Source organism: Pigmentiphaga litoralis (assembly GCF_014651835.1).
Taxonomy (GTDB): Bacteria; Pseudomonadota; Gammaproteobacteria; order Burkholderiales; family Burkholderiaceae_B; genus Pigmentiphaga; species Pigmentiphaga litoralis.
The window spans coordinates 1878199-2330962 of sequence record NZ_BMXQ01000001.1 but is presented as its reverse complement, the minus strand read 5'-3'; the positions used below and the strand labels follow the sequence as shown (position 1 = coordinate 2330962).

Annotated in this window: 427 protein-coding genes, 5 tRNA genes and 3 pseudogenes (2 of these 435 running past the window's edge); 242 read left to right on the top strand and 193 right to left on the bottom strand. The window is 65.0% G+C overall.

Going from position 1 to position 452764, the window contains the following annotated elements:
• Positions 1 to 356: the 3' portion of a hypothetical protein gene (locus tag IE116_RS10540; protein ID WP_189612221.1), read on the top strand. The gene continues 403 nt to the left of window position 1, outside the view; only the last 356 of its 759 coding nucleotides appear in the window; its start codon lies off the left edge, out of view; its stop codon occupies positions 354 to 356.
• A gap of 345 nt (positions 357 to 701) precedes the next feature.
• On the opposite strand, the gene IE116_RS10535 is transcribed toward IE116_RS10540, so the two are convergent.
• The gene (locus IE116_RS10535; protein WP_189612219.1) at positions 702 to 1679 is read right to left on the bottom strand and encodes a Bug family tripartite tricarboxylate transporter substrate binding protein; all 978 of its coding nucleotides are present in this window, start codon (positions 1677 to 1679) and stop codon (positions 702 to 704) included.
• 224 nt (positions 1680 to 1903) lie between these two features.
• Here IE116_RS10535 and IE116_RS10530 point away from each other — a divergent pair, with 224 nt between their 5' ends.
• The 4 genes from IE116_RS10530 (at position 1904) to IE116_RS10515 (ending at position 5664) form a co-directional block, all read left to right on the top strand.
• The gene (locus IE116_RS10530; RefSeq protein ID WP_189612217.1) at positions 1904 to 2872 is read left to right on the top strand and encodes a LysR family transcriptional regulator; all 969 of its coding nucleotides are present in this window, start codon (positions 1904 to 1906) and stop codon (positions 2870 to 2872) included.
• A 132-nt stretch (positions 2873 to 3004) separates the two neighbouring features.
• Positions 3005 to 3985, top strand: a complete 981-nt coding sequence (locus IE116_RS10525) for a Bug family tripartite tricarboxylate transporter substrate binding protein (RefSeq protein WP_189612216.1) — start codon at positions 3005 to 3007, stop codon at positions 3983 to 3985.
• Between the two features lie 61 nt (positions 3986 to 4046).
• Complete coding sequence (locus tag IE116_RS10520; protein ID WP_189614563.1) at positions 4047 to 5135, top strand: amidohydrolase family protein; 1089 nt, start codon at positions 4047 to 4049, stop codon at positions 5133 to 5135.
• A 208-nt stretch (positions 5136 to 5343) separates the two neighbouring features.
• The gene (locus IE116_RS10515; RefSeq protein ID WP_189612214.1) at positions 5344 to 5664 is read left to right on the top strand and encodes a TehB-like domain-containing protein; all 321 of its coding nucleotides are present in this window, start codon (positions 5344 to 5346) and stop codon (positions 5662 to 5664) included.
• Positions 5665 to 5735: 71 nt separating this feature from the next.
• Here the strand turns inward: IE116_RS10515 and IE116_RS10510 are convergent, their stop codons facing one another.
• The 6 genes from IE116_RS10510 to IE116_RS10485 form a co-directional block, all read right to left on the bottom strand.
• Positions 5736 to 5888 (bottom strand): hypothetical protein, encoded by a 153-nt coding sequence (locus IE116_RS10510; protein WP_189612213.1) that lies wholly within the window; start codon positions 5886 to 5888, stop codon positions 5736 to 5738.
• A gap of 67 nt (positions 5889 to 5955) precedes the next feature.
• Positions 5956 to 6031: transfer RNA gene (locus IE116_RS10505), tRNA-Lys, on the bottom strand.
• Between the two features lie 95 nt (positions 6032 to 6126).
• Positions 6127 to 7116 (bottom strand): Bug family tripartite tricarboxylate transporter substrate binding protein, encoded by a 990-nt coding sequence (locus IE116_RS10500; RefSeq protein ID WP_189612211.1) that lies wholly within the window; start codon positions 7114 to 7116, stop codon positions 6127 to 6129.
• Positions 7117 to 7390: 274 nt separating this feature from the next.
• On the bottom strand, positions 7391 to 8917 hold the full coding sequence (locus IE116_RS10495; RefSeq protein WP_189612209.1) for a DUF3482 domain-containing protein: 1527 nt from the start codon (positions 8915 to 8917) through the stop codon (positions 7391 to 7393).
• A complete protein-coding gene (locus IE116_RS10490; RefSeq protein WP_189612208.1) occupies positions 8914 to 10347 on the bottom strand; it encodes a DUF2868 domain-containing protein in 1434 nt (477 codons plus the stop codon). The genes IE116_RS10495 and IE116_RS10490 overlap by 4 nt, the downstream gene beginning before the upstream one ends.
• Before the next feature lie 104 nt (positions 10348 to 10451).
• Entirely contained in the window at positions 10452 to 11210 is a 759-nt protein-coding gene (locus IE116_RS10485; protein WP_189614562.1) for a GntR family transcriptional regulator, read from the bottom strand.
• A 206-nt stretch (positions 11211 to 11416) separates the two neighbouring features.
• Here IE116_RS10485 and IE116_RS10480 point away from each other — a divergent pair, with 206 nt between their 5' ends.
• The 6 genes from IE116_RS10480 (at position 11417) to IE116_RS10455 (ending at position 17307) form a co-directional block, all read left to right on the top strand.
• Entirely contained in the window at positions 11417 to 11698 is a 282-nt protein-coding gene (locus IE116_RS10480; protein WP_179585486.1) for a UxaA family hydrolase, read from the top strand.
• A gap of 70 nt (positions 11699 to 11768) precedes the next feature.
• Positions 11769 to 12944 carry a UxaA family hydrolase gene (locus IE116_RS10475; protein WP_179585488.1) on the top strand — a complete coding sequence of 392 codons (1176 nt, stop codon included), beginning with the start codon at positions 11769 to 11771 and terminating at the stop codon, positions 12942 to 12944.
• 198 nt (positions 12945 to 13142) lie between these two features.
• Entirely contained in the window at positions 13143 to 14156 is a 1014-nt protein-coding gene (locus IE116_RS10470) for a Bug family tripartite tricarboxylate transporter substrate binding protein (RefSeq protein ID WP_189612206.1), read from the top strand.
• Positions 14157 to 14246: 90 nt separating this feature from the next.
• On the top strand, positions 14247 to 15191 hold the full coding sequence (locus tag IE116_RS10465; RefSeq protein WP_189612203.1) for a hydroxyacid dehydrogenase: 945 nt from the start codon (positions 14247 to 14249) through the stop codon (positions 15189 to 15191).
• 2 nt (positions 15192 to 15193) lie between these two features.
• Positions 15194 to 16213, top strand: a complete 1020-nt coding sequence (locus tag IE116_RS10460) for an Ldh family oxidoreductase (RefSeq protein ID WP_189612201.1) — start codon at positions 15194 to 15196, stop codon at positions 16211 to 16213.
• Positions 16214 to 16311: 98 nt separating this feature from the next.
• Positions 16312 to 17307 (top strand): Bug family tripartite tricarboxylate transporter substrate binding protein, encoded by a 996-nt coding sequence (locus tag IE116_RS10455; RefSeq protein ID WP_373302987.1) that lies wholly within the window; start codon positions 16312 to 16314, stop codon positions 17305 to 17307.
• Positions 17308 to 17323: 16 nt separating this feature from the next.
• Here IE116_RS10455 and IE116_RS10450 read toward each other — a convergent pair whose 3' ends face one another.
• Complete coding sequence (locus tag IE116_RS10450) at positions 17324 to 17890, bottom strand: TetR/AcrR family transcriptional regulator (protein ID WP_189612197.1); 567 nt, start codon at positions 17888 to 17890, stop codon at positions 17324 to 17326.
• A gap of 131 nt (positions 17891 to 18021) precedes the next feature.
• Between IE116_RS10450 and IE116_RS10445 the strand changes: the two genes are divergently transcribed.
• Together IE116_RS10445 and IE116_RS10440 are read left to right on the top strand one after the other, a co-directional pair.
• Positions 18022 to 19290, top strand: coding sequence for an MFS transporter (locus IE116_RS10445; RefSeq protein WP_189612195.1), 1269 nt, complete (start codon positions 18022 to 18024; stop codon positions 19288 to 19290).
• Between the two features lie 143 nt (positions 19291 to 19433).
• Complete coding sequence (locus IE116_RS10440; protein ID WP_189612193.1) at positions 19434 to 20360, top strand: SGNH/GDSL hydrolase family protein; 927 nt, start codon at positions 19434 to 19436, stop codon at positions 20358 to 20360.
• A gap of 45 nt (positions 20361 to 20405) precedes the next feature.
• Here IE116_RS10440 and IE116_RS10435 read toward each other — a convergent pair whose 3' ends face one another.
• The 4 genes from IE116_RS10435 to IE116_RS10420 all read right to left on the bottom strand — a co-directional run bounded on the left by IE116_RS10435 (position 20406) and on the right by IE116_RS10420 (position 24648).
• Positions 20406 to 21548, bottom strand: coding sequence for an alpha/beta hydrolase family protein (locus tag IE116_RS10435; protein WP_189612191.1), 1143 nt, complete (start codon positions 21546 to 21548; stop codon positions 20406 to 20408).
• 11 nt (positions 21549 to 21559) lie between these two features.
• Positions 21560 to 22744 carry an alpha/beta hydrolase family protein gene (locus IE116_RS10430; RefSeq protein ID WP_189612189.1) on the bottom strand — a complete coding sequence of 395 codons (1185 nt, stop codon included), beginning with the start codon at positions 22742 to 22744 and terminating at the stop codon, positions 21560 to 21562.
• A gap of 10 nt (positions 22745 to 22754) precedes the next feature.
• Entirely contained in the window at positions 22755 to 23729 is a 975-nt protein-coding gene (locus IE116_RS10425) for a Bug family tripartite tricarboxylate transporter substrate binding protein (RefSeq protein ID WP_189612187.1), read from the bottom strand.
• A gap of 301 nt (positions 23730 to 24030) precedes the next feature.
• Positions 24031 to 24648 (bottom strand): cupin domain-containing protein, encoded by a 618-nt coding sequence (locus tag IE116_RS10420; RefSeq protein WP_189612185.1) that lies wholly within the window; start codon positions 24646 to 24648, stop codon positions 24031 to 24033.
• 233 nt (positions 24649 to 24881) lie between these two features.
• Here IE116_RS10420 and IE116_RS10415 point away from each other — a divergent pair, with 233 nt between their 5' ends.
• The 4 genes from IE116_RS10415 (at position 24882) to IE116_RS10400 (ending at position 29723) form a co-directional block, all read left to right on the top strand.
• Complete coding sequence (locus IE116_RS10415; protein WP_189612183.1) at positions 24882 to 26441, top strand: alpha/beta hydrolase domain-containing protein; 1560 nt, start codon at positions 24882 to 24884, stop codon at positions 26439 to 26441.
• Positions 26442 to 26550: 109 nt separating this feature from the next.
• A complete protein-coding gene (locus tag IE116_RS10410) occupies positions 26551 to 28110 on the top strand; it encodes a rhodanese-like domain-containing protein (protein ID WP_189612181.1) in 1560 nt (519 codons plus the stop codon).
• Between the two features lie 23 nt (positions 28111 to 28133).
• A complete protein-coding gene (locus IE116_RS10405; RefSeq protein ID WP_189612180.1) occupies positions 28134 to 29144 on the top strand; it encodes a Bug family tripartite tricarboxylate transporter substrate binding protein in 1011 nt (336 codons plus the stop codon).
• Positions 29145 to 29276: 132 nt separating this feature from the next.
• Positions 29277 to 29723, top strand: a complete 447-nt coding sequence (locus tag IE116_RS10400) for an SRPBCC family protein (protein ID WP_189612178.1) — start codon at positions 29277 to 29279, stop codon at positions 29721 to 29723.
• Positions 29724 to 29727: 4 nt separating this feature from the next.
• Here the strand turns inward: IE116_RS10400 and IE116_RS10395 are convergent, their stop codons facing one another.
• Positions 29728 to 30531 (bottom strand): IclR family transcriptional regulator, encoded by an 804-nt coding sequence (locus tag IE116_RS10395; RefSeq protein ID WP_189612176.1) that lies wholly within the window; start codon positions 30529 to 30531, stop codon positions 29728 to 29730.
• A 127-nt stretch (positions 30532 to 30658) separates the two neighbouring features.
• On the opposite strand from IE116_RS10395, the gene IE116_RS10390 reads away from it, so the two are divergent.
• The 10 genes from IE116_RS10390 (at position 30659) to IE116_RS10345 (ending at position 40555) form a co-directional block, all read left to right on the top strand.
• The gene (locus tag IE116_RS10390) at positions 30659 to 31720 is read left to right on the top strand and encodes a Rieske 2Fe-2S domain-containing protein (RefSeq protein WP_189612173.1); all 1062 of its coding nucleotides are present in this window, start codon (positions 30659 to 30661) and stop codon (positions 31718 to 31720) included.
• Positions 31717 to 32283, top strand: a complete 567-nt coding sequence (locus tag IE116_RS10385) for an ureidoglycolate lyase (RefSeq protein ID WP_229828092.1) — start codon at positions 31717 to 31719, stop codon at positions 32281 to 32283. Before IE116_RS10390 ends, IE116_RS10385 begins: the two co-directional genes overlap by 4 nt.
• Before the next feature lie 195 nt (positions 32284 to 32478).
• Positions 32479 to 33936 carry a UbiD family decarboxylase gene (locus tag IE116_RS10380; RefSeq protein ID WP_189612171.1) on the top strand — a complete coding sequence of 486 codons (1458 nt, stop codon included), beginning with the start codon at positions 32479 to 32481 and terminating at the stop codon, positions 33934 to 33936.
• Between the two features lie 29 nt (positions 33937 to 33965).
• Positions 33966 to 34952 carry a tripartite tricarboxylate transporter substrate binding protein gene (locus IE116_RS10375; protein WP_229828091.1) on the top strand — a complete coding sequence of 329 codons (987 nt, stop codon included), beginning with the start codon at positions 33966 to 33968 and terminating at the stop codon, positions 34950 to 34952.
• Positions 34953 to 35109: 157 nt separating this feature from the next.
• Entirely contained in the window at positions 35110 to 35940 is an 831-nt protein-coding gene (locus IE116_RS10370; RefSeq protein ID WP_189612169.1) for an alpha/beta fold hydrolase, read from the top strand.
• A 12-nt stretch (positions 35941 to 35952) separates the two neighbouring features.
• Positions 35953 to 36831 (top strand): FAD binding domain-containing protein, encoded by an 879-nt coding sequence (locus IE116_RS10365; protein WP_189612167.1) that lies wholly within the window; start codon positions 35953 to 35955, stop codon positions 36829 to 36831.
• Positions 36828 to 39128: a xanthine dehydrogenase family protein molybdopterin-binding subunit gene (locus tag IE116_RS10360; protein ID WP_189612166.1), complete on the top strand. Its 2301-nt coding sequence runs from the start codon at positions 36828 to 36830 to the stop codon at positions 39126 to 39128. The genes IE116_RS10365 and IE116_RS10360 overlap by 4 nt, the downstream gene beginning before the upstream one ends.
• Before the next feature lies 1 nt (position 39129).
• The gene (locus tag IE116_RS10355; protein ID WP_189612165.1) at positions 39130 to 39627 is read left to right on the top strand and encodes a (2Fe-2S)-binding protein; all 498 of its coding nucleotides are present in this window, start codon (positions 39130 to 39132) and stop codon (positions 39625 to 39627) included.
• Positions 39627 to 40178, top strand: a complete 552-nt coding sequence (locus IE116_RS10350) for an SRPBCC family protein (RefSeq protein WP_189612164.1) — start codon at positions 39627 to 39629, stop codon at positions 40176 to 40178. Before IE116_RS10355 ends, IE116_RS10350 begins: the two co-directional genes overlap by 1 nt.
• A complete protein-coding gene (locus tag IE116_RS10345) occupies positions 40175 to 40555 on the top strand; it encodes a RidA family protein (protein ID WP_229828090.1) in 381 nt (126 codons plus the stop codon). Before IE116_RS10350 ends, IE116_RS10345 begins: the two co-directional genes overlap by 4 nt.
• A 6-nt stretch (positions 40556 to 40561) precedes the next feature.
• Here the strand turns inward: IE116_RS10345 and IE116_RS10340 are convergent, their stop codons facing one another.
• Together IE116_RS10340 and gcvA are read right to left on the bottom strand one after the other, a co-directional pair.
• The gene (locus IE116_RS10340; RefSeq protein ID WP_189612163.1) at positions 40562 to 42163 is read right to left on the bottom strand and encodes a class I adenylate-forming enzyme family protein; all 1602 of its coding nucleotides are present in this window, start codon (positions 42161 to 42163) and stop codon (positions 40562 to 40564) included.
• A 33-nt stretch (positions 42164 to 42196) separates the two neighbouring features.
• The gene (gcvA, locus tag IE116_RS10335; RefSeq protein ID WP_189612162.1) at positions 42197 to 43099 is read right to left on the bottom strand and encodes a transcriptional regulator GcvA; all 903 of its coding nucleotides are present in this window, start codon (positions 43097 to 43099) and stop codon (positions 42197 to 42199) included.
• Between the two features lie 56 nt (positions 43100 to 43155).
• Here gcvA and IE116_RS10330 point away from each other — a divergent pair, with 56 nt between their 5' ends.
• The 7 genes from IE116_RS10330 (at position 43156) to IE116_RS10300 (ending at position 49542) form a co-directional block, all read left to right on the top strand.
• Positions 43156 to 43599, top strand: coding sequence for a PaaI family thioesterase (locus IE116_RS10330; RefSeq protein WP_189614558.1), 444 nt, complete (start codon positions 43156 to 43158; stop codon positions 43597 to 43599).
• 189 nt (positions 43600 to 43788) lie between these two features.
• Entirely contained in the window at positions 43789 to 44799 is a 1011-nt protein-coding gene (locus IE116_RS10325) for a Bug family tripartite tricarboxylate transporter substrate binding protein (RefSeq protein ID WP_189612161.1), read from the top strand.
• Between the two features lie 141 nt (positions 44800 to 44940).
• Positions 44941 to 45714, top strand: a complete 774-nt coding sequence (locus IE116_RS10320) for an ABC transporter ATP-binding protein (RefSeq protein WP_189612160.1) — start codon at positions 44941 to 44943, stop codon at positions 45712 to 45714.
• Complete coding sequence (locus IE116_RS10315) at positions 45711 to 46424, top strand: ABC transporter ATP-binding protein (protein WP_189612159.1); 714 nt, start codon at positions 45711 to 45713, stop codon at positions 46422 to 46424. Before IE116_RS10320 ends, IE116_RS10315 begins: the two co-directional genes overlap by 4 nt.
• Before the next feature lie 30 nt (positions 46425 to 46454).
• The gene (locus IE116_RS10310) at positions 46455 to 47672 is read left to right on the top strand and encodes an ABC transporter substrate-binding protein (RefSeq protein ID WP_189612158.1); all 1218 of its coding nucleotides are present in this window, start codon (positions 46455 to 46457) and stop codon (positions 47670 to 47672) included.
• On the top strand, positions 47669 to 48556 hold the full coding sequence (locus IE116_RS10305; RefSeq protein ID WP_189612156.1) for a branched-chain amino acid ABC transporter permease: 888 nt from the start codon (positions 47669 to 47671) through the stop codon (positions 48554 to 48556). The genes IE116_RS10310 and IE116_RS10305 overlap by 4 nt, the downstream gene beginning before the upstream one ends.
• Positions 48553 to 49542 (top strand): branched-chain amino acid ABC transporter permease, encoded by a 990-nt coding sequence (locus IE116_RS10300; RefSeq protein ID WP_189612154.1) that lies wholly within the window; start codon positions 48553 to 48555, stop codon positions 49540 to 49542. Before IE116_RS10305 ends, IE116_RS10300 begins: the two co-directional genes overlap by 4 nt.
• A gap of 42 nt (positions 49543 to 49584) precedes the next feature.
• Here the strand turns inward: IE116_RS10300 and IE116_RS10295 are convergent, their stop codons facing one another.
• The 10 genes from IE116_RS10295 to IE116_RS10250 form a co-directional block, all read right to left on the bottom strand.
• Positions 49585 to 50907: a M28 family peptidase gene (locus IE116_RS10295; RefSeq protein ID WP_189612152.1), complete on the bottom strand. Its 1323-nt coding sequence runs from the start codon at positions 50905 to 50907 to the stop codon at positions 49585 to 49587.
• 126 nt (positions 50908 to 51033) lie between these two features.
• Positions 51034 to 52014 carry a Bug family tripartite tricarboxylate transporter substrate binding protein gene (locus tag IE116_RS10290; RefSeq protein WP_189612150.1) on the bottom strand — a complete coding sequence of 327 codons (981 nt, stop codon included), beginning with the start codon at positions 52012 to 52014 and terminating at the stop codon, positions 51034 to 51036.
• Positions 52015 to 52094: 80 nt separating this feature from the next.
• Positions 52095 to 53015 carry a LysR substrate-binding domain-containing protein gene (locus IE116_RS10285; RefSeq protein ID WP_189612148.1) on the bottom strand — a complete coding sequence of 307 codons (921 nt, stop codon included), beginning with the start codon at positions 53013 to 53015 and terminating at the stop codon, positions 52095 to 52097.
• Positions 53012 to 54490, bottom strand: coding sequence for a sensor histidine kinase (locus IE116_RS10280; protein ID WP_229828088.1), 1479 nt, complete (start codon positions 54488 to 54490; stop codon positions 53012 to 53014). Before IE116_RS10280 ends, IE116_RS10285 begins: the two co-directional genes overlap by 4 nt.
• A complete protein-coding gene (locus IE116_RS10275) occupies positions 54487 to 55218 on the bottom strand; it encodes a response regulator transcription factor (protein ID WP_189612146.1) in 732 nt (243 codons plus the stop codon). The genes IE116_RS10280 and IE116_RS10275 overlap by 4 nt, the downstream gene beginning before the upstream one ends.
• Positions 55219 to 55388: 170 nt before the next feature.
• Complete coding sequence (locus IE116_RS10270) at positions 55389 to 55946, bottom strand: GNAT family N-acetyltransferase (RefSeq protein WP_189612143.1); 558 nt, start codon at positions 55944 to 55946, stop codon at positions 55389 to 55391.
• 84 nt (positions 55947 to 56030) lie between these two features.
• On the bottom strand, positions 56031 to 57017 hold the full coding sequence (locus tag IE116_RS10265) for an isopenicillin N synthase family dioxygenase (RefSeq protein ID WP_189612142.1): 987 nt from the start codon (positions 57015 to 57017) through the stop codon (positions 56031 to 56033).
• A gap of 74 nt (positions 57018 to 57091) precedes the next feature.
• Positions 57092 to 59590 carry a branched-chain amino acid ABC transporter ATP-binding protein/permease gene (locus tag IE116_RS10260; RefSeq protein ID WP_189612140.1) on the bottom strand — a complete coding sequence of 833 codons (2499 nt, stop codon included), beginning with the start codon at positions 59588 to 59590 and terminating at the stop codon, positions 57092 to 57094.
• Complete coding sequence (locus IE116_RS10255; RefSeq protein ID WP_179585565.1) at positions 59587 to 60462, bottom strand: branched-chain amino acid ABC transporter permease; 876 nt, start codon at positions 60460 to 60462, stop codon at positions 59587 to 59589. The genes IE116_RS10260 and IE116_RS10255 overlap by 4 nt, the downstream gene beginning before the upstream one ends.
• Positions 60463 to 60479: 17 nt before the next feature.
• Positions 60480 to 61664, bottom strand: a complete 1185-nt coding sequence (locus tag IE116_RS10250; RefSeq protein ID WP_189612131.1) for an ABC transporter substrate-binding protein — start codon at positions 61662 to 61664, stop codon at positions 60480 to 60482.
• A 207-nt stretch (positions 61665 to 61871) separates the two neighbouring features.
• Here IE116_RS10250 and IE116_RS10245 point away from each other — a divergent pair, with 207 nt between their 5' ends.
• From IE116_RS10245 to IE116_RS10230, 4 genes are read left to right on the top strand one after another with little or no spacing between them, the layout of a single operon-like run.
• Positions 61872 to 62312, top strand: a complete 441-nt coding sequence (locus IE116_RS10245; protein WP_189612129.1) for a nuclear transport factor 2 family protein — start codon at positions 61872 to 61874, stop codon at positions 62310 to 62312.
• Positions 62309 to 63286: a polysaccharide deacetylase family protein gene (locus tag IE116_RS10240; protein WP_229828087.1), complete on the top strand. Its 978-nt coding sequence runs from the start codon at positions 62309 to 62311 to the stop codon at positions 63284 to 63286. The genes IE116_RS10245 and IE116_RS10240 overlap by 4 nt, the downstream gene beginning before the upstream one ends.
• Positions 63283 to 64650, top strand: coding sequence for an amidase (locus tag IE116_RS10235; RefSeq protein ID WP_189612127.1), 1368 nt, complete (start codon positions 63283 to 63285; stop codon positions 64648 to 64650). The genes IE116_RS10240 and IE116_RS10235 overlap by 4 nt, the downstream gene beginning before the upstream one ends.
• A 4-nt stretch (positions 64651 to 64654) precedes the next feature.
• Positions 64655 to 65440, top strand: a complete 786-nt coding sequence (locus tag IE116_RS10230) for a GntR family transcriptional regulator (RefSeq protein ID WP_189612126.1) — start codon at positions 64655 to 64657, stop codon at positions 65438 to 65440.
• On the opposite strand, the gene IE116_RS10225 is transcribed toward IE116_RS10230, so the two are convergent.
• Positions 65441 to 66073: a glutathione S-transferase N-terminal domain-containing protein gene (locus IE116_RS10225; protein ID WP_189612124.1), complete on the bottom strand. Its 633-nt coding sequence runs from the start codon at positions 66071 to 66073 to the stop codon at positions 65441 to 65443.
• Positions 66074 to 66232: 159 nt separating this feature from the next.
• Between IE116_RS10225 and IE116_RS10220 the strand changes: the two genes are divergently transcribed.
• Entirely contained in the window at positions 66233 to 66934 is a 702-nt protein-coding gene (locus tag IE116_RS10220; RefSeq protein ID WP_189612122.1) for an ROK family protein, read from the top strand.
• Here IE116_RS10220 and IE116_RS10215 read toward each other — a convergent pair.
• The gene (locus IE116_RS10215) at positions 66873 to 67826 is read right to left on the bottom strand and encodes a LysR substrate-binding domain-containing protein (RefSeq protein ID WP_189612120.1); all 954 of its coding nucleotides are present in this window, start codon (positions 67824 to 67826) and stop codon (positions 66873 to 66875) included. The genes IE116_RS10220 and IE116_RS10215 overlap by 62 nt on opposite strands.
• Positions 67827 to 67953: 127 nt before the next feature.
• Between IE116_RS10215 and IE116_RS10210 the strand changes: the two genes are divergently transcribed.
• A complete protein-coding gene (locus IE116_RS10210; protein WP_189612118.1) occupies positions 67954 to 68928 on the top strand; it encodes a Bug family tripartite tricarboxylate transporter substrate binding protein in 975 nt (324 codons plus the stop codon).
• Between the two features lie 10 nt (positions 68929 to 68938).
• Positions 68939 to 70240, top strand: coding sequence for a sulfatase-like hydrolase/transferase (locus tag IE116_RS10205; protein WP_189612116.1), 1302 nt, complete (start codon positions 68939 to 68941; stop codon positions 70238 to 70240).
• Positions 70241 to 70272: 32 nt separating this feature from the next.
• On the opposite strand, the gene IE116_RS10200 is transcribed toward IE116_RS10205, so the two are convergent.
• The 3 genes from IE116_RS10200 to IE116_RS10190 are packed head-to-tail and all read right to left on the bottom strand — an operon-like array spanning position 70273 to position 72788.
• Positions 70273 to 70983 (bottom strand): glutathione S-transferase, encoded by a 711-nt coding sequence (locus tag IE116_RS10200; RefSeq protein WP_189612115.1) that lies wholly within the window; start codon positions 70981 to 70983, stop codon positions 70273 to 70275.
• A 35-nt stretch (positions 70984 to 71018) separates the two neighbouring features.
• Positions 71019 to 72311 (bottom strand): DUF445 domain-containing protein, encoded by a 1293-nt coding sequence (locus IE116_RS10195; protein WP_229828430.1) that lies wholly within the window; start codon positions 72309 to 72311, stop codon positions 71019 to 71021.
• A 9-nt stretch (positions 72312 to 72320) separates the two neighbouring features.
• Positions 72321 to 72788 (bottom strand): CreA family protein, encoded by a 468-nt coding sequence (locus IE116_RS10190; RefSeq protein ID WP_189612111.1) that lies wholly within the window; start codon positions 72786 to 72788, stop codon positions 72321 to 72323.
• Positions 72789 to 72985: 197 nt separating this feature from the next.
• On the opposite strand from IE116_RS10190, the gene IE116_RS10185 reads away from it, so the two are divergent.
• The 10 genes from IE116_RS10185 (at position 72986) to IE116_RS10140 (ending at position 84724) form a co-directional block, all read left to right on the top strand.
• Entirely contained in the window at positions 72986 to 74659 is a 1674-nt protein-coding gene (locus IE116_RS10185) for an MFS transporter (RefSeq protein WP_189612109.1), read from the top strand.
• Positions 74660 to 74689: 30 nt separating this feature from the next.
• Positions 74690 to 75787, top strand: coding sequence for an HlyD family secretion protein (locus tag IE116_RS10180; RefSeq protein WP_189612107.1), 1098 nt, complete (start codon positions 74690 to 74692; stop codon positions 75785 to 75787).
• Complete coding sequence (locus IE116_RS10175; RefSeq protein WP_229828086.1) at positions 75787 to 77232, top strand: efflux transporter outer membrane subunit; 1446 nt, start codon at positions 75787 to 75789, stop codon at positions 77230 to 77232. The genes IE116_RS10180 and IE116_RS10175 overlap by 1 nt, the downstream gene beginning before the upstream one ends.
• Before the next feature lie 131 nt (positions 77233 to 77363).
• On the top strand, positions 77364 to 77660 hold the full coding sequence (locus IE116_RS10170; RefSeq protein ID WP_189612105.1) for an ArsR/SmtB family transcription factor: 297 nt from the start codon (positions 77364 to 77366) through the stop codon (positions 77658 to 77660).
• Positions 77661 to 77685: 25 nt separating this feature from the next.
• On the top strand, positions 77686 to 78741 hold the full coding sequence (locus IE116_RS10165) for an alkene reductase (RefSeq protein WP_189612104.1): 1056 nt from the start codon (positions 77686 to 77688) through the stop codon (positions 78739 to 78741).
• Positions 78742 to 78845: 104 nt separating this feature from the next.
• A complete protein-coding gene (guaD, locus tag IE116_RS10160) occupies positions 78846 to 80252 on the top strand; it encodes a guanine deaminase (RefSeq protein ID WP_189612101.1) in 1407 nt (468 codons plus the stop codon).
• Positions 80253 to 80540: 288 nt separating this feature from the next.
• Positions 80541 to 81959 carry a circularly permuted type 2 ATP-grasp protein gene (locus IE116_RS10155; protein WP_179585631.1) on the top strand — a complete coding sequence of 473 codons (1419 nt, stop codon included), beginning with the start codon at positions 80541 to 80543 and terminating at the stop codon, positions 81957 to 81959.
• A 1-nt stretch (position 81960) separates the two neighbouring features.
• Entirely contained in the window at positions 81961 to 82914 is a 954-nt protein-coding gene (locus tag IE116_RS10150) for an alpha-E domain-containing protein (protein ID WP_189612099.1), read from the top strand.
• Positions 82915 to 82923: 9 nt separating this feature from the next.
• Entirely contained in the window at positions 82924 to 83739 is an 816-nt protein-coding gene (locus tag IE116_RS10145) for a transglutaminase family protein (protein WP_189612098.1), read from the top strand.
• Positions 83740 to 83851: 112 nt separating this feature from the next.
• A complete protein-coding gene (locus IE116_RS10140) occupies positions 83852 to 84724 on the top strand; it encodes a proteasome-type protease (protein WP_229828085.1) in 873 nt (290 codons plus the stop codon).
• Between the two features lie 19 nt (positions 84725 to 84743).
• On the opposite strand, the gene IE116_RS10135 is transcribed toward IE116_RS10140, so the two are convergent.
• From IE116_RS10135 to IE116_RS10125, 3 genes are all read right to left on the bottom strand, one after another.
• On the bottom strand, positions 84744 to 86516 hold the full coding sequence (locus IE116_RS10135; protein WP_189612096.1) for a putative bifunctional diguanylate cyclase/phosphodiesterase: 1773 nt from the start codon (positions 86514 to 86516) through the stop codon (positions 84744 to 84746).
• A gap of 189 nt (positions 86517 to 86705) precedes the next feature.
• Entirely contained in the window at positions 86706 to 87131 is a 426-nt protein-coding gene (locus IE116_RS10130; protein WP_189612094.1) for an OsmC family protein, read from the bottom strand.
• A gap of 141 nt (positions 87132 to 87272) precedes the next feature.
• Complete coding sequence (locus IE116_RS10125) at positions 87273 to 88175, bottom strand: LysR family transcriptional regulator (RefSeq protein WP_189612092.1); 903 nt, start codon at positions 88173 to 88175, stop codon at positions 87273 to 87275.
• 160 nt (positions 88176 to 88335) lie between these two features.
• Between IE116_RS10125 and atzD the strand changes: the two genes are divergently transcribed.
• From atzD to IE116_RS10110, 3 genes are all read left to right on the top strand, one after another.
• Complete coding sequence (atzD, locus tag IE116_RS10120) at positions 88336 to 89436, top strand: cyanuric acid amidohydrolase (RefSeq protein WP_189612090.1); 1101 nt, start codon at positions 88336 to 88338, stop codon at positions 89434 to 89436.
• Positions 89437 to 89547: 111 nt separating this feature from the next.
• A complete protein-coding gene (locus IE116_RS10115; RefSeq protein ID WP_189612088.1) occupies positions 89548 to 90606 on the top strand; it encodes a porin in 1059 nt (352 codons plus the stop codon).
• Between the two features lie 142 nt (positions 90607 to 90748).
• Positions 90749 to 91630 (top strand): SMP-30/gluconolactonase/LRE family protein, encoded by an 882-nt coding sequence (locus tag IE116_RS10110; RefSeq protein ID WP_189612086.1) that lies wholly within the window; start codon positions 90749 to 90751, stop codon positions 91628 to 91630.
• Between the two features lie 16 nt (positions 91631 to 91646).
• On the opposite strand, the gene IE116_RS10105 is transcribed toward IE116_RS10110, so the two are convergent.
• The gene (locus IE116_RS10105; RefSeq protein WP_189612084.1) at positions 91647 to 92621 is read right to left on the bottom strand and encodes a Bug family tripartite tricarboxylate transporter substrate binding protein; all 975 of its coding nucleotides are present in this window, start codon (positions 92619 to 92621) and stop codon (positions 91647 to 91649) included.
• Positions 92622 to 92696: 75 nt separating this feature from the next.
• On the bottom strand, positions 92697 to 93641 hold the full coding sequence (locus IE116_RS10100) for a LysR family transcriptional regulator (protein ID WP_189612081.1): 945 nt from the start codon (positions 93639 to 93641) through the stop codon (positions 92697 to 92699).
• A gap of 131 nt (positions 93642 to 93772) precedes the next feature.
• Between IE116_RS10100 and IE116_RS10095 the strand changes: the two genes are divergently transcribed.
• Together IE116_RS10095 and IE116_RS10090 are read left to right on the top strand one after the other, a co-directional pair.
• Positions 93773 to 94756 carry an amidohydrolase family protein gene (locus tag IE116_RS10095; RefSeq protein WP_189612079.1) on the top strand — a complete coding sequence of 328 codons (984 nt, stop codon included), beginning with the start codon at positions 93773 to 93775 and terminating at the stop codon, positions 94754 to 94756.
• 93 nt (positions 94757 to 94849) lie between these two features.
• Positions 94850 to 95857, top strand: a complete 1008-nt coding sequence (locus IE116_RS10090; RefSeq protein ID WP_189612076.1) for a tripartite tricarboxylate transporter substrate binding protein — start codon at positions 94850 to 94852, stop codon at positions 95855 to 95857.
• An 18-nt stretch (positions 95858 to 95875) separates the two neighbouring features.
• Here IE116_RS10090 and IE116_RS10085 read toward each other — a convergent pair whose 3' ends face one another.
• The 3 genes from IE116_RS10085 to IE116_RS10075 are packed head-to-tail and all read right to left on the bottom strand — an operon-like array spanning position 95876 to position 99642.
• Positions 95876 to 97639 (bottom strand): CocE/NonD family hydrolase, encoded by a 1764-nt coding sequence (locus IE116_RS10085; protein WP_229828084.1) that lies wholly within the window; start codon positions 97637 to 97639, stop codon positions 95876 to 95878.
• A 26-nt stretch (positions 97640 to 97665) separates the two neighbouring features.
• Positions 97666 to 98652: a Bug family tripartite tricarboxylate transporter substrate binding protein gene (locus tag IE116_RS10080; protein WP_189612074.1), complete on the bottom strand. Its 987-nt coding sequence runs from the start codon at positions 98650 to 98652 to the stop codon at positions 97666 to 97668.
• 30 nt (positions 98653 to 98682) lie between these two features.
• Positions 98683 to 99642, bottom strand: coding sequence for an ornithine cyclodeaminase family protein (locus tag IE116_RS10075; protein WP_189612072.1), 960 nt, complete (start codon positions 99640 to 99642; stop codon positions 98683 to 98685).
• 205 nt (positions 99643 to 99847) lie between these two features.
• Here IE116_RS10075 and IE116_RS10070 point away from each other — a divergent pair, with 205 nt between their 5' ends.
• Positions 99848 to 100810, top strand: coding sequence for a LysR family transcriptional regulator (locus IE116_RS10070; RefSeq protein WP_189612070.1), 963 nt, complete (start codon positions 99848 to 99850; stop codon positions 100808 to 100810).
• Here the strand turns inward: IE116_RS10070 and IE116_RS10065 are convergent.
• Positions 100807 to 101313, bottom strand: coding sequence for a RidA family protein (locus tag IE116_RS10065; protein ID WP_189612068.1), 507 nt, complete (start codon positions 101311 to 101313; stop codon positions 100807 to 100809). The genes IE116_RS10070 and IE116_RS10065 overlap by 4 nt on opposite strands.
• Positions 101314 to 101501: 188 nt before the next feature.
• Here IE116_RS10065 and IE116_RS10060 point away from each other — a divergent pair, with 188 nt between their 5' ends.
• Positions 101502 to 101819 (top strand): YciI family protein, encoded by a 318-nt coding sequence (locus IE116_RS10060; protein ID WP_189612066.1) that lies wholly within the window; start codon positions 101502 to 101504, stop codon positions 101817 to 101819.
• Here the strand turns inward: IE116_RS10060 and IE116_RS10055 are convergent, their stop codons facing one another.
• Complete coding sequence (locus IE116_RS10055; protein WP_189612064.1) at positions 101820 to 102812, bottom strand: LysR substrate-binding domain-containing protein; 993 nt, start codon at positions 102810 to 102812, stop codon at positions 101820 to 101822.
• 199 nt (positions 102813 to 103011) lie between these two features.
• Between IE116_RS10055 and IE116_RS10050 the strand changes: the two genes are divergently transcribed.
• The 3 genes and pseudogenes from IE116_RS10050 to IE116_RS10040 all read left to right on the top strand — a co-directional run.
• On the top strand, positions 103012 to 104085 hold the full coding sequence (locus IE116_RS10050) for a mandelate racemase/muconate lactonizing enzyme family protein (RefSeq protein ID WP_189612062.1): 1074 nt from the start codon (positions 103012 to 103014) through the stop codon (positions 104083 to 104085).
• Positions 104086 to 104142: 57 nt separating this feature from the next.
• A complete protein-coding gene (locus tag IE116_RS10045) occupies positions 104143 to 105135 on the top strand; it encodes a Bug family tripartite tricarboxylate transporter substrate binding protein (RefSeq protein ID WP_189612060.1) in 993 nt (330 codons plus the stop codon).
• 48 nt (positions 105136 to 105183) lie between these two features.
• Positions 105184 to 105429: pseudogene (locus IE116_RS10040) on the top strand (amidohydrolase family protein); the annotation flags it as partial.
• Between the two features lie 135 nt (positions 105430 to 105564).
• Here the strand turns inward: IE116_RS10040 and IE116_RS10035 are convergent.
• The 5 genes from IE116_RS10035 to pal all read right to left on the bottom strand — a co-directional run bounded on the left by IE116_RS10035 (position 105565) and on the right by pal (position 108776).
• The gene (locus tag IE116_RS10035) at positions 105565 to 106302 is read right to left on the bottom strand and encodes an ABC transporter substrate-binding protein (protein ID WP_189612038.1); all 738 of its coding nucleotides are present in this window, start codon (positions 106300 to 106302) and stop codon (positions 105565 to 105567) included.
• Positions 106303 to 106673: 371 nt separating this feature from the next.
• A complete protein-coding gene (locus tag IE116_RS10030) occupies positions 106674 to 107057 on the bottom strand; it encodes a hypothetical protein (protein ID WP_189612036.1) in 384 nt (127 codons plus the stop codon).
• 214 nt (positions 107058 to 107271) lie between these two features.
• A tRNA-Lys gene (locus tag IE116_RS10025) sits at positions 107272 to 107347 on the bottom strand.
• A gap of 94 nt (positions 107348 to 107441) precedes the next feature.
• A complete protein-coding gene (gene ybgF, locus IE116_RS10020) occupies positions 107442 to 108224 on the bottom strand; it encodes a tol-pal system protein YbgF (RefSeq protein ID WP_229828083.1) in 783 nt (260 codons plus the stop codon).
• A 12-nt stretch (positions 108225 to 108236) separates the two neighbouring features.
• Positions 108237 to 108776 (bottom strand): peptidoglycan-associated lipoprotein Pal, encoded by a 540-nt coding sequence (pal, locus tag IE116_RS10015; protein WP_189612033.1) that lies wholly within the window; start codon positions 108774 to 108776, stop codon positions 108237 to 108239.
• Here pal and IE116_RS10010 point away from each other — a divergent pair.
• Positions 108775 to 108951 (top strand): hypothetical protein, encoded by a 177-nt coding sequence (locus tag IE116_RS10010; RefSeq protein WP_189612031.1) that lies wholly within the window; start codon positions 108775 to 108777, stop codon positions 108949 to 108951. The two genes, pal and IE116_RS10010, sit on opposite strands and share 2 nt — an antisense overlap.
• On the opposite strand, the gene tolB is transcribed toward IE116_RS10010, so the two are convergent.
• From tolB to IE116_RS09935, 15 genes are all read right to left on the bottom strand, one after another.
• Positions 108941 to 110197 carry a Tol-Pal system beta propeller repeat protein TolB gene (tolB, locus tag IE116_RS10005; protein WP_189614552.1) on the bottom strand — a complete coding sequence of 419 codons (1257 nt, stop codon included), beginning with the start codon at positions 110195 to 110197 and terminating at the stop codon, positions 108941 to 108943. The two genes, IE116_RS10010 and tolB, sit on opposite strands and share 11 nt — an antisense overlap.
• A 104-nt stretch (positions 110198 to 110301) precedes the next feature.
• The gene (tolA, locus tag IE116_RS10000; protein ID WP_189612028.1) at positions 110302 to 111375 is read right to left on the bottom strand and encodes a cell envelope integrity protein TolA; all 1074 of its coding nucleotides are present in this window, start codon (positions 111373 to 111375) and stop codon (positions 110302 to 110304) included.
• Positions 111376 to 111381: 6 nt separating this feature from the next.
• Positions 111382 to 111816, bottom strand: a complete 435-nt coding sequence (locus IE116_RS09995) for an ExbD/TolR family protein (RefSeq protein WP_189612026.1) — start codon at positions 111814 to 111816, stop codon at positions 111382 to 111384.
• On the bottom strand, positions 111816 to 112493 hold the full coding sequence (tolQ, locus tag IE116_RS09990; RefSeq protein ID WP_189612024.1) for a protein TolQ: 678 nt from the start codon (positions 112491 to 112493) through the stop codon (positions 111816 to 111818). The genes IE116_RS09995 and tolQ overlap by 1 nt, the downstream gene beginning before the upstream one ends.
• Positions 112494 to 112530: 37 nt before the next feature.
• Complete coding sequence (ybgC, locus tag IE116_RS09985) at positions 112531 to 112992, bottom strand: tol-pal system-associated acyl-CoA thioesterase (RefSeq protein ID WP_308428226.1); 462 nt, start codon at positions 112990 to 112992, stop codon at positions 112531 to 112533.
• A gap of 490 nt (positions 112993 to 113482) precedes the next feature.
• On the bottom strand, positions 113483 to 114583 hold the full coding sequence (gene ruvB, locus IE116_RS09980; RefSeq protein ID WP_189612022.1) for a Holliday junction branch migration DNA helicase RuvB: 1101 nt from the start codon (positions 114581 to 114583) through the stop codon (positions 113483 to 113485).
• 52 nt (positions 114584 to 114635) lie between these two features.
• Complete coding sequence (gene ruvA, locus IE116_RS09975; RefSeq protein ID WP_189612020.1) at positions 114636 to 115208, bottom strand: Holliday junction branch migration protein RuvA; 573 nt, start codon at positions 115206 to 115208, stop codon at positions 114636 to 114638.
• Between the two features lie 2 nt (positions 115209 to 115210).
• Positions 115211 to 115774, bottom strand: a complete 564-nt coding sequence (gene ruvC, locus IE116_RS09970) for a crossover junction endodeoxyribonuclease RuvC (protein WP_189612019.1) — start codon at positions 115772 to 115774, stop codon at positions 115211 to 115213.
• A 4-nt stretch (positions 115775 to 115778) separates the two neighbouring features.
• On the bottom strand, positions 115779 to 117368 hold the full coding sequence (gene purH, locus IE116_RS09965) for a bifunctional phosphoribosylaminoimidazolecarboxamide formyltransferase/IMP cyclohydrolase (protein ID WP_189612017.1): 1590 nt from the start codon (positions 117366 to 117368) through the stop codon (positions 115779 to 115781).
• 101 nt (positions 117369 to 117469) lie between these two features.
• Entirely contained in the window at positions 117470 to 117706 is a 237-nt protein-coding gene (locus IE116_RS09960) for a helix-turn-helix domain-containing protein (RefSeq protein WP_179585725.1), read from the bottom strand.
• 22 nt (positions 117707 to 117728) lie between these two features.
• On the bottom strand, positions 117729 to 118733 hold the full coding sequence (dusB, locus tag IE116_RS09955; RefSeq protein WP_189612015.1) for a tRNA dihydrouridine synthase DusB: 1005 nt from the start codon (positions 118731 to 118733) through the stop codon (positions 117729 to 117731).
• A 201-nt stretch (positions 118734 to 118934) separates the two neighbouring features.
• Positions 118935 to 120218, bottom strand: coding sequence for an FAD-dependent monooxygenase (locus IE116_RS09950; protein WP_189612013.1), 1284 nt, complete (start codon positions 120216 to 120218; stop codon positions 118935 to 118937).
• A 5-nt stretch (positions 120219 to 120223) separates the two neighbouring features.
• Positions 120224 to 121573, bottom strand: a complete 1350-nt coding sequence (locus IE116_RS09945; protein ID WP_189612011.1) for an aminopeptidase P N-terminal domain-containing protein — start codon at positions 121571 to 121573, stop codon at positions 120224 to 120226.
• Positions 121570 to 122286, bottom strand: a complete 717-nt coding sequence (murU, locus tag IE116_RS09940) for an N-acetylmuramate alpha-1-phosphate uridylyltransferase MurU (RefSeq protein ID WP_189612009.1) — start codon at positions 122284 to 122286, stop codon at positions 121570 to 121572. The genes IE116_RS09945 and murU overlap by 4 nt, the downstream gene beginning before the upstream one ends.
• Complete coding sequence (locus tag IE116_RS09935) at positions 122286 to 123365, bottom strand: aminoglycoside phosphotransferase family protein (protein WP_189612006.1); 1080 nt, start codon at positions 123363 to 123365, stop codon at positions 122286 to 122288. The genes murU and IE116_RS09935 overlap by 1 nt, the downstream gene beginning before the upstream one ends.
• Before the next feature lie 145 nt (positions 123366 to 123510).
• Here IE116_RS09935 and IE116_RS09930 point away from each other — a divergent pair, with 145 nt between their 5' ends.
• Genes IE116_RS09930 through rsmA form a run of 4 tightly spaced genes read left to right on the top strand, consistent with a single transcriptional unit; the run spans position 123511 to position 129334 of the window.
• Positions 123511 to 125889, top strand: coding sequence for an LPS-assembly protein LptD (locus tag IE116_RS09930; RefSeq protein WP_229828082.1), 2379 nt, complete (start codon positions 123511 to 123513; stop codon positions 125887 to 125889).
• Between the two features lie 51 nt (positions 125890 to 125940).
• Entirely contained in the window at positions 125941 to 127452 is a 1512-nt protein-coding gene (locus IE116_RS09925) for a peptidylprolyl isomerase (protein ID WP_189612004.1), read from the top strand.
• Complete coding sequence (gene pdxA, locus IE116_RS09920) at positions 127449 to 128558, top strand: 4-hydroxythreonine-4-phosphate dehydrogenase PdxA (protein WP_189612002.1); 1110 nt, start codon at positions 127449 to 127451, stop codon at positions 128556 to 128558. Before IE116_RS09925 ends, pdxA begins: the two co-directional genes overlap by 4 nt.
• Complete coding sequence (gene rsmA, locus IE116_RS09915; RefSeq protein ID WP_189611999.1) at positions 128555 to 129334, top strand: 16S rRNA (adenine(1518)-N(6)/adenine(1519)-N(6))-dimethyltransferase RsmA; 780 nt, start codon at positions 128555 to 128557, stop codon at positions 129332 to 129334. The genes pdxA and rsmA overlap by 4 nt, the downstream gene beginning before the upstream one ends.
• A gap of 7 nt (positions 129335 to 129341) precedes the next feature.
• Here rsmA and IE116_RS09910 read toward each other — a convergent pair whose 3' ends face one another.
• The 12 genes from IE116_RS09910 to miaB all read right to left on the bottom strand — a co-directional run bounded on the left by IE116_RS09910 (position 129342) and on the right by miaB (position 142387).
• Positions 129342 to 130571: a spore maturation protein gene (locus IE116_RS09910; protein ID WP_189611997.1), complete on the bottom strand. Its 1230-nt coding sequence runs from the start codon at positions 130569 to 130571 to the stop codon at positions 129342 to 129344.
• A gap of 101 nt (positions 130572 to 130672) precedes the next feature.
• Positions 130673 to 131077 (bottom strand): lactoylglutathione lyase, encoded by a 405-nt coding sequence (gloA, locus tag IE116_RS09905; RefSeq protein WP_189611995.1) that lies wholly within the window; start codon positions 131075 to 131077, stop codon positions 130673 to 130675.
• A gap of 30 nt (positions 131078 to 131107) precedes the next feature.
• Positions 131108 to 132070: a M48 family metallopeptidase gene (locus tag IE116_RS09900; protein WP_189611992.1), complete on the bottom strand. Its 963-nt coding sequence runs from the start codon at positions 132068 to 132070 to the stop codon at positions 131108 to 131110.
• A gap of 14 nt (positions 132071 to 132084) precedes the next feature.
• The gene (locus IE116_RS09895; protein WP_189611991.1) at positions 132085 to 132840 is read right to left on the bottom strand and encodes a lysophospholipid acyltransferase family protein; all 756 of its coding nucleotides are present in this window, start codon (positions 132838 to 132840) and stop codon (positions 132085 to 132087) included.
• A gap of 1 nt (position 132841) precedes the next feature.
• The gene (gmhB, locus tag IE116_RS09890; protein WP_189614549.1) at positions 132842 to 133405 is read right to left on the bottom strand and encodes a D-glycero-beta-D-manno-heptose 1,7-bisphosphate 7-phosphatase; all 564 of its coding nucleotides are present in this window, start codon (positions 133403 to 133405) and stop codon (positions 132842 to 132844) included.
• 62 nt (positions 133406 to 133467) lie between these two features.
• Positions 133468 to 135609 carry a glycine--tRNA ligase subunit beta gene (gene glyS, locus IE116_RS09885; RefSeq protein WP_189611989.1) on the bottom strand — a complete coding sequence of 714 codons (2142 nt, stop codon included), beginning with the start codon at positions 135607 to 135609 and terminating at the stop codon, positions 133468 to 133470.
• Positions 135610 to 136506, bottom strand: coding sequence for a glycine--tRNA ligase subunit alpha (gene glyQ, locus IE116_RS09880; RefSeq protein ID WP_179585752.1), 897 nt, complete (start codon positions 136504 to 136506; stop codon positions 135610 to 135612). It abuts the gene before it with no gap.
• Positions 136507 to 136595: 89 nt separating this feature from the next.
• Complete coding sequence (gene lnt, locus IE116_RS09875) at positions 136596 to 138473, bottom strand: apolipoprotein N-acyltransferase (protein ID WP_229828081.1); 1878 nt, start codon at positions 138471 to 138473, stop codon at positions 136596 to 136598.
• A 10-nt stretch (positions 138474 to 138483) separates the two neighbouring features.
• Positions 138484 to 139377, bottom strand: a complete 894-nt coding sequence (locus tag IE116_RS09870; protein WP_189611987.1) for a CorC family transporter — start codon at positions 139375 to 139377, stop codon at positions 138484 to 138486.
• Between the two features lie 28 nt (positions 139378 to 139405).
• Positions 139406 to 139930 (bottom strand): rRNA maturation RNase YbeY, encoded by a 525-nt coding sequence (ybeY, locus tag IE116_RS09865; RefSeq protein WP_373302982.1) that lies wholly within the window; start codon positions 139928 to 139930, stop codon positions 139406 to 139408.
• Between the two features lie 46 nt (positions 139931 to 139976).
• The gene (locus tag IE116_RS09860) at positions 139977 to 140999 is read right to left on the bottom strand and encodes a PhoH family protein (protein WP_189611978.1); all 1023 of its coding nucleotides are present in this window, start codon (positions 140997 to 140999) and stop codon (positions 139977 to 139979) included.
• Positions 140996 to 142387, bottom strand: coding sequence for a tRNA (N6-isopentenyl adenosine(37)-C2)-methylthiotransferase MiaB (miaB, locus tag IE116_RS09855; protein WP_229828080.1), 1392 nt, complete (start codon positions 142385 to 142387; stop codon positions 140996 to 140998). Before miaB ends, IE116_RS09860 begins: the two co-directional genes overlap by 4 nt.
• Positions 142388 to 142525: 138 nt before the next feature.
• Between miaB and IE116_RS09850 the strand changes: the two genes are divergently transcribed.
• The 4 genes from IE116_RS09850 (at position 142526) to IE116_RS09835 (ending at position 145973) form a co-directional block, all read left to right on the top strand.
• The gene (locus tag IE116_RS09850) at positions 142526 to 143104 is read left to right on the top strand and encodes an ANTAR domain-containing response regulator (protein WP_189611976.1); all 579 of its coding nucleotides are present in this window, start codon (positions 142526 to 142528) and stop codon (positions 143102 to 143104) included.
• Between the two features lie 316 nt (positions 143105 to 143420).
• Positions 143421 to 144605, top strand: a complete 1185-nt coding sequence (locus tag IE116_RS09845; RefSeq protein ID WP_189611974.1) for a CmpA/NrtA family ABC transporter substrate-binding protein — start codon at positions 143421 to 143423, stop codon at positions 144603 to 144605.
• The gene (gene cobA, locus IE116_RS09840; RefSeq protein ID WP_189611972.1) at positions 144602 to 145537 is read left to right on the top strand and encodes a uroporphyrinogen-III C-methyltransferase; all 936 of its coding nucleotides are present in this window, start codon (positions 144602 to 144604) and stop codon (positions 145535 to 145537) included. Before IE116_RS09845 ends, cobA begins: the two co-directional genes overlap by 4 nt.
• Positions 145538 to 145896: 359 nt before the next feature.
• Positions 145897 to 145973, top strand: a tRNA-Met gene (locus IE116_RS09835).
• Between the two features lie 159 nt (positions 145974 to 146132).
• Here IE116_RS09835 and IE116_RS09830 read toward each other — a convergent pair.
• From IE116_RS09830 to IE116_RS09820, 3 genes are all read right to left on the bottom strand, one after another.
• On the bottom strand, positions 146133 to 146570 hold the full coding sequence (locus IE116_RS09830) for a hypothetical protein (protein ID WP_189611971.1): 438 nt from the start codon (positions 146568 to 146570) through the stop codon (positions 146133 to 146135).
• Between the two features lie 64 nt (positions 146571 to 146634).
• Positions 146635 to 146904 carry a KGG domain-containing protein gene (locus IE116_RS09825; protein ID WP_189611969.1) on the bottom strand — a complete coding sequence of 90 codons (270 nt, stop codon included), beginning with the start codon at positions 146902 to 146904 and terminating at the stop codon, positions 146635 to 146637.
• 180 nt (positions 146905 to 147084) lie between these two features.
• The gene (locus tag IE116_RS09820; RefSeq protein WP_189611967.1) at positions 147085 to 147522 is read right to left on the bottom strand and encodes a hypothetical protein; all 438 of its coding nucleotides are present in this window, start codon (positions 147520 to 147522) and stop codon (positions 147085 to 147087) included.
• A 216-nt stretch (positions 147523 to 147738) separates the two neighbouring features.
• On the opposite strand from IE116_RS09820, the gene IE116_RS09815 reads away from it, so the two are divergent.
• Positions 147739 to 148050, top strand: a complete 312-nt coding sequence (locus IE116_RS09815) for a hypothetical protein (protein WP_189614765.1) — start codon at positions 147739 to 147741, stop codon at positions 148048 to 148050.
• Between the two features lies 1 nt (position 148051).
• Here IE116_RS09815 and IE116_RS09810 read toward each other — a convergent pair whose 3' ends face one another.
• Positions 148052 to 148189, bottom strand: a complete 138-nt coding sequence (locus IE116_RS09810; protein ID WP_189611965.1) for a hypothetical protein — start codon at positions 148187 to 148189, stop codon at positions 148052 to 148054.
• Positions 148190 to 148221: 32 nt separating this feature from the next.
• Between IE116_RS09810 and IE116_RS09805 the strand changes: the two genes are divergently transcribed.
• From IE116_RS09805 to IE116_RS09780, 6 genes are all read left to right on the top strand, one after another.
• A complete protein-coding gene (locus IE116_RS09805) occupies positions 148222 to 148464 on the top strand; it encodes a hypothetical protein (protein ID WP_189611964.1) in 243 nt (80 codons plus the stop codon).
• Complete coding sequence (locus IE116_RS09800; RefSeq protein ID WP_189611962.1) at positions 148461 to 148652, top strand: hypothetical protein; 192 nt, start codon at positions 148461 to 148463, stop codon at positions 148650 to 148652. The genes IE116_RS09805 and IE116_RS09800 overlap by 4 nt, the downstream gene beginning before the upstream one ends.
• 194 nt (positions 148653 to 148846) lie before the next feature.
• Positions 148847 to 150970: an alpha/beta hydrolase domain-containing protein gene (locus IE116_RS09795; RefSeq protein WP_189611960.1), complete on the top strand. Its 2124-nt coding sequence runs from the start codon at positions 148847 to 148849 to the stop codon at positions 150968 to 150970.
• A 161-nt stretch (positions 150971 to 151131) separates the two neighbouring features.
• Positions 151132 to 153636 carry a PAS domain-containing protein gene (locus tag IE116_RS09790; protein WP_189611957.1) on the top strand — a complete coding sequence of 835 codons (2505 nt, stop codon included), beginning with the start codon at positions 151132 to 151134 and terminating at the stop codon, positions 153634 to 153636.
• A gap of 178 nt (positions 153637 to 153814) precedes the next feature.
• Positions 153815 to 154261 carry an RcnB family protein gene (locus IE116_RS09785; RefSeq protein WP_189611955.1) on the top strand — a complete coding sequence of 149 codons (447 nt, stop codon included), beginning with the start codon at positions 153815 to 153817 and terminating at the stop codon, positions 154259 to 154261.
• A 40-nt stretch (positions 154262 to 154301) separates the two neighbouring features.
• A complete protein-coding gene (locus IE116_RS09780) occupies positions 154302 to 155162 on the top strand; it encodes a spermidine synthase (protein ID WP_189611952.1) in 861 nt (286 codons plus the stop codon).
• Between the two features lie 75 nt (positions 155163 to 155237).
• Here the strand turns inward: IE116_RS09780 and cphA are convergent, their stop codons facing one another.
• Together cphA and IE116_RS09770 are read right to left on the bottom strand one after the other, a co-directional pair.
• Positions 155238 to 157832, bottom strand: a complete 2595-nt coding sequence (cphA, locus tag IE116_RS09775) for a cyanophycin synthetase (protein ID WP_189611950.1) — start codon at positions 157830 to 157832, stop codon at positions 155238 to 155240.
• Positions 157833 to 157972: 140 nt separating this feature from the next.
• Positions 157973 to 160129, bottom strand: a pseudogene (locus tag IE116_RS09770) (cyanophycin synthetase); the annotation flags it as partial.
• Between the two features lie 363 nt (positions 160130 to 160492).
• Between IE116_RS09770 and IE116_RS09765 the strand changes: the two are divergent.
• From IE116_RS09765 to IE116_RS09755, 3 genes are all read left to right on the top strand, one after another.
• Entirely contained in the window at positions 160493 to 162742 is a 2250-nt protein-coding gene (locus tag IE116_RS09765; protein WP_189611946.1) for a cyanophycin metabolism-associated ABC transporter, read from the top strand.
• Between the two features lie 56 nt (positions 162743 to 162798).
• Entirely contained in the window at positions 162799 to 163278 is a 480-nt protein-coding gene (locus tag IE116_RS09760) for a cyanophycin metabolism-associated DUF1854 family protein (protein ID WP_189614546.1), read from the top strand.
• A gap of 95 nt (positions 163279 to 163373) precedes the next feature.
• Positions 163374 to 164354 (top strand): Bug family tripartite tricarboxylate transporter substrate binding protein, encoded by a 981-nt coding sequence (locus IE116_RS09755; protein ID WP_189611945.1) that lies wholly within the window; start codon positions 163374 to 163376, stop codon positions 164352 to 164354.
• A gap of 88 nt (positions 164355 to 164442) precedes the next feature.
• Here IE116_RS09755 and IE116_RS09750 read toward each other — a convergent pair whose 3' ends face one another.
• From IE116_RS09750 to IE116_RS09735, 4 genes are all read right to left on the bottom strand, one after another.
• Positions 164443 to 165309 (bottom strand): class I SAM-dependent methyltransferase, encoded by an 867-nt coding sequence (locus tag IE116_RS09750; RefSeq protein ID WP_189611943.1) that lies wholly within the window; start codon positions 165307 to 165309, stop codon positions 164443 to 164445.
• Positions 165310 to 165404: 95 nt separating this feature from the next.
• Positions 165405 to 167075: an MFS transporter gene (locus tag IE116_RS09745; protein WP_373302981.1), complete on the bottom strand. Its 1671-nt coding sequence runs from the start codon at positions 167073 to 167075 to the stop codon at positions 165405 to 165407.
• Positions 167076 to 167223: 148 nt separating this feature from the next.
• On the bottom strand, positions 167224 to 168609 hold the full coding sequence (locus IE116_RS09740) for a sensor histidine kinase (protein WP_189614544.1): 1386 nt from the start codon (positions 168607 to 168609) through the stop codon (positions 167224 to 167226).
• 127 nt (positions 168610 to 168736) lie between these two features.
• Positions 168737 to 169426, bottom strand: coding sequence for a response regulator transcription factor (locus tag IE116_RS09735; protein WP_189611941.1), 690 nt, complete (start codon positions 169424 to 169426; stop codon positions 168737 to 168739).
• A 470-nt stretch (positions 169427 to 169896) separates the two neighbouring features.
• On the opposite strand from IE116_RS09735, the gene recA reads away from it, so the two are divergent.
• Together recA and recX are read left to right on the top strand one after the other, a co-directional pair.
• Entirely contained in the window at positions 169897 to 171000 is a 1104-nt protein-coding gene (gene recA / locus IE116_RS09730; protein WP_189611939.1) for a recombinase RecA, read from the top strand.
• Between the two features lie 271 nt (positions 171001 to 171271).
• Positions 171272 to 172531: a recombination regulator RecX gene (recX, locus tag IE116_RS25880; RefSeq protein WP_229828078.1), complete on the top strand. Its 1260-nt coding sequence runs from the start codon at positions 171272 to 171274 to the stop codon at positions 172529 to 172531.
• Between the two features lie 16 nt (positions 172532 to 172547).
• Here recX and IE116_RS09720 read toward each other — a convergent pair whose 3' ends face one another.
• Positions 172548 to 173468, bottom strand: coding sequence for a LysR family transcriptional regulator (locus IE116_RS09720; RefSeq protein WP_189611937.1), 921 nt, complete (start codon positions 173466 to 173468; stop codon positions 172548 to 172550).
• A 167-nt stretch (positions 173469 to 173635) separates the two neighbouring features.
• On the opposite strand from IE116_RS09720, the gene metE reads away from it, so the two are divergent.
• The 5 genes from metE to IE116_RS09695 all read left to right on the top strand — a co-directional run bounded on the left by metE (position 173636) and on the right by IE116_RS09695 (position 180107).
• Positions 173636 to 175957, top strand: coding sequence for a 5-methyltetrahydropteroyltriglutamate--homocysteine S-methyltransferase (gene metE / locus IE116_RS09715; RefSeq protein ID WP_189611935.1), 2322 nt, complete (start codon positions 173636 to 173638; stop codon positions 175955 to 175957).
• Positions 175958 to 176333: 376 nt separating this feature from the next.
• Complete coding sequence (gene sucC, locus IE116_RS09710) at positions 176334 to 177494, top strand: ADP-forming succinate--CoA ligase subunit beta (protein ID WP_189611933.1); 1161 nt, start codon at positions 176334 to 176336, stop codon at positions 177492 to 177494.
• A 31-nt stretch (positions 177495 to 177525) separates the two neighbouring features.
• A complete protein-coding gene (gene sucD, locus IE116_RS09705) occupies positions 177526 to 178407 on the top strand; it encodes a succinate--CoA ligase subunit alpha (RefSeq protein ID WP_179585822.1) in 882 nt (293 codons plus the stop codon).
• Positions 178408 to 178458: 51 nt separating this feature from the next.
• On the top strand, positions 178459 to 179172 hold the full coding sequence (locus tag IE116_RS09700) for a TerC family protein (RefSeq protein ID WP_189611931.1): 714 nt from the start codon (positions 178459 to 178461) through the stop codon (positions 179170 to 179172).
• Positions 179173 to 179378: 206 nt separating this feature from the next.
• The gene (locus tag IE116_RS09695) at positions 179379 to 180107 is read left to right on the top strand and encodes a TerC family protein (protein WP_189611928.1); all 729 of its coding nucleotides are present in this window, start codon (positions 179379 to 179381) and stop codon (positions 180105 to 180107) included.
• 336 nt (positions 180108 to 180443) lie between these two features.
• Here the strand turns inward: IE116_RS09695 and ppc are convergent, their stop codons facing one another.
• Positions 180444 to 183362 (bottom strand): phosphoenolpyruvate carboxylase, encoded by a 2919-nt coding sequence (gene ppc, locus IE116_RS09690; RefSeq protein WP_189611927.1) that lies wholly within the window; start codon positions 183360 to 183362, stop codon positions 180444 to 180446.
• A gap of 143 nt (positions 183363 to 183505) precedes the next feature.
• Here ppc and hemC point away from each other — a divergent pair, with 143 nt between their 5' ends.
• The 5 genes from hemC to ppa all read left to right on the top strand — a co-directional run bounded on the left by hemC (position 183506) and on the right by ppa (position 188523).
• On the top strand, positions 183506 to 184513 hold the full coding sequence (hemC, locus tag IE116_RS09685; protein ID WP_189611925.1) for a hydroxymethylbilane synthase: 1008 nt from the start codon (positions 183506 to 183508) through the stop codon (positions 184511 to 184513).
• Complete coding sequence (locus IE116_RS09680; protein ID WP_189611923.1) at positions 184503 to 185459, top strand: uroporphyrinogen-III synthase; 957 nt, start codon at positions 184503 to 184505, stop codon at positions 185457 to 185459. The genes hemC and IE116_RS09680 overlap by 11 nt, the downstream gene beginning before the upstream one ends.
• The gene (locus IE116_RS09675) at positions 185456 to 186610 is read left to right on the top strand and encodes a uroporphyrinogen-III C-methyltransferase (protein WP_189611920.1); all 1155 of its coding nucleotides are present in this window, start codon (positions 185456 to 185458) and stop codon (positions 186608 to 186610) included. Before IE116_RS09680 ends, IE116_RS09675 begins: the two co-directional genes overlap by 4 nt.
• A gap of 3 nt (positions 186611 to 186613) precedes the next feature.
• Entirely contained in the window at positions 186614 to 187906 is a 1293-nt protein-coding gene (locus IE116_RS09670) for a heme biosynthesis HemY N-terminal domain-containing protein (protein ID WP_189611918.1), read from the top strand.
• Between the two features lie 77 nt (positions 187907 to 187983).
• Positions 187984 to 188523: an inorganic diphosphatase gene (gene ppa / locus IE116_RS09665; RefSeq protein ID WP_189611916.1), complete on the top strand. Its 540-nt coding sequence runs from the start codon at positions 187984 to 187986 to the stop codon at positions 188521 to 188523.
• A gap of 65 nt (positions 188524 to 188588) precedes the next feature.
• Here ppa and IE116_RS09660 read toward each other — a convergent pair whose 3' ends face one another.
• From IE116_RS09660 to IE116_RS09650, 3 genes are all read right to left on the bottom strand, one after another.
• A complete protein-coding gene (locus IE116_RS09660) occupies positions 188589 to 189938 on the bottom strand; it encodes a serine hydrolase domain-containing protein (protein WP_189611914.1) in 1350 nt (449 codons plus the stop codon).
• 211 nt (positions 189939 to 190149) lie between these two features.
• On the bottom strand, positions 190150 to 192132 hold the full coding sequence (locus IE116_RS09655; RefSeq protein ID WP_189611911.1) for a PAS domain-containing sensor histidine kinase: 1983 nt from the start codon (positions 192130 to 192132) through the stop codon (positions 190150 to 190152).
• Complete coding sequence (locus IE116_RS09650; RefSeq protein ID WP_189611909.1) at positions 192129 to 193703, bottom strand: BCCT family transporter; 1575 nt, start codon at positions 193701 to 193703, stop codon at positions 192129 to 192131. Before IE116_RS09650 ends, IE116_RS09655 begins: the two co-directional genes overlap by 4 nt.
• A 326-nt stretch (positions 193704 to 194029) precedes the next feature.
• On the opposite strand from IE116_RS09650, the gene IE116_RS09645 reads away from it, so the two are divergent.
• The 3 genes from IE116_RS09645 (at position 194030) to IE116_RS09635 (ending at position 196742) form a co-directional block, all read left to right on the top strand.
• Complete coding sequence (locus IE116_RS09645; protein ID WP_189611907.1) at positions 194030 to 195049, top strand: 2-dehydropantoate 2-reductase; 1020 nt, start codon at positions 194030 to 194032, stop codon at positions 195047 to 195049.
• A 177-nt stretch (positions 195050 to 195226) separates the two neighbouring features.
• Positions 195227 to 196096 carry a fumarate hydratase gene (locus tag IE116_RS09640; protein WP_189611905.1) on the top strand — a complete coding sequence of 290 codons (870 nt, stop codon included), beginning with the start codon at positions 195227 to 195229 and terminating at the stop codon, positions 196094 to 196096.
• Positions 196097 to 196106: 10 nt separating this feature from the next.
• Entirely contained in the window at positions 196107 to 196742 is a 636-nt protein-coding gene (locus IE116_RS09635; protein ID WP_189611903.1) for a fumarate hydratase C-terminal domain-containing protein, read from the top strand.
• Between the two features lie 122 nt (positions 196743 to 196864).
• On the opposite strand, the gene glgX is transcribed toward IE116_RS09635, so the two are convergent.
• The 6 genes from glgX to metC form a co-directional block, all read right to left on the bottom strand.
• Positions 196865 to 199057, bottom strand: a complete 2193-nt coding sequence (glgX, locus tag IE116_RS09630; protein WP_189611901.1) for a glycogen debranching protein GlgX — start codon at positions 199055 to 199057, stop codon at positions 196865 to 196867.
• A gap of 236 nt (positions 199058 to 199293) precedes the next feature.
• The gene (locus IE116_RS09625) at positions 199294 to 200571 is read right to left on the bottom strand and encodes a D-amino acid dehydrogenase (protein WP_189611899.1); all 1278 of its coding nucleotides are present in this window, start codon (positions 200569 to 200571) and stop codon (positions 199294 to 199296) included.
• A 10-nt stretch (positions 200572 to 200581) separates the two neighbouring features.
• The gene (locus tag IE116_RS09620; RefSeq protein WP_189611896.1) at positions 200582 to 201577 is read right to left on the bottom strand and encodes a Bug family tripartite tricarboxylate transporter substrate binding protein; all 996 of its coding nucleotides are present in this window, start codon (positions 201575 to 201577) and stop codon (positions 200582 to 200584) included.
• Between the two features lie 57 nt (positions 201578 to 201634).
• Positions 201635 to 202414 carry an SDR family NAD(P)-dependent oxidoreductase gene (locus tag IE116_RS09615; RefSeq protein ID WP_189611894.1) on the bottom strand — a complete coding sequence of 260 codons (780 nt, stop codon included), beginning with the start codon at positions 202412 to 202414 and terminating at the stop codon, positions 201635 to 201637.
• Positions 202415 to 202432: 18 nt separating this feature from the next.
• Positions 202433 to 203368: a 4-hydroxy-tetrahydrodipicolinate synthase family protein gene (locus IE116_RS09610; protein ID WP_189611892.1), complete on the bottom strand. Its 936-nt coding sequence runs from the start codon at positions 203366 to 203368 to the stop codon at positions 202433 to 202435.
• 98 nt (positions 203369 to 203466) lie between these two features.
• Positions 203467 to 204654, bottom strand: a complete 1188-nt coding sequence (gene metC, locus IE116_RS09605) for a cystathionine beta-lyase (protein ID WP_189611890.1) — start codon at positions 204652 to 204654, stop codon at positions 203467 to 203469.
• Between the two features lie 157 nt (positions 204655 to 204811).
• On the opposite strand from metC, the gene IE116_RS09600 reads away from it, so the two are divergent.
• The 3 genes from IE116_RS09600 to IE116_RS09590 all read left to right on the top strand — a co-directional run bounded on the left by IE116_RS09600 (position 204812) and on the right by IE116_RS09590 (position 207718).
• Entirely contained in the window at positions 204812 to 205270 is a 459-nt protein-coding gene (locus IE116_RS09600; protein WP_179585862.1) for an Lrp/AsnC family transcriptional regulator, read from the top strand.
• A gap of 31 nt (positions 205271 to 205301) precedes the next feature.
• Positions 205302 to 207632 carry a molybdopterin guanine dinucleotide-containing S/N-oxide reductase gene (locus IE116_RS09595; protein WP_189611888.1) on the top strand — a complete coding sequence of 777 codons (2331 nt, stop codon included), beginning with the start codon at positions 205302 to 205304 and terminating at the stop codon, positions 207630 to 207632.
• An 11-nt stretch (positions 207633 to 207643) separates the two neighbouring features.
• Positions 207644 to 207718: transfer RNA gene (locus tag IE116_RS09590), tRNA-Arg, on the top strand.
• Positions 207719 to 207784: 66 nt separating this feature from the next.
• Here the strand turns inward: IE116_RS09590 and IE116_RS09585 are convergent.
• Positions 207785 to 208720 (bottom strand): LysR substrate-binding domain-containing protein, encoded by a 936-nt coding sequence (locus IE116_RS09585; protein WP_189611886.1) that lies wholly within the window; start codon positions 208718 to 208720, stop codon positions 207785 to 207787.
• Positions 208721 to 208835: 115 nt separating this feature from the next.
• Here IE116_RS09585 and IE116_RS09580 point away from each other — a divergent pair, with 115 nt between their 5' ends.
• The 4 genes from IE116_RS09580 to IE116_RS09565 all read left to right on the top strand — a co-directional run bounded on the left by IE116_RS09580 (position 208836) and on the right by IE116_RS09565 (position 213063).
• Positions 208836 to 209762, top strand: a complete 927-nt coding sequence (locus IE116_RS09580; RefSeq protein ID WP_189611885.1) for an HTD2 family dehydratase — start codon at positions 208836 to 208838, stop codon at positions 209760 to 209762.
• Positions 209759 to 211069, top strand: coding sequence for a CaiB/BaiF CoA transferase family protein (locus tag IE116_RS09575; RefSeq protein WP_189611883.1), 1311 nt, complete (start codon positions 209759 to 209761; stop codon positions 211067 to 211069). The genes IE116_RS09580 and IE116_RS09575 overlap by 4 nt, the downstream gene beginning before the upstream one ends.
• Positions 211066 to 211980 carry an HpcH/HpaI aldolase/citrate lyase family protein gene (locus IE116_RS09570; RefSeq protein ID WP_189611881.1) on the top strand — a complete coding sequence of 305 codons (915 nt, stop codon included), beginning with the start codon at positions 211066 to 211068 and terminating at the stop codon, positions 211978 to 211980. The genes IE116_RS09575 and IE116_RS09570 overlap by 4 nt, the downstream gene beginning before the upstream one ends.
• A gap of 102 nt (positions 211981 to 212082) precedes the next feature.
• Complete coding sequence (locus IE116_RS09565) at positions 212083 to 213063, top strand: Bug family tripartite tricarboxylate transporter substrate binding protein (protein WP_189611879.1); 981 nt, start codon at positions 212083 to 212085, stop codon at positions 213061 to 213063.
• 57 nt (positions 213064 to 213120) lie between these two features.
• Here IE116_RS09565 and IE116_RS09560 read toward each other — a convergent pair whose 3' ends face one another.
• Both IE116_RS09560 and IE116_RS09555 read right to left on the bottom strand, forming a co-directional pair.
• Entirely contained in the window at positions 213121 to 213579 is a 459-nt protein-coding gene (locus tag IE116_RS09560; protein WP_189611877.1) for a hypothetical protein, read from the bottom strand.
• Positions 213576 to 214061, bottom strand: coding sequence for a MarR family winged helix-turn-helix transcriptional regulator (locus IE116_RS09555; RefSeq protein WP_189611876.1), 486 nt, complete (start codon positions 214059 to 214061; stop codon positions 213576 to 213578). Before IE116_RS09555 ends, IE116_RS09560 begins: the two co-directional genes overlap by 4 nt.
• Before the next feature lie 251 nt (positions 214062 to 214312).
• Here IE116_RS09555 and IE116_RS09550 point away from each other — a divergent pair, with 251 nt between their 5' ends.
• From IE116_RS09550 to oxlT, 36 genes are all read left to right on the top strand, one after another.
• Positions 214313 to 214681 (top strand): AraC family ligand binding domain-containing protein, encoded by a 369-nt coding sequence (locus IE116_RS09550; RefSeq protein ID WP_189611874.1) that lies wholly within the window; start codon positions 214313 to 214315, stop codon positions 214679 to 214681.
• Positions 214678 to 215541, top strand: a complete 864-nt coding sequence (locus IE116_RS09545) for an HpcH/HpaI aldolase family protein (RefSeq protein WP_189611872.1) — start codon at positions 214678 to 214680, stop codon at positions 215539 to 215541. Before IE116_RS09550 ends, IE116_RS09545 begins: the two co-directional genes overlap by 4 nt.
• On the top strand, positions 215538 to 216485 hold the full coding sequence (locus tag IE116_RS09540) for a DUF6282 family protein (protein ID WP_189611870.1): 948 nt from the start codon (positions 215538 to 215540) through the stop codon (positions 216483 to 216485). Before IE116_RS09545 ends, IE116_RS09540 begins: the two co-directional genes overlap by 4 nt.
• Positions 216486 to 216487: 2 nt before the next feature.
• Positions 216488 to 217363, top strand: coding sequence for an IclR family transcriptional regulator (locus IE116_RS09535; protein ID WP_229828076.1), 876 nt, complete (start codon positions 216488 to 216490; stop codon positions 217361 to 217363).
• Between the two features lie 28 nt (positions 217364 to 217391).
• The gene (locus tag IE116_RS09530; RefSeq protein ID WP_189611868.1) at positions 217392 to 218468 is read left to right on the top strand and encodes a beta/alpha barrel domain-containing protein; all 1077 of its coding nucleotides are present in this window, start codon (positions 217392 to 217394) and stop codon (positions 218466 to 218468) included.
• A gap of 150 nt (positions 218469 to 218618) precedes the next feature.
• Positions 218619 to 219635 carry a Bug family tripartite tricarboxylate transporter substrate binding protein gene (locus IE116_RS09525; RefSeq protein ID WP_189611866.1) on the top strand — a complete coding sequence of 339 codons (1017 nt, stop codon included), beginning with the start codon at positions 218619 to 218621 and terminating at the stop codon, positions 219633 to 219635.
• A 101-nt stretch (positions 219636 to 219736) separates the two neighbouring features.
• Complete coding sequence (locus IE116_RS09520; RefSeq protein WP_189611864.1) at positions 219737 to 221254, top strand: amidohydrolase; 1518 nt, start codon at positions 219737 to 219739, stop codon at positions 221252 to 221254.
• Between the two features lie 215 nt (positions 221255 to 221469).
• Positions 221470 to 222150 (top strand): alpha/beta fold hydrolase, encoded by a 681-nt coding sequence (locus IE116_RS09515; protein ID WP_189611862.1) that lies wholly within the window; start codon positions 221470 to 221472, stop codon positions 222148 to 222150.
• Between the two features lie 443 nt (positions 222151 to 222593).
• Entirely contained in the window at positions 222594 to 222887 is a 294-nt protein-coding gene (locus IE116_RS09510) for a hypothetical protein (RefSeq protein WP_189611860.1), read from the top strand.
• 109 nt (positions 222888 to 222996) lie between these two features.
• On the top strand, positions 222997 to 223374 hold the full coding sequence (locus tag IE116_RS09505) for a phage holin family protein (RefSeq protein ID WP_189611857.1): 378 nt from the start codon (positions 222997 to 222999) through the stop codon (positions 223372 to 223374).
• Positions 223340 to 224098 (top strand): hypothetical protein, encoded by a 759-nt coding sequence (locus IE116_RS09500; RefSeq protein ID WP_189611855.1) that lies wholly within the window; start codon positions 223340 to 223342, stop codon positions 224096 to 224098. The genes IE116_RS09505 and IE116_RS09500 overlap by 35 nt, the downstream gene beginning before the upstream one ends.
• A 166-nt stretch (positions 224099 to 224264) precedes the next feature.
• Entirely contained in the window at positions 224265 to 225470 is a 1206-nt protein-coding gene (locus IE116_RS09495; RefSeq protein ID WP_189611853.1) for an MFS transporter, read from the top strand.
• Positions 225467 to 225595: a hypothetical protein gene (locus IE116_RS26065; protein WP_268249233.1), complete on the top strand. Its 129-nt coding sequence runs from the start codon at positions 225467 to 225469 to the stop codon at positions 225593 to 225595. Before IE116_RS09495 ends, IE116_RS26065 begins: the two co-directional genes overlap by 4 nt.
• Positions 225596 to 225746: 151 nt before the next feature.
• Entirely contained in the window at positions 225747 to 227702 is a 1956-nt protein-coding gene (locus IE116_RS09490) for a DNA topoisomerase IV subunit B (RefSeq protein WP_189611851.1), read from the top strand.
• A 2-nt stretch (positions 227703 to 227704) separates the two neighbouring features.
• Positions 227705 to 230026 (top strand): DNA topoisomerase IV subunit A, encoded by a 2322-nt coding sequence (parC, locus tag IE116_RS09485; protein WP_189611849.1) that lies wholly within the window; start codon positions 227705 to 227707, stop codon positions 230024 to 230026.
• 3 nt (positions 230027 to 230029) lie between these two features.
• Complete coding sequence (locus IE116_RS09480; protein WP_189611846.1) at positions 230030 to 231127, top strand: MBL fold metallo-hydrolase; 1098 nt, start codon at positions 230030 to 230032, stop codon at positions 231125 to 231127.
• A 262-nt stretch (positions 231128 to 231389) separates the two neighbouring features.
• Positions 231390 to 232586, top strand: coding sequence for a methyl-accepting chemotaxis protein (locus IE116_RS09475; protein WP_189611844.1), 1197 nt, complete (start codon positions 231390 to 231392; stop codon positions 232584 to 232586).
• A 24-nt stretch (positions 232587 to 232610) separates the two neighbouring features.
• Positions 232611 to 232979, top strand: coding sequence for a response regulator (locus IE116_RS09470; protein ID WP_189611842.1), 369 nt, complete (start codon positions 232611 to 232613; stop codon positions 232977 to 232979).
• Positions 232976 to 233287: an STAS domain-containing protein gene (locus IE116_RS09465; protein WP_189611840.1), complete on the top strand. Its 312-nt coding sequence runs from the start codon at positions 232976 to 232978 to the stop codon at positions 233285 to 233287. Before IE116_RS09470 ends, IE116_RS09465 begins: the two co-directional genes overlap by 4 nt.
• A complete protein-coding gene (locus tag IE116_RS09460; RefSeq protein ID WP_189611838.1) occupies positions 233284 to 235311 on the top strand; it encodes a chemotaxis protein CheA in 2028 nt (675 codons plus the stop codon). The genes IE116_RS09465 and IE116_RS09460 overlap by 4 nt, the downstream gene beginning before the upstream one ends.
• Positions 235308 to 235901: a chemotaxis protein CheW gene (locus IE116_RS09455; RefSeq protein WP_189611836.1), complete on the top strand. Its 594-nt coding sequence runs from the start codon at positions 235308 to 235310 to the stop codon at positions 235899 to 235901. Before IE116_RS09460 ends, IE116_RS09455 begins: the two co-directional genes overlap by 4 nt.
• A gap of 27 nt (positions 235902 to 235928) precedes the next feature.
• Positions 235929 to 237557: a methyl-accepting chemotaxis protein gene (locus IE116_RS09450; RefSeq protein WP_189611834.1), complete on the top strand. Its 1629-nt coding sequence runs from the start codon at positions 235929 to 235931 to the stop codon at positions 237555 to 237557.
• Positions 237558 to 237592: 35 nt separating this feature from the next.
• Positions 237593 to 238468 carry a CheR family methyltransferase gene (locus IE116_RS09445; protein ID WP_308428225.1) on the top strand — a complete coding sequence of 292 codons (876 nt, stop codon included), beginning with the start codon at positions 237593 to 237595 and terminating at the stop codon, positions 238466 to 238468.
• Positions 238465 to 238989, top strand: a complete 525-nt coding sequence (locus IE116_RS09440) for a chemotaxis protein CheD (RefSeq protein WP_229828075.1) — start codon at positions 238465 to 238467, stop codon at positions 238987 to 238989. Before IE116_RS09445 ends, IE116_RS09440 begins: the two co-directional genes overlap by 4 nt.
• The gene (locus IE116_RS09435) at positions 238986 to 240077 is read left to right on the top strand and encodes a protein-glutamate methylesterase/protein-glutamine glutaminase (protein WP_229828074.1); all 1092 of its coding nucleotides are present in this window, start codon (positions 238986 to 238988) and stop codon (positions 240075 to 240077) included. Before IE116_RS09440 ends, IE116_RS09435 begins: the two co-directional genes overlap by 4 nt.
• A 228-nt stretch (positions 240078 to 240305) precedes the next feature.
• The gene (locus IE116_RS09430) at positions 240306 to 240872 is read left to right on the top strand and encodes an HNH endonuclease (protein WP_229828073.1); all 567 of its coding nucleotides are present in this window, start codon (positions 240306 to 240308) and stop codon (positions 240870 to 240872) included.
• A gap of 324 nt (positions 240873 to 241196) precedes the next feature.
• Positions 241197 to 243101, top strand: coding sequence for a molecular chaperone HtpG (htpG, locus tag IE116_RS09425; RefSeq protein ID WP_189611832.1), 1905 nt, complete (start codon positions 241197 to 241199; stop codon positions 243099 to 243101).
• Positions 243098 to 243898: a class I SAM-dependent methyltransferase gene (locus IE116_RS09420; RefSeq protein WP_189611830.1), complete on the top strand. Its 801-nt coding sequence runs from the start codon at positions 243098 to 243100 to the stop codon at positions 243896 to 243898. The genes htpG and IE116_RS09420 overlap by 4 nt, the downstream gene beginning before the upstream one ends.
• A complete protein-coding gene (locus tag IE116_RS09415) occupies positions 243865 to 244416 on the top strand; it encodes a DNA-deoxyinosine glycosylase (protein WP_229828072.1) in 552 nt (183 codons plus the stop codon). Before IE116_RS09420 ends, IE116_RS09415 begins: the two co-directional genes overlap by 34 nt.
• Before the next feature lie 79 nt (positions 244417 to 244495).
• Entirely contained in the window at positions 244496 to 245188 is a 693-nt protein-coding gene (locus tag IE116_RS09410) for a GNAT family N-acetyltransferase (RefSeq protein ID WP_229828071.1), read from the top strand.
• A gap of 98 nt (positions 245189 to 245286) precedes the next feature.
• The gene (locus tag IE116_RS09405) at positions 245287 to 246456 is read left to right on the top strand and encodes a GGDEF domain-containing protein (RefSeq protein ID WP_189611827.1); all 1170 of its coding nucleotides are present in this window, start codon (positions 245287 to 245289) and stop codon (positions 246454 to 246456) included.
• Between the two features lie 173 nt (positions 246457 to 246629).
• A complete protein-coding gene (locus IE116_RS09400) occupies positions 246630 to 247775 on the top strand; it encodes a CaiB/BaiF CoA transferase family protein (RefSeq protein ID WP_189611825.1) in 1146 nt (381 codons plus the stop codon).
• A gap of 81 nt (positions 247776 to 247856) precedes the next feature.
• Positions 247857 to 248822: a Bug family tripartite tricarboxylate transporter substrate binding protein gene (locus tag IE116_RS09395; RefSeq protein ID WP_229828070.1), complete on the top strand. Its 966-nt coding sequence runs from the start codon at positions 247857 to 247859 to the stop codon at positions 248820 to 248822.
• 44 nt (positions 248823 to 248866) lie between these two features.
• Positions 248867 to 249742 (top strand): dioxygenase, encoded by an 876-nt coding sequence (locus tag IE116_RS09390; protein WP_189611823.1) that lies wholly within the window; start codon positions 248867 to 248869, stop codon positions 249740 to 249742.
• A gap of 33 nt (positions 249743 to 249775) precedes the next feature.
• Positions 249776 to 250582, top strand: a complete 807-nt coding sequence (locus IE116_RS09385; RefSeq protein WP_189611821.1) for a citryl-CoA lyase — start codon at positions 249776 to 249778, stop codon at positions 250580 to 250582.
• Between the two features lie 40 nt (positions 250583 to 250622).
• Positions 250623 to 251909, top strand: a complete 1287-nt coding sequence (oxlT, locus tag IE116_RS09380; RefSeq protein ID WP_189611818.1) for an oxalate/formate MFS antiporter — start codon at positions 250623 to 250625, stop codon at positions 251907 to 251909.
• Positions 251910 to 251965: 56 nt separating this feature from the next.
• On the opposite strand, the gene IE116_RS09375 is transcribed toward oxlT, so the two are convergent.
• Genes IE116_RS09375 through IE116_RS09350 form a run of 6 tightly spaced genes read right to left on the bottom strand, consistent with a single transcriptional unit; the run spans position 251966 to position 257382 of the window.
• Positions 251966 to 252886 carry a LysR substrate-binding domain-containing protein gene (locus IE116_RS09375; RefSeq protein ID WP_189611815.1) on the bottom strand — a complete coding sequence of 307 codons (921 nt, stop codon included), beginning with the start codon at positions 252884 to 252886 and terminating at the stop codon, positions 251966 to 251968.
• Between the two features lie 10 nt (positions 252887 to 252896).
• A complete protein-coding gene (gene folK / locus IE116_RS09370; RefSeq protein ID WP_189611813.1) occupies positions 252897 to 253445 on the bottom strand; it encodes a 2-amino-4-hydroxy-6-hydroxymethyldihydropteridine diphosphokinase in 549 nt (182 codons plus the stop codon).
• 15 nt (positions 253446 to 253460) lie between these two features.
• Entirely contained in the window at positions 253461 to 254864 is a 1404-nt protein-coding gene (gene pcnB, locus IE116_RS09365; RefSeq protein ID WP_189611811.1) for a polynucleotide adenylyltransferase PcnB, read from the bottom strand.
• A complete protein-coding gene (locus IE116_RS09360) occupies positions 254861 to 255550 on the bottom strand; it encodes an HAD family hydrolase (RefSeq protein WP_189611809.1) in 690 nt (229 codons plus the stop codon). The genes pcnB and IE116_RS09360 overlap by 4 nt, the downstream gene beginning before the upstream one ends.
• A complete protein-coding gene (hda, locus tag IE116_RS09355) occupies positions 255547 to 256275 on the bottom strand; it encodes a DnaA regulatory inactivator Hda (RefSeq protein ID WP_189611807.1) in 729 nt (242 codons plus the stop codon). The genes IE116_RS09360 and hda overlap by 4 nt, the downstream gene beginning before the upstream one ends.
• A 48-nt stretch (positions 256276 to 256323) precedes the next feature.
• The gene (locus IE116_RS09350) at positions 256324 to 257382 is read right to left on the bottom strand and encodes an AI-2E family transporter (RefSeq protein WP_189611805.1); all 1059 of its coding nucleotides are present in this window, start codon (positions 257380 to 257382) and stop codon (positions 256324 to 256326) included.
• A gap of 115 nt (positions 257383 to 257497) precedes the next feature.
• Here IE116_RS09350 and purM point away from each other — a divergent pair, with 115 nt between their 5' ends.
• Entirely contained in the window at positions 257498 to 258547 is a 1050-nt protein-coding gene (gene purM, locus IE116_RS09345; RefSeq protein ID WP_189611803.1) for a phosphoribosylformylglycinamidine cyclo-ligase, read from the top strand.
• Positions 258548 to 258661: 114 nt separating this feature from the next.
• Here the strand turns inward: purM and IE116_RS09340 are convergent, their stop codons facing one another.
• A complete protein-coding gene (locus IE116_RS09340) occupies positions 258662 to 259540 on the bottom strand; it encodes a LysR family transcriptional regulator (RefSeq protein WP_189614536.1) in 879 nt (292 codons plus the stop codon).
• Positions 259541 to 259644: 104 nt separating this feature from the next.
• Between IE116_RS09340 and IE116_RS09335 the strand changes: the two genes are divergently transcribed.
• Positions 259645 to 260769, top strand: coding sequence for a mandelate racemase/muconate lactonizing enzyme family protein (locus tag IE116_RS09335; RefSeq protein WP_189611801.1), 1125 nt, complete (start codon positions 259645 to 259647; stop codon positions 260767 to 260769).
• 6 nt (positions 260770 to 260775) lie between these two features.
• Here IE116_RS09335 and hisC read toward each other — a convergent pair whose 3' ends face one another.
• The 3 genes from hisC to mutL all read right to left on the bottom strand — a co-directional run bounded on the left by hisC (position 260776) and on the right by mutL (position 265119).
• Positions 260776 to 261831 carry a histidinol-phosphate transaminase gene (gene hisC, locus IE116_RS09330; RefSeq protein ID WP_189611799.1) on the bottom strand — a complete coding sequence of 352 codons (1056 nt, stop codon included), beginning with the start codon at positions 261829 to 261831 and terminating at the stop codon, positions 260776 to 260778.
• Between the two features lie 143 nt (positions 261832 to 261974).
• Positions 261975 to 262892, bottom strand: a complete 918-nt coding sequence (gene miaA, locus IE116_RS09325) for a tRNA (adenosine(37)-N6)-dimethylallyltransferase MiaA (RefSeq protein WP_189614535.1) — start codon at positions 262890 to 262892, stop codon at positions 261975 to 261977.
• A 55-nt stretch (positions 262893 to 262947) separates the two neighbouring features.
• The gene (gene mutL, locus IE116_RS09320) at positions 262948 to 265119 is read right to left on the bottom strand and encodes a DNA mismatch repair endonuclease MutL (RefSeq protein ID WP_189611796.1); all 2172 of its coding nucleotides are present in this window, start codon (positions 265117 to 265119) and stop codon (positions 262948 to 262950) included.
• A gap of 107 nt (positions 265120 to 265226) precedes the next feature.
• Here mutL and IE116_RS09315 point away from each other — a divergent pair, with 107 nt between their 5' ends.
• Entirely contained in the window at positions 265227 to 265883 is a 657-nt protein-coding gene (locus IE116_RS09315) for a VTT domain-containing protein (protein WP_189611795.1), read from the top strand.
• Positions 265884 to 265994: 111 nt separating this feature from the next.
• Here IE116_RS09315 and IE116_RS09310 read toward each other — a convergent pair whose 3' ends face one another.
• Together IE116_RS09310 and tsaE are read right to left on the bottom strand one after the other, a co-directional pair.
• On the bottom strand, positions 265995 to 267482 hold the full coding sequence (locus tag IE116_RS09310; protein WP_189614534.1) for an N-acetylmuramoyl-L-alanine amidase: 1488 nt from the start codon (positions 267480 to 267482) through the stop codon (positions 265995 to 265997).
• 80 nt (positions 267483 to 267562) lie between these two features.
• Positions 267563 to 268045 carry a tRNA (adenosine(37)-N6)-threonylcarbamoyltransferase complex ATPase subunit type 1 TsaE gene (tsaE, locus tag IE116_RS09305; protein WP_189611792.1) on the bottom strand — a complete coding sequence of 161 codons (483 nt, stop codon included), beginning with the start codon at positions 268043 to 268045 and terminating at the stop codon, positions 267563 to 267565.
• Positions 268046 to 268088: 43 nt separating this feature from the next.
• Between tsaE and queG the strand changes: the two genes are divergently transcribed.
• A complete protein-coding gene (queG, locus tag IE116_RS09300) occupies positions 268089 to 269243 on the top strand; it encodes a tRNA epoxyqueuosine(34) reductase QueG (RefSeq protein ID WP_189614533.1) in 1155 nt (384 codons plus the stop codon).
• Here queG and IE116_RS09295 read toward each other — a convergent pair.
• Positions 269212 to 270048, bottom strand: a complete 837-nt coding sequence (locus IE116_RS09295) for an AEC family transporter (protein WP_308428224.1) — start codon at positions 270046 to 270048, stop codon at positions 269212 to 269214. The genes queG and IE116_RS09295 overlap by 32 nt on opposite strands.
• Positions 270049 to 270277: 229 nt before the next feature.
• On the opposite strand from IE116_RS09295, the gene IE116_RS09290 reads away from it, so the two are divergent.
• The 4 genes from IE116_RS09290 to plsY all read left to right on the top strand — a co-directional run bounded on the left by IE116_RS09290 (position 270278) and on the right by plsY (position 273759).
• Positions 270278 to 271270, top strand: coding sequence for a tripartite tricarboxylate transporter substrate binding protein BugE (locus IE116_RS09290; protein WP_373302979.1), 993 nt, complete (start codon positions 270278 to 270280; stop codon positions 271268 to 271270).
• Between the two features lie 237 nt (positions 271271 to 271507).
• On the top strand, positions 271508 to 272443 hold the full coding sequence (gene xerD, locus IE116_RS09285; RefSeq protein WP_373303042.1) for a site-specific tyrosine recombinase XerD: 936 nt from the start codon (positions 271508 to 271510) through the stop codon (positions 272441 to 272443).
• Between the two features lie 45 nt (positions 272444 to 272488).
• Complete coding sequence (gene ybaK, locus IE116_RS09280; protein WP_189611786.1) at positions 272489 to 272977, top strand: Cys-tRNA(Pro) deacylase; 489 nt, start codon at positions 272489 to 272491, stop codon at positions 272975 to 272977.
• 155 nt (positions 272978 to 273132) lie between these two features.
• Complete coding sequence (plsY, locus tag IE116_RS09275; RefSeq protein ID WP_189611785.1) at positions 273133 to 273759, top strand: glycerol-3-phosphate 1-O-acyltransferase PlsY; 627 nt, start codon at positions 273133 to 273135, stop codon at positions 273757 to 273759.
• A gap of 75 nt (positions 273760 to 273834) precedes the next feature.
• On the opposite strand, the gene tsaD is transcribed toward plsY, so the two are convergent.
• Positions 273835 to 274875 carry a tRNA (adenosine(37)-N6)-threonylcarbamoyltransferase complex transferase subunit TsaD gene (tsaD, locus tag IE116_RS09270; protein ID WP_189611783.1) on the bottom strand — a complete coding sequence of 347 codons (1041 nt, stop codon included), beginning with the start codon at positions 274873 to 274875 and terminating at the stop codon, positions 273835 to 273837.
• Positions 274876 to 275055: 180 nt separating this feature from the next.
• Here tsaD and rpsU point away from each other — a divergent pair, with 180 nt between their 5' ends.
• The 4 genes from rpsU to rpoD all read left to right on the top strand — a co-directional run bounded on the left by rpsU (position 275056) and on the right by rpoD (position 281194).
• A complete protein-coding gene (rpsU, locus tag IE116_RS09265; protein WP_179585951.1) occupies positions 275056 to 275268 on the top strand; it encodes a 30S ribosomal protein S21 in 213 nt (70 codons plus the stop codon).
• A 256-nt stretch (positions 275269 to 275524) separates the two neighbouring features.
• The gene (locus IE116_RS09260; RefSeq protein WP_189611781.1) at positions 275525 to 275986 is read left to right on the top strand and encodes a GatB/YqeY domain-containing protein; all 462 of its coding nucleotides are present in this window, start codon (positions 275525 to 275527) and stop codon (positions 275984 to 275986) included.
• Between the two features lie 45 nt (positions 275987 to 276031).
• A complete protein-coding gene (dnaG, locus tag IE116_RS09255; protein ID WP_189611780.1) occupies positions 276032 to 278143 on the top strand; it encodes a DNA primase in 2112 nt (703 codons plus the stop codon).
• A 675-nt stretch (positions 278144 to 278818) separates the two neighbouring features.
• A complete protein-coding gene (gene rpoD / locus IE116_RS09250; protein ID WP_229828417.1) occupies positions 278819 to 281194 on the top strand; it encodes an RNA polymerase sigma factor RpoD in 2376 nt (791 codons plus the stop codon).
• Between the two features lie 121 nt (positions 281195 to 281315).
• Here rpoD and IE116_RS09245 read toward each other — a convergent pair whose 3' ends face one another.
• A complete protein-coding gene (locus IE116_RS09245) occupies positions 281316 to 282230 on the bottom strand; it encodes a LysR family transcriptional regulator (protein WP_189611778.1) in 915 nt (304 codons plus the stop codon).
• 247 nt (positions 282231 to 282477) lie between these two features.
• Here IE116_RS09245 and IE116_RS09240 point away from each other — a divergent pair, with 247 nt between their 5' ends.
• Positions 282478 to 283671 carry an acyl-CoA dehydrogenase gene (locus tag IE116_RS09240; protein WP_189611776.1) on the top strand — a complete coding sequence of 398 codons (1194 nt, stop codon included), beginning with the start codon at positions 282478 to 282480 and terminating at the stop codon, positions 283669 to 283671.
• Between the two features lie 57 nt (positions 283672 to 283728).
• On the opposite strand, the gene IE116_RS09235 is transcribed toward IE116_RS09240, so the two are convergent.
• Both IE116_RS09235 and IE116_RS09230 read right to left on the bottom strand, forming a co-directional pair.
• Positions 283729 to 284199 carry a GNAT family N-acetyltransferase gene (locus IE116_RS09235; RefSeq protein ID WP_189611774.1) on the bottom strand — a complete coding sequence of 157 codons (471 nt, stop codon included), beginning with the start codon at positions 284197 to 284199 and terminating at the stop codon, positions 283729 to 283731.
• Positions 284200 to 284346: 147 nt separating this feature from the next.
• Positions 284347 to 286368 carry an ABC transporter ATP-binding protein/permease gene (locus IE116_RS09230; RefSeq protein ID WP_189611772.1) on the bottom strand — a complete coding sequence of 674 codons (2022 nt, stop codon included), beginning with the start codon at positions 286366 to 286368 and terminating at the stop codon, positions 284347 to 284349.
• Positions 286369 to 286529: 161 nt separating this feature from the next.
• Here IE116_RS09230 and IE116_RS09225 point away from each other — a divergent pair, with 161 nt between their 5' ends.
• On the top strand, positions 286530 to 286913 hold the full coding sequence (locus IE116_RS09225; protein ID WP_189611769.1) for a hypothetical protein: 384 nt from the start codon (positions 286530 to 286532) through the stop codon (positions 286911 to 286913).
• A gap of 3 nt (positions 286914 to 286916) precedes the next feature.
• Here the strand turns inward: IE116_RS09225 and IE116_RS09220 are convergent, their stop codons facing one another.
• Positions 286917 to 287801: an ion transporter gene (locus IE116_RS09220; protein WP_189611767.1), complete on the bottom strand. Its 885-nt coding sequence runs from the start codon at positions 287799 to 287801 to the stop codon at positions 286917 to 286919.
• A 155-nt stretch (positions 287802 to 287956) separates the two neighbouring features.
• Between IE116_RS09220 and IE116_RS09215 the strand changes: the two genes are divergently transcribed.
• Positions 287957 to 288676 carry a GDSL-type esterase/lipase family protein gene (locus IE116_RS09215; protein ID WP_189611765.1) on the top strand — a complete coding sequence of 240 codons (720 nt, stop codon included), beginning with the start codon at positions 287957 to 287959 and terminating at the stop codon, positions 288674 to 288676.
• A gap of 9 nt (positions 288677 to 288685) precedes the next feature.
• Here IE116_RS09215 and IE116_RS09210 read toward each other — a convergent pair whose 3' ends face one another.
• Both IE116_RS09210 and IE116_RS09205 read right to left on the bottom strand, forming a co-directional pair.
• On the bottom strand, positions 288686 to 288982 hold the full coding sequence (locus IE116_RS09210; protein ID WP_189611764.1) for a hypothetical protein: 297 nt from the start codon (positions 288980 to 288982) through the stop codon (positions 288686 to 288688).
• A gap of 67 nt (positions 288983 to 289049) precedes the next feature.
• The gene (locus IE116_RS09205; RefSeq protein ID WP_189611761.1) at positions 289050 to 290030 is read right to left on the bottom strand and encodes a sensor domain-containing diguanylate cyclase; all 981 of its coding nucleotides are present in this window, start codon (positions 290028 to 290030) and stop codon (positions 289050 to 289052) included.
• 203 nt (positions 290031 to 290233) lie between these two features.
• Between IE116_RS09205 and IE116_RS09200 the strand changes: the two genes are divergently transcribed.
• Positions 290234 to 290671: a MarR family winged helix-turn-helix transcriptional regulator gene (locus tag IE116_RS09200; protein WP_189611760.1), complete on the top strand. Its 438-nt coding sequence runs from the start codon at positions 290234 to 290236 to the stop codon at positions 290669 to 290671.
• Here IE116_RS09200 and IE116_RS09195 read toward each other — a convergent pair.
• The gene (locus IE116_RS09195) at positions 290668 to 290892 is read right to left on the bottom strand and encodes a hypothetical protein (RefSeq protein ID WP_189611758.1); all 225 of its coding nucleotides are present in this window, start codon (positions 290890 to 290892) and stop codon (positions 290668 to 290670) included. The genes IE116_RS09200 and IE116_RS09195 overlap by 4 nt on opposite strands.
• Before the next feature lie 264 nt (positions 290893 to 291156).
• Here IE116_RS09195 and IE116_RS09190 point away from each other — a divergent pair, with 264 nt between their 5' ends.
• The 3 genes from IE116_RS09190 to IE116_RS09180 all read left to right on the top strand — a co-directional run bounded on the left by IE116_RS09190 (position 291157) and on the right by IE116_RS09180 (position 293333).
• Positions 291157 to 291927 (top strand): helix-turn-helix transcriptional regulator, encoded by a 771-nt coding sequence (locus IE116_RS09190; protein WP_189611756.1) that lies wholly within the window; start codon positions 291157 to 291159, stop codon positions 291925 to 291927.
• 117 nt (positions 291928 to 292044) lie between these two features.
• Positions 292045 to 292998: an alpha/beta hydrolase gene (locus IE116_RS09185; protein WP_189611754.1), complete on the top strand. Its 954-nt coding sequence runs from the start codon at positions 292045 to 292047 to the stop codon at positions 292996 to 292998.
• 80 nt (positions 292999 to 293078) lie between these two features.
• On the top strand, positions 293079 to 293333 hold the full coding sequence (locus IE116_RS09180) for a hypothetical protein (protein ID WP_189611752.1): 255 nt from the start codon (positions 293079 to 293081) through the stop codon (positions 293331 to 293333).
• A gap of 24 nt (positions 293334 to 293357) precedes the next feature.
• Here the strand turns inward: IE116_RS09180 and IE116_RS09175 are convergent, their stop codons facing one another.
• Positions 293358 to 293816 carry a hypothetical protein gene (locus IE116_RS09175; protein WP_189611750.1) on the bottom strand — a complete coding sequence of 153 codons (459 nt, stop codon included), beginning with the start codon at positions 293814 to 293816 and terminating at the stop codon, positions 293358 to 293360.
• Between the two features lie 133 nt (positions 293817 to 293949).
• Between IE116_RS09175 and IE116_RS09170 the strand changes: the two genes are divergently transcribed.
• Positions 293950 to 294228, top strand: a complete 279-nt coding sequence (locus tag IE116_RS09170) for a hypothetical protein (RefSeq protein ID WP_189611748.1) — start codon at positions 293950 to 293952, stop codon at positions 294226 to 294228.
• 28 nt (positions 294229 to 294256) lie between these two features.
• Here the strand turns inward: IE116_RS09170 and IE116_RS09165 are convergent, their stop codons facing one another.
• Entirely contained in the window at positions 294257 to 294604 is a 348-nt protein-coding gene (locus tag IE116_RS09165; protein ID WP_189611746.1) for a hypothetical protein, read from the bottom strand.
• A gap of 111 nt (positions 294605 to 294715) precedes the next feature.
• On the opposite strand from IE116_RS09165, the gene IE116_RS09160 reads away from it, so the two are divergent.
• Positions 294716 to 295105: a hypothetical protein gene (locus IE116_RS09160; RefSeq protein WP_189611744.1), complete on the top strand. Its 390-nt coding sequence runs from the start codon at positions 294716 to 294718 to the stop codon at positions 295103 to 295105.
• 207 nt (positions 295106 to 295312) lie between these two features.
• Positions 295313 to 296950: a tannase/feruloyl esterase family alpha/beta hydrolase gene (locus IE116_RS09155; protein ID WP_189611742.1), complete on the top strand. Its 1638-nt coding sequence runs from the start codon at positions 295313 to 295315 to the stop codon at positions 296948 to 296950.
• A gap of 325 nt (positions 296951 to 297275) precedes the next feature.
• Here IE116_RS09155 and IE116_RS09150 read toward each other — a convergent pair whose 3' ends face one another.
• Positions 297276 to 298199 carry a LysR family transcriptional regulator gene (locus IE116_RS09150; RefSeq protein WP_189611740.1) on the bottom strand — a complete coding sequence of 308 codons (924 nt, stop codon included), beginning with the start codon at positions 298197 to 298199 and terminating at the stop codon, positions 297276 to 297278.
• A 152-nt stretch (positions 298200 to 298351) separates the two neighbouring features.
• On the opposite strand from IE116_RS09150, the gene IE116_RS09145 reads away from it, so the two are divergent.
• The 5 genes from IE116_RS09145 (at position 298352) to IE116_RS09125 (ending at position 305709) form a co-directional block, all read left to right on the top strand.
• The gene (locus IE116_RS09145) at positions 298352 to 300412 is read left to right on the top strand and encodes a 3-hydroxyacyl-CoA dehydrogenase NAD-binding domain-containing protein (RefSeq protein ID WP_189611737.1); all 2061 of its coding nucleotides are present in this window, start codon (positions 298352 to 298354) and stop codon (positions 300410 to 300412) included.
• 8 nt (positions 300413 to 300420) lie between these two features.
• Positions 300421 to 301071 carry a Fic family protein gene (locus tag IE116_RS09140; protein ID WP_189611734.1) on the top strand — a complete coding sequence of 217 codons (651 nt, stop codon included), beginning with the start codon at positions 300421 to 300423 and terminating at the stop codon, positions 301069 to 301071.
• A 72-nt stretch (positions 301072 to 301143) separates the two neighbouring features.
• Positions 301144 to 302124, top strand: coding sequence for a quinone oxidoreductase family protein (locus tag IE116_RS09135; protein ID WP_189611732.1), 981 nt, complete (start codon positions 301144 to 301146; stop codon positions 302122 to 302124).
• Positions 302125 to 302222: 98 nt separating this feature from the next.
• A complete protein-coding gene (locus IE116_RS09130) occupies positions 302223 to 303167 on the top strand; it encodes an aromatic alcohol reductase (protein ID WP_189611730.1) in 945 nt (314 codons plus the stop codon).
• Between the two features lie 175 nt (positions 303168 to 303342).
• Complete coding sequence (locus tag IE116_RS09125; RefSeq protein WP_189611728.1) at positions 303343 to 305709, top strand: hybrid sensor histidine kinase/response regulator; 2367 nt, start codon at positions 303343 to 303345, stop codon at positions 305707 to 305709.
• 70 nt (positions 305710 to 305779) lie between these two features.
• Here IE116_RS09125 and IE116_RS09120 read toward each other — a convergent pair.
• Positions 305780 to 305858 (bottom strand) — tRNA-Ile (locus tag IE116_RS09120).
• A 43-nt stretch (positions 305859 to 305901) separates the two neighbouring features.
• Positions 305902 to 307905 (bottom strand): EAL domain-containing protein, encoded by a 2004-nt coding sequence (locus tag IE116_RS09115; RefSeq protein WP_189611726.1) that lies wholly within the window; start codon positions 307903 to 307905, stop codon positions 305902 to 305904.
• A 312-nt stretch (positions 307906 to 308217) separates the two neighbouring features.
• Between IE116_RS09115 and IE116_RS09110 the strand changes: the two genes are divergently transcribed.
• Positions 308218 to 309348 (top strand): AI-2E family transporter, encoded by a 1131-nt coding sequence (locus IE116_RS09110; protein ID WP_189611724.1) that lies wholly within the window; start codon positions 308218 to 308220, stop codon positions 309346 to 309348.
• A gap of 16 nt (positions 309349 to 309364) precedes the next feature.
• Here the strand turns inward: IE116_RS09110 and IE116_RS09105 are convergent, their stop codons facing one another.
• The 5 genes from IE116_RS09105 to IE116_RS09085 all read right to left on the bottom strand — a co-directional run bounded on the left by IE116_RS09105 (position 309365) and on the right by IE116_RS09085 (position 315623).
• On the bottom strand, positions 309365 to 309841 hold the full coding sequence (locus IE116_RS09105) for a MarR family winged helix-turn-helix transcriptional regulator (RefSeq protein WP_189611722.1): 477 nt from the start codon (positions 309839 to 309841) through the stop codon (positions 309365 to 309367).
• Positions 309842 to 309859: 18 nt separating this feature from the next.
• Positions 309860 to 310834, bottom strand: a complete 975-nt coding sequence (locus IE116_RS09100; protein ID WP_189611718.1) for a Bug family tripartite tricarboxylate transporter substrate binding protein — start codon at positions 310832 to 310834, stop codon at positions 309860 to 309862.
• A 45-nt stretch (positions 310835 to 310879) separates the two neighbouring features.
• A complete protein-coding gene (locus tag IE116_RS09095; RefSeq protein WP_189611716.1) occupies positions 310880 to 311743 on the bottom strand; it encodes an amidohydrolase family protein in 864 nt (287 codons plus the stop codon).
• 13 nt (positions 311744 to 311756) lie between these two features.
• Complete coding sequence (locus IE116_RS09090) at positions 311757 to 313757, bottom strand: acetoacetate--CoA ligase (RefSeq protein ID WP_189611714.1); 2001 nt, start codon at positions 313755 to 313757, stop codon at positions 311757 to 311759.
• A gap of 153 nt (positions 313758 to 313910) precedes the next feature.
• A complete protein-coding gene (locus IE116_RS09085; protein WP_189611711.1) occupies positions 313911 to 315623 on the bottom strand; it encodes a tannase/feruloyl esterase family alpha/beta hydrolase in 1713 nt (570 codons plus the stop codon).
• Positions 315624 to 315908: 285 nt separating this feature from the next.
• Here IE116_RS09085 and sugE point away from each other — a divergent pair, with 285 nt between their 5' ends.
• The 5 genes from sugE to IE116_RS09060 all read left to right on the top strand — a co-directional run bounded on the left by sugE (position 315909) and on the right by IE116_RS09060 (position 319106).
• Positions 315909 to 316223: a quaternary ammonium compound efflux SMR transporter SugE gene (gene sugE / locus IE116_RS09080; RefSeq protein ID WP_179586055.1), complete on the top strand. Its 315-nt coding sequence runs from the start codon at positions 315909 to 315911 to the stop codon at positions 316221 to 316223.
• A 4-nt stretch (positions 316224 to 316227) separates the two neighbouring features.
• Positions 316228 to 317073, top strand: a complete 846-nt coding sequence (murI, locus tag IE116_RS09075; RefSeq protein ID WP_189611710.1) for a glutamate racemase — start codon at positions 316228 to 316230, stop codon at positions 317071 to 317073.
• Positions 317074 to 317210: 137 nt separating this feature from the next.
• Positions 317211 to 317489: a hypothetical protein gene (locus IE116_RS09070; protein WP_189611708.1), complete on the top strand. Its 279-nt coding sequence runs from the start codon at positions 317211 to 317213 to the stop codon at positions 317487 to 317489.
• Positions 317490 to 317537: 48 nt separating this feature from the next.
• The gene (folE, locus tag IE116_RS09065; protein ID WP_189611706.1) at positions 317538 to 318083 is read left to right on the top strand and encodes a GTP cyclohydrolase I FolE; all 546 of its coding nucleotides are present in this window, start codon (positions 317538 to 317540) and stop codon (positions 318081 to 318083) included.
• Positions 318084 to 318329: 246 nt separating this feature from the next.
• Positions 318330 to 319106: an SDR family oxidoreductase gene (locus IE116_RS09060; RefSeq protein ID WP_373302977.1), complete on the top strand. Its 777-nt coding sequence runs from the start codon at positions 318330 to 318332 to the stop codon at positions 319104 to 319106.
• A gap of 129 nt (positions 319107 to 319235) precedes the next feature.
• Here IE116_RS09060 and IE116_RS09055 read toward each other — a convergent pair whose 3' ends face one another.
• Positions 319236 to 320852, bottom strand: a complete 1617-nt coding sequence (locus tag IE116_RS09055; RefSeq protein ID WP_189611703.1) for a sulfatase family protein — start codon at positions 320850 to 320852, stop codon at positions 319236 to 319238.
• Between the two features lie 5 nt (positions 320853 to 320857).
• Complete coding sequence (locus tag IE116_RS09050) at positions 320858 to 321838, bottom strand: Bug family tripartite tricarboxylate transporter substrate binding protein (protein WP_189611701.1); 981 nt, start codon at positions 321836 to 321838, stop codon at positions 320858 to 320860.
• Positions 321839 to 322077: 239 nt separating this feature from the next.
• On the opposite strand from IE116_RS09050, the gene IE116_RS09045 reads away from it, so the two are divergent.
• The 4 genes from IE116_RS09045 to IE116_RS09030 all read left to right on the top strand — a co-directional run bounded on the left by IE116_RS09045 (position 322078) and on the right by IE116_RS09030 (position 325791).
• The gene (locus IE116_RS09045) at positions 322078 to 323043 is read left to right on the top strand and encodes an AraC family transcriptional regulator (RefSeq protein ID WP_189611699.1); all 966 of its coding nucleotides are present in this window, start codon (positions 322078 to 322080) and stop codon (positions 323041 to 323043) included.
• A 176-nt stretch (positions 323044 to 323219) separates the two neighbouring features.
• Positions 323220 to 324062: an IclR family transcriptional regulator gene (locus IE116_RS09040; RefSeq protein ID WP_373302975.1), complete on the top strand. Its 843-nt coding sequence runs from the start codon at positions 323220 to 323222 to the stop codon at positions 324060 to 324062.
• Positions 324063 to 324064: 2 nt separating this feature from the next.
• Positions 324065 to 325390, top strand: coding sequence for a TIGR03862 family flavoprotein (locus IE116_RS09035; RefSeq protein WP_189611697.1), 1326 nt, complete (start codon positions 324065 to 324067; stop codon positions 325388 to 325390).
• 197 nt (positions 325391 to 325587) lie between these two features.
• Entirely contained in the window at positions 325588 to 325791 is a 204-nt protein-coding gene (locus IE116_RS09030) for a heavy-metal-associated domain-containing protein (RefSeq protein WP_189611694.1), read from the top strand.
• Here the strand turns inward: IE116_RS09030 and dinB are convergent.
• Positions 325772 to 326932, bottom strand: coding sequence for a DNA polymerase IV (gene dinB / locus IE116_RS09025; protein WP_189611692.1), 1161 nt, complete (start codon positions 326930 to 326932; stop codon positions 325772 to 325774). The two genes, IE116_RS09030 and dinB, sit on opposite strands and share 20 nt — an antisense overlap.
• Positions 326933 to 327166: 234 nt before the next feature.
• Here dinB and IE116_RS09020 point away from each other — a divergent pair, with 234 nt between their 5' ends.
• Both IE116_RS09020 and IE116_RS25875 read left to right on the top strand, forming a co-directional pair.
• Entirely contained in the window at positions 327167 to 327919 is a 753-nt protein-coding gene (locus IE116_RS09020; protein WP_189611690.1) for a glycosyltransferase family 2 protein, read from the top strand.
• A 622-nt stretch (positions 327920 to 328541) separates the two neighbouring features.
• Entirely contained in the window at positions 328542 to 330128 is a 1587-nt protein-coding gene (locus IE116_RS25875; protein ID WP_444544107.1) for a DEAD/DEAH box helicase, read from the top strand.
• Between the two features lie 105 nt (positions 330129 to 330233).
• Here IE116_RS25875 and IE116_RS09010 read toward each other — a convergent pair whose 3' ends face one another.
• Positions 330234 to 332333, bottom strand: a complete 2100-nt coding sequence (locus tag IE116_RS09010) for a bifunctional sugar phosphate isomerase/epimerase/4-hydroxyphenylpyruvate dioxygenase family protein (RefSeq protein ID WP_189611688.1) — start codon at positions 332331 to 332333, stop codon at positions 330234 to 330236.
• A gap of 118 nt (positions 332334 to 332451) precedes the next feature.
• Positions 332452 to 333426, bottom strand: coding sequence for a LysR substrate-binding domain-containing protein (locus IE116_RS09005; RefSeq protein ID WP_373302974.1), 975 nt, complete (start codon positions 333424 to 333426; stop codon positions 332452 to 332454).
• Positions 333427 to 333573: 147 nt separating this feature from the next.
• Here IE116_RS09005 and IE116_RS09000 point away from each other — a divergent pair, with 147 nt between their 5' ends.
• The 3 genes from IE116_RS09000 (at position 333574) to IE116_RS08990 (ending at position 336345) form a co-directional block, all read left to right on the top strand.
• Positions 333574 to 334626, top strand: coding sequence for a Gfo/Idh/MocA family protein (locus tag IE116_RS09000; protein WP_189611685.1), 1053 nt, complete (start codon positions 333574 to 333576; stop codon positions 334624 to 334626).
• Between the two features lie 124 nt (positions 334627 to 334750).
• A complete protein-coding gene (aroQ, locus tag IE116_RS08995) occupies positions 334751 to 335212 on the top strand; it encodes a type II 3-dehydroquinate dehydratase (protein ID WP_189611683.1) in 462 nt (153 codons plus the stop codon).
• The gene (locus tag IE116_RS08990; RefSeq protein WP_308428222.1) at positions 335209 to 336345 is read left to right on the top strand and encodes a porin; all 1137 of its coding nucleotides are present in this window, start codon (positions 335209 to 335211) and stop codon (positions 336343 to 336345) included. The genes aroQ and IE116_RS08990 overlap by 4 nt, the downstream gene beginning before the upstream one ends.
• A gap of 130 nt (positions 336346 to 336475) precedes the next feature.
• On the opposite strand, the gene IE116_RS08985 is transcribed toward IE116_RS08990, so the two are convergent.
• The 3 genes from IE116_RS08985 to araD form a co-directional block, all read right to left on the bottom strand.
• The gene (locus IE116_RS08985) at positions 336476 to 337471 is read right to left on the bottom strand and encodes a Bug family tripartite tricarboxylate transporter substrate binding protein (RefSeq protein ID WP_189611681.1); all 996 of its coding nucleotides are present in this window, start codon (positions 337469 to 337471) and stop codon (positions 336476 to 336478) included.
• Positions 337472 to 337658: 187 nt separating this feature from the next.
• Positions 337659 to 338378 carry a ribonuclease activity regulator RraA gene (locus IE116_RS08980; protein ID WP_189611679.1) on the bottom strand — a complete coding sequence of 240 codons (720 nt, stop codon included), beginning with the start codon at positions 338376 to 338378 and terminating at the stop codon, positions 337659 to 337661.
• Between the two features lie 163 nt (positions 338379 to 338541).
• A complete protein-coding gene (gene araD, locus IE116_RS08975; RefSeq protein WP_189611677.1) occupies positions 338542 to 340281 on the bottom strand; it encodes an L-arabinonate dehydratase in 1740 nt (579 codons plus the stop codon).
• Between the two features lie 147 nt (positions 340282 to 340428).
• Here araD and IE116_RS08970 point away from each other — a divergent pair, with 147 nt between their 5' ends.
• Both IE116_RS08970 and IE116_RS08965 read left to right on the top strand, forming a co-directional pair.
• Complete coding sequence (locus IE116_RS08970) at positions 340429 to 341133, top strand: GntR family transcriptional regulator (protein WP_189611675.1); 705 nt, start codon at positions 340429 to 340431, stop codon at positions 341131 to 341133.
• Positions 341134 to 341168: 35 nt separating this feature from the next.
• Positions 341169 to 341594 carry a RidA family protein gene (locus IE116_RS08965; RefSeq protein WP_189611673.1) on the top strand — a complete coding sequence of 142 codons (426 nt, stop codon included), beginning with the start codon at positions 341169 to 341171 and terminating at the stop codon, positions 341592 to 341594.
• An 11-nt stretch (positions 341595 to 341605) separates the two neighbouring features.
• Here IE116_RS08965 and IE116_RS08960 read toward each other — a convergent pair whose 3' ends face one another.
• From IE116_RS08960 to IE116_RS08950, 3 genes are all read right to left on the bottom strand, one after another.
• The gene (locus tag IE116_RS08960) at positions 341606 to 342721 is read right to left on the bottom strand and encodes an SMP-30/gluconolactonase/LRE family protein (protein WP_189611671.1); all 1116 of its coding nucleotides are present in this window, start codon (positions 342719 to 342721) and stop codon (positions 341606 to 341608) included.
• A 96-nt stretch (positions 342722 to 342817) separates the two neighbouring features.
• Positions 342818 to 343717 (bottom strand): tRNA glutamyl-Q(34) synthetase GluQRS, encoded by a 900-nt coding sequence (gene gluQRS, locus IE116_RS08955; RefSeq protein WP_189611669.1) that lies wholly within the window; start codon positions 343715 to 343717, stop codon positions 342818 to 342820.
• Complete coding sequence (locus IE116_RS08950) at positions 343714 to 344658, bottom strand: LysR family transcriptional regulator (RefSeq protein WP_189611666.1); 945 nt, start codon at positions 344656 to 344658, stop codon at positions 343714 to 343716. The genes gluQRS and IE116_RS08950 overlap by 4 nt, the downstream gene beginning before the upstream one ends.
• Positions 344659 to 344791: 133 nt before the next feature.
• On the opposite strand from IE116_RS08950, the gene IE116_RS08945 reads away from it, so the two are divergent.
• From IE116_RS08945 to IE116_RS08895, 11 genes are all read left to right on the top strand, one after another.
• Entirely contained in the window at positions 344792 to 345490 is a 699-nt protein-coding gene (locus IE116_RS08945) for a pirin family protein (protein ID WP_189611664.1), read from the top strand.
• A 320-nt stretch (positions 345491 to 345810) separates the two neighbouring features.
• Positions 345811 to 346656 (top strand): IclR family transcriptional regulator, encoded by an 846-nt coding sequence (locus tag IE116_RS08940; protein WP_189614528.1) that lies wholly within the window; start codon positions 345811 to 345813, stop codon positions 346654 to 346656.
• Complete coding sequence (locus tag IE116_RS08935) at positions 346653 to 347450, top strand: SDR family oxidoreductase (RefSeq protein ID WP_189611662.1); 798 nt, start codon at positions 346653 to 346655, stop codon at positions 347448 to 347450. Before IE116_RS08940 ends, IE116_RS08935 begins: the two co-directional genes overlap by 4 nt.
• Positions 347443 to 349134, top strand: coding sequence for a thiamine pyrophosphate-binding protein (locus IE116_RS08930; RefSeq protein WP_189611659.1), 1692 nt, complete (start codon positions 347443 to 347445; stop codon positions 349132 to 349134). The genes IE116_RS08935 and IE116_RS08930 overlap by 8 nt, the downstream gene beginning before the upstream one ends.
• A 3-nt stretch (positions 349135 to 349137) precedes the next feature.
• On the top strand, positions 349138 to 350613 hold the full coding sequence (locus IE116_RS08925) for an aldehyde dehydrogenase (RefSeq protein WP_189611657.1): 1476 nt from the start codon (positions 349138 to 349140) through the stop codon (positions 350611 to 350613).
• Between the two features lie 22 nt (positions 350614 to 350635).
• Positions 350636 to 351598 (top strand): VOC family protein, encoded by a 963-nt coding sequence (locus tag IE116_RS08920; RefSeq protein WP_189611655.1) that lies wholly within the window; start codon positions 350636 to 350638, stop codon positions 351596 to 351598.
• A gap of 20 nt (positions 351599 to 351618) precedes the next feature.
• A complete protein-coding gene (locus tag IE116_RS08915; protein ID WP_189614527.1) occupies positions 351619 to 351969 on the top strand; it encodes a hypothetical protein in 351 nt (116 codons plus the stop codon).
• Entirely contained in the window at positions 351966 to 352187 is a 222-nt protein-coding gene (locus IE116_RS08910) for a recombinase-like helix-turn-helix domain-containing protein (RefSeq protein ID WP_229828068.1), read from the top strand. Before IE116_RS08915 ends, IE116_RS08910 begins: the two co-directional genes overlap by 4 nt.
• A gap of 15 nt (positions 352188 to 352202) precedes the next feature.
• Positions 352203 to 353228 carry a Rieske 2Fe-2S domain-containing protein gene (locus IE116_RS08905; protein WP_189611654.1) on the top strand — a complete coding sequence of 342 codons (1026 nt, stop codon included), beginning with the start codon at positions 352203 to 352205 and terminating at the stop codon, positions 353226 to 353228.
• On the top strand, positions 353225 to 353644 hold the full coding sequence (locus tag IE116_RS08900) for a RidA family protein (RefSeq protein WP_189611652.1): 420 nt from the start codon (positions 353225 to 353227) through the stop codon (positions 353642 to 353644). The genes IE116_RS08905 and IE116_RS08900 overlap by 4 nt, the downstream gene beginning before the upstream one ends.
• A 19-nt stretch (positions 353645 to 353663) precedes the next feature.
• Positions 353664 to 354620: a PDR/VanB family oxidoreductase gene (locus IE116_RS08895; RefSeq protein WP_189611650.1), complete on the top strand. Its 957-nt coding sequence runs from the start codon at positions 353664 to 353666 to the stop codon at positions 354618 to 354620.
• A gap of 64 nt (positions 354621 to 354684) precedes the next feature.
• Here the strand turns inward: IE116_RS08895 and IE116_RS08890 are convergent, their stop codons facing one another.
• Complete coding sequence (locus IE116_RS08890) at positions 354685 to 355509, bottom strand: GntR family transcriptional regulator (protein WP_189611648.1); 825 nt, start codon at positions 355507 to 355509, stop codon at positions 354685 to 354687.
• 195 nt (positions 355510 to 355704) lie between these two features.
• On the opposite strand from IE116_RS08890, the gene IE116_RS08885 reads away from it, so the two are divergent.
• The 14 genes from IE116_RS08885 (at position 355705) to dnaE (ending at position 370924) form a co-directional block, all read left to right on the top strand.
• Positions 355705 to 356568: a VOC family protein gene (locus tag IE116_RS08885; protein WP_189611646.1), complete on the top strand. Its 864-nt coding sequence runs from the start codon at positions 355705 to 355707 to the stop codon at positions 356566 to 356568.
• Entirely contained in the window at positions 356565 to 357293 is a 729-nt protein-coding gene (locus IE116_RS08880) for a class II aldolase/adducin family protein (RefSeq protein WP_189611644.1), read from the top strand. The genes IE116_RS08885 and IE116_RS08880 overlap by 4 nt, the downstream gene beginning before the upstream one ends.
• A 19-nt stretch (positions 357294 to 357312) precedes the next feature.
• Complete coding sequence (locus IE116_RS08875; RefSeq protein ID WP_189611641.1) at positions 357313 to 358767, top strand: 2-hydroxymuconic semialdehyde dehydrogenase; 1455 nt, start codon at positions 357313 to 357315, stop codon at positions 358765 to 358767.
• Between the two features lie 97 nt (positions 358768 to 358864).
• Positions 358865 to 359056: a 2-hydroxymuconate tautomerase gene (thmT, locus tag IE116_RS08870; RefSeq protein WP_189611639.1), complete on the top strand. Its 192-nt coding sequence runs from the start codon at positions 358865 to 358867 to the stop codon at positions 359054 to 359056.
• Positions 359057 to 359104: 48 nt separating this feature from the next.
• On the top strand, positions 359105 to 360268 hold the full coding sequence (locus IE116_RS08865; RefSeq protein ID WP_189611638.1) for an ABC transporter substrate-binding protein: 1164 nt from the start codon (positions 359105 to 359107) through the stop codon (positions 360266 to 360268).
• A 60-nt stretch (positions 360269 to 360328) separates the two neighbouring features.
• Positions 360329 to 361249: a branched-chain amino acid ABC transporter permease gene (locus tag IE116_RS08860; protein WP_189611636.1), complete on the top strand. Its 921-nt coding sequence runs from the start codon at positions 360329 to 360331 to the stop codon at positions 361247 to 361249.
• A 21-nt stretch (positions 361250 to 361270) separates the two neighbouring features.
• Complete coding sequence (locus IE116_RS08855) at positions 361271 to 362332, top strand: branched-chain amino acid ABC transporter permease (protein WP_189611634.1); 1062 nt, start codon at positions 361271 to 361273, stop codon at positions 362330 to 362332.
• Positions 362329 to 363084 (top strand): ABC transporter ATP-binding protein, encoded by a 756-nt coding sequence (locus tag IE116_RS08850; protein WP_189611632.1) that lies wholly within the window; start codon positions 362329 to 362331, stop codon positions 363082 to 363084. The genes IE116_RS08855 and IE116_RS08850 overlap by 4 nt, the downstream gene beginning before the upstream one ends.
• A 14-nt stretch (positions 363085 to 363098) precedes the next feature.
• Complete coding sequence (locus IE116_RS08845) at positions 363099 to 363797, top strand: ABC transporter ATP-binding protein (RefSeq protein ID WP_189611629.1); 699 nt, start codon at positions 363099 to 363101, stop codon at positions 363795 to 363797.
• 90 nt (positions 363798 to 363887) lie between these two features.
• Entirely contained in the window at positions 363888 to 364667 is a 780-nt protein-coding gene (locus IE116_RS08840) for an SDR family NAD(P)-dependent oxidoreductase (protein WP_189611628.1), read from the top strand.
• Between the two features lie 210 nt (positions 364668 to 364877).
• Positions 364878 to 365174 carry a type II toxin-antitoxin system MqsR family toxin gene (locus IE116_RS08835; RefSeq protein ID WP_189611626.1) on the top strand — a complete coding sequence of 99 codons (297 nt, stop codon included), beginning with the start codon at positions 364878 to 364880 and terminating at the stop codon, positions 365172 to 365174.
• A gap of 2 nt (positions 365175 to 365176) precedes the next feature.
• Complete coding sequence (locus IE116_RS08830; RefSeq protein WP_189611624.1) at positions 365177 to 365578, top strand: type II toxin-antitoxin system MqsA family antitoxin; 402 nt, start codon at positions 365177 to 365179, stop codon at positions 365576 to 365578.
• Positions 365579 to 365873: 295 nt separating this feature from the next.
• On the top strand, positions 365874 to 367232 hold the full coding sequence (locus IE116_RS08825) for a cytosine deaminase (protein ID WP_229828067.1): 1359 nt from the start codon (positions 365874 to 365876) through the stop codon (positions 367230 to 367232).
• Positions 367233 to 367432: 200 nt separating this feature from the next.
• Positions 367433 to 370924 (top strand): DNA polymerase III subunit alpha, encoded by a 3492-nt coding sequence (gene dnaE / locus IE116_RS08820; protein WP_189611620.1) that lies wholly within the window; start codon positions 367433 to 367435, stop codon positions 370922 to 370924.
• A gap of 106 nt (positions 370925 to 371030) precedes the next feature.
• Here the strand turns inward: dnaE and IE116_RS08815 are convergent, their stop codons facing one another.
• From IE116_RS08815 to IE116_RS08805, 3 genes are all read right to left on the bottom strand, one after another.
• Positions 371031 to 371510 carry a VOC family protein gene (locus tag IE116_RS08815; protein ID WP_189611619.1) on the bottom strand — a complete coding sequence of 160 codons (480 nt, stop codon included), beginning with the start codon at positions 371508 to 371510 and terminating at the stop codon, positions 371031 to 371033.
• Between the two features lie 53 nt (positions 371511 to 371563).
• Positions 371564 to 372850 (bottom strand): O-antigen ligase family protein, encoded by a 1287-nt coding sequence (locus tag IE116_RS08810; RefSeq protein ID WP_189611617.1) that lies wholly within the window; start codon positions 372848 to 372850, stop codon positions 371564 to 371566.
• A gap of 178 nt (positions 372851 to 373028) precedes the next feature.
• Entirely contained in the window at positions 373029 to 373943 is a 915-nt protein-coding gene (locus IE116_RS08805; RefSeq protein WP_373302972.1) for a glycosyltransferase family 9 protein, read from the bottom strand.
• A gap of 156 nt (positions 373944 to 374099) precedes the next feature.
• Here IE116_RS08805 and msbA point away from each other — a divergent pair, with 156 nt between their 5' ends.
• The 3 genes from msbA (at position 374100) to IE116_RS08790 (ending at position 376847) form a co-directional block, all read left to right on the top strand.
• Positions 374100 to 375932, top strand: a complete 1833-nt coding sequence (gene msbA, locus IE116_RS08800) for a lipid A export permease/ATP-binding protein MsbA (RefSeq protein ID WP_189611614.1) — start codon at positions 374100 to 374102, stop codon at positions 375930 to 375932.
• 70 nt (positions 375933 to 376002) lie between these two features.
• Complete coding sequence (locus IE116_RS08795) at positions 376003 to 376344, top strand: UPF0175 family protein (protein ID WP_189611613.1); 342 nt, start codon at positions 376003 to 376005, stop codon at positions 376342 to 376344.
• Positions 376341 to 376847, top strand: coding sequence for a PIN domain-containing protein (locus IE116_RS08790; RefSeq protein ID WP_189611612.1), 507 nt, complete (start codon positions 376341 to 376343; stop codon positions 376845 to 376847). The genes IE116_RS08795 and IE116_RS08790 overlap by 4 nt, the downstream gene beginning before the upstream one ends.
• Positions 376848 to 376880: 33 nt before the next feature.
• Here IE116_RS08790 and IE116_RS08785 read toward each other — a convergent pair whose 3' ends face one another.
• The 11 genes from IE116_RS08785 to IE116_RS08735 all read right to left on the bottom strand — a co-directional run bounded on the left by IE116_RS08785 (position 376881) and on the right by IE116_RS08735 (position 387703).
• The gene (locus IE116_RS08785; RefSeq protein WP_179586186.1) at positions 376881 to 377591 is read right to left on the bottom strand and encodes an ABC transporter ATP-binding protein; all 711 of its coding nucleotides are present in this window, start codon (positions 377589 to 377591) and stop codon (positions 376881 to 376883) included.
• 1 nt (position 377592) lies between these two features.
• Positions 377593 to 378372 (bottom strand): ABC transporter ATP-binding protein, encoded by a 780-nt coding sequence (locus IE116_RS08780; RefSeq protein WP_189611611.1) that lies wholly within the window; start codon positions 378370 to 378372, stop codon positions 377593 to 377595.
• Positions 378369 to 379298, bottom strand: coding sequence for a branched-chain amino acid ABC transporter permease (locus tag IE116_RS08775; RefSeq protein WP_189614525.1), 930 nt, complete (start codon positions 379296 to 379298; stop codon positions 378369 to 378371). Before IE116_RS08775 ends, IE116_RS08780 begins: the two co-directional genes overlap by 4 nt.
• A 14-nt stretch (positions 379299 to 379312) precedes the next feature.
• Positions 379313 to 380233 carry a branched-chain amino acid ABC transporter permease gene (locus IE116_RS08770; RefSeq protein ID WP_189611610.1) on the bottom strand — a complete coding sequence of 307 codons (921 nt, stop codon included), beginning with the start codon at positions 380231 to 380233 and terminating at the stop codon, positions 379313 to 379315.
• A 1-nt stretch (position 380234) separates the two neighbouring features.
• Positions 380235 to 381134 (bottom strand): alpha/beta hydrolase, encoded by a 900-nt coding sequence (locus IE116_RS08765; RefSeq protein ID WP_189611609.1) that lies wholly within the window; start codon positions 381132 to 381134, stop codon positions 380235 to 380237.
• A 3-nt stretch (positions 381135 to 381137) separates the two neighbouring features.
• Positions 381138 to 382307: an ABC transporter substrate-binding protein gene (locus tag IE116_RS08760; protein WP_189611608.1), complete on the bottom strand. Its 1170-nt coding sequence runs from the start codon at positions 382305 to 382307 to the stop codon at positions 381138 to 381140.
• A gap of 61 nt (positions 382308 to 382368) precedes the next feature.
• Positions 382369 to 383553 carry an ABC transporter substrate-binding protein gene (locus IE116_RS08755; RefSeq protein ID WP_189611606.1) on the bottom strand — a complete coding sequence of 395 codons (1185 nt, stop codon included), beginning with the start codon at positions 383551 to 383553 and terminating at the stop codon, positions 382369 to 382371.
• A 24-nt stretch (positions 383554 to 383577) separates the two neighbouring features.
• Entirely contained in the window at positions 383578 to 384552 is a 975-nt protein-coding gene (locus IE116_RS08750) for an MBL fold metallo-hydrolase (RefSeq protein WP_189611604.1), read from the bottom strand.
• Positions 384549 to 385085: a 3-hydroxyanthranilate 3,4-dioxygenase gene (locus tag IE116_RS08745; RefSeq protein WP_189611603.1), complete on the bottom strand. Its 537-nt coding sequence runs from the start codon at positions 385083 to 385085 to the stop codon at positions 384549 to 384551. Before IE116_RS08745 ends, IE116_RS08750 begins: the two co-directional genes overlap by 4 nt.
• A 124-nt stretch (positions 385086 to 385209) precedes the next feature.
• Positions 385210 to 386178 (bottom strand): LysR substrate-binding domain-containing protein, encoded by a 969-nt coding sequence (locus tag IE116_RS08740; protein WP_189611601.1) that lies wholly within the window; start codon positions 386176 to 386178, stop codon positions 385210 to 385212.
• Between the two features lie 67 nt (positions 386179 to 386245).
• The gene (locus IE116_RS08735; protein ID WP_189611598.1) at positions 386246 to 387703 is read right to left on the bottom strand and encodes a 2-hydroxymuconic semialdehyde dehydrogenase; all 1458 of its coding nucleotides are present in this window, start codon (positions 387701 to 387703) and stop codon (positions 386246 to 386248) included.
• A gap of 175 nt (positions 387704 to 387878) precedes the next feature.
• Between IE116_RS08735 and IE116_RS08730 the strand changes: the two genes are divergently transcribed.
• The 3 genes from IE116_RS08730 to IE116_RS08720 all read left to right on the top strand — a co-directional run bounded on the left by IE116_RS08730 (position 387879) and on the right by IE116_RS08720 (position 390142).
• Positions 387879 to 388436 (top strand): MarR family winged helix-turn-helix transcriptional regulator, encoded by a 558-nt coding sequence (locus IE116_RS08730; protein ID WP_189611596.1) that lies wholly within the window; start codon positions 387879 to 387881, stop codon positions 388434 to 388436.
• Positions 388437 to 388547: 111 nt separating this feature from the next.
• Positions 388548 to 389366 carry a 2-keto-4-pentenoate hydratase gene (gene mhpD / locus IE116_RS08725; RefSeq protein WP_189611594.1) on the top strand — a complete coding sequence of 273 codons (819 nt, stop codon included), beginning with the start codon at positions 388548 to 388550 and terminating at the stop codon, positions 389364 to 389366.
• A complete protein-coding gene (locus IE116_RS08720; protein WP_229828066.1) occupies positions 389363 to 390142 on the top strand; it encodes a 2-keto-4-pentenoate hydratase in 780 nt (259 codons plus the stop codon). The genes mhpD and IE116_RS08720 overlap by 4 nt, the downstream gene beginning before the upstream one ends.
• Before the next feature lie 183 nt (positions 390143 to 390325).
• On the opposite strand, the gene IE116_RS08715 is transcribed toward IE116_RS08720, so the two are convergent.
• On the bottom strand, positions 390326 to 390580 hold the full coding sequence (locus IE116_RS08715; RefSeq protein ID WP_189611593.1) for a hypothetical protein: 255 nt from the start codon (positions 390578 to 390580) through the stop codon (positions 390326 to 390328).
• Between IE116_RS08715 and IE116_RS08710 the strand changes: the two genes are divergently transcribed.
• On the top strand, positions 390573 to 390911 hold the full coding sequence (locus IE116_RS08710) for a hypothetical protein (protein ID WP_189611591.1): 339 nt from the start codon (positions 390573 to 390575) through the stop codon (positions 390909 to 390911). The genes IE116_RS08715 and IE116_RS08710 overlap by 8 nt on opposite strands.
• Positions 390912 to 391089: 178 nt before the next feature.
• The gene (locus tag IE116_RS08705; RefSeq protein ID WP_189611590.1) at positions 391090 to 391383 is read left to right on the top strand and encodes a hypothetical protein; all 294 of its coding nucleotides are present in this window, start codon (positions 391090 to 391092) and stop codon (positions 391381 to 391383) included.
• Positions 391384 to 391407: 24 nt separating this feature from the next.
• On the opposite strand, the gene IE116_RS08700 is transcribed toward IE116_RS08705, so the two are convergent.
• Positions 391408 to 391932 carry a low affinity iron permease family protein gene (locus tag IE116_RS08700; protein WP_189611588.1) on the bottom strand — a complete coding sequence of 175 codons (525 nt, stop codon included), beginning with the start codon at positions 391930 to 391932 and terminating at the stop codon, positions 391408 to 391410.
• A 191-nt stretch (positions 391933 to 392123) separates the two neighbouring features.
• Between IE116_RS08700 and IE116_RS08695 the strand changes: the two genes are divergently transcribed.
• Positions 392124 to 392507, top strand: a complete 384-nt coding sequence (locus tag IE116_RS08695) for a hypothetical protein (protein WP_179586214.1) — start codon at positions 392124 to 392126, stop codon at positions 392505 to 392507.
• Positions 392508 to 392529: 22 nt separating this feature from the next.
• On the opposite strand, the gene cynS is transcribed toward IE116_RS08695, so the two are convergent.
• From cynS to IE116_RS08655, 8 genes are all read right to left on the bottom strand, one after another.
• A complete protein-coding gene (gene cynS, locus IE116_RS08690) occupies positions 392530 to 392985 on the bottom strand; it encodes a cyanase (RefSeq protein ID WP_189611587.1) in 456 nt (151 codons plus the stop codon).
• Positions 392986 to 392997: 12 nt separating this feature from the next.
• Positions 392998 to 393819, bottom strand: a complete 822-nt coding sequence (locus IE116_RS08685; protein WP_189611585.1) for an ABC transporter ATP-binding protein — start codon at positions 393817 to 393819, stop codon at positions 392998 to 393000.
• An 8-nt stretch (positions 393820 to 393827) separates the two neighbouring features.
• Positions 393828 to 394694, bottom strand: coding sequence for a nitrate ABC transporter permease (gene ntrB / locus IE116_RS08680; RefSeq protein ID WP_189611583.1), 867 nt, complete (start codon positions 394692 to 394694; stop codon positions 393828 to 393830).
• Positions 394694 to 396073 (bottom strand): CmpA/NrtA family ABC transporter substrate-binding protein, encoded by a 1380-nt coding sequence (locus IE116_RS08675; RefSeq protein WP_189611581.1) that lies wholly within the window; start codon positions 396071 to 396073, stop codon positions 394694 to 394696. The genes ntrB and IE116_RS08675 overlap by 1 nt, the downstream gene beginning before the upstream one ends.
• A gap of 100 nt (positions 396074 to 396173) precedes the next feature.
• Positions 396174 to 396809: a response regulator gene (locus tag IE116_RS08670; protein ID WP_189611579.1), complete on the bottom strand. Its 636-nt coding sequence runs from the start codon at positions 396807 to 396809 to the stop codon at positions 396174 to 396176.
• Positions 396806 to 397966, bottom strand: a complete 1161-nt coding sequence (locus tag IE116_RS08665) for a sensor histidine kinase (protein ID WP_189611577.1) — start codon at positions 397964 to 397966, stop codon at positions 396806 to 396808. The genes IE116_RS08670 and IE116_RS08665 overlap by 4 nt, the downstream gene beginning before the upstream one ends.
• Before the next feature lie 192 nt (positions 397967 to 398158).
• The gene (locus IE116_RS08660) at positions 398159 to 398398 is read right to left on the bottom strand and encodes a hypothetical protein (RefSeq protein ID WP_189611575.1); all 240 of its coding nucleotides are present in this window, start codon (positions 398396 to 398398) and stop codon (positions 398159 to 398161) included.
• A 65-nt stretch (positions 398399 to 398463) separates the two neighbouring features.
• Positions 398464 to 398643 carry a hypothetical protein gene (locus tag IE116_RS08655; RefSeq protein WP_189611573.1) on the bottom strand — a complete coding sequence of 60 codons (180 nt, stop codon included), beginning with the start codon at positions 398641 to 398643 and terminating at the stop codon, positions 398464 to 398466.
• Between the two features lie 235 nt (positions 398644 to 398878).
• Here IE116_RS08655 and IE116_RS08650 point away from each other — a divergent pair, with 235 nt between their 5' ends.
• From IE116_RS08650 to IE116_RS08630, 5 genes are all read left to right on the top strand, one after another.
• Complete coding sequence (locus IE116_RS08650) at positions 398879 to 399367, top strand: hypothetical protein (RefSeq protein WP_189611571.1); 489 nt, start codon at positions 398879 to 398881, stop codon at positions 399365 to 399367.
• 291 nt (positions 399368 to 399658) lie between these two features.
• Positions 399659 to 399910, top strand: coding sequence for a hypothetical protein (locus IE116_RS08645; RefSeq protein ID WP_179586233.1), 252 nt, complete (start codon positions 399659 to 399661; stop codon positions 399908 to 399910).
• A gap of 14 nt (positions 399911 to 399924) precedes the next feature.
• Positions 399925 to 400170 (top strand): hypothetical protein, encoded by a 246-nt coding sequence (locus IE116_RS08640; protein ID WP_189611570.1) that lies wholly within the window; start codon positions 399925 to 399927, stop codon positions 400168 to 400170.
• A gap of 146 nt (positions 400171 to 400316) precedes the next feature.
• Entirely contained in the window at positions 400317 to 400616 is a 300-nt protein-coding gene (locus IE116_RS08635) for a hypothetical protein (protein WP_189611568.1), read from the top strand.
• 117 nt (positions 400617 to 400733) lie between these two features.
• The gene (locus IE116_RS08630; RefSeq protein ID WP_189611567.1) at positions 400734 to 401279 is read left to right on the top strand and encodes a hypothetical protein; all 546 of its coding nucleotides are present in this window, start codon (positions 400734 to 400736) and stop codon (positions 401277 to 401279) included.
• Between the two features lie 59 nt (positions 401280 to 401338).
• Here IE116_RS08630 and IE116_RS08625 read toward each other — a convergent pair whose 3' ends face one another.
• Positions 401339 to 401542 carry a hypothetical protein gene (locus IE116_RS08625; protein WP_189611565.1) on the bottom strand — a complete coding sequence of 68 codons (204 nt, stop codon included), beginning with the start codon at positions 401540 to 401542 and terminating at the stop codon, positions 401339 to 401341.
• Positions 401543 to 401837: 295 nt separating this feature from the next.
• On the opposite strand from IE116_RS08625, the gene IE116_RS08620 reads away from it, so the two are divergent.
• Positions 401838 to 404447, top strand: a complete 2610-nt coding sequence (locus IE116_RS08620) for a CheR family methyltransferase (RefSeq protein WP_189611563.1) — start codon at positions 401838 to 401840, stop codon at positions 404445 to 404447.
• Positions 404448 to 404548: 101 nt separating this feature from the next.
• Here IE116_RS08620 and IE116_RS08615 read toward each other — a convergent pair whose 3' ends face one another.
• Both IE116_RS08615 and IE116_RS08610 read right to left on the bottom strand, forming a co-directional pair.
• On the bottom strand, positions 404549 to 405430 hold the full coding sequence (locus IE116_RS08615) for an MBL fold metallo-hydrolase (RefSeq protein WP_189611561.1): 882 nt from the start codon (positions 405428 to 405430) through the stop codon (positions 404549 to 404551).
• Between the two features lie 63 nt (positions 405431 to 405493).
• A complete protein-coding gene (locus IE116_RS08610; RefSeq protein WP_189611558.1) occupies positions 405494 to 405700 on the bottom strand; it encodes a hypervirulence associated TUDOR domain-containing protein in 207 nt (68 codons plus the stop codon).
• Positions 405701 to 405921: 221 nt separating this feature from the next.
• Between IE116_RS08610 and IE116_RS08605 the strand changes: the two genes are divergently transcribed.
• Entirely contained in the window at positions 405922 to 406932 is a 1011-nt protein-coding gene (locus tag IE116_RS08605) for a GGDEF domain-containing protein (RefSeq protein ID WP_189611556.1), read from the top strand.
• Between the two features lie 41 nt (positions 406933 to 406973).
• Here the strand turns inward: IE116_RS08605 and IE116_RS25870 are convergent.
• Positions 406974 to 407099, bottom strand: a pseudogene (locus IE116_RS25870) (ABC transporter ATP-binding protein); the annotation flags it as partial.
• Between the two features lie 263 nt (positions 407100 to 407362).
• Here IE116_RS25870 and IE116_RS08595 point away from each other — a divergent pair.
• From IE116_RS08595 to IE116_RS08580, 4 genes are read left to right on the top strand one after another with little or no spacing between them, the layout of a single operon-like run.
• On the top strand, positions 407363 to 409129 hold the full coding sequence (locus IE116_RS08595; protein WP_189611552.1) for an FAD-binding protein: 1767 nt from the start codon (positions 407363 to 407365) through the stop codon (positions 409127 to 409129).
• The gene (locus tag IE116_RS08590) at positions 409126 to 409500 is read left to right on the top strand and encodes a 2Fe-2S iron-sulfur cluster-binding protein (RefSeq protein WP_189611550.1); all 375 of its coding nucleotides are present in this window, start codon (positions 409126 to 409128) and stop codon (positions 409498 to 409500) included. Before IE116_RS08595 ends, IE116_RS08590 begins: the two co-directional genes overlap by 4 nt.
• A complete protein-coding gene (locus IE116_RS08585) occupies positions 409500 to 410078 on the top strand; it encodes a winged helix DNA-binding protein (RefSeq protein WP_189611548.1) in 579 nt (192 codons plus the stop codon). The genes IE116_RS08590 and IE116_RS08585 overlap by 1 nt, the downstream gene beginning before the upstream one ends.
• Positions 410075 to 413797, top strand: coding sequence for a hydantoinase B/oxoprolinase family protein (locus IE116_RS08580; protein WP_189611546.1), 3723 nt, complete (start codon positions 410075 to 410077; stop codon positions 413795 to 413797). Before IE116_RS08585 ends, IE116_RS08580 begins: the two co-directional genes overlap by 4 nt.
• A gap of 14 nt (positions 413798 to 413811) precedes the next feature.
• On the opposite strand, the gene IE116_RS08575 is transcribed toward IE116_RS08580, so the two are convergent.
• The 10 genes from IE116_RS08575 to IE116_RS08530 form a co-directional block, all read right to left on the bottom strand.
• Entirely contained in the window at positions 413812 to 415716 is a 1905-nt protein-coding gene (locus IE116_RS08575) for a putative bifunctional diguanylate cyclase/phosphodiesterase (RefSeq protein WP_189611544.1), read from the bottom strand.
• Complete coding sequence (locus IE116_RS08570) at positions 415713 to 416204, bottom strand: YfiR family protein (protein ID WP_189611542.1); 492 nt, start codon at positions 416202 to 416204, stop codon at positions 415713 to 415715. The genes IE116_RS08575 and IE116_RS08570 overlap by 4 nt, the downstream gene beginning before the upstream one ends.
• Before the next feature lie 14 nt (positions 416205 to 416218).
• The gene (locus IE116_RS08565) at positions 416219 to 418291 is read right to left on the bottom strand and encodes a TonB-dependent receptor plug domain-containing protein (protein WP_229828065.1); all 2073 of its coding nucleotides are present in this window, start codon (positions 418289 to 418291) and stop codon (positions 416219 to 416221) included.
• A 114-nt stretch (positions 418292 to 418405) separates the two neighbouring features.
• A complete protein-coding gene (locus IE116_RS08560; protein ID WP_189611540.1) occupies positions 418406 to 420319 on the bottom strand; it encodes a B12-binding domain-containing radical SAM protein in 1914 nt (637 codons plus the stop codon).
• A gap of 99 nt (positions 420320 to 420418) precedes the next feature.
• Positions 420419 to 421960: an esterase-like activity of phytase family protein gene (locus IE116_RS08555; RefSeq protein WP_189611538.1), complete on the bottom strand. Its 1542-nt coding sequence runs from the start codon at positions 421958 to 421960 to the stop codon at positions 420419 to 420421.
• A 9-nt stretch (positions 421961 to 421969) separates the two neighbouring features.
• Positions 421970 to 424162 (bottom strand): metallophosphoesterase, encoded by a 2193-nt coding sequence (locus IE116_RS08550; RefSeq protein ID WP_189611536.1) that lies wholly within the window; start codon positions 424160 to 424162, stop codon positions 421970 to 421972.
• Between the two features lie 275 nt (positions 424163 to 424437).
• A complete protein-coding gene (locus IE116_RS08545) occupies positions 424438 to 425295 on the bottom strand; it encodes a cupin domain-containing protein (protein ID WP_189611534.1) in 858 nt (285 codons plus the stop codon).
• Positions 425296 to 425383: 88 nt separating this feature from the next.
• Positions 425384 to 426142 (bottom strand): HpcH/HpaI aldolase family protein, encoded by a 759-nt coding sequence (locus IE116_RS08540; protein ID WP_189611532.1) that lies wholly within the window; start codon positions 426140 to 426142, stop codon positions 425384 to 425386.
• A 25-nt stretch (positions 426143 to 426167) separates the two neighbouring features.
• Complete coding sequence (locus tag IE116_RS08535) at positions 426168 to 426791, bottom strand: flavin reductase family protein (RefSeq protein WP_189611531.1); 624 nt, start codon at positions 426789 to 426791, stop codon at positions 426168 to 426170.
• A 10-nt stretch (positions 426792 to 426801) separates the two neighbouring features.
• Positions 426802 to 427779: a Bug family tripartite tricarboxylate transporter substrate binding protein gene (locus IE116_RS08530; protein ID WP_189611529.1), complete on the bottom strand. Its 978-nt coding sequence runs from the start codon at positions 427777 to 427779 to the stop codon at positions 426802 to 426804.
• A gap of 294 nt (positions 427780 to 428073) precedes the next feature.
• Here IE116_RS08530 and IE116_RS08525 point away from each other — a divergent pair, with 294 nt between their 5' ends.
• The 8 genes from IE116_RS08525 (at position 428074) to IE116_RS08490 (ending at position 434167) form a co-directional block, all read left to right on the top strand.
• On the top strand, positions 428074 to 428943 hold the full coding sequence (locus tag IE116_RS08525) for a DNA-binding transcriptional regulator (protein WP_189611527.1): 870 nt from the start codon (positions 428074 to 428076) through the stop codon (positions 428941 to 428943).
• Between the two features lie 113 nt (positions 428944 to 429056).
• On the top strand, positions 429057 to 429998 hold the full coding sequence (locus IE116_RS08520) for an amidohydrolase family protein (RefSeq protein WP_189611526.1): 942 nt from the start codon (positions 429057 to 429059) through the stop codon (positions 429996 to 429998).
• A gap of 64 nt (positions 429999 to 430062) precedes the next feature.
• Positions 430063 to 430215: a hypothetical protein gene (locus IE116_RS08515; protein WP_189611524.1), complete on the top strand. Its 153-nt coding sequence runs from the start codon at positions 430063 to 430065 to the stop codon at positions 430213 to 430215.
• Positions 430216 to 430300: 85 nt separating this feature from the next.
• Positions 430301 to 430807 carry a hypothetical protein gene (locus tag IE116_RS08510; RefSeq protein WP_189611522.1) on the top strand — a complete coding sequence of 169 codons (507 nt, stop codon included), beginning with the start codon at positions 430301 to 430303 and terminating at the stop codon, positions 430805 to 430807.
• A gap of 49 nt (positions 430808 to 430856) precedes the next feature.
• The gene (locus tag IE116_RS08505; protein ID WP_189611520.1) at positions 430857 to 431525 is read left to right on the top strand and encodes a response regulator transcription factor; all 669 of its coding nucleotides are present in this window, start codon (positions 430857 to 430859) and stop codon (positions 431523 to 431525) included.
• Positions 431522 to 432883 (top strand): ATP-binding protein, encoded by a 1362-nt coding sequence (locus IE116_RS08500; protein ID WP_189611518.1) that lies wholly within the window; start codon positions 431522 to 431524, stop codon positions 432881 to 432883. Before IE116_RS08505 ends, IE116_RS08500 begins: the two co-directional genes overlap by 4 nt.
• 118 nt (positions 432884 to 433001) lie before the next feature.
• A complete protein-coding gene (locus IE116_RS08495; RefSeq protein WP_189611515.1) occupies positions 433002 to 433388 on the top strand; it encodes a hypothetical protein in 387 nt (128 codons plus the stop codon).
• Between the two features lie 29 nt (positions 433389 to 433417).
• Positions 433418 to 434167 (top strand): MipA/OmpV family protein, encoded by a 750-nt coding sequence (locus IE116_RS08490; protein WP_189611514.1) that lies wholly within the window; start codon positions 433418 to 433420, stop codon positions 434165 to 434167.
• Between the two features lie 51 nt (positions 434168 to 434218).
• Here IE116_RS08490 and IE116_RS08485 read toward each other — a convergent pair whose 3' ends face one another.
• The 4 genes from IE116_RS08485 to IE116_RS08470 form a co-directional block, all read right to left on the bottom strand.
• On the bottom strand, positions 434219 to 435922 hold the full coding sequence (locus tag IE116_RS08485; protein ID WP_189611513.1) for an amidohydrolase: 1704 nt from the start codon (positions 435920 to 435922) through the stop codon (positions 434219 to 434221).
• A 139-nt stretch (positions 435923 to 436061) separates the two neighbouring features.
• A complete protein-coding gene (locus IE116_RS08480; RefSeq protein ID WP_189611512.1) occupies positions 436062 to 437348 on the bottom strand; it encodes an aromatic ring-hydroxylating dioxygenase subunit alpha in 1287 nt (428 codons plus the stop codon).
• A complete protein-coding gene (locus IE116_RS08475) occupies positions 437342 to 438040 on the bottom strand; it encodes a class II aldolase/adducin family protein (RefSeq protein WP_229828064.1) in 699 nt (232 codons plus the stop codon). Before IE116_RS08475 ends, IE116_RS08480 begins: the two co-directional genes overlap by 7 nt.
• A 12-nt stretch (positions 438041 to 438052) precedes the next feature.
• Positions 438053 to 439033, bottom strand: coding sequence for a Bug family tripartite tricarboxylate transporter substrate binding protein (locus IE116_RS08470; protein ID WP_189611511.1), 981 nt, complete (start codon positions 439031 to 439033; stop codon positions 438053 to 438055).
• Positions 439034 to 439132: 99 nt separating this feature from the next.
• Here IE116_RS08470 and IE116_RS08465 point away from each other — a divergent pair, with 99 nt between their 5' ends.
• Positions 439133 to 440470, top strand: coding sequence for a citrate synthase (locus IE116_RS08465; RefSeq protein ID WP_189611510.1), 1338 nt, complete (start codon positions 439133 to 439135; stop codon positions 440468 to 440470).
• Between the two features lie 67 nt (positions 440471 to 440537).
• Here IE116_RS08465 and IE116_RS08460 read toward each other — a convergent pair whose 3' ends face one another.
• A complete protein-coding gene (locus tag IE116_RS08460) occupies positions 440538 to 441569 on the bottom strand; it encodes a LacI family DNA-binding transcriptional regulator (RefSeq protein WP_189611509.1) in 1032 nt (343 codons plus the stop codon).
• Between the two features lie 348 nt (positions 441570 to 441917).
• Between IE116_RS08460 and IE116_RS08455 the strand changes: the two genes are divergently transcribed.
• Genes IE116_RS08455 through IE116_RS08430 form a run of 6 tightly spaced genes read left to right on the top strand, consistent with a single transcriptional unit; the run spans position 441918 to position 447135 of the window.
• Positions 441918 to 442766 (top strand): alpha/beta fold hydrolase, encoded by an 849-nt coding sequence (locus IE116_RS08455; RefSeq protein ID WP_189611508.1) that lies wholly within the window; start codon positions 441918 to 441920, stop codon positions 442764 to 442766.
• Between the two features lie 30 nt (positions 442767 to 442796).
• The gene (locus IE116_RS08450) at positions 442797 to 443801 is read left to right on the top strand and encodes a tripartite tricarboxylate transporter substrate binding protein (RefSeq protein WP_189611507.1); all 1005 of its coding nucleotides are present in this window, start codon (positions 442797 to 442799) and stop codon (positions 443799 to 443801) included.
• A gap of 43 nt (positions 443802 to 443844) precedes the next feature.
• The gene (locus IE116_RS08445) at positions 443845 to 444513 is read left to right on the top strand and encodes a cupin domain-containing protein (protein WP_189611506.1); all 669 of its coding nucleotides are present in this window, start codon (positions 443845 to 443847) and stop codon (positions 444511 to 444513) included.
• Positions 444514 to 444542: 29 nt separating this feature from the next.
• Positions 444543 to 445508 (top strand): Bug family tripartite tricarboxylate transporter substrate binding protein, encoded by a 966-nt coding sequence (locus tag IE116_RS08440; protein WP_189611505.1) that lies wholly within the window; start codon positions 444543 to 444545, stop codon positions 445506 to 445508.
• Between the two features lie 9 nt (positions 445509 to 445517).
• Complete coding sequence (locus tag IE116_RS08435) at positions 445518 to 446063, top strand: cupin domain-containing protein (protein WP_189611504.1); 546 nt, start codon at positions 445518 to 445520, stop codon at positions 446061 to 446063.
• 46 nt (positions 446064 to 446109) lie between these two features.
• On the top strand, positions 446110 to 447135 hold the full coding sequence (locus IE116_RS08430; RefSeq protein WP_189611503.1) for a ketopantoate reductase family protein: 1026 nt from the start codon (positions 446110 to 446112) through the stop codon (positions 447133 to 447135).
• A 54-nt stretch (positions 447136 to 447189) separates the two neighbouring features.
• Here IE116_RS08430 and IE116_RS08425 read toward each other — a convergent pair whose 3' ends face one another.
• From IE116_RS08425 to IE116_RS08375, 11 genes are all read right to left on the bottom strand, one after another.
• A complete protein-coding gene (locus IE116_RS08425; protein WP_189611502.1) occupies positions 447190 to 447948 on the bottom strand; it encodes a hypothetical protein in 759 nt (252 codons plus the stop codon).
• Positions 447945 to 448457 carry a hypothetical protein gene (locus IE116_RS08420; RefSeq protein ID WP_189611501.1) on the bottom strand — a complete coding sequence of 171 codons (513 nt, stop codon included), beginning with the start codon at positions 448455 to 448457 and terminating at the stop codon, positions 447945 to 447947. Before IE116_RS08420 ends, IE116_RS08425 begins: the two co-directional genes overlap by 4 nt.
• Before the next feature lie 217 nt (positions 448458 to 448674).
• Positions 448675 to 448947, bottom strand: coding sequence for a helix-turn-helix transcriptional regulator (locus IE116_RS08415; RefSeq protein WP_229828063.1), 273 nt, complete (start codon positions 448945 to 448947; stop codon positions 448675 to 448677).
• A gap of 66 nt (positions 448948 to 449013) precedes the next feature.
• Positions 449014 to 449238, bottom strand: a complete 225-nt coding sequence (locus tag IE116_RS08410) for a hypothetical protein (RefSeq protein ID WP_189611500.1) — start codon at positions 449236 to 449238, stop codon at positions 449014 to 449016.
• 25 nt (positions 449239 to 449263) lie between these two features.
• Positions 449264 to 450055, bottom strand: a complete 792-nt coding sequence (locus tag IE116_RS08405) for a hypothetical protein (RefSeq protein ID WP_189611499.1) — start codon at positions 450053 to 450055, stop codon at positions 449264 to 449266.
• Positions 450048 to 450341: an ASCH domain-containing protein gene (locus tag IE116_RS08400; protein WP_189611498.1), complete on the bottom strand. Its 294-nt coding sequence runs from the start codon at positions 450339 to 450341 to the stop codon at positions 450048 to 450050. Before IE116_RS08400 ends, IE116_RS08405 begins: the two co-directional genes overlap by 8 nt.
• Positions 450334 to 450750, bottom strand: coding sequence for a hypothetical protein (locus tag IE116_RS08395; RefSeq protein WP_189611496.1), 417 nt, complete (start codon positions 450748 to 450750; stop codon positions 450334 to 450336). The genes IE116_RS08400 and IE116_RS08395 overlap by 8 nt, the downstream gene beginning before the upstream one ends.
• The gene (locus IE116_RS08390) at positions 450747 to 451814 is read right to left on the bottom strand and encodes a DNA-methyltransferase (protein ID WP_189611495.1); all 1068 of its coding nucleotides are present in this window, start codon (positions 451812 to 451814) and stop codon (positions 450747 to 450749) included. The genes IE116_RS08395 and IE116_RS08390 overlap by 4 nt, the downstream gene beginning before the upstream one ends.
• Positions 451811 to 452221: a hypothetical protein gene (locus tag IE116_RS08385; protein ID WP_189611493.1), complete on the bottom strand. Its 411-nt coding sequence runs from the start codon at positions 452219 to 452221 to the stop codon at positions 451811 to 451813. Before IE116_RS08385 ends, IE116_RS08390 begins: the two co-directional genes overlap by 4 nt.
• The gene (locus tag IE116_RS08380) at positions 452218 to 452385 is read right to left on the bottom strand and encodes a hypothetical protein (protein WP_189611490.1); all 168 of its coding nucleotides are present in this window, start codon (positions 452383 to 452385) and stop codon (positions 452218 to 452220) included. The genes IE116_RS08385 and IE116_RS08380 overlap by 4 nt, the downstream gene beginning before the upstream one ends.
• Positions 452382 to 452764, bottom strand: the 3' portion of a protein-coding gene (locus IE116_RS08375) for a DNA cytosine methyltransferase (RefSeq protein ID WP_189611488.1). The gene runs 1762 nt beyond the window's last position; only the last 383 of its 2145 coding nucleotides appear in the window; its start codon lies beyond the right edge, outside the window; its stop codon occupies positions 452382 to 452384. Before IE116_RS08375 ends, IE116_RS08380 begins: the two co-directional genes overlap by 4 nt.

The window sequence follows — 452764 nt, the reverse complement described above, 5'->3', positions numbered from 1 at the left end:
GGGTAGAACGACCGCTCACCTCGCAAGAGATTTACCGAGGGTTCACCGGCAAGCAGACAGTGGATGGACGTGCGTTGATTAAGTACAAGGATCGCATCTTGGCCGTTCCCGCTTCGCGGGTGTCCAGCTTGCTTCCGCAAACCGCGAGCAACGCTAGCCCACAGCGCACGGCTCCACCAATGCTTGGTCAGGGAGGGCAACGAGATCGCCGCATCGAAGGCATCGTGCAAGCCAATGGCAGCCCGCCGCGTGCTTCAGCGTCTGGCGTGAGCGACATCGGCGCGAATCACCAGGCAGCTGGCATTCAGGCTCGCATTAGCGAGGCAAGGGCGGCCAGAATTCGCAAGGCGGATTGAGAGCGGGGCGAGAGGCGGATGCTGCGTTTCTGCATCGATTTCTCGCAGTTGGTTCATCGCCGTCTTGTCATTGGTGGCCGACGACCGTCGGCAGGGCGTTAATCGAGTGCAAGAAAACGGCAAGCGTTGGCGGTAGCGATCGCGTCGAAGTGCGCGCCGGGTGGAACGCCTGCGGCCAACGCACCTATTGGATCCTTCTCCATGACAGAAAAGGGGTAGTCAGTTCCGATCAGGAGGCTCTGGGGTCCATAGGCCTTGACGAGAAAGGCGAGCGCGTCGCCGTCGTAGACGAGCGTGTCGTCACTGCCTCGATTGAAGAAGGGAAGGGCCGCTGGTCGCCTGCAATTACTGCTGTCGCATGTTCCCCGCCTCGACCACTGGCCGCCAACGCTGGAGCGCGTTGGTAATGTGACCAGCGAACGCCTCGGGCGTAGTGGGCATGGCGACAGCACCTTCACTATCAAAACGCTCGCGCAGATCGGGCGCAGCTAGCGCTCGATTGATATGCTGATTGAGCAAGTTCACTACATCGACAGGCGTACCTGCGGGTGCCATGATCCCGTACCACTGGTCTGCTTCGAAACCAGGAAACCCACTCTCGGCGACGGTGGGAACATTGGGAAGGACGGGGAGCCTTTTGCTGCTCGAAACGGCGATGGGACGGACCTGACCTGAACGGACAAACGAGTTCGACACCGGGACGCCTGGGAACGCCATCTGAATCTGCCCGGCGACCAGATCTGTCATCACGGGAGCGGCACCCCGATAGGGCACGTGAACAATGAATGTCTTGCTCACCATCTTCAAATATTCGGTTGCCAAGTGCGCAGCGCTCCCGTTCCCTCCTGTGCCGTAATTGAGTTGTCCAGGTCTGGAGCGGGCATAGTCGATAAGCTCCTTGAGGGTTTGCGCGGGCACAGACGGATGGACCACAAGGACGTTCGGCACGTTGGCGACCCAAGCCACGGCGGCGAAGTCATTGACGGGGTCGTAGGGAAGTTTGGGCATGATCAACGGGTTTACCGCATGCGTGCCAATGTGTCCCATCAGAAGCGTGTATCCGTCCGCCTTCGACTTCGCGACCTTGTCGGTGCCTATCGCACCTCCAGCACCTGCAACGTTCTCGATGACCACTGGCTGACCAAGTGATTCACTGAGTTTCTGGGCGACTGCTCGACCCAGGATGTCAGAGCTGCCGCCAGGAGTGAATGGGACGACGAGCCGGATAGGGCGCATTGGCCACGAGGACACCTGCGCCTGGGCTGCATTGGATGCGCACATCAATACCGAGCAAAGCAAGAGGCTAGTCCACCCGTTTTTCATATTGTCTCCGCGGTGTCGCCTTATGCGAGCTCGATCGGAGATTCGATCGGACAGCCACGGTCGGGCGTATGATTCTGTGACCAGCGAGTCAACTGTATCATCTATATGAATTGCGCCGCATGAGGGTTTGCGCTCGTTCATGGCCACTCTGAAACGCAGCGCAAATTCAGGGCGAGTGCTCCGTCGCCACCCACTTGGCTCGATATCCCATAGGGGGGCATGACATGGATCTGAGGCAACTTGAATACTTCATCTCGGTAGCCGAGCTTGGCAGCTTCACCCAAGCGAGCGCTGTCCTGGGGGTTGGCCAGCCCGCTCTCAGCCGGCAGATAAGACGCCTGGAAGTGACGCTTCGTCAGAACCTGTTCCTCCGTAATGGTCGCGGTGTGAGCTTGACTGAAGCAGGGAAGCGATTGCTTGCCCACGGACGAACCATCCAGATGCAGGTCATCAACGCCCGGCACGACGTCGAGGATGCGCGCGGCACGCCACTTGGGCGAGTAATCATCGGCTTTCCCTATGCAGTCGGCAGGACCTCGAGCGTCGCTCTGGTGAAGGAGTTTCGGCGGCGCTTTCCTCGCGCGCACCTGTGCATCACCGAGGGGCTGACCATCCATCTGCAAGAATGGCTGTTGTCCGGCCGGCTCGATATTGCGTTGCTGCACGACCCAGTGCATTCCCCACATCTGGACCTGTTCCCCATCCGCGAAGACGACCTGCTTTTGTTGAGCCACAAGCGTCCGTCGGACCCCGCGCAGGGTGAGGACATTTCCCTCATGCAGGTTGCCGAGCGGCCGCTGATCATGCCCTGTCGGCCACACCCCCTGCGCATGATGGTCGAGACACGCCTAGCTGGCTTGCGGCTGAAACCTCATATCGCCCTTGAAATCGATGCGGTCGCGACCATCGTGAACCTTGTCGCTCAGGACGAGGGGTACGCGGTTGTCACTCGTCACGCCGTCGCTATCAGTGCCGCTCAGGAAAACCTCCGCGTTCAGCGAATTGTTGCTCCCGAGATGACCAGCATTCTGGCGATCGCGACATCGTCCGAGCGCCCGACGACCACCCTGGTGAAGCAAACAACTGGCCTGTTAGTCGAGCAGTTGTCACTACCTAAACGCGAGCATCGTACGGTGCCTGTCTTAGAAATCGAGCCTGTTGCACACCCCTTCGCCCGAAGTGCCAACCTATGATTTGTGGGAATAGCAGCTAGGCAGCAATGTCAGTTCTTGTGCGTCGGCGCAAGGTCTAAGCTCTCCGTTATCGCATGGCGTACATGTGGCTGCCGTGACGATGCAAAAAATAGAACGAGAGGAGACACTTCCATGAAGAAAAGCATAGGTCGACGATTGGGGATTCTTGCAGGCACTGCGGCCTTGGCCTTTGTGCCCATGCTATCCAATGCGGCTGCATACCCCGACAAGCCCATAACGCTGGTCGTACCGTTCCCCGCCGGCGGCGCCGTGGACACACTGGGTCGAATATTCGCGGAAAGCATCAGTGCGCAGACTGGTCAGTCCGTGATCGTGGAAAACAAGGGGGGTGCCAATGGCAACATTGGAACGGAGGCAGTCGTCAGGTCCGCTCCCGACGGCTACACCGTCTTGCTTGCTGCAAACGGGCTTGCCACTAATCCCGCCATCTATCCGAAGCGAACGTTCAACGAACTGACGGATTTACGACCGGTTGCCTATGTGGGATACGCGCCGTTGATCCTGGTGGTCGCGGCCGACTCGCCTCACAAGACACTGGATGGCCTGATCAAAGCTGCCAAGGACAAACCGGGCAGCATCTCGTTCGCCAGTTCCGGAAGCGGCAGCGCGCCGCACCTGGCTTCCGAACTGCTGCGCCTGACCAGTGGCGCCAACATGGTTCACGTTCCTTACAAAGGGGGCGCGCCAGCCAAACTCGACCTGGTCACCGGACGAGTGTCTTTCATGCTGCTCAATCCGCTGGAGGCAGTTCCGCAGGTCGAGGCCGGCAAGTTGCGCGCCTTGATGGTGGACAGTGACGCGCGCTTGCCGCAACTGCCGGATGTGCCGACTGCCAAGGAGCTAGGACATCCCGAGCTTGAAGCCAAGGTCTGGTGGGGTTTTGCTGTTCCCAAAAAAACGCCCGATGCGGCAGTCAATGCGCTCAATGCACAGATCAACACGGCGTTGAAGGACAGGGGCGTCCAGGAAAAGCTGAAGCAGATGGCCGTGACCATCGGCGGGGGTTCGCCGCAGGAGTTCGATACGTTCTTCAGGCAGCAGGTTGCCAAGTGGGCCGACGTGATCAAGAAAGCCGGCGTCAGCACGGACTGATTTCCTCTTCGGCCACGCCCGCATGACCTGGCGTGCCGAAGCTCACATTTCAAGGTACGACATGATCATCGATTGCCACGGGCATTACACCACTGCTCCCAAAGCCTTAGCTGCGTTTCGGGCATGGCAGCGCGAATCGCTGACGGTCTCGCGCGCGCTCCAGTTGGATGGCTCGGCTGCACGGCTTCCCGCTGATCCCGGCGTGGTTGTCAGCGACGACGAGATACGCGAGTCGCTCGAAAAGCATCAGTTGCGGATCCAGGCAGAACGCGGCGTCGATCTAACGCTGTTTTCGCCCAGGGCCGGGGGGATGGCCCACCACGTTGGCGATGCCCGGATAAGCGAGGCGTGGACGCGACATTGCAACGACCTCGTTCACCGCGCGGTGTCGTTGTATCCGAGCAGGTTCGCGGGTGTCTGCCAGCTGCCGCAATCGCCGGGTGTCCCGCCAGCCAATTGCATCCCGGAGCTGGTGCGCTGCGTAAAGGAACTCGGCTTCGTTGGCTGCAACATCAACCCGGATCCAACCGACGGCTATTGGACCGATCCGCCGCTGACCGACCGATACTGGTATCCGCTATACGAAAAGCTCGTCGAACTCGACGTCCCCGCCATGATCCACACCAGCTGTTCATGCAACCCCAACTTTCATTTCACGGGCGCGCATTACATCAATGGCGACACGACAGCGTTCATGCAGTTCCTCGACTCCGCGTTGTTCCAGGACTTTCCGACACTGAGGTTCGTGATCCCGCACGGGGGCGGCGCCGTGCCTTATCACTGGGGACGTTATCGCGGGTTGGCGCAGGACATGGGGCGCCCCCCGCTGGAAACGTTAATGAACAATGTTTTCTTCGATACCTGCGTCTATCACCAGCCTGGCATCGAGTTGCTGCTTCAAGTCGTACCCGAAGACAACGTGCTGTTCGCATCGGAGATCGTCGGGGCAGTAAAGGGTATAGACCCTCGCACCGGATTTCACTACGACGACACGAAAAGGTATATCGACGCTGTCGACTGGCTGCCGCCACCCGCTCGTTCAAAGGTGCTAGGAGGCAATGCGTTGCGCGTTTACCCGCGCTTGAAGGCCCATGTGGCGCGCGGGCCGAGAAGTGATGGAGTTGCTGTTGCTCAGGGGAGGCTCGGCTAAAGCCCATGACCTTCAGAAAGACATGCGATCGCGTCAAGCGCGAGTTGCCCCAGAACTGCAAGAACCTTGCAGCGACTTAGCTGAAGCAAGGCGGCATACGTTGAAAGTGATTTCAGCTGAAGCAAACCGAAATTCAGCGTTCAAACGAGAGGGCGCTCGGAATGGCCACGCCAAACAGCGCCAGCCATCAACTATCTAAAGGACGTGTATGGATGATTTGGTCCGCTACAAGACGATGCCGGTTTGGAACGCGGAAACGTTGCCAAGCGCGTTTCAACGCATGCATAACACACAGGAAGGCACTTGGGCGCAACTCAAGGTGCTTAACGGAAGTCTGGTTTTTACGTTCATGACTGCGGAGGGCCTGGAGATCGAGCCGCGTACCTTCACGCCGTCCGAACCGCCGCCCCTCATCGCACCCAGGCAATGGCATCGCATCGTTTCCTATAGTCCGGATATGGAATGCCAGCTATCGTTTTACTGCACGCCCGAAGCGTACGCTGCCAAATCATTGCGCCTGGAGCCGTGAGCTAACGATCTGGTCGGTTCAGCGAAAATCAATCTCAAGGCGCACCGAGTCGCCTAGATCACGCCCTTCGCCTAGATCACGCCCTTCGCCGACAGCACGACCTTGGCCGATGCATCCTCGGCGACGTCCACGCGGTAGGACGGCCAGATCGCGAACGGGTTCGTGCTGAACGCGAATTGCTGGCGGGGAGGCGACGTCGTGCGCGAGTTCGAAGATGAACCCACAAGCGCAAAAAAGCCGCATCAACTTGCATTGATGCGGCTTTTTTCCGGCTTCTTACACCGGCAGTTCTGGTGGGCTGTGAGTGGCTCGAACACTCGACCTACGGATTAAGAGTCCGCTGCTCTACCAACTGAGCTAACAACCCGAGAACGAAACTATAGCAAAGTTTTTAGGCGCTTGTAAAGTCGACCGGCAAAATTGCTGCGTTTCGCCCAGCGTTGCTTAAAAAGCAGGCACGTCTTATTCGATCAGGACGATGTTCTGTTCCTTGGCAATGCGTTTGCGCAGTGCCAGTTCCTTGGCGATCTGGGCGCCGAACTGCTCGGGCGTGTTGCCGTCGATCAGCGAGCCGCTTTCGAGCAGGCGGTCGCGCACGGCGGGCATCTTCAATGCCTTGACCGAGGCTTCCTGGATCCGCTTGACCACCGCAGCGGGTGTGCCGGCTGGGGCGACGATGCCGTACCAGGCGACGTTGTTCACTTCGGGCAGGCCTTCTTCGGCAAAGGTCGGGACGTCCGGCAGGGCAGGCAGGCGTTGGGGCGACGCGATGGCCAGGGCGCGCAGCTTGCCGGCGACCACGTGCGGCATGGTGGATGGCAGGTTGTCGAACTGGGCGTTGACCTGGCCGGCCAGGGTGTCGTTCAGGGCGGGACCTGATCCGCGGTATGGAACGTGGACCATGTTGGTCTTGGTGACCGACTTGAAGAGTTCCCCGTCCAGGTGCGAGATCGAGCCCGTTCCGGCAGACGCATAGCTGTATTTGCCGGGTTCTTTCTTCAGAAGGGCGATGAACTCCTTCATGTTCTTGGCCGGGACCTGCAGGTTCACGGTCAGCACGTTGGGCACGTTGACCAGGTTGGTGATGGGCGTGAAGTCCTTGATCGGGTCATAGGGCGTCTTGGCGTTGGTGGCCGGGTTGGTGGCCATGGTGCTGACGGTGGCGATGCCTAGGGTGTAGCCGTCGTTGGGCGAGCGTACCAGCGCATCGGCGCCGATCGCGCCGCCGCCACCGCCGCGGTTTTCCACGACGACGGTCTGGCCGAGTTCCTGCGACAGGCCGTTGGCCACGATACGCGCGACGATGTCGGTGGTGCCGCCCGCCGCAAAGGGAACGATCAGGCGGATGGGTTTGTTCGGATAGGCCTGAGCCACTGCGGCGCCGCTGGCACTGATGCCGAGAATGGCGGCGGCGAGAAGGGCGGTGACGCCTGGTTTGACTGTCAGCGACATGAGTTGAGAATTCCCTGGCGCCCGGGGCGCCGGTCAAGGTAATGGGGATAAATGGATGCCAACGTACGGCCGCGACGGCAAGCGTCGCGCGTAGTTGAACCTTAAAGGATTCAACCCGATGCCGCGCGGCCGACATATCAGTGCGAACCCTAGGGCGGCGGTGCTATTCGGGATGAATGCGACGGCATCAGATGACGGCACGCGTCCCACCCCGGTCCCAGCGTCGTCCTACCCTCGTCCTAGTCGCGTCCCAGCGTTGAGTTCCTCAACCGTCCTAGTCGCGTCCTACTCCCGACCCACTGACGTCCTGCTCCCTGGCCTCATCCTCGATGTGGCGCAATTTCAGCTTTTCCGCTTCTGGGTACAGTTGTTCGAGCAAATGGGCCATCGCATCGGCAAGCAATCGGGCAAGCGTTGCGACGGGGGCGTTGTCGTCCGGTGCATTGCGCGCTGCGGTCCACGCTTCCTGCAACGGGTCGGCCCGCTCGCCCACGACGCGTGCGACGTCGTCGCGCCAGAAGGGCGGAGCCTCTCCTTCGACGAAGTTGCCCCGTCCACGGCCGAAGTGCGTGATCGCCAGATAGCGTAGCAGGCCGGCTTCGGCCAGGGCCTGCAGGTAGGCATGGCTCAGTCGCACGGTGGCGCGATCCGCGCCGCTGGCCTTGTTGACGCCCCAGGCCGCACCGGCAAAGGTGGCCGCGCCCACCACGGCGCCGACCACCATGCCGCTGCCCAGGGTCAGGCCGCCACTCAGGACATCGGCCGACGCGCCTGTGGCCGCGCCCGACAGAATCGCGCCCACCAGACCGGCCTGCTTCACGCCGACCGGGGTGCGGACGTTGACATGTTCGCTCAGGCGCTCGTTCACGCGCGCCGCCACCTTGCCGTCCAGGCCATGCAGGGCCAGCAGCTTCAGGGTGGTCTGTGATTCGACGCCCGCCACGCGTTCGACGAGGGCGCGCAGGGCGTCGTCCTGCGCTGGATGGGCCACTCGTTTGCCGGGGGTGACGGCATGCAGCGCCTTCTTCCATGTCGGCGCGCTGTCGGCCATCGGTTGCTTTTCGCGCGCGGCGGCGGCCAGCAGGTCCGCCAAGGCGCGCATTGACGCATCGAAGCGGTCGGTGTTGCGCGCTTCCCAGGTCGCAACCAACCGCTGCGCGCCGTCGCGCTTGTCGGCAGGCGCCAGGTCCACCAGGCTTTCGAACAGCACGCCCTCGTGCACCCAGCATCGCGCAAAGGCGTCCATGGGCAGCACCGCGCGAACCACCGTAGACGTCCTCAGAGCCTGCGACCATTTGCGGATATCCGCTTGTTCGGCATTGGCGGGCGCAGGCGGCCCCATCTGGTTGAGAAGCACAACGACCGGCTTGCCCAGCCACTGCAGCAATTGCATTTCCGGTACGACGTAGCCGGCGTCTTGCGGGTCTTCGGATGCGTTGACCAGATAGAGCACCACGTCTGCATGGTCGCGCGCGGCCTGCAGTGCGCGCTGGCTCAGGTAGAAGGGCCGGTCGCGCATGCGGTCCCACACTTCACTCAGGAACCAGCCGACCGGATTGCCAGACTGGCTCAATCGTTTGGCCAGGCGCACCGAATCGCCAAAGCCGGGCGTGTCCCACAAGGTCAACTCGTCACCTTCGGGCGACGTGAGCAGGGTATGGGCGTCGGCGGTTTCGGTCACGTGGGCGGCGTCTCGCACCTCACCTACATCGCGCAGCAGCAGGGTCCGGGCCAAGGTGGTCTTGCCTGCATTGGTGTGTGACACCAGGCACAGCTGCAGGCGAATGGGCGCTGTATTCATGGCCGTTCTCCGGCAAGCAGATCGATCACATGAAGGTGAACCTTGTGCAGGTTCGCAAAGTCCTGCCACAGCTGGCGGCGCTGCGACAGGCGGGCGGCGGCATCGCCCGCTCCGCCCAGGCGCTGCGCATAGGCGGACGTGTCCACGGCCACGGCGACCTTGCCGGGCAAGGCCCGCAACAGGTGATCGACGAACGCGCCGTGCGTGTCGATCTCCGGCGTGGCCGACAGGTTGAACAGCACCAGGGTCGTGGTTGCGGTGTCGTGCGTAACATCGGTCCCGGTCAGCGCCGCCTCGGGCGTATCGCCATAGGCCGCAGCAGGCCGCAGCGTCATCTGCGCCGTGTCACCGAGCAGCGTGCGCGCAAAGGCTTTGAGGCCAGCATCGCGGTGCTCGTCGACCGCAAAACTGTAGGGGATGACTCGCAACACCAAGGCTTGCGAACCGAGCGCGCCCAGCAGGCGACGGAAATAGGGCTCGTCGTAGGGCACGGGAAAGTGGGCCTGCAAGCGGGCCGCGCGCCAGTGCGCATACGCTGCCATGACAATGCGCGGCACCACGATCAACAGCAGGAACAACAGGGCGTACCGATGGATCCAGGGCGCGCCATTGGCCGTGCCGCCGCTGTCCGAAAAGCGCAGCGCCGCGATATCGGTAGGCAGCCAGTTCAGCGCAGGAAACAGCGCAGTCACTGGCGAAAACACGATAGCCAGGAGACGATGCACCCCGGGCGCATCCATGAACGTGCTTTCCCAGCCGACGCGGTATTCGACCGTCAACCCCCGCAGGTACAGCGACGCAATGACGCCAGCGGCCAGCGCCGCGGCGGCCAAGTGCAACGCCCTGCGCCAGCGGGCCGCCGTCAGCGGCGCTGCGCGGACCTGCCAATCGTGTTGAAAGGCAGCGATTGCCTTGGCCACGGCAGGCGTGGGACGGCCATGCAGACGCCGCGTCGCGCCCGACAACCATGCCGGCAGCTGCCATTGCGGCAGTCGTGCCGACGCGGAAGGAAGCACCGCCATCACCAGCATGCCGACATACACCAGCACGTTCCAGCCCACGATGCCGAGCAGCGGCAAGGACAGCAGGTCCATCCGGTGCGGGTTCGCGATACGTTCGGTCAGCATGCCCGATATCAACGCGATCACGGGCAGCACGACGACCAGCAGCGTCGGCCATCGCAGCGGCTGGCGCCATGCCGCAAGTCCTGGCGTGTGTGTGGCGAGATCGGTCAGCAGCAGATCGGCGCGCCGGGCAAGGAAGGCGTCGGGCGTGACCGCGGCCGCGTCGCCCGATGCGCCCAGCTGCAGCTGGCGGCGCGCGCTCAGGCTGGCCTCGCGGTACGCGGCGTCATCAAGCACCGCATGCGCCGTATCCGTGGTTTCGATCGCGCGGATCGCCAGCACGTCTCTTGCCGCTCGTTCATCCATCCGCGTGCATTCCTGTGGGGAGTAGGGGGCGAATGACTATATCCGAATCACCGGGCCCCCGACGTAGGCGGATGCAGCAGGGTGTGTCGAGCGGTGAGCGCGTATCAGCTTGCCGGTGGCGTGCCGGGCGCCTGACCCAGGTACTCGTACTTGTCGGTGTTCACCCGCGAGACCCGCCATTCGACCGGCTCACGGTTGAAGGAGTAGGCCAGCCGGCGTACTTCGAGCAGCGGCGCGCCGACGGCCACCTCCAGCCACGCCGCGTGGATCTCGTCGGCGCTGCAGGCACGCAGGCGCTCGTCGGTCGCAATGACATTGATGTTGAAGGTGTCCTGGTAGAAGTTGTAGAGGGTGCTTGGACGTTCGCGCAGCATCTGTTCGGTCAGGCCCTTGAAGCGAGGCTCGGGGACGGTGATCGTATCGACCATGACGACATCGCCATTGAGCACCAGCCGGTTCGAAAACTCGAACACCTGATCGCCCGCGTCCAGACGCAGCGCATCGCGCACGGGGCCCGTGGCCCGCAACCGGCGGAACTTGAGCAGGGTGGTGACCGGATAGGTCTTCACGCCATCCTGGCCCACCACCCGGAAGAACTTGAAGAAGTGATGATTGCGGTTGTGGATCGCCACGTAGGTGCCGCGACCCTGCTGCCGCACCAATATGTTTTCGGAAGACAGTTCATCGATGGCCTTGCGCAGCGTGCCGATCGATACGCCGAAGCGCTCGGCCAGAAGCTTTTCGGGCGGGATGGCTTCGCCCTGCTTCCACTCGCCATGCGATAGCGCGTCGAGCACGGCCTGCTTGACCTGGGCATAAAGCGGCGCGCCCGCCTGGGCGTCGCTGGGCAGGGCCGAGATCATGGTCGACAGGTTGCTGTTCTTCATGGACGGATAAGGTGGTTGCAATGCCCCGATTGTACCGCCAGCCGATGCACGGCCATGCAGTCATTCAAATCATATAGATGATTTAGTTGACTTCGGAAAAGTCGGCCCCTAAGATGGCAACACCGACAACGCAACAAGGTGCGACGCGCTTCCCGCGATCGCACCGGCAACCGGAGGAAGACATGATTCACGCCGTATTGCACGACTCGAAAGACACGGTCGCCGTGGCCGTGGTGGAGGGCATCACCGCAGGCACCGACATGAGCGCCTGGGTAATGGACGAGGACCAACTGATCTCGGTCAAGGCGCTGCAGGACATCCCGATCGGCCACAAGGTCGCGCTCAAGGACATGGCCACCGGCGACACCATCTACAAATATGGTGTCGACATCGGCAAGGTGGTTGCGCCGATCAAGGCCGGCGAACACGCCCACGTCCACAACATCAAGACCAAGCGCTGGTAAGCGCGTCGCCACGTCAACGTCAAAGGCGCCTCGCGCCCTGCTGCGCAGTCCCACATTCAAGGATCCGACCATGGCCGTTGTTACCTCTACTTCCACTTTCCAGGGCTATCGCCGCGACAACGGTCGCGTGGGTGTCCGCAACCACGTCATCGTGCTGCCGGTCGATGACATCTCGAACGCCGCGGCCGAAGCCGTCGCCAACAACATCAAGGGCACGCTCGCCCTGCCGCATCCGTATGGCCGCCTGCAGTTCGGCGAAGATCTTGAACTCCATTTCCGCACGCTGATCGGCACGGGCTGCAATCCCAACGTGGCGGCCGTCGTCGTGATCGGCATCGAAGAAGGCTGGACCAAACGCGTGGTGGATGCCATCGCCACCACCGGCAAGCCGGTCGCGGGCTTCAGCATCGAGCTGCATGGCGACCACGACACCATCATGCGTGCGTCCAAGACGGCCAAGGAATACGTGCACTACGCGACCGCCCTGACGCGGACCGAATGCCCGATCTCGGACCTGTGGGTGTCGACCAAATGCGGCGAGTCGGATACGACATCGGGCTGTGGCGCGAACCCGACCGTGGGCAACGCCTTCGACAAGCTTTACGGCCTGGGCAACACCCTGGTGTTCGGCGAAACGTCGGAACTGACCGGCGGCGAACACATCGTGGCCGCGCGCTGCGCGAACGATGCCGTACGCGAAAAGTTCATGTTCATGTTCGATCGCTATCAAAAGATGATCGACCGCTGGAAAACGACCGACCTGTCCGAGTCGCAGCCGACCAAGGGCAACATCGCGGGCGGCCTGACCACCATCGAAGAAAAGGCGATGGGCAACATCCAGAAGATCGGCAAGACGTGCAAGATCGACGGGGTGCTCGACAAGGCCGAGATGCCGACGTCGTCCGGCCTGTGGTTCATGGACTCGTCGTCGGCCGCGGCCGAGATGGTGACCCTGTGCGCCGCGTCGGGCTATGCCGTGCACTTTTTCCCGACGGGGCAGGGCAACGTGATCGGCAATCCCATTCTGCCTGTCATCAAGATCTGCGCGAATCCGCGTACCGTACGGACCATGTCCGAGCACGTCGACGTCGATACGTCCGGCCTGCTGCAACGCGAGATCGATCTGGACCAGGCGGGCGACAAGCTGCTTGAATGCATGCTGGCCACCGCCAACGGCCGGTGGACCGCGGCCGAAGCCCTGGGCCATCGCGAGTTCGTGCTGACGCGCCTGTTCGAAAGCGCGTGATCTGACGGACGCCGGCCTGCGGGCCGGCGTTCGCTGCCGCATCCAAGCTTCGCAGCGTACCGGCGCACAGATCGCCGGACGCCGCGATGGCGGCAAGCCCGGCTACGCAGCCGGGTGGAGGAGACATGGACCATCCACGTCATGCCACATCGGCAGGCGTCGTGCTGTCCACACAAACCACCCACGGAGGACACCATCATGACTATCGAACGATCGGACGGAGGTTGGGACGCGTCACGCCGGCGCGTGCTGGGCATGCTGGGGGCAGGCGGGCTCTGTGCCGTTTCGCCCTGGACATTCGCGGCGCAGGCCGGCGGTGCGTGGCCGGAACGGCCCATCAACTATGTCGTGCCATTCCCGCCAGGCGGGCTGACCGACGTAGCCGCGCGGCAGGTGGGCAAAGCGCTGAGCGATGCCGAGAAGTGGAATGTGGTCGTCGAGAACAGACCCGGCGGCAGCGCCAACATTGGCGCCTCGCACGTCGCGCGCGCGGCGGGGGATGGCTACACCTGGCTGGCCATCACGCTAACCCATGTCGCCAACGTGACGCTGTTCGAAGGCAAGACCGGCTACGACCTGATGAAGGACCTGACCCCGATCGCGGGCCTGGCGTCGTGCGGCATGATGGTGGTTGTCAACGCCAAAAGCGACATCAAGACCCTGGACGACCTGACCCGCGTGGCCAAGACTCGCAATCTGTCGGCCGGTTCGAGCGGCAGTGGCACGCCGCCCCATCTGGCGCTGGCGCTGTACGAAAGCCTGACGGGCGTGTCCATGACGCATGCGCCCTACAAGGGCGGCGCGCCATCGCTGGTGGACCTGATGGGAGGCCACCTGGATGTCATCTTTTCCAACTATCCCGAATCCTTGCCCCACGTGAAAAGCGGCGCATTGCGCGCGCTGGCCGTGACCGCCAAGGCGCGCACGCCGGACCTGCCTGATGTGCCGACGGTGGCCGAGGCGGGCATGCCGGGCCTGATCGTGGACAATTTCACCGGTGTGCTGGCGCCCGCCAACACACCGCCGCAGATTGTGCAGCAGGCGGGCAAGGCGATCGTCGAACAGATGTCGCGCCCGGAAATGAAGCAGGCCATGGTGCAGCTGGGCTTTTCGCCGCAGCCGCGCGGACCGGCAGAATTCCGGACCTACCTGGACAGCGAAGTCGTGCGCTGGCGCAAGATCATCCAGGACGCCAAAATATCGGTCGGCTGAGGGCAGCCCGCCGACGCGGCATGCTGACGAGGCACGCTGACCCGGCACCCCCCGCACAAGACCGACGCAACGAACAAGGAGAATGACAGTATGCGGATCATCATCACGGAGTTCATGGACGAGGCCGCAGTCCATGCGCTGGCCCGCCGCTTCGATGTCAGGTACGAGCCCGATCTGGTGGACAGGCGCAACGAGTTGCTGTCTGCCCTGCAGGACGCCGAGGCAGTCATCGTGCGCAACCGCACGCAGGTCAATGCCGAGATGCTGGCGGCAGCGCCGCGCTTGAAGGTGGTGGGGCGGCTCGGGGTGGGGCTGGACAACATCGACGTGGCCGCCTGCCGCGACCGCGGCATCGAGGTGATCCCGGCCACCGGGGCCAATGCGCGCGCGGTGGCGGAATACGTCATTGCGACGTCGCTGATGCTGCTGCGCGGCGCCTACACGGCCAGCGCCGAGGTGGCCGCGGGCGCCTGGCCGCGTACGGCCTATTCCAATGGTCTGGAGGCCGAGCAGCGCACGCTGGGCATCGTGGGCTTTGGCGGAATCGGGCAACTGGTCGCCAGACTGGCGCAAGGCATTGGCATGCAGGTGGCGGCGTACGATCCCATGCTGCCTGCGGAAAGCAGCGTCTGGAAGAACACGGGCGTGCAGCGCCTGGAACTGGACGCCTTGCTGGCAACGGCCGACGTGATCACGCTGCACATTCCGCTGACGCCGGACACCCGCAACCTCTTCGACAGCGCCCGGATCGCCAGCATGAAAGCGGGCAGCATACTGATCAATACGGCACGCGGCGGCATTGTTGACGAGGCGGCCCTGGCGGGGGCGTTGAAGAGCGGCCAGTTGCGGGGCGCCGCCATCGATGTCTTCGACCAGGAACCGGTCAAGGCGGGCGGTGCGCTGGCCGATGCACCCAATCTGATCCTGACGCCGCATATTGCGGGGCTCACCCAGGAAGCGAATGAACGCGTGTCCAGCGTCGTGGCGGACCGCGTCGCGGCCGTGCTCGATGGGTCAGCCCAAGGAGGTCGTTGATCATGGCAACAATCTCGACCGATGATCTGCTGGCCCTGGCGCAACGCGCGCTGGCGGCCAGTGGCGCCGATGGGGCGATGGCGGACGCAACGGCGCGGGCGCTCGTCTATGCGGACAGCCAGGGTCTGGCCTCGCATGGCGTGGCCCGGGTGCCCGCCTACGCGGCGCACTTGCGCAATGGGCGCGCGGTTGGCACGGCGCAGCCCCGTGTGCTGCGGGAGCGGGGCGGGGCGGTCCTGATCGATGCGGGCGCGGGCCTGGCCTATCCGGCATGCGCCGAGGCTGTCGATACCGCCGTGCGCCGTGCGCGGGACCATGGCGTCGCGTTCGCGGGCGTGACCAACAGCCATCACTTCGGGGCGGGCGCCTACCACCTTGAAGCCGTGGCGCAGGCAGGCATGGTCGGTCTGGCGTTCAGCAATTCGCCCGCTGCCATGCCGGCCTGGGGCGGCAAACGCGCGCTGTTCGGCACCAATCCCATTGCGGCGGTGTTTCCCCGCCGCAATGGCGCGCGCATCCTGATCGATCTGTCCTTGTCCGAAGTGGCGCGCGGCAAACTGATGGTCGCGGCCAAGGAAGGCCGCGAGATCCCGCTGGGCTGGGCGCTCGATGCTGATGGCAAGCCCACCACCGATCCGAAAGCCGGACTGGCTGGCAGCATGCTGCCCATGGGCGGCGTCAAGGGCGCAATGCTGGCCCTGGTCGTGGAACTGCTGGCCTGCGCGCTGACCGGCGCCCACTTCGGCTTCGAGGCCGACTCCTTCCTGACCGACGAAGGCGAGCAGCCGCGTGTCGGCCATGCGTTTCTGGTCATCGACCCGGGCGCGCTGGCAGGCCAGTCGGCCTACCTGGACCGTGTCGAAGCCCTGGTCGACGCAATGCAGGAAGACGAAGGCGTGCGCCTGCCGGGCGCGCGTCGCGGATCCCTGAGCGAGAAGGCCGCGGCCGACGGCGTGACGATTCCCGACGCGTTGCTGCAACAACTGCACGATCTGGCCGGTCTCGGAAAAAGCCCGGGTTGACGTGGCAGCGGGCCGCGCGCACTGTTCCGGCGCGGCTCCGGACAACGCATCTTCTTGTCTTTCCGCTTATGCTTACGGGTGAAAACAAGGAGACAGTTGTGATTCGCAAGGTTTTTTCGTGTCTGGGTCTGGCCGTTGTCACATCGGCCACGTTGGCGTCGTTCGGCGCGACCGCCGTGCATGCCCAGGCGCAAACGTTCCCCGCCAAGCCCATTCGCATGATCGTGCCCTTCCCGCCGGGGGGCGGCACGGACATCCTGGCGCGACTGGTGGCGAACAAACTGACGGAAGTCCAGAAGTGGACCGTGGTGGCCGAAAACCGCGCCGGCGCGGGCGGCACCATCGGCATCACCGAAGCGGTCCGCGCAGCGCCAACGGGCTATGAAATGGTCATGGGCCAGAAGGACAACCTGGTGGTCGCGCCCTGGCTGTACAAGAACCTCAGCTACGACCCTACCCGTGACCTGGTGGCCGTCGCGCATGTCGGCTTCACGCCCATCATGATCGTGACCAGCGTCAATTCCCGCTTCAAGACCCTGGCGGACGTGGTCACCATTGCCAAGGCCGAACCCGGCAACGTGACCTACGGTTCGCCCGGTAATGGCACCACCATTCATCTGGCCGGCGAGATCTTCAAGGGCGCCGCGCAGATCGACATCCGCCACATCCCCTACAAGGGATCGAACGCGGCCATGCTCGACGTGCTGTCGGGCAATGTGGATCTGATGGTGTCGTCGGTGGCCTCGGCCATGGCGCAGATCAAGGCGGGCAAGCTGCGTCCGCTGGCGGTCACCTCCGCCAGGCGCAGCACGTCGCTGCCTGATGTCGCGACCGTTGCCGAACTGGGCTATCCGAGCGTTGACGTCAGCACCTGGTATGGCCTGTTCATGCCGGCGGGCACGCCCAAGTCGGTAGTGACGACCGTGAATACCGCGGTCAATCAGCTGCTGGCCACGCCCGAGATGCAGGCCGCCGTGATCGCGCAGGGCGCCGAAGTCCAGGCCATGACGCCTGACGCATTCTCGGCGCTGCTCAAGTCCGACTACCAGAAGTGGCGCGGCATCGTGCAGGCATCGGGCGCCACGGTCGAATAAGGCGCGGCGTCGGCGCCTAGGGCGCGACCCGCGCCAGACAGGCTGCGATCAGGCCGTGCACATACGCGGCCCGCAGTGTCTCCCCACGAAAAACGATGCGGTACATGATGGGCGAGATGATCTCGTCCATGACCGCATCGATGGCCGGGTGGACATCTCCCCGGCGCGCCGCGTGCTCAAGAATGATTTCCAGCTGATCCTGCGTGTACGAACAGCAGGTGTTCGGCCCGTCGCCGCCACCGGCGAGCACATCGCGCACCATGGTCCGACCCGGGCCCGACGACATCTCGTCCACAAACTGGTCGATCCACAATTGCAGGTCGGTGCGCAGGTCGCCGGTGGAAATCGGCGCGCTCTCGGGCCGCAAACGTTCCACGGCGACGTCCGCCAGCAGTTCCGGCAGGTCGCCCCAGCGGCGGTAGATGGTGGACGGCGTGACGCCGGCATGCGTGGCGATCAGCGGCACCGTCAGCGCGGCGCGGCCGTGTTCGGCCATCAATGCACGCACGGCGGCGTGGACCGATTCCTGGACCCGCGCACTGCGGCCGCCGGGGCGGAGTCGTTCTTTGGTAGCGGAAGACATGGTGGCGATCAATGACCTGCCGAGAAGCGGCAATGCGTGCAGTATCCCACTAAAGCAAATTATTTGCTTTAAATGATGCTTTGATGCACCATGCATTAACGCAAAATTTTTGCTTTTACTTGATGGTTGTCATGTCACCCCGCGCCCCCGAACCTTCGCCCTCCCACGCCACGGGCAACCCCACGGCCGGCCCTGCCGCCAGCCGGGCTCGCCTGGGCTCGACCGGCTCGGTCGTGCTGCTGGCCAGCATCCTGATCGCTTTCATGGCGGCCTCCAGCGCGCCAACGCCGCTGTACAGCATCTACCGCGAAGCCTGGGGTTTTTCGCCCATCACCCTGACCGTGGTGTTTGGCATCTATGCGTTCAGCCTGCTGTTTTCCTTGCTGACCGTGGGCGCGCTGTCGGACTACGTGGGACGCCGGCCCGTCGTGCTGGCCTCCGTGGTCTTGCAGGCTGTCGCCATGGTCCTGTTCATCCTGGCCAATGACGTGCCGATGCTGATCGCAGCGCGCGTCGTGCAGGGCCTGGCCACGGGCGCCGCCATGAGCGCGCTGGGTGCGGCCCTGCTGGACGTCAACCGCATCTGGGGCGCGCTCATCAATAGTGTCATGCCTATTGTTGGCATGGCCATTGGTGCACTGGGCTCCAGCGTGCTCGTGCAGTTTGCGCCATCGCCCATGCACCTGGTGTATGCGGTGCTGCTGGTCGTGTTGCTGATCCAGGGCGTCATTACCCTGTTCCTTCCCGAGACCGTTCGGCCGCAGCCCGGCGCATTGGCGTCATTGCGCCCGAAGGTGCGGGTGCCGGCACAGGCGCGCCGCGCGTTGATGCTGGTGGCCCCGGTTGATGTGGCGGTCTGGGCGCTGGGCGGATTCTTCCTGTCCCTGGGCCCCACGCTTGCCCGCGTCGTCACGGGCGAACAGGCGCCCGTGGTGGGCGGGCTGCTCGTCTTTACGCTGACGATCTGCGGTGCAGCATCGGTCATGGCCTTTCGTAATACCGAAGCCCGCCGCACCATGAACATTGGCGCGGCGGCATTGATTGTCGGCATCGCCACCGTCCTGGCCGGCGTTCACACCAACGCATCCGCAGCATTTTTTGCGGGTACGTCCATCGCAGGCGTCGGGTTCGGCGCAGCCTTTCTTGGCGCCGTGCGCACCGTCATGCCCATGGCCTTGCCGCACGAGCGTGCCGGCTTGATGGCTGCCTTCTATGTGCTCAGCTATTTCGCGATGAGCCTGCCTGCCATGGTGGCCGGTGCGCTGGTCGGTACGATAGGCCTGATCCCGACCACGGATATTTATGGCGCCGCAGTGATACTGCTTGCTACCGCTGCGCTGATCGGCAGCATGACCCTGCGTCCCGCCACGCCGCACGGGTCAACACTTCCCAGCCGTTGAGCCTGGCAGGCGTGCCACCGGTCTAGGTCCGATCGGGCGTGAACCGCGATCCAGCTCCGTGTAGACGCACTACATCATACGAGCGGCGCACCGTTCGGCCATCGCCGGTACTGTGTACGTCCATTGCCATATGGCGGACTCGCATGACACAGCGCCCTCGTTCCCGTTTGCTTCGCTCGGTTCTGGTTGGCGGAACGCTGTTCTGCGGACTGCTGATCGTGGCCGAAATTGCCACCCGCCAACTCGGCCTGCTCGACTTCCCTCTGTACGAAGCCAACGCTGACATCGGCTACGTGCCCAAGCCAAACCAGCAGGGCGCCTTCCTCAACAAGAACGACTGGCAGTTCAATTCCCGCAGCATGGGCGCGCCCGAGTTCGAGCCTGGACCCGGGCCCAACGTGCTGCTGGTTGGCGACAGCATCGTCGATGGCGGAAACCCGTACCGGCAGCAGGAACGGCTCGGCCCGCTCACGCAGAAGGCGCTTGCGCCCTCCGGCGTCAAGGTCTGGCCGATCGCGGCGGGCAGCTGGTCGCTGCGCAATGAACTGAAATGGCTGCAGCGCAATCCGGATGTGGTCGACCGTGTCGATGAGGTGGTCTTCCTGCTTGGCAGCAACGACTTTGGCGATGCATCGTCGTGGTCGTGCGAATTCAGCCATCCAAGGTCGCATCCGACCTCGTCGTTATGGTTCCTTTTCAACAAGTATGTCTACCGGCTCGAGCCCTGCGGCACGCCTCCCGACGCATTGAAGGTGCCGCAGGGCGATGTGCATGCGGAACTCGAGCGCTTCATGTCGGCTTTCGGCAAGAAGACGACCGTGGTGTTGTATGCGACAGCAGAAGAGAGCCGCAATCCGGCCGAGCGGGCGCGCAGCTTCGAGCCCGCGCGCCAGCTGTTGCGGTCGGTCGGTGTAAGGGACCCGGTAGTGATTGCGGATGACGCGCGCTGGTCGCCTGACTGCTACAAGGACTCCGTGCATCCCAAGCCATCGGCCATGCCGGTGCTGGCGGACATCCTGGCGCCGCATATCCTGGCGCGGGTCGGGGCGCCAAAGCAAAGCGCGTGGTGAAGGCGAGGCGCGCCTGGCAGGGCGCGTGCAGCCCTGCCCGCGCCGCTACAGGTGATCGGCCAGCCAGTCGGCCACGATGTTGGCGCCGACTTGCCGGTTGTCTTCCTGGCAATGCTCGCTGCCCCCGTCGTGCGCGCGCAAGACCTTGAGGGTCTTGTCGGTCGACCCGACCGCGGCATAAAGCCGCTCGGCAAAGTCGAGCTGCACGATATTGTCGTCTTCACCGTGGATGCAGAAGAAGGGGCATCGCATTTTCTGCGCAATGCCGTCGAGCCGGTAGTTCTCGAGTTTCTTCATGCACGCGTCGATGTCCGGCTTCCCCAGCACCCACGGCAACTGGAAACCCGGCGCAGAGAGTTTGGTCCCGCCCGATTCCATGATCTTGCGCCGACGCTGCCATGACTCGTGGTAGTCGAAATGGCCGCCCCACGCGACGCAGGCCGCAAAGCGCGGATCCATGGCAGCGGCACGCGGCGCGTAATAGCCGCCCATGGAAAACCCCATGACGGCCACCCGTTCCGGATCGACATCCGGGCGCCGGGTCAGGTGGTCGTACGCGGCCCCCGCGGGCACTTCATAGTCATACCGGCTGGGAATGCCCTGCAGCCGCAAGGCTTCGCCCTGGCCGGGTCCATCGATCGCCAGCACATGGATGCCGCGCCGCGCTATCTCGACACCACCGAACAGGACGCTCATTTCCTTGGCGTTATCCAGGCCGTCGAACATGACGACGGTGGGCGCCGGGCCATCCACATCGGCCTTCAGAAACCAGGCCGGCAGTGTCGTGTCTTCATAGGGCACGTCGAGCCGTTCGATCTGTGGATAGCGGCGCTCGATCCCTTTGCTGAAGCAACGCAGGCAACTGCGATAGGTGTCCCACTTGCGTTCGGATGGCGCAATGAAGCGCTCGCCGCAAAAGTAATAGATGGCCGCGCGCAGATAGTAGGCGCCCGATGTCAGCCGGTGCCCCCGGGCTTCCTCGGCATCGCCGAAGCCTTCGATGCGCCTGGCCATCGCGGTCCACTCGGTCCACCACAATTCGTTGTCGCCTTCATGGCCGCGCAGCTTCTGGCCGATCTGATCGATCTCGCCGATGGATGCCGCGCCCCAGGCGGCCATCTCGATGCCGAACATCATGCCCTGCGACCACATGTGATTGTCGGGAAAGTACTCGAACCAATGGCTCATGCTGGCTCCTGTCAGCCGGGGGTGAAGGCCAGCGCGGCCTGGTCGATACCAAACACGTCCGCCAACCAGTCGAGCATCAGTTCCTGGCCAAGGGTCGGGTTGTCGTGCTGGCAGTGCTCGGCGCCGGTTTCTTCCTCGGTGGTCAGGCGCAAGGTGGCTTTGACGCCATGCTTGACCGCATAGTCGTAGACCGTCCGGACCGCCTCGACGCCAAGCACATCATGACCGCCGTGGATGATCAGATAGGGGCACTTCATGTGCTCGAGCACGCCGTCCAGGGTGAATGGCTTGGCGATCTCGGTGGCTTCGGCCATATTCTTCGCACCGAAAACCCACGTCATGTGGCCGGCCAGTCCATGGCTGTCGTCCCGCACCTTCCAGCGGGCGTGAATGTCCCAGATCGCGCCGTGGGAGATGCATGCGGCCAGCCGCGGTTCCATGGATGCGGCCCGCGCAGCGTAATAGCCGCCCAGGCTGGATCCGCTGACGGCTATGCGCGACGTGTCGACATCCGAACGCCGTTCGAGCCAGTCGATGCACGCGCCGATGGGCACTTCGTAGTCGTAGCGGGTCGGCAGCTTGTGACGACGCAAGGCACCGCCCTGGCCAGGCCCATCCACCAGCAGCACCGACATGCCGCGCTGCACGGCGCCGCGGCCGGTCATGAACCACAGCTCGTCCTTGAAGGAGTCGAGCCCGCCGACCGAAATCAGAACGGGCTGACGGTCGCCGCCATTGGCCGACCGGATGAAATAGGCAGGCAGCGTCGTGCCGTTTTCGTAAGGGATCTCGACGACTTCGGCAGCCGGCGTAAAGCGAGTGAAGGCCTTGGCGGAGGCGCTCTCGCACAGGGTGTAGGTGGCCAGGCGTCGCGGGTCGTGGCCGTCCAGCCAGAATTCGGCTTCGCGGTAGTAGTTGGCCGCGCGCAGCCAGCAGTTCATTGCCGTGCGCAGGTGGCCGTTGCCCAGGGCCTCGTCACCGCGACGATCGTTGCGATCGGCAATGTGCGTCCATTCCTTGAACCAGCTTTCGCGGTCCCCGGGAATGATTTTGCTGCCCGCCTGAAAGACTTCGCTGACGGCGCCGCCGCCTTCCTGCGTCTCGCCAAGCCCGCGCCGGAACTGGTAGGAAAACCAGAAATCCTCGGGCCAGTGATGCCAGCCGAAAGGCTCGTAAACCGAATGGGGTTGCTGCATGGTGTCTCCGTCAGGGCTTCGGGGTGTCGAGCTTCAGGTCCCGGATGATCGAGCCCCACTTGTCGTAGTCGCGCCGCCATACCACGCCGAAGTACTGCGGCGAGCCGGGCGACGTATCCAGTTCCAGCGTCGCGGCTTTTTGTGCGACGTCGGGCATCTTGAGCGCGGCATTGACCGCAATGTTCAGCTTGCTGATGATTGCGTCGGGCGTGCCCGTGGGCGCGAAGAAACCGAACCAGCCAAGCGCTTCATAGTCGGGCACCGTCTCCTTGAATGTCGGGACGTCAGGCGTGATGCGCGAGCGTTCGCGCGCGGTGATCGCGATGCCGTGCAAGCGGCCCGCCTTGACGTGCGGATTCATGCTCGATGCGCCGCTGATCGTCAGCGGCACCTGCCCGCCAATCACATCGGTCACGCTCTGGTTGCTGCCTTTATATGGAATGTGCGTGAACGAGAATCCCGTTTGCCGCTTGAGCAATTCGACCGCAAGGTGGGGAAAGCCGCCTTCGCCGTTGGTGGCCAGGCTGACCTTGCCTGGGTTGGCCTTGGAGTACGCGATCAGGTCAGGCAATGTCTTGGCTGGAAAGTCGGGGTTCGACACCAGCATCAGGTAGTTGGTGTAGGCCATGGCGACCGGCACGAACGCCTCACGCACATCGAAGGGCTGCTTGTTGATGATGGGTGCGACGGCCATGCTGCCCATCTGGCCGAGTACCAGCGTATAGCCATCGGGCGCGGCTTGCGTGGCGTTTTGCAGGCCCACCATCCCCGATGCGCCAGGACGGTTTTCCACCACCACCGGTTGTCCGAGCTGATCGGTCACCTTCGGCCCGATGAGACGCGCAATGATGTCGGCCAGGTCGCCTGGCGGATACGGCACGATCACGCGGATCGGCTTGTCGGGATAGGTCTGCGCAAACGTGGGAGAGGACAGGGCGGCGGCGCAGAGCACGCCAGCCACCACGGCAGGGATCAGCTTGTTCATACGGCGATTTCTCCGGGCTGGGAAAACATGCTGCCGCGTCGTCGGAACGACCGGCATCCGTGAAGCAAAGACTGTCTCCGACCCGGGTCGAAGCGGGCCCGGCAAAGCGGGCGCCTCCCGGTTATCAAGTCGATAGACTTAGAATCAAGCGACTTGAATTTAGCGGCGGTGCGCGCGCGACGTCAATCGGCGTTTACATTTTTCCTGGCGGGGAAGGGTGAGGCGCGAAGAGTCAGGCGTAAGGGTCAAGCGTAAATGGCAGGGTGGCTTGCGTCGTGGGCGCCCTGCCTTGCGCGGCGATTCAGCGCGGCTTGCGGCGCCGGCTGCGACTGGCGATCGACGATGGGTCGCTGCTGCGCCGGCCGGGCGTGCTGACCCAGACGACTCGCGCCGGCTTCTTGCTGGCGTTGCGGTAATGGTGCGCGATCTCGGACCGAAAGGAAAACGAGTCGCCGGCATTGAGCACAAAGGTTTCGTGGCCCACCGTCAGTTCGAGCTGGCCTTCGACGACATAGCCCACCTCTTCGCCTTCGTGCGCGACGACGCCTTCGCTGCCGCCACCGGGGGCGATCACATGCAGATGGCCTTCGAGCAGATGATCGCCATCGGGAGCGACCAGGCGTTCCACATGCGAGCCTTTGGCGTCGATCGGCAACGCGGGCCGTTCACCCGCGCGCGACACGATGTGGTTGTCGTCCCGCGCGGCCAGCAGGTCGGGCACCGTCGTGCCGAAGCTGGTGGCGACCTTGTGGAGGAGCCGCAGCGACGGCGTGATCTTGCCGTTCTCGACCTTGGAGAGCATGCTCTCGGAACAGCCCACGCGATCGGCGACCTCGCGCAGCTTGAGTCCTTTCAGGATGCGGGTGCTGCGGATATTGCCCCCTAGTGCAAGGGAATCGGCTTCAGCGGCGTCGGTCAAGGGAACACGCTCCAGGCGCGTGAGATCGGGAGGTCCATTGTAGGGGAGGCGTGCGTGGCACCGCAGGTCGACAAACGTGGATTGACGCAGTCAAGAAACGAGGACTACATTCGATCAAAATATTGAACATGCTCATAATCGATCTTGATCAAAAGAGCGTGGTCTGGGACGACCCGTCAACGAACGGGTCCCGACAGGAATCGGATGCCTGGAGCATCCACGGAGGAGACATCATGGTTGCATACGATCGCACGGCATTGACCGCGAGGCCCCGTCACGCACTGGCCCGGTGGTGGACACGCGGCCTGAGCAGGACCGTTACCTGTAGCGCGCTGCTTTTCGCATCGGCATTGCCGGGCGGCGGAGCGTTTGCCCAGGCGGTCACCCTGGCGGCGCCGCCCACGTCGGTCACCGGGCCGATTGCCGAAACGGCGGCCAACGTGTTGTACCAGGGGCTGAACATCATCGAGGGTGCGGTGCCAGTCACCGCTTTCCCTTATGTGACGGAAGAGTTCTTTGTGAGCGGGACGGCAGGTGGCCAACCCTACGCCACTCGCATGCTGGTGCGCCGCCCGCGCAACGTTGCCGACTTCAGCGGCGTGGTGGTGGCCGAAGCCATGCACCCCAGCGGCCGGGCGCTCATTTTCGAGTGGTCCCGTGAATCGGTGCTGACCCGCGGGCATGTCTTTGTCGAGATCCCGACGTCGGCCGCCAATATCGCATCCATGCGTGCGTTCAACGACGCGCGCTATTCCACGCTGGCGATCCCGTTGGCAAGCCAGGCGAACGAGATCATTGCCCAGTTTGGGGCGCTCATGAAGACCAATGGCCGGCCGGGCGGCTGGCTGCCGGGCTACGGGGTACGCAAGGTCACGCTGATGGGGACGTCCGCGTCATCGGGCACCGTGCGCAACTTCATGGCGGTGCACCCGACGGTGCGTCTGAACGATGGCAAGACCGGTCCGGTCTATGACGGCTATCTGGTGACCAGCACCAATGGCAACACCAAGCTGCCCTTCCTGGATGTGCCGATCATCCAGATGCCGACCCAGACCGAGGTGCGCACGTGGGCCGAAGAAGGAATCCAATACCGGAGGTCGGACGGCGACGAGCCCAACAACCAGTTCCGGCTGTACGAAGTGGCCGGGATGGCGCACAACAACGCGCGCGAGAATCCCGGCTTTCTGGGGGATCCCTGCACCAAGCCCGTGTCCAGCTTTCCGGCAGGCGCGTTCACCGCGCTGGCGCTGAATCATCTTGTGCAGTGGGTCGACAAAGGCGTCAAGCCCCCCCACGCCCCGGCGCCCATCACGACCGATGGCAACACCTTCGGCGACGGGTCTTTCCTGGCGCTCGATGCCAACGGCAATGCCACCGGCGGCATCCGCAATGTCTATGTGGACGTGCCGACGGCGACTTATGGCGTCTTTGGCGACGGCAGGTTTGCGGCCGATGCGCCGCAAGCCGAGAAGGACAGGCTGAACCGCCTGTGCCTGCTGGTCGGCACCGAGGTCAAACTGTCCCAGGAAGCCCTTGCGCGTCTGTATCCGGGCGGGCCCGCCGAGTATCAGGCCAAGGTTGCAGCCCGTCTGGATACGCTGATCGCCGAAGGCTGGTTCCTGCCCGAGTACCGCAAGTTCGTCACGGCCGACGTGGCCGCCGCGCAGATCCCGGCGCCTGCGGGCAATGTCGCGGGCAATCCCATGTCGAGTGGCGGCGGGGCCCTGGGGGGTAGCGCACTGGCGGTGCTGGCCGGACTCGCGGCGCTTGGCCTGGCGCGGCGGCGGCTATAAGCAAAGACGAATAGCTTCGTTTGCAGTCGCGTGTAGATCCTGCACTATGCGCGACTCTAGAATCGGGACAGCCTCTCCGCTCCTATTGACCTCTCTCAGGCACGTCCCCATGATTTCTTCTATCGATGCACAGACCGTCAGGCAGTGGCTGCAGGACGGCAATGAACTGGCGTTCCTCGACGTGCGCGAGCACGGGCAGTATGGCGAAGGCCATCCCTTCTTCGTGGTGTCCGCACCCTACAGCCGGCTCGAGATCGATGTCACGCGACTGGTTCCGCGGCGGGGCGCGCGGATCGTCCTTCTCGACGATGACGATGGGGTGGCGGAGCGCGCAGCGCAGCGTCTGCAAGGCCTGGGGTACACCGATCTCCACGTGCTGACACATGGCGCGAAAGGGTGGCAGGCGGCTGGCTACGAACTGTTCCAGGGCGTCAATCTGCCCTCCAAGACCTTCGGGGAACTGGCCGAGCACGCCTACGATACGCCGCGTATCCAGGCCAGGGAACTCGATGCCATGTTCCAACGGGGCGAGCGCGTCGTGGTGCTCGATGGCCGGCCCTTCGAGGAATACCGCAAGATGAACATTCCGGGCGCCATCTGCTGCCCGAACGCCGAATTGCCTTACCGCATCCACGCGCTGGTCGATGACGACACCACGCCCATCGTGATCCATTGCGCAGGCCGCACGCGCAGCATCATTGGCGCGCAAACGCTGATCAACGCCGGCGTGCGCAACCCTGTGTATGCGCTCGAAAACGGCACCCAGGGGTGGTTCCTGAACGATCTGCAACTCGAGCACGGCAGTTCGCGCCGCTATCCGCAGGTGGATCCGGCCGACCCGCGGCTTGCCAGTCGCCGGGAAGCCGCGGCCGCCCAGGCCGCATGGCATGGCGTCGGGCAGGTCGATGCCGCGACGCTGTCCGCGTGGCTTGATGATCGCGGGCGCAGCACTTTCCTTCTCGACGTACGCACGCCGGAAGAATTCGCCGCGGGTACGCTGGCGGGCGCGCAGCATGCGCCCGGCGGGCAATTGGTGCAGGGTACCGATCAATATGTCGGGGTCCGCAACGCACGGATTGTCCTGCTCGATACCGATGGCATCCGCGCGCCCTTGATCGCGGCATGGCTGCGCCAGCTGGGACATGACGCGTACCTGTTGACCGGAGACGTCACCCTGGCCCCGCCAGCCACGGCCCCGAGCGCCGTCACGCCGCTGGCCATCGTGGAAGCCGACGAGGTGGCCGCGCTGGCCGCGTCGGGCGGCGTCCGTCTGTTCGACGTTCGCGCGAGCACCAAGTATCGGGCCGGGCATATCGATGGCGCGACCTGGACCATCCGTCCGCGCATTGATGCGCCCCTTGCCACGGACAGCCTTCCGGTCGTGATCGTCGCCGACGACGGGCGGATCGCTGCACTGGCTGCGGGTGATGCCGAGGTCGACGACGCCCGCTGGCTGGCCGGCGAACCTGCTGCCTGGGCCGAAGCCGGCTTGCGGGTCATTGACACGCCCGATCAGCCGGCCGATGCCGAGTGCATCGATTACCTGTTTTTTGTGCACGACCGCCACGACGGCAATCGCGAAGCCGCGCGCCGCTATCTGTCCTGGGAAACGGGGCTCATTGCGCGCCTCGACGACAGTGAGCGCGCCGCGTTCCGGCTGCGCCACTGATCATTCACTTCAAGAGAACCCCGATGTCCCGTCCACGTACGATCGAAGCGGTGTCCGTCCGGCGCCGTCGGGTGGCGCTGTCCCTGGCCGCCGCGGCCCTGCTGCCCGGCGCCACGCTGGCCGCCGAATCCGGACCGGCCACGTTTCCGGACAAACCCGTGCGCTTCGTCGTGCCGGTGTCTGCCGGCGGCAGCACCGACAAGATCGCGCGCGTCATCGCCGAAAAGCTGGCGGTCCATTGGGGCCAGCCGGTGCTGGTCGAGAACATCACGGGCGCGGGCGGCACGATCGGCGCGGCGCGGGTGGCACGGTCCAAGCCCGACGGCTACACCCTGTTGCTGCACAGCGATGCCGTGGTGCTGAACCTGGCCATGTATGCCAAGCCGTCCTACACGCTCGACGACTTGTCGGGCGTGATCCGCGCGATCGTCAATCCGCAGGTGCTGGTCGTCAAACCGTCGCTGGGGATCAAGACCTTCCAGGAATACGTGGCGCTGGCAAGACAGAAGCCGGGTGAGGTCAGCGTGGCCTTGCCCACCAGCGGCGGCATCGCGCACATCGCCCATGAAATGGTTCGGCAACGCCTGGGCATCCAGGTCAACTACATCCCCTACGCAGGTGGAGCGCCAGCGGCGACCGACGTCATGGGCGGCCATGTCGATGCGACCATCATCACGGCCGCGGCGGTCACGGAGTACATCAAGGCCGGACGCCTGGTTCCGCTGGCGGTGACGACGTCCTACCGGTCCCCCGCGATGCCGGAGGTCCCGACCATTGCCGAAGTGGCCGTGCCGGGCTTCGATGTCGAAAGCTGGCAGGGCATTCTTGCGCCGGCGGGCACGCCCCGGCAGATCGTTGAGAAAATCAACCGGGACGTGGCCGCGGTGCTGGCGCAGCCCGATGTGCGCAAGTCGGTCGAAAGCCAGGGCTATGGCATCTCGGGTGGCACGCCGCAGCAGTTCGACGCCGCGCTGCGCGACGACTACGCACGGTATTCCAAGGTCATCAAGTCATCGGGCATCACGCTGCAATAGTCGACCCTGTCGTCCATGTCGTCCATGTCGTCCATGTCGTCCATCTCGTCCGCGCAGGGCGACATGTCGATTGCGATGGCTGATAATCGTCGTCCAGGCAGAGGGCTGTCCTCTTTCAACAGGATGATGATCATGACAACGACAACGGTTCGCTTCCACCGGGTACTGAAGTCCACGCCCGACCGCGTGTATCGCGCCTTTCTCGATCCCGATGCCCTGGTCAAGTGGCTGCCGCCGCATGGCTTCACGGCCAGGCTGCACGAGCAGGACGCCAAGGTGGGCGGCACCTATCGGATGTCGTTCACCAACTTCGGCACGGGCGCGAGCCACAGCTTTGGCGGCGAATACCTGGAACTCGTGCCCGGTGAACGTCTGCGCTATACCGGCGTCTTCGATGATCCCAACCTGCCAGGCGTCATGCAGACCACCGTCACGCTGCGCCCGGTTTTGTGCGGCGTGGATGTGGACATCGTCCAGGAAGGCATCCCCGCCATCATCCCGGCCGAGATGTGTCACCTTGGATGGCAAGAGTCGTTGGTGATGCTGGCGCAGCTGGTGGAGCCTGAGATTCCGGGCTAGGACATCATCGGGGGAACCGGCTTCCCGGCGTGCCCAGCAATTCCCACACCCCTGCGAGTTCCTTGGCGGCGGCGATCATCTGGCCACCCAAGCCAGGCAGCCGTTCGAGCGGCATCCGCAGGCTGGGCCCGGCGATGCTGACGGCTGCCACCGCGCGAGGCGCCGGCACCATTGTCACGAGTACCGGCGCAGCGACAGCACTCAGGCCGGGTTCGATATCGTCCATGGTGACGGCGTAGCCTTCCGCGCGGCAGGCGGCCAGGTCGCGCTGCAGGCGCGCCAGGCGCACCGGCTTTCGCGATGATCCGCTTTCCGTCGACGGCTGGACACGTCGTTGCGCAAGCACCCGCGTCATGACGTCGTCGGTCTGATGCGCCAGCCAGGCCTTGCCGGCAGCGGTCAGGTGCGGGACTGCCTGGTGTCCGGCCATCGGGTCGACTCGCAGCTGTGCACGCGATCCTTGTGCATTGGCGATCCAGGCCAGCTTGCCATCTTCGACTTCGACGGCCAGCCGGATCAGTTCGCCGGTCGCGTTCGCATACCGGTCCAGCACCGGCTGCACCACCGCGTGGAACGATGACCCGGACAGCAGCCGCAAACCCAGCGACGCGAACTTCAGGCTCAGGCGATAACCCCGCGTTGCAGGATCCTGTTCGACCAGGGCGCGGGCGTGCATCAACGCCAGGATGCGGTGCGCGCCGCTTGCAGGCATGCCCAATTCCTGTGCGACATCGGTGACGGCAATCGCCGAATTGCGATCTGCGAGCAACTCGATGATGTCGAAGACGCGGTCCAGCGACTGCTTCATGGCGTGCCTGGTCAGGAAGTCCAAGGAGAAGTTCGACCTTATCACGCTGATGGGAATTCATCGCATATGGAATGGCATTCCGATTGCTTAAAGTGTGTCAGCACCCTAACCATCGCGGAGGTCGCCCATGGACTTGATGACACATCCGGTATTTCGCCGGTTCTGGTACCCCACCCATTCGCTGACGGCCTTGGCCGACGGCCCACAGGCCTTCACCCTGTTGGGTGAAGATCTGGTGGTGTGGGTCGATGAGGCCGGCAAGCCCGCCGCGACCCGCGACCGTTGTCCGCACCGGTCGGCGCGGTTGTCGGTGGACAGCGTGGTCGTCGACGGCAACATCCGTTGCGGCTATCACGGCTGGCAGTTTGCGGCCGACGGCATGTGCAAGGTCATTCCGCAGCTGCCGGGCGATGTGCCGAAGAACGCGCGCAACTGCGTCAAGAGCTACCGCTGCGAGGCGCGTTACGGCTTTGCCTGGGTGTGTCTGGACACGCCCCTGGCCGGCATTCCCGAGATCCGGCATGCCGACGATCCGGCCTATCGGCAGGTGTTCGAGTATGAGGAGTACTGGGACGCGAACATGCTGCGGGTGGGAGAAAACGCGCTGGACGTTGCGCACATCAGCTTCGTGCATCGCGGCACCTTCGGCAACGAAGCGCGCCCGGCTGCGCCCGAGCTGGAACTGGTGCCCCTTGAAGGCGGCGTCAACTTCCGCTGCCGGGTGCCGGTGGCGAACCATGAATTGCAGCAGAAGAATCTGCAGATCGCCGCGGGCGAGACGGTACGGATCGTGGATATCCGCTGGCTGTCGCCCTGTACCTTCATTTTGCACTTCACCTATCCCAACGGATTGGTCCACCAGATCTGCGGCTTTGCCACACCCATCCACAGTGGCCGCATCCGCCGCATCCAGTTCGCGCTGCGCAACGATCGCGAAGAGGACGCACCGGCCGAAGACGTCGCCCGGTTCGATCGGACAGTGGCCGTGGAAGACCGCCGGATCCTGGAAAGCTGCGGGTCGAACTATCCGCTGGAGGTGTCCGAGGAAGCGCACATGCGCCTGGATCGGCCCGGGCTGGCCATGCGCGAGTATGTGAAGGCGCTCATTCTTGAGCACGATCCGAATGCGGAGGTGCTGCGTGACGAGCTGGCACGGGCGCGCGCGGCTGCCCTGGAGAACGCGGCATGACGACCGATTCGATGGAAGGCCCGGCACCCTTGCTGCCGCCACGAGCAGAGCCGCCGCTGCGGCCACTGCAGGTCGAACCGCTGGATCCCTCGGCATTCCTGCCTTACGGCCAGGTGATGGCGGAAGGCGAAGACGGCGTGCCTTTCGGCCCCGATGATGCGCAGCTCTTGCTCGACCGCGGCATCCCGCGCTTCTACGTGATGCGACTGGATCATCGGCCCTGGGAAGCGACGCGTTTGACGCGGCATCAGCAGGTCACCCAGTGCCTGGCGTCGGTGGGCGGAACGCCGTGGTGCCTGGTGGTCGCGCCGCCGTCCAGCCCTGCGGCCGATACCCCGGCCCTGTCCGACATCCGGGCCTTCCTGATCCCGGGCAACGTCGCGGTCATGCTCAAGGTCGGCACCTGGCATGCCGGACCCTACTTCGAGGGCGCCACCGCCTCCTTCTTCAATCTTGAACTGTCGGACACCAATGTGGTGGATCATGACAACCTGTCGCTGGTCGCGACCTGCGGAGCGGGCCTGTCATTTGCGACCGGCAACGCACCGAATCATCCGGCCTGACGCCCCCTCGCCAGGCTACCCGCCGCTCGTCCTGCCCGGAATATCAGGATGAGCGAATTTCATGCAGGCCATGAAAAGCTATCGTTTGCCCAAGGTCCGGCCGCGGTCCTATGGTGTGCCCTGACAGCGTTGCCGCAATGATGCAGCGCACGTGCGGGGCAACAGGCTCCGCCCACCATAACGATGAGACCTGTCATGACCTCTGCCGCGGATGCCCATCCCCTGGACCTGCGCGCCTGGCTCGCCCATGTGCGCGAGTTTGGCGAACTGACGGAAGTGAGCGGTGCGCACTGGAACCTGGAACTGGGCGCGATCAGTGAACTGAACGTCAAGAAGGCCGTGCCCCACGCATTGCTATTCGATGACATTCCGGATTACTCGCCCGGCTTTCGGGTGCTGACCTGCAGCACCAGCAGTCCCACGCGGCTGTCGTCCTTGCTGCGGCTGGACCTGCAGCGCTCGCACGGCGGCCTGGTCGAGACCTTGCGTGGCCGGCCCCGGCAGTGGCAGGCCGCCGCCGCCCAGTTCAACCCGGTCACGGTGGACGACGGCCCGGTGTTCGAGAACACCGACACCGACGAGGCCGTCGACCTGTTCAAGTTTCCGTCGCCGCTGTGGCACGAGAAGGACGGCGGCCGGTACATCGGCACGGGCTGCATGGTGGTGACGCGCGACCTGGATTCGGAGTGGGTCAATGTCGGCACCTATCGGGTGATGGTGCACGATCGCAACCATGTCGGCCTGGACATGATCCCCGGCAAGCACGGCGCGATCCAGTACGACAAGTACATGAAGGCGGGCAAGCCGTTTCCGGTCGCGATCGTGGTGGGCTGCGATCCGCTTGGCTATCTGATCTCGGGCATCGAAGTGCCGTTCGGCATGTGCGAGTACAACTACATCGGCGCGATCCTGGGCAAACCGGTCGAGGTGGTGAATGCGCCGCTGACCGGCCTGCCGATCCCGTCGCATGCAGAGATCGTGATCGAGGGCTGGGCGCATCCGGGCGACGAACGGATCGAAGGGCCGTTTGGCGAATTCCACGGCTACTACCCGGGCAAGGCGGCGACCGCGCCGGTGGTGACGATCGAGCGCATCTACTACCGCAACCGTCCCATTCTGCTGGGCAGCCCGCCTGCCAAGCCGCCGAACGACTATTCCTATTCCAAGGCCGTGATGCGGTCGGCGCTGCTGATGGACGCCTTGCAGGCGGCCGGCGTGCCCGACGTGGCGGCGCTGTGGGCGCACGAAATCGGCGGTGCGCGCATGTTCAATGTGGTGGCGATCCGGCAGCGTTACGCCGGGCATGCGCGACAGGCCGGACACATATTGAGCCAGTGCGGCGTTGGCGCATATATGTCCCGCTATTCGGTGGTCGTTGACGAAGACATCGATCCGTCGAACCTGCAGGAGGTGATGTGGGCCGTGGCTACGCGCACCGATCCGGACATCGATATCGACATCATCAAACGCGGCATGGGATCGAAGAACGACCCCATGTCCATCGCCTACACCACGTCAGCGCCGCTGACGTCCAAGGCGATCATCGACGCCTGCCGTCCCTACGACTTCCTGGCCCAGTTTCCGGCGGTGGCCGAAGCCAGCAAGGAACTGCAGCAGCAGGTTCTGGCCAAGTGGCACCACGTGCTGGGCTGATCGCCCGGCCGCATCTCAAAGGAAGCGTTATGCGCAACACACTGCACGCCGCGTGCGCGGCTCTGCTCGCCTATGGCATGTCGGCGGCGCCCGCCGCGTGGGCCCAGTCGGGGGCTGACAGCAACTGGCCGACCCGGCCCATCACCATGGTGGTGCCGTTCCCGCCCGGCGGCGTCAACGACACCGTGGCCCGTCCGGTGGCCGAAGCCATGGGCCGCGCGCTCAAGCAGCCGGTCATCGTCGAAAACCGTGGCGGCGCGGGAGGCGGCGTGGGCATTGCCCATGCGGCCAAGTCCACGCCCGATGGCTACACGATCCTGATGGCCTTGCCGTCGATTTCCATCATTCCCGAAGCCGACAAACTGTCGGGCCGGCCGCCCATGTATCAGGTCAACCAGGTCACCCCGGTGGCGCGATTCACAGCCGACCCGACGGTGCTGGCGGTGCGTGCGGATGCGCCCTGGAAAAACCTGGCCGACTTCGTGGCCGACGCCAAGAAGCGGGAGATCAGCTATGGATCGTCGGGCACCTACGGCACGCTGCATATCTTCATGGAAGCCTTTCGCGCCCAGGCCGACCTGAAGATGCAGCACGTTCCGTATACCGGGGCAGGGCCAGCGCTGATCGGGCTGATGGGCGGCCAGGTCGATGCCATGGCGGTATCGCCGGCGTCGGTGTCGCCGCACGTGAAGTCCGGACGCGTGAAGATCCTGGCGCATTGGGGCGAAGGCCGCCTGCAATCGATGCCTGATGTGCCGAGCCTGACCGAGTCGGGTTACCCGGTGGAATTTGCGCAATGGTCAGGGCTGTTCGTGCCGACCGGTACGCCGCCGGCGGTGATCGAGAAGTTACGTGTCGCCGCCAAGGCCGCCGCCGAGGACGAGAAGGTCAACAAGGTGATCGAAGGCGCCGGCATCCCGGTCATGTACCTGGACACCGCCGAGTTCAAGAAGTACTGGGCCGCCGATGCCGAAAAGCTGACGCGTGCCGTCCTGAAGGTGGGCAAGGTCGACTGACGCCAGGCCATGCCGTGGCGGCATGAAACCCATTCATGCCGCCCATGAGAAATGATCGTTTGCCGCAGCGCGCGCAGCGCTCGCATCATGGGATCACCCTGGCGGCCACACTGCCCGCAGTGGCCCCTTATTTCGGCCCATGAACCTCGAGACCCTGATGACATCCCGACTTCAACACGACAGCGAGACCGGTACCGTCACCACGCGCGACGGCACGTCGATTGCTTTTACCCATTACCTTAATGAGCAGGCGCCGGCGCGGCTGCTGCTCGTGCATTCGCTGGCCATGGATCGCCATTTCTGGGATCCGGTGGTGGCCCTGCTCGCCGACGAGGCCAGCATCGTTGCGGTCGACGCGCGGGGCCATGGCCAATCGGACAAGCCCGGCACGCCGTTTACGGTAGAGCTGTTTGCGCAGGACATGAAAGAGGTGGTGGATGCACTGCAATGGACTGACGTGGTGATTGCGGGGGCGTCGATGGGGGGCTGTGTCGCCTTGCAGTTTGCGGCGGACAACCCCGACCTGACGCGGGGCGCCGGCCTGATCGACACCACCGCCTGGTACGGTGAAACCGCGCCGGCCGACTGGAATGCCCGCGCCGAACGGGGACTGAAAGAAGGCCTGGGGGCCTTGCTCGATTTCCAGAAGACCCGCTGGTTCAGCGACCGCTTCCGCGACGAACACCCCGAGGTCGTGCAGCGCTGCATCGATACCTTCCTGCGCAACGACGTGCAGGCCTTCGCGGCCACCTGCCGCATGCTCGGCGCCTATGACGGCCGCACGCAGCTGGGCAAGATCACCGCGCCGACTGCGGTCGTGGTGGGCGAGGAAGACTATGCCGCGACGCCGGCCATGGCCCGCGTGATGCACGAGGGCATTCCCCATTCGACCCTGACCGAGATCCCGGCTGCGCGTCACCTGACGCCGCTCGAGACCCCGGAGATCATTGCCGACCACCTGCGCCGCCTGCTTGGCGCGCGCGCCTGACAGGACGACTGTATGGCTCCCTTTGAATTCGTGGTTCCGACCACTCTGCCCGAGGCGATCGCGCTGCTCGATCCCGATGACCCGGGCGTGCGGCCGGTGGGCGGCGCGACCGCGGTCATGCTGATGATGAAAGCCGGCGTGCTGCAGCTGACCCGCATGGTCAGCCTGCGCCGTCTGGAAGCGACCCATTCGCAGGTGTCGGTCGGCGCTGACGGACATCTGCAGATCGGCGGTTTTGCGACGCTGTCCAGCCTGGAACATTCGCCGGTCGTCCAGGAAGGCTGGCCGGTGCTGACGCGCACGTTCAAGACGCTGTCGAACATTCGTGTCCGCAACGTGGCCACCCTGGGCGGCAACCTGGCACACGGTGATCCGCACATGGACATGCCACCCGTATTGAGCGCGCTCAATGCCAGCGTGGTGCTGACCGGCCCCGCCGGTGAACGCACCGTGAAAGTCGAAGACCTGTACACCGGGTATTACGAAACCGTGGTCAGGCGCGACGAACTGATCACCCGCATCATGGTGCCGCCGCAAGGCCGTCAGCATGCTGCGTATATGAAGGTGACGACGCGCGCCGCGCACGATTGGCCCGCGCTGGGCGTGGCCGTGGTGCTGGACATGGCGGGCGACTCGGTCAATGGCGCGAGCCTGATCGTGGGGGCAGCCACCGACCGGCCCACCCGGCTGACCGACGCCGAGGCCATGCTGCGCGGCGAAGCCCTGACGGATGAGCTGCTGCGCGCTGCCGGCGACAGCGCCGCCCGCCAGCTGGACATCGTGGGCGACGCACACGGATCGGCCGCCTACAAGAAACAGTTGCTGCGGGTGTATCTGGGCCGGGCGATCCGCAAGGCAATCGCCGCCTCTGACAGCAAGGAGCATGCATGAACGCCAATGACGCAATGACGCGGGAGACCCGTCAGGTCGGCCGGTCCCTCGGGCGGCTGGAAGCGCGCAGCAAGGTCACGGGCCGCGCCGAATACATCCACAACCTGGTGCTGCCGCGCATGCTGCACGCCAAGATCCTGCGCAGCCCGGTGGCGCATGCGCACCTGCGCGGCATCGATACGTCGGCCGCGCGTGCGATGCCCGGCGTGCATGCCGTGATCACGTCCGAAGACGTGCTGCGCATCATCCCGGAGCCGTACTTCGGTCCTGCCTTTCACGACCAGCCGATTCTGGCGATCGGCAAGGTGCATTACGTGGGCGAGCCGGTGGCGGTGGTGCTGGCCGATGATCCGCATGTGGCCGAAGCGGCGCTGCACCTGATCGTCGTGGATTACGACGAATTGCCCGCCGTGTTCGACGAGGTCGAGGCCTGGTCGCCCGACGTGGTCGTGCATGACCGGCTCAAGCCCGCGGGCACCTTTCCTGACCTGAAGCACCTGAAAGGCCGCACGCAGACCAACGTCGCGCTGGATTTCCGGGTGCGCAAGGGCGATGTGGCCAAGGCCTTTGCCGAAGCCGATCATGTGTTCGAGCACACCTTCCGCACGCAGCAGGTCATGCATACGCCGCTGGAACCGATGATCAGCGTGGCCGAGCCCTTTGACGATGCGATCACGCTGCATACGGCATCACAAAGTCCGTCGTTCGTGCGCATCGAGATTGCCCGCCTGCTGGGCTGGCCCGAGAACCGGGTGCGCGTGCGCACCGGCATCCTCGGCGGCGGTTTCGGAGCCAAGCTGTACATCAAGCTCGAAGCCCTGGCCGCGGCGCTGGCCTTGCTGGTGCGCCGTCCGGTGCGGGTGGCGCTGACGATGGAAGAACAGTTCTTCACGATCACCAAGCACGCCACGACCTTCCGCATGAAGACGGCGGTGACCAACGAGGGCCAGATCACGGGCCGCGAATGCGAGGTGTGGTGGAACGGCGGCGCGGTGGCCGACATCGGTCCGCGCGTGACGCAGAAGTCGGGCTTTACGGCGACCGGCCCGTACGAGATCGACAACGTCAGCATCGATTCCTATGCGGTCTACACGAATCTGCCGCCGGCCGGCGCCTTCCGGGGCTTCGGTATACCGCAGATGGTGTGGGCCTACGAAAGCCAGGCCGACATGATCGCGCGAGCGCTGAAGATGGACCCGGTCGCGTTCCGCCGCAAGAACCTGCTGCGCGAGGGCCGTGCCCACCCGACCGGCACCATCATGCACGACGCCGCGCTGACGCTGTGCCTGGACCGGATTGCCGACCGCATGAAGTGGGATGCGCCGTTCGATCGCGGCACGCCCAAGCTGCGCCGCGGACGCGGGATCGGCATCGGCTTCAAGGCCTGTGTCGCGCCGACCACATCGGTTGCGATCGTCAACCTGTCGGCCGATGGCAGTTGCATCGTGTATTCCAGCACCGTCGACATGGGGCAGGGGTCGGACACCGCCATCGCGATGATGGCCGGCGACGTGCTGGGCATTCCGGCCGAGACCATCAAGGTGATCCACCCGGATACCGACGTCACGCCCTACGACATGGCCACGCTGGGATCACGCTCCACCTTCCACATGGGCCATGCCGTGCGCCTGGCCGCCGAGGACGCGAAGGCAAACCTTGAAGCACTGGCGCTGCAGGTCGGCTTGCCCGCCACGGCAACCGCCGCGCAAGTGCTGCCCAAGAAATACGGGATGCAGGCCGGCAACATTGTGGGGGTGGGCAGCTATATCCCGACCTACAAGTCTCCGGATCACGACACCGGTCAGTCCGAAAACATCACCCCGAACTGGATGGTGGGCGCGTGCGGCGTCGAAATCGAAGTCGATACCGAAACCGGCCAGCTGAAAGTGATCCGCTTCGAAAACGTGGTGGATTGCGGCACGGCGATCAACCCGCTGGTGGTCGACACGCAGATCTCGGGCGCCGCCATCATGCAGCTGGGCAGCGCGCTGCTCGAAGACATGGAGTTCGATGAACAGGGCCAACTGCGCAATGCCTCGTTCTCGGAATACAAGATCCCGGGCATCCACGACATTCCGCATGTGATCGGCCGCGAGATCGCCGATGCCTATCAGACCAACGGGCCGTTCGGCGCCAAGGGCGTGGGTGAAAGCGCCACGTTCGGCGTCGCCTCGGCCATCGCCGAAGCGATCGAAGATGCCGTGGGCGTGCGCCTGACGTCGCTGCCGCTGCGCCCCGAAGCGGTCTACCGCGCGATGGCGGCGGCACGCAACGAACCCCTATCCGACGAGGAATGACATGAGTGCGACATCCACCGTGATTCACTTCGTGCTGAACGCCCAGCCGGTGTCAGTCGAAGTCGAGACCAATGAAACCCTGCTGGAAGTCGTGCGTGACCGGTACGCGCTCGTAGGCTGCCGCGAAAGCTGTGGCCAGGGACTGTGCGGGTGCTGCACGCTGATCGTGGACGGCCAGAGCGTGTCGGGCTGTCTGTATCCGGCGCCCTTTGCCGACGGCACGGAAGTCACGACGGTCGAGCATCTGGATGCCTCGGGCACGCTGGACCCGGTCCAGGAAGCCTTCATCCAGTGCGGCGCCTTCCAGTGCGGCTTTTGCACGTCGGGCTTCATCCTGATGAGCCGCGAACTGCTGGACCGCAACCCGGACCCGTCCGAAGACGAGATCCGCAATGCGCTGTCGGGTAACCTATGCCGCTGCGGCGCCTATCCCGAAATCATCAAGGCCGTTCAACTGGCCGCGACACTGCGGCGCGCCACCCTCGAGGAAGTGCACTGATGGAACTCAAAGGCGAACAGATCCTTGCCCTGCCGCGCGAGCAGGTGTGGGACGCACTGAACGATCCGGCAGTGCTCAAGCAGTGCGTGCCCGGTTGCGACACGTTCGAGCCCGACGGCGACAATGCCTACAAGGTCGTGATGACGGCGTCGGTCGGTCCGGTCAAGGCGCGCTTCAACGGCGCGCTGACCCTGTCGGATATCGAGCCCCCGGTGTCGTACAAGCTGGCGTTCACGGGTTCGGGCGGCGCGGCGGGATTCGGCAAGGGCAGTGCGCAGGTGGCGCTGGCCGAGGTCGAGGCGGGCACGTCGCTGACCTATTCCGTCCAGGCGCAGGTGGGCGGCAAGCTGGCCCAGGTCGGCGCGCGGCTCATCGACGGCGTGGCCAAGAAGATGGCTGACGAATTCTTCACGCGGTTTTCAAAGGTGGTTGCCGCGCCGCCCGAGTCCGGGGCGCACGCCCAGGCCGCGGACGGCACGGCACCGCAAGCCCAGGCCGACGCACCAGCCGATCCGGCGGCAAAGCCGTCGCGGTGGTGGTCGCGGTCATGACACAACGAGGAACCATGGACTTCATCAAGAGCGACAAGGTACCCGCCCCGGGCGGCCACTATTCCCAGGCCGTGCACGCCAATGGCGTGGTGTACGTGTCGGGCGTGCTGCCCGGCGACACGATCAAGGAAGACTTCGAGGCCCAGGTGCGCGAAGTGCTGACCCGCTGCACGCACGTGCTCGAAGCCGCGGGCTGCCAATTGACCGACGTGGCGCAGTGCACCGCCTACATCGTCGGCACCGCGCACTGGCCGCACTTCAACCGCATCTATGCCGAGGTGTTCGGTGACCACCGCCCGGCTCGCGCCGTGGTGCCGGTGCCCGAGCTGCACTACGGAGCCCTGGTCGAAGTGCAGATGGTCGCGCATCGCCCATAACGATCCTTAGTCCAGGTCGTCTTGCGGGGTATCACCCTGCGTCGCCGTCCACCACAAGGCCTTGAGCCGGTCGCGCAGCAGCTTGCCCCGGTCGCTGCGCGGCAGGGCATCGACCACGATGATTTCCTTGGGCGTCTTCTCATTCGGCAGCCGGGCGGCGGCATAGGCAAGCAGCGCGTCGGCATCGAACGGCGCCGTCGGTGACGGCACGACGAAGCCGACGACCTCCTGCCCGAAGATCGCATCGGGCCGGCCCATTGCGGCGGCATCGATCGCCCCTGGAAACGACAGCAGGACATCTTCGATTTCCTGCGGCAGCATCTTCACCCCGCCACGGATGATCAGGTCGTCGCTGCGGCCCACGATGCGCAGAAAGCCGGCGTCGTCTTCGACGGCCACGTCGCGTGTCCGGTAGGGGACGCCGCGGATCGGCAGCAGCTTGCCGTCCATGGTCCACTGGCCGATCGCCAACTGGATGCCGGACGCAACGATCTGGCCTTCCTCGCCTGCTGCGCAGGGCAGGCCATCCACGTCCACGATGCGGACGTCGGCATGCAAGGCGCGCTGCCCCACGGTGCCGATGGTGTGCCGGCCCGGACGATTGCCGGCCACCCATCCCGTTTCGGATGACCCATACAGGTTCATGAGGGGCACGCCGAAACGCGCCTCGAAGCGTTGCCATTGCACGGGCGACAGGGGGCCGGTGCTGCTCGTCATGATGCGCAGGCACCCCAGGTCGGGGGCGTCGGCGCTGCGGTCGTCCGCCAGCAGGATGTTGATGACCGCCGGCACGGCGGCGCATCCGGTCATGCCATGCGCGGCAATCCAGTGCGGAAAACGGCTGCGCGAAAAGCGCCTGGCCACGTGCAACGTCATGCCGGTCTGCAGGAAGGGAAGCAGGCTGAGGATCTGCGCCGAATACCAGTTGAAGGACCGGAACTCCAGCCATCGGTCGTCTGCCGACAGGTTCAGGAAGTCGATGCCCGACAGGCCGTTGAACCAGTAGGCAGCGTGGTCGTACACGATGATCTTGGGCAGGCCGGTGGTGCCCGACGTGCAGCACATCGCGGCCAGATCGTCCGGCCCTGGGGCCGGCGGCAAGGGTGTTGCGCCAGCACCCGGCGCGGCCATGATCTGCGCCAGGTCGATCGGCCCGGTGTCCGGCAACGCATCGGGCGCACCACCCGGCGGCGTCCCCCGACCCCAGGCCACCACACGATCGCGCCAGGGCGCCGGCAGCGCATCGACCCGCGTCTCGTGACTGCACAGCAGCCGCACGGGATCGATCGCCGCGAGCAGGGGCACGGTTGCCGCCGCCCCGATGAATGTCAGGTCGACCGGACAGACCACCGCGCCGATCCGCCATGCGCCCAACCACATCAGCAGCTTGTCCAGACCGTTGTCACCGACAAGCATCACCCGGTCGCCGCGCCGCACGCCCAGGTCGACCAACCGAGCAGCAATCGCATCGACCGCCCCGGCCAGGGTGTCGAAACCGATACGGGCACCCGTGTCGACATCGACGATCGCAGGCTTGGCGCCGAAGCGCTGCCTGTGCGCGTCCAGCAGGCGATCGAGCGGCGTGAAGGGCAGGGCGGGCGCGGTCATGGCAGCGGATACGCCACACGCGTTGCCAGCGTGTCAGGTCGCATGGCTGAAATACGACAGCGCCCAGTCACGAAAGGCTTGCACCTTGTCCTGCTTGCTCTTGGACGTGGGCGAGGTGACGTAGTAGCTGGAACTGGAACTGACCCGCACATCGAAGGGCTCGACCAGCTGGCCTCGCGCCAGGTCGCGATCGATCAGCGGCGTGCGGCCGATGGCGATGCCCACCCCTTCCACCGCAGCCGACAACGACGTCAATTGCAGATGGAAGACCGACTCGCCATGAAACTCGGCATGCGGCAGGCCGGCGGCTTCCAGCCACTTGGGCCAGTCGTCCTGATACATGGAATAGAAATAGGTGCGGACCTGCCGCAGCGCCTTCAGCACCTCGACAGGCGGGCGGCCCTGCAATGCGTCGAGCAGGCGCGGCGCACAGACCGGAAAGAACTGTTCGGTGTGCAGCAGGTCGGCCCGTACCGACGGCCAGCGGCCCGACCCATAACGGATGGCGACGTCGTAGGTATTGCGTTCGAACTCATCGAACGTGGCGCTGGTCGCCAGATGCACGGTGATGTCCGGATGCCGGTCCTGGAAGTCGGGCAGCGCGGGGATCAGGCAGGTCGTTGCGTAGGTGGGCAGGCAGGTCACCGTCAGGACGGTGTTGGTCTTGTTCTTGCGCGTGCGTTCGGTGGCCAGCGACAGCACCGAAATCGCATCGTTGACCGACACCAGGTATTCGCGCGCCGCCGGTGTCAATGACAGCGCATTGCGCACCCGCACAAACAGCTTGGTGCCCAGCCGGTCTTCCAGCGTCTTGATCTGATGGCTGATGGCCGTCTGCGTCAGTTCCAGTTCCTGCGCGGCCCGGGTAAAGCTCAGGTGGCGCGCGGCCGCTTCGAACGCGAGCAGGCTCTGGAGGGAGGGCAGGTACGGTCTCATGGGCGATCGGTATGCGACTCTGGACGTGGGATGCGACAGTATGCATCATCGTTGCGATGCACAACCATCCTGCGTTTATCATCCATTCCGGCCTCACCCATTCATCTTGCGAGCATGTCGTGGACAATCCTTTTCTTGAACTGCTGAACGTTGAGCACACGGTCTGGCGCGAAGGCTACTCGGAGTTCGAGATGGCGATCACGCCGGCCGTCCTGAACCGCCAGCGCGTGCTGCAAGGCGGCGTGATCTCGACCCTGCTCGACGCGGCCTGCGGCTATTCCGGGCTCTACAGTCCGGACGCCGACACGCCGATCCACGGCTTTACCCTGTCGCTCACCATGAATTTCCTGGACAAGGGGCTGGGCGAGCGCATCACCGCCAAGGGCTATCTTGAACGCAAGGGCAAGTCGGTGTTCTTTGCGCGGGGCGAAGCGTGGGTCGACTCCCGCATCCTGATTGCCACGGCGCTGGGCACCTTCAAGTACGTGCGCAGCCGCTAGCCGCTCGCGTCCTCCCCTGTCGTTGTTCCCCCTGCGATGGCCCATGAAAACGGTTCATCGGCCCCATGAGAAATGATCGTTTGCGGCGCCCGTGCGTGCGTCCGATGATGCGCCCCAAGAGACCGTGCCGACCGGCGCGGCCTGTCCGGGCGCAGACCCGGCCATCGACACAGACAAGGGAGCACGGGGATGACACGCAGCATGCTGGGGCGCTTGGGCGCGAAGCTGGGATTGGGTCTGGGGCTGGCGTTGGGATCGGCCCTGGGATGCGCCACCGCCATCGCGCAGACGCCTGCCGCGAGTTACCCGACGCGGCCGATCCGGGTGGTCGTGCCGTTTGCGCCGGGCGGCGTGGTGGACGTCACGGCGCGGCTGCTGGCGCAGAAGATGACGGAGCGGCTTGGCTGGCAGGTGGTCGTGGAAAATCGCCCGGGCGGCAATGGCTTCATTGCCGTCACGCAAGTCGCCAAGGCGCCTGCCGACGGCTACACCCTGCTCATGGCGCACACCGGCGAGTTCGCGGTGAACCCGGCCATGTTTCCGAACATTCCCTATGACCTGAAGCGCGACTTCACGGCCATCACCATGGTCAACGACACGCCCATGCTGCTGGTCGCCAACAGCTCCGCGCCCTTCAACACCTTCCCGGAAATGCTCGCCGCCGCGCGGCAGGCGCCGGGCACCATTGCCTATTCGTCGCCGGGCAACGGCAGCATCAATCATCTGGCGGGCGAGTGGATCGCGCTCGAAGGCGGCGTCAAGCTCCTGCACATTCCGTACAAGGGCGGCTCGCCGGCCGTCGCGGCGGTCGCCGCCGGCGAGGTCCCCTTGGGCGTCGTGGCCGTACCCGCCATCCTGCCGCACCTGAAGTCCGGGCGCATCAAGGTGATCGGCCTGACCACCGCCAAACGCTCGCCCATCCATCCGGAATGGATCACCGCGCAGGAAGCGGGCATCAAGAATGTGGATGCGTCGAACTGGGTCGGCCTGTTCGCACCCAAGGACGTTCCGGCCGCCATCGTGCAGACCTTGCACCGCGAAGTCGCGGCCACGCTGGCGCTGGACGACGTCAAGAAGCGCTTTGCCGAGAATGGCGCCGAGACCGGGGGCATGGCGTCGGCCGAATTCCTGGCGCGTATCGATGCCGATGCGGCACGGGTGCGCGAGGTCGTGCAAAAGGCGCAGATCAAGCCAGAGTAATACCGCGTCCCGACCCGGGCGGCCGCAGGCCGCACCCGGGTCGGGCGTTATCGCAGGGGAGGGCGCTCGGGCAAACACCTATGCTCTAACGGCATGGATTTCCTCCACAATGGATCCACCCGACCCTGTGACCTGCGCCCCATGAGTGATCTGATACTGGAAACGCAGTCCCTGACCAAAGCCTTCAAAGGCTTCGTCGCTGTCAGCGACGTGAACCTGAAGGTGCGCCGCGGCAGCATCCATGCACTGATCGGGCCCAATGGCGCCGGTAAAACCACCTGCTTCAACCTGCTCACCAAATTCCTGCCACCCACGTCCGGACGCATCCTGTTCAACGGGGATGACATCACGCGGGAACGCCCGGCCCAGGTGGCTCGGCGCGGCATCGTCCGTTCCTTCCAGATTTCGGCGGTTTTCCCGCACCTGACGGCGCTCGAAAACGTGCGCATCGGGCTGCAGCGCGCGACCGGCGAGTCCTATCGTTTCTGGCGCAGCGAACAGCGCCTGACCCGGCTGGATCCGCGCGCCCGCGAACTGCTGGCTGACGTCGACCTGTCATCGTTCGCCGATACGCTGGCGGTCAACCTGCCGTATGGCCGCAAGCGTGCGCTGGAAATCGCGACCACGCTGGCCATGGAACCGGAGTTGATGCTGCTCGATGAACCCACGCAAGGCATGGGGCACGAAGACGTCGACCGGGTCACGCAACTGATCAAGCAGGTCAGCGCCGGCCGCACCATTCTGATGGTCGAACACAACATGAAGGTCATTGCGTCGATCGCCGACACCATTACCGTGCTGTCGCGCGGCGCGGTGCTGGCCGAAGGCACCTACGATGTCGTGTCGCGCAATCCCGAAGTCATGCAGGCGTATATGGGCACGACCGACACCGAGCTCGAAGGGGCGCACGCATGACCGCCGCCCTGAAGCTGCAGGGGCTCAATGCCTGGTACGGCGAGTCGCACATCCTGCATGGCGTCGATCTGGAAGTGCAGCGCGGTGAAGTCGTCACCCTGCTGGGCCGCAACGGCGCAGGCCGCACGACCACGTTGCGCGCCGTGCTGGGCCTGACCGGTTCCCGCAAGGGCTCGGTCAAGATCCATGGCGTGGAAGCCATCGACATGCCGACGCACCGGATCGCGCATCTGGGCGTGGGCTACTGCCCCGAAGAACGGGGCATCTTTTCCTCGTTGACCTGCCAGGAAAACCTGATGCTGCCGCCGCCGCTGGCGCGGGCCGAGCAGGGCAGCGCGATGTCGATCGAAGACATCTACGCGATGTTTCCGAACCTGTACGAGCGGCGGGATTCGCCTGGCACCCGCCTGTCGGGCGGCGAGCAGCAGATGCTGGCCGTCGCGCGCATCTTGCGCACCGGCGCGAACCTGCTGCTGCTGGACGAGATCTCGGAAGGGCTCGCCCCCGTGATCGTGCAGACCCTGGCGCGCATGATCGTCGCGCTCAAGGCGCGGGGCTACACCATCGTGATGGTCGAACAGAATTTCCGTTTCGCGGCGCCGCTGGCCGATCGCTTCTATGTGATGGAGCATGGCGGCATTGTCGAGACTTTCGCGGCATCCGAGCTGGCCGCCCGGCAGGATACGCTGCATCAATTGTTGGGCGTCTGACCCGCTTTTCCACATGACTGGAGACACACCATGAAGACCCGCATCCTTGCCGCCCTGGCGGCGACCGGACTTGCCCTTGGCGCTCCTGCGCAGGCACAGGCGCCCAAGATCTCCAACGACACGATCAAGATCGGCTTCATCACGGACGGGTCCAGCGTGTACGCCGACATCGACGGGCCGGCGGGCGCCGAGGCAATCCGCATGGCGATTGCCGATGCGGGCGGCCAGATCAACGGCAAGAAGATCGAACTGCTGTACGCCGACCACCAGAACAAGCCGGACGTGGCCTCGGCCCGGGCGCGCGAATGGTTCGACCAGCAGGGCGTGGACATGCTGATCGGCGGCACCAACTCGGCGGCGGCACTGGCCATGGCCAAGATCGCGACCGAAAAGAAGAAGCCCTACATCGTGATCGGCGCCGGATCGTCGCGCCTGACCAATGAAGACTGCTCGCCCTACATCGTCCACTACGCCTACGACACCGTCGCGCTGGCGCGCGGCACCGGATCGGCCGTGGTGGCCCAGGGCGGCAAGAGCTGGTATTTCCTGACCGCCGACTACGCCTTCGGCCATTCGCTCGAAGCCGACACCAGCACGGTGGTCAAGGCCAACGGCGGCCAGGTGCTCGGCGCGATCCGCGCACCGCTGGCCTCGTCGGACTTTTCGTCCTTCCTGCTGCAGGCGCAGTCGTCCAAGGCGCAGGTGCTGGGCCTGGCGAATGCGGGCGGCGACTTCATCAACTCGGTCAAGGCCGCGAATGAATTCGGCCTGACCAAGACCATGAAGCTGGCCGGACTGCTGGTGTTCATCAACGATATCCACACCCTGGGCCTGCAGGCCACGCAGGGCCTGTACCTGACCGATGGCTGGTACTGGGACCAGAACGCCGATTCGCGCGCCTGGGCGGCCAAGTTCGAACAGAAGGTCAAGCGCAAGCCATCGTCGCTGCAGGCGGCCGACTACTCGGCGGCGTCGCTGTTCCTGAACGCGGTCAAGGCCACGGGCACCGATGACGGCGACGAAGTCATGAAGTGGTTCAAGTCGAACAAGGTCAATGACATGTTCGCCAAGGGCGGCACCATCCGCGCCGACGGCCGCATGGTCTATGACATGTACCTGTTCCAGGTGAAGACGCCGGCCGAATCGAAGGCGCCTTGGGACTACTACAAGGTGGCGCAGACGCTGCCCGGCGACAAGGTCTACACGACGCCGGCTGAATCCAAGTGCTCGCTCATGAAGAAGTCATGACAGACATTTTCGGCATTCCGATCCAGGCCCTGCTCGGGCAACTGCTGCTTGGCCTGGTGAACGGCTCGTTCTACGCCGTGCTCTCGCTCGGCCTGGCGGTCATCTTCGGCTTGCTGAACGTGATCAATTTTGCGCACGGTGCGCTGTACATGGTCGGGGCCTTTGCCGCCTGGATGGGGCTGACCTATTTCGGGATCAACTACTGGGCCATGCTGGTCCTGGCTCCGCTGGTGGTGGGCCTGCTCGGCATCGTGATCGAAAAGACGATGCTGCGCTGGCTCTACCGGCTCGACCACGTGTATGGACTGCTGTTGACCTTCGGGCTGACCTTGCTGCTTGAAGGCCTGTTCCGCAGTTTCTTCGGTGTGTCGGGGCTGTCCTATCCGGTGCCCGATCTGTTGCGGGGCGCAACCAATCTGGGCTTCATGGTGTTGCCCAACTACCGGGCCTGGGTGGTGGTGGCGTCACTGGTCGTCTGCCTGGCCACCTGGTTTGTGATCGAGCGCACCAAGCTCGGCGCCTACCTGCGCGCCGGCACCGAAAACCCGCGGCTGGTCGAAGCCTTCGGGATCAACGTGCCGCTCATGGTCACGCTTACCTACGGGTTTGGCGTGGCGCTGGCCGGCTTTGCGGGCGTGCTGGCCGCGCCGATCCTGCAGGTATCGCCGCTCATGGGCACCAACCTCATCATCACGGTGTTTGCGGTGGTGGTGATCGGCGGCATGGGCTCCATTCTGGGCGCGATCCTGACCGGGCTCGGGCTGGGCGTGGTGGAAGGGCTGACCAAGGTGTTCTATCCGGAAGCGTCGAGCACCGTCGTGTTCGTGCTGATGGTGCTGGTGTTGCTTACCCGGCCCGCGGGCCTTTTCGGGAAAACCAAATGAACCGGCGCCTTGTGGCCTGCGTCGTGCTGGTGGTCATTGCCGGCATGCTGCCGCTGTTGAACGTGTATCCGATCTTCGTCATGAAGGTCATGTGTTATGCGCTGTTTGCGTGCGCCTTCAACCTGCTGATGGGGTACACGGGCCTGCTGTCATTTGGCCATGCGGCCTTTCTGGGCAGCGCGGCCTATGCCACGGGCTATGCACTCAAGACCTGGGGGCTGCCGACGGAACTCGGCATCCTGTTCGGCGTGGCGGTCGCGGCGGCGGTGGGCTATGTGATGGGCGCACTGGCGATCCGGCGCAGCGGCATCTACTTTTCGATGATCACGCTGGCCCTGGCGCAGATGCTGTACTTCTTCTTCCTGCAGGCGCCGTTCACCGGCGGGGAAGATGGCCTGCAATCGATTCCGCGTGGCACGCTGCTCGGGATCGTTGACCTGAGCAACGATCTGTCGCTGTACTACGTCGTGCTCGGGATCTTCGTACTCGGGCTGGCCATCATCTATCGCACGGTGCATTCGCCATTCGGCCAGGTGCTCAAGGCCATCCGCGAAAACGAACCGCGGGCGATCTCGCTGGGCTATGACGTGGACCGGTTCAAGCTGCTGGCCTTCGTGCTGTCGGCGGCGCTGGCTGGGCTGGCAGGGTCGACCAAGGCCGTCATTTTCGTGTCGGCCACGCTCAGCGACGCGGTGTGGCAGGTGTCGGGCCTGGTAATCCTGATGACGCTGATCGGCGGCATGGGGACGCTGATCGGGCCGATCATCGGCGCCTTCATCATCGTGCTGCTGGAAAACAAGGTGGGTGAGTTCGGCACGTCACTGGCGCGGATGACGGGAGTGGAATGGTTTGCTGGACTGGGCGAGTCGGTCACGATCGTGACCGGCCTCATTTTCGTGGTGTGCGTGCTGGCTTTCCGGCGAGGGATCGTCGGCGAACTGGGGGCGTTCATTGCGCGGCGGCGGGGGCAGTCCGCGGCGCATTGATCGCCGCGTTCTGCCGCGTCCGGCGCTCAGGCAGTCCGGCGCTCAGGCAGTCCGGCGCTGCATGGCATCCAGTTCCGGACCTGACATCGTCAGGCCCTGCCAGGCCATCGCGCACGTCACTTTCACGGACTGCCGCAGTTCGGCTTCCCGCACCACCGACGGCACGTCTCCGGGCGACAGAATGTTGTTGACCCGCGAGTCGGGCCGGTCGAAACCCGCCAGCAGGCGCATGGCGGGAATGCCGTGCGCCGCGAAGTTGGCATGGTCTGAGTTGGGCATCAAGGGCAGATAGGTCGCCACCGGCACGCCGGACAACGCCGCGCTGTTCGCCACGAATCCTTCCAGTTCCGGAAAGTCGCTGATCAGGGCGGTCAGGCTGTCATCGCCCGCAACCGTGTCCAGGTTGATGTCGAGCTTGAGGTGGCCCAGTTCTTCGACACTCAGGCCGCCCAGGTAACGGGCGGAGCCGGCCAGCGCCCATTCCTCGGCCGAGAAAAAGCAGATCCGCAGACCGTGGGTGCGATCCGACACGCGCGGCGCCAGCGCACGCGCCGCGGCCAGCGCCACGACGACACCGGTGGCGTTGTCGAGGGCGCTCTGGCCGAGGTCATGGCCGTCCATGTGGGCGCTGATGACGATGCGGTCATCGGTGCGGCCGGGCAGGTCCAGGATGCCAACGCCGGCCAGCGCATCGGGCAGTTCTTCGCCGTCGATGACCAGGCGCACGCGGGCCCGGCCGGCGGCGCACGCAGCGGCAATGCGCTCGCCCGCCTCGAAGTCGATGTAGGCGGCCGGAATGCCCGGGCCGCCACGCGCCCGGCCCGACGAGCCCGACAGCAAGCCCTTGTCGGGCAACGGGTTGGCGATCAGAAAGCCGATCGCACCCCGTGCAACGGCCAGGTCGTACTTGCGGCGGCGGTGCATGTGGGTAGGCGAAAACGGATATTCGTGACGCACCAGCACAATCTTGCCGCGCACCGTGTCACCGGCCCGGTCGAAGTCGTCGAGGCGGCCAATGCCGAGATCGAGCACCTCGCCCACCAGGCCGCCTTCCGGGGTGCTGAGGGAGCGGAGCAGGGGCTTGCAGGCAAGTGCCGCGCCGGAGTCGCCAGCAGCTGCGCCTGCCATCACACCCGCGGCATCACCCTGCAGCAGTTGCAGGCGCGCGTCCAGGCAACGCCAGCCGTCATACGGCACGTTCACGCGGGACACGGTGCCGCCGGTTTCGCGCAGGCGTTCCAGCGCCCAATCCATCGCGGCATCTTCCTGGCCGCTGCCGGCCAGGCGTCCGCCAAAGCCGCACAGGGTCGCGAAGTCGTTCATCAGGGCCGGGTCCTGCCCGGCGCGTGCTATCCAGTCGCTCATTGTCATCCTTTGATTGTGCAGGCGGCCCCGTGCAGCGCGGAGCCCATGGACGACTGGCCCGAGAGCGGGCCAGTGTCTGCTGCGGGCCCTGCCGGGCCACCTGTGGGGTGTTGCGGCTTGGGCCGCTTATTCGAGTTTGATGTTGGCGCGCTGGACGACGTCCTTCCAGCGGGCCAGGTCGACCTTGACCAGGTTTTCCAGCGCGCGCGGGCTGGTGTCGGCCGGGGCCGAGACGCCGACGGCGCTCATGCGCGCCTTCACGCGCGTGGCCTGCATGACCTTGGTCATGGCCTGGCTCAGGGTGTCGAGCACCTGCTTGTTGACGCCGGCCGGCGCAACCAGGCCCCACCAGCTTTCGACCGTCATGTTCGGAATGCCGGCTTCTTCGAAGGTCGGCACGTCGGGCGTGTCCTTGTGGCGCTGCGGGCTGCTGACCGCGATCGGACGCAGGCGCTTGGCCTGATACAAGGCGCTGGCGCTGGCCATGGTGGTGAAGCTGGTCTGGATCTGGCCGGCGGCCAGGTCGTTGACGGCGGCGCCCGCGCCCTTGTAGGGCACGTGCACCAGCTGGCTGCCGGTGTTGATCATGAACAGCTCGGCCATCAGGTGCGTCAGGGCGCCGTTGCCGCCGGACCCGATCGAGATGGTGCCCGGGCGCGCTTTCGCGGCCTTGACCAGTTCGGGTGCGGTCTTGACCGGAAAGGACGGATTCACGAACAGGTAGGTAGGCGCAACGCCCAGCAAGGCGATCGGCGCAAAGTCCTTTTGCACGTCGTACTTGACGCGTTCGCGGTACAGCGCGGGCACGATGGTGAAAGGCACGTCGGCAATCAGCAGGGTGTAGCCGTCGGGCGCTTCGTTGGCAACGTATCCCGTACCGATCATCGAACCGGCGCCGGCGCGGTTTTCGACTACGACCGACTGGCCCAGCACGGCGCCGAGCTCATCGCTGATGGCGCGCGCAATCACGTCGGAACTGCCGCCGGCCACGTAGGGCACGACGATCTTGATCGGGCGGTCGGGGTACGCGGCGTAAGCTGGCGCGGTGAGGGTAGCGGCGGTCAGGCCGGCGGCCAGCAGTGCGGCAAGGGTATTCCTTGGGTTCATGACGGTGCGTGCCTAAAATCGATGATGTGGGCATTGTGCGGTCCGCTACGCCGGCAGGGCCAGCGAAGATTCGGCATGCGCTATTCCTGGGTGGAATGGCCGCCGGTGTCATCCAGGCGTTCGCCCAAGTGCGTGACCCAGGTGCTGAAGGCGTCCAGGTAAGGCCCGCCCTGGCTGGGGCGGGGCACCATCAGGTGGTATCCGTAGCGACCTTCAACCGACTCGCCCAGGGGTCTGATCAGGGCGCCGCTGGCCAGCGCATCTCCCACCAGGCACAGAGGGACGACAGCCGCGCCCAGGCCGTGCAGCAGTGCCGGCAGCAGCAAGGAAAAGCCCTCGTACTCGGGCGCGCTCGGACTCGGGCCCGCCCAGGCCGGCGCGGCTTCGGTTTTCCAGTCGTCCCAGCTGTAGCCGCGTTGCGCGCGCTTGAGCAGGGTCACGCCGTCCAGGTCGGTCAGGTTGCGAAGGGGCTGGCGAGCAAGCAGGGCGGGCGATGCCACCAGCGCCATCCGCTTGCCGCACAGATACTGCGTGGCCATGCCCGATGCATAGCCGGTGTGCAACTGGATCTCGGCATCGAACCGTTCGGCCTTGTCGCGGCCCAGCATCAGGCGCGGGCGCACGTTGATGCGGATTTCCGGATGCATCTCGAAGAATTCCTGCAGCTTGGGGATCAGGCAGTACTGCGCGAACGAGGGCGACACGGCAATGTTCAGGTTGACCCGGGCGTTGGGATGCGCGACCAGCGCATCGGCCTCGTCGATCAGCCGGACCGCTGCCGTGATCTTCTCGAGGTAGAGCGCGCCGGCATAGGTCACACGCAAGCCGGTGGGCGTGCGTTTGAACAAGGCGGTGCCCAGCCGTTCTTCCAGCGCCTGAATGTGCTTGCTGACCGCGCTCTGGGTCAGGTGCAGTTCTTCGGCGGTACGGCTGAAGTTCAGATGGCGCCCCGCGGCCAGGAAGACCCGCAGCGAGGACAGGGAGTTGCGCGAACCTTTCATGCAGTCGACGGGGAAAGCGAAAAATGGAAAACCGCGCCCTTGGCGGGCACGTCGATAAGGCGGATGTCGCTGTGATGCAGTTGCAGGATACGGTGCACGATCACCAGGCCCAGGCCGCCGCCGTCGCGCCGGGCCGATGCACCCAGGCTGGACGGCCGCAGGAACAGGCTGTCGCGCGCGGCGGCCGGAATGCCCGGACCGGTATCGCTGACTTCCACATCCACGCCGGTCGGGCCCTTGCGCAACACGACCTCGATGCGCCCGCCAGCCGGGCTGTGACGGATCGCATTATCCAGCAAGTTCGTCAGTACACGTTCGATCATGCCCAGGTCCGCGTGCACGGGGGGCAGGTCGTGCGCAAAGTCGGCCACCAGATGCTGCTCTCGCGCCTCGGCGGCCAGCTCGCATTTCTGCAGCACGTCCTGCACCAGTTCGGGCAAGGAAAAGGTTTCCGGCTCGGGCTGCACGGTGCCCGATTCGAGCCGCGCCAGTTCGAACAGCTCCTGCGCCAGCCGGCCCACCTTGCGGCTCTGGCCCAGGGCAATGTCCAGATAACGCCGGCGCTCGGTCGCATCCAGGGTGTCGCCCTTCACGGCCAGGGTCTCAAGATAGCCATGCAGTGACGTCAACGGCGTGCGCAGGTCGTGCGAAATATTGGCGACCATCTCGCGGCGCTGCTGGTCCTGGCGCGTCAGCTGCCGCCACTGTTCGGCCAGCCGCTGCGCCATCTGCGCAAAGGCCTGCCGCAGGATCACGATGTCGTCGCGTTCCTTGTCGACGTCGGGCACCGGGCCGGGCGGGGCCAGAGCGGCCAGCGCCGCGCCGTCGGTGTCGAAGTGGCGCACGGTGTCGGTCAGGCTGCGCAGCGGACGGGTAATCAGACGGAACGCGATCAGGCCCGCAAACAGGATCCCGAACCCGGCGACCGCCAGCGACCACAGCGTGGTCCGCAGCACGGAACTGGCCGCGACGTCGGCGGCGAGCATGTCGTGCGCCTGTCCGAGCAGCACCACATACACGTAGCCCATGTCTTCGTCGCCCACCTTCAGCGGCGCGGCGCTGAACACCTTGCGGCCGGATGGACTGCGCGGATCGTCGCCGAACAGAGGCAGGGCATGGCCCGCCAGCAGCTGCCGGATGGGCGCAAGGTCCACGTGGTCGCGCAGGAGCCGGCGCGGTGCGCCGCTTGCCACGACGTGGCCGTCGCGGTCCAGCAGGTAGACCTCGACACTCGGATTCACCGCCATCAGCTTGTTGAACAGGTCGCGCACGGCCTGCGGCTTCCAGCCGCTGCGATCCATCAGCTCGCTGTTGCTGGCGATGTGACCCGCCAGGCCGGCCGACAGGCGTTGCACGGTTTCCTGTTCATGCTGGGTGTTGGCGCGCATCTGCAGCACGGCCGACACACTGCAGCTGATCAGCAGCAGCACCGCAAAGGCGAGCGACAACCGCTGCGACAAAGACAGTCGGATCACGGCGTGTCCCCGGGGGCGGGCACTGCGCCGCCCGCGAACTTGTAGCCGCGGCCCCAGACGGTCAGGATGCGGCGCGGCGACGACGGGTCGGTCTCGACTTTCATGCGCAGCCGGTTGATGTGGGTGTTGACCGTGTGCTCATAGCCGTCATGCTGGTAGCCCCAGACATGATTGAGCAGGTCCATGCGCGAGAACACCGTGCCCGGGTGCCGCGCAAAAAAATACAGCAGGTCGAATTCGCGCGGGGTCAGTTCGATGGCCGCGCCGTCGACCGTGGCTTCGCGCGCGAGCGGGTTGATGGACACCCCGCCGATATCCAGGTTGCCGGCGTCGATCTTCATGTTGCGCGCCATGGCGTCGGTGCGCCGCAGCAGGGCTTTGACCCGCGCCACCAGTTCCAGCATCGAAAACGGCTTGGCCAGGTAATCGTCGGCGCCGATCTCCAGCCCCAGAATGCGGTGCACTTCGCTCGACCGGGCGCTGATGATGATGATCGGCGTGTAGCGCGCCATGGCGCGGGCGCGGCGACACAGCTCCAGGCCGTCGATGCCGGGCAGCATCAGGTCCAGCACCAGGGCGTCCCAGCCGCTTTCTTCAAGCAGGCGCAGGCCGGCCGTGCCGTCGGCGGCATGCTCGACCTGATAGCCCTCGTCATGCAGGTGCATGCGCAGCAGTTCGGCAATATGGGTGTCGTCTTCAACGATCAGCACCCGCTTCTGGATGTCCATGGCGCACCGGTGGGAAAAAGGGGCGCCGCCCCGGTCAACGGCGCGGCAGTCGCCATTGTCGCCAATTACGGCGGGATCAAGATCACAAATCCTTTAACTTTGCGTGAGGACTTGATGATCCCTTCGGATCGGCAATGCGCTGATGGCCACCCAGGCCGCCTTGGGACAGGTCAGTGTTGCTGCGGGTTGAACGGTTCCGGCGGCGCTTCGGCGCCCGGCCCCAGGGGCCGCTGCATGATGACGGTATCGACCCAGCGGCCCAGCTTGAAGCCGACGGCCGGCATGGTGCCGATCATCTCGAAGCCCAGGCTGCGGTGCAGGCCCACCGACGCGGTGTTGGCGCTGTCGCCGATCACGGCCACCATCTGCCGCCACCCGCCTTGCGCGCAGCGATCGATGAGCGCGCTCAATAATGCCCTGCCGATGCCTTGGCCGCCCATGCCGTCGGCCAGGTAGACCGAGTCTTCGATGGTGTTGCGATAGGCCGGCCGCGCGCGATAGGTGTTCGCGTAGCAGTAGCCCACGACATCGCCGTCCCGTTCCGCGACCAGGTAGGGCAGGCCCAGGGCGCGTACGGTGTCCAGGCGGCGGCTCAGTTCATCGATCGACGGCGGGGTCTCTTCAAAGGTCGCCAGGTTGGTCAGGACGTAGGGCCGGTAGATGGCTTCGATAGCGGCAAGATCAAGCTCGGTCGCGTCGCGGACGAGGAGGGAAGGGGCTGGGGTCATGCGGGCGCTCTGAACGGAACTGGTGGAAACCGTCAACGATATACCAAGCGGGCCGGCGATGTGCCCGGCCCGGGGGGCAGGCCGTCAGGCGTTCTGGGTCGCCACGAACAGCGTGCGCAGATGCTCGCCCGACGTGGTGGCCGGGTACTTGGGCGCGTCCCCCGTGCAGGTCGGGATGCAGCGGATCTCGGCGTCGTAGTTAGGGTTGTGGAAAAACACCACCGACAGCCGCCGGCTGGCCGCGCCCGCGTCGGCCGGCGGGTTGACGACGCGATGCAGGGTCGAGACCCAGGCGTCGTTGGTCCAGCGCGCCATCAGGTCACCGATGTTGATAATGAAGCAATCGGGCACGATGGGCACATCGACCCATTCACCCGCGGCATTGAACACCTGCAGGCCGCCGGGTTTGTCCTCGGTCGCCAGGATGGTCAGGCTGCCGTAGTCGGAATGCGCCCCTGCGCGGATCTGGCCTGGCACGGGGGTCTCGGACTGCGCAGGGTAGTTGCGCACACGCAGCCGGCTGATGTGCTTGTCGACCGACGCGTCGAAGTGGTGTTCATCCAGCCCGAGGCCCAGCGCAAAGATGCGCATCAACTGGGTCGCAAGCTGGCCCATCTCGCGGTAGTAGGTGCTGAAGGTGTCACGCAGGTCCGCTGGCGCATCGGGCCACAGATTGGGCGCGAAATGCTTGCCGGCGGCAGGGGCGCTGGCGTAGGCCGGGTCCACGGCGTCGACCGGGCCGATCATCAGGCTTTCGTTCAGGTCGCCGGCCGTCGCGTTCGCATCCCGTGAACGTCCGACCGATTCCTGTTCGATGCCGATGTAGCCGCGGGTCACGTCTTTGGCGGGCTGCGCGACCTTCTGTTTCTCGGCCATGGGCAGATCAAAGAAGGCGTTCGACACGGCGCGCATCCGGGCCAGCAGCTCGGGCGCAACGCCATGGCCCGATATGATCAGGAAGCCGATGTCGCGACAGGCGCGGTCCACCTCGGCAGCAACGGCGCGCCTGGCGCTGTCGTCGCCTTTCAAAAAGGGGTGGATGTCGATGATGGGAACGTGGAGCAAGGGCATGACGCCTCCGATCGAAAAAAGGGGGAAGTGCCGCGCGGGGCACTTCCCCGCGATCGGCACCGCAGGGCAGGGGTTCAGTGGCCGCCCAGATACGCCTTGGCCAGCTCGTCGTTCGCGGCAATCTCGGCGGCAGTACCTTGCGCCACCACCCGTCCGCCTTCGATGACGTAGGCGCGGTCGGCCAACGCCAGGGCCAGCGCCGCCATCTGGTCCACCAGCAAGATCGTCATGTTCTCTTGCCGCAGCTGGTCCAGGGCGGCAAAGAGTTCAGCGATGACCTTGGGCGCCAGGCCCAACGACGGTTCATCGAGCAGCAGGATGCGGGGCTTGGCCATCAACCCGCGCGCCACGGCCAGCATCTGCTGCTCTCCGCCTGACAGCAAGCCGGCGCGCTGATGCAGCCGCTCGCGCAGGCGCGGAAATCGCGTCAGCATGTCTTCGACGCGCGCATCGATGTTCTCGGGATGCAGGAAGGCGCCCAGCCGGATGTTGTCCAGGACCGTCAGTTCACTGAAGACCTGCCGGCCTTCGGGCACCAGCACCAGGCCCAGCCCCACCACCGCTTCGGCAGGCTTGTGTTCCAGGCTGCTGCCATCCAGATGCAGGCCGCCCGACACGGAACGATGCAGGCCCGACAGCGTGCGCATCAACGTCGATTTGCCGGCGCCGTTGGCTCCCAGCAGCGCGACCATTTCGCCGCGTTTGACCTGCAGACTGATGCCGTGCAGCACCGGTTCCGCGCCGTAGCCCGCCACCAGGTCGTCCACGCCCAGCAGGGTGGGGCCGACCAATGCATCGCGTGCCTTGGGGGCCTGATCGGATGCAACCAGCGATTCACCCAGGTAGGCCTGGCGCACGGCCGGGTCCTGCTGGATCTGGGCCGGGGTGCCGACCGCCAGCCGCTGGCCCGCATCGAGCACCACGATCTGATCCGAGATGGCCATGACCAGCGCCATGTCGTGTTCGACGACCACCACGCCCAGGCCCGCGCCGGCGATCTGGCGGAGCAGCGCGGCCAGGCGTTCCTTGTCTTCGCGCGACAGGCCGGCAGCCGGTTCATCGAGCAGCAGCACGTCGGGATCAGTGGCCAGCGCACGGGCGATTTCGACCAGTCGGCGATCCACGTGCGCCAGGTCCGCAGCGGGTGTATCGAGCGAACCGCGATAGCCGCAGTAGTCCAGCAACTGGCGGCTGCGCGCCCGCACGAAGGGGGACGCGAAGCGCCTGGCGCCCAGCAATCCGCCCAACACGCCGCGGTTCAATGCCAGGGCGACGTTGTCTTCCACGCTCAGGCTGCCGAACGGTTGCGAGGTCTGGTAGGTACGGGCGACGCCATGCCGCGCGATACGGAAGGCGGCCGTGGCCTGCAGGCTGCGCTCGCCCAGCGCAAAGCCGCCGGCTGTTGGCCGATAGAAGCCGCTGAGCATGTTCAACGCCGTCGTCTTGCCCGCGCCGTTCGGCCCGATCAGGCTGGTGACCGCGCCGGACGGCACGTCAAAGCTCAGTCCACTGACGGCCCGCACGCCGCCAAAGGTCATCCCCAGTTCCCTGGCATGCAGCACGCCGCGGGCACGCGCTGCAATTGGCGATGCGGGAGCAGGCACCGTGCCGGATGGCGCGCCGCGCGGTCCGGCCGACGGTTCGGCACGAACCTTGGCGGCCAGCTTGCGCAGCAGGCCCATCACGCCTTCAGGCGCGATCCACAACACGAGCAGCAGCAGGCCGCCAAAGAACAACAGACGATAGTCTTCCAGGCTCGACAGCACTTCGGGCAGCACGCCGACGATGGCCGCGCCAATGACCGGTCCGGCGATCGACCCGGCGCCACCGATGATCACCACCAGCACGAACAGGATCGATTGCATGAAGCTGAACGTGTCGGGCGTCACGAAGCCGGACAATGGCGCGAACAGTCCGCCCGCCAGACCCGCCAGCAGCGCCGACACCGCAAACGCCACCGTCTTGACCACCAGCGGACTCAGGCCGATGGACTCGGCCGCGATCTCGCTGTCTTTGACGGCGCGCATGGCGGCGCCCCAGGTGCCGCGCGACAGCAGCGCATAGGCGCCCAGCAAAACGAGTGTCGACACGATGGCAAGAATCGCGACGCCCTGTTCGGTGCCGACGACACCACCAAACGACGGCGCGCCGATGTTCATGATGCCGTTCTGGCCCCCCGTCAGGCTGCGCATCTCGACCGCGCTGTGCTGCACGATGAAGCTGAACGCAATGGTGATCATGGCCAGGTACGGCCCTTTCACACGCAAGGCAGGCAAGGCCAGCAGGGCGCCGAGCAGCCCGGCAATCAAGGCGCCGACTGGCCAGGCGGCCCAGAAGCTCCAGCCGGCCTGGCTCGTCAGGATTGCGACCGCATACGCGCCGATCGCATAGAAGCCGATGTGGCCGAACGAGACCTGGCCGGTCAGGCCCAGCAGCACATTGAGCCCGATGCCGACGATGGCAATGAGGGCGACGTTGGCCAGGACAAAGACGTAGTAGCTGTTGACGGTAAGCGCCAACGCAATCGCGCCCGCCGCGACCAGCAGCGCAAAGGGGATGGACAGGCGGTTCATACTTTCTTGACCTCGGCGCGGCCGAACAGGCCGGTGGGGCGGACGGCCAGCACCACGATGACCAGCGCGAACGTGATGATCTGCGTGTAGCCGGAGCCGAGCGTGACGGTGATCAGCGCTTCGACCAGGCCGAACAGCAGCCCCGCGAACATGACGCCCCAGGCACTGGTGATGCCGCCCAGGATGGCGACGGCGAACGCCTTCAGGCCGAACAGCGTGCCCATGTCGGAGTTCACGTTGAACAGCGGCGCGATCAGCACGCCGGCCACACCGGCGAACAGGGTGGACAGCGCAAACGCGATGGCGATGGCGCGGGTGATCGGAATGCCCATGAGGCGGGCGGCGTCCCGATTCTGGACCACGGCCAGCATGGCCGTGCCCCAGCGCGTGCGCCGCGCGATAAAGTGCAGGGCCGCGGCGAGCGCAAGGCCCAGCACCGGAATCAGCAACTGCAAGGGATAGACCCCGAGGTTGACACCGCCGATTTCCAGGGGTGATCCGACCAGGGGCGAAGGCAGGCTGCGCGGTTCCTTGCCAAAGGTGTGCATGACGAGGTTGTCGAGGACGATGCCCAGCGCCACCGTCGACATGAGCCAGGCATTGGAGCCGCGCGCGGTAAAGGGCCGCACGGCAATGAACTCGACCAGCAGTCCATACACCGCGCACAGCAGCAGCGCCGCCATGATGGCCATCGGCATGGGCCAGCCCAGCGTCTGGGCGAAGCAGAAGCACAGCACCGCGCCGAGCATCATCGAACTGCCCTGCGCGAAATTGACCGTGCCCGAAACGGCGTAGGTGATGTAGAAGCCGAGGGCCATCAGGCCATACATGCTTCCCAGGCCCAGCCCGCTGATAAGTGCCGATAGCAGCATGACGTCTCCGCGCCGCGTCAGTTGGCCATGCCGACTGGCAGGATACGGTTGTCGATGAACTGCGCCCACACGTAGTCTTTTTCGGTCAGTGCGTCGTGCTGCGTGGCCGAGAAGGGCTGCTTGTACGATTTGATCAGGCCGTCGTAGCTGGCGATCTTGTAGTAACCCTGGCGAATGGCGTCGCCGTCGGTGGAATTGGCCTGCGCGATCGCCAGCCCGGTCAGGTGCATGGCGTCATAGGCGTTGGCCACGCCAACCGCCGGGCTGATGTCGTTCGGGCCCTTGATGTCGGGATACTTGGCCTTCAGTGCACTGATGACCCGTTCACCGGTGGGAGACTGCTTGCCAAAGAAGCTGTAGGTCTGCACGAAGTGGACGATCTTGCCGTTGGGGCCTGCCAGCTCGGTGAAGCGGCCACCGGCCGGACCCCAGTGCGACACCACCGGTACCTTCCAGCCCATGCGGTCGAGCGACTTGACCATCTGGGCCGACGGGCCGACGTTGCCGACCAGGAACAGGGTGTCGGCGCCGGCAGCCTTCAGGCGCGTGAGCTGGGGCACCAGATCCACATCGCTGCCTTCGAATTTTTCGCTGCCGACCGGCTTCATGCCCTTGGCGGCCAGCGCGGCGATCAGGCCCTTTTCGTTCGATTCACCCCACGGGTTGTTGATCATGACCAGGCCGAACTTCGACGTCTTGAATGTCTTCTGTGCGTAGTCGACCATGCCCTTGTCCACGGTTTCGTCCACGGCCGACACGCGGAACGCGTAGTTCGGGTTCCCGCCGTTTTGCGTGATCGCGGTACCTGCGGCCCACGGTCCCATGAACGGGACCTTGCTCTGGTTCGCAAGCGGCACGATGGCCATCGACACCGGCGTATCCAGCCCGCCGAAGATGACCGCCACCTTTTCCTTGAAGATCAATTCGCGCGCAGCCACCACGCCCTTGGCGGGGTTGCCTTCGTCGTCGCGGCGCACCAGTGTCAGCTTGCGGCCGCCCAGCAATCCGCCCTTGGCGTTGATCTCGTCGATCGCGACCTGCATGCCGCGCGTGAGCGCTTCGCCGGCCAGGGCCGATTGACCCGACAGGGCGGTGACCAGGCCGATCTTGATCGGGTCGGCGGCAAACGCGCCGGAGGAGGCGCCGATGCCGACCAGGGCGACGGCAACGGAAAGCAGGGTGCGGCGCGAAAGCTGAGTCATGGTGATTCCTCGAAGAGGTGAGTGGGATGTGCGGGAAGTGCTGGCATGCCTTATGCAAGGGCTGTGCCAAGTCCGGCGCGCGGCGGTCTGCCCGCCCCGTCGAAAAGCCATTTTTTGCCAGCAAGAATTCAATTTTTTTGCCGACAATCCAATAAACTGATCCGCACCAATAAATGCACGGTTACGGTGCGGAAATAGGAGAAAAGCATGCATGGCGCACCATCATCGATACCCCACGCAGCGGGACCGGGCGCTGACCCGGCGGCCATCGTCGACGCCTACCTGACCATCCTGATGAAGCCGGACCCCGACGGCGCGCGTCAATTCGTGTCGCCGGACCTCGCGATCCGGTTCACGGGCGGCCGCGCGATGCGCGATCCCGCCGAATGCGCGGCCTTCAACGCCAGCCGCTACAAGTGGGTCAAGAAACGCTTCGAGGCGACCGAGGTCGTGGCGGGCGCAAGCGATGCGCACGCGGTGGTCTATAACCGCGGCACGCTGTATGGCGAGTGGCTGGATGGCACGCCGTTCGAGGGCAACCGGTATGTGGACCGCTATGTGATCCAGGACGGCCTGATCGTGCAGATGGACGTGTGGAACGACAGCGCCGAATGGCTGCTGGTGCGCGCGGGGCTGGCGGCGCTATGACAGCATCGAACGCTTTTCCGAACGGAGCTTCAACCCAGCGTGCGCCGGCGCATGGCCCGCTGGCCGTGCATGACCGCTTCGACTACTCGCCGATTCATCAGCGTGCTGACTACCGGTGGCCCAATGGCGCGCGGCTGGCGGTGTATCTGGGCTTCAACATCGAGCACTTTGCGTTTGGTGAAGGCATGGGCGCGCGGATCGGTCCGGCCTTGGGCGAACCCGATGTGCTCAATTATTCGTGGCGCGAATACGGCAACCGGGTGGGGGTCTGGCGGTGCCTGGAACTGTTCGACGACCTGGCGCTGCCCGCAGGCGTGATCGCCAACACCGCCATTTTCGACCACTGCCCCGACGTGATCGCCGCCTGCGTGGCGCGGGGGGACGAACTGATCGGACATGGTCACACCAATTCCGTCCACCAGGGTGCGATGGCCGAGGCCGACGAGCGAGCCTTGCTGCAGCACTGCCGCGATCGCATCGCTGCCAGCGGTGCCGGCGCGCCGGCCGGTTGGCTCTCACCCTGGATTGCAGAATCTGCCCTGACGCCGGACCTGCTGGCCGAGACCGGCTATCGCTACACCCTGAACTGGTGCCATGACGATCAGCCGACCCGCATGCGCACGCGTGGCGGGCAGCCGCTATGGGCCATACCCTATCCGCAGGAACTGAATGACATCCCGATGATCATCGCGCGCCAGATGGACGCCAAGGATTTCGCAGGCATGATCGTCGACAACTTCGACGAGATGCTGCATCAGTCGCGTCGCGAATCGCTGGTGATGGGCATTGCCTTGCATCCTTATCTGGTTGGCCAGCCCTATCGGCTGCGGCACCTGCGTCGCGCGCTCGAGCATCTTGCCCTGGCCCGCGATCGCGGCGACATCTGGTTCACGACACCGGGCGCCATCTGCGACCACGTGGATACGGTGCTGCCTTCTTCCCCTGAATCCGCAACGAACGGAGCACGCGCATGACCGACGACTTTCCTGTCCACGACACCGTGGGCGCCTGGGTGCCGCATGGCCGCTTCGTGATCGGCGGCGCGGCGCACGGCCCCTTGGCCGGCCTGCGCTTTGCGGCCAAAGACCTGTACGACGTCGCCGGCCATGTCACCGGCGCGGGCAACCCGACGTGGCTTGCCACGCACGAGGCCGCGACCGACACCAGCCCGGTCGTGCAGACGCTGCTGGACGCCGGCGCGACCCTGGTCGGCAAGACCTTGACCGACGAACTGGCCTACAGCATTGCCGGCGACAACGCGCACTACGGAACGCCCATCAACGCCCGCGCGCCCGATCGCGTGCCGGGCGGATCGTCGAGCGGGTCTGCCGCTGCCGTGGCCGCGGGCCTGGTGGATATGGCGCTAGGCACCGACACCGGCGGGTCGACGCGTGTGCCGGCCAGCTATTGCGGACTTTGGGGGCTGCGCACGTCGCAGGGCGCCTTGCCGTCGGCAGGTCTGGTGCCGATGGCGCCGCAGTTCGATACTGCAACCTGGCTCGCGGCGCGCGCCAGCATCTTCGAGCGCGTGGCCGATGTGTTGATGCCTGCCGCGCCCCTGGCCTTTCACCGGGTGCTGCGGCTGGCGGATGCGTGCGATGAGGCAGATGCGGTGTTTGCAAAACCCATCGCCCGGGTGACCGACGCCTTGGCGGCGATGCTGGCGCAAACGGGTGCGGCTGTGCATGTAGAGGACGTGCGGGTCGCGGACGGGCAGGGCAGCCATCGTGAGGCCGCTTCGGGTGTGGGAGACCCCGGGGCAGACCTGGCCGCCGGTGGCCTGGAGTCCTGGCGCATGACTTATGTGACGGCATCGGCGTTCGATGCATGGCAGGCGCAAGGCGCGTGGATCACCTCGGCCCAGCCCGTGTTTGGGGACGCGATTGCGTCGCGATGGAAGTTCGCGAGCACGGTCACGTCCACCGCCGCCGACGCCGCGTTTGCGCGCAAGGCTGCGATCGTGGACCGCATGAACGCGTTGCTGGGTGACGATGGCATCGCGGTGCTGCCGTCGGCGTCCAGCGAGGCGGTGGCGCGTGACGCCGCGCCCGATGTCGTCGATACCGTGCGCACGCGCACCTTCCGCATCACCTGCATCGCGGGATTGTCGGGCCTGCCGCAGGTGAACCTGCCCTTCATCGGCGAAGGCGGCTTGCCGGTCGGCGTGTCCTTGATGGGGCCGAAGGGCAGCGACCTGGCGCTGATCCGTATTGCGGTCCGCCTGGGACGGCAACTGGGATGCCTGGGCACCGGCGCGAGCGACGATGCGGAGCCGTCCGGGATGGTTGCGGATGTCAACCTGTCGTCAGGCGCCGGCCCGGCCGCGGTGGCAAAATAAGCGGATGTCTTCTCTTCCTTCCGCTTCCCGGCCGCGCGGCCGTCCCAAGGTGCGTCCGAAAGTCGGACCCGCCTCGCTGGCCGTCAATGACGAGTCCCTGGGAATCGACACCGCCGACACGGGCGATGCGATCGAAACCCGCATCTATCAGGCGGTGGTGGACAGTGTCATGAGCCAGCGCCTGACCCCCGGCACCAAGCTGCCCGAGGCCGCGCTGTGCGAACTGTTCGGGGTGGGCCGCACGCTGGTGCAGAAGGTCCTGCAGAAGCTGGCCCACGATCACATCGTCGAGCTGCGGCCCAATCGCGGCGCCATCGTGGCGATGCCGTCCCGCGAAGAAGTGGGCAAGCTCTTCGAAGCCCGCCGCGCGCTCGAAGCCGCCATCATGCCGCTGGTGGTCGAGCACGCGACCAAGGCCGACCTGACTGCGCTGCGCCGGCAGCTGAAAGAAGAACACCACGCCATGCACCGCTACAAGCAGACCGAATGGGCGCGGCTGGCCAGCAGCTTTCATTTGCGCCTGGCCGAACTGTCGCGCAACACGATCCTGCAGCGGTATCTGGGGGAACTGGTATCGCGGTGTTCCCTCGTGGTGGCCCTGTTCGAGCCACCGGGCAACGCGTCGTGCGAGCATGACGAACACCAGGCGGTGGTCGACTGCATTGCCGCGCGCGACGCCGAAGGCGCCGTCCGCGCCATGGAAGCGCACCTGCTGGTGCTGGAAAACCGCATCAACCTGATCGCGGAAAAGCCAGGCAAGAGCCTGGCGCACATGCTGGGGATGGAGTGATCAGCCGGGGATCTTCATCCCGCGCTGCACGGCAGGCCGGTCACCCAGCGTTTCGAGCCAGCGGTGCAGCGCTTCCTTGCTGTCCAGCCGCTCGCCCAGCACCTGCCCCAGAAAGGTCGTGGCCGCCACGGTCCAGGCATAGCACGAGATGTCGGCGATCGAATACTCGTCACCTGCCAGATAGGGGTGGCGCTGCAGCTGCCTGTCCATGACGGTCAGCAGGCGGTCGGATTCTTCGGTGAAGCGTTCAATTGCCGCCGGTGTCTTTTCTTCGGCGCGCACACCGAAGTAGCCAAGCTGGCCCAGCATGGGGCCGAGTCCGCCGATCTGCCAGTGCAACCATTCGAGCACCTTGTAGCGGCCCGGGCCCGACTCTGGCAGGAACTGGCCGCTTTTTTCCGCCAGATAGGTCAGGATCGCGCCGCTTTCGAAAATCGACAGGGGGCCGCCCTCGGCGTCGTGGTCGACGATGGCCGGGATCTTGTTATTGGGCGCGATGGCCAGGAATTCGTCAGTGAACTGTTCATTCTTGCCGATGTTGACGGGCTTGACCTCGTACTTCCAGCCCAGCTCTTCGAGCATGATGGAAGGCTTGCGGCCATTGGGGGTGGTCCAGGTGTAGAGCGTGATCACGGGCAGGACTCCTGTTAAAGATGTTGGAACCACTGTAGCGCGTCGCGCCGCCGCGGCGCACCGCCGTCGATTCCCCAGACGGGTTTTACAGCTCGTTGCGGTCGTCAACCGGTCTGCATGTCACACTGCCGGCTCAACCACAGGCAGGCAGGAGACACGATGAAGCCCGGAATTTTGGCGATCGACATTGGCGGCAGCGGCATCAAGGCCGACGTGATCGACGAGGACGGCGTCATGCAGACCGGGCGCGTGCGGATCGACACCCCCAAGCCCGCCAAGCCCGACGTGGTGGTCGATGCCATCGTCAAGCTGGTCAAGGACCTGCCACCGTACAACCGCATCTCCATCGGCTTTCCTGGCGTGGTGCGAGACGGCAAGGTGCTGACGGCCGCCAATCTGGGCAGGGACATCTGGTATGGCTTTGCGCTGGCCGACACGCTGTCGGAACGGCTGGGGGGCCATCCGGCGCGGCTGCTCAATGATGCCGACATGCAAGGCTTCGGGCTGATCGAAGGCAAGGGCGTCGAACTGGTCATCACCTTGGGAACCGGCTTTGGCAGCGCACTGTTCCGCGATGGCGAGCTGATGCCGCACATGGAACTCGGGCATCACCCGATCCACAAGGACCGCACCTACGATCAGTACGTTGGCAACGCCGAATTCAAGCGCATCGGCAAGCGCCGCTGGAATTCGCGCATCGCGCGGGTGCTGCCCATCCTGCATACCCTGCTGCATGCCGATCGCATCCACATCGGGGGCGGCAATGCGCGCGAATTGACGATCAAGTTGCCCGACAACGTCAAGGTGGGTTCGAACGATGCGGGGATTCGTGGCGGCGCGGCGCTGTGGCGCGCTGCCTGACGATGTCCATGAAGGCCTGCACCGCCGGGCCGGGCGGCGTGGCCCCCATGGTGGACAGCCCGACCGATGCGGTGGTGCCGCGCGTATCGATGGGCAGCACCACGGCCTGACCGCTTGCAACCTCATTGGCCACGATGCCTTCGGGGCTGAACCAGACGGCATGGCTTTCGCGCATCAACGCGCTGGCCACGCTCGATGACAAGGTTTCGGTGCATCGAGCCGACGGCGCAATGCCGTTGCTGGTAAAGAACGTGTCGGCAGCCGCACGGATGAACGTGCCTGGCGTTGGCAACACCATCGGGTAGTCGGCCAGGTCGGCGGGTGCGACAGCGGTGTGGGCGGCCAGGGGATGCCCCGCCCGCACCACCAGCACCATCGGTTCCGAATACAGATGCTCGAACGCGATGCCGACCATCTGACTCGGCTCGGCAATGCGGCCCAGCACAAGATCCAGTTCCCCCAATCGAAGGCGCATCAGCAATTCCGGGTTGGCCCCATTGTGGGCAGTGACCAGGATGTCGGGGTAGCGTGCCTGCAGGTCGACGATCGACAGGGGCACAAGGGCGGTCTCGGCGGTGGGCAGCACCCCGATACGCAAGTGCTCCGGGGCCTTCGCTCCCGAACCCAGCTGATCGAACCCGTCCTGCAGCATGCCCATGGCCTGCGCCGCATGGCGCAACAGGGTATGACCCGCGGCGGTCAGCTCCAGCCCTTTGCGATAGCGCAGGAACAGGATCTCGCCGGTAATGTCTTCCAGTTCCGACAGCGACTTGGAGACGGCAGAGGGCGTCAGCGCCAGGGCATCGGCTGCCTTCAGCACGCTGCGATGGCTTGCCAGGGCGATCAGGCATTGCAAGTGGCGCAGCCGCAGGCGGGGGTCGAAGAACCGCAAGAGATTTCCTATTGCTCAATTGTCTGGCGTAACCGTCAACCTGCTGCCGGGCGCCTGCCGATATGATCGACGCACAGTGAGGCAGGTACTCGACCTGCAAGTCACGCTTATCGGAGGAGAGTTTGCCATGCTTCATCACCCGTCGCGATTCCTGGCCGCCACGTCGGTCGCCCTGGCCTGCACCTTGGGCGCAAGCGCGCCGGCGCAGGCCGAGTATCCCGACAAGCCCGTCAAGTTCGTCGTCAACTTCACGGCAGGGGGTCCGCTCGACATCATGGCGCGGGTGCTTGGCGAAAAACTGTCGGCCCAGTTCAAGCAGCCTTTCGTCGTCGAAAACAAGACCGGCAGCGGCGGCAACATTGGCGCCGCGTCGGTGGCCAACGCCGCGCCTGACGGCTACACGTTGCTGGTTGGCCTGGACTCGACCTTTACCGTGAATCCGGGGCTGTACCCCAACCTGGGTTTCAAGCTGGATCAGCTCAAGCCTGTCACATTGTTCGGATCTTCGAACATGCTGATTGCGGTCAGCCCCAAGCTCCAGGTGAGCACGCTCAAGGATCTGGTGGCCAAGGGGCGCACCGATCCGGTCAGCTTCAGTTCCGCCGGCAACGGTTCGCCCGGTCACCTGAGCGGGACCATGCTGTCACAGGCGACCGGTCTGAAGATCACGCATGTGCCCTATCGCGGCAATGCGCCGGCCGTGCTGGCGCTGGTGTCGGGCGAGGTGCAGGCCGCGGCGCTGGCCGCATCGGGCCTGATCCAGCAGGTACAGGCTGGCACGGTCACGGCCCTGGCCGTGACCGGGCGCGCGCGTTCCCCCCTGTTGCCGAACGTGCCGACCACGGCCGAGCTGGGTTATGCCGACGTGCGGCAGGACGTGATCTATACCGTAATGGCGCCCAGCGGGACGCCGCAGGCCATCATCGATAAACTCGAAGGCGCGATCACCACCGCGCTTGCCGCGCCCGATGTGCAGGAGCGGCTGCGCGCCATGGACATCAGCCCCATGAACCTGCGAGGTGACGCGGCCACGCGCGAGCTGTCGGCCACGCGCGACCGGTATCTCAAGATCATCAAGTCCAGCGGCATGTCGGTGGACTGAGCGGAACAGCATGACCAACTTCATTTTCATTCTGGCCGATGACCTCGGCTATGCGGATCTTGGCTGCTACGGCGGCCGCAAACCCGTGTCCCCCAACCTTGACCGCATGGCCGCGCGCGGCGTGCGCTTCACGCAGGGTTACGCCAATTCGCCAGTGTGTTCACCGACACGTTTCGGCCTGATCACGGGGCGCTACCAATACCGCCTGCGCGGCGCGGCCGAAGAGCCCATGACGGGGCGCTTTCGCGGCAGCACCGAGATCGGCATGCCGCCCAGCCATCCGACGCTTCCGTCCCTGCTGCGCGACCAGGGCTATCACACGGCACTGATCGGCAAATGGCACCTGGGCTACCCGCCGCATTTCGGCCCGCAGAAAAGCGGCTACGACTATCACATCGGGCCGCTGTCGGGCGGGGTGAGCTACTTCAGCCATGTCGACCGGATGGGCAAGCACGACCTCGTCAAGAACGGTGAGCCCGCCCACTATGATGGTCATTACCTGACCGACCTGCTGACCGATGAAGCCGTCGATTACCTGGCGACGCGTGCCGGGGACCGCAAGCCTTTCCTGCTCAGCCTGCATTACACCGCGCCGCATTGGCCGTGGGAGCCGCGCGCGCAAGGTGGCCCGAATGCCCAGGTCGATACCGACATCCGGCATCTGGATGGCGGGTCGGTGCAGGTGTATGGCGAGATGATCAAGGCGCTGGACGAAGGCTGCGGCCGGGTGCTGCAGGCGCTGGATGACCTGGGGCTGGCCGAAGACACGGTTGTCATCTTCACCAGCGACAACGGCGGCGAGCGCTTTTCGGATACGTGGCCGCTGGTGGGCGGCAAGATGGACCTGACCGAGGGCGGGATCCGCGTGCCCTACATCGTGCAATGGGCAGGCAAGCTGCCCGAAGGTGAAGTCAGCACGCAGCACTGCATGACGATGGACTGGACGGCAACGATGCTGGAGATCGCGGGCGTGACGCCGCACCCGGACTATCCGCTGGACGGCGTGTCGATGCTGCCGGTGCTGCGGCGTCCGGACCAGGTGTTCGACCGGCCCATGTACTGGCGCATGAACCATCGGTCGCAGCAGGCCGTGCGCGATGGCGACTGGAAGTACCTGGAGGTCGACGGCAATCGCTACCTGTTCAACCTGTCTGTCGATGAGCGCGAGCGCGCGAATCTGGCGCAGCGCGACCCGGCGCGGCTTGCCGCCATGCAGGCCCAGGCTGCGGCGTGGGCCGAGACCTTCGGCCCCATCCCTGCGGATGCGCGCAGCGAACTGGTCTACACCGAAAAGGACATGCCGGCGCGCTAGTCCGGCCGCCCGGTCGCCCGGTCGCTTATGGACTAGGCCTCGTCCAGTTCCGGATAGTGGCGGAAGATGCCGTCGCCGTAGGGCAGGCGGCGGTCACTCTTGAAGTAGTCCTGCAACGCATCCAGTTCTTCGACCTTGCGGTGCAGGGCCATCACGCGCGGCGTGTTCTTGGCGACGTGCGCCATCCGTTTCGGGAACGCGAACTTCAGGCCGTCAACCAGGATGAACAGCGACAGGTCGGCATACGTCCAGTCGGTGCCGCCTGCCAGCCAGTCGCCCTGGGCTTCCAGCACGCGTTCGAAATAGCCCAGGTACTTGGGAATGCGGTTGCGGCGAAAGCTGTAGGCCTTGCGTTTGGCCTCGGGTTGCTGGTCCTCGTAATACATGGACGAGTCGATCGGATGGTGCACGTCATGGACTTCCGCAACCATGTCGGCGATCGTCAGTTGCAGTTGATTGACCCACAGCTTGCCAGCCGTGTCGGTCGGCGCCAGGCCGTGCTTTTCGCCCAGGAAGAGCAGGATGTTGGCGGTCTGCGCGATGGTGAGCTGGCCCGCGACCAGGTAGGGCGGGGCAAACGGCGGATGCGGCCGGTCGCGCGCCATGTCATCGACCAGGGCGTTCTCGTCAACCTCAGGGCCACGCGCGCGCTCCACATACGGAATGCCGGCGCCTTCCAACGCGAGCCGCACGAATTCGCCGCGGCCGGGAATGCCGTCCCAGTACCAAAGTTCATAGACCATTGCGTCCTCCTTGTCGGATGATTGCGGGGGCGGGATCAGCGCAGCCACAGCGTGACGGCATGGATGATGAGGCCCACCAGCCCGCCCACGACCGTGCCGTTGATACGGATGTATTGCAGATCCTTGCCGATGTTGAGTTCGACCTTGTCGACCACTTCTTCATCTTTCCATTCCTTGACCTTGTCCGAGATCAGCGCGCCGATGCGCGGCCGCAGCCGGTCGAGCACGCCAGGCACCCGCGCCATGAGCTGCGTATTGATCCACGTGCGCATGGCCGCGTCGGCTGACAGCGTGGCGCCGGCGTGCACCAGGACCGCCGTCACGCGGCCATGCAGACGCGACTGTTCGGCCGCCAGGTCGCGCTCGATCCACGCCTTGAAGTCCGTCCACAGGCCTTCCACATAGCTGCGCAGCGCAGGGTTGGCGGCCATATGTTCCTGGTACTGGCGGATCGTTGCCTTCAGTTCCGGGTCCTCTTCAAGCCGCGTCGCAAAGCTGGCGATCGACGCATCGAACCGGATTCGCAGTGGATGCTCCGGGTTTTCGTCCACTGCGATCAGCAATTCGCGCACCGAATCGAGCGCACGTTCCAGCAGATACCGTGCCGTCGATGCCTTGATCTTGTCGAAGTAGAGCGGCACCTTGGTGGCCAGCTGATCGACCAGGCTTTCCTTGATCTCGGGCTGGCTGATGAACTGGTTCAGGCTCTTGAGCAGCTGGTCCAGGATGGCCTGATGGCGGCCTTCGTGCGTCAGGGCCTGCAGCACCTTGCCGCTGAGCGCCGAGAGGTCCAGTTCGCGAAACAGGTTGGACAGGTTGCGGTCCAGGAACTGCCGCACTGCCCGGTCATCCAGCGCCTTCAACGCCAGCAGCAGGGCCTGGCGCACCGTGTCGGCCAGCACGCTGGCGTTGGCGGGCACGGCCAGCCACGTGGCCAACCGGCTGGCGGGGTCCAGCGATTGCACCATTGCCGCGATCCGCTCATGCGCGAAGAATTCGCCTTGCACGAACGCGCCCAGGTTGTCGGCGATGCGGGCCTTGTTGCGCGGAATGATTGCCGTATGGGGAATGAAGCGCAGGCCCAGTGGATGGCGGAACAGCGCGGTCACGGCGAACCAGTCGGCAATCGCACCGACCATGGCGGCTTCGGCAAAGGCCGCCACATAGCTCCATGCCGGATGCGCAGCATCCAGCACCGTCGCCGCCGCATAGATCGCGGTGACCACAAAGAACATGCCGGTCGCGATCCACTGCATGCGCCGCAGTTGCTGGCGCTTGAGCTCGTCGGCAGCGGAGGGGGTGAGCGGTGCGGTGTCGGCGGGCTGCACGGGCAAGGCTTACTTCACGGGGATGGGTGTCGCGCGGTCGACCGGCACGGCGGTAACGCCGTTCTGCGGCGAGCCTTCGATCACACGATCCGAATACGTGAGGTAGACCAGGGTGCTGCGCGGGGCGTCGACCATGCGCACCACCCGCAGCTTCTTGAACAATATCGACAGACGTTCATTGAAGACTTCTTCCTGCTTGGGCAATGTGCCGCGAAAGACGATAGGGCCGACCTGCCGGCATGCGATCGAGGCTTCGGCCTTGTCTTCGGCCAGGCCCAGCGCGCCCTTGACGCCGCCTGTCTTGGCGCGCGACACGTAGCAGGTTATGCCTTGCACCTTGGGATCGTCGTACGCTTCGACCACGATCTTGTGGTCCGGGCCAATGAACTTGAAGACGGTATCGACCTCGCCCACGGTTTCTGCGTGGGCAGCGCCCGACAGCGTCAGGGCAAGAAGTAGCAGCAGGTGGCGTTTCATACATTTATCCGATAAAGCGGCCGGTGCGAAAGCCCGGGCCACCCTGCATCAGAGCACAGCCATGCCCGTGGCGCGACACGAACTGCTACAAAGTTATGCAAGCGGTTATGGCTCGTGGTCGATGACGGACGGAATTATCTGGCGTAATACAGGACCGACCTTGGATTCGTCGACACCGTCCCCCGCCCATCGACCGCATGGCCTCGACCGACCCCTACGCTCCCAGAGACTGGCTGCCGCATGAACGGCCCATGCTGCCGGGCTCGCCCTCGAGTCCGCTGCATTCGACGCCCAAACGCCTGGCCTACGCGATCGTCGGGTTTATCGTTGCCATGACGGGCGGGCTGGGCAATGCGCTGGTCACGGCCAACCTGCTGAACCTGCAAGGCTCGCTTGGCGCCTATGCGTCCGAGATGGCCTGGCTGCCGGCCGCCTACGTGATGACCAATGTGTCGATGAACATCCTGCTGGTCAAGTTCCGCCAGCAGTTCGGCCTGCGCCTGTTCACCGAAGCCTTCCTGCTGCTGTACGCGCTGGTGACGTTCGCTCACCTTTTCGTGAACGACCTGGGGTCCGCCATCGCGGTGCGGGCAGCGCATGGCATGGTGGGCGCGGCGCTGACATCCCTTGGCCTGTACTACACGCTGCAGGCCTTTCCCGCCAGGCACAGGCTCAAAGGCCTGGTGCTGGGGCTGGGCTTCTCGCAACTCGCCCTGCCGCTGGCCCGCATTTTTTCATCCGAACTGCTGGAATTCGGAGAGTGGCGCGGGCTGTATCTGTTCGAGCTGGGACTGGCTTTGCTGTCGCTGGCCTGCGTGCTGGCGCTCAAGCTGCCGCCAGGCGACCGGATCAAGACCTTCGAGCCGCTGGACTTCCTGACCTTCAGTCTGTTTGCGCCGGGCGTGGCGCTGCTGTGCGCGGTGCTGTCGCTTGGCCGATTCGGGTGGTGGACCGAGACGGCATGGCTGGGGTGGGCCCTGGCCGGTGCCGTGGTGCTGATCACGGCGGGCTTTGCGGTTGAGCATCACCGCGCGCGCCCTTTGCTCAACACACGATGGTTGACGAGCGCAAGCATCGTGCGGCTGGGCGTGGCGATCACGCTGATCCGTATCGTGCTGTCGGAACAGGCGACCGGCGCCGTCGGTTTCCTGACGGCGCTTGGCATGAGCAACGACCAGATGCAGGGACTGTTCGGTGTCGTGCTGCTCGGGTCGGTGGCGGGCCTCGCAGCCAGCGCCATGACGATCCACCCCAAACGCATCGCCATGCCCATCGTCGTGTCATTGATCCTCATGACTATCGGTGCACTGATCGATGCCCACGCGACCAACCTGACACGCCCCGCGAACATGTACGTCAGCCAGTTCCTGCTGGGCTTTGGCGGTACCTTCTTTCTGGGCGCCGCCATGCTGAGTGGCATGAGCGGCGTCATTGCAGAGCCTCGTAACCTGATCAGCTTTTCGGTGCTGTTCGGCATGGCGCAGAACCTGGGCGGATTGCTGGGCGCCGCCTTGCTGGGCACCTTCCAGATCGTGCGCGAAAAGTTCCACTCGAGCATTCTGGTCGAGTCGCTGACGCTGCAGGATCCCTTGGTTGCCGCGCGGCTGCAGGGCAGTGCGGCCTCGACATCCGGGCTGCTGGCCGACCCCGCATTGCGCAATGCCGAAGCAGTGGTGGCGCTCGGGTCGGCCGCGACGCGGGAAGCCAACGTGCTCGCGTACAACGATGTGTTCCTGCTGATTGCAGGGATTGCGATCGGCACCCTGATCTGGGCGATGGTGCGCCTGCTGGTGAACCGTTATGCGCATCGGCCGCCCGCGACTGACGCCGCAGCGGGCATGGCCGCTGCCCCGATAGGCAATGCCGACTGATAGACCTACTGACCTGGCTGACTTTCCACGATGAGCACACCCGTCCCGCCATCCCCCTCGCGCCGTGTCAACGGCCGCCGGCTGTTGTCGCTGTCTTTCTTTGCGGCGATCGCCATCATCGGTGTACTGATCATTCTGTATGCATGGCGCCTGCCGCCGTTCACCAGTGGCGTGCAAAGCACCGAAAACGCCTACGTGCGCGGGCAGGTCACGTTGATCGGACCGCAACTGAGCGGCTATGTGGCGGAGGTTCACGTACAGGACTTCCAGCGCGTCAAGGCGGGCGACCTGCTGGTGCGGATCGATGACCGCATCTACCGCCAGCGGCTGGACCAGGCCATGGCGCAACTGTCGGCGCAAAAGGCCGCGCTGGCCAACGCGCAGCAACAGCGCCGCCGCGCCGACGCCGTCATTGCGCAGAACCGTGCGGCGATCGGCAACGCCGATGCGCAGGCCGCACGGTCCACCGCCGACCTCAGGCGGGTTGAAGAGCTGGTGGCCGACGGTTCCCTGTCCTTGCGGGAGCGCGACCAGACCCGCGCGGCTCATGCGCAGGCGGTGGCGGCGGCCGAGCAGGCAAGGGCGGCGCTGGAGATTTCCCGGCAGGATCGCGAATCGGTGGTCGTCAATCGCGGTTCGCTCGAAGCCGCCGTCGAGGCCGCCCAGGCCGCCGTGCAACTGGCCGAGATCGATCTGTCCAACACCCGGATCGTCGCGCCGCGCGATGGCCTGCTCGGCCAGGTGCTGGTGCGGCAGGGGGCCTATGTGAACTCGGGCGCGCAGCTGATGGCGCTGGTGCCCGAACAGGTCTGGGTCATCGCGAACCTGAAGGAAACGCAGATGGCCCGGGTCCGGCTGGGGCAGGCCGCGACCTTGCAAGTGGACGCGCTCGACCGCGCGAAACTGACCGGGCATGTGGAGCGGATCTCACCGGCCACGGGTTCCGAGTTCAGCGTGCTGGCGGCTGACAACGCCACCGGCAACTTCGTGAAGATCGCCCAGCGCATTCCCGTGCGCATTCGCATCGATCCGGACCAGCCGCTCGCTGACCGGCTGCGTCCAGGCATGTCGGTGGTCGCGAGCATCGACACGGCCAGCGTGCCGGTCGAGACAGAGGCCCCGCGGTGATGAAGATCGGCTTGCAACGCATCGGCATGCAACGCATCGCCTTGCAACGCACCGGCATGATCGGCATCGGGCCCAAGCTTGCCGCCACCCTGTTGGCTGCGATCCTGTCCGCATGCACGATGCCGCCGCAGCCGCCGCCTGCATCGACCCTTGACGTGCCCGCCGGCTGGCGCACGCGGGTCGGCCCGTCGGCACCGATCGAAGCCGCCTGGTGGACGGGTTTTGGCGACCCGGCTCTGAATGCTCTGGTAGACCGGGCATTGGCTGGCAATGGCGACTTGCGCGTGGCCCGCTCGCGCATGGAGGAATACCAGGCGCGCCTGCGGATTGCGCAGGCCGCGCGTTATCCGACGCTGGACCTGTCGGTGTCGCCCACGCGCGCCCGGTCGCTCAGTGCATTGGGTGTCGACCGCGAACTGTCGGTGTATCAGGCGGGCGTGCAGGCGGCCTATGAAGTGGATGTGTGGGGCCGCATCGGCCGGCTGACCGAGGCGGCGTTTGCCGATGCCGAAGCGCGTCAGGCGGCAGCCGATGCGGCCGCACTCTCCGTGGCCGCGTCGGCGGCGTCCGGCTACCTGACGTTGCGCGGACAGGATGCCCAGCTTGCCTTGGCGCAGGCGACGCTGGAAACACGTCAACGCTCCCTGGACTTCGCGCGCCGGCAATTCGAGACCGGCTACAGCTCGCGCCTGGAATGGCTGCAGGCGCAGTCCGAATACCGCGCCACTGCCGAGACCATTCCGCAGTTGCAGCGCGCGATCCAGCAGCAGGAAAACGCGCTGAGCATTCTGGTGGGCGCCAACCCCGGGCCGATTCCGCGCGGTCCGGCGCTGGGCGACATCCGGCTGCCGCCGCTGCCCGATGGCCTGCCGTCCGAACTGCTGCGGCGCCGTCCCGATATCTTCCAGGCCGAACGTGCAGTGATCGCGGCCGACGCCAGCCTGCGCGCCGCGCGTGACCAGTTGCTGCCGTCCCTGCGCCTGACCGCAAGCGCGGGCGTGCAGGGCTTCACGCTGGAGCAACTGCTGAACAACCCCTTCACCTTATGGTCGATCGGTGGCAGCGTGCTGGCGCCGTTGTTCGAGGGCGGCAGGCTGCGCGCGCAGACCGAGGTATCGGCAGCGGTCCGCGACCAGGCGGTCTTTGCCTACGAGTCGACCGTACGCAATGCCTTTTCGGAAACGAACAATGGCCTGGTTGCGGTGGAACGTCTGCGCGAGCAGGAAGTGCAGGTCGCCGAGCGCCGCGCGGCGGCCGCCGAAGCCCTGCGGATTGCCGTGAACCGGCAGCGCAACGGCTATGCGTCCTACCTTGAAGCACTCGATGCGCAGCGCACCCTCAACACCGCCGAAGTGAGCCTGCTGCAGATCCGCACCAACCTGCTGACGGCCGAGGTGGACCTGTACCGGGCCATGGGCGGCGGCTGGACAGAACCTGCCCGATAAGTTTTTTTACCAACGCCGGCTGGCGTTTTCTCCGTTCATATCGTAGAGTATCGATATTAGGTTAGTAATCATTCGATATTTAGTTAGCGCTTTTGCGATTAGAGGTTCGTTACACCACGATGGAAGCATCCATGGACATCGACGCCATCCACAAGGCGCTTGCCAATCCAGTCCGGAGACAGATCCTGGCTTGGCTCAAGACGCCCGAAGCGTACTTCGCCATGCAGGAGCATCCGCTGGAATTCGGCGTGTGCGCAGGCATGATCGACGAACGCACGGGACTGTCGCAGTCGACCGTCTCGGTCCACCTGGCGGCGCTGCTGCGCGCCGAACTCGTGACCTCGCGACGTGTTGGCCAATGGGTGTTTTTCAAGCGGAATGAACCTGTCATCCAGGCGTTTCTCGACCACATGAACAGCGATTTCTGATCGCCGCGTTATTACTGGAATCCGCATGCCCACCTTGTTCGACCCGATCACCGTTGGTGACCTTACCCTGCGCAACCGCATTTTCATGGCGCCGCTGACCCGCTCGCGCGCCGTCGGCGAAGGCCGTGTGCCCAATGACCTGATGAAGGAGTACTACGTCCAACGCGCCAGCGCCGGGCTGATCCTGTCCGAAGCCACCGCCGTCACGCCACAAGGCGTGGGCTATGCCGACACCCCGGGCATCTGGTCCGACGAACAGGTCGAAGGCTGGAAGCGGATCACCGACGCCGTGCACGCCAAGGGCGGCACGATCTTCCTGCAGCTCTGGCATGTGGGCCGTATCTCCGATCCCATCTTCCTGAATGGCGAATTGCCCGTCGCCCCCAGCGCCATTGCGCCGGCCGGCCACGTCAGCCTCGTCCGCCCCAAGAAGGAATATGTCACGCCGCGTGAACTGTCGATTGACGAGATCCCCGGTGTGGTGGCCGCGTTCCGCAAGGGCGCCGAAAACGCCAGGCGTGCCGGCTTCGACGGTGTCGAGATCCATGGCGCCAACGGCTACCTGCTGGACCAGTTCCTGCAGGATGGCGTGAACAAACGCACGGACGCCTATGGTGGCTCGGTCGAAAACCGCGCGCGCCTGATGCTCGAGATCACCGATGCGTGCATCGACGTGTGGGGCGCTTCGCGCGTCGGCATGCACCTCGCGCCGCGCAGCGATTCGCACGACACCAGCGACTCCAATCTGGGCGAGACCTTCGGCTATGTGGCTCGTGAACTGGGCAAACGCAAGATCGCGTTCATTTGCGCGCGCGAATCGCTCGACTCGCCGCGCCTTGGCCCGCAGCTCAAGGAAGCGTTCGGTGGCCTTTACGTGGCCAACGAAAAGTTCACGCAGGAAGATGCCCAGCGCACGCTGGATGCCGGCGAAGCCGACGCGGTGGCATTTGGCCAGCTGTTCATCGCCAACCCCGACCTGCCCAAGCGTTTCGAACTGAAGGCGGAACTCAATACGCCCAAGCCGGAAACCTTCTACGCACCGACCGCCGAAGGCTACGTGGACTACCCCGCACTGGGCTGATCCCGCGGACCGGGCTGCCGTTCTCATGAAGCGCACGCCGAACTCTTCTACACTGGCCGCACTTACGCCACGTCGCTAGCAGAGCGCTTCATGAGGACACCGCCATGACTGTCACGGCATTGCGCAGCTCGGTCATTACTTTTCATCAGGACCCGTTCCTGGTCGATCCGGCCAACAGCTACCGATATCTTGAAGACGCCCTGGTGGTGATGGCGGACGGCAAGATCGTATCGGTCGATCCGTATTCGGATGCAGGGGCGGACGCCGTGGTCGATGCCGTGGGCACGCGCGTCCCGATCACTCACTACCCCGACAGCCTGATCTGTGCCGGGTTCATCGACTGCCATGTGCACTATCCCCAGACGCAGATGATTGGCGCGTTTGGCGAGCAGCTGCTCGAATGGTTGAACAAATACACCTTCATCGCCGAACAGCAGTTTGCCGACAAGTCGCACGCCGATAGGGTGTCGCGCGTGTTCCTGCGTGAGCTGCTGCGCGCCGGAACCACGACCGCCGCGGTCTATTGCACCGTGCACCCCGAATCGGTGGATGCGCTGTTCGAAGAGTCCGAACGTTTCAATACCCGGATGATCGCGGGCAAGGTGCTGATGGACCGGCATGCGCCCGATGCGCTGCTCGACACGGCCGAGCGCGGCTACGACGAATCCAAAGCCTTGCTTGAAAAGTGGCATGGCCGCGGCCGGCAGCTGTACTGCATCACGCCGCGCTTTGCCGCATCGTCCACCGACGACCAACTGGCGGCCGCCGGCAGGCTGTGGAAAGAACATCCGGGCACCTATATGCAGACCCATCTTGCCGAAAACACCGGGGAGATCGAATGGGTGCGCGATCTGTTTCCGCAGCGCTCCAGCTATCTGGACGTGTATGACCATGCCGGCCTGACCGGCCCGCGCGCCATCTTTGGCCACGCGGTGCATATGGACGAAGTCGACTTTGCGTGCTGCCACCGCACCGGGTCGGCCCTGGCGCATTGCCCGACTTCCAACCTGTTCCTGGGCAGCGGCCTTTTCAAAATGACCCAGGCCAAGCAGACCGCCCGCCCGGTACGCGTGGGCATTGGCTCGGACATCGGCGCGGGCACCAGCTTCAGCACCTTGCACACCCTGAACGAAGCCTACAAGGTGTCGCAGATGGCGCACGGCCGGCTCACGGCAGCGCATGCTTTCTATCTTGCAACGCGGGGAGGTGCCGAAGCGCTTTATCTGCAGGACTCCCTGGGGTCGGTCGCGCCGGGTTACGACGCCGACCTGGTCGTGCTCGATCTGGCGCCGACGCCGCTGATCGCGTTCCGCATGGGCTTTACCCAGGACATCCTGGAAAAGCTGTTCGTGCTGATGACGCTGGGCGACGACCGGGCGGTCAGAGCCACCTACGTGGCGGGCGTGCCGGTGTACGACAGCGCGCGTGACGAGCCTTTCCGTTATGCGGCCGAGCCGAGCGCCCTTGCCCCGTCGCCACAGACCGAACGCTACCCCGGTATCCCCGGCTGACCTTGCGGTCAGGCCTGCGACTTAGCACGATTTCTCGATTCCGGTGAGCCCCTGGCGAGCGGCAATATTCCGTAATCATTTCGCCCTGACTTTTGCGTATGCCGCCGGTAATTGTGTAACCAAGGTGGTGCTGCCCAGCTTATGATGAGGACACGTGGTGCAGGGGGACGGGCACCCACGCCTCCCGATGGTGCGCAGCTGTGGCAAAACGTGCACGACGAACGGGTACGGCCTTTGCTTTAGTAGAAAAGTCACATTGCGCAGAGCGCGAAAGGCGAAAGGCACACGATGCGGTCTTACAACGAAATGCAGTTCGAAGAAGGTAAGGTCCGCCAGCATTACGAGCGCTTCGGCGCTTGGCTCTCCCGCCAGTCTCCCGAGACGATGGCGCGCAAGCGGGCGGAAGCCGACCTTGTTTTCCGACGTGTCGGAATCACCTTCGCGGTCGATGGGGACGCGGGCGGCACCGAAAGGTTGATCCCGTTCGACCTGATCCCCCGGATCATTCCGGGCGACGAATGGAGCCTGCTCCGCGACGGTCTCGCGCAGCGGGTCCGCGCCCTCAACATGTTCATCCACGACGTCTATCACGACCGCCGCATTGTCCGCGCAGGCGTGATTCCGGCCGAGCAGGTTTATACCAACGCTCAGTACCGTCCGGAAATGCAGGGCGTGTCGGTGCCGCGTGACATCTATGCCCATGTGGCCGGCGTCGACATCGTCAAGGCCGGCGGCGACAACGACGGCACCTTCTACGTGCTGGAAGACAATCTGCGCGTGCCCTCGGGCGTGTCCTACATGCTGGAAAACCGCAAGATGATGATGCGGTTGTTCCCCGAGCTGTTCGTGCAGAACAAGGTCGCGCCGGTGGCCCACTACCCCGACCTGCTGCTGGAAAGCCTGCGGTCGGTGGCGCCCAGCGGCGTCGACGATCCCACGGTCGTCGTGCTGACCCCGGGCATGTACAACTCGGCGTACTTCGAGCATGCGTTTCTGGCGCAGCAGATGGGCGTGGAACTGGTCCAGGGGCAGGACCTGTTCGTCGACGACAACAGCGTGTTCATGCGCACCACGCGCGGCCCGAAGCGCGTCGACGTGATCTACCGCCGCCTGGACGACGACTTCCTCGATCCGCTTGCCTTCCGCGCCGACTCCGCGCTGGGTGTGCCGGGACTGCTGTCGGTGTATCGCGCCGGCCGCGTCGCGCTGGCCAATGCCATCGGCACTGGCGTCGCCGATGACAAGTCCATCTATCCTTTCGTGCCCGACATGGTGAAGTTCTACCTGTCCGAAGAACCCATTCTCAAGAACGTGCCGACCTGGCAGTGCCGCAAGCCCGACGAACTGTCGTACGTGCTGGCCAACCTGCCGGAGCTCGTCGTCAAGGAAGTCCACGGTGCAGGCGGCTACGGCATGCTGGTCGGTCCGACCTCGTCCAAGGCCGAGATCGAAGCCTTCCGTGCCCGGCTCATCGCCCGGCCCAACGGCTACATCGCCCAGCCCACCCTTGCGCTGTCGTCCTGCCCCACCTTCGTGGAATCGGGCGTTGCCCCGCGCCACATCGACCTTCGCCCCTTCGTGCTGTCGGGAAAGAACGTGTCGATGGTCGCGGGCGGCCTGACCCGGGTGGCGCTGCGCGAAGGCTCGCTGGTGGTGAACTCGTCGCAGGGCGGGGGAACGAAAGACACGTGGATTACCGAGAAATAAGATGCTGAGTCGAACCGCCGATCATCTGTTCTGGATGGCCCGATACATGGAACGCGCAGAGAACACCGCGCGCATGCTCGACGTCACCCTCAAAGCCCTGCTGCTGCCGCAATCGGAAGAAAGCGCGCTGCGCAGCCAACGTGCGGTACTGGACATCTCCGAACTCGGCCAGGCGTTCGCCGAGCGCTATGACGCGCTCACGCCCGAGAACGTGCTGCGGTTCATGGTCACCGATGCCGACAACCCGTCGTCCATCCTGCGCTGCCTGCAGGCAGCGCGCGAAAATGCGCGGGCCGTGCGCGGCGCCATCACGACCGAATCCTGGGAAACGATCAACCACACCTGGCTGGAATTTGGCAACCGCCTGGCCGAGAACGGGTGGTTGCAGGACCCCAACGCGCTGTTCGAGTGGGTCAAGTTCCGCTCGCACCTGTCGCGCGGCGTGACCCTGGGCACCGCATTGCAGGACGGCGCCTTCTACTTCACGCAGCTGGGCACCTTCCTGGAACGGGCCGACAACACGGCGCGGATCCTTGACGTGCGCTTCGTGAGCGGTGGCCGGGAAACCGGCACCGTCAGCGCCGCCCAGCTGGACGACTTCTATTACTGGACGTCGATCCTGAGCTCGGTATCGGCGCTCGAGATCTACCGCCAGGTCTATCGCGACGTGCTCGCGCCGGAACGGGTGGTGGAACTGCTGATCCTGAATCCGTCCATGCCGCGTTCGCTGCTGGCATCGCTTGACGGCGTCGTGACCAACCTTGCGATGCTGACCACGCAGAACTCCATGGAATGCGAGCGCTACGCCGGCAAGCTGCGCGCCGAACTGCTGTTCTCGGACATTCGTGACGTGCTGGACCAAGGTCTGCACGAGTACCTCACCCAGTTCCTGGCCCGCATGTATGTGCTTGGCAACAAGATCAGCACCACGTTCTTGCTGCCGACGACGGTATAAGGGGCTCCCATGCGTCTGTCGATCCGCCACCAGACCCGCTACACCTATGACAGCCCCGTGCTGTATTCCATCCAGCAGATCCGGCTGACACCGAATTCGGCGCCGACGCAGTTCGTCGCCAACTGGGACCTGTCGGTGCCGGGCAAGCTGAACACCTCACTCGACGCCTACGGCAACACGCTGCAGACACTCGTTCTCACGCGGCCGATCACCGAGATGACCTTTACCGCCACCGGCGAAGTCGAGACGACGCCGTTGCAGGACGGCCGTCTGCTCGAAGGCCCCGGGCGGATTCCGCTCGAGCACTTCACGTGCACGACGCCGCTGACGGAAGTCGATCCTGCAATCCTGGATCTGGCCAACGGCATGGGTGACCTGAAGTCGCCGTCGTCTCTGGTCAACCTTGCCCAGACCATCCGCGGCAAGGTGGCCTACCAGACCGGGTCAACCGAAGTCACCGGCACGGCGGCCGAAGCCCTGGCGCAGGGCAAGGGCGTGTGCCAGGATCACGCGCACCTGTTCATCGCCTGCTGCCGCGCGCGCAACCTGCCGGCGCGGTATGTCAGTGGCTACCTTGAAACCAGCAACGCGCCCGAGATCGGCGAACAGGCTGCCAGCCACGCCTGGGTTGACGTCTGGCTTGAAGATTGTGGCTGGATTTCGGTCGACGTCACGCAAGGCCAGTTTGCCAGCGAGCAATATTGCCGGCTGGCCGTGGGTCGTGATTATGCGGCGGCGGCGCCGCTGCGCGGCATGCGCGTCGGGGGCGGCAACGAGACTTTGTCGGTGGACGTTTCGGTCCAGGTCGTGGTCAAGAGCTTCTAGTCTCATGGCAATGACGCCACAGGGCGTCGGCGCCGTGTTGCTACGGTTCAGCATCGGGCGCGACAGACGGTAGAATGGTCGGTCCATCGCGTTCCCTTTGTTTTCCCAGACCATGACTTACTGTGTCGCAATGAGCGTGTCCGACGGCCTCGTGTTCCTGTCGGATACCCGGACCAACGCCGGCGTCGATCACGTCAGCACCTTTCGCAAGATGGCCGTGTTCGAGCAGCCCGGCGAACGCGTGCTCGTGCTGATGACGGCGGGGAACCTCGCCCTGACGCAATCGGTGGTGCAACTGCTGACCGAGCCGACCCACCCCGGGGGCCAGACCCTGTGGACCGTGCCGACCATGTTCGAGGCGGCACGCCTGATCGGCGAAGCGGTGCGGGAGGTCTACAAGCAGCACGCCGCGGCACTGCAGGAATTCAATGTCGAATTCAACTGCAGCTTCCTGTTGGGGGGACAGATCCACGGCCAGAAGATGCGGCTGTTCCAGATCTACGCGGCCGGCAACTTCATCGAAGCGTCGACCATGAACCCGTATTTCCAGATCGGCGAAGCCAAGTACGGCAAGCCCATCATCGACCGGGTCATCGAGCCCTCGACGCCGCTCGACGAACTGGCCAAGTGCGCGCTGATCTCGATGGATTCGACGCTGCGGTCCAACGTGTCGGTCGGCCTTCCGCTGGACCTGCTGGTGTACGAGAAGGACAGCCTGCGCGTCACCAAGTACGCGCTGATCGACCACACCAACGAGTACTACCAGATGATCCATTCAACCTGGGGCGAACGCCTGCGCCAGGTGTTTGCCGAGATCCCCGATCCGAAGTGGACGTCGTCGCCCCAGTCGGTGCCTGCGGGCGAACGGTCATTCAAGGTTGAAGCGCCGCCCCGCGCCGACATGCCGATCGCCGGAGACATCGAGCTCGTGCCGACGCCCGCACAGACGCTCGCACAGGAAGCCCCACCGCTGCGCGACGCCTGAGCGGCGGCGGGGCGTTGCCTCAGGCCAGGGTCGGCGGCTGCATCAAGGTCGACGGCAGGGGCGACAGTACGTGTTCGAACGCCGCTGCATTGAGCGGCCGCGAAAACCAGTAGCCCTGCGCCTCATCGCACCCAAGCCGGGTCAGGCTGTCGGCATCGTCGGCCGTCTCGACCCCTTCCGCCGTCACATGAATCTCCAGTTCGTGGGCCATGGCAATGATGGCGCTGACAATGGCGCGGCCCTGCCGGCCCGTGGACATGGCCATCACCAGTGACCGGTCGATCTTGATCCGGTCCACCTGGAACCGGGTCAGGTAGGACAGGCTCGAGTACCCCGTCCCGAAATCATCGATCGCGATCTCCACGCCCAGGTCACGCAGGCCTTTCAGCGTATTCATGGCGGCCGACGTGTCGTCGAGCAGCACGCCCTCGGTGATCTCGACTTCCAGGTAGGCCGGGTCCAGCGACGCGGCATCCAGTGCGCGTTCCACCATCTTGAGCACGTCGGTCTTGCGGAACTGGATCGGTGAAACGTTCACGGCAATGCGCGGGCAGGTGCCGAACCGCGACACGATGCGCGCCGCCTGGCGGCAGGCCGTGCGCACGACCCACTCGCCCATGGGCAGGATCAGGCCGGTGTCTTCCGCAACCGGAATGAATTCGGCCGGTCCGATGGCGCCCTTGACCGGGTGGTTCCATCGCAGCAGCGCCTCGGCCAAGGTGATGCGCCCGTTGGCCAGATGGATCTGCGGCTGGAAGGCCAGGGTGAACTGCTCGGTTTCCACGGCTTCTTGCAGCAGCACTTCCAGTTCCAGCCGCCGGGTGGACTGCGCCTGCACGGTGTATTCGAAGCGGCGCAGCACATTGCCGCCTTCGTTGCGCGCCGCGCTCAGGGCCAGCAGGGCACGCCGCATCAAGGCCGTGGCTTCGGTGCCCGCATCCGGAAAGGCGCTGGCGCCGGCACTGACCGTCAGGCGCAGCTGGGTGCCCAGGTAGTCCACCGGCTGCGCCAGGGACCGCAGCAGGGCGGCTTCGCGTTCGGGACCCAGGGTGCGCAGGCCGGTGGTCACGATCGCGAACTGGGTGCCGCTCAATAAACCGACCGACTGGTTGGCGTCGGAGCCCGCGCGCAGCCGTTCGGCCACGTGCTTGATCGCCGTCTCGCGCGCGGCGGGGCCCAGGGTGTCGTGCAGCTTGCGCAGGTTGTCGATCTCGATCACGGTCAGCAGCACGGGTTCGCTCAGGACCTTGCGGCGCTGGATCGCCATATCAAGGTGTTCTTCGACCCAGGTCTGGTTGGGCAGGCCGGTCAGCTCGTCATGGTGCGACAGGTACCACAGCCGCGACTGCTGCTGCGCGCGGCGCGTGTTGTCCATGACGATGCCCACATACCCTTGCAGGCGGCCCGCGTGGTCGGTCAATCGCGACATCGTCAGCAACACGTTCACCCGGCTCTGGTTGCGGCGCACGTAGACCCATTCGGAGTCTGGCAGGGTATGGATGTCGCGCACCGGACCTGCGGCATAGGCAGGGTGGACCGGGGCCCCTGGCGACAACATTTCGTCGCGGCGCGTGTGCCATTCGCTGGTTTCGTGCAAGCGGTCGAAGGTGAATTCGCCGACCAGTTCGGCGGCCGTATAGCCGGTCAGGCGCTCATAGGCCAGGTTGACCAGCTGGAACCTGCCGTCCGCATCGCACAGGAACATGCCGCAAGGGGCGGCCTCGAGCGCAAGGCGGTAGACCGAATCGACGACCCAGGCGGGGGTCGACGAGGAAAGGGGGGTGGCGTTCATGCGTTGCACGCGTCGGGCTCCAGTCCGGAGTGTCGAAGTCAGGTGTCGTGCCGGATCGGCGCAAACAACAACGGGTCCACGAGGGACCCTTTGCACGCGATTATGCAGTGCTTTGCAGACGTGCGCGAGAGGCGCCGCAACAACTGATTCGGTGCGTGCGACCATCGCAGCACTGTCACTTTCCGAACATCAGTTCTCGATGGTCGAATCCATCGTGATCGTGGCGTTCAGCACCTTCGATACAGGGCAGCCGACCTTGGCGCTATCGACGGCCTTTTGCACGGCGTCCTTGTCGGAGCCCGGGGCCGTCACCGTCACGTCCAGGTGGGCGGCGGTGATCGCAAAGCCTTCGCCGACCTTGTCGAGCGTGATCGTCGACGTCGTGGCGATGTTCTGTGCGGTAATGCCGGCGTTACCCAGTTCCAGCGACAGGGCCATCGAGAAGCAGGCGGCGTGCGCGGCGCCAATCAACTCTTCGGGGTTGGTGCCGGGGCCGGTCTCGAAGCGTGACTTGAATCCGTATGGGGCATCCTTCAGGACGCCGGTCTCGGTCGAGATCTTGCCTTGACCGTCCTTGATGCCACCTTGCCAGACTGCTGAACCTTTCTTCTTCATGAGTCGCTCCTAAAATGAAGAGCTAGCGTAGCTCGCGTGCGCGACCGTGCGTGCGACAGGGCGTCCCGACTTGGAAAGCGCCTGTAACGCGCCTATCGGCCGACAACCTGACGTTATCGCCCGGCTTTGCCACGGGATCCGTCAGGGCTGGACCAGGGCCTCGCGCAGGCTTTCGGCAAACCGTGCCGCAGGCGCGGGCAACGGACGCCCCTTGAGCTGGGCCACCACCAACGTGCTGCGCTCCAGCTTGCGGTCGGTGATGGGCCGGGCGACGACGCCATCGCGTGCGGCCGTCAGGGGCGCGCCCAAAGGAATCTGGAAGGTGACTGCGGTCGTGCCGCGCACGAAGTTGCGCAGCATCTCGAAGGAATTCGATTCCATGGTCACGTTCGGCTTGAGCGAACTGCGCGCAAAGAACTGATCCAGCACGATCCGTCCGCCCAGCGACCGGTCGGGCAGCGCGGCCGGGTAGGCCAGGCAGTCCGCCATGCTCACACGCGGCAAGGCGGCCAAGGGATGATCGGCGGCCATGACCGTGCACAGCGCCTGGTCGACCGAGAACAGGGGCAGGATGTCGGCCGCGGCAGGCGCGTGATAGACGATACCCAGATCCGCCTGGAACTCCCGGAGCGCCTGGATCACGACGGCATGGTCGGCCACGGTAACGGTGAACGTAATGCCAGGATGCTGCCCGTTGAACTGCTGGATCACCTGTGGCAGCACGGTGTGGACCAGCGCCTGGCTGGCAACGACCGAGACGCTGCCGCGCTGCAGTCCTTTCAACTGCTCGATTTCGGCGCGCACCCGTTCAAAGTCCGCCCGTTGCGCGCGCACGTGGAGCAGGAAGATTTCGCCCGCCGAGGTCAGCCGCATGCCGCGGGCATGCCGCTCGAACAGTGGCGCGCCCAGCTCCGCTTCCAGGTCCTGCAGGCGGCGGTCCAGCGCGGACGGCGTCAGGAACAGCGCCTCGGCCGCCTTGCGGATCGAGCCACAGCGGGCGATTTCGTCGATGTGGCGAAAGACGCGAAGGTATTGAAGGGACATGAAGGCGACAGGTGAGGGCGTCGCACGCCTGAGAAGCGCTTGCGCCCGCCGGGAGCGTTGCTGAAATGCGAACGGGGTGCCCCGACTATAGCACTGGATATGACGCACTCCGGACGGCATGATGGGGCATCGATAATAGATTCATCCAGGAGCTTTTGCCATGCAACGCGTCGGTGTACACAAGATTCTATGCAGCGGTCCGGGCGACATTTCCGGCGCCCTCACGCTGATCGACGCAGGGGAGATCGACCCGGCAGACATCGTTGCCGTGATGGGCAAGACCGAAGGCAACGGCTGCGTGAACGACTTTACGCGCGAGTACGCCACGCGTGCCTGGTGCTACGCGCTGGCGCCGCGCCTGGACATGACGGCTGACGAGGTCGAGCACCGCATTGCATTCGTCATGTCGGGCGGCACCGAAGGCGTGCTGAGCCCGCACTTCACTGTATTCACCCGCAAGGTCACCGACGAACCCTTTGACGGCCCGCCACGGCTGGCGATCGGCATCGCCTTCACGCGCGCATTCCTGCCCGAAGAATTGGGCACGACGGTGCAGGTCACGGAAACCGCGCAGGCCGTCAAAGCGGCGATGGCCGAGGCCGGCATTGCGAGCGCTGCCGACGTACATTTCGTGCAGGTCAAATGTCCCTTGCTGACGTCGACAAAAATCGCCGATGCCCTGGCCCGTGGCCAGACGCCCGTTGCGCATGAAACCTACGAATCGATGGGCGCATCCCGCGCCGCGTCGGCACTGGGCGTGGCGGTGGCGACGGGCGAAATCGCCGAATCGGCTGTCGGCAACGACGCCATCAATGCCGACTGGTCGTTGTATTCGGGCGTGGCCTCCGCATCGGCCGGCATCGAGATCGACTACAACGTCGTGATCGTCATGGGCATGAGCCGCGCGTCCGACAGCCCGTATGTGATCGACCATGGCGTCATGGATGACGCGATCGACGCCGACAGCCTGCGTGCCTGCCTGCAGCGCCTGGATATCGACCCGGGCATGGGCCGCGCGGCATTGGCCGAACGTATCGTCAATGTCTTTGGCAAAGCCGAGGCATCGCCCGACGGGCGGGTGCGCGGCGTGCGGCACACCATGCTCAACGATTCCGACATCAACTCCACCCGTCACGCGCGTGCCGCGGTGGGCGCGGTGGTGGCCTCGGTGGTGGGGCAGAGCGCGGTGTATGTGTCGGGCGGTGCGGAACACCAGGGGCCGGCAGGTGGCGGCCCGTTCGCGGTGGTGGCGCGGGTGTAAGGAATCGGTGCTTTATACTGCCGGCGCGCGGGTAAACCCCCGCGCGTTTTTTTTTGCCCGCGCCGCCTGGACGCTGATACGTAGCAGGTGCGCGCCTTGTCGAGCCTTGCAATGATCCGTCTGTTCCGCCCGGTGCTGGCCGCCGTGGCCCTGTCCGCCGCCCCCTGCCTTGTCCATGCCCAGTCCAACGTCACCGTGTACGGACTGATCGATACCGCCGTTCGCTACAGCACGCATGAAGGCGCCGACGGTAGTGGAAAATCGCAAATGTCCGACGGCGTGCTGACCGGCAGCCGGCTGGGCTTTCGGGGCGCCGAAGAACTGGGCGGCGGCTACAAGGCCGAGTTCGTTCTGGAAACGGGGTATTCACCCGACACCGGCATCAACCAGCAGGGCGGCCGCCTGTTCGGCCGGCAATCGACCCTGGGCCTGTCGGGTGGCTTCGGCCGGGTGACGGTCGGCCGGCAGTTCACGCTACCGCAGGATGTGATCGGCAGCTACGAAGCCACCTACCTGGGCAACCTGGTGCTGCTGGGGTATCAGGGCACGAGCTATACCGGCCTGCGCCAGGACAACATGGTCAAGTACGTGGGCGCGGTCGGCAACACCACCCTCATGGCGAGCTATACCCCGGGCGAGCGCCCGGGCCGGGCCGTCAGCACGGGCGCGACCTATGCCGGCGCGGTGTCCCATACGGCAGGCCGTCTCATGCTGGCCGGCGTGTACCAGGTCCAGAAGGATGTCGAAAGCTACTTTGGCTCGGTGGTGCCCGCCACGCGCCAGACCACGTGGTCGGTGGGCGGCACCTACGCCCTGGATCGCGCCAAGCTGTACCTGGGCTACACGTGGAACCGCCTGGCGCAGTCCGACACCTTGAACCAGGCCATCTACACCGGCTTCAACGCCACCCTGGCCCCGGCCTGGAGCCTGATCGGCGCCATCACCTATGACCGGCTGTCACGCGGGGGTGCCTCGGGCCAGCGTGTCAGCACCGGCGCCATCCTGGGCTACGCGCTGTCCAAACGCAGCGATGTGTATGTGGCGGCCGACTACACCTGGCTGCAGGGTGAATGGATCGGCGTGGCGAGCACGCCCGGTTTCTTCACGCCGTTCCACGCGTCCCACCCGACCCGGATCGGTGCGATGGCGGGCGTGCGCACGCGCTTCTAGGCAGGCGCACGGGACCGGCCGCGGCGGCGGACAGCCACGGCTGCAGCCACCACTCGACCCGCGGCGCTTGCCGCGTCGGCGCCGTCTCCGATATAGTTGAGAAAATCAACGATAGGCCGAAGGCAGGCCGGGAGACGACAGCATGACCCTCGACATTCAATGCGCCGTGGCGGGCGCGGACATTCTTGGCGAGGTGCCCCTGTGGTGCGATCGCACCCACAAGGTGTGGTGGGTCGACGTGCGGCGCCCGGCCTTGCAATCCTATGATCCCGCCACGGGCGCGCACCGCGCGATACGGCTGCCCGATGGCCTGCTGACCGGCAGCATTGCGCTGCGCGAAGCCGGGGGCTTTCTGCTTGCGACGCAGCGCGGCTTCTTTGTGTACGACCCCGACACCGGCGAGCCGCCCCGCTTCATCCATCACCCCGAAGCCGACCTGCCGCACAACCGGCTCAATGATGGCAAGTGCGATCGCCGCGGCCGCTTCTGGGTCGGCAGCATGCGCGACGCGCAGCGCGAACCCGAAGGCACGCTGTACCGTTTCGATCCGGACTATCAGGCGACGCCCATGGCGACCGGCATCGTCGTGCCCAACTCGGTGGCCTGGAGCCCCGATGACAAGACCATGTATTTTGCCGACACGCACATCCAGATCATCTGGGCCTACGACTTCGACATCGACGAAGGCCGCATCACCCACCGCCGCGTGTTCAAGGACTGGACGCACCAGATCGGCCGGCCCGACGGGTCGACGGTGGATGCCGAAGGCTACCTGTGGACGGCCATGGTCGCGTCGGGCGAGCTGGTGCGGCTGGCGCCGGACGGCAGCGTGGATCGCGTGATCCGGCTGCCCGTCACCAACCCGACCTGTCCCGCCTTTGGCGGCGCCGATCTGGGCACGCTGTTCGTCACCAGCCATTCGCAGCGCCTGACGCCCGAACAACTCGCCACCGAACCGGCAGGCGCGTTATTGATGATGGATGTGGGTGTGAAGGGCATCAAGGAGCCACGCTTTCGCGGGTGAGCGGGGCGGGCGCGGATCACTCGATCGGAATCTTCCGCTCGCGTATGACGGTGGCCCACTTGTCCTGTTCGTTGGAAATGAAGGTGGCGAACTCCGGCTGGGTCATCGGCGTGTCGGTCAGACCCGACTCATCCATGAAGGCACGCACCCGCGGCGAGGCCAGCACATCCATGATGTCCTTGTGCAGCTTGTCCTTCACCGGCTGAGGCGTCGCCGCCGGCGCAAAGAAGCCGAACCACGAACTCGACACCACATCCGGCACGCCCGCATCGATGAACGTCGGCAGCCCGGGCGCCTCCTTGAGCCGGTTCGTGCTGGCGACGGCTATCGCCTTCAGCTTGCCTTCCTTGGCCAGCGCCAGCGACGCCGGGAAGTGGAACATGGCATTGACATGCCCGGCCAGCAGATCCGCCAGCGCCGGACCCGCGCCCTTGTACGGCACATGGACCATCGATATCCTCGCCTTCGATGCAAACAGCTCCGCCGTCAGATGCGGGCTCGATCCATGCCCGGTGGACGCAAATTTCAGTGCCCCCGGATTGGCCTTGGCATAGGTCAACAGCTCAGCCAGGCTGGTCACGGGCACGGACGGATGCACGTACAACACGTTGGGCGCAGTCGCGCCCATGGCGATCGGCGTAAAGGCATCGGCCGAATAGGGCAGCGACTTCATCAGCACCTGGTTGGTCACATACCCCGTGCTGGTGAACAGCAGCGTGTGGCCATCGGCCGCCGCGCGGGCGACGTACGATGTGCCGATAGTGGTGCCCCCGCCGCCCTTGTTTTCGATGAAGACGGTTGTTTTCCACTTCTCGGTCAGCCCCTGCGCCACCTGTCGCACGATGCCGTCTGTCAGCCCACCTGGCGGATAAGGCACGATCACCTGCACCGGCTTCATGGGATAGGTCTGGGCGTTGACACCCGACGGCGCGGCCAGGGCGGCCGTGACCAACAGCGCGCACGCCAGCGGGCGCGTAGCAAACACGAACATGTCATCCTCCATTGCGCGACGCATCGATGTGCCTCGTCGTCCAGGCGAGTACGGTAGCGCAACAAGTTGTGTTTATCAACGAAATTCGTGAGCGGGCGATGGCGCCTGTTCGAGGGACGGCGTCGCAAAGTGCGCCGAGACATGCCGCATCAACCGCAGCGCCATGTCGCCGGGACGGCGGCTGGGGGTGTGGGCCAGGCGCAATTCCATCTGCATCGGCTCGCCCGTCATGCGGATCACGGTCAGCAGGCCCGACGCGACCTCGCGTTCGACTGCGCGCGACAGCGTGCACAACATGCCCACGCCTGCCATGGCCATGGCCCGGACCACGGCCGACTCGGTGGCGCGGGCCACGACTGGGGCATCGGCAATGCCTGCCGACGCGAGCATCGCGTTCATTTGCGGACCGAAGCCCAGGCGGTGCGTGGCGCGCACGAATTGATGGCGCGCGACTTCGCAAGGCGGCACGGCGGCGCGGCCCGCGAGCGGATGGGTGGGCGCAGCCACGATCACGAAGGTCTCGTGACCGATCACGTTGGACGGCAAGGAAGGCAGGGCTTCTGGCGCAAGCAGGCAACCGACGTCCGCCGTGCCTTTCAGCAGGTGCTGTACGACCGCGTCGGTATCGACCGCAAGCGTCGCCAGGTCCGCCGCCGGATGATCCCGCGCAAAGCCTGCCAGACAGGGCGGCAGCAGCAGGCTGGCCACGGCGGGCTGGCAGGCCAGCACGACCTGCTGGCTTGCAGACTGGCTGCGGCGCGACAGGTCGTCCGACAGATCGCTGGCATGGCTGAGCAAGGCGCGGGCATGGGCCAGCAGCGCAAGGCCTGCCTCGGTCAGTAGCCCGGCGCGGCCACGGCGGCGCTCTACCAGTTGCGTGCGGCTGCGTGCCTCCAGCGATCGGATGTGGTCGCTGACCGATGGCTGCGTAATGCCCAGGCGATCCGCGGCCGCGACAAAGCTGCCGGATTCGGCCACGGCAACGAACACTTCCAGGCTGCGGACAGAAAGATTGAGCATGCTCGAAACTAGCACATATAGCCTGCCGCCTATACCGGGTATAGCCCCAGCACCCGTTGCTTGCGGTAGGGCGCCGCGACCATACTGCGGCCAGAGACGACCCGGCCGCGAGGCCGTTCAGGAGAGCCGCCATGAGCGACCCGCAACGCCAGCCATCCACCCCCGATCCCCATCGCATCGACGTGCATTTCCACACCATCCCGGACTTTTTCCAGGATGCCGTGATCGCTGCCGGCCGAGGCCCCACCATCAGTTCCGGATTCCCTGCCTGGACTCCCGACGCGTCGATCCAGTTGATGGACCGGCACGGCATCGCCGCCGCGATCCTGTCGGTCTCGCAGCCCGGGGTGCACTTTGGCGATGACGCGGCCGCAGCTGCGCTGGCCCGGCGGTGCAATGACTATGTGGCGGGCCTGATAAGCGACCGGCCGACCCGCTTCGGCGCGTTCGCCACGGTGTCGCTGCCGGATGTCGATGCTGCGTGCAAGGAGGTCGCTTATGCGCTGGATACCCTCGCGCTCGACGGCGTGTGCCTCCTGGCGAGCTACGGCGAACGCTTCCTGGGCGATCCGCATTTCGAACCGCTGATGGCCGAGCTCTCACGTCGGCGCGCGGTCGTCTTCATTCACCCCAATTTCCATCCATCGAGCCGGACCATCCAGTTGCCGTACCCGGCGTTCATGATGGAGTTCCTGTTCGACACCACGCGTGCCGCCGCCAACCTGGTGTTCAGTGGCACCCTGGACCGGTATCCCGATATCCGCTTCATTCTTGCCCACGCGGGCGGGGCGCTGCCCTATATATCCTGGCGCATGTCGGTATCGCCGGTGATCGACCCCCGGCTGCCGCAGTTGTCGCCCGACGACATCATGGAGCGGCTTGGGCGGTTCTGGTACGACACGGCGATCTCGGCCGGCCCGTCGACTTTTGGATCGCTGGATGCCGTGGCGCGCCCCGACCGTATCGTGTTTGGCAGCGACTGGCCTTATGCGCCGGAATCGGTCACGACCCTGACGGTTGATGCGCTGACGCAGCCTGCCCACTTCGACGCGGACCGTCAACGAGCCATTGCTCGCGACAATGCACTGCCGCTGTTCCCCAGATTCGCGCGTTGAACCGTGTGCCCGGCCTGCCGGGTCACGCGCACGACATTGATGACGACGCCCGCACAGATCGGGCGCGCCGCAGGAAAAACGGAGGAGACACCCATGCTGACCCTGAAGATCCCTGGCCTTGCCACACTGACAGGGGCCACTGCCCTGGCCACGCTCTGCACCCTGGCCGCCTGGCCCGCCGCCGTGTTTGCCGCGACGGCGGCGGACTGGCCCACCGGCATGGTGCGCATCATCGTGCCCTTTCCACCCGGTGGCACCACCGATGCCGTGGCACGCCTGCTGGCCGAAGACCTTGCCAAGTCCTCGGGCAAATCGGTGATTGTGGAAAACCGGCCCGGGGCAAATACACAAATCGGCACCGATGCCGTCGCCAAGGCCGCGCCAGACGGTTTGACATTGCTCTTCACGACGTCGCCCTACGCCATCATCGCGGCCATGTACCCGAAGCTGCCCTACGATCCGGCCAAAGATCTGGTGCCCGTGGTGCGCGTGGCTGAAAACGCCATGCTGCTGGTCGCCCATCCTGGAGCGCCCGCCAAGACCGTGCGCGATATGGTGGCCCTGGCCAAGGACAAACCGGGCGCGCTGACCATCGCGTCAGTCGGCAACACCGGCATGAGCTACATGTCGAGCGAACTTTTCGCCGCCTCTGCCGGCATCCAGGTCACCCACGTGCCCTACAAAGGCACCGGCCAGGCCATGCCCGACCTGCTGGGCGGACAGGTCAGCTACTTCTTCGACAACCCCAGCACCTCCTTGCCCTATGTCCGGTCCGGCAAGCTGATGGCCATTGCCAGTACCGGCCGCAAGCGCGAAGCCGCCTTGTCTGACGTGCCGACGCTGGCTGAGGGCGGCCTGACCGGCTTCGAAACCGTGAACTGGTACGGCATCTTTGCGCCCGCCCGCACGCCGGCCGAGGTGCTGGACCGCATCAACCGCGACGTCGTGCGCTTCGTGACGCGGCCGGACGTCAAAGAACGCCTGGCCAGGGACTCGGTCGAAGTCGTCGGCAGTTCCCGCCCGGACTTCGCCAGCTTCCTGCAGAAGGACATGGCGAAATGGGCGACGGTCGTGAAGGAACGCAATATCCGGCCGGAGTAGGGCAATGCCGTCGGCGGGTCAGGCGGCCGGGATCACCGGCAGTGTCACCGCGTTATCCGCCGCGTCATCAAAGTGCAGCGTGGTCGTCCCCCCGAACAGGTGCATTGGCCGGTCGTCTGGATCGTCGTGCACAAACGGGCCGCAGCCTTTCATGGGGTACTTCATGTTCGACAGCGTGGCCGCGGGACCGTCCCATTCGTAGTCCTTGCCGCGAATCGTGATGGCGATCCGGTAGCCGACCGGCACCACGATGCAGGTGGGCCAGATCTCGACGTCCAAAGCGACCGGCTCGCCAGGGGTCAGCGGCCAGAGCTCATCGTGGCTGTAGTAGGGGCGGTAGGGCAGGCTGAGTGCCGCATTCTGCTTGCGGTGCGACGCGCGCAGCCAGCCTTGGCCGACGGGCGTGTGCGGGTCGAGCGCGCCATGGAACACGACTTCGGTGTCTTCCCGATCGAACACGCGCAGCACTACAAACAGGTCGGCGTCCGCCGTCGACGACGACACCTTCAGCCGGAGCACCGACGGCCCCGTGATCTCCGTGTCGGTGGTCATGGGCAGCGATCGGAACGTCAGCCCGTCGCCCATGGCATCGAAATCGAGTGTGCTCAAGCTTGAGCGCGCCGCATCCTGGCTCAGGCTCAGATCGTCGGGGTTCAGATGGAAGCGGGTCCACTGCGTGCGCGCCAAGGGCCATTCGTGTTCACCGCGCACGACGAAGCGATCCACATGGCGGATCTGCAGTTGCACCTGCGCCTGGTCTTCCCAGCCCGTAGCCTCGCCCTTCAGGAAGTGGCCGAAAAAGCGCTTTTGCAAGGTCACGCCGTAGTCGGTGTAGAACTCGGCCCAGTGCGCGCCGCCATGCATTTCAAGCCATTTCCGGGTCGAGGCTGATCGCGCGAAGGCTTCAATGTTGCCGCGCAGATGCAGCCCCTGGCCGCCCCAGTTCCCGGCCGACAGGAAGGGCACCGTAATCCGGTCGAAGTCGGGCGATCGCTCGCGGTAGTACGCATCATCCAGCGGGTGTTGCAGCAGTTGCTGCCACATGTCCACCCGGTTGCTGGCCAGCTGGTCATCGGGCAAGGTCTCCGGTCCGCAGACCCATTCGCCGTTGAAGGTGCTTCTGGCGCCGCGTTCACCGCGTCCATGCTGCACGGTCTTGACCTGCATCTCGTGCCAGTTCTTGGCGAACACACACAGAATGCCGCCGTGATGCGTCGCCTCGCGATAGCGGTCGCTGTTGCCTTCCCAGGCGCAGATGGCCGCCAGATGCGGCGGTTGCTGAGCGGCCGCACGCCAGGCGTTGATCGCGTAATACGAGATCCCGTTCATGCCGACCTTGCCACTGCACCAGGGCTGGGCGGCGGCCCATTCGATGCAGTCGACGATGTCCTGGGTTTCGCGTGGCGAGTGCTGGTCGGACACGCCGGGCGACCGACCAGCGCCGCGTGAATCGATGCGGATGCAGACATACCCGTCGGGCACCCACTTTTCAGGATCGACCACTTCCCAGTTCTGGTAGGCATTCGACGATCCGCGTGCAGTGTCGGGGTGCTGTTCGACCATGATGTCCCACGCGGTCCGATAGCCTTCCTGGAAGGCGAGCCCCTTGCCATAGGGGCCGTAGCTCAGCAGGACCGGATAGGCGCCGTCGTCGTCGGGACGAAAGACATCGCAGCGCAGGACGACGCCATCGTCCATGGGAATTGGCGTGTCCCAGTCGATGCGCATGCCGTCCCGCACGTCGCTCCGCAAGGGGGTAAGGGAAGGGTGGGTCGTGGTCATGGAAATGTCCTTGGGATGGCTGCGGTTCATTGCGCCTTGATGTTCTTTTCGGCGATCACACGGGACCAGGTGGCTTTCTCGGCAGTCATGTCCTGCATCAGGCTTGCGGGGCTGCCCGCAATGATGTCCGATCCGTCCTTATCGGCCCGCGCCTTGAATTCGGGCAAGGCAAGGATGCGGGCCACTTCGGCTTGCAAGGCGTCGCGGATGGCGTCGGGCATGCCCTTGGGCCCGAAGATGCCGGTCCAGATGTAGGCTTCGAGGCCGCGCACGCCTTGTTCCGCAGCGGTCGGAACATCGGGCACCGCGGGCGACCGGCGGGCCGCCGTGACGGCCAGGCCGCGCATCCTGCCTGCCTGGACCATCGGCTGTGAAAACCCTACCGAGTCGCACATGAAGTCGACCTCGCCTGCGGCCAAGGCGGCCTGCGCGGGGGCGGCGCCCTTGTACGGCACATGAACCGTGTCGATGCCGGCGGCAATGTTGATCAGTTCGCAGGCCAGATGGCCGCCGCTGCCCAGGCCGACGCTCGAATAATTGAGCTTGCCGGGGCGCTGCTTGGCGAGCGCGACGAAGTCTTTCAGCGTCTTGGCGGGCAGCGCACTGGAAACCAGGAAGTACATCGGGTAGCGGATCACCATCGTGACCGGCGTGAAGTCGGCCACCGAATCGAACGAAGCAGGCTTGTGCAGCAACGGGCCGATCACCTGCGCACTGTTAGAGGTGAACAGCAGGGTGTATCCGTCGGGAGCGGCGTCCTTGACGATCGTGCTGCCGATCAGCCCGGTAGCGCCCGGTTTGTTGTCGACGACAACGGTCTGCTTCCAGGCCTCGCCCAGTTTCTGGCCGATCAGCCGCGCATAGGCGTCGGTCGGGCCACCCGCAGGGAACGGAACGACCAGCCGGATCGGGCGGCTGGGATAGTCCTGGGCTTCGACGCCCAGGGGCAAGGCAAGGCCAAGGCAACCCGCGAGAATGAAGGCGGGCGCGCCGGGCAGGCGGATGAAGGGCATGCGTGTCTCCTCTGGTGTCCGCGGGAATGTCTAGATTCCCACTGGTAAATCGATACCCAATTTTTGTGCGTGGGCAAGCGGCAATAACCGTGCGCCCACGATGATGTCCTGGATGGCCAGTCCCAGTGATTCGAAGCACGTGATGTCGTCGGCGTGGCGCCGCCCAGGCCGCCGGCCGGTCATCACCTCGCCCAGTTCGTGGATGTCACCCCATCCCAGGTGGCCTTTTTCGATCAGCGGCAGCAGGTCGCCGCACTCCTTTTGCGCCACGGCGCGGCTATCGACGACGACCGCGCTGCATCGTCGCAGCGTCGCCTCGTCGACCTCGCGCTTGCTGAGCATATTGGCGCCGGCTGCGTTGACGTGCGTGCCTGGCGAAAGCCAGGCGCCGTCGAATACCGGCACGTCGGACGTCGTGATGGTGGTGACGACGTCGCTGCCGCGCACCGCGTCTTCGGCGTCTTCGGCCGGCCTGACGCGGATGCCGACGCGGCGCGACATCGTTTCGCAGAACGCCGTCAATTTCAAGCGGTCGCGGGCATGCACCTTGACCTCCCGGATGGGGCGCACATGGCAGACCGCTTCGATCTGGCCCACCGCCTGCCGACCGCTGCCGAACACGCCGAGTACGGCCGCATCGGGGCGGGCAAGGTGCCGGGTCGCGACGCCGCTCGCCGCGCCGGTGCGCATCATTCCCAAGGTCTGCGCCTGCAGGATGCCGGCCAGGTGCCCGTCGGTCGTGTCATAGACGTACAGCAGGAAACGCACGACGCCCTTGCTGATCGTGTAGACCTTGTAGCCCACCGCATGTTCGCTGGGCACGAGTCCCTGCAGCAGGTGCTGCGTGGTGCCGGGCGTGCGCAGGCGTTCCCGCGGAATGTTCTGCGCGGCGCCGTCCGCCATCTCGGCCATGACCGTCTCCACGGCGTCGAGCGCCCTCGGCATGGTGAGCAAACGTGAGACATCGTCTTCGGTCAGGAATCGGGCCATGGGATCTCGTAGGAAGGGCCAGCAGCAAGGGTGGAGGGCAAGGCAGGTCTGCCCACCGCCATGCGACTGTAGAATCCTGGACCGCCATTCAGGAAATACCGTGTTTTGATGGAAGCGATAACATTCGGTGATGGCGCGTCTTCGGCATCACGGGGCGAGCGGCCCGCGGTCATCAACCCGCACTCACCATCCTGGAGTGGTCAACGTGGATCTTTTGCAGCTTCGGTACTTCATGCAGGTGGCAGACCTGCGCAGCTTCACCAAGGCGGCCGCGGCGTTGCACATTGCGCAGCCGGCCATCACCCGGCACGTGCGTCTGCTGGAAGACGAACTGGGCGTCCAGCTGCTGTATCGCCACAGCCGCGGTGCGGAGCCCACGGAAGCCGGCCGGCAACTGCGCATGGGTGCCCAGGCCATCTTCCGTCTGCTGGAGCAGACGCGTGCCGATGTGATCGCTTCCAGCGCGGTCGTTTCAGGGTCGCTGCGCATCGGCTTTCCGCCGTCGATGGGAGATCTGCTGCTGGGGGACGTGATCGGCACCTTCCGGTCGCGGCATCCGAATGTCGAACTGAGCCTGCAAGAGGGCTACAGCCATGCCATGCGCGATGCCTTGCTGGGCGATCGGCTCGACCTCGCTTTCATCACCGGGCAAGACGTGAATCCCTTGCTGGCTACCACCCACCTGTACGACGAACAGATCTGGCTGATGGAGCCGCTTCCGGCCGATGGCAAGCCGCGACGCAGGAAGCGCTACCAGCTGGCCGACGTCGCCCGCCGCGCCTTGATTCAACCCAGTCGTGCGAACACACTGCGCCAGATGCTGGACGAGCAGGCCGCGCGTCGGAAATTGACGCTGAATGTGGTGGTCGAAGCGGAGGCCCTCCACCTGATCAAGGACCTGGTGCGGCGCGGTGTCGGCAGCCATCTGTCGCCGTACTCTGCCGTGGTGCGCGGCATCGAGCGCGGCGCCTTCATCGGCGGGCCCGTCGAGGGCCTGTCCGTTTCGAGGTTTCTGGTACGGCGCGTGGATCGCCCGGTCAGCCTGGCGCTGACCCGGTTCCAGGAAATTCTGACGGCGCGCCTGGCAGTGATCCGCGATACCGCGAAGGGCGCGGTCGTTTTGCCGGGCGCGCCCGATGCCGCTCGCCTGGCACGCCGCACACCTTAGCCCCGCACCTCGAACAAGGCCTCGATTTCCACCGCCACGCCGTAAGGCATGCTGGCGACGCCGACCGCTGTGCGAGTGTGCGCACCGGCCTTGCCGAACACAGTCATCATCAAGTCCGACGCGCCATTCACAGCGTCGGCGACCTCGGTAAAGTCGGGTTCAACGGCCACGAAGCCGCGCAGGTTGATCAGTGACACGACATCGTCGAGCCCGTTCGGCAGCAGCGCGCGAGCCTGTGCCAGCACGTTGAGCGCGCTCAATCGGGCGGCGTCCTGCGCTTCTGACAACGTCCAGCGGCTGCCCACGCGGCCGACATAGCGCAGGTCGCCGTTCCAGCTGGGCAACTGGCCAGATACCCACAGCTGGTTGCCGACGCGGCGCGCCATCTGGATACGGGCGGCGCGTGGCCGTGCCGGCTCAGGCAGGTCGATGCCCAGGCGGCGCAGGCGCGCTTCGGGCAATTCATCGGCGTCGCTCGATGCAGGTACAGGATGGTTGGTCATGATGAGGCTCCGAATGGTTGAACAATGAAGCGGGCGGGACACGGACACAGCATGCGCCGGGTTCGTGACCCGGTGCTGACGGTTTGCGTGCGGGCCATAACCGGCTGGTTCTGGCCTGCGCGGCAAGTGGAATGGGCGGGGGCTGGACCCGCTTCTATCATGGGCGCCTGCACCCACCAGGAACGCCCATGCTCTACATCATCTACCAGGAAGACCTGGACGACGGCGCCGCCGAAATCCGTCAGCGGGTCAAGCCCGATCATCTTGCCTACCTGGACCGCTTCGAGCCCGTCCTGGTGCTGGGTGGGGCCCTGCTTGCCGAGGACGGCGTCAAGCGCACCGGCAGCGTGCTGATCCTGAACGTGCCGAGTCTGGCCGACGCCAAGGCGTTCTCGGCAGACGAACCCTTTCGCAAGGCGGGCCTGTTCAAACGCGTGTCGATTTCCCGGATGCGCCGCGGGCAGTGGAACCCCGACGCGGCGCCAGCGTCGGCGGAAGGCAACTAGTCACGACGCCGCCGTCGGCGCTTGCACCCGCGCCGCGCCGGGCGCCGCGTGGTACAGCTCGGCGGCCGCCTCGCGCAGACAGGCAATCATCGAAATGGCCGCGTCCGACAGCTTGAAGGTGTCATTGGTGCTGATGCCGACCGGCAGCGCCGGATAGCCGATATCGATCGGCAATTGCGTCAGGAGGCCCTGCTGGATGTCGGCCTGGACCACCTGCCAGGGCAGCGCCGCCACGGCCGGCCGCTGCGCCAGCAGGCTGCGGATCAGCGGCACGGATACCGTCTCGATGATGCGGCGGGGCCGCGGCAGCCCTTCGCGCATCAGGAACAGATTGATCGGCGTGCGCACCACACTGGTCGCGTGCGGCATGATCCACTCCTGGTCCAGCAGGTCGGCGGCCACCAGCGGGTCACGTTTTGCCAGCGGATTCTGGCTGCCGGTCACCAGCACGATGGGCTCGAAGTACAGCGGGACCTGCGTGATCCATTCCATGTCGCCCAGGTCCGTCATCCGTCCGACCACGATGTCGATCTCGCCCGCCACCAGGCCAGCCAGCAATTTTTCCTTGTTGCCGTCCACCACCGTGATGCGCGCGGTGTCGTCACGGTCGAAGAAGATGGACAGCGCGCGGGGCAGCAGTTGCGGCAGGGCGACCATATAGCTGCCAATGGTCAGCTTGCCGCCGCCGCCATGCCGCAATGCCGTCAGTTCATCCGCAGCACGGCGCAGTTCGGCATGCACTGACCGGGCATACCGGATGACGTGGCGGCCAAACACCGTGGGCGTTACCCCCTTGGAGGTGCGCTCGAACAGCGGTTCTTCAAGCAGGGCTTCCAGTTCGTGAATGGTTTTCGAGACCGCGGGTTGCGACATGTGCAGGGCCTCTGCCGCCCGGGACACCGTGCCGCAGTCGGCCACCGCTTTCAACAGCACCAATTGGCGCAGCTTGATCTGGGTGGTCAGGATACGTTCGATCGAACGATCGGCGGACATGGAGGATCCTTGCCGGGGCATGGGCGATTGATGCCTCGATCTTAACGAAGAACGACCGCCGTGGAGCGCTTTGGCCGGAGCCATAACCATTTGGTTGTCGCGCCGCACCAAAACCGAATGCAGCACGCAAATGGGCGCTGCTAGAGTCGCCCTGACCGTGTGTTTTCTTTGTGCCCGCCTTTCCTGCTGGAGACTTCGCGTGCGGATCCTTGCCTATGAAATCGAACATATCAGCCTGCCCGACGAAGATCCCAACTGGAAGTTCGCGGGCCAGGCCTATCCGACCAATGACGCCTGTATCTTGACGATCATTGCCGAAGACGGGACGCGGGGTCTCGGTTACGCGGCCGCCTTTCCGCATCTGGCAGCCACCGCGTTGGGCGTGGAGGGCGCGCTTCAACGTATCTGCGCAGGCCTCGTGGGCCGCGACGTGATGGCAATCGAAGGCAACCTGCACTTCGTCAGTGGGGCGCTGGTCGGCAACCATCCGGCCAAGGCCGCGATCGATTGCGCGCTGCACGACCTGAAGGCGCGGCTGCTCGAAGTGCCGCTGTATGAGTTGCTCGGAGGCAAGGTGGTGGACCGCATCGCGATCTGCCGCATGCTGGGCCTGAAGGCGCCGCACGAGATGGCCGAACGCGCGCAGCGGCTGGTCGACCAGGGCTACCGCCATCTGAAGCTGAAGGTCGGGGGCGAGGTGCGCGACGATATCGCCCGTTTGGCAGCGGTTCGCAAGCAGGTCGGCGATGCGGTCCGATTGGTTGCGGATCCCAACCAATCGTATCGCGCCAAGGACGCCATCGCCTTTGCGCAGCGGGCCGTCGACTACGACGTCGACATCATCGAGCAGCCCGTGCGCACGGATGATCTGGAAGGCCTGCGCCATGTCACGCAGATGTCCAGCATTGCGATCGAAGCGGATGAAAGCGCCTATTCGGCGGAGTCGACGTATCGGCTCGCGGCCACCGGCGCCATCGATGCGGTCAGCCTGAAGGTACCAAAGATGGGCGGCCTGCGCGCAGTGCAGACTGCTGCGCGCATCTGCGAGGTCGCCCATTTGGGATGCCGCATGGGCGCCAACGTCGGCAGCCAGCTGCTGGCCGCGCATGCCTTGCACCTGGCCGTGACCTTGCCAAATCTGACCTATGCATGTGAACTGGCCGAATTCCAGAAACTGCTCAACGACCCCTTTGAAGGACTTACGGTGCACGACGGCTACCTGAGCGTGCCCGACGGCCCCGGGGTAGGCGTGCACCGCCGCGCAACGCAGTGATGTCCACGCGCTCCTTTGCCTGCTCCGTCTTTTGCTTGCCCTTCACCAGGAAAGACCATGCTCCCTTGTCTTAGTCGTCTCGCCACCGGCATTGCGGCCAGCCTGGTATCCGGCGCCCTGATCGCGCTTGCATCGGCGCCCGCCACGGCGCAACCCACGAGCCGCACCATCCGCCTCGTGGTGCCGTTCGCAGCAGGCGGCCCCGCCGATGTCATCGCCCGCAAAATCGCCGAGCGCCTTGGCCCACAACTGGACACCGTGGTCGTGGTGGACAGCCGCCCCGGTGCCAATGGGGTGATCGGCGTGCAGGCGGTGTCGAAAGCCGCGGCGGACGGCAGCGTGCTGCTCTTCGCCACCTCGGGCATGCTGACGATCAGCCCGGGCCTGTACAAGGACCTGAGCTACGACCCGCTGCGCGACCTGACGCCGATCGCCCGGGTCGTTGCCAACGGCAGCGCGCTGCTGGTGAACAAGCAGGTGCCCGCCAGCAACATCAAGGACTTCGTGGCGTACGCCGCGAAATCAGCCACGCCGGTGGCGGTCGGATCGGCCGGCACCGGCAACATCACGCACCTGTATCTGGAACTGCTCAAGGAATCGACCCGCGCCAATCTCGTGCACGTGCCCTACAAGGGGGTGGCGCCGGCCCTGGCTGACGTCATGGGCGGCCAGATCGCGGGTGTCTTCGTGGACCTGCCCGCTGCGCTGCCGCTGCTCAAGGCGGGCAATGTTAAGGCGCTGGGCATGGTCGGCGACACGCGCAGCCCCGCCGCACCCGACATCCCGACCATCGCCGAACAGGGCTATCCCGGCGGCGACGGCGTCAGCTGGTTCGGCATCCTTGGCCCCGCCGGCATGCCCGCTCCGGCCGTGGAACGCGTCCACGCAGCCTTGACGCGGGTGCTCAGCGAGCCTGACGTCGTCAAGAGCCTGCAGGACATCGGGTCGGTGCCGTCCCTGAATACACCCCAGGACATGCGAAAGTTGATTTCCGAAGAACAGGTGCGGTGGGCGGGGCTCATCAAGGCGCGGAACATCACGGTGGATTGAGCGTGCACAGCATTGAGCACGCACAATTTTCCTGACATTCAAGATTTCAACGTGTACTTCGACACCTGCGTGTATCACCAGCCCGGGATCGACCTGCTGCTGGTCGTGATTCCGCCCGAGAACATTCTGTTTGCGTCGGAAACCGTGGGCGCGGTGCGCAGCATCGATCCCGAGACCGGTTTCTATTTTGACGATACGCGGCGGTACATCGATGGATCGAAGATTGGCGAGGACGCCAAGTCCAAGATCTTCGAAGGCAACGCCAGAAAGGTTTACAGCCGCCTGAAGGTCTGACGGCAGGTGTAAAGGTGCGTTGCCGTCATCACTGGCGATCAATGTAAAAAAGCCGGACACCTGTTGAAGGGTCCGGCTATTTGTTCAGTGTGCTGCTCAGTGTGCTGACAGTGCGTCAGCGTGACGGGCCTTGCCTCATGCCATTGCTTCAGGCGGCGCGACGGCGGCGTCGAACTGCTGGCTGCGCGCCAGTCCGTCGGCAACGAAGCCCGACGCCTTCATTTCCTCGACAAACGCATGCACATACGCAAATGCTTCCGCACGGCCCTTGGGCACTGCCATGGCCTGTTCGATCGCCGTGAAGCGGCCTTCGATCACGCGCCAGCCAGGATGCGCCGCGGCGTATTGGATCAGCGGCTGCTTGACCCCCGCCACCGCCTCGAGCTTGTCGGCCACGAACAGGTCAATCGCGTCGGCCGACGTGGCCGCGCGCACGATCTCGGCCTGCTTCAGCGTCCGGCTCAGGAACAGGTCGTAGGCCGCACCTTTGCCGACCGCGACACGCACGCCGGCGGCGTCCACGTCGGCGATCGTCTTGAGCGGCGAGTCGGCGGGCACCAGATAGCTGCCTTCGATGATGACATAGGGCGCCGTGAACGAGATGCCGGTCGCCCGCGCCGGGTCGCGCGCCATGAAGCCGATGTCCCACACGCCGTCCTGCGCCTGGTCGGCCACCACGCCCGCGGATTCATACGACAGGAAATCGACCTCCAGACCCAGGCGACGCGCCAGCTCGCGCGCCAGGTCCACCGTCACGCCCGCCGGCTGGCCCTGCGCGTCACGCTGCGCAAGGACGATGTTGCCGAAGTTCAGGGCGGCGCGCAGACGGCCCGTCGGGGCCAGTTCGGCGATGAGCTCGGGGGATGCAGTCATAGGGGTCTCCTTGATGGACAGGGCTATGGTAATGAGCGCCACTGTACTGCGTGTGCACACGCGGCGGCCACCCCTTCATGCAAGGCGGCATCGTGGGTAGCGGGTTACCGCGTGCAGGCTCATCAAGGAGGTATCCGAAAGGTTCACGATTAGTCACGGCTACCGTCCGTGATTCGCGTCTATGACGTATCGCGCGCGATTGAACAGACCTGTACGCTTGGTGTCTTCACTGTCGCCTTTGCCGACACCGTCATCGATCGCCCTGCGACGCCACTCGTTACCTTGCTCGCCCCGGCGCGTTGCGTGTTTCCCCACGTTGCGAACCCGATCTTGTGACCCGCACGCCCTGTCCGTAACTTGGTCATCGTGTCCTAACCGGAAGTGCCATGAAACAACACCCCGTCGAAAATTACGGCGGCGACTCGTACGTCATGCTCGTCTACCGCTGCGCGTCCGGCTATGCCGTCGATTGCTGGATCACTGAAGGCGACTCCGGCGTGTCGCAACGCAACCCGTGGTTCGGTGGAAAAGGCGTGTCCGTTTTCAGGAAGGAACCTCAGGCGGAAGAGGGCGGCCGCGCGCTGGCGAAGCGCTGGATTGATCGGCACCGGCGGTAGGACGGTTGTGGACAGCAGCGTTGCATTGAAGGCTGCCAATCCCAGCAGGATCGTCAGCCTGGCTCCGATCGCCGTCACGATAATGGTCATCTGCACATTCCGCAGCGCTGTCCGCATCTCGCGGATGGACTCGATCATGCAGTGATGATCGACTCAAGGTCATTCTATCGTCGGCCGGCTGGCCGTCGCGTCGGCTATGCCGCATTTGTCCTGGCGTCGAAAAGGAAGTGACGAGCGCTCGAAAGCCAACGATGCAACATCCTCTCCGGATGCAAAAAAGCCACCATTGCTGGTGGCTTTTTTACCTGCCTGCTTCGCCCCACTTTCATGGGGCAACGCACATCAGAAATACTGGTGGGTCGTGCGGGGATCGAACCCACGACAAACGGATTAAAAGTCCGCTGCTCTACCAGCTGAGCTAACGACCCGAAGCCATAGATTATGGCAAAGGTCGCGGCAGCTGTCAAATCGAAACCGCCGCTACTGCAGGCAGCCACCGAGGCGGCCGCTTGCAGACCCTTCTTACTTCAACAGTTCGAGCCTGTCCTTGGCGGTCTGGGCCGCGGGCACGCCGGGGTAGTCCTTGACGATGCGTTCGAGCGTGGTTCGCGCGCCGCGCCGGTCGTTCAGTTCGACCTGGCTGCCGGCGATGACGAGCAGCGCGTCGGGAGCCCGCACGTTGGTCGGGAAGTTCTTGACCAGCGCCTGCTGCTGCGCGATCGCGGCCTTGTAGTCCTTGAGCGCGTACTGGCTGCTGCCGATGTAGAACTGGGCGGCAGGGGCGTACGGGCTCTGCGGATACTGGCGCACGAACGCAGACAGCGCGGGGATCGCATCGGCATAGGCACCGCTGCGGAACATGTCGATCGCGGCGTCGTACGACCGCTTTTCACCCGGATCGACCATCGCCTGCTGGCCGTCGATCGACGCGGCTTGCGGCTCGAGCCGCTTCAACCGGGTATCGACGTCCAGGTAGATGTCTTTCTGGGCTTGCTGCGTGTCGGCAACCTGCTTCGTCAGGATTTCGATCTGCCCGCGAAGGCGGGCGATCTCTTGTTGCTGCGATTCGATCTGACCGGCGAGCTGCAACTGCGCGCGCTGGTTGTTTTCGAGGCGCGACAGGGCGTCCTGAAGCTGCTGGGCCTGCTGGTCTGATCGGTCGCGCGCTTCCTTGCGCAGGTCGATGATGGCCTGGCGCGCGTCGTCATCGGAGAACAGCGCAGCGTGGGCCGGGACACTCGACAGCGCAGCGCTCATACCGAGCACGGCTGCCAAGACCTGATTGCGGGAAGCGCGAAACATCATTGCGGCAGATCCTTAACGGTAAACGATATCGGCACGACGGTTTTCGGCGCGCGACGATTCATCGCTACCGGTAGCCTTCGGCTTTTCCTTGCCGAACGACACGGCTTCGACCTGGTCGTCACGGACGCCCAACAATACCATCATGCGGCGAACGGCTTCCGAACGGCGCTGGCCCAGGGCCAGGTTGTATTCGCTGCCACCCAGATCATCGGTATTGCCTTCGATGACGACCTTGCGGTTGCGGTTGGAGTTCAGGAAACGCGCGTGGTTTTCGACCAGTGGCTTGAACTTGTCGCTGACGGCGTAGCTGTCGAACTCGAAGTAGACCGAACGCTGGGCCAGCACGCCCTTGGGATCGTTCAGCGGATCGAGGCCACCTTGGGTGGTGTCGACGCGGGCCACGCCACGTGGGTCGGCGCCGGACTGCGAGCCTGCGGTACGGTCTTCGACCGGGACAGTCGAGCTTTCGTCGAGCTTGACGGGGCTGGAGCAAGCGGTGATGACGGCAGCCAGGCCGGCAACCATAAACATCTTTAATGCACGAGTAGACATGATCGATTCCTTGGGTTTTTTCAGAGATGAAAGCGTGGGTAGAAAACGAATTGCCGGATTAATCCTGACCGTTACTTGGCAGTGTCACATGGACTACGCGCCGCCGCTCGTTGCAAGGCGTGACAACGATGCGGCGGCGCGACATTTCGCCAAAATGGGTGGTATCAGTTGGTGAGGAAGGGCCCCCAGGTGGGTTCGCGCACGTCGCCGCTCAAAACGGAGAGGGTCTGGGTGATGCGGCCATCGGATGATACGGCGGCAAGCACGCCACGACCGCCTTGGGACGTTGCATACAGAATCATTTTTCCGTTGGGAGCAAAACTTGGTGACTCGTCCTTACCGCTGCTGGTCAGCAGCATCTCGTTGCCGGAAGCGAGGTCGAGCGAAGCGATCTGATAGCCGGCACGGCGGGTGACATACACCAAGGTTTTGCCATCGGGCGACAACTGGGGAGAGATATTGTAATTGCCTTTGAAGCTCACGCGCTCGGCGGAACCGCTGTCGATGCTCAAACGGTAGATTTGTGGCGCGCCGCCACGATCGCTGGTAAACAACAGCGACCTTCCATCGGGTGTGAACACTGGCTCAGTGTCGATGCCGGGGGACTGCGTCAGGCGGCGCAGACCCGAACCGTCGGCGCCCATCAGGTAGATCTGCGACAGGCCGTCACGGGTCAGCACGACCGCCAGCTGATTGCCATTGGGCGACCAGGCCGGAGCGCTGTTGTTGCCCTTGAAGTTGGCCACGGGAACGCGCTGGCCGGTCTGGATGCTGTGCACATAGACCACCGGCTTGCGCGATTCGAAGCTCACATAAGCCAGGCGGGAGCCATCCGGCGACCACGCGGGCGAGATGATGGGCTCGCGCGAGCGCAGGGCGGTCTGGGCGTTCTGGCCGTCAGCATCGGCGATTTGCAGTTCGAACAGGGGGCCCTGCTTGAGTACGTACGCGATACGGGTCGAGAACACGCCGCGGTCGCCCGTCAGCTTTTCGTAGATACGATCGGCGATCTGGTGCGCGGTGCGGCGGATTTCATTCGGGTTGTTGCCGGCGGCAAACGCCACGCCGTCGATCTGGGCCTGCTTGACGGTATCGACCAGGCGGTAGCGAATGTCATAGCGGCCATCGGCCCCGCGCTGCACGCTGCCGACCGACAGCGCGTCGGCGCCGCGGGTCTTCCAGGCGGCAAAGCCGATCGTGGACGAGTCCGACAGGTTGGCGCCGGTGGCGTCGATCAGCTTGAAGAGACCGGTGCGGCCCAGGTCGGCTCGGATCACGTCGGCGATGGCCTTGCCTTGCGGGTCGGACGATTCGAAGTCGGCGATGGCGATCGGATACTGATTGGCGCCGGCGCCTGAGATCTGCACCGTCAGTTGGGCATGGGCGGCATTGGCGGCCAGGCCGATGGCAGCGGTCATCATCGACAGGACGGCCGTGCGCAGACGGCGTTTCAGGGACAGGCCGAGGCCGTGGCGGCGCGCCGCGCTGGGCGGTGGCGTAAGGGCGAGGGTGTGTGCAGGGGTCATTAGTCGAACATCCGATATTGAACTTCTATGTTGGACTCGAACCGGCCGGAAGGCGGGCGCGGGAACGGATCGCAGCGCCGGATGCCGTTCTCGACGGCGCGGTCGAACGCAGGTACGCCTGAGCTGCGAATCAGGCGAGGGGCTCCGGCTTGGTCGCCGGAAGGTAGTAACTGGACTCGGAACACGGCGGTCGGGTTCCCGTTGGCAGAGCTGCCGGTCGCTGCATAGATCACGCCGGGGCGCACGCAGGAACGGATCAGGTCGGCGTAGCCGGGATTGCCGCTGGCGCCGGCGGCCTGGTTGCGATCGGCATTGCCCCCTTCGCGGCCACCTTCGCGTCCGCCTTCGAGGCCGGCTGCGCGCGCGGTGTCGCTGCGGAAAGCTTCACGCAACTTGCGGTCGCGTTCGTCGGACGCACGCTTTTCGGCAGCGGCCTTCTTGTCGGACGCCACCTTTTCCGCCGCGGCCTTTTCAGCAGCTGCCTTATCGGCGATGGCCTTCTGGGCTTTCTCGGCGGCCAGGCGGTCGGCTTCCTTCTTGTCAGCCAGTTTCTTGTCCGCTTCCTTCTTGTCCTGGTCGCGGCGCGCCTGCTCTGCCTGCTGACGATCGGCTTCCTTTCTGTCGGCGGCCTTTTTGTCGGCCAGCTTGCGATCGGCTTCCTTGCGGTCGCGTTCGCGCTGCTCGGCGGCGTCCTGGTCAGCCTGGCGTTTCTTTTCGGCTTCGCGGCGCTTTTTTTCCTGCTCGATGGCGATGTCGGGCTTTTCCGGCGTCACGCGCGTTTCGGGCGGTGGTGGCGGAGGAGGAGGCGGCTTGGGCGTGGGCGTCGGACGAGGCGGGGGCGTCGGCGCCGGGGTGGGATCGGGCGTCGGGTCGGGTTCAGGCCGGTTCGGGGGCGGCAGGGCCGTCCAGAGTTCGGCCTGCACCGGGCCGGGTGCCGTGGTGTTCCACGACAGGCCGAAGATGAAGGCGAGCGCCAGCATCAGGTGCATGAGCACCGCCAGGCCTATCGCGGGCCACTTGCCGGGCTCGGGCGGGACCGGAAGGGGACGGCGTGAATTGTCGTTCGGCACCATAGACGATCAGGAACCTTGCTTCACGAGCAGTCCGACGCGCGCCACGCCTTGTTTCTGGAGGTCGTCCATGACGGTCAGCACGGATTCGTACTGCGACTTGCGGTCGGCGGAAATCACGACCGGCTGGTTGGGATGTTCGGTCTGGCGTTCGCGGGCAATGCGCGCCAGATCGGTACGCGCCACGGTCTGCGGACGGCTGTCGCCGCGTTCGCGATCGCGGATCTGCACGGTGCCGTCGGCGTTGAGCAGCACTTCGAGCGGCTTGACCGGCATCTGCGCGGCGCGGCCGACCGTGGGCAGGTCGATGACGCCGGGGGGCGCCATCGGCGCGGTGACCATGAAGATCACCAGCAGCACCAGCATGACGTCGATATAGGGAACGACATTGATGTCGGTCATCGCGCGACGGCCGCGACGGCTTCCGGAGCGGGCGGATGGCATCAGCGCACCTGTCTTTGCAGGATGTTCAGGAACTCGTCGATGAAGCTGTCGAAGCGGATGGCGATCCGGTCGATGTCATGCGAGTAGCGGTTGTAGGCCACGACCGCCGGGATGGCGGCGAACAGGCCGATCGCGGTGGCGACCAGCGCTTCGGCAATCCCTGGCGCGACGCTGGCCAGCGTGGCCTGCTGCACGTTGGCCAGGCCACGGAAGGCGTGCATGATGCCCCACACCGTGCCGAACAGACCGACGTACGGGCTGACCGAACCGGTCGAGGCCAGAAAGTTCAGGTGCGATTCGAGCGCGTCCATTTCCCGCTGGTAGGCCGCCCGCATGGCGCGGCGCGAGCCGTCCAGCAGGGTATTGGTGTCCGCGAGCTTGTTCTGGCGGCCCTTGACGAATTCGGCCATGCCGGCTTCGAAAATGCGCGCAAGCGCGCCATGTTCGGTGCGGCGCGTGGCCACCGATTGATGAAGCATGTTCAGGTCGCCGCCCGACCAGAAGTCGGATTCGAACCGGTCGGTCTGTGCCTTGGCCTGCTTCAGCGCGATCGCCTTGCGGAAGATAAACGTCCAGGACATCAACGAGACAACCGCCAGGATGCCCATCACGAGTTGCACCGTGAAGCTGGCCTGGGTAATCAGAGACAGGATCGACATGTCCTGGGTGGCGTTCATGCAAAGTCCTTGTAGATATTCGAAAGAAGGTGACGGATCAAATCGGGGCGACCGGGGATTCTAGCCGGGCGAGCGCCGTGGCGATGCCGGCGGGCATGGCGGTCGGGCGCAGACTGTGGCGATCGACGCACCCTACCTGGACCTGACCGGACGCGAGCAGTTCACCGTCACGCAGGCAGGTCTGTGAAAAATCCATGGAAGCCTTGCCGAGCCGCGACACGCGGCTGGCGATGGTCAGGTGGTCGTCCAGCCGGGCCGGTTTTCGGTATTGCATGTCCAGGCCGCGGACGATGAAGATGCATCCGGTGCTTTCGGCCAGCGCAGTCTGACCGAAGCCCAGGGACCTCAGCCATTCGGTGCGCGCACGCTCGAAGAACTTGAGGTAGTTGGCGTAGTAGACCACTCCTCCGGCATCCGTGTCTTCGTAATAGACGCGGATCGGGAAGTGAAATTCGCCAGAATGGGATTCGTGTGGCGCAGCGGGTTGCGCGGCGGACACGGAGGGCACTGCTGCGGACACGTTATCGAAAGCCTTGGTCAGGTCGGACCGGCGTGGGGCCGGGACGCGAAATTGTAAACAACCCGGACCGCATCCGCATTGACGCAGTCATTTCATGCACGAGTAAATGTGACCGCGTGTAAAGCAGCGAACTTTGGTGCGAACACGCCGTCTGACATTCAGGAAGCGTTGATTTTGCGCCTGTACGGCTTCGGGTGCGTGGGTGGCGCCGTCCGGGTCTGTTGACGCTTCCGCCTCTTTACGAGTGCTTGCTTTCTGTCACCGCAGTGTCACGCGGCGTCGATATCATTCACTTCGCAGTGTTTAGCTCACTGCACCAGTCAACTGCGCTTGTCGCAGCGAGCACGTGACCTGGGGGATGCCCAGGCACGGCGCTCACATATCTCGACGGCCGGATCTTCATGATCCGGCCGTTTTTCTTTGGGCGGCCGGCTGTCGGCATTCCTGTCGGCGTTCCGACAAGGCGGGCTTACAACAACAGCTCGCCCGTGCCGCCACTGGACGGCGCCGCCAGTCCAAGATGCCGGTAAGTGTTAAGGGTGGCCACACGGCCGCGCGCGGTGCGCTGGATGTAGCCGTTCTGGATCAGGTAGGGCTCGATCACGTCTTCGATCGTGTCGCGCTCTTCGCCCACGGCCGCCGCCAGGCTGTCCAGCCCGACCGGCCCGCCATCGAACTTGTGCACGATGGCTTCCAGTATCTTGCGGTCCATGACGTCGAGTCCTTCGGGATCGACATCGAGCATCGCCAAGGCGGCCTTGGCGACGTCGCCGGTGATGATGCCCTTGGCCTTGACTTCGGCGAAGTCGCGCACGCGGCGCAGCAGCCGGTTGGCGATCCGCGGGGTGCCGCGTGAGCGCCGCGCGATTTCATGCGCGCCATCTTCCGAGATCTGCGCGTTGAGCAAGCCGGCGCTGCGCGTCACGATCTTGGTCAGTTCCGCCGCCGTATAGAACTCGAGCCGAGCAATGATGCCGAACCGGTCGCGCAGCGGATTGGTCAGCATGCCCGCGCGCGTGGTGGCGCCGATCAGCGTGAAGGGCTGCAGGTCGAGCTTGACGCTGCGTGCCGACGGACCTTCGCCGATCAGGATGTCGATCTGAAAGTCTTCCAGCGCCGGATACAGGATTTCTTCGACGACCGGCGACAGCCGGTGGATCTCGTCGATGAAGAGCACGTCGTTGCGTTCCAGGTTGGTCAGCAGCGCGGCCAGGTCGCCCGCGCGCTCCAGTACCGGACCCGATGTGTGGCGCAACTGCACGCCCATTTCGCGCGCCACGATATGCGCCAGCGTGGTCTTGCCCAGCCCTGGCGGGCCGAAGAGCAGCACGTGGTCCAGCGATTCGCTGCGCTGGCGGGCGGCGGTAATGAAGATTTCGAGCTGTTCGCGGATCCGCTGCTGGCCGACGTATTCGTCAAGCGCCTTGGGACGCAGGGCGCGTTCGATGGCCTCTTCATTGGGCGAGGCCGGCCGCGGCGAGATGATGCGCGCGTCGGCGACCGGGTCGCGCCTGGGGTCGTCCCGCTTCGGGTCCTCGCGAACGGAGAGTTTGTCTGACTGGATCGCCATGGAAGATTCGCCTAGTGAATGGAACGCTGGGACAGGGCGCCTGGCCGGTGGCCTAGCGCGCCAGCGCTTTCAGGGCCAGCTTGATGCCGTCCGACACACCCACGCCGGCAGGCAGCGTCTTGAGCGCGGCAACGGCCTCGCGATCAGAGTACCCCAGCGCGATCAATGCGTTCAGGATGTCGGCCTGGCTGTCGGGCACGGCCGTGGGCGTGCTGCCCAGGTCGGCGCCCAGCTTGCCGCGCAATTCGAGCAGCAGGCGTTCGGCCGTCTTTTTGCCGATGCCCGGCACGCGGGTGAGCCGGCCGGCTTCCTGCAGGGTGATGGCCTGCGACAGTTCGGTCACGGTCATGCCTGACAGCACGGCCAGCGCGATGCGCGCGCCCACGCCGCTGATCTTGATCAGTTCGCGAAACGCGCTGCGTTCATGGGCGGTGGCAAAACCGTACAGCACGTGTGCGTCTTCGCGGATGGCGAGGTGGGTCAGCAGCGTCGTCTTCGCGCCGACATCGGGCAGCGAATAGAAGGTGCTCATGGGCACGTCGATTTCGTAGCCCACGCCTTGCACGTCCAGGCAGACCAGCGGCGGAAACTTTTCAACGAGCGTTCCGGTAAGACGTCCAATCATGGTCAGGGATTTCCAATCATCCGGCCGTTGCGCATGCGGGTGCCGCGACGGCCGAAAGCGGGTTGGTCGAGCACGCCCGCGGCCCGCAGGCGGTCAGCCAGCGGCGCAGCGTGGGCGTGACAGATGGCGCAGGCAAGGGCGTCGGCCGCGTCGGACGCAGGCGCGCCGTCGAGGGCAAGCAGATGCTGCACCATCGACTGCACCTGTTCTTTCGCGGCGCGTCCGGTGCCCACCACCGATTTCTTGATCTGCAGCGCGGTGTATTCCTGCACGCCCAGGCCGCAGTCCACCAGCGCGCAAAAGGCCGCGCCGCGCGCCTGCCCGAGCAGGAGGGTGGACGTGGGATTGGTGTTCACGAAGACTTTTTCGATGGCCGAGGTCTGCGGCGCGTATTCGCGAATGATCTCGCGCAGGCTATCGAGTATGACCTTCAGGCGCGGCCCGAGTTCGTCTTCGGTGGGAACGACGATGGTGCCGCTAGCCACATACCGCAAGCGTGGACCATCGACATCGATCACACCGAAGCCGGTGCGCCGCAAGCCGGGATCCACGCCGAGGATACGCATCCGGTCAGTGGCGGAAATGACGCGTGGCGGTCAGCACCATCGCGATGCCGCGTTCGTCGGCGGCGGCAATGACTTCGGCGTCGCGCATGCTGCCACCTGGCTGGATGACGCACGTTGCACCCGCGTCGGCGACCACGTCCAGGCCGTCACGGAACGGGAAGAAGGCGTCGGACGCCACGGCCGAACCGGCCAGGCTCAGGCCGGCGTTGGCCGCCTTGATGCTGGCGATGCGCGCCGAGTCGATACGGCTCATCTGGCCGGCGCCCACGCCGAGGGTCATGCCGTTGCCCGTGAACACGATGGCGTTGGACTTGACGTACTTGGCCACCTTCCAGGCAAAGAGCAGATCGTCCATCTGCGCGGCCGTCGGCGCGATCTTGGTCACGACCTTGATCTGGTCGCGCGGCACGTTGAAGTTGTCGGGCTGCTGCACCAGCCAGCCGCCACCCACGCGCTTGACTTCAAAATCGTTGGCGCCGTCGCCCATCGGCACTTCGAGCAGGCGAACGTTCTGCTTGGCGGCAAAGATGGCGCGCGCGCCTTCGTCGTACGACGGGGCCAGCATGACTTCCACGAACTGCTTGCTGACTTCCTGTGCGGTGGCCGCGTCGACCGGGCGGTTGAAGGCGATGATGCCGCCAAAGGCCGAGCTGGGGTCGGTCTTGAAGGCTTTCTGGTAGGCGGCAAGCGGGCCGTCGGCCACGGCCACGCCGCACGGGTTCGCATGCTTGACGATCACGCAGGTGGGTGCATCGAACGTGCGCACGCATTCCCACGCCGCATCGGCATCGGCGATATTGTTGAACGACAGTTCCTTGCCCTGCAGCTGCGTGTAGTTGGCGAGCAGCCCGGCGGCCGGCGACGCGTCGATGTAGAAGGCGGCCGATTGGTGAGGGTTTTCGCCGTAGCGCATTTCCTGCGTCTTGCGGACCTGGAAGGTCAGCACGTTCGGGTAGGCGGCGCGTTCCGGCACGGCCGTCTGTTCCGGGTCGGCCGTCATGCTGGTCAGGTAGTTCGCAATCGCGCCGTCGTAGGCGGCGGTGTGCGCGTACACCTTCTTGGCCAGGTCCAGGCGCAGGCCGAACGACGTCACGCCGTCGCGCGTGTCCATTTCGTTGAGCACGCGGGCGTAGTCGCTGGGGTCGATCAGGACCGTGACGCCGCCGGCCTCGGTGCCGTGGTTCTTGGCCGCCGCGCGCAGCATGGCCGGGCCGCCAATGTCGATGTTCTCGACCGCGTCTTCGAATGCGCAGTCGGGCTTGGCGACCGTTTCAACGAAGGGGTACAGGTTCACCACCAGCAGGTCGATGCGGCCGATGCCGTGCTCGGCAATCGCCGACAGGTGGGACTCGGCATCGCGGCGGGCCAGCAGGCCGCCATGAATTTTCGGATGCAGCGTCTTGACGCGGCCGTCCATCATCTCGGGAAAGCCGGTGTAGTCGGACACTTCCTGCACGGGCAGGCCGGCCTGCGCAAGCAGCTTTGCCGTGCCACCGGTGGACAGCAGTTGCACCCCGCGTTGGTTCAACGCCTGGGCAAATTCAACGATGCCGGATTTATCGGAGACGGAAAGCAGCGCGCGTTCGATTTTCATGGTCAGCTAAACAAAGATGCCGCGCGTGGAGGCGGCAGTGAACGGAATGGCGGAGACGGGCACGAGGCCGCGGGGCCGGATCTCAGGCGTGCACCCTGAGGTCAGGCCTTGATCTGGTAGTGGTCGAGCTTCTTGCGCAGTGTATTGCGGTTGATGCCGAGGATCTCGGCCGCCCGCGACTGATTGCCCTGCGCACGGCCGAGCACGACTTCGAGCATGGGGCGCTCGACGGCCGACAGCACCATCTCCCAGACACCGCTGGTGGTCTCGCCTTCGAGGTCCTTGAAGTAGCGCTCCAGGGTCTGGCGCACGCATTCTTCAAGCGTATGTTCTTTCATTTTTTTATCCTTGATGCGCGGTTCAGGCAGCGAGCAGCCGGTCGGGGGCCTGTTCGATCGCATGATCGAACCAGTCGGCAACGGCCTGCCACTGCTCGCGCGTGTTTTCTATCAGGTTCATGCGTGCGCAGAACGCCGGGCCGCCCGCAAGCGCCCCGAGGTACCAGCCAATGTGCTTGCGCGCCGTCCGGACACCGGTGAACTCGCCGTAGAACCGGTAGTGATCGTCCAGGTGCTCGAGCAGCAGGTCACGGATCTCGGTGGGGCTGGGCGGCGCGTGGTGGCTTCCGGTGCGCAGGTAGGTATCGATTTCGCGGAACAGCCAGGGCCGTCCTTGCGCGGCCCGGCCGATCATGACGGCGTCGGCGCCGGTCACCTCCAGCACATGGCGCGCGTCTTCGGGACTGCGGATATCGCCGTTGGCGATGATCGGAATGTCGAGTTCGGCTTTGACCATCGCGATGGTCTCGTACTCGGCCGTGCCGGTGTAGAGATCTTCGCGGGTGCGGCCATGGAGCGCCAGCGCGGCAATGCCGATGTCTTGCGCACGGCGCGCGACGCGCAGCACGTTGCGGTTGGCGCGGTTCCAGCCGGTGCGGGTCTTGAGCGTCACAGGCACGCCATGGGGCGTGCAGGCCGTGACGACGGCATCAAGAATGCGCGCGACCAGGTCTTCGTCGCGCAGCAGGGCCGAGCCCGCCAGCACGTTGCAGACTTTCTTGGCCGGGCAGCCCATGTTGATGTCGATGATGCGCGCGCCCTTGCCAATGTTGAATACGGCGGCCTCGGCCATCATGGCCGGATCGCTGCCGGCGATCTGCACCGCGACCGGCTCGCTTTCGCCGTCATGGTCCAGCCGGCGCGCTGTTTTTACGCTGTGCCAGAGCTGCGGATTGCTGGCGGCCATTTCCGAGACGGCATGCCCCGCGCCCAGACGCTTGCACAACTGCCGGAAAGGCCGGTCCGTCACGCCAGCCATGGGCGCGACAAACACATTGTTGGGCAGATCGTAGGGACCGATACGCATGACGTGTGGCGCCACGTTCCCGCAGGATGGGGAAGGGCGCGCCGGAGGAAATTGGAAATGGGGGTGGATTGTACCGCTCCGGGCCGGCAGGTGGTTGTAGCGACGCCCCATGGGCGGCGGCGCGGCGCGGATCGGGCGGCGCGTCGGGCGCCCGGACCCCCGGAGGCTCTGGCAACAGGCGCCCCAGGATAGGTTCGCCGGTTACGCCCGGGCGCCTTCCATCATCTGGCGGGCAAGGGGTGTACGCACCGTGCGCGACAGGTCCAGGGTGAGCAGCGCCAGGCCGCAGGCATGCTCGATGGGCGAAAACCCCGTGGCGAAGATGCGTGGCATCAGGTCTGTCAGGCCTGCCGTCAGCCACCGGTCGGCGCGACGTGCCTGGGCATACTGCGCCAGCAGCGGACGCGGATCGCCGCCGGTCTGCCGCAGCGCCGGCGCGAGCGCCTGCGCCAGCCGAGCGGCGTCGCGCAGGCCCAGGTTCAGGCCCTGGCCGGCAACCGGGTGCAGGGTTTGCGCGGCATTGCCGATTACCGCGATGCGGCGGTCGACGATCTGTTTCCTGACATTGATGCCCAGCGGATAGGTGTGGCGCGGCCCCGCGACGGACAAGGTGCCCAGGCGCGTACCGAAGGTCGCGTTCAATTCCGCGGCAAAGGCAGGGTCGTCCATGGCTGCCAGCACGGCGGCGCGGTCGGGCTGGCAGCACCAGACCAGGGCGTAGCGGCCGGATGCGTTCGCGCCTGCGCCGGGCTGGCTCGGAAAGGGCAGCAGGGCCAGCGGGCCTTCACGGGTGAACCGTTCGAAGGCCCAGCCCGGACGGGGCCGTTCCGCCGTGACGGTGGCCAGCACGGCGTGCTGGTCGTAGTCGCGGTGGACGTCTTTGGCTTCCTGCTGGTCGAAGGTGCCGCCTTCGGCCTGGACCACCGCGGCGCTGGTCCACGCCGCATCGCCCAGGGTCAGGTGGACGGCGGTGTCGTCTTGCGAAACGATGGTGGCTGCGCCGGTGCGCACCGTCACGCCCGATGCCGCCAGCGGATCCGCCAGCGCCTGCATGATGGCGCCGTAGGACTGGACGGTGCCCAGCGCGTCGACACCAAAGTCGGCATGCGAAATATGCGTGCGGCCCAGCCGTCCGCGCTGCGACACGTGAATGTCGGCAATGTTTGCGCCGCCTTCAGGCCAGGCGCCCAGGCTTTGCAGCAAGACGCGGCTGCCGTGGTTCAGGGCCATCACCCGCGGGTCGAGGGCGGCTGGGTTGCTGGCAGGGGGACTGGGTGCGATCGAAGACTGCGGGGCGGTGCGGGATGCCAATGGCCCCGAAGCGAATGCCGACACGTCAGCCGCTGGCGTGGTCGGCGCCACGGCCCGTTCGGGCCGGCAGAGCACGATGCGCTCGGGCCGTGGCGTAAGCCGGGCCAGCAGCAGGGCGAGCGTCGTGCCGACGGGGCCGCCGCCCAGGATGGTGATGTCGGTATCCGGGACCATGGCCATTACCCCCGCATCAACGCTTCGATCTCGCCGGCGTCGACCGGCACGCCGCGCGTGATCAGTTCGCAGCCATCCGGGGTGACGACAGCATCGTCTTCGGTGCGGATGCCGATATTCCAGAACGCTTCTGGCACGTCGTCGCCAGGCCGGACGTAGATGCCGGGTTCGATGGTCAGCACCATGCCCGCTTCCAGCTTGCGCCAGGGGCGGGGGGCGTCGGCGGTGTGCGGCGCGCCGGGCTCACGGTAGTCGCCCACGTCGTGCACGTCCATGCCGAGCCAGTGGCCGGTGCGGTGCATGTAGAAGCGGCTGTATTGCTGCGATTCGATCACGCCGTCGAGCGACCCGGTCAGCAGGCCTTCGTCGATCATGCCCTGGGCCAGCACACGCACCGCGGCCTCGTGGCCTTCGTTCCAGCGCACACCGGGGCGGGTCAGGGCGGCGGCAGCGTCCTGCGCGGCGACGGTCAGGTCGTACAGCGCGCGCTGCGGACCGGTGAACCGGCCGTTGACCGGATACGTGCGGGTGATGTCCGACGCATAGCTGTCCACCTCGCACCCGGCGTCGATCAGCACCAGGTCACCATCGCTCAGGATGGCGTCCCCGGCGCGATAGTGCAGCACGCAGGCATTGGCGCCGGTGGCGACGATGGAGTTGTACGCCACGGCCTGGGCCCCATGGCGGCGGAATTCGTGCAGCAGTTCGGCTTCGACTTCGTATTCGTGCATGCCCGGACGGGTACGCTGCATGGCCCGCACGTGGGCGCCAGCGGAAATTTCTGCGGCGCGCTTCATGATCGCGATTTCAGACGCGTCCTTGAACAGGCGCATTTCGGCCAGCAGGCTGCGCAGGTCCAGCGTGCGCAGCGGAATCAGCGCGCCCGAACGGCCCAGGCCGCGCACGGCGTCCAGCCAGGTGCGCAGGCGGCGGTCGAAGGTGGCGTCGCTGGCCAGCGGGGTGCAGAGCAGCGGCTGGTTGGCGATCAGCTTGGGCAGTTCGGCGTCGAGCTGATCCACCGGGTAGGCCGCGTCAAATCCGTACACCTCTTTGGCGGCATCCGGGCCGACGCGCAACCCGTCCCAGATTTCGCGTTCCAGGTTCTTGCTGCGGCAGAAGAGGATGCTGCGGTCGGTATCGCCCGCGATCAGGACCAGCCAGGCCTGTGGCTCGTGAAAGCCGGTCAGGTAATAGAAATCGCTGTCATGCCGGTAGTCGTATTCGGCGTCGCGATTGCGGACCACTTCGGGCGACGTGGCCAGGATGGCGATCCCGCCCCCCTGCGACCGCAAGGTGTCGAGCACGCGCGCGCGGCGTGCGGTGAAGGGCGAGAAATCTTGCGCGGGAATGCTCATGAACGGATTCCGGTAATCGGGGACTCTCTTGATTGTAGGCTGGCGTCCAGCGCGGCCAGCCGCTCCGGCGTGCCGACGTCCACCCACGCGCCGGTGTGCCGGGCGCCATGGACGCGGTTGTCGTCCATCGCGGCCAGCAGCACCGGAGCCAGGCGCGCGGCGTGGCCGGGCTCGACGCCATCGAACAGGGACGGCGCGTAGATGCCGATGCCCGAGAAGGTCAGCGCCGGGTCATTGCCCCGCGGCAGTACCGAGCCATCCCGCCGCAACACGAAATCGCCGTCGGGATGATGCTCGGGGTTGTCCACCAGCAGCAGCCAGGCCTGGTCCTTCCTGGCCGTCAGGTCTGCCGCGATCGCTTCGGCCTGCCCGGGCGACCAGTCGCACCAGATGTCGCCGTTGATGACCAGGAAAGGCTCGTTCCCCAGCAACGGCAGGGCGTTCTTGATGCCCCCGGCCGTCTCGAGCGCGGTTCCCTCGGGCGAATACCGCAGGCGCACGTGCCACTGCGCGCCATTGCCCAGCGCCGCTTCGATCTGGTCGCCCAACCACGCGTGGTTGATGACGATATCGTGGATCCCGGCAGCCGCCAGCCGCTCAAGGTGCCAGACGATCAGCGGCTTGCCGCCAACCGGCAGCAGGGGCTTGGGCAGGGCGTCGGTCAGGGGCCGCATGCGCTCGCCGCGGCCCGCGGCAAGGATCATGGCGCGCATCAGAACGTATACCCCGTCGTGATCTGCGTCTGATCCAGCTTGTCGAGCAGGCGGATCAGTGGCTTGAATGCGATGTAGCGCTGCGCGACCTGGCGCACGTAGCCGTTCACGCGGGGAATGTGGGCCAGATAGGCTTGCTTGCCGTCCCGATGCGCCAGGCGTGCAAACACGCCCAGAATGCGCAGGTTCCGCTGCAGGCCCATCCATTCATACGCCTGGTGGAACTCGGCAAAGTCGGTCGACACCGGCAGGCCGGCGGCGCGCGCCATTTCCCAATAACGGATGCCCCAATCGAGTTGCTGCGGCTCGTCCCACGTGGTGCGGGCGTCGGTCAGCAAGGAGGCCAGATCGTATGTGATCGGTCCGATCACGGCGTCCTGGAAGTCGATCACGCCGGGGTTGGGGCCGAAGTCGGCGCCCGCGCCCATGGCTTCGGTGATCATCAGGTTAGGCGAATGGAAGTCGCGGTGCACCAGCACGGTCGGCTGGGCCAGGTTGGCGTCGATCAGGGTGGCAAAGACGGTCTGCAGGTCGGCTCGGGTCTTTTCGTCCAGCTCGAATTTGCAGTGTGTGCCCACATACCATTCGGGAAAGAGGCCGAGTTCGGTGTGAAAACGGTCGTAATCGTAATGATCGAGGCCGGTTGTCGCGCTTTGTTGTATCTTTACCAGCGCGCGCAGGGCGTCCAGGTAGAGACGATGCGTGTCCTGCGTCGACGGCGACGCCTGCAAATAGTTGTAGTAGGTGGTGTAGCCCAGGTCGGACAGCAGCAGGAAACCCTGCGTCAGGTCTTGCGCCAGGATATCGGGCACGTTCAGCCCGCCGTCTTTCAGCAGGCCGGCCACGTGCAGGAAGGGTCGGCAGTCTTCCTTGTCGGGCGGCGCATCCATGACAACCAGCGTGCGGTTGGCGGCGTCGACCCGGAAATAGCGGCGAAAGCTGGCGTCGCTGGACGCGGGCCGCAAGCTGTCGGCATCGATGCCGAGATCGGCGGGCAAGGTGCCCAGCCACGTGATGAGTTGCCCGATACGCGGGTCTTGGCCGGGCTGACCGGCACGGGGAGAAGTAACAGGTTCCATGCCTCCTATAATACCGAGCGATACCGTTTCCGAGGTATCTAGTTTGTAGCCGCGCGCGTCCCCCAGTCGCGTATCCTTCCGTTTCGATTTTTGTGTTCTCCCGATACCCGTGCGATTGATCCGGTGGTTCAGCCTATTTACCGCAGTGACTGCGACCCCTTTTGCCTACGGGCAGTCGCCGACGTATGGGCAGTCGGCAACTTACGGGCAGATGCCTTCGTATGGGGGAACGCCCTTCGGGCAGGAGAGCCTGTTCGGCCAGGACGATCCGCCGGTACGTGACATCCCGTTCACCCCGGAGCAGCAGCGCACGAACGCGCCCGCGCCCGAAGCGGCCCAGGGGCAGGTCAGCGGTCCGGGCCTGCGCCTGTCGCCGGCCTTGCAGCCACGGCCCCAGCGCGACCCCGACGACCTTCCCGTCTACCTGGAAGCCGACAGCCTGACGGGTGACGGCGAAAGCAATCTGCGCCTGGACGGCAATGCCCAGATCCGCCGCACCGATACCGTGCTCAAGGGCGACAGCATCGAATACCGGCAGGTCGAAGGCGAGGTCGAGGCCACCGGTGGCGTTCGGCTCACGCGCGACGGCAACGTGGTCAGCGGCCCGCGGCTCAAGCTGAATCTGAATACCGGCACCGGCGAACTCGACAACGCCCGGTTCTTTTTTGGCCTGAACGGCGGCCGCGGCACGGCAGACCATGTCGAGCTGCTGGGGCAGGGCCGCGTACGCGCCGACAACGTCACCTATACCGGTTGCGACTGCGAAGAGCCGTCGTGGGAAATGCGCGCCCGCCGCATCGATTTCGATTACGACGCCGGCGAGGCCACCAGCTACGGCAGCACCTTGTACTTCAAGAGCCTGCCCATCCTGGGCGCGCCCAAGATGTCGTTCCCGATCAGCGACGCCCGCAAGTCCGGCTTCATTTCGCCGACCTTCGGCATTACCAGCAAGAGCGGTCCGCAACTGCTGACGCCGTACTACTTCAACATTGCGCCCAACCGCGATGCGACGATTTCGCCGCGCTACATGGAGCGCCGCGGCCTGCAACTGGGCGGCGAATTCCGCTACCTGGAACCGAACTACAGCGGTGAAGCGCGCGCCACGTACCTGAACAACGACCGGGTCACGCAGACCGACCGCTATTTGTATTCGTTTGCGCACCGTCAGCGCCTGACCGATACCCTGGGCCTGAACTTCAACGTCAACGGCGCGTCCGACGACAATTACTTCCGCGACTTCTCGGTCGCAGGAACGGGCCTGGCGTCGACCGCCACGCTGGAACGGTCGGCCGCGCTGACCTGGAAGAGCGGGTACTGGGACGCCTTTGGCCGCGTGGTCAAGTTCCAGACCCTGCAGGATCCGCTGCTGCCCATCATCCCGCCCTACGATCGCGAACCGCAACTGCGCCTGAACGGCGCGCGCTACGACTGGAACGGGTTCGACGCGCGGGTGGAAGTCGACACCACGCGATTCAAGAACAGCACGCTGATTTCGGGGACGCGCAGCTATGCCTATCCGTCGGTGGCCTATCCCATCATCCGGCCGGGCGGCTTCCTGATTCCCAAGATCGGCATCAACACCACCCGGTATGACGTCGACGCCTACCAGGGCGCCGATGCCTACCGGACCAGCCGCACGACGCCGATCGTGTCGCTGGATACCGGCCTGATCTTCGAGCGCGATGGCCGCATGCTGGGCCAGGACGTGACGCAGACTCTCGAGCCGCGCCTGTATTACCTGCGCGTGCCGTATCGCGATCAGTCGCGCCTGCCCGTGTTCGACACGGCGCTGGCCGACTTCAACTTCGCGCAGATCTTCTCCGAGAACATCTACGCGGGTAACGACCGGATCGCCGAAGCCAACCAGGTGACGGCCGCGCTGACCTCGCGCTGGCTCGATCCCAAGACCGGTGTCGAACGGGCTCGCGTGACCGGCGCCCAGCGCCTGTACTTCAGCGACCAGCGCGTGACGCTGCCGGGCGATGCGGTCCGGTCCGACGGCCGGTCGGATTATCTGGCCTCGGTGTATGGCGCGCTGACCTCCAGTCTGAGCGGCGAGACCACGGTGCAATACAATCCCCAGATCAGCCGGGTGTCGCGCTCGACCGTGGGCGCGCGTTTCAGCCCCGCCCGCGCGAGCACGGTGGCCCTGTCCTACCGCTATCAGCGCGAGTCGGTCAGCGTGCTCGGCCGGGAGCAGATCGACCTGGCCTTCCAGTGGCCGCTCGCCCCGCGCTGGTTTGGCGTTGGCCGCTTCGACTATTCCTTGCTGCAGAACCGGATTGCCGAGGTGGTGGCCGGGGTCGAGTACAACTCGGCCTGCTGTTTTGCCGTCCGCGCGGTGGTCCAGCGCTATGCGGTCGCGACGCGTGATGCGACCACGGCGTTTTTCCTGCAACTCGAACTAAACGGCTTCGCACGGGTCGGTACAAGTCCCATCAACACACTGCGCCGGAGTATTCCGGGGTATCAGGTGATCAACCCGCCGCCTGAGAAAGGCACGGGTTTCGAAAGGTACGAATAAATGCATTCCATGGTTACGCCTCATCCTCTTCGCCTGGCCCGTCGCGCCGTGATGTCCTCTCTGCTGGCTGCGTTGCTGGCCAGCAGCGTGGGCGCCCACGCGCAGGGGCTGCGCCTTCCCGGTGGCATGTCGGGCGGCGGGGACAGTGGCATGTCGTCGGGCAGCGGATCGATGATCTCGCCGCAGGTGACCGAGCCCCAGAGCCCGATACCGCAGTCGCCGACGATGACGACCAACCCGCGCAACGCGCAGCCGCAGCAGCCGCTGCGCTCCGCGCCGGCGCCGACTGCCGCGCCGCGCAAGAGCGGCACGCAGGCCGGTGACTCCATCGCCGCCGTGGTGAACAGCGAGGCGATCACCCGCCGCGAACTGGAACAACGGATACAGGCCGCGACCGCCACGCTGTCGCGCCAGGGCATCCCCCAGCCCGACCCCGAGTCGCTGGAGCGCCAGGTGCTCGAACGCATGATCGTGGAACGCACGCAGATGCAGGAAGCCGCGCAGACCGGTATCCGCATCGACGACTTCCAGCTGGACCGCGCCATTGGCCGCATTGCCGAACAGAACAAGGTCTCGGTCACCGAAATGCGTGACCAGATCGAAAAGGAAGGCCTGCCTTTCGCCATGTACCGCGAAGACCTGCGCCAGGAAATCACGCTGGTGCGCCTGCGTGAACGCGCGGTCGACAGCCAGGTGCAGGTGTCCGAATCCGAGATCGACAACTTCCTGGCCGACCAGAACCAGACCGCACCGTCGCAACTGACGCTTGCCCAGATCCTGGTGCGCGTGCCGGAAGGCTCGTCGTCCGACCGGGTGGCCGAACTGCGCCGCAAGGCCGAGACGCTGCTGAACCAGGCGCGTGGCCCGTCTGACTTCGCGCGCCTGGCTGCGTCGCAGTCCGATGGCGAAGAAGCGCTGCGCGGTGGCGACCTGGGTACCCGGCCGACCGACCGCTGGCCCGGGATCTTCCTTGAAGCCGTCGCCAAGCTGCAACCGGGCCAGATCAGCGGCATCGTGCAGAGCGGCAACGGTTTCCACATCGTCAAGCTGGTGGATCGCAAGACCGGCACCGCCGCGGGCGAAGCGTCGGCCGTGCCGATCCAGCAGACGCAAGCGCGTCACATCCTGATCCGCACGTCGGAAATCATGCCGAACGACCTGGCCCGTCAGCGCCTGGGCGACATCCGCCAGCGGGTGATGGCCGGCAACGTCACGTTTGCCGACATGGCGCGCCAGTATTCCAACGACGCGTCGGCGCCCCAGGGCGGCGACCTGGGCTGGCTGTCGCCCAGCGAAACCGTTCCGGCGTTCGAGCAGGCCATGGATGCGCTCAAGCCTGGCGAAATCAGCCAGCCGGTGCAGTCGCCGTTCGGCTGGCACCTGATCCAGGTCACGGGCCGCCGCACGCAGGACGTGGGCCGCGAGCGCCAGCGCGCTTCCGCCCGCCAGGCGATCTATCAGCGCAAGGTGGACCAGCAGTACGAAGACTGGGCCCGCCAACTGCGCGACCGTGCGTATGTCGAAGTGCGCCTGGGTCCCAACACGGACGCGCCCCTCAATTGACCAGGGCCGCCGCCACGCTTGCCCTGACCACCGGTGAACCTGCCGGGGTCGGACCGGAACTCTCGGTTGCGGCCGCAGCGTGGTTTGCGGGGCTGCGCACGGGCACGGTATCGACCGAAGGCTGGTCGGATGCCGACCTGGCCGTGCTCCCCCGGCTGCGCGCGGCGCGGCTGGTGCTGATCGGCGATCCGGCGTTGCTCGCATCACGCGCGCCGCTTATCGACATTGCTTCTCTGGATGGGGTCACGGTGGCCCCGGTGCCCCTGCGCGCGCCGTCGGAACCGGGCGTGCTGGCGGTCGACAACGGCCGCTACGTGCTCGACACGCTGGATGCTGCTATTGCCATGATCGAAGGCGGCGACGCCGCGGCGATCGTGACCGCGCCGGTGCACAAGGGCGTGATCAACGATGCCGGCGTCGCCTTTTCAGGTCACACGGAATATTTTCAGGAGCACGCCGGCGTCGACAAGGTCGTCATGATGCTGGCCGGCGGCGGCCTGCGGGTCGCCCTGGCCACCACGCATCTGCCGCTGCGCGACGTGCCCGATGCCGTCACGCACGATACCCTGATGCAAGTCATGACCATCCTGGACGCCGACTTGCGGTCGCGCTGGGGCCTGGCCACGCCACGCATCGCCATCTGCGGGCTGAACCCGCATGCGGGCGAGGGCGGGCACCTGGGTCATGAAGAGATCGACGTCATCATTCCGGCCGTCGCCGCGGCGCGCGCTGCGGGCATCGACGTGACCGGACCGTTTCCGGCCGACACGCTGTTCGTGCCCAGCCATGTGGCGGGCTTCGATGCGGCGTTGGCCATGTTCCACGACCAGGGGCTGCCGGTGCTCAAGCACGCCAGCTTCGGTCAGGGCGTCAACATTACTCTTGGCCTGCCGTATGTGCGCACGTCGGTCGACCATGGCACCGCGCTGGATCTTGCCGGCACCGGTCGCGCCGATGCTGGCAGCATGCAGCACGCCATTCTTACTGCGCTACAGATGATTCCCGCCACCGACTTCGACTTGCCTTCTTTGCCCTCTTTGCCTTCTGCGGCCTTGCCTTCCGACGTTGCCGCGCCGTCCGCCACCCCCCGCGGAGCCGCGGCGTGAAGCACCAGGCGCGCAAGCGCTTTGGCCAGCACTTTTTGATCGATGCCAGCATTCCCGACGCCATCGTGCGCGCGGCGGCGCTGCGCCGCACCGATAACGTGGTCGAGATCGGCCCTGGCCTGTCTGCGCTGACCAAGCCCCTGCTGGAAAAGCTGGACCGCCTGCAGGTCATCGAAATCGATCGTGACCTGGCCGCCCGGCTGCGCAAGCAGCACCCCGAAGAACGGCTGCTGGTGACCGAGGCCGACGTGCTGACGGTGGATTTTGCGCAGTTTGGCGACCGCCTGCGTATCGTCGGCAACCTGCCCTACAACATTTCCAGCCCGTTGCTGTTCCACCTGATGCCCTTTGCGGACCAGGTGTTCGACCAGCACTTCATGCTGCAGCGGGAAGTGATCGATCGTATGGTCGCGCAGCCTGGCGATTCGGACTATGGCCGCCTGTCGGTCATGCTCCAGTCGCGCTACGACATGGAAAAGCTGTTCGACGTGCCGCCGGAAGCGTTCGACCCGCCGCCGCGCGTGGTGTCGGCGGTGGTCCGCATGATCCCGCTGCCGCAGGATCGTCCACGTCCGGTCAGTGACGACGCGCTGTCGTTGACGGTGCAGAAGTCGTTTGCCCAGCGCCGCAAGATGCTGCGGCGGGGGTTGGGCGAATGGGCCGCGCTGGTGCCTTGGGACGAGCTTGGCATTGCAGACAGTTCACGCGCCGAAGAACTCTCGGTGGCGCAGTTCATTGCGCTCTCCGACGTCCTGCACAAGGCCGGCGTGGTCTGAGCCCGCGTCACCCAAAGAACCAATAGCACACCAGCACTGACGCCACCACGCCCGCGAGGTCCGCAGTCAGCGCGCAGCTGACCGCGTGGCGGGTGCGCTGGATGCCGATGGCGCCGAAGTACACCGCCAGCACATAGAAGGTGGTTTCCGTACTGCCTTGCACCGTTGCGGCAACCAGCGCAGGAAAGCTGTCCACGCCAAAATTCTGCATGGTCTCGATCATCATGGCCCGGGCTGCACTGCCCGAAAATGGCTTGACCAGCGCCGTGGGCATGGCGTCGACAAAGCGGGTGTCCAACCCCACGGCGCTCACCAGCCACCGCAGCCCATCCAGCGCAATATCCAGCGCGCCGGACGCCCGCAAGACCCCCACCGCGCACAACATGGCCACCAGATAGGGCAACAGGCTCTTGGTGACATCGAAGCCTTCCTTGGCCCCGTCGATGAAGCTTTCGTACACCGGCACCTTCTTGATGGCGCCTGCGATCAGGAACAGCAGGATCAGGCCAAACAGAGTCACGTTGCCCAGCAGGGACGACAGCGCGCTCAGGGCCGTGACCGACAGCGTCGCCAGCAGCGCCATGAAGCCACCCAGCAGCAACACCGACGAGCCTATCCACGCCATGACCACCGGGTCCCACAGCTTGATCCGCTGCATCAGCGCCACGCTGATGAAGCCGGCCAGGGTTGACGCGCTGGTGGCCAGCAGAATCGGCAAAAAGACCAAGGTGGGGTCCGACGCGCCTTGCTGCGCGCGGTACATGAAGATGGTGACGGGGATCAGGGTCAGCGAGGACGCATTCAGCACCAGGAAAAATATCTGCGCATTGCTCGCGGTGGTGGTGCTGGGGTTCAGGGTCTGCAGCGACTTCATGGCCCGCAGGCCGATGGGCGTGGCGGCGTTGTCCAGCCCCAGCGCATTGGCGGCAAAGTTGAGCGTGATCAGGCCGATCGACGGATGGCCCCGCGGCACGTCCGGCATCAGCCGCGCGAACAAGGGGCCCAGCACCCGCGCCACCGCATCCACCAGGCCCGCCTGCTCGGCAATCCGCAAGAAGCCCAGCCACAACGTAATGGTGCCGAACAGCAGCACCATGACTTCCACCGACAGCTTGGCCATGGCGAACAGGCTGCTCACCATGGCGGGAAACACCGACGGGTCGCCGGCAATGGCCCAGCGCCCAAAGGCCGCCAGCGCCGCGGTCAGGAAGAATCCGAACCAGAGTTTGTTGAGCATGAAAGGCCCGTCGTGGCGTCACGCCGCGACGCGCGGCGGGCAGGAAAGATGAAAAAAAGGCGCCGAGGCAGGCTACCCGGCGCCTGCGGTGCACGCAGCGATCAGTCGCTGGCGCCCTTGCGCGAGCCGCGCTCGATGAACTCGATCTTGTAGCCGTCCGGATCTTCGACGAACGCGATGACGGTGGTGCCGTGCTTCATGGGGCCGGCTTCGCGAACCACCTTGCCGCCCAGTTCGCGCACCTTGTCACAGGTTCCGGCTGCGTTCTCGACTTCGAGCGCGATGTGGCCGTAGGCAGTGCCCAATTCGTACGACGACGTGTCCCAGTTGTGGGTCAGTTCCAGCACGGCGCCGTCTTTCTCGTCCTGGTAGCCGACGAAGGCCAGCGTGAATTTGCCGTCGGGATAGTCGCTCTTGCGCAGCAGGCGCATGCCCAGCACGTTGGTGTAGAAGTCGATGGAACGCTGCATGTCGCCGACGCGCAGCATGGTGTGGAGAAGTCGCATGGAAGTGTCCTTGGATGAAAACGCCGGCCGCTAGACGAATTGCGGCAGGCTGGTCGGGTCGTGGCGGCGCAGAGCTTCCCGCGCGCTTTCGAAGCCCGGAAGCAGGTGGCCGACTTCGGCCCAGAAGTCGGCGCTGTGGTTCATTTCGCGCAGGTGCGCGAGTTCATGCGCGATCACATAGTCGATCACGTTCATGGGGAAGTGGATCAGGCGCCAGTTCAGCCGGATGTTGCCTGCGCTGGTGCAGGACCCCCAGCGGGTCGCGGCCGATGACAGGCTCCATCGATTGATGGTCAGGCCGGTGCGATCCAGGAAGTCCTTCAGGCGCACGTCAAAGATCGCGCGGGCCCGCGATTGCAGCCACGCCTGGACCGAGTCGCGCACCCGCGCGGCGCCGGCATCGTGCGGCAGCGGCAGCCACAGCACGTCGCCATCTTGCGGCGCAAGCCCGTCGCCTTCCAGCAGCAGGCTGCGATGGGCGTCCAGCCGGATGGTGATGCGTTTGCCCAGGTAGGGCAGTTCGCCGCCGTCTTCCCATTTGGTCTGGTTCAGCGCCAGGCGTTCCTTGCGGTTTTGCCAGTCGTTGAGCTTGGACAGGATCCAGCGCGATTTTTCCAGTACGGCCGTGTCGATATCGGCCAGCACCACCCAACGGGGCGCCGTGACCCGCAGGCCATCGTCACCGATCACGAAGCCGATGCTGCGGCGGCGCGAGCGTTGCAGCACGAAGCGGATCACCTGGCCGTCGGCGGTCACCTCGCGCCACCGTGCGCCGGGCGGCAGTTGCACGGCCGGATCGGGCGGCGCGACCGGCGGCGTCGAGGCCACGGGGGTGGGGGAGGGCGGGTTCAGCAGCAGTTCGAGCTGCGGCTGCGGGTCTGCCCCCGCACGTTCACCTCGCGGCGCGCGTGCAGCCGCCGCCACGCACGCGGGACGGGCACGCGGGCGGGACGGGACAGGACACACGGAGTCGGAGAGACGGGGGCCGGCCATACGCAGCGACAGGATTACCGGGGCGACGGGCGCTCGGACGGGCGACCATCCTTGTAGCGCTCGGGGTTGAGGACGCGCATTTCGCCTTCGATCCAGGCTTCGACCTGGCGGTTCAATGCGTCGGCCGTCAGGCCTTCGGAATTGATGGCCGGGCCGATCGACACCGTGATCACGCCGGGGCGTTTGACGAAGGCGTTGCGCGGCCAGCATTCGCCGGCGTTGTGGGCGATCGGCACCACCCAGGCGCCGGTTCGCACGGCCACTCGGGCGCCGCCGCTCTTGTACTTGCCGGCCTTGCCCGGAGCAATGCGGGTGCCTTCGGGGAACATGATCATCCAGCGGCCAGCCGCGAGTTTTTCACGCCCTTGGGCCACGACCTGCTCGAATGAATCACTGCCTTTCTTGCGGTTGATGGAGATCATCTTCAGCAGCGCCAGGCCCCAGCCGAAGAACGGCACCCAGTGCAGTTCGCGCTTGTAGACGAAGCACAGTTCGCGTGGCATCCATGCGATCAGGAACATGGTTTCCCAGGCCGACTGGTGCTTGGACAGGATGACCACGGGCTTGTCGGGCAGGTTTTCCCAGCCCTTGATCTGCCAGCGGATGCCGACGATGAAACGTGCGCCCCAGACGGCCAGCCGCGGCCAGCCGACCGTCAGCCGGTAGCGCCACGACAGCGGCAGGGGAGACCAGAGCACACTGCCCAGGGCAAAGGGAATGACGGTGACCAGCAGGAAAACCGCGTACAACGCCGAGCGTAACCACGCCATATCAGTGTTCCTCCGCCAGGTTGGCGGTTTCCAGCGCCTCGGCCACTGCCGTCAGCGATTCCCAGACCACGGTGGTGGGGGGCAGGTTGCCCTGCGCCTGGGTCTTGAGTCCATTTCCCGTCAGCACCAGCCACGGGGTGCAGCCGGCCGTGTAGGCGGCCTGCAGATCCCGTGCCGAATCGCCCACGGCGGGCAGCCCGGCCAGGTCGATGTCGAAGCGCTGCGCGATCGAATAGAACAGGCCCGGCAACGGCTTGCGGCAATCGCATTCGTCGTCGGGAGCATGCGGGCAGATGAAGATCGCATCCACCGTGCCGCCCACCTTGGCAAGCTGCGTCTTGAGCTTGATGTGGATGGCGTTGAGCGTGGCAGCGTCGAACAACCCGCGGCCCAGGCCCGACTGGTTGCTGGCGATCACCACCCGATAGCCGGCCTGGTTCATGCGCGCGATGGCCTCGAGCGCACCCGGCAGCGGAATCCATTCGTCGGGCGACTTCACGAACTCGGCGCTGTCCTGGTTGATGACCCCGTCGCGATCGAGGATGATCAGCCGGTTGCGCGGCATGCCGCTGCTCGCGCCGGTCTTGCCCGTGGGCTTGCCGGCTGGCTTGTTGGAGACGGGCTTGATCACGCGGCCGCCAGACGGGAAAGGTCAGCCACGCGGTTCATCACCCCGTGAAGATCAGCCAGCAGCGCCAGCCGGTTGGCGCGCAGCGCCGGGTCTTCCGCCATCACCATCACGTCCGCAAAAAACGCGTCGACCGGACCGCGCGCTTCCGACAGCACCGTCAGCGCGCCCGAAAAATCGCCGGCCGCAAAACGCGATTCGGCTTCGGGCCGCAGGCGTTCCACGGTGGCGGCCAGAGCCTGTTCAGCCGGGTCCACCAGACGTGCCGGGTCGACCTTGCCGATCTTTCCTTCGCCTTCGTTCTTCTTCAGGATGTTGCCGATCCGCTTGTTCGCGGCCGCCAGGCTGGCGGCTTCGGGCAGCGCGCCGAATTCGACCACCGCGCGCACGCGGGCCGGCACTTCTTCCAGCGGCGGCGTCACGGCGATCACGGCATCCACTGCCGACCGGTCGTACGTGGCGGCCAGCAGGTTGCGGTACCGTTCGAACACGAAGGCGCGCACTTCGGTCACGATGACCGAAGCGGCCGACGTGCCGAAGGTGGCGGCCGCGCGTTCCAGCAGCAGGTCGAGCGTGAGTGGTTCGCCGCCGGCGCCCAGGCGATCGCCTGCCGCCAGCTGTTCAAAGGCGCTGATCAGGCCAAGCGCCGCGCGGCGCAGACCGAAGGGGTCCTTGTCGCCGGTGGGCACGAGGCCGATGCTCCAGATGCCGACCAGGGTCTCGGCGCGGTCGGCAATGAACAGCGCCGCGGCCACGGCCGTTTCGTCTTCCACCGCGTCATCGAAACGAATGCGGTATTGGTCGCGAATGGCAGCCACGACCGCCGGATCTTCGCCATCGGCCACGGCATAGTAGGACCCCATCAGGCCCTGCAGTTCCGGGAATTCGCCCACCATGCCGGTGACCAGATCGGTCTTGGCCAGCAGCGCCGCGCGGTCCGCCAGCCTGGGGTCGGCGCCAATGCGTTCGGCCACCCACGACGCCAGCTGACGCACGCGCTGGACGCGGTCCAGTTGCGAGCCCAGCTTGTTGTGATAAACGATGGTGCCGAGCTGATCGACCCGCGAGGCCAGCGACGTCTTTTTATCGGTTTCGAAGAAGAAGCGGGCATCGGCCAGGCGCGGACGCACCACCCGCTGATTGCCATCCACGATGTTGGCCGGATCAGTCAGCGCCATGTTGCTGACAATCAGGAAACGGTTGGTCAGCTTTCTGCCGTCGGCTTCGAATAGCGGAAAGTACTTCTGGTTCAGGCGCATCGTCAGGATCAGGCATTCCTGCGGGACGGCCAGGAATTCCGGCTCGAACTCGCCCACGTACACGGTGGGGTATTCGACCAGCGCGTTCACCTCGTCCAGCAGCGGGCCCACGTCGCTTTCGTCACCCAGCGACGCGTTCAGTCGCGCGGCATGACCCCGCAGCTGCTCTTCGATGTTGCCGCGCCGCGCGTCGAACGCAGCGATCACGCGGCCCTGTCCGGCCAGCTTGTCTTCGTAGCTGTCGGCCGACGGCAGTTCAATCGGGCCGCTGGACTGGAAGCGGTGACCGGTGGTGGTGCGGCCCGACTTCAGGCCCAGGATGGAGATGTCGACGACCTCATTGCCATACAGCGCGACCAGGCCATGGGCCGGGCGCACGAACTTGACGGTGGTTTCGCCATCGGCCAGCTGGTAGCTCATGACCTTCGGGATGGGCAGCTTGGCCAGCGCCTCTTCGACAATGCCCTGCAGCACGGCCGTCAGGGCGGCGCCCGGCGCCACGCCGCGATACACCAGGTTTTCGTTTTTGCCATCGGACTCGCGCGCCAGGGTCGACACATCCAGGTCATGCAGACCCTTGGCCGCGAGTTTTTTCATCAGTGCGGGGGACGCCTTGCCGTCGGCCGTCAGGCCCACGCTGGCGGGCATCAGCTTTTCGGCAAAGGCCGCATCGGCGCCCTGCGCCAGCACGGCCGACAGGCGCACGGCCAGGCGGCGCGGCGACGCAAACGGCGTGACGGTATTGCCCTCGGCCAGCAGGCCGCGCGCGGACAGGCCGGCCGCCACGCCGTCGGCAAAGGCATGACCCAGGCGATTCAACGCCTTGGGCGGCAGTTCTTCGGTGAACAGTTCGATCAGCAGGGGCTGGGAAGCGTGCGCCATTTATGCGGCCTCCTTGCGCGCCAGCATCGGGAAGCCCAGGCGTTCGCGGGACTCGTAATAGCTCTGCGCAACGGCGCGCGACAGATTGCGGATGCGGCCGATATAGGCGGCGCGCTCGGTGACGCTGATCGCGCCGCGCGCATCCAGCAGGTTGAATGTGTGGGCGGCTTTCAGGACCATCTCGTAGGCGGGCAACGCCAGGGGCACCTCGACAAGGTGCTTGGCCTGGGTTTCGTAATCGGTAAAGTGCTGGAACAGGATATCGGGCGACGAGTGCTCGAAGTTGTAGGTCGACTGTTCCACTTCGTTCTGGTGGTAGACGTCGCGGTAGGTCAGCTTGCCATGCGGGCTGTCGGTCCAGACGAGGTCATACAGGCTTTCGACGCCCTGCAGATACATGGCCAGGCGTTCGATCCCGTAGGTGATCTCGCCAGTGGTGGGCTTGCAATCGATGCCGCCGACCTGCTGGAAGTACGTGAACTGCGTGACTTCCATGCCGTTGAGCCAGACTTCCCAGCCCAGGCCCCAGGCGCCCAGCGTGGGGTTTTCCCAGTCGTCTTCCACGAAGCGCACGTCATGTTGCTGCGGATCGATGCCCAGCGCCTTGAGCGAGCCGATGTACAGCTCGAGGATGTCGGTGGGGGCCGGCTTGAGCACGACCTGGAACTGGTAGTAGTGCTGCAAGCGGTTGGGGTTCTCGCCATACCGGCCGTCGCTGGGCCGCCGCGATGGCTGCACATACGCCGCACGCCAGGGCTCCGGACCCAGTGCACGCAGGAAGGTCGCGGTATGGGACGTGCCCGCGCCGACTTCCATGTCGTACGGCTGCAGCAGCGCGCAGCCTTGTTGGGCCCAGTATTCCTGGAGTCGAAGAATGATCTGTTGAAATGTCAGCATGGTGTTCGCGGTAAGTTCGGCGCTTGCTTGCCGAGGGTACGTCGAGTCGTGCCCGGCGGGGCGCGGACTGCAGGACGAAAGGGGGGATTTTAACTGCGCCGCGCCGATCGCGCCGCCTTTGTCTGGGCGGGCGCCTTGCGGCGCTTGCGGTGCCACGTGAAAAACGCCAGCAGGGCAAGCAGCCCGCCCAGCACCGGGGCGTTGCCGGTGCGCGCATAGGGGGTGAGTCCGGTCGTGCCCTGCACGGTCGCATCGAGCGCGCCAACGGTCAACGGGCGCAGTTGCGATTGCACATTGCCGGTGGCGTCGATCACCGCCGTCATGCCCGTGTTGGTCGCGCGCAGCATGGGCCGTTCGGTCTCGCGCACCCGCATCCGCGACATCTGCAGATGCTGCGGCAAGGCCAGCGAATCGCCGAACCACGCCAGGTTGCTGACGTTGGCCAGGATGGTGGCGCCGGCTTCCCGATCCGCGTCGTCATCGGGCGCCTGGTTGGGGGCATCGTCATCGTCGCCGCTCCACGGACGGATGGCGGGCAGCAGTTCTTCGCCGAACACGTCTTCGTAGCAGATGTTCATGGCGATGTGCTGGCCGGCGATCGCAAACGGCCGCTGTCGCGGCGCGCCCCGGTCGAAGTCGCCCAGCGGCATCACCATGGCGTTGACGAACCACTTGAAGCCCGGCGGCACGAACTCGCCGAAGGGCACCAGGTGGTTCTTGCTGTAGCGATGCCCGGGCCGGCCCGCAACCAGGGCGTCTTCAGGCGTGTTGCCGTCCAGTTCCACCACGCCGTTGTAGAAGTATTCGCGATCGGGCCGCACGTCGCGCAGGGCCACGCCCAGCACGAAGGTGCTCTTGGCCGCGGCCGCGCTGCCCACCCATTCGCCCCACGCAGCCGGCGTCAACTGGTCCTGGAAGACGGGGACGGCGGTTTCCGGCAGCAGGGTCAGGTCGATGGGGCGGCCATTGGCGGTTGGCATTTCCGCCAGCCGGCGGTGCGCATCCATGCCTTGCCAGATGAAGGCGGGATCGAATTTGTCGTCGAGCGGGATATTGGCCTGCACCAGCCGCACCGTGATCGGGTCGCCATGCGGCGTCACCCACGAGATCTGCCCGGCGCCCGCGCCCAGCACGCAGATCAGGACGGCCAGCGCCAGCGGCAGGCCCGCGCCGCGCCGCGCATCGATGGCGTGCAGGGCGGGCGAGGGCACCGTGGCCGACGCGTCGGGGCCGGGCGTCAGCACCAGTGCAGCATCGGTGGCCTGCGGCGTCGGTCCAGCGGATGCCGAGCCCGCGCGCGGCCCGCGCGACCACAGCACCGACGCGGCAATGCCGCCTGCGGTCAGCGTGGCCAGGAACGCGACCCCGTACACGCCCGCCAGGGCCGCCCAGCCCTGCAACGGACCATCGACATGCGCATAGCCCGCATTGAGCCACGGAAAGCCCGTGAAGAGGACACCGCGCACCCATTCGGCCGCGGTCCAGGCCGTGGCCATGGACACGGCCGCGATCAGCGCCGTCCAGCGGGTAGGCAGTCGTGCAGGGGGCAGGACCAGCTTGCCGGCAGCCGCCGTAACCGATGTGCGATCACGGGCCGCGTCGGCCACGCCAGGCGCCTTGGCGACCCAGCGCGCAAACGCCGTCGCCGCTGCCGGAAAGATCGACAGGTAGGCCGACAGCAGCACGACACCCATGACGGCCAGCGGCGCGGCCATGTGGGCGTACACATGCAGGCTGGTGTAGATCCAGGAGATGCCGACGCCGAAGTGCCCCATGCCGAACACGAAGCCCAGGACGGTGGCGCGCGGCACGCTGGGGGCGCGCCAGGTCAGCGCACAGAGGCCCGCGAACGCGGCAATCTGGACGAAGGGCAGCAGCCAGGCAGGGAAGGGGACGGGCGCGAACGCCAGGCCGTGGAGCGCGCCCAGCAGCAGGGCGCCCACGAGCGGCAGGGAAGGACGGCGCACGGCGGGCGGCCTATCGCTCGTCGATCGGCGTCGACTCGGACCCGTCGTTGGGCAAGCGCGCGACACGCAGCCACAACGCGCGGCGCGCATCGGCACGGATCACGTCCAGCTTCAGGTTGTCGCGTTCGATGTGGTCGCCCCGGCGAGGAATGCGGCCAAGATTGCCGGCCATCCAGCCGCCGACGGTGTCGTACTCGTCGTCGTCCAGCGAAGACCCGAAGGTCTCGTTGAAGCGGCGGATGCTGGTGGTGGCCATCACGCGCCAGCGGTTCTTGCCGTCGGGCAGGATGGACTGTTCGACGTCGATGTCGTCGTATTCGTCTTCGATCTCGCCAACGATCTGTTCCAGCACGTCTTCAATGGTGATGAGGCCGGCGGTGCCGCCATGCTCATCCACCACGATCGCGATGTGGTTGCGGTTGCTGCGGAATTCGCGCAGCAGTACGTTCAGCTTTTTGGACTCGGGAATGAACACCGCCGGCCGCAAGAGCGTGCGCAGTTCGAGGTGGCGGTCCACCACGCAGCGCAGCAGGTCTTTGGCCAGCAGGATGCCGATCACGTTGTCGCGGCTTTCTTCGTACACCGGGAAACGCGAGTGGGCCGTTTCGATGACGCCGGGCAGCAGCGCTTCGATCGGCTCGCTGACTTCCAGCATGTCCATGCGCGAACGCGGGATCATGATGTCGCCGGCGGCCAGTTCGGACACGGCCAGCACGCCTTCGATCATCGACAGGGCTTCGGCGTCCAGGAGGTCGCGACCATAGGCCGCTTCCAGCACCGCCTTCAGATCTTCGCGGTCTTCCGGCTCGCGATGGATCAGCGCCGAGAGTCGCTCGAAGAAGGTTTTGGGAGGATGTTTGGGCGCACGCGCTGCGTACGCCGGACTAGGGGAGGAGTCTGACATCGTCCTGACAGGACAGTTTGTGAAGGTCTCAGGATACCCGATACGGGTCGGGTATTGCCAATTCGGCCAAAATGCGGGTTTCCAGACGCTCCATGCGTGTGGCTTCCCGCGCGTTCAAATGATCGTAACCCAATGCGTGTAGGACGCCATGAATCACCAGGTGCGCGGCGTGATTCAGGAAGGGCTTCTTCTGTTCCCGCGCCTCTTTCACGAGTACGGGCAGGCACAGCACGATGTCGCCGCTGGTGGTGCCCGACGGGTCATCGCCATACTCGAAGGTCAGCACATTGGTGGCGTAGTCGCGTTCGCGAAAGTCGCGGTTCAGCCGCCGGCCTTCGGCCGCGCCCACGATGCGCAGGGTCAGGTGGACGGCGGTGGGCGCTGATTTCGACGTGGCAAGGTGCTTGAGCGTCAACGCCACCCAGCGGCGCACCCGCCAACGGGGCAGGCGGTCGTCGTCGACGGCGCACTGCACGGACAGGCTGAGCGGCGTGACAAGGGACGGCAGGACGGCCGTTTCGACGGCGGCTCCTGCTGCCGCCGGCTTGGCCACCTTCTTTCCGGCTGCTGTCTTTGCAGCGGCCGGCCTGCCAGCCCCCTTACTTGCCACTGCTGCTCGCGCCATGCTTTTCATAGGCATCGACAATGCGGGCCACCAGCGGATGGCGCACGACGTCGCTGCTCGTGAACTGCGTGAACGAAATGCCCTTGACCGCCGACAGGATGTTCGCCGCGTCCACCAGCCCGCTGCGATGGCCCTTGGGCAGGTCGACCTGCGACGGGTCGCCGGTAATGACGGCGCGGCTGCCAAAGCCGATCCGCGTCAGGAACATCTTCATTTGTTCCGGCGTCGTGTTCTGCGCTTCGTCCAGGATCACAAACGCGTTGTTCAGCGTCCGGCCGCGCATGTAGGCCAGCGGCGCGATTTCGATCGCCTGCTTTTCGAACAGCTTGCCGACCTTTTCGAACCCCAGCAGGTCATAGAGCGCGTCGTACAGCGGACGCAGATAGGGATCGACCTTCTGCGACAGGTCGCCAGGCAGAAAGCCCAAGCGTTCGCCGGCTTCGACTGCCGGACGCGTCAGCACGATGCGTTTGACCGACTCGCGTTCCATGGCGTCCACCGCGCAGGCCACGGCCAGATAGGTCTTGCCCGTGCCGGCCGGACCCATGCCGAACGAGATGTCATGCGACAGGATATTGCGCAGGTAGTCGCGCTGGCGCGGCGTGCGGCCCTTCAGGTCCTGCCGGCGCGGAATGCGCAGCACGATCTCGGACTCGTTGCCGGTGCCGGGCACCAGGGCGGGCACGTCGCGCGGATCGTGCTGCGTGTCCATGGCGCCCAGTTCGACCAGCGTCAGTTGCAGGTCGTCGATGGAGATCGGTTCCTGCGCGCGCTGGTGCAGGAACAGCACCGCCGCCGCGGCATCGTCGGCGCGGTCGCCGTCGAAGGTCAGCCGCGTGCCCCGCCGCGTCAGTTCGACGCCGTAGGCTGCGGCCAGCTGGCGCAGATTTTCGTCGAGCGGACCGCACAGGTTCGCAAGGCGGACATTGTCTTCGTCCAGCGTCAGAACGACGGGCAGGTTGCGACGGGCGGAGGATACGGTACGGGAATCTGTCATGCGTGCGAGGGACTCGATACGGTCGTGACGCTGGGATATGGGCTGACGGGGTCGTGCGTCACGACCTCGCCGCGCAGGGTGTGGGACATGGCCGCGGTGATGCGGATGTCGGCCAAGGTTCCCAGCAGCCGCGCGGGCGCCGGGAAGTTGACGATACGATTGTTTTCGGTGCGGCCCATGAGTTCGTCGGCCCGCTTGCGCGACACGCCTTCGACCACCACGCGCTGGATCGAACCGACCATGGCCTCGCTGATCGCGGCGGCCTGGGTGTTGATCAGGGCCTGCAGACGCTGCAGCCGTTCGAGTTTGACCTCTTGCGCCACCTCGTCGTGCAGGTCGGCGGCGGGCGTGCCCGGGCGGCGCGAGTACACGAACGAGAACGACGCGTCGAAGTTCACGTCTTCGATCAGCTTCAGGGTCTTGCCAAAGTCTTCTTCGGTCTCGCCAGGAAAGCCGACGATGAAGTCCGACGACATGACGATGTCGGGCCGTACGGCGCGCAGGCGGCGCACGATGGACTTGAATTCCAGCGCGGTGTAGCCGCGCTTCATGGCCATCAGGATGTGGTCGCTGCCGGCCTGCACGGGCAGGTGCAGGAAGGACGTCAGCTTGGGCAGCTTGCCGTAGGCATCGATCAGCCGCTGCGACATCTCTTTGGGATGCGAGGTCGTGAAGCGGATGCGTTCGATGCCTGGAATGTCGTGCACATATTCGAGCAGCAGCGCAAAGTCGGCGATCTCGGCCGTGTCGCCCATCTGTCCGCGATACGCGTTCACGTTCTGGCCCAGCAGCGTGACTTCCTTGACACCCTGGTCGGCCAGGTCGGCAATCTCGGTCAGCACGTCTTCAAACGGGCGCGACACTTCTTCGCCGCGGGTATACGGCACCACACAGAAGCTGCAGTACTTGCTGCAGCCTTCCATGATCGACACGAAGGCGGATGGGCCGTCAATCCGCGCGGGCGGCAAGTGGTCGAACTTTTCGATTTCGGGGAAACTGATGTCGACCTGCGACTGGCCGGTCAGCCGGCGCTTTTCCATCAACTGGGGCAGGCGGTGCAGCGTTTGCGGGCCGAACACGACGTCGACATAGGGCGCGCGCGCCACGATGGCCGCGCCTTCCTGGCTGGCAACGCAGCCGCCCACGCCGATCACGAGGCCGGGCTTGTTGCGTTTGAGCTGCTTGACGCGTCCGAGGTCGGAGAAGACTTTTTCCTGCGCCTTCTCGCGCACCGAACAGGTGTTGAATAGAATCACGTCGGCGTCTTCCGGCGTGTCGGTCAACACGAGCGGGGAGTCGGCATTGAGCACATCGACCATCTTGTCCGAGTCATACTCGTTCATCTGGCAGCCGAAAGTGCGGATATACAGTTTGCGGGGTTCGGTCATGGAAGTGCCGTAACGGGAATTAGCCCGGGGGCAAGCCGGCCAGTTTATCACGCGACCCCGCATGAGCATTGGGGATGGCGGCATCATGAAGCCAGCAATGGCATACAACTTGCGTCGCCAAAAGCGACGGGGAACAACATGCTCAATGTGGTACTGATTAACGACGGATCGGGCAGGGCGGTGTCGCTGCGACAGACACTTGCCGAAGCCGGCGTCAACGTGATTGCCGAGATCGAGGCGAGCGTCGGGATGGCGGCCGTCATCGCCAAGCTCAAGCCCGACGTCGTACTGATCGATTCCGACGCGCCGTCGCGCGACACGCTGGAAGACGTCTGTGTGGCGAGCGAACACAGCGCGCGTCCGGTCGTCATGTTCACGGGCGATGGCGGGCGCAGCACCATCCGGCTGGCGCTCGAGGTGGGCGTGGCCGCCTACGTGGTCGGCGAGGTGCCCGCCACGCGCATCCAGACCTTGCTGGACGTGGCGATCGAACGATTCAGCGTCGAGCGCGAACTGCGCGAAGAACTGCAGGACGCCAAGAAGAAGCTGGCCGAACGGCAGTGGGTCGACAAGGCCAAGGGTCTGCTGATGCAACTGCGCGGCGTGTCGGAAGACGAGGCCTACAAGCTGCTGCGCGAACGCGCGATGCAAAGCCAGCGGCGCATCGGCGACGTGGCCCGGGAAATGGTCGAAGTCGCGGGCTGGCTCAAGCCCTGAGCGAGGCCCGGCCCCTGCGTCTGCAAAGTCGATTGACCACTTCTGGTGCCTGCATGCATGGCTTTGGTGCGTTCACGGCAGCGATCCGGGCCAGTGGCGGTCAAGCCTTGCCCCTGTATTTCCCGTAGCGGCTGATCCGCCGGCTCAACGGCCCGCCACTGGCACGCGCTTTGCATGATGAGACCCGAGCGTGGCTCGATGCACCAATGACGGCGCATCGTCACAGCCGCGTCGCGGACAACGGCGTCCGTCTGCGTCAGGAAGGCATCCTGGCGAAGACGGGCGCTTTTTCATTCCGGAACCGAGCGAGCAAGGCATGACATCCCCTCTTTCCCGGCGCGCCGATGGCGACGCCCCCGAACTCGATACCGTCCGGCTGGGTTTCATCCCGCTGGTGGACTGCGCGACCGTGGTGATGGCCGCCGAACTGGGGTTCGACCGGCGCTACGGCATCCGCATCGAACCCGTGCGCCAGGCCTCCTGGTCGATGGTGCGCGACGGTCTGGCCAACGGTTCGCTGGACGCATCGCACGCGCTCTACGGCATGGTGTACGGCGCGCATCTGGGCATCGGGTCGGCCGCGACGCCCATGTCGATCCTGATGGGACTGAACCACAACGGCCAGGGCATCACGATCGGCAAGAGCCTGGCGCAGCAGGGCGTACGGGACGGCTGGTCGATGGCGCGCGCGGTGCGCGACGGCGCGGGCCTGACCCTGGCGCATACCTTTGCGACCGGCACGCATGCCATGTGGCTGGCCTACTGGCTGGCGGCGCACCGCATCGATCCGGCGCGAGACGTCGACCGCGTGGTGGTGCCGCCGCCGCGCATGGTGGCCGCCGCGCAGGAAGGGCTGGTGCACGCCTTTTGTGTGGGCGAACCTTGGAACACCCTGGCCGCGCAGCAGGGCGAAGGCATCATTGCCTGCACGTCGCAGGCCATCTGGCCCGACCACCCTGAAAAAGTGCTGGCCGCGACCGATGACTGGGTCACGCGCCATCCCAACACCGCGCGCGCCCTGGTCGCTGCGCTGCTGGATACGGCGCGGTATCTGGATACGATGCGGGCGCGCGATGGTGTCGCCCGCCGCCTGGCCGCCGCCGATGCCATCGACCAGCCCAACACCCTGCTGGCCGATTGCCTGCAAGGCCTGTCCGGCGACGCGCAGGGCCGCCGCTGGCGCGATACCCACCCGCTCACGTTCTTCAATGACGGCGAGGTGACCTACCCCTACGTGTCGGACGGCATGTGGTTCCTGACGCAGTTCGTGCGTTGGGGCCTGCTGCGCGACGTGCCGGACTACGAGGCCGTCGCCCGCGCCGTGCATCGCATCGATGTCTATCAGGATGCGGCCGCGATGGCGAAGGTAGCGGTGCCGGCCAGCCCATGGCGCAGCGCGGTGCTGCTCGATGGCGTCAAGTGGGATGCCCGCCACGCCGACACCTATCTGAGCCAGTTTGCGCCGGCTGGTGCATCGATTTCTACCGAGGTGACGTCATGACATCCGCCGTGATCACAAACCTGCCTGCGTCCGTCCTGGCGCCGACTGCGTTGGTGCCCGACCGCTTGGTGTCCGATCGCCTGGCTTCCAACCCGCTGTCAGCAGCCCCGTTGTCGTCGTCGACGTTTTCTTCCGAACCCGTGCGGTCCGTGCCGTGCCGCGGCAAGGTCTGGCTGATCGGCGCCGGGCCAGGCGATCCGGATCTGTTGACGGTGCGTGCCGTCAAGACCCTGGCCACCTGCACGGTGTGGCTGGTGGACGATCTGGTCGGCCCGGGTGTGCTGGAACTGGCCGCGCCAGGGACCCGCATTGTGCGTGTCGGCAAACGCGGCGGCTGCAAGTCGACCCCGCAGCCCTTCATTTTGCGGCTGATGCTGCGCTACGCCCGCCAGGGGGAAACCGTGGCGCGCGTCAAAGGCGGCGACGCCTTCATTTTCGGGCGCGGCGGTGAAGAGTGGGCCTGGCTGGCCGAGCGCGGCGTGCAGGTTGACGCCGTTGCAGGCCTGACGGCCGGGCTGGCCATCGGCGCGCAGTTGGGACTGCCGATCACCCATCGCCAGGTGGCGCGCGGCGTCGCCCTGGTCACGGCGCATACGGTGGACGAAACCGGAGCAGGGTCCCAGCCCTATTGGCGGGCGCTGGCGCAAAGCGGCCTGACCGTTGTCTGCTACATGGGCATGAGCGATCCGACCCGCCTGGCGCGCGTGCTGATGGCCTCGGGCTTTCGGGCCGACCTGCCGGTCGCCGTGGTGCAGCGCGCCACCTGTGCGGACCAGCGTCACCTGACGACCACTGTGGCGCGGATGGCTGAGGCTATCGCGACGCACGGCATGGGCAGTCCCGCCGTGATCGTGCTGGGCGACGCGGTGTCGCATGCCATGGCGATGGCGCAGGATGTGCTGGCGGATGCGCGGTTGGTAACGACCGGGTGAGCCCGTGCCGTCACCGATACATCGCGTGACACTGCACCGCAGCAATGTTCAGGTTGATGTCAGAGGGTTGGATCTAGACTGCAGGCTCTGAGACGCGCACGGCGTCAAAGGCCATGGCGGAATCCGCAGATCCCCCGATTGGCTTGCTGTGCCGCGGCTCTGACACCGATATCGCGCTTCCCCCGCGAGCATATTGAGGCGCGATATTGTGTGCTCCCTATTGGCCCGACAGCAATGTCGGGCCATTTTTTTTGATGCAGCATGACCGCCGTTCGCGCAGGCAAGCCGATCACTTTACGACGAATCGGCAGCAAATTGCGCACGCCGGAAAAATTGGGTATAGTTCGGCCTCTGCATTTGGCGCATTAGCTCAGTCGGTTAGAGCGACGGAATCATAATCCGCAGGTCCGGGGTTCGAATCCCTGATGCGCCACCAAGAATTCAGCCTTGCAGCACGCCACTGAAGTTCGCTTCAAGCCCGCTGCAAAGACGAAGCGAAAACGCCACCCTTGCCGGTGGCGTTTTTGTTTTGGGGCGCTACATCACCGACCCTGTCGTTGGCCGGCCCATCGACCTGGGATCGCTCCCCGGCTGATCAGTCGACGATCGTGCCGTCCGCGCGATACGCTTCGAACTCGTCCGACGTCAGTCGCACCTGCACCACGTCAATGCCGCGGCGCCAGCTGAGCACGGTGTGGTCAGGTTCGGTTTCCAGCAGACAGCAGCCCTCGGGCACACTTGCGGCGTCCCCCGATCCCAGGATCGGTCGGGTCACCACGGCGGCGCGGGGATTCGTCCAGGGCCGACACGAGCGTGCCTGCCAAAATCCTGTCGCCGCGGACCAGTTGGGTTTTTCCGTGTCACGGGCCATGTGCGCGTTGAAGCGAGCGCCCGCATTTTCCAGGCGTCGGGCCATCGCCGTCCACTGTTCGTCGGGGCTGTCGCGTTCGCGGGTGGCGCGGCGTGACGTCGGGCGACCCGGTCTGGATCCGAAGATGATCGCGTCGACTGCACTGGCTTTGATATTCATCATGTTCCCCAAGCCGCCGCCGCCGATCAGCGGTGTGTGGCAGCGTGGGCGCATCGTGTCGATAACGTCAGGTCTGCAGTTCGGACTCGTCCACCGATACGTCTTCGTTCTGTTCATCCCGAGCGTCGTCCGACCCGGTATTCATGGCGGCGATGCGTTTTGCCTGACGTGCTGCGCGGCCTTTGGCGCCCGCCAGACGCGCTTCGTCCTCGGTGAACTGGTGCGCGCGGCCGTGCCGGTGCGCGGCGCGTCCACCCGCCGAGGCGAGGGCTTTCTGTTTATCGGGATCCATAGCCGCGAATCCGCGCGGCCGTCGAGTTTTGAGTTGCTCGGTCATACCTGCTCCGTCTGGGGCGACTCACAACGAGTCAGCGACGGGTCAGTAATAGCGCGTTTTTTCGTGAGCTTTTGAGAGTATTTCAAACACTTTCAAATTCCGAGAGATCTACCTATTTCTGCTACGCCAAAGGATGAATCCGCGATGGGCAGATCTTGCTCATCCTTCGCTGCAGCGCCGTTATTCGACGATCGTGGCACTGTCCAGCAGGCGGTGGTAAGCATCTTTCGAAAGCAGCGCACTTTGCTTGCTGGGACCGTAGCGCCAGGTGAGTTTTACCTGCCCGCTTGCGTCATCCTCAGCCAGGCAGCAGCCCTGCGGGATCAACCGGTCGGCGGTCTCATCCCAAACAGGGGCGGTCAGGATGGCTGCCCGCGGATTAGCCGCATCTGAAGGTTCTTCCGGAACCCACAGCCGGGACGGATCGCGCGCAAGGTCAGATCCCCGGCCGATGTGGGACACCACGGCCGCTTGTTCAGCGCAGGCCATGTCCAGCAACCTCGATACGTCCTGGTTGATGACCGATGCGCTGCGGACATTGCCGACACAGCGCGGGGCAGCGGGGGGGAAAGCGTGTTCATGGTCGGAACGGTTGCCCGACGGATCGTGCTTCAACATGGAATGCCTCCATGAATGGACGGGCTGCACATTCAGCCCGGTCATGACTCTACGTGCGACTGGCGACATGACGGTGACAGTGGTTCACGTTGTATGACAAGGCTTTAGCGCCAGTCAAGCCAGGCCCGCGCGCAAGAAGGGACCGCCTGAGCGCGCTTGCAGGCCACTACAGTGAAAGTGCTTGTATCCGGCAGACACGAAGGGGCACGTACGAAAATGCCCCTGTTCCAGGCTACGGGGCGAGGTCCTTCAAGCAGGCAGACAAACGATCTGCGCGGTGCCTGCCGCTGGACCAAAGGTGAGCATGGGCGCCGTTGGCGGCGATGCGTGCCGTTACGAATTGAGCCGAACCCTGGGGCGCATCGGAAAGTCGCGGTGCTAGGATGGCCGCTCAAGTTTGGGGAATCGGCGCAAGATTCGATTCGTACTTTCAACGAAGTGAGGGGAAGCAATATGAACGGCATCATCTATATCGTTGGGCTGGTCGTCATCGTCATCGCAGTGCTGTCGTTCTTCGGCCTGCGCTGAGTCACACGACACGGCGGCGCTTGCGCCGGCCTCCAACAAAGCCCGCGGCGATCCGCGGGCTTTGTTCATTCTGGGGACGGCTGGCGTCACGTGCATCCTCGATGCTGGCCAGCGACGTGCGGGTACAGCGCTTGCTCATGGGTACGTTCCCATACGGTAGAGAGCTGCGCCATGAACGCCACCACCCCCCCGAAGCAGGACGACGAAGACACGGCTGCAGAAGCGCTGAACCGGGCCCACGACAGCCGCACGACCGCATCCACGGAAAGCAATGACGAAGGGGGCCTGGCCGAAGGTGGCGGGCTTGGCGGCGAAGCAGGCGTTACCTCGGCAGGCAACGCCGCCGACGGCGGGCCGTCTGCCGATCCGGGTCATACCCATCCAGCCAAGTCGAATGGATCGGGCAAGCCATGAGCCGCGATCTCGACACACCGCTGGCCCATCGTTATGAACAATACGTGAGCGGGGCCTTGTCGTCCGAGCGGCACCAGCGCTTTGAATTCGACAGCGCGCCCGACAGTTTCGAGGACGCCGACATGACGCCCGGCGGTCTGGACAGCGTGCCGCTGGACCGCGCCGAACGCTGGGCGCAACCTACGTAAGCTTTACCTGACCGCGGCCACAATTGCCCGCGACGCGATGTGCTCAAAGCGGCCTGCAAGGCCGCTTTTTTCATGCGCCATTCATTCGTTTTCCAGATCGACCTATCTCGATAATTGATTTCAACAATAGTCGCGGCCCGATTAGATTAGGACCCAGATCCGGTTCCTATCCGGGCAGACACGAGGAGACAGGCATGAAACGAACGATGTGGGCAGCCACTGCGGTAACGCTGGCCGGTACCTTGGCGGCGTGTGGCGGCAGCGATGGCGACGATGCGCCATCCGCGCCCAGCGTGACCCCCCGGCTGACAATGACCGTGACGGCGACGGAAGATTTTCCGGGCACGTACGGCTCGGTTGGCGCCTACGAGCGCGTGACCGGCACCATCGCCGGCGAAGTCGATCCCAAGGACAGCCGCAACGCTGTCATTCAGGACCTGGCCCTGGCGCCGGTCAATGCCCGCGGCATGGTTGACTATTCGGCAGACTTCGTGATGCTCAAGCCCAAGGACATGAGCAAGTCCAACGGGGTGCTGCGGTACGACGCCCCCAATCGCGGCAATATCCTGACCTACCTGAATCCGACCGCCACCCCCAGCGATGCCGTCTTCCTGGAGCGCGGTTACGTCGTGCTGTATTCGGCATGGCAGGGCGACGTGCCCAAGAGCACCGCCGCGCGCCTGACCGCCACCGTGCCGGTCGCAAAGAACCCCGACGGCTCGTCCATTACGGGGACCTACCGCGCCGAGCTGGTGCCCAGCCGCGACGTGCTGTCAACGGCGCTGCCGGGCGGCGTGTTCAACGGGTCGATGATTCCGTATGCGCCCGCCAGTCTCGACAACACCTTGCCGGGCTATTCGCTGACCCGCCGCCTGAACGAGACCGACCAGCGCGTGACCATCGCGCCATCTGACTGGAAGTTCGCGACCTGCGACGCCACCACGCCGTTCCCCGGCAAGCCCGACCCCGCCAGCATCTGCGTCAGGGGCGGCCTGCAGGGCAATTACCTGTATGAACTGGTCTACGTGGCCAAGGACCCGAAGGTCATGGGCGTCGGATTGGCCGCCTTGCGCGATACGGTCAGCTTCTTCCGCAGCAAGACCGCGGACGCGGCCGGCACGCCCAACCCGCTGGCGGGCCGCATCAAGCACACGATAGGGCAGGGCACGTCGCAGTCTGGCAATGCCATGAAGACCTTCCTGCATCTTGGCTTCAACCAGTCGCTGGATGGTGGGAAGGTGTTCGACGGCATGTACGCGCACGTTGCCGCCCGCCAGACCAACATCAACACGCGCTTTGCCGTGCCGGGCGGCGGGGGCGGTCTGCGGACCGACCACACGGCCTTTGGCCAGACTGCGCCACGTGCGCTGGGCAAGGATTATGTCGACCCCATCACCGGCCAGAAGGGCGGGGTGATGACACGCTGCTCGGCTTCGTCGACCTGCCCCAAGTTCTTCCTGGGGCTGTCGGGCACCGAGTTCTGGGTGCTGCAGGGCTCGCCCGTGCTGACCGATGCGTATGGGTTCACCGATCTTGCGCAGCCTGACAATGCGCGGATCTATTACTACGCCAGCACGCAGCACGGCGGCAGTGGGGGCACGGGCAGCATCAGCTATAACGCCGCGTCCAACGTGTACCCGACCGGCACCGTGGCCCACCATACCGACACCTTCCGCGCACTGTTCCTGGATCTGGAAGACTGGGTGGTCGCTGACAAGGCGCCGCCACCCTCGCAAGTGCCGAAGGTGGCCGACGGCACGCTGACCCGTCCGGACCAGCTCAAATTCCCGGTCATGAAAGGCGTGACCTGGCCTGTGGGCGGCGTGCAGACCCCGGTGCCGACCTTCAATTACCTGGCGCGGGTGAATGGCTATTCGGTGCTGAACTACGGTCCGCAATACCGGCCGGAAGACGAGTCGGGGATCGCCACGGTGCTGCCGCCCGCCTATTCGGGCAAGGACTACGCGATCCTGGTCCCGCAGGTGGATCCGTCCACCGGCATGGCCAAGACCGGCATCCGCAGTGTTGAAGCCCTGGCGCCGCTGGGCACCAGCCTGGAGTTCAATTATGTGGCGATTCCGGGCATCGTCGATCTGTCGGGCCTGTCGGGTGCCTACCTGCCGTTCCATGTGACCGAAGCCGCGCGGATCGCGGCAGGGGATACCCGGCCATCGCTGCAGAGCCTGTATGGCAATCAGGCGGGCTATATAGCGGCCGTGACGGCGGCTGCCAACAGCCTGGTCACCCAGCGCTTCCTGCTGCAACGCGACGCCGATCGCCTGATCCAGGAGGCCACGGCCCGGCAGATTTTCCCCTGACACGCGGTGGGGCCGAGGCAGGTGCGGGCACGGTCCCGCAGCCTGCCCTGGCCCGATGCCGCCGTCTGGCATCTTCGTGACATGCATGCGACACAGCGCGACTTCGGTCGCGCTGTGTCGTTGTTGCGCTATGCTTTGGCGACCCACCGAGATGCAGAGCCATGCCCGCCGAGCCGATTTTTCATCGCGTTGCCATCACTGCGTCGTTGATTGACACCGAACGTGCAGCGTTGCGTCGTATTGCGGCCGGCGACCCGCTGCGCGACGTGCTCGAATCGGTCGTTACCACGGTAGAGTCGACGGCGCGCGTTCCGGTGCGGGCCTCTGTCCTGTTGATGGATGCCGACAAGTCGACCTTGCGCCACGGCGCCGCGCCCAGCCTGCCGGACAGCTACAACGCCATCGTCGACGGCCTGCCGATCGGGCCGTTCCAGGGGTCCTGTGGCAGTGCGGCCTATAGCGGCGAACCGGCCTATGTCTCGGACATCGCAACCGACCCGCGCTGGGCAGCCTATGCGTCCATCGCCGCCGACTACGAGATGCGGGCATGCTGGTCGACGCCGCTGATCGGCGCGGACGGCGTGCTGCTCGGCACCTTCGCCCTGTATATGAACGCACCAGGCTCCCCGACGCCCGAGGACCTGGACGTCATCGTCCTGGTCACGCAGACCGTCGCGTTGACCATCGAACGTTTCCGGTCCGAAGCGGCCTTGCGTGAAAGCGAGGACCACTATCGCCATGCGGTGGAGCTGAATCCACAGATTGCCTGGACCGCGAATGCCGAAGGGGTCGTCGATCAGGCGCGGCGCTGGGAAGATTGGACGGGGTCGGGCGGTGGCGGCTTGTCCTGGAGCGAGGCACTGCATCCGGTGGACGTGCGCCCGGCGATAGAAAGCTGGAAGCGGTCGGTCGCGACGGGCGAGCCCTATGACATCGAATACCGGTTGCGACTGCGCAGCGGCACCTATCGCTGGGTGCGATCGCGTGCGTCGGCGCGGCGTGATGCCTCGGGCCGCATCGTCAAATGGTATGGGTCCACCGAGGACGTGGATGACCGCCGCCGCGCCGAAGACCGCCTGCGTGTCAACGAGGCCAAGCTGCGGCGGCTGAACCAGATCCTGGAAGGGCAGGTGGAGGACTCCAGCCGCGCGAGCGAACGGGTCTGGATGATGTCGCACGAGGTGCTGGCGTCGGCGTCCATCGACGGCTACCTGCTGCGGGTCAATCCGGCCTTCACGTCGGTGCTGGGTTGGTCGGAAGAAGCCGTCATCGGCATGCCCTTGCGCGACTTCACGGCCAGTGAACACATGAACGACGCCGAGCCCTGGACCCAGGTTGGCGCGGGCGATGCGCCGTTGCGCCAGGACGTCGCCTTTCGCCACAAGGAAGGGGGCCATCGGTGGTTGTCGCTGACGGTGGTGTCGGAAGGAGATGCGCTGTTCATGTTCGGCCGGGATATCACCGCCGAGCGCGATGCCGCCGACGCCTTGCGTATCGCCGAAGAATCGCTGCGCCAGTCGCAGAAAATGGAAGCGGTCGGCCAGTTGACCGGCGGGATCGCGCACGACTTCAACAATCTGCTGCAGGGCATTACCGGACCGCTGGAACTGATCGACCACGCGCTGCGGCGCGGTTTGAATACCGACCTGTCCCGCTACGTGGCCCTGGCCAGAAGCTCGGCCGGTCGGGCCGCCGCCCTGACGCACCGTCTGCTTGCGTTCTCGCGGCGCCAGCCCCTGGCGCCGGTACCCCTGAACCCCAATGAACTGGTCGACAGCATGGCGGACCTGCTGCGACGGACGATGGGCGAGGGCATCGCCACCCGGACCGTGACTGATCCGGGCGTCTGGATGGCCCGTTGCGACGCCAACCAGCTGGAAAATGCCTTGCTGAACCTGGCGATCAACGCGCGTGACGCCATGCCCGACGGCGGCACGCTGACCATCACCACTTCCAACGTCGAATTGACGGCCGAGAGCGTGCGGCGCCTGCCAGGCGTGGTTGCCGGGGACTATGTCCTGATCGAGGTGGCCGATACGGGAACCGGCATGAGCCCGGACACGGTGGCGCGCGCGTTTGAACCGTTCTACACCACCAAGCCGATCGGGCAGGGCACCGGGCTGGGTCTGTCCATGGCTTACGGGTTTGCGCAGCAGTCCGGCGGCACGGCGCGTATCGACAGCCAGGTGGGCGAAGGCACGTCCATCAGCCTGTATCTGCCCCGGTATCTTGAAGATGTCGCAACCCTGGGCGATGCGGCGGCCCCCGCCCACGCCGCCGGCGCCTGCACGGGCGCCAACGTGCTGGTGGTCGAAGACGACGACACGGTGCGCGCGGTGGTGTGCGAGGTCTTGCGCAGCCTGGACTATCACGTCAGCGAAGCGGCCGATGGCCAGGCCGGGCTCGCGTTCCTGAACAGCGCGGCGCCGCTGGATGTCCTGTTGACCGATGTGGGCCTGCCGGGCCTGAACGGCCGCCAGCTGGCTGACGCCGCGCTGCAGACGCGACCCGACCTCAAGGTGCTGTTCATGACGGGCTATGCCGAAGCCGCGACGCGATCGGCGGGCTTCCTGACAGGCAACATGCAGATGATCACCAAGCCCTTCGAGCTGGACGACCTGACGTCCCGTCTGTCGGCCATGCTGGCGCGGCGATCGGCCGCCTGACGACGGCGTCGGGATGTACCGCGAAGCTGACGCGAAACTGACATTTGTTTACCACTCCGCCATCCCGGCGCCGTCGGTGTCAGGGTAAATTCAGCTTGTCGACAGACTGGCAACGCTTCCGGATCAGAACCCGGAAGCACGGATGTCAGGATGCCCGGTAACACTGAAAGGTGCCGTGATGAACAAACGAACGATTGCAATCCTGCTGACCAGCGCCGCGATGGCCCTGTCGTCGGTGATGTCGGTGGCGCAAGCCCGCGATGACCGTGACCACGGTCGCGGCCATGACCGCCACGGACGCTACGACCGGCATGACCGCCATGATCGCCATGACTGGCGTGAGCGCCGAGACGACCGCCGGCACTACAGCCACGGCTACGAGCGCGGCTATCGGGACGCCCAACGCTTCAGCCCGCAGGTGCGCTACTACAACCCGCCGCATCGCTGGAGCCGCGGCGATCGGCTGCCACGCGGCTACCACCAGCGCTATTACGTCGTGAACGACTGGCACGGCCGTCATCTGCACCGTCCGGCGCCTGGCTATCACTGGGTGCAGTCGGGGTCGGAGTTCCTGCTGGTTGCCATTGCCACCGGGGTGATCACCAGCGTGATCCTGTCCCGATGACCGCCGCGTTGTTGCGCGCGGCGCCAGGCCGGACGCCATCATGACCCGCTGGCGTTCCCGTGTCCTGGCGCTGATGTGCACGGTCATGGCGGTCACCGCCTGCGCCGAGTCCAATACCTCGGTCATCCATACCGAAAAGTCGGCCTTCGAAAACATCGTGGTGTACGAACAGGCCGGCGAGCGCTGCATGAAGTTTGGCAGCGTGCAGGCCCCGGGCCGGCAGAGTTGCTACGCGATCGACGCGCCGCAGCGGCTGATCTTCGACTACACCCGCATGATGTTCGGCGCCCTGTACCTGAAGCCGGATCCGGCGCGCATCCTGATCATCGGGCTGGGCGGCGGCAGCATGCCGACCGCGCTGCACACGGTGCTGCCGCGCACGGTCATCGATACGGTCGAGATCGATCCGGCCGTGGTGTCGGTGGCCAAGAAATACTTTCAGTTCAAACCCGACGACACCCTGCGTGTGCATGTGGCCGACGGCCGTGCCTTCGTGCAGCAGGCGCTGAAGGAAGGGCGGCGGTATGACATGGTCATGCTCGATGCCTTCGACGAGGACTACATTCCTGCGCATCTGCTGACGCAGGAATTTCTTCGTGAAGTCAAGGCTGTGCTGACGCCTGGCGGGGTGGTCGCCGCCAATACCTTTACGGCAAGCCGGGTGTACGACGACGAGTCGACCACCTACGCGGACGTGTTCGGCCCGTTCTACAACCTGCGCGCCAATAACCGGATCATTCTGGCCGGGCCCAGCCCCTTGCCGCCTGTCGATACCTTGCGCGCCAACGCGGCGTCGCTCGAATCGCGCTTGATTCCGCTGGGCGTGGATGCGAATGCCTTGCTGGCGCGGTTCTCGTCACGCAAGGATTGGGCAGCGACCGGCAAGGTGCTGACGGACTGACGAAGTTGTCGGCACCTGTCGTTCGATAGCGATCGGGCCCCGGGCGACACCACGTTGCCCGGGGCATGATGCGTATTACGCGGCGGCCTGCGCCTCTTGCACACGCTGCGCGATATGGTGCAGCGCCTCGTCCACCTGGTCGATCAGGATCAGGCACAGATCGCCCGGCTGCAAGGCGGCCAGCGCGGTGTCGATCGCGACAAATTCGCCGCGGATCTCCTGGATGTTGCGCGTACGTGTCGCGTTCGACAGCCCGTCGCGCAGCAGGCCCAGCACTTCGCCATCGGCGCGTCCGCGCTGGCACTGGTCTTCGTACAGCAGCACGTCGTCGAAGGCGTCGCCCAGGATCTCGGTCTGGCGGCGGATATCGATATCACGGCGATCGCCCGCACCGCTGATCACCACCGAGCGGCGCGCCGCAGGCAGGTTGTCGATGGCCTTGACCAATGCGCCGATCGCGTCGGGGTTGTGGCCGTAATCGGCAATCACGGTGGCGCCGCGATAGGCGTAGCGGTTGAAGCGGCCAGGGGCGGTGGCGGCATCATTGACGAAGCTGGCCAGTCCCGCGCGGACCGTGGCGGGGTCCAGCCCCAGGGCCCACGCCGCGGCGATGGCCGCCATGGCGTTTTCGACCTGGAAGTCGAGGGCGCCGTCGCAGGTCAGCGGGATGTCGGCAAGCGCATAACGCTGCACCTCGTCGCCCTGCTCGGTGACTTGTTCGGTGACGATGGCATCGCCATCGCGATACACGGTGCGCCGCTGCTTGGCGCGGTGCATGGCCAGCACCGGCTGGTGGCGGTCGTGTGCAAAAAAGATCACGCCGCCTGGGCAACTGTCGGCCATCTTCACGACGATGGGATCGTCGGCATTCAGCACCGCCATGCCCTGCGGCTTGACGTTCTCGACGATCACGCGTTTGACCACGGCCAGGTCTTCGACCGTGCTGATGTAGTTCAGGCCCAGGTGATCGCCCATGCCGATATTGGTCACGACCGCGACGTCGCAGCGGTCGAAGCCCAGGCCTTCGCGCAGCACGCCGCCCCGCGCCGTTTCGAAGACGGCAGCATCGACGTCGGGGTGCAGCAGCACATTGCGGGCGCTGCGCGGACCGCTGCAGTCGCCCGTGTCGATACGCTGCGCACCGATGTACACGCCGTCCGAATTGGTCATGCCGACGGTATCGCCACGCTGGCCGATCAGGTGCGCGATCAGGCGGACGGTGGTCGTCTTGCCGTTGGTGCCGGCGACCGCAACCAGCGGAATGCGGCCGTCGTCCCCGGCGGGGAACAGCGACGCCACGATGGCTTCGCCGACCTGCCGGCCCTTGCCATACGACGGGCTGATATGCATGCGCAGGCCAGGCGCCGCGTTGACCTCGACGATGCCGCCGCCGGTGGCTTCCAGGGGCCGCAGCACGGTGTCACACACCATGTCGACACCCGCAATGTCCAGACCCACCATCTGGGCGGCCGAGATCGCGCGGGCAGCCAGGTCAGGGTGCACCTCGTCGGTCACGTCGGTGGCGGTGCCGCCCGTGCTCAGGTTGGCGTTGTTGCGCAGCGCGACGCGCCGGCCCTGGGCCGGCACGGATTCGGCGTCCAGCCCCTGGCCTGCCAGCGTGGCCAGGGCCACCGCGTCAAAGCGGATCTTGGTCAGGCTGGTCCCATGACCTTCGCCGCGCGCCGGGTCCAGGTTGACCTGGTCAACCAGTTCGCGCACGGTATGGCGGCCATCACCGATGACCTGCGGCGGATCGCGCCGGGCGGCCGCGACCAGCGTGTCGTTGATCACCAGCAGACGGAAATCGTGACCGGGAATGTAGCGTTCCACCAGCACCGTCGAACTGATCCTGGCGGCCACTTCGTAGGCTGCCAGGATTTCGTCGCGGCCGGTAATGTTGACCGCGACGCCCTTGCCCTGGTTGCCGTCCCGCGGCTTGATCACCACGGGTGCGGCGATCTCGGCGGCGGCGCGGCAGGCATCCTCGGCGTCTTCGACGGGTCGCCCGGTCGGCACGGGCACGCCCGCGGCCTGCAGCAGGTTCTTGGTCAATTCCTTGTCTTGCGCAATCGACTCGGCAATCGCGCCGCTCATGTCGGTCTCGGCTGCCTGGATCCGGCGCTGGCGCCGTCCCCAGCCAAACTGCAGCAGGCTGCCGGACGTCAGTCGCCGATACGGAATGCCACGCGCCACGGCGGCTTGCGCGATCGCGCCGGTGCTGGGGCCAAGGCGCACGTCTTCGTCAAGTTCACGCAGGCGCGCCACCGCTGCCGCCAGATCGAAGGGCGTGTCGTCCAGCGCCGCCTGACAGAGCTGCTGCGCCAGGTCGAACGCCAGCCGTCCGACCTCTTCTTCGGTGTATTCGACCACCACCTGGAACACGCCGCGTTCCACGGTCGGGACGCTGCGCGCAAAGGTGACGGGGCAGCCCGCTTCGGATTGCAGGCCCAGCGCCGCCAGGCCCACCGCCCGCGCCATGGACACGGCGCGTTCATGGCCGGCAGGCTGAAAGGCGCCAATGCCGGGAAACCGCGCGCGCAGCCGGGATTCGAAGCCCGGTATGTCGCCGATCGCGCATTCGGTGTCGGTACACGACACGATGGCTTCGATCGCCGTGCGACGGCTCCAGAGATTGGGCCCGCGCAGCGCCCGGATACGTGAAACTTCCATGAACGAATTCCTGTAGGACATGGGCGCCGGACGCCTTGCGTCCGGCGCGGGCACTTGATGGGGCAGGGTCAGAAAACGAAGGGCGAATCTGCAGGGCGCTAGGCGGCCAGCAGCGGGGCGTTGGTCGTGGTGCTGAGCGTGAAGCTTTCGATGCCGGCACGGATCGCCGGAATCGACACGCCCAGCACCCAGGCCGCGGCTACGGCAGCCAGCACATTGGCCGTCTGCTGCGCCGCGCCGCTGGCGGACCGTTCCTGCACGATGGCCGGCACGTCGGCCAGCGGCGTCAAGGCCAGCGACTCGCTGCCGGTGGCAAGCACCACCTGGCCGCCCTCGACCACCACGGCGCGATGACCGGCAGCCCGATGGGTGGTGATGACATCCAGGTCCGCGTTCGCGCCAAAGTAGATGACTTCGCCATCGCACAGCCGACCCATTTCGGCGATCAGCGGTTCGGCCGCATTGAGCACGGCGCAGCCGCCAGGCAGCACAACGTCGACCTGAGTCCGGAACACGGAGGCCAGTTGCTCGGGCGTGTCCATCGACAGATCGGGCAGGGTCAGCGATGGGTCAAGATGGGTGACGATGCCGACCTGGCAACGGTCATAGGCCAGCCCTTCGGTCAGGATGGCACGGGCGCCGTTTTCGATCACGGCGGCATCGATGGCGCGGTTCACCAGAATGCGCCGGGCCTCGGTCCAGTTGGCCGCGTCGTGGGCTTCGACCTCGCGCCGGTCGAAGAACAGGCCCTGGCTGCATGCCAGTCCCACGCGCGCGCCCGACAGATGCAGCAGCCGGGCCACCATCCGGGCCACGGTGGTCTTGCCCCGGGCGCCGGTCACGCCAACCAGCGGAATGCGGCCGGTCTCGCCATCGGGCAGCAGGTGATCGATGATGGCGCGTCCCACCGGGCGGGGCAGGCCCTCGGCCGGTTTCAGATGCATCAGGAGGCCCGGGCCGGCGTTGACTTCCACGACGGCGCCGCCCTGTTCGGCCAGCGGGCGCGAGATGTCATCGGCCACCAGGTCGACCCCGGCGATGTCCAGGCCCACCACGCGCGCGGCCAGTTCGACATGCGCGGCAACGCTCGGGTGCACGATGTCGGTCACATCGAACGCCACATTGCCATTGCGCTGGATCAGCACATGGGTGCCGGCGGGCGGGATGGAGTCCGCGTCGAAGCCCTGCCGTGCGATTTCCAGGCGCGCCGCCGAATCCAGATGCACCAGGTTCAGCGGATGGTCTTCGGTGCGGCCCCGGCGGGGGTCGCTGTTCAACTGGCTCTGGATCAATTCTCTGACGGTGGACGTGCCGTCGCCAACGATCGAGGCCGCCATGCCGCGCGCCGCGGCGACCAGCTTGCCGCCCACCACCAGCAGCCGGTGTTCGTTGCCGCTGATGAAGCGTTCCACGATCACGCCGCTGCCTTCGTCGGCCGCAATGCCGTAGGCGGTGGCGATTTCTTCGCGGGTGCGCAGATTGGTGAACACACCGCGGCCATGGTTGCCGTCGCAGGGCTTGACCACGACCGGCACGCCGATGCTCTCGGCCGCGGTCCAGGCGTCGTCGGCGCTGTCTACCGCGCGGCCCTGAGGCACGGGCACGCCGCAGGCTTCCAGCAGCGTCTTGGTCAGGTCCTTGTCGCGCGAGATGCCTTCGGCAATGGCGCTGGTGCGGTCGGTTTCCGCCGTCCAGATACGGCGCTGCCGCGCCCCATAGCCGATCTGCACCAGGTTGTCTTCACTGAGGCGGATGGTGGGGATGTCGCGGTCATCGGCGGCGTCCACGATGCAGGCCGTGCTGGGTCCCAGGCAGTGGCGGCCGATCAGGCGTCGCAGGTCCGACACGGTGTCCTCGACGTCGAAGGGTTCGTCCTGGATCGCGGCCATGACGAGGTCACGCGCGGCATACAGCGCTGCATGCGTGACCTTCTCGTGCCAGGCGCGCACGATCACGCGGTACACGCCGCGCGTCGAGGTTTCGCGGGCCTTGCCGAATCCGCCCGGCATGCCAGCCAGGTTCTGCAGTTCCAGCGTGACGTGTTCCAGGATGTGGCCGGGCCATGTCCCTTCGCGCAGGCGTTGCAGGAAGCCACCGCGTTCGCCATAGCTGCAGCGATGTTCGATCAGCGTGGGCAGCCACGCCACCAACCGTTCGTAAAAGCCGGGAATGAGGTTGGACGGGTAGTCCTCCAGCTCGCCGATATCGACCCACGCCTCGAGCACCGGACGATAGGTCCAGATATTCGGGCCGCGCAGGGTGAGCACATCGAGAAAATCAATGTGTTTGTCTTTCATGGAGGTCGTGGTGTCTCGAAGGGCGGAGGGAGCCGTCAATGAACGGCGGACGTCGGTTGCACATCGTTGTCGTTTGCCCGTCAGTCGCAACGGCCATGAGCAGAATACGCCAGCGGTGCGCGCCCCGATATCGGCTTTTGCGTGCAGCACGGCGAAATGTATGTGTTAAGTCTCCCGTAAGCAAGCTGTAAGTATTGGCGAAGCGTCCGATACGGGATTCCCCTAGGTGTGGCGGCGCAACGCCCGGTGCATCGCTGTAAGCTTTCTCCTCCGTCCCTCTATACTCCGGACATGCTGTAACAGTCGCCGCCCGGGCCGCGCGCGACCCAGATCCCGACCTGCCCACCCCTGGCCCCACCTTCGATGACACCCGAATCCCAACCCGCCGATGCCATGGCGCAGATGCCGGCATCCGTGCCGGCCGACCTTGCCGCCTTGCTGGACGCCGACGAGCCCGTGCTCGCCCAGGTGGCGCTCGACCTGGACGACGCCTTGCGTTTCACGGCTGGCCATCTGGTCCTGACCCCGCGCCGCCTGATCGCGCGCCAGAGCGGCGGCGACTGGCAGTCCTGGCCCCTGGCCGATGGCATGCGCCTGCATCTGCACGATCATGCGGGCGTGGGCTGTCTGGCGCTCGATGCCCCGCACGCCCGCCTGGCCACCTGGCGCTACACGCTGGCGCAGCACGCCGATGCCGCCCGGCTGTCCGACGCGTTTGCACGCGAGCAGGCCGTGCGCGCCGTGGGCGGCACGCGTGCCCCGCACGCCGAGCCGGAAGATTCCTTGCGTGATTTTGGCGGCGACGTCGAACCGGCCGAAGCGGATTCCGGCTGGGCCCTGATGCGCCTGGGCCGCTTTGCCCGCCCGTATCGCAGCCAGCTGATCATCGGATTCATCCTGACCGTGCTGTCCACGGCGGCGACCCTGGTTCCGCCGTATCTGACCATGCCGCTGATGGATGAGGTGCTTATTCCTTTTCAGAACGGCGCTCCGATCGACATCACCAAGGCCACCTGGTACCTGGGCGGGCTGCTGGTGTCGGCGCTGCTGGCCTGGCTGCTGGGATGGGGACGCACGTATCTGCTGGCGTGGGTCAGCGAACGGATCGGCGCCGATCTGCGCACGACCACCTACGAACACCTGCAGCAGTTGTCGCTGGAGTACTTCGGCGGCAAGCGCACCGGCGACCTGATGGCGCGGATCGGATCCGAGACCGATCGCATCTGCGTGTTCCTGTCTCTGCATCTGCTCGATTTCGCCACCGACGTGCTCATGATCATCATGACCGCGCTGATCCTGGTGTCGATCGACCCCTGGCTGGCCACGGTCACCTTGCTGCCCCTGCCTTTCATTGCGTGGATGATCCATGCGGTGCGCGATCGCCTGAAACACGGCTTTGAAAAGGTGGACCGCATCTGGTCCGAGATCACCAATGTCCTGGCCGACACCATTCCGGGCATCCGGGTGGTCAAGGCCTTTGCGCAGGAAAAGCGCGAGGTCGCCCGCTTTCGCGAAGCCAACGACCACAACCTGGCCGTGAACGATCGCGTCAACACCGTCTGGTCGCTGTTCTCGCCCACCGTCACGCTGCTGACCGAAGTCGGCCTCCTGATCGTGTGGGGCTTTGGCATCTGGCTGATCGCCAACAAACAGATTTCGGTGGGCGTGCTCGCGGCTTTCCTGGCGTACATCAGCCGCTTCTATCTGCGTCTGGACTCCATGAGCCGCATCGTGTCGGTCACGCAAAAGGCGGCGGCTGGCGCCAAGCGCATTTTCGACATCCTTGACCGGGTGTCCAGCGTGCCGGAACCTGCCCAGCCCGTGCCGCTGGGCCGCGTGGAAGGACGCATCGACATCCGCCAGGCGGCGTTTCGTTATGGCAGCCGCAGCGTGCTGCGCGGCGTGTCGCTCACGATTGCGCCGGGCGAGATGATCGGCCTCGTGGGCCACAGCGGGTCGGGCAAGAGCACGCTGGTCAACCTGATCTGCCGCTTCTACGACGTTAGCGAAGGATCGATTCGCGTCGACGGAATCGACATCCGTTCACTGGCGATCTCGGGCTATCGGCACAACATCGGCGTGGTGCTGCAGGAACCCTTTCTGTTCTTTGGCACCATTGCCGAGAACATTGCCTATGGCAAGCCGCAGGCCACGCGTGCCGAGATCATCGCGGCGGCGCGGGCCGCGCATGCGCATGAATTCATCCTGCGGCTGCCGCATGGCTATGACTCGCTGGTGGGCGAGCGTGGCCAGTCGCTGTCGGGCGGCGAGCGCCAGCGCATATCGATTGCGCGGGCCTTGCTGATCGACCCGCGCATTCTGATCCTGGACGAGGCGACGTCGTCCGTCGATACCGCCACCGAAAAGGAAATTCAGAAGGCGCTGGACAACCTGGTGCGGGGGCGGACCACGATCGCCGTGGCGCACCGGCTCAGCACCCTGCGGCGCGCCGACCGGCTGGTGGTGCTGGACCGCGGGCAGGTGGTGGAAGAAGGCCCGCACGACGTGCTGATGGCGCGCCAGGGCGCCTATTTCAGGCTGTACCAGGCGCAGTCGCGGCCGGCCGATGGCGACGTCGTGGCCTGGAACAACAACGCGGACGAAACGACATGAGCGCGACGCCTGTGAATGACACCGTGCCGGGGTCCCTGGCCACCATTCGCGATGCCATGGCCCCGGCGGCGGTGGCGCCCGGATCCTTGCAGCGGGATGCCTTCGGTCACCTGGTCTATACCGGCGCCGATGGTGTCGTGCACGGTGGCGTCGTGCCCGTGCGCGCCTTTCCCATCGACGGACGTCTGGAGGACATTGCGCTGGTCGGCCGGGACGGGCACGAACTGGCCTGGATCCCCCGGCTGGATGCGCTGGACGATGCCAGCCGCGTGCTGATTGCCGACGAACTGTCGCAACGTGAGTTCATGCCGGCCATCACCCGTATCGTCAGCGTGTCGACCTTGGCCACGCCCAGCCGGTGGGTCATCGAGACCGATCGCGGCCCGACCGAACTGCTGCTGCGCAGCGAGCAGGACATTCGCCGCGTGGCCGGCAACACGCTGTTGATTGCCGATGGCCACGGACTGTACTTCCTGATCCGCGATCTGACACGGCTCGATCGCGGCAGCAAGCGGCTGCTGGATCGCTTCCTGTAGGTCTCACGACAAGTGCGTGCGCTGACTGCGCGCATCGGCATACCATATCGGCAGGTGGCCACGACGCCACCACGACAACGATATGGGAGACCGTCATGACGCGTTCGATCCGCCTGCTGTTATCCACGTGTGTGTTTGCCGCAACCGCCGCCACGGGTGCCACGGCCATGGCGCAGGACTGGCCCAACCGTCCAGTAAAGCTGGTCGTGCCGTTCCCTGCGGGCGGACCGACCGACATGATCGGCCGCGAAGTGGCCGAGGTGCTGCGCGCCGAATTCAAGCAACCCGTGATCGTCGAAAACCGGCCGGGCGGCAATGGCACGCTGGGCCTGGGCGTGCTGGCCAAGGCGCCGGCCGATGGCTATACCCTGGGCCTGGTCGCGATTACCGTCGCCATTGCGCCGCATCTGGGCAATGCAGGCTTCGACTCCTTCAAGGACTTCACGTACATCAGCAATGTGGCGTCCACGACGCCGGTGCTGGTGGCCGCCAAAGACGCGCCGTACTCCACGCTGTCCGAACTGGTGACCTACGCCAAGACGAATCCCGGCAAGCTTGCGTATGGGACGCCAGGGGTGGGCACCATTCCGCATCTGGCGGTGGAACTGTTCCAGACCCAGGCCGGCGTGCAGTTCAATCACATTCCCTACAAGGGCGCGCAGCAGCAGATCCAGGATCTGATCGGCGGGTCGACCCAGCTGGATTCGCAAAGCTCGCTGGTGGTCGCCGGGCCGCAGATCAAGGCCGGGCGTATCAAGCCCCTCGCCGTCCTGTCCGAACAACGGTCGCCGCAATTGCCTGACACGCCGACGGCGAAAGAGTCGGGCTACCCGGGCCTCGTGGTCGCGCCGTGGTTCGGCATCGGCGGGCCGGCCGGCCTGCCGCCCGAGGTGGTGCAGAAGGTGCACGCCGCCCTGGCCAAGGGTTTCGAGCGCAGCGACGTGCAAGAGAAGTTCACTTCCAACGGCAACGTGATCCACATCAGCCGGTCGCCGGCCGAATTCAGGCAGTACGCATCGACCGAATTCGCCCGCTGGGGCAAGGTGATCAAGGACGGCGGCATCAAGGGCGAATAGCCGCCAGCCGCAGCCGGGCAGGGGCCTTGGCGGCATCGCCGGGGTCCGGCCCTTGCACCGGCCTGACCCGCCCCGGTTCCGCAGGGGGTCAGCGCCTTGCGGCCGGCTTCACGAACTTCAAGGTCATGCGGTCCGACTCGCCGATCGCCGCATACTTCGCGCGATCGCGATCGCCTTCCGCAAATGACGGCGGCAGCGTCCACACGCCCTTCGCATAGTCTTTGGTGTCGCGCGGGTTTGCGTTGATCTCGCTGCGCCCGGCCAGCTTGAAGCCCGCGGCTTCCGCCCTTTCGATCACGTAGGCTTCGGTGACATAACCGGTCGCGATCATCTGGTCGACCGACGTGCCCGGCCGCGCGCGATGCTCTTCAACGCCCAGCACGCCGCCTGGCTTGAGCACGTCGTGGAAGGCTTTCAGGCTGTCATCCAGGTGGCCGTCCTTGAGCCAGTTGTGGATGTTCCGGAAGGTCAGCACCATGTCTGCGCCACCGGGCGGCTTGATGTCGGTAAAGCTGCGCACCGGCAGGTCACCCACGATCACCTTGCCATACAGCGCCGGGTTGGCGGCCAGCTTGGCTTCATAGCGCGTGCGCCCCTGTCGGCGGTAGTCGCTGCTGTCCGGCCCGGATGCCGCGTAGTGCGCCGCATAAAGCTTGCCATGGTCGCGAAGGAAGGGCGCCAGGATGTCGGTGTACCAGCCCGCGCCGGGCGCAATCTCGATCACCGTCTGATCGGGCCGGATACCGAAGAAACGCAGCGTTTCCTTGGGATGACGATAGGGATCGCGTGCCTGGTCAGCCGCGCTGCGGTGCGTGCCGGCAATGGCCCGGTCCAGTTGCGCATCGGTGTAGTCCGCCGCGTGCACCTGCGACGCGCCGGGCACGAACAGGCCGCCCGCAAACGCAAGCAGGGAACGGAAAGTCAGACGAGCCAGGCGCGGGAGCAACGAGGTCATGGCAGTCTCCAACGAAAAAGGGCTGGCATCGGATCGATGCCAGCCCTTCGAGAGTACCGCGGCGTGGGCGCGGTGCCCACGCCTGCGGGCGGCCGTCAGTCTTCGAGACGGTTATTTTTGGTTTCCTTCACGAACAGCGTGCCGATGATGAGCGTCATCACCGCGATGCCGATCGGGTACCACAGGCCGTAGTAGATGTTGCCCGTGGCCGCCACGATGGCGAACGATGTGGTCGGCAGGAAGCCCCCGAACCAGCCGTTGCCGATGTGGTAGGGCAGGCTCATCGACGTGTAGCGGATGCGGGTCGGGAACATCTCGACCAGCATGGCTGCAATCGGCCCATACACCATCGTCACCAGGATCACCAGGAAGGTCAGCAGCACCACCACCATGACCTTGTTGATCTGCGCCGGATCCGCCTTGGCCGGGTAGCCGTGGCTGCGGATTTCGGACGTCAGCTGGGCCTTGAGAGCGTCACCCTTGGTCTTCAGTTCAGCGGCGGGCAGGCCGTCGCCTTCGAACGATTGCACGACCGAATTGCCGATCTTGGCCGACGCCACCGTACCTGCCGGCGCAGCCTCGTTGCTGTAGTTGACGGAGTTGCTGGCCAGGAAGGCTTTGAGCTGGTCGCACGAACTGGTGAACTTGCTGGTGCCCACCGGGTTGAACTGGAAGGAGCAGGTGGCGGGATCGGCCACGACCACCACCGGTGCGTTCGCCTGGGCGGTTTCCAGCGCCGGGTTGGCGTAGTGCGTGATGGCCTTGAAGACCGGGAAGTAGGTCAGTGCGGCAATCAGGCAGCCCGCCATGATGATCGGCTTGCGGCCGATCTTGTCGGACAGCGTCCCGAAGATCACAAAGAACGGGGTACCGATCAACAGGCCCAGCGCGATCAGGATGTTGGCGGTCGTGCCGTCCACCTTCAGCGTCTGTGTCAGGAAGAACAGCGCGTAGAACTGCCCCGTGTACCAGACCACGGCCTGGCCGGCGGTCAAGCCGAACAGCGCCAGCAGCACCAGCTTCAGGTTGCCCCAGCGCGCGAACGATTCGGTCAGCGGCGCCTTCGACGTCTTGCCTTCTTCCTTCATGCGCTTGAAGGTAGGAGACTCGTTCAGTTGCAGGCGAATCCATACCGACACCGCCAGCAGCAGGATCGACAGCAGGAACGGAATGCGCCAGCCCCAGGCGGCAAAGGCGTCTTCCCCCACCACCGTCCGAACGCCCAGGATCACGATCAGCGACAGGAACAGACCCAGCGTGGCCGTGGTCTGGATCCAGCTGGTATAGGCCCCGCGCTTGCCGTGCGGCGCATGTTCGGCCACATAGGTCGCTGCGCCGCCGTATTCGCCGCCAAGCGCCAGGCCCTGGAGCAGCCGCAGGCAGATCAGGATGATCGGCGCGGCGATCCCGATGGACGCATAGGACGGCAGGATACCGACGATGAAGGTCGACACACCCATGATCAGGATCGTGACCAGGAAGGTGTACTTGCGGCCCACCAGGTCGCCCAGCCGGCCGAACACCAGCGCGCCGAACGGCCGCACCGCAAAGCCGGCCGCGAAGGCCATCAACGCAAAGATGAAGGCCGCGGTTTCGTTGACGCCCGAGAAGAACTGGCGCGCGATGATCGCCGCCAGCGAGCCGTACAGGTAGAAGTCATACCATTCGAAAACGGTGCCGAGGGAGGAAGCGAAGATGACTTTTCGCTCTTCGCTCGTCATGGGGCGTGCCGGGGCGTTGGGCGCGCTGGCGGACGTGGTGTTCATGGAAGGGTGTCTCCTCGGAATGCCTGCTGTGATAGTTGATGGATGCAGACTTGCCTGATGGTTTGTCAGGCTTGATTCAGATTAGAAACACTGGCTTACGCGGCGCTGACAGCTTCCTTACGGCGTGCTGAAAGTCTGAAGTAGTTTCTTAGTTGATTTCAGGCGCACTTGCCCCGGAACGCCCGAAGGCAGTGGCGATGCGGGTCCCGGGGCTGTCGCCCTGGCCGGGTTGGGAGTTTCCCGTAACCGTAATGGCGGCGCCGTGTTGTTGAGCGATTTCGCGCACGATCGCAAGACCGAGCCCGCTGCCATCGGTGGCGGTGCCGAGCACCCGGTAGAAGCGGTCGAACACCAGTTCGCGCTCCGCTTGCGGGATCCCCGGGCCCGAATCCTCGACCTCCAGGGTGGCCTGCGTCGCCGTGACGCGCACCCTGACCGTGACCGTGCCGCCACGTGGCGTGTAGCGCAGCGCGTTGTCGATCAGATTGTTCAGCAGCTCGGCCAGCAGCAGGGCGTTGCCGCGGATCATGACCGGGTCGTCTTCACCTTCCAGCCCCAGGTCAATGTCGCGCGCCATGGCCTCGTGCACCCAGTTCTGGGTCTGTTCCTGGGCAATCGCCTGCAGGTCGATGTCGCTGTGCAGGTTCGACGGGTTGCGCGGATCTTCGGCGCGCGCCAGGGCCAGCAACTGGTTGACCAGCCGCGTGGCCCGCTCGGCGCCGGAAATCAATTGCCGCAGGCTCGCTTCCATGTCTTCGGGACTGGCGTTTCGCAGCGCCAGTTCGGCCTGCGTACGGATGCCGGCCAGTGGGGTCTTCATCTGGTGGGCCGCGTCAGCCACGAAGCGCTTCTGCGCTTCCACATTGGACGAAAGCCGCTGCAGCAGATCGTTCATGGCCGCGACCAGCGGCGCGATTTCCTGCGGCGCTTCGCGCTCGTTGATGGGCGACAGGTCATCCGGCCGCCGCGCGCGCAGCCGCGCCTGCAGCTTGTTGAGCGGCGCAATGCCTCGCGACAGCCCGAACCACACCAGCAGCACCGCCAGCGGCAGGATCACGAACTGCGGAATGATCACGCCCTTGATGATCTCGTTGGCCAGCTGCGATCGTTTTTCGAGCGTCTCGGCCACCTGGACCAGCGCAGGCTGGCCGTCGGGCACCGTCGGCAGCGACACCCAGGTGTAGGCCACCCGCACGCTGAACCCGCGCACGGTGTCGTCGCGGTACTGCACGACACCCGGCAAGGGCCGTTCTGCACCGGGAGGCAAGGGCAGTTCGCGATCGCCGCCCAGATACTCGCCGCGTGTGCCCAGCGCCTGGTAGAACACGGTATCGGTCTCGTCGGCGCGCAGCATTTCGCGTGCGGGCACGGGCAGGGTCAGCCGGGCGCGGCCGTTGACCTCTTTCACCTGTTGGGCCAGCACCAGCACGCTGTTGGCCAGCCCCCGGTCGTAGGGGACGACCGCGATGGACTGCGCCACCACGTAGGTGATGGCCACCGACATCGGCCAGAGCAGGAACAGCGGGGCCAGCATCCAGTCCAGGATCTCGCCGAACAGGGACCGGGCCTGGGTTTCGGGAGGCGCGACGGCGGCCGGGTCCAGCCCTTCGGAATCGTCGTTCATGCGGGCGCGATGCCGGCGGGAAGCACGCCGCGGCCTGTCAAGGCGCGCTGGCGGATGCGCCGGCTTCGCGCTCCAGGCAATAGCCCAGACCGCGCACCGTGGCGATCTTGACCTCGCCGACTTCCAGCTTCTTGCGCAGGCGGTGCACGTACACCTCGATCGCGTTGGTGCTGACTTCTTCGCCCCACTCGCACAGGTGGTCCACCAGCTGCTTCTTGCTGACCATGCGGCCGCTGCGCGACAGCAGGACTTCCAGCAGGCTGACTTCGCGCGCCGACAGTTCAACGATCTGGTCGTCGATCGTCACGACACGCCCGACCTGGTCGAACGACAGCCTGCCATGCTTGAGCACGGCCGGACCGCCGCCCGCACCGCGCCGGGTCAGGGCGCGTACCCGCGCTTCCAGTTCCGACAGGGCAAAGGGCTTGGCCATGTAGTCGTCGGCGCCCAGGTCCAGCCCCTTGACGCGCTGCTCGACGCTGTCGGCCGCCGTCAGGATCAGCACCGGCATGTGCGAATTGCGCGCGCGCAGCCGCCGCAGCACTTCCGTGCCGTTCAGCTTGGGCAGCCCGATGTCGAGGATGAGCAGGTCGAAAGGTTGCGCCGCCAGGGCGGAGTCCGCCGACAGGCCGTCATGGACCGCGTCGACGGCGTAACCGCTTTGGCGGAGCGAGCGGGACAGTCCATCCGCAAGGATGCTGTCGTCTTCGGCGATGAGGATGCGCATGCCTGGATTGTAATGCGGCCCGGGGCGCGCGTGAGCACTCGCGCTGCGGGATTTCGGCGCGCCGGGTACCCGTCAAACGGTGCATTGATCGTCAGGAGATACCCGTATCGGATGTCGAAAATATCGGTGGCGCGGCCCTGCCGGGCAGGTCAGGCGGATACTGTAAATAAACACAGTTATTTTGCGTTTCGCCCCTTGCGTGAGCGGCCAGTGGCCGCACATTCCCTGAGTGGCGGTACAAAGGCTTTCTGGCCATGCCGCCATGGCAGTGTGAGGACGACGACCGGGATGCGCGCCACGACGCGGCAGCCGGCCGGCGCAGCAGGGGGAGAGGGTCGCGCGTGCAGCAAATGTTGCGCGAAATCCATGCTTTTGGACGTTTTTGTCCGAAGGACCTTGCGGTCACATACTGTTTTTTTATACAGTATCAGGCGATGCAATAATCCGCCCATTCCACAAGGGACTCAAAAATGGACGACACCAAAGTTTCCAAAGCCGCAGCAGCCGCTGCCGCCAATGCCCAGGCCGAGCGCAGCAAGGCGCTGGCCGCTGCCTTGTCGCAGATCGACAAGCAGTTCGGCAAAGGCTCGGTCATGCGCTACGGCGACAACCAGGTCGAGCACGACATCCAGATCGTCTCCACCGGTTCGCTCGGGTTGGATATCGCACTTGGCGTCGGTGGCTTGCCACGGGGGCGGGTGGTCGAGATCTACGGTCCGGAATCGTCGGGCAAGACCACGCTCACGCTGCAAGTCGTGGCTGAAATGCAGAAGCTGGGCGGCACGTGCGCATTCATCGACGCGGAACACGCGCTCGACGTGCAATACGCGTCCAAGCTGGGCGTGAACCTCACCGACCTGCTGATCTCGCAGCCCGACACGGGTGAACAGGCGCTTGAAATCACCGACGCCCTGGTGCGCTCGGGTTCGGTCGACCTGATCGTCATCGACTCGGTCGCGGCGCTGGTGCCCAAGGCCGAAATCGAAGGCGAAATGGGCGACTCGCTGCCAGGCCTGCAGGCCCGTCTCATGAGTCAGGCGCTGCGCAAGCTGACCGCCTCGATCAAGCGGACCAACTGCATGGTCATCTTCATCAACCAGATCCGGATGAAGATCGGTGTCATGTTCGGCAACCCCGAAACCACCACCGGCGGTAACGCGCTCAAGTTCTACGCCTCGGTCCGTCTCGACATCCGTCGTACCGGCTCGATCAAGAAGGGCGACGAGGTGGTCGGTAACGAAACCCGCGTCAAGGTCGTCAAGAACAAGATCGCGCCTCCGTTCAAGAGCGCCGAATTCGACATCATGTACGGTGCCGGCATCTCGCGCGAAGGTGAAATCATCGATCTGGGCGTCGCCGCCAACATCGTTGAAAAGTCGGGTTCGTGGTTCAGCTATAACGGCGAACGTATCGGCCAGGGCAAGGACAATGCCCGCGAGTTCCTGAAAGAGCGTCCCGCACTGGCGCGCGAAATCGAGAACCGCGTGCGTGAAGGCCTGGGCGTTGCGGCCCTTGCCGAGGGCGTGGCCGCTCCTGCGCCGGCTACGGCCGCGGCCGGCGGTGACGACGAGTAATCGTTTCGGCAACGGCCGCTCCAGCTTCGGCCGCCCTGGCGGGCGAGCCAAGGGCGGCCGGGCCGGCGGCGATGGGGATACGGCTGAAGACAGCCGCCCCGTCAAACGCGTGCCGCCACGGCGGCAGGCGGTTGAAACTGCCGCGGGCGCTGCTTCTGGCGCCGGGCCTGCCGCGTCAGTTGACGCTGCGGCTGCGGCTTCCCCTGACCTTGCGTCAGGCACCACGGCTGACTCTGCTCCGGTTGGGGCAAGGTCGGCCGTTGTACCGTCTGTGCTGGCCGTTCCCGTCGCCTCGGCTTCCGAAGACGAGGTAGACGGCGAATATTCCCGCACGTCCACCGAGCGGGCAAAACGAGCCGAAGCACAGCAGGATTCCTTCTCGCGGTCGTCCGACGAGCGGGCGGCGCGCAAGTCACGAGGCAGCAGCTTTGGGTCAGGCGCCAAATCCAGCTTTCGATCCGGCGGCGGATCGTCGCTGTCTTCTGCTTCCTCTTCCTCCTCCGCTTCTACCTCTGAATACACCCGTTCGTCCGACGCGCGGGCCGCGGGCAAGTCGTTGGGCAAGCCGGCCAAGGCACGTCGCGGCGGCTTTGCGCCCGCGCCTGTCGTCGATGAAGACGGCTATACGCGGTCGTCCAGCCGATACGCGCCGGTTGCCAGGCCCGTGGCTGCGCCAGCGCAAGCGGCGCAAGCCGCTGGATCAGGGCAGGCTGTACCAGCCGTACCCGCCGTGCAAGATGAGGTCGACAGCTTCAGCACCGTGCCGGTCGTGCGTGCTTCGTCCCTGCTTGAGTCCGGGGCCTCGGCCGGCGGCGCGGCTGGTGGAGGGGCTGCTGGATCGCCTGCCGGATCAGCGGGTAAATCCGCTGCTGGATCCGCCGGTGGACCGCCCGGTGCTTCAACGCCCACCGTGCCCGCCGCGCCCATGACCGGCAAGATCGGTTTCGTCGCCGACATCGAAGACACCTTCGACGCCGACGCCTTCGACCTCGAAGACGACGATGACGAACCGTTTGTTGCGCCCGGTTCCAATGTGCCGCCGCCAGGCAGTCCCCAGACTGTCCAACCCGCCAAGAAAAAGGGTCCGTCCCTGAAGGCGCGTGCGGTCGACCTGTTGTCACGGCGCGAACACAGCGAACAGGAAATGCGCCGCAAGCTGGCCCGCCACGCCGAAGACCCGGCCCAGATCGACCCGGTCATTGCCAGCTTGAAAAAAGAAGGGTGGTTATCGGCCGAGCGTTTTACCCAAAGCCTGGTCCATCGGCGCGCGCCGGGCCGCGGCATGTCACGCGTGGTGCAGGAACTGCGCCAGCACGGCGTCGATCCGGACCAGATCGCCGAGGTCAAGGAATCGCTGCAAGCGACCGAACTGGATCGCGCGCGCGACGTCTGGGAACGCCGCTACGGCACGCCGCCAGCCGACGCCAACGCCCGCGCCAAACAGACGCGCTTTCTGATGTCGCGCGGCTTTTCCTACGACGTGATCAAGCGCGTGCTGGCCGGCGCAGGCGACGCGTTCGACGACGAGTGACGTTTTAGGCCGGATCTCAACTCTTTGGCGCCTTGATTCCCAGCAAGTTCTTGAAGCTCAGTTCCTTGGCCACGGCCAGGAAGTCCTGGATATACGGCGCCTGCTCGTCTTCGATCCGCACACCGGCATACAAGGTGCGCCACACACCTGTGTCCCCCAGCCGGCAACTGTGCACCAGTCCCAGATCCAGATATTCCGTCAGCGCCCAGTTCGGGATGGCGGTGACGCCTCGGCCGCTCGCCACCAGTTGCACGATCATGGGCGTCAGTTCGGCGGTACGCGTTTCTGCGGGTTCGACGTCGGCGGGGTCCAGAAAGGCGGTGTAGATGTCGAGGCGGTCGCGGTCGACGGGGTAGGTGATCAGGGTCTGTTCGGCAACCTGGGCCGGGGTGACGAATTTGGCGTCGGCCAGCGGACTTTTGCGTGACACGGCCAGGACCAGCTCGTAGCGGAACAGGGGCACGTAGCTGATCGATTCGGACCGGATGGGGTCGGACGTGATGACCAGGTCGAGGTCACCCCGCGTCAGCGCAGGCAAGGGCGCAAACGAGAACGCGGCGGACAGGTCCAGCACGACGTCGGGCCATTGCTCGCGAAACACATCCAGCGTGGGCATCAACCATTGAAAGCACGAATGGCATTCGATGGCCATGTGCAGCCGGCCCGTCCGGCCGGCGGCCAGGCGCTTCAGTTCGCGCTCGGCGGTGCGCATGCGCGGCAGGACATCATCGGCCAGGGCCAGCATCCGCAGCCCGGCGGTGGTGAAGCGTAGCGGACGTGTCCGCCGGTTGAGCAACTGGGTGCCCAGCCGGTCTTCCAGTTCACGCAGTTGGTGGGACAGCGCCGACTGCGTCACGTGCAGGCGTTCGGACGCTTCGACCATGCTGCCGCCTTCACGGATGGCGGTCAGCGTTTCAAGGTGGCGAATATCAATCATGCGGGCATGCTAACCGAAAATCCCCGTGACTTGAATATTTCTAATACTGCCTATGTGAAAGTTGATTTTGACTCAACACCGGATGTCGGGAGAATGCCGGGCATGGTGCTCGTGCCGCGGTCCTTGCCGCACACGGGCTGCTGCCCACGTCGTCATCAGGATCTGTCATGCCCCAGCTTCACACCCTTGGTTTTCCCCGCATCGGCGTACGCCGCGAACTCAAGCACGCCCTTGAACGGTATTGGGCCGGCACAGCCGACCGTGAGGAACTGGAGGCGACCGGCCGTGAGCTGCGCGCCCGTCACTGGGCAATCCAGGCCGAGGCCGGCGCGACGCACGTGCCGGCAGGCGACTTTGCCTGGTACGACCACGTGCTGGAATGGACCTGCACCCTGGGCGCCGTGCCGCCACGCTTTGGGCAGCCGGCCGACCAGCCGGTCGAACTCGACACCTTGTTTCGCATGGCGCGTGGCCGGGCTCCCACCGGCACCCCCGCTGCGGCATGCGAAATGACCAAGTGGTTCGATACCAACTACCACTACCTGGTGCCTGAGATCTGGCCCGGCCAGACCTTCCGTATCGCGCGCGACAGCCTGTTCGACCAGGTGGCCGAAGCCCGCAACCTGGGCGTGAACGCCAAGCCTGTCATTCCCGGTCCGCTGACCTGGCTGTGGCTGGCCAAGGGCGAGGCCTACACCGGCGCCGATGACACGACCAAGCTGGATCTGCTGGCCAATCTGCTGCCCGTGTACGAAGCAGTGCTGGCGCGGCTGGCCGGGCAGGGCGTGGAATGGGTGCAGATCGACGAACCGATTCTGGTCCTGGACCTGCCGCCAGCATGGCGCGAGGCGTTTGCCTCGGTGTACGCCACGCTGACCGCAGCCGCGCCTGTCAAATTGCTGCTGGCCACGTACTTTGGTGCGCTCGACGACAACCTGGAGACGGCCCTTGCACTGCCGGTGGCCGGCCTGCATGTCGATCTGGTCCGGGCCCCCGAGCAGCTTGCCCCGGTCGTGGCCGCCCTGCGCGCCGATCAGATGCTGTCGGCCGGAATCATCGACGGCCGCAATATCTGGCGCACTGACCTGGATGCCGCGCGGGACCGTCTGGCCCCGGTGGCCCATGCATTGGGCGATCGTCTGTGGCTGGCCCCGTCATGCTCGTTGCTGCACGTGCCGGTTGATCTGGCCGCCGAACAGCAGCTGGACGACGAACTGCGCAGCTGGCTCAGCTTTGCCCACCAGAAGCTGGAAGAACTGGCCTTGCTGGGCAATGCGCTCACGCAACCAGCAACGGCATTGCCAACGCCATTCGCGGCGGACCAGACCGCCACCGCCTGGGCCACGCAACGCGCGGCCTGCCAGGCCCGACGGGCATCCCCGCGCATTCACAACCGCGCGTTGCAGGCCCGGCTGGCCGACGCCCTTGCCATCGACCGTGCCCGCGCCCCGTTTGCCGATCGCATTGCCTCGCAACAAGCCTGGCTCAAGCTGCCGGCCTTTCCGACCACCACCATCGGTTCCTTCCCGCAGACCAAGGACATTCGCGGCCTGCGGCGGGACTGGAAGGAAGGCGCGATCGGCGATGCGGTGTACGAAGCCGCCATCCGCAAGGAAATCGCGGGCAGCATCGCTTTCCAGGAACGCATCGGCCTGGATGTGCTGGTGCATGGCGAAGCCGAGCGCAACGACATGGTCGAATACTTTGGCGAACTGCTGGCGGGCTTTGCGTTCACGCAGAACGGCTGGGTGCAGAGCTATGGGTCCCGCTGCGTGAAGCCGCCGGTGATCTTTGGCGACGTGTCGCGCCCCGCGGCCATGACCGTGGGCTGGACCACCTACGCACAGTCCCTGACGGACAAGCCGGTCAAGGGCATGCTGACCGGTCCGGTCACGATCCTGCAATGGTCCTTCGTGCGGGACGACCAGCCGCGCAGGCAGACCTGCGAACAACTGGCGCTGGCGCTGCGCGACGAGGTGCTGGACCTGGAAGCCGCCGGCATCCGCGTGATCCAGATCGACGAACCCGCGTTCCGCGAAGGACTGCCGCTGCGCCGCTCGCAGTGGGCCGGCTACCTGCACTGGGCGGTGGACTGCTTCCGCCTGAGCACGGCAGGCGTCGGCGACACCACACAGATCCATACCCATATGTGCTATTCGGAATTCAACGACATCATCGAGGCGATCGCGGCCATGGATGCCGACGTGATCACCATCGAAACCTCGCGGTCGAACATGGAGCTGCTCAAGGCCTTCGAAGATTTCAGCTATCCGAACGATATCGGCCCTGGGGTGTACGACATACACTCGCCGAATGTGCCGGATGTGGACTGGATGGTTCAGCTGATGGAAAAGGCCGCAAAGCGCCTTCCGCGCGAGCGTCTATGGGTAAACCCTGACTGCGGACTCAAGACCCGCGGATGGCCGGAAACCGAGGCTGCACTGGCGAAAATGGTCGATGCAGCGCGGCTTTTGCGGTCCGTGGCCTGATAACCTGCCTGTCTTGAGCCTGCGCTATACTTCAACGGTTTTGTTGCTCCGGCACCGCAACCAGGGTTCTCCCTGTGGTCAGCGCGTACGGTCGGCAACCAACCGGGTAGTTGTAACGCATGCCTTTATTTGCTGAATCTGCAGTCTCGAACGTCCGAACGCTCCTGCTCCATTTGCGCGCAGGAGCGTTTGCGTATGCGCCCGAAGTGTGAGCGCCGTGGCCGGTATGTCGTTCCGGCCATGCCTGACCGGCGAGTCATTCCATGCTTTACCTAGTACCTGCATCGGACGTCCGCGCGTGCGCAGTCGGCACGACGTGATGTCCGTCATCCTTTCAACCGATCATTCAACGTCTCCCTGACAGCGAAGGCTCCGCATGAAAATCCACGAGTATCAGGGCAAAGAGCTTCTGAAGAAATTTGGCGTCACCGTTCCGCGCGGCATCCCCGTGTTCACGGTCGACGAAGCCGTCACCGCGGCCGAAAAACTGGGTGGCCCCGTGTGGGTCGTGAAGGCCCAGATTCACGCCGGTGGGCGTGGCAAGGGCGGTGGCGTCAAGCTCGCGCGCTCCCTTGACGAAGTGCGCAAGATCTCTGGCGAGATCATGGGCATGCAACTGGTCACGCACCAGACCGGTCCTGCAGGTCAGAAGGTCAAGCGCCTGATGATCGAAGAAGGCGCCGACATCAAGCAGGAACTGTATGTCAGCGTCGTGACCGACCGCGCTTCGCAGCGCGTCTGCGTCATGGCCTCCAGCGAAGGCGGCATGGACATCGAAGAAGTGGCGCACGCCACTCCCGAGAAGATCCTGAAAGTCTTCGTCGATCCCGCAACCGGCCTGACCGATGCCGACGCAGCCAAGCTGGCCCGCGACATCGGCGTGCCGGAAGGCTCGATCGACAAGGCTGTCGTCCAGTTCAAGGGTCTGTACACCACCTACGTGGAAACCGACGCCGACCTGGCCGAAATCAACCCGCTGATCGTGACCGGCAACGGTGACGTGATCGCCCTCGACGCCAAGTTCAACTTCGATTCGAACTCGCTGTTCCGTCATCCGGAGATCGTGGCCTACCGCGACCTGGACGAAGAAGATCCAGCTGAAGTCGAAGCCAGCAAGTTCGACCTCGCCTACATCCAGCTCGATGGCAACATCGGCTGCCTGGTGAACGGCGCCGGTCTGGCCATGGCCACGATGGACACCATCAAGCTGTTCGGCGGCGAGCCGGCCAACTTCCTCGACGTCGGCGGTGGCGCCACGGCCGAGAAGGTGACCGAAGCGTTCAAGATCATGCTCAAGAACCCGGAACTGAAGGCCATTCTGGTCAACATCTTCGGCGGCATCATGCGCTGCGACGTCATTGCCGAAGGCGTGATCGCCGCGTGCAAGGCCGTGAGCCTGAGCGTGCCGCTGGTGGTTCGCATGAAGGGCACCAACGAGGAACTCGGCAAGAAGATGCTGGCCGATTCCGGTCTGCCCATCATCAGCGCCGACACGATGGCCGAAGCGGCCACCGCTGTCGTAGCCGCCGCCAAGTAACCGCCGCGCTCTTAGGACACAAGGACTTTTCATGTCGATTCTGATCAACAAAGATACCAAGGTCATCACGCAAGGGATTACCGGCAAGACCGGTCAATTCCACACGCGTATGTGCCGCGAATACGCCAACGGACGCAACGCGTTCGTGGCAGGCGTGAACCCCAAGAAAGCCGGCGAAGACTTCGAAGGCATTCCGATTTTCGCCAACGCCACCGAAGCGAAGGCCGCCACCGGCGCCAACGTGTCGGTGATCTACGTGCCGCCGGCAGGCGCAGCCGCCGCGATCTGGGAAGCCGTCGAGGCCGACCTGGATCTGGTCATCTGCATCACCGAAGGCATTCCGGTGCGTGACATGCTGGAAGTGCGCAACCGTATGCGCGCCGAAAACAAGCGCACGCTGCTGCTCGGACCCAACTGCCCGGGCCTGATCACGCCGGACGAAATCAAGATCGGCATCATGCCGGGTCATATCCACCGCAAGGGCCGCATCGGCATCGTCAGCCGCTCCGGCACGCTGACGTACGAAGCGGTCGCGCAGGTTACCGAACTGGGTCTGGGTCAATCCAGCGCCGTCGGTATCGGTGGCGATCCGATCAACGGCCTGAAGCACATCGACATCCTCAAGATGTTCAATGACGATCCAGATACCGACGCCGTCATCATGATCGGCGAAATCGGTGGTCCGGATGAAGTCAACGCCGCGGAATGGGCGAAGGACAACATGAAGAAGCCGGTGGTTGGCTTCATCGCGGGTGTCACGGCGCCTGCCGGCAAGCGCATGGGTCACGCAGGCGCGTTGATCTCGGGCGGCGCCGACACGGCCCAGGCCAAACTGGAAATCATGGAAGCGTGCGGCATCAAGACGACCAAGAATCCGTCTGAAATGGCCAAGCTTCTCAAGTCCGTCATGTAACACACGGGTGACGGTGCGCTACGCGCGCACCGTCGGAGAGGAGATACAAGCGTGGAATTCGGATCTACAGCGTTTTTTCTGGCATTGCTCCAGATCGTTTGGGTAAACATCCTGTTGTCGGGGGACAACGCGGTGGTTATCGCTCTGGCGGCGCGTTCGCTGCCTGAGCATCAACAGAAGAAAGCCATTGTCATTGGCTCGGCGGCAGCGATCGTCATGCGGATCGTGTTGACGCTGGTGGCTGCGCAGTTGTTGCAGTTGCCTTGGTTGAAGCTTATCGGCTCCATCCTCCTGTTGTACGTGGGTATCACTTTGCTGGTGCCCGAAAACGAAGACGACGGTGGTCACGCGGTCAAGGGCACGATGCTCGCTGCAATCCGAACCATTCTTATCGCTGATCTGGTCATGAGCCTGGACAACGTGATTGCGGTGGCTGCCGCGGCAATGGGCAATACGACATTGCTCGTGCTCGGCCTGGCTGTCAGCATTCCGTTGGTGATTTTCGGCAGCACGCTGCTGCTCAAGGTGATCGAGCGTTTCCCGCTCATCGTCTGGGCAGGCGCGGCGTTGCTGGGCTTCATCGCTGGCGAACTGTTCGTCAACGACCCGGCGCTGTACCACACCTATACCGATTCGATCGAAGCCACCATCGGCGTGAGCCATCATGGTGCGGAAATCGCGTGCGGCATTATCGGTGCGGTGATTGTGCTTGCCATTGGCAAGTACATGAAATCGCGCCACGAGAAAGGCGCCGTGACGGCGTAATTCTCGGGTTTTTCTCTTTATGTAAAAGCCTGATGTGAGACCTTGCCGGCCTGATGCAGAATATCGGGCCGGCATTTCTTTTTCCCATCAACCTTGTCGCAAGCGTGCGGGCGCGAACAGCAGGGTCGGGACGAAGAGGCATCGGGTCGTCCGTCCACACCATAAATGGGGTCCGCCCCCACTTACCACCTGCTAGGGGATCGCACGTGCTTGAGTTCTTCCAGACGCTCAATTGGAGCTCCGTCTTTCAAATCATCCTCATCGACATTCTGCTCGGTGGGGACAACGCGGTCGTGATCGCGTTGGCTTGTCGCAACCTCCCCCAGAAGACCCGCATGCAGGGCATTCTCTGGGGTACCGCCGGCGCCATCATCCTGCGCGTGATCCTGATCGCGTTCGCGGTGACGATGCTGGGTATTCCGTTCCTGAAGGTCGTGGGCGGTCTGCTGCTGTTCTGGATCGGCATCAAGCTGCTGATTCCTGAAGATGATGCGCACAACGTCGAAGGCGGCTCGACCCTGGTGTCGGCCATCAAGACCATCATCATCGCCGACTTCGTGATGAGCCTGGACAACGTCATCGCCATCGCGGCCGCCGCGCAGCGTGCCGACGAAGCCCATCAGCTGGGTCTGGTGATCTTCGGTCTGCTGGTCAGCGTGCCGATCATCGTCTGGGGCAGCACGATCGTCCTGAAGCTGATCGACCGTTTCCCGGTCGTCATCATCCTGGGCGGCGCACTGCTGGGCTGGATCGCCGGCGGCATGCTGGTCACCGACGTCGCGACCGAGCGTTACCTGATCGCTCCGACGCAACTGGCCAACTACCGTACGGAACTGACCTACGCAGCCGAAGTCCTGGGTGCGCTGATCGTTGTTGTCGTGGGCCTGGCGATTGCCAAGCGCAAGAAGACGACGACCACGCCGCACGCGGTCTAAGCAAACGATGCAGTGACCCTCTCTCCGGGGAGAGGGTGCCGGATCGACGACACGCCCCGCCCTGCGGGGCGTTGTCGTTTCAACGCCTCGGCTATCATGCGCGGTGTGGCAGGCTGGTCTGCCAGATCAAGGGTTCGTCATGAAAAAGCTTCAAACGGGAATGTCTCTGATGCAGATGCTGCTGCTGATCGGCGTGATCGGCGCGGTCGTCGCCGTGGCGGCGCACTATCTGCGGTGACACCCGGCATGTCGCCCTGACCGGGCGGCGGCCATGAAAAAAGGAGCCCGCAGGCTCCTTTTTTTCTTCAACGACGCGCGGGCAGGCCCGCCACCGGATCAGCCGGTGTTGCGCAGTCCCGCCGCAATCCCGTTGATCGTCAGGTGGATGCCACGCTGGGTTCGTTCATCGGGCGCCGCCACATCCTTGGCCTTGCCGCCCTTGCCGCTCCCGGACTTGCTGCCAGCCGCTTTCTTGCTGGCCTTGCCCGCGGCCTCGCGCTGCGCGCTTCGATACCGGCGGATCAGCTCGATCTGCAAGTGATTGAGCGGATCGATGTAGGCGATCCGATCGCGCAGCGAACGCGCCAGCGCCGGATTGTCAGCCAGCAACTGCCGCTGGCCGGTGATCAGCTTGAGCGCCGCAATCGTGCGTTCCAGTTCGTCGCGCATCGCGCCAAAGATGCGGTTGCGCAGGGCCCGGTCCTCGACCAGCAGGGCGTAGCGTGACGCAATCGCCAGGTCGGTCTTGGCCAGCACCATTTCCATGTTCGACAGCAGTGTCTTGAAGAAAGGCCAGCGCTGCGACATGTCGCGCAGGTGACGCAGGCGATCGCTGCGCTTGCCTTCGGCGCCCGAGTCGGGTCCGCCGCGCAGATAGGCTTCGATGGCCGAACCCACCCCATACCAGCCCGGCAACAGCAGGCGGCATTGTCCCCACGAAAAGCCCCAGGGGATCGCGCGCAGATCTTCGATGCGGCCGGTGGACTTGCGCGCGGCCGGACGCGAGCCGATGTTCAGCTCCGAAATTTCGGATAGCGGCGTGGCGGCAAAGAAATAGTCCGCAAAGCCCGGGGTTTCGTACACCAGCGCGCGGTAGGTGCGCATGGCCGTGTCCGACAGGAACTGCATGGTCGGGCCGAATTCGGCGAACAGCTTGTCTTCGGCCTGCTTGGCTTCCGCGGGGTCGACCAGGCTGGCTTCCAGCGTCGCCGCCGTCAGCAGTTCCAGATGCCAGCGGCCGATGTCGGCGTCCTTGTACTTGCTCTGGATCACCTCGCCCTGTTCGGTCAGGCGAATCTGGCCGGCCACGGTCCCGGGCGGCTGCGCCAGGATGGCGTCGAAGCTGGAACCACCGCCCCGGCCCACGGTGCCGCCGCGGCCATGGAACAGGCGCAGGCGCACCTTGCGCTGGCTGAACACATCCACCAGCGCGCGCTCGGCTTCATACAGCGACCAGTTGGACGTCAGGAAGCCGCCGTCCTTGTTGCTGTCGGAGTAGCCCAGCATGACTTCCTGCACGCCGTATTGCGCGTGTTTGACGCGGGCGCGCACTTCCGGAAGGTCCAGGTAACGCGACATGATGCCGGGGCCGTTGACCAGGTCGGGAATGGTCTCGAACAGCGGCACCACGATCAGCCCCTCACCCACATCAGGCGGCCGCTTGCCGGTCGGGTCGGCGCCCGGGGCGATCAAGCCTGTTTCCTTTTGCAGCACCAGCACTTCGAGCAGGTCGCTGACGGTCTCGGTGTGCGACACGATGGCGTGCTGCATGGCCTGCGGACCGTAATCGGCGCGTGCCTTGGCAGCTGCGCGGAAAATGTTCAGTTCGCGCTGGGTCTCTTCGCTGTAGGTCATCCACGGTGATACCAGCGGCCGGGCCTGGGTCAGTTCGTCGCGCAGCAGTGCGACCCGTTCGTCTTCAGTCAGCGCCGCGTAGTCAGCCTTGACGCCGGCCCGCGCGAACAGTTCGGCCAGCGTGCGTTCATGCACGTCCGAACTCTGCCGCAGGTCGATGGTGGCCAGATGGAAGCCGAACACCGACACCGCCTGGCGCAGCGCTGCCAGGCGCAGGCGGGCAATCGGCGCTGCGTGGTGCTCGACCAGCGAATCGGCGATCACGGTCAGGTCGGCGGCCAATTCATCCGGGCTGCCATAGGGTTCGGCCGGAGGCGCGGCGCGGCGGGCCAGGTCGCGGCCCGTCAGCTTCTTGCCGGTCGCGCCGATGCGGGCGTAGATGCCGACCAGGGCGCGGCGATACGGCTCGTCCGCACGATGGCTCGACATGTCGCCGCTGGATTCGGCCAGTTCCAGCAAGGCTTCGGACGCGGGCGTCAGCAGCGTCGTCATCGACAGCTCGGCGCCCAGCGCATGGGTCTCGTCCAGGTAGAACTCGACGGCGGTGGCGGTCTGGCGCAGCAGGGCCAGCTGCAGCGTGTTGGCGTCCACGTTCGGATTGCCGTCCCGGTCGCCGCCGATCCAGCTGCCCATGGTCAGGAAGGGCGTCATGGGCGGCGGCAGGGGGGCAAACGGGTCGGTGGCTTCACGCCCCAACAAACGCGACAGGTGCGCGTAGATTTGCGGGATCACCGTCAGGAACGTGCTGCGGTAGTACGACAGCGCGTTCTCGATCTCGTCCGCCACCGTCAGCTTGGTATAGCGCAACATGCGTGTCTGCCACAGCGTGTCGATCCGGCCCAGCAGTTCCAGCGACTTTTCGAACGCTTCGTCAGGTGTGTGCGGCGCGTCGCGATCCTGCAGCAGACGGGCAATCTCGCGATGCACGTCCAGCGTGCTCTTGCGCTGCACTTCGGTCGGATGCGCCGTCAGCACCGGCGACATGACCGCCTGGTGCAGGGCCTGCCGGATCCTGGCGGGCGTCACGCCGCGTGATTTCAGTCCAGCCACCGCATCACGCAGCGTGCCGCGTGTGGGGGTATCGCCTTCGAGCCACTGCGCGCGCCGCTGCCGGTTCTGGTCGCGGTCTTCGGCAATGTTGGCCAGATGCAGGAAGTAGCTGAAGGCGCGCACAACGGAATTCGTGTCATCGGGCGACAGCTGCTTGAGCCGCTTTTCGAGTGCTTTCCCATCGCCTTCGTCGCCATCGCGGCGAAATTTCACGGCGTTGCGGCGGACGGTCTCGATAGTGTCGAAGACATGCTCGCCTTCGCTGGCGCGAATCACGTCGCCAAGCAGGCGGCCGAGCAGGCGGATATCGTTGCGGAAAGGAAGGTCGGGGGCGGCGCTGGCAGTCGTCATCAGGTCTTGGCTTCTGGTTATGGTTGGAAGGCGTTGACAGGAAAGCGGGTGCGGCTCGAAATAGGGAAGGGACTCCTTGGTAGTTGCGCGGACTAAGCTTACCGCGCCTCGACGGCGGCGTTTCCGAAAGCGGCGTGCCGGCGATGTCTCTTATAATCGACGACCCCCGCCTTCACGCTTCCAAGAGACCCACCTTGACCCAAGACCGTTTGATCATCGCGACGCGCGAAAGCCGCCTGGCCCTCTGGCAGGCGGAACATGTGCAGGCGAAATTGCGGGCGCTCTATCCCCGGATGTCGGTCGAGCTGCTGGGCATGACGACGCGCGGCGACCAGATCCTGGATCGCACGCTGTCCAAGGTGGGCGGCAAGGGCCTGTTCGTGAAGGAACTGGAAAACGCATTGATGGATGGCCGTGCCGACCTGGCCGTGCATTCATTGAAAGACGTGCCGGTCGACATGGCCGACGGCTTTCACCTGAGCACCATTCTGTCGCGTGAAGACCCCCGCGACGCGCTGGTGTCGAACACCTATGCCAACCTGGCCGAGATGCCGCCGGGCGCCGTTGTCGGCACCTCCAGCCTGCGACGCGAATCGCAGATCCGTGCACGCTTTCCGCATCTGAACGTGCAGCCCTTGCGCGGCAACCTGGACACGCGGCTGGCCAAGCTGGATCGCGGCAATTACGACGCGATCGTGCTGGCGGCGGCAGGTCTGAGCCGCCTTGGCCTGGGTGCGCGCATCCGCTGCCTGCTCGAACCGGAAGACAGCCTGCCGTCGGCCGGGCAGGGCGCGCTGGGCATTGAGATCCGTGCCGATCGCAGCGACCTGCAGGCGCTGTTCGCGCCGCTGTCCGACACGGCCGCCACGGCCGAAGCCATTGCCGAACGCGCCGTGTCGCGCGCGCTGGGCGGATCGTGTCAGGTGCCTCTGGCCGCCTTTGCGCAGGCGGATCTGGACGGCGGTCTGGCGCTGCGCGCGCTCGTGGCCCTGCCTGATGGGTCGCGCGTGATCCGCGTGGCCCGTCAGGGCCGCATGGACGACGCCGAAACACTGGGCCAGGCGGTGGCCGATGAACTGCTCGCGGGCGGCGCTGCCGAGATCCTGGCGGCGCTGAACGCCCCCGACGCACCGGACCCCCATGGCGAGTGACGGGCGCGAAGCTGCGGCGGCGAACCTGGCGCGCCTGGTGTCGGCAGAAGCCGCTGTCGATCGTGTAGCCCAGCGGGCCGTGCCGATCGAAGCGGAAGCGGCTTTCCAGGGGCCTGCCAGGCTGCCGGTGGTACTGACCCGCCCGGCTGGACAGAACGCCGCATTGGCCGCCCGCCTGCGCACCGCCGGTCGCGAGGTCCTTGAACTTCCGTCTTTGAGACTGACGCCATTGCCGGGTCCCGCGCCCGACCCCGCCGCGTTTGATCTGGTGGTGTTCGTCAGCGGCAACGCGGTGCGCTTCTATCTGGATACGCGTCAGGATGCTGCCTCGGGGGCATCGCTTCCCTGGCCGGTCAAGGTCGCGGCCGCCACCGTCGGCCCGTCCAGCAGCGCGGCGTTGCGCAATCACCCGGCGTTCGGCGACGCACCCTCGGTGATCCAGCCGTCGCCCGCCGCGGCCACCTTCGATTCCGAATCCTTGTGGACCGAACTGGCGGCGCTCGATCCCATGCCCCGTAGCGCCTTGATCGTGCGTGGCGGCAGCGGTCCGGAAGGCCGGGGCCGCGATTGGCTGGCCGCCCGTCTGCGCGACGCCGGCGTCACGGTCACGATCCACAGCGCTTATCGGCGTGAGCCCGCGCCGTGGCCAAACGCAGCTGCCGCGACGCTGCGCAATTGGGCCGCCGCAGGCCGCGCCGCCGTGATCCTGATCACGAGCAAGGAGGGTGCCGATGCGATGCGGACCGCGATCCAGCACGCCGGCCTGCTCGATTGGTACGCAGGCTGTCGCCTCATAGCAACGCATCCGCGCATCGCCAGCCACGTGGGGGATGTCCACAGCCGCACTGTGCCGGCAACCTGTACCCCGGCTGCTGGAGAGCCCTTGTTACAAATATCATCGCCGCGCGATGATGACATCTTTGCCGCGATAGAATCGACGCCATGACTGCATCCGAGAATGACATCCGCCCGCCGACCGCTGCCGCGCCCGACTCGCGCCCGGCGTCCGACCGAACCGCCGGCCGTGCGCCGAAGCGCCGTGGCCAGCCGTTTCCGTGGGTCACCACAGGCTTGGTCTTCGCGCTGATCGTCATCCTGGTGCTGGCCGCCGCCTTGTGGCGCCAGCAGCGTCTGGTCGAAGCCATCGGCCGCGAGTCCGCGACCCGGTATGCGGCCATCGATGCCACTGCCCGCGACGCGCAAGCGCGCGCGCGTCAGTCGCTGTCCACCAGCCAGGGCAACGCTGACAAGCTGGCCGTGCTCGAATCCAAGATCCTGGAATCCCAAAGCCAGCAGGCTGCGTTGGAACAGCTCTATCAGGAACTGTCACGCGGTGAAGATGAATGGACGCTGATCGAGGTTGAACAGGCCCTGTCGATCGCGTCGCAACAGCTTCAACTTGCGGGCAATGTGCCCAACTCGATTGCCGCCATGCAGGTGGCCGATGCGCGCCTGGCCCGTGCCGACCGCCCGCAATTCACGCCCGTGCGCCGCGCCATCGCCCAAGACCTGGAACGCCTGCGCGCGCTGCCCTCGGTCGACGTGTCCGGCCTGGTCGTGAAGATCGATCAACTGGTCACCCTGTTCGACAAGCTTCCGCTGCTGGCCAGCGTGGAGCCGGCCCGTCGCCGCGGCGCCACGCAGCCACCCGTGGAGACGACGCCCGCCGTCGCCCCGGTGGATGATGGCCGCTGGTGGAACGACTGGCTCGCTTGGTGGCCCTCGCTGCGTGATGGCTTCCTGAACGATATGCGTGACCTGATCCGCATCCAGCGCGTGGACCGGCCCGACGCCTTGCTGGTGTCGCCGGAACAGGGCGCGCTGCTGCGCGAAAACCTGAAGCTGCGGCTCCTCAATGCCCGCCAGGCGCTGTTGTCGCGCCAGGAACATGCGTGGGATGCCGACCTGGCCGCCATCTCGGCTGCCATTCCGGTCTACTTCGACGTTGAAGCGCCTGCCACCCGCAGCGCCCAGGCCCTGCTGACGCAGATCAAGGACACCGAGATCTCGATCCAGCTTCCTGGCATCAACGACAGCCTGGCCGCGGTACGCTCGGTCCTGCCTCGCAGCGCGGTGCCCGCCGCACGCCAGAGGTAAGTCATGCGCTCCTGGATCTGGACTCTGCTTTTATTGGTTGCTGCGGTCGGCCTGGCGGTAGGTGTGCGCTATCACTCGGGCAACGTCGCGCTGCTGTTGCCACCGTATCGTGTCGAACTGTCGGCCAGCCTGGCGGCCTTGCTGCTGCTGATTACGTTCATTGCCCTGCATGTGGCGCTGCGCACCGTGGCATGGACGCTGGGCCTGCCGACGCGTGTGCGTGAATGGCGCGAACGCCGTGCCCTGGCGCAGCAACAGCAATTGCTGGAACGCGGCTGGATCGGTCTGCTGGAAGGCCGCTATGCCCGTGCCGAAGCCGACATGGGCAACGTGGCCGACCAGACCGACGTCGCGTCGCGCAAGGTGCTGGCGCTGCTGTCGGCCGCGCGCGCCGCGCATGCGATGCAGGAATATGTCCGCCGCGATGCCTTGCTGGTGCGCGCGCGTGACGCCGCCGCGGCCGACCCTGCGCTCAAGCCGGCCACCATGATTGTCGAAGCCGACATGCTGCTTGACCAGCATCGCCCGGCCGATGCTCTGGCGCTGCTGTCGCAGCTGCACGAAAACGGTCCGCGGCACATGCATTCGCTGCGGCTCGAGCTGCGCGCGCATCGGGATCTCGGCCACTGGGCCGACGTGCTCAAGCTGGCGCGCACCTTGTCCAAACGCAATGCCCTCCACCCGGCGGCCAGCGCTCGCATGATCGCAACCGCGGCGGCGGGTCTGCTGACAGCCTCCGACATGGTCACGCGCCGCGCCGTCTGGAAGGACCTGAAGGCCGACGAGCGCACCTTGCCCGAAGTGGCCTTGGCGGCTGCCGCGGTGTTCGATGCCGATGGTGAAGAAGCCCGCACCCGCAAGGTGCTCGAAGACGCCATTGAAATCGACTTTGCGCCCGCGCTGCTGCAGGCCTACGCGCGCTGCGGCGGCGACGAGATCCGTCCGCGCCTTGAAACCGCCGAACGCTGGCTGCAGGCCCGCCCCAATGATCCGGACCTGCTGCAGGCGCTGGGTTCCCTGTGCCTGTGCGGCCGCCTGTGGGGCCCGGCGCAGCGTTACCTGGAGCGCAGCCTGGCGGCGCGCAGTGATCCCCGTACTCATGCGTTGCTGGCCAGCCTGTTCGACCGCACCAACCGCGCGTCGGACGCCGTACGCCATTGGCGCCTGGCCACCGAGGCAGTGGTAGGCTTGCCCGTCCTGAAGGCGGCGGCCGACACGGTGCTGTTCGATCCGGTGGCGGCGCCGCAATTCGAAAGCGAAGAACCCGTCGCGCCCGATCGCGCCGCGGGGCTCTGATCGCCCGCCATTCCTGATTCCCGATTTGCGATTTCCGTTTTTTTCTTTTCCTTTACCTCTCACTCTCGCAGGCAGTTATGAACCTCGATCGCGTCGGTCCCGGCGACAATGCACCGGATGAAGTCAATGTGATTATCGAGATCCCGATGAACGCGGATCCGATCAAGTACGAAATCGACAAGGCCACCGGCGCCTTGTTCGTCGACCGTTTCATGATGACGGCGATGCACTACCCCTGCAATTACGGCTACGTGCCCAACACCCTGTCGGACGATGGCGATCCGGTCGACGTGCTGGTCATCACGCCGCATCCGGTCACCGTGGGCGCCGTCGTGCGCTGCCGCGTCATCGGCGTACTGCAGATGGACGATGAAGCCGGCGGCGACGCCAAGCTGCTGGCCGTGCCGATCGACAAGGTCTTGCCGATCTATCGCCACTGGCAAAGGCCGGAAGACCTGCAACCCGAACACCTGATGCGCATCCAGCACTTCTTCGAGCACTACAAGGATCTGGAGAAGGGCAAGTGGGTCAAGGTCAAGGGCTGGGAAGGTCCTGAAGCGGCCAAGGCCGAAATCACCAGCGGCATCGCGGCATTCAAGAAGGCCAAGGGCGGCTGAGCGGGATCGCTGTCTGGAAAGTCAGGAAAAGGCGCTACGGCGCCTTTTCCTTTTGCTGAACGCAATCAGCGCACGGCCTTCACCACCGCATCAAAGAAGTCGATATTGTTGACCACGCCTGCGCCCGTGGGCTTGGACTGCGCGCCCCAGGTCACGATCACGACCTTTTCTTTCTGGTTGATGTAGACGTTCTGCCCGAAGATGCCGGTGGCGTAGAAGGCCTTGTCGAGGGCCGACTGGCCGGTGGTGGGCACCCACCACATGTAGCCGTAGAAGGGCAGCGGCGTGCCGCCGGTCAGGGTCTTGGGACTGCCGGCTTCGGCGACCCAGGTGGGGGGCACGACCTGCACACCCTGCGCCCGGCCATCGTTCATGATGAAGAGCCCGAAGCGGCCATAGTCGCGCAGCGTGGCGCTGATGCCGCTGCCGCCGATCTCGACGCCATCGGGCGAATCCAGCCACCAGTTGGCTTCGGCTTCCATGCCCACCTTGGACCAGATCTTTTCCGACAGATATTGCGCCAGCGGCTTCTTGACGGCGCCGCGCAGCAGTTCGCCTGCGATCTGCGTTTCGCCGGTGCTGTAGTTGTTGACGGTGCCGGGGGCGGCCGCGCGTGGCAGCTTGGCCATCAGGTCCAGCGCCGTGCCGGGCTTCTGGCCGATCTGCGCTTCGAGCAGCGCGCGCCGGTCGGACGCGGGATTGGTGTAGGTCTCGTCCCATTTGACGCCCGACGCCATCATCAACACATCGCGCACCGTCACGCCATCGTAGGCGCTGCCGGCCAGCCGGGGTACGTACTTGACGACCTGATCGTTCAGGCTCGCAATCAGTCCGTCCTGGATGGCGGCGCCGATCAGCGTGGACGTGATCGACTTGGCCACCGACATCGACATCCAGCGCGTCTTTTCGGTATTGCCGTACAGATAGGCCTCGTGCGCGATCTCGCCGTTCTTCAGCACCAGCAAGCCTGACACGCGATTCAATGCCAGATAGTCGACCAGGTCGTAGGTCCTGCCGCCCGACGTGAACTGCACCGCCGTCAGTTGTTTTGCCGCCTTGGGCAGGGCAAGCGGCGTGGCCGATGGCGTGATGGACCGGGTCGGGAACAGCCGATCGATGTTGCGGAAAGTGTTGACCGACAGATCCGGCGTCAGCGCGCCGTCATACACCTGTCGCACGGTCCCGATGGGTTCCTGCGCATGCGGATACGCGGTGGGCGTGGGCGTAGCGTTGTCGTCATCGCCGCCGCCACAGGCCGCCAGGGTGGTCAGCGCAGCCAGCGCCAGGGCGCGCGACAGTCTGCGCGTGTGGAGGCTGTCGAAGATGATCGAATAGGTCAACGGGGGGTGGGTGCGCAACACAGCCGGCTTGCCTGACGGCACGCGCGACGGCGCCTGAACGGGATGGTGGGTCATGTCTGTCTCCTCGACCTGGTGTGGCAGGCCGTTCCCCCGGACGCGCATTCCTGGCCGCCCGGGGGGACGTCCTGCATCGTCAACCCGGCGCGGAAATTATTATGTGTGCACGTACGTGCGTACCGCCCGGGTAGCCGAGGTATAGCACCAACCGCCGGCTTCCGCCCGCGAAGATTGCTCAACCATGAGCATGTTCAACGTTGCCGATTGCTCAGGTTTGAGCGCGTGAAGGCAGTTCGCGGCGGGTCTCGCGCGGCAATGTGAAGCGCACGGTGGCTCCCTGGCCGGGTTCGCCATACGCGCTGATCTTGCCACCATGCCGCTCGATGATGCGGCGGCAATGCGCCAGGCCCACCCCAGTGCCTTCGAAGTCGCGATTGGAGTGCAGGCGCGTGAACATCTGGAACAGCTTGTCGACGTTGTTCATGTCGAAGCCCGCGCCGTTGTCGCGCACGCACACGGCGGTCATGTGCTCGAATTCTTCAGACCAGATTTCGATGATGCTCATGGGCTTGTGACGCGTGAACTTGAGCGCGTTGCCGATCAGGTTGACCATCACCATGCGGATCAGTTGCGGGTCGGCATAGACGCGGGGCAGCGCTTCGATGCGCCACACCAGATTGCGCGAGTGCAGGTCGGCCGACAGTTCGGACCGGATCTCTTCGACCATGACCCCCAGCGGCCAGACGGACTGCACGATCCCGGCACGGCCCAGGCGCGACAGCTCCAGCAACGCGTCGATCGTGCGGTTCATGCGCTCGGCGGTGGCATGCAGCGCGGTCAGCATGGGTTTGACGTTGCCATCGGGCTGCTCGAGCTTGCGCAGCATGATGTCGGCGGCCGACATGACCTGCCGCGCGGGCGCGCGCAAGTCGTGGCTGACCGAGGTCGTGAAGGCTTCGAGTTCGGCCGTGCGTTCCGCCACCCGCAGTTCCAATGTCTCGTTCAATTGCCGGACCTTTTCTTCGGTCAGGCGGCGTTCGGTCACGTCGACGCAGAACAGCTCGACCAGCTGCTTGCCGTCACGCGTGACGCTGATGGCGGCCAGTTCCACATCGCGCACTTGCGAGTTCAGCGCGACCAGGCGATGGTGCCGGAATTCGGCAAATCCCGGCGCATCGGCCAGCATGGCAATGCGGTCGCGCACGGCGGCGCGGTCGGCTTCAATGATGAATTCCGAGAACGGCCGGCCAACCGCGCGGCCAGACCATTCGGCCGACAGCATCATCAGCGCGGCCGGGTTGGCGTACGAAATGAGGCCGTCCACCTGTGTCAGGATCGCGATCGGCGCATGGTCCACCACCGCGCTGTACATGGTTTCCCGTTCGGCCAGCGCGCGTTCCATGCGCAGGCTGTCGGTGCGATCCAGCATCAGCACCAGTGAATCGAAGCGGCCGTCGTCGCCCGGGGTGGTGGGCGCAACGAACACGTCGAATTCCCGCGTGGTGCCATCGGGAAGATTGAAGCTGAAGCTGTAGGTGCCGGGCTTGCCGCGGGCTGCTGTCGCAAAGTGCGGCGCCGCGAGCATCGATGCGCGGCGGGGCCACAGGTCGGTCATCGACTGGGCCAGGCACTCGGGCAGTGTCTTGCCCAGCAAGGACAGGTAGGGGTCGTTGGCGTAACGCAGGATCGCGTCGGCGTCGTACAGGGCGACCGCCACGGGCAGGCCGCCGAACATCAGGTGCAGTTCCTGCGCCTGGTCCAGCATGATGCGCCGGTCGCGTTCCTTTTCCGCATTGGCCAGCGCGGCGGCAATGCGCCGTTCGATGGTCTGCTGCACGCTCAGGTGCAGCAGCACGACGGCCAGCAATGCCGTGATCGAAAAGGTCATGCCCAGCGGGGGTTCGCGTATCGCCCACAAGGTCGGCAAGGGATTGACGACGGCACGCCATATCTCGATGAAGAAGGTGGTCAGCACCGCCACCAGGCACACCGGAACCGATTCCCGCAGCCGGAACATCAGGCCCGCCACGATCAGCACGGCCAGCCAGGGCAGGGCCACATAGGCATGCAGCCCGCCGCTGGTCAGGGTGGCGAGCATCGACAAGACGGTCACGCCATAGACCAGGGTGCGCGCAGCCAGCCGAGCGCGGCGCCGGGCGAGCAGCACGCCCGCCACGATGGCGACCGCCACGGCGCCGATGGCAAGCATGGCGGGCGCAAGCACCCAACTGCCGGGAAGGAGAGGACTCATCGGGGGGCGTCAGGCGCCTTGCCGGCGCGTGCGCGCAGGTGCTGTTTTACGATGTCCCGTACTTCCTGCGAATGCAAGGCACGGTGCAGGGCCTCTTCGGTTTCGTCGATCTCGGTCTGGTCCTGCATGATGGCTCTTAGCGTCGATGTCACCACGACGACCAGCACCACCGTGAACGGCAAGGCCATCACGATCGTCATGGCCTGGACGGCCTCGAGCCCGCCCGCCAGCAGCAGCGCAATCGCGATCAGTGCGATCAGGATGCCCCAGACCAGCTTGAGTTTTGCCGAGGGGTCGCCCTTGCCGCCGTTGCTGATCACGCCCATCACGAACACGCCCGAATCGCCCGACGTGACAAAGAACACCACGACCAGCACCGTCGCCACCCCGGATAGAAGGGCTTTCATGGGAAGGTAGTCGAACAGCATGAACAGCGCCGACGATGGTTCCTTGAGGGCAGCCTGACCGATGCCTGCGTTCTGGAAAATGTCGAAGTGCAGGGCGCTGCCACCAAAGATCGAGAACCAGATGAAGCAGGTCAGCGCCGGCACGAACATGGCGCCGATCAGGAATTCGCGGATGGTGCGGCCGCGCGAAATCCGCGCGATGAACAGGCCCACATAGGGCGCCCACGCAATCCACCACGCCCAGTAGAAGATGGTCCAGTCCGCGAACCAGCCGCCGCCCGTGAACGGCGTCAGCCGCAGGCTCATGCGGACAAATTCGCTGATATAGCCCCCGAGCGAAGTGGTCAGCGTGTCGAGGATGGCCGCCGTCGGGCCAACAACGAAGACAACGGCGGCAAGGACGACCGCAAGCAGCAAATTGAAGTTGGACAGCAGCTTGACGCCGCGATCGAGCCCGGACAGCGCCGACGTCAGGAAGGCGACCGTGGCGCACACGATGATGACGATCTGCGCCGTCGGTCCGACCGGCACCCCGAACAGCTGTGCCAGACCGCTGTTGATCTGCATGGCGCCGAAACCCAGGCTGGTTGCGATACCGAAGGCCGTGGCGACCAGCGCCAGGATGTCGACGATCACGATCCACTTGCCGCGCCACCGCTCGGGCAGGCCGCCCAGCGTGGAACTGATGGTCATGGGCGCCTGGCGGCGAAACTGGAAGAACGCGACGGCCATGCCGAAGGTGCAGTAGATCGCCCAGGGGTGCAGGCCCCAGTGGAAAAAGGTGTAGCGCATGGACGCGTTGGCGGCGGCCGCGGTGACGGGTTCCACGCCGGGCGGGGGCTGCAGGTAGTGCGAGACGGGTTCGGCGACGCCCCAAAACATGAGGCCGATGCCCATGCCGGCGGCAAAGAGCATCGAGAACCAGGATTTGCGGTCGTACACCGGCTTTTCGTCGTCGCCGCCCAGGCGGATGTTGCCGAAGCGGGAACACACCAGGAAGAAGCAGACGAGGACCAGGGCAAAGACCACCCATAGGTAGAACCAGCCGAAGCTGCGGGTACTGAACGCAAGGATGGCGTCCATCGCGCCGCTCATCGAGGTGGGGCTGGCAAGCGCCCAGATGACGAACAGGCCGACTAACGCCAGGGAACTCCATAAGGCCACAGTGACTCTCCTGCAAGGGACGGGGGGTGACCCCGGCGTGCACCGGGGATTCCGTCGGCAGACCGGGCATCGCGGGCGGGTCCAGGGTGAGGCGTCTGGCGCGAAACGATTCTTGGATCGTGGAACTCGGGGATTTTACCTGCAACTGTCGGGTTGTCTGAGGGGGGGGCCGCAGGAAGTGGTTTTATTGTCTGGCTTTGGGGTTCTTGCGGTGCGGTGGGTCTTTCTTGCTACCCAAAATGAAACGCCGCAACGTCACCGGCATCCGCCGTTTCACGCTGGCGTAAGATCGGCCGCATCTCAATCGGCGCGAGCAGGAGTCAGGTATGTCGCAACAGGGTGCAGGTCGGACAGCGGGTGCTGCAAGAATTTGTGTGGTCGGAGCCGGGGCGATTGGCGGGTTTTTTGCGGCGCGGCTGGCGGGGGCGGGGCATGAGGTCAGTGTGCTGGCTCGCGGTGCGTTGACGGGGATCTTGCAACAGCATGGGATCCGGTTGACGTCGGGGGGCGTGGAGACGGCGTATCCGGTCACGGCGTCGGATCGTGCGGCGGAGCTTGGGGTGCAGGACATGGTCATCATTACCGTCAAGGCGCCAGCGCTGGCGTCGGTGGCGGCGGCGATCGGGCCGTTGATCGGGCCCGATACGATCGTCATCCCGGCGCTCAACGGGATTCCCTGGTGGTTCTTTTTGAATGACGGCGTGGCGCTGAGCGGAACGCGCCTGAAGCGGGTGGATCCGGACGGCAGCATTGAAGCGCGCATCCCCCTGCAGCATGTGATCGGCGCTGTCGTGATCGCCTCGTGTTCCACGTCGGCGCCCGGGCAGGTGGTGCACGCGTCGGGCAACAAGGTGGTGTTTGGCGAGCCGTCGGGTCAGCCCGGCGAACGGGCGGATCGGGTGGCGGCGATCTTTGCCGGTGCGGGGTTCACGGCGACGGCCAGTCCGGATATCCGCCGGGACGTCTGGGCCAAGTTGCTGGGCAATGCCTGCTTCAACCCGGTCAGCCTGCTCACGCAATCGCCCACCGACCTGATGCTGGCCGATCCCGGACTGGAGCAATTGTTCGTCGGAATGATGAACGAGTTGCTGGCACTGAGCCGCGCGCTGGGAATCGGTCTCGAGATCGCACCCGAACAGCGCATCGGCGAGACGCGCAAGCTGGGGCATATCAAGACGTCCATGCTGCAGGACCTGGAGTCGGGCCGCAGCGTGGAACTGGACAGCATCGTGGGCGCGGCGATCGAGGCGGCCGATGTGGCCAAGGTGGACGTTCCGCTGCTGCGCACGGTGTTCAGCATGGCGGTCCAGCGCGCGCGGATGGCGGGGATTTACGACGACGCCTGATCGCCATCGACAAGGCGGCGCGATCCGCAGCACTGCCGGCCGCTGACCCTGCGTTTCATGCAGTGAAACTGCCGGCAGTCCCTATGGCGCGGCCACCGTGCTTGGCGCATTCTTGCGGCCAGCGCGTTCCTTACCCTTAGAACAGGAGACGCCGCAGTCTTCTGCGGCGGGTGGCCCATGGCGATTTCCAGTGAACTGATCCGGTCAGTCACGTCCTCTATGTACGAGTGGTCGTTGAAAAAAGTCCCGGACGATACCCAGCTCGAACTGGCGCGCGCCAGCGAGCGCGAACGTACCGAGGTGGCGAAGAACACCTTCCGCATCATGCTGCAGAGCGCCGATGCCGCCGAGCGCGAAGACCACCTTGTCTGTTCCGATGTCGGTGTCCCGACCTACTCGATCAAGGTCGGCACGCAGGTGTCGTTCTCGGGCAGCGTGCGCCAGGCCATCGTCGATGGTTTCGCCGACCTGGCCGCGCGCATCGATCCGCCGATCCTGCAGATGGTCACCAATCCGCTGACCTTGCAGCGCAGCTATGTCGGCAAGAACATGCCGATCGTGTCCTTCGACATGGTTGACGATGTCGACTATATCGAGATCATCTGCGCCCCCAAGGCGCTGGGCACCGGCCGGTGGGAATCGATCGAGACCTTCGTGTATCCGTCCCTTGCCGTCATCGAACGCTACGTGCTGGACTCGGTGCTCAAGGCCGGCTCGCAGCCCTGTCCGCCCATCGTGGTGGGCGTGGGCATCGGGGGCACCTTCGATACCGCGGCCAGAATGGCCAAGGAGTCCGTGCTACGCCCTTTTGGCCACCAGAACCCCGAACCGATTCTTGCCGACATGGAACAGCGTCTGCTCAAGGCGATCAACGCGACCGGCTTCGGCCCGATGGGTACCGGCGGCGACACCACGGCCATGGCGGTGCACATCGATTATTCGTCGGGCCACGGCTTCACGCCGGTCGCCGTCGCCTTCAATTGCTGGATCAACCGCCGCACGCGCGCGCGGATCTATAACGATGGCCGCGTGGTCAGGATCGAGTAGGAGCACCGTCATGAGCACCACCCATCGTCTGACCCTGCCCGTGAGCGCCGACGACATTGCCGCGGTCCGTGCTGGCGACCTGGTCTATCTGGATGGCGACATCGTCGTCACCATCGGCCTGCCCACCCACCAGCGCATGATCGACTGCGCGGCGCGCGGCGAGGCCTTGCCGGTCGATCTGCACGGCGGCGCCTTCCTGCATCTCAGTTCGTACAACCGCGAGGCCGACACGCCGTCCGGCCATGAAGCGCTGTACATGAACCCGACCACCAGCACCCGCTACACCGCCTTCATGCCGACCCTGATCCGCGCCTACGGACTGCGGGTGATCGGCGGCAAGGGCGGGCTGGATGCCGAAAGCGTCAAGGCCATGCAGGAAGTCGGGTGCATCTACCTCTCTTTCCTGGGCGGCGGCGCGACGCTGCTGGCTCGCGCGATCAAGGAAGTCGTCGCCGTGGACTGGGAGGAGTACATCTCGCAATTTCGTTTGGTCACCCTGCGCGTGGAAGGGCTGGGGCCGGCCACGGTCGGCATCGATGCGCATGGCAACAGCCTGTACGACAGCCTGCGGCACACCGCCACGGACCGCCTGCCTGCCATCCTGGAAGAGCTGGACCGGACACGCGCGCCGCTGCCCGGCCACTGAGCAGGTCAGGACGAAAAAATGCCCCATGGCCGCGATGCGGGCCATGGGGCATTCGTCTTTGTGTCGCCATTACCGGCCAGCCGAAGGGCGCTGGGGCCCTCCGGGTGCGCCCGGCGCTTGTCTTACAGTGCCGCAGCCGGCGACGTATCCGTCATGCGGGTTTCGATCTTCTCGAACACCTTGCCGGTCGCGCCCTTGGCTTCCAGCGCGAACACCAGCATCGAGTTGCCCGTCACCTGATATTCCTCGCCCGAGTTGAAGACCGGCAGGTCCTCGCGCACCGGCATGTTGGTGTCGAGAATGCAGGTCCACTGGTCCGGACCAGGAATGTTCGGCAGCGTGAAGTTGACCGTGTCGTGATAGGCATTGAACACCATCAACAGGGTCGCATCCGACGCCGGGCGCTTGATACCGGTCGCCTGTGCACGGCCGTCAATGACCATGCCGAAGCAGCGCATCGATGCATCCGCCCACTGCTCGCTGGTCAGCTCGGTGGCTGATGGCGACAGCCACTTCACGTCGGTCACGTCCAGGTCTTCGTTGTACTCGCCGATGAAGAAGCGGCTACGACGCAGCACCGGCAACTGGCGGCGCAGGAACAGCAGCTTGCGCGTGAACTCGTGCAGCGCGTGGCCTTCCTCGCTGATGTTTTCCCAGTCGAGCCAGCTGATCTCATTGTCCTGACAATAGGCGTTGTTGTTGCCTTGCTGGGTACGGCCGATTTCGTCACCCGCGAGCAGCATGGGCGTGCCCTGCGACAGCAGCAGCGTGGCCAGCATGTTGCGCTTCTGGCGTTCACGCAGGTTGATGATGTCCGGATCGTCGGTCGGGCCTTCGACGCCGCAGTTCCACGACTTGTTGTCCGAATGGCCATCGCGGTTGTCTTCACCGTTCGCTTCGTTGTGCTTTTCGTTGTACGACACCAGGTCGTTCAGCGTGAAGCCATCATGCGCGGTAATGAAGTTGACGCTGGCCCACGGCTTGCGGCCGCGGCGATTGAACTTGTCGCCCGACGCCGTGATGCGCGTGGCGAAGTCGGCGGCGGTGCCTTCGTCGCCCTTCCAGAAGCTGCGCACGGTATCGCGATACCGATCGTTCCATTCGGCCCAGCCGGGTGGAAAGCCGCCCACCTGGTAGCCGCCCGGGCCGCAATCCCAGGGCTCGGCAATCAGCTTCACGCTGGACAGGATAGGGTCCTGACGGCAGCTGTCGAGGAACCCGCCGCCTTCGTCGAAGCCGTGGTCTTCGCGGCCAAGAATCGTGGCCAGGTCGAACCGGTAGCCGTCGACCTTCATCTCGGTCACCCAGTAGCGCAGGCTGTCCGTCACCATCTGCAGCGTGCGCGGATGGCTCAGGTTCAGCGTGTTGCCAGTACCGGTGTCGTTGATGTAATAGCGCTTTTCATCGGGCATCAGGCGGTAGTACGACGCGTTGTCGATTCCCTTGAACGACAGGGTCGGCCCCATCTCGTTGCCTTCGGCGGTGTGGTTATAGACCACGTCAAGAATCACTTCCAGCCGCGCCTCATGCAGGCGGTCGACCATGTCCTTGAACTCTTGCACGGCCTCGCCCGAGAAGTACCGGGGGTCCGGCGCAAAAAAGCCCAGGGTGTTGTAGCCCCAGTAATTCTTCATGCCTTTTTCGAGCAGGTAGCTGTCGTTCACGAACGTGTGGATGGGCAGCAGTTCGACCGATGTGACACCCAGGGTGCGGATGTAGTCGATGATCTCTTGCTGCCTCAGGCCCGCAAACGTGCCGCGCAGTGCTTCGGGCACATTCGGATGGCGTTTGGTAAAGCCGGCCACGTGGGCTTCGTAGAACACGGTGCGGTCCCACGGCACGATCAGCCCGGTGGGGCGTTCGCCAGGCATGGTCGAGTTGACCACCACGCACTTCGGCACGAAGCGGGCGCTGTCGCGCTCATCGAAAGTCAGGTCGCCATCTTCATGGCCCATCTGATAGCCGAACACTTCGGGCGCCCAGCTCAACTCGCCGATATGCGCTTTGGCATAGGGGTCGAGCAACAGCTTGTTCGGGTTGAAGCGGTGGCCTTCCAGCGGCAGGTAGGGGCCGTAGACCCGGTAGCCGTACACCGTGCCCGGCGGCAGTTCGTGCAGGTAGCCGTGCCACACTTCGTCGGTGTATTCAGGAAGCTCGATACGCTCGAGTTCAGTCTCGCCCTTGGCGTCGAACAGGCAAAGTTCCACCCGTTCCGCGTGGGCAGAGAACAAGGCGAAGTTGGTACCTTTTCCGTCCCAGGTCGCGCCCAGGGGGTTAGGTGTACCTTCGGAAAGTCGGTAGCGGCCAGATTGCATGTTCGTCTCTTCGGTCAGCAGGGTGTTCAGTGAGGAACGAGCATGAAGCAAACGAAATGCCGTTGCAGTTTCCGCGGGCGTAAAAGGTGTAAGTCATTGATCTGCGTCAGTCAGGTTTACCGGGACGTTGCACGCTTTTACACGATCATCTCGCCGCATCACGGCGGACCGCCATGTGCACTGCAACATCTCGTCAGCACTGTGACGCCGCGTTGCAAAATGCAACGTGCGGCGGCTCAGGCGCGAAAGCGTTCGGCTGTCAGCCCGTCCAGGTCGATCTCTGGCGTACGCCCGTGCACGATGTCGGCCACGATCTTGCCGGTGCCGCAGGACTGGGTCCAGCCATTGGATCCGTGGCCACTGTTCAGGAACAGGTTGGGGTACTGCGTGCGGCCCAGGATGGGTGGGCCATCGGGCGTCATCGGGCGCAGCCCTGCCCAGAATTGCACCTTGCCGAAATCCAGCCCGCTCGGAATCAGCTCTTTCACGACGCGTTCGATCAGCGCCTTGCGATTGGCATCGAGTTCCAGCCCGTAACCGGTCAGCTCGGCCATGCCCGCAGCGCGGATCCGGTTGCCCAGCCGCGACATCATGATCTTGTTGTGTTCGTCCATGATCGCGACGCGCGGCACGGACGCGCCGGCGCCGCTCGCGTCATCAGCGTCCATCGGCACGGTGATCGAATAGCCCTTGAGCGGATACACCGGCAGGCGGATGCCCAGCGGCGACACCAGGAAGGGCGCGTGGCTGCCCAGCGCGACCACATAGCTGTCGGCCTGCATGGCGCCCCGGTCGGTCAACACGGACTCGACCTGTCCGCCCGCGGTCCGGATCAGCTGCACTTGCGTGTCGTACTGGAAGGTCACGCCACGGGCTGCCAGAAACGCCGCGAGTTCATTGACGAACTTGTAGCTGTCGCCCGACGCGTCGGCGGGCATGTGCAGCGCACCAGCCACCGCCACCGTGGAATGCACCATGGCCGGTTCGACGGCGGCAAGTTCCTGCGGGCCCAGCAGCTTCCAGGGCACGCCGAATTCATCGAGCGCCTTGGCCGACAGCCGGCCGATGTCCAGTTCGGCCTCGGTGCGAAAGATCTGCAGCGTACCGCCGTCGTGGAAGTCGAAGTCGTTAAGCGGGGCTTCGGCCGCGATGCCTTTCAGGCAGCGCAGGCTGTAATGCGCCACCCGCTGCATGCGCAGCTTGTTGACGCGGAAATGGTCGGGGGTGCATTGCTGCATCCACCGGATGATCCACTGGATCTTGCGGGGGTCGAGCCCCAATGAAAACCGGATTGGCGAATCCGGCTGCATCGACATCTTGAGCACCTTGGCCACCATGCCCGGCGCGGCCCAGGGGCCGGCAAAGCTGGGGCACAGGCCCCCCGCGTTGCCGTAGCTCGTTTCCCGGCCGGGCCCGGCCTGCCGATCGACGACCACGACGTCGTGGCCGTCACGCCAAAGAAAATAGGCGGTCGCGATGCCGACCACGCCGGCGCCCAGCACGAGAACTTTCATGGATCTGGACTCAATCCACCGTGATGTTGGCTTTTTCGATCACGACCTTGTAGCGGGCGGTCTCGGCATCGATGAACTTGGCAAAATTGGCCGAGTTCTTGTAGGCCGATTCGAAGCCGAAGGTCTCGAGCTTGGACTTCATGTCGGGCTGGGCCATGATCCGCGACGACGCGTCGTCCAGTTGCTTGACGATGGCGGGCGGCACGTTTGCCGGCGCCCACAGGCCATACCAGGAGTACAGCTCGAAATCCTTCATGCCCGATTCACGCAGGGTGGGCACGTCGGGCAGCAGGGGGCTGCGCTGCGCGCCGGTCACCGCCAGCGCCGTCAACTTGCCGGCCTTCACGAAGGGCAGCGACGACAGCATGGGGTCCATCATGGCCTGCACCTGGCCACCGACCAGGTCCTGCAGCGCCGGGGCCGCGCCCTTGTACAGCACGATCGGGATCTGGCTCAGGTCGTTTTCGTACAGGAATTGCGCGGCGCCCAGATGGCCGGCCGATCCGAAGCCGCTGGTAGCGAAGCTGTAGCGATTGGGACTGGCCTTGAACTTGGCGATCAGGTCCGATACCGAGGTCGCGCCGACCGAGGGCGGCACGCTGAAGATCAGCGCGCCTTGCGTCAGCATGCTGACGGCCGTGAAGTCCTTGACCGCATCGAACTTGATGCTTTTTTTGTACAGCAGGGGATTGATCGAATGGATCGACGCGTTTACATACAGCGTGTAGCCATCGGCCTCGGAACGCGCCACGTGCTGCGCGCCGATCATGCCCGATGCGCCGGCCCGGTTTTCGACGATGACCGACTGCTTCAACTCGTCCTTGAGCTTCTCGGCAAAGATGCGCGCGACGCTGTCGACCGCGCCGCCAGGCGCGTGGGGCACGACGATCGTGACCGGACGGGTAGGGTAGGACTGGGCCGTGGCAAAACCGGCGTGGGCGAGCGCAGCCGCGCCCGCCAGGACAACAGTGTGGCGCACGAACGTGCGGCGATTTGAGCGCGTCATTGCAAGTTTCCCCAACGAGTTGATAGTGTGATTGTTTGCGCCTCCCCTCCCTGCTTGCTAGAACGTACCGGGGTATCCTCCGCCGTCGATCAGCAGGCTCTGGCCGGTCATGTAGCCGGCATGCGCCGAACACACGAAGGCGCAGAGCGCGCCCAGTTCTTCGGCACGGCCATAGCGGCCCGCCGGATTGTTGCTGCCACGCTCTTCCCACAGCTGGTCGAAGGTCTTGCCCGTCGTGTCCAGCATGCCGTTGATGTGGCGGCGCTGCGCATCGGTCGCGAACACGCCGGGCAGCAGATTGTTGATGGTGACGTTGTGGCGCACCGTCTGCCGTGCCAGCCCGGCCACGAAGCCGACCAGGCCGGAGCGCGCGCCGTTGGACAGCCCGAGCTCGATCTGCGGCGTCTTCACGCTGCGCGACACGATGTTGACGATGCGGCCGAACTTGCGTTCGATCATGCCGTCCACCGTGCGCCGGATCATTTCGATCGGGCCCAGCATCATCGCGTCGAGCGCGGCATGCCAGTCGGCGATGGTCCACGTGCGAAAGTCCCCGGGTTCGGGGCCGTCGGCGTTGTTCACCAGGATGTCCGGCGCCGGGCAGGCCGCCAGAGCGGCATCGCGGCCCGCTTCGGTCGTGATGTCCGCGATCACCCAGCGCACGGGCGTGCCCGTTTGCGCGGTGATCTCGGACGCCGCGGCTTCCAGCGTCGCCTGCGTGCGCGCCGCGATCACGACGTGCACGCCTTCACTGGACAGTTGCTGCGCAACCGCGCGGCCCATGCCCCTGCTGCCCCCGAAAACCAGGGCGGTCTTGCCGTTGATGCCGAGATCCATGAAAGATGCCCGCCGCGATCAGATGGACTTCAGCTCGGGCGAGCTCCAGCCGTATTGCTTGTCGAGCTCCAGTTCCTTGACGATGCGCAGGCCCTTTTTCAAACCGTCGGGCGCCATGGCCTTGAGCGGCTTGCGCAGTTCGCCGGCGGGCAGGCCCACGGCCTTCATCAGCGACTTGATCGCGACCGGATTGATGGCCGAGTACGAGTAATGCAGCATCGGCAGCAGGCCAAGGTACGAATCGCGGAAGCTGGTCGACACGTCAGGCGTGTTCCATGGCTTGGAAATCGTGGCCAGTTCGGCCGGCGCAATGTTGCCGGTCATGTTGGCGGTGCCGTGTCCGCCCAGGCTCATGGTCGGCACGACCAGGCCCAGGTTGGGCGAATCGCAGCACATCACGGACACGTCCGGGCGCGCCGCCAGCACCTGGGCCACCTGGCCCACGCGCGTGGTCGATTCCTTGTGCACCACGTAGTTGGGGTGCTTGAAGATGCGCAGCAGGTTGTCCCAGTGCAGATCGCTCTTGACCCGCGGCGGGTTGTTGTAGATGCCCAGCGGCAGGTCGGTCGCGTCGGCCACTTCCATGAAGTAGTCCTCGATCGCGTCTTCCGGTGCGCAGATGTATGCAGGCGCCGCCAGGATGGCGCCGTCGGCGCCGTTGGCGTTCGCAAAGCGCAGATAGTCGATGGTGGTTTCGGTGTTGTTGCCCGTGCAGCCGTAGAAGAACTTCATCTTGCCGGTCTTCATCTTGGCGGTTTCGGTAATGATCTGGTGACGCTCGGCCTGCGACAGCATCGAGACTTCACCGGTCGAGCCCATCATCAGCACGGCCGACGTGCCCTGCGATTCCTGCCACTGCAACAGGGTGCGGAACCCCTCGAAGTCGACGCTGCCATCCTGGTTGAACGGCGTGATCAGCGCGACGAAAGAACCTTCGATCTTCATCTTGGACATTGCAATTCCTACTGTTCGTGTTTCCCGACATGATAACGCCGGGCGGGACGGTTCCAGGGCAGGCGCCTTGGCGCCGTGGTTATAAGCAAATTCAGGTATCAGGCCGCTCTGGCTTCTGCGCGGGCCAGGGCAGCAAAGCCTTTTTCCAGATCGGCGATCAGATCGTGCGGGTCTTCCAGGCCGACATGGATGCGGATCCCCTGGCCACTGAAGTTCCAGCGCCTGGTGGTGCGATCGCCTGGCGTGAAGGGCAGGGCCAGGCTTTCGAAGCCGCCCCACGACACGCCCAGGCCGAACAGCGCCAGGTTGTCGATGAAGGCTTCGACCGCGGCGGGCGACACGGGCTTGAGCACCATCGCGAACAGGCCGCAGGCCCCGGTAAAGTCGCGCTTCCACAACGCGTGGTCCGGGTGGCTGGGCAGGGCCGGGTGCATGACGGCCTCGACTTCCGGGCGCGACTCCAGCCACTTGGCCACCAGGACGCCGGCCGACCAGTGCTGATGCAGGCGCACTGACAGGGTCCGCAGGCCGCGCAGGGCCAGGTAGACGTCATCGGGGCCGGCGGTCTGGCCCAGGTCATAGGTGGTCTGCTTGATCCTGGGCCAATATTTTTCATTGGCCGTGACCGTGCCGAGCATGGCGTCGGAATGGCCGACGATGTACTTGGTGGCAGCCTGGATCGAGACATCGACGCCATGCGCAAACGGCTTGTAGAACAGGGGCGTGCCCCAGGTGTTGTCCATGACCACGGCCGCGCCGTGACGGTGGGCGACGTCGGCGATGGCCGGGATGTCCTGGATTTCGAAGGTTTCGGATCCGGGAGACTCCACATAGACGATTTTGGTGTTCGGACGCATCATCGACGCGATGTCGGCGCCGCAGCAGGGGTCATACGATTCGACCTCGACGCCATAGCGGGCCAGCACCCGCGTCGCAAAGCTGCGGGTAGGCGAATACGAACTGTCGGTGACCAGGATGTGATCGCCGGCCGACAGCAACGCGGTCAGCGCCGAGACGGCCGCCGCCAGGCCCGACGGGCAAATCAGGGTGCGATAGCCGCCTTCCAGTTCCGCGATCGCTTCTTCCAGTGCGTGGTGGGTCGGAGTGCCGAAACGGCCATAGGTGCTGACCCCGGCTTCGTCCGCGGCACGTCGCTTCTTGGTCTTTTCCCAATCGGCCAGCGTGGGGAAAAGGATGGTCGACGCACGGAATACCGGAGTGTTGACCATGCCGGCAAAACGTTCGGGATGCCGGCCGGCCGCGATCAATCGGGTTGTCTCATTCATTCGGAACCTGTGGTGTGAAGGATGCTTGGGTGGTTGCCACCTCGTCACGAAAGTGTAATTTCCGGGCACTGGAAAATTATTTCTTTATTGATCGGTAATCTTTAGAATATTAGGAAAATATTTATCAATGAAACTTTAAGATGGTTGAAAAATCTCCATGGATAAAAAAGACAGCAATATTCTTTCTATCCTGCAGGAAGATGCCACCCTGTCGGTAAACGAGATCGCCGAGCGGGTCAGCCTGTCGCCCACCGCATGCTGGAAGCGGATCCAGCGGCTCACGCAAGATGGCATCATCCGCAAGCAGGTGTGCCTGCTGGACAGCAAGAAGCTGGGGGCGGGCGTCACGGTCTTCGTCGCCATCAAGACCAACCGGCACGACATGCAATGGCTGCAGCAGTTTGCCGCCGGTGTGCGTGACATGCCCGAAGTGGTCGAGTTCTACCGCATGAGCGGCGAAACCGATTACCTGCTCAAGGTTGTCGCGCCCGATATCCAGGGCTTTGACGTCGTGTACAAGCGGCTGATCCAGATCGTCGAACTGTTCGACGTCAGTTCCAGCTTTGCCATGGAAGAATTGAAGTACACCACCGCACTGCCGCTCGATTACCTCTGATCCCCCTACCCGATTGCTGACTCACGCCCCCATGACCACTGATACCCGACGTTTTCCTTCGCTGTCGCACTGGGGCGCCTATACCGCCGTGGTGCAGGACGGCCGCCTTGTCGATTGCGAGCCGTTCCACCGCGACAGCGCGCCGTCGGCCATCCTGTCGTCCATGCCGGGCATGGTGCACTCGCCGCTGCGTGTGCGGCGCCCGGCCGTGCGCAAGGGCTGGCTGGAACAGCGCGAAGGCAGTGACCGCACCGCGCGCGGCAGCGACGCCTTCGTGGAAGTCAGCTGGGACAAGGCGCTGGCGCTGGTCGCTGGCGAACTGGGCCGCGTGCGCGGCACCTATGGCGATTCGGCGATTTTTGGCGGATCCTACGGCTGGTCGTCGGCAGGGCGGCTGCACCATGCCCGAACGCTCACGCACCGCTTCCTGAACAGCGGGGGCGGGTGCATCAACCAGGCGGGCAACTACAGTTGGGGCGCCGCGCAGTTCCTGTTGCCGCACGTGATCGGCAGCTACATGCCCGTCACAGGCCGCGTCACCGACTGGCAAAGCGTGATCGCGCACACGCGCCTGTTCATTGCATTCGGCGGACTGGCGCTGCGCAATGCGCAGATCACGTCGGGCGGCGCGGGGGACCATTCGACTGCCGCGTGGGTGGCCAAGGCGCGTGATGCGGGGGTGCAGTTCGTCGTCATCAGCCCGACCCGCGGCGATGTCCCCGACGACCTGGACGCGCGCTGGATTCCGATCCGCCCGAATACCGACACGGCGCTGATGCTGGCCATGCTGCATACCTTGATCGATGCAGGCCTGCACGACCGCGCCTTTGTGCGTTCGCATTGCGTGGGCTTCGAGCCGCTGGCCGACTACGTCATGGGCGTGACCGACGGCCAGCCCAAGGATGCCGCCTGGGCCGAGGGCATCACCGGCGTGCCGGCCGATACCGTGCGTCAGCTCGCGCTCGACGCCGCCGGCACGCGCAGCCTGCTGACCTGCACGTGGTCCTTGCAGCGCGCGCATCACGGGGAACAACCCTACTGGACCTGCATTGCGCTGGCCGCGGCCATCGGGCAGATCGGCCTGCCGGGTGGCGGCTTTGCGTTCGGGCACGGGTCGATGAACGGGGTGGGCAATCCGCGCCCCGACGCGCCGGGCCCCGAGATGGGCGCGGGCGCCAATCCACTGGGCAAGTCGATTCCGGTGTCCCGCCTGTCCGACATGCTGCTCTATCCCGGACAGCCGTACGAGTTCAATGGCCGTCACGACACCTATCCCGACATCCAGATGATCTACTGGGCGGGCGGCAACCCTTTCCATCACCACCAGGACCTGAACAAGCTGGTGCGCGGCTGGCAAAAGCCCCAGACCGTGGTCGTGCATGAAAGCTGGTGGACGCCCACCGCGCGGCGCGCCGACATCGTGCTGCCGGCCACCACTACATTGGAACGCAATGATATTGGCGGGTCATCCCGCGACCGGTTCGTGCTGGCCATGCACCAGGCCCTGCCGCCGCAAGGCCAGAGCCGCAACGACTTCGAGATCTACCGGGAACTGGCGGCCATGGCCGGGCACGAGGCCGCGTTCACCGAAGGCCGCACCGAAATGGAATGGCTGCGGCACATTTTCGATGGCATGGCCAAGGGCTGGGCGCGCGGCGGCTTCGCCATCCCGGATTTCGACACCTTCTGGGCGCAGGGCTATGCCGAATTGCCGCCGCCCGAACGGGACTTCGTGCTGTTCGACACCTTCCGCGCGGACCCGGTCGCGCATGCGCTCAAGACACCGTCGGGCAAGATCGAACTGTATTCGGAGCGGATTGCGGGTTTCGAGTACGCCGATTGCCCGCCGCACCCCACGTGGATGCCGCCGGCGGAATGGCTGGGCGCCGAAGCCGCCGAAACGTGGCCACTCCATCTTGTGACGTCCCAGCCGGCCGACAAGCTGCATTCGCAAATGGACGCGGGTGTGCTGTCGGTGGCGGCCAAGGTGGCGTCGCGGGAACGGGTGCGTCTGAACCCGTCCGATGCTGCGGCGCGGGGCATCCAGGCCGGCGAGGTGGTGCGGGTGTTCAACGATCGGGGTTCCTGCCTGGCCGGCGCGGTGATCGATGCCGACGTCATGCCGGGGGTGGTGGTCATGTCCACGGGGGCCTGGTTCGACCCGCAAAGCACCAGTCTGGAACGCCACGGCAATCCCAATGTGTTGACGATGGATGTGGGCACGTCGCAGCTGGCGCAGGCACCCAGCGCGCTGTCGGCGCTGGTCAATGTCGAGGGCTGGACCGGGGATGCGCCCCCCGTGCAGGCCTTCGTGCTTCCCGAGGGCATCGGGTCGCAGACCACGGTTGGCGATACCGTATAATCCGCGCCAGTCTCCCCGTCGCACAATGGATAGTGCAATCCCCTCCTAAGGGATAGATGCAGGTTCGATTCCTGCCGGGGAGACCAGATGGACACCGCGTGACGTCCTTGCGCGGCTTGCGCTGCCGGCATCGCTGCGGCACCTGTCTGCCGTCATCCCTCTACCGCGATTGCCCCCGACATCGCGTCGTCGACCTTGTCGCGTGTCAGCCCCGGCGCCACCGTCTCCACAAAATCGTATTGATGCCGCGGCCAGTAGGCCCCCCGGCGCGCGACCACGTACACCGTGCTGGTCGGAAACAGATGATCGATGGGCGCCGCCGCCAGGTTGCGATCCAGGTCGCTGGAATAGGCGATGACCGGAATCACGGCCAGCCCCAGGCCGATCGACGCGTAGTACTTCATCACCTCCACATCCGTGCCCCGGACCGCAATCTTCGGCGCCAGTCCGGCGTCATCAAAGGCCTGGATCAGCCGCCGGCCGATCGCGTGCTGCTCGCTGTAGGTAATCAGGGGGTAGGCCGCCATGGTCTCCAGCGTGATGGGCCCATTGAACACGGCATGGTCCGGCGGGCCGATCAATACATGCTTGAAGGTGTAGCAGGGGATGGCGACCACCGAAGGCGGCAAGGCCGGGGGCAGGGTGGAAATGCCCAGGTCGGCCTGGCCCGTCAGCACCAGGTCGGCGATTTCGCTGGGGTTGGCCTGCACGATGTTCAGCGCGATTTCCGGGTGACGCCGCGCAAAGCTGGGAATGATGTCCTGCAGCGCATAGCGCGCGTGCGTGTGGGTCGTGGCAATCACCAGCCGGCCCTGCGCGCGCTGCTGGTGGTCGCTTACGATCAGGCCGATGTCCTGGGCGGCGGCGAGCATGGCGCGGGCGCTGCGCAGCACGTCTTCGCCCACATCGGTCAGTCCTAGCAATCGGCTCTTTGACCGCACCAGCAAGGTCGCGCCCAGGCTGTCTTCGAGCTGTTTGATCTGTTTGCTGACCGCGGGCTGCGTCATGCACAGCACGCGAGCAGCGCGGGAAATGCTCATGGCTTCGTCAACGACGACACAGAAAGCCCGTATCTGCTGCAGTTTCATGATCCGGCCGGAAAGGGGTATAGCGGTTTGGAATGGACATGAGCAATTTATCAGTTTTCGGAAATGGGTGAGCCGGCTAGGATGCAGTCATACAGAAAAACCTCACGGAGACACAGTGAACGCCACCCCATCCGCCACGACGCCCGACCCGTCCGCCGGCGCTGCGCCTGCCGACGACCTGCAGGCCTGGATCGGCCGCACCGAAACCGTGACCGACACCGTGACGCCGCAGCTGGCCGAACGCCTGGCCGCCACCGTGGAATCGAGCCGGGTCGGATTGCGCCGGGGCGATCCCCTGCCGCAGGGCTGGTACAGCGTGCTGTTTCCCCGAGTGGTGCCGCGCTCGCAGATCGGTCGTGACGGTCATCCGGCACTGGGCGACTTCCTGCCGCCGGTTGCCTTGCCCAAGCGCATGTTCGCGGGCAAGCGCATGCAGTTCGTGGCTCCCCTCCTGATTGGCGACGACGTCGAACGGGTATCCGAGATCGCGTCGATCGCCAACAAGCAGGGCAGCACCGGTCCCCTTGTGTTCGTGACCCTGCGCCATACGATCCGCAACGCGGCTGGCGTGGCCGTGATCGAAGAGCAGGACGTCGTGTATCGCACGGCCGCGTCGTCGATCGGCAAGGAAGGCGCACCGGCTGCGGCAGCCAAGGCTTCGGCCCCGGCGTTTACCGCAGACAAGACGTCGCCCGTCATCACCGCCGATCCGGTCATGATCTTTCGCTACAGCGCCCTCTGCTTCAACGGACATCGCATCCATTACGACCAACCGTATGCCACCGGCGTGGAAGGGTATCCCGGCCTGGTGGTCAACGGCGGCCTGTCGACCCTGTGCGCCATTGAACATCTGCACGACGCGTGGGGCATGCCGTTCGCGACCCTCAGTACACGGAACACCTCGCCGCTGTTCGAAGGCCAGCCCTTCCACGTCGAAAGCGCGCAGGAAGGGGATGGCACCATCGGCTTTCGTGTCGTGAGCGAGGCGGGCAAGACGATCGTGATGGGTCAGGCCACGCTGGCTGACGGGAGCAAGGCATGAGTACGGAAATCAACCAAGGGGCGGGAGTGAATGCAGCTGCGGCATCCGCAAGCGGCCAGCGCGCGCCCCTTGAAGGCATGCGCATCGTCGACCTGACGCAGGTGGTGGTCGGCCCGCTGGCCACGCAGATCCTGGCGGACTTCGGCGCAGAAGTGATCAAGATCGAACACCCGACCGGTGACCTGTCGCGCTGGATCGGTGGCCGCTCGCCCACCACGCCGGGCATGTCGGGCAAGTATCTGCACCTGAACCGCAACAAGAAAAGCCTGGCGCTGGACTTGAAGAAGCCGGGCGCACTGGATTCGCTCAAGAAGCTGATTGCAACCGCGGACGCCGTGGTGCACAACATGCGCCCGCAAGCCGCGGCGCGCCTGGGCCTGGCGCCCGAAGACCTGCAGAAGCTCAAGCCCGACCTGATCTATTGCAGCGTCGTCGGCTTCGGCCAGGAAGGCCGCTACAAGGACAAGCCGGCGTACGACTCGATCATCCAGGGCGCATCGGGCCTGGCCTCGATCAACGATGGCACCGACGGCGTGCCGCGTTATGTGCCCATGGTCATCGCGGACCGCACGGTCGGCGTCATGCTGGCCAACTGCCTGCTGCTGGCCGTGGTGCAGCGGCTGCGTTATGGCGGCCCGCAAGTGGTCGAGCTGCCCATGTTCGAAAGCATGGCGGCCTTTGTATTGGCCGAGCACATGTTCCTCAAGACCTTCGATCCGCCGCTGGGTGGCGCCGGCGACAGCCGCCTGCTCAATCCCAACTCGCGCCCGATCAAGACGCTGGATGGCTACATCTGCATGACCGCCAATACCGATCCGCAGGTGCATGCCATGTTCCGCGCGATTGGCCGTCCGGAACTGAGCGTCGATCCGCGCTTTGCCGACAAGAAGGACCGCTTCGAGAACATCGGCGAGATGTTCCGCATCCGCAACGAGATCTTCGCGACGAAGACGACCGCCGAATGGCTGGCGATCCTGGAAGCCGAAGACCTGCCCGCCATGCCCATGCATACGCTGGACTCGGTGCTTGAAGATCCGCACCTGGCGGACACGGGCCTGTTCCAGAAGGTCGAGCATCCGACCGAAGGGACCCTGACCAATCTGCGCAACCCGGTGCGCTTTGCCACCTATACGCCGGCATTGCGGAACATCGCGCCGCATATCGGCGAGAACAGCCGGGATGTGCTGCACGAGGTCGGCTATAGCGATGACCAGATCGATGCACTGATTGCCGCTGGCGCTGTGGCGCAATATGCGCCCAAGGCAAAAAATGTGGCGGCAGCCGAGGCCGCAAAGGCGCAGGCATGAGCGGAACGATCGTGAAGCGCGCACTGCCCGTCTGGCGGTCCTTGCTGTACGTGCCCGCCAACGTGCCAAAGTTCGTCGACAAGGCGCACACGCGCGGCGCCGACGCCATCATCCTGGACCTGGAAGACAGTGTGCCGGTTTCCGAAAAGGCATCGGCCCGCCTGGGTTTGCAAGCTGCTGCGCGGACCGTGCGGCAGGCCGGTGCCGATGTCGTTGTGCGCATCAACCGCCCGCTGTCCCTGGCCGTGCGCGACATTGAAGCCTGCGTGCTGCCTGAAGTCGATGGCATTGCCATCACCAAGGTCGACGGCGCGTCGCACGTCCGGCTGATCGACGAACTCGTCAGTGAACTGGAGATCCGCCAGGGGCTGCCGCTGGGCCACACCCGGCTGATGGCCATGATCGAAACGCCCGATGCATTCGAGGTCATGACCGAGATCGCGCGTGCGTCCGCGCGCATGGTGGCGATCAACATCGGCGGCGAAGACTTCGCGCTGAACGGCGGCTTCGAGCCGACCGATGAAGCCCTGCTGATGCCCAAACAACGCATGATCCTGGCGGCGCGCGCAGCCGGCGTCATGCCGCTGGGCTTCATTGCATCGGTTGCGGATTTTTCGGACATGGACCGCTTTCGCGCCATGGTGCGCCGGTCACGTCAATTCGGTTTCGATGGCGCAAGTTGCGTGCATCCCGGACAAGTTGCTGTCGTCAACGATGAATACGGCCCGAATGCCGACGCCGTGGCCTACGCACGCCGGATTCTGGATGCCAACGTCCAGGCCGAAGCCGAGGGCAGGGCGTCCTTCCAGATCGACGGCAAAATGATCGACGTGCCCGTGGTGGAACGCGCGCGGCGCCTGCTTGCGCGGCATGCCAGCATCGAGGCGCGTCACCGCAGTCAAGTCAGATAACGCGGTCAACTCAGATAACGCAGTCAAGCAAGATAGGTTTTTTGTCGAAAGGCGGCGCTACGAACCGCCTCATCCCGAGTATCAGAACGACGAGGAGACGTCATGTTCAAGAAGCACCCTGTTGTAGTGTCGATGTTGGCCGCCCTGTGCATCGTGGGTTCCGCCCAGGCCGCCGACGCGTATCCGACCCGCCCGATCACCCTGATCGTGCCCTTCACCCCCGGTGGCAGCACCGACATCATCGCCCGCGTGATGAGCAAGCAGCTCGGCGCAGCGCTCAACCAGACAATCATCGTCGAAAACAAGCCAGGCGCCGGCGGCATCATCGGCACCCAGGCTGCCAAGGCCGCGGCACCCGATGGCTACACCATCATCATGGGCGCCATCGGCACCTTTGGCGCCAACGCCACCCTGTACCGCAAGCTGCCCTACGACCCGGTCAAGGACTTCGCCCCCTTGTCCCTGGTGGCCGCCGTACCCAACGTGCTCGCCGTCAACCCATCACGCCTGGACGTCAAGAACGTCGACGAACTGGTCAAGGCCGCCAAGGCCAAGCCGAACGGCTATGACTACGCATCGGGCGGCAACGGCAGCGCGGCCCACCTGGCCATGGAGTACTTCAAGCTCAAGGCCGGCATCCAGCTGCAACACGTGCCCTACAAAGGCACCGCGCCTGCGCTGAACGATCTGATCGGCGGCGTCACGTCTGTCGTGTTGACCGGCCTGCCGCCGCTGTACCCGCACATCCAGGGCGGCCGCCTGCGCGCCATTGCCGTGGCCACGCCCAAGCGCCTGCCCCTGCTGCCCGACGTTCCAACCATTGCCGAAACCAAGGGCATGGAAGGCTTCGAAGCCAGCCAGTGGTATGGACTGCTGACCGTGGCCGGTACGCCCAAGCCGATTGTGGATCGCCTGAATCGCGAGATCATCAAGGTGCTGAACAGCCCCGAGACGATCGAGATCTTCAAGAAGGAAGGCCTCGAACCCATGCACAACTCGCCTGAAGAATTTGCGAAGTACATCAAGGACCAGATCGCCCTGTGGCGGCCGGTCATTCAGAAAGCGAACATCATCATCGACTGATCGCTGCTGAAGGTGTTGTGGTCAACCAACCGCGTCCCCGGGACGCGGTTTTTTTATTCACGTGGCGGCGGGTGCCTGGCGTGACGCCAGACGTGCGCTGAGCCTCAACCCATCCCGCATGTTCAAGGCCATAAGCACGATATTGACCGCGCCTGCCACCAGTTCGATTCCCTGGACGACATAAAAGTCCGTTCCGAACTGACCGCTGTTCCCCCTGGCGGCCAGAAAGCATGCCGACGGCAGCAAGACAAGAAAACCGTTCGCGGCAATGATCTTCATGCGGCGGATCTTGACGCCTACCAGGCGGCTGCGCGCGTTGCGGGCCAACGCGAATCCGCTCGCGCCCGTCGCAGCCATGGCCGGAATGAAGAGCCACATCGCGGCAACAATGCCGTTTTTGACGGCCACGACATCGCCGTGCTCCAGGAACAGTTCCGACACCAGCGTCGATCCCCAGAACGTGACGATACAGAGCAGCGCAAACGATCCGACAATCGCATGGAGTTTCGATTTCATGGGGCACCTGGTGAGCCAGAGGAAGCAAGGAGGTGGCGCAGCATCGTATCCAGGGTGGACGTCGCCGACAGGGCGTCCGCTGCATGGATTTCCCTGGTGAGCGCGGCAACGCGCGCGTTCCACAAGGCGTCGGCGCGCGCATAGAGCCGGCTGCCGTCCGGCGTCAGCGCATACAGCGGGGAACGTTGGTGCGCCGGGTTCGGGCGCGCCGCGATCAGCCCGAGTTCAAGCAACAAGTTCAGCTGCTTCTGCGCCCCTTGGCGTGTCACCCCCATCGCATTGCCGATCTGCGGGGCGGTCAGCGGCTCGCCTGCAAGGGCCATGGCGCCCAGCATTTGCCACCGCGCGCTGGTCAACCCCAGCGGTTCGACGAGCTTGTCTCCCCACTGAAGCAATGCTCCGTGCAGCCGGAAGACCGTGAGGGTCAAGCCTGTGAGTGCCGCCACGCCTTCAGCGGTCCTGGATCTGGATGGTTTGTTCATGACAACCAGTTTCCATATTTGACAACAGGTTGTCAATAGCTGCGCGGGATGCGGTCGGGTCGGCCAACCCTGTCGGCGCGCGTTTCTGCCGTATGGCGTGGATGGGTCTTTGGCTCCGCTCAGGGAAACTACGCCCCCTGGCGGCCGTTTCCGCCCATTGACGCTCTGGTTTGTGCTCCGTATCATGTTTCTATCAAAGAAAAGACGTTCTCTTGAAAGAAACGTGATTCAGAACGCCACGGAGGCAAAACATGACGCAGGCTCATCTCTACAACTGGAATTCCCTGCCCAGGGAAACCGTCCGCAAAGGCGTGGAGCGGGTGGGATTTCGGGGTGACGACACGATCTGTGTCATGAACTGGCTCACGCCAGGCATGGACACGAATCCGCACCAGCACGACTTCGAACAGCTGGTGGTGATCGTGCAAGGGCGCGTGCGGTTTCATGTGGGTGACGAGGTCGTCGAGGGTGGGCCGGGCAGCATGATCCGCATCCCGCCGCACGTCATGCACTACGCCGAACCGGTGGGTGACGAAGTAGTGTTGAACCTCGATATCTTTTCGCCGTTGCGCGCGGACTACCAGCATCTGGTCGCGCATCAGGCCCACGAGTTCGTATGACCGCAACCTTCCGGCAGCGGCTGCGTGCTGGCGAAGTCGTCACCGCGTGCTTCATCAAGACACCCGCGTTCCAGCATGTCGAGATCGCGGGCGCAAGCGGGCTCGATGCGGTGGTGCTCGATACCGAGCACGCGTCCTTCGATCCGTCCCAGCTCGACGTGTGCCTGCTGGCTGCACGGGCAGCAGGTACGGCAGGCCTGGTGCGGCTGGCCGATCAACGTCCGGAAACCGCTTTGCACGCATTGGATTTGGGTGCGGCCGGCGTGGTGGTGCCGCACGTCAAGGACGCCGCCACCGCCCGTGCGGTGGTCACCATGTGCCGCTATCGCGGGGGTGATCGGGGGTTCAGCAATTCACCGCGTGCGGGCGGGTACGGCGCCATCGGCATGGCCGACCATGTCGCGGCGTCCGATGACGCCATCAGCGTGATCTGTCAGATCGAAGACGCATCGGCCATTGAGCATGTGGCCGCGATCGCGGCGGTCCCTGGCGTGGATTGCCTGTTCATCGGCCGCGCCGACCTGGCCTTGTCGTTCGGCGTGACGCAACTCGATCACCCGCGTGTCGACGCGGCCATTGCAACGATCATCGAGGCGGGGCAGGCCGCGGGTGTCGCCGTCGGCATCTTCCTGCCGGACGACACGACCGTCGACAGCTACGCCCGGCGCGGCGTGACCTGCTTCGTGATCGGGTCCGACCAGAGCTGGCTGCGAAGCGCGGCCACGCAGCTGGCGGATCGGCAATCGCGCGTGGTGGCCATCCCGGCAAGGCACCTGGCAGACCCGGCCGCCCCTTCCGAACTTCCCATGACTGCAATGATGGACATGGCCTCGTCCGTGACCCTCTGGAGACAACTATGAATGCCGTTCCGAAACCTGTTGCGGGATCGACCGACCGCGAACGCGACGCCACCATCGACCAGCTTGTGAAGGGCGCGATCGACCTGCACTGTCACAGCGGTCCGTCGGTCATGGCGCGCTATCTCGACCACATCGAGGCCATGAAGGAAGCGTCCGAAGCCGGGCTGCGCGCCTTGCTGCTGAAGGACCATTACTACTCGGCCACGCCGGTCACGGCGCTGCTGAACAAGCACTTCAGCGAGCTGGGCGTCTTGATGTTGTCGGGCGTGCCTCTGAACAATGCCGTCGGTGGGCTCAATGTGCACGCGGTCGAACACGGCATCAAGCTGGGTGCGCGCCTGGTGTGGATGCCGACGTTTTCGTCCAAGAACCACATTGATCACCACAAGGCCGACGCGCACTTTACCGACAAGTTTCCGCAGACCAAACGCAAGATGATCGAGCCCGAGCCCCTGACGGTGCTGGATGCGCAAGGCCGGCTCAAGCCCGAGGTCAAGGACATCCTGGACCTGATTGCCGAAGCGGACGTCGTGCTGTCCGGCGGCCATCTGCACATCAGCGAAATGTGGCCGCTGTTCGATGAAGCGCGGGCGCGCGGCGTCAAGCGCATCCTGGTCAACCATCCCACGTACGTGGTGGACGCGACGCTGGACGACATGCGGGAACTGGCGCGGCAGGGCGTGTACATGGAGCACTCCATGTGCATGTGGGTGCCGGGCTCGAAGTTCAAGTTCTATGACCCGGAATTCCTGCAGCAGGTGATCGATGCGGGCACGGTCGATCTGACGATTCTGGGATCGGATCTGGGGCAGGTCGGCAACCCGCGGATCGTCGACGGATTCCGCAGCGTGATCGGCACCTGCCTGGATCTGGGGCACGGCGAGGACGACATCCGTAAAATGACCTCGACCAATGCCGCCACCCTGATGGGACTCGAGGACTGACCGTGACACCACGCACTGACGATACGCTGCCGACCTTGCCGGCCGGCCATCCTGAAGAACCGGCGAAAGCCGGACCGGCACTGCTTGAATCGGTGGCGATCGTCTTCGCATTGCTCGATCAGTTGACGCTCGCGCGGCGGCCGATGGGCGTCACCGAACTGGCTGCGGCGATGGACGAGCCCAAGCCTCGGGTATATCGGCATCTTGCGTCGCTGCGCCAGCTGGGCATCGTCGAACAGGACCCGGCCAGCGAGAAATACCGGCTGGGCGCCAAGCTCGTCGGCTACGGGATTGCCGCCGGTGAACAATTCGACCTGCGGCTGATTGCCGATCCCTACCTGACGCGTTTGCGCGACCAGACCGGGCAGACCGCGCTGCTGTCGGCGGCCACGCACGATTCGGCGCTGGTCATTTCCGCCGTCGATTCGACCCGGCAGGTCTGCATCACCGTCAAGCCGGGCAATCGGGTACCGGCGCATTGCTCGGCGCAAGGGCGCATCGTGCTGGCATGGTGCGACGAACTGACGCAGCGCAAGTTGCTGAAGCGGCAGTTCGAAGCCTTTACCCCGGCATCGATGGTCCACCCGGTGCGCCTGGCCGAACGGCTGCAGAAGATCCGCCGCGATCTGTATGAAGACGCGTGCGGCGAAGTGCTCGAAGGTGTGAACGTACTGGCGGCCCCGATCTTTCGCGGCACCGACAAGGGCGATGAACTGGTCGGCACCATTGGAGTGATCGGCCCATCCAAGGACGTCCCGTCGCCACCCCAGGCCGGCCTGATCGCCCAGGTGCAGGAGGCCGCGGCCGAAGTCAGCGCGCGCCTGAACAGTGGCGCCTACGAACATCTGTTTGCGGCGCTGTCGCGCCATCGCGGTTGACGGCGTCAGCCCGCGGACAAGGAACACCATGACACGATCCAGCACCACAGTCGGCACGCTCCGGCTCAAGAACCCGGTGATCTGCGGGTCAGGCGAACACACCATGACGGGTGACGCCATCTACGCAGCGCTTGCGTCCGGCGCGGGCGCCGTCGTGGCCAAGTCGATCAACGAATCGGCGGCGGCCAAACGCCAGCTCGATCGCACGGACTACCAGCTGCTGGACGGCAAGTGGAACCGCTTGCCCTGGAACTTTGCACCGCCCGCCGATGCGCAGGTCTTCTGTCGCTCCGGTCTCATCCAGCAATCATTTGCCGAGTGGATGGAAACCTTGATCCGCGCCGACCGGCATGCGGCGACGCAGGATGCGTACGTGATCCCCAGCCTGATCCTGAGCGATCTGGCGCAGTGCGCCGCCTACGCAACGGCGATCCAGGAGATGGGCTTTCGTGTGCTTGAAGTCAACATTGGCGCGCCCCATGGTGACGAGGCCGCCAAAGGCGCCATCGTGCTGGAACGGGACGCGGCCCGGATCGAGACCATCGTGTCGACGCTGCGCCGCGCGACCACGCTGCCCCTGTGGATCAAGCTGACGGGACAAAGTGAAGACGTGACCGGTCTTGCCGACGCGGCACGCCGCGGTGGCGCCGATGCCGTCGTGATGATGGGCCGCTTCATGGGCTTTCTGCCTGATCTGGAAACCGAGCGTCCGGTGCTCGACACGTCGGCTGCCTTGGGCGGCGGCTGGGCCTTGCCCTTGACCGCGCGGTGGATCGCCCTGACTCGCCGCCGCCTGGGCAAGGACTTTCCGCTGGTCGCCACCAATGGCGCGCGGTCCGGCCTGGATGTGGCGCGTTTTCTTCTGGCCGGCGCCTGCGCGACCGAGATGACGTCCGCTGTCCTGGCCGGTGGCTACCAGGTGCTGACCGACAGCGTGATGGAACTGGATCGCTACCTGCAGCGGCGCGGCCGCACTGCCGAAGGCCTGCTCGGCGTTGCCGCCGATCGTCTGCAGTCCTATGGCGAGCAACCCGATCGGCCCGGTCACTGGCAAGCGTTCGTGCCTGCTGCTCCCGCCACCGAGCCTTTGGCGGCGCGAACCTGAACGTATTCGCGGCAGTATCGGCAATGCCTGCATTGCCTTGGTATCGGCTGTCGGTACCACCCTTCAAGCACAAGCTGTAAAGCATCACCCAAAAAACCATGCCTTGATCGGCAGGGGCGACCTTTGCCCACGATAACCACGGAGACACCCATGACCTTCGCTTTTTACCTGGATGCGGGCGCCCGGCGCCGCACGCTGCTCGGCCTATGTGCCGCCCTGAGCCTGACCGTTACGGCCTCGCTCCCTTTCACTGCCCACGCGGCCGACGCCTACCCGGTCAAACCGGTGCGCCTGATCGTCCCGTTTGCGCCCGGCGGCGCCGTCGATATCGTGGGTCGCCTGATGGCGCAATCCCTGACCGAAAGCCTGGGCCAGGCCTTTGTCGTCGAGAACCGTCCGGGCGCCGGCGGCCTCCTTGCCATGGAAGAAGTGGCCCGCGCCGCCCCCGACGGCTACACCCTGGCGGTGGGGGGCGCGGGTCCGCTCACCGTCAGCCCGTCGCTGTACCGCGATCGCAAATTCGATCCGATCGCGCGCTTCGACCCGGTCATCTGGTACGCCAGCACGCCCGGGCTGCTGGTAACCAATCCGTCGCTCAAGGCCGACTCGGTCAAGGCACTGGTCGCGCTCTCCGGAACGGTATCGCAGCCTCTGGCCATGGGATCCGCGGGCAGTGGCAGCATCAACCACCTGATGGGCGAGTACTTCCAGCAAGTGGCCGGCGTGCGCTGGATGCACGTTCCCTACCGCGGCAGCGCTCCTGCATTGACCGACCTCATCGCCGGCAACGTGCAGGTCATGATGGACATCGTTCCCACCGCCGCCCCGCTGGTCAAATCCGGCAAGCTGCGCGCCCTGGCGGTGACCACGCCTCAGCGGTCCGCCACCTTGCCCGATGTGCCGACCCTGGCCGAGCTTGGCTACACCGGCTTTGACGTCAGTTCATGGCTGTCGCTCAATGCCCCCAAAGGCACACCACCCGCAATCATTGCGCGTCTCAACCAGGCGTTGAACGATGGACTCAATCAGCCCGACGTGCGCAAACGCATCACCGATATTGGGGCCGAACCTGAAGGCGGCCCCCCCGACCGCGTCGCCGCCCGCCTCAAACTGGACCTGCCACGCTGGAGCCAGCTGATCGACAAGGCAAAGATCGCTGTCGAATGAGGCTGCGGCAAGCGTTGTCACCACTTCGACTTCCACGATAAGCTCAGCCATGCCTCAAGCCTTGGAGGCAACAACGAATGCATTCGTCTATCGGGGAAACTATGAACTATGCCGTGGTGCTACGCCGTGTCGCAACGATTGCGACCGCCGGCTTGCTGTTGGCTCAGCCTGCTTTTGCCGATGCACGCAAAGACGAGGCATTCAAGATCATTGATCGCAACGCCGACACCGTCGCGCAGATCGGCGATGCCGTCTACTCCTTCGCCGAACTCGGCATGCAGGAAGTCAAGAGCACCGAACTGCTCAAAGGGACGCTGGAAGCCGCCGGCTTTTCGGTCGAGATGGGAGGCGCCGGCATGCCGACCAATCTGTGGGCCAAATGGGGAAGCGGCAAGCCGGTAATCGCCATCAGCACGGAAATCGATGCCTTGCCCGAAGGGTCGCAAACCCCGGGGTCCATCGCGCGCAAACCGGTCGTGCCGGGCGCGCCGGGCCATATGGAAGGCCACAACACGCACGCCGGCGTGGCGACAGCAGCCGCCTTCGCCGTCAAGACGATCATGGAGCGTGACAAGCTTCCCGGCACGCTCATCATTTCTTTTGGACCGGCCGAAGAACAACTGATCAGCCGTCCCTTCCTGGTGCGTGCGGGCTACTTCAAGGACGTCGATGCGGCGATGATCCTGCACATTGGCGACAACCTTTCCACCGGTTACGGCCTGCAGAACTATGCAGCGATCAGCGCGAAGTTCACCTTTCATGGCAAGACCGCGCATGGCGCGAACAATCCCTGGGATGGCCGCGATGCGGTCGATGCCGTCCAACTGATGGACCTTGGGTTCGACAAGCTGCGCGAACACATGCGGCCCACCTATCGTGCGCACCGCACGATCACCATGGGTGGCATCCAGCCCAACATCATTGCCGATCTCGGACAGATCTGGTGGTACGTGCGCGATGCCAACGCACCCGCCGCCAAGGAAAACTTCGACAGGCTGGTCAACGTCGGCAAGGGCGCCGCGATGATGACAGGCACGACGATGGACCCCCCTGAATTCGTCGCATCGGCATGGCCCCAGCTCGGCAACAAGGTACTGAGCGAACAAATCCGCAAGAACATGGAGATGGTCGGGCTCCCGACCTGGTCGGCCGAAGAAGTCGCGTTCGCGAAGGAGCTCCAGAAGGCCAACAACAAGCCCGAAGTCGGATTGGCGACTGCCCTGCCGACCGTCGCGGCACGCCCGCAAGGCACGGCGTCCAACGACAACGGCGACGTCACGTGGGTCGTGCCCACGGGCATGATGAACTTCCCGTCAAGCGTGCCGGGCATCGGGTATCACGCCTGGCCAGCTGCGATTACGCCAACCAGTACCATGGCCCACAAAGGCATGGTGACCGGCGCGAAAGTGCTCGCAGCGTCGCTTCTCGACCTCATGACCTCGCCGGCGCTGCTGCAGAACGCGCGCAAGGAGTTTGTCGAGGCCACCAAGGCGTCGCCGTACTTCACGCTGTTGCCCGCCGAGGCCAAGCCCCCTGTCGACATGAACAGGGCAACCATGGACCAGTTCGGGCCTGCGCTGAGCAAGACGTATCTGAGCGTGTCGCCCCGGTTCAAGTGAGGCACGAACGGCTGGCGTGCATCAACATCGCCAGCAAGGCGGTCTTGCGCACTTGAGGTGGCGCGGGCGGGTTCGCGATCGAGTCGGAAGTGCGTCCATCGGGCGTCGCAGAAGCCAGGCAGCTTTCCAAATCGTGTCTGCAGGCGTAGTGTCAGCATGTCCGGACATCGGCGATTTCGCGTGATGGCCAATTCGCCTTGCAGGAGGCCGACGCCATGCAGATCCTCAAGAGACTCCTCATCCCGTTGGCCGCGCTGCTTGCAGGGAACGCCCTTGCGCAGATGCCGCAAGGCGAATACCTGGACGGCAAGGACTCGAAGGTCGCGGTGGTTCTGGCGCATGGCCAGGGTCTTGATGCCGATTCGCATGTCGTCAGCCCACTGCGCAAGGCCATCCACAGCGAGCTTGGGTATCACACCCTGTCTTTGCAGATGCCAACCATCGCGGGCAACCGGTCGCCGGACACCTTCCAGCAGTACGCGTCAACGTTCCCGGACGCGTACACGCGCATCCAGGCCGCCCTGGACTTCCTGAAGAACGAAAAAGGCGTGGAACGCATCTACCTGATGGGCTACAGCATGGGCGCAAGGATGACGTCCGCCTTCCTTGCGAACCATCCGGGGTCCGGGGTTGTGGGATATATCGGTGTCGGGCTCCTGGCCGGTGGCCCGGAGCCGCTCAACACCAACATCAATCTGCGAAAGATCAGGATTCCCGTCCTTGACATCTATGCTGAGAACGACCGGGATGCGCAGTTTGCCGAGAACCGCAAGGCGATGGTGTCTGATCGGTTCGTGCAGGTTCCGATTGCCGGCGCAAGGCACGACTATCGCGGCTACGACCAGCAAGTCGCTCAGGCCGTCACCACCTGGCTCACGAAGCACGAAGCGAAATAACGGTGACCGAGCGAGCCGGTCTGCATGAATGATTGCTTGTTTATTACCTGACGTATCCCTCCTTGCCCGGCTCAGCGCTCGGGCACGACACTTGCGCTTCTTCCCGTGATTTACCAAAGCAACTGGTTGACGATCCATGATCTTCCAACGCGCTGTGTCACTCGTGCTTGTACCTGCGGGTGTCGTCGTGGCCGCCTTTGCGCTGGCCCACTGGGATGCCGGTCGAACCCGCGATGCCGCGACTGACGCCGACGCAAGTCGGCCAGACGGCCGATCGACGGTGACCGTCCGGCCGCCCTTGGCAGTGGGGAAGGACGGGGATCGCCGGGACCGGTCGCACAGCCAGTTGTCCCGGAATCGGGATCGGTCGGATCCTCCGAGGCTGGAGGACTGAGCGCATCCCATTTTTACAAAACCACGAACAACCACGGGAGCTATCTACCATGCTGACCAAGAAAGATGTCGACGCGATCGACGATATCCAGGCAGGCCGTAAACAGGTTGACGAGACCCATCTGGCCGACGCCGCCGAGCCGACGCCGGAAGAGCGTCGCGCCGCGCAGGACGTGGCTGCAGCCGATGACGGCAAGATGCACCTGGGCAAGGAATTCGGAGAAGCGATCGTGGACGCCATATTGCCGGGGGCCGGCAGTCATACCGGTGATCCGACACGGCCAATGACGCCGGTGGCGCCGACGGTCGTGACGCCGATCACGAACGATACCGACAAGAAGTAAGGGCAGGGGGCCGGCCGTCAGGTTGGCGATTTCAAGTGTGTAGTCTGGCGGGTTGGCGTTCGGCCCATCCGTCGCGGGGGAAATTATGGTGTTACGTCAGATTGGCCGTGTGAAGTCGATCGCCCAGTTTGTCGGGGGGCGTGTCGGTCCCTACGGCGAGCTGCTGAAACTGGAGCTGGCTCTGTATCGCCAGTCGTTGATCACCACCATTCTCGGCTATGTCGGGTTGGTGTTGTGCGCGCTGTTTGCCGCCACGTTCATCTCGGTCGCCATTCTGGTCACCTACTGGGACAGTACGTCCCGTACGGCGGTGGCCTGGTACCTGGCCGGTGGCTGGGTGCTGCTCGGGCTGGCGTCCTATCTGGTGGGCCGCATGACCTCGCCCAAGGGTGAGCCTTTCAACGAACTGCTCGAGCAGGTCCGCCTCGACGTAGATGCAATCCGGAGTTCCGATGAGCAAAATCAAGACCGAATCACGAAAAAATGAGCTCCTGCGGGAGATGAACGTCGAACGCACCCGCTTTGTTCGTGCGGGCGTGGTGAGGACGGAACATAGCCATCGGGCGCGCGGTGTCAGCTCGGCCGAAGGCGCCTTGCTCAATGCCTTGTTCTCGGTGGCCACGGGTGGGCGTTTTCCGGCCTTCCTGCGCAAGCCGGTACAGGGGTTTGCGCTGGCCTGGCTCAAGGGGCGTTTCGACAAGATCGTGGCAGGCACCCTGCACCCGGCGCCAGCCAAGCCAAAGGCCGCCCTGTTCGACGAAGGCATGCCGCATACCGACGCGTCGGGTGCCCCGGTGCCGACGCAGGTGCAGTCGGTCAACGACTTGCGCAGGGCGAGCAATGCGCTGAATCTCGCGATCAAGGAAGGCACGACCGAGGAGATCCAGAAGTGCTCCGAGGCCTTGAAGGCGCAGATCGCCATGACCCGTATTGCGCTCGATAACGCCAATGCGGGCATGACCACAGCCCCCGATCGCGCCGTGGGCTGGATGCTGCACGCCGCGAATCGGCAGCCCTGGCTGGCGATCGGCGCAAGCCTGGTGGCGGGCTTTGGCGCGGCTACGGTGTGGTCGCAGCTGAGCCGGTGGCAGAACGCACAGCAGGCCCGCAAGGCCGAGGTGGCTTATCTGGAACTGGAACGCGCACATGCGAAAGTGCTGGAGCAGCAACGCCGCTATCGCGGCAAGCTGCGTCGGCCGATCTATTCGTAAGGCGTCGACGCTGGCTTCGTGACGCGCTTGGGTTGTCATAAGCCCTGGCGTCATGGGTCCCGAACGGCCCCGATCGTTGCACCGTGCTGGTGCTCTGGTCGGGGCCGTTGCGCTATGATCGTCGGCTGCCAGCGCCATCTGGCGCCCGAACTCCGATTACCGTCCCATGCCGCATTCATCCGCTTCCGGCCCGTCCGGTACTTCCTCCACCACGTCCCTTGTCCTGTGTGCCTCGCTCGTGCTGCTGCTGGCGATGGGCGTGCGCGCGACCTTTGGCCTCTTCATGCAGCCGATGGGGCTGGCCCATGGATGGGGGCGCGATGTGTTCTCGCTCGCATTCGCCATCCAGAACCTGATGTGGGGCGTGGCGGCGATCGGGGTCGGCATGGCGGCGGACAAATATGGTGCGGGGCGCACCATCGCATTGTCGGCAGCGCTGTACTTCCTGGGGCTGCTCGGCACGCGGTATGCCGGAAGCGAACTCGCGCTGTACGCCAACGCCGGGGTGTTGATGGGCCTGGGACAGGCCGGTACGACCTTCGCCGTGCTGCTGCCCGTCGTGGGCCGGGCGGTGCCCGCGGCGCAGCGCAGCGCTGCCTTGGGGCTTGTCAGCGCGGGCGGGTCGATGGGGCAGTTCGTGCTGGTGCCTGCGGGGCAGTGGCTGATCGACACGCTGGACTGGACGGGCGCCTTGTGGGTGATGGCCGCGCTGATGCTGCTCGCCATTCCGCTGGCCACCCGGCTGACCGGCCGGCCCGAGGCCTCCGGCTCGGGGCTGTCGCTGGGCGGCGCCATCCGGCAGGCGATCCGCCATCCGTCCTTCCACCTGCTGTTCTGGAGCTACGCGGTATGTGGCTTCCATACCGCCTTTCTGACGCTGCACTTGCCGGCGTATGCCGTCGACAGCGGCTTGAAGGCGTCCGATGGCGCCATGGCGCTGGCCCTGATCGGGCTGTTCAACATCCTGGGGTCCTACGCCGCGGGCCGTCTGGGCGGACGCTTCAGCAAGAAGACGCTGCTGGCCGGCATGTACGGCGTGCGGGCGGCGGCCATTGCCTTGCTGCTGATCTTTCCGCTGAGCCCGCTGCTGCTGGCGGTGTTCTCGTCGGTGATCGGGCTGGTGTGGCTGGGCACGGTGCCCTTGACGGTCGGGCTGGTCGGCCACATCTACGGCATGCGCTATGCGGCAACGCTGAGCGGCATCGTGTTCCTGGGCCACCAGATCGGCAGTTTCGTCGGGGTGTGGCTGGGCGGCAAACTGTATGTCGTCACCGGCAGTTATGATGTCGTCTGGTGGATGGCGCTCGGGCTGGGTGTCATGGCTGCAGCGCTGTCCCTGCCCATCCGCGAACGCCCCCTGGCGGCCGCATGAGCATGGGGCGCATCCTTGCCTGGACGCTGCTGGCCGTTGTGCTGGCCCTGGCGTTCGCCGGCTATCAGCGCGCCGGACTCGTCATGAACTGGGAAACCCTGATGGCCCTGTGCGGGGTCCGGTAGTTCTGTGACAGATCCCGGCGCCAAGACTGATTTGTCAAGCCGAATGTGCGCCAAACGGGCTGCCTAAAAACTGGGCGTCCCAGCAAGAGCCGCGTAAACAGGCGCTTCATCCTTAAAATAAACCGTATTTTCCACAGTAGCTGGGGATAACTTGGCGACTCGCTATAACGAAGCTTCAATCCGGGTGCTGAAGGGTCTCGAACCCGTCAAGCAGCGTCCGGGGATGTACACCCGAACCGAAAATCCCCTGCACATCGTGCAGGAGGTGATCGACAACTCTGCCGACGAAGCCCTGGGGGGCAACGGCAAACATATTCAGGTCACGGTCCACACCGATGGCAGCGTCACCGTCGAGGACGACGGCCGCGGCATTCCGGTCGGCATGCACCCCGACGAGGGCGCGCCGGTGGTCGAGATCGTGTTCACGCGCCTGCATGCCGGGGGCAAGTTCGACAAGGCAGCGGGGGGCGCATACGCGTTCTCGGGCGGCCTGCACGGCGTTGGCGTGTCCGTCACCAACGCGCTGTCCACCCGGCTTGAAGTGCTGGTGTGGCGCGACGGTGGCGCGCACCAGCTGGTGTTCAGCGGTGGCGACGTCATCGAACCGCTCGCCAAGATACCCGACACCCGCAAGAAGACCGGCACGCGGGTGCGCTGCTGGCCCGATCCCAAGTATTTCGACAGCGCGGCCATTCCGATGGGCGAGCTGTCACGCCTGCTGCGCAGCAAGGCGGTGCTGCTGCCCGGCGTCAAGGTCACGCTCAAGATCGAAAAGACGGGCGAGTCGCAGACCTGGCTGTACGAGCAGGGCCTGCGCGGCTACCTGACCGAAACGCTGGGCGGCGCCGAGCTGCTGATCCCCTTGTTCGAAGGCCAGCAGTACGCCAACCGCGATCATGAAACCTTTGCCGAAGGCGAGGGCGCCCAATGGGTGGTGGCCTGGTCCGAAGACGGCAACGTGGTGCGCGAGTCCTACGTGAACCTGATCCCGACATCGGCCGGCGGCACGCATGAAGCCGGCTTGCGCGAAGGCCTGTTCACGGCGGTCAAGAGCTTTGTCGAACTGCATAACCTGAGTCCCAAGGGCGTCAAGCTGCTGCCTGAAGACGTGTTCGCGCGCGCCAGTTTCGTGCTGTCCGCCAAGGTGCTGGATCCGCAATTCCAGGGGCAGATCAAGGAACGTTTGAACAGCCGCGACGCCGTGCGTCTGGTGGCGGGCTTCTGCCGTCCGTCGCTCGAGCTGTGGCTGAACTCGCATGTCGATTACGGCAAGAAGCTGGCCGAACTGGTGATCCGCCAGGCGCAGACGCGCGTCAAGTCGGCGCAGAAGGTGGAAAAGCGCAAGAGCTCGGGCGTGGCCGTTCTGCCGGGCAAATTGACCGACTGCGAAAGCAGCGACGTCAGCCGCACCGAAGTCTTCCTGGTCGAGGGCGACTCCGCGGGCGGGTCGGCCAAGATGGGCCGCGACAAGGAATTCCAGGCCATCCTGCCCTTGCGCGGCAAGGTGCTCAATGCCTGGGAAGTGGACCGCGATCGCCTGTTCGCCAACAATGAAATCCACGACATCGCGGTGGCGATCGGCGTTGATCCGCATGGCGTCAATGACGATCCCGATGTGTCGGGCCTGCGGTACGGCCGCATCTGCATCCTGTCGGATGCCGACGTGGACGGCTCGCACATCCAGGTGCTGCTGCTGACGCTGTTCTTCCGTCACTTTCCCAAGCTGGTCGAACGCGGCAATGTGTACATCGCGCGGCCGCCGCTGTTTCGCGTGGACGTGCCGGCGGCGGGCAAGCGCCCCGCGCGCAAGATCTATTGCCTGGACGCCGGCGAACTGACGGCGACCGAAGACAAGCTGCGCAAGGAAGGCGTGCGTGAAAACGCCTGGAGCATCAGCCGCTTCAAGGGCCTGGGCGAAATGAATCCCGAACAGCTGTGGGAGACCACCATGAACCCCGACACGCGGCGCCTGTTGCCGGTCAGTGTCGGTTCATCGGGCATGGCGGCCACGATCCAGATGTTCGATATGTTGATGGGCAAGACCGAAGCCGCGCAGCGCCGCTCCTGGCTGGAAGAAAAAGGCGATCTGGCCGAAGTGGATATTTAAGAATGACGGACATTCAGTTACCCCTGATCCCGACCCCGGGCGAACCCGAGGTGCCGGGCGGAGAACATATTTCCCTGGCGCTGTATGCCGAGCAGGCCTACCTGGACTACGCCGTATCGGTGGTCAAAGGACGCGCCTTGCCCGACGTCAGCGACGGCCAGAAGCCCGTGCAGCGGCGCATTCTGTACGCCATGGACGCCATGGGCCTCGGCCCCACGGCCAAGCCCGTCAAGTCCGCCCGCGTGGTGGGCGACGTGCTGGGCAAGTACCACCCGCATGGCGACCAGGCCGCGTATGACGCCATGGTCCGCATGGCGCAGGGCTTTTCGCTGCGCTATCCGCTGATCGATGGCCAGGGCAACTTCGGCTCGCGCGACGGCGACGGCGCGGCGGCCATGCGATACACCGAAGCGCGGCTGACGCCGATCGCGCGCCTGCTGCTGGACGAGCTGGACGAAGGCACGGTCGACTTCATCCCGAATTACGACGGCTCCTACCAGGAACCGAAGAACCTGCCGGCGCGCCTGCCCATGGTGCTGCTCAATGGCGCCTCGGGTATCGCGGTGGGCATGGCGACCGAAGTGCCTTCGCACAATCTGCGTGAAGTCGCGGCGGCCGCGGTGGCGTTGCTGAAAGATCCCAAGCTGTCCGACGAGGCCCTGTACACGCTGCTGCCGGGTCCTGACTTTCCGGGCGGCGGGCAGATCATCACGCCGGCTGCCGACATTGCGCAGATCTTCCGCACGGGCCGCGGCTCGCTCAAGGTCCGTGCACGCTGGACCTTCGAAGAGATGGCGCGCGGCCAGTGGCAATTGGTCGTGACCGAACTGCCGCCGTCCACGTCGGGCCAGAAGGTATTGGAAGAGATCGAAGAACTCACCAATCCCAAGATCAAGGCTGGCAAGAAAACGCTGAGTCCCGAACAGCAGCAGACCAAGGCCACGATGCTGGGTCTGCTCGACGCCGTGCGCGACGAGTCGGGCAAGGAAGCGTCGGTCCGGCTGGTGTTCGAGCCCAAGACGTCCAAGGTGGATCGCGACGACTTCGTCAACACGCTGCTGGCCAATACGTCGATGGAAAGCGGTTCGTCGGTCAACCTGGTCATGGTCGGATCCGACGGGCGCCCGCGCCAGAAGGCGATGCGCGAGATCCTGACCGAGTGGCTGGCGTTCCGCACGCACACGGTGACGCGGCGCACGCGCCATCGCCTCGAGAAGGTGAAGGACCGTATCCATGTGCTGGAAGGGCGCATGGTCGTCTACCTGAACGTGGACGAAGTGATTCGCACCATTCGCGAATCCGATGAACCGCGTCCCGCACTGATGGCGGCGTTCTCGCTGTCGGAGCGCCAGGCCGAAGACATCCTGGAGATGCGGCTGCGTCAGCTTGCGCGCCTGGAAGGCTTCAAGATCGAGCAGGAACTCAAGACGCTCAAGACCGACCAGGTCAAGCTCGAAGACCTGCTCGAAAATGCCGGCGCCATGAAGCGCCTGATCGTCAAGGAAATCGAAGCCGACGCGAAGCAGTACGGCGATGATCGACGCACGTTGATCGAGGCCGCCGAACGCGCGTCGGTCGAAGCGCGGGTGGTGGATGAACCCGTCACGGTGATCGTGTCGCAGAAGGGCTGGTTGCGGTCGCGTCAGGGGCATGGACACGATTCCAGCCTGTATACCTTCAAGGCAGGCGATGCGCTGTATGGCGCCTTCGAATGCCGCACCACCGATTCGCTGATCGCGATTTCCAGCAGTGGCCGCGTGTACTCGGTGCCGGTGCTGGGATTGCCGTCGGCACGGGGCGATGGCGTGCCGGTCACCACCATGATCGATCTGGAATCGGGGTCACGCATCCTGCACATGATCGCTTCCGCGCCGTCCAGTCGCTGGCTGCTGGCCACCCGCAACGGTATGGGCTTCATGACGCGTCTGTCCGACATGGCGACCCGCCAGCGTGGGGGCAAGCAGTTCATGACGCTCGACGAAGGCGACGAGCCGCAGCGTCCGGTGCCGGTGTTCGACGGCGCGACCCACGTCGCGCTGTTGACGGCCAAGGAACGCTTCCTGGTCTTTGGCCTGGAAGAGGTCAAGGTGTTGTCGTCAGGCGGCCGGGGCACGACCCTGATGGACCTGGATGCCAAGGATCCGCTGGCGCAGGTGGTGCCGATCGGCCCTGCCGGCCTGCGTATCGCCGGCATCTACCGCAACAAGCCGTTCGAAGAAATCATCAATGGAGCTGCCTTGGCGATCTATATCGGTAAACGTGCCCGCAAGGGCAAGGCACTGTCGGGCCGCGCAAAGCAACCCGTCTTGTCGCCGGTGCTGTAAGCCATGGCCTCTTTGCGGCGGTGGGTGGTGGGCGCGGCGATCCTTGCGATCGCCGGCTGTGCCCGTGTCAATCCGTACTACGACGCGAACCTTGCGCATCACACGCCGTCGGGCTTCAAGAACAACTACCCCCACCGCACGCCTGGCTCCACGGACCTGTGGCGCTGGCGCTTCGATCAATGGCGGGACAATCTGCCGGCCGAACCCAATGACCCCGCGTCATTGGCCACCGTGCCGGCCGATCCTTCCTGGATACGGCAGGCGTCCGACGACGTGCGCCTGACCTGGGTGGGCCATTCGACGTTGCTGGTGCAGCTCGGGCGGTTCAATCTGCTGACCGATCCGCAGTTTTCGGAGCGCGCGTCGCCGGTGTCGTTTGCCGGTCCCAGGCGCTTCCAGCTGCCCGGCGTGGCGCTGGCCGATCTGCCGCACATCGACGCGGTCGTCATCTCGCACAGCCACTACGACCACCTGGACCTGCCATCGGTACGCGCGCTGGCAATGCAGCCCGGCGGGCCGCCCGTGTTCATGGTGCCGCTGGGCATCGACCTCTGGTTCCGCGACAACGTGCCGGGCGCAAGCGACGTGCGGCCGCTGGACTGGTGGGGCAAGACGACGGTGGGCGACAAGACGCTGACGCTGCTGCCCGTGCAGCACTGGGCCGCACGAACCCTGTCCGATCGCAACCAGACGCTGTGGGGCGCGTGGTCGGTCGATAGCGCGGCGCCCAAATTTCGTTTCCTGTTCGGCGGCGACTTCGGGTATTCACGAGACTTGGCCGACATCGGCCAGCGCGAAGCGCCGTTCGATCTGGCCGCGATCCCGGTCGGCGCCTACGCGCCGCGCTGGTTCATGACGCCGCAGCACGTCAACCCGGCCGAGGCCGTGCAAGCGCACCGCGACGTGCGTGCGCGGTCCTCCGTCGCCATTCACTGGGGTACCTTCAGCCTGACCGACGAGCCACTCGACCAGCCGCCCAAGGACCTTGCCCTGGCGCGAGAGGCGGCGGGGATGCCGGCAGAGGAGTTCTTCGTGATGAAGCACGGCGAGTCGCGCGTGTGGAAGGACGGCAAGTGGATGGTGCGCGCGCCCGGGTCGTGATCGGGCCGGCGGCATCGAAGGAACCCATCCGCGGATGGGTTTTTTTTCGTCTTGAAGGCGGCCATGCGCGCGGCGCCGAGCCTTCGTCTGGACCGGCGTGGTTGGGTACGAAGCGGCGCGGGCCAGCGTTTGGATCTGCGTAAAAGTACGACCTGTCAGTACTGTCAGGTCATCAGGGGAATGCCTCAAGAAGAGGTCGGTGCCACCGTTAGGGCTTGCAATCGCCCGCCGCACAGGGCGCCACGCTTTGCTTGCCTTCGTTATGTACGCGTCCCTTTCCTCGAACCGTTCGTCCCTTCCACGCTGGCCTGTCCATCCGGCCGCATGGGTGCTCGTGCTGGCACTGGCCGCAACGCTCGTCGCGCTTGCCCTGCCGCAGGTACCGCGTGCCTGGTCCGTCATTGGTACGTTGATCGCCCTGAGTGCGGCGGGGGTATGGCTGTGGATGCCGCTTGCCGCGCCGTCCGGAATGCCGATTGATGTCGCACCGGCCCTGGTCCCGACAGACGGCGCGCCCCGCCTCGATCCCCACCTGGACGTCCATCTGGCGCGCGATGCGGCGCATGCCGCCAGCAGCCGGCTCGCGCCGGTGTGGGCAGACCTGATCGAAACCGCGCGCGCCGAAACCGAGGCGTCGATCATCGACCTGACCACGCGGTTTGGCAACATCGTGTCCGGCTTGGACCGGGCGATTGCGTCGGCTGACGCGTCGGGCCGTGCCGCCGCGGTCGACCTTGTGGAGCGTCATGGCCGGGAGCAATCGGCAAGCCTGGTTGACGAACTGCGTGTCAGTTGTACGCGAGAGCGCGCCATGCGCGACGAAGTCGAAGCGCTCTACGTGCCCATCGAGCAATTGCGCCAGGGGGCCGATGCCGTCCACGCGGTGGCCAAACGTGCCACGTTGCTGTCCTTGAACGCCGCCATCGAGGCCGCCCGGGCAGGCGACAGCGGCGCCGGGTTTGCGGTCGTCGCCGCCGAAATGCAGCGCCTGTCGATGGCATCGGGCGAACTCGGCCAGGACATGGCGCGTCGGTCTGCCGATGCCATCTTCGCGATGTCAGCGGCCGTGCAGGCCGTGCGTGAGTCGGTCGACCAGACCGAAAACACCGTGCGCAGCGCAGAAGAGCGTGTAGCGCGTGTGCTCGACGATCACGCAAGCCTGGCCCGGCGCATTGCCCAGTCCGGCGCGGCCCTGTCGGCATCGGCGACCGATGTCAATGCGTCCGTTGCCGACGCCATCGTGGCGCTGCAGTTCCAGGATCGCACCAGTCAGATCCTGACGCACGTACGGGACAGCATCCGCCGCGCGCCCGACTCCGTCTTCGCGCGCCAGGGCGAGATCGATGCCGCTCCGGAACTCGACGCCTTGGCCCGCACCTATGCCACGCAGGAAGAACGCGTCGTGCACCAGGGCGGGGTGGCAGCGCTGCCGGCATCGCAGGACATCACCTTTTTCTAGCCCTCGTCACCGAAGGATCTTTCCATGACAAAAACCATCCTGGTCGTCGACGACTCGGCTTCGGTCAGGCAAGTGGTCGGCCTGACGCTGCGCGGCGCCGGCTACACGGTGATCGAAGCCGCCGATGGCGAAGCGGCCCTTGCCCAGCTGACCGGTCAACGTGTCCACCTGATTCTGAGCGACGTGAACATGCCCCGGCTGGACGGCATCGGTTTTCTGAAGGCTGTGAAGCAGCTGCCGGCCTATCGCTTCACGCCGGTCGTGATGTTGACGACCGAAAGCCAGGAAGAACGCAAACGCGAGGGACAGATAGCGGGCGCCAAGGCGTGGATCGTCAAGCCGTTCCAGCCCGCGCAACTACTCAGTGCGATCGCCAGGCTGGTGATGCCATGAGCCGCGCCGCAGGGGATGCCGAACGCGTGGCAATCGAAGGCGAACTGACGATCTACCAGGCGTCGGAATGGGTTGCGCGGTTGCAGCACGCCTTGTATCGGGTCGACGCCCTGACGATTGATCTGGCAGGCGTCACCGAAATCGATACCGCCGGCGTGCAAGTGCTCGCATTGACACGACGCGAGGCAGCCTTGCGTGACCGCACCGTGTTCTTCGACGCGCACAGTCCGGCCGTGCTGGAAGTGTTCTGCCTGCTGGGCGTCGATGCCCAGCTCGAATGCGCCTTGAAGCCCTGGGAGCGCCCATGAACCTGGACGACGTGGTTCCTACCTTCCTGCAAGAAGGCCGCGAGCTGCTCGACGAGGCCGAGCGTGAACTGCTGTCGCTGTCACGCATGCCGGACGACCCGCTGGACCGGGTCAACGCGGTGTTCCGTGCGGCGCATACCATCAAGGGGTCGGCAGGACTGTTCGGTCTCGATACGGTGGTCGGCTTCACGCACGATGTCGAAAGCGTGCTGGATCGTGCGCGGGGCGGTCTGCTCAAGGTCGAACCGGCGCTGATCGACCTGCTGCTGGCCTGCATGGATCACATACGGGCGCTGCTGGATCAGGTCGTGTCCGGCGAACAGGCGTGCGATGCCGACCTGGCGGCACGTGGCGTTGCCTTGCAGAGCCAGCTGACGGTCCATCTCGTCCCGCAAGAGCGCGGTGCCTGGGACAATCTTTGGCAGGTGTCCTTGCGGCTGGATCCGGACGTTCTGCGGCACGGCCTCGATCCGCTGCCTTTCCTGCGGTATCTTGGCACGCTGGGCACCATCGAGCATATCGACACCGTGTTTGACGCGATGCCCGACGTCGCTGCGTTCGATGCCGAATGCGCTTACATCGGGGTCGAACTGAGCCTGCGTACCGATGCCGATCAAGAGGCCATCGAAAGCGTCTTCGAGTTCATGCGCGACAGTTGCGTGCTCCGGATCGTGCCGCCGGCGCGCGGCCAGCAGGACGCGCCGTCAGCTTCCCTGCCGGCTCCCGGCTCTGCCCGGCCGGGCGTGGCCGGCGCGGACACGCCTCGGGGTGAAGAGCGGCGCTTCCTGCGTGTCGACGCCGACAAACTGGATCGCCTCATTGATCTCGTGGGGGAACTGATCACCTTGTCGGCGTCAGCGCAATCGGCGGCGCGGCGGATCCACGACGCCGATCTGCAGGAGAGCCATTCCGCGCTGGCCAGCCTTGTCGAGTCGGTGCGCGACAGCGCCCTGGCCTTGCGTATGGTCAGGATAGGCGCCAGCTTCAACCGCTTCCAGCGCGTCGTCCACGACGTGGCGCAGGAATTGGGCAAGGACATTGAACTCGTTATCAGCGGTGAGGACACCGAACTCGACAAGTCCGTCGTGGATCACATTGCCGACCCGCTGACGCATCTGGTGCGCAACGCGATCGATCACGGTATCGAATCCGCGGCGGTTCGAGCCGCCCGCGGCAAGCCCGCACGCGGACAGCTGCGCCTGAACGCGTATCACGATGCCGGCGGCATCGTGATCGACGTTGCGGATGATGGCGGCGGTCTGGATCGCGATCGCATCCTTGCCAAGGCCATCGAGCGCGGATTGGCCGATCCCGCCCGTGCCTATTCCGATGACGACGTCCATGCCTTGATTTTCGAGCCCGGTTTTTCGACGGCGCAGGCGGTCACGAATCTGTCGGGTCGCGGCGTCGGCATGGATGTCGTCAAACGCAATATCGCCGACCTGCGAGGCGCCATTGCCTTGCGCAGCCGCCCGGGCCAGGGCGCGACCGTGTCGATTCGCCTTCCGCTCACGCTGGCGATCATCGAGGGATTCCAGGTGACGGTCGGCGCATCGGTCTTTGTGCTGCCGCTGGACACCATCGATGAGTGCATTGCTTATTCCTGCGACGGCAAGCACGACTACACCGATCTGCGTGGAGAGGTCCTGCCCTTTATCCGGCTGCGCGACGCGTTTGCACTCGGTGGCAATCCTGCTGGCCGCCAGAACATCGTCGTGGTCAGGCATGCAGGCTTGAAGGCCGGCCTGGTGGTCGATGATCTTCTGGGGGAATGCCAGGCGGTCATCAAGCCGCTTGGCGCGCTGTTCAAGGCGGTTCCCGGTATCAGCGGATCGAGTATCGGTGCCAACGGTGATGTCGTGTTGATCCTTGACGTGCCGGAACTGATCGCGCGCGCCGCGGCGCGCGGCGAGGCTGGATCCTCGGCATTGCGGCCGGTCGCGCGATTGCCATTGCGCGGAGTCGAAGACATGTCGTCCTCACTGCCTGCACCCATCCTTACTGAAAGAGTCGCGTCCGCATGATCGCTTCCAACTTGCATCCAGCGGGCAATGCACCGCACGGTCGGCCGGACCCGGCCAATGGCACGTCCGTAAACACATCGCCGGAAACGGCAGCCGGGGTCTCGTACGGGCTGCTGCCGTCCCAGTGCCTCACGTTCCAGCTGGGCGGCGAGCTCTTCGCCATCGACATTCTCTGCATCAAGGAGATCATCGAGTTTCGACGGCTGACCGTCGTTCCGATGATGCCGGATGTCGTGCGGGGCGTGATCAACCTGCGTGGCGCGGTGGTGCCCGTCATCGATCTGCATGCGCGCTTCAGCCATGCGCCCGGCGAGATCGGCAAGCGCACCTGCATCGTGATCGTCGAGGTGAGCGACAGCCATGGCGCCCGTGTGGTGGGCCTGCTGGTGGACGCCGTCAACGAAGTGATCGATGTGGATCCCGCCGACCTGGCGCCGCCGCCGGCGTTCGGTGCGCGCGTCCAGGCTGAATTCATTCGCGGCATCGCCAAGGTCGACGCCCGCTTCGTCATCGTGCTGGATGTCGGGCAGGTGTTCTCGCTCGAATCGCTGCACGATTTGCCCGGTGACGCGGCCGCGCCCGCTTCCTGAACGTTCACTATTGTTTTCGAGTCCCCCATGCTTTCTCAAATCAAGATTTCCGCCCGACTGATCGTGGCGTTCGTGCTGGTGTCGGCGTTCAGCGTGCTGGTTGGCGGCATCGCCATCGTAAACCTGGATCGCAGCAGCGACCTGGCCGGGTTGATGTACACCCGTAAGTTCGCGGGGCTGTCCGGCATCAAGGACATCGATCAACAGCTCGCCAGCATCGGTCGGCTGCGCTCGGCGGCGCTTGCAGCGGCGACCCCCGAAGAACGGGACACCGCGCTTGCCGAGATACGCAAACGCATAGCGACAACGGCCGCCTTGATCGACAATGCGCGGCCCCTGTATTACACGGAGCAGGGCAAGTCCCACTTCGCCGTCCTGGATCGCGCGTGGCCCGACTATGTGCGGGCGCTTGAGCAGAGCCTTGGCCTGATTGGACAGCAACCGCTTGCCGTGCGATCGGACGATATGAACATCGTGCTGAAATCCGTCGATCGAACCGTTGCCGCGGTGCTTCAACCCTTGAACGAACTCGTCGCGATCAAGGCGCGCAATGCGAGCGACCAGAACGACGAAACGACCCGTATCGCCGAAGACAGCCGCGCACTCGTCCTGAGCCTGAGCCTGGGCTGCATGATGCTGGGTGTCGGTTTGGGACTGTGGATCAGCCGGGGCATCGCGCGACCGCTGCGCAGCGCCGTGGATTTTGCCGGTCGACTGGCCGATGGCGATCTGACCGCTCGGGTGGAAGTGCATGGCAAGGACGAAACCGCGGCGCTGCTGCGCGCGATGCACGATATGTCGGGGCGGCTGGCAGGCGTGGTCGCCGATGTGAACAGCAACGCGCAGTCACTGGCGGGCGCATCCGAAGAACTGAGCGCGACGGCACAATCATTGTCGCAAGGCGCAAGCGAGCAGGCTGCCGGCGTCGACCAGACCAGTGCGTCGGTCGAACAGATGACCGCGTCGATTGCGCAGAACACCGAAAACGCCTCAGTGACCGACCGGATGGCCACCAAGGCGTCCGTCGATGCAAGCGAGGGCGGCGAGGCGGTCAAGGCCACGGCAGCGGCCATGAAGCAGATCGCGCAAAAGATCGGCATCATCGACGATATCGCGTACCAGACCAATCTCCTGGCGCTGAACGCTGCAATCGAGGCGGCGCGCGCGGGCGAGCATGGCAAGGGCTTCGCGGTGGTCGCGGCGGAAGTGCGCAAGCTGGCGGAACGCAGCCAGGTGGCGGCACAGGAGATCGGCGAAACCGCGCGTGTCAGCGTCGATCTGGCCGAACGCGCGGGCCGCATGCTCGACGATATCGTGCCGGCCATCCGCAAGACCTCGGATCTGGTGCAGGAGATTTCGGCAGCATCGTCCGAACAGGCGTCGGGCGTGGGGCAGATCAACGCTGCGGTGACCCAGCTGACCCAGACTACGCAGCAGAGCGCGTCCAGCGCGGAAGAGCTGGCCGCCACGTCGGAAGATCTTGCGGCGCAGGCAGAGCGCTTGCGTCAGACGATGGCGTTCTTCAAGCTCGACGAGCGTGAAGCGCCGCGTCGCGAGCCATCGCGCGCCGCCGGCAGCGCAACGCCCTTGCGACGCGCGCCGGTCGTGATGGCCGATGCGCTGGCGCCGGACGATACCCAATTCGTCCGGTTCTGATGCCCGAGACGCCTGTCGCGCCCCGGATGCCCCAGATGCCCCTGATGTCCGGGATGCCCAATACGCCCGTCATGCCCGCCATGCCCTCGGCGGCTCATGGCCCGGGGCGAGTCGCCATCTCGGACGCCGAGTTCGACGCCGTGCGTCGCTTCATTCGCGACGCGGCAGGCATCCACCTTTCCACTGCCAAGAAGGCGCTGGTGTGCAGCCGGCTCCACAAGCGACTGGCTGCCTGCCAGGTGGCGTCCTACACCGCCTATCTGCAGATCGTGTCCGACGCCGCCAATACCTTGGAACGCCAGGTGGCCATCGACCTGCTGACGACCAACGAAACCTACTTTTTCCGCGAACCAACGCACTTCGAAGCGCTGGCGGATCATGCGCGCCGCCGTGCCCTGCATCAGCAGGAGCTGCTACGTGCCTGGAGCGCCGCGAGTTCGACAGGTGAAGAAGCGTTCAGCATGGCCATGACGCTGGCCGATGTGCTGGGCTGCCAGCGGTGGGAAGTGCTGGGTACCGACATCAGCACGCGAGTCGTCGCCCAGGCATGCGCGGCGCGCTACCCCATGACCCGCGCGTCGCGAGTCACGCCCGAGCACCTGAAGCGGTATTGCCTCAAAGGTGTCGGCGCGCAGGCTGGCATGCTCCGGATCGCGCAGTCGCTGCGCGACCGTGTCCGTTTTGCGCAGGCCAACCTGATGCGGTCATTGCCGGAACTGGGGACGTTCGACGTGATTTTCCTGCGCAACGTCCTGATCTATTTCGACCTTGCAGGAAAGGCCGCCGTGTTGGGCAACGTGACGGCGCGACTTCGTCCTGGCGGCCTGTTGTGCGTCGGCCATGCCGAATCCTTGCAGGGGATCGCTCACGGTCTCGTGCCGATTGCGCCTTCCATGTACCGCCGATCATGACGACTGACTGGTTGGGCGATCGCGCGCCGGTGTCAACGATCGACCTGTTCCTGCAGCCCGGCGAATTCTTCGTGGGCAATCACGAGTTTCGGGTGCGCACGCTGCTGGGATCGTGCGTGTCCTTTACCTTGTGGCACCCCCGTCTGCGTATCGGCGCCATGTCCCACTGCCTGCTTGCGGAGGGTCGGCCGGGGTGCCCGGAACGCGATGCGCGGTATTGCAACGACGCGTTTGCCCTGATGACGGCGGGCCTGACCGAGCAGGGTGTGAACGTACGTGAATGCGACGCCAAACTGTTCGGCGGCGGCCAGATGTTTGCGCGCGCAACCGGGCGGGGCGCCGCGCCGATCGGCATCAGCAACGGACACTACGCCCGGCAGATGTTGCACACGGCCGGCGTACGCATCTGCGCGGAACATCTTTTCGGGCAGGGGCGTCGGCAGATTGTTTTCGACATTCGCGACGGCGCCGTCTGGGTGCGACATGTCCCGTCCATGACCGGCCTGGACACCCCGTCATGACGCGATTGCACGTGATGGTGATCGACGACTCGGCCGTCATGCGGCAGACGCTCGGCGCCCTGCTGGGTCAGGCGCCCGGCGTGGGAAAAGTGACAGCCGTACCCGACGCCATGCGCGCGCTCGAACGTATGGCGCAGGACTGGCCCGACGTGATCGTGCTCGACCTTGAAATGCCACGCATGGACGGGCTGAGTTTCCTGCGGCAGGTGATGCGGGATCGCCCTACGCCGATTGTCATCTGCTCGACGCTGGCCGAGCAGGGGGCCCGCGTTACGCTCGATGCACTGGCGGCAGGCGCGGTCACCGTCGTTGCCAAACCGCGCTTCGGCCTGCGGCAGTACCTGGTGGACACGGCGGACGATTTTGTCGGCAAGGTGCTGGCCGCGGCAACGGCCAAGGTAACGCCGTTGCACGGCGCGTCGGCGGCCGCGTCATCGGCACCCCTGCAGGCGCTGCGGCTTGACGCGGGCGCAGTGCCGCCGGCGCGCAGCGCGAACCCGACGTCCTACCCCACGCAGCAGGTGGTCGTCATCGGCACCTCGACCGGCGGCACCCAGGCACTGGAGGAGGTTCTGCCGGCGCTGCCGTCGTCGTGTCCGGGACTGGTCATCGTGCAGCACATGCCGGCGCCATTCACCGCCGCTTTTGCTGCGCGTCTGGCCGCCTTGTGCAAAATGGACGTGCGGGAAGCGCGGGACCATGACGCCGTGATTCCCGGTCGCGCCCTGATTGCGCCCGGTGGGCGGCACACCGTGCTGCGGCGGCAGGGCGCCGCGTATCACGTCGAGGTCAAGGACGGCCCGCTGGTCAACCGGCATCGGCCGTCGGTCGACGTCCTGTTCCGGTCGGCAAGCCGCGTGGCCGGGCCGCGAGCGCTCGGTATCCTGATGACGGGCATGGGAGACGATGGCGCCGCGGGCCTGCTTGACATGCGCCAGGCCGGCGCGCGCACCCTTGCGCAGGACGAGGCAAGTTCTGTCGTGTTCGGCATGCCCAAAGAGGCGCTGGCTCGGGGGGCAGCCGATCGGGCGGTGCCGCTGGCTGCCATCGCACGTGAGATCCTGCTGTGGGCGCGCACAGGCCGGTAGACGCCACCCCCGGCCTGCCGCGGTACGCCGCCCGGCGGCCCTGTCTTGTTTCCGTCACGAATGTGCTGTATAAAAATCCAGTGACGTCGCGCGTTTACGGCCGGCCCATGCGATCCCGTGCCTCTGGCCCACGCCCGCCTGCCGCCCAAGCGCTGCGCCATGTGTTCCGTACGTTGCTTTGCCGTGCGCCGGATCCCCGCCACGCCAAGTTCGCTCAGGAGACATCTCGTGGCTCACCTCGTCCTTGCGCTCGATATCGCCGGTACCCCGGTGCGCTGGATAGACATCGAAAAGGCCATCTGCCTTCACGTTGCAGGCCGCGTGGCCTGGGAACTTGGCGCGACCAGCGTCACGTTCCGCGGCGGCACGAACCGCCACACCGGTCTGCCGTCGGTCGCCAGTACCACCAGCATCATTGCCGTACGCGGCCGCGAATTTCGCGGCGATCGCAGCGCATCCATCAGCCTGAGCCGTGACCGCCTGTTCTCACGTGATCACAATGTGTGCGCCTATTGCGGCGGCCATTTCGTCGATACGGACCTGACCATCGAACACGTCACGCCCGAATCGCGCGGCGGCGGCAACCAGTGGGAAAACATCGTCACCGCCTGCCGGTCGTGCAATCAGCGCAAGGCCAATCGCACGCCCGAAGAAGCCAACATGCCGCTGCTGTATCTGCCGTACCGGCCCAACCGGTGGGAAGGCATGATCCTGCGCAACCGCCGCATCCTGGCCGACCAGATGGATTTCCTGCTCACGGGCGTGCCCAAGACAAGCCGGCTGGTAGGGCTGTAGGCGTTCACGCCGCGTCCCACTGCTCCAGCCAGCAGGCGCAGAATGCGGGCAGCCCCCTTTTGCACCCCTTTTTGCACCCCTTCTTGCCCCCCTTCTCGCATCGCTCGCGCACGTGGCCGCGGGCGAGCATTCCGCAAGCGCCGTATGATGACGGCCTTCGCACCTGAACCTGTCGGGTGGCGTTGCGTCATCGATTGCGTCCGTCTCGGACACCGTCCCGCCCGCGCTTGAATTCGCGGCGGGCGTCCCCATCTCCGAGCGAACCCATTTTTTCCACCCGTCGACAACGACATCACTCCCGTTTTACACAAGGGAAAAGTTGCCATGAGTCAAACCGCAAACACCACCGAAACGCTGGGCTTTCAGACCGAAGTCAAGCAACTGCTGCAGCTGATGATCCACTCGCTGTACAGCAACAAGGAAATTTTCCTCCGCGAATTGGTATCGAATGCGTCAGACGCCTGCGACAAGTTGCGCTTCGAGGCGATCGACCATCCGGAACTGCTGGAAGGTGCCGGTGAACTGGCGATCCGCATCGGCTTTGACAAGGAAGCCCGCACCATCACGATCGGCGACAACGGCATCGGCATGAGCCGCGACGAAGCCATCGCCAACCTGGGCACGATCGCCCGGTCGGGCACCCGCGAGTTCTTCCAGAACCTGACCGGCGACAAGCAGAAAGACGCACAGTTGATTGGCCAGTTCGGGGTCGGCTTCTATTCGTCGTTCATCGTGGCCGACCGCGTCTCGGTCGTGAGCCGTCGTGCCGGCGCCGCCGCCGACGAAGCCATCCGCTGGGAATCGGCAGGCGACGGTGAATTCACGATTTCGCCGGCCGAAAAGGCCCTGCGCGGCACCGAGATCACGCTGCATCTGCGTGACGATGCCGACGAATTCCTGTCGTCGTGGAAGCTGCGCGAAGTGCTGCGCCGCTATTCGGACCATATCTCGCTTCCCATCATCATGAAGAAGGAAGAGTGGGATGCCGAAAAGTCGGAAACGGTGCAGAAGGACGAAGACGAGACGGTGAACCAGGCAAGCGCGCTCTGGACCCGCAGCAAGTCGGACATCACCGACGAGCAGTACACCGAGTTCTACAAGCACGTTGCGCACGACTTTGAAGGCCCGCTGGCCTGGACGCACAACCGCGTCGAAGGCCGCAGCGAATACACGCAACTGCTGTTCGTGCCCAAGCGCGCGCCGTTCGACATGTGGGACCGCAACACAAAGCACGGCGTGAATCTGTACGTAAAGCGCGTCTTTATCATGGAAGACGCCGAGCAGTTGCTGCCGGGCTACCTGCGTTTTGTGCGCGGGATCATTGATTCGGCCGACCTGCCGCTGAACGTGTCGCGCGAAATCCTGCAGGAAAGCCGCGACGTGAAGGCGATCCGCGAAGGCAGTACCAAGCGCGTGCTGAGCCTGCTGGAAGACCTGGCTGAAAACAAGCCGGAAGACTATGCAACGTTCTGGACCGCCTTTGGCCAGGTGCTGAAGGAAGGCGTGGGCGAAGACGCCGCGAACATCGAACGGGTCGTCAAGCTGCTGCGCTTTGCATCGACCCACGGCGGCTCGGACGCGCAGACCGTGTCGCTGGCCGACTACGTGGGCCGCTTCAAGGAAGGCCAGGACAAGATTTACTACGTGACGGCCGAAACCTACGCCGCCGCGGCCAACAGCCCGCATCTGGAGATCTTCCGCAAGAAGGGCATCGAAGTGCTGCTGCTGACCGACCGGGTCGACGAATGGATGGTGTCGTTCGTGCGCGAGTTCGAAGGCAAGCAACTGGTGTCGATCGCCAAGGGCGGCCTGGACCTGGGCGCACTGGCCGATGAAGAAGACAAGAAGCGCCAGGACGATGTGTCGGAAGAGTTCAAGCCTGTGGTCGAGCGCCTGAAGACGGCGTTGGGCGAGCAGGTCAAGGACGTGCGGGTCACGTTCCGCCTGGTCGATTCGCCGGCATGCGTGGTGGTGGATGACCAGGACATGAGCCAGCACTTGCAGCGCCTGCTGAAGGCGGCCGGCCAGCCCGCGCCCGAGTCGCGTCCCATCCTCGAGATCAACCCGGAACACGCGTTGATCGCACGCATCCAGAACGCGGCCGACGGCCAGTTCGATGAGTGGGCGCATGTGCTGCTGGATCAGGCGCTGCTGGCCGAGGGCGCTTCGCTGGACGACCCGGCGGCATTCGTGCGGCGCCTGAATGGTCTGTTGCTGAGCCAGTCTTGAGCCGCGACCGCGCGCCTGCGTCCAGCCGGACTCCCGCCGCAAAACCGGGGCGCCTCGACGTCCCGAATTTTTCGGAAGAAGGCGGCGTGCGTTTCCTGCACTTCGGCACGCCCTGGGTCCAGGGCGCGATGAAGGTGCAGAAGCCGGCGGACCTGGTCCTGGAATACACCCGGCAGATGATGGCCTGGCTGTTGTTCCTTGAACCGCCGGTGGGCGCCGACTCCATCGGCACCCTGGGCCTGGGCGCGGGGTCGCTGGTGCGCTATTGCCTGAAGCACACGCCCAGTTCGGTGCACGCGGTGGAATGGAACCCGCAGGTGACGGCCGCGTGCCGCGCCTATTTCCGGCTGCCGGCCGAAGGCGACCGCTTCCAGATCACGCATGCCGATGCCGGCGCCTGGGTCGAAGACATCGCCAACCGGGGCACCTGCCCGGTGTTGATGGTCGACCTGTACGACGCCGAGGCGCGCGGCCCGGTCCGGGATTCCGTGGCGTTCTACCAGGCGTGCCGGCGGGTGATCAGCGGGCATAGCCATCAGGCGGGCGTCATGACCGTCAATCTGTTCGGCGCGCATGAAAGCTTTGCGCGCAACCTGGACAACCTGTATGAAGCCTTCGAAGGCCGCATCGTGGTCCTGCCCGAGATGGACGCAGGCAACCGCGTGATGGTGGCCTTTGCCGGGCCGCCCCTGGAGATCACCACCGACATGCTGCTGGCGCGTGCCGACGTCGTGGAAGCGCAGTACGGCTTGCCGGCGCGCAAGTGGGCCCGGTTCCTGTTGCCGGTGCTGTGCTGACGCAGGATGCCGTGCTGTCCGGCCCCGTGCCGGTGGACCTGCAGGGCGGCCTTCCTCCGCTCATTGCTCCGACGACCCGGCTGCTGCTGCTTGGCAGCTTTCCGGGCGTCATGTCGCTGGACCAGGCGCGGTACTACGCGCATCCGCGCAACCAGTTCTGGCGGCTGGTGGGCGCCTGCATCGACGAGCCCCTGCCTGACATGCCCTATGCCGACCGTCTGGCCACCTTGGCCCGGCATGACATCGGCCTGTGGGACATGATTGCGCACTGCCGCCGTGTCGGCAGCCTGGACGCCGCGGTCAAGCAGGCAAGCCTGCATCCGCTTGCCGGTTACCTGAAGATCGCAGCGCCGCGCTTGCGCAAGATCGGCTTCAACGGCGCGTTGTCTTGGAAGCTGGGGCAGTCGCTGGCCGAGCATGGCTATGCCGTGTTCAAGCTGCCATCGTCGTCACCCGCTGCGGCATCGGTGCGATTCGACGACAAGCTGGCCATCTGGCGCGAGATGTTTTTGTCCTGATCCGGCTTGCCGGCGCGAAGGCCTGCACGGTAGAGTGGCCAGCGGCATCGGCGGCGATGCAGGGATCGGAGGGCGGCAGGTGAAGTCAGGTGCAGCAGGGCAGGCAGAGCAGGCAGAGCAGGCAAAGAGGGGTCCGGTTGCGTTGATCGGCGGCAAGCTGGTCCTTCGCCCCCTATCGGCAGACGACGGCCCGTCCATCGTCGCCGCCACGCAGGCCAAGGGACTGTCCGACAATCCGCATACCACCATCCCCAGTGCGGGCGACATCGACACCTATCTGGCCCGCACGCTGGAAGGCGTCGCAGCAGGCCACACCATTGCCTTCGTGACGACCCTGACGGACACCGGCCAGGTTGTCGGCGCCACGCGCTTCTGGCGCTACGAGCCGGCCAACCGGAAACTGGAAATCGGCCACACCTGGATCGCGGCCGACTGGCAACGCAGCTTCGTGAACACCGAAGCCAAGTACCTGATGCTGCGTTATGCCTTCGATCATCCGGGCTGCCTGCGCGTCGAATTCCAGACGGATGAACTCAATACCGTGTCGCGCCAGGCGATCTTGCGTCTGGGCGCGACCTTTGAAGGCATTGCCCGCAAGGAACGGATCATGCCCGACGGGCGGCAGCGCAATACCGCGCGATTCGCGATGACCGACGACGACTGGCCGCAGGTGCGCGACGGGCTGGAAAGCCGCATTCGCCGGTATGGCGGCGTGCCCGTACTGACGGTCGAGTCGCTGCCGCGCAACGCCAACGGATCCAAAACTGCGTAAAAGTACGTCAAAATGTTGCAAAGCTCGCCTACACTTGCTCGCGGCGCACAGGCGCGCCGGTCACCGGTAGTCTGATCGCAACGAAGCGAGTGAGGGCGATGGATAGCAAACTGACATTCAGCGTCCCGCGCTGGCGATTGACACGATGGCTCGTGGGCGTGGGCCACGACGTTCCGCACGACGTGCGCGTGGCGCTGATCGGCAGCCTGTTCGGCACCTTGCCGATCTTTGCGGGCGGCGTGCTCAATACCCTGCTGGTGTCGACGCTGGGGATGCTGCGGCATCCGTCTGCCTGGTTCGTGGGCTGGCTGGTACTCGAGGTCGTGATCTGCGGCGCCCGTCTGGTGGTGCTGCTCACGGCCCACCGTGCCGCGGCGCAGGGCAAGCCGACGCCGACCGACATCTATCTGGTGCTCGCGCTGGCCTGGGCGTTCAGCGTGGGCTATGGCGTATTCATCAGCATCACCAGCGGCGACTGGGGGATCGCGACCATGGCCTGCCTGTCGTCGGCGGCAATGGTCGGCGGCATCTGCTTTCGCAACTTCGCGGCGCCCCGGTTGGCGGGCGTGATGATCTTCCTGAGCCTGGGTCCGTGCTGCCTGGCGGCGCTGTTTGCCGGCGAGCCGCTGATTCTGGCGACGCTGCTGCAGATTCCCTTTTACTTGTTCAGCATGACCACGGCGTCCTACCGGCTCAATTCCATGCTGGTGTCGACAATGCGGGCGGAACGCGAAAACAGTTATCAGGCGCGGCATGACGAACTGACGGGGGTGTCGAACCGGGCAGGTTTGATGGCCGTCATGGCGCACCGGGTCTCGAGCCACGGCCACCATGCCGTGTTCTATCTGGACCTGGACGGCTTCAAGCAGGTGAACGACAGCCGCGGCCATCCTGCGGGCGACCGGTTGCTGCGTCTGGTGGCGGAGCGGCTGAAGGCCTTGCTCAAGCCCGACGACGTGGTCGCGCGCATCGGCGGCGATGAATTCGTGGTGATGACCCGCAGCCCGGACCGCAAAAGCAGCGTGCACTTTGGCGACAGCATCATCGCTGCGGTGTCCTTGCCCTACGACTTGGGCGACGGCGTGCCCGTGGCCATCAGCGGCAGCGTGGGCATCGCCCTGATCCCGGAGCACGGGACCGCGACCGAAGAGGTCCTGGCCGCGGCCGACGCAGCGCTGTATGTCGCAAAGTCGCTGGGCAAGGGCCGGTGCGCCGTGGCCGTCGAGCGGGTGGACGCCGGTGCACGATGGGCGCTGCGCAGCGCTTGACTGGGCGTTGACCCGGGGCGTCGACCCGGGGCGCTGCCCCCTTCCCGCGCAGCTATCGATGGCATCGATCAAGAACCAGTCAAATAAATCATTTTGAGCCATGCTCATGCCGTCTCTATAGTCCGTACAACAACAAAACGGACGCCTGCTTCCAGGCATAAAGAGACAGCTTCATGGCACATGTATTGGACGACGTGCGGGTGCTCGAACAGGGCACATTCATCACCGGGCCAGCCGCCGGCATGCTGCTCGGCGACCTGGGCGCCGACGTGGTCAAGATCGAGCAGCCCGACGTGGGCGACCCCTTCCGCGCGTTCAAGGGCGGCTTGTACAGCCCGCATTTCCAGACCTATAACCGCAACAAGCGCAGTGTCGAACTGGACACCCGCACGCCCGACGGCCTGGCGGCGTTCGATGCCCTCGTCAAGGATGCCGACGTCTACATCCAGAACTTCCGGCCGGGTGTCGCACAGCGGCTGAACGTCGATGCGGCCCGGCTGCGCGCGCTCAACCCCCGGTTGATCTACTGCGCGATCAGCGGCTTCGGGCAGGATGGCCCGGCGGCGGCCCGCCCGGCGTACGACACGGTGGCGCAGGCGGCGAGCGGATTTCTCGGGCTCCTGATCAACCCCGAGAATCCCAGGGTGGTGGGCCCGGCCATCGCCGATTCCATTACCGGTTTCTACGCAGCCTACGGCATCCTGGGCGCGCTGCATCAACGCGCCCGGACCGGGGAGGGCGCGGTGATCGAAGTGTCCATGCTCGAGGCAATGACGCACTTCAACCTTGACGCGTTCACGCACTTCTTTTCTGCCGATGAAGTCATGGGCCCTTACAGCCGGCCCAGTGTGTCGCAGTCCTATGTGCTGGAGTGCGCGGACGGCAAGTGGATTGCGCTGCACATGTCATCGCCCGAAAAGTTCTGGCAAGGCCTGGCCCGCGCGATCGAGCAGCCGACCTTGTTCGACGAACCGGATTTCGCCACGCGTCCCCAACGGATCGCCAACCAGGAAAAGTTGATTCCACGGCTGGGTGCGGCCTTCAAGCGCTACAGCCGGGCCGACTGGTGCGCGCGGCTGGAGCACGAGGACGTCCCGCACGCACCGGTCTACGACACCAGCGAAGCACTGCAGGATCCACAGGCGCGCCATCTGCAGCTCGAGGTCGCCACGACGCATCCCACCATGGGCGAATTCCGCACGGTCCGCTCGCCCGTGTCCTTCGACGGCAAGCGGTCGCTGGAGGTCATGGCCCCGCCCACGCTGGGTGAACACAACGACGACGTCCGTCCACGCAAGCCGGCGGGAACGACCGGGTAAGCGGGACAAAGCGCGGCGACCTGCCGCAGCACTTTCACAACGAATGGCGGGCAATGACCCGCCAGCCAAGGAGACAGAACGATGGCATGGCATGCACCTGCATGGCTGGTGATGGCGCTCGCGCTACCCAGCCTGTCGATGGCGGCGGATTTTCCGGCCCGCCCGCTGAAAATGATTGTGGCCTTCGGGCCGGGCACCTCTACCGACCTGATCGCCCGGCTGCTGGCCGAGAAGATGTCGGCCAGTCTGAAGCAACCCGTGATCGTCGAAAACCGGGCCGGGGCGGGCGGCGCGATCGGCACCGAAGCCGCCGCCAAGGCTGCGCCCGATGGTTACACGATCACCCTGGGCACGGTAGGCACCCTGGCCATCAACAAGACCCTGTACCGCAAGCTTGCCTACGATCCGGTCGCCGACTTCGAACCCGTGGCATTGGTCGGGTCCACGCCGACCCTGCTGGTCGTCAAGGCCGATGCGCCGTATGGCTCGGTGCCGGAACTGGTGGCTTATGCACGCAAACATCCGGGCAAGGTCAGTTTTGCATCGGCGGGCAGCGGCACATCGGGCCATCTGGCGGGAGCCTTGCTGGCGACCCGCAGCCAGGCCGACATGCTGCATGTTCCGTACAAGGAAGGCGCCCAGGCCGTGACGTCGGTCATGTCGGGCGAAACGGCCTTCATGTTCTACCACCCCACCGCGGTCATGTCGCAGATCAAGGCGGGCCGGCTCAAGGCGCTGGGCTCCAGCGCGGGGGAACGCAGCCCCCGGGTCGGCAACCTGCCCACCGTGGCCGAAGCAGGCTACCCCGGCTTTGCGTTGACGGCCTGGTTCATGGTCGCTGCGCCGAAAGGCCTGCCGCGCGAGGTGATGGCGCGGCTGGTCGACGCATCGGCCAGTGCGCTTGCGGACCCGGCGCTGTCGGCCAAGTTGCTGGAGCAGGGGGTCGAGCCGTCGGCGATACCGCAGCCGGCCCTCAAGGCCTTTGTTGCCGACGAGACGCGCAAGTGGGCTGACGTGATCGTTGCCGCCAACGCCGTCATCGATTGACGACCTCCTGTCCTTTTGTTTCCTATCGCCTGCCGGAGCCGCCCATGTTCACGCCTTCTTCCCTTTCGATTACCGATCAAGTGCTCGCGGTGCTGGCATGCGATTCGCCGCGGCATCAGCAGGTCATGGAATCGCTGGTCAGACATCTGCATGCGTTCGTGCGTGACGTCGAACTGACCGAAGCCGAATGGCTGACGGCCATCACCTTCCTGACGCGCACGGGCCAGATCTGTACCGACAAGCGGCAGGAATTCATTCTGCTGTCGGACACCCTGGGGGTGTCGATGCTGGTGGACGACATCAATCACGACAAGCCCGCCGGCGCGCTCGAGTCCAGCGTGCTGGGTCCCTACTATTGGGAAGGCGCGCCCGAGGTGCCCCTGGGCGCCGCGATTGCGGAGGGCGTGGCGGGCGAGCCGACCCATTATTCGGGCCGCGTCACCACGCTGGACGGCGCGCCGCTGGCCGGCGCCACGATCAAGGTCTGGTCCGGCGATGGCGAAGGCAACTACGACATGCAGTTGCTGACCGAGATGCGGGCGCGCGCCGTGCTGCGCACCGACGCCGACGGCAGATATCACTTCTGGTCGATCAAGCCTTCGTACTATCCGGTGCCGACCGACGGCCCGGTGGGCGCCATGCTGCGCGACCAGAACCGTCACCCCAACCGTCCGGGCCACATCCACTTCATCGTGTCCGCGGACGGGTATCAACCGGTGGTCACCCAGATCTTTCCTTCCGACGGGCCGTACCTGGATAGTGACGTCGTGTTCGGCGTCAAGTCGAGCCTGATCGCCGATTTCGTTCCCCATCCCGTAGGCGCTCGCGCCCCAGATGGCCGTGTCCTCGACACGCCGTTCCATACCGTCAGTTATGACCTGGTGCTGGTGCCGTCGGACGCCCTGGCCGTTGCCGCGTGATGCGCGCGTTCCCCATTTGATCAAAGGATTCCCATGAAAATCGGCAAGGCCACGGTGCCCGTCACCTCGCTGTCTACGTCAAGCAGCACCACCATCGTCATTCGCGGCAAGGACCTGTGCCAGGACCTGATCGGCAAGACCTCCTTCAGCGATTACTTCCATTTTCTGGTGACCGGTCGCATGCCCGATGCGGCGGCCAGCACGGTGCTGGATGCCACCCTGGTGGCCATCGCCGAACACGGGCTGGTGCCCAGCGTGCAGGCCAGCCGGATGACCTATGCCGCCGCGCCCGATGCGCTGCAGGGGGCCGTCGCCGCCGGCATCCTGGGATGCGGTTCCGTGATATTGGGGGCAGCCGAGACGGCGGGCATCTTGCTGGCCGAGGTCAAGGCGCGCGCCGGACAGGACGCGGGCTATGACCGCGCCGCGGCCGAGGTGGTCGCCGAGTATCGCGCCGCTGGCCGCGCCATTCCGGGCTATGGCCATCCGCTGCACAAGGAAGGCGATCCACGTGTGTTGCGGCTGTTCGCGGTGGCGGAGCAGGCCGGCGCCGACCTGAGTTTCGTGCGGGTCGCCGAAGCCATCGAGCGCGTGCTGCCGGAGATTGTCGGCAAGCCCCTGAAGCTCAATGTGTCGGTCGCCATCCCGGCCGTGCTGCTGGGTAGCGGGTTTCCGATCAAGGCCTTGAAGGGCGTTCCCATCCTTGCGCGCACCGCGGGCCTGATCGCGCATCTGACCGAAGAAGCGGAGCGGCCCATCGGTTTTGCACTGTCCTACCAGGCATCGCGCGATGTCGAGTACGACGGCCTGACACCACCGGGGTTCGTACCGGGGGCCTAGCGCCCGACGCCCCACCCAAAACAACACGCTGGAGACAAGCATGAATGCAATAACCGATGTGCAGGACGGCGCTCGTCCGTCCACCGTGGACGTTCCCCGGTCCCGGTGGGTGCAACTGGTGCTCGGCATGGTGGCGATGATGGCCATCTCGAGCCCGCAGTATGTGTGGGCCCTGTTCGTGATGCCCATGAAGACATCGCTCGATGTCAGCCTGTCGGCCTTGCAGGTCACCATCGCGCTGTTCAGTATCTTCCAGTGTGGCTTTGGCCCGTTCCATGGGTATGTCGCCAGCAAGCTCAGTTCGCGCCAGCTGGCGCTGGCCGGCGGTCTGATCACGGGGGCGAGCTGGGTGCTGTCGTCGCAGGTCACCTCGTTGCCGGTGCTGTACTTCACCTATGGAGTGCTGTCGGGCATTGGCACGGGCTTTGTGTACGTCGCCGTGGTCGAACTGATGATCCAGTGGTTCCCTGACCGGCGCGGCCTGGCGATCGGCATGGTGTCGGGCAGCTACGGCTTTGGCGCCGTCGTCACCACCTTTCCGGTCGACAGCATGATCCGGGCATCCGGCTATCCCACGACCTTGCTCACGTTCGGCTTCATCCTGGCCGCGGTGATCATGCTTGCCGCGCTCGGCATGGCGCGGCCGCCGCTGGGATGGGTGCAGCAGAATGCGGCAAAGGCCAGTGTGCTGAATGCGGGCACCCGCAGCTCCACCACGGCCGAGATGATGCGGGCGCCGGTGTTCTGGGTCATGTTCCTGGCCATGAGCATGGTCGCGACCGGTGGCCTGATGGCGATCTCGCAACTGGGTGCGTTCGCCAAGGACTTTGGCATCACACCGCAAACCACCGTGATCGGCCTGGCGGCGTTGCCGCTTGCGTTGACCATCGACCGTATCGCCAACGGGCTGACGCGGCCTTTCTTTGGGTGGCTGTCGGACCAGGTCGGGCGGGAGAACACCATGTTCTTTGCGTTCGCGCTGGAAGGCATCGCGATCTTTGCCTTGCTCAAGTACGGCCACAACCCGGTGGCCTTCGTGCTGCTGACGGGCCTGGTCTTTTTTGGGTGGGGCGAGATCTACTCGCTGTTCCCGTCCTTGCAGGCTGACCTGTTCGGTCCCAAATATGCCGCCAAGAACTTTGGCGTGCTGCTGATCGCAACCGCGGTGGGTTCCATCTTTGGTGGCCCGATGGCAGCGTTGCTGTATGAACGCACGCAGTCCTGGTCGACGGTCTTTTATTCGGTGATCGCGCTCGACTTCGTCGCGGCCATTCTGGTGCTGGCGGCCATCAAGCCCATGAGCCGCCGATGGCTGGCGCGTAGCTGATCGAAGGGTGCCAGTCCGGCGGCCTGCAAGGCGCCGGACTTGCTGTCAGGAAGGAATCACGCCGGCTTGCGGCGCAGTCGCGTGGCGACGACTTTCTTTTCATCCCGCGCGATCCGCCGCAACAGCGATGCAAACATCTCGGCAGCCGGGCTGCTGACGGCCGCACCGTTCCACACCAGCCCGGGTGTGCGCACCGGCGACGGATCTTCCAGCCGCACCACGTGCAGTCCTTGCAGATAGCTGGCGGCGCGTTCCGACACAATGCATCCGGCTTCGATGCGGCGAACGATGCCTATCATCGTGGCCATCGAATTGGTCTCTGCGACGACATGGGGCTGGGCATCGACGGCGCGAAAGGCCTCGTCCAGCAACTGGCGGGTGGCGAATTCGGCGGGCAGCAGCACCAGGTCGCGGCCATGCAATTCGACAATGCGGATGCGCTTGCGGGCCGCCAGCGGATGCCCGGGCGCCACGGCCAGCACCATCTCTTCGTTGTACAGGGGCTCGAAGCGCAGCGCGCCCAGCGACGCGGGCCGATAGGCCACGCCCAGGTCGATGCGGCCGTCCCGCAACTGTTGCAGGATCCAGTCGGCGCTGCCTTCCTCGATCGAGACCTGCACGCCACGATGCCGCGCCATGAATTCCGCAATGCAGGTCGGGATCAGCCCGATGCCAAAGGTGTGGGTCGCGCCCACGGCAAGCCGGCCGCGCAATTCGTCTTCGCCGCGGCGCAGCGCATGGATGCCCGAGTCCACTTCCCGCAAGGCGTTGTTGGCATTCGGCAGGAACCGTTCACCTGCCTGCGTCAGGCGCACCTGCTTGCCGGTCCGGTCGAACAGGGTCTGGCCCAGTTCTTCTTCCAGCTGCCGGATCTGATGCGACAGCGTCGATTGCGACACATGCACCTTGCGCGCCGCGTGCGTGAAGTTCAGTTGCTGCGCAAGGGCAACAAAATAGCGAAGGTGTCTGAGTTCCATGCCGGGTCGCTCAAAGCGCCACGACGTCCTGCGCGGCACATGCCCGCAGCAGGCTCGTCACATCGCCTTGTGGCAGGCGCAAGCTCGGATCCAGGTCGCATAATGGCGCCAGCACGAAACCGCGTTCATGCATGCGCGGGTGTGGAATCACCAGCCGCGGCGTGTCCATGACGACGTCATCGAACAGCAGCAGGTCCAGGTCCAGGGTGCGGGGCGCGTTGCGATACGGCCGCTCGCGGCCGTGGGTGGTCTCGATGCGTTGCAGGGTATCAAGCAGGGCAAGCGGGTCGAGGGTGGTGAGCACGCGGGCCGCGGCGTTGAGGTACGGCGGCCCGCTGGAGTCGACGGGCGCGGTGCGAAAGAAGCGCGACACCGTCACCGCCGCGATGCCGTCGGCGTGCGTCAGGTCCTGCACGGCGGCCTGCAGCGTGGCCAGGGCATCGCCCAGGTTTGCGCCCAGGCCGATCCATGCAATGTGCGCGCCAGCCCGGCCGGGCGCCGCGTCTGGTCCACTGCCAGCGGGCGCCTTGCCGGTGCCAATCGATGGCGATTCAGCCATCCACCCGCCCACCCGTCATTCCGCGGCGGGTGCGGCGCCGCCCGAGTCCGGGCCGGCCGATTCGGCGCGGGGCTTGTTGTTGCTGCGGCGCTTGCGACGCGGCTTGGTCGATGCTTCGCCGGCCGGGCGCGGCTGGCGGGCGGCGTCATCCAGCATGGCGGCACGGGTCGAATCGTCGGCGTCGGCCAGATCCATCCACCACTGCGCCAGGTCGCTGTCGACTTCGCCCGCGGCGGCGCGCAGGTGCAGGAAGTCGCACGCGGCGCGAAAGCGCGGCTGCTCGATCATGCGCCAGGCCGTCTTGCCCAGGCGGCGCTCGAACCGCGGCTGCATGAACCAGATCTCGCGCATGTCCGACACAAAGCGCCGCTGGATCGCCAGCTTTTCGGTCTGGTCATCCAGCACGGAATCGACCGCCAGGCCCAGCGCCTGCATCGGCACTTCGCCCTGTTCGCGAAACTGCATCCACCGCACATGCACCTGTTGCCAGAGCAGGGCGGCGAACAGGAAGCTGGGGCTGACCGACTTGCCGGCGCGCACGCGCTGGTCGGTGCGCTCCAGCGCCAGTTCCACAAAACGTTCGCCACCGGGCTGGTCCAGCACGACGTCAAGCAGCGGCAGCATGCCCTTGTGCAGGCCCTGTTTCTGCAGCTGGCGCAGACAGTTCATGGCGTGCCCGCAGGTCAGCATCTTGAGCATTTCGTCGAACAGGCGCGATGCCGGCACGTTCTCGATCAGGCCCGCCATCTCGCGGATCGGCGCCAGCGTGGCCGGAGCCATCGTGCACTCCAGCTTGGCGGCAAACCGCATGCCGCGCAGCATTCGCACCGGGTCTTCGCGATAGCGTTTGGCCGCATCGCCGATGATGCTGACGGTGCGGTTCTTCAGGTCGGCCACGCCGTTGTGGTAGTCGATCACGATCTCGGTCGCGGGATCGTAGTACAGCGCGTTCAACGTGAAATCGCGCCGCGCGGCGTCTTCTTCCAGCGTGCCGAACACGTTGTCGCGCAGGATGCGTCCGTGTTCGTCGGTGGTCTGTTCTATCGAACTGGCTGCGCGGAAGGTCGAGGTCTCGATGATTTCCTGGCCGAACACCACATGCACCAGACGGAAGCGCCGGCCAATGATGCGGGCGCGGCGAAACAGCGGCTGGATCTGCTCGGGTGTCGCGTTGGTCGCGATGTCGAAGTCCTTGGGCTGGGCGCCCGCAATCAGGTCACGGACCGCGCCACCGACGATGTAGGCTTCAAAGCCTGCTTCGTGCAGCGTGTCGCAGACTTTGATGGCGTGGCGCGAGACCAGCCGGCGATCGATGCCATGCTGGCTTTGCGGCACACGCAAGGGCGCGTGCCGCTTGATGCCCAGGATCGGACGCGCGGCGCGCGGCGAAAACAGCTTGCTGATGAGTTTTCTGATCATGCGAACAAATCCGTGATGCGCCAGTTCCGTTCTTGCGCCAGCGCGCGCAGAGTGGGCGAGGGGTTGGTCGCGACCGGCGTGGTCACCACCTCAAGCAGCGGGACATCGTTCATGGAGTCGCTGTAGAAGACCGACTCGTCGAACGAGGCGAGGTCTCGGCCCAACGTTTTCAGCCAGGCGTCGAGCCGGGTCACCTTGCCCTCGCGAAAGCACGCGGTGCCGACGAAACGTCCAGTGTAGCGGCCGTTCACATATTCGGGGTCGGTGGCCAGCAGATGGGTAATGCCGAAGGCACGCACGATGGGCCCGACCACGAACGAGTTGGTCGACGTCGCCACCACGCACAGGTCGCCGGCTTCAAGGTGGTTGCGCACCAGCGCGATGGCCTGCGGCGTGATGGCAGGCCGGATTACCTCGGCCATGAACGTCTCGTGCCATCGGGCAAGGTCGTAGGGGGTGTTGCGCGCCAGCATCCCCAGCATGAACTCGGCCGATTCGGTGGCGGACAGCTTGCCCTCGTCATACCGCTGCATGATGGCGTCGTTGGTGGCGCGGGCCTTGGCCGGATCGCCGTTATGACCATTGCGGGCCAGAAAATCGGCCCAGTGATAGTCGCTGTCCAGCGGCAACAGGGTGTGGTCCAGGTCGAACAGCGCGAGCCGGGTGGGCGCTTGGGTAGGAGTCATGACAACGTCGGTGGAGAAAAATCGGGGTTGGAGGGTTCGGGCTGCTCGGCCAGCATGGCGCGCAACAGCGGAACGGTGATGGGGCGCTTGGCCGCCAGGGAGTATCGATCGAGGGCGTCGACCAGGGCAGACAGGCGCCGCATGTCGCGATCGAAGTGGGTGATGACCCAGTTCAGGACGTCCGGGGCCAGCTGCATGCCCCGGCTGGCCGCCTGCCGGCCCAGCGCCGCCATCTTGTCGGCGTCCGACAGGGCGTCGAGGCGGAACACCAGGTCCCAGCCCAGGCGCGTGCGCAGGTCTTCGCGCAGCTGCATCTGGTGGGGCGCCCGGTCGCCGGCAACGACCAGCGACAAGGCATGTTCGGTGGCGGCCGATTCGCGCCACCGGTTATACAACGCAAACACGCAGGCCTGGCGGGCATCGTCCATGGCATGCAGGTCGTCGATCGCCACGCGCCGCAGCAGGGCGTGGCCGGCATCGCCATCGGCCACGGCCTGGAAGGTCTTGATCGGCGCGTCGTTGTCCAGATAGATGGCGTCCGATGCGTCCGCCACCATCGCCCGCAGCAGGTGCGTGCGTCCCGACGCCGCCGGTCCCCACAGGTACACCGCTCGCCCCGACGGCAAGGCGCGCAGCGCCGCCAGCGCCTCGGCATTCGGGCCGGGCACGTAGTTCTCGAGCGATGGCGCCTGCGCGGGCAGGACGTCGAGTAAGAGCTGCTTCATCGGGCTCTGCAAGGAGGACGTCGGAAAGTGCGGGGCCGCATCATGGGGTCAGGGCGTCTGCCGGTAGAAGTCGCTGCTCAGGTAACCGCGACGCACGCGCCGCAGCGCCACCAGCAAAATCGCGCTGGCCGGCAGCGCCAGCAGCACGCCAAAGAATCCGAAGACCTCGCCAAATACCAGCACGGCCAGCGGGTGCAGGCCGATCCGCTCGCCTACCAGGCGCGGCGTCAGGTAGAAACTTTCCACGGTCTGGCCGATGCCGTAGACCACGGCCACCGCCACCACGCCATAGACGCCATCGAACTGGAGCATTGCCGACACCATGGCAAGGAACAAGCCCAGCGCAAAACCCAGGTAGGGAATGAACACCAGCAGGCCGGTCAACGTGCCGACCGGCAGTGCGCTGTCGAAGCCCGCAATGGCCAGGCCGGCGCTGTACAGCACTGCCAGGATCAGCATAACCAGCAACTGGCCGCGCAGGAACTGCGACATCAGTTCGTCGATCTCGGCCACCATGACGCGGATGCGCAGGTGCCAGCGCCGCGGCACCGCGCGGTCCAGGCGGTCCAGCAAGGGGTGCCAGTCCAGCAGCAGGTAGAACAGCACGAAGGGCGTCAGGAACATGTTGGTGACGAAGTTCAACATCGCGCCGCCGCCCAGCTTGACATAACTGAGGGCAACCGCCGCCATGTCCTGATGGCCGGCCAGCAGATCCTGCGTCAGTTTGCCCAGGCTGTTGGCCGTGACCTTGAGTTCGAGGCCGAACCAGCGCTTGAGCTGCGGCCCGTACGATTCGCGCAGGCGTTCAAGCCACACCGGCAACTGCGCGATGACCTGGGTGACTTCGTGCTGGACGAGCGGCACCAGGATCAGCACTAGAATGATCACGGTCAGGAACAGCCCCGTCATCATGACCAGCACGGCCGCCCAGCGCGGAAACCGGTGCTGTTCCAGCCAATCGACACCCGGCGCGAGCAGATAGCCGAGAATTCCCGCCAGCAGGAAGGGGGTGAGCACCGGCGACAGGAAGTACATCATCAGCAAAAGGGCCAGACCCAACAAAGTCCAGCCCAATGCCTGCAAACGCCGCGTCGGAGTATCGATCATCGTAAAATTATAGCTTTGGGGCGCGTAATAACCGGTATTTTTCGTTTTTCGCGCCCCCGCGCTTCACTCCCGCTTAAACTCGCAGGCGTTCCTTTTCACTTCTTCTGGTTATTCCATGTCCGAACAGCAACCTAGCGCTTCTTCCTTAACCTACCGCGACGCCGGAGTCGATATCGATGCCGGCGACGCCCTGGTCGAGCGCATCAAGCCGCTGGCCAAGCGCACCATGCGCGAAGGCGTGCTGGCGGGCATTGGCGGTTTTGGCGCCCTGTTCGAAGTCCCGAAGAAGTATCGCGAGCCCGTACTGGTGTCCGGCACCGACGGCGTCGGCACCAAGCTGCGCCTGGCCTTTTCGTGGAACAAGCACGACACGGTCGGCATCGATCTGGTCGCCATGAGCGTGAACGACATTCTGGTGCAAGGCGCCGAACCGTTGTTTTTCCTCGACTATTTCGCTTGCGGCCGCCTGTCGGTCGACACCGCCGCCACCGTCATCGGGGGCATTGCCCAGGGTTGCGAGCAGGCCGGCTGCGCCCTGATCGGCGGTGAAACCGCCGAAATGCCCGGCATGTATCCCGACGGCGAATATGATCTGGCCGGTTTTGCGGTCGGCGCGGTCGAAAAGTCACTGGCCATCGACGGCAGCAAGATCCAGCCGGGCGACGTCATCCTGGGCCTGGCGTCCAGCGGCGCCCATTCGAACGGGTATTCGCTGGTGCGCAAGATCATCGACCGCGCCGGCGCCACGCCCGACACGGACTTCCACGGCCAGGCGCTGCGCGACGTCGTGATGGCGCCCACCCGCATCTACGTCAAGCCGGTGCTGCAGGCCATTGCCAGGCACGAGATCAAGGGCCTGGCCCACATTACCGGCGGCGGCCTGCTGGACAACGTGCCGCGCATTCTGCGCCCCGGCCTGAGCGCCACGCTGCACCGCGACGCCTGGAAGATGCCCGAGCTGTTCTCCTGGCTGCAGGCCCAGGGCGGCGTGGCCGACAACGAAATGCACCGCGTCTTCAACTGCGGCATCGGCATGGTGATCGTGGTCGGCGCGCAGGAAGCCGACGCCGTGATCGCCACCTTGCGCGCGGCGGGTGAGACGGTCGATCGCATCGGCGAGATCGTCGACCAGGCTGCTGACGCGCCGCAAACGACCGTGGTGTAGGGCTTTCGCCGGGGAAGGCCGACCGCTGCGGCGGTTCGGACCCGACGCATGAACAACCCGCCACCGGTTTTCCGGGGCGGGTTTTTTGTTGTCCGCGGCTGCCCGTCCTGCCCGCTACCGGGCCGCCGCGATGCCATCCAGGTGGGCATGCAAGGCATCCGCCAGCGGCGATCGCGGCGAGCCCCGCATCCACACCATGCCCACCTTGCGAGACGGACACGGCGCGGGCAGTGGCCATCGGCGCACCCTGGCGTCGGAGGCGCCCAGCAACGGCCAATCGGGCAGCACGGACACGCCAAACCCTTCCGCCACCAACTGCGCGATGTGTTCGATGCCATCCAGTTCGAACTGCACCTTGGGGCGAAGGCCCTGGCGCCGCAGATAGTCATCGGCCATCTTGCCCGCCACCACCTTCCTGTCGTACTGGATGAACGGGTGGCGCGCAATGGTCAGCAGGGGGTCACTGACCCGCATCCGGGATGGCGTCAGCAGCATCAGCGGCTCTTGGCGAATCAGGCTCCACGCGCACGTCTTGGGCAGATCGAACGCCGGATGCACCAGGATCGCCGCGTCCAGGTGGCCGGTCTGCACCCGTTCCAGCAGCAGGGATGACGTGCCGGGCTCGATATAAATCCGGATGTCGGGATAGGCGTGCATCCACCGCCGCATCAACGGCGGCAGCAGTCCCGTCAGCGCCGTGGGCGTGGCCCCCAGCCGCAGGGGGCCGGCAGGCAAGCCGGTATCGGACGCGGCCGAGCGCAGGGTCTGCACGCCTTCCAGCAGTTGCCTTGCGTGATCCACGATCCGCGCGCCCGCCACCGTTGCCTTGACCGTGCGCCCCGCGCGCATCAACAGGCGCGATCCCAGGTCGGCTTCCAGCGCACGGATCTGCTGGGCCACCGTCGTAGGCGCCAGGTCCAGTCGGCGCGCCGCATCGGCAATCGAACCAGACTCGACCACCGTCACGAAGCTTTCAAGAAAACGCATGTCCATAAACACGGATTTTACGTGTTTTGAAACCGGGATCGAGAGGTTTTTCTGCGGGATCGAACGCTGCATAGTGGCGTCATTGCAATCCATTCCCCACAGGAGACACCATGGCGATCATCCAATCCATCGAGGTATGCGTGGCGCGCGTCCCGCTCGACAAAGTGACTTATCTGGCCAACCGTACCGTGACGGACCGCCACTACGGCCTGGTCAAGGTGCGCAGCGCCGACGGCGTGGAAGGCATCGGCTTCTGCTACGTGGGCAACCAGGCGGGCGAGATCTTTCGCGTCGCCGTCGAACAATTGCTGGCCCCTGTCCTGATTGGCCGTGATTCGCTGGCCGTCGAAGGCCTGTGGAAGGACATGTACCAGGAATCCCTGCTGCAAGGCCGGATGGGCACCGTCATGCGCGCACTCAGCGCGCTCGACATTGCGCTATGGGACCTGAACGCCCGCACCGCCAACCTGCCGCTGCACAAATACCTGGGCGCCGTGGAGCTCGACACCGTCCCGGCCTACGCCAGTGGCGGCTACTACGTCGATGGCAAGACGGCGGAACAGCTCGGTGAAGAGATGGCGGGCTTCGTGGAGCTGGGCTTCAAGGCCGTCAAGATGAAGACGGGACGCTTGTCCCCGTCGGGCGAAGAAGCACGCGTGCGTGCCGCGCGCGAGGCGATTGGCGACGATGTCGAACTGATGCTCGATTGCAATAACGGCTGGGTCGACACAGTGCAAGCCATGGAATACCTGCGCCGCATGGAACCGTTCCACCCGTATTTCATCGAAGAGCCCTTCAGCCCCGACGACGTCGAAAGCCATGCGCGCCTGGCCAAGCTGACGCGCATCCCGGTCGCCACCGCCGAGATCGGCTACGGCCGCTGGTACCACAAGCAATTGCTGGACATGGGCGCCGCCGCCATCCTGCAGACCGACGCCGCGGTATGCGGCGGCATCACCGAATTCAAGCGCATCGCCGCCATGGCCGCCGGCTACGGCATCCAGATGTGCCCGCACTGGTTCCACGACGTCCATGCGCCCCTGGTGGCCGCGACACCCAACGCCCGTTATGTCGAGTTCTTCTGGGACGACCAGGTGCTGAATTTCCGCCGCCTGGTCGATCGCCAGCTGGAACACAAGGACGGCCGGGTGATCCTGCACCAGACCCCGGGCCTCGGCTTCAACTTTGATGAGAAGCAGGTCGAGAAATACGGGCGCTGGACGACGGTGGCTTGAGGCGGGCTACAGGATCTGCTTCAACGCCGCGATCAAGGCGCCGCATTCTTCATCGGTACCGACCGTGATGCGCAGGTACTTGTCGATGCGCGGATGCTTGAAGTGCCGCACGATTACCTTGTGCTCGCGCAGGGCGGCGAGCAGGTCGGCGCCGGCGTGGGCCGGGTGCGTGGCGAACACGAAGTTGGCAGCTGACGGAACGACCTCGAAGCCCAGTGACTGCAGATCTTTCGTCAACTGGTCACGCGTGCGGATGATGGCCTGGCAGGTCTGTTCAAAGTAGGCCTTGTCGTCCATCGCGGCGCTGGCGCCGGCAATCGCCAGTCGGTCCAGCGGGTAGGAATTGAAGCTGCTCTTGACGCGTTCCAGACCGGCAATCAGATGCGCCTGGCCGATTGCATATCCGACGCGCAAACCCGCCAGCGAACGGGACTTGGACAACGTCTGCACCACCAGCAGATTCGGAAATTCGGAGACCAGCGGTATGGCTGTCTCGCCGCCGAAATCGACATAGGCTTCATCGACCACGACCACCTGATCCGGATGCGCCGTGAGCAACTTGCGGATGGCGTCCAGGCCCAGCGCCAGACCGGTCGGGGCGTTGGGATTCGGGAAGATGATCGCGCCCGCGTCCTGTCCGTAATCTTCGACGCGGATCGCGAAGTCGTCGGCCAGCGGGATGGTCCGGTAATCGATGCCATACAGCCCGCAATACACCGGGTAGAAGCTGTAGGTGATGTCCGGGAAAAACAGCGGCTTGTCGTGTTTGAGCAGGCCGACGAAGGTGTGCGCCAGGACTTCATCCGAACTGTTGCCCACAAATACCTGGTCCACCGGCACGCCATGGAAACGGGCGACCGCGGCTTTCAGGTCGGTGGCGTCGGGGTCCGGATAGCGGCGCAGCGCGCCATCGGCGGCGGCGCGGATGGCTTCGATCGCGCGCGGCGACGGCGGATAGGGGTTCTCGTTGGTGTTGAGCTTGACCAGCCCGTCAATGCGCGGCTGTTCGCCGGGCACGTAGGGGGTCAGTTGACGGGTGACGTCGCTCCAGAATTTGTCCATGGTGTGTCTTGGCGGTGTGTCTTGAATGTGTTCAGTCTTGGCGGCGGGCCGGCGTGGGTGGACACGTCACCGGGGAGCATAGCAGGCGCAAGGGCAGGCAACGCAGGCTGGGCCATGCAGCGACGGCCGAGATGCCGTCGCGTTCAGGGTGTCTTCATCCAGGGGGCCGCCAGGTCGATCACGCGATCCACCGCATCTGGCGCCAGGCAGTCCACGATGTGCCGGTCGGGCAGGGCGCGCAGCCAGGTGATCTGCCGCTTGGCCAGTTGCCGGGTGGCGGCGATCGACTGGCCGCGCATCTCGGCGCCATGGATCGCGCCTTCCAGGTAGGACCACACCTGGCGATAGCCCACACAGCGGATCGACGGCAGGTCGGGATGCAGTTCGGGCCGTGCGCGCAGCTTGCGCACTTCGTCGACCAGGCCTAGCTCCAGCATCGCGTCAAAGCGTTGTTCGATGCGGGCATGCAGGCCGGCGCGGTCGGCGGGCTCCAGGCTCAGGTTCACGTACCGCCAGGGCGCGGGGTCGGCCTGGGCCTTGCCCTGGGTCAACAGGGACGACATGGGCTGGCCGGTCAGGGCGTGGATCTCCAGCGCCCGCTGCACCCGCTGGCTATCGTTGGGGGACAGGCGGGCGGCAGTCTCAGGATCGATCCGGGCCAGCTCGGCATGCATGGCCGGCCAGCCGATCTCTGCGGCACGGGCGTCCAGTTGCGCGCGGATGACGGCGTCGCCTTGCGGCAAGGTGTCCAGGCCATCGCGCAGCGCCTTGAAGTACATCATGGTCCCGCCTGCCAGCAGCGGGACGCGGCCACGCGCGCGAATTTCGGCAATCAGCGCCAGCGTGTCGCTGCGGAAGTGGCCGGCAGAATAGCTGTCGGCCGGGTCGCGGATGTCCAGCAGATGCTGGGGTACCTGCGCACGTTCCTCCAGGCTGGGTTTGGCCGTGCCGATGTCCATGCCGCGATAGATCGTGGCCGAGTCGACGTTGATGATCTCGATCGGCCAGCGCGCCGCCAGCGCCAGCGTGGCCGCGCTCTTGCCGGCCGCGGTCGGGCCCATCAGGCACAAGATGGCAGGGGCATCCGCAGCGTCCCGATCGTCAGTCACCACCGGATCACCGCCCACGCAGAAACAACCGGTCCAAGTCCGCGACGCTCAATTGCACCCACGTTGGCCGGCCGTGATTGCACTGGTCGGCGCGCTCGGTCGCTTCCATCTGCCGCAACAGGGCATTCATCTCGTCATGGGTCAGGCGGCGGTTGGCGCGCACCGCACCGTGGCAGGCCATGGTCGCCAGCAGTTCGTTGCGCTGCTCGGTCAAGAGGCGCGATGCGCCCACCTCGGCAAAATCCCGCAGCACGTCTCGCGCCAGCGTTTCGATGTCGGCCTGCGCCAGCACGGCAGGCACGGCGCGCACGGCAATCGATGCCGGACCGGCAGGGCGCAGTTCAAAGCCCAGCGCGGCCAGGGGCTCGGTGTGCTCTTCAACGATGGCTACGTCTTTTTCAGACGCCCGGAACACCACCGGCACCAGCAACTGCTGCTGCGGAATCATCTGGCCATCCAGGGCATTCTTGAGCTGTTCATAAACGATACGTTCGTGCGCCGCATGCATGTCCACCACGACCATGCCGCGATCGTTCTGTGCAAGCACGTAGATGCCATGCAGTTGCGCCACGGCCATCCCCAGGGGATGCTCGACGCCTTCCGGCAAGGTGCGCGACTGGGCCGCGATGCGATCCAGCGCCGACGTGGCGGCGGGCACCCCCAGCGGCATGACATAAGGCGTGCCAGAGGACGCACCGTCCGCCAGCCTGGCATCCGAGCCATACGCAAGGGGCCCCGGGGGCATCTGCTCGCCATCGAGTCTCTGCCCATCGTCGCCGTAGGCCGGACCCGCCGGCGCGCCGGTCAGGGGCTCATGCAGCGCCATCAGGCGATCGCCCAGGGCAGACGGGTAGCCGGGGGCGCGATACGCGGGTCGATAGCCTGGCGCCTGTCCGCTGGCCCCAGGCGTTGCGTCGGCAGGACCGCTTTCGGCAGTGCCCAAGTAGCCGCCGTTGCTGACTGCTGCGCCGTCATGCAGCCGGAATGGCAATTGCGATGCCGTGGCGGCGGGCGCAGGCACAGTCGTGCCCGACAGCGCATAACCTACGGCGTCACTGCCCGCTAATCCTGCAGCGGCGCCGCGCGCCGTACCACCATCCATGCCGTCCCCGGCTGCGCGGGGCAGACCGCCGCCGGTGCCATCCGACGAAGCCGCCGCAGCACCCGCCCCTGGCGCGGCCGACCCTACCGCCGACCCCGCCGCGTGCGCCAGCGTCTGCCCGATCGCATGCGACACAAAGCGGTACACCGCGCCACTCTCGCGGAAACGGACTTCATGCTTGGCCGGATGCACGTTGACGTCGACTGCCGACGGCTCGATATCCAGGAACAGCACATACGCGGGCTGCCGGTCGCCGTGCAGCACGTCGGCATACGCCGTGCGCAGGGCATGGCTGACCGTGCGGTCCCGCACGAACCGTCCGTTCACATACAGGTATTGCTTGTCGGCCCGCGCACGCGATGCCGTGGGCCGGCAGATCACGCCGTGCAGCTGGATCGCGCCCGATTCCACGCTGACTGGCAGCCCGGTCTGCGCGAATTCCGGCCCCAGCACGTCGTACACCCGCGCCACCGGCCGCGCCGGCAGGCGCTGCTGATGCGCCCGGTCGTGATGGAACAGCCGGAAGGCAATGCCGCTGTGCGCCAGCGCAATCCGTTCAAAGGCCTCCACACAATGGCCGAACTCGGTTCCTTCGGATTTCAGGAACTTGCGGCGCGCCGGGACCGAATCGAACAACTGCCGCACGTCGATCGTGGTGCCCGGGGGGCCGGACGCGGGCGACACCTCGCCGTCCTCCCATTGCCAGGCGTGCGGACTGTCGGGCGTGCGGGAGATCAGGGACAGCCGCGACACCGACGCAATCGACGCCAGGGCCTCGCCCCGGAATCCCATGGATGCCACCGATTCCAGTTCATGCAAGGATGCGACCTTGCTGGTGGCGTGCCGGGCAATGGCCAGCGGCAGTTCGTCGGGCGGGATGCCGCTGCCGTCGTCGGTGACCGCAATGCGCCGGATGCCGCCGCCTTCCAGCCGCACGTCGATCGCCCGCGCGCCGGCATCGATGGCGTTCTCCATCAGCTCTTTCAGCACGGAGGCGGGACGCTCGATCACTTCGCCAGCGGCGATCTGGCTGACAAGGAGGTCGGGGAGGGGGGCGATGGCGCGGCGGAGAGACATAAGGCGGATTATAAGTGTTCGTACTGTCGGCTATAGTGCCCTGTTCCTGCGTGGTCCCTCCGTAAGCTGCGCGCCGTCCCACCGTTCGTTCTTACCTGCCGAGACCTATGCTTGAATTTTTGAACATGCTGCTCCACATCGACAAGTCCCTGGGCATCTGGATTGCCGAATACGGCGCCTGGATCTACCTGGTGCTCTTCCTGATCATTTTCGGGGAGACGGGTTTCGTGGTGCTGCCTTTCCTGCCGGGGGATTCGCTGCTGTTCATCGCCGGGGCCTTCGCCGCGACCGGCGCGATGGACCTGTGGCTGCTGATCGTCCTACTGCTGGTGGCCGCCATCGGGGGCAACACGCTCAACTACATGATCGGGCGGGCGATAGGGCCAAAGGTGTTCTCTCAGAACATACGTTTCCTGGACCGCAAGGCGCTCACCAAGACCCACGCCTTCTACGAGAAGCACGGCGGCAAGACGCTGGTGCTGGCGCGGTTCCTGCCGGTGGTGCGCACCTTTGCACCATTCGTGGCGGGCGTCGGCTACATGAACTTTGCACGCTTCCAGTTCTTCAACGTCGTCGGCGCGCTGACCTGGGTGCTGCTGCTTGTGTTCGGTGGCTACTTCTTCGGCAACCTGCCGCTGGTGCGCGAGCACCTGAACACCATCGTGCTGATCGGCATGGCGGCTGCCATCGTTCCGGTGGTGCTGGGCGGCATCTGGAAGCTGACATCGGGCATGCGCAAGAAGGGTGACGCTTCCGCGCCCTGATCCATCGCGCATCAACACAAAAAAGCCCCTCGGCTTGCGCCAGAGGGGCTTTTTTTGGCCTGCTTCTTTGGGGGACTGCCAGATCGCGGTCCGATCTGACTCACTAGCCGATCAGGTCAGCTTGTTCTTGGCCAGCGGCGGATTCTTGGCGAAATAACGCTGGATCCCCTGCATGATGGCCGTGGCCATCGAATCCTGGTAGTCGCCGTCCTTCAGCCGCTTTTCTTCTTCCGGATTGCTGATGAAGGCCGTTTCGATCAGGATCGACGGGATGTCCGGCGCCTTCAGCACCGCAAAGCTCGCCTGTTCCACCTTGGCCTTGTGCAGCTTGTTGATGTTGGACAACTCGTCCAGCACCGCGCTGCCCAGCTTGAGCGAATCGTTGATCTGCGCCGTGGTTGAGAGGTCCAGCAGCACGCGGGCAATCTGCTTGTCTTGCGTGCCGATGTTGATCCCGCCAATCAGGTCGGCCGAGTTTTCCTTGTTGGCCAGCCACCGCGCTGCGCTGCTGCTGGCGCCGCCTTCGGACAGCGCAAACACCGACGAACCGCGGGCATCGGGCTTGATCCAGGCATCGGCGTGCACCGACACGAACAGGTCGGCCTGCACCCGGCGCGCCTTTTCGACCCGCACATGCAGCGGCACGAAGAAGTCGCCGTCACGGGTCAGCATGGCGCGCATGTTGGGCTGCTGGTCGATCCGCGCCTTGAGCATGCGCGCGATCTTCAGGACGACGTCCTTTTCGCGCGTGCCGCCTGCACCCACGGCGCCGGGGTCTTCGCCCCCATGGCCGGGGTCCAGCGCCACGGTGATCATGCGGGACACATTGGGTGAATACGGACGCGTGTTGCGTCCGCCCTGGGAGCGGGAGGGCAGGGTTGCGGTCGGCATGTTGTCGGCCGCTTGCGGCGGGTTGATCACCGGACCGTTGGCCATCGCGCCGCCGGCGTTGCCGCCCAGGCCAGCGCCGCCGCCCATGCCGCCAGGCGCGTTCGCCATGCCGCTGCCACTGGCGCCGCCACCGGTGCCCGGGGCCGGGATGCCATCGTCACCCGGCACCTTGACGCCATCGCTGCCCGGCACCTTCATGCCGTCGCCATCAGGATCCTTGCCAATGTTCTTCAGGATCCGCGCCATGGGATCCTCGGTTTCCTTGTCGGCCAGGGCCAGCAAGGGGTCCCGTTCCATCTTGGGATACAGGTCCAGCACCAGGCGGTGGTGGTAATCCCCCACCGGCTTGAGCGTGAACACCTGCGGCGCCGTTTCCTGCTTCAGGTCCATGACCAGGCGCACCACGTTCGGCCGGTTCTGCCCGGCGCGCAAGGCCGAAATGAAAGGATCGTCGGGACGCACCTTGGACACCAGTTCGCGCAGGGTGGCGTTCATGCCGACACCTTCGATGTCGACCACCAGCCGGTGCGGGTTGGCCAGCACGAAGTGTTCGGTCTTGAGTTCGGTATCGAGTTCGAGGGTCACGCGCGTGTAGTCGGGCGCGGGCCACAGGCGGACGGCGAGCAGGGTCGCGGCGCGCGCGGCCGTCGGAATCAATGGCACGAACAGCGTGGCCGCCAGACCGGCGACCAGCCGCCGCCGCGACATGCCGCGGGTCGGGATCGCCTGCGCATCGTCATAGCACGGCACATCGCCGCCCGAAGGCGGCACGGAGTCATCCGCGATGCTCAAGGCGCCGCGGCGTCGGAAAATAGGTGTCTCAGCCATGCCTGCCCTCGTGCGGTGTACGCCGTCAACGTCACACCGCGTCCTGCGCCTTCATGCGCCAACGCGACATTCAGGTCGGGGACCGGAAGTGCGTTGCCCGCACGCTCTGCCCACTCGATGAGCACCAGGGCATCATCTCGCAAGGCATCGCGGAATCCGGCGTCGAGCCACTCGCGTGGGTCGGTAAATCGATAAAAATCAAAGTGATAGCAGTATAAGTTCGAAACTTTGTAAGGTTCAACTAGCGTGAAGGTGGGACTTTTGATTCGACCTGTAACGCCTGCTTTACGCAACAGTGCCCGGGCAAAGGCGGTCTTGCCCGCGCCCAGGTCGCCTTCCAGGTGGATGCGTCCTCCGTCCATGACCAATGGGGCCAGCGATTCCGCCAGCCGATCGGTGTCCGTTTCGTCAGGCAGATAGCCTGTGTGGACGAGCGGCGTCATGGTGCAGCGTCCCGCCCGGGCCGCGCTCGGCTACCATCGCAATATGTCATCGTTTTCTCCTTCTACAGCGGCTTCCCCCGGGCTGCCCGACCCCGCCGCGCTGGTCGAACAGGTCCGTATATGGGGCCGGGAACTGGGTTTTGGCGCCGTCGGCATCGCGGATCTGGATCTGCAGGATGCCGGCGCCCGGCTGCGCCAGTGGGTCGAAGCCGGCATGCACGGCGAAATGGATTATATGGAGCGCCACCTGCCCGTGCGGCTGGCGCCCCAGGAACTCGTGCCGGGCGCACGGTCGGCGATCATGGTCCGCCTGGACTACGCGCCCGCCTCGGGCGCCGACCTGGCGCGCCGTCAGCAGCAAGCGCTTGCTGACGGCGAAACGGCTGTCATGGCCAGTTACGCGCTGGGGCGGGATTACCACAAGGTGTTGCGCCAGAAGCTACAGAAGCTGGCCGACCGGATCACCGAGGCAATCGGACCCTTTGGCTATCGCGCGTTTACGGACTCCGCACCGTTGATGGAGGTCGAGCTGGCCCGCAAGGCGGGTATCGGCTGGCGCGGCAAGCACACACTTCTGTTGTCGCGGGAGGGCAGCTGGTTCTTCTTGGGAGAAATCCTGACCGACCTTCCGCTGCCTGCCGATGACGCCCGCACGCCCCACTGCGGCAACTGCCGGCGCTGTATCACCGCCTGTCCAACCCAGGCCATCGTCGCGCCCTACGTGCTGGACGCGCGCCGCTGCATCTCCTACCTGACCATCGAATTGAAGGGCAGCATTCCGGAAGACCTGCGTCCGCTGATCGGTACGCGGGTGTACGGCTGCGACGATTGCCAGACCGCCTGTCCGTGGAACAAGTACGCGCAGGTGTCGGCGGAACCGGGCTTTGCGCCGCGCCACGGGCTGGAAGCGTCCTCACTGATCGATCTGTTTGCCTGGACGCCAGCGCAGTTCGACCAGCGCACGCAAGGCAGCGCCATCCGGCGTGTGGGCCATGAACGGTGGCTACGCAATATCGCGGTCGGGCTGGGCAACGCCAGGCCATCACCCGCCGTGCGCGCGGCCTTGCTCAGCCGCGCGGATGACCCGAGCGAACTGGTGCGCGAACACGTTCAGTGGGCGCTTGCTGCCCTGGACCGGCGTGAACGCGAAGCCGAGCAAGCGCTTGCTACAGCAGTGCCTGCATCCACAACGGAATAGTCACTACCGACAGCACGGTACTGGCCGAGATCAGCAATGCCACGATTTCCCCCTGGCCGCCCATTCTTGCCGCCAGCACGTAGGCGCTGGACGCCGTGGGCAGGGCGCCGAACAGCAGGAGCATCTGCCGTTCGACCAGCGTCAGCGGCAGCAGCAGTCCGAGTGCCAACGCGACCAGCGGCAGCAGCAACAGGCGCACCACCAGGATCCAGTTGATCAGCTTGAGGTTGTCCCGCGCGCCCCCCAACGCCAGCGCCGCGCCTACGCAGAGGATGCCCAGCGTGATGGCGGTGGAGCCCAGGCGTGACATCAACGCATCCACCGGACCGGGAAGGCTGAAGCCGGCCAGGTTGTACAGCACCCCCGCCACGGTCGAGAGCAGCAACGGATTGCGGATCAGTTCGCCAAACAGATTGCTCTTGGCGTGCCGCGCCAGCGCATAGACCGCCATGGCGTTGGCCAGCGGCACCGAAAACCCGATCAGCAGGGCCATGGCGCTCAGGCCCGCTTCACCGGCCAGGCGGGTGGCCAGCGCCAGCGCAATGTAGGAATTGAATCGAAAGCCGCACTGCACGGCCGATGCAAACGCCTGGCCGTCGGGTTTGAGCACCGGCCAGGCGAGCCACGAGAGCAGGGCGCCAATCAGCATCATGGCGGCCGCTGCCCAGATCATGGTGGCGGCGGTTTCCAGCTGGATCGGGGTGCGTACGATCGACTGGAACAGCAGCGCCGGAAACAGCACGTAGTAGACGAGGCGCTCGGTCCCGGTAAAAAATTCGGCACTGAAGTGGAGCTTTCTGCGCAAAAACCAGCCAATCGCAATCAGGAGGAAGTCCGGGAAAACCAGAAGGGCAATGTGCACAGCGGGGGCAACCTGTTTGTTATTCTCGACCGCATCCCCCGGAGTCAAAAGCTCAGCACCATCCGGATGAAGTGATTACCGGAGCTGCCGGACGGGGAATTTTCGCAGGGGACGTCCGTATGCCATATCCGCGCATGTCGGCACCAACTATCCATAATAAACAGGAGAGTGCATGAAAACCAATTTGTTCAAGCTTGGCTATGGCGCAGCCGCTGCGGCGGTCATGGCCGTGACCCTTGCTCCGGGCCTGGCCCAGGCGCAGGCCACCTTTCCGAACAAACCCGTGCGCGTGATCGTTCCGTTTGCACCGGGCGGCACGACCGACATCGTCGCGCGCCTGGTCAGTGACAAGATGAGCCGCGAACTCGGCCAGCCTTTCGTGGTGGAAAACCGCGGCGGCGGCGGCGGCGCCATTGGCGCCAGCGAAGCCGCACGTGCCGCGCCCGACGGCTACACGCTCAGCATCGCCACCGTGTCCACGATGGCCATCAACCCGGCGTGCAATCCCAAACTGGGCTACGACCCGATCAAGGACTTCCAGCCCATCACCAACCTGGCGTACACCGCCAACGTCGTGGCCGTGAACCCGAAATTTCCCGCCCAGGACTACAAGGGCTTCCTTGAAGAACTGAAGAAAAACCCAGGCAAGTATTCGTATGGCAGCTCGGGTACCTGCGGCATCCTTCACTTCCTGGGCGAGCTGTATCAGGTCGAGACCGGCGCGCAGATCGTGCACATTCCTTACCGCGGATCGGGTCCGGCCATTGCCGACGCGATGGGCGGACAGGTGCAGATCCTGTTCGACAACCTGCCGTCGTCGATGCCGCACATCCAGAGCGGCAAGCTGCGCGCCATCGCCGTGTCGTGGAAGGAACGCGTCGAAGGCCTGCCGAACGTGCCGACGTTCAAGGAACTCGGCCTCACGGCCATGAATGATCCCGCCTGGTATGGTCTGCTCGCGCCGGCCGGTACGCCGGCCGATGTGGTCAAGAAGCTGCGCGACACCGCCGTCAAGGTGCTGAATGACCCGGCCGTGAAGGAAACGCTGGCCAAGCAGGGCGCCGCCCCCTCGGGCAACACGCCGGAAGAATTCCGCAGCGAAATCCAGAAGGAATTCGACAAGGCCAAGACCATCGTGAAGGCCCGCAACATCAAGCTGGAATGATGATGCCCATGCTGTGACGGCTGACGGTCAGCCGCCGGCAAGGTCTCGAAACCCGCAAGCATGCTTGCGGGTTTTTTCGTTTCTGGTGTGTTGCCTGCGCGGGAAGCCAGGATGTTTTCGTCCTGCCGTTGCGTTGACAAGGCGCGGTGGCATTGCGACCATCGCTGGATGCCCGCTGCTCCCGCCCTGATTGACTCCGCCGTGCCTGCGTCCATTGACGGGGCGTCCGCCGATGCCTTGTCCGCTGACGCCTCTGCCCCGGCCGCGCCCGCCCACGCCGGCCGTTACGACCCTGTCATCGACGTATTCATCGACGCCCTCTGGCTCGAAGACGGCCTGTCGGCCAATACGCTGGCCGCCTATCGCCGCGACATGCAGGCCTTTGACGGCTGGTTGCGGCACGCCCGCAAGGGCAGCCTGGGCGACGCCAGTGCTGGCGATATCGAATCCTGGTTTGCCGCCGTGCATGCCGACACCAAGGCCACGACCGCCAATCGCCGCCTGGCCACCCTGCGGCGGTTCTACCAGTGGGCCCTGCGCACCCACCACGCGGCGTCCGACCCCTGCCTGACCCTGCGGTCGGCCAAGCAGGCGCCGCGCATGCCCAAGACCTTGTCCGAAGCCCAGGTCGAAGCGCTGCTGACCGCGCCGCAGACCGCCACGGCCCTGGGCCAGCGCGATCGCGCCATGCTCGAAACCCTGTATGCCACCGGGCTGCGGGTATCCGAGCTGGTGGGTCTGAAGTCCCTGGACGTCGGCCTGAATGAAGGCGTGGTGCGCGTGGTCCTGGGGAAGGGCGGCAAGGACCGGCTGGTGCCCCTGGGCGCCGAAGCCGCGCACTGGATCACGCTGTACCTGGCCGACGCGCGTCCGGCCTTGCTGAACGGGCAGGTCAGCGACGCCCTGTTCATCACGGCGCGCGGCGGGCCCATGACGCGCCAGGGCTTCTGGCTGATCGTCAAGAAATACGCCCGCGCGGCAGGCATCGCCGTGGCGCTGTCTCCCCATGTGCTGCGGCACGCGTTCGCGACCCATCTGCTGAATCATGGCGCTGATCTGCGGGTCGTGCAGATGCTGCTGGGCCATGCCGACATCTCCACCACCCAGATCTATACCCACGTTGCGCGCGAGCGGCTCAAATCGCTGCATGCCCAGCACCACCCGCGCGGTTGACGCGGCATCCTTCGTCGAACGTCACGTTCCGCCGTCCCGATCCTCATGAGCAAAGCCAGACACGTATCCGAAACCCTTGCGACCCAGTTCCTGCGCCAGCACAAGGTTGCCTTCACCGAACATCCCTACGACTACGTCGATCACGGCGGCACGTCGGAATCGGCCCGGCAGATCGGCGTGGACGAGCACATGGTCATCAAGACGCTGGTCATGGAAGATGAGACCACCCGGCCGCTGGTCGTGCTGCAGCATGGCGACCGCGAAGTGTCGACCAAGAACCTGGCCCGCCAGATCGACGTCAAGAAGGTGGCGCCCTGCAAACCCGAGGTGGCCCAGCGCCATTCGGGGTATCTGGTGGGCGGCACGTCGCCCTTCGGCACGCGCAAGGCCATGCCGGTTTACGTCGAAGCGTCCGTGCTCGAGTTGCCCAGAATTCTGATCAACGGCGGCAAGCGCGGCTATCTGGTGGGGATCGATCCGCAGGAACTGGTACGCCTGCTCAAGGCGGTTCCGGTGTCGGCGGCGCTGGAGTAGCCGGACGCCGTCGTGCCGTCTGGCGGTGCGATCGTTGGGCTTCCTTGCGGAACAGCCCGATAAAAAAACCGCCTCGTCAGCCAGCGTGACGGTCCCGGGATGGGTAGAATTCCCGCCTGTCGTTGCAGCCCGTCGCTGCCCAAGGATTTCTCCGCATGCTTACCGTCGCCGCCGTCGTGCTTGCCTACCTGATCGGGTCGATCTCCTTCGCGGTGGTCGTCAGCCGCGTCATGGGACTGACCGATCCCCGCACCTACGGCTCGAAAAACCCCGGTGCGACCAACGTGCTGCGCTCGGGCAACAAGCTCGCGGCCATCCTGACGCTGCTGGGCGACGGGGCAAAGGGCTATGTGGCGGTCTGGCTGGTGCAGGCTTTCGGTCCGGCCTACAACGTGGGCAACGGCGCCGTGGCGATGGCGGCATTGGCCGTGTTTGTCGGCCATCTGTATCCGGTGTTCTTCCGCTTCAAGGGCGGCAAGGGCGTGGCGACGGCGCTTGGCGTGCTGCTTGCGATTGAACCGGGTCTGGGCTTGGCGGTGCTGCTCAGCTGGCTGCTGGTTGCCGTGATCTTTCGCTACTCGTCGCTGGCTGCACTGGCCGCGGCGGTGCTGGCGCCGCTGTTCTACGTGTTCGGCCATGACGTGGCCTGGGACGCCGACCCTCGCATCGGCACCGCGATTGCGCTGATGAGCCTGCTGCTGATCTATCGGCATCGCGAGAACATCGCCAAGCTGATGGCCGGCAAGGAAAGCAAGATCGGGTCGAAAAAGAAGGCGGGGTAAAGGGAAGCCGGCCAGCTGGCGCCATATGCGGGTCGATGCCTCTGCCGCCACGCTCGGGCACGGGCCACTGCCGCCTCAGGCCACTTCGGGCCGTTTGCCGGCGTCTTCCAGGTTCCACCGTGGCTTGACCGTGAACGCGGTGTTGCGGCTATCCACGTCCACCATCCCGGCTTTCAGACGCATGGCGGCTGCAAAGGCGATCATGGCGCCGTTGTCGGTGCAAAGCTCCAGCGGCGGAAAATACGCCTGGCCGCGCAGCCTGGTCAGGCGCTCGGCCAGCCGCTCGCGCAGCAACCGATTGGCCCCGACGCCACCGGCGATCACCAGCCGCTTCAGGCCGGTCTGTTGCAGCGCCTTGACCGACTTGGCGACCAGCACCTCGACAATGGCGTTCTGCGTGGCGGCGGCCAGGTCGGCCTTGGCCTGCTCGTCGCCTTCAGCCAGCGACTTCATCTTGATCAATACGGCCGTCTTCAGGCCGCTGAAGCTGAAGTCCAGGTCCGGACTGTGCAGCTTGGGGCGGGGCAGGTCGAAGCGGCTGGCGTCACCCTGTTCGGCCAGACGCGACAGCGCCGGCCCGCCGGGGTAGCCCAGTCCCATCAGCTTGGCGGACTTGTCGAACGCTTCGCCCGCGGCGTCGTCCAGCGTTTCGCCCAGCAGGGTGTAATCGCCCACGCCGTCGACCCGCATCAGCTGGGTGTGGCCGCCGGACACCAGCAGCGCGACGAAGGGAAAGTCCGGTCGCGGCGTGGATAGCAAGGGGGACAGCAGGTGCCCTTCCAGATGGTGGATGGCAATGGACGGCAGGTCGCGTGACCAGGCGATCGCCTGGGCGACGCTGGCCCCCACCAGCAGCGCGCCAGCCAGCCCGGGGCCGGCGGTGTACGCCACCGCGCCGACGTCATCGAGCGTCAGCCCGGCATCGGCAAGCGCCTGTCGGGTCAGGGGCAGAATGCGCCGCACGTGGTCCCGGGACGCCAGCTCGGGCACGACACCGCCGTATTCCTGATGCATCTCGATCTGGGAATACAGGGCATGGGCCAGCAGGCCGCGGTCGGCATCGACGACGGCAACGCCGGTCTCGTCGCAGGAGCTTTCGAATCCGAGAACAATCATGATGAGGCCACAAGTAGACAAGGCGGGTGCAGCAACGCGGGTGGCGCCAGCGTCCCGGCAGGGCAGGGCTTTCCCTGAGCAGCCAGAAAGTGTAGCACCGGCCCGCCAGTGCACTGGCATTCTTCTGGCAGACCTGCTATATTGGCAGGCTAATTCATCCAACCCCAAGGCAATTGCTACATGCCCACGATTCGCGTTAAAGAAAATGAGCCGTTTGAGGTCGCACTGCGTCGTTTCAAGCGCACCATCGAAAAGACGGGACTGCTGACCGAACTGCGCTCGCGCGAGTTCTATGAAAAGCCCACTGCAGAGCGCAAGCGCAAGCACGCTGCTGCCGTCAAGCGTCATTACAAGCGTATCCGCAGCCAACAGCTGCCCAAGCGCCTGTTCTGATTGGCTGCTGCAGGTTGGTGTCGCTAGCGCGCCACCAATTCGCAGCGCCATGTGTTGAGGTCGGCGCGGCACTTCCGGAGTGTGTGTTCCATCCAGGTGCGTGTTTCCCTCGGAAGGTGACTCAGGAATTCGCTGTCAACACCAGCCGCTATGGCCTATGCCTAGCGGCTTTTGTTGTTCGTTGTGCACTGACTGCGCGCACCACTGACCTACGCAAGTTTCCCCTGCCTGTTCGACTTCTAGCGCTGAGTATCCCATGAGCGACGCCCCTCTCAAGACCCGCCTTTCCGACGAAATGAAAAGCGCGATGCGCGCCAAGGCGGCTGAACGCCTGGGCACGGTGCGTTTCCTGCTCGCCGCCATCAAGCAGAAGGAAGTGGACGAGCGTCGCGAATTGTCCGACGCCGAGATCACCACCATCATCGAAAAGCAGGTGAAGCAGCGTCGCGAGTCGATCCTGGCCTACGACCAGGCGGGTCGAACCGAAACGGCTGATGCCGAACGTGCCGAAATCGCCGTGCTGCAGGAATTCCTGCCCCAGGCCGCGAGCGAGGAAGAAGTCAACGCCGTGGTTGCCGAGGCCGTGGCCGCCGTGGCGGCGCAAGGCGTGACGGGCGCCCCCGCCATGGGCAAGGTCATGGGTCTGGTCAAGCCGAAGCTGGCAGGGCGGGCCGACATGTCGGAAGTGTCGAAGCTGATCAAGGCGCAGCTGGGCTGAGCCCACGCGTCTTTCCTGAGGCCGACCCTTGCGGGGCCACCACGCATGATCCCGGATTCATTCATTCAGGATTTGCTTGCCCGCGTCGACATCGTCGACGTGGTGGGTCAGTACGTGCCCTTGCGCAAGGGCGGCGCCAACCTGCTCGGCTTGTGCCCGTTCCATAGCGAAAAGTCGCCGTCCTTTACGGTCAGCCCGACCAAGCAGTTCTATCACTGCTTTGGCTGCGGCGCCCACGGGACGGCGATCCGTTTCCTGATGGAGCACACCGGCGCGAGCTTCCCCGACGCCGTGCGCAGCCTGGCCGGCAACGCCGGCATGAAGGTGCCGGAAGAAGAACGCAGCCCACGCCAGCGCGCGGCCCGCGCCCAGCGCGAAGCGGTCGTCTCCCGCCACAGCGACGTCCTGGAAACTGCAAACACCCACTATCGCCAGCAGCTGCGTACCGCGCGGCCGGCGATCGAATATTTGAAATCGCGCGGGCTGTCGGGTGAAATCGCCGCCCGCTTCGGCCTGGGCTGGGCCGGCAACGACCGGCAGGGCCTGAAGGCGGTGTTGCCCAACTACGACGACCCGCTGCTGGTCGAATCCGGCCTGGTCATCCTGAACGAGGAAGGCCGGCGGTACGACCGATTCCGGGAACGCGTGACTTTCCCGATCCGCAATGCGCGGGGCCATCTGATCGGCTTTGGCGGGCGGATCATTGGCAAGGGCGAGCCCAAATACCTGAATTCACCCGAGACACCCATCTTTTCGAAAGGCTCCGAGCTCTACGGCATGTGGGAAGGGCGTACCGCCATCCGCAGCAATGGGATGGTGATCGTGGTCGAAGGCTATATGGATGTGGTGGCGCTGGCGCAGCTGGGGATCGAGTGCGCGGTGGCGACCCTGGGTACCGCGACCACGCCCGTCCACGTGCAGAAACTGCTGCGCGCCAGCGACCTGGTGATTTTCAGCTTCGACGGGGACAAGGCCGGACGCAAGGCCGCCTGGCGGGCGCTGGAAGCCTGTCTGCCGTTGCTGCGCGACGATGCGAGCATTCGCTTTCTGTTCCTGCCCGAAGGGCATGACCCCGATTCGTACGTGCGTGAATTTGGGCCCGATGGCTTTCGCACCGCACTGAAAGAAGCGATGTCGCTGTCGCAATTCATGCTGAGCGAACTGGTGGGCCGCCATCCGATGGAAGAAGCCGAGGGGCGCGCGCGCTGCATCCACGACGCGCGGCCGCTGCTGCAGGCGATGCCGGCCGGCGCCCTGCGGATGCAGGTGCAGCGCGAACTCGCTCAGTTGACGCGGCTGACGCCCGAAGAACTCACGCAGCTGATCCATCTTGAGGACGTGCCCAGCGGCCCGCTTGTCCACGCTGCGTCGGGTCAGCGGGGAACTGTCATGCCGGTTATGCGCTCTGAGTCTAATAGTGGTGAGGCAAGCGGCGCTCACCCAGCCGGCGACGGCCCGCATGATGATGGCCATTTCCCGGACTATGAGCCCGGCATGGACGGGCAGTACGAACCGTACTACGACGACGCGGCCGGCCAGTACGAGCCGCAAGGCAGCCAGGGACATTCTGGCGGGCAAGGTCAGGGCGGTTATGGACAAGGCGGCGGCAAGTACGGCGGCCAGGGCGGCAACGGCAACTGGAAAGGCGGCTCGGGCAAGTCCTGGGGCAAGTCCGACAGGAATTTCCGCGGCCAGCGTGAGTTGCCCGGCGCGCCGCCGCCGGCCCGCCGTGTCGTGACGCCGATCGCCCAGCGCCTGTTGCAACTGCTGTTGACGCATCCGGCCTCGGTCAATCAACTGGATGAAGCGGCCGAAGCCATGCTGTCGAGCACTGCCGGGTTCGAAACGGTGCGCGAGCTGGTTGCGCTGGTTCGCAGCACGGGTGCGTCCCATACGGGCGCGCTGATCCAGGCGGCTGAGGGAACTTCGCTGGCGCAGCCCCTTGTAATGGCCGCCACCGCAACCATCTATGAAGACGAACTGCCTGATCCGGCGGGCGAATTGTTCGATGCGCTCCGAACCATCGAATTCGACGCCGCGGCGCGTGAACAGCAGGCCTTGATCGCGGGCGGACTGGCCGGCGATGAGGCAAAAGCGCGATATTTGGCGTTGAAGGAAAGAATGGCCGAGCTAAAAAAGCCCAGAGTGATAGAATAGAGGGTTACCTCCTACACTCTGCATTGATTTTTACCGGCTGGAAGCGTGAAAAGGTGAAAAGCGCCCCCCGGTCGACAAGCCGAGCTGCAGTACGGAATTAAGCACACCGAATATAGGCGCACAGAATTAACGCACCAAATTTTACGCACCGAATTTAACGCACCGATCCGAACGCCAGACCGACTCCGCATCCAGCACGCAACCGCACGGCACGCCCGCCGTCTGCAACCGCAAGCACTCGTCGCGCTGTCAGGTCATCGTTCCATCGGGGCGCAGTACCCGAAAGGCTGGGCATCACGCCCGGCAGCACCAGAGGACACGTGACGAGGGCACGTGACCGCATTCGCACCAGGGCGCATCGCACTTGTCGGGCACCTTGATTATTGAATACGGTCCACGCAGACCGCAACACGCAGACTGAAACACATTACCCGCGCCGCTGATACAGCGGCCACCCGCAATGCCGGCCTCGCGAGAGGCTGTCGTTGCACGCGGCGTGCGACGCATGCACAACCGCACAGGTACACGGGTGGCGGACCTGCTCAAGGCAGGTCGAACGACAATAGGAGTGGTTGACCGACCATGGCGAAGACGACTGGCAAGACGCTGACTGTAAACAAATCCAAAGCCGAAGGGCAAGACATGGCGAAGGACACGGCGATTGCGTCGACGACGATGGCGAAGCCCGCAGTGACCGCGGTTTTGCCCAAGGACGGCCCGAAGGGCGTGACCGTGACGGTCAAGTCCGCGGGAAGGGCCACGACGAAGATCCTGACCACAACCAAAGCCGCCGCTATGGCTGGCGAACTGGTGGATATGCCTTTGGAACCTATCGATAAACCCGCCGCCGTGGCCAAGCCTGTACTCAAGGCCGCCGCTGCCACCAAGACCACGACCGCCAAGGCCTCGACCAAGGCGCCGAAGGCTGACGCCAAGACGGCAACGGCCAAGGTGGCGCCTGCGAAAGCATTGACCGCCGCGGAAAAGAAAACGGCCGAGAAGAAGCTGGCCGAACTGCTGGCCAAGCCGGCCGGTCGCCGTCCGGGCCGTCCGCCCAAGGACGCCAAGCCCGCCGAAGGCGCGCCAAGTGCCGACTTCGACGACGTGGTCGATGTCGACGCCGAGCCGATTCCCGAAATCAAGATCCCGAAGGGCCGTGGCAAGCGCGGCAAGGCCGATCCGAAAGACCTGATCGCCCGTGGCCCCGTGTCGCCCGAAGAATACGAAGCGCGCCGCAACCGCCTGAAGCTGCTGATCAAGCTCGGCAAGGATCGCGGCTACCTGACGTACGGCGAAATCAACGACCACCTGCCCGATGATCTCGTCGACGCCGAAGCGATCGACGGCATCATCAGCACGTTCAACGACATGGGCATCTCGGTCTACGACCAGGCGCCCGATGCCGAAACGCTGCTGCTGAACGAAAACGCGCCGGTGGCCTCGTCCGACGACGACGCCGAAGAAGAAGCCGAAGCCGCGCTGTCCACGGTGGACTCCGACTTTGGCCGTACGACTGACCCGGTCCGCATGTACATGCGGGAAATGGGCTCGGTCGAACTGCTGACGCGCGAAGGCGAAATCGAGATCGCAAAGCGGATCGAAGACGGCCTGAAGCACATGGTCATGGCGATTTCGGCCTGCCCGTCCACGATCAACGAAATCCTGGCACACGCCGAACGCGTGCGCTCGGCTGAAGCGCAGATCGACGAAGTGGTGGATGGCCTGATCGACCCGAACGACGGCGAAGAGTACGCCGGCTCGGGCGTGACCGCGGCCGACGACGAAGACGATGAAAGCGAAGACGCACCGGCTGGCGGCATGAGCAGCAAGCAGGTCGAAGAACTGCGCGTCAAGTCGCTGGAGAAGTTCACCAGCGTCAAGACATGGTTCGAGAAGATGCGCCACGCCTACGAGCACGACGGCTACAAGTCGGCTGCTTATACCGAAGCGCAGGAAACCATCCTGAACGAGCTGATGGGCATCCGCTTCACGGCCAAGATGGTGGAACGCCTGGCGGATACGCTGCGCGCCCAGGTCGAAGAAGTGCGCAAGCTCGAACGCGCCGTGATGCAGACGTGTATCGACCGTGCCGGCATGCCGCGCACGCACTTCATCAAGACTTTCCCGGGTCACGAAACCGACCTGAACTGGGTGCTGGCCGAAGTCGACGCCAACCATTCGTACTCGGAAACGCTCAAGCGCCAGATCCCGGCCATCCAGGAACTGCAGCAGAAGCTGATCGACCTGCAATCGCGTGTCGTGCTGCCTTTGAAGGACCTGAAGGACGTCAACAAGCAAATGGCCACCGGCGAGGCGAAAGCCCGCAAGGCCAAGCGCGAAATGACCGAGGCCAACCTGCGCCTGGTGATCTCGATCGCCAAGAAGTACACGAACCGTGGCCTGCAGTTCCTGGATCTGATCCAGGAAGGCAACATCGGCCTGATGAAGGCGGTGGACAAGTTCGAATACCGTCGCGGCTACAAGTTTTCGACGTACGCCACGTGGTGGATCCGTCAGGCCATCACGCGGTCGATCGCCGACCAGGCACGTACCATCCGGATCCCGGTCCACATGATCGAAACGATCAACAAGATGAACCGGATCAGCCGTCAGATCCTGCAGGAAACGGGCGCCGAGCCCGATCCCGCAACCCTGGCGCAAAAGATGGACATGCCGGAAGACAAGATCCGCAAGATCTTGAAGATCGCGAAAGAGCCGATCTCGATGGAAACGCCGATCGGCGACGACGACGATTCGCATCTGGGCGACTTCATCGAAGATACGACGACGCTCGCACCGTCCGACGCCGCGCTGCATGGCTCCATGCGCAACGTGGTCAAGGAAGTGCTGGATTCGTTGACGCCGCGTGAAGCGAAGGTGCTGCGCATGCGTTTCGGTATCGAGATGAGCACCGACCAGACGCTGGAAGAAGTCGGCAAGCAGTTCGACGTGACGCGCGAGCGCATTCGACAAATAGAAGCCAAGGCATTGCGCAAGCTGCGTCACCCCAGCCGCGCAGACAAGCTGAAGAGCTTCCTCGAAGGGCAGTAATCACGGGCGTCGCAGCAAGGCGCCGTGCAGAAACCGGACTCTAAGGAGTCCGGTTTTTTTTCGTCCGTCTTTTGTGTCCGTCTTTCTCGTCCGTCTTGTTCGTCCGGCCGGCCCGTCGCCTTCAGAGCTCGACGAGCTGTTCGTTCCGATAAGGTTCTGCTTCCTTACGCAGCCAGTCCGCAAAGGTGCGCAGAAGCGGGTTTTCGGCTTTCCATTCCGGCAGGACCAGGTAGTAGCTCTTGTCCACCCCCGACGCCAGGGGGGATGCGGCGATCAGCTTGCCTGACGCCAGCTCTTCTTCCACCAGCAGAGCCGGCACCAGGGCGATCCCCAGTCCGTGGACGGCCGCCTGAATCAGCATGGAAAACAGTTCATACCTCGGCCCGGCCACGTCATGGTCGTGCCGCACGCCCTGGATGTCGAACCAGGCGCGCCATGCATAGGGCCGCGTGGTCTGCTGCAGCAGCCGGTAGCGGCGGAACTGGCCGGGCGTCAGCGCGCCGTGGGGTGCGATCAACGACGGCGCGCACACGGGCACCAGGCGTTCCGGCATCAGCGCGATGGCTTCCGTGCCGGGCCAATGCCCGTCACCCGCGTAGATGGCCGCGTCGAAGGGCGTGCCTTCGAACAGGAAAGGGCGGCTCTGCGGCATGATATTGACGATGACCTTGGGCGCGCGCGCCTCGAAGCGCTTCAAGCGGGGCAGCAGCCAGCGGGTCGCAAAGGTGGGCACGGCGGCCAGTTCCAGTACTCCGCCTTCGCCCCGGGTGGCCATCAGGTCCAGGGTGTCACGTTCCATTTCCTCAAGCCTGCCGGCCACGGCAATGCTGTAGCTGGCGCCTGCCTGGGTCAGTGTCACGCCGCGCCGTGACCGCCTGAACAGTTTCAGGCCGACAAAGGTTTCCAGGTTGGCGATCTGGCGACATACTGCGCTTTGCGTCAGCGCCAGTTCTTCAGCGGCCTTGGTAAAGCTCTGGTGCCGCGCGGCGGCATCGAAGGCTGCCAGGGCAGCGGTGCTGGGAAGTTTGCGACGCATGCAACGACGACCGTAAGGAAAAAGGTGTGCAGAAATGGCCAGGGAGTGGCGCCCGGACATCGGCGGCGATCATCCAGCATACTCTGTACGGAGTGCAAGAAACGCACAGGTCGGTGCAAAGAACTCGTTTGGCGGATCACCGCCCCATCCGGTATCGTGCTTGTCATCCGACCCCGTGTCGAAGGCAAGCGCAGTCGTCGGGCGCAGACCACGACGCCTGGCACCAAAACACCGAGACATGACGCTTATGCACAAACCTGCCCAATTTCACTGGAACGATCCCCTCTTGCTGGACCAGCAATTGACCGACGACGAGCGGATGATCCGCGACGCGGCGGCCGCTTACTGCCAGGACAAGCTGATGCCGCGCGTGCTGGAATCGTTCCGCCACGAACGCACCGATCCGGAAATCTTCCGCGAGATGGGCGAACTGGGCCTGCTCGGACCGACGATTCCCGAACAATACGGTGGGTCGGGCCTGAACTACGTCAGCTACGGGCTGATTGCGCGTGAAGTCGAACGCGTGGATTCCGGCTATCGGTCGATGATGAGCGTGCAGTCGTCGCTGGTCATGGTGCCGATCAACGAATTCGGCAGCGAAGAACAGAAGCAGAAGTACTTGCCCAAGCTGGCCAGCGGCGAATGGATCGGCTGCTTTGGCCTGACCGAACCCAACCATGGCTCGGATCCGGGCTCGATGGAAACGCGTGCCAAGCCGGTGGACGGCGGGTACTCGCTGTCGGGCTCCAAGATGTGGATCACCAATTCGCCGATCGCCGACGTGTTCGTCGTCTGGGGCAAGCTCAAGGGTGACGATGGCAAGGACGCGATTCGCGGCTTCATCCTTGAAAAGGGCTGGAAGGGCCTGACCGCGCCGGCCGTGCACGGCAAGGTCGGCCTGCGGACGTCGGTCACCGGTGAAATCGTGATGGACGAAGTGTTCGTGCCGCAGGAAAACCTGCTGCCGAACGTGTCCGGCCTGAAAGGACCGTTCACCTGCCTGAACTCGGCGCGTTTTGGCATCGCCTGGGGTGCATTGGGCGCGGCCGAATACTGCTGGCATACCGCCCGTCAATACACGCTGGACCGCAAGCAGTTCGGCCGTCCGCTTGCCGCCAACCAGCTGGTGCAGAAGAAGCTGGCCGACATGCAGACCGAAATCACGATGGCGCTGCAAGGTTGCCTGCAACTGGGCCGCATGAAAGACAACGGCACGGCCGCGGTCGAAATCACGTCGATGATGAAGCGCAATTCCTGCGGCAAGTCGCTGGACATTGCCCGCGTGGCCCGCGACATGCTGGGGGGCAACGGCATTTCGGACGAGTTTGGCGTGATCCGCCACGTGGTGAACCTGGAAGTCGTGAACACCTATGAAGGCACGCATGACATCCATGCGCTGATCCTGGGTCGCGCGCAGACCGGCATCCAGGCGTTCAGCTGATCGTACCGGCTGTCTCCACCATGAAATAGCCCGGCATATGCCGGGTTTTTTTTGTCCTCAGAGCTGTTTTCTGAATAGCACCCGGTGCTGTCCGGGCCCTGCGTAGTCGAGTTTGACCGGAATGCCGTCCACCGCATCGCCGGTATCGACGATCTCGAACCCGAGCTGCGTATGAAAGGCGATCGACCCCGCATTGACGGGCGAGGTGATGCAATGCACTTCCGAGCAGCCGTGCACGGCAGCCAGGTCGAAAAAGCGCTCGTACAGCAGGCCGCCATAGCCCTGCTTGCGCTTGTCCGGAGACACGCCCACCAAGTGGATGTACGCGACGGTGGGCAGGGACTGCGAGACGAAACCGACCAGGAAGCCCTTGATCGCGCCCTCTTCTTCCAGCACGCAACTGGTCGACCCGAAGTGCTCGAAGAACAGGCGCGGCAGCAGCCCGCCAACGGAGCGCCCGCCCCACCATTCATCGAGGACCGGGGACAGCAGTGCGTAGTCGGAAGGGTGCAGCGCGCGAATGTGCATAGGGCGAATCTTTGGAAAAACCTGAACGGGGGCGGATGCGAACGTGGCGCCGGAGGCGACGCGATCTGCGAACCTTGATGGGCCTGCGGCCCTGCAACTGTTTAGCATCTTTTCAAAAAGATGACGCGGATTTTAGCGTGCGAGCGGTCACCCCGCCGGACATGCCGGCAGCTCGCCGGTCCGCACGGAGGCCTCGCCGCCCCGCCTTGCGTCATAGCGCAGGTAACGGTCATGCCAGCGGGCAACCGTACTGCGGTGGGCGATGCTGATCAGGGCCGCGTTGGGCAGCCGTTCGCGGATCAGCCCGTACATGGCCGCTTCGGTGTCTTCGTCCAGCGCTGACGTCGCCTCGTCCAGGAACAGATAGTCGGGGGCCTGCAAAAGCGCCCGCGCGAACGCCAACCGCTGCTGCTCGCCTGGCGACAGGGTCGTGGACCAGTTGGCGACGTCCCGCAGGCGCTCGATCAATCCGTCCAGCCGACAGGCGCGCAGCACCTCTCGCAGGGCGGTTTCGGCACGGGCGTCGGATCGGGACGGATAGCACAGCGCATCGGCCAGCGTGCCGGCCGGCAGGTAGCTTTTCTGCGGCAGGAACAGCACGCGGGCGTTCTCCGGACGATCGACCGTGCCGCGGCCATAGGGCCAGATGCCCGCCATGGCCCGGAAGAAGACGCTTTTGCCGCTGCCCGACGGGCCGGTCACCAGCCAGCGTTGACCGCGCTCGATCGTCAGCGAAAACGGCGACGTCAGTTCGCGGATGGGCTGCGCGCCGGGCACGGCCACGCGGCCCGACCGGGCCTGCGCCGTGGTCTCGAAGGATCCCGCGTCATCGGTCACATTGGAGCGTGCGAACCGCGTGTCGGGCACCGCCAGGACCAAACCGTCGGCGGTCATGGCGGGCAGGCCGGCTGCCGCGCCACGGTCAGGCGCCTCTGGGCTGGCACGCCGGGATGCGTCGCCGACGCTACGGTCATTCCCTTCGATGCCGCCGTTCGCCTTCCCCTGCGTCACGCGGATGCCATGCTCGCCGTCCGCATGGGCGCGGTCGTTGTCGGTGGCCAGGATCGCCGCCTGGAAGTCCAGCACCCGGTTGGACGCCGCCTGCCAGCTGACCAGCGATGCGTAACTGTCCACCAGCCATGACAGGGCGCCCTGAACCTGTCCGAAGGCCGAGCTGATCTGCATCAGGCCGCCCAGTGTCAGTTCCCTGGCGAAGTAGCGGGGCGCGGCAACGATCAGCGGGAACACGATGGCGATCTGGCCATAGCCCGCACTCACCAGGACCAGCCGGCGCGAATAGCGCATGAGCCAGCCCCAGTTGTCGCGGATGCTGCCGAACCGTGTCAGCAGGCTGGCGCGTTCGGTCGCTTCACCGTGATACAGGGCAACGCCCTCGGCATTTTCACGCAGGCGCATCAAGGCATATCGAAAGTCGGCTTCGCGCTGTTCCTGCTGGAAGCTCAGGCCGATCAGGGGTTTGCCGACCTTGTGCGTCAGCCACGAGCCCGCCACGGCATACAGCACGGCGAACCACACCATATAGCCGGGGACGGTGATCGGCGTCGCGCCAAGGTGAAAGGTCAAGGCCCCCGACACTGACCACAAGATGGTGATGAACGACGCCAGGGTCACAACGGAGTTGAGCAGTCCGAGCGACAGGGTCAGGCTGTCGCTGGCCAGGGTGCGCAGGTCATCGGCAATCCGTTGGTCGGGGTTGTCGGTCGCGTGCGCCTGCTCGATCCGGTAATAGGCCTGGCCATCCAGCCATCGGGTCAGGAAGTCGGTGGTCAGCCACGTGCGCCAGCGCATCTGCAGCATCATCGTGTAGTACTGCTTGAAGACGCTGACGACGATAAAGACGGCCGCAATGGCGCAGAACGCCAGCAGCTGCTGGCGAAATGCCGGAAAGTCGTGGGCTTCCAGCGCGTTGTAGAACACGCGGTTCCAGTTTGTCAGCCATACATTCACGCCCACCAGCGCCAGGTTCAGCGCGACCACCAAGGCCAGCAGGGCAAGACCGGCACGGCCGTCGCGAGACACCCAATAGGGCTTGAGAAGCCCCCAGGTATCCCGTAGCCGGAGTCTGCTGCGTGCGTCGTGGCGTGACACCCGTGCGGCAGGGTCGGGCAGGGAAGGGAAAGGGGGGCTGGAGCTTGCGGGGGACGTCATGGCGCCTCGTTCATCGTCGGTCGGATGCGCGAGGAACGGTTCAGCCCGATGTCAGCGAAAACGACCGGTCCGCCAGGGTGTGACCGCAAGAACGACCCAGGGTTTCATGACAGGCATGCGGCTTGCGTTGATGCGAATATTCACAGTCGCCGGAGACATCCATGCCACGCACCGCATCCCCGCTCAAACCCCTTTTCAGCGCCTTCCTGCTGGGAGCCGCCACCGTTGGCATCCTGAAGCTGCTGGCGCGCACGCCGAGCCCCACGACGTCGTCCCCGGCAAATCCTGCCGATACCGGTAATCGCCGCTCCAGCCTGCGCTCGCGCCCCGGTGGCCGCGGACCGCAACGAGCCGCCAAGGCGCCTTATGCGCAGGCCTTGTCGGACGCGGGCGGCGCGCCTGATGAACGGCCTGCCGGCACGCCCGCGCCGCCCGAAGAAGCCAAGCGCACGTCCGCCATCGGCGACACGTTCAGCGCGGGCACGGCCGGCGAAGTCACGCCCAGTGCCGATACCAAGGGCGGCCTGGGGCAGGGTGGGCGCTGAGCCTCAAGGCGCAGCCTCCTCGGGCAATTTGGTCGAGCAGTGCTTGCAGAAGGTGGCGTCCGCATCATGATCCGTCGTATTACAGACGCCACATTTACGTTCCGACTTCTGCTGGCGTGCGTGCTGGGCATGGGCCATCGTCATCTCGACCGTGAAGATGCCGGTCGGCACGGCCAGCACGCCCCACCCCAGCAGCATCATCAGTGACGCAATCAATCGGCCCAAGGTGGTGTGCGGCGTGATATCGCCGAAGCCCACGGTGGTGATCGTGCTGATCGCCCAATAGATGGCGGCCGGGATGCTGGTGAAGCCATGCTCGGGGCCTTCGACCACATACATGATCGTCCCCATACTCAGCACGATCAGGGACACCACCGACAGGAACACCAGGATCTTGCGGGAGCTTGCCTTGAGCGCGCGCCCGAGCATCAGGTATTCGTCCATGAAGCGCGGCAGCTTGAAGACCCGGAAGATCCGCAGCAGGCGCAGTACCCGCACGCCGGTCAGAAAGTGCAGGCCCGGCACGAACAAGGACAGAAAGCTGGGAAGTATCGCCAGCAGATCGACAATGCCGAAGAAGCTGGTCGCGTAGCGCAGCGGCCGCTGCACGCTGAGCAGCCGCCCGATATATTCGACGGTGAACAACACGGTGAAGATCCATTCCAGGACCTGCAGGATGTCGCCATACCGATTGACGATCGCTTCCACGCTGTCGGCCATCACGACCAGCACACTGAGCAATATCGTCCAGATCAGGGCCTGGTCGAAGCGCCGGCCGCCCGGAGTGTCCGCCTCGAAAATGACGGTGTAGACACTGCGGCGCCAACCGCTGTCCGGCTTGCCATGCAGCGAACGATCGGCGGAGGGATGGGGCGACGCGGGGGCCACGGCAATTCCTTTCAAGAGCGATGCGTGATGCTAACGCACCGGCCATGTTTCGGACCCGGGTTCACGCGGGGTGATCGTCAGGGTGCACACCGCGCCGGGGCGGCTCCGCTACACTCGGGCATCTGTCCCATTCTTCTGATATCGCGCGCCCTGCAATGAAACTTTCTGCCCTGCTGCCCGGCATGATGGCCGCGATTGGGGTGCTGGCTGCCGCCAGTGCCTTGGCGCAGTCGCCGTCGCAGTCACCGTCACAAGCGCCGTCACCCTTGCCAAACGCACCACAGCAGCACGCACCGCCCCTTGCCGTCACAACGCCGCACTATGCCGAACGCAAGGCAGGTTTTGTGCAAGACATGGCACGCCGCGACGTGGTCATGCTCGGCGACAGCCTGACCGAAGGGGGCGACTGGACGTCCTTCTTTCCGGGCAAGGCGATTGCCAACCGGGGGATAGGCGGGGACACCACCGAAGGCATGGGCCAGCGGCTCGACTCGGTGCTGGGCGTGTCGCCCCGCAAGGTGTTCGTGATGGCCGGCATCAACGACATTGCCACCTTCAAGAAGCCAGTGACCGAAGTCTTCGAGCACTACAAGCGCATCATCGACACCCTGACCCGCGCCAAGGTCCAGGTCATCGTGCAGTCGACGCTGTTGACCGGGCCGGCGTTTCCGCCCGCGGTGAATGCGGCAGTCAAGGACTTGAACGGCCGCCTGCATGCGCTGTGTGCGCGGGGTCCGTGCGTGTATGTGAACCTGAACCCCGTGCTGGCGCCGACCGGCACGCTGGACCTGCGCTACACCAGCGACCACCTGCATTTGAACGCCGCAGGCTACCAGGCCTGGGTGCAGGCCATTACGCCAACGATGCAGCGCTAGGCGCCCGAATCAGTGCCGGGCGAGCCGGACTTCAAAGTAGGCTTCCTGGGCTTCACCCAGGCCATTGAAGCCTTCCTGCTGCGCCCGCGACGCAGCTTTCTGCCAGCGCACGGCCAAGGCCTTTTCGTCTTCGGACAGGTCGCCTTCGGACGAGTCTTCGGCCGTCATCCAGGCCTTGAGCGCCGGACCGATGGCATCCACGCCGCCAATGGCGCGTTCCAGCGTCTTGGCATACCGCCGTTCGGCCTGTTCACGAACGTTGGCGGGAATGTCGGGAAAATCCTGCAGGGTGACGGTGTACGACATGAGGCAAGCTCCGGAAAGAATACTGGTTATTTATACAGTATCTTTCGCGGCAAGCGCAATCGCGATGCTAGGACTGCGGTACGGCTGTGGAACGCTTGCTGCGTTTGTGTTCGTACATTTCCTTGTCCGCCACGCTTAGCAGGTCCTGGATGGTCTTGTGCCGGTTCGGATCCAGTTCGACCGACCCCACACTGAACGCCAGCGTGTAGCCGCGCTGGGTGGCCTGGTTGTAGGCATCCACGGCAGCCTGCAGGCGCTGCCGCGTGGCCGCCAGCATGCCAGTCTCCATCGACGTCACCATCACCACGAATTCATCACCGCCCAGCCGGCCCACCACGTCGGATTCATGGAAGACGTCGAGCAGCAGGCGGGCAAAGCTGACCAGCGCACGGTCGCCTTCGGCATGGCCAAAGGTGTCATTGATCTGCTTGAAGCCGTCCAGGTCGAAAAACAGCAGGGTGGCAGGCAGCTCGAGCCGGGTACACAGGCCGATGGCATGCTGCGCCAGGGCTTCGAAGCCCCGGCGGTTCGACACCATCGTCAGTTCGTCCATCGTCGCCAGCTGGATGGCCGCGATTTCCTGTTCGGCCATGCGCGCCAGGTCACGCAGCAGCGCCTTGTCTTCTTCGCCGAACTCACGTTCGTTCTTGTCGATCAGGCACAGGGTGCCGAGCTTGCTGCCGTTCGATACCCGCAGAGGGCATCCGGCGTAGAAGCGGATGTGCGGCTCCCCGAGCACCAGGGGATTGTCCGAAAACCGTTCATCGAGCGCCGCATCGGGGATCAGAAGGATGTCGTCTTCGAGGATGGCATGACCGCAAAACGATTGGTCGCGCGGGGTTTCCGGCACGTCCAGGCCCTGGCGCGACTTGAACCACTGGCGATTCGTATCGATCAGGCTGACCAATGCGATCGGCACGCCGAACAAACGTTTGGCAAGACGGGTCAGGCGGTCAAACCGCTCTTCGGGAGCAGTGTCCAGAATGTTGAGCGCCCGTAAAGTGTCGACACGGGTCGGCTCGTCTGTCGGGGTAAGTGGCGCTTTCATCGAAATCCTTGTTCTTGACGCGTAGTGCGGCGCAGGCCAGGGGCCGTTGCCCTTCCAGGTCATCATTACGCAGTATTGCTTATATCGACATTATTGACTACCGTGCGGGCGCCGCAGGATGTGCCGCGGCACCGGGCTTCGCGCTGCCTGTCGGCCCGGTCAACTTGGCGGCGGCCGATTCCGGCCGCATCGACACCCCTTTCATGACTGTTCCTTCAGGCTTTCCGGCCACCCTGTCGCTCGCATTCCATCGTGCCTCTGCCGTTTTCAACACCAGCATGCAGGCTGTCCTGCGTGAACATGGCCTGACCTTGACGCATTGGCGCGTGCTCGCGTTTCTTGCGGAGCACGGCGAACGCAGCGTCTCGGCCCTGGCCGCCGAAACCGGCCACGATCAGACGACCCTGTCGCGCGCCCTTACGGTCATGGAAGCCGCGCAATGGGTCGAGCGGCGTGCCACCGTGCGGGATCACCGCGTGGTTGCCATCCACTTGCTCAAGGACGGCCGCAAACTGTTCCGCAAGGCCATGCCGCTCGTGGCCGACCTCGAGGCCATGGCCTTCGACGGCCTGACCGCCAAGGACCATGCGGTGCTGGGCAGCGCGCTGGCCGGTATCCAGCGCAACCTCGACCCGCGCTAATCCGGCGCTTCCGATGTCCGCACCGTCTCGGGCGGCTCCGTCAGGAACGCCGCGACGTCGCCTTGCGGCAGGTGGGGCAACTGGAGCCAGTCGTCCGTGCCCGGTGTCCCTGTCGCGGGCATGACCAGGCGCCACAAGGTTCCATCGTTGGCAAGCACAACCAGCGCGGCATCGGCCTCGCCAATCCGCGCACTGGCAATCTGTTCGACCATTCTGACCATCGTTCACCTCCTGAGGGTTCGAGCCGGGCGGCCCGCTGCAGGGGTGCTGCGCTGTCCACCCGTAACATCCTGTGTCGCGCCCACACGCCGGTCCCGGCGCGCCCGGCATGGGTGGGGACCGTGTGGCGCACGCAGCAGCACGTTGCATCGAGCGTTCCCGCCGGGGGTTCAGCTCCAGTGCTGCGCAACGGCAGAGCACAAACGGTAGCAACGCGTCCGCGTGGTTGAGCTAGGATTGACGGCCGAGCCCAGCGGACAGAGGTCATGCGCACGGTCATCCTGATCGAAGAACATCCGATTCAATTTCACGGTCTGGAACAGCTCATCTCCGACATGGAGGGCGCCTGGCAGACCACGGGGTGCACGGCGGTGGAACTGAAGGACGCGGCCAAGACGGCGTCGGCCGACCTCATTCTGTATTCGATCCCCCGCTTTGACCTTGGCCTTGAGAAGGCCATGCCTCTCGTTCGGGCCATGCGGACTGACAAACCGACCTTGCTGATGTGCGAGGACCCGGCCGATATCGCGGTATGGGAACCGTTGCCGCCTCATGTGCGCGGGTCGATCCCCACGGCATCCAGCGTGGCGCTGATCCGGGCAGCCATGAAGCTGGTCCTGTCGGGCGGGCAGTGTTTTCCGCAGCACCGCCCCGATCTGCCGGACCGGGCAGAACACGCCGCCGGCGAGCCGGCTGGCGAGCCTGTGGATCCTGCCGAACACGAACGCGCATTGCTCGGTCTTACCAAACGACAGTACGACGTACTCGTCCACTTCTCGCGCGGGGCCACCATCGAGGATGTCGGCGCGGCAATGAAGATTTCGCTGGCCACGGCGCGATCGCACGCGCATTCGCTCTATAAGGCCATGCAAGTGTCGGGCAAGACGGAAGCCGTGTTCGCGGCGGTGGCGCTTGGCGCAACGCTGTCGTGGGTTCCCACGGCCCAGGCCATGGCGCGCGGGCCGGCAAGCCGTCCGCACTATGTGGATCGCCCACTGAATCGCGAGTTCGGCTACCAGCAGTTGTCGCTGTTCTGATTGCCCGATGGGCACGGCATTTGCATGAAGCAGGGGATTCCCATGTGCGAGCATCGGGCCCGCGTCATAAGGCGACACTGAGCGGGCCGATGCGCGCCGACCTCTTCAGGATCCGCCATGCTTGCGCCCGTTTGCCACGATGCCATCGCCCTGTCCAACCTCCAGCTGCACTGCCTGGACTACGGCGGCGACGGCCCGCCGCTGCTCCTGCTGCATTCGCTGTCGGGCAACACCCGCCTTTTTGACGGCTTGATTGCCGCCGGCTTGAGCCCTGCCTGCCGGGTGCTGGTCCCGGATCTTCGCGGACGGGGCCGGTCCGACATGCCGTTGACAGGCTACTCGCTCGATGCAGGCTGCACGGACATCCTTGCCTTGCTCGACCATTTCGGTCTGGACCGCGTGGTGCTGTGCGGGCATTCGTTCGGGGGCTTGCTGGCCTTGTACCTGGCTGCTCATCATCCGGAACGCGTGAGCCATCTGGTCATGCTAGACGCAGCAGTGCAGATGCACCCGGCCACGCCACTCATGACGGCTGCCGTGGCCGCGCGTCTGGACCAGGTCTATCCGTCGGCCGAGATCTATCAGGGCGCCATGCGCTCCGCGCCCTTCGTTGCGCCGTGGCATGACGCCATGCAAGGCTTTTTCGATGAAGAAATGCAGCCCTTGGCGATGGGCGCCGTCACCACACGCACCCGGGCCTATGCCGCCGGCCTGGCTGCGTTGCACATCTTTGGCGAAAGCACGCGAGACTGGTGCCGCAACGCGCGGCGCGTCCAGGCGCCGACCCTGCTGGTGCAGGCGACCCAGCCGTTCCTGATGGGCATGCCGATGGTGCTGGATCACGATGCAGAAGAGACGATCAGGAATCTGCCGCGAGCCACCCATCGCCGTGCCATCGGCAATCACTTCACCATGCTCTACGGGCCGGGCGCCCAGGCGATTGTTGACGGTGTCATCGATCTGCTTGCATCAAAGCCCGCACCCGACACACCCTTGCTCGCATCCGGCCCATCCGTCAATGACGCCGATGACGCAGTTCAAGAAGAGGAGGGCGCAGCCACCCCGCGTTGATAGACAATCCGCCAGAGGGAGCGCGCATGGCGCCGCGTTTCCCGGCGATGACCGCCCTCGATGGGCAGGAAGGAGACACCATGACAACGCGCTTCATCGGCGGACCATTGCACGGTCAATCGACCGCCGACTATTTCCGGCCCGAGCTCGACACATTCAGCGCCACGCACGACGCCGACGCCCGCTACCGGCGGGCCATCTTCGAGACTCGCGAAGCAGGCGCGTCAGCGCCCGATCTGCACACGTTCTATGTTCATGTAGGCATGGAGCCTGCCGAGGCACAGCGCCTGATGGCGGCCATGGCAGACGAAGAAAGCGCCGCTACCGTCAAATAGCACGGCAACGGCGCGGACCGAAGGCTAGTCGAAGCGTTCGATGAAGGCGACCACCAACTGCGCGAAGCGATCGGCGTGCAGGTCTTCATCGAATGCCGAAAAGCTGGCCTCCAGCGACAGTTCGCCACTCTCGCCCACGCCATGGCAGATATCGAAGATGACATCGATATGGGCGCCTTGCGTCAGGTAGATCTTGAGGGTGTGAAAAATCGGCGCCTCGGGGACAGGCGGGTGTTGGCGTCCAACGCGCAGCTGGATCTTCTTGCGGGTGGCCCCGCGCTCGCTGGCCGCGCGCAGCTCGCAGGCATAGCCGTCGTCAGTCAGGCTTTGCGAGGCGATCTCGAGCACGCCCTTCACATAGCCCAACGCAGGTTCGAATCGGCCCACGCTGCGAGCAAGGCGGCCCTTGCCGATGTCGCTTGCGCGACTGCGGCGGCGGATGACCAAGGCGCGCATTTTTGCGGTTTCGGCGTCAAGGTCCATGGCATTCAACCTTCGATGTCAGAGGTCCAGTGTATCTCCCTGGCGGCCTCATGCTGTGGCGCCACATGCAACAAAACCCGCTGCCAACGCGGCACGCCGTTTGCTCAGAGGGCAGGACATCAAGGAGACTGCCATGCCCATTTCTGCTCTGCCTTCATTGCGTCGTATCGGCGTTGTCGGCGCCACCGTGTCTTGCCTTGCCATTGCAGGCCTGTCGCTGTCGGGCTGTGATCGTGGGAAGGAAACGTCCTTGCCCGCCGCCATGGATCCGGCGGTGCGGCCATCGGGTCAAGCGGCCCCCGGCGCTGCCGGCGAGAACCTGCCCGGTGCTGCCAGCGCATCAGGCATGCCGTCCAATCCGCCTACTGGCGGAGATCCGGTACCGGGCGCAGCCAGCCCGACGCAGCGGTGACGCCGTCGATACGCCGCAGCGCCGGGTCTCACTCGACCAGCGTGCCTTCATCCCAATGCCGGTCGTAGTGCACCCGCGCCAGCATCGCAGCGCGAAAGCCGGCGCCCTCGGGCCAGGTCACTCGCACATGGTCACCCGCATCTTCAAGCAGGCAGCACCCGGCGGCGACGATGGCGCCGCGCGGGACTGCACACGCCCGTGTCGCCACGCCGCCGCGGGGTTTGCTCGAGGCGCTGCCGCTGCGGGCCACCCCCGCAGGCGGGGCCAGACGCGCAGGGCTTAAAGCATGACGCCACGTACTTAGGCTGATGAGCAGACTTTCAATCCGTTGCACGATGACCGGATGGATCAGTCCACGGAAAATGCGAGCATTCACTGCGCAGTCACGTCATACTTGGCCGGCACATGGCAGGCCGACCCCTGCCAGCGCGAGATGCATCGGCCGCGACGCCGATGCCTGAAGAACCCATCTCGAGGTGGACGAGCGATGAACATGCTGGTCGACGAATTGGCAGCACTGAGTTCCGGGCAACGGCCGTCGGAATTTCCCTTGTGGCATCGCTCGCGCTACGCCGGTCTGGAACGCATTCGCGGATGCCTGCGGACACTGGCCATGGGCGGACATCATGATGCCTTGCTCGGCTTTGTTGCCGGGGCCGATCAGGCCGAATATGCGGCCCAGTTGCTGTCCGCGGAAGGCCTTGCCTTCACCCTGATGCCCAACGGGCCGACGGGCCTGCTGCATGTTCGCTGGAGCGAGCCGCCGACCCGCAACCGCATGGCCGTCACGCCCACATCACTGCTGCAGCGCCAGCCGGATGTGATGGTGGATGTGTTCTGGAATCTCAAGACGTCGCGGGCGGCGTCGGGCGGGTAGGGCGCCCCTTGCGGCAATGCCCCTAGAGATCGCAGATCACGCTTGTGCTTATTCACGTCATAAGTTAGAAAGCTAATGAAATCGCGGATGTGCATCACGCGCGTCCCACTTCGCATGGCAGTGAACCACCCGAGAGTATCCAACCACCCCGCACCATCACGTTCGGTATCTGCTCCACCAATGAGAGCGGGCCGGCAGGAGACCGCCTTGACCATCACCCACCCCATCAAGCCGTTGGCACGTCACGTGTCCATGGCGATCGCGCTTGCGCTGACCGTTGCCGCGTGCGGCGGCGACGACGATGACGACCCGCCCGTCAGCCCCGTCCAGCCGACGGCGGCGCAGAGCTGTACGTCGTTGCAGACGCTCAAGACCAGCGAATTCGAGGTGACCGGCGTGACCACCACGCTGGTCAATGCAAGCACCACGGCGCCGTTCACGGTGCCGACCTCGACCAGTACGGTCACGACGCCGTTCTGCCGGGTCGAAGGCACGGCCAAGTCCAATGCAGCGTCGAACATCAAGTTCGAGCTGTGGCTGCCGGTCAAGGAACGGTGGAACGGCAAGTTCGCGGGCACGGCGTCGGGCGGATCGGCCGGCAGCATCAGCTACGGCACGCTGGCCGCCCACTACCGGCTCGACTATGCCAGCATCGCGCATGACAACGGCCACGTCAGCACGGGCTTCGACCAGAGCTGGGCGTACGATCCCGCCACCAAGAGCCTGAAGATGGAGCAGATCGTGGACTGGGCGTCACGCGCGCAGCACGTGGTGACGGTGGTTGGCAAACAGATGACGGCCGCCTTCTATGCCAGCGCGCCCAAGTACGCGTACTACAACGGCTGCTCGCAAAGCGGCCACCACGGCATGATGGAAGTGCAGCGCTACCCCGATGACTACGATGGCGTGATTGCAGGCGCGCACACCAGCGACTGGACGACCAACATGGCGTCGCAGGCGTGGGTGGCCTACAAGCAGTTCGAGAACAATGGCGCGGGCGCCATCACCAAGGCGCAGTATGCCGAGGTCAACAAAGCCGTGCTGGCCAAGTGCGATGGCAAGCCGGGCATCGATCACCTGGCCGACGGGGTGCTGGACGATCCCCGCCTGTGCACCTTCGATCCGGCCGAGGTGCAATGCACCGGTGCCGTGGGCGAGGCGGCCACCTGCCTGAAGCCGACCCAGGTGACGGCGCTGCGCGCGATGTACCAGGGCCACAAGACGCCGTCGGGCGACACGGTGGCGGTGCCGTATCCGGTGGGTCTGGAAACAGGCACCTTCTGGCCGACCAACCTGACGACGCCCACCGCGCCGCAAGGCAGCTGGGCCGACTACATCCGTTATCCGCTGTTCGTGAATCCGAACTATGACTTTGCGACCTTCAACTTCGATCTGGACCCGCTGACCGCGCGCGCCAAGCTGCGCCCGATCTATGACGCGTTCGAAACGAACCTGAAGCCCTTCCAGAACCGCAACGGGAAGCTGCTGATGTATCACGGCTGGGCCGATTCGCTGATCAGCCCGATCCTGAGCATCGACTACTGGAACGCCATTCGCACGACGATGGGTGCCGGCGAGGTCGACAAGTTCGCGCGGCTGTACATGATCCCGGGTGTGGATCATTGCACGGGCGGCACGGGCACCGGCAACTTCAGCATGATGGACGCGCTGGCGAACTGGGTCGAGAAGGGCGTCGCGCCTGATGGAACCACGGCGGCCAACACCGTGGTGGCCAGCGGGACGGATGGACGTACGCGTCCGCTGTGCCCGTACCCACAAATCGCCCGATACAAGGGCACGGGAGACGTAAAGGTCGCAGCGAACTTCAGTTGCCAGGCGCCTTGATGCGGGCGTAATGCGGTGTGTCGCGGCGCATGCCCCGACCTGCCGTGCCTTGTACTGAAGGATGACACTGACAGGACGCCGAGGGTAAGCGGCGTCCTGTTCGTTTTTACACGGATCAACCGGTCAGCTTGTATGTGACGCTGGAAACGGTGTTCTCGAACTTCTACCAATTTTCGCCGCAAGATCCTGGAGACCCGGGCGCTGCAGGAAACCCGGATGGTGCCGGCCGCGTTCCGCCCGGCGCAGGCCTATCGCCTGGTCGAGCCGCTGACCGATTTCGGGCACAACCTGTTCTAGACGGCTCCGCGTTCAGAGAGCCGAACGGTCAGCTGCGTGGCTGGCCGCTGGTCGGCAAGGCCCGCCACGCCGCCGCCTTGGCCACCACAAAATCAATCAGGGTTCGCGCGGCTTGCGTCTGGTAGCGATCGGGCATGCGCAGCAGGAACATCCGCGTCCCGAAGACACTGAATCGCCAGGGGTCCAGCACGTTCACGACCCGGCCATCCACGATGTCTTGCGCGATCGTGTAGTCGGGCAGCAGGCCCAGGCCCAGTCCGGCCAGCACGGCTTCGCGCAGGAACACGAAATTTTCGGAGGCCAGACTGGGTGACAGCGTCAGCTCGCGTCGTTCTGTGCCCAGGTAGGCCGATACCTTCAGGCTGCGGCCCGTCACGGCGGACGTGATCACAGGCGCGGCCTGCAAGGCCTCCAGCGTGTCGGGCAGCCCGTGCTCGGCGGCGTAGGCCACCGATGCGCACACGACGTGACGCATCTGCGCCAGTTCGATTGCCACCATCTGCTGCGGCGGATCGGACATCACCCGCACGGCGATGTCGACTTCATCGCGCAGCAGGTCGTCGATCTTGTTGTCGAACACCAGGTCCAGCGTAATGTTGGGATAGGTGCGCTTGAATTCGATCAACCACCCGGACATCACCATATAGCCAAAGCCCGTTGGCATGCTCATGCGAACCGAGCCGTGCAAGCCCTTGCCCAGGGTGGCGACCGACTCCTGCGCGGCCCGCAGTTCGTCGCGGATCACGCGCCCATGCTGATAGAGTTTCAGGCCCATTTCGGTGGGTTCGATACGCCGCGTGGTGCGGCGTATCAGCTGGACGCCTGTCTGCTTTTCCAGTTGCGCCAGGTGGTAGCTGACATTGGCGCGGCTGATCTTCAGGCGGCGGGCCGCCAGACTCAGGTTGCCCGCTTCGATGATGTCGACTAGCAGGGCCAGGGCATGCGCGTCCATTGCCGCACCATTGTTCAAAGTTATTTGACAGTATGTTAAACGGCGTCTGGATTGTCCAGCGGGATTGAAGAATCCATAATGGCGGTACAAGAAGCCAGACACCCGGCCGCGCAGTGCGCGCCCGGCGACAACAATTCCGGAGATCCCTGTCCATGTTCACGAATCGCGGCGGCGTGGCCGTCATCACGCTAGCTCATCCCCCCGTCAACAGCCTGGGCGCCGACCTGCGGCGCGCCATCGTCGATGCGCTGGACGCAGCCCAGCAGGACCCCGAAATCGTTGGCGTCGTGCTGACTGGCAACGCCAAGGTCTTCAGCGCCGGCGCCGACGTGACCGAATTCGGCACCCCGCGCCAGATGCAGGAACCCATCCTGCCCACGGTGATTGCGCGCATCGAATCCAGCGCCAAGCCCGTGGTCGCGGCGATCGGCGGCATGGCGCTGGGTGGCGGCTTCGAACTGGCCCTGGCTTGCCACGGCCGCGTAGCGCTGTCCACGGCGCGCGTCGGCCTTCCCGAAATCACGCTGGGCCTGATCCCGGGCGCGGGTGGCACGCAGCGTCTGCCGCGGCTGACGAGCCTGGAGCAGGCTGCCGCCATGATGCTGGACGGCCGCCCGCGAACGGCCGCTGAACTGGCGCGCGGCACGCTGTTCAATGCCGTGGTCGAACATGACGAGGTCGGCGCCGCCTGCCGCGTCGCGCAGGAACTGGCCGCGTCCGGAACGGCGTTGCCCAAGGCGCGCGACCGCACGCTGGACGCCGACACCGTCAACGCTTTCGTCGACGCGCAGCGTGCCGCCTTGTCGTCCAAGCAGAAGATGCAGCCCGCCTATGGCGCCTTGCTCGATGCCATCGCGGCCACCTCGCGTGCGCTCGACGAAGGCCTGCAGACCGAACGCGCGACCTTCCTGTCCCTGGTCTCGACTCCCGCCGCGCAAGCCCTGCGTTATCAATTCAAGGTGGAACGCGAAGCATCGCGCCTGCCCGACGCCGGGTCGCCAGCCCAAGGACAAAGCCCTCGCGCCCTCACCACCATCGCGGTCATCGGGGCCGGCACGATGGGGTCCGGCATTGCGATTGCGCTGCTCGACGCCAAGCTGGACGTGATCCTGCTCGAACAGGATCCCGATGCGCTGGCGCGGGGCCAGGCCCGCATCCTTGACCATTACACGTCGCGCGCCAAGTCCGGCAAGATGTCCGAGCAGGATGCCCGCACGCGCAGCGAACGGCTCACGGCGACCCTGGACTGGGCCGCCCTGAGCGAGGCCGACCTCGTCATCGAAGCCGTGTTCGAAGAGATCGGCGTCAAGCAGGAAGTCTTCAAGAAAATCGATGCCCACGCCCGCCCCGGCGCGGTGCTGGCCACCAACACGTCCTATCTCGACGTCGACGTCATCGCCGCGGCCACCTCGCGTCCGCAAGACGTCCTGGGCCTGCACTTCTTCAGTCCGGCCAACATCATGAAGCTGCTCGAAGTCGTTCGCGGCGCGCATACCGCGCCCGACGTCATGGCCGCCGGCATGGCTCTGGGCAAGAAGCTCGGCAAGGTCGCCGTACCCACCGGCAACGCCTTCGGATTCATCGGCAACCGCGTGTACAACGCCTACCGCCGCGAATGTGAATTCATGCTGGAAGACGGCGCCTGGCCCGAAGAGGTCGACCAGGCGCTCACGTCCATAGGCTTCGCCATGGGCCCCTTCGCCGTCGCCGACCTGTCCGGACTGGACATCGCCTGGCGCATGCGCAAGGCCCAGGCCCCCACCCGCGACCCGCGCACCCGCTACGTCGACATCCTCGACAAGCTGTGCGAAGCCGGCCGGCTCGGCCGCAAGGCGGACGCCGGCTACTACACCTACACCGACGGCAAGCAGTCGCGCCAGACCGACGACGTCGTCCGCGCTCTGATCACCGACGCGCGCCAACGCCGCGGCCATGCCGTGCGCCCCCTGACCGCCGAAGAAATCCGCCGCCGGGCCTTGCTGGCCATGGTGAACGAAGCCGCGCTGCTGGTCGCCGAAGGCGTCGCCAGCCGCCCGAGCGACGTGGATGTGGTGATGGTGCAAGGCTATGGCTTCCCGCGCTGGGAAGGGGGTCCGGTGCATTGGGCAAAGCAGCAGGATCGCGTCCAGTTGTTGAAGGATCTGGAGCAGCAGGTCAGTGCGGCGGGGTTTGGCAGTGCGATGGGGGATGTGGGGAAGTTGCTGGGGGACTAGCGGCAGGCATGGACAGGATCCTGTTCACGATTGCATCTGCGCACCATCGCATGGCCTGGACGCATCCGTTCGAAGACGGCAACGGACGCGCCGTGCGTCTCCAGACCCATTGCGCGCTATTGCCGATCAGCGCCGGACTGTGGTCGGCCAATCGTGGGTTGGCGCGCAATCGCGACCAGTATTACGCCATGCTTGCCGGAGCCGACGCGCCGAGGCAGGGTGACCTTGACGGCAGGGGAAATCTGAGCGAAAGACAGCTCTGGGCATGGTGCAAGTGGTTTGCCGAGCTTTGCGAAGATCAGGTCAATTTCATGTCCGCCATGATGGACCTCCACACGCTGCGGGATCGTATTGCTGCCTATGTGGTTGTAAAGGGCCGAGCCGAAGGCATCAAGGAATATCGCGAAGAATGCATTCTTGCCCTGCAAACCGTGGCGACGAGCGGCGCGGTGTCTCGCGGCGATTTTGTGCGTATGACCGGCTTGGGTGAGCGAACGGGCCGGGCCGCTTTGTCGAGGTTTCTCAAGGACGGATTGTTGCGTCCAGCGGGTGACGCGCAGCACCACCGTTCGTACGTTGGAATCGGCTTTCCGATTTCTTCGCTGAACGTCCTGTTCCCGAATCTGTATCCCGAGGCGGCCACTGCAGCCATCGACTGAGTCGCTGCTGGCGTCCGTTGGCCGCTCGGATATGATGGTCGGCACCTACCCAACAACGACCGGAGACCTTCGATGACCCCTTCCCGACGCGTAAAGATTGAAGCATTCGGCGGCCCCGACGTCATGCAGATCGAAACGGTGGACCTGCCAGCTCCCGCACCCGGTCAGGTCTTGATCCGGAATACGGTTGTCGGCTTCAACTATATCGACGTCTATCAGCGCAAGGGCGTCTACCCCTTGCCCTTGCCGACGGGGCTGGGGCATGAAGCGGCAGCCATCGTCGAGGCCGTGGGGGAGGGGGTATCGGATCTTGCACCCGGTGATCGCGTCGTCTACATGAATGCAGGCCTGGGCGCGTATGCGGATCGCCGCAATGTGCCCGCCGACCGGCTGGTCACGATCCCGCCGGTCGTGACCGACGAACAGGCCGCCTCGTTGTTCTTCAAAGGACTGACGGCCCAGTACCTGGTCAAGAAAACGTACGCGATCCAGGCAGGCGACATCGTGCTTGTTCACGCGGCGGCGGGGGGTGTCGGGCAGATCCTGTGCCGCTGGGCCAAGGCGCTTGGCGCCTTCGTGATCGGTACGGCCGGTTCACCAGACAAGTGCGAGCAGGCGCGTGCGGCGGGCTGCGACGTGGCCATCGATTACACGAACGACGATTGGCCGGCGCAGGTGCTTGCCGCGTCCGGCGGCAAGAAGGCGCGCGTCGTGTACGACTCGGTCGGCAAGGACACCTTCATGAAGTCGCTGGATTGCGTCGCGCCGTTCGGCATGGTGGTCGTGTTCGGGGCGGCATCGGGTCCGATCGGGCCGATCGATCCGGAACTGTTGAACAAGAAGGGCTGCCTGTTCCTGACGCGGCCGTCGGTGTTTCCGCACAATGCCGACGTGGCCACCTTTCGTGCGAACGCCAGGGATCTGTTCGATGCCATTGCGGCGGGGCATGTCGACGTGACCGTCGGCGCGCGGTTCGCGCTGGATGACGTCGCCAAGGCGCACGCCGCGGCCGAGGCACGATCGGTCAAGGGCGCGATCCTCATCATTCCCTGATCGCGCCGTAGCGCCTTCGTCAGCTGGTATCACATGTGTGCCTTATTTCGTTGGGAATGCGCCGGGCCTATCCTCCTCGTCCTTTCAAGGAGCCAGCAATGCCCGATACAAAATCCAAGAGTAACGCCACGCTTATCATGGGCGCAGGCGAGCTCGGCATGTCCATGTTGCACGCACTGAATGCGCAGCGCACGGCCCGGGACGGGTCCGTGAGCGTGCTGCTGCGCCCGACAGGGTCGGCGCGCGACTCCACCGCACAGCAAGGCACGCTCGACGCCCTGCGCGACATGGGTGTCGACGTCGTCAACGCCGATCTGGCCGCCGACACCGACGAGGCGCTGGCCGCGATTTTTTCCCGTTACGCCACGGTGATCTGCTGCACCGGCTTTGTTGCCGGCCCGGGCACCCAACGCAAGATCACGTCGGCCGTGCTGAAGGCCGGCGTCGACCGCTACGTGCCGTGGCAGTTCGGGGTCGACTATGACGTGGTGGGGCGCGGCAGCGGGCAAGAGGTGTTCGACGAACAATCCGACGTGCGTGACATGTTGCGCGCGCAGTCGCGCACGCATTGGGTCATCGTGTCGACCGGCATGTTCACAAGCTTTTTATTTGAGCCGGCGTTTGGCGTCGTTGATCTGCAGAATGCGCGGGTGCATGCGCTGGGAAGCTGGGACCACCGGCTGACCGTCACGACGCCAGAGGACATCGGCCGGTTGACCATCGCCATCCTGAAGCATGAGCCGCGGGTCGATGATCGCGTCGTGTTCGTTGCGGGTGACACGGTCACCTATCGCGAACTGGCGGACAAGGTGGAGCAGCATCTTGGAAAGCCAGTGGAGCGCGTGCTGTGGGCCATGGAGACGCTCAAGGCGGAGCTTGCGCGGCATCCCGACGATGGCATGCGGAAATACCACCTGGCGTTTGCGCGCCCTACCGGCGTGGCGTGGGACACATCGAGCACGTTCAATGTCGAGCAGGGTATGGATGTCGTCGATGTTGAAAGGTGGCTGCAGCAGCACCGCGCAAACGCATCAAGGAAATGAGAATCGAGGTGGATCGATCCAGATGGACGGATTCGGTTGTATTACTGCATAAATACGACAGTGGCCGGCCCCAGCGGCACGAACGCGCAAAACGTCGTTGTAGAACTAGTCCTCCCGAGTAATACTCGCCCCGGCGAGCGGATTCGTGACGTTTCGAAGCGCATACGCTGCGTTCGTGCTTATCGAATTCTCAGGGGTGCTGCTGTTGTTCAAAGCCATTTACCAGACGCATCCACCGCAGTTGCGGTTTCTGTTGTTCATGCTGGTGGCCGCCGGGTTGCTGCCGCTGGCCTTGCTGGGGGTGTGGAGCGTCAACGCGGTCTACGAACAACAGCAAAACGATCTGCGTCGTGGAACCCTGGATCTGTCCCGGGCGCTGTCCTCGGCCGTCAACGCCGAAATCGAAAGCAGTGTGGCGGCGCTGGAAACCTTGTCCTACCACCCGGCGCTGGCGGCCGGCAGGTACGAGGAGTTCCATTCGGTCGCACGCAACGCCGCGATGGCACGGCCGTACTGGGTATCGGTCATTCTGTCGGACGCGTCCGGCCAACCGGTGTTCCGATCCAGCCGGCCCTTCGGCTCCGTCGACCCCGGTGTCTATGACCCCGACAGCATGAAAAGAGTGCTGGAAGAAAAGCGTCCGCTTGCTGGCATGGCGCGCGAAGGGAGTGCGGGGACGGCAGCCATTCCGGTACGCGTGCCCGTCATGGTGGGCGGCGAGATGCGCTACGTCATTACCGCCGCTCTGAAGCTTGATCGCATCGATGACATTCTTGCCCGCCAGAACGTGCCCGACGGATGGGCGATCTCTGTCGCCGATTCCGGTTTCCAACGCGTGGCGCGGTCGCGTGACCGCGAGCAATTCGTGGGCAAGCGCCTATCCGAGTCGTTCCAGCGCGACCTCAGCAATGCCAAGACCGAAGGAATCAGCGTCACGCCGAACGCCGCGGGTGTCGAGTCCATCGTGGGGTTCACCAAGCTGCCGCGCTGGGGCCTGTCGGTCATTGTCGGGGCTCCGACCTCGTCCTTGCACAACGTCGTGTCGACGGCGCTGTACGTGTATGCGACAACGCTGGCGCTGTCACTGCTCGTATGCCTGCTGGTGGCGAAGACCATCGCGCGGCGCATTGTCGGCGGCATCGCGACGCTGCAGATGCATGCCCGCGACCTGGGTCAGGGCCGCGCGGTCAAGGCGCAGTCATGTGGCATCGCGGAATTCGACCAGCTGTCAAAATCCCTTGAAACGGCCTCGATGGAGCGTCTGGCGGTAGAAGGGCACCGCCGGGTGCTGGTGGACAACCTGGACCGGTCCCTGCGTTCGATACGCGCCGCGATGGAACAGGCCCGCGAAGCATCGGCCGCCAAAGATCACTTCCTGGCGGTATTGGGCCATGAACTGCGCAACCCCCTGGCGCCGATCGTTTCCACGCTGGATCTGATGGACATCCAGGGCAAGGAAGTCTATCGGCGCGAACGGCAGATCCTGCGCAGGCAGGCCACCCACCTGCATCACCTGGTCGACGATCTGCTGGACGTCTCACGCATCGTCCAGGGCAAGCTGACCGTGGAAAAACAGCCCGTCCTGCTGAACGTCGTCGTGGCGCGGGCGCACGAAGCCATCGCTTCCACGGTGCCCAACCGGGTAGCGCCATTCTCGCTGGTGCTGCCCCCGGACGAGATCTGGGTGCATGGCGATGAGGAGCGCTTGACGCAGCTCGTCGTGAACCTGTTGATCAATGCCGTGCGCAGTTCGGCCGAGGCGTCGATATCCGTGAGCCTGTCGGCCACCGCGTCGGCGGCCATGATCACGGTGTCGGACCAGGGCGTCGGCATGACCCCCGACACATTGGCCAAAGTCTTTACGCTGTTCTACCAGGCGCCGCAATCCATTGCGCGTTCCGCTGGCGGGCTGGGCCTTGGCTTGTCGATCGCCCGCAGCATCGTCCACCTGCACGAAGGCCACATCACTGCCAGCAGCGATGGCCTGGGCCTCGGCGCCAAGTTCCGCATCGACCTGCCGCTGCTGGTCCGATCGAATGTGCCGCCGCAGGCTGATTCGCATCGGCAGGCAGCGCTGCCCTCGCGCAGCGCGTCGCCACCCGAACGATTTTCATCCCCCGTCACGCCCTCGCGCATTCTGGTCATCGACGACAACGTCGACGCCGCCACCACGATTGCGGAGGCGCTGTCCGCATCCGGCCATGAAGTGCGCGTGCGGCACACGGCCAGCGAATGCCTGTCCATCCTCCCGACCTACCTGCCCGACGTCGCGCTGCTGGATATCGGCCTGCCCGACATGGATGGCCTGAACCTCGCGCAGCTGATTCGCGCAAGCGGCCAGTTCCCGAATCTTGTCCTGATCGCCATCACGGGTTACGGACAGCGGGAAGACGTCGAACGCGCCATGCACGCCGGCTTCGACCAGCACATGACCAAACCGGTACCGATCGGGGAGCTGCTGGCACGCGTGGATGCCCTGCAGCAGCTGCGGGGAAGGTCCGAGCAGGCGGTGCCGGCGGATGACTGGCTGCCGCCGGTGTGAGCGCGATGGCCAAAGCGGCGGTCCAGACGTAGAAAAGGGGTTACGCCAACGCGTAACCCCTTTCGTTTTCTGGTGGGCCCTCTGTGAGTCGAACACAGCACCAACGGATTATGAGTCCGCTGCTCTAACCAGGCATGAGCTAAGGGCCCGAGGCCGAGATTCTACACCGACTCGGCAAGGCGCCGACGCGGATCACCCATGTGCCGCCGCGTACTCCCGCGCCTTCTCCGCATTCAGGGCCGGCGCAAAGCACCAGCCCTGCACCGCATCCACCCCCAGGCCCTTGGCGATCGCAAACTGGGCTTCGGTCTCGACGCCTTCGGCGATCAACTCGAACTCCAGTTCCTTGCACAGCCCGCAGATCGCCCGGTAGATCGCATAGCCGCGTTCGGTGTGCACGATGTCGATCAGGCTCTTGTCGAGCTTGATGGTGTCGGCGTCCAGGTGGTAGAGGCTGTGCAGGCTGGAGTAACCCGTTCCGAAGTCGTCGATGGAGATCCGCAGGCCGCCGGCGCGCAGCCGCCGGATGCCTTCGGCCGTGGCGGGGCTGGTGGCGAAGGCGCGTTCGATGATTTCGAATTCGACCTGGCGGCCGGACAGGGTGGCCAGGATGCGGTCGATGCACTGCGGATCGCCCAGCGTGTCGGGGTGCAGATTGATGGCGACACGCGGGTGGAAACCGGTGGCGGCCCACCCGGCCAAGGTACGGCGGGCTTCGTTGCAGACCCAGAGATCAATCACGGACGCCAGGCCCGCCAGTTCCAACGTTTCCAGAAAGTACGGGCCGACCACGCGCCCATCTTCGAATTCGAGCCGCAGCAGGGCTTCGAAGCCCAGGCAGCGTTGGTCGCTGGCCCGGATCTTGGGCTGGTAGTACAGGGTCAGCCGGTTGGTGGTGATGAGTTCGATGACGCGCTGGGTCTCGATGTTGGATTTGAGGATGAAGCTTTGCGCGTGCTGGAAGCCCGCGCCTTGCCGCACCTGCAGGTCGCCTTCGATGCCGAGCCGGCTGGCCAGGCTTTCACGCAGCATGCGGGTGCTTTGGGAGTCCGAAAAGCGCCGCACGAACGGCATGTAGACCAGCACGCTGATGGCCAGCAGGCCGGCCTGGAGCAGGGCGGCGCGCAGGCCGCCGGTCATCACGTAGCTGTCGAGGAAGATCGGGGTGATCCACGACGCGTTGCTGCCGTTGAACGTGATCCAGCCCTGCGACAGCACGATGTAGGCAATGCCCATGTTCAGGAGCGGCACGCCCACGAACGGCACCAGCAGGCGGCGGTTGAAGACGATGGGCAGGCCGTAAATCAGCACTTCGGTGACATTGCAGATCAGGAAGGGCGCGGCCGTGCGGGCGATGATGCGCGAGTGGCGGTCGCGCGCGACGATCAGGATCGCGATCATGAGCGCCAGGCCGGCGCCCGCGCCGCCGAAGCCGGCGAACAGGTCCAGGAACTTGTAGTAGCTGAGGTTGGGAAAGATGGGCTGTTCGAGGTTGCGGCCATCGACCAGCAGATCAAAGACGTTGTTGCCGTGCAGGCCGACAAACCAGAGCAGGTGGCTCATAAGGCTGTTGGCGATCAACAGGGCGCCGTTCGACAGCTGCAGGTCGCCAACCATTGACGTGATGCCTGCAGCGCCTTTGCCCAGGCCGTAGTGGATGACCATCATGGCCGCGGTAGCCAGGACAAACACCAGGGTGAAGGGCAGGCCATGGTTCAACGCGGCCGCCACATGGTAGTTCATGCTGCGGTACCGGACCACACGGGTGAAACGCAGCCCCATGACGCCGCGCAGCAGGCCCACCGTGATCAGCGGCGTCAGCAGGGCGCTAAGGGGCAGGTGCGAGGGCGGCTGCGCGGTGATGCCCCGCAGGGCGTCCTGCCCCAGATACACCACGATGGACAGCAGCACGGTGATCGCGGTGTCCATCGCGTGCGCCCGGGCCAGGTGGTAGGCGATGGAAATGACCAGCAGCAACGGAAACAGTCCACGCAGCACATAGGCGGTGGACATGACGGTGTCGGCATGCAGCGGGCCAAGCGACCACTGGTAGGTGACGAAGCCCTGTGCCAGGACACTGGTGGCCGCGGAGAGCAGCAGGTAGGGCAGCAATGCCACGAACGCTTCCTGCAGCGTGAACAGCAGGTTGCCGATCGACGGAAAGCGCTTGGCGCTGGCGGCTTGGCTGGTGTCCATCTTCCACGTTTGAGGTGACTGGGAGGGCGCTGCGAGCCCACTGGCTCGCAGCCGGGCGAACGGTCGCAATGCCGCCCGAAACACTATCACACGCAAAGCATTCACACGGATGAGTTCATCGCAAATGCGTCGGGATGTGGCCGAATCTGCGACAGCGTGACGGCCGTCTTCGCACTTTCCAGTACGTGAATGTTCCAGGTCAGGCGCCTGCCGACGCCACTCGATCGAATCTTGCCGGAAACTGGCGCGCCGGGCCGCCGGTCAGTGCTGGTACAGTGAGGCTGTCCTCTAGCTCGCACCCCTCCCAGACTAATGACGTCACCTGTTTTCTCCGCCCGACTCGTTGCCCGCTGGCTGCTGGTCCTGGTGCTCGCCGCGGGCGTCTATTTCTTCAGTGGTTTCCTGGTACCCGGCCTGGCCGCGCTGATCATCGGCTTTGCCAGCTGGCCGCTCTTTCAGAAGTTGCGGCGCGCCCTGGGCGGCCGCAATACGGCTGCGGCGGCGGTGGCGCTGATCGTGATCCTGGTGGGACTGGTCGTGCCCTTGTCGCTGGCCGCCTCGTACGGCATCCATGAAGCCAGCAATTTCGTGGGCTGGTTGCTGGCGGGCAACCGCTATGGCATGCCGGTGCCGAACTGGCTGGTCGGCCTGCCCTTGATCGGCGATCGGATGGCGGGCTACTGGCAGGAACACCTGAGCCAGCCCCAGGCGCTGGGATCGTGGGTGCAGCTGATCAGCGGCGAGCATCTGGGCAATATCTACCGGGTGGTGCTGTCCACCACGGGCAACGCCTTCCATTTCGCGCTGACGATCGTGTTCATGCTGATCATCCTGTTCTTCGTCTACAAGGACGGCGACCGGATCGTGACGCAGCTCGACATCGTCGGAGAACGCATCCTGCCCGCGCGGTGGGTGCAGTTTTCCCGCGTGGTGCCGGCCACCGTCAGCGCCACCGTCACCGGAATGGGCCTGATCGCCGTGGGCGAGGCGGTGGTGCTGGGCACGGCCTACTGGATCGCTGGCGTCCCGTCGCCCGTCCTGCTGGGGCTGGTGACCGGGTTCATGGCGCTTATCCCCGGGGGCGCGCCACTTGCGTTTTCGCTGGTGTCGCTCTATCTGGTGGGCTCGGGCAACCTGGTCGCCGGCCTGTCCCTGTTCGCCTGGGGCACCATCGAGCTGTTCATTGTCGACAAGACCCTGCGCCCGCGTCTGGTGGGTGGCCCGGTCAAGCTGCCTTTCCTGCCGACCTTCATGGGTCTGGTGGGGGGCGTGCAAACGATGGGCCTGGTTGGCCTGTTCGTTGGTCCGGTATTGATGGCCTTGCTTGTCGCGGTGTGGCGCGAATGGCTGCGGGCCGTGCAGGAAGAACGCGAAACGGCCAGCCGCGCAGTGATCCACGTGCTGCCGCCGGTGTCGCCCGCCAAGCCGGCCGATCGGACCTGAGTCGCAGGTCGGCCCCTTAGCGGCCCGACAATTTCCGCAGCAGCCTGAGCAGTTCGGCCAGTTCCTTGTCGCTCAGGATGGCGGTGGCCTCGCGCTCCAGCGTCGCCACGGTCGCCGCGGCCCGCCGATACAACAGCTCGCCCGCCTTGGTCAGCGCCAGCACCTGCGTGCGCTGGTCGGCGGCGTCGCGTTGCCGCTGCACCAATCCCCGTTCCACCAGCCGCGCCAGCACGGCCGCCATGTTCGGCGGTGAGACGTTGATGGCATCGGCCAGACGGCGCTGGCTGATGCCCGGGTTGGCCTGCAGCAGCGACAGCACGGCAAATTCGGCCTGCCGCAGGTCGTACTGCGCCATCCTTTCGACAAACAGCGGGCGGATGCTGGACGATGCCAGCCGCGCGCTGTGGCCGACCAGTCCTAAAAGGAAGTCTTCGTTCAGCGTGTCACTGGAAGAAAAGTCGCGGGAGGTGTCGGGGGCTGGTGCAGAGGTCAAGAGGAGGGCGGTACGTAGTTATTCGATGCGTATGTTTGCCTGCTTGATAATCCTACCCCATTTGTTCCGTTCGGCTGCCGCGAAGCTGGCGAACTCTTGCGGGGTGTTGCCGGCAGGCCGGATCCCCATGCCGTCGAAACGTTTCTTGACATCATCCAGAGCCAGCGCCTGTCGCACTTCCTTGTTGATGCGGTCGATCACCTGGGGTGGCGTCGCCGCGGGCGCAACCAGCGCGAACCACGTCAGCACCTGCAGATCGGGCATGCCGGCCTCTGTCGTGGTCGGCACGTCAGGCAGTTGATCCAGGCGGCTGGGCCCGGCCACCGCCAACGCACGCACCTTGCCGGTGCGGATATGCGGCAGCAAGGACGGCGGCGTGTCGATGGCCCCGGTCACCATCCCGGTCAGCACGGCCCGCGCCGATTCTGATCCGCCCTTGTACGGAACATGCGTGACCTTGGTGTTTGCCGTGGTGTTCAGCAGCGCGGTTGCGGCATGACCGGTCGTGCCATTGCCCGGCGAACTGAAGAACGTCTCGCGCTTTTCCGCATAGCTGACGAATTCCTTGAGGGTTTTTGCCGGCACGTCGGCGTGGATGGCCACGATCAGCGGCATGTCGCCCACCACCGTGATCGGCGCCAGGTCTTTGGACGGACTGAAGTTCAGGGTCGGGTAGATCGCCTCGTTCATGGTCAGGATGCTGCCCGACGCCAGCAACAAGGTATGGCCGTCGGCCGCGGCCCGGGCCACGTATTCGGCGCCCACATTGCCGCCCGCACCCGGCCGGTTTTCCACGATCACGGTGGTGCCCATCGACGCCGACAGCTTTTCGGACAGGATGCGGGCCATGATGTCGACCGGCCCGCCCGGCACGAAGGGCGCCACGATGTGGACCGGCTTGGTCGGATAGGTCTGGGCGGCCAGGGGCAGGCTGGCCGTCAGGGTCAGCCCGGCCGCCAGCAAGGTGCTGCAGGACAAGGAAAAGATGCGCATGGTGTCTCCGTTTTTTATCGATGTCATGGGCAGAGGAACAAGCTGTCAGGCAAAGCCAAGCAAGGCTGCGGCGTTGTCTTTCAGGATCAGGGGGTGGACATCGGGCCGGAAGCCGGCCGTTTCGAAGTCGCTCATCCAGCGCTCGGGCGTGATGAGCGGAAAGTCGGATCCGAACAGCATCCGGCTCTTGAGCTGGGTGTTGGCCTGCTGGATCAGTTCTTTCGGGAAATATTTGGGCGACCAGCCCGAGAGGTCGATCCACACATTCGGCTTGTGGAGACAGACCGACAAGGCTTCGTCCTGCCAGGGCCACGACGGATGGGCGATGATGATTTTCATGTCAGGAAAATCGGCCGCGACGTCGTCCAGGTGTATGGGGTTGGAATATTTGAGCTTGAGCCCGCCGCCGCCGCGCATGCCGGTGCCGATGCCCGAGTGGCCGCTGTGGAAGATGGCGGGCAGTCCGGCTTCAGCGATCACTTCGTACAGCGGATAGGCCATCTCGTCGTTGGGGAAAAAGCCCTGCACGGTCGGATGGAACTTGAAGCCTGCAACCTTGTAGTCGTCGATCAGCCGCCGCGCTTCACGGGCGCCCATCTTGCCCTTGTGCGGATCGATGCTGGCAAAGGCCCGCATCATGTCCTGGTTTTCAAGCGCCGCTTCGGCAATCTCTTCGTTTGGAATGCGCCGACGGCCCATATTCGATTCCGCGTCCACGGTGAACATGACCAAGCCGACTTTCGATGCGCGATAGCGCGCGATGGTCTCGGGAATGGTGGGCCGGTGCACGAACTTGAAGTACTTTTCGGCGGCGTCGTCGAACTCCTTTCCAAACAGGTCGGGGGCGCAGCGGCACGAGACTTCGGCATGCACATGCATGTCGATCGCAATCAGGTTGTTGATATCCATGGGATGTCCTTGGTCAGCTCGCCCGGGGCTGGCTCAGCAGCGCGTCCAGGCGGGTTTTCAGTTCGATGAACAGCGGCATGCTGTCCGGATTGGCCATGGCGTCGGGGCTGGCCACCTTGGCGGGGTCGGCGCCCAGCAGCAGCTTGCGGATCGGCAGTTCCATCTTTTTTCCGGTCAGCGTGCGCGGGATGGCAGGCACGGCAAAGACGTCGTTGGGCACGTGCCGCGCCGACGCCTTGGTGCGAATCTGGTCCTTGATGCGCGCCTTGAGCGATTCGTCCATGCCGACGCCGGGCGCCAGCACCACGAACAGCGGCATGTAGGACGGGCGGCCCAGGTACTCCAGATCCACGACCAGACTGTCGGCGACTTCGGGCATGTCTTCGACGACACGGTAGATCTCGGCGGTACCCATGCGGATGCCGTGCCGGTTGATCGTGGTGTCTGAACGCCCGTAGATGACGGCGGTGCCGCGGTCCGTAAAGCGGATCCAGTCGCCATGCCGCCACACCCCAGGGAAGGTGTCGAAGTAGCTGCCCAGGTAGCGCGCGTTGGCGGGATCGTTCCAGAAGTACAGCGGCATGGACGGCATGGGCTGCGTGATCACGAGTTCGCCCACTTCGCCAATCACTGCGTGGCCATCTTCGTTGTAGGCATGGGCGGCCACACCCAGTTCGCGGCATTGGATTTCGCCCGCGTTCACGGGCAGGGTCGGCGCGCAGGCCACGAAGCCGGAGGCGATGTCGGTGCCGCCACTGATCGACGCCAGCCACACATCTGCCTTGACGTGTCGGTAGACCCAGGCATAGGCCTCGAGCGGTAGCGGCGATCCGGTGGAGTTGATCGCGCGCAGCGCCGCGAACGTGCCCGCCGGTTCGACGCCGTCTTTCATGTTCTGGATCAGGAAGGCCGCGCCGCAGCCGAGGTGGGTCACGGCCTGCTCGTCGATGAACCGCCATAGTGCCTGCGCGTCGGGCCACGCAGGATTGCCGTCCGACAGCACCACGGTGGCGCCTGACAGAAGACCGCCGACCATCAGATTCCAGACGATCCAGCCCGTGCTGCCCAGGAACATGAACCGGTCGCCGGGCCGCACGTCGTGCTGCAGCTGATGCGTCTTGAGATGCGTGAGAACGATGCCGCCGTGCCCATGCACCATCGCCTTGGGCAGACCGGTCGTGCCCGACGAATACACGATCCACAGCGGATGGTCGAAAGGCAGCCGTTCAAAACGCAATGGCGCGGCGCCGCGAGTCAGGTCGTTCCATTTGCGGACATGCTTCCAGTCGGGCGTCGAGATGGCGAAAGCGTCTTGCGGTCCGTCGCTGCGTGGAACATGCACCACACAGGTCAGGGTCGGCAAGGCATCGATCAGGTCGCGGACCACGCTGGCGCGGTCATGCGGCTTGCCGTTATAGCGGTAGCCGTCGACTGCGAACAGGACCTTGGGCTCAATCTGCTGGAAACGGTCCACGACGACCGACAGGCCCATTTCGGGCGAGCAGCTTGACCAGATGGCGCCAAGGCTGGCGCTCGCCAGGAAGGCAATGACGGTTTCGGGGGTGTTCGGCATATAGGACACGACCCGGTCCCCTGCCTGCACGCCCAGCGCGCGCAGGCTGGCCGCCAACGCGCCGGTTGCCCGCTCCAGTTCGGTCCAGCTGACCTTGCGATCGGGTTGGCCTTCACTGCGGGCGAGCAGGGCAGGCATCGCGCTGGCAGTGTGCCGGAACACATGTTCGGCGTAATTGAGGCGCGCATTCGGAAACCAGCGTGCCCCGGGCATGCTGCGGGAAGCCAGGACAGGTTCGGCCGAGCCGTCGGCGCGCACATCGCAGAAGGTCCACACGGCGGACCAGAAGGCGTCCGGATCGTCGACCGACCATTGCCACAACGCCTGATAGTCGTTGAATGTCAGGTTGCGCGCGTGCGCCAGCCACGTGGTGAATGCGGCGAGGCGGGTGCCCGCCACCTGCGCGGGCGTCGGGCGCCAGAGTTCGTCGCCTTCTTGCATGCTGTCTCCCGATGGCAGGGGCCGATGCCGTCCTTGCCAGATAGTTATAAACAATAATAGATATGTTTTATAACTATACAAATCGGAAAGGGCGGTCGCATCGAGACAAACCCGAACGCGCCGCCCGGAGTACGACTTACCTCAGGCGCTCATTCAACTGGGCGCACGGCACTCGAAGCTGGCAGCGTCTTCAATGCTGCCGGTGCCTTTGTAGATGGCTTCTTTCGGGTAGCTGCACAGCGGACGCGTGCGGCCGGGCCACGGGGCGCCTGCCGCGGCGCGCGCGGTGGCGACCATGGCGTCGGGCGCGGCGCCTTGTTCCACCCACTTCACCAGCGCACCGAAGGCATCGAACTGGTCGGTGCCATAGCTGCCACCACTGCAATGCGCCATGCCCGGAACGGCAAACAGCCGCGCGCTTTCGGCGGCGTTGTCGCTGCCGTAGCGTGCCTGCACCTTGCGGTAATAGGCTTCGATGTCCGGGAACGAAAACGCCGGGTCGGCGGTGCCATTGAACATCAGCAGCTTGCCGCCGCGCGCCTTGAAGGCGTCCAGGTTGGGCGATTCGGCGTTGGTGAAGGACTCGGCCGATACGGTGTAGACCGGCGTCGTGGCACGCGTCTTGGCGTACTCGGCGTCGACGTTGGCAGTCAGCGAATAGCCGTACAGGTCCGGCGTGATCGTGGGCGGCGACGTGTAGATGTGCGAGAGCTCGCCCGCGAAGATGCTGAGCAGCGCATTGTTCGGTGACCGGCTGCCCAGGAACCAGGTGCGCCATGCGCCGGGATCGGCAATGCCCGGATCGAAAGACCACCGCTCATAGATCTGCGCGCCGGTGGATGTCTTGGCGCCTGCAAAGAGTTGTTTGACGACGGCAGCCTTGGCCGGCGTCAGGCAGTCCGTAGTCTGGCCTGCAGTGCAAGCCCAGGCCGCCGGGTCGGGCTGGCATGCGCTCAGCTTGCTGACGATGCCATCGGTCGCGCCATCGAGCGCGTCGCAGCTTTGCAGGATGCGATTGCTGATGCTCTTGAGGTCGGTATCGGTCAGTGACTGGCTGATGTCGGGACGTCCGTCGGCGCCGGTGGGGGCAATGGTCGCGAGCAATTGCGTCTGGTACACCGACCCCTGCACCGCTGCCTGCGTCAGGCGAAAGCCCGGCGCAGCGGCAACGATGCCGTCGAACAACGCGGGATAACGCTGCGCGGCAATCATGGCCTGGCGCCCGCCGTTCGAGCAGCCCACAAAGTAGGACTTGTCGGGCGCCTTGCCATAAAAGGTGTTGATCACCTGTTTGGCGGCGGCGGTGACCTGCGGCACCTGCTGGTCGCCGTATTCCAGTCGCGCCTGCGGGTCGACGGCAAACAGATAGGATCCGTTGGCCACGCCGGTTTCGGCACGGTGGCCCGAGTCCGTGGTGACGACGGCATAGCCGTCCAGCAAGGCGTTGCGGGTATTGCCGCCAGCCGGATACGCGCCCGTGGCCACGAACAGCGTGCCGTCCACGCCGCTGCCGCCCTGGTAGTAGAAGCGGCTGTTCCAGGTCACGGGCAGGCGCAGTTCGAAGCCCAGCGCATACGGCTTGCCATCGATGCCGGTTCGCGCATTCATGGCCCCGCGCGCCAGGCAGTGGTCCGGAAAGGACGACGCCGTGACGGCGCCGCTGGTGGCCGCCACGAACTCGGCGGTGCTGACCGACCCGCCTGGAACAGCGCGGCCAACCAGGGCGGAGCAGGATTGAGAGAAGGTGGGCGAGGGGGCCGGCGCGTCGTCATCGTCGCCGGAACATGCCGACAGGGTGACGACCATACCGACGCCGAGTCCGACGCCAACCGCGGACCGGACAACTTCGTGCAGAGCGTGTTTCATTTCCATCCTTGCGCAGATTGATAAAACGAAAAGCCATGGGGAGCGCGCCATGCCAGTGCCGGTCCTGCGCCAAAGCGATGCGTGTTCTGGCGCCATGGGCCGAGCTGGGGCGTTAAGTGGCCTCTGAACATCTCATGAAGTGGCTGCTACATGAACAGCAAGCATGAAAAGCAAGCGGTATGCCATCGCGGGCGCGCTTGGGTAAAATCGGCGCGGTCCGCAGGCTTTCGCGTGCGGCGTCCGGCCTGCCGCTGTCGCGGCGCCGGCATTGTTCAAAGGAATGGCATGGCGTGGATCATCCTCGTGCTCGCGGGACTGCTCGAGATCGTATGGGCCATCGGCCTGAAATACACCGAAGGGTTCACCCGGCTGTGGCCCAGCGTCGGCACGCTTGCGGCCATGGCGGCCAGCGTGGGGCTGCTTGGTGTGGCGATGCGCACCTTGCCGGTCGGCACGTCATATGCGGTATGGGTGGGGGTCGGCGCCGTAGGCACCGTGATCCTTGGCATGGTGCTGTTTGCCGAGCCTGCAACGCCGGGCCGGCTGGTCAGCGTCGCTCTGATCGTGGCCGGCATCATTGGCCTGAAGCTGGCGAGCTGAGCGCATGGCGTCGACACGCTCCCCGATCGGCATCTACGACTCGGGGGTGGGCGGGCTCAGTGTGCTGCCCGCCATCCGCGAATTGCTGCCGGCCGATGACCTGATCTATATCGCCGACGCCGGCCACCTGCCGTACGGCGAAAAGTCGCCCTTTTACGTCGTGGAGCGGGCATGGCGCATCAGCGACTACTTCCGGTCGCGCGGCGTGAAGGCGATCGCCATCCCGTGCAATACCGCGACGGCAGCCGCGGCCGCGGTCTTGCGCGACAAGCACACCGACCTGCCCATCATCGGCATCGAGCCGGCGGTCAAGCCGGCCGCCCGTCTGACGCGGTCGGGGGTGATCGGGGTGCTGGCGACCACCGGCACGCTGCTCAGCGCCAAGTTCCAGCAACTGGTGCGCCGCGAAGCGCCGGGCAAACAGGTGCTGCTCAAGGCTTGCCCGGGCTGGGTCGACCTGGTCGAGCAGGGCGCGTCGCCTGAAGACGCGCGGCGCATCGTGTTCGAGCCGATCGACGACCTGCTGGCGCAAGGCGCCGACGTTCTGGTATTGGGGTGCACGCATTTTCCGTTTCTGGTCGACGTGGTGCGCGAGCGGGTCGGGCCCGACTTTCCCGTGCTGGAAACGGGGCTGCCATTTGCGCTGGAGTTGCGGCGTCAGCTGCTGACGCGTGAGCCGACCGCAGGGGCCGAGGCGGCCGCAGGCGTGGCGCCTTTGCGTGATGCGCCGACCTTGCCCGGCCGCGTCGAGATGTTGACCAGCGGCGATCCGGCGGTCGTCCAGCTGCGGGTCGACCGTCTCATGCCCGGCCTGGCCCCGGTGGCGAGATTGCCCGACAGCTATTGCTGAGGGACGCTCGCAGCCCGAACGGTGCAGGGAGCCGGCCTGTTCACCTGGACAGAAATAGCCATGAGGGCTCATCCGTGCCCGCGGCGCGGACCCGTCGAATCAGAGTATCCTCACGCGCTTGACCCCCGGATTCCGCAATGAAAAAAACTGACCTCGAAAAGAACAAGGCCCTGAAGATCATGGGCGCCATGAAACAGTCGAACCTGCCCGACCGCTTCGGCACGGGCGCGTCGGCAGCCGCCACCTCCGTGGACCGCCGCACGCAGCGCAAGATGGACCAGGAGCAGGGACTGATCTCGTTCCCGGTCAAGATCCCGGCCACGCTTGCCCAGGAAATCCGCGAGAAGTCGCAGGCCGACGGCGTGTCGGTCAATGACCTCGTCGCGCAACTCCTCGAAAAAGGCCTGGGACGCTGATTGCCGACAGGCCGGCGCCCTGGACGCATACGACACTCTGGAGGACTTATGTCATTGGAGCAGCATTACACCGCCATCCTCGAAGGCCTGGGTGAAGACCCGACCCGGGAGGGCCTGCACGGCACACCCAAGCGGGCCGCCAAGGCCATGCAGTATCTCTGCCAGGGATACTCGCAGAACCTTGAAGAGATCGTGAACGGCGCGCTGTTCACCTCCGACACCAGCGAGATGGTGCTGGTCAAGAACATCGAGCTGTACTCGCTGTGCGAGCATCACCTGCTGCCGTTCATCGGCAAGGCGCATGTCGCCTACCTGCCGAATGGCAAGGTGCTGGGGCTGTCCAAGGTGGCGCGCATCGTCGACATGTTCGCCCGCCGCCTGCAGATCCAGGAAAACCTGAGCCGCCAGATTGCCGAGGCGGTCCAGGAGGTCACGGGCGCCATGGGCGTTGCCGTGGTGATCGAGGCGCAGCACATGTGCATGATGATGCGCGGCGTCGAAAAGCAGAATTCGTCCATGGTCAGCTCGGTCATGCTCGGCGAATTCCGCAACAATCCGGCCACCCGCGCCGAATTGCTGCACCTGATCGGCTGACGCGCCGCCTGCATGACGCCGGCCGGCTGCCGACCAGCGCCGGCCGGTGGCCTGTCCATCTCATCGCCTTGCAATGACGGCGACCGCTCAGCCGGACTAGTGGTTTACCCCAATCGCACTTCGCATACCCAAGGGCTATATTTTCCCTGCGTTCCGTATATGAGATGACGTTTCACATGTAAAACACTCCGGGCGCCGCAACGTCTACGGCGTGATGCCGTATCTACCCTCGCAGTTCTTCTGGAAGTGAACGTGAACTCGACAGTCAGCAATAATCTTCTCGCGGGTCGCCGCATCCTGGTCACGGGCGCCGCACGCGGCCTTGGATTCGAGTTTGCCGTGGCCCTGGCCAAGGCCGGCGCCAAGGTGGTGATGGCCGACATCCTGGCCGATCTGCTTGCAAGCTCGGTCCAGCGTCTGCAGGCCGACGGCCTGGACGTGTCTGGCGTAACCGTCGACCTGGCCGACCAGGCATCCATCACCCAGTGCGCCGAGCAATCGGTTGCCTGGCTCGGCGGTCTGGACGGTCTCGTCAATAACGCCGCGATCACCAACTCGGGTGGCAAGACGGCGTTCGAACTGGATCCGAAGGTGTGGGACCTGGTCATGAATGTGAATGTGCGCGGCACGTGGCTGATGACGACGGCTTGCCACGAAGCGCTCAAGGCTTCAGGTCGTGGCGCCGTCGTGAACCTGGCTTCCGACACGGCGCTGTGGGGCGCTCCCAACCTGCTGGCCTACGTGGCAAGCAAGGGCGCCGTCACCGCCATGACGAAATCGCTGGCGCGCGAATTCGGCCCCGACAACATCACCGTGAATGCGATCGCCCCGGGGCTGACCCTGGTGGAAGCCACCGAATACGTGCCGGAGCATCGCCACAAGCTCTACCACGACCAGCGCGCGCTGAGCCGTGAGCAGGTGCCTGCCGACGTAAGCGGTGCGGTCATCTTCGCGCTGTCCGATCTGTCGCGTTTCGTGACCGGTCAGTTGCTTCCGGTCAATGGCGGCTTCGTCATGAACTGATCGCTGCGGCTCGCGATCCAGTACAAAAGCCCTGCCGCGGTCAACGCGGCAGGGCTTTTTTGTGGCTGAGGGCGACGCGATGGATGGGCTTTGGGTCCTTGCCCGCAGTGCGTCCTTGCCCGCAGTGCATCACGCCTGCGCGGTGGGCAGCGGCGACGTGTCCGTCAGCCGGATCATCTCGATCGCCAGCTGCGCGATCAGGGCATCGCGTTGGGCACGCGCATCGGGCACGTCCCACAGGTTGTGCATCTCTTGCGGGTCCTGCGTCAGGTCATAACACTCGCACGCCGCCTCGTCTTCCGACAGGGTCAGCCGCCACGTGCCATTGAACAGCGTGCGCACACGAAAGCGGGCAGGGCGGTCGAACAGGAATTGCATGGGTTCGTTCTCGACCACCACGCCCGCGCGCGCGGGCGCAGCGGCAGCAGTCCCCGCCAGCCACGGCAACAGGTTCACGCCCTGAATCCCGTTGTAGGGCGCCAGGCCCACCCGCGCCAGAATGGTCTGCGCCAGATCCAGGGTGCTGGCGACTTCGGGCATGGCCTGGCCGCGGCGCGGCGCCGGCAACGCCGGATCGCGCCACACAAAGGGCACCCGGGCCACGCTGCGATAGTGCAAGGGACCCTTCAGCATGATGCCGTGGTCACCCATCATCTCGCCGTGGTCCGACGTAAAGATGATCACGGTGTCATCGGCGATGCCCAGCCGCTCCAGCGTCTTCACCACCGATCCGATGGCATCATCGACCAGGCTGATCATGCCGTAGGTCAGGGCAATCATTTCCTTGCATTCGCGCTCGTCCACCGAAAACGGTGCGTACGCTTCGCGGGTGCCGCCGGCCTGTGTGTACCGGTGCACGGCCGCCAGCAATGCCGGCTTGTCTTCCTGATGGAAAGAGGCGGGCAGCGTCATGGCATCGGGGTCGTACATGTCCCAGTACTTGCCGGGCGGCGTCAGGGGGTGATGGGGATCCGGAAAGGAACACTGGATATAGAAAGGCGCCGCGTCGGGTTCGGCAACGTGCTTTTCGATCCAGGCCGACGTCTGTTCGGCAACAAAAGTCGTGGGGTACAAGTCAACCGGCAGCCTGGTGCGCCAGGCTTGCGGCGCGCGATACCGTGCGTCGGGCTTGGCGTTGGCGCGGCCACGCAGGCTGTCCGGATCCGGGTGACGGGATGCCAGCCAGCGGGCGTAATCGCCCTGCACCTGGTCCGCATGCAGCGTGCACAGCGTGACATGGTCAAAGCCATAGAAGGGCGTCTCGACATGATGATCGGGCGACTGCTTCCAGAGCGGCGTCCACTCGTTTTCATAGTCCGGACCACGGCGGTGATCCTTGTGCGCGTCCCGCAGGGCATCGGGCGGCGGCGTGCCGCCGTTCGCGTTTTCCCAACCGCGCTTGTTGGGATTGTCGTAGCCAAAATTCTGCAGATGCGACTTGCCGAACAGGGCGGTCGCATACCCTGCGTCGCGCAGCAGTTCCACGAAGGTGGTGTGCTGCCGCGACAGGGGAATGCCGTTGTGCAGCACCCCGTGCAAGGACGGCATGCGCCCCGTCATCAAGGTGGCGCGGTTCGACATGCACGTCGTGCTGGCAACATAGAACTGTTCACCGCGCACCCCGTCGGCGGCAAGCGCGTCCAGGTGCGGGGTGCGCAGCACCGTGTTGCCCGCAAAGCCGACGTGATCGGCCCGCTGCTGATCGGTAATGAACAGGATGACGTTGGGGCGCTTGCCGGGAGTCATGTGGTTCAGTCCGCGGTGATGTTGAACTCTTTGACCACCTTGCCCGTGGTCTCGTATTCCAGTTTGGCGGCGCGCGCCAGGTCTTGCGGCGTGCCGCCCACCGGCACTTCCCAGGTCGTCTTCAGGCGCGCAATCATGTCGGGCTGCTGCAGCACGGCGTTGATGTCCTGGTTGAGCTTGTCGATCACGGCAGCGGGTGTGTCCTTAGGCGCAAAGACACCGTACCAGGCGTTGACCGCCACGTTAGCAATGCCTTGTTCGGCCAGGGTCGGCAGATTCGGCATCAGCGGGCTGCGCTGCGCCTCGGCGGTGCCGAGCGCAACCAGGCGGCCCGACTCGATATGCTGGCCCAATGCGCCCAGCGCACCGAACGTCACTTTCACATGGCCGGCCAGCACGTCAGAAATCGCCGGCGCAATGCCCTTGTACGGGGCGTGCAGCATGTCGACGCCCGCCGACTTCTTGAACAATTCGCCGGCAATATGCATGGGCGATCCGTTGCCCGCGCTGGCGTAGGCCAGGCCCGGCTCCTTCTTGACCAGCGCCACCAGATCCTTCGCGGTCTTCACGCCCAGCGACGGGTTGGCCACCATGACCATCACGCCCTTGGTCGGTTGAATCACCGGGGCCAGGTCCTTCAGTACATCGATCTGGCTGCCGGCGCCCTTGGGCAGCACGTGCGGCGCGCTGAACACGGTATTGGGCGACAGCATCAACGTGTAGCCATCGGGCGCGGCACGGGCCACGGCGGCGGCGCCGATCATGCCGCTGGCGCCCGGACGGTTTTCAACCACGACAGGCTGGCCAAGACGGGCCGCAAGCTTTTCACCCAGGGACCGGGCCAGCACGTCCGGACCGCCGCCAGGCGGATTGGGAACGATGATGACGATGGGTTTGCTGGGAAATGCCTGGGCGGACGCCAGGGGCGCAACGGCCGCGAGGCCCAGAACACAAAGGGCGTTCAGCACGAAGAAGGTAGGGCGCATGATGGATTTCCGGAGGCAGGCGATTCGAACGATAGGCGCTAGGGAACGACGCCCGGGCAGATGTCTGGTGCGACGCGGCCGCAAACCGCCGCGCACGTACTGATTGTTCCCTGGTAACCCCCCGCACTCAACCGCCGCAACACCTCAATGAGGTATCGATCGTCTCGTTTCGGCTGGACGAAAGGCATCGCGACGCCCACAATCGGTCAAAATCTTTCACTTTGCGCGGGAGGTCTGCGGTGGATGTCCTGAGCGATGTACTGGCTGCCTGCCGCGTGGAAGGCGCCGTGACAGGCCGGTTCACCCTGTCGGCGCCCTGGTCCCTGGCGTCCGCGGGCGTCGATGGCGCCATGTTCCGCGTCGGCCGGGGAGAGCCCTGGTGGCTGGCGGTCGATGGGGACGCACCCGTACAAGTGGATCCCGGCGACCTCGTCCTGCTGCCCCACGGCAGCCCGCATATCCAGATGTCGTCGCCCGATGTCGACGCCGCCCCCATCAACCTGGCGCAGGTGCTGCAGGACACCGGCGTGGCCGACCGCCTGCACACGCCGTTGGTCTTTGCATCCGGGGGTGGCGGCGCCGTCACCGATCTGTTCTCGGGCATCGTGCTGTTCCGGGAAACGCAGCGCAACCCCGTGCTGCGCATGCTGCCCAAGATGATCCGCATCCGCGCGGCCGACATGTCCGTCGCACCCTGCCTGGGGCCCATGACCGAAATGTTCGTGGAAGAAAGCCTGGCCTGCCGGCCGGGCTGGAAAATCACCGCCGCCCGCATGGCCGACCTGCTGTTCGTGCACATGTTGCGCGCCTACCTGCTGACGCATTCCGGTCCTGGCCATGACTGGTTCCGCGGCTTGAGCGACCCCAAGATCGGCAAGGCCCTCATGCTCATCCACAACGATCCGCGCGCGCCATGGACCGTCGAATCGCTGGCCGAAGCGGTGTTCATGTCGCGCTCGCGGTTCAGCGCGCGCTTTCGCGAACTGGTGGGCGAATCACCGATCTCCTACCTGGCCAGCCGCCGCATGGGCATTGCCGCCGAACGCCTGGCCCTGGGCTATCTGCGCATGAGCGACGTCGCCGAAGAAGCCGGCTACGGATCCGACAAGGTGTTCGCGCGCGCATTCCGGCGCTGGTGCGGCATGACGCCGACCGAATACCTGAAAAGCCGCGGGGTCGAGCGTGAGTTGGGGGAATCGGGCTGACGAGCGTGGCAGGCGTGACGGTTGAAGGCGGCGTGACGGGCGAGGCTGGCGTGACGGGCGAAGGCGGCGTCACCGGCGTACCGGCGAAGTGGATGCTTCCGCCGCATGAGCAAGGCGTTTGCCGGGCCGCCGAAGTATGATCCCGCTTCGATCGCTCGGAACGATGCCCCCACGGTATGACCACGAAAGCAAAGATGCCCGATGACGCCCAGGATAAATACCTGGTGCCCGCACTGGAACGCGGGCTGCTGCTGCTCAGCGAGTTCAATCACAACGACCGCCAGCTGTCGGCGCCCGAACTGGCGCGCCGCCTGAACCTGCCGCGGTCCACCGTGTTCCGCCTGCTGATGACACTGGAGTCCATGGGCTTCGTGCAGCGCACCGAAGGCGGCCATGATTACCGGCTGGGCTTGTCGGTGCTGCGCCTGGGATTCGAATATCTCGCGTCACTGGAGTTGACGGAACTGGGCGCGCCGCTGCTCGAGCGCCTGCGCACCGACATCGGATTTTCTTGCAACCTGGTCGTGCGGGATGGCCGGTCCATTGTGTACGTGGCCAAATCCAGCGCATCCACCCCGTTCACCAGTACCGTCAATGTCGGCACCCGTCTGCCTGCGCATGCCACGGTACTGGGCCGCGTGCTGCTCGAAGACCTGAGCCTGCCCGAATTGCGAGAGTTGTTCCCCGAAGAGCACCTGGAAAGCTATTCGTCCAGCACGCCGACCACCGTCCTGGAATTGTTCGAACTGGTGCAGAAAGACAAGGAACGGGGCTTCGTGCTGCAGGAAGCGTTTTTCGAAGCGCGCGTGTCCACCATCGCCGCGCCCGTGCGCGACCATACGGGACGCATCGTCGCCGCGCTGGGCGCCACCATTCCGTCGTCGCGCTTTGAACCCGAACGTCTCGACGACATCCTGGCCAGCGTACGCAGTACTGCGTATGAATTGTCCCGACTGCTGAATTACTCGCCTTCCAAGGGCGCAGCGGCCGGCAAGGTCGTCAATCTGTGGCGAGAGTAGGCATGCCGGACCGCGTTGCCGTCATTGGCGCGGGTCCTGCAGGGCTAATGGCGGCGGAAACGCTGGCGCTTGCCGGCTACCCTGTCGACGTCTACGACGCCATGCCGTCGGTGGCGCGCAAGTTCCTGCTGGCGGGCAAGGGCGGCATGAATATCACGCATTCGGAACCATTGCCCGCGTTCATCGGGCGTTATGGTCCGCGTGCACAACAGCTTGATCCCGTGATCCGCGACTTCGATCCCGATGCCTTGCGTGCATGGGTCGACGGGCTGGGTGTCGGCACATTTGTCGGGACGTCCGGCCGGGTCTTTCCGACCGACATGAAGGCAGCGCCGCTATTGCGGGCGTGGCTGCAGCGGCTGCGCGAAGCCGGGGTGCGTTTCCACATGCGGCACCGGTGGGTGGGGTGGGATGAGGATGGCGCGCTGCGGTTCGTGACGGGCGGACCGGTCGCGGCGGGGCGGGCAGCGGCGCAGCTGAGCAGTGCAGCCTCTGCGCCAGCATCCAGCGGGCTCGCCGATGACAGCGCGTCGGTCCAGGCGGCCGCCACCGTGCTTGCGCTGGGCGGCGCAAGCTGGCCACGGCTCGGGTCCGACGGGGCGTGGGTGCCCTTGCTGTCTGCACTCGGCACCACGGTTGCCCCGCTTAAGCCTGCCAATTGCGGCTTCGACATTGGCTGGACGCCATTCTTTTCCGACAAGTTCGCCGGCGCGCCGCTACGCGCGATCACCGCGCAGGTAACGGACCCGCAGGGGGTCACCCACGCCCGCACGGGCGAATGCATCGTGACCGCCACCGGCATCGAAGGCGGCCTGATCTATGCGCTGTCTGCGGCCTTGCGGGACGCGATCGCCACTGCGGGATCCGCCACCTTGACGATCGACCTGGCGCCAGGGCTGTCGTTCGAACGCGTGCTCGAAGAGATCCAGTGGCCGCGTGGCTCCAGGTCCATGGCCAATCACCTGCGCAGCCGCGTGCGTATCGAAGGCGTCAAGGCGGGCCTGTTGCGCGAGGTGCTGGACGCCAACGGCTTTTCCGATCCGCAGCGGCTGGCCCGGACCATCAAGGCCTTGCCGTTGACGCTCCTTGCGCCGCGCCCGATCGCCGAGGCCATCAGCACGGCAGGCGGCGTCACCTTCGAATCGATGGATCGACGCGGCATGTTGAAAGCGCGGCCCGGCGTCTTCTGCGCCGGCGAGATGCTGGACTGGGAAGCGCCCACGGGCGGCTACCTGCTGACCGCATGTCTTGCGAGCGGCCGGGCGGTGGGGAAGGGCGTGGCCGCGTGGCTGGACAGCCAAGCAGGCCGTTCTGACGGCGGTACCTGAACAGGGGGCTGAACGCTATCCGGATTGCCTTGGATCCGGCGCTGAGTCTGAAGTTGAATCTGGCGTTGAATCTGGCGTTCAATCCGGCCTTGAAACAGCCGCTGTAACGGGTGCAACCCGTGATCACCCCACGGGCGCTTGACCTTCCCACGGTGATAAGGTGGATCCTGCATCCTCAAGCTATCAGGAGAACATCCATGTTGTCATTTCAAGTCGAAGGCATGTCCTGCGGACACTGCGTCAAAGCCGTCACCGAAGCCGTGCAGGACGTGGCGCCAGGCGCCAAAGTGGACGTCGATCTGACCACCAGCAAGGTGCAAATCGATGGCGCGAACGATGCAGCCGCCGTCTCGCATGCGATCACCGAAGCCGGCTATACGGTCACTGATCGGCAAATTTAAGTTCGCCTTGCACTTGCTCCGGCGTCAGCTCCGCCGGGGCATCCCCCGGCCGTGACAGGGCGCCGATCCGCACTCCCAACAACCGCAGCCGCTGGTCCAGGGGCACACGCCGCAAGCATTCCCCGGCTGCGCGCCGGATGGTCGCTGCGTCGCCCGTCGGCGCAGGTAGCGTCACATCCCGCGTGACGGTATGGAAATCTGCGTAGCGCAGCTTGATGCCGATGGTTTTGCCTACGTAGCCCTTTCGCTTCAAGTCTTCCGCCACCTTCGTACACAGCGCCGTAAAGATGCCCGACAGGGCATCGCGGTCCTGCCGTGCATGCAGATTGCGCTCGAAGGTGGTTTCCCGGCTCACCGACTTGGGCTCGGACCGCGTTTCAACAGGCCGGTCGTCGATGCCGTGCGCCGCCTCGTGCAGCCAGGCCGAATAACTGCGGCCAAAATGCTCCTGCAGGAAGCCGAGGTCGGCATGAGCCAGTTCGGTCACGGTGCGGATGCCCAGGCTCGCAAGCTTCTCGTTGGACTTGGGCCCGATACCGTTGATCTTGCGCACCGGCAGCGGCCCGATCCGCACGGGGATATCGTCGTGGCCCAGAATGGTCAGCCCATTGGGCTTTTCCAGGTCGGAGCAGATCTTGGCCAGCAGTTTGTTCGGCGCCACACCGATCGAACAGGACAGTCCCGTGGCTTCCTTGACCGCATCTTTCAGTCGTGACGCCAGGGGCAGGGTCTCGTCGGGCTCTTCGCTCAGATCGATATAGATTTCATCGATTCCCCGGTCTTCGATATGCGGCACGATGCTGGTCACCGCGGCCTTGAACAGCTTCGAATAATGCCGGTACGCGTCGAAATCCGCAGGCAGCAGCACGGCGTCGGGCGCCAGTTGCGCCGCCTTCATGATGCCCATGGCCGAAAACACGCCCAGGGCGCGCGCTTCGTAGGTGGACGTGGTGACTACTCCTCGTCCGGCATAGGTGCGCAGCGTCGTGAAATGCCGCACCCCGTCGTCACCCGTCTGCGGTTGCGCGGTCGAGCGTCCGCCAATGACCACCGGCCGGCCGCGCAATTCCGGGTAGCGCAGCAGCTCCACGGAGGCATAAAAGGCATCCATGTCCAGATGTGCGATACGACGAGCTTTCATGTGCAAGATAGTAGCCGCTCGCGCCGCACCGCTTAGGCTGCGGGCGTGTGTCGATGGGCGCAAGGGGCGGGCAGGATGGGGGAAGGCGATGAATGCGGGCGTCGCGCGCATCACGGCGGAAGTTAGCGGACAATGTCGGCGACGCCGGACGGCAATACTGAAACGGAACGGCGTCACGGCAATGCTAACAAATGCGTAGCCGCATTTCTGCGGCACTAGGGTCGGATGCAAGGCATGAACAAGATCAGCGGTCTGGTAATCACATTCAACGAGTCAAAGCACATTGTCGAGTGCATCCGCTCGCTCAAGCGCGTATGCGACGACGTGGTCGTGGTGGACTCTCTGAGCGCCGACGACACCGTGGCCCTGGCCGAAGCCGAAGGCGCGACCGTCATCCGCCAGCCTTTCCTGGGCGATGGCCCCCAGCGCACCGCAGGGCTGCCGTATTGCCGGCATGACTGGGTGCTGAACCTGGATGCCGACGAACGGCTGGAAGACGACCTGGCGGACTGGCTGGCGCGCACCGACCTGGCCAGCTTGCCCGCCGATGCCGTCGAGTCGCGTCGCCGCAATTTCGTGGGCGACCGCACCACGCGTCATGCAGGGCAGTATCCCGACTACGTGCTGCGCATCTTCAACCGGCAGCGGGCCGACTTCAAGCCGGTCGTCGCGCATTCACGCATCCAGGCCGCAAGGGTGATGCGCAACGAAGGGCACATCACGCATTATTCCTATCGCGACTATGCGGACATCTTCAGCCGCGCCTGCCTGTATGCGAACTGGATGGCCAAGGATCTGGCGGCCAGCGGCAAGCCGGTGCACGGTTGGCACCCGATGCTCCACGGAACGTCGGCGTTCCTCAAACATTACGTCATCAAGACCGGCTTCCTTGCCGGCCTGGATGGTCTGACTCTGTCGCTGGGCAAAGCGTTGGCCTCCTACCTCAAATATGCCAGGGCCCTGGAGATACGTCGCGCCATCAGGTAAATGCGTTAGAATCTAAGTCTTTGATTTCTCTGGACTATTGATTCGTGCGATGCATTGCAGCAGATCGGCGGACCCCCCAACCATGACCAATACGGACACGAACAAAGTGACGACAACGACGGTGACCACGGCGGCGGACAGCCCGGTGACACCTTCGGGGGGCGAGTCAGGCGCGGAAACACAGCATCCAGCGGGAAGCCCTGCAGCCACGGGCACCCAGGCAAACGCCCCGGTAGCCGCGGCAGCAACGCCTGCGCCCGCGTTCGCAGCACAGCCTGCGTCGACCGTTGCGGGCGCGCCCGCCGCGGCCACGGCTGCCGCTTCGGCCGCGCCAGACGCGGCAGTCGAGATTCCTGCCACCGCTGTCGGGCGGGCTGACGCGGCGTCTGCGCCTGCTGCATCCGCACCGGCTGCCCCAGCGCCTGCGGTCGCGAATACAGCAGCCTCAGCCGCGCCTGACGCCGCGATCGACATCGCAGCTGCGACAACTGCCCCTGCAGCATCGGTCCCTGCGGCAGCGGCCATCGCGGCAGAAGCGCCGACCGCCGCCGCGCCTGTCACCGAAGCCCCTGTCGAAGCCGCGCCTGCGACCTTCGACACATTCGGCCTGCACCCCAGCATCCTGCAAGCCATCGTTGCCACCGGCTATACCGTGCCGACGCCGATCCAGGCCAAGGCCATTCCGGTGGTCATCGCCGGCGCCGACGTCATGGGCGCGGCGCAGACGGGCACCGGCAAGACGGCGGCGTTCACGCTACCCATCCTGCATCGCCTGATGCCGATGGCCAACGCGAGTGCGTCGCCTGCCCGTCACCCGGTGCGCGCGCTGATCCTCACGCCCACCCGCGAGCTGGCCGACCAGGTCGCCGACAACGTCAAGCGCTACAGCAAGTTCACGCCGCTGCGTGCCGCGGTCGTTTTCGGCGGCGTCGACATCGTTCCGCAAAAGGCCGAACTGCGCGCCGGCTGTGAAGTCCTGATCGCCACCCCCGGCCGCCTGCTCGACCACGTCGAACAGAAGACCGTGAATCTGAGCCAGGTCGGCATGCTGGTGCTCGACGAAGCCGATCGCATGCTTGACATGGGCTTCCTGCCTGACCTCGAACGGATCATGCGCCTGCTGCCCGAAAAACGGCAGACGCTGCTGTTCTCGGCCACCTTCAGCAACGAGATCCGCCGCCTGGGTCACACGTTCCTCAAGCAGCCGATCGAAATCGAGACGGCTGCCCGCAACGCCACGTCCGACAACGTCACGCAGATCGCCTATGCGCTGAGCAGCGACGCCAAGCGCGCGGCGGTCGTGCACCTGGTCAAGTCGCGCAACCTGAACCAGGTCATCGTGTTCTCGAACACGAAGATCGGGACTGCGCGCCTGGCGCGTCAGCTGGAACTGGACGGTGTGCGCGCCGAATCCATTCACGGCGACAAGACCCAGACCGACCGCATGAAGGCGCTTGAAGCCTTCAAGGCGGGGACGCTGGAAGTGCTGGTTGCCACCGACGTTGCCGCCCGCGGCCTGGACGTGGCGGGCGTGCCTTGCGTCATCAACTACGACCTGCCGCACAGCGCGGAAGACTATGTGCACCGGATTGGCCGTACGGGCCGGGCCGGCGCGCGCGGCGAAGCGATCGCGCTGTACACGCCCGAAGAAGAGAAGTACCTGATTGACATCGAAAAGCTGATCAAGCGAACGGTGCCACGCGCCACGCTTGACCTGCCTGTCACGCCAGGTTCCTTGCGCACGTCGCGTGAAACGCGGGAAGGGCGCGAGCCCCGCCGCGACAGCCGCCGCGATGCCGGACGTGAAGGCCTTCGCGACACCACCCGCGATGCCGCGCGCGATGCCGCCCGCGACGTCGGCGTCACCCCGGAAGCTTCGCGCGACGTCAGCAGCGTGGTCGCCCAAGACGGTGCTCGCGATGCCGGCCGAGACCGCGTCGCCTCCGTGTCCCGCGACAACGGCCGTTCTGCCGCGCCAGGCGCGTCGTCCCCGCGCAGCTACGATCGTCCGGAGCGCAGCGGTTCGCGTGACGCGCGGTCGTCGGGTCGCGGTGGGCGTTCGGCGCCGGTCGACGACTTCTTCTCGAAGCCGTATGTGCCATCTCCTTCGGCCAACCGGGACACGACGCCAACGACCGACGCAGCGCCCAGCCGTCCAGGCCCCAAGCGCCAACTGGCCGCGTTGCTGGGTGGCGGCAAGAAGTCCTGACCGGATCGTTCATCGGCGTCAGCTTCAGTTTCAGGAACCCCCGATACCTTCACGGTATTCGGGGGTTTTTTGCTTTCAGCGACGCAGCGGATCGCGTGCAGGCGCTCAGCGTGCAGCAGCGTCAGCGCCCAACTCGACCCCCCGGCTTGACGCCCAGGTGTGTTTGCTGCCCCTGTGCTTCGGCCGCACTGCGTCAGTTGGCTGAGTTTCTGCTGCCTGTCTTTCTGCCGCCAATGCTTCTGCCGCCTGAGCTTCTGACGCCAGTCGCGCCGCCCCGTTGAGCGCCCCATACCCGTCATACCCGCCGACACGCTGCACGATTTCAAAAAAGAATCGGTCGGCAAAACGGATGGTGTAGATGTGGAAGAACGCGCCCAGCGGGGTCTGATCGAACAGAATGCCAAGGCTTTGCATTCTGCCCACCAGCGACGGGTCAAGATCGCATCGCGCCAACAGGTCGTCGTAGTAGTTTGGAGAAATTGGCACGAACTGCGTGCCCGACGCCCGCAACTGTTCGACCGCTGCAAAGATGTCGTCGCAAGCAAACGCCAGATGATGCAAGCCGCCACTGCCGCCGCTTGCGCTGACGGCATGTGCCACGCCGGTCCTGCGGCTGGCGGACACGTTCATCACCATTCGCACACTGCGCGCAGCGTTGCTGACGCTGCTGCTTTGCACGAGTCCGTAGGGGTCAGCGAGTTCGTGGCGGTCACCGGGTTCCAGCCCCAGCACCGCGCGGCTGAAAAGTACCCAGCTATCGAGTTGATCAGGCGGCAGCGCCAACGCGATGTGGTCCAGCGACCGCAACACCGGCGCCGGCTTATGACCGGCCGGCAACGACGTGGTGCCGGCGGCACGATGGGCGCCAGCCGCACTGCCGTCGGTAGCCAACCCGTCCCTGTGGAAATCGGCGATTTCGAAGCCCGGAGTGCCCCTTTCGGTGGGTACGAAATGGATACGCATGCCACCGGGCGAGACAATGGCCGGGATATGCAGTTCATCGGCCTGGCGCGGCGTGTGGGCCGCGGCGGACAGCAGGGCAGATGCCCGCGCGGCTGCCTGATCGGGTACGGACGTGCCGAGGCCGATCGCGCACATGCCCGGGCCGCCTTGACGCTCGAAGCGCTGGCTTGCGAATGACTCGGGCTCGGCGTTCACCACCAGACGGATGTCGCCCTGGGCATAGAGCTGCACATCTTTGGACCGATGCTGGCCGACGAGGCGAAAGCCCATGGTGGCGAGCACCGCACCCAGGGCTTCGGCATGGGCATGGTCAACGGCAAACTCGACGAACGCCACCCCGGTCAGTTCAGGCACCGGAGGCGGGTTGAACAGCCACGTGCCGGTCGCTGGCTGCCGCCGCAGTCGATCGCACGCGCCGCTGGCTTCCAGTCGCGAGCGCACCCGGCTTTCCAGCCACAACAAGGACCGCATTGCGTCCGTGGCGGTACGCCGGTTGGGCGTCTCGCGAAACTGGTCATTGAAGATCTCAAGCGACAACGGCCCTTCGTAGCCGGACTTCAATACCTGTTCGAAAAAGTGGTCGCAGTCCAGTTGGCCCTGTCCGGGAAAGTTGCGGAAGTGACGGGCCCACTGCAGCACGTCCATCTGCAATTGCGGCGCGTCGGCCATCTGCAGAAAGAAGATCTTGTCGCCAGGAAGTTCTGCGATGTCTGTCGGATCATCCTGCAGCGACAAGGTATGGAAGCTGTCCAGGATCAAGCCCAGGTGCGGATGATTGGCCAGCGCGACGCGTTTCCACGCGTCGCGGTAGCGCCTGACATGGCGTCCCCACGCCAGGGCTTCGTAGCCGATCCGGATGTCGTGGCGCGCCGCACGCTCGGCCAGTTCGTACAGTTGCGCCGCGGCCCGCTCGGGTTCACCCGTCGACAGTGGCGAGGTGTTCGAACACACCAGCAGCGTACGGCACCCCAGGTCGTTCATGAGCGCGAACTTGTATTCGGCGCGTGCCAGGCTGCGGCGAAAGTGCGCCGTCGGCATGCCCTCGAGATCGCGAAAGGGCTGGTAGAGATCGATGCTCAAACCGTGATCGTCGGCCAGGCGCCGCAAGGTGGCGGCACTGCCGGAAAAATGCACGAAGTCGGGCTCGAACAGTTCAATGCCGTCGAACCCGGCGGCGGCAATGGCTTCCATCTTCTGTTCAAGCGTGCCGCTCATGGACACGGTGGCAATAGACCGGTGCACGGTCGTTCTCCTTGGGATGCGCAGTCAGCACCGGCTGGCGCAAGCAGCAAGCGTACTCAAACGGATGAAAGGCATCACCACGCGCTTCATGAGCCCCGTCACAACGTGTCGTGAACAATCAGCGCCGGGGACGTGGCACGTGCAACGCCGTGTCGAGTGCGTAGGCGCCCTGCGTCAATTCCCGTTTCATGTACTCGATGCAGGCGCCTACCTTGGCCGACGTGGTGCTGCGGCTGCACGTCATGGCCCAGACGTCGGCGCATTCGACGTGATCGGGCAGCACTCGCACCAGGCTGCCATCGCGCAGATGCGCTGCGACGTCCCATACCGACAGCAGCAGGATGCCGTGACCCTGCAAACCCCAGATGCGGACGATATCGCTGTGATTCGATCCGAAGCGGCCCGTCACTTTCACGGTGTGCACGCCATCGGGCCCCTGCAGGCGCCACACGCCGAACGCCTGTTCCCGATCCCGGAAGGCCAGGCATTCATGGTGGGTGAGATCGTCCGGAGTCGCCGGGGCGCCGCAGCGTTCCAGGTAGACGGGTGACGCACAGAGCACGCGGCTGCTGTCGGCAATGCGGTGCGCGATCAGGTGGGGATTGACCGGATCGCCCACGCGAATGTCGATGTCGAATCCTTCTTCGATCAAATTGACACGGCGGTCCACCAGTTCCAGCCACACGTCCAGTTTGGGGTAGCGCTGTTGCAGTCCAGACAGCACGTAGGACACATGACTACGGCCAAGCCGCAGGCTGGTACTGATACGCAACAGCCCGCTCGGTTCATTGCGTGCGCTTGCCACGGCGTCGGTCATGGCGTCGACGTCTTCCAGGACCTTCAACGCGGCGCGGTACACGCGTTCGCCTTCGCTGCTGATATGGACGCGCCGGGTCGTGCGATGGAACAGCCGCACACCCAGTTGCGTCTCGAGAATGTGGATGCGCTTGCTGACGTAGGCAGGAGACACGCCGCGTTCGTTCGCGGTCGCAATGAAGCTGCCGCGACGCGCTACTTCGCAGAAAACAGAGAGGTCATTGAGTTCGGGCTTATTGTGCACGCGGCGTTGATTTCGTGAAGACGGATGAGCCAATGATAAGACCAGGGGCCGTCGGTATTCTCTTCGCAAAACCACGATCAGGAGACGACATGCGACACGCACAATCCCTTACGCCGGTGCCGTGCACACAAGCTTTTTGCCCCGTGCATCCGCAGCGCTGATTAGTTGTCGGTCGCAACTATGTCTCCTCTTCGCATCGTCATCGTTGGCGCCGGCAGCATGGGCCAGACGCATCTGTCGGTCGTGCAGCGCAGCCCGTCGTGCATCGTGTCCGCGCTGGTCGACCCGTCGCCCGCCGCGGCCGCCGTGGCGCTGCGTACAGGCGTGCCCTTGTATGCCACGCTCGACCAACTGATCGAACATGACCGGCCCGATGGCGCCATCCTTGCCACCCCCAATACGCTGCATGCCGACCAGGCCTTGTGGTGCATAGGTCGCGGCATTCCCGCGCTGATCGAAAAGCCGCTGGCCGCCACGGTGCCAGACGCGCTGGCCATCGTCGAGGCCGTTGATCGTACCGGTGCGAAGGTGCTGGTTGGGCACCACCGCGCGCACAGTCCGATCATGGCGCGCGCAAGGCAACTGATTGCCGACGGCCGCCTTGGTCCACTTGTGGCCGTCATGGGCAGCGCCATGTTCTACAAGCCCGACCAGTACTTTGTCGACGGGCCCTGGCGCACCGGTCCTGGCGCGGGGCCGGTGCTGCTGAACATGATCCACGAGGTGCACAACCTGCGCATGCTGTGTGGCGACATCGTCGCCGTCCAGGCGCTGGGGTCGCGGCGCACACGCGGCTTTCCGGTTGAAGACACCGTGGCGATCACCCTGCGATTCGCCAGTGGCGCGCTTGGCACCTTCCTGTTGTCCGACACGGCCGCCAGTGCCCGCAGCTGGGAACAGACCTCACACGAAAACCCGATCTACGCGCACTCCGACGATGAGGATTGTTATGTCATCGCCGGCACCTTCGGCTCGCTGGCCATCCCTACCTTGCGGCTCAAGACGTGGAGCACGGCAAGCGACCGTTCGTGGTGTACGCCATTCGATCTCGCCCAGGGCGAACGCGCGCGCGAGGACCCGCTGGTCCGCCAGCTCGCGCACTTTGCAGACGTGATTCGCGGCGACGTCACGCCGGTGGTCAGCGCGCATGACGGCCTGCGCAACGTACGCGTCACGCACGCCATCCTCGACGCCATCCGCACCGGCACCACCATCGCGATCCCGCCCCACTGAAGTCACCCGGCTGAAGTCACCCGGCTGAAGTCACCCCGCTGAACCCATCCCGCTGAACCCGTCCCGCTCAAGTCACCCCACTGACGCGCAAGCGTCTTTTTCACCCACGCACCAAGGAACTCCCATGCACAAGATCGTGATGCTGCATGGCATCAACCACAACCTGTTCGGGCAGCGTGAGCACGCCCACTACGGCAGCGTCACGCTTGCCGATATCGACCATTCCCTGCAGGACCTGGGTCGGGAACTCGGCGCCGAAGTCGCCTGCTTCCAGACCAACAGCGAAGCCGAGATCTGCGAGCGCATCCATCGGGCGTTCGAAGAACGGACCGATGCGGTGCTGATCAACGCGGGCGCATGGACGCACTACAGCTACGGCATTCGTGATGCGCTGGCCGTCCTGAACGTCCCGGTGGTCGAAATCCACATGTCGAACATTCACGCGCGCGAAGCGTTCCGGCACCAGTCGGTGTTCGCAAGCGTCGTCACAGGGCAGATCTGCGGATTTGGCGCCGAAAGTTACACGCTGGGTTTGCGCGCCGCACTGTCGGCCATCGCAGCCCGCAGAGCAGGAGAGCAGGCATGACCCGGACACGCATCATCCCTACAAGCACGATCAGCACCATCTCCATCGCAGCGGCCATGGCCGCGTGCAGTTCGGCGGCGTTCGCACAGTCGTCTGTCGCGCTGTATGGCACGGTCGATCAATACGTCAGCTACCTGCGCAGCAGTTCCGGCGAAAAGTCGATGGCGCTGGAAGATGGAGCACTTACGCGTACCCGGTGGGGATTGCGCGGCAGTGAAGACCTGGGTGCCGGACGGCGTGCCATCTTCCAGCTCGAAGCCGGCGCAAGTGCCGATGACGGCAGGGCGGCGGATTCGTCCCGTCTGTTTGACCGGCAGGCCTGGGTCGGCCTGGCAGGCGGCTTCGGAGAGGTGCGCGTTGGCCGACAGAACACGGTGGTGGTTGGGCGCGGATCCTACGTGGATCATACGGCACGCACACTGGGATCGGTCCTCAATGCCTTTGGCATTCCAGCGCGCTATGACAACGACGTCTCGTACATCTCGCCGCGGGTAGGCGGCTTTCTGGTCGAAGCGCATTACGCGCTGGCCGAAACGCCCAATCAAAGCCGCCGGCAGTCGGTCAAACAATTGGGCGTCGACTACGAAACCGGTCCGTACCGGCTTGGCTATGTGGGTGTCACGGCAGGCCCGCGCTCGCCAGCCGCCTACACCGCCAACGTGCAGTACCAGAACCTGTACGCCAACTACGACTATGGACAAGGCAAGATCTACCTGGCCTATGCACGGTCGAACAACAGCACGGCGACCGGATCAGGCAACAACGCCGGCTCGATTCTGAGCAACGTTGGCGGGGTGGTGGACGGCAGCAACGCGGACGTCAATCGCATGTACAACCTGTGGCAGATTTCAGCCGACTATCGCGCCACGCCGCAGTTTCGCGTGGGGGCCTTGTTCGGCCTGCTGGACGACCGGTCAGGCAACCGCAGTGCGTCAGGCGCGTCGGTGGCGGGGTTCTACGACCTTTCCAAGCGCACGACGCTCTACACGGTCGGCCAGCAACTGCGCAACCGCGGATCGGCGGGCTTTCGACCGGCAGGGTCTGCCGGGCTGAAGTCCAACTTCAGCATGCCGAACGATGTGAACGGCCGCACGATCACGGGGTTGCACGCCGGGATCCTGCATCGGTTCTGATGTCGCGTGTCTGCAGCGGCGGAAGCATCGTTGCAGTCTGTCGCAGCAGCCTGCCACTGCAGTCTGCGGCAGGGGGCGGCGGCGAAAGTCTGCCGCAGCGGCTATTCCCAGCCGCATGGCGCGATCGCTATCAATTGGCGGTCGCGCCCGACTTCTGCACCAGCTCCGCCCAGCGTGGGATTTCCTTTGCCATGAATGCCTGCAGCTCGGCGGGGCTGCTGCCAACGACTTCCATGCCCAGTTGCTGCGTCATCTTCTGGCGCACTTCGGGATTCTGCAGTGCTTTCACCACTTCGGCGTTCAGGCGCTGCACGATGTTGGGCGGGGTGCCCTGCGGGGCGTACAGCGCCTGCCAGGACACCATCTCGAAGTTGGGCAGACCGGCCTCGGCCATGGTGGGTACGGTTGGCGCCAGTGCCGACCGCTTGGGGGACGTGACGGCCAGGGCGCGCAGCCGACCGGCCTTGATCATCGCTTCGCCCGCTGTCAATTGATCGAACAGGAAAGGCACCAGGCCCGCCACCACGTCCTGCAAGGCTTGCGGGCTGCCTTTGTACGGAACATGGGTCATGGGCACGCGGAGGGTGTCGGCAAACAACTCGCCCGCCAGATGGGTCGACGTGCCGGCCCCGGAGGATGCAAACGTCAGTTTGCCGGGCTGTGCCTTGGCATACGTAATGAGTTCCTGCACGGAGTGGATCGGCAGCTTGGCGTCCACCATGAGCACGTTCGGTACATAGGCGATCAGGCTGACCGGCGCAAAGTCCTTGACGGGGTCGTAGCTCAGATTCTTGTACAGGCTTGCGTTGATGGCGTGCGTGCTGATGGTGCCACCGAACAGGGTGTAGCCATCGGGTTTCGCACGCGCCACGTAGGCCGCCCCGACGCCGCCCGCTGCCCCGGGCCGGTTTTCGATGATGACCGGCTGGCCCAGGGATTTGGATATTTCCTGGCCCAGTGTGCGTGCCACGACGTCGGTCGACCCGCCCGGCGCAAATGGCACGACCCAGCTGATCGGCCGATTCGGCCAGGCGTCTTGCGCAAGCGCGGTGTGCAGGGGCAGGGCGGCGCAAGCGGCGGCCAGGGTTACGGCGCGCAGCGCGCCGAAAGAGGGGGCGTAGGGCATGGTGTCTCCAGATGACCGGCGTCGTGGCCGGTCTGTTGTGCTTGTGATGGGGGCGCCAGGCCATTGGCGCCCGGTGTCAGGGGATGGGTTTCAGGCGCCCTGTATCAGGCGCCCTGTATCAGGCGATCGGTGTCAGGCGATCGGCGATCGCGGGTGACGTGCGCAGTCGGCAGTCGGCGGTCGGCCGTCAGCGCTGCCTTGCCTCGCGCCAGGCGGCGAAGTCGACGCGGGACTGGTCGTGCGTGGGTGGATAGAGCCCGATGATCGACCGGCCTTTCAGGACCTCTTCGGTCACGAAGTCTTCGAAGGCGGTCATCTCGACGGCTTCGGTTGCGATTTCGTCAGCAATGGCGGCCGGGATGATGACGACACCCTCGCCGTCGCCAACGACGACGTCTCCGGGAAAGACGGCAACGTCGCCGCAGCCGATCGGCACGTTGATGTCGATGGCCTGATGCAAGGTCAGATTGGTGGGCGCCGACGGGCGGCTGTGATACGCAGGCATGGCAAACCGTGCGATGTCGGGCGAATCGCGAAAGCCGCCGTCGGTCACGATGCCGGCCGCGCCGCGTTGCATGAGGCGGGCGACAAGAATCGACCCGGCGGATGCGGCGCGGGCATCCTTGCGGCTGTCGATGACCAGCACCGCACCCGGCGGGCAGGTTTCGACGGCTTGCCGTTGCGGGTGGGACGCGTCGTTGAACACGGCGATCGTATTGATGTCTTCGCGGGCCGGGATATAGCGCAGCGTCCAGGCTTCGCCGACCATCGTCGGCGCCAACGGATTCAACGGGCGAACGTCCTGAATGAACTGGTTGCGCAGGCCGCGTTTGAACAGGGCAGTGCACAGGGTGGCGGTGCTGACCGTCCGGAGCATGTCGCGGGTGCGCGGGTCGAGAGTAGGCATGGCGGGTCCAGGAAAAGAGAAGAACAGGGCGCCTGGCACCGGCCGATGGGCTGGCCGGCGCAGCAACAGGTGGGGCCTTGGCAGACGTGCAAGAACGTTCAAACGTCGTGCAAGGAACGGTGAAACGACGGTGAAACGACGTTCAAACGACTTCCGATAAGCCTTAATAGATATTCGGCTCGCCGATCGGCGCACCGAAATCGGTCTGCAGGAAATCGAAGTCACAGCCGTCATCGGCCTGGCGGATATGACGGGTGAACATCCAGCCGTAGCCGCGCTCGAAACGAGGCGGCGGGGGCACCCAGTCGGCTTGCCGCCGGGCGAGCTCTTCGTCGGACACATCCAGATGAATGCTGCGCCGGTCAATGTCGACAGAGATCAGATCGCCGGTGCGGACCAGAGCGAAGGGCCCGCCTATGTAGGACTCGGGCGTGACGTGCAGAATGCAGGCGCCATAGCTGGTGCCGCTCATGCGCGCATCCGACATCCGGAGCATGTCGCGCACCCCTTGCCGCACCAGTTTTTTGGGTATGGGCAACATGCCCCATTCGGGCATGCCGGGGCCGCCCTGCGGGCCGGCGTTGCGCAGAATGAGGACGTGATCGGCGGTGACATCAAGGTCGTCGCGTTCGACGGCTTCTTTCATCGACGGGTAGTCGTCGAACACCAGGGCCGGTCCGGTGTGCTTGAAAAAGCGCGGTTCGCAGGCGCTTGGCTTGATGACGCAGCCGCCCGGCGCGATGTTCCCGCGCAGCACGGCCAGCGCCCCTTCTTTGTAGAGCGCCGTGGCCTGCGTGCGGATGACGTCGTCGTTGTAGACCCGGGCGCCCTCGATGTTGTCGCCCAGGCTGCGGCCCGTGACCGTCAAGGCATCCAGATGCAGCTTGTCGCGGATCCGGCTCATCAGCCCGGGCAGCCCGCCTGCGTAGAAAAAGTCTTCCATCAGGTAGGTGTCGCCGCTGGGGCGGATGTTGGCGATCACCGGCACGTGCCGGCTCGCGGCGTCGAAGTCTTCCAGGCCGATGTCGTTGCCAGCGCGGCGGGCCATGGCAATGAGATGGATGATGGCATTGGTCGAGCAGCCCATCGCCATGGCGACCGCGATCGCGTTTTCGTAGGCGGGGCGCGTCTGGATGCAGGCCGGGACAAGATCTTCCCAGACCATGTCGACGATGCGGCGGCCGGCCTCCGAGCACATGCGGATGTGGCCCGCGTCGGCCGCAGGGATGGACGAGGCGCCGGGCAGGGTCATGCCGATGGATTCCGCGATCGCGGTCATGGTGCTTGCGGTGCCCATGGTCATGCAGGTGCCATGACTGCGCGCAATGCCGCCTTCGATGCCGATCCATTCGGCCTGGCTGAGCTTGCCGGCGCGCCGTTCGTCCCAGAACTTCCAGGCGTCCGATCCCGACCCGAGCACCTGGCCTTTCCAGTTGCCGCGCAGCATGGGACCCGCAGGCACGTAGATGGCCGGCACGTTCGCGCTGGTGGCGCCCATCAGCAGCCCGGGCGTGGTCTTGTCACAGCCGCCCATGAGCACCACGCCGTCGATGGGATGCGAACGAATCAGTTCTTCGGTTTCGATCGCCAGCAGATTGCGGTACAGCATGGTGGTCGGCTTGACGGCGCTTTCCGACAACGAGATGGCCGGAAGTTCGACCGGAAAGCCGCCTGCCTGCAGCACGCCGCGCTTGACGTCGTCGACGCGTTGCTTGAAATGCGCATGGCAGGGATTGAGGTCCGACCAGGTGTTGATGATGGCGATGATCGGCCGGTCCAGCCATTCCTCGGGCGAATAGCCCATCTGCATGATGCGTGAACGATGACCGGAAGAACGCAAATCGTCTGGCGCAAACCAGCGCGCGCTGCGCAAGGTGTCGGGTGTTTTTCTGGGTCGGGTCATTGTCTCGTACCGTTGTTATCGACTGCAGGGCCGGCGCGGTGCTCAGTGGCCCGCTGATGGCATTGAAGCACTAATATATTAGTGCGTCAACGGGCGGGGGCCTGGGGTAAACTCGCTCGTCACCCTTACCGAACTGTCGATCTGCTCATGGAAGCGACCCTCCCCAACGTCCCGGTGCAACGGTTCCTGTTCGACCGCACGCGCCAGGCGGCGCCGCAGGTGTTCGAGCACATGCGGGATCAGATCATCGCCATGGCGCTCCCTCCGGGAACGGTCTTGTCGCGCGTCGATCTTGCCGCGCAGTACGGGATCAGCCAGACGCCGGTGCGTGACGCCTTGATGCGTCTGAGCGAAGAAGGCCTGGTCGATATCTTTCCGCAGCACGCCACGCGGGTCAGCCCGATCGATATCGCGCTGGCCCAGCAGGCGCATTTTCTGCGGCGGTCGATCGAACTGGAAGTGGCGCGGGCGCTTGCCGAATCGGCGGAACCGGCCCTGGTGGAAAGCTTGCGCGCCAACATACGGCGCATGCGCGCGGTGGTGGAGGATGGCAACTATGTCGAGTTCACCGTCCTGGATCAGGGATTCCACCGCACTCTGTACGAGGCAGCCAAGGTGCCGGACCTGTTCCATCTGGTGCGGCGCCAGAGCGGCCATCTGGACCGTCTGCGGCGACTGCACTTGCCGATCGAAGGCAAGACCAAGGCCGTGGTGCGTGACCACGTGGCGATCGTGGACGCCATTGCCGCCGGCGACCCGGTCAAGGCCGAAGCGTGCGTGCGCGCACACCTGTCGGGTACGCTGTCGCATCTGGACGCGATCCGCTCGCGCTATGCGACCTATCTGCGTTGACCCTTCCCCATCGCTGTCATCTTATCGAGGCCTCCATGACCGCAGCTCCCGCACCGCTCGCCAACTATTCCGACGTTCGCCGCACCGGCCAGCAACTGTATGTCGCAGGGACGACCGCGCGCCTGACGGGCGGCGTGGCAGGCGTGACGGTAAGCGCCAGTGGCGTGAAGACGTACGACGTGGGCGCGCAGACCGATGTCATCCTGCAGAAGATCGACACGGCGCTGCGCCCGCATGGCTCGTCACTGGGGCGGTGTGTGGCCTTGACCTGCTATCTGGTGGATATGGCGGACTTTGCCGCGTTCAACGAAGCGTACAACCGCTGGTTTCCGCCGCACGTGGTGGCGCCGACCCGAACATGCGTGGCGGTGCTGGCCTTGCCGCACCCCGACATGCGGGTCGAGATCACGGCGATTGCCGGCTTGCCCGAGCCCGACGAAGGCCGCGGCCCGTCGGACTGACCCGCTCCTGCTCAAGCCGGCTTGCGAAACTTCAGCAGCCGGGTTGGCAGTGCAATCGGCTGGTTCGGGTCGAACCAGCTCATGTCCGGGATCCGGGAGTCGGTCACATACATCGTGCCGTCGGGCCCCTCGGCCAGGGTGTCGGGCCACCGGAAATCAGGCGCCTGCGCCCACGGGCGCACCTTGCCGTCTTGCAGCACCGACACCGCGTTGTCTTCCACTGCCGTGATGTAAAGCCGACCCTGGGCATCGATGTGCAGACCGTCGGCCGGACCATGTTCCACCACCTTTTCCACCTGCTGGCCAACGGCGTCGGGGCTGGCCTGCGTGTCCAGCAAGGCCGCGGTCGGGATCCGGTAGATCGTCTTGCCCTTGACGGCCTGCCAGTACAGGTGCCCGCCATCGGGCGACAGCGCAATGCCGTCGGCTGAGAAAACGACGCCACGGCCATCGGTCATCAGGAGCGGCTCGCCGTCGGACTTCACCTGCACCGTGGTGTCGACCTGAGTGCTGGGGTGACCGTCCAGCACCCGCCGCGCGGAGCCGGCCTCCAGATCCACGACGACGATGGCGCCGTGGGCGCCGGAGTCGGTCAGGTAGGCCGTCCTGCGATCCGGGCTCAGGCGGATGTCGTTCAGATAGCTGCCTTGGGGCGCAATGGTCTCGTCAAACGCAATGTTCTGCACGACGCGGTTGGAGGCCAGGTCGATCTTCACCAGCTTGGGGGCGTCGGGCACCACCTGGGCCTGCGCGGGGGCACCGGGGTCGATCACCCACAGGCTGTCGCCATGCGGATCCGCCACGACCGACTGCACACACACCCAATGGTCGTTGGCGGTCATATCGTCGCGTTTGGCATTGCGCCAGCTGTTCCATTCCTCGTCGGGATAGGGACGCAGTGACCCGTCCGGCATCAATTCGGCCACCGAAACGGGCGCATCTTCAGTCCAGCGCGGGAAGTTGACGAAGAACCGATTGTCAGGCGTGACGGTGATCCCGGTGACCTGGTGTTCGAAGGTCGCGACGACTTCAAGCTCGGCACCGCCGGCTGCCGATCCGCCGATCGACGACACGTCGATCTCAGGAGACCGGCAAGCCTGAACAAAGGAAAAGGGATAGCGAAGCATGGGGACATCCTTGCTGAGGCGCCGCGGGGGACATGCCCCATGCATGTCCGCACGACGGCGCGTGGATACCCCACGCAGCAACAACGGTGCCCAGGGTCAGGCGCTGCCCACCCCGCTGTCTACCCATCTCGCGGCCCACACCCGGGTCGCTTCGGCCAGCCAGCCTGGCACATCCTCGCGGACGATGTCGCCCAGCCCCAGATGCGCTCCGGCTGCCCGCAAGCCGTCCAGCGCGTGCGCAGGGTCCAGGGCGGTGGCGCCCGTCTGCTTGGACAGTTTCTGTCCGTCCCCATTGGTGACCACCGGAACGTGCATCATGCGCGGTTCAGGCAGGCCCAGCAGACGCTGCAGGACGCGCTGGCGGGGCGTCGATGCCAGCAGGTCGGCGCCGCGCACGACGTCGGTCACCTGTTGCGCGGCATCATCCACCACCACGGCCAATTGATAGGCCCACAGTCCGTCGGCCCGCAGCAGGACGAAATCGCCCACCTCGGCCGCCACGTCCTGCGCTTGCGGGCCGACCCAGCGATCGTCCAACCGGACCACCCCCGGGGGCACGCGCACCCGCCAGGCCCTGGCATGACGGCCCGGCGGCAGGCCGTGGGCGCACGTGCCGGGGTAGGGGATCTCACCCTCGGGCAGGTGGCCGTCGCGCCGCAGCACCGAATCGGCGATTTCCTTGCGGGTGCAACCGCAGCCATAGATGTGGCCTTCGCGGATCAGGCCGTCAAAGGCGTCACGATATACGGTGTCGCGCGCGGACTGGACCATGACGGGGCCGTCCCAGTGCAGGCCGTAGCCCTGCAACTGCTGGCAGATGCGGTCGGCTGCGCCCGGCACCACGCGTGGCGTGTCCAGGTCTTCCATGCGTAGCAGCCATTGCCCGCCGTGCGCGCGCGCGTCCAGGTAGCTGGCCAGGGCGGCCACCAGGGATCCCTGATGTAGCGGGCCGCTCGGGCTGGGCGCAAAACGTCCGACGTAGGGGCGGCGGGTCACGGCAGCACCTCGCGGGCCGGCCCCTGCGCATGCAGCGGCATCAGCAAGGCCGCTCGCAACCGGGGCGATTCGAGCCGTTGCAGGAACCACTGCAAGGCCAGGCCTTCCGCTGGGGCGCGCCAGGCGTACAGCACGCGTTCGTTCAGGGGCACGCCGTCCACCGTGCGCGCTACCAGCCGGCCTTGCGACAGATAGGGCGCGGCCATGGGCTCCGGCAGGTAGCCACATCCCAGTCCGCGCAGCTGCGCCTGCAGCTTGGCCTGCAGGGTAGACACCGTCAGCGTGTGCTGTACCGACAGCAGTCCCTTGGACGTAACGGGCAGCCGGCGGGATGTGTCGGCGACGGCCACGGCCGTGTGACGTTCGATCAGGGCCGGGTCCAGCGGTTGGTCCATGGTGGCCAGCGGATGATGGGGCGCCATGCAGAACACGAACGGCATTTGCCCGATCACGCGCGAATGAAAGCCCTCTGCCGGGGCGCCATCCGCATCGGTGCCGATGGCAAGGTCTGCCCGCCCGCTGAGCAGGGCGTCCCAGTTGCCCTGCAGCACTTCGGTGGAAAAGCGCAGCCGTGTGCCGGTGCCCAGGGCATGGAAGTCTTCCACCAGGTCGAACAGCGGGTCTTCACACAGGATGGCGTTGACCGCGATGCGCAGCTCCACCTCCCACCCGGTGGCGATACGTTTGACCCGGTGGGCCAGGGCATCGAAGGCATTGAGCAAGTGGCGGCCTTCGCGCAGCAGTTCGGTCCCGGCGCGCGTCAGTTGTGCGCGGTGACCCGAACGGTCGAACAGCAGGACATCAAGGTCGTCTTCCAGGCGACGGACCGAATAGGTCACGGCGGAGGGCACTTTGCCCAGTTCGCGCGCAGCCTTGGCAAAACTGCCGTGGCGGGCGATCGCGTCGATCATCTGCAGGGATTCTGGCGTCAAGGACTGCATGGCACTCGTTCAAATTTATTGAATGGTTCCGTCAAATCATACGGCACCGCCGTCCACGCCCGGCGCCCACAATGGATCCATCGTCAAGCGCGCAACGGCAGTGACCGGGGCGCAGCAACTGGAGCTTTGCATCATGATCACCCTTCGTCGCAGTGAAGAACGCGGTCAGGCCAACCACGGCTGGCTCAAGAGCGCCCACACGTTTTCGTTCGCGGGCTACTACGATCCGTCCCACATGGGCTTCGGGCCGCTGCGTGTGATCAACGACGACATCATCGCCGCCGGCCGCGGCTTCGGCACCCACGGTCACCGCAACATGGAAATCATTACCTATGTGCTGGACGGCGCCGTGGCCCACAAGGACAGCATGGGCAATGGGTCCACCATCCGCCCGGGCGACGTGCAGCGCATGAGTGCGGGCACCGGCGTGCAGCACTCGGAATTCAATCCGGATACGGCACACGCCACGCATCTGCTGCAGATCTGGATCGAGCCGAATGAGGTCGACGGCGAGCCCGCCTATGAAGAAAAGAATTTTTCGGCCGAAGACAAGCGCGGCCGCTTGCGGCTGGTAGCCTCGCCGGACGCAGCGGACGGGTCGGTCGGGATTCGCCAGGACGCTCGCCTGTTTGCGGGCCTGTTCGATGGTGACGAGCGCGCGACGCTGCCCCTGGCTGCCGGTCGCAAGGCATGGGTGCATGTGGCCCAGGGCCAGGCCACGGTGAACGGTAAAGCGCTGAACGCAGGGGATGCGGTCGCGCTGGAAGGCGAGCCGGAAGTGGCGATTGCAAACGGCACGGGCGCCGAAGTGCTGGTGTTCGATCTGCCTTGATACACCGCCGGGCGGTCAACTCGGCGCGACACAGTCCGAACCTGCATACCTCGGTGTCTGAGCGGCGGCCTTCCAGGCCGCCGTTTTTCGTTGCAAAAGGCCGTTTCGTCTGGGGAAGAGGAGAGATTTATATGTTGTTCCATCAACACCACAACAGCGTGGGCCATGCAATCCGTGCTGCAAGGGTTTACCCTAGTCGCATTGGGGGTGCATGCACGCTACTATCTGTTCCGTGTTCCATATATGGGCCGCTGGTTCATATACGAAACAAAAACGACTTCCCGAAACGTTTGGCTGACAGCACTCCCCCTTCCGTGAACATGCCCCGCCCCGACGCGCAGGACAAGTATCTGGTTCCAGGCCTGGAACGGGGCCTGCGCGTCCTGTGCGAAGTGGGCAAGGGCGACGTCAACCTGACCGCTCCTGAACTCGCGCGCCGCCTGCAGGTACCGCGAACTACCGTGTTCCGGCTCTTGTCTACCCTTGAACATCTGGGTTTTGTCGCACGCACCGACAGCCGCCGGGAATTCGGGCTGGGCATGTCGGTGCTCCGTCTGGGATTCGAATACCTGTCTTCACTTGCATTGACCCAGCACGGCCTGCCGGTGCTTGAAGCGCTGCGCAACGAGTGCGACTATTCCTGTCATCTGGTGGTGCGCGATGGCGCGCATATTGTCTATGTCGCCAAGGTGGCGTCCGAGCGGCCCCTGGCCAGCTCCGTCAACGTCGGCACGCGCCTTCCTGCCCACGCCACCGCGCTGGGCCGGGTGCTGCTGCAGGACATGGATAGGGAAGCCTTGCGCAAGGTGTTTCCGCAGCCGACGCTGGCTGCCCATTCCCCGTCCACGCCGACCTCGGTCGACGCGCTGGCGGCCATGCTCGAACTGGACCGCGCACGCGGCCATGTGTATTCGGAAGGCTTCTTCGAACCCGGTATTTCCACGGTTGCCGCCGCCGTTCGCGATGGCAACGGCCAGATCGTCGCCGCGCTGGGGGTGACCATTCCGCAGCCGCGAATCGATGCCGATGCGCTGCGGGTGCTGGTCCAGCGCGCGCACCGGGCCGCCAGCGATCTGTCGGCACGGCTTGCCGCCGACGCCGGCGCGGACTTGGAGTCTCCTTCGTCCCGCCGTCCCTCTTCTTTCAACGGAACGACCGCTCAATGACCATGTACAACCTTCAAGGCAACGTCGCCGTCGTGACCGGCGGCACTTCCGGGATCGGCCTTGCCACCGTCGACCTGCTGCTGGAAGCCGGCGCCGCCGTCGCTTTCTGTGGCCGCGACGAGGCCAAGCTGCGCACTGCGCGCGAAGGCCTGCTGGCAAAGTATCCCGGTGCCACGATCTTTGCCGATCGCTGCGACGTGCTGGTGCCCGAGCAGGTGCAGGCGTTTGCCGCCGCGGTCGAGCAGAACCTGGGCAAGGCCGACATCCTGGTGAACAACGCCGGACAGGGCCGCGTGTCGACGTTCGAAAGCACGGAAAACGCCGCCTGGCTCGAAGAAATGCAGCTGAAATTCTTCTCGGTCATCAACCCGACCCGTGCCTTCATTCCGCAACTCGAGCAGTCGGACAATGCCGCCATCGTGTGCGTCAACTCGCTGCTGGCGATCCAGCCCGAGCCGCACATGGTCGCCACGTCGGCCGCCCGCGCCGGCATCCACAACCTGGTGCGCTCGCTGGCATTCGAGCTGAGCGCCAAACACATCCGCGTCAACGGCATCCTGCTCGGCCTGGTCGAGTCGGGCCAATGGCGCCGCCGCTACGAGAACCGCTCCGACAAGTCCCTGTCGTGGGAAGCGTGGACCGCCGGCATTGCCAACGAAAAGCAGATTCCGCTGGGCCGCCTGGGCCGCCCCGAGGAACCTGCACGCGCCATCTTTTTCCTAGCCACGCCCTTGTCGTCCTATACGACGGGCAGCCATATCGATGTTTCCGGAGGGGTCTGCCGTCATGCCTGATACCAACAAAATTACCGTGGGCGCAGCGATTGCCGCCTTTCTCGAAAACTGTGGTGTCAAGGCGGCCTTCGGTGTCATCTCGATCCACAACATGCCGATCCTGGATGCCTTTGGTGAACGTGGCAACATCCGCTTCGTGATGGCGCGCGGCGAAGCCGGCGCGACCAACATGGCCGACGCCTATGCGCGCACGGTCGGTGGCCTGGGCGTTACCGTCACCAGCACCGGCACCGCTGCCGGCAACGCCTCGGGCGCGATGGTCGAAGCGCTGACCGCCGGCACGCCGCTGCTGCACCTGACCGGCCAGATCGACAGCCCTTACCTGGACCAGAACCTGGGGTTCATCCACGAAGCGCACAACCAGCTGGACATGCTGAACGCCGTCTCCAAGGCCGCCTTCCGCATCCGCACGCCGGAAACCGCGATCGGTGTCCTGAAGCGCGCCGTGCAGATCGCCATGACCGCGCCGACCGGCCCCGTCAGCATCGAGATCCCGATCGACGTGCAGCAGGCCCTGATCGACTTGCCTGCCGACATGAACCCGCTGCCCATCGTCAGCGCCGTACCGTCCGACGCTGCGCTGGACGAGCTGGCCGACCGCCTGTCCAAGGCGACCCGTCCACTGCTGTGGCTGGGCGGTGGTGCACGCCAGGCCGGCGAGCAGGTGCGCCGTCTGGCCCGGCTGGGCTTTGGCGTCGTGACCACCACGCAGGGCCGCGGCGTCCTGCCGGAAAACGATCCGGCCATCATCGGTTCCTTTACGGCGTCGAAGCCGGTCGAAGCGCTGTACCAGACCGCCGACGCCATGCTGGTCGTGGGCTCGCGCCTGCGCAGCAACGAAACGCTCAAGTACGCCCTGAAGCTGCCCAAGACGCTGTACCGCATCGACGCGGATCCGCAGGCCGACGGCCGCGGCTACCGCAGCGACTATTTCGTGACGGGCGACGCCACCCTGGCACTGAAGGGCCTGGCCGACCGTCTGGAAGGCAAGCTCAACGTCGACGGCAAGATGGCCGACGACGTGCAGCGCGCGCGCCAGGATTCGGTCAAGCAACTGATGGACGACGTCGGCCCCTACGCCGCGCTGATCGACAAGCTGCAGGCCCGCATTGATACCGACTGCGAAGGCACCGACTTCAACTGGGTGCGCGACGTGACCCTGTCGAACAGCATGTGGGGCAACCGCCTGCCCAACCTGGCCGATCCGAAAGCCGGCGTGCATGCCCTGGGCGGCGGCATCGGGCAAGGTCTGGCCATGGGGATCGGCGCAGCCATCGGCTCGGCGGTCACTTCGGGCAACAAGACGGTCATGCTGGCCGGTGACGGCGGTTTCATCCTGAACCTGGGCGAACTCGCCACCGCGGTGCAGGAAGAGGCCGACGTGGTCATGATCCTGATGAACGACCAGGCCTATGGCGTGATCAAGAACATCCAGGACGCCGTGTATGGTGGCCGCAAGCACTATGTGCAGCTGCATACCCCTGACTACGCACTGCTGTCGCAGTCGATCAACCTGCCGCACACCCGCGTCAGCGACCTGGCCGACCTGGACGCCGCGCTCGAACAGGGCTTCAACACCGAAGGCCCGTTCCTGATCGAAATCGACATGCTGTCGGTGGGGGGCTTCAAGGCCACGTTCGCCGGTCCGCCGTCCAAAGTTCCTGCCGACAAGGCAAAGGCGTAAGCCATGAGCAACGAGAAAACCCTTCCGATCTGTATCGCCGGCGAGTGGCGGCTGGGCGGCGGCGACCGTTACGCCACCCTGTATCCGGCCACCGGCGAGCCGCATGCCTGGTTGAACGCCGCCAGCCTGGACGACGTTGAAGAAGCGATCCAGGGCGCGCACAAGGCCTTCCGCGAAAGCGGCTGGGCCCAGAAGAAGCCGCATGAACGCGCTGCCGTGCTGTATCGCGTCGCGCAACTGATACGCGAGCGTTCCGAAGAACTGGCGCAAATGCAGCGCCTGGACAACGGCAAGCCGATCAGCGAAACGCGTGGCCTGGTGGCCAGCGCCGCCGGCACCTTCCAGTTTTTTGCCGCTGCCTGCGAGACCCTGGAAGAAACGATTACGCCGTCACGCGGTGACTTCGTCACCATGAGCGTGTACGAGCCGATGGGCGTCGTCGCGGCCATTACCCCGTGGAACTCGCCGATCGCGAGCGAAGCCCAGAAGATGGCGCCGGCGCTGGCCGCTGGCAACGCCGTCGTGGTCAAGCCTGCCGAAATCACGCCGCTGGCCGCGCTGGAACTGGCAAAAATCTGCGAAGCCGCCGGCGTGCCCAAGGGCCTGATCAGCGTATTGCCGGGCAAGGGCTCGGTGCTGGGCGACGCAATCACCAAGCATCCGCTGGTCAAGCGCGTATCGTTTACCGGTGGCACCACCACCGGCAAGCACATTGCGCACATCGCAGCCGACAAGATGATGCCGGTGTCGATGGAACTGGGCGGCAAGTCGCCAACCATGGTGTTCAAGGACGCCGACCTGGACCATGCCGTCAACGGCATCCTGTACGGCATCTTCAGTTCGTCGGGCGAGTCCTGCATTGCCGGTTCGCGCCTGTTCGTCGACGCCAGCATCTATGACGAAGTGCTGGACCGCCTGGCAGCCGGCGCTGCCCGCCTGCGCGTGGGGGATCCGGCCGACGAAAAGACCCAGATGGGGCCGCTGATCACCGCCAAGCACCGCGAATCGATCGAGCAATACGTGGCGCTGGGCGTGAGCGAAGGCGGCCAGATCCGCACCGGCGGCGAGCGTCCGTCGGTGGCCGGGCACGAAAACGGCTACTTCTATCGTCCTACCATCATCGAAGGCCTGAACAACCAGAACCGCACGTGCCAGGAAGAAATCTTTGGCCCGGTACTGGTCGCCATGCCCTTCAGCAATGAACGCGATCTGATCGAGCAGGCCAACGACAGCGTGTACGCGCTGGCCGCCGGCATCTGGACCCGCGACTTCAAGAAGGCCTGGAAGATTGGCCGGGAAGTCCAGGCAGGCACCGTCTGGATCAACACCTACAAGCAGTTTTCCATTTCGACCCCGTTCGGCGGCTGGCGCGACAGTGGCCTTGGCCGCGAAAAAGGCCGGCTCGGCATCTTGCAATACATGGAGCAGAAGGCCATGTATTGGGGCACCAATGAGCAACCGCTGGGCTGGGCAAACTGAGATGGCGCATCAGGAGAGCAACATGGATGTACTGGGCATTGACGAGATCACCTACGGCGTGGACGATCTGGCGACCTGCAAGAAGTTCTTCGCCGACTGGGGCATGACCCTGGTCGAGGAGACCGACAAGTCGCTGGTGTTCGAAACCATGAACCGTTGCCGCGTGATCGCCAAGACGACCGACTTTCCGGGCCTGCCGGCCGGGATCGAAGACGGCCCGACGCTGCGCGAAGTGGTGTGGGGCGTGTCGAGCGACGAAGTCATCGCGCGCTTTACCGAGATCGTGAAGAACCTGCCGGGCTACGTGAACGACAACGCCGGCCGCATCGGCTGCACGGACCCCAACGGCCTGGCCGTCCGCTTCCAGAAGACGCGCAAGATCGACGTCGAAATGGAAGTCGCGGGCATGAACACCTGGACCGACAAGTCGCGCCGCAACCAGCGCAGCCCGATCTATGAACGCGCGACCCCGATCGAAGTGGGCCACGTGGTCTTCTTCGTGAAGGACGTGAACGCCGTCGAGAAGTTCTACACCGACAACTTCGGGTTCGTGGCCTCCGACCGCTACCCCAACAAGGGCGCGTTCCTGCGCTGCGCGCCCGAAGGCGGTCACCACGACATCTTCCTGCTGCAGCCGCCGCACGGCAAGCCGGGCCTGAACCACGTGGCCTTCGCCGTGCGCGACATCCACGAGGTGTTCGGCGGCGGCATGGCCATGTCGCGCCTGGGTTGGGAAACGCAGCTGGGCCCCGGCCGCCACCCGATTTCGTCGGCCTATTTCTGGTACTTCAAGTCGCCGGCCGGCGGCCTGATCGAGTACTACGCCGATGACGACTACCTGGACGCCGAATGGGAAGCCCGTGAATTCGAGCCGGGCCCGACCGTGTTCGCCGAATGGGCGATCGACGGCGGCCTGGACGGCCACACGCGCCGCCAGGTCGGCACCAAGGGTCCGGACGGCAAGTTCCTGACCGACAAGCGTTGATGGCCGACCCGAGCCCGATGATGAACCCACCCGACGCCGCCCCGGCCGCCGTGCCGTCGCCGAACATTCTGCTGACCGTGCTGCTCAAGCACGATCAGTCGAACAACCTCGACGCCGTCCAGACCAGGCTGAAGGACGCCGACTGGTGGGAGCGCTTTCCGCCAGAAGGCGTGAAAGTGGTGTCGTGGACGGTGGCCATGGGGTTCGGCCAGATCGTGACGCTCGACGTTCCCGCGCACCTGCTGCCGCTGGTGAACGTCGAACTGGAACGGTCCGCCTGGGGCGTGTTCCGCACCGAGTGTTTTCCAACGTATGACTTTGTCCCGGTTCGCGAACGCATTCGCGAGCGGGTGAGAAATGGAGGTAAATGATGCAAGATCGTTATCTGGAACCCCATCAGGCCCGCAAGCGCGAGCCGACGGCCTACGAGAACCTGCTGGGCGACTCGCTCGAACGCGCGTTCAGCAGCGGCGTGCATGAACTGTCCGGCCTGGTCGAATACCTGAACAACTATGGCCCTCCGGGCATGGACGCGCGTCCGTGGACCGAGGAGATCCTCACCAAAGAGCTGGCGCGGCTCGCCAACTAACGCAGGAGCATGGCAATGAGCACCAAATACCAAACCCCTGATGACCTGTTGGCCGTCGGCCTGAAAGACCTCTGGTACCCGATCTGCCCATCGGACTTCGTGACCGACAAGCCGATTTCGCTGCGCCGCCTCGGCCAGAAATTCGCCATCTGGCGCGATGCCGACGGCACGCCGTACGCGCTGGAAGACCACTGCCCGCACCGCGGCGCACCGCTGTCGCAAGGTATCCCGATGGGCGACCGGATCGCCTGCGGCTACCATGGCGTGCAGATCCGCAAGGACGGCGTGGTCACCAGCGTGCCCGGCAGCCCGGGTTGCAGCCTGGAAGGCAAACGCGCCGCACGGTACTTCCACCTGAAGGAAGTGGCCGGCGCGATCTTCCTGTACAACAGCAGCGAACAGATTGAGACCCCGCCGCCGCTGAACCTGCCGGAACAGCTGACCGATGACGCGACCTGGTCCAACTTCCTCTGCTACACCGAGTGGAAGGGCGACTACCGCTACGTGATCGACAACGTGATGGACCCGATGCACGGGACCTATCTGCACAAGCAGTCGCACTCGATGGCCGAAGGCTCGACCGTTGCGGAATTTGGCGTGCGCGACACGCCCACTGGCTTCATCTTCGAAAAGAAGGGCCAGCGCAACATGAACTTCGACTGGACCGAATGGGCCGACACCGGCATCCATTACATGCTGCTCGAAATCCCGTATCCGAAGTCGGGCGGCCCGGGCGGCAGCTTCGGCATCGTCGGCATCTACACGCCGATCAACGAAAAGCTGTCGGCCGTGTTCCACTGGCGCGTGCGCCGCGTGCAGGGCTGGCAGCGCGATGCCTGGCGTTTCCTGTACCAGAACCGTCTGGAAGCGCGGCACTGGGCCGTGCTGGAGCAGGACCGTGTGATGCTGGAAGAAATGGAACCTGACGCCAATACGCGCGAGAACCTGTACCAGCATGACATCGGCATCGTGCGGCTGCGCCGTCATATGCGCAAGCTGGCCTCGGCCCAGCTCGAGCAGCTGCAAGACAAGGCGGCATGAGCACCCCCGCACCGGTCCGCCGCGTCATCGCTTCGTCGCTGCCCGAACGCGACACGATGACGTGGTCCAATTGCCTGGTGCGGGGCAACGAGATCTCGTTGTCCGGCGTGACCGCGAACCCCGAATCGACGGTCGACGCCCCGCTCGGCACCTACGAGCAGACACGGGTGATCCTGAACAAAATACGGGCGTTGGTCGAAGCCGCTGGCGGTACGGTCGAAAATATTTATAAACTGGTCATTTACGTCACCGACATCCAGGACAAGGACGAAGTCGGACGGGCCCGGAAAGAATTTTTCCAGGTGCCGTATCCTTGTTCTACTTTGGTCGGGGTGAACGCACTCGTTTTTCCCAGCCTGACCGTGGAAATCGACGCATTTGCCAGCCTCGATTACGCCCTGCGCGCGAGCGCCTAACGCTTCCAGATATCCGTCCATGAATACCAGCTCACTCATTCCGGTCCTGATCCACACCATCCGCCACGAAGCCAAAGGCATCATCAGCATCGAATTTCGTGCTGCCGAAGGCGGCGAATTGCCCCCGTTCGAAGCCGGTTCGCACATCGACCTGCATCTGGACAATGGTCTGGTCCGCAGCTATTCGCTGTGGAATTCGCCGAACGAACGGAACCGCTATGTGGTGGGCGTGCTGAACGACAAGAACAGCCGCGGTGGCTCGAAGTTCGTCCACGAGAATCTGCGTGTCGGCACGATCATCAAGGTCTCGCTGCCGCGCAACAACTTCAAGCTGGACGAGATCGCGCCCAAGTCGGTGCTGGTCGCGGGCGGGATTGGCGTCACGCCTATCTACTGCATGTTCAACCGCCTGCGCGACTTGGGCAAGCCGGTCGAGATGCTGTACTGTGCGCGGTCCAAGTCCGAAGCGGCGTTTTCGGAAGAACTGCTGGGTCATGAAGCCATGGTCACCACGCACTTCGACGAAGACAAGGGCGGCCCGCCTGACCTGAAGGGCTTCCTGGCGCAGCATTCGGCCGACACGCACTTCTACTGCTGCGGCCCGACGCCGATGCTGAACGCGTTCGAAGCCGCCTGTGCGGAACTGAACTTTCCCAACGTCCATGTCGAGCGGTTCGCGGCGGCGGGCGAAGTCGAAGCGGTGCAGGACTCTGCCTACCGTGTCGAGCTCAAGCGCAGCAAGAAGACGCTGGACATCCCGGCAGGCAAGTCGCTGCTGGACGCGCTGCTGGATGCGGGCGTGGATTGCGACTACAGCTGCCGTGAAGGCGTCTGCGGCGCCTGCGAAACGTCGGTGATCGAAGGCGAACCCGAGCATCGCGATTCGGTGCTGACCGAACGCGAACGCGCATCGAACAAGACCATGATGGTCTGCGTGTCCGGGTGCAAGGGCAAGAGCCTGGTGCTGGATCTGTAAGCCGCCAGCGCTAAATGAAAGAACCGCGGTCCTTTTCGGGAGCGCGGTTTTTTTTCGTCTGCGATCAGCGGTCTTGCGTGAGATCCGCGTCGACCGTGCGTGACGATCCCACCTGGGGAGCGTCGGCATAAGGCGCCGGCGCTTCGTGCAGGGACATCGGCTGGGGAGAGGGCGTCGACCCGTCGAACAGGTGTGCCGGCAGGTGCTTGACCGCCTCATACGTGGTGCCGATGTGCTCGCGCAGCAGCCGCGACGCCAGGTCCGCATCGCGCGCCAGCGTGGCATCCAGGATCCCCTGGTGCTCGTCGTGCAGATCGCGTGGAATCGGGTCGCGCACGATGGTCAGGCGCCGGTAGCGCTCGGCCTGCTGGTACAGAATTCCCAGAAAGTGATGCATCCACCGTGAGTTGCAGGCGCTGATCAGCGCCTGGTGAAATTCGCGGTTGCGCTCTTCCCACTCGTTGAAGCGGCCGGGCCGGTCCACGGCCAGCCGTTCTTCCGCTCGTCGCAGGCGATGAAAGGCCGCGATCACCCGGCTTTCCCAGACGTCGTCGCCCACGGCAATCGACTGGCGCAGCGCTTCGCTTTCCATCAGCATGCGGTTGCGGGTGATATCCAGGAAGTCGTCCAGTGAAATCGGGGTGACGTGAAAGCCCCGCTGCCCATGCACGATCACCAGCGCGTCCGATACCAGCAGGGCCAGGGCCTCCCGCAGAGTGCCGGCGCCCACGCCATACGAATCCTTCAAGTGTTCGACCCGCAGGCGCGAGCCGGGCGGCAAGCGGCCTTCAATGATGTCGCGGCGCAGGCTTGCGTAGGCCGACCCGACCAATGTCGTGGGGGCGGCGGCGTGCGCCAGGGGGGGCAGGGCGGCGGAGATGTCCGGCATGGAACGGGACGATGCGTGAGCATCGCAAGGCAAGGTCGACAAGCGGAAGTGTAGAGGACTTTCGGGTCTTCGAACCGAATATAGGGAAAACCAGAAAATCTCGATAAAACGCTTTGACTTCGATATTCGCGGCGTCTATCTTATAAAAAAGCGCAGTGAACAGCGAGCGATGGCCCGCGTGTCAGGAGACAGGCAGTGATTCATTTGCACGATATCCGCTACGTCCGGCTCGGTACCCCCGACCTGGATGCCTCGGTCAAATACGCCACCGACGTTCTCGGGCTTGAAGTAGCCGAGCGGTCCAGCAAGACCGTTTACCTGCGGTCCGACAGCCGCGACCACACGCTGGTCTACTTTGATGGCGACGCGCGGGACCACACCGCGGCGTTCGAAGTCGACACCGCCAAGGAACTGGACGACGCCCTGCAGACGCTGGAAAACGCCGGTGTGCGGGCGGTGCGCGGCACGGCAGAAGAAGCCGAGCAGCGTCACGCGCGCGACTTCATCCGGTTCAACGACCTGTCGGGCAACCGGATCGAACTGGTGTTTGCGCCGCATCACAGCGGCCGCCGTTTCTTCGGCTCACGGGATGCCGGCATCACCGGCTTCAGCCACATCGGCCTGCGGACGCTGGACGGTCGCCGTGACGAGGCATTCTGGACGACCCTGCTCGGCGCCAAGGTCAGCGATCGCATCGGCGAAGCGGCCTTGCTGCGGATCGACGACGTGCATCACAAGATCGCGCTGTTTCCGTCCAGCTTTCCGGGCGTGCAGCACATCAATCACCAGGTCGAAAGCATCGACGACGTCATGCGCGCGTATTACATCCTGCGCGAGCGGAATATTCCGATCAAGTTCGGGCCCGGCCGCCACCCCACGTCGGGCGCCATGTTCCTGTATTTCGAAGGCCCGGACGGCATGGTCTACGAATACTCGACGGGCGTACGCATGATCACCGAGGAAGACGAAAAAACATATCGCCCTCGTGATTTCCCGATGGTGCCGTCGTCGTTCTGCATGTGGGGCTCGCGTCCCGATATTCCGGAATTCAAGACATGACCGACTTCCAGGCCGATGCGGTAGGCCCTGAAGCGGCCGCCGTCCCGACCGCCCGCCACCAGAGCCTGGTGCGCGCCGCGGCCAGGGCCCTGTCCCGTGCGGGCCTGGTGCATGCCTACGGCCATTGCAGCCTGCGGCTGGATGCCGATTCCTTTCTGGTATGCGCGGCCCGGCCCATGGGCCTGATCGACCCGACCGAAGACGGCGTGGTCGTTCCGGTCAACGGCGAACTGCCCGAGGGCGTCCTGGGCGAAGTGCGTATCCATCAGCAGATCTACCAGCGGCGCCCCGACGTGCAGTCGGTGATCCGCAGCATGCCGCGCGACGTCATGACGCTGTCGGCAGCGGGCATCACGCCGTCGCCGCGCCATGGCATGGGATCGTACTTTTCACCCGGCGTGCCGCTGTGGCAGGACCCGCAGCTGATCCGCACCGAGGCCCAGGCCGCGGGCGTGGCAAGCACCCTGGGCGCCGGTCCGGCCGTGGTCATGCAGGGTAACGGCACCGTGATCGCGGCGGCTTCCATCGAGGAAGCCGTGGTGCTGACCTGGTATCTGGAAGACGCCGCGCGCATCGAACTGCAATTGCGCGCCGCCGGCCTGGCGGACGCGCCTGGATTGACCCCGGACCAGTGCGCGCAGCGAGCCACGCGCGCCGGACGGATCTTTGAACGAATGTGGGAATACCTGTGCGCCGGCGATCCGGAATTCGCAGAGGTCATCTAATTTTGGAGTGAGCAAGGCAATGAGCGATTTCAGGAACTTCATCAACGGCGAATGGGTGTCGACAGGCAAGACATTCGAGAACCGCAACCCGGTCGACAACAGCCTGATCGGCATGGTGCACGAAGCCGGCAAGGCCGAAGTCGGGGCGGCGGTCGACGCTGCCCGCGCCGCACTGAAGGGCCCGTGGGGCAAGCTCAAGGTCGAAGACCGGGTCGAGCTGCTGCACGCCATTGCCGACGGCATCAACGCCAACTTCGACGAATTCCTGGCGGCCGAAATGGCCGACACCGGCAAGCCGCACGGGCTGGCCAGCCACGTCGACATTCCGCGCGGCGCGGCCAACTTCAAGGTCTTTGCCGACCTGATCCGCAACGTGCCAACCGAAAGCTTCGGCATGGACACGCCCGACGGCGGTCATGCCATCAACTATGCGGTGCGTGCGCCACGCGGCGTGATCGGCGTGGTCTGCCCATGGAACCTGCCGCTGCTGTTGATGACCTGGAAGGTCGGCCCCGCGCTTGCCACCGGCAACACCGTCGTGGTCAAGCCGTCCGAAGAAACCCCGGCCACCGCCACGCTGCTGGGCAGGGTCATGAATGATGTCGGCGTGCCGGCCGGTGTCTACAACGTGGTCCACGGCTTCGGGCCGGATTCGGCAGGCGAATTCCTGACGACGCATCCTGGCGTCGATGGCATCACCTTTACCGGTGAAACCCGCACGGGCGAAGCGATCATGCGCGCGGCCGCCACGGGTGTGCGTCCGGTGTCGTTCGAACTGGGCGGCAAGAACGCCGGCATCGTCTTCGCCGATTGCGATTTCGACAAGGCCGTGGCCGGCATCGCCCGTTCCACGTTCGAGAACAGCGGTCAAGTCTGCCTGGGCACCGAACGCGTCTACGTGCAGCGCCCGATCTTTGAAAAATTCGTGGCCGCCCTCAAGCAACGCGCCGAAGGCTTCAAGCTGGGCGACCCCAACGACCACAGCACCAACTTCGGTCCGCTGGTGTCGCAAGAACATCGCCGCAAGGTGCTGAGCTACTACGACAAGGCGCGTGCCGAAGGCGCGACCATCGTGACCGGCGGCGGTGTGCCGACCATGACCGGCCGCCTGTCGGAAGGCGCCTGGGTGCAGCCCACCATCTGGACCGGCCTGCCACAGACGGCGTCGGTGATTCGCGAAGAAATCTTTGGCCCGTGCTGCCACATCAGCCCCTTCGACACCGAAGAAGAAGTGGTCAACATGGCCAACGCCACGCCGTACGGCCTGGCCGCCACCGTGTGGACGCAAGACGTCAGCGTCGCGCACCGCATGGGCCGCGCGCTGGAAGTCGGCATCTGCTGGGTGAACTCCTGGTTCCTGCGCGACCTGCGCACGTCGTTTGGCGGCGCCAAGCAGTCCGGCATCGGCCGCGAAGGCGGCGTGCATTCGCTCGAGTTCTACACCGAATTGCGCAACGTCTGCATCAAGCTCTGATGACCACGCGGCGGTCGTGACGACGCCGCGTTTTTCTTCGCCGCAGTTCCTGTCGCAGCACCCCTGTCGCCATACTTTGTTTCGCTAGGAGCACCGCATGCCCCTGATCCAGGTCCAACTGATGGAAGGCCGCACTGACGAACAGTGCGCGGCATTGATCGAAGCACTGACCGAGGCGGCGCACACATCGATCGGCGCGCCGCGCGAGTCGGTGCGCATCACGCTCATCGAAATACCCAAGACGCATTTCGGCATTGCCGGCAAGACGGCAAAAGCCTTGGGCCGCTGACGCGCGGACCCGCAAAAAAAACCATAACAACACAAACGGAGACACACCATGACAACCACCACCAAGGCTTTGGTGATGGCCGGCTTGCTGCTGGCCGCAGCATCGGCACAGGCTGACATCAAGATCGGATTTTCGGCCGTGATGTCCGGCCCGCAGGCGGCCCAGGGCCAGGACCAGTACGACGGCTTCATGCTTGCGGTTGAACAGCTGGGCGGCAAGTTCGGCGACCAGAAAGTCAGCGTTGTCAATGAAGACGACCAGCTCAAGCCCGACGTCGGCTCGCAGATCCTGCAGAAATTCCTGGAACGCGACAAGGTCGACGCGGTGGTGGGTCTCGGGTATTCCAACATCCTGATGGCGCAGACGCGCCGCATCAAGGAATCCGGTGTGGTCGCGATTTCGACCGTGGCCGGCCCGGCGCCGATCGCCGGCAAACTGTGCATGCCCAACCTGTTCGTGATGGGCTGGCAGAACGACGGCATGTCTGAAGCCATGGGCCAGTACGTCAAGGACAAGGGCTACAAGAACGTCTACCTGATGTCGTCCAACTACCAGGCGGGCAAGGACAAGCTGGCGGGCTTCAAGCGTTACTACAACGGCCCGGTCGCCAACGAGGTCTACACCCCGCTCGGGCAGCTCGATTATTCGGCCGAGATCTCTCAGCTCACGACGGCCAAACCCGATGCGCTGTTTGCGTTCTACACCGGCGCCATCGGCGTGAACGTGGTGCGGCAGCTGAGCCAGGCAGGCCTGATGGGCAAGCTGCCGTTCTTTTCCGACAGCCTGATCGAAGCCAATACCCTGGCCGCCATGAAGAACTCGGCCATCGGCGCCATCTATGGCTCGCCCTGGGCCACCGTGCTGGACAATCCGCAGAACAAGAAATTCGTTGACGGCTTCAAGGCCAAGTATCAGCGCACGCCGTCCGAATACGCGGTGAACGGTTATGACGCGGCCTATCTGCTGGACGCCGCCGTGCGCAAGTTGAACGGCAAGGTGTCCGACAAGAAGGCGTTTGCCGACGCGGTCAAGTCCGTGGGCGGCAGCTTCCCGACCGTGCGTGGCAAGTTCCGCTTCAACACGAACAACATGCCCGTGCAGAACTACTACGCGTTCGAGATCGTTCCGCAGGGCGACAGCTTTGCCGTCAAGCAACTGGCGCAAGTCTTTACCGACCATCAGGACGCCTACGTGAACGAATGCAAGCCGTGATCGGCGCTGCCCGATCAAGCCGTCTCGACGCCGCCTTTCTAACGCTCACGGAAGCCAGCCATGAATAGTTCGCTGTTTCTGTCGCAGTTGCTCAACGGGGTGCAACTCGGCGTGCTGCTGTTCCTGTTGTCGTCAGGCCTGACCCTGATCTTCGGCATCATGAACTTCATCAACCTCGCGCATGGGTCGCTGTACATGGTGGGCGCCTTCGTTGGCGCCGCCAGCTTCAATGCCAGCGGTTCCTTCACCTTCGCCATCGCGGCGGCCATCATTTCGAGCGGGCTGGTCGGCCTGCTGCTCGAACACCTGGTCGCACGGCCGCTGTACCGCTATGACCACCTGTACCAGGTGCTGGCCACCTTCGGTCTGATGATGTTCTTCAACGAACTGGCCATTGTCACCTTCGGCAACCGTCCGTACTACGCGGCGATTCCCGAAAGCCTGGGCGGCGCGATTTCCGTGTTCGGCGCGCCGTACCCGGTGTACCGGATCCTGATCATCGCGGTCGGGGTACTGGTTGCGCTGGGTGCATGGTTCCTGATTCAGAAGACGCGGTTCGGCATGCTGGTGCGAGCCGGCGCCAGCAATGCCTCGATGGTGAGCGTGCTGGGCGCCAACGTGGACCTCCTCAAGAAGTCGCTGTTCATGCTTGGCGCGGGCCTGGCCGGCCTGGCTGGCGCGCTGGCCGGTCCCATCCTGTCGGTGCAGTCGGGCATGGGCGAGCCGGTGCTGATTCTGGCGCTGGTCGTGATCGTGGTGGGCGGTATCGGATCCATCCGTGGCGCCCTGGTCGCCGCGATGGTGATCGCCGTCATCGACACGCTGGGTCGCGCCTACCTGCCCACCATGCTCGGCAAGGTGATGCTGCCCTCGGCCGCCAACGCCGTCGGGCCCGCCCTGGCCTCGATGCTGATCTACGTACTCATGGCGCTGGTACTCGCCTTCCGCCCCAACGGCCTCATTTCAGCCGCCCGCCGCTGATCCCTTGCAAGGACGCTTTCGATGACTCGATCCAAGTTCGGGGCCTGGGTGATACCGGTGCTCTTTCTAATCCTCGCCGCCGTGCCCTTCGTGGCCAATGCCATCGGCGAACCCTTTTACGTGACCTTTTTTGCGCGGGTGCTGGTGTATGCGCTGGCCGCCAGCGCACTGAACGTCGTGCTCGGTTTTGCAGGCCTGGTCAGTTTCGGCCACGCGCTGTTCATCGGCCTGGGGTGCTATGCGGTCGGCATCCTGGGTTTCTACGACGTGACGAACGGCTGGGCGCAGCTGGGCGTGTGCGTACTGGTATGTGCAGCGGTAGCCCTGGTCGTGGGCAGCGTGTGCCTGCGCACGTCGGGCATCGGCTTCATCATGATCACGCTCGCCTTTGCGCAGATGTTCTACTTCCTCATGGTCAGCATGACGACCTTTGGCGGGGATGACGGCCTGAACATCAACGCGCCGAGCAACTTCAGCGGTTTTGAACTCAGTGGCAGCACCGAGGTGTACTGGGCCGCCTGGGCAGTGTTGCTGGTCACGACGATCGTCATGGCGCGCTTCAAGCGCTCGCCCTTCGGCATGGTGCTGCGCGCCACGCACATCAACCCGCGCCGCGTGAATGCCTTCGGGTATTCGGTGTTTCGGGTGCAGTTGCTGGCGTATGTGTTCTCGGGCGTCATCACCGGCATTTCGGGTTTCCTGCTTGCCAACCTGACCGCGTTCGCGTCGCCCAGCTACATGTCGTGGCAGATGTCGGGCGACCTGATCGTCATGATCGTGATCGGTGGCATCGGCCTGGTCACGGGGCCCATCCTGGGCACCGTGGTGTTCCTGGTCCTGGAAGAAATTTTCAAGGGCATCACGCAGCACTGGATGCTGCTGATGGGGCCGATCATCGTGCTGATCGCCTTGCTCGGCAAGGATGGCTTCTCGTGGGTCAAGCGCTTCAAGCGGCCCGATGTGTCCGGCCGTCAACCCGCGGCCACCGTGTCGGCCGCATCGGTCGGAACGCCAGGCAATGCTTCGTCGGCTTCCCCTATCGGCGCACCCGGCGTGGCCCCCGTTGCAGGAGACACGCCATGAGCGCGCTGGGATTGCAGACCACCGACCTGAGCAAACGTTTCGGCGGACTCAAGGCCACCGATGGTGTGTCGCTCGATATTGCACCGGGCGAACTGCACGCCATCATCGGGCCGAACGGCGCCGGCAAGACGACGCTGATCAACCTGCTGACGGGCGAATTGCGGTCCGACGGCGGCCAGATCCGCATTGGCAGCACTGACGTCACCGGCAAGCCGATCCAGCAGCGCGTCAGCCTGGGCCTGCTGCGCTCCTACCAGATCACGTCCATCTTCGACAGCTTTACCGTGAGCGAGAACGTCTGCATCGCCGCCATGCGCAAGCGCGGCGTGCGCTTTGCGATCTGGAAGCCGATGTCGGGCGATGCCGAACTGGTGGCCAAGGCACGCGCCATCATCGAGCGTTGTCGCCTGGGTGACGTGGAACACACCATCGTGGCCAACCTGGCGTACGGGCAACGGCGCCAGCTCGAAATTGCCATGGCGCTGGCGGCCGAACCGAACATCCTGTTGCTGGACGAACCCATGGCCGGCATGAGTGCGGCCGAAGGCGCAGGCGCCATCGAGCTGCTGCGGTCGCTCAAGGGGCAGTACACGATCCTGCTGGTCGAACACGACATGCATGCGGTGTTCTCGCTGGCCGATCGCATCAGTGTGCTGGTGTACGGCAAGATCGTCGCGACCGGCGGCATCGACGAGATCCGCAACCATCCCGATGTGCGCCGCGCCTATCTTGGCGACGACGAAGACGCCTGACGCAAGGAGACAGCATGCTTTCCATCCAACACCTTGCCGCCAAGTACGACAGCTGCCAGGCCCTGTTCGACGTGGACCTGGAAGTGGGGCGCGGCGATGTCGTCGGCCTGATTGGCCGTAACGGCATGGGCCGCACCACCGTCATCAATTGCCTGTTCGGCCTGCTGCGTCCATCGGCAGGCACCATCCGGTTCAACGACCAGCCTTTGAACGGGATGGCGCCGTACCGCGTAGGCCGGCTGGGCATATCCCTGGTGCCCGAAGGCCGCCAGATCTTCCCGACGCTGACCATCGAAGAAAACCTGATCGCCACCGCCAAGCACGACGGCAGCGCATCGCAATGGACGCTGCAAAAGATCTACGAACTGTTCCCGCGGCTGAAGGAACGCCGGTCCAACCTGGGCACGCAGCTGTCGGGCGGCGAACAGCAGATGCTGGCCATCGGCCGCGCCCTCATGACGAACCCCAAACTGCTGGTGCTGGACGAAGCCACCGAAGGACTCGCGCCTATCGTTCGTGCCGAGATCTGGAGCGTGCTCGCCAGGTTGAAGAGCGAGGGCCTGACCATGATCGTGGTCGACAAAAACACCAAGGCATTGATGCGCCTGTCGGACAGCAACTTCATCCTCGACAAGGGCACCACCGTCTGGCGCGGCACGTCGGCCGAACTGGCCGCGCGTCCGGAACTGATCGAACGCTATGTCGGAGTCTGAGTCGATGATCAAAGCAACTGGATCGATAAGGACAGCAACGATGCATCGGGCAACGAGGTGGTTGTCGATCGCAACTACAGGGGCTACCGCATGAGGCTGGAAAACAAGACCGCGCTCGTCACCGGTGCGGCCGGCGGCATCGGCCTGGCCATTGCCCGGCGCTACGCGGCCGAAGGCGCCAACGTCGTGATGGTCGATCGCAACGCCGACCGCCTGACCGAATCGGTGAACGCAACACAAGGTGAAGTTCGCGCATTGGTCGGCGACGTCACCCAGCCCGACGACGTCGACCGGATGGTCGCCCTGTGCGAAACCGAATTCGGCGGCCTGGACATCTGCGTGTGCAACGCCGGCGTCATCCGCGCGGCGGAATTCCTGGACCTGGAACTGGCCGACCTCGACTTCGTCCTGAACGTCAATGTGCGCGGCGCCTTCCTGACCGCCCAGCGCGCCGCCCGTGCGATGGTGCGGCAAGGGCAGGGCGGCAGCCTCATCATGCTGTCGTCCATGACCGCCGAGCTGGCCATGTCCAACCAGCTTGCCTACGGCGCCAGCAAAGGCGCGGTACGGCAGATGACCAAGGCCATGGCATTGGCGATGGCGCCCCACGGTGTGCGCGTCAACGCACTCGGACCCGGAAGCATCGACACCGAGATCATGGCCACCATCAGCAACAACCCGGACAACCTGCGCAAGGTCCTGTCCCGCATCCCCATGACCCGCCTCGGCCGCCCCGATGAAATCGCCGGCGTGGCCCTGTTCCTGGCAAGCGAGGACTCGAGCTATGTCACGGGGCAGACCATTTACGCCGATGGCGGCCGGCTGGCGCTGAACTACAACGTGGAGGTGCCGGAAGACGCGGTGGGGTGAAGGCAGGAAGGCAGCAGTCGCAAAAACGCCGGCAATAGCCGGCGTTTTTGCGTCTTGTGTCGGAAGGAGCCAGCGCTGAATAGGACACTTCTGTCCTACCATGCCGAGCGCGGTCACAACCCTTCATCTATCTTGGTCAATAGGGACCCGGCACTTGCCTGATGTCGATCGCCACCGACGCGTTGCATTAACCAAGTAGGTTATAGTCTTGTGGAAAAGTTTGTCCCGCATTCGAAATTGCTTGCAGTCAAGCGTCTGGTCCGAGCAGGGCACGTGCGTGCAACCGGTTCAGCGATCTTCGGCGCTGCTCAATTGGGTTTGTCCTTGAGGGACATCATTGACGTCTTGCTCGGCCTCACGCCTCAGGACTTTTACAAGAGCATGACAACCCACGGCGACCATCGGATTTGGCAAGACGTGTATCGTCCAGCCACAGCGGCGGGGATTGTGTACCTGAAAATCACGGTGGCTTCCCACGTGGTGGTCGTGTCGTTCAAGGAGCTTTGATCATGAAGTGCCCCGCTTGTGGTGCAGCAGAGTTGGTCGTTGAAACCAGCGACCTGCCATATGTTTATAGGGGCGCCGCGACGGTCATTGCCGAAGTGACCGGCGAACGCTGTCCGGTGTGTCGTGAACAGGTGCTCGACAGCGTCGAGGCGGGCCGCGTGAGCGACCTGATGTTGGCTTTCAATCGCCAGATCAACGCATCCATTGTCGATCCACGCTATATCGCTGATGTCCGCAAAAAGCTGGCACTCGATCAACGTGAAGCGGCCGAGATTTTTGGAGGAGGCGTCAATGCATTCTCTCGGTATGAAACAGGCAAGACGAAGCCCCCGCTCGCCCTCATCAAGCTCCTGAAGGTGCTCGATCGGCATCCTGAACTGCTGGACGAAATCCGAACCGCCTGAACTCAAAGGCGCTTGAGCGGATACCTCGTTACCGACGACGGGGCTTCGAGACCTTCACATTTTTGCATGCGCACCCACCGCCGCCGCAGTCGAGGCCTGGATCACAGCGTACAGGCATCGAGCCAGAATAATCGGCTGATCACACTTGCACCACAGGCCGGCACTGCCGGCCTTTTTGTTCTCCGGTTACTCTTGATGCATCCCTTGCTGCACTGAAGCAAAATCACGGAAACCGGCGTCGCGCGTCAGGTCATCCGCTCGTCATGCCATGTGCACCGCCCTCCAGGAGAACCGATTGCTGTCGAACCCGCCCCTGTCGCCGACCTTCTTCACGGTGCCCGATACGCCGCGCTACGCGCTGCGCAACGTTCGCGTGCCGACCTGTCTGACCGAACGGTCCGACCTGTCAACGACCACGCACGAGGCAAACCTGTCCAACGTCGACCTGTTGATCGACAAGGGCCGCATCGCCGACATCCAGCCCGCCGGCACCTTGCCTGCCGAGCTGGGTCCGGACCTCGATCACTCGATGGTGCTACCCGGCATGCTCGATTGCCACACCCATCTGGACAAGGGCCACATCTGGCCGCGCAAGCCCAATCCGACCGGTGACGTGCCGGGGGCGTCCAAAGCCACCAGCGAAGACCGCACGGCCCACTGGCATGCCGAAGACGTGCGCCGGCGCATGGAGTTCGGGCTGATGACGGCGTATGCCAAAGGGGTCGTTGCCATCCGCACCCATCTGGACTCTCTTGAACCGCAGGCGGCCATTTCCTTTCCGGTGTTCAAGGACATGCGCGCGCAGTGGGCGGGCCGCATTGACCTGCAGGCGTCGTCGATCGCCCCGATCGACATCTTCCTGACCGACGAAGGCCGCCGCCTGGCTGACATCGTGGCCGATGCCGGCGGCAATCTGGGCTGTGTCACCCGTTTCCGCAGCTTGCCGAACGCGCCGGGCCAGCCGGAGTTCGACGTCGCCATGAAGAACATGTTTGCGCTGGCCACCGAACGCGGCTTGAACCTCGATCTGCATGTGGACGAATCGGGCGACATTGACGCGCGCACGCTGCTGCGTGTCGCCCAGCTCGCGGTCGAGGTGGGATTCCAGGGACGCATTCTGTGTGGCCATTGCTGTTCCCTGGCGCTGCAGGACGACAGCATCATCGAGCAAACCCTGGCCGCCTGCCAGGCCGCTCGCATCGATATCGTCAGTCTGCCCACGGTCAACATGTACCTGCAATCGCGCACGCACGGCACGACCCCCCGCTGGCGCGGCGTGACGCTGCTGCACGAGATGCGCGCGCGCGGACTGCGCGTGGCGGTGGGCGGCGACAACTGCCGTGACCCGTTCCATGCCTACGGCGATCACGACATGCTCGACACCTTTACCCAGGCCGTGAAGATCGGACAACTGGACCACCCGATTGGTGACTGGATCACCACCGCCACGACCAATCCGGCGGACATCATGGGACTGCCCGGGCGCGGCCGTGTGCGGGCAGGCGATATGGCCGACCTGATTGTGCTGCGGGCGCGGGACTATTCCGAAATGCTGTCGCGCTTCCAGGCAGACCGCGTTGTGCTGCGGGCTGGGAAGGCGATCGACACGCGCCTGCCGGATTATCGGATGCTGGATGATCTGATGGTGGCGTGACGCTGACGTGATGCTGGCGCCGCAATGGCGTGACGATGCCCTGACGGTACGCTACGCTTGGATAGCGTCGCGGCGACGCCCCGGGCGGCAAGTACCTCCACAGCACCCTGTGGCCCAGCCAGGACACATTCGTCCGACTCAACTGTTACAGCGGCCCCCTCGCCGCTGCCTCTTTCCCCCGCTGGCAGCTAAAATGGGGAATGCCTTCTGTTTCCGCCTCCCCCTTCGTCCACCTGCGCGTCCATTCCGAGTTTTCGGTTGTGGACGGCGTGGTGCGTATCTCCGAACTCGTCAAGCAGGTCGCTGCGATGGAGCAGCCGGCGGTTGCCCTGACCGACCTGTCCAACATGTTCGGGTTGATCAAGTTCTACCGCTCGGCCCGTTCCAAAGGCGTCAAGCCGGTGGCGGGCTGCGACGTGTGGGTGACCAACGACGCGGATCGCGACAAGCCATTCCGCATGCTGCTGCTGGTGCGCAATCACCAGGGCTACCTGAACCTGTGTGAACTGCTGTCGCAGGCGTTCCTGACCAACCAGAACAAGGGGCGCGGTGAACTGCGGCCCGAATGGCTGGATACGCTCAGCGACGGGCTGATCGCGCTGTCGGGCGGCCGCTTCGGTGACATCGGCCAGGCAATCGAGCAGGGCAATCTGCCCGCCGCGGCCGAACTGGCGCGCAAGTGGGCCGATGTATTTCCCGGTTCGTTCTATATCGAGCTGCAACGCGCGGGTCGCGAGGGCGACGAGACCTATGTACAGGCAGCGATGCGTCTGGCGGCCGAGTGCCGCCTGCCGGTCGTGGCCACGCACCCGGTGCAGTTCCTGAAGCGCGAGGACTTCCGCGCGCATGAGGCCCGGGTCTGCATTGCCGAGGGTGAGCTGCTGGCCAATCCGCGCCGGCAGCGCCGCTTTACCGAAGAACAGTATCTGCAGTCAACGGAAGAGATGATGGCGAAGTTTGCCGACGTCCCCTCCGCGCTCGTCAATACCGCGCACATCGCGCAGCGCTGCAACCTGACGCTGGAACTGGGCAATCCCAAGCTGCCCAATTTCCCGACGCCCGACGGCGTGACGCTGGATGAGTACCTGGTGCAGCTGTCCCGGGAAGGCCTGGAAAAGCGGATGCTGACGCTGTTCCCGGACGACGCCGAACGCGAAGCCCACCGCGAGGAATACGAAGCGCGGCTCGACCGCGAGTGCAAGACCATCATCGGCATGGGCTTTCCGGGCTACTTCCTGATCGTGCAGGACTTCATCAACTGGGGCAAAAGCAACGGCGTGCCGGTGGGACCGGGCCGGGGGTCGGGCGCGGGGTCGCTGGTGGCCTTCAGCCTGGGCATTACCGACATCGACCCCTTGCGGTATGACTTGCTGTTCGAGCGATTCCTGAATCCCGAACGCGTCTCCATGCCCGACTTCGACATCGACTTCTGCCAGGACAATCGCGACAAGGTCATCGAGTACGTCAAGGTCAAGTACGGCCGCGAGGCGGTGAGCCAGATCGCGACCTTCGGTACCCTTGGCGCCAAGGCCGTGATCCGCGACGCGGGCCGCGTGCTGGACCTGCCCTACATGTTCTGTGATGGTCTGTCCAAGATCATTCCGCATTCGCCGGCCGACCCCTGGGATCTGGAACGGGCGCTGAACGAAGAACCTGCCTTCAAGGAACGGTACGACAACGACGAAGAAGCGCGCGCGCTGATCGACCTGGCGCGGCCGCTGGAAGGCTTGACGCGAAACATCGGCATGCACGCCGGGGGTGTGCTGATCGCCCCGGGCAAGCTGACGGACTTCTGCCCGCTGTACTGCCAGCCGGGTCAGAGCCAGACGGCCATGTCGCAATACGACAAGGACGACGTCGAGGCCGTGGGTCTGGTCAAGTTCGACTTCTTGGGCCTGCGCAACCTGACGATCCTGGACTGGGCCGTGCGCTACGTGCGCGAGTTCAATCCAACCAAACGCGACTTCGACGTCATGGCCTTGCCGCTGGACGACCTGGGCGCGTACAAGCTGCTGAGCGACGGCAACACGACGTCGGTGTTCCAGGTCGAATCGCGCGGCATGAAGGAACTGCTCAAGAAGCTGCGCCCCAGCAACTTTGAAGACATCATCGCGGTGCTGGCGCTGTTCCGTCCGGGCCCGCTGGGCTCGGGCATGGTTGATGACTTCGTCAACCGGAAGCACGGCCGCGCCAAGGCCGAATATTTCCATCCTGACCTGGAAGCCACGCTCAAAAGCACCTACGGCGTGATCGTGTATCAAGAGCAGGTGATGCTGATCTCGCAGCTGATCGGCGGCTACACGCTGGGCGGCGCCGACTTGCTGCGCCGCGCGATGGGCAAGAAAAAGGCCGAGGAAATGGCCAAGCATCGCGAGATTTTCCAGCAGGGCGCGTCCGAGAAGGGGTATGACGCCGACCTGGCCGTCACGCTGTTCAATCTGATGGAAAAATTTGCGGAATACGGCTTCAACAAGTCGCACACCGCCGCATACGCGCTGATTACCTACCAGACCGCCTGGCTCAAAGCGCATCACCCGGCCGAGTTCATGGCCGCGACGATGTCGTCCGACATGGACGACACCGACAAGATGCAGATCTTCTGGGCCGATACGATCGCCAACAAGGTCGCGATCTTGCCGCCGGACGTCAACATGTCGGGCTACCGGTTCGAGCCCGTGCAGGACGAACACGCCGCCAAGGGCAAGCCGCCCCGTACGATCCGCTACGGCCTGGGCGCCGTGAAAGGCACGGGGCAGGGCGCCGTCGAAGAGATCATCCGCGCGCGCACCGAAGGCGGTCCGTTCAAGGACCTGTTCGACTTCTGCCGCCGCGTGAACAAGAACGCCGTCAACCGCCGCACGATCGAAGCCATGATCAAGGCGGGTGCGTTCGATGCGTTTTCAGACAGCCGGGCAGCCTTGCTGGCCACGGTCGGCACGGCCATGGAAGGCGCCGAGCAGGCCGCGCGCGCCGCGAGCCAGGTCTCGCTGTTTGGCGGCGACGACCATGCCGATCTGTCGGGCGAACTTGCCAAGGTCGAACCGTGGGACGAACGCGAACGCCTTGGCCACGAAAAATCGGCGCTGGGTTACTACTTCAGTGGTCACCTGTTCGACGCCTATCGGCACGAGGTCAAACGCTTCGTGCGCGGCACCTTGGCGCAGCTGCAGCCGAGCCGCGACCTGCAGTGGATGGCCGGCATTCTGGTGGGTGTGCGGGTGATGATGACCCGTCGCGGCAAGATGGTGTTTGCGGTGCTGGACGACGGCAGCGGGCAGGTGGAAGTGTCGGTCTTCAACGAACTGTACGAAGCCAACCGCAGCCGCTTGCGCGAAGACCAATTGCTGATCGTCTCCGGCAAGGTCACGAATGACGAATACTCGGGCGGCACCCGGATCGTGGCCGAGTCGGTCATGGACCTGCAGATGGCGCGCGAGGCCAAGGCGCGCGCGCTGTCGATCAAGCTCAATGGCAATGCGCAGACGCAACTGCTGAAAGACATGCTGTCGCCGTACCGCGCGGAGCCGCAGAACGGCTACCCCGGCACGCCCGTCGAGATCGTCTACAACCAGGGCGAAGCCAAGTGCGTTGTTCGGTTGAGCGAAGACTGGCGCGTGCGGGTGCCGGATGTGTTGCTGCAGCAGCTGGGCAAGGTGATCGGCAACCCGGCGGACGTGGCGCTGGAGTATTGACGTGTTTGCCGAACGGGCAGGGGGCGCTCACCTTACGCCTGGCAGGTCCAGCGCCCCGGGTGACGCCATCCCAACTCGAATCGGTTGGTGTTCGCTGCAGGGCGGCTTAGCCCCGCCGCGCTGCCTCGATCGCCGCAATATCAATCTTGCCCATCGTCATCATGGCTTCGAAGGCCCGTTTCGCTGCGGCCTGATCGGGGTCACCAATCGCTTCGATCAGTGCCCGCGGCGTGATCTGCCACGACAACCCCCACTTGTCCTTGCACCAGCCGCAGGCGCTTTCCTGGCCGCCATTGCCGACAATGGCGTTCCACAACCGATCTGTCTCGGCCTGGTCGTCGGTGGAGACCTGGAAAGAGAACGCTTCGCTGTGTTGAAAGTGCGGGCCGCCGTTCAGGCCCAGGCAGGGAATGCCCATGACCGTGAACTCCACGGTCAGGACGTCGCCTTCCTTGCCCGACGGGTAGTCGCCCGGCGCGGTGTGCACCGCCTTGATGGCGCTGTCGGGAAAGGTGTCGGCGTAGAAGCTCGCGGCGTCCAGCGCGTCGTGGTTGTACCAGAGGCAGATTGTGTTCTTGCTGACCATGGGGTTCTCCTTGGCGGAAACTCACCCCATCGTATTCCCAAACAACGACAGGGTCACGTAACCCGCCGACCCAGCAGCGGCCAGGACTGGGTCGCCGGATCCGCGTCCGTCTCCTGCAGGTACTGCGCCCACACCACCGACAGCGCGACGATGAAGAACAGCAGCGACGGGTGGTTGGTGAAGGTTGTGTTGGTCAACCCGTACAGCCCGAACGATCCGATGATCGCCACCACGCCCGCACCGCCCAGCGAACGCAAGGCCGGGCGCGTGTGCCGGCGGCGCAGCAACCCTGCCAGCGGCAACACGTACACCAGTGCCAACGCCAGTCCACCGACCGTGCCGGCGCGCGCCATCGCGTCGAGCCATTCATGGTGCGCGACGTTTTGCGTGTAGATGTCGCTGGACTTGAATTGTTCGGTGTTCTTGCGATGCAGCTCATCCTTGTATCGCGTCGGGCCGATGCCGAAGGCGGGGTGTTCCTGCCAGATCTGGAAGCTGATCTTCCACATGGCCAGGCGTGCGCCAACCGAGCTTTCGGATTTCTTCTGTGGATCGGCAATCGACAGGTCGCGGGATGCGTCGTCGATGCGATTGGAGATGACGCGCGATGCGGTCGGGAAGGCCAGGGTCACCAGCACGATGTGGGCAACCAGCAGCATGACGGCAGTCTTGCGGGGCAGGCGGGCCAGGTGCAGCAGCAGCAGGATGACGAAGGGCACCAGCAGCGGCCAGCCGCCGCGGGTCACGGACAGCAAGGACGCCCACATGCCGCCCCAGCCGGCCAGGGCCAGGATGATGCCCACCTTGCGTGACTTGGCATACAGGGCGCCGACGCCGCACAGCAGGCCAAGCAGAATGCTGAGGTTGCCGTAGGGATTCGCAGCGGTAAAACCTTGCGAACGGCCATAGCCCAGGCCAAAGATCTGGTAGGTAGACACGATGCCGGTCAGGAGGGAACCGACGGCAATGCCCAGCCAGAAGTATTTGAAGTCGATGTGGCGGCGTGCCGCCACGAGCACGAACACGATGGGCATAAGCAGCAGCCACCGGTTCGGATAGTCCAGGCCGCGCATCGAATCGCCGGTCATGACCACCGACAGCAGGAAGGCCAGGAAGAAGCACAGGAAGGGCACCCAGATCGGCGCGGTGTCGCGGCGGACCTCACTCCATTTGACGGCGCGGCTGCGGATCAGCGGCACCAGGCACGCCAGCGAGATCAGCAGCGGAAGCATGGCGGCGATGCCATAGCCACCCTTGACACCCACAAGTGTCGCCGGGAGCAGGAACAGGCTCACGGACAGCAGCCAATACAGGCGGTGGGGGGGCAGGGCAGGCGTCATCGGGGTAATCCTGTGGTCGTAAATAACGGAGGGCGGCGCAGAGATTAGCAGGTGATTGCCCCTGCGGCGCATGGCCTAGGCAGGCTAGGTCAAAGTACGCATGGGCAATCCGTTGCCATCAACGAGCCGCTCAATATTGGCAGCGCTCAAACCCGCATCTGCTCAATATCGGACTTGCTCAAGGCAAGGCCGCGATACTGCTGCCCACCAGCGCGAACCGCGCCGACCGTTCGACCTCGTCCAACGTGGGCCAGGCCGTGTCGGACCCCAGGCACACGGCCTTTTTCGACCACGGGCCGGTGCGTTCCCGCCGCGTCACGCCAAACAGGGTGATCTGCCGGGCACCCGCGGCCGCCGCCACATGCGACGTGCCCGAGTCATTGCAGACCACCAGGGCGGCTTTCGTCGTCAAGGAAGCAAACGCACCCAAAGGCAAGGCCGGCAACATCGTGGCCGTCGGCACGGCCGCGCGCGCCTGCTCGACCTCGTGCGCGGGCGGGCAGGTCACGCAGGTCCAGCCTTCGCGCTGCAACGAGGCGGCCAGCGCGCCAAATTCCGGCCAGGCCTTGGGCTTGCCGTGATGCAGTCCGGTGGCGGTGGGCGACAGCAACACAAAGGGCTCGGTAATGTTTGCCGCAGCCAGGGCGGCGTCTGCCGCAGCCCCCTGCGCGTCGGTCAGGGGCAGGCCCAGTGCGGCGTCGGGCTCTTCCGGGACCGAACCGTCCACGCCCCAGCGCCACAGCGCCAGCCGGGCCAGGTCATGGAAGATCTCCACTTCATGGCGCCCTTCGCGCTTGTTGAATGGCCATGTGAGCAGCAGGCTGCGGCCATCGCCGCGATAGCCCGCCGTCCGGATGCCGGCCAGCCGGAACGCGGCCGCGCTCGACAGGGAATTGGTGAACACCACGCCGCGCGCGCCGCGCCCGACCGGGTATCGGGACCGGATGGCAGCCATGTCGGCGCGCCAGCCGTCGCCAACAGGCACGAAGCCCGCTGGCGCCAGGCCGGCGAACAGGTCTTCGGCCCAGGGCCGGCCGCACAGGACCAGGGGCAGGCCGGCCGCCTGCAACCGCTTGATTGCGGGCAGGCACATGCAGGCATCGCCAACCCAGTTGGGCAGCCTCAAATACAGGTAATCGGTCATGGCGGAAAAAAAGGTGGGGTAAAGCGTCGGCAAAATGGGCGAACGGCCCTGGCCGGCCTACCCGCGTACAATCGTTCGGACCCCGATTGTAAGCGTCAGGCGGTCATGCCCCGGGCATGGCCACGTCAGCCACGACGCGTTCATGAGCAAGCAGTGACTTCCCAACCCGTCAAATCCTATCTCTGGCGCCAGATCTACGGACGCGTCCTCCGTTATTGGCCGCGTATGGCCATGGGCCTTTTGTGCCTCGTCGGCGTCGCCGCGTCCCAGCCCTTGCTGGCCGTGCTGATGAAACCGATGCTGGATGGCGGCTTCAGCGGCGCCAAGCCGCATTACGTCTACACGGTGCCCGCCATCATCATCGGCATCTTCCTGATACGGGGGGTGTTGTCGTTCGCCAGCGAATACCTGCTGGCGTGGGTCGCGAACAGCGTGTTGGCCGACTTGCGCAAGGAAATGTTCGACCGCCTGCTGCGGCTGCCCGACACCTACTTCAAGAGCATGGGCTCGTCGGTACTGCTGAACCGCTTCGTGGTCGACGCCACCAACGTCATGCAACTGGCCACCGATGTCATCACGACCCTGGTGCGCGAATCGCTGATCGTCGTGTTCCTGGTCGGGGTGCTGCTGTACCTGTCGTGGCAGATGACCCTGATCGCCCTGGTGGCCTTTCCGCTGTCGGCGTTCATCATGCGGCGGATCTCGCAGCGGGTGCGCCGCATCAACCGCGAGACCATCGTCATGAATGGCGAGCTGACGCGGGTGGTCAGCGAGGGCATCGACGGCCAGCGCGTGATCAAGCTGTTTGGCGGGTACGAGCAGGAAAACGGCCGCTTCTGGGAAATCAACAATCGCCTGCGCCGGTTCGCCATGCGTAACACCGTGGCATCGGCCGCGGCATCGCCCATCACGCAGACCATTGCCGCGGTGGCCCTGGCCATTGTGGTCGCGACCGCGCTGAATCAGTCCGGCTCCAACCAGATCACGGTAGGGGGCTTTGCCGCCTTCGTGACGGCCATGATCCAGATGCTGGATCCGCTCAAGCGCCTGGCCAACGTGACCAGCCCGATGCAGCGCATGCTGGTGTCGGCCGAAAGCGTGTTTGCACTCGTGGACCAGGATGTCGAAGTGGATCGCGGCACCCGGACGCTGCCTGAGCCCGTGCGCGGCCACATTGTCTTCAAGGACGTTTCGCATCAGTTCCCGAACTCGGACCGGCTGACGCTGAACCAGGTGTCGTGCGAGATCCAGCCCGGGCAGACCGTGGCCTTCATTGGCCGGTCGGGCAGCGGCAAGACGACGCTGATGTCGATGCTGCCGCGTTTCACGCTGCCCTCGGGCGGCACGATCTGCGTGGATGGCGAGAACATCGAAGAACTGACTCTGGAAAGCCTGCGGTCGCATATCTCGCTGGTCAGCCAGGATGTCGTGCTGTTCGATGACACCATCGCCGCCAATGTGGGCTACGGCGTGGGTCACGGCAAACACGGCAAGCCGTCGGACGACGTCATCCGCAGCGCCCTGTCCGACGCCAATCTGATCGAATGGGTCGATTCGCTGCCCAACGGCATTCACAGCCGGGTGGGCGAAAACGCCGCGCACCTGTCGGGCGGACAGCGGCAACGCCTGGCCATCGCCCGCGCGCTGATCAAGAACGCGCCGATCCTGATCCTGGACGAAGCCACATCGGCGCTCGACAACGAGTCCGAGCGGCAGGTGCAGGCGTCACTGGAACGGCTCATGAAGGGCCGGACGACACTGGTGATCGCCCACCGCCTGTCCACCGTGCAGAACGCCGATCGTATCGTGGTGCTGGACCAGGGACGCATCGTGGAAGAGGGCGCCCATGCGCAATTGATGGAAAAGAACGGCCTGTACGCGTCCTTGTACCGGATGCAGTTTCACGATTCGGCGAATAGCCAAGCGGCGACGGTTTGAGCCGACCGACGGTCACCACGATGATGGGGTATTATATTTGTTCCCCATTTTGCGTACACAAGGTGAAGCGATGCAAACGTTCAGCATTCGCGAGTTACGTGAGCGATCCGGTGATCTGAGTCGCGAAGCTGAGGAAGGACGATTGTCCCTGGTAACTCGGCATGGTCAACCGTTGTTCGTAAGCGTCCCGTTCACCGAAGACGTGCTGCAAGCCGGTGTTCACACTGCTTTGGCAATCAGCCTTTTCAGAACGGGTGACCTCACGCCAGGTCGAGCAGCCAAACTTGCCCGAATGACCTTGCCCGAGTTTTTGAAGTTTGCAAGCGAGCGAGGAATCGACGTTGTTGACTACGACCCGACAGAACTTGAACAGGAACTGGCCGAGTTCGACACAAAGCCGCGCAACGCATGATCCGGACGATCGTGGTAGCGGACTCCGGTCCGCTGATTGCGCTGGCAATTGCGGATCAACTCGAACTGCTCGCCACGTTGTTCGAAAGTATTCATGTTCCCCAGGCGGTGCTTGACGAGACGACGGCTGACCGCACTCGTCCAGGTTCTATCGCAATCGCCACCTTTGTTCAAGCGCATGGACAGGTGCATGCGAATCGCGACGATGCCATCTACGCAGGCGCCATCAAGGTCTTAGATGAAGGGGAATCGCAGGCCTTGAGTCTGGCGCACACGTTGGCGTGTGGTGTGCTCATCGATGAACGGCGGGGGCGCCAACATGCTCGCAAGCTCGCGATTCCCGTGTACGGCGTGCTTGGTTTGCTTCTGCAGGCCAAACGAGTTGGCGCCATAGACCTAATCGGTCCATCGCTTGACCGGCTTCGGCGTCATGGCTACCGCTTGTCCCAGGCGCTGGTTGACTCGGCATTGCACCTGGCGGGCGAAGCGAAAGCGGTCGAATGAATCACGGGTGACCCGTCGCAGGTTGTCCCTGCATCACGCCGCGCTCAAATACCCCCGCAACGACTCTGCATCCCTGCGGAACGCGTCCGACGTGCCGTTCCACGCGATCTGCCCTTTCTCGATGATGTAGTGCCGGTCGGCGGTGCGCAGCAGCGGGCCCAGGTTCTTGTCGATGCACAAAATGGCCAGGCCTTCGTTCTTCAGCGTCTGCAGGCAGGACCAGATCTCGGCGCGGATCAGGGGGGCCAGGCCTTCGGTGGCCTCGTCCAGGATGATCAGCTTGGGATTGGTCAGCAGCGCCCGGGAAATCGCCAGCATTTGCTGTTCGCCGCCGGACAGGTGCGCGCCCAGGTTCTTTTGCCGTTCCTGCAGGCGGGGAAAGAGCTGATACACCCGTTCCACCGTCCACGGATTGGCCTGCTTCAAGCCATTGTGGGCCGTGGCGACCAGGTTTTCGTGCACCGACAGGTTGGGGAAGATGTGGCGGCCTTCGGGCACCAGGCCGACGCCGAAGCGCGCGACGCGGTACGACGGTTCCTTGTGGATGGGCTTGCCGTCGAAGCGGATGGTGCCGCGTGACGGCGACATCAGGCCCATGATGGTCTTGACGGTGGTGGTCTTGCCCATGCCGTTGCGGCCCAGCAGGGTGACGAATTCACCTTCTTCGATTTTCAGGCCCATGTGGAACAGGACCTGGCTGTTGCCGTAGCTGGCGGCAATGTCGTCGACTTCGAGCAGTGCCATGTCAGGCCTCCTGGGCGGCAGGGTGGACCGCAAGGTCGTCGTCTTCGTCGCCCAGATAGGCGGTCTTGACGTCTTCGTTGCGGCGGATCTCGTCGGGGGTGCCGCTGGCGATTTTCTTGCCGTACACCAGCACGGTAATGCAGTCCGACAGCGCGAACACGGCTTCCATGTCGTGCTCGACCAGCAGCATGGCGTACTTGCCGCGCAGGCGCAGCAGCAGTTCGGTCATGGTTTCGGATTCGCGCTGGCTCATGCCCGCCATGGGCTCGTCCAGCAGCAGCATGCGCGGCTCGCACGCCAGGGCCATGGCCAGTTCCAGTTGCCGGTGTTCGCCGTGCGCCATGTCGCCGACACGCGTGTGGGCGCGGGACGCCAGGCCCACCATGTCCAGCGCGTGCTGCGCCGGTTCGTTCAGCTCACGGGCCACGGTGGTGGGCTGCCAGAACCGGAAGCTGTGGCCGCGCTGCGCCTGCACCGCCAGGGCGACGTTCTGCAGGGCCGTGAAATCCGGAAACACCGACGTGATCTGGTAGGACCGCGCCAGCCCGCGGCGCACGCGCTGCTCGATCGGCAGGTTGGTGATGTCGTTGCCGTCGAAGGTGATGGTGCCGGAATTGGACTTGATCTCGCCGCTCAGCTGGCCGATCAGGGTGGTCTTGCCGGCGCCGTTCGGGCCGATCACGGCGTGGATCTCGCCCGCATTGACAGTCATGGACACGTCGTCGGTCACGGTCAGGCCGCCGTAGCGTTTGATCAGATGATCTGCACGAAGCAATGTCATCGGGAGTCTCCTGGCAGATTGCCGATGATGCCGCGGCGCGACACCATGACGATCACGACGATGATGAAGCCAAGCACCAGCATCCAGTGTTCGGTCCAGGCCTTGAGCACTTCTTCCATGATCAGGAAGGCAACCGCCCCGGCGACCGGTCCCATCAGGGTGCCGAGGCCGCCCAGCACGACCATCACCACCAGTTCGCCGGACGTGGTCCACGCCAGGTAGGACGGCGAGATGTACAGCGTCAGGTTGGCGATCAGCACGCCGGCCAGGCCGCACACGATGGCCGACAGCACATAGGCGGTCAGCTTGTAGGGCAGGGGCGCAAAGCCCATGGCCTTCATGCGGCGTTCGTTGGTCTGCGTGCCGCGGATCACCATGCCAAAGCGCGAGCCGATCAGCTTGTGCATGGCGAACAGCAGCACCAGCAGCAGCACGAAGCTGGTGTAGTACAGCGCGAGCGGATCGTCCAGTTTCACGATGCCGAAATTGCCGCCCTGGAAGATCGACATGCCGTCGTCGCCGCCGTACTCGTTCAGGCTGACGGTCAGGAAATAGAACATCTGCGCGAACGCCAGCGTGATCATGATGAAGGCGATGCCGGTCGTGCGCAGCACCACGGCGCCGCTGATCAGGCCCACGACGCCGCAGACGACGATGGCGGCCAGCACGTGCAGCCAGCCATTGTCGATGCCGTGGTGGCTCAGGATGCCGACCGAATACGCACCCAGCCCCAGGAAGAGAGCATGGCCGAAACTGACCAGGCCGCCATACCCCAACAGCAGGTTGAGCGACACGGCGGCAATCGCGTAGACCAGCACGCGCCCGAACAGAGCAAGGTAGAACGGTTCACCGGCGATCTGCGCATAGAGGGGCACGCAGCCCAGGAACAGCAGGATCAGCACGGTGGCTATCGTGCGGGGAGTCATCTTCACATCGGCTCCTAGCCGTGACGTACAGGGAAGAGGCCTTGCGGACGCAGGGCAAGAATGAGCGCCATCATCACGTAGATGAGCATCGACGCGATGGCCGGACCGGCGGCGTTGGCAGCGGACGGCGACAGCACTTCGCGCAGGATCCACGGCAGCATGGAGCGGCCCAGGGTGTCGACCACACCGACGATGAGGGCGGCCAGGAAGGCGCCGCGCACCGAGCCGATGCCGCCGATCACGATCACCACCATGGTCAGGATCAGCACCGGTTCGCCCATGCCGGTCTGCACCGACAGGATCGGACCGGCCATCAATCCGGCAATGCCGGCCAGCGCCGCGCCCAGGCAGAACAGCAGGGTGTTCAGCATGCGGATGTTCACGCCCAGCGCGCCGACCATCATGCGGTTTGACGACCCGGCGCGGATCAGCATGCCGATCCGCGTCTTGTGGATCAGCAGATAGCAGCCCGCGGCCACCACCAGTCCGACCACGATGATCATGAAGCGATACAGCGGATACGCGATGCCGAACAGGTCGATGGTGCCTTCCAGCATGGGCGGCACCTGCATGTTGTAGGGCGACGGGCCCCAGATGATGCGGGTCAGTTCATTGAAGAACAGGATCATGCCGAAGGTGGCCAGCACCTGATCCAGGTGGTCGCGGTCGTAGAGCCGCGACAGGGCGATGCGATCGAGCAGGAAGCCGATCGCGATCATCGCGACCACCACGCCCACCGCCGACAGCAGGAACGACCCGGTGTGGTTGTAAAGGGTGGCGGCAATGAAGGCGCCCATCATGTAGAGCGAGCCGTGGGCCAGGTTCACGAAGTTCATGATCCCGAACACCAGGGTCAGGCCGGCGGCGAGCAGGAACAGCAGGACGCCGAGCTGGATGCCGTTCAGCGCCTGGGCAAAAAAGAGGGTCGCGGACATGTCAGGAGGGTCTCTCGGCAGAAGGAGCGGACGCCGGGCCGATGCCCATCGCGGCAAACACCGCAAGGGTCAGGGGCGAGGCCGGGTCGGCCAGGTGCAGGATGACGTCGAAGTGGTTGGTGCCGGGCATGTCGATGTACCGGGCCGGGAAGCCCCGGTGGCGCCACGCGTCCAGATACTGCCGGCTCTGGCGCGCGAACTCGGCCGTTTCCGTTTCGCCGTACGAGACGATCAGCGGACAGCCTTGTTCGGGCAGGTGCTGCAGCGGGCTGAGCCGTGCCGCCGATTCCGCATCCAGATGGACCCAGGCGTTCACGTGGGTGTCAATCAGGGGCTCGAGGTCGAACAGGCCGCTGACCGGCGTCGCACTCTTGACCGTGTCCGGCGCAATGCCAAAGTCGGCCTGCCATCCGCTGGCCAGCAGCATGCCGACCAGATGGCCCCCCGCCGAACTGCCGGCGATGTGGATCTGGCCAGGGTCGCCGTGGTAGCGATGGATCTCGTGCACGACCCAGGCCAGGGCCGCGCGGCACTGGCGGACGATCTCGTCCAGCGATGCCCCCGGCGCCAGCGAATAGTTGACGGCGACCACCGTCGCCCCGGCGTCGACGAAGGCGGGCGCCATGAAAGACGACTCGTCTTTCGTCAGCGCGCGCCAGTAGCCGCCATGCACGAAGATCAGCACCGGACTGCCCGGCTGCGTCGCCGGGAAGATATCGAGCGTCTCGTCCGGATGCGGCCCGTAGGCCACGCCCGTGTGGCATGTCAAGGTCTCGCGCGCGGCCCGGCTTTCCTCGGCGTAACGCGCAAGGATGGGCGCGAGGTCATCGACAGTTGCCCTCGCGTTGTATTGCCGGTCGAGATCTTCAGGGGAGTAGTGAGCGTAAGGCGCGGTCCCCATCGTTTATTTCATCTCGCACTGGCTGGCGTACGAATCCTTGCTGCGCTCGAAGGTCGTGCCTTTGGTTGCGAACGCCACCTTGCCGTCGGCGCCCTTGACCACGTCGACGCGGTAGAACGGGGCGATCGGGAACTGGTTGGTGTTGTAGGCAAAGTAGCCCCGCACCGACTGGAAGTCCGCAGTCTTGAGCGCGGCGCGGAAGGCCTGCTTGTCGGCCACGTTGCCGTTGGTCTTTTTCAGGGCCGAGGCAAGCAGGCGGGCGGCGTCATACGACTGGGCGGCGTAGAGCGACGGTTCGCGGTTGTACTTTTTGCGATAAGCCTCGGCAAACTGCTTGTTGGCCGGGTTGTCCAGGTCGGGCGAGTACGACGAGCTGGTCACGGCGCCCAGGGCGGCTTCCTGCAGCGCGGGCAAGGTGGAGCCGTCGATGGTCGAGCTGGACAGCATGGGGATCTTGGTCGACAGGCCGGCCTGCTGGTATTGCTTGGTGAAGTTCACGCCCATGCCGCCGGGATAGAACACATAGATGGCGTCGGGCTTGGCCGCGGCCAGGTTGGCGATTTCAACCGAGTAGTCGGGCTGGTTGACCTGCGTATAGGTCTCGCCGATCACCTTGCCTTTGTAGGTGCGCTTGAAGCCTTCCAGTGCATCCTTGCCGGCCTGGTAGTTGGCGGCCATCAGGTACACGTTCTTGAAGCCCATCTTGTTCGTGAGCTCGCCACCGGCTTCATGCAGCTGGTCGTTGTTCCACGAGGTCGAGAAGAAGTACGGCGAGCAGCCCTTGCCGGTGACGGGCGTCGGGCCGGCGTTCGAGCCGATGAAGAACACTTCGCCGCTGGTGATCGGACGATGGATGGCCATCATGACGTTCGAATAGATGACGCCGGTCACGATCGCAACCTTGTCCCGCTGCAGCATCTGACGCGCGATCTGCACGCCGACTTCCGGCTTCATCTGGTCGTCTTCCTTGACGATCTCGATGTCGGTATCGCCGAGCTTGCCCTTGCCCTGTTCGACCGCAAGCATGAAGCCGTCGTACTGGTCCTGGCCCAGCACCGAGCCGGGGCCCGAGAAGGTCGAGATGAAGCCGATCTTGACGGGGGCGGCCAGGGCGGCGGCGGCAAGCGAAGCCTGCATCAAAGAGGCGATGGCGATCAGTTTTACGGTTTTCATGCGTGCTCCGGGTAGTGGCGTCCGGGACGGGCCCGGACGGTGGGGTGCGGCGAAAATCGGGTCAGGGAAGGGTGCAGGAGGCGTGGTAGGGATCCTGGTGGTCCGGGAAGACGGTCGAGCGAGTGGCAAGATTAACCGTCCCGCTCGCGTCGCGCACCACCTCGAACGCGTAATAGTTGGACACGGGGAAGTGGTTGTTGTTGAAACGGAAACCGCCGCGCACCGACGGGAAGGTGGTCTTGGCCAGCGCGGCCGACAAGGTCTTGCCGTCCGCCTTGCCGCCCGTGGTTTTCAGCGCGGCGTCGAGCGCCAGCGCCGCGTCATAGCCATAGGCCGCATACGCAGAAGGGATGCGGTTATACGTTTTCTGGAAGTCGGTCACGAAGGTCTTGTTGGCCGCGTTCGGCAGGTCGGGTGACCACGGTCCTGCCGACATGACGCCCAGCGCAATGTCCTTCAACGCAGGCAAGGTGGTCCCATCCACGGTCGATCCGGACAGCAGTGGGGTTTTCCCCAGCATGCCAGCCTGCTGATATTGCTTGACGAAGTTCACGCCCATGCCGCCGGGGTAGAAAATGAAGACGGCGTCGGGCTTTTGCGTCTGGAGCTGGGTGATCTCGACCGAGTAGTCGGGCTGGTTCACCTGGGTGTAGGTCTCGCTCAGGATCTCGCCCTTGAAGTAGCGCTTGAAGCCGATCAACGCTTCCTTGCCGGCCTGGTAGTTGGGCGCCATGATCGCGATGCGCCGATAGCCCTTGTCCTGCGCGTACTTGCCCATGGCTTCGTGCTGCTGGTCGTTCTGCCACGAGGTCGAAAAATAGAGTGGCGAGCACTGGTCGCCGGCCAGCTGGCTGGGCCCGGCATTGCTGCTGATCAGGACCGTGCCGCTGTTCACGACGTCGCGCACCACCGCCATCAGGACATTCGAAAAGCTCATGCCGGTAATGACCGCGACCTTGTCGCGTTCGAGCAGCTTCTTGACGGCCTGGCGTCCGATCTCGGGCTTGAGCTGATCGTCTTCCTTGATGACCTGCACCGCTTGCCCGCCCAGCTTGCCGCCGGCTTTCGCAATGCCAAGCATGAAGCCGTCGTACTGGTCCTGGCCCAGCGTGCCGCCAGGACCCGACAAGGTGCCAAGAAAGCCGATCTTGACGTCGGCCTGCGCCGTGGCCATGAGCCCTGCGTTCAGGCCAAGGCAGACACAGGCGCCGGCAACAGCGCGGGAAACGCGGGAAAGGGTGGGCATGTCAGGCTCGCTTAAAAAAGAACGTCATTCGTTTGTGGGGCCGGCGTCGAGCGCAGCGTGGTTGACGCCGCCTTCTTCCGGTCCGCCGCCGGCCGCACCGGCGTCGAACTCGAACCGGTAGGCGTGGCCGCTGCCCTCGGGGGCAACGACGACACGTCCGGCGGTCGGCGCGGGAAAGTGCGCAGGCAACACCAGCGTGTGGTCACTGGCGCATTGGGCAAGCAAGGCTTCCCGCGACGATCGTGCCTGCGCCGGATCGGCGCAGAAACGGGTGCTCCACTGCGGGTAGCAGCACTGCAGCGGATGGTGGAAGGCGTCGCCGCTGATCAGGCCGTGCTGCCGCGCGCCCTGGATCGCCACGCCGACGTGGCCCGGCGTGTGGCCGGGCAGGGGCACCAATTGCAGCAGGTCGTCGATGCGGTGATCCATGGGCACGAGATCGGCCAGACCGGCCTGGAAGATCGGCCATACCGAATCGCCGATGTAATCGCCCGTGCGCAGCAGGCCCGGATGGCCTTCATTGGCCTTCCAGTAGTCCCATTCCGGATGGGTGAACAGGTAGCGCGCGTTGGGGAAAGTCGGCGTCCAGACACCATCGACCAGCGTGGTGTTCCACCCCACGTGATCCACATGCAGATGCGTGCACAGCACGATGTCGATGTCCTCGACACCCAGACCGATGGCCTTGAGCGTGTCCAGCCAGCCCCAATGCTGCTGGTCGAAATCCGCGCGCACCCGCGGCTTGCAGTCGCCCACGCAGGTGTCGACCAGAATGTTCCGGCCTTCGCTGCGCAGCAGGAAGGACTGGATGCTGATGATCAGGCGGTCGGTGGCGGGGTCGTAAAAGCGGGGCACCAGCCAGTCCAGGTTGGCCTGGATGTTTTGCGGTGTCGAGTCCGGAAAGATCTCTGCTGGCCACAGCAGGGGCCCTTCGGTCTCGACCAGCCGCATCAGCTGCACGCCGCCGAAATCGATGACCGCCGGAGCCATCGCCGTCATTGCGCGTGCGGAACGTGCTTGCCGGGGTGCACGCTGCCGCATTCATGGCAGGTGCGGTTCGGTTCGCTGGCGTAGAACGCTTCGAACAGCGGCGGCAGGTCGGTCACAATGTTCTTGAGCTGGACTTCGACGCGATGCACCAGGCTGCCGCAATCCAGGCAATACCATTCGAAGCCATCGAGCAGGCCTTCAGGGCGCTGGCGTTCCATGACCAGACAGGCGCTGCCGGTTTCCGGCCGCTGCGGCGAATGGCGCACGTGCGGCGGGAGCAGGAAAATGTCGCCTTCTTTCAGGTCGACACGTTCTTCCTTGCCATCGACCCATAGCTTGAGCCAGGCATTGCCCTTGATCTGGTAGAAGAATTCTTCAAGCGGATCGTCATGGAAGTCGGTGCGGTGATTGGGTCCGCCCACCACAGTCACGATGAAGTCAGTGTCCTTCCAGATCTGCTGATTGCCCACGGGCGGTTTCAGAAGGTGGTCGTGGTCTTCGATCCACCGCAGGAAATTCATGGGGGGGCCGTATCCGGTCATATGCGTGTCTCCGCTGTAAGTGTTCAGTCTAGGCGCGCGCGGGCTCCCGTCAAAATAGAACTTGGCGTCCGGGATATTCATTTTGGCTATGGTGCCAGACGGTGCGTCGAGCACCAAGGTGACGCTAGGCGCTGCGGCCCGTCCGGGCGTCCGCGATGCGGTGCAGGTATTCGATCAGGTGTTGGCTGGCCGGCGTCAGTTGGCGGTGCGCGCGCACGGAATAGCCGACCTTGCCGAACTGGCCGAATGTGTCGATGGGAAGCCGTTTGAGCATGCCCTGCTGCAGGAACTGGTCCGCTGCATCGTGCGGCATGAGCGCAATCGCGTCGGTGCGCAGCAGGATGCCGACATTGGTCAGCAAGGACAGGGATTCGATATGCCGGGCAGGCAGTCCGAGCCCCGTGCGGTAGAACGTCTGCTCCACGGCGGTGCGCAGCGGCGAATCGGACGACGGGAGAATCCACGGATGATCGATCAAGGACGCCAGGTCCAGCGCCGTTTCATTGGCCAGCGGATGCTGCGCGCCCACCACGGCGCAGAGTTTTTCTTCGTAGAGCGCGTGGTGGACCAGAGGAAAGGAGTAACCCAGCGCAATGTCGCGTTCGGGCAGGCGGCCCACCACGACATCCAGGTCGCCCGTGGCCAGGGCCGGAAACAGATGGGACGACGGGCCTTCGGTGATCGTGACCAGGATGCCCGGGTGTTCCTGCATCAACAGCGCGATCGCCTCGGGCAGCAACTTGGCCGATGCGGCGATCAGTGTGCCGACGATCACATGACCGCTTTCGCCGCTCAGCACGGCATTCAGTTCGTCGGTCATGTAGCGCAGTTCGGCCATCAGCGTCTTCACGCGGCGGCCCAGCATGTGCGCGAGTTCAGTCGGCACGACACCCCGGTTGGAGCGTTCGAACAGCGTCGCCCCGACGAATTTTTCCAGCTCGAAGATGGCTTTCGTGACGCTGGGCTGCGTCAGGTTCAATTCATTCGCGGCCCGCGACAGGGACCGGCGCTCGAGCACCCGTTCGAAGATCTGCAACTGGTGAAGCTTGAACTTGTGCCCGAGCGCGTTCGGGGTGATGCGGAAATTCGACATGACGGACGCCGGTCGGGGTGCCTCGTCGTTGCCGACGAGGCCAGGCTGGACAGTCACCGCCGCGGCATCAAAGCTTCACGCACACGTTGGTGGGCTCGGTGTAGAAGTGTAGCGAGTGTCGTCCGCCTTCCCGTCCGATGCCCGACAGACCGCTGCCGCCAAAGGGCGTGCGCAGGTCGCGCAGGAACCAGCAATTGACCCAGGCCAGGCCCACGTTCATGGCCTGCGCCACGCGGTGGCCGCGTGTCAGGTTGGTGGTCCAGACCGCCGCGGCCAGGCCGTAACGGGTGTCGTTGGCCATGCGGATGGCCTCTTCTTCGGTGTCGAAGGGCGCGACATGGCACACCGGGCCAAACACCTCTTCCTTGATGCAGCGGGCGGTTTCGGGCAGGCCGGTCCAGATCGTGGGCTGGATGTAGGCGCCTTCATCGCGCGCATCGCCAAAGGTCGGGACGCCGCCGCCGGTAACCACGGTGGCGCCTTCTTCCACCGCCAGTTTCAGGTACGACTGCACCTTGCTGCGATGTTCGAGCGAGACCAGCGGACCCATGGTCGTTGCCGGATCCATGGGCCAGCCCAGGACCAGTTTCTCGGCTTCAATCTTGAGCGCGCTCACAAACTTGTCGAAGATCGACCGGTGCACATAGACGCGTTCGGTGCACAGGCAGACCTGGCCGCAGTTGGCGAAGACCGACCGCGCGACGCCGGCCACTGCCGCATCGAAGTCGGCATCGTCGAACACCAGGGCCGCGTTCTTGCCGCCCAGTTCGAACGACACGGGTTTCACGCCCGGCGCCACGGCCTTCATGATGGTGCTGCCGGTGGCCGTTTCACCGGTAAAGGTGATGCCGTCGATGTCCGGATGGGTGGTGATGAATTCGCCGGCCGAATTCGGACCGAAACCGTGCACGACATTGAAGACGCCGGGAGGCAGGCCGACTTCTTCGGCCACTTCCGCCAGCAGGGTGGCCGTGGTCGGCGTCACTTCGGACGGCTTGGCGACCACCGTGTTGCCGAACGCCAGCGCGGGCGCGACCTTCCAGGTGAACAGCAGCAGCGGCAGGTTCCACGGCGAGATCACGCCCACGACGCCAAGCGGCTTGCGATAGGCGTAGTTCAGCGCCTGGCGGCCATCGGGCGTGTCGGTCATGAAGCTTTCCATGTCCAGGGTGCGGGCGATCTCGGCAAACGACCTGAAGTTGGCCGCGCCGCGGGGAATGTCGATCTGGCTGGCCCAACCCACGGGTTTGCCGGTATCGGCGATTTCCGCCTGCAGGAAGTCGTCGAAGCGGCGTTCGATGCCGTCCGCCAGGGCATACAGGTAGGCGGTGCGTTCGCCGACCGGCAGCGCGGCCCAGCCGGGCAGCGCCGCGCGAGCGGCGGCCACGGCGGCGTCCACCTGGTCACGGCTGGCTTCATGCACCTGGGCGATCAGGGCGCCATCGGCGGGGTTGTGCTTGGCGAAGGTGCGGATGCCGTCGTGGAAGCGGCCGCCGATGAAATTGCGCAGGTGTCTGACCGACATGGAAATGTCCTTGGTGAGGGAGTGACGTCAGTGCGGAAACGGTTCTGTATGACGTATACGTACTAATTTAGCGTCGATTGGAGGATTTGTGAAGCAAAACCCGCAGGATGTCGCCATCGCAGCACGGCCGCGCTGCAGCAGGTAAGATCGTCAGATGACTTCATGAGCCTTCCGCATGCCAACTGATACGCCCCGCCAAGCCGACCCGCTCGATTCCCCGGATCCCCAGCCGACTGGCCATCCGGACGTCGAATCCGACGCTGCCACCGGTGACGAACCCACCGACGCCGAACGCGATACGCTGATCGCCGCCTTCGAACTGACCGATGTGGCGTCGCACCTGCTGCGCCGCGCGCACTTTCGCGCCGAGGCCATGTTCATGGAACATTTCCAGGACGAGGACATCACGCCGCGCCAGAAAGCGCTGCTGATCACGGTCTGCAAGCATCCGGGCGCGACGCAGAACCAGTTGGGCGACTACATTGCCCTGGATCGCAATTCGCTTGCGGACATGGTCAACCGGATGGTGCGCAAGGGATATCTGAAGCGGATGCGGGCGGCTGGCGACGGCCGGGCCTACGCGGTGCACATCACGGACAGTGGCTTCGCGTTGCTCCAACGGGTGCTGCCGCGGGACAAGCAGGTCGAAGACGCCATCATCGGTGTGTTGCCCGCCGAATACCGGGCGCTCTTCATGAAGTGCCTCAAAATCGTCGCTGGCGTCCAGGTCTGACGCACGGGCTGGCTGGACGCGGCGTCCTGCCTATGCTGTGATGGCGCTTGCTTTCCGCAAGTAAAAACTCGTATATTCGTACGTATACGTCATAAAACCACGAGGACACGCATGGGGCAGACAACCACTCCCGACGCCGCGTTGATCTCGGATCTTGCGCAGCGTTTGCGCACGGCCCTGGACACCCGCGTTGCCATCGACCCGCTACGGACGGCATTGCCGGACAACGACCTTGCCGCGGCCTATGCCGTGCAGCAGGCCAATACCGATCACTGGCTCGCGCAAGGGCGCCGGCTGGTCGGCCGCAAGATCGGGCTGACGTCCAAGTCGGTCCAGGCCCAGCTGGGTGTGGATCAGCCCGACTACGGCATGCTGTTTGCCGACATGTCGGTGTGCGACGGGGAAGAGGTGCCTGCCGGCACGCTGCTCCAGCCCAAGGTCGAAGCCGAAATCGCGCTGGTCATGGAACGTGACCTGGACGTGACGCAGGCCACCATGGCCGAGCTGATCTCGGCGGTGGCGTATGCCTTGCCCGCCATTGAGATCGTCGACAGCCGGATCGCCAACTGGAAGATCGGCATCGTCGACACCATTGCCGACAATGCCTCCTCGGGCCTGTTCGTGCTGGGCAACCGCCCGGTCAAGCTGAATGATTTCGACGCCCGCCTGTGCGGGATGGTCATGGAACGCAATGGCGACCAGGTGTCGATCGGCGCCGGCGCTGCGTGTCTGGGCCATCCGCTCAACGCAGCCCTGTGGCTTGCGCGCAAGATGGTCGAGTGCGGCCAGCCCCTGAAGGCCGGTGACATTCTGATGACGGGTGCCCTGGGCCCCATGGTGGCCGTGACGGGCGCGGACCGTTTCGAAGCGCGTATTGCCGGACTGGGCAGCGTGCGGGCCGTATTTGGCGCACAGGAGCAGAAGGCATGAGCGGATCGTCAATGACCCTGGAAGAGATCGCTCGCGAGCTGGACGTCGCGGCGTCCACCCCCCACGAGGCCGAGCAGTTCGCCGAACGCCGTCCCATGACACTGGCCGAGGCGTATGACGTCCAGAAAATGCTGATCCAGCGGCGCGTCGATCGCGGCGCGTACCGCATCGGCATGAAGATGGGCTTTACCAGCCGCGCCAAGATGGTCCAGATGGGCGTGCACGACATGATCTGGGGGCGCCTGACGCACGACATGCGCGTGGACGAAGGCGGCGAGCTCAAGCTGTCGACGCGGGTGCATCCGCGCGTCGAACCGGAAATCGCCTTCTTGCTGAAGAAGCCGCTGTCGGGCACCGTGTCGGCCATTGAAGCGCTGGGCGCCGTCGAGGCCATCGCCCCGGCGATGGAAATCATCGACTCGCGTTACAAGGCCTTCAAGTTCTCGCTCGAAGACGTGGTGGCCGACAATGCGTCGTCCTCCGGCATCGTGCTGGGTACGTGGCATCGTCCGGACATCGACTTCTCGAACCTGGGGTTGATCATGTCGCGCAACGGCAAGCCGACCCAGATCGGCACCACGGCCGCAATCCTGGGTCATCCTATCCGGTCGCTGGTGGCGGCGGCGCGGCTGGTGGCCGAGGCAGGCGAAACGCTGCCGGCCGGATCGATCGTGATGGCGGGTGGCGCCAGCGCCGCCGAGGCGCTGGTGGCCGGCGACTGGATCGAGCTGGAAATGCAGTCGCTGGGCCGCATCGGGTTTCATGTGACGGCGTAACCGGACGCATCCCTGGCACCGCAACGGGCGGCGGGTGCATGACGACGGGCAAGCTTTACCGCTTTGCTCAACCGTGATGTTCCGCCGCCCGTTGGCTTTCGCCCCCGGCGGCTGCTGGGCGCACGCACGGTGTGGCTGACCGCGGGCACGCCTATTGCGGGTCATGAAGCTCTCAAATGCAGTTCAGGAGACAACCATGATTCGATATACCCGTTCCATTCTGATCGCTTCCATCTTCGCTGCCACCAGCACGCTGGCGATTGCGCAAACCGGCGGCACATCGGGCTCCATGTCCGGCTCCGGCTCCGGTTCAGGCTCCACAATGACCCCGGGTTCGAGCACGACGTCTCCGGGGATGCGTTCAGGCGGAAATTCCAACGCGTCGGGCAATGCCGGCACGGGCTCGCGCTCGGGCACCGGCACCGGCACGATGAACAATCGTAGCGGCTCCGGCACTACGGGCGGTACCGGCAACACGAACGGCACCGGCGGCTCCATGAGCGGCGGCGCGACGGGCAGCGGCTCGACCACGGGCGGCATGAACGGTGGCACCGGCAGCGGTGCCGGCAGTACCGGCGGCTCGATGAGCGGCAACACTGGCTCGATGGGTGGCGGCTCGATGGGCGGCACGCCCGGTAGCGGCGGCATGGGCGGCGGTTCAACCGGCGGCGGCACAATGGGCGGCTCGACCGGCGGCGGCATGGGTGGCGCCGGCGGTGGCATGGGCGGTGCAGGTGGTGCAGGCGGCGCGGGCGGCGGCGGACGCTGATCGGCGCCGTGCAATCGTCAGCCTGCTGACGATGCCCGGCAACTGCTGAGGCATTGCACGAACACCGACGTCGCACGGCAGTAACGGCAACGGCCACCCTGGGTGGCCGTTGTCACGTCTTCCGCCGGGGTGGGCGCGTGCTAGCATGCCGCCAATCACGTCTGGGGCATTTCATTTCATGGAAACACAAAAGCAGATCGCGGTGCTGGTCGAGGCCATCGCCCATCAAAGCCGGCAGATCGCGTCATTGACCGCGTCGCTCGCGGAACAAACCGGGCAGAGCGATGCGCTGACCGCGGCATTGCTCTCGACACTGCATGCGGCACGTGCAACGCCAGGGCTGCCTCTGCTGATCGAGTCGCGCCTTGAACAGGGCTACTCAGGCCTGCTGGCGCGGTCGGAAAGCCCCGAGTATGTCGGTGGTTTCGAGCGCATGCGCGACCTGATCCTGATCGCGCTCAAACAGGACTGATCGTTCGATCAATCCTTCGCAACATCACGCAGCGCTCGCTTCCTGGCGCAGGTCCCGTTTGGTATCACTGACGGTCTGCGCCTGCGACAGCGAGTGCGTCTCGGACACGGGCGCATCGTTCTCCGCCAGGTCGCCCAGGCGCCGGTAGAACTCCGTCAGTTTCTTGAGTTCCTTCTCGTCCAGGTCTTCGATGCAGATCAGGCGGTTGCTCGCCTTGCTGTGGCTGGCGATCAGTTCGTTCAGCTTCAGGTGGACCGCCTCGCTGTCCTTGTTCTGGCTCTGCTGGATCAGGAACACCATCAGGAACGTCACGATCGTGGTGCCGGTGTTGATCACCAGTTGCCAGACTTCGGAAAAGCCGAACAGCGGACCGCTGACGGCCCAGATCAGTACCGTCAGCACCGCCATCGTGAACGCGATCGGCGAACCTGCCGACCGGGTGACCTTGCCGGCAAAGGAATCGAACAGCTTGTACAACTTGCGGCCGATGCCGCCATCGTCGTGGCTCGGCTTGCGCGCGTCCTCGGGGGCTTGTGCGTCTTGCGTCATGGTCGGGCTCCGGGCGTGAGGGGGCGTGACACCGGCTCTGGACAGCGCCGGGTCATCATCTCCTGAAGGGCGAAAACCCTTCGGGCGCACATATTGCTGCAAGAGCCGTGCCGCAGAGCAGAAACACGCAGTCGCGTGCGCTCTGCATTCTGCATTACCTAGTGCATCACGCATCTTTGGAGGCCAGCGCCATGCCCAACGACACCACCGCGAACCCGCCGCATCCTGTTCATCATTACCGACTGTATGTAAGCCAAGGGCACGTGCTTGCAAGAAACACCAAGAGCAAGACCATCGACCTGGGCACCGTGACCGAGCATGACGGTCTGGTCAGCTACCGCCTGGATGTGGGCGATCTGGCCGGTGCAAACTTCGCGACCACCGAAAAAATGCTGAACGATGTGGCTGCGAAGCTGGCGTTTGCCTATCTGGACGACCTGTTCACGGCGCTGGCCGACTGCACGCCGCAGATCGCCCTGGACCTGGACAAGGATCCGTACCTGGACATTACGCTGGAAGACATCACGCCACGAGAAGGCAGCTCGCTGAACGAGCCCACGCCCCACATTTTCTAGGGCGCCGCGGGCCGCCGGCAGGTCAGTACGTCTTGTACGGCAGGAATTTGCCCGACAGGACCACCTTGACCCGATCCCCCTTGGGGTCGGCCTGCCGGTCGATGTCCATCGAAAAGTCGATCGCGCTCATGATGCCGTCGCCGAACTCCTCATGGATCAGTTCCTTGATGGTCGTGCCATACACACTCACGATCTCGTACCAGCGATAGATCAACGGATCGGTGGGGACGGCGGTCGGCAGCGACCCCTTGTACGGCACGATCTGGAGCCAGGCGATGGCTTCGTCCGAGAGCTCGAAGATCTGGCCAACGACGCCGGCCTGTTCCTTGGTCAATGTCATCTGGCCCAGGCAGGCGGCGGTCGTCCATTCCTTGCTCAGACCCACCTGGTTGGCAATGTCCGCCCATTTCAGGCCCTTGCGGACTTTGGCGGATACGATCATCCGGGTCACTTCACTACGGTCATAAATCGCGGACATGGGGTCTCCGTGTCAGTGGGAGGGTGGGGTGGGGGAAGTCATTGCCTGATACGTACGGGACCGGTTCACCAGGAAGTCGATCAGGTGATTGCGCATCGGGTAGTACTGCGCGTCGTGATGCACGGTCGCACGGGACCGGTCGCGTGGCAGCGTGTTGTGCACGATCTCAGCAATACGCGCATAGGGTCCGTTGCTCATCAGCAGGATCTTGTCGGCCAGCAGAATCGCTTCGTCGACGTCGTGCGTGATCATGAACACGGTTTGCCGCGTCGCCTTCACGATACCGAGCAGCTGGTCCTGGATCGTGCCGCGCGTCAGCGCATCCAGCGCGCCGAAGGGCTCGTCCAGCAGCAGCATCTTGGGTTCGATGGCAAAGGCGCGCGCGATGCCGACCCGCTGCTTCATGCCGCCCGAGAGTTCCGACGGTTTCTTGTCGATGGCCTTGTCCAGTCCGACCCTGTCCACGTGCTTGACGACATGCGCATCGATCTGTGCGCGGGTCCAGTCGGGCCAGCGCGATCGCACGGCAAAGGCAATATTCTTGCGAACCGTCAGCCAGGGCATGAGCGCATGACTCTGGAAGACGACACCCCGGTCCAGGCTCGGACCACGCACCTCGCGACCGTTCATCAGCATCAAGCCGCTGCTGGGTGATTCCAGGCCCGCCAGCGCATTCAGGATGGTCGTCTTGCCGCAGCCGGAATGTCCGATGATGCAGACAAATTCGCCCTGGGCGATGTCAAAGCTGACGTTCTCGAACACCGGCGGCGCGCCGGGCACGTACACCTTGGTCAGGTTCTCGATTTTCAGGAAGGGGTTCATTCGGTCGCTCATGCTCGGGCTCATTCGGTGTACGTCACCCATGTCTGCAGCATGCTGAACATGCGGTCCAGCAGCATGCCGACGATGCCGATCACCAGGATCGCGAAGATGACGCTGGTCAGCGACAGGTTGTTCCACTCATTCCAGACGAAGTAGCCGATCCCCGTGCCGCCCACCAGCATTTCGGCAGCGACGATGACAAGCCAGGCAATGCCCATCGAGATCCGCATGCCGGTCAGGATGGTGGGCGCTGCGGCGGGCAAAATCACCTGAAAGGCGCGGCGCAGCGGTCGCACTTCCAGTGTGCGCGCCACGTTGAGCCAGTCACGCCGCACCCCCGCCACGCCAAACGCGGTGTTCACCAGCATGGGCCAGACCGAGCAGATGAAGATCACGAAAATGCCCGAGATCGACGAGTCCTTGATCGTGTAAAGCGCAAGCGGCATCCAGGCCAGGGGCGAGATGGGCTTGAGGATCTGGATGAAGGGATCGAGCGCCCGATAGATCAGCGGCGACATGCCGATCACGAACCCCAGCGGCAGGGCCACCGCGACCGCAATCAGAAAGCCGAGCGCCACGCGGCCCAGCGAATGCGCGAGCTGGATGCCGATGCCCTTGTCGTTCGGGCCGTTGTCGTAGAAGGGCGACGACAGCTGCTGGACGATCGTGCGGCCCATGTCGCCCAAAGTCGGGAAGCCCGAGCTGCGCGGCGCTTCCACCGTCTTGCCCATCATCTTTGCGTACTCGAGCTGCTCCGCCGTCATGGCGGAGGCTCCCGATGCGGCCGGCCCCGGGGCCCCCGGCAAGGTCGCCAGATGCCAGATGCCCAGGAACAGGCCGAGCAGCAACAGCGACAGCATGGCCGCCTTGAAACCTTGGCTGCGCATCACGCCGTCTTCCGGATCGCAAAGCCATCCAGATATGCGTCGGGCCTGGACGGGTCGAAGGTTTTCCCCATGATGGTGAACGGCGGATAGGCGGCATCCGGTGCGGACTGGCCCAGTTCCTTCATGTGCTTTTTCGCGTCAGCCAGCAGGAAGACCCGCTCGGCCAGTTGCCGGTACTGCACGTCGCCCTTCACATAGCCCCAGCGCTTCATCTGCGTCAGGATCCACACCGCCATCGATTGCAACGGCACGGGGTTGAAGTCGGCCCGATCCGGCACCGTCTGGATCTTGCCCAGTCCGTCGGCAAAGCGGCCGGTCAGCACCTGGGCCACGACCGTCTCGGGCTGGTTCAGGTAAGCCTGCGGCGAGATCACCTTGGCGATCAGTTCCCGGTTCTTGGCATCGCGCGCCATGGCCGATGCCGTCAGCACCGCGCGAAACAGGGCGGCAAAGGTATTCGGGTTCTGCTGGATGAAGGCTTCGGATGTACCGAAGGCGCAGCAGGGATGGCCGTCCCACAGGTCCTTGGTCAGCACGTGGATGAAGCCGACTTCGTCGTAGACCGCGCGCTGGTTGAAAGGATCGGGACCCAGGAAACCATCGATGTTGCCCGCGCGCAGGTTGGCCACCATTTCGGCCGGCGGCACTACGCGGATCTGGATGTCGCGATCGGGGTCCAGGCCGTGTTCCGCCACGTAGTACCGCAGCAGGAAGTTATGCATGGAATATTCAAAGGGCACCGCGAACTTGAAGCCCTTCCAGGTGGACGGGTCGCGTTTGTCCTTGTGCTTGAGACTCAGCGTGATGGCCTGGCCGTTGGTGTTCTGGATCGTTGCGACCTTCATGGGCGTCGGGTTCGATCCTGCGCCCATCGAGATCGCAAGGGGCATGGGCGACAGGAAGTGCGTCGCGTCGTACTCCTTGTTGATCATCTTGTCGCGGATCAGCGCCCAGCCTGCCGTCTTGATGACTTCGACCTCCAGTCCCTGCTGTTTGTAGAAACCCAGCGGGTGCGCCATGATCAGCGGTGTCGCGCAGGTGATCGGTATGAAGCCGATCTTCAGGTTCTTCTTTTCAGGCGCCGCCTTTTCCTGGGCCATCGCCATGATCGACCCCATGGGCAGCACGCTCTGGATCACGCTCAAGGCAGTGCCCGCGCCTACGGCGCGGATGAAGCGGCGGCGCACGCTGTCCTGCGGGAACAAAGCCTTGACCATGGCCGCTTCGACAAAGGCGTTGATCCCGGCTTCGTCGTCGAGGGCCCGGGCCTTTAGCGTGGCGACGGCAAGCGCGTTGTCATGCGACGCCGGGTCGGCATGGCGGCCGCAGGCGCAGCCCGAAGTCAGTGGACGATCGGGGTTGAACGGGTCGTAGGACATGGGCGCTGGCTCCGGGTGGGGGAGGATCTGAGTCCCCATCCTACGGACTGTCGAGCAGCGCCGGTATCGCGGAATCCAGCGAATTTTTGTAGTGCCAGCCCTACACGGCGACCAGTTGGTGTTTCACCGCGTAGAGGGCAATGCCCACGTCGTTGCGTGCGCCCGTCTTTTCCATGATGCGGCTGCGATAGGTGCTGACCGTGTTCGGGCTCAGGGCCAGCCGCTCGGCGATCTGGCCAACGCTTTCCCCGCTCGCGATCAGCTGGAACACCTGGTATTCGCGGTGCGACAGCGCTTCGTGCGGCACGTCGTGCGTCGCGCGCGCCATGTCCATCGCCATGGTTTCGGCCTGCGATGCACTGACTACCACGCCGCCCGCGGCTGCCTTGCGAATGGCGTCGATCAACTGTTGCGGCGCGGCGCTCTTGTTCAGGTAGCCGGCCGCGCCCAGCTTGAAGCAACGCGCAGCGTACTGACGATCGGGATAGGTCGAGAGCATCAGCACCGGCAGCTTCGGGAACTCGCGCTTGAGCTGGATCAGCACGTCCAGCCCGTCGCGCTGCGGCATGGCGATATCCAGCAGGACGATGTCGAACCCGCCTTCGCGCACCAGGCGGATGGCATCGGTGCCGTTGTCGCACTCGGCGGCAACATCGATGTCGGCCGTATCCGCAAGGATCTGCTTGAGCCCTTGCCGGATGATCTGGTGGTCATCGCACATCAACAGACGGATCATTGCGGGCCTCGAGCAAGCGAAGGAATGGGAACGTCGAGCGTCAGTCGGGTGCCTTCGCCCGGAATGCTGTCGATGCCGATTTCGCCGCCGAAATGCCGCGCACGTTCGCGCATGCCCATCACCCCGTACGCATCGGGGCGCTCGAACGCGTCGCGCAGCGCGCCCACACCGTTGTCGGTCACCACGATCCGCAGCCGGTCGCAGGTGACCCGGATCCGGATGGCGACGCGATCCGCCCGGGCATGCCGCGCGATGTTGCTCAGCATCTCCTGGAAGATGCGAAAGATGGCGGTGGCCAGCGTGTCGTCTGGCATCACGACCCCAGGGTCGACATCCAGCTGCCAGTCGCACACAATGTCGGACGATGACTCGAATTCGCGCAGCTGCCATTCGAGCGCGGCAAACAGCCCCTGGTGATCGAGCAGGCTGGGGCGCAGGTCGGTCATGATGCGGCCGACATTCTCGACCGCGGTCTCGATCAGTCGATTCATGGCCCGGCATTTGGCCGACAGGTCGGCGCGATCTACCACGCGGGTGTCGAGCCAGTTCACGTCAAATTTGAGCGCGATCAACAGGCTGCCCAATTCGTCGTGGATCTCGCGGGCGATGCGCGTGCGTTCATCTTCGCGCACCGAATGCAGGTGGGCCGACAATTCCCGCAGCTGCGCAAGCGCATCGGACAGGGCCCGGGTGCGATCCGTCACGCGTCTTTCCAGCTCGTTCTTGCTTCGCTGCAGCAGGTCCTGCTCACGCCGACGCACCGAAATGTCGATGAAGGTGACGACTGCGCCGCGAACGACGCCTTGATCGACGATGGGATGCGACGAGTATTCGGCGGGAAAGCTGGTGCCGTCGCTGCGCCAGAGGACTTCGGTGTCGATGCGGCAGGGCATGCCCTGCCAGAAGGCCCGAAAGATGGGGCAGGTGTCGATCGAATAATGGGAGCCGTCCGCATGCGTGTGATGCATGAGGTCGTGCATGTTGTGGCCCAGCATGTGCGCCGGCTCGTAGCCCAGCATGTCCGCCGCGGCGCGATTGGCGTAGATGCAGTTGCCATCCATGTCGATGCCACAGATGCCGTCGCCGGTCGATTCGAGCAGCAGCCCGATCTGGTCGCGCCAGAGCTCTGAGAGGGGGAACTGACGGGTAGGGTGCATTGCGCAGCTGCAGGAACGGGTGCGCAGTTCATGCAAGTCGCATGCCAGAAAATCCGGCGATTTCTGCCTGGAAGCGGTGCGTGAAAGGGGGCGGGGGGAGGGCGCAAAGCGGCAATGCGCGGGCGCGGTGCGCCAAGAGGCACACCGCGGTGCACGAGATCATATGCAGATCAGATGCAGGTCAAAACCGGATCAACTGCGGTTTTCGACCTTCGGCCCGCTTTTCACCTGATTGCCGGGATCGTGAGCTTCTTCCGCACTGACGCCGGGCGGAAAGTTGGCCTTCGCGCCAAGGGCGTTCGGGTCGGTCGGGTGATTGCCGATGGTGCGGGCATCCTTGCCTTCGCCGTCTTTCGGTTTGCCTGGCGTCGTGCCGCGGGCAGTCCCGGCGTCTTCCGTGGCATTGCCTTCTGAAGGGCTTTTTGTCGACATCGTCTTCTCCTTGAGCGGTCCGGTCGTGCCGGCAGCCGCTCGGTCAGCCTGCGGTGGGTACTGCGTCAATCTTTCGTGTTGGACCCGGTCCCGGTCTGCTGCGCGGCTTCGTCGTCGGACTCGGATCCGACGCCCAGCCAGTTGGGGTCGTTCGGACGCTTGTTGATCACCGGCTCGGCATGCGTGCCCTGCTTTGCCGAATCAGGATCGCTATTGAGCGGGGTGTTCTGGGTATCTTGCTGCATGGCGTGCTCCTTGAGTTGTACGCGTGGCTGCAAGCAACGCAGCAAGCGACGTGCCGTCCTGTTGACCTGCTTGCGCAAGCGCCTTGAGCTCGGGCACGGCGCTTGCGGATGAGTCTGCGTCCCTAGGGAACCGGACGGCATGCGGTTCAAGACGTGCTACCGGAAGACCAGGAAAACGCGGGCAGGAACGGCAATTGCTGTGATCCTGGTACTGACAACCGAAGTAGGAGATACCATGAAACATTCGAATTTCGTCAAGAAAGCCATGTTCGCCGCCATTATTGGCGCAGCCTCGACGGTTGCCTTTGCGCAGACCGATTCGACCGCCGCCCCAGGCAGCGCCAATACCAAGCAAACCCAGGGCGGCCCGATGGTCGGTGACGGCCAGCAAGGCGGCGCCAAGACCGGCAAGACCGGTTCGGACCGTGCAACCAAGGCACCGGGCGCGGCAGCAGTGGGCCGTAGCGCCGACAGCACCCAGCCAAAGACCCGTTCGCCTGCACCAGGCTCGAACGGTCCCCTGGTGAACGACAACTACGTCCAGAGCGGCGCCAACACGGGCAAGACCGGTTCGGACCGCACGATGAAGTCGGGCACGACCGCCAACGTTACCCGTCCTTCGGAAAAGATGGATCCGGACCGTCCTGGCACGCCAGGTGGCCCGTACACCAGCGACGCCAACCAGGGCGGCGCACAGACGGGCAAGACGGCAACGGGCAAATAAGCCAGCGCGTCTTCGCACGATCAGCCTGAGCGGTCTGCGGACCGTGACGGTTTGAACGGCCGCCTTCTTCGGGAGGCGGCCGTTTTTGCGTCTGCGGTGTGCGGCAGTCCCGCGCCATGACGTGTCATCGGGTTGCAGGAAATGTAGGGTTTACCGGTACGGAGACGGTCCCAAGCGGTTGAGCGGCATTGACACGCAGCGGCTCTGCATTGTGCAGACGCACATCGAAGCTGCTTGCGTCGGTCCCGGGGATCGGGCGTATAGTGAAATGTCGCTAGTTGGAGTCTCATCATGCAGACCATCCAGTACAGCCCCAATCGCAGCTCACGGATTCTCGACATCGAAATCCAGCCCACGCAGCAGCCCTCTGGCGCGTGGAGCGCCGACTGCAGCGTCTATGAAATGGTTGCAGGCGTGCGCGTCTGCCGCGGCACGGGCCTCACCCTTCGTGATGTGCCGGCTACCTGTGAAGACGACATGCTCGACGCGGCGGCGTCGCGGATCGCCGACGACATCGAACACCAACGTGGAATCACCCTCTAGCTCCAGGAGACGACATGACACCACCCAAACGCCTTGCCTCTGCCGAAGACATTCGCATGCTGGTCCAGGACGCCGTCAACGCGCGTCCGGAACTGCGCCAGCACAACGAGGCGCTCATGGTCCACGAGCCTTTCTGGCATGAAGACGACCAAAGCGGCTGCAACTGGTCGATCTCGGGTTACATGGGCCTGAGCAAATATGCCGACGACTTCCGTATCGCGCTGCAGGACGTCCGTAGCAGCTACAACCTCGGCACTTGAACCGGCGCCGCCTGACAATCTGCGTGTTCATTGGTGAATTCCCTGGGTATCCAGGGCTGGATCACGGCTCCTCCCGCGCCTATATTCTGCTGTACTGACTGCATATGCTGGTCCGACACAGTGGTCTCTAGACGAGGGAACAAGCTATGCCAATTGATCGCAAGAAGCTGGTGTGTTTTGTAGTGGCGCTGAAGTCACCCGATAACGCATGGCACGGGTGTGCATTGAATGAAGACAAGGCGTGGCTGCAACCGCTCGACACCGATCTTTGGGGCGCTGGCGAAAAGGCCGGCGTGTTCTGCTCCAGGCCGAGTGAAGAGTTGCTGCGCGCCGCAGCGGAAGGTCTCGGTATCCCCGAGGCTGTGGAAGTCCGGGCCCACCGCCTGTTCCATGCTTCCGACAGCGATGAATCCGCGTCGGTCCTCTCGCGCAAAGTGCTGCGCTGACCCTGCAGGTCCTCGAGTCTGCAAGTCGTTTACCGGCCGCGTAGCAATACGCGGCCTTTCCATTCGTGCCCGCCACGGCTGCCGTCCCGGCACGACCTCCTCAGGAACCCGCACTCGATGGCAGCAAGATGCCTTTTTCTTCTGGCAGCATTGACGCTTGCCAGCACTGCGCATGCCGATACCGACTGGACGATGCCGCTGGGGCTGGAACTGGGCTCGACGCCTTGCAAACAGATGCAGCGGCAAAAGCGGCAGACCTGGGATCTGTGGGTGCGCTCGACCAGCCATGTGACGGGCGGATCGGCATTCTTTCCCGAAAAGCCGGTGATCGATGACTTGCCGGACCTGCGGCAGATGGCGATCGTGTGTGACGCGGCGCCCGGCCGGGTGGCTGCGGTGTTCCTGAGCGTGCCGCGCCATTATTTGCGCGTCGCGGCCGACGCCTTTACCTACCGCCATGCGACGGTCAAGGTGGACCTGGCCGACCCGCAGCACGGAACCGCGCAGTGGCGCGACGAAACCGATTACGTCGAGATCCGCTACGACGAGCGGCATCCGGACACCTTCAACCTCACGTACATGACCCAGGCGTTCTACGACGATTGGGTGGCCTATCAGGCCAGGTTTCCAAAGGCACTGCCGTGGTATGTCGCGCCGAACTGACACTGAGCCAGAATATTTTTGAGCCAGCTCAAATTTGAATGGTAGTCAAACTTAGGGCGCTAACGAATGCCGTGCAGGCTGTTGAGCACGACAGTGCAGTGCAGGGCGCTGCGCGTTTCGGTGTCGACGCCCACGCTGGTGATGGATGCAAGATCGCTGGGTTCGGCCATGGGTCGCAAGGCCTGGCGTACCGGATATTCAACCAGGACTGTCCAGTGCGATGGAAACTTCTGCAGTTCCTCGATGAGTTCGGTGACAACCACGCAGCGTCTCCCCCTTGCGGCACGCGTATGCATGCGGATGGGAAATTATCCGGCGTTTACCCCACCGCGGCTGCCACCTGACGGTCTAGTTCCTACCCGTTGGATGGGCGGGTCCATACGGTCAGGTAGTGAAAACTATCACCGCCATCAGGCTTGGACGTATGATAATTATGTGAGATTTGACCTGCCCGATCGCGTGTGTGCACCGTGCACGGCAGGGTGATCGGCCGCATCTGTCTCTCTCTTGCCGGCCAGCTCGCCCGCTACGTGTCCCTGTCTACGAGTCCGACTTCCCATGAACCACACCACGTTGCCGCGTCGCCCGACGCCCCCGGCTGCTGACAGCGCGTTGCCCGGCGCGGGACGAACGGTCATTGCCATCGCCGTCACCGCAGGGGAGATGGCCGCCCTGGCAGCTTTTTTCCGGCACGTCGATCCGCGCACCGATGTCGTCTTCCTCGTCATGCTGGACGCGGCGCCGGAGCGGACGCTGGACTGTCTCGTGACCTTGCAACAGGCGGTGGACCTTCCGGTGCAACTGCTTGCGGACCGGCTCAGGCCGCGCCCGGGCCATCTGTATATCGCGCCGGGCGTTCAGACGGTCGGTGTTGCCGAGGGCATGATCGGCACCGATGCGGCACGCGACGACACCAGCTTTGCCGACTGTGTGGACCAGGGGCTGACCGAATGCGCGCAGGCCTATGGCGAGCACATGTTCGCGCTGAACTTCATGGCGGGCCGTGGCGTCGCGACGCAGGGCTGGCACGCGGTGCGGCAAGCGGGCGGTATCGTGATGGCGGCAAGCGATGTCGGCCCGTGTGCCGCTGCCGACATCTGCATGCCGTCCGACCAGTTGCCGGCACGCATCCGCCTGATCCGCCAGGTCACCGATGCCTATGCGGTTCCGCGTTCACGGCACGTGCTGGCCGAACCGCACACGCCGGAAAGTGTTGCGCACGCCGAGGCCGAAGAGTGGGCTTGGCGCGATGTGCTGACCTTGTTGTGCCATCACGCTCGTCATGACTTTCGCCGTTACCGGCGCGATGCCCTGATGTCTCTGGTGACGCGGCGCTTGCGCATCGCCTGCGTTGCCGGGCTCCCGGCCTACCGCGACTACCTGCAGGGTCGTCCGGCCGAGGCGCATGCCTTGCTGGCCGAACTGGCCAGTGGCGGCCCGTCGCTGTTCGACACGCGCCCGTCCGTGTTGCTGGACACCGCGACGTGCCAGGGGCTGGTCGATCTGGCGAATGAGCAAGGCGACTCCGTCTTGCGGGCATGGAATGTCGATTGCGGCCGCGGCGACGACAGCTACGCCATCGGCATTCTGTTGCTCGATGCCGCCAGCCAGCCGGGCGCAGCTGGCGCGGTGCAAGTCTTTGCGACCGCGTCCGATCCGTCTGCACTGGTCGAGGCGCGCGCCGGGCGTTACCCTGCCTCGCGCGTCGCAGGCCTGCCCCGCGCCGTGGCCGATGGGCATTTCACCGTCATGGGCGACCAGGCAACGGCCAGCCGCAAGCTGCGCGGCGCCATCGTCTTTGCGGCGCATGACCTGCTGCAGGATCCGCCGCTGTCCAAGCTGCATCTGGTTGCGTGGCGCAACCGTCTGTCACTGCTCACCCATTCCATCCAGCGCGCCATGCTGCGGATCCTGCACTATGCGCTGGTGCCCGGCGGATACCTGCTGCTGGGCGAGAATGAAGGATCCGACGCCATGGATGAGTGGTTCGTGTCGGTGGACGGCCGTCGTGGCGTGTATCGGGCGCGCTTGACGGGCGCGAACGCGCAGGCGTCGGCATTGCAACGCCATGCTCCTGCCGAATCGGCGTACAAGTCCAGCGCCAGCGGGGAAATCTATCGCCGGGCGCTGCAACGCGATGCGTTGCCCGGCCTGATCACCCGCCACGATTACGACATCGTTCACCTGTGCGACCGGGTCGGACGATTCCTGACCTTTGCCGGTGGCGAGCCGACCCGCCAGCTGCTGACGGTGATCGACCCGGCCTTGCGCGGCACGCTGCGCGCGGCGCTCTATGAAGCGACGCTGTCGCGCCGGCCGGTGTATTCGCCGCAGGTATCGTTTCGACGCGGGGGCCACGACTTGCTCGTCAGCATTGCCGTCAAGCCTTTCACCGACACTGATAGCAGCGCCGACCTGTTGCTGGTGCTGTTCGATGAAGTCGAGGCCGACCCCGTTGCCGATGCGCTGCCCCCGGAAGCGCCGGTTCGCCGCATCGAGTCCCATCTGCAAAGTGTCCGGACGGGACTGCGCAGGCAAGGCGATGCGTCGCACGGCATGGCGCCTGCATCGCTGCACGCCGCCAATGAGGCCTTGCAGATCATCAATGAAGAGCTGCGCACCGCCACGGAAGAGCTGAAGGCGCGGGAAGCGGAGCTGCAAGCGGCCAATCAGGAATTTTGCACGCTCGTTTCCGAGCTGGAACGGGAAATGGAGCTGGCGGTCACGGAACGGGATCATCTGCGCAATCTGCGGCACGCGAGCGAATCGGCAATCCTGTTCGTCGACCGCCAGTTGTCGGTGCGTTTCTATACGCCGGCGTGCCGCACTTTGTTCGATGTTGGCTTGCTGGATGCCTGCGGCGCGCTGCCTGAGGTGGTGCAAGGCTTGAGCTATCCGTCGCTGGCCGAAGACGCTGCCGCGGTCATGCGCACGCTGCGACGGCACGAACGGCAGGTGACCGACCGTGCGGGCCGGTCTTATCTTGTGCTGCTGGCGCCGTACGTGACCAGCAGCGACCGCGTGACCGGGGTCGTCGTGACGCTGCGCAGCGTCGTGGCCAATCCGCCCATCGCCCGGCCCGCGGCGGCAGTGCTGCCGCCCATCGACATGTCGGCGCCGATCGCGAGTCTGCTGGGCATGCCGACGGATCGGCAACCGGACCGCTAAGCGGTTCAGGAGCGGTCCATCAGCGGTCCATCAGTGGATCCATCAGCAGCGGCCCTTGCTGGCCTGCTGATCCGCGCGCGGCCTGCTCGACAGGGCGACGCTCAGACCGCGCGCGGATGGCGCAAGGCAGAGGCCGGCACGGCCGCGCTGCGGCCTGACAAGCGTTCGAACTCGTGCAGGTCATGGCCGCAGCACACGTCCACGTCGGCGGCATGATGCGCCAGCAGCTCCCGAAGCCGGCGCTGGTTGTCAAAGCGTGCGGTGCGGTCCTTCTCCAGCATCCACTGATAGAAGCGCAGCCCAGGCGTGCAGTGCGGATTTTCCAGGCGCATTTCTTCGTGATAGAAGTACGCGTCCCCAGCCTGCAGCAGCCATTTGCCATCGCGTTGGACCGCCACGCCGGCATGCCCCAGCGTGTGGCCGATCAGCGGGATCAGCGCAATCTCGGGCGGCAGGCCATCGAGCGGCCGGGCGCGCGCAAAGCCGAACCAGGCTTCGCCTTCCATCGGGTCATACACGCGCCATCGGGGGCGGGATGACCATTGCTGGGGCCGGAACCGCTGGCGGTCCATCCACGTGGACTGCGCTTCCGCCGCTTCCTTTTCCCTGCGCATCAGATGGACTACCGCGCTTGGAAAATCGTCCAGTCCCCCGGCATGATCGAAATCCAGGTGGGTCAGGACAATGTGCCGGACGTCGTCGGCGCGAAAGCCCAGCCGCTCGATCTGTCGGCGCGCGGTCATCTCCTCACGGAATTCCGGCCTGAGCAGGCCCAGGAAGTAGGCGCTGAGCCGGCTCTTGGGATCATGCACGTCCCGCAGGCCCAGGCCGGTATCGATCAGGATCAGCCCGCCATCGGGTGGCTCGACCAGAATGCAGTGGCAGGCCAGGTGACCACGGCACACCAGGCAACGGCTGCGCCCATCCATGAGATGGCCGCCCACCGGGCAGGTCGAGATGCAATTGAGATGGTGCAGCCGCATCGGAGCACTCCTGAAGACACGAGAGCACCCGAATTCGCAAGGCCTGTGCCCACCGGACCGCGCTTACTTTTTCTTGAGTGCGTCGGGTTTGTGGATGGCCGTCTTGCCTGTCTTGTCACTCTTGACTTCGTACTGCGGTTCGCTGGCGCTGGCTTTGGCAGTGTGGCCGCCTGCCTTGGCTTCACCGGTCACTTTTTTCGTGATGGTGCCCGTCGTCTTGCCCTGCGACGTTTTCCATTCCACCTCGTCGCCTTTTTTGAGTGTGCTCATTTTTATCGCTCCTGCAGGTCCGCGACGGCGCGACGCGCCGTTCCTGTCTGCCGCCTACGCTTGAGCAAGCCCTGTACCCGGCAGCGCGACGGCCGATGGCATCGCCGTCGTACAACCACGACACTTGGGGTCGCGCTCCACGCCGGGGTGGCATATGATCGGCCGGACAGCTCTCCCACCTCGCCCGGCGCCGCCGACGGGCGTTTCAGCGGCGCCACCCGATGCCTACCGAAACACTGGTATCTTCGTCCGTCAATGCCGACACCGTCCTGGTGCTCGAGGCGCTGTCAGGGATCGATCAGGCCCTGTTGGTGGTCAATCGCAACCATGAAGTGGTGTTCGTCAACGATCGCTACCGCGATCTGTTCGACGTGCCCTCCGCCCTCATCCAGCCCGGCGCGGCCTTCCATGATCTGCAGGTGTATCTGGCGTCCATCGGCGAATATGGCGATGGCGATCCGCGCGATCACGTCGCGGTTCGCGAAGACGCCATGCGCGAAGGCCGCAATTTCAAGCTCGACCGCAAGCAGCCCGACGGCCGCTACATCGAAGTGGCAGGCAATCAACTCCCCAGTGGTGGTTATGTGTTCACGTTCAGCGACGTGACGGGCCGCGTGCGGGCGCGTGAAAACCTGGAAGCGCTGGTGCACCGCCGCACGCAGGCGCTACGCGACGCGAACGTTGAACTGGAACGCCTGGCCACGCTGGACCCCTTGTTGGGTATTGCCAACCGCCGCTGCCTGATGGACGCGGCGCGGGTGCTGCGGCAGCGCGCGATCGAAGAGGGGTCTCCACTGGCCGTGCTGATGATCGACGTGGACCACTTCAAGGCCATCAACGATGAGCACGGGCATGCCTATGGCGATGCGGTGCTGTGTGCGATCGCGCGGGCACTGCAGGCGGCGGTGGAAAGCAACGGACTGGTGGCCCGCTACGGCGGCGAAGAGTTCGTCGTCTTGCTGCCGGGCAAGACCGCGGCCGATGCCGTCCACATCGCGGTGCAGCTTCAGCAGGCGATCTCGGCAGGCACGACCGATCTTGCGACGCAGCTCGAACCGGCCGACCTGCCGGCAACAGGCGGCGCCTGTAAGCCGGTCTTGCCGGTTGCGCCGACGGTGTCGGTGGGCGTGGCCGAGTGGATGGCGCCCGAACCCAATCTGGAGCCGGCCCTGAACCGGGCCGATGCGGGTTTGTATCGCGCCAAGAGCTCGGGGCGCAACCAGATCGGGTAATCACGGCAAGACAGGCCGTGGCGCCGGGCGGCGACCAGGGTCACCCTGAGCCAGGGGAACAGCCGGTGGTCCTGGAAGACCATGCCGCGTTCCAGGCCCGGGCCGTCGACAGGCTGGCCATCGATCAGGATGTCGCCGTCGAAGTCGCCGTCGAGCCCGACGATCAGCCAATCGCCAGATCCCATGCCGCTCCGCGGCCGTTTGAGATGACGGCATGCGGTGCATGGCGGGACCTCGGCCAGGGGTCCGGCAACGAAGGCTTTGCAGATGCTGAATCGGTTCGTTGCATAGGCCGCTGCATCATCCAGTCATGGCGGCGCGACCTTATAAGCAGGAATACGTTTACATTTTATCGATGAAACGTTAACGTTTCGGCTCTCAAGTTCGTACTTCAAGTCACTTACCGCACGCAATCAAGCTGGAGTTGTCGATGGAACGACCGCCGTTGACCGTCCTCGAGACGGATGTCCTGATCGTCGGCGCCGGCGGCGCCGGCATGAGCGCCGCGATCGCGGCTGCCGAGGCCGGCAAGCAGGTGATGATGACCGACCGCAGCCTGATCGGCCGGGGTGGCGCGACCATCATGGCGCAGATGACGGTGGCGGTTGCCCTGGGCGAACAGGAACCCGACGACTGGCGCTTCCATTACGCCGATACGCTGGCCGCGGGCCGCGGCCTCTGTAGCGAGCCGCTCGCCCGCCTGTTGTGCGAGGAAGGCGTGGCGGCGATCCGCAAGATGGACGAGTGGGGCGTGGGCTGGGCCCGCGCCGACGGACACTTGACCCAAGCCCATGCGCCCGGCCATGACCGCCCGCGCTGCGTGTATGTGGACTTTCTGGATACCGGGCCTGCGGTGGCGACGACGCTGCGCACGCAGGTGGCCAAGGACAAACGCATCCGCCGGATTGGCGACCTGCTCATTGTCGACCTGCTGCTGCACGCGGGCAGAGTGGTCGGCGCCGTCGCGCTGCATCTGGCCAGCGGTCAGCCGGTGCTGATCCGCGCGGCCGCCACCATCATCGCCACCGGTGGGCTGACGCGCCTGTACCGCCGCAACAGTGCATCGGTCAACATGGGCGGCGATGGCTATGCGCTCGCCCTGCGCGCTGGCGCAAGGCTGATCGACATGGAGTTCGTGCAGTTCTTCCCGATCGGCCACCTGGCGCCACGCCTGGTCGGCTTCGATCCGATCATGTGGGACCCGTTCCGCTACAAGCTGGGCGGCCGTCTGCTGAATGGCCGCGGCGAAGAGTTCGTCGAGTCTTACGGGCACCAGGCCGAGTCCGGCGGCTATACGGTCACGCGCGATGCGGCCACCTACGCGATCCTGAAGGAAGTCGAAGCCGGCCGCGGCACACCGGCGGGCGGCGCGTACCTGAGCTTCCGTCATGTGCCGGAAGCCAGGCTGCGCGAGGCGTTCGGGCCGATCATCGACCGGCTGGCCGCCAATGGCATCGACCTGACACAGACCATGATCGAGGTCGCCCCGACTGCCCACTATCACATGGGCGGGATCCGGGTGGATGCCGACATGGCGACCGACGTGCCCGGCCTGTTTGCAGCCGGCGAAGCTGTCGGAGGCGCCAACGGTGCGAACCGATTATCGGGTAATGCGATTACCGAAGCGCTGACCTTCGGCGCCGTGGCGGGCCGGTCGGCAGCGGCGCTGGCGCCGCAAGGCGATGGCGTGGCGGATGATGACTTGCCCGATGACGTGCCTGATATGGCCGCGCTGACTGCGTTGGCCGAGCCCATCGTCGACTGGTTGAGGGCCTCTGCACCCGCCGGCGCCGTGCCCGTCGCCGAGATGATCGTTGCCTTGCAGGACGTGATGCAGAACGACGTCGGCCCGTTCCGGAACGAGGCGGGGCTGCATCGCGCGGCCGATGCCATCAAGGCCCTACGCGCCCGGCTGGGGGATGCCTTGCCGGGCGACACCGGTCCGCAAGACCCGGTGCGGGTCGATGGGCTGGACCTGCGCAACATGTTGATGGTGGCCGAAGCGGTGGTGATTGCCGCCACCGCGCGCACCGAAAGCCGTGGTGCGCATCAGCGGGACGACCATCCGGGCATGCTGGACGAGTGGACCGTCAACCAGACCCTGGCCTGGCAGGGCGGGCAATGGACGCTGGTGGTCCAGCCCGTGGAGCGCCTGCCTGCTTCTTCCATCGACCTGGCCGTGGAGGCCCACGCATGAACCCGACCCCCAAGACCCGCCAGCCCGGCCAGCCCGTCGTGCTTCACATCGCGCGCGGTGTGGGCGACGGCGACACGCGCATCGACGATTACACCTTGCCGGCCGGCGCCGCGGCGTCGGTGCTGGACGGCCTGCGCTGGATCCGTGAACACCTGGACGAGACCCTGGCCTTTCGCTATTCCTGTATCAACGCCAATGCCTGCAAGGAATGCATGATGCATGTCGATGGCGAGGTGGTGTATGCCTGCGTGGCGCGGCTGGAGGACGGCGCGCAGTACGATGTGGCGCCGTTGCCCAACAAGGCGCGCGTTCGCGACCTTGTCTCGGAAATCGCCCCGAGCAAGGAACGGCTAGACCTGGATCCGATCTGATGACTGCTTCCCCCAGTCGGCGCAAACGCGCCACGCCCGCCCTGGTTCCTGAGACGGCGTCGCCCGATGCCGCCGATCGCCTGCGCATCCTGTCGTCCGCGCATCTTGCGGAAGGTTCGCACGCTGGCCTGTCCGAACTGGAGTTCGGGCTGATCGTCTCGCATAACGCGTTCACGCGCTGGGTGGCCCGCTGCATGCATGCGGCAGGCGAAGCGGATCTGGGGGTGACCGACATCCTGGTGCTGCATCACGTGCACCATCGGGACCGGCGCAAGAAGCTGGCGGACATCTGCTTCACGCTCAATTATGAAGATACGCATGTCATCAACTATTCGCTGAGGAAGATGCTGGCGATGGAATTGGTCAATGGGGAAAAGATCGGCAAGGAAGTGCACTACGGCACGACGGAAGCCGGACGCGCGCTGATCGGTCGCTTTCGCGAAGTGCGCGGGCGATGCCTGATGCCCAGCGTGACAGGCGAACTGTCGGATGGCGACATGCTGTCCGATATCGCCGCGCAATTGCGGACCCTGTCGGGCCTGTATGACCAGGCTGCCCGCGCGGCGTCGTCATTATGAGCGCGCTCGATATTGAACGCCCGCCAGCGGATGGCGCAGCGAAGGGGGATGACGGCAAGGGGGATGACGCCAAGGGGGATGACGCCAAGGGGGACGCCGCCAAGTGGGCCTTCTGGGTCGACCGCGGAGGCACCTTTACCGATGTCGTCGGACGCCGCCCGGATGGCACGCTGGCCACGGTCAAACTGCTGTCCGAGAATCCCGAGCGCTATCCCGACGCCGCTGTCGCAGGCATTCGCCAGTTGCTGGGGGTGAAGGACGGTGAGCCCACCCCTGCGGATCGTATCGACGTGGTCAAGATGGGCACCACCGTCGCCACCAATGCCTTGCTCGAACGCAAGGGCGATCGCGTGCTGCTGGCGATCACACGCGGATTCCACGATGCCTTGCGCATCGCCTATCAGAACCGTCCCAGGCTGTTCGATCGCGAGATCGTGCTGCCCGAACTGCTGCACGAGCGCGTGCTGGAAATCGACGAACGTGTCACGTCCGACGGCGAGGTGCTGACACCGCTGGACGAGACTGCCGCCGAAGCCGGATTGCGCGCTGCGTTCGCCGCCGGACTGACATCGATCGCCATCGTGTTGATGCACGGCTACCGGCACACGGCGCACGAAGCGCGGCTGGCCGAACTGGCCCGCGCCATTGGCTTTACGCAGGTGTCGGTGTCGCATGAGGTGTCGCCCTTGATCCGCCTGGTGGCGCGTGGCGATACCACCGTGGTCGATGCCTACTTGTCGCCCGTGCTGCGCAGCTATGTGGATCGGGTCGCGTCCGCGTTGCCCGGCGTGCGTTTGCAGTTCATGCAGTCCAATGGCGGCCTGACCGATGCGCGGGCCTTCCAGGGCAAGGACTCGGTGTTGTCGGGTCCCGCAGGCGGGATCGTCGGCATGGCAGGCGTCGCCCGCACCGCCGGCTTCGACCGCGTGATCGGCTTCGACATGGGCGGCACGTCCACCGACGTCTCGCACTTTGCCGGCGAGTTCGAGCGTGTGTTCGACACGCTGGTCGCTGGTGTGCGGCTGCGCGCGCCCATGATGAGCATCCATACCGTCGCCGCAGGCGGCGGGTCCATTCTGCAGTTCGACGGCGCGCGCCTGCGGGTGGGGCCGGAGTCCGCGGGCGCGAATCCGGGTCCGGCCAGTTATCGGCGCGGCGGCCCGCTCACGGTCACCGATGCCAACGTCATGCTGGGCCGCATCCAGCCCGCCAGCTTTCCCAGCGTGTTCGGACCCAAAGGCAACGAGCCACTGGATGCCGACATCGTGCGCACGCGCTTTGCCGACCTTGCCAGACAAGTTGCAGACGCAATCGGTCAGGCGACGACACCCGAACAGCTGGCGCAGGGCTATCTGGACATTGCCGTCGCCAACATGGCGAACGCCATCAAGAAGATTTCAGTGCAGCGCGGCTATGACGTGACGCGCTACACGCTGGTGACCTTTGGCGGCGCGGGCGGGCAGCATGCCTGCCGCGTCGCCGATGCGCTGGCCATTCCCCGGGTGCTGGTGCATCCGCTGGCAGGTGTGCTGTCTGCCTACGGCATGGGACTGGCTGTACCTACCGTGATCCGTGAACGGTCGGTCGAGTTGCGCTTTGACGAGGCCGGCCGCGCCCATGCTGCCGCTACCTTGGACGCGCTGGTGGCGGCGGCCACGGCAGAACTGCTTGCGCAGGCCGTGCCAGATGACGGCATCATCGCCAGCCGCAGACTATACCTGCGCTACGAAGGCACCGACACCGCGTTGCCCGTGGCATGGGAAGACCCCGCAGCGATGCAGGCTGCATTCGAGGCAGCCTATCGCCAGCGGTTTGCCTTCCTGATGCCCGGACGGGCACTGGTGATCGAATCCGCGGTGGCGGAGGCGACCGGGCCGGAAGAGTCCGGAACCGCTGCGCAGGTGCTGTCGCCGCGCGCGGCCGACACGCCGCTTGTGCCGGCCGACACCGTGCGCTTTCACGCGGATGACGGCTGGACCGATGCGCCGCTCTACCGCGGCGCCGACCTGCGCCCGGGCGATGTGGTGGCGGGCCCGGCGGTGCTCTCGGACGCCAATGCGACCACGGTGGTGGATACCGGCTGGCAGGCAACGGCCACGGCGCGGGGTGACATCGTGCTCGACCGCGCCGTGCCGCGCCCGCATACGCTGGCCATCGGTACCGACGCCGATCCGGTGATGCTTGAGATATTCAACAATCTGTTCATGTCGATTGCCGAGCAGATGGGGCATCGGCTGCAGAACACGGCGCACTCGGTGAACATCAAGGAACGCCTGGATTTTTCATGCGCGATCTTTGATCCGCAAGGTGGCCTGGTCGCCAACGCGCCGCACATTCCCGTGCATCTGGGATCGATGGGCGCCAGCATCCGCGAGGTCATGCAGGCCAACGCAGGCCGGCTGCGTCCGGGCGACGTCTACGTGCTGAACAATCCCTATGCCGGGGGCACGCACCTGCCCGACGTAACCGTGGTGACGCCGGTGTTCGACGCTGCCGGAACCGAGATCCTGTTCTATGTCGGCTGCCGCGGTCACCATGCCGATATCGGCGGCACGACGCCCGGATCGATGCCGCCCGATTCGCGCACCATCGATGAAGAAGGTGTGCTCATCACCAATTTCCAGCTGGTCGAACAGGGCCGCCTGCGCGAGACGGAACTGCGCGAGGTGCTGGCGGGCGCGAGATATCCGGCGCGCAACATCGACCAGAATGTGGCTGACCTGCATGCCCAGGTCGCCGCGAACGAGAAGGGCCGCGAAGAGCTGCTGAACATGGTCGCGACCTTCGGCCTCGACGTGGTCCACGCGTACATGAAACATGTGCAGGACAACGCCGAAGAATCGGTGCGCCGCGCGATCGAACGCCTGACCGACGGCCACTTTACGGTGCCCCTCGACAACGGCGCGCGGATCGACGTGCGGCTGACCGTGGACCGCGCCACGCGCAGCGCGACGCTCGACTTCAGCGGCAGCTCGGCGCAGTTGCCCAACAACTTCAATGCGCCCCGTGCCGTAACGACGGCGGCCGTGCTGTATGTGTTCCGCACGCTGGTCGATGACGATATCCCGATGAACGAAGGCGGTCTCAAGCCGCTGACGCTGATCGTGCCCGAAGGATCGATGCTGAACCCCACGTACCCCGCCGCGGTGGTGGCAGGCAATGTCGAGACGTCGACCTGCGTGACCAACGCGCTGTACGGCGCGCTGGGCGTCATGGCGGGCAGCCAGCCCACGATGAGCAACGTCACGTTCGGGAATGCGCAGCACCAGTACTACGAAACGGTGTCGGGCGGCTCGGGAGCCGGCGGCAGGTTCGATGCCGACGGCGCGCTGACCGGCGGCTTCAACGGCACGTCGGTCGTGCAGACCAACATGACCAATTCGCGCCTGACCGACCCCGAGGTGCTGGAACTGCGCTTTCCGGTCCGGCTCGAACGCTTTGAGATCCGTACGGAGTCGGGCGGCCCGGGCACGTGGACGGGCGGCAATGGCGGGATCCGTACGCTGCGCTTTCTTGAGCCCATGACGGTGTCCCTGCTGGCCAATGGCTGGATCCATCCTGCGCCGGGTGGCGCGGGCGGCGGGCCGGGTGCGCCGGGGGTTGCGCGGGTGCTGCGAGCCGATGGCAGGGTCGAGATGCTCAAGCACGCCGACAAGGCCGAGCTTACAGCGGGGGACGCGTTCGAGATTGAAACGCCGGGGGGAGGCGGCTACGGCTGACGCAGCCGCAAGAGTCAGGCCGCCGACTGCACCGGCGTCATGATCGACTGCAGCGCGACGCGATCCATGGGTCGGGCGAACAGGTAGCCCTGGACGACATCACAGCCGGCTTCCTGCAGCCACGCCAGCTGCTCGGGGGATTCCACCCCTTCGGCGATCACGCGCAACCCGAAGCCGTGCGCCAGGGAAATGATGGCGTTGGCAATGGTGAAGTGCGTAGAGGGAAGCTGCCGGATGAAGCTTTGATCGATCTTGAGTTTGTTGATCGGGAAGGTCTGCAGGTAGGCCAGCGAGGAGTACCCGGTGCCGAAGTCGTCGATGGACAGCTTGATGCCGAGGCCGCGTATGGCGTGCATGAAGGCGACCGCCGTGTCGACATCTTCCATCAACAGGCTTTCGGTCAGTTCCAGCTCGAGCTGGGACGGTGACAGACCGCTGGAGTGCAGCACCTCGCTGACCCGGTCGATGAAAGCCGGATCGCGCAGCTGCCGGGCCGAGACGTTGACCGCCACTGTGAGTGGCGCGGTGTCCTTGCCTGGCCACCGGGTGGCGTCCCGGCAGGCGCGGCCCAGCACCCACAAGCCGATGTGGCTGATCAGCCCGCACTCTTCGGCCACCGGAATGAACTCGGCCGGCGCAATAAAGCCCTTTTCCGGGTGGCACCAGCGCACAAGGGCTTCCGCGCCCACCAGCACGCCCGTCGCACAGTCGAACTGCGGCTGGTAGTAGACGTCCAGCTCTCCCCGGTCGATGGCCTTGCGCAGATCGCGTTCCATCGCGACCCGGCGCTGCGTCGCGACCGTCATCTCCCGTTTGAACGCGACAAAGGTGTTCTTGCCGAGCGACTTGGCGTCGTACAGCGCGATGTCGGCGTTGCTGACAAGGTCCGACTGGTTTTGCGCGTCGTCGGGGTACAGACTCAGGCCCACGCTTGCCCGGGCGAACACTTCCTGGCCATCGACGTGAAAGGGTCGGCCCAGGGCGGCGGTGATGCGTTCGGCAATGGCCAGCGCCTCGGCCACATCGGCAATGGGCGATGCCACGACGGCGAACTCGTCGCCACCGATGCGTCCCACCACGTCACCCGGCCGTACCACATGGCGCAGCACCTGCCCCACCTTGCGAAGCAGGGCATCGCCCACGCTGTGGCCCGCCGTGTCGTTGACCGCCTTGAAGTTGTCCAGGTCGATCAGCAGCAGGGCGAACCGCGCGCCGGCCGATTGGCGTGGGTCGCCGCGGGTGTCCGCGCGTGTCTCCATGCGAGCGGCGATGGTGTCATACACGACACGGCGGTTGCCCAGCTCCGTGACGGGGTCGGTATGCGCCAGGTAATCCATCCGAGCTTCGGCTTTTTCGACGCGCGCCCGGGTCTTGGCCATGACGAGCGCAGCGGCCGACAAGGCGCCGAGGGTCGCCATGGCAAACAGCCCCACGTAGCGCAGCAGGCCGATGCCGACCCGCGAGGTGCTCGCCACGACAACCACCCGCCCGAGTTCTTCGCGGCGGTAAGCCACCGGGCGCACCACCGCGATCCGTGTCAGCGAGCTGTCGACGCCTTCGCGGCGCAGCGCGAGATGCGTCGCATCGGATGTCGTCGCGCCTGGACGGTGGAACTCGGCAAAGACCTTGTCTTCCAGGTCGTAGACCGTCACCGACAGCAGATAGGGCGGCGGCTGCAGCAGGTCGAGCGTCTGTGCAGCGGCGCGCTGGTCAAGGAACATCATCGATGCCGCCACGTTGTCCGCCACCAGCGAGGCCTGGACATTCAGGTCGTCCGTCAGGGACTGCTGCAGGGAGGCGAACTGGAAACCGGTCAGGATGCAGCCGGCGACCATCAGGCTGATCGCCGTCGCCGCCAGCTGCGCGACCCGGAACGATGCCGTGATGGGCGTCTTTTCGGCGTGGATCGAGGCCGTCACTGCACGCTCCTGGCCAGCGACAGGAGCTTCGAACTGAAGGTCAGGCCACTGCGTCGCGCGGCGCGGGTATCGATGTCGAAGCGGACATGATTGCCTTCGGTCACCAGCGCAATCGCCGCGCCGTCATTGGGCGACAGGTCGCCGTCGCGCACGATCAATGTCGCGGGGTAGGACGGCGTGGTGGCCGTTCCGCTGACGACCAGTACGTCGCATTGCTGCGGCGTCTCGGCATGCGTGATCGGATACACCGCCCACTGCCGCGTGCCCACCAGCTTGCCCCGCAAGCGCTGCAGGCTGTTCCACAGCTCGCCGTCCGACGTGGTGCAGACGCGGAAATCCGGTGTCCGGGAAGGACCCTGCCAAGTCGTGAACAGCGCGAAGTTGTAGATGAACGCGGCCTTGAGGGCGACGTCATCGGCCTGTCCGAAGCTGTTGGTCGACATCATCATCAGCACGCTGCCCATCAGCAAGGCGATGCGGATCGGCATGTGGCGAAGCGCTTTCAAAACTCGTAGGCCAGCTTGGCGCGCAGGGTGCGGCTCTGCCGCTGCAAGGCTTCCTGCACGAAAGCCGGCCCTGCAGGATCCGCATATTTTTTGTCGAACGCGTTGTACAGGCTCAGCGACACCATGGCCCGCGGCACCAGGCGCGCCGATGACAAGGTCAGGTTGGCGATACAGGCGCCGCCGGTGGCCGCGTTGGCCGTCAGGCGGGCGGACGTGCACTGCATTTCGCTGCCCAGCCGGATGTCTTCGCGCAGCACGGGCGTGGTCAGGTTGACCTTGACCAGTTGCGAGGGCGAGTTGTCGAGGCGGTCGCCGGTGGTGGCGTCCTGAGCCCGTTGCCATGCATAGCTGGCACGCAGGCGCGCTCCTCGCGCGAAGTTGTGCACGACGGACAGCTCCGCCCCGACCGTCTTGACGCGGTCCCGGTTCCGATAGATCAGGGACCCCGAATCGGGGTCGGTCGTCAGCGAGATCAGGTCCCGCACGGCATATTGGAACACCGACAGGGTGACGCGGCCCGTCTTGGCATAGGCATGGTCAAGCACCAGTTCGCGCGTCGCAATGCGTTCTGCGCGCAGGTTCGGGTTGGGCAACTGGCCCGATTCACCCGGCACCGAGTAATACAGCTCGTAGGCATTCGGCGCCCGGTAGGCCGTACCGTAGATCAGCTTGGCGGTGGTGCGCGGCGTCAGCGTGTAGTTCAGTGCGACGCGCGGATTGAAGTGGCCGCCTGTCACATTGTCGTTGTCGTAGCGGGCACCCAGGTTCAGCAGGAAGCCGGCGGGCAGGCGTATCTCGTCTTCGAAGTAGATGCCGCGGCGGTCGCCTGTCCGCTTGTCATCCATGTACAGCTCGTAAGGATTGATGTTGAAGTTGTACTGATCCCGGCGGGCATCCCGCCGCACGTCCATCCCGACCACGATCTTCTGGCGGGCAAGCTGCGTGAAGGTGGCGTGCAGGTCGCCGCCCCACCAGAGGGCCCGGTCACCATCAACGTTGGTCGTGGGAGGCTCGCCCGGATAGAGGCCGACACCCTGATAGTCGTAGCGGCCCCAGTAAGCCTGTCCGCCCAGCGCAACGCCGTCGCTCAGCCGTTTCTGATAGCTCGCGTTGATGTAGCTTTGCGTATCGACGGTCTGATTTGGCGTGTTGAACACGGCGCCGAACGACCCGGTGGGCACGCCCTTGGTTCGGTCGCTGTGAGCGGCCGACACCGTCAGGTCGCCCGCGCTGGCCTTCAGGAAAAGATTGCGTGACCGGTCGTAGTCCAGGCGCCTCGCCACGCCGCCGTTCTGCGCCGGCGTATCGAACTCGGGGTAGTAAAGATCCTGGCCACGCCGATTGGCATCGGTGACCGATATCAGCAGATCCCGGCCTTCGCCGTCGTTCCACCCGTAGCTGAAACGGGCCTTGCGCTCGCCGTGGCTGCCCAGCGCGACGGCCGCCTGCGGGCCGGCCAGGTCGCGCCCCTGCCGGGTAATCACGTTGATCACGCCAAAGAACGCGTTCGAACCGTACACCGCCGCGCCGGGGCCCGGGACGTATTCGATCCGGTCCACCAGGTCGAGGTCGAGCAGCGCTTCGGTGCCGATGGCGGCCTGGTCGTACACGGAATCGTTGGTGCGATAGCCGTCGATCATCAGCAGGAAGCGGCTGTCGTAATCCCCGGGCCGGGAAAATCCCCGCGCGCCCAGGTACGAGTAGTTGCGGTCGCTGGTGACGTAGAGGCCCGGCAGGGTCGCCAGGGCGTCGGCCAGCGTCCGCCAGCCGAATTCGCGGATTTCCTTGGCCGTCAGGACCACCACGGCCGACGGGGCATCCGAAATGGGCTGCGGCAGACGCGTTGCCGTGCGCACCACTGCGACCTCGAGCAGCTGTTCCAGCGGCAGGTCGATCAGCGCGGCGCTGTCGGTGTAGGGCGTGATGCTTTCAAGCGTGAGGCTGTCGTTCGACGACGCGATGCCGGCCATCGATGCGTTGGCCGTATTCGGCAACAAGCTGTAACAAGCCCCCGCTGCGAGCGATGCCAGGAGCAAGGCAGGACCGAACTGGAAGGCGACGCTGGGCATGGGTACTCGGGGCAAGCCTGCATCCAACACGCAGGGTCACAGGCTAACGGCATAAACCCACGATACTTAAGGGGTTGGCCGATCCGAGTCGTTGCTGTTTGTTATCGAGCGGGCTCAGGCGGCCTGACCGAGTGCTCGCTCGATCCGGTGCCTGGACACAGTCGTTTTCGGCACCTTGAACGGGAACCAGCTGCGTACGTCTTCTTCCAGCCCGATACCGTGCATGAAGTTGTAGATCGCCTTGCGCAGCGCCACGCCAAGGGCATCGTGGTCGACCCCGGTCGGGTCGTCAAAGCCGATATCGTTCTTGGCGAAGCTGACCGGCGGCAGCGGACGCAGCGTAACGCCGTATTCCTCCGGGTTCTGCCCGACCGGCGAATGCACCGTACAGGTGAAACGGTGGAAAAAGCCGCTCTGGATACATCCATTGGCGAACAACTGGCGGACGTATTCCAGTGCGTCCACGGTGTCCTGCACGGTCTGGGTCGGGAACCCGTACATCAGGTAGGCATGCACCAGGATGCCCGCGTCGGTGAACGCGCGCGTGACCCGCGCCACCTGATCGACCGATACGCCTTTCTTCATCAGCGACAGCAGGCGGTCCGATGCGACCTCCAGTCCGCCGGATACGGCAATGCAGCCGCTGTCGGCCAGCAGTTCGCACAGGTCGGGCGTGAAGGTTTTCTCGAAGCGGATGTTTCCCCACCACGAAATGCCCGTGTTGCGGGCGATCAACTCGTTCGCGAGGGCTTTCAGCGCCTTGGGCGGGGCCGCTTCGTCGACGAAGTGAAAGCCGGTCTGCCCCGTTTCCTTGACGATGGCATCGACCCGGTCGGCCAGCACGACGGCAGACGCGCCCTCGTAGCGGCCGATGTAATCGAGGCTCACGTCGCAGAAGCTGCACTTTTTCCAGTAGCAGCCATGCGCCACGGTCAGCTTGTTCCAGCGGCCGTCGCTCCACATGCGGTGCATGGGATTGAGCATGTCCAGCAACGACAGGTAGCGATCCAGCGGCAGGCCGTCCCAGGTTGGCGTGCCGACTTCGGCAAAGGCCACGTCGGGCTCCACCAGGTTCACGTAGCGCACCTGGCCGGTCTCGGCATCGCGCAGAAAGGTCCGGACCAGCCGCTGGCGCGAGCGTTCGCCCTGGATGTGCGCGAGCAGGGCGAGCAGGGGCCGTTCTCCGGCATCCAGCGTGACGTAGTCCACGTGGTCGAACACGCGTGGATCGGCCAGCTCGCGCAGTTCCGTATTCACGAAGCCGCCGCCCAGCACGGTCACGATATGCGGGTGCGTGGCCTTGATGGTCTGCGCAATCCGGAACGCGGCATAGACCGAGCCGGGGAAGGGCACCGACAGCAGCACCACGGTGGGCTGATGCCGTTCGATGGCGGCCAGGGTCAGCTCGCGCAGCGTGTCGTCGACCAGGTTCGGGGGCGCCGCCAGCGCCTGGGCCAGGGGGTCGAAGGTAGGCTGGCTGGCCGCCAGGGACTCGGCGTACCGCACGAATTCAAAGCGCGGATCCACCGCGTCCCGCAGCACGTCCGACAGGTCGTTCAGGTACAGCGTCGCCAGGTGCTTGGCGCGATCGTGCAGGCCCAGAGCCCCGAACGCCCAGCCCAGGGGATCGCCGCCGTCTTCATCGATGTACACGTCCAGCGACGAAAAGCGTGGGCCTTCGGGCAGGTAATGACGGCCCGCAATGCGGTGCGCCAGTGTCGTATCACGGCCCTGCAGGAAGGCAATGGTGGCCGTGATGGTGCCCAGATACTGCTTGCGCTGCGCAACGAATGCCTGGATCGACGGGGTGTGCGACAGCACCGGCAGGGTGTCGATATGGCGCGCCACGGCTTCGAGCCCCTCGCGCGACAGCAGCTTGAGCACAAGCGCCAGCGCAAGGTCCTCCTGGACCGCGGTCACGTTGCGCGAACGCAGGAACCCGGTCAGGTAGGCGGTGGACGGATAAGGCGTGTTGAGCTGCGTCATCGGCGGGATGACGGACAGCACACGTAAAGGCTGGGCCGACATGGAAGGGGGGCGCGGAACGCCGCCAGGGGAAGGGAGACCCGTGATTATAGGCGGCATGGGCCGGGAGCCATGTTGCCCCGGTCCATGCCGCCGGTGCCGTCAGACTGGCAGGGCTTTGGGCAGACGGATGAGCACGAACTCGTTGTCGTCCGGCTTGGTCCTGGACCGCGAAGGCGAGCCGCCCGGGTAGTTGTTGTCGTTCACAACCAGAAGGGTGCTGGCGTCAACGATGCAGACGACTTCCATCGACTCCATCGGGTGCGTGTAGACGCCACCGATCGTCGCGGTCTTGCCCAGGCCATCCGGGTCGCGCAGATTCATCAGGTCGACCACTTCTTCCTTGATCAGGTCGCCGTTGCTGTCGACCTTGTCGAGCGACACCTGATAGATGCGCTTGACGCGCGCGGCGTTGCGCGACGTGCCCGACGCCGGGAAGCCGGCACGCACATCCCCTGCGCCGCCGTCCTTTTCCATGACCAGGAAGGCCGTGTCGCTGATCGCGACCATGTCGTTGACGGTGTGGGTCTCGGTCTCGAGATTGCCGTTCCCGTTGATCCGCTGGCTGACGCCGACGCGATAGGAGTAGCTGCGCGCGTCGAAGTTCTGCGTGGCCAGGTTGTACACGTTGATGACGCGGCGGCGGGGATCGTCGTTGGTGATCGCGGCTTCGAACATTGCGTACAGGCGCGTGCGGCTGGTGTTGATCGCCATGCTTTCCAGTCCGCCGGAACCTGGCAGGTTGGCAGCCGCGGCGTTGGTGGCCAGATAGGGATTGTTCGAGGTCTGGACCAGCGCGTTGGCCCCCACCGCGCGCAGGTTGGGCAACTGCACTTCACGTGCCAGCAGGCGGCCCTGGCGATCGAACTTGAACAGGAAGGGACCGAACTCGTCGCCGATCCAGAAATTGCCGTCGGCGTCGCGCTGCAGCGATTCCGGATCGATATCGCCGCCGGTCAGCAGACGGTTGGTGATGATCGCCGGATCCACGGGCAGGGTCTGGCCCGCTGGCGAGACCGACAGACCAGGGTAGGTGGGGGCGTCGGCCACGGCGCGATAGCCCAGGAAACGGTTGGGGTCGCTCAGGCGGATGAAGCTGCGCGTACTGAACTCCGTCAGCGGCGCGCCCGTCGTGAAGTCGACCGGAATGACCACGCCACGCGTCCAGTCGAAGCCGATCGCATAGATGTGCAGCAGCGCGTCGGGCGACGACGCCTTGCCGCCAAAACCGTTGTCCTGCATGGCATAGAAGGTGCCGGCGATCGGACCGGGAATGACGGCCGAAAATCCTTGCATGGGCTGCTTGCCCACGAAGGGCAGGCGATAGCCATAGGTGGTCGTGGCGCGGTCGAAATCACCGCCCGACACGAACTGGCCCGAGGTCGGGCCTGCCACATAGCTGTCGGCCGGAAGGATCGCGCGGCCCATCAGCGTGGGCGCGGGCACGGTGGCACCTGGCGTTGTCGTGGGCGTGCCTGCATCGTTATCGTCGTCACCGCCGCCGCACGCGGCCAGCAGGGCCGAACTGCCAAACAAGGCAAGGGCAGTGGCCGTGGCGCTGCCGCGCAGGACACTGCGGCGCCCGGGGCTGGCGGGCGTATCAGTGGTGATCACGGGGGTGGAACCGGAAGGGAGATTGGACATGGTCTGGGCTCAGAAAGGCGAAGGTTCGCGCGTCAGATCGGTCAGGGCGTTGGCCTTCAGATCAATCACGAAGTGACGGGTCGGCGCGCCGGCGGCCAGCTTCAGCAAAATCGCCATCAGGGGTTTGAAACGAGCCTGGAACAAGGCGCCTACCGGGTTGGCGTTCGAGACCTGTTCACCTTTCATCAGCAAGGTGGCATTGGTCGTCTGCAGCGCTTCGGCCAACAGCTTGTATTGCTTGGCCCGTGCGGTCGGGATGTCGGCAAACGCCAGGTCGCCCGCGTTGGCCAGTCGCACAAAGTCGCCTGCCAGGTCCAGCGCCTTCCAGTCATTGAAGTCTTCCAGGCGCATGCCGTGGGCCTGGGCCAGGGCGCGGGCCTTGGCTTCGGCTGCCGCGTAGTCTGCCGCATAGGCCGGGTTGGCCGAGGCAGGCGTGCCGCCGTCGGCAAGGCAATTGAAGAAGCTGGTCGAGAACAGGCCGCGCGTGCCCGTGTTGGCCAGTTCCTTGAGCGTGACGGCCGACGTCATCTGCGACAGCACCAGCAGGTGCGAACCATACAGCGGGCTTTTCACCAGCTCACGCATCTCGCAGCGCCAGTCGTCATTCAGCAGGCGCAGGCGGACCAGTTCCGACATGTAGCGGGTGCTGAAATCGCCGTAGTCGGTCGCATCCAGAATCGACTTGCTCCACAACTCGCCACCGGGCACCTGCGCCGGGAAATCGGTAAAGAAGCTGTGCTCGGCACGGTAGTGTTCGAACAGCTCATCGAAGCGCGGCACCGCATCCAGGCGCACGGTCTGCACCTCGACATGGGTCGCATCGGTCAGCGTCATCAGCTTGTACGCAGGCACATAAGCGGCCATCGACGGCGCCTGGATGTTGAAGAGCGCACGCGTGTCGTCAATCTTGCGGAAGGCCGTGTCGTTGAAATGCATGTGGCCGCCCACATGGATTTGCAGGCCGGTTTCGGCCAAGGCCTTTGTGGTGTCTTCAGCCGGTCGACGCACCATCTGCATCTTGCCCGAGCCCAGCAGCGCGATAATGTCGTCCGACGCGCCGTTGAAGAACTCGCTCATCGGGAAGTGGCTGAAGCCGATCACCTGCTTGCCTTCGGCCTTGCCGCGCGCGACCACGTCGCGGATCCACGCAATGACGTGCTGCTTGTGCGTCAGCATGCGGTTGTAGCCGGCGTCGCCCGATCCGGCAAAGTCATTGGCGCCCGCGCCGCTCGGGATGTAGACGTTGGCATCGATCGCAACGAGCCACACGCCCTTGACCGGCTCCACCACATACGACGTATCGGGTACCTGCTTGCATAGCGTGTAGGCCGGCTTCTTGAACGCGCCGCCCGTGCCTTCCTTGCAGATCTCGTACTGGCGCTTGTCCCACGCGGCCTGGGCCTGCGCGGTCTCGAAACGGTAGTCCTTGTACGCGTAGGTGCTGTACGGGGTCTCGTAGTACAGGTAATCGGGCTTGGGCATGAAACCGTGGCTGTTCAGCGCGCGGGTGATGCCCTCATAGCCTTGCTCCAGCACTTCTTCGGTGCAGTAGGACTTGCCCTTGCGCGCCCACGTCGTGGTGTAGTCGACGCAGTCGGCATTGCCGCCCTTGCTGAAGATTGGCTGCGGCGCACCGGCGCGGCCCGTGGCCAGGTCGATGCCCATGTAATCGCTCTTGCCCGCGGCGCGCGCCAGCGGCCGATTGGGGTCATGATTGCCCGGCGCCGCAAAGAATTCGATGCCATGCTGCGCCGAATACTGGTCCAGGATCTTCTTCAGGCCGCGCATGTGCACCGGCTGGCCGTCGTCCGAGAAATCGCCCGGCAAGGCAATGTGCTTGACGCCGCGCTTGACCGCATCGTCCAGCGCCGCAATGAACGCAAAGTAATTTTCGTTGAACAGACGCGTCGACGTCATCTGCGCCTGCATCAGGCGAATCGTGGCATTGCGCCCCGACTTGCTGTTCGGAATGCCCGGAAACGATCCGTCTTCGAAGTTGGCATACACGTCGTGGAAGTGCACGTCGGGCATGAACGCGATCTGGACCGGACCCGACGGCGTCGGTGTGGGCGTGGCGGGTGTCGAGGCGACGTTGTCGTTATCGCTGCCGCAGGCGGCCAGCAGGGACAGGCACAGGACGGACAGGCAGAACGCGCCGGCGACAGGCGCGGCAGCGCGCGGGGCGCGAGGTAAGAGGGGCATGTAGGTGACGGGCGGGAGAGGAAGACGGGATGTTCGTTGCGGCGATCGACCGAAGGCCGACCTGACACGCAGATGAACGCAAGGCCCGTATCCTGGCGGCCGGATGTGACAGGGGCATGGCAGGGGGCGGCAAGCGTCGCCCATGCCCTCCTGTCAGCGCGTCAGGCGCCCTGGCGCATGACGTCGAACGCCGCGCTGGTCGCTGTCCATCCAATGAAATGTTCGACGTTGTGTACGGCGGTCCGCTGCTCCAAGCGACCGCTCCTGACATCACCTCAAGACGGCGCGACCACCAGTGGCATCGGATAGTCGTCCGCGTTGCAGACCATGCCGGGCTTGCTGGAAAAGTCCATGCGGGGCGGGCCGAAGATGTCGACGAGCCAGCAGTCGCCTTCGCTGACGTTGGCGCTGGTGTGCAGCACCTTGGCCGGGATGACGGTGACCGACGGGCTGCCGACGGTGACGTGCTCGTCGTCGCGCCACTGGTTCATGTCGGGCGTCCAGGGCCAGCGCAGATGGTGGGTGTAGGTGCCCTGGATGGCGAGCGAGGCTTGTTCGAAATCGGTGTGGCTGTGCGGGCTGAGCTTGGCCGGGTCGCGGGGCGTCGTCCGTTTGTTGAGCACGTTCACCATCAGGTTGCAGCTGCGAAAGATGCGCATGTTGCTGTCCGGGCGGACATGGTCGGCCAGGACGTAATGGCGCAGCCGGAAGCCGTCGACCGGATCGGGCCACGACACCAGCGGGGCGACTTCGGGCGCGCCGTCGGCATAGATGCCGGCATTGGGGCAGGCGTCGAGCAGGTCGGTGTTCAGGCGCGAGAACACGCGCACGATGTGACCGTCGCCCAGCGCTTCGATGCGGCTGGCGCCGGGCGGCACGATGGTCAGGGTTTCTGCGTTGGCGTCGATGCTGTCGGCGCCGGCGGTGATGCGCGCCTGGTTGGCGGGCAGGAAGACGAAGTATTCATCGGGGTTGCCGGTGCGTTCAAGCACGGCGCCAGCGCGGACTTCGGATACGGCGACCACGAAGTTGGCGCCGCGGGTCAGCCAGGTGCGACAGCCGGGGCCTTCCTGCTGCGGAGGCTGTTCGTAATGGGCCGCGTAGGTCGCGGAACGGGGAAGGGAAGCTGTCATGACGGAACTCCTGGATCTGGATGAAGACAGTGCGTATCCGGCGCGGCACGGCACGGCTGCGCCGACACGCACTCAATCTTGAGCGCGCTCAGGCGCGGCGCGCCCGCGGCGCCGTGGACGACGCGATGGCCTGGGCGGCCTGCCGAAGCAGGGACTGGTCGGACCCGACGATGAACCAGCTTGCACCCTGTGCGGCAAATTCGTCGCGTTCGGCATTGCTGGCGACAAACATGGCGGCGATCTTGCCGGCGTCGGTGGCGGCCTTGAGGATGCGCTGCGTGGCTTCCAGCACCTTGGGGCTGCGTGAGCCGGTCTCGCCCATGGACAGGGCCAGGTCGGCACGGCCGACGAAGAGGCCATCGACACCCGGAACGGCCGCGATCGCCTCGGCGTTGGCCAGCCCGTCGACGCTTTCGATCTGGCACATGACCAGCGTGCGGTCGCCCGCCTGCTGCGCCTGCTGGTAGCTCATCATGCCGTAGCCGGCGGCGCGCGGCGAGCTCGAAAAGCCGCGTTCGCCACCGTGATAGCGCGCCCTGGACACGATCTGCGCCGCCTGCTCGGCAGAGTCCACATGCGGCACCACGATGCCGGCCGCGCCCAGGTCGAGTGTCGACAGGACGGTGGAGGGTGCAAAGTCGGGCACCCGCACGAACAGGGGCAGGTCAGCCGCGCGGCCGGCCAGCATCATCAGGTCCATTGCCGCGCGATCGAAGGGCGCGTGCTCGGCGTCGATCACGCCGAAGTCGAGCGTGGTCGTGCCCAGGATCTCGATGATGTGCGGCGACACGGTCTTGATGAAGGTGCCGGTCTGAAGAGGGTGCGTGCCAGGGGAAGTCGATGTCATGTCCATTCCAGGAAAAGGGACGGGTTCAGCGGGCAGGCGGGGCCTGCAGCATGGGGCGGTGGAAGATCTCTCCGAGGCCGGCGTAGTAGGGGCCGCCCAGCCGCGAGATGGGCCGCATCGCGACCGTGTCCACATAGCGCCCGTCAAAGATCTCGTCGGACAGGTGGAAGGCGACCACCTCGCCGATGTAGAGCGTGTTCAGTCCGCGGCCCAGGGGCAGCATCTGTTCGAGCCGGCATTCCATCTGCACCGGCGTCGCAAGAATGCGGGGCGGTTTCACGATCGTGCTGGCAACGAGTTCGATGCCGAGCTGTTCCGGCTCGCCGATTTCTGGCGGGTAGTCGGCTCCCGATGCGTGCACCAGTTCAAGCGTGGATTCGGTGGCGACGTTGACCACGAATTCACCGGTCTCGCGAATGTTGCGTGCCGTGTCCTTCAACTCGCCGGCGCGCGAACCGATGTTGATCGCAACCATCGGGGGGCTGTGCGCGACGTAGTTGTAGGAGCTGAAGGGCGCGGCGTTGACCCGGCCGTCGGCGCTTTGCGTGGTGATCCAGGCCACCGGGCGCGGGGTCACGCAGCCGCACAGCAGGCGGTAGGCTTCCTCCGTGCTCATGTCCTGGGTAGGTAGGGTGACGAATCGGGTCATGGGACTTCCTTTAGTCGAGGCGGATATTCGCTGCCTCGATGATACGTTTCCATTTGGCGCTTTCGTCCGTCATCAGCTTGCCAAGGTCTTCCGGCGACCCGCCGCCGACCAGGGCGCCGAACTGTTCCAGCGTGGTGCGGCCTTCGTCGGACTTCAGGATCACGTTGACTTCCCGGTTGACGGTGTCAACGACCTGGCGCGGCACGCCGGCCGGACCGGCGATCGCAAACCAGACGGAAGCGTCGAGATCGATGCCTTGTTCCAGCGCGGTCGGCACGTTTGGCGTGCCGGGGTAGCGTTGCTTGGACGTGACCGCCAGGCCCGTGATCCGGCCATCCTTGATGTAGGGAATGAACGCGGTGATCGGCGCGACCACGGCTTGCACCGAATTGCCGATCAGGTCGGTCAGCGCCGGCACGTCGCCCTTGTAGGGCACGCCTTGCAAGGGCGCTTCCGTGGTGCGTTTGAGCAATTCGAACGCCAGGTGGCCGATGGTGCCGTTGCCCGGGTTGCCGATCGCGTAGGTGCCCTGGCCCGACTTGGCCAGGGCAATGAACGACTTGAGGTCTTTGGCCGGCGTCTTGTCGGTGGCGGCGATCACCAGCGGGATTTCTCCGACCAGCACGATCGGCGTCAGGTCCTTCTGCGCGTAGGGCATGGTCTGGTACAGGTACTGGTTGTTGGCCAGCGGACCCGAGGTGGTCAGCGTCAGCGTGTAGCCGTCGGGATCGGCCTTGGCGACCTGGTCGGTGCCGATGTTGCCGCCCGCGCCGGGTCGATTGTCGACCACGAACTGCTGGCCGAGCTTTTCGCTCAGGCGCTGCGCGATCAGGCGGCTGACGGCATCGGTGCTGCCGCCCGCGGGGAAGGGCACGACAAGGCGGACCGGCTTGGAGGGCCATGCGGTGTCTTTCTTGTCGGAAGAACAGCCTGCCAAGGCTGCAAGGAGGGCGCTGGCTGCAAGCGCGGCCAGATACGTTCTATTCATCAAGTCTCCATCTCTGTCGTTGCCGAGGCCGCTGACGCGACCCGTCCGGCCTGGGGCGCGGAATAGCGGCAAGGATGCGCACCCGAGCGTCCGCACTCAAGCTAAACGTGGCGACTTTTCGCGCAGTGAAACGGCCTTCACTGGGAAGCTAGCCCAAACGCATGAGGTCGTTTCGCACAATGAAACGTTGGAAAACAGAATGGTGTAGCGTGGTCGACATTCCCTATAAACACGGTTCGCAGCCGGTGCCCGCCACAGAAGCGGGCTGCTGCGAGAGAAGGCAAGGAGACACCTGTGCTCGACGATCCTCTGGTTCTTGACGATAACGGCAGTCCGGCGATCAATGATGCTGGCGCGGGTTCGCGCCCGTCCTATCGGCCGGTCCATGCGGTGCAGCGCGCGTTGACGCTGCTCTGTGCGCTCAACACCCGGGGCGTCAGTTCGATCGATGCGCTGTATCGAAGCACCGGGCTGCCCAAACCGACCATCGTGCGCCTGATGGAAACGCTGATTGCCGAGGGGTACGTGACCAAGGACAAGAAGCAGGGCGGCTACCTGGTGACGTCGCTGGTGCAGTCGCTCAGTTGCGGCTTCCATGCGGATCCGCTGGTGGTGCAGGCCGGCAGGCCCTGGGCGTCGGCGCTGACGCGGCGCCTGCAGTGGCCGATCTCGATTGCGCTGCTGGACGAGTCCGATGTCGTGATCCGCTTCAGCACGGTCAGCGACAGCCCGGTGTCACCCGCGCACGCAACGATCAACATGCGGCTGAGCCTGCTGGATCGCGCCATGGGGCTGTCCTACCTCGCGTTCTGTCCGGAAGGCGAGCGCGAGATCCTGTTGCACATCCTGGAGACGAGCCGGGCGAAGGATCTTGCCGCCGCCGGTGGACGCCGCAGCATCGAGGACCGGCTGCAATTGATCCGCCAGGACGGCTATTCGACGCGCGGCAAACGGGTCGAACCGCTCAGCTCCGGCACGGTGGCCGTGCCCATCATGGACGACGGCCGCGTGCTGGCGACCATGGGCATGGGCTACTTCCGGTCCGCGGTGACCGAGGAGCGGATCGCACAGCACTACGTGCCGATCATGCAGGAGTCCGCCGCGCACATCGTCGAACAGGTCCGCCTGCTGCGGCGGGGCGATGGCAGCCGCCAGGTCGCGTAGGGCGCAGGCCTTGCCTGAATGAATCATGCGTTGATGGGCCGCTTCGCCCATCAGAAGGTGCCAGCGCGCTGGCCAATGAATCACCCTGTGGTGAAAGAAGAGTAGACAAGACCATGACCCAATCCGCCCGTCCGTTGTTGTTCGATTCGCATGCCCACCTGGTCGCCGACGATCAGAAGGCCTACCCGCGCAACCCGATGATCCGTCCTGCCAGCGCGCCGCCACGGCTCCCCGGCGTCATTGGCACGCCCGGCGGCCACCATGGTCCGAATCCGATCAACGAAGTGCCCGACGCGCTGCGGATGCTGGAGTGGATGAAGGAAGAGAACGTCGATGGCGCCGTGGCCGTGCAGAAACGCATGATCTACCGCTTCGATAACAGCTACATCCTGGATTCATCGGATAAATACCCCGAGATCTTCTCGGCGGTCGTGATCCTGGACGCCGAAGACGAAGGTACGCCCGATCTGGTGCGCCGTTACATCACCGACCACGGCCTGACCGGCGTGCGTCTGTTCGGTGGCCGCAAGGAAGACGGCAGCATGCCGTGGCTCAACTCGCCGCAGGCACTCAAGACCTGGGAAGTGGCCGAGGAATTCGGGCTGGTGATGGATCTGGAAGTGCTGGCGCACGGCGGCGGCGGACCGTCGGCCCCGGCCATCATCGAGCTGGGCCGCCGCTTCCCCAATGTGCGCATCGTGCTGGATCACCTGCTCGAACCCGAGTCGGACCATGGCGACAACTATGGCCTGGACGAAAACTTCGAACTGCTCGTGCCGGAAAAGAACATCTCGTTCAAGTTCACGTCGATCAACCTCGACATTCTTCGCGAGACCAACATCCCGGGCGAAAAAGTGCTGCGCGTTGCGGTCGACATGTTCGGCGCGGACCGCATCATGTGGGGTTCGGACATCGGCACCTCCTCAGGCACATACAAGGACATGGTCCAGCGCATGCTCGACGCATCGGTGCTGTTGAACGAAGAGGAAAAGCGCGCCGTGCTGCACGACACAGGCAAAGCCGTTTTCGTCAAGGGCGGATCGCGCGCGCGCTGATCGCCCTGGCGCCACGGATGAGCAGGGTAGAATCGTTGTCTCTGTCAACTGAAGGGGGATGACAATGAAAACCTTGATGCTCGCCGTGGTGCTGTCTTCTGTGCTGTCGGCCTGTGCCGTCTACACGCCATCGGGCTCGGTGGTCGTCGACCCGCCGCGCGGCGGTGGCGGCGGCGGTTTCTGTCCGCCAGGGCAGGCCAAGAAGGGCAACTGCTAACGCAACGCCGGCGTACATCGCCGGCGTTGTTGCGTGATGGGAACGAATCCTGCTCGTCCAAACCTTCATTCGCCAGGAGACCGCCATGCGAGGCACCAGCAAGACCTTCCCTTATCGCGCAGCCACTGGCTTCGATTATCAGGTCATGATCAATCTTGAGCATCACCCGGAAAGCGGCCAGTACAGCGGGCTTGCGCAGGCCTACGAAGGCAATCCCAACAACAGCGCCTATGTCGGCAACGCCCTGCCGCTGCACATGTTCGACGCCGCGTCGCTGGACGATGCCTTCGACAAGGCCTTGGCCAGTTTCGGCAGCAACCTGGACGAGGGCCTGTTGACGACCCCCGGCGTGCTCGGGCGACGGTCGGGGCTGACCGACGCGCATGGCCCTGGCGCGGATGCCACTGCCGGTACGCCGCCGAACGCCCAACCCGCCGCAGTCACCGGCGCGGCAGCCGGCGCCACGGATCGGTCCGCGGCCACGGGCGCCAGCGATCCCGCGTTCGGCCGCGAGCCCACGCCGACCGGCGGCCGATCGGACAATGCCCGTCCGGCCACGCAGATTTCACCGGCGGCCGACCGCCCGGCTTAACAATTTCTTAAACTGCACGGTCCAACATCGCCTGTCTTGAGGTGGACCGATGCAGATACTGCTCATAGAAGACGACGCCATGCTGGGCCAGGCGCTCGTGAGCGCGTTGGCCCAACTGCCTGACGCGGTCGTCACCTGGCAGCGCGATGCCTTCAGCGCCAAGCTCGCATTGCTCGATCAAGCCTATAACGTCGTCCTGCTGGATCTGGGCCTGCCCGACCAGTCAGGATTGAGCGTGCTCAGCGCGCTGCGCGCCCGGCATGACACCACCCCGGTCATGATCATCACGGCCCAGGCCCGCCTGAGCGATCGCATCCGCGGACTGGATGCGGGCGCCGACGACTACATCATCAAACCCTTCGAGCTGGACGAATTGCTGGCCCGCATGCGCGCGCTGATCCGCCGCAGCACGCAGGCCGTATCGGCCGTCATGCGCCGCTTCGACGTCGAGGTCAATCCGGGCCAGCGTGCGGTATCGAAAGCCGGCGTACCGGTTGCGCTCAGCGTGCACGAATACCGCACGTTGACGGCGCTGATGCAAAGCCAGGGCAAACCGCTGTCGCGCGATTACCTGGAATCCATGATCTATGGCGAGCGCAGTTCGGTAGAAAGCAATACCGTGGCCGTCTATATCCATCAACTGCGCCGCAAGCTGGGCGAGGAGCTGATCGAGACCGTGCATGGCGTGGGCTATCGCATCGGCGAGCCCGGCACATGACGATGAAAGCCCTGCGCAGCCGGCAGCTGGTGGTCATGCTTGTCGTCCAGGCCGGGTTCTGGATCGTGTGGATGAGCCTGCTGACCTGGACCGAAACCCGCGACGTGACCGGCCGCCTCGACAGCGCGCTGAGCCAGAGTGCGCGCCAGGCCCTGATGTCGATCCCGAAACGGGTGACCGACATGGCGTCTACCGAAACCTTCGTGGCGCCGCCGCCATCGCCGGTGGAACTCAAACGCGTCAACTTCCAGATGTGGGACCTGCGCACCGGCCGCCTGCTGATGCGCACGCCCAGCTCGCCCAGGGAGCCGTTCGTTCCCGACTTTGGCGAAGGCTTCAAGGACAGCACGGCGGCGGGTGGGCCATGGCGCGCCTATGCCGTGTCCGACATGGAAGGCCGGGTGCAGATCCAGATGGCGCGGGCCGAAGAACAGATCAAGGCGGATATCGTCTCGTCGGTGCTGAAGGGCCTGGGCGGTGCGATGGTGATGTTCGTGTGCCTGGCGTCGATGATGTGGATCACGGTGGTGTGTTCCTTCCGCCCCATGCAGCGGGCGGGCGAGGCGCTGCGGCATCGTGACCGGCTTGATTTCACGCCGCTGGCGCTGTCGGAATTTCCACTGGAGGTGCACCCCTTCGTCAACGCCGTGAACGCCTTGCAGGCGCGTCAGTCCGATGCGTTGATGCGCGAGCGCCAGTTCCTGTCGGACGCCGCGCATGAACTGCGCACGCCGCTGGCGGCGCTCACCACGCAAGCCCAGCAGGCGCTGCGTGCGACCGATGCGGCGCATCGCGACGAAGCCCTGGTGCAGGTGCTGGCGGGCACGCGGCGCGCGACGCGCCTTGCCGAACAACTGCTGGACCAGGCCCAGCTCGATGCCCACGACTGCCTGGTCGCGGACCGGGTGGACCTTGCATCCCTGGTATCGCTGGAAGTGCGGGAGTTCGATGCGCGCGCGCAGGCCAAGGCGCAGCACATCCGGCTCGAGATCGAACCGACGGTCGTACTGGCCAATGTGGATGCGGTGGGGGTGCTGATCCGCAACCTGATCGACAATGCGCTGCGCCATGCGCAGACGGGCGCGCGGGTCGAGATCCTTTGCCGCGCCGGCAACGACGGCGAAGGCGTGCTGACTGTCCGCGACGACGGCCCGGGCATTCCGGCAGCCGATTGCGAGCGCGTCTTTGAACGCTTTTACCGGGTGTCGGGGTCGAAGGAGAGCGGAAGCGGCATCGGCCTGTCGCTGGTGGCGCGGATCGCGCGCATGCACAGCGCACGTGTCAGCTGTGGCGAGGGCATCGACGGCAAGGGGTGGTGCGTGTCGATCGCTTTTCCCGCGGCCGGCGCGCCGCCTTAATCCATTCTTAATCGCGCGTTGCCAGAATCCGGGTTTCCGATAGCAACAGGCTGGCGACATGGATGCACCTTTGCAAGGATTTCCTGAGGTCCGCACGGCGTTTGACCGATCGTTGTGGTTGACAACCTTACGTCCGCTGGAAGACGCCGATGCCGCGCCACGCGACCGGCTCGAGGCGTATTTCGAATTGCTCGATTTCATCTGCGACGTCCGACTGGACCCTCGGGCTGATGACGCGCCGGCCGACGCGACCGGCACGCCTGATGACGACCGGCAGATGGCTGGCGCGCTCGACCTGCTGGCCTACACCCGCGCGCTGCTGGCCCGGCTGATGCGGCAGGCCGCAGCGGGTTCGCCCCCCGACCTGCCCGAACGTGTCGACGCCGTCATGGCATCGGGCCTTGCCGTGACCGCCAGCGTGACTGGCGGCGCGCATCACGACGATCTTCCGCATCTCCACCTGCGTCTGCAGGCGGCACGGCAATTCGCCCTGCAGGCCTTGTGACGTCCCTACGCTGTCCGAAGGAAATCTCCATGACTCTGTTCCAACGCGCTCTGTGCGCAGGCGCCTTGCTGGCTGCGGCAGGCGCCGCGCACGCCCAGAACTTCGTTGGCGCCGGCGTCGGCATCGTGCCGAAATACCCGGGCGCCAAAGACTATCGTATTGCGCCCGTGCCCTTGATCAACTACAGCAACGGCATGTTCTTTGCGTCGTCGATCGATGGCTTTCCCGGCATCGGCCTGCGCGCCAACCTGGGCAATGACCTGTCGGCCGGTGTGCGGCTGGGCGTGAACCTGGGCCGTCCGGAAGACCGCGCGCCCATCCTGCGCGGGCTGGAGGATATCGATGCGCATGCCAACTATGGCGCGTTCATTGCGTGGACACCCGGCCGTTTCCGGGCGACGTTGAGCTACACGCAGGCCACCAAGGGTTATGGCGGCACCGCCAACCTGGGCGCGTCCTACGCCATCTGGCAGCAAGGGCCGCACCGGGTCACGGCGGGCGGTGGACTGGAATGGGGCAACAGCGACTACATGCAGACCTGGTTCGGCGTGACGCCATCGCAGGCAGCGCGCAGCGAGGCCGGGCTGCGGCCCTACCAGCCCTCGTCGGGCCTGAGCGGCGGGTCGGTGTTCGCATCGTGGTCCTACCGCATCAACGAACGTTGGGGCGCGGTCACGACGCTGGGCGTCCGCTCGCTGATCGGCGACGCCAAGGACAGTCCGGTGGTTGAAAGCGCGACACGTGCCTTCGGCATGGTCGGCGTCACGTACGCGTTCTAAGGCACGGCATGAATGCCCCGCCGCCGCCCTGGCGGCGGGACATTCCCGTCATTACGGCGCGAAGCTTGCGTCGCGATACACCTGCTTGCCACCCACGTAGGTGGCCACGGCCTTCAGGTCCTGCACTTCTTTGGCAGGGATCGTCAGGTAGTCGGCCGACAGCACTGCAAAGTCGGCCAGCTTGCCGGTTTCGATCGAACCCTTGATTGCCGCTTCATCCGTCAGCAGCGCGTTGTTGATCGTCATCATGCGCAGCACGGTGTCGCGCGACGTGACTGCCTGGTTGGCGCCATACACGCCGTCGGAAATCGTGTCGCGCGTCAGGAAGTGGTACATGACCCAGAAGGGGCTGAGCGGGATCACCGGCGAGTCGGTGCCGCCGGCAACCAGGAAGCCCGCGTCCACATAACTCTTGACCGGCGTGACCTGCGATGCGCGCTCCATGCCCCAATAGGCCTTGAGCACCGGCGCCGCAAGGTACAGGTGGTCCTGCACCGACAGGTTCACCCCCAGCCGCTTCATGCGTGGATATTGGTCGGGCCGCGAGATGAACGCGTGTTCGATGACCCAACCCTTGCCGACGATGGGCTGATCGGCGTTGGCGGCTTCGTAGCCTGTCAGTGCCTGGTCGATGGCAGCGTCACCCACCGCATGCACCGCCGAGCGCCACCCCGCGCGATTGAGCGTGACAACGTACTCATTGAAGCTGGGTTGGTTCAGCAGGCGCAGGCCGAAGTACGTGCCGTTCTTGCCCAGCGGGTTCAGGTAGGGCTGGGTCATGAGCCCGCCTTCAAAGCCGCCATCGACCGCCACCTTGATCCCCCAGATTTTCACCCAGTCGTCGCCTTCGCCAGGCTTGACACCGGACGGCACCACGCTGGCGCGGTAGTCGGCCAGGTCGCGCGGACGCAGCAGGATGCTGTAGCGCACCGTGGCCTTGCCGGCATCGCGCAGTTGCTGGAACACGCGATAGTTGGCAACGGAAATGCCCGGCACGCGAATGCTGGTCAGGCCGTAGCTGTTCAAGATTTTCTGCTGGGCTTCCAGGCCGGCGACCGATGGCGCCGGGGTCGGTGGCAAGGCCACGAGCGGCTTGGCGGTATCGGTGATTTCACCGGTCAGCTTGCCGTCCGGGCCCACCGGAATGGCGCCGCCGGGTGGCACCGGCGTGGCTTTGGTGATCTTGTATCGTGCCAGTGCAGTGTCGTTCAGGAAGTAGCTGTGACCCCCGCGCACCAGCACGACCGGCACGCCGGGCGCGGCGGCTTCCAGTTCCGCGGCGGTGGGCAATCGCTGCTCCTTGAACTGCGCTTCATGCCAGTCCGAATTCGAGACGAGCACCGCGCCGGGCGCTGCATTGCGCGCGGCATCCCGCAGCACCGCATACACCTCGCCCAGCGAGCGGGTCTTGGACAGGTCCAGGCCAGGCCCGCCCCCCGCGGTGTGCAGATGCGAATCGGCCAGGCCGGGAATCGTCGTGCGGCCCTTCAGGTCGACGACCTGCGTGGCCGGGCCCACATAGGCCTGCGCCTGCGCCGTGCTGCCCACGAACACGTACTTGCCGTCCTTGACCGCAAAGGCCTGGGCGATGGTGGACTGCCTGTCGACCGTGACGACTTTGCCGTTGGTATACACCGCATCCGCGGTGACGACGGGGGAGGTGGGACCGACCTGGCTGCAGCCCGCGGCAAGCGTGGCAAGCGAGGCAATGGCCAGCGCCAGCAGGCGTGGCGATGAGGGAACACGAACGTTCATGGGGCTTCTCCCGAAGCGGGTGAGTGGGTCCTGGCTGCCCCATTGACCCACATTCGGCGGCGACTGACCAGCGCGGCGTACGTCGGCGTGCCGCCACCGGGACGCAGCGTTCCGGCAGCGGCATCGTTCCGCACCCGCGCTACACCGTGGCGTGCGGCTTGCCCGGCGCGGACTGCAAGGCATCTTCCGCCACAGCGGGGAAGGGCGCCGATTCGGGCGACACGAGCGCGACCGACCGGATGTGTTGCAGCGTCGCCTCCATTCCGGGTGGCGGCGCGCCGGTCTCGGCCAGGGCCGTTGCCGCGGCGATCAGCCGCCGGCGGGCCTGCACGATGCCGCGATCCGTGCTGGTCAAGGTCTCCTTGCTGCGGTCCTGGATCGGGCCCATGCTTTCCTGCAGCGACGAGTCCTGGATGGCGATGCTTTCAACGCCACTGTAGAGCTCGCCTGACTTCTGCCGCGCGCGGTCCATCAGGTAATCGTTGGACTTGTTGGCCAGCGGAATGTAGGTGCCGGGCACATACTTGCAGTGGATGCCCGCGCCGTCCTTCATGGCCTGCACTTCGGATTCCTTCAGGGCACGCGTGGGGTGGTAATCGAAGCTCCAGGCCCAGCAGTTCTCATCGTCGATCGGCACCCAGAAATGGCCATGCACCGGGTGGTCCGCGCGCGGGGGCACCATCATGAAGTTGGGCATGACCCATGGCGTGATGCGCCAGTACACCGATCCAGGTTCGGCCTTGCGGCGCGCGCCGATCAGCAGGCCGCCATCGGTTTCGGCCACTTCGAAATGCGGACGCAGATCGCCCAGGTTGTACTCATTGCCCTTCGATCCCTTGAACAGCGGGTCGTGCTTCAGGCCGCCGCTGTGCAGGAAGGACACGTGGCTGGAGTCGATGCCGCCTTCGAGGGCCTGGAGCCAGTTGCACTCCTGCAGCCTTTTCGACATGAAGCTCTGTTCGGCAGGCACCGTCGCAAATTCCCATTCGGGCAAGGGTGGCTGGTATTCCGCTGCGCCCATGTAGATCCAGATGACGCCGCCGCGCTCGATCAGCGGATAAGCGCTCAGCTGGATCCGGTCGCACAGCTTGCTTTCGGCAGGCTCGGACGGGATGTCGATGCAGCGGCCCTGCGTGTCGTACTTCCAGCCGTGATAGGGACAGCGGATGCCGCCCTCTTCATTGCGGCCAAACCAGAGCGACACCCCGCGATGCGCGCAGAATTCATCAATCGCGCCCAGCGTGCCGCTCGAGTCGCGGAAGGTGATCAGCCGTTCGCCCAGCAATTGCAGGCGCACGGGCGCACAGTCCGGTTCGGGCAATTCTTCGGAAAGCAGCGCCGGCAGCCAGTAGCGGCGAAACAGTTCACCCATCGGCGTGCCCTTGTTGGTGCGGGTCACCAGTTCGTTCTGTTCTTTTTTCAGCATGATGTCGTCCGATGGAGTTTCGCAAGGTGGTAGTCCCAGGCTTTCTTGAGCAGGTGGGGCTTCCACAGATTGGCGTTGATCTTCTGGATCTGCTCGGCGTTCAGCACGTCGGGCTGGCCCAGTTGCGACGCCAGGTATTGGCGGTGCGCGGTCTCTTCCAGGTAGTAGGCGAGCACGAAGACTTCAAGGATGCCCTCGGCCGCCACTACCGCGCCGTGGGACTTGAGCATGGCAATGCGATGGGGGCCCAGGCACGACGCAAGCTCGTCGCCCAGGTCGCGCGTGTTGATCGATGCGGTCTTGGGGAACTGCTGGATCTCGCCCAGCATGGCGGCCTGCATGATCACTGGCTCGACCTTCCTGCCCACGCTGCTGAACAGCGTCGACCATATCGGGTGCGTGTGCGCCACCGCGCCGACATCGGGCCGCTGGCGGTAGATGGATGCGTGGATATGGAATTCCATTGGCGGCACGATGTCGCCGTTCACCGGCTGACCGTCCAGGTCGATCTCGATGATGTCGGCCGCGGTCATGGCGCTGCGCACCGACGCGCCGGAATTGATGAGGATGCGGTTGTCGCCGATCCGCGCGCTCATGTGGCCGTTGAAGTCGATGATGCCGGCGCGCTCCATCATGCCCAGCGCATCGGCAATACGCTGCTTCTTGTCGGCGATCTGTTCCTGAGTGTCCACGATGCTTCCTTGTCAGTCGACCGAGATCTGGCCAGCACGAATGACCTGGCCCCATTTCAGGGTCTCTTTGCGGATGAAGGCGCCGGTGTCGGCCGAATTCGCCATGAACGGGTCGATGCCCATCTCGGCAAACTTCTGCTTCATGTCGGGCGCCGCGATCGCGGCGCTTATCACTTTTTCATATTTGGCGACGATATCGGCGGGCGTCTTGGGTGGCGCGACGACCGCGTACCAGGCGTTGGCCAGCATGTCTTTCATTGCGGGCGGCCCGGCTTCGGCAAAGGTCGGCACGTCGGGCAGCAGGGCCGAACGTTTGCTGTCGGCGACCGCAAGGATTTTCAACTTGCCCGACTTCTGGTACTTGCCGCTGGAGCTGAGCGTGTCGAAGAACACCGATACCTGGCCACCCAGCAGGTCGACCATGGCCGGTCCCGTGCCCTTGTACGGCACGTGCAGCATCTTGGTGCCCGTCAGTTGCATGAAAAGTTCGGCGGCCAGATGGGAGGACGATCCGCTGCCCTGGGACGCAAACGCGACCTTGCCCGGGTTGGCCTTGACGTAGGTAATGAACTCGGCGAGCGAATTGACCGGCAACGAGGGATTGATGGCGAGCACGTTGGGCACGCTGGCCAGCATGGCGACCGGCACGAACTGATCCGAGTCGTAGCCCAGCTTGGGGTACAGGTTCTTGTTCACGGCCAGGGGGCCATAAGGCGCGACCATCAACGTTCCCCCGTCGGGGGCGCTGTTGTAGACGTTTTCGGCGCCGATGTTGCCGTTGGCACCCGAACGGTTCTCAACGATCACCGTTCCGAAGGTGGGCTGCATGCGTTCGGCCACCAGGCGGGTAATGGTGTCGAGGTTGCCGCTGGGCGGAAACGGCACGACCAGGCGGACCTGCTTGGGGGCGGCGTGGGCGGCCAGGGTACAGGCGGCCAGAGCCGTGGCGAGGACGATGCGTCCGGTCGTGGTCAGGAAAAGTCGTCGGGTCATGCTGTCTCCGGGGCGCGATGCGCTTGGTGTTGTTGACGCATCGTAGGCCTCGAATCTATATTGATCAATCTTGATTAATTAATCGATATTGGACGCCGAGTGCCTGCTTCGACCCGCAAGACTTTCAAACCCCAGGGCAGTGCCCGTGCCGCGTCGCCGGCGCCTTCGGACGCGCTGTCCGACTATCTGACCGCCACCCAGGCAGCCGAGGCGCTCAACGTCAAGGTGCCGTCGCTGTACTCGTATGTAAGCCGGGGCGTGATCCGTTCGGTCACCCAGCCCGGCACGCGGGCCCGCCTGTACTACCGCGAAGACGTCGAACGCGCCGCCAGGCGCATGGGCGGCCGCGCCGGCATTCCCGAGACGGTCGAGACGGCCGTGCGATGGGGCCAGCCCATGTTGACGACATCCATTACGGACCTGGCCGAGGGCGGCCACCGTTATCGCGGCGTGCCCGCGCTGGAACTGGCAGCGGCCGGGCGGTCGTTCGAATCGGTGGCGGAGTTGTTGTGGAGCGGCGTGGACGTGCCCGGGCTGACCCTGTGGGAAGCGGCCATGCCGGCCAGTGATGTCCTGGACAGGCTGGACGCGGCTGCCGGCAGCAGCGACACCTTGACCAGCGCACGCCTGATGTCGCTGGCCACCGCCATCATTGCCACCGCCATGCCCAACAAGCCCGACTTTGAACGCGGCACCACGGTGGCGGACGCGGTCAGCCTGATCAGCCTGTATGCCTGCGCCATGGGATTGCTCGGCCCCGGAAAGAAGGTCTACCGGCCCACGCAGCCGCAGCCGGTTGCGCAACTGCTGGCCAACGCATTGATCGGCGAAGACGCCACCGATGCACCCACCCGCGCCGCCCACCTGCGCGCGATCAACGCCACGCTGGTCATCTGCGCCGACCATGAGCTGTCACCCGCCACCTTCGCCGCGCGCGTGGCCGCCTCGGCCGGCGCCGAGCTGCGCGCCTGCCTGCACGCCGCCATCGTCACGCAGTCCGGGATCCGCTTTGGCGGAGGGTGCGAGCGCACCGAAGCCCTGCTTGCCAGCGTGCAGACCTCTGAAGCGCTGCGCGACGCCATCACCGGCTACGTTGCGTCAGGCCGGCAGGTGCCCGGCTTCAATCCCGTGTCTTATCCGAAAGGAGATCCCCGCGCGCGTTACCTGATCGACCTTGCATCGAGCATGCCCAAATTTGAGCACAATCAATTTCATGCGCTTGATGGCATCTTCAAGGAAGCGCAGGCGGCGTTCGATCTGAAGCCGCGTATCGACGTGGGACTGGTGAGCGTGTCGTTCGCACTGGGGCTGCCGCGGCGCGCGGCCGCGGCCATGTGGATCATCGGCCGCTGCGCGGGGTGGACAGCGCATGTGATCGAGCAACGGCTGGCCGGGTTCACGATGCGGCCGCGCGCCAAGTATGTGAGCCTGGTGTAAAGGCTGCCATGGTGTTTCGCAGCCTTAATGTCGATAGATCCTTGTGCCGCGAATCTTTCGATGTGGCTCAGCGCGCCTGCTGCGTCGTGCGTCGCACGATCAGCTTCAGCGGATGGCTCACCTGCCGTGGCGCGTCGGGCGCAGACGCGGTGGCATCGCGAACGCCGGTGACCCGTTCTACCAGCAGCGCACCTGACTCGGCGGCCAATTCGCGGATGGGCAGGCCCAGGGTGGTCAGGCCGCCGCGCCACCAGGTCGACCAGGCATGATCGCCAAACCCAATGACCGACAAGGCTTCGGGCACGGCGATGCCCGCGTCGTCGATGGCGGCGAGCAGGGCCACCGTGATACGCGAGCCGCCTGCAATGACGGCGGTGGGGCGGCTGCGGGTCAGCATGTGGCGTAACGCAAGCGCAACGCCATCGGCATTCGGTGGCAAGGTCGCGATAAGTCGCGGATCCGCTTCCAGGCCGGCATCACGATGCGCGCGATGAAAGCCCGCCAGCCGGCGCGCGCCGGTGCTCAGTGCGGCCAATGTGCCGACGTAGGCAATGCGCCGGTGACCCAGGGCAAGCAGGTGTTCGGTCGCCATCCGCATGCCTTCTTCATCGTCGTAGACAAAGTAGTCGGACGATAGCGTCGGCAGGTGACGGATCACCTGGATGAAAGGCAGCCGCTGGATGATCGCGAGGGATTCCGGGGTGGGCGTGAGCGTCGGCACGATGATGAGGCCGGCGGCGCGCGCGCCAACCAGGGTCTGCAGGTGCGCGTGTTCGCGCTGCGGATCGTCTTCGGACATGGCCAGCATCAACTGCAGGCCCGCACGGTTGCAGGATTGCGCAACGGCTTTGGCGATGGTGGCGGAGTCGTTGTCTTCGACATCGGGCACCAGAAAACCGACGAGCTTGCTGGATTTGCTGCGCATGGTGGCCGCGGTCGAATTGGCGACGTAGCCGATGTCGCGGGCCGTCCGATGCACAAGGTCGCGCATGTCCTGGCTGATGCGTGGATTGTTCTGCAGCGCACGTCCCACGGTCGACACGGCGACGCCGAGCAGTCGGGCGATGTCCTTGATGGTGGGGGCGGGGCGGTCCGTCATCAGAAAAGGCAGGCGTCCTGGCAAGCGTGCGTGGGGGGTAGATAGTGAAGTAAGACGGGGGTTGGCGGGTGCAGAAAGCCGGCGCAACAGGCGGTGCATTCTATCGTCATTCGTCCATGGATCCGTGTGCGCGTACGGCGCCTGTGCCCACGCACCATGGCAAGCGCCCTGCCGGAAGATCGCCGCCATGATGCTGCCATGCCGCTGCCATGACGCACTTGCAGCAACGCCGGAATGCATAGTTTTAAACGATTGCGCGAACGTTCGCACAGTTCTAGTATCGGGTCCACCGGCACCCTGTGCGCTGCCGCCTGAATGCTGACTGCCGAACCTGAACGGACACCCTCCATGCCCATCGCCGCCCTGAACGGAACCCACATTCCCTTTGACGTGACCGGCGACACGGGTGATTGGATCGCGTTGTCACCGGGAGGCCGACGCGGAATGGACGAACTGCTTCCGCTCGCCACGCGCATCGCGGAAGGCGGCTATCGCGTGCTCATTCACGACCGCCGAAACTGCGGGGCGGGCGAGGTGGCGTTCGACGACCGCGCACCGGAATTTGAGATCTGGGCCGATGATCTGTACGCCTTGCTGCAGCATGTGGATGCGTCTCCGGCCATTGTCGGTGGCTTCTCGTCTGGCTGCCGGCTGTCGCTGTTGCTTGCGCTCAAACACCCGGAGGCCGTGCGCGCGCTGTTGCTGATGCGGATTACGGGCGGCGCCTTTGCCGCGGAACGCTTGGCACGCAAGTACTACACCGACTACATCGAGATGGTCGAGCAGGGCGGCATGCAGGCGATCCAGCACGACGCACACTTTCGCGCGCTGATCGCCGCCAACCCGTCCAACGCGGCGCGCCTTGCCCAGATGGATGCGCCGACTTTCTTGCGCATCTTTCGCGCGTGGCGCACGGACCTAGAAGCCGGCGCGACCATGCCTGTGCTGGGCGCGACCCAGGCGCAGCTGCGGTCCCTGGCCGTGCCGACGTGCGTCATTCCCGGCACGGATCGCACGCACCCGATCGAGGTCGGCAAGCACGTGCACGAATTGATTGCCGGCAGCACGTGGATACCGATGGACCTGGTGCAGCGGGATGCCGACTTCATCCCGATGGAAGCGTGGTGTGACGACGCGACGCTGGCCGACTCGTTACTGCGTTTCCTGAAGACTTTGCCGGCGCAAGACCGGCCCTGACACGACAACACCAATAATGCTGGAGACACGATGCGCGCCACCTTCTTCAAAGCGGCCGCGGCGATTGCCTGCGCAGGCTCGCTGCTGATCCACGCCCCGCAGGCGGCGGCGCAGGCCGCGCCGGCTTCCGCCCCTGCTGACTACCCCTCGCGTCCGATCCGCCTGGTCGTTCCTTCCGCGGCCGGGGGAGGCACCGACATCGTGGCGCGGCTGATCGCCCAGAAGCTGTCGGCGTCGCTCGGCCAGCAAGTGTTTGTCGACAACCGCCCCGGAGCGGGGCAGATGATAGGCATCGATCAGGTCGCCAAGGCGGCGCCCGATGGCTACACGCTGTTGATGGCGGCAAGCACGCTGGCGCTGAATCCGGCCATGTACAAGACGGTGCCCTACGACACCCTGCGCGACCTGGCGCCGATTTCGGAAGTGGCTTCGTTGCCGAATGTGCTGGTCGTGCATCCTTCCGTGCCGGCCAACACCTTGCCGGAATTGCTTGCGTTGGCCAAGGCACAGCCCGGCAAGCTGACCTATGCGTCGGCTGGCGTCGGCACATCGCCCCACATGTCGATGGAATTGCTGAAGGACCTGGCGCGCATCGACATTCTTCATGTTCCTTACAAGGGCACGGGCCCGGCGCTGGTCGACGTGGTTGCCGGACAGGTGTCCTTGATGATGGGCAACACCCTGTCCGTGCTGCCGCACATCAAGTCCGGCAAGCTGCGCGCGCTGGGCGTGTCAGGCACCACACGGAGTGCTGCGTTGCCGGACGTTCCGACCATTGCGGAAGGCGGCGTTCCGCGTTACGAGTCGGTGCAGTGGTACGGACTTCTGGCGCCTGCTGGTACACCGGTTGCCATCATCAACAAGTTGCACGGCACAACCGTCAGTGCACTGGGTGATGCGGATCTGAAAAAACACCTGGCCGCCGATGGCGCCGAGCCCGTCGGCAATACGCCCGAAGCCTTTGCGTCGTTGATCCGCAGCGAGATCACCAAGTGGAAGGCGGTCGCCGCGGCGGCAGGAATCTCGCCGGAGTGACCACCAGGCATGCCCTGCATGCACCGAAATCAGGAGACGCACCATGACGACAGAACAGAGCAACGACAATGCCGCAGCCAGCGCCGCCCGCGCACCCGACGCAGCCAGTGCAGACAGCAAGGACACCGCCGGAAGGATCCGCCGCGTCGTGACAGGGCACGATGCCGACGGCAAGGCGGTGGTGATGTCCGACGGGTTTGCGCCTGTCGTCTTTACCGCCGAAAAACGGCCAGGCTATGCGTCCACCGAGATCTGGCGGACCCTGGCGACCCCCGCGCCGATCACTGCCGACATGGAAGACCCGACGCCGGGCCCCCGACGGCAGTTGCCCACGCCGCGCGGCAGCGTGATCCGCATCAATACCCTGGCGCCCGAGTCTGACGCCGTGCGCAGCCTGTCGCCCGACGAGGCGCAGAACGTGTTCGCGTCGCTGGGCAATTCCACCGCGTCGACCTTTGCCCGGAAAGGCCGGCATCCGATGATGCATCGAACCCAGACCATCGATTACGCCATCGTGCTGTCGGGCGAAATCACGATGCTGCTCGATGACTCGGAAGTGGTGTTGAAGGCGGGTGACGTGCTGGTGCAGTGCGGGACCAACCATGCCTGGAGCAACCGTGGGACGGTGCCGTGCCAGATTGCGTTCATCCTGCTCGACGGCGAGTTCGATCCTGGCCTGAAGTCGACATTGGATGCGTTCGACGGTGCATGACGCGCGCAGATGCGCTCCAGGAGACAGGCATGACATATCGACTCGTTTGCGCTGCGCTGACCATGATCGCGGCAACGTGCGCCCATGCGACGGACGACTATCCCAACCGGTCCATCCGTCTGGTCGTGCCGTTCAGCGCGGGCGGCCCGGACACCACGGCTCGCATTCTTGCCCAGCGACTGACCACGCAGCTGGGGCAATCCGTTGTCGTTGACAACCGTTCGGGCGCCAATGGATTGATCGGCAGCGAAGCCGTCGCGCGGGCCGTGCCCGATGGCTATACGCTGATGCTGACGTCGTCGTCCTTCGTCATCAACCCCAGCATGTACGCAAAGATGCCGTACGACAGCAACAAGGACTTCATCAAGGTGGCGCAAGTGGCCGCGGGCGAAGGATTGCTGTTCGTCGTCCATCCCGCGCTGCCGGCCACGACACTGAAGGAATTCATCGCTCTGGCCAAGACGCCCGGTCAGCGCGTGTCCTTCGGTTCGCCGGGCATAGGCGGGAACCTGCACATTGCCGGCGAGCTCTTCAATCAGCAGGCGGGGGTAAGCATGGTCCACATCCCCTACAAAGGGGCGGGCCAGGCCGTTACCGCCGTCGTGTCCGGCGAGCTGCAAGCCATGTTCGCGACGTCGCCGCTGGCGCTGCCGCAGATCAAGGCAGGCAAGCTGCGCCCGCTGGCGTTCACCGGCCCGGCGCGCGCCAGCTATCTGTCCGACGTACCGACCATCAAGGAAGCCGGTCTGCCCGACTTCGATATCGACGCGGGCTGGCATGGCGTGTTCGCGCCGACTGGCACGCCGCCTGCCGTCATTGAACGCTTGCGGGCCGAGATCACCGCCGCGTTGGCCAACCCGGAGATGCGCACTGCCATCGAAGCGACGGGACTTGCGCCGTCCAGGCTGGCGCCCGCCGACTTTGCGCGCACCGTCGACGCCGACATCCTGAAATACGCCGAGCTGTTGCGGCTTGCCGGCGTCAAACCCGAATAAGGAAGCTCCATGAATCACCGCACCATTTCACACGCGGACACGAAATTGTCGGCCGAGTTCGTGGCGCCCACCACGTCCTACCAGGACATCCGCGCACAGCAGATTTCGAAGGCCGAAGCCACGAAGCCCACCGCCTTCAAGGTCCGCGCGCAACTGCTCGAGCAAGGCCGATCCGAAACGGTGCTGGCCGCCAGCCCGCATCTGTCGGTGCGGTTGAAGGTGTATGCCTCAGGCGGCGAAAACGCCTTGCATGCGCATGCCACCGAAGACCACACCTTCGTCATCCTGCAAGGCGAAGCCGAATTCTTTGACGACGAAGGACCCCTGGCGCTGCTGGGCAAGAACGAAGGCATCATGATTCCGCACGGCAGCTATTACCGGTTCAACGCGACCAGCAACGAGCCGCTCGTCATGCTGCGCGTGGGCTCGCCGAATGAAGCTGCGCAAGGCCGGGAAGGCCGCGTGAACGTCCACGGATCCTTTGCCGACGCTGACTCCAAAGACAACAAGACGGTCGAGCGCATCTATCGCGAGGGCGCGTTCTATGGCGACTGACGGGGTGACGGATATTGTCAATGACGCGGCGACCTCGCGACGGTCAATGCGGGTCTGCATCTACGGCGCCGGCGCGGTCGGCGGGTATCTGGCAGGCCGGTTCAGCACCGTGCCGGATATCGAATTGAGTCTGATTGCGCGGGGCGCCCATCTGGCAGCCATCCGAGAACAGGGCCTGCAGGTACGCGACAAGGAAGCCGGCGATGTGACGGTGCGCCCGTTTGCGGCCACCGACGATCCCTTGACCTTGCCGCCGCAAGACCTCGTCATCGTGACCCTGAAAAGCACCGCGCTGGCGTCGGCCGCCGAAGGCATTGCATCGTTGCTGGGTGGCATCGACAGCGTGGCAGTATTCGTGACCAACGGCATTCCGTGGTGGTGGAATCACGGCCTGCCGTCAGCGAACCAAGTGCAAGGTTCGCATCCGGTCGATCCGGACGGCGCACTGTGGCGGTACGTGACGCCGGACAAAGCCATCGGCTGCGTCGCCCTGTCGTCCAATCGCGTGGAGTCTCCCGGTCTGGTGCTGCACGCGGCATTCAATCAGTGGAAGCTGGGCATGCCGACGGCCGGCCGGGCAGGCGCCGCATTGAGCCAAGCCGCCGCGTCGCAACTGCATGGCGTCGTCACGCTATGGCAGTCCGCGGGATTGAACGTTGAAGCCAGCAACGATCTGCGCGGCGAGATCTGGCGCAAGCTGCTCGTCAACATCCCCAACCATTCCCTGGGCAGTCTGACGCGCCTGAGCACGGACGAGATCTATCGCGATCCCGGTCGGGTCGCACTCGCGCGCACCTTGCTGGAAGAAGTCGTCGCCATCGCGGCGGCACACGGCTGGGACCTGGGCGCCGACGCGGTCGACCGCACCCTGCGCCACTTTCAGCCCAACGGCAAAGGCGCCCGCCCGTCCATGCTGCAAGACGTCGAAGCCGGCCGCCCGCTGGAAGTCGCCGCCGTGTTCGACGCGGTGCGGGCACTGGCAAGACACCAGGGCGTAAGGACGCCGTCGCTGGACGTCGTCACGACCTTGCTGGGTGGGTTGAATGAAGGGATAGTAAGCAGGGCACGCTGAAGGCTTCCAACGCAGGCAGGGGTGCGTGTAGCAGGTCGATAAAACATCGCCCCGTCATGCAGCCAGGCGGAGGTCCTCGTCCCGCAAATACTGGATGACGCGCGCGTTTCCTGACAGCAGCGACACGGCCTGCTCCCAATCCGGGCCGTTGCCCGCTTCCATGATGACGAGACGATTGTCGGCCTCGGGCGCGCTAACTTGCGCAAGGTCCCCGAACTTGCCGAAGCACTGGTAGACGAAGCTCCAGTCCGGCCGTCCGTCGTCCATCAGGCCGACAGGCTGAACCGCGCGCACGAAATCCGCCGTCGCGATGCCTAGCGGAAACTCGAGCTGGTGACCGGACGATCCGAGCACGCGGTACTTCAGGATCAGTCTTTCTCCAAGCTGCTGAACCAGCGCCTTCTGCACCTTGGTCGTAAAACGTTCCTGGCGGGATGATGGCTGCCACTCCCGTTCCTTGCCGGAGAGCGCCATGGCGATCTTGAGCGCGTCCCACAGCGCAGCACGCAGATCCTCGGCACGTCCGGACGCGGTGATCTCCCACTCGTCCGAAATCGTGGCATGGCGAGTACCGGGGGTGCGTCGGAGGGACTGCAAGCGAGCTGGGGTAAGCCTTGCGCCATGGGCCACGGCGTGTTCAGCGGTGGCATGAGCATCAGTCAGGAAAAATGTGCCCGGAGCGTCTTCCACCAGCAGGAAGCTCGCGAGCTCACCGTCGTCGCCAAGCGTCAGCGGCGCATGCAACTGCAAGGCATTCACGCCGACACTGGTGCATTCCCACCCCGTGGAGCGCGCAAGCAGTTCGCAGTTCATAACAGGCTCCCTTGCGTTCCTTGCAGCGGATGGGGCACTGCGCCCTTGAACACAAGATTGCACTCGTGCGAGAAACGTTCGATCAATTGGATCACATCGAGAAGGGGCGGTTCAACTGGTTCAACGTATCCGTCATGACCGATCCACACATGGCGATGTGTTGTGGACTGGATCGTCATCCCGGCATAGGGATGACCGGACCCGGCGGCATTGGCGTGACGTTGCCCCGGAAAGGTGTCGATACCGGCTATCCGGTGCCCCCGGGCAATCAGCGACACGTTGATCTTTTCCTGTTGAGGAAAAGATGCATCGCCATGCACCCTGACACCGCTCGCCCGAAACTTGGCGATGAAGCGCAGACCGTCGGCAAACTGCTCACCGACCATGACGACACTTTCGAAACTGACCCACGGGGTGCCTTTGGCACCTTCCTGCGCCCGCCACTGAAAGGGAAGCACCACCTGTTTGCCGGGGATCGCCAACAGCTGTGCAACGTCTTGTTCGGTCATATTCGCGAGGGCCTGAAAACAAGCGCGTATTAACGCACGCAGCCGCTCGCTTGCCATGGGGAGGTGTACCTACGGCGTACGACCTTTATTGCCCACGCGGTCACATCAAGATAATGTCGTACTGTCCCGGTTTACGCTACCGGCCCTAGTGTTCATGCGGGTTTCGGGGTGGAGTGGGTAGCTGATTTTCCGTCCAGCTACCCACCTAGCTACCCACTTAGGGTGCGCCGGTTTGATCCTTCGTGAGAAAGGCCCGAATGCTCTCTGCCGTGATGCCGGTGGCGCGCGGGCCGAGTGAAACCTTGACCAGGTCGCCATCGGCAATGCGCCGATAAATCGACGCTTTCGATATTCCGAGCAGGCGGACAGCCGAGGCCATACGGTACACCTGGATCTGAGCGGCAGCCTCGCGCGCGGCTGCCATGTGTGCCGACTGTGCGGCGACCAGTTCAGTACGGTTAATGCCTTGTGGGCTTTGCTGTTTGTTCATGTTGATTATTTCCCTGTGTTGCTGGCGCGCCGGACAGTTGCCGACGGGCGGTGATGCTGTTTACGGCTATGGCCTAGACGCGCGACCGCTGCGGTAATCGACCCAGCGGTCCTCATCGTTCTGGATGGCGTCGGCCATGCCAGTGGCGCTGCTGGCGCTGACCGCAACAGGCGGTTGCCGGCCCGCCTTGAAGCAAGCCAACCCGTACTCGCCCATCTCAGCCGCGGTGTACAGCAGCACATCGTTGTCCACGTTGACGGCCGTCCCGAAAGCCTTGCGATGTGGCGGCACGGGCGGGCAGGCTGCTTGGTGCCGTTTACCCATTGGCACCTCCGATCTTTTCAAGGTGGCCGATGAGGGCTGCGCGTGCTGCCCGCATCGCCATGCCCGGCCCGGCACCTTTGGCGTACCTCACGCACGTGTAGACGTAGCCCTCAACCAGTAGCACCGCCTCTGTTACCCAACGCGTGTGATCCGGTTCGAACGACGGCTTGCAGTCGGCGCACATGCAGTGTCGGGTAGGGGGGTGCGGGTCGAGCGAACTGGCAGCAGGCGAGGGGGTGGCGTACGCGAGTTCGATTCGCCAGTAGTCCGGATTTCGCCTGACAGTTTCTGTCAGGCCTGGAACCGGCGCGCCGTCACGCCAATTCGCACTTTCCTGCCAAGTCCCGTCTGGTGCTTTCTCCAGCACTCGGAACGCCACTGGTTTCTGCTCGGCCGCTTCAACGCCGGGTAAGGTGGCCAGCGCGGCGCGGGCCTGCCATGCTGCATGCGCTGCGTTTTGCGTGGTCAACGAGTGCTCAGGGCATTCTTGGTTCGCGTCCCACCACATCCGGAATGCAGCGCACTCCATCTGTGTCCGCTCGCGCTCGTCCGATGCGGTGGCCGGCTCGGGCGCGGCTGCCGGTGCAAGACGGTCAAGCCTCTCACGCAGAGTGTTGATCTCGGCCTGGGCATCATCGATCACTGCTTGGGCACTTGCATATTCGATCCAGTTGCCGGTGCTGTCCTCGACCCGCCGAACGCCGTCAGCCTTGATGATGAAGCTGAACTTCGGCAGCTTGCAAAGACGGTCCCACCATTCATATCCCTTGCGCTGCTTATCCATGTCTCGTCCCTTTAACGTTGATGGCATAGACCGTCACCTGGTGCGGCCCGAAGTGCGGATGCGTTATGGTCTTGATGGTGTATCCCTGCCAGGGCCGGATCAGGCGGCGATCCGCATCGTCGCGACGCGGGTAGCCACGGGTCAGCACGATACGGTCGTACAGACCGAACGGGCTTGCCAAACGCTTCTGCCAATACGGTGTGCACAGCCGATATTCCTCGGTCTTTGTGCCCGCCTTGATGGCATCGAAGTACTCGCCCTTCAGCGCCAGCGTGAGGTCACTCATGGCCACGATCCTTTAGGTCTTGCTCGGTGATGGTGAATTCGGCGGTGTCATGCACGCGGTAAAACGAGACCGTTGCGTTGGCATCGATCCATGCCCCAATGAGGGCCTGCAGCTCGTTGACCTTTTCGGTGCTGAGGTCAGTCAGGAAGTCTTCTGCGAACTCCCCGTGCTGGTCGTCGGCCTGTTCCTGCATGTCCTCAAGGAGTCGGTCGATGGAAAAGAAGTCGCTAGGCTTTGGCTTGCGCGACACGCCCAGCCAGTAAGAGCGTCCCACCAGCGCCGCGCCATCGCTCTCTTGCTCGAGCTCGTCGATTGCGTCATGCAACTCGCCGCTGCGGTATTCCTCGCCGTTGGTGCTGTAGCAGTCGAAGACCACTGCCGTGGCTGGTGCTTGATGGGTGGTGGTCATGCTGCGGTCTCCAATGTGAGTCCGCCCTGGCGCGTGCGCGCTGCCTGGAGCGGTAAATAGTCGGGATTCAGTTCGGCGCCCAGCCATCGGCGGCCAAGGCGCTGTGCGACGGCGGCAACCGTGCCGCTGCCCATGAAGGGATCGAACACGATGTCGCCGGGTCGGCTGCCTGCCAGCACGCATGGCTCGACCAGAGACTCTGGGAAGGTCGCAAAGTGAGCGCCTTCGTATGACTGCGTGGGGATAGTCCAAACGCTGCGTCGGTTACGGGTTTCGACCTGGTCGGTCACTGCTGCCGCGAACGACTCGTTTTGCTTTGCCCGCGGCTTGGCCACCTTATCGAATCCGCGGCCAAAGCCCACGCCCGTGCCCGGGTAGCGACCCGCGAGAGCCCGATGCCCGCCCGGGCCGGTGTCCCAGCCGCTCGGAGCGGCCTTCGGATTGACGCCAGTACCCCGTGCGTGGGCATTGCCTGTGACGGGCTCCTGCATGGCGCCGAAGTCGTAGAAGTACTTTTCGCTGCGGGTCAGCAGGAACAGGTACTCGTGCGCCTTGGTGCAGCGGTCACGCACACTTTCCGGCATGGGGTTTGGCTTGTGCCAGATAACGTCCTGACGAAGCCACCACCCGGCGTCCTGCAGCGCGAATGCCAGGCGCCAGGGCTGGCCCACCAGGTCTTTCGGCTTGAGGCCTTCGACACGCACGTCGCTTCTGGATATCGGCGTGTCATCGCGCCGCCTGCTGGCCGTCATCCCGCGCGCTTCGATAGATGCTGGTGACGGGCCCCACGCTGCGCCGCGAGATCCCGCGTAGCTGTCACCCATGTTCATCCAGAGCGTTCCATCGTCCGCGAGCAGCTGGCGGCAAAGGTCGAACACCTCGACCATGTGCGCAACGAATTCAGGCAACGTGGGCTCCAGGCCCAGCTGGCCGTCGACGCCATAGTCACGCAGTCCCCAGTAGGGTGGGCTCGTGACGATGCACTGCACGCGCACGCCGTCGGCAATAAGCCCGCGCATGACATCGCGGCAGTCGCCTTGGATGCATGTGTTGATGGGAGTCATTGCGCTGACGCCCCCTGGCTGGTGCTGCCGCGATAGGGGCCGAACAGCGCCGCCACGACCGGATCGCGTGCCGGCTGCTTTGGGATGGTTGCGCGCTGGCGTGCCAGGTCGGCCGCCCGCGCCTTGGCTTCCATCTGGGTGTCGCCCAGGCGCTGGAATTCGCCCTTGGGGTAGGGCGCGTTCTCACCCTCGCCGGCGCGCCACATAGCGCTGCCTTTGGAGGTGCCTTCAATGTGGCGCCACTCTTCCACGAAGACATCGTTGTGGTCACGCCGGCGGGTGTTCAACCAGTTGGTGATCCGCGCCACGCTTTCGCCGATGAGGGCGGCGATCTCGGGGGGCGTGAGTGCCTGCTCTTTCAGCGCGGCCATGACGCGGCGGCGGTTCGCGTGGGACATTGGCTTCATGCTGCGCACCCTTCCAGGTAGATAGCTGCGATATCAGGCCGGCCCTGGGCGATGGCTTCAGCGGCGAACTCACGATCGGCATGGGCGGCCGCGCGGCCAAGGCCCATGGCGGCGATCAGGCCCAGCATCTCTGCCATGAAGAAAATTGCGATGTAGGTGGTCATGCTGCGATCCTCCGGAACGCTGCCTCGTGGGCGAAATTGGCACGGACAAGCGCTTCGGACATGGGTGGGCAGACACTGTTGCCACACATGCGCACCTGGGCGCTTTTGGTCAACGACAGGCCTTGTGCGGGGTCGTCCCCGATGATGTAGGTGTCAGGGAAGCCCTGGGCGCGGAACAGCTCGCGCGGCGTGAGCATGCGCAGGCCGATATCAACGATCTGATAGTCCTGGCCCTCCACGGTCACCAGGCCAAAGCGATCGCGCGCTGTAACGGTCGCCAGCGGCCCATCGATCTGTGGCGCCTGATCAGTGCCGTAATAGGCCATCAGGAACGCGCGCACTTCGGCGTGGTGCCCGCCACTTGTGACGGTCGGCGTAG

What these genes read in the sequence shown, in the direction of transcription:
- IE116_RS10535 (WP_189612219.1), bottom strand. Translation starts at nt 1,679, where the DNA reads ATGAAAAACGGGTGGACTAGCCTCTTGCTTTGCTCGGTATTGATGTGC.
- IE116_RS10530 (WP_189612217.1), top strand. Translation starts at nt 1,904, where the DNA reads ATGGATCTGAGGCAACTTGAATACTTCATCTCGGTAGCCGAGCTTGGC.
- IE116_RS10525 (WP_189612216.1), top strand. Translation starts at nt 3,005, where the DNA reads ATGAAGAAAAGCATAGGTCGACGATTGGGGATTCTTGCAGGCACTGCG.
- IE116_RS10520 (WP_189614563.1), top strand. Translation starts at nt 4,047, where the DNA reads ATGATCATCGATTGCCACGGGCATTACACCACTGCTCCCAAAGCCTTA.
- IE116_RS10515 (WP_189612214.1), top strand. Translation starts at nt 5,344, where the DNA reads ATGGATGATTTGGTCCGCTACAAGACGATGCCGGTTTGGAACGCGGAA.
- IE116_RS10500 (WP_189612211.1), bottom strand. Translation starts at nt 7,116, where the DNA reads ATGTCGCTGACAGTCAAACCAGGCGTCACCGCCCTTCTCGCCGCCGCC.
- IE116_RS10495 (WP_189612209.1), bottom strand. Translation starts at nt 8,917, where the DNA reads ATGAATACAGCGCCCATTCGCCTGCAGCTGTGCCTGGTGTCACACACC.
- IE116_RS10490 (WP_189612208.1), bottom strand. Translation starts at nt 10,347, where the DNA reads ATGGATGAACGAGCGGCAAGAGACGTGCTGGCGATCCGCGCGATCGAA.
- IE116_RS10485 (WP_189614562.1), bottom strand. Translation starts at nt 11,210, where the DNA reads ATGATCTCGGCCCTGCCCAGCGACGCCCAGGCGGGCGCGCCGCTTTAT.
- IE116_RS10480 (WP_179585486.1), top strand. Translation starts at nt 11,417, where the DNA reads ATGATTCACGCCGTATTGCACGACTCGAAAGACACGGTCGCCGTGGCC.
- IE116_RS10475 (WP_179585488.1), top strand. Translation starts at nt 11,769, where the DNA reads ATGGCCGTTGTTACCTCTACTTCCACTTTCCAGGGCTATCGCCGCGAC.
- IE116_RS10470 (WP_189612206.1), top strand. Translation starts at nt 13,143, where the DNA reads ATGACTATCGAACGATCGGACGGAGGTTGGGACGCGTCACGCCGGCGC.
- IE116_RS10465 (WP_189612203.1), top strand. Translation starts at nt 14,247, where the DNA reads ATGCGGATCATCATCACGGAGTTCATGGACGAGGCCGCAGTCCATGCG.
- IE116_RS10460 (WP_189612201.1), top strand. Translation starts at nt 15,194, where the DNA reads ATGGCAACAATCTCGACCGATGATCTGCTGGCCCTGGCGCAACGCGCG.
- IE116_RS10450 (WP_189612197.1), bottom strand. Translation starts at nt 17,890, where the DNA reads ATGTCTTCCGCTACCAAAGAACGACTCCGCCCCGGCGGCCGCAGTGCG.
- IE116_RS10445 (WP_189612195.1), top strand. Translation starts at nt 18,022, where the DNA reads ATGTCACCCCGCGCCCCCGAACCTTCGCCCTCCCACGCCACGGGCAAC.
- IE116_RS10440 (WP_189612193.1), top strand. Translation starts at nt 19,434, where the DNA reads ATGACACAGCGCCCTCGTTCCCGTTTGCTTCGCTCGGTTCTGGTTGGC.
- IE116_RS10435 (WP_189612191.1), bottom strand. Translation starts at nt 21,548, where the DNA reads ATGAGCCATTGGTTCGAGTACTTTCCCGACAATCACATGTGGTCGCAG.
- IE116_RS10430 (WP_189612189.1), bottom strand. Translation starts at nt 22,744, where the DNA reads ATGCAGCAACCCCATTCGGTTTACGAGCCTTTCGGCTGGCATCACTGG.
- IE116_RS10425 (WP_189612187.1), bottom strand. Translation starts at nt 23,729, where the DNA reads ATGAACAAGCTGATCCCTGCCGTGGTGGCTGGCGTGCTCTGCGCCGCC.
- IE116_RS10415 (WP_189612183.1), top strand. Translation starts at nt 24,882, where the DNA reads ATGGTTGCATACGATCGCACGGCATTGACCGCGAGGCCCCGTCACGCA.
- IE116_RS10410 (WP_189612181.1), top strand. Translation starts at nt 26,551, where the DNA reads ATGATTTCTTCTATCGATGCACAGACCGTCAGGCAGTGGCTGCAGGAC.
- IE116_RS10405 (WP_189612180.1), top strand. Translation starts at nt 28,134, where the DNA reads ATGTCCCGTCCACGTACGATCGAAGCGGTGTCCGTCCGGCGCCGTCGG.
- IE116_RS10400 (WP_189612178.1), top strand. Translation starts at nt 29,277, where the DNA reads ATGACAACGACAACGGTTCGCTTCCACCGGGTACTGAAGTCCACGCCC.
- IE116_RS10395 (WP_189612176.1), bottom strand. Translation starts at nt 30,531, where the DNA reads ATGAAGCAGTCGCTGGACCGCGTCTTCGACATCATCGAGTTGCTCGCA.
- IE116_RS10390 (WP_189612173.1), top strand. Translation starts at nt 30,659, where the DNA reads ATGGACTTGATGACACATCCGGTATTTCGCCGGTTCTGGTACCCCACC.
- IE116_RS10385 (WP_229828092.1), top strand. Translation starts at nt 31,717, where the DNA reads ATGACGACCGATTCGATGGAAGGCCCGGCACCCTTGCTGCCGCCACGA.
- IE116_RS10380 (WP_189612171.1), top strand. Translation starts at nt 32,479, where the DNA reads ATGACCTCTGCCGCGGATGCCCATCCCCTGGACCTGCGCGCCTGGCTC.
- IE116_RS10375 (WP_229828091.1), top strand. Translation starts at nt 33,966, where the DNA reads ATGCGCAACACACTGCACGCCGCGTGCGCGGCTCTGCTCGCCTATGGC.
- IE116_RS10370 (WP_189612169.1), top strand. Translation starts at nt 35,110, where the DNA reads ATGACATCCCGACTTCAACACGACAGCGAGACCGGTACCGTCACCACG.
- IE116_RS10365 (WP_189612167.1), top strand. Translation starts at nt 35,953, where the DNA reads ATGGCTCCCTTTGAATTCGTGGTTCCGACCACTCTGCCCGAGGCGATC.
- IE116_RS10360 (WP_189612166.1), top strand. Translation starts at nt 36,828, where the DNA reads ATGAACGCCAATGACGCAATGACGCGGGAGACCCGTCAGGTCGGCCGG.
- IE116_RS10355 (WP_189612165.1), top strand. Translation starts at nt 39,130, where the DNA reads ATGAGTGCGACATCCACCGTGATTCACTTCGTGCTGAACGCCCAGCCG.
- IE116_RS10350 (WP_189612164.1), top strand. Translation starts at nt 39,627, where the DNA reads ATGGAACTCAAAGGCGAACAGATCCTTGCCCTGCCGCGCGAGCAGGTG.
- IE116_RS10345 (WP_229828090.1), top strand. Translation starts at nt 40,175, where the DNA reads ATGACACAACGAGGAACCATGGACTTCATCAAGAGCGACAAGGTACCC.
- IE116_RS10340 (WP_189612163.1), bottom strand. Translation starts at nt 42,163, where the DNA reads ATGACCGCGCCCGCCCTGCCCTTCACGCCGCTCGATCGCCTGCTGGAC.
- gcvA (WP_189612162.1), bottom strand. Translation starts at nt 43,099, where the DNA reads ATGAGACCGTACCTGCCCTCCCTCCAGAGCCTGCTCGCGTTCGAAGCG.
- IE116_RS10330 (WP_189614558.1), top strand. Translation starts at nt 43,156, where the DNA reads ATGCACAACCATCCTGCGTTTATCATCCATTCCGGCCTCACCCATTCA.
- IE116_RS10325 (WP_189612161.1), top strand. Translation starts at nt 43,789, where the DNA reads ATGACACGCAGCATGCTGGGGCGCTTGGGCGCGAAGCTGGGATTGGGT.
- IE116_RS10320 (WP_189612160.1), top strand. Translation starts at nt 44,941, where the DNA reads ATGAGTGATCTGATACTGGAAACGCAGTCCCTGACCAAAGCCTTCAAA.
- IE116_RS10315 (WP_189612159.1), top strand. Translation starts at nt 45,711, where the DNA reads ATGACCGCCGCCCTGAAGCTGCAGGGGCTCAATGCCTGGTACGGCGAG.
- IE116_RS10310 (WP_189612158.1), top strand. Translation starts at nt 46,455, where the DNA reads ATGAAGACCCGCATCCTTGCCGCCCTGGCGGCGACCGGACTTGCCCTT.
- IE116_RS10305 (WP_189612156.1), top strand. Translation starts at nt 47,669, where the DNA reads ATGACAGACATTTTCGGCATTCCGATCCAGGCCCTGCTCGGGCAACTG.
- IE116_RS10300 (WP_189612154.1), top strand. Translation starts at nt 48,553, where the DNA reads ATGAACCGGCGCCTTGTGGCCTGCGTCGTGCTGGTGGTCATTGCCGGC.
- IE116_RS10295 (WP_189612152.1), bottom strand. Translation starts at nt 50,907, where the DNA reads ATGAGCGACTGGATAGCACGCGCCGGGCAGGACCCGGCCCTGATGAAC.
- IE116_RS10290 (WP_189612150.1), bottom strand. Translation starts at nt 52,014, where the DNA reads ATGAACCCAAGGAATACCCTTGCCGCACTGCTGGCCGCCGGCCTGACC.
- IE116_RS10285 (WP_189612148.1), bottom strand. Translation starts at nt 53,015, where the DNA reads ATGAAAGGTTCGCGCAACTCCCTGTCCTCGCTGCGGGTCTTCCTGGCC.
- IE116_RS10275 (WP_189612146.1), bottom strand. Translation starts at nt 55,218, where the DNA reads ATGGACATCCAGAAGCGGGTGCTGATCGTTGAAGACGACACCCATATT.
- IE116_RS10270 (WP_189612143.1), bottom strand. Translation starts at nt 55,946, where the DNA reads ATGACCCCAGCCCCTTCCCTCCTCGTCCGCGACGCGACCGAGCTTGAT.
- IE116_RS10265 (WP_189612142.1), bottom strand. Translation starts at nt 57,017, where the DNA reads ATGCCCTTGCTCCACGTTCCCATCATCGACATCCACCCCTTTTTGAAA.
- IE116_RS10260 (WP_189612140.1), bottom strand. Translation starts at nt 59,590, where the DNA reads ATGAACCGCCTGTCCATCCCCTTTGCGCTGCTGGTCGCGGCGGGCGCG.
- IE116_RS10255 (WP_179585565.1), bottom strand. Translation starts at nt 60,462, where the DNA reads ATGCTGCTATCGGCACTTATCAGCGGGCTGGGCCTGGGAAGCATGTAT.
- IE116_RS10250 (WP_189612131.1), bottom strand. Translation starts at nt 61,664, where the DNA reads ATGACTCAGCTTTCGCGCCGCACCCTGCTTTCCGTTGCCGTCGCCCTG.
- IE116_RS10245 (WP_189612129.1), top strand. Translation starts at nt 61,872, where the DNA reads ATGCATGGCGCACCATCATCGATACCCCACGCAGCGGGACCGGGCGCT.
- IE116_RS10240 (WP_229828087.1), top strand. Translation starts at nt 62,309, where the DNA reads ATGACAGCATCGAACGCTTTTCCGAACGGAGCTTCAACCCAGCGTGCG.
- IE116_RS10235 (WP_189612127.1), top strand. Translation starts at nt 63,283, where the DNA reads ATGACCGACGACTTTCCTGTCCACGACACCGTGGGCGCCTGGGTGCCG.
- IE116_RS10230 (WP_189612126.1), top strand. Translation starts at nt 64,655, where the DNA reads ATGTCTTCTCTTCCTTCCGCTTCCCGGCCGCGCGGCCGTCCCAAGGTG.
- IE116_RS10220 (WP_189612122.1), top strand. Translation starts at nt 66,233, where the DNA reads ATGAAGCCCGGAATTTTGGCGATCGACATTGGCGGCAGCGGCATCAAG.
- IE116_RS10210 (WP_189612118.1), top strand. Translation starts at nt 67,954, where the DNA reads ATGCTTCATCACCCGTCGCGATTCCTGGCCGCCACGTCGGTCGCCCTG.
- IE116_RS10205 (WP_189612116.1), top strand. Translation starts at nt 68,939, where the DNA reads ATGACCAACTTCATTTTCATTCTGGCCGATGACCTCGGCTATGCGGAT.
- IE116_RS10200 (WP_189612115.1), bottom strand. Translation starts at nt 70,983, where the DNA reads ATGGTCTATGAACTTTGGTACTGGGACGGCATTCCCGGCCGCGGCGAA.
- IE116_RS10190 (WP_189612111.1), bottom strand. Translation starts at nt 72,788, where the DNA reads ATGAAACGCCACCTGCTGCTACTTCTTGCCCTGACGCTGTCGGGCGCT.
- IE116_RS10185 (WP_189612109.1), top strand. Translation starts at nt 72,986, where the DNA reads ATGGCCTCGACCGACCCCTACGCTCCCAGAGACTGGCTGCCGCATGAA.
- IE116_RS10180 (WP_189612107.1), top strand. Translation starts at nt 74,690, where the DNA reads ATGAGCACACCCGTCCCGCCATCCCCCTCGCGCCGTGTCAACGGCCGC.
- IE116_RS10175 (WP_229828086.1), top strand. Translation starts at nt 75,787, where the DNA reads ATGAAGATCGGCTTGCAACGCATCGGCATGCAACGCATCGCCTTGCAA.
- IE116_RS10170 (WP_189612105.1), top strand. Translation starts at nt 77,364, where the DNA reads ATGGACATCGACGCCATCCACAAGGCGCTTGCCAATCCAGTCCGGAGA.
- IE116_RS10165 (WP_189612104.1), top strand. Translation starts at nt 77,686, where the DNA reads ATGCCCACCTTGTTCGACCCGATCACCGTTGGTGACCTTACCCTGCGC.
- guaD (WP_189612101.1), top strand. Translation starts at nt 78,846, where the DNA reads ATGACTGTCACGGCATTGCGCAGCTCGGTCATTACTTTTCATCAGGAC.
- IE116_RS10155 (WP_179585631.1), top strand. Translation starts at nt 80,541, where the DNA reads ATGCGGTCTTACAACGAAATGCAGTTCGAAGAAGGTAAGGTCCGCCAG.
- IE116_RS10150 (WP_189612099.1), top strand. Translation starts at nt 81,961, where the DNA reads ATGCTGAGTCGAACCGCCGATCATCTGTTCTGGATGGCCCGATACATG.
- IE116_RS10145 (WP_189612098.1), top strand. Translation starts at nt 82,924, where the DNA reads ATGCGTCTGTCGATCCGCCACCAGACCCGCTACACCTATGACAGCCCC.
- IE116_RS10140 (WP_229828085.1), top strand. Translation starts at nt 83,852, where the DNA reads ATGACTTACTGTGTCGCAATGAGCGTGTCCGACGGCCTCGTGTTCCTG.
- IE116_RS10135 (WP_189612096.1), bottom strand. Translation starts at nt 86,516, where the DNA reads ATGAACGCCACCCCCCTTTCCTCGTCGACCCCCGCCTGGGTCGTCGAT.
- IE116_RS10130 (WP_189612094.1), bottom strand. Translation starts at nt 87,131, where the DNA reads ATGAAGAAGAAAGGTTCAGCAGTCTGGCAAGGTGGCATCAAGGACGGT.
- IE116_RS10125 (WP_189612092.1), bottom strand. Translation starts at nt 88,175, where the DNA reads ATGTCCCTTCAATACCTTCGCGTCTTTCGCCACATCGACGAAATCGCC.
- atzD (WP_189612090.1), top strand. Translation starts at nt 88,336, where the DNA reads ATGCAACGCGTCGGTGTACACAAGATTCTATGCAGCGGTCCGGGCGAC.
- IE116_RS10115 (WP_189612088.1), top strand. Translation starts at nt 89,548, where the DNA reads ATGATCCGTCTGTTCCGCCCGGTGCTGGCCGCCGTGGCCCTGTCCGCC.
- IE116_RS10110 (WP_189612086.1), top strand. Translation starts at nt 90,749, where the DNA reads ATGACCCTCGACATTCAATGCGCCGTGGCGGGCGCGGACATTCTTGGC.
- IE116_RS10105 (WP_189612084.1), bottom strand. Translation starts at nt 92,621, where the DNA reads ATGTTCGTGTTTGCTACGCGCCCGCTGGCGTGCGCGCTGTTGGTCACG.
- IE116_RS10100 (WP_189612081.1), bottom strand. Translation starts at nt 93,641, where the DNA reads ATGCTCAATCTTTCTGTCCGCAGCCTGGAAGTGTTCGTTGCCGTGGCC.
- IE116_RS10095 (WP_189612079.1), top strand. Translation starts at nt 93,773, where the DNA reads ATGAGCGACCCGCAACGCCAGCCATCCACCCCCGATCCCCATCGCATC.
- IE116_RS10090 (WP_189612076.1), top strand. Translation starts at nt 94,850, where the DNA reads ATGCTGACCCTGAAGATCCCTGGCCTTGCCACACTGACAGGGGCCACT.
- IE116_RS10085 (WP_229828084.1), bottom strand. Translation starts at nt 97,639, where the DNA reads ATGACCACGACCCACCCTTCCCTTACCCCCTTGCGGAGCGACGTGCGG.
- IE116_RS10080 (WP_189612074.1), bottom strand. Translation starts at nt 98,652, where the DNA reads ATGCCCTTCATCCGCCTGCCCGGCGCGCCCGCCTTCATTCTCGCGGGT.
- IE116_RS10075 (WP_189612072.1), bottom strand. Translation starts at nt 99,642, where the DNA reads ATGGCCCGATTCCTGACCGAAGACGATGTCTCACGTTTGCTCACCATG.
- IE116_RS10065 (WP_189612068.1), bottom strand. Translation starts at nt 101,313, where the DNA reads ATGACCAACCATCCTGTACCTGCATCGAGCGACGCCGATGAATTGCCC.
- IE116_RS10060 (WP_189612066.1), top strand. Translation starts at nt 101,502, where the DNA reads ATGCTCTACATCATCTACCAGGAAGACCTGGACGACGGCGCCGCCGAA.
- IE116_RS10055 (WP_189612064.1), bottom strand. Translation starts at nt 102,812, where the DNA reads ATGTCCGCCGATCGTTCGATCGAACGTATCCTGACCACCCAGATCAAG.
- IE116_RS10045 (WP_189612060.1), top strand. Translation starts at nt 104,143, where the DNA reads ATGCTCCCTTGTCTTAGTCGTCTCGCCACCGGCATTGCGGCCAGCCTG.
- IE116_RS10035 (WP_189612038.1), bottom strand. Translation starts at nt 106,302, where the DNA reads ATGACTGCATCCCCCGAGCTCATCGCCGAACTGGCCCCGACGGGCCGT.
- IE116_RS10030 (WP_189612036.1), bottom strand. Translation starts at nt 107,057, where the DNA reads ATGATCGAGTCCATCCGCGAGATGCGGACAGCGCTGCGGAATGTGCAG.
- ybgF (WP_229828083.1), bottom strand. Translation starts at nt 108,224, where the DNA reads ATGATGTTTCGCGCTTCCCGCAATCAGGTCTTGGCAGCCGTGCTCGGT.
- IE116_RS10010 (WP_189612031.1), top strand. Translation starts at nt 108,775, where the DNA reads ATGATCGATTCCTTGGGTTTTTTCAGAGATGAAAGCGTGGGTAGAAAA.
- pal (WP_189612033.1), bottom strand. Translation starts at nt 108,776, where the DNA reads ATGTCTACTCGTGCATTAAAGATGTTTATGGTTGCCGGCCTGGCTGCC.
- tolB (WP_189614552.1), bottom strand. Translation starts at nt 110,197, where the DNA reads ATGATGACCGCTGCCATCGGCCTGGCCGCCAATGCCGCCCATGCCCAA.
- tolA (WP_189612028.1), bottom strand. Translation starts at nt 111,375, where the DNA reads ATGGTGCCGAACGACAATTCACGCCGTCCCCTTCCGGTCCCGCCCGAG.
- IE116_RS09995 (WP_189612026.1), bottom strand. Translation starts at nt 111,816, where the DNA reads ATGCCATCCGCCCGCTCCGGAAGCCGTCGCGGCCGTCGCGCGATGACC.
- tolQ (WP_189612024.1), bottom strand. Translation starts at nt 112,493, where the DNA reads ATGAACGCCACCCAGGACATGTCGATCCTGTCTCTGATTACCCAGGCC.
- ruvB (WP_189612022.1), bottom strand. Translation starts at nt 114,583, where the DNA reads ATGGCGATCCAGTCAGACAAACTCTCCGTTCGCGAGGACCCGAAGCGG.
- ruvA (WP_189612020.1), bottom strand. Translation starts at nt 115,208, where the DNA reads ATGATTGGACGTCTTACCGGAACGCTCGTTGAAAAGTTTCCGCCGCTG.
- ruvC (WP_189612019.1), bottom strand. Translation starts at nt 115,774, where the DNA reads ATGCGTATCCTCGGCGTGGATCCCGGCTTGCGGCGCACCGGCTTCGGT.
- purH (WP_189612017.1), bottom strand. Translation starts at nt 117,368, where the DNA reads ATGAAAATCGAACGCGCGCTGCTTTCCGTCTCCGATAAATCCGGCATC.
- IE116_RS09960 (WP_179585725.1), bottom strand. Translation starts at nt 117,706, where the DNA reads ATGAAAGAACATACGCTTGAAGAATGCGTGCGCCAGACCCTGGAGCGC.
- dusB (WP_189612015.1), bottom strand. Translation starts at nt 118,733, where the DNA reads ATGCGTATCGGTCCCTACGATCTGCCCAACAATGTGTTTGTCGCGCCC.
- IE116_RS09950 (WP_189612013.1), bottom strand. Translation starts at nt 120,218, where the DNA reads ATGGTCCCGGATACCGACATCACCATCCTGGGCGGCGGCCCCGTCGGC.
- IE116_RS09945 (WP_189612011.1), bottom strand. Translation starts at nt 121,573, where the DNA reads ATGAGCATTCCCGCGCAAGATTTCTCGCCCTTCACCGCACGCCGCGCG.
- murU (WP_189612009.1), bottom strand. Translation starts at nt 122,286, where the DNA reads ATGCGCGCCATGATCCTTGCCGCGGGCCGCGGCGAGCGCATGCGGCCC.
- IE116_RS09935 (WP_189612006.1), bottom strand. Translation starts at nt 123,365, where the DNA reads ATGGAACCTGTTACTTCTCCCCGTGCCGGTCAGCCCGGCCAAGACCCG.
- IE116_RS09925 (WP_189612004.1), top strand. Translation starts at nt 125,941, where the DNA reads ATGTCCTCTCTGCTGGCTGCGTTGCTGGCCAGCAGCGTGGGCGCCCAC.
- IE116_RS09910 (WP_189611997.1), bottom strand. Translation starts at nt 130,571, where the DNA reads ATGCTCAACAAACTCTGGTTCGGATTCTTCCTGACCGCGGCGCTGGCG.
- gloA (WP_189611995.1), bottom strand. Translation starts at nt 131,077, where the DNA reads ATGCGACTTCTCCACACCATGCTGCGCGTCGGCGACATGCAGCGTTCC.
- IE116_RS09900 (WP_189611992.1), bottom strand. Translation starts at nt 132,070, where the DNA reads ATGGCCGGCCCCCGTCTCTCCGACTCCGTGTGTCCTGTCCCGTCCCGC.
- IE116_RS09895 (WP_189611991.1), bottom strand. Translation starts at nt 132,840, where the DNA reads ATGGCGTGGTTACGCTCGGCGTTGTACGCGGTTTTCCTGCTGGTCACC.
- gmhB (WP_189614549.1), bottom strand. Translation starts at nt 133,405, where the DNA reads ATGCCGCGCAACCGGCTGATCATCCTCGATCGCGACGGGGTCATCAAC.
- glyS (WP_189611989.1), bottom strand. Translation starts at nt 135,609, where the DNA reads ATGGCGCACGCTTCCCAGCCCCTGCTGATCGAACTGTTCACCGAAGAA.
- glyQ (WP_179585752.1), bottom strand. Translation starts at nt 136,506, where the DNA reads ATGCTGACATTTCAACAGATCATTCTTCGACTCCAGGAATACTGGGCC.
- IE116_RS09870 (WP_189611987.1), bottom strand. Translation starts at nt 139,377, where the DNA reads ATGTCAGACTCCTCCCCTAGTCCGGCGTACGCAGCGCGTGCGCCCAAA.
- IE116_RS09860 (WP_189611978.1), bottom strand. Translation starts at nt 140,999, where the DNA reads ATGACAGATTCCCGTACCGTATCCTCCGCCCGTCGCAACCTGCCCGTC.
- miaB (WP_229828080.1), bottom strand. Translation starts at nt 142,387, where the DNA reads ATGACCGAACCCCGCAAACTGTATATCCGCACTTTCGGCTGCCAGATG.
- IE116_RS09850 (WP_189611976.1), top strand. Translation starts at nt 142,526, where the DNA reads ATGCTCAATGTGGTACTGATTAACGACGGATCGGGCAGGGCGGTGTCG.
- IE116_RS09845 (WP_189611974.1), top strand. Translation starts at nt 143,421, where the DNA reads ATGACATCCCCTCTTTCCCGGCGCGCCGATGGCGACGCCCCCGAACTC.
- cobA (WP_189611972.1), top strand. Translation starts at nt 144,602, where the DNA reads ATGACATCCGCCGTGATCACAAACCTGCCTGCGTCCGTCCTGGCGCCG.
- IE116_RS09830 (WP_189611971.1), bottom strand. Translation starts at nt 146,570, where the DNA reads ATGATGAATATCAAAGCCAGTGCAGTCGACGCGATCATCTTCGGATCC.
- IE116_RS09825 (WP_189611969.1), bottom strand. Translation starts at nt 146,904, where the DNA reads ATGACCGAGCAACTCAAAACTCGACGGCCGCGCGGATTCGCGGCTATG.
- IE116_RS09820 (WP_189611967.1), bottom strand. Translation starts at nt 147,522, where the DNA reads ATGTTGAAGCACGATCCGTCGGGCAACCGTTCCGACCATGAACACGCT.
- IE116_RS09815 (WP_189614765.1), top strand. Translation starts at nt 147,739, where the DNA reads ATGCCCCTGTTCCAGGCTACGGGGCGAGGTCCTTCAAGCAGGCAGACA.
- IE116_RS09810 (WP_189611965.1), bottom strand. Translation starts at nt 148,189, where the DNA reads ATGAGCAAGCGCTGTACCCGCACGTCGCTGGCCAGCATCGAGGATGCA.
- IE116_RS09805 (WP_189611964.1), top strand. Translation starts at nt 148,222, where the DNA reads ATGAACGCCACCACCCCCCCGAAGCAGGACGACGAAGACACGGCTGCA.
- IE116_RS09800 (WP_189611962.1), top strand. Translation starts at nt 148,461, where the DNA reads ATGAGCCGCGATCTCGACACACCGCTGGCCCATCGTTATGAACAATAC.
- IE116_RS09795 (WP_189611960.1), top strand. Translation starts at nt 148,847, where the DNA reads ATGAAACGAACGATGTGGGCAGCCACTGCGGTAACGCTGGCCGGTACC.
- IE116_RS09790 (WP_189611957.1), top strand. Translation starts at nt 151,132, where the DNA reads ATGCCCGCCGAGCCGATTTTTCATCGCGTTGCCATCACTGCGTCGTTG.
- IE116_RS09785 (WP_189611955.1), top strand. Translation starts at nt 153,815, where the DNA reads ATGAACAAACGAACGATTGCAATCCTGCTGACCAGCGCCGCGATGGCC.
- IE116_RS09780 (WP_189611952.1), top strand. Translation starts at nt 154,302, where the DNA reads ATGACCCGCTGGCGTTCCCGTGTCCTGGCGCTGATGTGCACGGTCATG.
- cphA (WP_189611950.1), bottom strand. Translation starts at nt 157,832, where the DNA reads ATGGAAGTTTCACGTATCCGGGCGCTGCGCGGGCCCAATCTCTGGAGC.
- IE116_RS09765 (WP_189611946.1), top strand. Translation starts at nt 160,493, where the DNA reads ATGACACCCGAATCCCAACCCGCCGATGCCATGGCGCAGATGCCGGCA.
- IE116_RS09760 (WP_189614546.1), top strand. Translation starts at nt 162,799, where the DNA reads ATGGCCCCGGCGGCGGTGGCGCCCGGATCCTTGCAGCGGGATGCCTTC.
- IE116_RS09755 (WP_189611945.1), top strand. Translation starts at nt 163,374, where the DNA reads ATGACGCGTTCGATCCGCCTGCTGTTATCCACGTGTGTGTTTGCCGCA.
- IE116_RS09750 (WP_189611943.1), bottom strand. Translation starts at nt 165,309, where the DNA reads ATGACCTCGTTGCTCCCGCGCCTGGCTCGTCTGACTTTCCGTTCCCTG.
- IE116_RS09745 (WP_373302981.1), bottom strand. Translation starts at nt 167,075, where the DNA reads ATGAACACCACGTCCGCCAGCGCGCCCAACGCCCCGGCACGCCCCATG.
- IE116_RS09740 (WP_189614544.1), bottom strand. Translation starts at nt 168,609, where the DNA reads ATGCTGGCCCCGCTGTTCCTGCTCTGGCCGATGTCGGTGGCCATCACC.
- IE116_RS09735 (WP_189611941.1), bottom strand. Translation starts at nt 169,426, where the DNA reads ATGCGCATCCTCATCGCCGAAGACGACAGCATCCTTGCGGATGGACTG.
- recA (WP_189611939.1), top strand. Translation starts at nt 169,897, where the DNA reads ATGGACGACACCAAAGTTTCCAAAGCCGCAGCAGCCGCTGCCGCCAAT.
- IE116_RS09720 (WP_189611937.1), bottom strand. Translation starts at nt 173,468, where the DNA reads ATGATTGATATTCGCCACCTTGAAACGCTGACCGCCATCCGTGAAGGC.
- metE (WP_189611935.1), top strand. Translation starts at nt 173,636, where the DNA reads ATGCCCCAGCTTCACACCCTTGGTTTTCCCCGCATCGGCGTACGCCGC.
- sucC (WP_189611933.1), top strand. Translation starts at nt 176,334, where the DNA reads ATGAAAATCCACGAGTATCAGGGCAAAGAGCTTCTGAAGAAATTTGGC.
- sucD (WP_179585822.1), top strand. Translation starts at nt 177,526, where the DNA reads ATGTCGATTCTGATCAACAAAGATACCAAGGTCATCACGCAAGGGATT.
- ppc (WP_189611927.1), bottom strand. Translation starts at nt 183,362, where the DNA reads ATGACGACTGCCAGCGCCGCCCCCGACCTTCCTTTCCGCAACGATATC.
- hemC (WP_189611925.1), top strand. Translation starts at nt 183,506, where the DNA reads ATGTCTCTTATAATCGACGACCCCCGCCTTCACGCTTCCAAGAGACCC.
- IE116_RS09680 (WP_189611923.1), top strand. Translation starts at nt 184,503, where the DNA reads ATGGCGAGTGACGGGCGCGAAGCTGCGGCGGCGAACCTGGCGCGCCTG.
- IE116_RS09675 (WP_189611920.1), top strand. Translation starts at nt 185,456, where the DNA reads ATGACTGCATCCGAGAATGACATCCGCCCGCCGACCGCTGCCGCGCCC.
- IE116_RS09670 (WP_189611918.1), top strand. Translation starts at nt 186,614, where the DNA reads ATGCGCTCCTGGATCTGGACTCTGCTTTTATTGGTTGCTGCGGTCGGC.
- ppa (WP_189611916.1), top strand. Translation starts at nt 187,984, where the DNA reads ATGAACCTCGATCGCGTCGGTCCCGGCGACAATGCACCGGATGAAGTC.
- IE116_RS09660 (WP_189611914.1), bottom strand. Translation starts at nt 189,938, where the DNA reads ATGACCCACCATCCCGTTCAGGCGCCGTCGCGCGTGCCGTCAGGCAAG.
- IE116_RS09655 (WP_189611911.1), bottom strand. Translation starts at nt 192,132, where the DNA reads ATGAGTCCTCTCCTTCCCGGCAGTTGGGTGCTTGCGCCCGCCATGCTT.
- IE116_RS09645 (WP_189611907.1), top strand. Translation starts at nt 194,030, where the DNA reads ATGTCGCAACAGGGTGCAGGTCGGACAGCGGGTGCTGCAAGAATTTGT.
- IE116_RS09640 (WP_189611905.1), top strand. Translation starts at nt 195,227, where the DNA reads ATGGCGATTTCCAGTGAACTGATCCGGTCAGTCACGTCCTCTATGTAC.
- IE116_RS09635 (WP_189611903.1), top strand. Translation starts at nt 196,107, where the DNA reads ATGAGCACCACCCATCGTCTGACCCTGCCCGTGAGCGCCGACGACATT.
- glgX (WP_189611901.1), bottom strand. Translation starts at nt 199,057, where the DNA reads ATGCAATCTGGCCGCTACCGACTTTCCGAAGGTACACCTAACCCCCTG.
- IE116_RS09625 (WP_189611899.1), bottom strand. Translation starts at nt 200,571, where the DNA reads ATGAAAGTTCTCGTGCTGGGCGCCGGCGTGGTCGGCATCGCGACCGCC.
- IE116_RS09620 (WP_189611896.1), bottom strand. Translation starts at nt 201,577, where the DNA reads ATGACGCGCTCAAATCGCCGCACGTTCGTGCGCCACACTGTTGTCCTG.
- IE116_RS09615 (WP_189611894.1), bottom strand. Translation starts at nt 202,414, where the DNA reads ATGGATCTCGGCATCAACGGCAAGACCGCCCTGGTTTTCGGGGGCAGC.
- IE116_RS09610 (WP_189611892.1), bottom strand. Translation starts at nt 203,368, where the DNA reads ATGTCCAAGATGAAGATCGAAGGTTCTTTCGTCGCGCTGATCACGCCG.
- metC (WP_189611890.1), bottom strand. Translation starts at nt 204,654, where the DNA reads ATGAATGAGACAACCCGATTGATCGCGGCCGGCCGGCATCCCGAACGT.
- IE116_RS09600 (WP_179585862.1), top strand. Translation starts at nt 204,812, where the DNA reads ATGGATAAAAAAGACAGCAATATTCTTTCTATCCTGCAGGAAGATGCC.
- IE116_RS09595 (WP_189611888.1), top strand. Translation starts at nt 205,302, where the DNA reads ATGACCACTGATACCCGACGTTTTCCTTCGCTGTCGCACTGGGGCGCC.
- IE116_RS09585 (WP_189611886.1), bottom strand. Translation starts at nt 208,720, where the DNA reads ATGAAACTGCAGCAGATACGGGCTTTCTGTGTCGTCGTTGACGAAGCC.
- IE116_RS09575 (WP_189611883.1), top strand. Translation starts at nt 209,759, where the DNA reads ATGAGTACGGAAATCAACCAAGGGGCGGGAGTGAATGCAGCTGCGGCA.
- IE116_RS09570 (WP_189611881.1), top strand. Translation starts at nt 211,066, where the DNA reads ATGAGCGGAACGATCGTGAAGCGCGCACTGCCCGTCTGGCGGTCCTTG.
- IE116_RS09565 (WP_189611879.1), top strand. Translation starts at nt 212,083, where the DNA reads ATGTTCAAGAAGCACCCTGTTGTAGTGTCGATGTTGGCCGCCCTGTGC.
- IE116_RS09560 (WP_189611877.1), bottom strand. Translation starts at nt 213,579, where the DNA reads ATGAAATCGAAACTCCATGCGATTGTCGGATCGTTTGCGCTGCTCTGT.
- IE116_RS09555 (WP_189611876.1), bottom strand. Translation starts at nt 214,061, where the DNA reads ATGAACAAACCATCCAGATCCAGGACCGCTGAAGGCGTGGCGGCACTC.
- IE116_RS09550 (WP_189611874.1), top strand. Translation starts at nt 214,313, where the DNA reads ATGACGCAGGCTCATCTCTACAACTGGAATTCCCTGCCCAGGGAAACC.
- IE116_RS09545 (WP_189611872.1), top strand. Translation starts at nt 214,678, where the DNA reads ATGACCGCAACCTTCCGGCAGCGGCTGCGTGCTGGCGAAGTCGTCACC.
- IE116_RS09540 (WP_189611870.1), top strand. Translation starts at nt 215,538, where the DNA reads ATGAATGCCGTTCCGAAACCTGTTGCGGGATCGACCGACCGCGAACGC.
- IE116_RS09530 (WP_189611868.1), top strand. Translation starts at nt 217,392, where the DNA reads ATGACACGATCCAGCACCACAGTCGGCACGCTCCGGCTCAAGAACCCG.
- IE116_RS09525 (WP_189611866.1), top strand. Translation starts at nt 218,619, where the DNA reads ATGACCTTCGCTTTTTACCTGGATGCGGGCGCCCGGCGCCGCACGCTG.
- IE116_RS09520 (WP_189611864.1), top strand. Translation starts at nt 219,737, where the DNA reads ATGAACTATGCCGTGGTGCTACGCCGTGTCGCAACGATTGCGACCGCC.
- IE116_RS09515 (WP_189611862.1), top strand. Translation starts at nt 221,470, where the DNA reads ATGCAGATCCTCAAGAGACTCCTCATCCCGTTGGCCGCGCTGCTTGCA.
- IE116_RS09510 (WP_189611860.1), top strand. Translation starts at nt 222,594, where the DNA reads ATGCTGACCAAGAAAGATGTCGACGCGATCGACGATATCCAGGCAGGC.
- IE116_RS09500 (WP_189611855.1), top strand. Translation starts at nt 223,340, where the DNA reads ATGAGCAAAATCAAGACCGAATCACGAAAAAATGAGCTCCTGCGGGAG.
- IE116_RS09495 (WP_189611853.1), top strand. Translation starts at nt 224,265, where the DNA reads ATGCCGCATTCATCCGCTTCCGGCCCGTCCGGTACTTCCTCCACCACG.
- IE116_RS26065 (WP_268249233.1), top strand. Translation starts at nt 225,467, where the DNA reads ATGAGCATGGGGCGCATCCTTGCCTGGACGCTGCTGGCCGTTGTGCTG.
- parC (WP_189611849.1), top strand. Translation starts at nt 227,705, where the DNA reads ATGACGGACATTCAGTTACCCCTGATCCCGACCCCGGGCGAACCCGAG.
- IE116_RS09480 (WP_189611846.1), top strand. Translation starts at nt 230,030, where the DNA reads ATGGCCTCTTTGCGGCGGTGGGTGGTGGGCGCGGCGATCCTTGCGATC.
- IE116_RS09475 (WP_189611844.1), top strand. Translation starts at nt 231,390, where the DNA reads ATGTACGCGTCCCTTTCCTCGAACCGTTCGTCCCTTCCACGCTGGCCT.
- IE116_RS09470 (WP_189611842.1), top strand. Translation starts at nt 232,611, where the DNA reads ATGACAAAAACCATCCTGGTCGTCGACGACTCGGCTTCGGTCAGGCAA.
- IE116_RS09465 (WP_189611840.1), top strand. Translation starts at nt 232,976, where the DNA reads ATGAGCCGCGCCGCAGGGGATGCCGAACGCGTGGCAATCGAAGGCGAA.
- IE116_RS09460 (WP_189611838.1), top strand. Translation starts at nt 233,284, where the DNA reads ATGAACCTGGACGACGTGGTTCCTACCTTCCTGCAAGAAGGCCGCGAG.
- IE116_RS09455 (WP_189611836.1), top strand. Translation starts at nt 235,308, where the DNA reads ATGATCGCTTCCAACTTGCATCCAGCGGGCAATGCACCGCACGGTCGG.
- IE116_RS09450 (WP_189611834.1), top strand. Translation starts at nt 235,929, where the DNA reads ATGCTTTCTCAAATCAAGATTTCCGCCCGACTGATCGTGGCGTTCGTG.
- IE116_RS09445 (WP_308428225.1), top strand. Translation starts at nt 237,593, where the DNA reads ATGCCCCTGATGTCCGGGATGCCCAATACGCCCGTCATGCCCGCCATG.
- IE116_RS09440 (WP_229828075.1), top strand. Translation starts at nt 238,465, where the DNA reads ATGACGACTGACTGGTTGGGCGATCGCGCGCCGGTGTCAACGATCGAC.
- IE116_RS09435 (WP_229828074.1), top strand. Translation starts at nt 238,986, where the DNA reads ATGACGCGATTGCACGTGATGGTGATCGACGACTCGGCCGTCATGCGG.
- htpG (WP_189611832.1), top strand. Translation starts at nt 241,197, where the DNA reads ATGAGTCAAACCGCAAACACCACCGAAACGCTGGGCTTTCAGACCGAA.
- IE116_RS09405 (WP_189611827.1), top strand. Translation starts at nt 245,287, where the DNA reads ATGGATAGCAAACTGACATTCAGCGTCCCGCGCTGGCGATTGACACGA.
- IE116_RS09400 (WP_189611825.1), top strand. Translation starts at nt 246,630, where the DNA reads ATGGCACATGTATTGGACGACGTGCGGGTGCTCGAACAGGGCACATTC.
- IE116_RS09395 (WP_229828070.1), top strand. Translation starts at nt 247,857, where the DNA reads ATGGCATGGCATGCACCTGCATGGCTGGTGATGGCGCTCGCGCTACCC.
- IE116_RS09390 (WP_189611823.1), top strand. Translation starts at nt 248,867, where the DNA reads ATGTTCACGCCTTCTTCCCTTTCGATTACCGATCAAGTGCTCGCGGTG.
- IE116_RS09385 (WP_189611821.1), top strand. Translation starts at nt 249,776, where the DNA reads ATGAAAATCGGCAAGGCCACGGTGCCCGTCACCTCGCTGTCTACGTCA.
- oxlT (WP_189611818.1), top strand. Translation starts at nt 250,623, where the DNA reads ATGAATGCAATAACCGATGTGCAGGACGGCGCTCGTCCGTCCACCGTG.
- IE116_RS09375 (WP_189611815.1), bottom strand. Translation starts at nt 252,886, where the DNA reads ATGGAACTCAGACACCTTCGCTATTTTGTTGCCCTTGCGCAGCAACTG.
- folK (WP_189611813.1), bottom strand. Translation starts at nt 253,445, where the DNA reads ATGGCTGAATCGCCATCGATTGGCACCGGCAAGGCGCCCGCTGGCAGT.
- pcnB (WP_189611811.1), bottom strand. Translation starts at nt 254,864, where the DNA reads ATGATCAGAAAACTCATCAGCAAGCTGTTTTCGCCGCGCGCCGCGCGT.
- IE116_RS09360 (WP_189611809.1), bottom strand. Translation starts at nt 255,550, where the DNA reads ATGACTCCTACCCAAGCGCCCACCCGGCTCGCGCTGTTCGACCTGGAC.
- hda (WP_189611807.1), bottom strand. Translation starts at nt 256,275, where the DNA reads ATGAAGCAGCTCTTACTCGACGTCCTGCCCGCGCAGGCGCCATCGCTC.
- IE116_RS09350 (WP_189611805.1), bottom strand. Translation starts at nt 257,382, where the DNA reads ATGATCGATACTCCGACGCGGCGTTTGCAGGCATTGGGCTGGACTTTG.
- purM (WP_189611803.1), top strand. Translation starts at nt 257,498, where the DNA reads ATGTCCGAACAGCAACCTAGCGCTTCTTCCTTAACCTACCGCGACGCC.
- IE116_RS09340 (WP_189614536.1), bottom strand. Translation starts at nt 259,540, where the DNA reads ATGGACATGCGTTTTCTTGAAAGCTTCGTGACGGTGGTCGAGTCTGGT.
- IE116_RS09335 (WP_189611801.1), top strand. Translation starts at nt 259,645, where the DNA reads ATGGCGATCATCCAATCCATCGAGGTATGCGTGGCGCGCGTCCCGCTC.
- hisC (WP_189611799.1), bottom strand. Translation starts at nt 261,831, where the DNA reads ATGGACAAATTCTGGAGCGACGTCACCCGTCAACTGACCCCCTACGTG.
- miaA (WP_189614535.1), bottom strand. Translation starts at nt 262,892, where the DNA reads ATGGGCCCGACCGCGGCCGGCAAGAGCGCGGCCACGCTGGCGCTGGCG.
- mutL (WP_189611796.1), bottom strand. Translation starts at nt 265,119, where the DNA reads ATGTCTCTCCGCCGCGCCATCGCCCCCCTCCCCGACCTCCTTGTCAGC.
- IE116_RS09315 (WP_189611795.1), top strand. Translation starts at nt 265,227, where the DNA reads ATGCTTGAATTTTTGAACATGCTGCTCCACATCGACAAGTCCCTGGGC.
- IE116_RS09310 (WP_189614534.1), bottom strand. Translation starts at nt 267,482, where the DNA reads ATGTCGCGGCGGCGGCTGGTCGCCGGTCTGGCGGCCACGCTGTTCGTG.
- tsaE (WP_189611792.1), bottom strand. Translation starts at nt 268,045, where the DNA reads ATGACGCCGCTCGTCCACACAGGCTATCTGCCTGACGAAACGGACACC.
- queG (WP_189614533.1), top strand. Translation starts at nt 268,089, where the DNA reads ATGTCATCGTTTTCTCCTTCTACAGCGGCTTCCCCCGGGCTGCCCGAC.
- IE116_RS09290 (WP_373302979.1), top strand. Translation starts at nt 270,278, where the DNA reads ATGAAAACCAATTTGTTCAAGCTTGGCTATGGCGCAGCCGCTGCGGCG.
- ybaK (WP_189611786.1), top strand. Translation starts at nt 272,489, where the DNA reads ATGAGCAAAGCCAGACACGTATCCGAAACCCTTGCGACCCAGTTCCTG.
- plsY (WP_189611785.1), top strand. Translation starts at nt 273,133, where the DNA reads ATGCTTACCGTCGCCGCCGTCGTGCTTGCCTACCTGATCGGGTCGATC.
- tsaD (WP_189611783.1), bottom strand. Translation starts at nt 274,875, where the DNA reads ATGATTGTTCTCGGATTCGAAAGCTCCTGCGACGAGACCGGCGTTGCC.
- rpsU (WP_179585951.1), top strand. Translation starts at nt 275,056, where the DNA reads ATGCCCACGATTCGCGTTAAAGAAAATGAGCCGTTTGAGGTCGCACTG.
- IE116_RS09260 (WP_189611781.1), top strand. Translation starts at nt 275,525, where the DNA reads ATGAGCGACGCCCCTCTCAAGACCCGCCTTTCCGACGAAATGAAAAGC.
- dnaG (WP_189611780.1), top strand. Translation starts at nt 276,032, where the DNA reads ATGATCCCGGATTCATTCATTCAGGATTTGCTTGCCCGCGTCGACATC.
- rpoD (WP_229828417.1), top strand. Translation starts at nt 278,819, where the DNA reads ATGGCGAAGCCCGCAGTGACCGCGGTTTTGCCCAAGGACGGCCCGAAG.
- IE116_RS09245 (WP_189611778.1), bottom strand. Translation starts at nt 282,230, where the DNA reads ATGCGTCGCAAACTTCCCAGCACCGCTGCCCTGGCAGCCTTCGATGCC.
- IE116_RS09240 (WP_189611776.1), top strand. Translation starts at nt 282,478, where the DNA reads ATGCACAAACCTGCCCAATTTCACTGGAACGATCCCCTCTTGCTGGAC.
- IE116_RS09235 (WP_189611774.1), bottom strand. Translation starts at nt 284,199, where the DNA reads ATGCACATTCGCGCGCTGCACCCTTCCGACTACGCACTGCTGTCCCCG.
- IE116_RS09230 (WP_189611772.1), bottom strand. Translation starts at nt 286,368, where the DNA reads ATGACGTCCCCCGCAAGCTCCAGCCCCCCTTTCCCTTCCCTGCCCGAC.
- IE116_RS09225 (WP_189611769.1), top strand. Translation starts at nt 286,530, where the DNA reads ATGCCACGCACCGCATCCCCGCTCAAACCCCTTTTCAGCGCCTTCCTG.
- IE116_RS09215 (WP_189611765.1), top strand. Translation starts at nt 287,957, where the DNA reads ATGAAACTTTCTGCCCTGCTGCCCGGCATGATGGCCGCGATTGGGGTG.
- IE116_RS09210 (WP_189611764.1), bottom strand. Translation starts at nt 288,982, where the DNA reads ATGTCGTACACCGTCACCCTGCAGGATTTTCCCGACATTCCCGCCAAC.
- IE116_RS09205 (WP_189611761.1), bottom strand. Translation starts at nt 290,030, where the DNA reads ATGAAAGCGCCACTTACCCCGACAGACGAGCCGACCCGTGTCGACACT.
- IE116_RS09200 (WP_189611760.1), top strand. Translation starts at nt 290,234, where the DNA reads ATGACTGTTCCTTCAGGCTTTCCGGCCACCCTGTCGCTCGCATTCCAT.
- IE116_RS09195 (WP_189611758.1), bottom strand. Translation starts at nt 290,892, where the DNA reads ATGGTCAGAATGGTCGAACAGATTGCCAGTGCGCGGATTGGCGAGGCC.
- IE116_RS09190 (WP_189611756.1), top strand. Translation starts at nt 291,157, where the DNA reads ATGCGCACGGTCATCCTGATCGAAGAACATCCGATTCAATTTCACGGT.
- IE116_RS09185 (WP_189611754.1), top strand. Translation starts at nt 292,045, where the DNA reads ATGCTTGCGCCCGTTTGCCACGATGCCATCGCCCTGTCCAACCTCCAG.
- IE116_RS09180 (WP_189611752.1), top strand. Translation starts at nt 293,079, where the DNA reads ATGACAACGCGCTTCATCGGCGGACCATTGCACGGTCAATCGACCGCC.
- IE116_RS09175 (WP_189611750.1), bottom strand. Translation starts at nt 293,816, where the DNA reads ATGGACCTTGACGCCGAAACCGCAAAAATGCGCGCCTTGGTCATCCGC.
- IE116_RS09170 (WP_189611748.1), top strand. Translation starts at nt 293,950, where the DNA reads ATGCCCATTTCTGCTCTGCCTTCATTGCGTCGTATCGGCGTTGTCGGC.
- IE116_RS09160 (WP_189611744.1), top strand. Translation starts at nt 294,716, where the DNA reads ATGAACATGCTGGTCGACGAATTGGCAGCACTGAGTTCCGGGCAACGG.
- IE116_RS09150 (WP_189611740.1), bottom strand. Translation starts at nt 298,199, where the DNA reads ATGGACGCGCATGCCCTGGCCCTGCTAGTCGACATCATCGAAGCGGGC.
- IE116_RS09145 (WP_189611737.1), top strand. Translation starts at nt 298,352, where the DNA reads ATGTTCACGAATCGCGGCGGCGTGGCCGTCATCACGCTAGCTCATCCC.
- IE116_RS09140 (WP_189611734.1), top strand. Translation starts at nt 300,421, where the DNA reads ATGGACAGGATCCTGTTCACGATTGCATCTGCGCACCATCGCATGGCC.
- IE116_RS09135 (WP_189611732.1), top strand. Translation starts at nt 301,144, where the DNA reads ATGACCCCTTCCCGACGCGTAAAGATTGAAGCATTCGGCGGCCCCGAC.
- IE116_RS09130 (WP_189611730.1), top strand. Translation starts at nt 302,223, where the DNA reads ATGCCCGATACAAAATCCAAGAGTAACGCCACGCTTATCATGGGCGCA.
- IE116_RS09115 (WP_189611726.1), bottom strand. Translation starts at nt 307,905, where the DNA reads ATGGACACCAGCCAAGCCGCCAGCGCCAAGCGCTTTCCGTCGATCGGC.
- IE116_RS09110 (WP_189611724.1), top strand. Translation starts at nt 308,218, where the DNA reads ATGACGTCACCTGTTTTCTCCGCCCGACTCGTTGCCCGCTGGCTGCTG.
- IE116_RS09100 (WP_189611718.1), bottom strand. Translation starts at nt 310,834, where the DNA reads ATGCGCATCTTTTCCTTGTCCTGCAGCACCTTGCTGGCGGCCGGGCTG.
- IE116_RS09095 (WP_189611716.1), bottom strand. Translation starts at nt 311,743, where the DNA reads ATGGATATCAACAACCTGATTGCGATCGACATGCATGTGCATGCCGAA.
- IE116_RS09090 (WP_189611714.1), bottom strand. Translation starts at nt 313,757, where the DNA reads ATGCAAGAAGGCGACGAACTCTGGCGCCCGACGCCCGCGCAGGTGGCG.
- IE116_RS09085 (WP_189611711.1), bottom strand. Translation starts at nt 315,623, where the DNA reads ATGAAACACGCTCTGCACGAAGTTGTCCGGTCCGCGGTTGGCGTCGGA.
- sugE (WP_179586055.1), top strand. Translation starts at nt 315,909, where the DNA reads ATGGCGTGGATCATCCTCGTGCTCGCGGGACTGCTCGAGATCGTATGG.
- murI (WP_189611710.1), top strand. Translation starts at nt 316,228, where the DNA reads ATGGCGTCGACACGCTCCCCGATCGGCATCTACGACTCGGGGGTGGGC.
- IE116_RS09070 (WP_189611708.1), top strand. Translation starts at nt 317,211, where the DNA reads ATGAAAAAAACTGACCTCGAAAAGAACAAGGCCCTGAAGATCATGGGC.
- folE (WP_189611706.1), top strand. Translation starts at nt 317,538, where the DNA reads ATGTCATTGGAGCAGCATTACACCGCCATCCTCGAAGGCCTGGGTGAA.
- IE116_RS09055 (WP_189611703.1), bottom strand. Translation starts at nt 320,852, where the DNA reads ATGACTCCCGGCAAGCGCCCCAACGTCATCCTGTTCATTACCGATCAG.
- IE116_RS09050 (WP_189611701.1), bottom strand. Translation starts at nt 321,838, where the DNA reads ATGCGCCCTACCTTCTTCGTGCTGAACGCCCTTTGTGTTCTGGGCCTC.
- IE116_RS09040 (WP_373302975.1), top strand. Translation starts at nt 323,220, where the DNA reads ATGACCACGAAAGCAAAGATGCCCGATGACGCCCAGGATAAATACCTG.
- IE116_RS09035 (WP_189611697.1), top strand. Translation starts at nt 324,065, where the DNA reads ATGCCGGACCGCGTTGCCGTCATTGGCGCGGGTCCTGCAGGGCTAATG.
- IE116_RS09030 (WP_189611694.1), top strand. Translation starts at nt 325,588, where the DNA reads ATGTTGTCATTTCAAGTCGAAGGCATGTCCTGCGGACACTGCGTCAAA.
- dinB (WP_189611692.1), bottom strand. Translation starts at nt 326,932, where the DNA reads ATGAAAGCTCGTCGTATCGCACATCTGGACATGGATGCCTTTTATGCC.
- IE116_RS09020 (WP_189611690.1), top strand. Translation starts at nt 327,167, where the DNA reads ATGAACAAGATCAGCGGTCTGGTAATCACATTCAACGAGTCAAAGCAC.
- IE116_RS09000 (WP_189611685.1), top strand. Translation starts at nt 333,574, where the DNA reads ATGTCTCCTCTTCGCATCGTCATCGTTGGCGCCGGCAGCATGGGCCAG.
- aroQ (WP_189611683.1), top strand. Translation starts at nt 334,751, where the DNA reads ATGCACAAGATCGTGATGCTGCATGGCATCAACCACAACCTGTTCGGG.
- IE116_RS08990 (WP_308428222.1), top strand. Translation starts at nt 335,209, where the DNA reads ATGACCCGGACACGCATCATCCCTACAAGCACGATCAGCACCATCTCC.
- IE116_RS08985 (WP_189611681.1), bottom strand. Translation starts at nt 337,471, where the DNA reads ATGCCCTACGCCCCCTCTTTCGGCGCGCTGCGCGCCGTAACCCTGGCC.
- IE116_RS08980 (WP_189611679.1), bottom strand. Translation starts at nt 338,378, where the DNA reads ATGCCTACTCTCGACCCGCGCACCCGCGACATGCTCCGGACGGTCAGC.
- araD (WP_189611677.1), bottom strand. Translation starts at nt 340,281, where the DNA reads ATGACCCGACCCAGAAAAACACCCGACACCTTGCGCAGCGCGCGCTGG.
- IE116_RS08970 (WP_189611675.1), top strand. Translation starts at nt 340,429, where the DNA reads ATGGAAGCGACCCTCCCCAACGTCCCGGTGCAACGGTTCCTGTTCGAC.
- IE116_RS08965 (WP_189611673.1), top strand. Translation starts at nt 341,169, where the DNA reads ATGACCGCAGCTCCCGCACCGCTCGCCAACTATTCCGACGTTCGCCGC.
- IE116_RS08960 (WP_189611671.1), bottom strand. Translation starts at nt 342,721, where the DNA reads ATGCTTCGCTATCCCTTTTCCTTTGTTCAGGCTTGCCGGTCTCCTGAG.
- IE116_RS08950 (WP_189611666.1), bottom strand. Translation starts at nt 344,658, where the DNA reads ATGCAGTCCTTGACGCCAGAATCCCTGCAGATGATCGACGCGATCGCC.
- IE116_RS08945 (WP_189611664.1), top strand. Translation starts at nt 344,792, where the DNA reads ATGATCACCCTTCGTCGCAGTGAAGAACGCGGTCAGGCCAACCACGGC.
- IE116_RS08940 (WP_189614528.1), top strand. Translation starts at nt 345,811, where the DNA reads ATGCCCCGCCCCGACGCGCAGGACAAGTATCTGGTTCCAGGCCTGGAA.
- IE116_RS08935 (WP_189611662.1), top strand. Translation starts at nt 346,653, where the DNA reads ATGACCATGTACAACCTTCAAGGCAACGTCGCCGTCGTGACCGGCGGC.
- IE116_RS08930 (WP_189611659.1), top strand. Translation starts at nt 347,443, where the DNA reads ATGCCTGATACCAACAAAATTACCGTGGGCGCAGCGATTGCCGCCTTT.
- IE116_RS08925 (WP_189611657.1), top strand. Translation starts at nt 349,138, where the DNA reads ATGAGCAACGAGAAAACCCTTCCGATCTGTATCGCCGGCGAGTGGCGG.
- IE116_RS08920 (WP_189611655.1), top strand. Translation starts at nt 350,636, where the DNA reads ATGGATGTACTGGGCATTGACGAGATCACCTACGGCGTGGACGATCTG.
- IE116_RS08915 (WP_189614527.1), top strand. Translation starts at nt 351,619, where the DNA reads ATGAACCCACCCGACGCCGCCCCGGCCGCCGTGCCGTCGCCGAACATT.
- IE116_RS08910 (WP_229828068.1), top strand. Translation starts at nt 351,966, where the DNA reads ATGATGCAAGATCGTTATCTGGAACCCCATCAGGCCCGCAAGCGCGAG.
- IE116_RS08905 (WP_189611654.1), top strand. Translation starts at nt 352,203, where the DNA reads ATGAGCACCAAATACCAAACCCCTGATGACCTGTTGGCCGTCGGCCTG.
- IE116_RS08900 (WP_189611652.1), top strand. Translation starts at nt 353,225, where the DNA reads ATGAGCACCCCCGCACCGGTCCGCCGCGTCATCGCTTCGTCGCTGCCC.
- IE116_RS08895 (WP_189611650.1), top strand. Translation starts at nt 353,664, where the DNA reads ATGAATACCAGCTCACTCATTCCGGTCCTGATCCACACCATCCGCCAC.
- IE116_RS08890 (WP_189611648.1), bottom strand. Translation starts at nt 355,509, where the DNA reads ATGCCGGACATCTCCGCCGCCCTGCCCCCCCTGGCGCACGCCGCCGCC.
- IE116_RS08880 (WP_189611644.1), top strand. Translation starts at nt 356,565, where the DNA reads ATGACCGACTTCCAGGCCGATGCGGTAGGCCCTGAAGCGGCCGCCGTC.
- IE116_RS08875 (WP_189611641.1), top strand. Translation starts at nt 357,313, where the DNA reads ATGAGCGATTTCAGGAACTTCATCAACGGCGAATGGGTGTCGACAGGC.
- thmT (WP_189611639.1), top strand. Translation starts at nt 358,865, where the DNA reads ATGCCCCTGATCCAGGTCCAACTGATGGAAGGCCGCACTGACGAACAG.
- IE116_RS08865 (WP_189611638.1), top strand. Translation starts at nt 359,105, where the DNA reads ATGACAACCACCACCAAGGCTTTGGTGATGGCCGGCTTGCTGCTGGCC.
- IE116_RS08860 (WP_189611636.1), top strand. Translation starts at nt 360,329, where the DNA reads ATGAATAGTTCGCTGTTTCTGTCGCAGTTGCTCAACGGGGTGCAACTC.
- IE116_RS08855 (WP_189611634.1), top strand. Translation starts at nt 361,271, where the DNA reads ATGACTCGATCCAAGTTCGGGGCCTGGGTGATACCGGTGCTCTTTCTA.
- IE116_RS08850 (WP_189611632.1), top strand. Translation starts at nt 362,329, where the DNA reads ATGAGCGCGCTGGGATTGCAGACCACCGACCTGAGCAAACGTTTCGGC.
- IE116_RS08845 (WP_189611629.1), top strand. Translation starts at nt 363,099, where the DNA reads ATGCTTTCCATCCAACACCTTGCCGCCAAGTACGACAGCTGCCAGGCC.
- IE116_RS08840 (WP_189611628.1), top strand. Translation starts at nt 363,888, where the DNA reads ATGAGGCTGGAAAACAAGACCGCGCTCGTCACCGGTGCGGCCGGCGGC.
- IE116_RS08830 (WP_189611624.1), top strand. Translation starts at nt 365,177, where the DNA reads ATGAAGTGCCCCGCTTGTGGTGCAGCAGAGTTGGTCGTTGAAACCAGC.
- dnaE (WP_189611620.1), top strand. Translation starts at nt 367,433, where the DNA reads ATGCCTTCTGTTTCCGCCTCCCCCTTCGTCCACCTGCGCGTCCATTCC.
- IE116_RS08815 (WP_189611619.1), bottom strand. Translation starts at nt 371,510, where the DNA reads ATGGTCAGCAAGAACACAATCTGCCTCTGGTACAACCACGACGCGCTG.
- IE116_RS08810 (WP_189611617.1), bottom strand. Translation starts at nt 372,850, where the DNA reads ATGACGCCTGCCCTGCCCCCCCACCGCCTGTATTGGCTGCTGTCCGTG.
- IE116_RS08805 (WP_373302972.1), bottom strand. Translation starts at nt 373,943, where the DNA reads ATGTGCCTGCCCGCAATCAAGCGGTTGCAGGCGGCCGGCCTGCCCCTG.
- msbA (WP_189611614.1), top strand. Translation starts at nt 374,100, where the DNA reads ATGCCCCGGGCATGGCCACGTCAGCCACGACGCGTTCATGAGCAAGCA.
- IE116_RS08795 (WP_189611613.1), top strand. Translation starts at nt 376,003, where the DNA reads ATGCAAACGTTCAGCATTCGCGAGTTACGTGAGCGATCCGGTGATCTG.
- IE116_RS08790 (WP_189611612.1), top strand. Translation starts at nt 376,341, where the DNA reads ATGATCCGGACGATCGTGGTAGCGGACTCCGGTCCGCTGATTGCGCTG.
- IE116_RS08785 (WP_179586186.1), bottom strand. Translation starts at nt 377,591, where the DNA reads ATGGCACTGCTCGAAGTCGACGACATTGCCGCCAGCTACGGCAACAGC.
- IE116_RS08780 (WP_189611611.1), bottom strand. Translation starts at nt 378,372, where the DNA reads ATGACATTGCTTCGTGCAGATCATCTGATCAAACGCTACGGCGGCCTG.
- IE116_RS08775 (WP_189614525.1), bottom strand. Translation starts at nt 379,298, where the DNA reads ATGACTCCCCGCACGATAGCCACCGTGCTGATCCTGCTGTTCCTGGGC.
- IE116_RS08770 (WP_189611610.1), bottom strand. Translation starts at nt 380,233, where the DNA reads ATGTCCGCGACCCTCTTTTTTGCCCAGGCGCTGAACGGCATCCAGCTC.
- IE116_RS08765 (WP_189611609.1), bottom strand. Translation starts at nt 381,134, where the DNA reads ATGGGGACCGCGCCTTACGCTCACTACTCCCCTGAAGATCTCGACCGG.
- IE116_RS08760 (WP_189611608.1), bottom strand. Translation starts at nt 382,307, where the DNA reads ATGAAAACCGTAAAACTGATCGCCATCGCCTCTTTGATGCAGGCTTCG.
- IE116_RS08755 (WP_189611606.1), bottom strand. Translation starts at nt 383,553, where the DNA reads ATGCCCACCCTTTCCCGCGTTTCCCGCGCTGTTGCCGGCGCCTGTGTC.
- IE116_RS08750 (WP_189611604.1), bottom strand. Translation starts at nt 384,552, where the DNA reads ATGACGGCGATGGCTCCGGCGGTCATCGATTTCGGCGGCGTGCAGCTG.
- IE116_RS08745 (WP_189611603.1), bottom strand. Translation starts at nt 385,085, where the DNA reads ATGACCGGATACGGCCCCCCCATGAATTTCCTGCGGTGGATCGAAGAC.
- IE116_RS08740 (WP_189611601.1), bottom strand. Translation starts at nt 386,178, where the DNA reads ATGTCGAATTTCCGCATCACCCCGAACGCGCTCGGGCACAAGTTCAAG.
- IE116_RS08735 (WP_189611598.1), bottom strand. Translation starts at nt 387,703, where the DNA reads ATGTCGGTCAGACACCTGCGCAATTTCATCGGCGGCCGCTTCCACGAC.
- IE116_RS08730 (WP_189611596.1), top strand. Translation starts at nt 387,879, where the DNA reads ATGCCAACTGATACGCCCCGCCAAGCCGACCCGCTCGATTCCCCGGAT.
- mhpD (WP_189611594.1), top strand. Translation starts at nt 388,548, where the DNA reads ATGGGGCAGACAACCACTCCCGACGCCGCGTTGATCTCGGATCTTGCG.
- IE116_RS08720 (WP_229828066.1), top strand. Translation starts at nt 389,363, where the DNA reads ATGAGCGGATCGTCAATGACCCTGGAAGAGATCGCTCGCGAGCTGGAC.
- IE116_RS08710 (WP_189611591.1), top strand. Translation starts at nt 390,573, where the DNA reads ATGAACAATCGTAGCGGCTCCGGCACTACGGGCGGTACCGGCAACACG.
- IE116_RS08705 (WP_189611590.1), top strand. Translation starts at nt 391,090, where the DNA reads ATGGAAACACAAAAGCAGATCGCGGTGCTGGTCGAGGCCATCGCCCAT.
- IE116_RS08700 (WP_189611588.1), bottom strand. Translation starts at nt 391,932, where the DNA reads ATGACGCAAGACGCACAAGCCCCCGAGGACGCGCGCAAGCCGAGCCAC.
- IE116_RS08695 (WP_179586214.1), top strand. Translation starts at nt 392,124, where the DNA reads ATGCCCAACGACACCACCGCGAACCCGCCGCATCCTGTTCATCATTAC.
- cynS (WP_189611587.1), bottom strand. Translation starts at nt 392,985, where the DNA reads ATGTCCGCGATTTATGACCGTAGTGAAGTGACCCGGATGATCGTATCC.
- IE116_RS08685 (WP_189611585.1), bottom strand. Translation starts at nt 393,819, where the DNA reads ATGAGCGACCGAATGAACCCCTTCCTGAAAATCGAGAACCTGACCAAG.
- ntrB (WP_189611583.1), bottom strand. Translation starts at nt 394,694, where the DNA reads ATGCGCAGCCAAGGTTTCAAGGCGGCCATGCTGTCGCTGTTGCTGCTC.
- IE116_RS08675 (WP_189611581.1), bottom strand. Translation starts at nt 396,073, where the DNA reads ATGTCCTACGACCCGTTCAACCCCGATCGTCCACTGACTTCGGGCTGC.
- IE116_RS08670 (WP_189611579.1), bottom strand. Translation starts at nt 396,809, where the DNA reads ATGATCCGTCTGTTGATGTGCGATGACCACCAGATCATCCGGCAAGGG.
- IE116_RS08665 (WP_189611577.1), bottom strand. Translation starts at nt 397,966, where the DNA reads ATGCACCCTACCCGTCAGTTCCCCCTCTCAGAGCTCTGGCGCGACCAG.
- IE116_RS08660 (WP_189611575.1), bottom strand. Translation starts at nt 398,398, where the DNA reads ATGTCGACAAAAAGCCCTTCAGAAGGCAATGCCACGGAAGACGCCGGG.
- IE116_RS08655 (WP_189611573.1), bottom strand. Translation starts at nt 398,643, where the DNA reads ATGCAGCAAGATACCCAGAACACCCCGCTCAATAGCGATCCTGATTCG.
- IE116_RS08650 (WP_189611571.1), top strand. Translation starts at nt 398,879, where the DNA reads ATGAAACATTCGAATTTCGTCAAGAAAGCCATGTTCGCCGCCATTATT.
- IE116_RS08645 (WP_179586233.1), top strand. Translation starts at nt 399,659, where the DNA reads ATGCAGACCATCCAGTACAGCCCCAATCGCAGCTCACGGATTCTCGAC.
- IE116_RS08640 (WP_189611570.1), top strand. Translation starts at nt 399,925, where the DNA reads ATGACACCACCCAAACGCCTTGCCTCTGCCGAAGACATTCGCATGCTG.
- IE116_RS08635 (WP_189611568.1), top strand. Translation starts at nt 400,317, where the DNA reads ATGCCAATTGATCGCAAGAAGCTGGTGTGTTTTGTAGTGGCGCTGAAG.
- IE116_RS08630 (WP_189611567.1), top strand. Translation starts at nt 400,734, where the DNA reads ATGGCAGCAAGATGCCTTTTTCTTCTGGCAGCATTGACGCTTGCCAGC.
- IE116_RS08620 (WP_189611563.1), top strand. Translation starts at nt 401,838, where the DNA reads ATGAACCACACCACGTTGCCGCGTCGCCCGACGCCCCCGGCTGCTGAC.
- IE116_RS08615 (WP_189611561.1), bottom strand. Translation starts at nt 405,430, where the DNA reads ATGCGGCTGCACCATCTCAATTGCATCTCGACCTGCCCGGTGGGCGGC.
- IE116_RS08610 (WP_189611558.1), bottom strand. Translation starts at nt 405,700, where the DNA reads ATGAGCACACTCAAAAAAGGCGACGAGGTGGAATGGAAAACGTCGCAG.
- IE116_RS08605 (WP_189611556.1), top strand. Translation starts at nt 405,922, where the DNA reads ATGCCTACCGAAACACTGGTATCTTCGTCCGTCAATGCCGACACCGTC.
- IE116_RS08595 (WP_189611552.1), top strand. Translation starts at nt 407,363, where the DNA reads ATGGAACGACCGCCGTTGACCGTCCTCGAGACGGATGTCCTGATCGTC.
- IE116_RS08590 (WP_189611550.1), top strand. Translation starts at nt 409,126, where the DNA reads ATGAACCCGACCCCCAAGACCCGCCAGCCCGGCCAGCCCGTCGTGCTT.
- IE116_RS08585 (WP_189611548.1), top strand. Translation starts at nt 409,500, where the DNA reads ATGACTGCTTCCCCCAGTCGGCGCAAACGCGCCACGCCCGCCCTGGTT.
- IE116_RS08580 (WP_189611546.1), top strand. Translation starts at nt 410,075, where the DNA reads ATGAGCGCGCTCGATATTGAACGCCCGCCAGCGGATGGCGCAGCGAAG.
- IE116_RS08570 (WP_189611542.1), bottom strand. Translation starts at nt 416,204, where the DNA reads ATGCCGATCCGCATCGCCTTGCTGATGGGCAGCGTGCTGATGATGATG.
- IE116_RS08565 (WP_229828065.1), bottom strand. Translation starts at nt 418,291, where the DNA reads ATGCCCAGCGTCGCCTTCCAGTTCGGTCCTGCCTTGCTCCTGGCATCG.
- IE116_RS08560 (WP_189611540.1), bottom strand. Translation starts at nt 420,319, where the DNA reads ATGTCGGCCCAGCCTTTACGTGTGCTGTCCGTCATCCCGCCGATGACG.
- IE116_RS08555 (WP_189611538.1), bottom strand. Translation starts at nt 421,960, where the DNA reads ATGTCCAATCTCCCTTCCGGTTCCACCCCCGTGATCACCACTGATACG.
- IE116_RS08550 (WP_189611536.1), bottom strand. Translation starts at nt 424,162, where the DNA reads ATGCCCCTCTTACCTCGCGCCCCGCGCGCTGCCGCGCCTGTCGCCGGC.
- IE116_RS08545 (WP_189611534.1), bottom strand. Translation starts at nt 425,295, where the DNA reads ATGACAGCTTCCCTTCCCCGTTCCGCGACCTACGCGGCCCATTACGAA.
- IE116_RS08540 (WP_189611532.1), bottom strand. Translation starts at nt 426,142, where the DNA reads ATGACATCGACTTCCCCTGGCACGCACCCTCTTCAGACCGGCACCTTC.
- IE116_RS08535 (WP_189611531.1), bottom strand. Translation starts at nt 426,791, where the DNA reads ATGACCCGATTCGTCACCCTACCTACCCAGGACATGAGCACGGAGGAA.
- IE116_RS08530 (WP_189611529.1), bottom strand. Translation starts at nt 427,779, where the DNA reads ATGAATAGAACGTATCTGGCCGCGCTTGCAGCCAGCGCCCTCCTTGCA.
- IE116_RS08520 (WP_189611526.1), top strand. Translation starts at nt 429,057, where the DNA reads ATGACCCAATCCGCCCGTCCGTTGTTGTTCGATTCGCATGCCCACCTG.
- IE116_RS08515 (WP_189611524.1), top strand. Translation starts at nt 430,063, where the DNA reads ATGAAAACCTTGATGCTCGCCGTGGTGCTGTCTTCTGTGCTGTCGGCC.
- IE116_RS08510 (WP_189611522.1), top strand. Translation starts at nt 430,301, where the DNA reads ATGCGAGGCACCAGCAAGACCTTCCCTTATCGCGCAGCCACTGGCTTC.
- IE116_RS08505 (WP_189611520.1), top strand. Translation starts at nt 430,857, where the DNA reads ATGCAGATACTGCTCATAGAAGACGACGCCATGCTGGGCCAGGCGCTC.
- IE116_RS08500 (WP_189611518.1), top strand. Translation starts at nt 431,522, where the DNA reads ATGACGATGAAAGCCCTGCGCAGCCGGCAGCTGGTGGTCATGCTTGTC.
- IE116_RS08490 (WP_189611514.1), top strand. Translation starts at nt 433,418, where the DNA reads ATGACTCTGTTCCAACGCGCTCTGTGCGCAGGCGCCTTGCTGGCTGCG.
- IE116_RS08485 (WP_189611513.1), bottom strand. Translation starts at nt 435,922, where the DNA reads ATGAACGTTCGTGTTCCCTCATCGCCACGCCTGCTGGCGCTGGCCATT.
- IE116_RS08480 (WP_189611512.1), bottom strand. Translation starts at nt 437,348, where the DNA reads ATGCTGAAAAAAGAACAGAACGAACTGGTGACCCGCACCAACAAGGGC.
- IE116_RS08470 (WP_189611511.1), bottom strand. Translation starts at nt 439,033, where the DNA reads ATGACCCGACGACTTTTCCTGACCACGACCGGACGCATCGTCCTCGCC.
- IE116_RS08460 (WP_189611509.1), bottom strand. Translation starts at nt 441,569, where the DNA reads ATGACGGACCGCCCCGCCCCCACCATCAAGGACATCGCCCGACTGCTC.
- IE116_RS08455 (WP_189611508.1), top strand. Translation starts at nt 441,918, where the DNA reads ATGCCCATCGCCGCCCTGAACGGAACCCACATTCCCTTTGACGTGACC.
- IE116_RS08450 (WP_189611507.1), top strand. Translation starts at nt 442,797, where the DNA reads ATGCGCGCCACCTTCTTCAAAGCGGCCGCGGCGATTGCCTGCGCAGGC.
- IE116_RS08445 (WP_189611506.1), top strand. Translation starts at nt 443,845, where the DNA reads ATGACGACAGAACAGAGCAACGACAATGCCGCAGCCAGCGCCGCCCGC.
- IE116_RS08440 (WP_189611505.1), top strand. Translation starts at nt 444,543, where the DNA reads ATGACATATCGACTCGTTTGCGCTGCGCTGACCATGATCGCGGCAACG.
- IE116_RS08435 (WP_189611504.1), top strand. Translation starts at nt 445,518, where the DNA reads ATGAATCACCGCACCATTTCACACGCGGACACGAAATTGTCGGCCGAG.
- IE116_RS08430 (WP_189611503.1), top strand. Translation starts at nt 446,110, where the DNA reads ATGCGGGTCTGCATCTACGGCGCCGGCGCGGTCGGCGGGTATCTGGCA.
- IE116_RS08425 (WP_189611502.1), bottom strand. Translation starts at nt 447,948, where the DNA reads ATGAACTGCGAACTGCTTGCGCGCTCCACGGGGTGGGAATGCACCAGT.
- IE116_RS08420 (WP_189611501.1), bottom strand. Translation starts at nt 448,457, where the DNA reads ATGACCGAACAAGACGTTGCACAGCTGTTGGCGATCCCCGGCAAACAG.
- IE116_RS08415 (WP_229828063.1), bottom strand. Translation starts at nt 448,947, where the DNA reads ATGAACAAACAGCAAAGCCCACAAGGCATTAACCGTACTGAACTGGTC.
- IE116_RS08405 (WP_189611499.1), bottom strand. Translation starts at nt 450,055, where the DNA reads ATGGATAAGCAGCGCAAGGGATATGAATGGTGGGACCGTCTTTGCAAG.
- IE116_RS08400 (WP_189611498.1), bottom strand. Translation starts at nt 450,341, where the DNA reads ATGAGTGACCTCACGCTGGCGCTGAAGGGCGAGTACTTCGATGCCATC.
- IE116_RS08395 (WP_189611496.1), bottom strand. Translation starts at nt 450,750, where the DNA reads ATGACCACCACCCATCAAGCACCAGCCACGGCAGTGGTCTTCGACTGC.
- IE116_RS08390 (WP_189611495.1), bottom strand. Translation starts at nt 451,814, where the DNA reads ATGACTCCCATCAACACATGCATCCAAGGCGACTGCCGCGATGTCATG.
- IE116_RS08385 (WP_189611493.1), bottom strand. Translation starts at nt 452,221, where the DNA reads ATGAAGCCAATGTCCCACGCGAACCGCCGCCGCGTCATGGCCGCGCTG.
- IE116_RS08380 (WP_189611490.1), bottom strand. Translation starts at nt 452,385, where the DNA reads ATGACCACCTACATCGCAATTTTCTTCATGGCAGAGATGCTGGGCCTG.